The following is a 461,373-nucleotide window of genomic DNA, read 5'->3' on the forward strand; positions in this document are numbered from 1 at the left end:
CAGTGGCAATATAAGGTTTAAGGATATTGAAGAAAGCATTCCCGGACTTAGTCATAGAATGCTGTCCAAAAACTTGAAAGAACTGGAACAAAATAAACTAATTACCCGGGTAATGTCTGACGAAACGCTTTTCTTTGAATATCACTTTACAGAATATTCAAGAGAATATGGTGATTTAATGTTGAAGATGATAGAATGGGGTAAATCACATCGGGAAAAGATAATTCAATCTTAATAAATTTTTATAGAATTTTTTTATCAGTAAGTTAAAATTGGCATAGCCCAGAATTGCTGATGTGTTTTTTCGATTTTGATCTTCAAAAATTCAAAAAAGGATAATCAGTATAAACTCATACATCACCCATTCCAAACAAAGTATGATAGTCTGAAATTGTATTTAAGTTTAGCTTTTTTACTCTAGTGGAATAATCAGGATTGGCTAATAATTTGTTTTAAAGTCAATTAAATCGGCTAAAGTATTTGGAAGTAATTTCCTGTCTTTTTTTTGAAGGGGGGTATTTCCTCTTAAGAAGTTCATCTTTTTTGAAGCAGACAAGTGCATTTAAAATTATTTCATCTTCATTCTTCCCCTGTGCTGCTTTCCCCACTGCTCCATTGATTCCAGTACTTCGGTTAAACTGTGACAATATACCGTTAGCGTGTATTCAATTCGTGCTGGATAATCATCATAGACTTTTCGCGAAATCAGCTCGTTTTCCTCCAGATGCCTTAATTCTTTTGACAAGACCCGGTTTGTTATTTTAGGTATAGAAGAGAGAATTTCATTGAATCTCTTATTTCCATGATAAATAGAAATAATTATCGGCAGTTTCCATTTACCGCCAATAACATATTGCGTGTCTTGTACAAACTTGATTTTATCTTCGAAATTCAATTCTTCTCTAATGCCCATTTAAGTATCCTTTTGTATACAAGTATCAAATGTATATCTTTTATAGATAATTTTGATATTTATAAGCAACAATTAAACATATAACATTAAAAAAAAGAAAAATGGAAACAAATAGTAAAGTCTGGTTTATAACAGGTGCTTCTAATGGCTTTGGTTTAACATTAGTAAAACAATTGTTGGAACGAGGAGATAAAGTTGCAGCAACTTCCAGAAACAAGGCCAGTATTGAAGAAAAAACTGGCAAGAACGCTAATCTTCTTGCAATTACGGTGGATATAACTAACGACGATGAAGTGAAAAGAGCAATTGAGCAAACTGTAAAAACATTCGGCAAAATTGATGTTGCCGTTAACAATGCCGGCTACATGCTTCTTGGCGCACAAGAAGAAGTTTCAGCAAAAGAATTTCAGGATTCTGTTGGGGTAAATATAATTGCCTATCAAAACGTAATCAGAAACGTAATGCCTTACTTCCGCAAACAAAAAAGTGGGCATTTTTTCAATTTTGCATCTTCGGCCGGCTATTCAGCCGATGCTTGCGCTGGGAGTTACAACGCTGTTAAATCTGCTGTTATAGGCTTCTCAGAAGCTTTAGCAAAGGAAACCGGGCCATTTAATGTAAAAGTTACTATTGTTTCTCCAGGACTTTTTAGAACAAATTTCTTAGGTGCGTTCCCGACAGCTCAAAAAACTATTGAAGTTTATGGCACGCAGCATTTAGTTGATGCGATGAATAAATTTAACGGTAATCAGCCAGGAGATCCTGAAAAACTGGTTAAGGTATTAATTAATACTGCAGGGAAAGATAATGCTCCGCTTCATTTAATCATGGGTACAGATTCTTATGATAGAGCCATTAAATATTACGAATCCCAGATTGAAAACCTAAAAAAGCTAAAAGAACTAAGCTGCTCAACAAATTTTGAGTAAATTCCTGTATATGAACACAATCCTAAGAGATTTGGATACAGCCGGCCCGTTCATATTTCCCAATTTTGCATTATAATTTAGAAGGGATAATTATCAGGTAACTTGGAACATATGATGATAATTACAGAAGAAAGAATTAATCTATAAAAAATGCGCAAAATAAATCAATTTTTTCGGAGCAATAATTTGAAATATAATACTCTAAAAGTAATTATTGCCATGTTTGTCTCCACTGCCGGATTTTCCCAAAATAAACTAAATAATAATTTAAAAAGCAATAAAATGAGCAATCATCAAAATGTCCTGGCTGTTGATTACGGACAGCTGAAAGAAGGAAAAAACAGACTATACTTCATGAGCCAAGGTTATAAATTGGCGGGGGACTTGTATCTTCCTAAAGATTTTAATTCCAATAAGAAATATCCAACAGTTATATATACTCGTGTTGGTACGCAGGTAAAAGAGCAGACAGGTGCAACCTACGGAAATAAACTTGCGGCAAAAGGTTATGCTTTCTTTGTCTTTGATCCCAAAAATTTTGGAGACAGCGAGGGAGAAGTCAGAAATTATGAATCCATTCACAATATGGTTCCAAACACTACAGATGCAATAAGTTTTTTAAGGACTTTAACTTTTGTAGACAGGGATAAATTTTATGGTCTGGGAGCCTGCGCAGGAGCTCCTTACATCTGCAATGTTGCCATTGGGGATGCTCGTATTAAAGCAGTAGCGACGTTGGTTGGTAATTTTGATGCCGCAGCTAGTTTGTTTGGTGCTTACCCGAAGGAAATTCTTGATAAAATGCTGCAAACTGCGGCAGAAGCAAAACAGAAATATTATGAAACGGGCGAATATGAGATGGCGCCTATTTTCGGCGGGATGCCTTTGCCTCCACCAGACACAGCCTCTAAAGCAATGAAAGACGCATATGGATATTATTTTCTTAGAGCAGGACAAGATAAATGCCCAAACTATACTACGAATTATCCCACAATAGGCCTTCCTGTTGATCCTTCAAGAGTATTTATGAACCAGGCAAAATTTTTTACTACACCTTTTTTAGTTATTGCGGGCAGTGAAGCCTTTACACATGACATGGATAGAGAAGTTTACGAAATGGCGGCAGGGGAAAAAGAATGGATGGATATCGAAGGTGCCTCGCATATGGACTTATATGACAATGATAAATACCTTGATCCTGCAATGGATAAGGTTGATGATTTTTTTAAAAAATACTAGGCAAGATTCCCCATAGGATTGTGTAAAGAACAATCCTATGGTTTTAAAGTGTATTGAACGAAATAATAATCGGAATGGAAAATCAGAAAGTATGGTTTGTCACAGGCGCATCCAAAGGACTGGGACTGACTTTAATTAAACTTCTACTGGCAGGTAATAATAAAGTTGTGGCAACGTCAAGGAATGCGCAAGAAATAGAATTACTGTTAGGGCAGCGTGAAAATCTTTTGGCTCTTACCGTAAATCTTGCGGATAATGATAGCGTAAGAAATGCTGTAGACCAGGCGGTAAATACATTCGGCCATATTGATGTGGCTGTAAATAATGCCGGCTACACCTTATACGGAAGTGTTGAGGCGATGACGGATTTAGAGTTTCGGCAAATGATGGATATTAACTTCTTTGGAGCTGTCAATGTTATAAGAAATATTATGCCATATTTTAGGAAACAACAGTCCGGGCATATGATTAATATTTCATCAATTGCAGGCTACAAAGGTTTTGGTAATTCACCGGCGTATGCGTCCTCAAAATTTGCCGTAATCGGTCTCTCGGAAGCATTGGCTGAAGAGGCTGCAATATTCAATGTAAAAGTAACTGTCGTTGCCCCCGGATTTTTTAGAACGGATTTTTTGAATAAGGGTTCTGACATGGTCTGTAAAAATCCCATACCTGAATACCAGACTGAAACACTGGTAAGAAGATTAAAGAATATGAATGGCTCGCAAACCGGCGACCCTGAAAAAATGGCCAAAGCACTCATTGAAATCTCAAACATGCAAAATCCTCCTTTACATCTTTTAATGGGGCCGGATGCATTTCAAATTGTAAGTGAAAAACGGCAGGCAGAAAATCAAGAATTTGAAACATGGAAACCCATAACTTTTTCAACCAACATCGAAGTCAGTCAAAGTGAATCAATACTTTGAAAAATAATTAAAAAACTATGAACAATCAAAAAATATGGTTTGTAACAGGTGCTTCCAAAGGAATGGGACTGCTGCTTACCAAATTGTTATTAGATAAAGGACATAAAGTTGCGGCAACATCAAGAAGTTTAGATTCGTTAAAGAAAAACGTCGGTATACAAAACCATCATTTCCTTCCTATTGAATTAGATATCACCAATAGTGATGATGTCAAACAGGCAATTGATCTAACCATCAGCTACTTCGGAGGTTTAGATGTCGCTGTCAATAATGCAGGATTTTCATATATTGGTAGTCTGGAAGAACTGACAGACGCCGAATTCAGGACAGCCCTGGATGTAAATTTATTCGGAACCGTAAACGTAATTAGGGCTTCAATGGCTCACTTTAGAAGACACAAGTCCGGCCGCATAATTAATATAGCTTCTGCTGCCGGATATATTGCCGGTCCGAATATAGGAAGTTATGTTGCTTCCAAATTTGCAATAGTTGGTCTCACAGAGGCACTGGCTATGGAATCTGCACATCTAAACATCAAGCCTACAGTAGTATTACCCGGTTCTTTCAGAACCAATTTTTTAGGTGAAGATTCTTTAAATTATGCTAAAGACCCAATTGATGAATATCAGAGTTCCAATACATATAAGAGTTATGCAGAAAGAGCAGGAAAACAACCCGGCGATCCAAAAAAACTGGCTGCCGAATTAGTGAATCTGGCAGATATGGAAAACCCTCCCGTTCATTTAATTTTAGGTCCCGACAGCTTTAAAATGATAATGGATAAAAGGGAACGTGATTTAAATGAATTTGAATCTTTCAAAGAAATATCATTATCTACAGATTTACAGTAAGTTCCCAATATAAAAAATATGTTTATCAAATAACGTGCAAATATGAAAACGGAAAAGCCCTATAATATAAAATCAATATCAGAATATCATACCTTGTTAGGTATTGGAAAACCACAGCATCCCTTGATCAGTTTGATCAACCATGAAGATATTAAGAATTTAACTGACGAAAGACTTAAAAATAAAACCTATGAATTCTACACGATAAGCAGGAAGATAAATTATGAGGGCACAATGAAATACGGACAGCATTTCTATGATTTTCAGGAAGGGGCAATGGTGTTTCATGGACCTAATCAGGTGATTGTTTCTCAACTGGCGGACAATGTAAATTTACAGGGCTGGACACTGCTGATACATCCCGACTTCATAAGAACATATCCACTTTCATTGAAAATTTCTCAGTTTGGTTTTTTTTCATATGCAATAAATGAAGCTTTACATCTATCCGAAACAGAATCAATTACTATAGAAGATGTCATGAACACTATTCGTAAAGAATACAGTTCTTCTATAGATATTTACAGTCAGGATATACTGATTTCACAAATTGAGATGCTGCTGAACTACTGTAATCGATTTTATAACCGACAGTTTATAACACGTAAAGCGGCAAATAGCGACCTGCTGATCAGCTTTGAAAAGCTGTTATCTGATTATTTTCAAAGTGAAAATCTTACCTTAAAAGGGATACCTTCGGTTCAATACTTTTCAAGCGAATTAAATATGTCAGCTAATTATCTTGCTGATATGCTAAGGAGCCTTACAGGTCAAAGCACACAGCAGCATATTCATGAAAAACTAATTGAAAAAGCAAAAGAAATTCTGACTTCTACAAATATGACCGCTAGTGAGATAGCCTATGAATTGGGTTTTGAATATCCTCAGTCATTTAGCAAATTATTTAAGAAAAAGACCGGCTTTACCCCTCTAGAATTTCGTCAATCATTTAACTAGTAAATTTATTTACTGATTAATTGTGACATCACGGTACGCATTCTGACAATGGAGTAGATAGCTTTTCTGTGACTATACATCAGAACTTTTAATTTATTAATCGCAAATATTTAGTATTTTTAAGTTTTGTACATGATTTTATATTGAAAAAGTAAAACTTGGATTTGGTGTAGAATCGGTGCACAAAGGTTCAACACCTAAATCAAAATGGAATATACAGCGGTTTCAACCTTAAAGTTCGAATCCTGCTCTCCTCATCCCTTAGTAAATACACATAATTCCTAATAATTAGATTAAAGCGGTTTAAAACTCTAATATCCCAACCAAATTTTGATTTGAATATTCTCCAAATTATTATATAATTTTACTAAAAACTAACTCGTTCTCATTAGATACCACCAAATTTTATTTTAGGGAATTTTATAAAAATCTATAATATCTTAATAAATTAAAATATAAATAGGTTTTAACATTTTTTAACGTTTAACCCCTACGATACATACAAACCGATTCTAAGTAAAAATTTAAAATAATTATCTTACAAATTCACTTGAAAATAAGCTAATTTCTTTAAATCGTTCATAAAATGGTTTGTAAATTGTTCAGTAAGGGTCACTCTTAAAAAAACGTTAAAACATAAGTTTTAGCGTTTTTTTGTGTCTTTTCTCTAGAATTTAACCCACTTTAACTTATAAATATGATCGGCTTGTAAATCCACTAAGGTCAACTTGACTGGATTCAAACCATTCATAAAATACTAAAAAATAAGGATCATATACAAAAGTTGGGGATTAGGTAAAAAGATTAGATAAATACAATTCACTGCCCGAAGATTTAAAAACCTATACAAGCTGTTACATCATTTCATCTACAATTAATCAAAGGAGAATTAAACATGCTAATAGATAAAATGTTGTTGCTTTTAGAAAAAAACCGGTTGACCATAGTTTTCTTTAGAATATTTTCAGAAACTATAATATTCACATTAACTCGCGGTCAACACAGCCAAATGGCCAGTTGATCACAATTAGGACTATTTTTTTCACCACCTACAAATTTTTGTTAAAGAGACAATAGTCCTATAAATGAAGTATTTTATCCTATAACTATCTCACTAACTGTATCTTATTTTGCAAAAGAAATAGAACTCCAAAAAAAGCATCAGCTTTATTTTAAACATTTCTATTTCATAAAAATAAAACAGAGTAATTAAACTAGAACGGAAATTAAATAATGCCAGAAAAATAAAGGGTCCATCTTTTCAGTCATATCATTAGTAACGTAAAATTGGCAACACAGAAACATCTAAATTATCATCTTCAATTTCATTAGAAGAGAAAGGGATCCTCGCTATTGAAGGATTGAGAATCACAATAGTTCCATTAGATTTTGGCGTTTTTGTTAACTGTCTTATAGTTTAAAAACAGCAACGATCCACAAATAACCGCCAATTTAAACACTTATACTCTTATTGGTTCATTTATTACTTTTCGATAAATCTAACAACTAAATTATAAAAGTATTACTAAATGTTCCTGTAATTTATCTTTCAAAATATGATATTCCATATATCAATAAACAATTAATAATCAACGCATTAATATCTGATTTTCAGAACTAAATTTTTGAATTGATAAATAAAAGTAAAAAAAACTATGACTCCTATTAATGCCGTAATCATATCTGAAGAAAAAGAGACTTTTCAAATCTTAAAAAAATTTGAAGAAGAAAATGCTATGATTATGGAAATAATTGGTAACGCTGATGGTATAAAAGACGGAATGATTTTAATAAAAGAAAGAAAACCAGACCTTATCCTCTTAGATATTCATCTTAAGGATGATCTGTTTTTTGAAATGCTTGAACAATTAGAATTTAGCATTCCAAAAATTGTGTTTATATCAGCAAACAAGGATTATGCTGTTAAGGCCTTTAAACATGATGCTGTTGATTTTTTACTGAAACCAATTGATTTTAATTCCATAATAATGGCTATTTATAAAGTAATTAAAAGAAGGGAAATGGAACGCTCTTATCAGCATCAAAAAATTAACAATTTAAATATTTCAAACACTGTTAATCAAAAAAATGACTACGTTGCCGTTGCATCATTAGAAAAAATAGAACTCTTACCAATGTCAGAAATTATTTTTTGTAAGGCAGATGGAAAGTATACCGTTTTTATTCTACCCAACGGAACCAGTATAATGTCAAGCAGAAATCTGGGTGAATACAGTGCAATTTTGGATGACAATTATTTTTTTAGAATACATCATTCCTATATTATCAATCTACGTCATATTGTTAAAATTTCAAAAAAAGATGGGTATTTCTGCGAACTTTCGAATGGATCAGTTTTACCAGTTGCCAAAAGACGACAAGATGATTTTAATAAATTTATAAAACTTAAAGATTAAAATAATATAAGCTAAATATAATTACTAGCAAATGAATACCCATAATATTCCAGAAAACGATGCGGCAAAAAAGAAAAATAATAATACTCCTTATTATTTTGAAGAACCGTTACATGAACTTGCTAAAATTTTAGATTTTTCCATGGATCTAATTTGCTCTTGTGATGAAGAGGGAAGATTTGTATGGGTAAATAAAGCTTCAGAACGTATTTTAGGCTATACGCCTGAAGAATTAATTGGTAAAAAATGCCGTGATTTTATATTTCATGAGGATGCTAATATTCCTATAAATGAAAATATTGATTTTAGAAGCGAGACACACTTACCTATGTTTGAAAAAAAGTTCATACACAAAAATACAAGCATTATTTATTTGCAATGGTCTGCTGTACGGGATGATGTTAAAAAATTATCCTATTGCATAGGCAGAGATATTACGGAGAAAAAAAATATAGAAAAAGCAATTGAAATAGAAAGACTGCAATTCTTTAATATATATTCGCAGGCACCTTCCTATATGGGAATTTTAACTGGTCGCGACCATGTTTATGAATTGGCAAATGAACTTTATCTGCAATTAATTGATAAGAAGGATATTATTGGGAAGGCCGTCAAAGATGTTTTACCCGAACTTGAAACGCAGGGAATTTTTGAAATTCTAGATAATGTATATCAAACAGGTGAAAGCTTTTCAGCTAATGAAATGCTCATAACATTTGATCGTTATAGCAACGGAAAACTAAAAGATGTTTACTTAAATTTTATTTTTCAGGCTCGAAGGGATGCTAATAATACTATTGACGGAATATTTATTTTTGGCAATGATGTAACAGAGCAGGTTCTATCGCGAAAAAAAATTGAAGAAAGCGAAAAAATGTATAAAGATCTAATCCATAAATTACCAGTTGCCACCTACTCTTGCGATGCTGAAGGACGAATAGTGCTTTATAATAAAGCTGCAGCTGCGTTATGGGGCAAAGAGCCTGAACTAGGAAAAGATGTATGGTATAATTCATGGAATTGTACGGACAATAAGGAAATAATTATAGAACGCCCTAATGGAGATAAACGCAATGTATTGCCTTATCCAGTTCCGTTTCACAATACTGATGGCGACATAACAGGAGCCGTTATTGTACTTTCTGATATTACAGAAATGAAATTGGCACAAAAAGAACTGAGAAAAAGTGAAAAAAAATACCGGTATCTTTTTGACAACAATCCCATGCCAATGTGGATTATAGATTTAGTGTCTTTTAAATTTCTGGATGTAAATAAAATGGCAATTCTGCAATACGGATACAGCCGTGAAGAATTCCTTTCTATGACTGCTTTGGACATACGTCCAAATGATGATAAAATCCATTTCATAAAATCGAGTGATACTTCAAATATTAATCAATCAAATTATAACAGGGGAATATGGAATCATATAAAAAAAGATGGAACTATTGTTCCGGTTGAAATTATTGCCCATAATATTGTATATGAAGGAACTGCAGCAAGATTGATTCTCTCTAATGACATCTCTGATCGTAAAAAAGCAGAAACAAATCTGGAAAAAAGAAATCGGGAACTCATCAAAACCAATTCGGAACTGGATCGATTTGTATACAGTGTATCACACGATCTGCGTTCCCCCCTAACTTCAATTCTTGGTCTGATCTCTTTTATTGAAACAGAAAGCAAGGAAATTGATACGCTTAAACATGCCGAACTGATACGGATCAGTATCAATCGTCTGGATGACTTTATAAAAAACATTTTAAGTTATTCACGAAATAACCGTACAGGGCTTGAAGTGGAACAAATTTCGCTGAAAGAAATGATACTTGACATAGTAGATTCGCTTCAAAGAATGAAAGAAGCAAAAGGAATTCGTTTTGAAATTGAAATACAAGAACAAAAACCTTTTTATACAGACAGGCTGCGATTTACAACCATTCTAAAAAATCTAATTTCCAATGCCATAAAATACCATAAAAAAGAGAATGCTGACAGATTTGTAAAAATATTGGGATATTCAGATCATGAAAATCTCCATTTTTCAATAGAAGATAACGGGATAGGAATTGATTCTGAGTATCATAAAAAAATATTTGAAATGTTTTTTCGTCTTTCGGGCAAAGATGGCTCTGGTATTGGTTTATATATCGTAAAAGATGCCGTAGAAATAGTGCAGGGCTCTATAGAGGTACAGTCAGAAAAAGGGACTGGAACCAAATTTAATATCACACTAAAAAATTTGAAACCATGTCAAAAGAACTAGACTCAAAATTTGAAACAGTAATGATTATTGATGATAATCTCGTAGATTTATATATTATCTCGCGTATGATCACTAAGAATAATTTTGGAAAAAATGTGCTGCATTATACGGAGGCACAAGAAGCAATGAAATATTTGCAGGAGAATCAGGATAATATTTCGAAATTACCTCAAATCATTTTTGTAGACATCTACATGCCTTTAATGTCTGGATTTGAATTTCTGGAAGCATATGAGACATTATCAACTAACTTGAAAAATTATTGCAAAACCTACATCGTATCCTCAACAATAGATAATGAAGATATCGCACGATCAAGCAATAATAAGAATGTGGTTTCTTTTCATGTTAAACCGCTTACCAAAGAATTTCTTGACCGAATTATTTAGGAATAATTACTTTAAATATTACTTCCAATAATTCAATCAAACCAAATCAGTATTTTATACTTCACCACTAAGCTGGCACTATCTCAGTGATTTTAATAATTACTACAACTGTTGTTTTTAAGTGTGCCCCACTTCCATAACGGATTAATATATTGATTCTTAAAATTTAAATCAGAAAATCAGGTATGCTGGTTTTTGTTGCTCCTTTTATAATTTTCAGCATTATAGTTTTCCTTCATTAAACGGTTATACCGTATAGCTGTCAGTTATTACTTCTCCCTTTTACATTAAAAGGCATTCTAGTTAATTTGTATATAAGCTTTTAAAATCAATGCTTTGTAAAATGTCAATTTTTTTTTGCGTAATAAACTGTTATCAAAATAATGAAAAAAACTAACTTTCTATTTCATTTTTCTTATTCGAATAATACCTCATTCAACAAATCTACCTTCCCCAGGTTTACCCGATGAATCAGTTAAAGCTCCTATTGACTCAATGCTTTTTTTACTATTTACAGGAGGTATCGGATTTGATAGTTATCATTTTAAAAAGAAATAGACTTTAAATTTAAAATGCGCCATAGTATTATAATTTAAACCAAAAGAATATGAAAAAAACTTTACTATTAATCTCTGTTTTGCTTTCTTTTCAATGTTTTTCACAAATACATATTAGTGCCAATACACCTATCTATAATGGTAATGGTGACAATTATGATGGACCGCCTCCCCCGCCTCCCCTAATTCCTTATTTTAAGCTCAATACTATAATAAACGATGAGTTTACAAGAGAGCTTAAATTAGTTTTTGCTTATGAAGCAACAGACGGTGTCGATAGTAATTTCGATGTAAAAAATATGGATGGAGATTATCCTCAGGACATTTGTTTCTGGATTGAAGACGGAGATTACGTAATTCAGGGACTCAGTTTCAATTTATTCAAAAAAATTCCACTCTCTGTAAAAGCAGCTGTAAGTACAAAATTTAAATTTTACATTTCTGAAAATGACGGTTTTGATGATAGACAGCCAATTTATATATACGATGCACTTGATGGGTCTTATCATGATATTAGAAACACCCCATATCAAGTTGTAGTTGCACCCGGAAAAGATACAGAACGATTTAAAATAAGCTTTACTAATAATACAACGTTGGCAACAAATAATGCAGTCAGAGGCATTTTTTTTATTAGTCAGGACAATAAAAACCAGGTTTTAAATGCCACAAATCCAAATAATGAAATTATGAAATCATTTGGGTTTTATGATATTCTTGGAAGGACTGTTATTTCAGAAGATAATTTAGGCACCCAACAAAACTTTAGCTTTTCAACTTCAGGGTTAAGTGCCGGGATATACATCGCAATATTCAAAGCGGCCGATGGTGCAAATATCACTCAGAAAATCATTATTTCTAATTAGGGTAATTAAAAATTCAGTATAACAATAATCCGTTAGGAGCCTGTTTTTTGAAAGCTAAATATCAGTTAACTGAAATTTTACGATTTATTGAAATTGCCCTCACATACTTATACTTTTTAGAAATATTTCTATGCTGTTATAAAACTGCAATACATAAGAAAATAAAATATTATTTTTTAATTTAACTAAATGAGTTAAAAATTGTCAAATCACAGGGCAATAAAATCTATGCAAAAAAACTTTTATACCTACATTTTTACACCTAATAATTGGATTTATTTTGGATTATTGTATACTCTCTGGAGAAGGGATTTATTCCTCTCCAAGTAAGTTTTTAGCGATTCAGGCTCAATTCCTAAACCTGCTGCTTCTTGAGGGTCAACTTTATATCCTTCAACATTCTGCCAGATAAAAGCTTCGGTCCCCCATTTAAACAACCCGCTGTCGGCGGCTTGCTCATCCGTTATACTAATGGCCTCAAATTGCTTACCAGTAACGCTTGAAAGCGCATCTGCAACCTCTCCCATTGTAAGTGAATCTCCTACTATAGCGAATTCTTTCTTGTTGAATTTGTCAGGCTCTGCAAATGCCTCAGCTGCAAAACGACCAATATCTTCAGGAGACACCCAGTCTATTTTTGTATCTGGCGCAGTTGGACTCATTATTTTACCCTCCGAAATAGTAGGAAACATCCATTCATTTTTAGGAGGAAGCAAATTCACCATGATAAACGGTGGTTTTATGATCGTCCAGAAATTAAATCCGGCATCTTTAACAGCGTTTATAGCTGCAGCTTTCTCTTCCCAGTAAAGCGGCTCCCATCTGCCTTTATCCCAGTCCGCAAAGTTTTGATGATCTCCCGCGCGGGCAACAGAGGTGTGAACTATCTGCTGAATCCCAGCGGCTTTTGCTGCAGCAACCAGATTTTTTGCATGTCTAGTTTCCTCTCCCTTATTTCCAGGATGGGACCCCATCTGCATCGAGAATACGCCTCTTGCACCTTTAGCGGCTTCAGTCAGACTTTCTAAATCATCGAACGTCGCTTCAGCTAATTCAACATTCCTTGCAGCGAGTGCTTTTGCAGCTTCACTGTTTTTATTTCGTACAATAGCCCTCACCGCTATATTTTTAGCTAATAATGCTTCAATCACTGCTCCTCCCTGAGTACCTGCCGCGCCAGCTACCAGTATTAATGATTTATCTTTCATATTTTTATAATTTAATTTTTTTGTAAATTTACGCCGTAATTGGTTTACAAAAGATACCAGTTACCTAAAGGATGCCAGATATACAAAAAGATAATTCAGAAAATGCACAGCAGATCAAGCATTTGCAGGATGCCCTATACGTGATAAGCGGGAAATGGAAACTCCCCATATTGACAGCTGTGCACCAAGGTAACAGCCGATTCCGTGACATACAGAGGAGTGTGAACGGCATCACAAGCAAAGTACTGTCAAAGGAACTTAAAGAACTGGAACTAAACAAGCTCATTTTGCGCAGGGTCTATGATGACTCACCTCCGACCGTTGAGTATACAGCTTCTGTGTATTGCGATACGCTGCACAATATGATCTCCGAAATGATTGAATGGGGTAAAAACCACCGTGACAAGATCAGGGAAGTTTAATAAATAATAGGACTGCTTTGTTGTTAGAGATAATGCTGCCATATGCTCTTTTAGAAATTATAAGTATAAAGGTCTTACATCAGTATATTATTTACAATCTAACTTTTGTATTAAAATCATAACATGATCGTGTTGGATTTTATCCAATAACTGCCACAAAAAAATAATACTAATTCCAGAAATTATTCACGTTTTAACATTTTTAACATTTAACCCATACGATACATACAAACCGCTTCCTAATAAAAAATCAAAATAATTATCCTACAAATTCACTTGAAAATAAGCCAATTTCTTTAAATCATTCATAAAATGGTTTGTAAATTGTGAACTAAACGTCACTCTTAAAAAAACGTTAAAACATCAGTTTTAGCGTTTTTTTTATGCCTTTTTTGCGGAATTTAACCCTCTTCAACTTATAAAAATGAACGGTTTGTAAATCCAGTAAGGTCAACTTGACTAGATCCAAACCGCTCATAAAATACTAAAAATCAATACACTAGAACAAATTCACTACCTTTGTCTTAACAAAATTTTAGTAATGGAATGTGAAAAAGAATTTAAAAGTAAAATTACGCCTCAAAAAGTGCAACAAATACTTAATGAGGAAGGAATGAATTTAACACTAGAAGAAGCGGCAGATATCTTGAGCTTTCTGCAAGAAATGGCATGTATTACAGTGAGAAAGTTTTTAAGTGAAAAAGAAGTAACAAAATAGTCTTAGTGGCATCATTATATACCATAAAAAAAATTAAGGCTTTGATTTTTTTATAATATTCTTCTTTTAAAGTTTACAAAGTATATTTCAAAATCACTCTAGCATTAAACGGCGTACGAGCAGTAAAATTAATTTCCTCATCAGAACCGGTTTCATTTGCCAGCACAACTAGATTTGAAATATTTTGCTAATTACACTTCCAGAAATTAAGTTTTCAGCTATTAGCAAAATAAAATGATTTGAGGTACAATTAAGATACAATTTGAAGAAGTACAATTAAGTCTTAAATCAAAAGAATTTTATAAAGTTGACCTGAAAATTTTAGTATAAAAAAGTTTTGTGGCAAAATCTTTTCAAATACATTTTGGAGTGGATACCTTTTTTTGCAACAAAAAGTTAAGACTTGTTTGCAAATTTTAAATATTATTTTAATTCACCTATATTTTGATATTATCCATTATTCAACAATAAAAAAGCCTGCAAAAAACTAAATTGCAGGCTTTTTTATTTACAACTGAACCCGTATACTTTTCTTAAATACAAAAAGACTACACTTCCTTATTATATAATTATTTTACTAGTTTGTTCTTATTCTTCCACATGTTTATAACTTAATTCACTTGAGTATTCAATACTTCCTTTTTAGACTGAACTTTATGTACTGCTGTATCATTTAGATAGGCAAACACAAAACCGAATAATAAAGGAACTCCTAATTCCAAAAGAGGGACTGGCTCCAATTTGGGATGAATTCCAAAAAAGACTATTAATCCTAAAAACCATGCAGGAATACTACTTAGAACTTCAACTTTAGAAATATAGGCTAGCGAACCTATGAAAATAAAAATGGAAACAGGTAGACCAAATGCACCTAAATAGCTGCTCAATAAAATACCTGTGAACTGGATCATTGCTCCCATAAGTATACCAAGGATAATTTGAAGAAATGCACTAGCTGAGTTTTTAATACTTCGTCCAAAAATGTAATAACTAACCCATGCTATGAACATGACCCATGTAGGCCACTGGGCTGCAAATGAAATAGAGACTGCTACTGCGCCGAAAAGCCCGAAAAGAAAAGCGGTTTGAAATGTTTTCATAATATTTAAATTTAATAGTTGCTATATTTTTATAAGCCTGTACCTAGTGATCAGATACAGGCTTAAGATTTTTAGTTTTTAATTTGTTGCTCCTCCGTTAACCAAAAGATGCTGTCCGTTTACAAATGATGACAGATCGCTGGCGAAAAATTCCGCAGCATTGGCAACATCATCTACATGTGCCAGTCTACCCATTGGACAGCTGTCCAATAATTGTTTTCTCAGTTCAGGATAACTATCAGCTTCAGCAAAAATTCCGGAGTGATCCACTGCAAAAGGAATGATGGAATTAACTGTTACACCACGATGGCCAATTTCTTTTGATAGTATATCAACCAAATATCTTGGCGTAGTTTTGCTTCCTCCATAAACTGCCATTCCCGGAACTGGAAACGAAGTAGTACTAGATGCGATATAAATAATACGTCCGTTGTCTGTAATATTTTTGGCAGCCTGCTGCATTGTAAAATAGGTACCTTTTGTATTGATAGAAAAAACTTTATCAAATTGCTCTTCCGTAAAATCAACCACTGGAGTTTCTACCAGTTCGATTCCTGCATTAGCCACTACAATGTCTATTTTTCCAAATGCCTTTTTAGCTTCATCAAATAGTCTTTCAAGATCATCCACTTTACTGACATCTGCCTGAACGGCAATAACTCGGGATCCTATTTTTTTAATATTCTCCACTACTTCATCCGCTGAAGCTTTATCTCTTGAATAGTTGATTACGATATCTGCTCCCAAGGCCGCATAACGCTCTGCGATTGCTTTTCCTAATCCTCTTGCTGATCCTGTGATCACTGCTACTTTATGGTGTAAATTGTTCATGATATTTATATTTTGAAAGTTTAATTAATTTATATGATTCTTATTATTTATATAATGTTTCTTTGAATTAGGCCATTCCTCCATTAACGCCTATGTTTTGAGCTGTAATCCATTTTGCATCGTCACTTGCCAAAAATGCAACTGTTTGTGCTATATCTTCAGGTTCCCCAAGACGGTTAAAAGCAGAAAGAGATGCCAGTCTGTCGATAACTTCTTGTGGTTTTCCGGTTGTAAAAAGTGCTGTATTTGTTGGGCCAGGAGAAATTGAATTGATATTGATCCCTCTTGCCCCTACTTCTTTTGCCATTACTCTGGTTAATTGTTCTACAGCTGCTTTTGTTGCTACATAAGTACTGTAAGTTGGCAGCATGATTCTGTTTACAGAAGTTGAAAAATTGATAATACTTCCGTTGTCTGCTAAACGTGTTGCCGCTTGTCTAAGGGTATTAAAAGTTCCTCTTACGTTGATATCAAACTGTCTTGTAAAATCTTCGTCTGTGGTATCTTTTATAAGTTTGGTAATCATGATACCGGCATTGTTCACCAATACATCAATTTTACCATAGTGTGCAATCGACTGGTCAAACATTGCTTTTACCTCATCTGATTTACTTACGTCTGCCTGAACAGCAATTGCATCTCCACCGGCGCTTATAATGGCATTGACAGTCTCTTCTGCTGCTTGAAGACCTCCTGCATAATTAACAATGATTTTTGCTCCTCTTTCTGCTAAGTTTTTTGCTACTGCTGCACCAATTCCTCTAGAAGCCCCTGTTACTAAAATTACTTTGTTGTTTAAATTTTTCATGATTACATGTTTTTTATTGTTATTAATTATTGTTTTAATTTGTTGATACAAAGATTGTTGTTATTAATTTTTTAAAAATGCAAATCCTAAAGGATTACTTATACATTTTAAAGGGTAATTAAGAAGCGATGATTTTATTCTGTTTACTCTCTCTTTTATACAATTACTTTATGCTACATTAAGGCAATAGTATTGCTCATCAAGCTTTTAAGGTTTGATTTAATGTACTCCAGTAAATTTTTTTGTTATTTATGCAGAATATGAAAATACCTGCTTCGCATTGCTTCGTTTTGCCTCTCTGGGCGAATCAAATTGCTTTATTTCTGAATGATCAAAGGATAAATACGAAAAACATATCCTTCCTAAATCATCGTAGATTTGGCAAAGTTCTTCTCTTTGGTTCCATAATGACCGTTTTTGATTATGCCAAATAGCTGCTTCTTTTACATAAGCATCCGTAAGTAAAACATAACAAGACTGCACAATGTCATTTTTTAATAATCGATGCGCTTCTATTACAGTACTGCCGTATAGTTTATGAAATCCCATAAGATCATACCCTGAAAGTTCGCCATAATGAACCACTAGTTTTAGGGAAAGTATTTTCGCTTTAGGAAAATCTTCAGAAATCATTTTACACTCCTGCTCAAAAGCCATTAACATTTTCTCAAACTGCTTGAGTATTTTATCGACGGTAAATGGTTTTCCGAAGTGATAAAATAGAATGGCATCACCTTCAATTTCGGCAATTTTGAAGCCCAATTCATTACTGTCAATAATCGAAGAAAGTAATCTTGATATTACTTTTTGACCCACAACCATATCCGTTTCTTTTACAAAACGAGTAAATCCACTGATATCCGGCATAAAAATGATGCCTTTGTTTCTGTTTTTCATAATCGTAATAGTTATTATTATTCTCTTATTGATTTTAATTCAGTTATGATTGCTTAATAATCGGCTTGCCCAATATCCAAACGTTTGATTTTTCCCTCTTCATTGATTTCGAACTTAAAGTAGGTTTGAAAATTTCCCCAAAGATCGCTGTGAAATTCTCCGTAAATCAAAAGCGAATTATTTTCAATTTTATCAATAGACGTAAAACGTTCGTGTCCAATTGCTTTTTTGAAAAAGCTTTTAAAGTTCTTTCTATTTCCATCATCATACAATTGGGCATCTTCAGTAAATAATGAAAACCACGCCGTTTCATCTGCATTTTGCAAAGCTTCAATAGCTTTCTTTACAGTTTGATTTTTTATTTTGTCCAGATTCACTTTCTCTGATTTATTTGTAGGCTGCCCACAAGCCAGACAGGTAAATAACAGCCCAATTAGTATTGTTTTCATAATTGTTCTTATTTTAGTTTGTAGCTCCACCGTTTACAAGTAAATGTTGTCCGTTAACAAAAGAAGACAAATCACTTGCGAAAAACTCAGCTACATTGGCAACATCTTCCACTTCTGCCAATCGTCTCATCGGACAGCTGTCTAATAATTGTTTTCTCAGTTCCGGATAGCTGTCTGCTTTAGCAAATATTCCTGAATGATCTACGGCAAATGGAATAATAGAATTCACCGTTACACCTCTATGACCTATTTCTTTAGATAAAATATCAACCAGATATCTTGGTGTGGTTTTACTTCCTCCATAAACAGCCATTCCCGGAACAGGAAAAGAAGTAGTACTCGAAGCGATGTAAATAATTCTTCCGTTATCTTCAATATTTTTCGCTGCCTGCTGAAGTGTGAAATAAGTTCCTTTAGTATTGATAGAAAATACTTTGTCGAATTGCTCTTCTGTGAATTCAGTTACAGGAACTTCAACCATTTCAATTCCGGCATTGGCCACTACAATATCAATTTTTCCGAAAGCCTTTTTTGCCTCAGCAAATAATCTTTCTAAATCTGCCAATTTACTTACATCAGCCTGAACTGCAATTGCTTTTACACCCATTGCTTTAATAGTGCTTAAAACTTCATCTGCCGAAGCATGATCTTTAGAATAATTGATTACGATGTCTGCCCCCATTGCAGCATATCTTTCTGCAATAGCTTTTCCTAATCCTCGAACTGAACCTGTAATTACCGCTACTTTGTTGTTTAATTTTTTCATGATTTTAATTTTTTAAAATGATTATTAAATTGTTGTTCTAATTTGATATGGCAAATGTAGGACGGTACTAAGCGCTGCTTATTGCAAGGAATAAAGCATTACATACAAATTTTAAATATTTAGAATTTGCAGGTAGCATTTTGCTGAAAATGGATAAGGAAATAATAAAAAAGCCTGCAAAATCTGAATTTGCAGGCTTACTTTATTTAGTTGGTGGTCTGTTCTTTTCGATAAAGTACAGGAGAAGTATCGGTATGCTTTTTAAAGTAATTACTAAAATGTGCGGCTTCTGAAAAACCCAGCTGATAAGCAATTTCTTTTATGGAGGCTGTTGAATTTTGTAATAATGATTTAGCTTCTGATATAGTTTTATCTGCAATCCAGGTTGCTATTGGCTTGCCTGTTTTGGTTTTTATAACGGTACTTAAATAATTAGGATGCAGATTTTGAGCATTGGCATAATCCTGTACTCTAAAAACGGTCTGTGTTTTACCGCTACCTAAATCGCGATAATGCTGCTCCAATGTACGTTTAAAATCTTTTACAATCTGCGAAGACCTGTTACCTTCGTAGATAGGATTGTAATCCTCCCAAAAATATTCCTTTATCTTTATTAGAAGAACAACAAACAAACCGCCAATTATTCTGTATTTGTATCTGGAGGTTCCTAAATATTCTTTATGGATTTGTAGATAGATTTGTTCGATTTGATTGTAAAACTCAATATTCAGGATTTTGGGCTGAACGGTTTCTGTCAATAAAAATGAAAATTCATTAAATACATCTTGATGTACATTTTCTTTTAAAAAGGTTTCATCAAAACAAATCAAATAAATTTCTTCTATTGCATTCCATTCAAAGGTTCTGTAATTGCTTGGATTGGTAAAATAAATTGATCCTGGTTCTGCCGTAAAGTTATGATCGTCTATAGTATATTGTCCTGCACCTTTTTTTACAAATACAAATGAAAAATAGTTGGGCCTGAATGCCGGTGATTTATAAGGCAATTCAAAACCTACATCATTTAAATTCACCACAGCAATACCTGCTTTAGGATCAAGCATATCTACCGATACACCTAATTCCATATATAAATCATATAATGTTTTGGTTGTGATGTCTTTTTTACTCATTGCGGATCTCTTTTGTTAGGTAATTACAAATCTAATAAATTGGTGTCTTACGAAATCAATCTCCTAATTTTATTTTAATTGAAAAATTCTGGAAAGCATAAAATTGGTGTAACTATTTCTTCCTCTTTTTTTGCTACAAAAAGTTAAGATAGTTAAATTAAAAAAAACAAAATATAAATGTTTACTTGATTTATAATTCAAAAAACCGACGATTTTATTTTCATGTCAACCTCTTTGAGTTCATACCTGAAAGTGAACGCAGACCACAAGATCTTTGCCCTTAAAACAAGAAACACTAAACACATAAATGTTTTAAAATATTTTGCTAATTACAACTCCAGAAATTAATATTCTCGTATTAACTAAAAGAAAATGATTTGAGGTACAAGCACGATACAACCCCTACGATACATACAAACCGCTTCTGAAGTAGAACTTAAAATAAATATCTTACAAAATAGCTTGAAAATAAGCCAATTTCTTTAAATCTTGCATAAAATGTTCGTGAAATTGTGTCGTCGAGGTCACTCTTAAAAAAACGTTAAATTTTTAGATTTAGCGTTTTTTTATGCCTTTTCGTCACTATTTAATCAGTTTTAACTTAATTTTTATAGTGGTTTAGATGTAGTGTTGGGGTGACAACTCTGAATTCAAACCGTTGTCAAATACTATGTTTATTGTATATATTAAGATCCGTTACATTTATTTTAACAAAAAGCAGAAGAAAGTAAAATGCATAAAGATGCAAAAGTAAAATTACTCATCAAAAAAATACCGTGATTAACAAAAAACTCCAAAATCAAATGACTTTGGAGTTTTTACAATTATGAACCTGTTTAGGAAGCATCTTTAAAGAATTTTAAGAAAATAAGTTGCCATTAGATTAAAATAATTTCAGATATTTTATATTCACACTTTCAATAGTTCCATTAAATTTAAATGGAGCTTTATCGTAATAGGCTTGTGAAACTGGGGAGCCTAGATCTGTTCCTATGTCAAAACATTCATTTGCTGAAAAACCGGCATTAATTATGGTTGGTACAATTCCTTTTATTTCTTCTTTACCATTTACTAGAATAGTAACTTCTGCCCCACTTAACTTGGGGCTGTCTTTATTTGGTATTCTTTTAAAAACAATTTCAATTGTAGATTTTCCTTGTGGTAGTTTAGATTTTGTTTTCAATTTGGTTCTCTGTATTTCAAATAAATTATATTCATAATTTAAAATCCCATTCTCTACATACAATGTTAGCCCTCCTGCATATCCAGCCAATGCAAACAAAACTCCATTTGCATCATTAGGAGCATCTAATTTAATTGTTGTATGATTAGAATTATATCCTATTCTTGGAGAATCAAATTCAGGCAGTCTAGTCATATTTCCTGTATAATTAAATTCTGTTGCAGGATTCGAAACAATAGCTTCTGGATGCAATAAAACGTATAATCCACCACCTATCGGCATATTTTTATTAACTAAAGATTCTTCCATGAATAGGGTTTGTAATTCTTTTAATTTTTCTGGATTTTTCTTTGCTAGATCATTTGCCTGGCTAAAATCTTCATTGATATTATATAATTCCCAAACGTCTTTTTCAGGAGTCCATGTATCTATTCCCGGAGTTAGAGTCATCCATGGAACTCTTGGTCCAAAAGTGCTTGCAAACCAGCCATCATGATAAATTCCACGACTTGCCATAACATCAAAAAATTGAGTATGTTTTTGATCTTTTGCTTTTGCGTCATTAAAGGTATAGACCATACTTACACCATCTATAGGATCTTGATCGTACCCATTTACCTTTTTTGGAGCTTGTATACTTAAAGCTTCATAAATAGTTGGTACAATATCATTTACGTGATGAAACTGCGTGTGAGGTGTCTTATCAGCTTTAATTTTTTTAGGCCACGAAACAACCATTGGCTGACGTGTACCTCCAAAATAACTAGCCAGTAATTTTGTTCCTTTAAAAGGTGTTGATCCAGCCCAAGCCCACCCTGCGTGATACATATTATCTGTTTTTGGACTTCCTAAAGCATTTAGACCTCCAAGTTCCTCATTCAATACTCGTAAATGATCTTCGATTTTAGACGGAATTTGATTTTGTGCCAATAATTCACTGATAGTTCCATTTTGCCCTTCAGAGCTAGAGCCATTATCTCCCCAGATATAGAAAATTAGGGTATTATCAGCGATACCCATTTTTTCTAATTCATCTATAATTCGCCCGGCATTATAATCAGTATGTTCTGCAAATCCTGCATATACTTCCATTAGCCTTCTTTGAAAAGGTTTTTCGCTTTCTGGTATAGCATTCCAAGCCGCCATTGTTGATGGGCGTTCTGTCAATTTTGTGTTTTCTGGAATCCATCCGAGTTCTTTTTCTCTTTTAAAGACACGTTTTCTATATTCGTCCCATCCATCATCAAATTTGCCTTTATATTTATCTGCCCATTTACTGTTTACCTGATGTGGTCCATGAACAGCTCCCGGAGCCCAATACATGAAAAAAGGTTTATTAGGATTTATCGATCTTTGATCGTGCATCCATTGAATGGCATTATCAGCCAAATCATCAGTAAGATGATATCCCTCCTCTGGGGTTTTCGGAGCTGAAACATAAGTTGTATTCTTAATTAAGGTAGGTTCGTATTGAGAGGTTTCACCCGCCAAGAATCCATAGAAATATTCAAAACCATATCCTGTTGGCCAAAAGTCAAATGGTCCAACCTTAGAAGTTTCTAATGGTGGAGAGTTATGCCATTTACCAAAAGCAGATGTACTATATCCATAATTTTTTAAAACTTCCGCTACAGTAGCTGATGTTTTAGGAATAAGTCCGCTAAAACCATCCCAATCATTTGCCCATTCTGTAATTTGTCCTGATCCTACTCTGGTATGGTTTCGCCCCGTAAGCAAGGATGCCCGAGTTGGGGAACACATTGCTGTGGAATGAAATCTATTATATGAAATCCCCTTATTGGCCAGTTTTGTCAAAGCCGGGGTATTAACCTCTCCTCCAAAAGTATTTGACAAACCAGGTCCTGCATCATCAATTAAAATAATAATAATATTTGGTGCGTCTGTAGGAAGATGGGATTTTGTAACTCTCCGCTTGTGAACAGATTCTGCCATACTTGCTCCCGCTTTACTTGAAGATGGCGTTGTTGGAAAAGGTAGAATTTCTTGTGCGTGAGATAGATTAAACGTTACCAATAGTAACATGATGCATTTTAGTTTTGTAAAGTATTTCATAATCTACATTTTTAGGTAAAATTTACTTTTCGCAGGTATAACTGAGTTTTGGAATAATAAATTTAATGCAAGAATTTTAATCTTTTTTCATTGTGATGTTGCATCTTATAAAATGAAACAAAAAATTATTGCTTAACCAAAATTAGATCAAAGCATTCTAACTCCGATTTTCTAGATTTGAATCCTTGCCAATATTTATCATTATTGGCAAACTAAAATTAGGCAGAGGTTAAAAAAAAATATTAAATTTGAAAAACTATGTTTTAGCATATTAAAATATTTAAAACCAATACAGTATGATTTCAATATTTTCAGCTTGTGTAGCGGTAGTAATTATTATTTGTGTATTAGTTTCTATTTTATTAATTGGATATTCTCCAAAAACAAAGAAATACAATATTCTTCTTTCCTTATTTTTTTTATTATTATCCTATCCGTGTTTTATATTATTTCTCATCAACACTGGGTTTCTTGAGTATTTACCACATGTTTACAGAACTGGCATAATTGCACACCTTTTGTATATGCCTGCCTCTTATTTATATATTAGATCTGTGGTAACCAATAGAAGATTAACTAAACTAGACTTTATTCATCTTATACCAGCTTTGATATACATTATTGACTATTTTCCTTTTTTTTGGCTATCCGGATCAGAAAAAATAGCTTTTATGCATTCTAAACAATTGAGTAAAATAGTTTTATTTTTTTATGAAAGTCGATTTTTTGTACCTGGCTTTTATATCATTTTTAAGTATGTTCTGGCTTTTACCTATTGGGCATTACAATCCATACTTTTGATAAAACTTTACAAAGTTAAAAACTCAGAATTCAAAAAAGAAAATGGAATCTGGTTAAAGTGGCTGACAATTTTTCTACTGTCACAAGTCTTTCTTTTCCTTCCGTCATTACAAATTTTAAAACCTGGAGGTGGAGATGATGAACTTACAGTTTTTTTATTTATAGGTGGCTTTACTGGGTTAACAGCAGTTTTTCTTTTCTTATTTCCTCAAATATTATATGGGATAAAAGGTGTTGTACTTTTAGATAATGAAGCTGTTATCTCTGAAACAGAATATAATTCTACCCTTTTTTCAATAGATGAAAGCAAAAAAGAACCTCAAAATTATAGGTATTTATCAGAAGTAAGGATGCGGGAAATTTCAATAAAAATTAAAAACCACTTTACATTAAATAAATCGTATTTAGACAGACAATATTCTTTACAGCAGTTAGCACAAGAACTTAGTATTCCCGCTCAATATATATCTGCTGTTATTAATAAATTTGAAAAAATGAATTTTAGTGACTTTATAAACTCCTACAGAGTAAAATATTGTCTCGAATTATTGAGTAACAATAATCATGAAAATCAAACTCTTGAAGCAATTGCATCAGAAAGTGGATTTAATAATAGAAATACCTTTACTACGGCATTTAAAAAAGTAATAGGACAAACGCCTTCTGCTTACATTAAAATTATCAATAGCGTGAATGATATTTGATGTAGGCCTTTATTCTAAAGGTCTTGACCTTAAAAATATTCTAATCAATAAGTTCCGGAAATTCAGGAATTGCAGACAAATAAAATTATAGACTGAAATTTTTGACTATAAAAAACCTGCAAAATCAAATCTCTTTATAGATTTTTAAACTTTCTAGTACTTCGAATCATAAATTTATATAATTATCCTTAACAAGTTTTAAGGTTTATTTTCTAAAAAGTTTATCTAATTTAAATATTATTTGAATCAAATTCTTAAAAAATAAATCAAATAATATTTATGGACCTTAATTTTAATAAATATTTTAAAAATTCAATTATGCTTAGAAATAGCTTTTTTAACACTTAACCCTTACAATACATACAAACCGCTTACAAATGAAAATATAAAATAATTATCTTACAAATTCAATTGAAAATAAGCCAATTTCTTTAAATCATTCATAAAATGGTTTGTAAATTGTTCAGTAAAGGTCACTATTAAAAAAAAGTTAAAACGAAAGTTTTAGCTTTTTTTTTTGGCCTTTTCGATTTAATTTAACCCGCTTTAACCTATAAATATTAGCGGTTTGTAAATCCAGTTAAGTTAACTCTACAGTATACAAACCATCTTTAAAACTTTGTAAACATTGATATTATAAAAAATCATTACCTTAATCTTAACATTAATTTAAGTTTATGGAAATTGAAGAAGAAAAATATAGAGGAAAAATTACAGCTAATAAAGCTCAAAAAATGCTTAGCGATGAAGGAAAGAATGTTACTCTGGAAGAAGCAGAAGAGATTTTAGAATTTCTACAAAAAATCACATATGTTCAAGTAAGAAAATTTCTAAACGAAAAAGATGAAGATACGTAATCCCAAAATTAGACTTAATTTTTTTTTTGCTATAAAAAGCTAACGAAAGATACGATATAAACAGAGTACTAATTTGAATTGGGTGCAGAATCGGTGCATTTAGTTCAAAACACTGAATAAAAGCAATTTTAATCATTAATAAAAAAGATTCTATATACCTTCGTTCTAATTCACTACGTTCTTGCTTTACATACTCAAATATTACAAATTAAAAAATAGCCAATTCGACCAAACGTTAATTTCACTCCCAGAAATTAACTTTTAAACCACTTGTAGAAAAATATGAATTTAAAATAGAAATAAAATTCCATTTTAATAAGTAGATCTAAAATCTAATTTCGGCTAGATTTGCTTTAAAATTAATCCTTCAAGCTTATAGGAAAATCACAATCATTAATTACGGTTCGAGTCCTATTCCTTCTACTACAAATAATTAGAGACCTGAGAAACATAGATAACTCAGGCTTTTTTTATTTTTCGAGAGTTTCTCCTTCACTTTCTTAAAATTTAGACATTTGTCTTAGCATAGAAAAATGGTTCGAGTCCCGTTATATTTTTACTTTAAATTAAAAAGTCTGCAAAGCATTAAACATTATAAGTTTTTTTCCAGATTCAATCATAGAGTCACTTTAACCAATCACTTAAAATATCGAGAAGACTTCAAGTTAGTATAAACTGAGTAGTAATTAATTTTATCTCTTCAAAGCAAAATGTCCTTTAAAAATTCGATTATCTTCCAATTTTATAACATACCAGTAATCAGCTGCCGGCATGTTTGTTCCTAAATAGGTGCCATCCCAACCTTGACTCATCGGACTTATTTGCTTAATTAATTTTCCATATCGATCAAAAATTTGAATGATAGTTTTCGAATCCGAAACTTCCTGTATACCTTCTACATTCCAGTAATCGTTATGAGAATCTTGATTTGGGGTGAAAAATTTAGGAATTCCAAATACAGCAACTTCTTTAGAAACAGTTCCACATCCGTTTTGATCTTTGATATAAACAGTGTGGATACCTGCCCGAACATTTAAAAAAGCTTTTTCATTTTGATAGTAACCATTTTGATCATCTAATGCATAAACGTAATCACCATTTCCTGTAACTGAAATGGAAATAGTGTTAGATTCATCAACAACTGCAATAATATTTGATGCAATATCAGAGGCAGATACTTTTATTGTTCTTATTCTTGCACATTGTGTTTGTTTATCACGTACTTCAACAGTAAAAATCCCTTCCTGGTTTACTGTTAGATTATAATTAGTTTCAGCAGTAATTAAATTTCCATTAAAAGACCATTGATAATTGTAATCATTCATTGTTTTCAAATCTAAAAGCCCGGCATCAATCTGCTTGGTAAAAGTAGGTAAATTACTGCACACTAATTCTTCTCCGTTTAGATTGATTTTCGGAACAGGATTTACTACAAATGCAATTACGGCACTCGCAGTACAGTTTGTATTATTTGGATTTACAACTTCTACTTTCACATTTTGAGAACCGGTTACAAAAGGATTTGGAAGCGGGCTTGGCAATGGATTATTATTATTGTCATAATAATTAACTATCATTCCGGTTTGAGTTCCTAGTAAAGCAGTTTCAAAAGTTGAAGTATCAAAAGCATATTTTCCATCTTGCAGCAAGGGATCATCCTCATCATCACAGACTGTGAAGAGTCTCGGATCAATTGGAAATGCTTCTGGCAAATCACTTACGATAAAAGAAATCGTTGAATCGAACGAACACAATGATGGTGTATTATTTGTAACAACAACTTTTATAATCTGAGAATACGTAATGAAAGGATTTGGCAGCGGACTTGGCAATGGGCTATTATTCTGATCTATGTATGCAACGCTAACATTAGTTAATCCATGCAATAAATCTTGTTCCAGATTTGTAGTATCAAATGCATAAAGGCCATCTTGATTGTCGTCACAATGAATTCTTTGAATTGCTTTTATAAATGGGATAGGTTCTACTTTTAAGGTAATGTAGCCACCTAATCCCAAACAGTCATTATTGAGCCTGCTATCGACACGAATGAATATTTTTTGGGTATATGGAGAAGCTGTATTTCTATAATTTGAAATGTCTGCTATAGCATTTTTCTCTGACAAAGCATCTTCAATATTTTGGTAATATGTAATATCTAAAAGCTGACCGACTGGAAAGATCTTGACAACATCATTTGTCACACTGTTCAAATCAAATAAAGCAATACCATCTTTATTTGTTCCTAAAACTTCATCATCACACTGTATAAGGGTTTTTGAATAGGTAACTGGAATTTGAGTCGTTGAGACAATTAAATTGATCTGAGCAGTTCTGTAGCAATTGTTATTATTGACTATTCGGACATATACTTTATCCGTACTGACGGTTTGATTACGATAGGCTGTCTGGTTTAAAATTGCATTATTGTTGTTTTGAGCATCAGCTAAGCTTTTATGAAAAGTAATCGTTTCAACTGCCGAATTAGCTGTTATTTTGGTAATAGCTTCTTCCAAATTAAAAGAACTGAAACCATCAATGTCATCGTCGCACTGTTTTAGGCTTACTACATTTGAAATCACAGGCAAAGGAAAAACTTCCAGTTTGAAGGATGTAGAAGCGGTGCACTTTGCATTGTCTTTGTTTGCCACTTTTACAAAAATAGTTTCTGTCGCATTTGTATTTTGATAAGCCTTTGGCAAAGCGATCAACTGTGTAAAGTTGGCATCTGTATAGTACGACAAAAGAAATTGGGATGGTAATTGCCCATTTAAAATAGATGTTTCTCTCAACGTTAAATCGAAAAGTATTTTTCCATCCCTATCACTTCCGACAGTTATATTATCGCAACTGGTAAGATCTAATATATTTATAGACAAATTAGGTGTAGGAGTATCAAAAACATCTATACTAAAACTCGTAGTGCTTTTGCATTCTCCATTTGCTTTGTTGTAAACTTCAGCTGTAATAATTTCTTCGCCATAAGGTGTTTTATTAACATACGAATAAGGCAAAGCTATTGCTGTATTGTTTACGAAATAAGTGATACCATATAATTGAGGATCCTGCCCGTTTAAAATAGTTGCATCTTGGGTAGTCAGATCAAAAATATAAAAGCCATCATTATTGTCATCGCATACTAATATAGCTTGTGGTTTTGCTGCTGTCGGAACTTTGGAGATAACTATATCTTTTGACTTGACATTTACTCCTTGAGAGCTTGTTGCGGTAACTTTTACAGTATATTTTCCAGGCATTGTATAATTATGGGTCGGACTTATTTGATTTGAACTTGTACCGTCTCCAAAATCCCAAAATAAAGCTGTGACATCCGGTCCTGGTCCAAGTGTGAATTTTGATTCTTCTCCCAGACATAAATTTTTCACATTAAAAGACGGATTAAAAAATGATTGGTTGAAAGCTGGTAAACCAAGCATAGATTTTTTCCCTGAAAGATTTACACCCGCTGCCTGTAAATCACATCCCAAACCTAAAATATTGGGGTCATTAATTACGCCCAGATTTGTACTATTATAATTTGCAATGTAAATTTTGTTATTTGGTCCCAATTGCAATGCTCCTAAAAAGCTCGGAGTTTTCGCAATCAACTTTTCAGTCGATTTAATATCTGTTGCATTCAAATCATATTGAAAAATCTGACTTGCTATCTGCAATGAGATATAGAGGACCTCACTATTTGAAGAAAATTCTGTTCCATAGGGCTGATTACCATTATTTATAACTTTAGGATTACTTATTATCCCCGTCGAGTTATCAAAATCAAAAAGCTCAACGCTCGTTAAGAATTGATGACATAACGATATCCTTTTTCCATTAGGCGATACTTTCATGTAACCGAATGTATTATCACGATTTTTGTCAACAATAATACCAGAGTTTGAAAGAATTGGAGTTGCACTTAAACCCGATGATGTAAACAAATGTGCATAAAATGTATTGCTTTCCCAACCATGTGTAATAATCCAGTAATCGACATTATTAGAATGCTTTACAATTGTTAACTTTTCACAAGTAGGTGAGTAAACGGGAATATTTTTGAGCGTTGTTACTGCACCTAACCCCCCATCTAAGTTCAAATCAATTTCACTATACATTAAACCATTTGCTTTAGCAGCTGCATCGGTTGTGAAAACATAAAATAAATTTGAAGAACCCGGTTTTTGTACAATAGTAGCAGATTGTGTACTCGATGCATGCCCTTTTAAACCAGTTCCGTTAAGCATCACCTGATGATTTTTATTGTAAATTGTAATTCCATCAGTATAAAACATCAGATCTCCATTAGTGTCTGATAATGTAGCACATCCTTCTAAAGTATTTAATTTCCCATCAACAAGAGCTGTGACAGATCCGTCAGGATGAAATTTGATCCCTGCATTTTCTCCAAAATACCAAACACTAGCTTCTGCTTGTGAAAAACAGAATGTTGAATTAATACAAAAAAAAAGTAAAAAAAATCTAAATTTCATAAAAAAAAATAAAATACTAATATTAAATAAATTGCAAATTAATAAAGATAGGCCAGACTATATTTAATTGACATCCGATATATTAATTTTAACCAAATCTCTTAAAACTAACTCTGATAAAATAAGCGTAGAATAAATTTAAATTTTTGCGTGAAAAAAAATATTAAAAATAAAACTCGAAAATAATAAATCTCATCATTAGCTTATAGTCTATTTAGAGCTTTTTGCAACCCTGATAAATTTAGCTGATATCATGAAAAAACAAATCTATCTATCATACTTTTCTTCATTACCCCAACTCACTCAAGTATTCTTGTCTTCGCCAGATTCTATGATAATTAATCCAAATAGCGGCCATAAGTGAGCAAAGGAAAAAATTTATTTTAAAAAAAGCAAAGCCATCCTTTAAAAGAATGGCTATAACTTTTATTGATTTCGATTGGGTTCACGAGCGAGACGCTCGCGCCAGCAGAGGGGGCTTTTGAGAAGATTATAATTTCTAAGAAACAAAAAAATGCGCAAAGTCAGAGACATTTGCGCAGCTTTTCAATAGAACTCTATGGGGAGCGTACTTAACAATAATTTATTCGTAATCTGGATAAGACCCATCATATTCGCCTGTTTTTATTCTATGTACAATACTTTCAGGGTCCATAACAATGCCAATTTCAGCATTTCTATTATCTCCTTCAAGCTTGCCAATAAATGTTGATTTCAGGTCCCCAATCCTCCATACAAACCAACTATTTGAAACTTTTATAGGTTCTTGCCCTCTTATAGTACCATAATCATTTGTATCTCTAAATAAAATATGTTCAAATGTCCCTACATCAGTTATATTCCCTGATTTTTCCCAATATCCTAATTTGACACCCCATTTTGTTACACAGTGTGCATAAAAAAAAATTTCGTCTTTTATTATTTCATCTAAATTTGGCTTTTCTTCTAAAGAGTATGTTTTTTTAAAGCATCTTATTACATCACTATTAAGTTGTTTTAAATCATTTGTTATGTATTGGAAATAGCGCTTGCTATTTTCATTTATTTTAACAAAAAAAACATCTCCTTTTTTTATCATTACTCGTTTCATTTCTTAAGGTTTTATTCCGTATTGAGGCCAATATTTTGGTGCAATCGAATTTCTTATGTTTAATAAATTACTTTTTCCTGCTTGATTTATCAGTGATTGCTCTAATATTTTGGCATTAATTCTACTTAAATTTTCCATCCCATCAATTACTCTATATTGCAATAGCCCTTTACCTGTAAAGGAGAGAATAAATATGGCTAAATAATACTATATTTTCGCTTTAAATCATCAATTTTATAGAAATCACAACCAACTATAAAAATTCGAGTTAGTTTATTTCTTCCAAATGATGGCACTTCATCACTCCAAAACTCTACATTCCTATTATTAAGATCTATAACTAAGTTTTTGATTAAAAGCAAATCATCCGAATAAATTAAAAAATGGCTTTTCGCAAATTTATCATTAATAATTTGATCAAAAGCAAATTTTGCTGCCTCACTTTCAGTTTGAAAATATTTTAAAACATCCCTATTTCCTTTTTCAATATAGTACCATGCAAATAATTCCCCCCATTTTTCAATTCCAAAACCATCATGAGTTGGTGAAATTCCTATTCCATACAAAGTCATGTTAAAGCAATGGTCCAACATAAATTTCTTAAGTTCATCTAAGCTTTCAATTTTCATCTACAAAAAACATTTAATTTGTTAATTTTAAAATATATCCAAATTCTTGTAAATATTTAGCATTAGTAGGTGCTAAATATTGTGTTCCTGTCCCTACTTGATAAAACGCTGGAGCAACAACTGAACTTTCAACGGGAAATGGTTTTAACACTTCAAAGACATTATAATTCCCTGTATTACCTGGAGGTAGAGCCCTAAATTGCATAGGTGTCCCCTCTGGAGAAAAAAAGCTACCATAGTCACTACCAAATCTGTCAATTCTAAGACCTTTTTCTAAAATTATTACTTCGGTGGTACCTTGCATGGCACCATTGTTTTGTGGATGATAATTAGCGATTTTATTAAATTCAGGTCTATTTGACAAATCAACATATCCCTTATTAACATCAATATTACTTGATACATTATTTTGAGAAGTTGGTGATGTTGCAGTTTCAGTAGTACTTGAAATTTTATAATCACCGGTTTTTATATCATTACTACCCTCTACTTTTGCTAGACCAGCTGGCTGTATTGTAATTGGTGGCACGGCTACTTTAGGAGTAGTTCCTAACCAAAATGTCTTTCCATTTAATAACGCAACACTTCCATTTATCAAACCTCCAGTCACTGCCGCAAAAACTATCCCTTTTATCATGTCTTTTCCAGACATTAAAGGATCTCCAAAAAAGGCATTATTTCCTAAACTTAATATTTGGGATGAATATATTGCACCAACACCTCCGCTAAACGCTCCGGCGGCAAAACCGCCCGCACCAGCACTTGCACCTCCTGCCAAACCAAACGCCGCTCCTCCAGTTGCTGCTCCAACAGCACCAGCGACTGCCCCTACTCCAAAGGCTTTCAGCCCTTCCATATCCAATCTAAAGCCATGAACCCCCCAATTGATCACTCCGCCTATGACTGCACCTATTACAATGTGAATCCATTCACCACTTGCATCTGTATATCTAAGCGGATTGTTCCAACAATACCCATAACGATTATAATTCTGGGTATTAAAAGGATCCTGTACAAAATTATCAGGCTGAAGAAAACGGTGCAATTTCGGGTCGTACAAACGACCGTTCATATGTACAATCCCAACGCTTTGCAAATGTTCATGACCAGTGTAACCGCGATCCAGAATTGTTAATCCTGAAAGTGTATTTCCAGCACCATCTTGTACTTTTAATATATCGCCCCAAGCATCAAAAAGTCGCTTCTCAACAACTGCCCCTGTTTGATTGACAATAGCCGTGATAGTTCCTTGATAATCTCGCAACAAATATAAATAATTTTGTGACGTGACGTTATCTTTAAAGACTAATGGGGCGCTGTAGCCATCACCTCCAATATAGAACAGAAATTCAACTGCTCCTGAGTTGTTTTGTTTTACTTCTATTGTTCCATCTGCGGCGTAATATTTTTTGAACTGTCTCTGCAATTTATCATCCTGTAGTCCACCATAAAACATCGCACTACGGTTATTACTATCATTATAAGTAAAGCTAACCTTGTCAGCACCAACTTCTTCAATCTGCACAGGACTTTTGAAGGCATTATAAGTCACATTTAACGTTGGCTTTCCCGTATAGTAACTTAAGGCATTTGGTGTAACATCTATTGAAGTATTCTGATAAGGTTTGGTATTTGAATAATTATATACCCCAACATTATTTTGCGTAATTCTCCCCCTCTCATCGTAGGATTGCGTTTGCTGATTTCCAACCGAATTAGTATATTCTATCAGACGATCTAATGAATCATACTTAAAAGTCTCGCTTCTGTTGAACAAATTATTTGTACGGCTTGTCAAATTTCCTTTCTGAGCATCAAAAACAGTCCCTAGAGTTAAAACATTTGTTGTCGGAGTTGCAGCCAAATCATATTTAAATTCAGAGACATAATTATAATTATCATATGAATTTGTAATTTTTATGGGACCATTTAAAGCTGTCAATATATTCCCTTTAGCATTCAAGGTATTAGTTTGCCATAAAACCGAACCTGTAATACCATCTAAAATCTGCCAATGTGAACCGTTATTGTAAGTATTGCTTATTTTTTTTGAGCTAGATTTCCCTGCAGCCTCTGCTGTTGAAGTCTCAGTGTAAATTCTTCCAAATGCGTCATAAGTCAAATCTTTTGTAAATTTAGCATAAGGCGTTGTTTCGATTTTTTTATTGATTCTCTTAGAACTATCATAACCATAATCTTCCGTTATAGTCGTTCCATTTAAAAAATCTTCAAATGTGGTACCTATCAATAATTTTGTATCTCCATCATAAACATATGTAGTTTTCGAATTATTAACAGCACCACCAACTATAGTCTTTTCCTTTAACTTGCCAACTTCATCTAATAGATATGAGGTAGTTCCATTTGGAGTTGTTTCTTTTACAATTTCGCCGAAATCATTATATTCATAACTGTATGTCCCTGCCGAAGAATCTACTAATTTAGTTTTTCTTCCCCAGCCATCTTGTGTTATTGTGGTCTTTACACCTCCAAAATCAGATTCCCTTAATTTTCCGTTAGCAAAATATTTATAAGTAACCGTTCCTCCTGGAGTATCAGTCATAGAGGTGATATTCCCTATAGCATCCTTTATAACAATTTTTCTTTTAGAGCCTTCCTTAATAGTTACAATTGTACTAGCAGGAGTGTATTCATTGTCAACAATTTTTCCGTTAAAAGAAATGCTTTTCGTTATTCTACCATATACATCATATTGAATTTCGTTAAATTGTGAAGTGCTACTTCCAAAATAGGGCTCGCTGATTTTATAATTTCTATCATATATATCATATAAATAATCAACAGATGAGAAATTGCCCGCTACATCTTTAGTCTTTGTCTTGACTTTCCTTCCTAAATCATCAAAAGTCTCTTCAATGCTGCTGTTGTCATCACCATTATTAGTTATTATGCTTTTTTCAGAGCTCCGCGTATAAACATAACTATTACTCTTTCCTAAATAATCGATCGTTTTAGTTTTTTTGAACCACTTGTCATATTCATAAGTTGTTGTCAATCTATTTTGATTAGTTTCCGAATTTAGAACTCCTGAACTTAAATTATAGTCAAACGTTTTAAACAACCCTTCAACATCAATATTCTTCGTTAAAAACCTACCTGATAAATCATATTCATAACTTGTGACTCTGGGAGTCAAACCTTGAGCTGTTATAGTTTTCCGTGTAATATTGCCAAAATTATCATAATCATTTTTTTCAGTTATTGTTGATGTTCCAGTACCTGATTTTTCAATAATTGTTAGGAGCTGATTACCATTATAGGTATAAACTTCCTTATTTGACATACTGTCTCCATTTACAGAAACATTCTGAGTTTTGGAACTTGGTCGTCCCAAAATGTATGGAGATATCGTAGGTGTTTGATAAACGATATCGGAAATACTAGTTTGGACAACTGTAGAACCTTCTTTAGCGAGAATTTTAGCGTTAGTTACATTATTATAATCATCATAAGTATTGATAGTTTCATTGCTAGTCCCTTCCAAATTATTAAATTGATTTATTACAGTATTCTGCAACTTAAAAACCTTATTAGGTAATAAATTGCTTTCATAAGTAAGGATTGATTTTGTAATAAAATCTGTAGGGGTATTTGTTGAATTGTTTGATTCTTCAACTATTTTAGCTGAAAATGTACTTCCTGCTTGAATGATAGTATTTGGCTTTAAAACAATTCTTTGTGTAGCAACTAAATTATCTGAAGTAGCGACCGTATAATTTTCTTTTGTGATTATTCTTGAAATCGGATTTGTCATTGGAAATAATGGATCATGATAACCAAGAACACTGTAATTTTCAATATTTGCACCACGCTGAGAAATATCAAACCTGGACACATTAGAAATCATTTTAGACTCATCAGCATACCAGTCAGTTTTCATCGTAGATCGAAAACCAATAAAACCTATTCCCTCCGTATTTGAGACTGCTCCTAAATACCTGAAAATTTGTTTTTTATATTGACCAACGCTTTGCTGCTCCAACTTTGTCACAATTTTAAAATTTGGCGCAGCAACAATATCAATATTTGGAAACGTTTCCGTAAACATCGTTGGTGTATAAAATGGTTCATATTGATCTTGTATTAATGGACTATAAGTAATTGTTTGCATTACTCCATTTCCATCGGTTACTTTTTTCAGCAAACCTTTTAGGCTGAAATCATCCTGAGAATCAAAAGTGTACATTTAATTATCGCTTATTACACCAACTGACAAATACTGGTTGTTTGTTTTTGGTGATAAAAACACTGGAACAGGATAGCTTTTAAATGTCGCCGATGGAGTTGTCTGATAAGTTGGTATTGCTGTCGCCGTAAACGAAGAGTTAGTATTTTTAAATACATTTACCATTGTACCTCCCGTATTCATGGGCTTCCCATAAATTGATCTAAATTGAATAATATCCGTTTTACCGTCAGCATCTATATCCAAAGGAATCAAATCACATGTATAAATAGCTTGAGTATCCTCGCTTGTTCCCATATTTGCGAAGGCATAAGCTTGCGGAATCTTGACAAATCCATCCCCCTTAGATAAATATTTAATATAATCATAAGCAAACTGGCCAAAACTTTTAGTTATAATAAAATCCATTTTTCCATCCCCATTGTAATCACCTGGCAAGATTGACTGGCTAATTTTAATATCTAAATCCGGTGTCTGCCATAACAATCTCAACTGATTATTATTATCAAGATCATAAACATATACTTTTCCATTTTTAAAATGAAGAATATCTGTCTTTCCGTCGCCATTTACATCAAATGTTTCAATTTTGCTGTCATAGCTTAAAAAACTTTCTTGCAATGTTCCAGCAAAATTTACAAAATTCACTGCTTTTCTTCTATCCAAATCAACAAAATATATTTGGCCAGTTGTATTAGTAGAATAAATAAATTCATCTGGTCCCCCATAAGGATCGGGCTGACAAAAGAGTTCCTGCACATCTTGATCTAATGCTATAACATCTGTCAGACCATCACCGTTAAAATCCCCATTGAAGTATAATTTAGCCTGCGATTGATTAATTGAAGAATTGCAGTTAGAAATCCATCTTTCAGGGAAATAAGCCTTTTTCAATTGATCTGGCCCCATCCCTTGTGATATAATATTATATGTTGTGAAATTTACAGCATCAGAACCCGTATCTGGCTGTGCAATAGTCACACCTTGAGAATAATACTGTTTATTATTGCTAGTCAATCCTGTCGAAGCAAAAATTGCTGAAAAATAACCACATGATATTTTAGATGGTACAACTAAAGAGTTTTTTCCGACATTGGTAAAAAGCCAAAAATCTTTTTTTGCGTTTATACCTGTTGTAGGATATAAAATGAAATCCATTTTCGCATCTCCATCAAAATCACCTGATACAACTGCAGAATTTAATGAGTTAATATTTCCTAATGCAGTTTGAGAAGTACTAGCTTTAGGTAAAATAGTTTCAGAACTCATTCCATATTCAAATGAGATAGGATTGTAGCTTTTTGATAAATCACCGCTTTTTTCCGTAATATGGTCCAATTGCTGATAGTTCTCTGAAGTCGTTTTATAATCGAAATAATAATTTCTATATCCTATTCCATTTCCTAAAACATTAATATTTAAAAGTTTTTTAGTTTTTGTAAAACTTTCTCCTCCAATATATGCTTGCTCTGGTCTAAGCCTAGCATCATAATTAAAATTGATTTCATTAATTGGAGCTGTTGTGGTTAAAGTTCCATATTTTATAGATGCTATATCCAGTACATTATTACTCTGTGTATAATTATAAGAAATTCGCACGCCTTGCGCACTTTCCCAATACGTAATTGCCCAATCCGTAAGTGATCTTGAATCTGATGAATTTCCATAGTAGGCTTTTGAGCCATCAGGATATTCAACTAAAAAATATGCCGGTCCGTAACTAGCCCCATTTGGATGAACGCCAAAAGAGGAAATTTTAACATTTGAAAAATTTTCGGTTTCATATATTGTATTATTTGCTCCATAAATCCCAGCAGTACCATTTTTCACAATAAGTCGCTGTCCGTTAAAAGCAAACCTATCAAGATTATCAAAATCAACCGGATCAATGATTCCATCATGAAACTTAGTAGAGGCAATACGCCCAATTGTTGACAATCCACCAATATTCCATCCATACCCAGCGACACCATTCCCTGCTTGACTGCTATAACAAATGTTTATTTGAGGTACAATTCCATTTATACCGGGTGGGACGGCGATTGGAATTGTATAATTTGCGGCACCAGACAAAGAAACTGATAATTCCCCTGGAGTACTGCCGACTTCTGTTGATTGTGCCGACAAGAATAAATGAAAACTTATAGATATAAGAAAAAAGTAAAATCGTTTCATATAGGAGTCTATTGCTTAATAATTTTAATAGTTTTTTCATCTCCGTTTTTATATCTAAGAGCCACTAGATAAACTCCTCTAGGGTAATCTCCAAAAAAGATGGTCTGATTATCTGTGTTATCTGTATTGGATAATGTCTGTAAAATCTGGCCTGACATTCCATAAACTATAATTGAGAACACCTTGTTGTCGTTTATTAACTGCCATCTCAAATACAGTTCTTCTTTCACAGGATTCGGATAATATGAGACGACATCTTCTTCAGAAAATTTAAGCATATCTTCCTCTGTTATGGCTTCAATTTCTTTTATTTCTTTGGCAGGCTTTGAACTAGGAGTACATCCGCTTAGGCATAAAACACGGGTAATTTGATTTCCCGCTGAGTCATATCCGAAAGTTATTTTTTGTTGTGCGTTTGCTAAAAAAAAAATTCCAAACAATAAGAGAGTAATTATTTTTTTCATTAAATTTTTGATTTAATATTTTTTATTTCTTGTTTTAATTCTTCAATAGTTTTATTCTGTTCAATCATATATAAGGTAAGCTCTTCGATTTTCTGAAGAAGTTTGGAATTCATTTCTCCTAGATTAATTCCATTTTTCAAAACTTCTTCTTCACTTGGAATATTTTCTAAATGACCTTTTTCCGTAATATGTTTTTCGACTTCTTGAAGTGTTGGTAAAACGTAATCTTTTTTGAATACAAAATCAGACCAACCATTCATGTCTACTTTTACTTCTTTGGAATGAATGGTTCCATTGACGTCTAGTTTATTCGTTGGATTTGTAATTCCAATACCAACATACCCACTATTTGACATAACGGTTAAATGTGGAGAAAAGGCACCTGTTCCGCTTAATCCTCTACCCAATTGAATGTATTGTTCGGAAACATTATTAGACGAATTTACTTTTATCGCTCCACCACTACCATAATTGTAATTATCTCCTCTTAAAATACCTGAACCATTATTATTAATTATTATATCTCCTCCATTTACATGAAACTTAGCATTAGGAGCATTATTTCCTATACCAACATTTCCGTTATTTAAAATATTTAAAAAGTCAGTTGAATTATATCGTAAACTAAACATGTAATTATTTACAGCAGGATACCTAATAAGAGTCCATTGTCCAATTCCAGTTCCAGCACTACCATTAACAGCACCTAAAGCAATACTAGAATAATCACTCGTGAGAGATGGAAGTAATCTTAAATTTTCGTCATAATTTGAATTTGAAGATTGAATTTTTACTGTCCCTAAAACATCTAATTTAGTAGATGGAGTACTAGTTCCAATCCCTATGTTATTATTTCCCGATGCTCCTTGAATAGTACCTGAAGGAGTATAAATTTGTGCGTTAACTGATACAGTTAAAATTAGTGAAACGATAAAAATCAGCTTATTTTTCATAATTTGTAGTGTTATTTATTTGAGATTCAATTTTAGAAAGACGTTCAAATATTTCTTCAAAATTTTTGTTTTTCTTTTTCAATGATTCGATTTCTTCAGATTGTGAAGAATTTTTCTTCTCTTGATGTATTATATATAAAGTAGCTCTTCATTTTTTTGCAAAAGTTTAGAATTCATTTCTCCCAAATTAATACCGTTTTTCAAAACTTCCTTTTCACTTGGAATATTCTCTAAATGACCTTTTTCAGCGATATGTTTTTCTACTTCTTGAAGTGTTGGTAAAGCGTAATGCTTTTTAAATACAAAATCAGACCAGCCGTTCATATCTACTTTTACTTCTTTAGAGTGGATTGTTCCGTTTACTTCTAGTTTATTTGCTGGGTTTATCGTTCCAATTCCAATATTACCGCCTAAGGGGTTTAATGATATATCATAAGCCTTTGTACTTCCATCGCTTGTTTGACTTTTAATCCAATATGCTCCATTATTATAAAACCCTGATTGCATACCATAGGAATTATTAGAGCCATCAGCTGAAATATTAAATCCTCCAATCAAAGAACCTAATACTGGAGTACTGTTTCCTAAACTAGAAATATTTCTTTTACCAATAACATCTAATTTACTTATTGGTGAAGTTGTTCCTATACCTACATTACCTGTGCCATTTGGCAAAATAGCAATAGAAGTATTAGATGAAGATCCTTCCAGTGTAATTAAACTTGTACCATAACTTAAATTTCCTATACTGTTTATACCATTGCCAAATCTAACTACTCCGTCTACTTCCAATTTGGCATTTGGTGTGCTTGTTCCAATACCCACATTAGAATTAGTCGATATACCCTGAATTACACCACCCGGAGTATATAACTGAGCATTTAAAAATGTCACAAATAAGATTGGTGTTAAGAAAGCTAATTTTATTTTCATGCTAATTTTATTTTAATTTGTCTTCGATATATTAATTTCTTTCAAATATGAGTTTGAAATGATGAACTATCTATCAGAATAAATCTAAAATCTACTGTTTTCTGTACATCAATTAGGTAATCTGAATGGATTCCTCCATATGATTTTTCGCAAAGAATATCTTGATAGGTAATAAGAGTAAGAAAAGAGAACTAATTAAGTAAAGTTTTTTCATATGCAATTTAATATAGAATTGATAAAATTTAATTTTGAGTGCAAAACTACAATAGACAATTGTTAAAATTTTACGGAAAACCTCATTCTTAGTTTTACTTTCTTGTTTGCCCAATAAATACTGACGAACTTTATTTTTTAAAAGTAAAAAACCTCCAAAATCAAAATTAATTCTGGAGGTTTCATATAGTCGAAGTGGAAATTCCAATAATATTAAATTTAAATAATTTAGGTATTGAAATCTTTAGATCATCCAGAAAAAGGTTCGAGAATTATCCAATTAGAGCTATAAGTATATTATTATAACCAGTTTAATTTACCTTATACTTTATCTTTATAACTAATTATAAAATTTTGTAAGTGTACCTATTGGTGTCCCTATTCTCTAAAAAACATTTATGAAAGTCTAATATCATTGGGATTAAAATAAAGGCAACGGAGTTTTTTTCTCATCAAAGTATGATTTAGTAATAAAAAGAAGAGTTTGTCTGTAGTTTGTAATAAATTAATAATAAAAATTATTATAATAAAATTTAATTGATTTGTATCAACCTCTGGGTTAATGTGTTCTTAAAAATATACTTCTACAAATTGACAAAATACGGTCATTCGATTGAAAATTCTAAAAAAGTTTATTTGTGTTATTTTGTGATATTTTGTTCAGATTAGTACTTTATTGTACCTCATAATCTGTTAGGCCCAGTAAACACTGGACTGCTAATTTCTGCATCGAAAAGAGGCACATCTGCAAGAAAAATTTCAAAACAATATCAAATAACCTTAGACAATACCATTCGTAATTTCTATTGTTATATCTAATATGAAACTTTACCTACCTGATTGTTTAATATTGATATTTGATTCAACGTCACGCTGAATCTCAGATATAGTTCTAATACGTCCGGATTTGATCCAATCCAGTAATTCTGTCCGATAGAAATACACACGCTTCCCTTGCTTATTTGCCAGAATCTCATTCTTGCAAACCTTAGTATAATATAGTACGACAGACAATTTTAATATTTTTGCTGCGTCAGAAACAGTAAGAAGCTCATCTCGCTCTAAACTATTGCTTAATTTGTATTCTTGTAAAAGCTTTTCAATATTTTCATTTTTCACAAATAATTCCCCAATTAGATTAGGTAGATCTTCAAATTTATATGATACCATACTTCAAATATTTAATGATTTTAAGTTAATTTCAATTCGAGTATCAAATTTATATAACCTAAAATGAATCAGATAAAAAATTTTATAGACTCTAAATTATTTATAATCAAATTTTTTATTAACTAGCTAATTATATTTTTTTAATAATCTTAAATTTTGAATATGAACAACACTATCTACAAGAAGCTAATCATTTGTGAAAAATTAGAAATCTGACGATAAAACATATTTTAACATTTAACCTCTACGATACATACAAACCGCTCCTGAATCAAAATACAAAATAATTATCTTACAAATTCACTTGAAAATAAGCCAATTTCTTTAAATCTTGCATAAAATGATTTGGATTTTGTATCGTAGAGGTCACTCTTAAAGAAACGTTAAAACATTAGTTTTAGCGTTTTTTTTTATGCCTTGTTCACATAATTTAACCCACTTTAACTTATAAAAACAAACGGTTTGTAAATCCAGTTAAGTTAACTCTACAGTATACAAACCATCTTTAAAACTCTGTAAACATTGATATTATAAAAAATCATTACCTTCATCTTAACATTAATTTAAGTTTATGGAAATTGAAGAAGAAAAATATAGAGGAAAAATTACAGCTAATAAAGCTCAAAAAATGCTTAGTGATGAAGGAAAGAATGTTACTCTGGAAGAAGCAGAAGAGATTTTAGAATTTCTACAAAAAATCGCATATGTTCAAGTAAGAAAATTTCTAAACGAAAAAGATGAAGATACGTAATCCCAAAATTGACTTGATATCCAAAAAAAGACTAATAGAAGATAAAATATAAACAGAGTATTAATTTGAATTTGGTGCAGAATCGGTGCATTAGTTCAAAACACTGAATAAAAGCAATTTATAAGCTTTAGTTTGAATCATTACTAAAAAAAATCCTATATATCTTCGTTCTAATTCACTACGTTCTTGCTTTACATACTCGAATATTACAAATTAAAAAACAGCCAATTCGACCAAAAGTTAATTTCACTCCCAGAAATTAACTTTTCGGTTATGAACAAAATAAAATACTTTGAGATACAATTAAGATACAAATTAATAGATCATTACCAAGGGCAGAAGCGATACTTTGAGTTTTATGGCAGAATCGTGGCGCATAACTCTTCACATGACACTTAATTCCTTAAAATCAAACTCTTCTCTACCTATATTCGAATAACAGAGCGTCCCTCTTCAAAATTAAAAACAATTAAATTATTCAAAAAAAATAGGTAGACTACTATTCTTATTGAGTATTTATAGATTTGTTGTTCTAATGATGCAAAAAAATGGTTTATTTCTCTTTTATGAGGTGACTATTTTACTTAATATTCCTTCGAATTCTGCTCAGAGATTGTGGTGTTATTTCAAGATATGAAGCAATGTCACTTAGCGATACACGAGATGCAATATCAGGCTGCTGCTCCTTAAATTTTCTATATTTAGTTGTCGAATCATGTCCCAAATAACTATTCCGGATCAGAATCTTGTCTAAAAGAGTTTGCTGAATAGTTTGTGCTATAATTGATTCAATAGCAGGAATCTTTAAATAAAGTACTTCCAGTTGTTTTTTTGAAATTCTAAAAACCCGGGTATCACAAGCTGCCTGGATGCTTTCTGTAGCAATTGTCCCATTCTTGAAATTGTTTAAAATCGTGCAAAATTGATTTTCTTTTAAAAAGAAGTGGGTCACATTATTACCTTTTTCATTATGGACTAAAATTCTGAGGATACCCGAACTGATAAAGAATAATTCATCTGGTACATGCCCAGAATGAAAAAGATAATCTCCTTCCTTATGGCTGCTTTCCATAAAATATTCTGAAATTAATTCTTTTTCAATTTCTTCAAATACATGATACTGCTGCAAAAAAGAAATGAGGCTATTAGTTATGACCGGCATGTTGATCCAAATTAGTTAGGCAATCAAAATTATAACTTAATTTTGAATAATACCTGACAAAAAACCCGATTCGTTTTTACCATTTGTTAAGTGTCGTAAGTTTTATTTTCAGGAGATTTGCAATCATAATTAAATAACGGGAATTAAAGAAATATCGATAATGCCAATTGCTCTTTTTAATTATTACTAATCTCCATTTATCTAAATTTAATTTTATGAATACAAATTTAAAAACCCTTTCAGGTAAGAAAATCATTTTATTGGGCGCCAGTTCCGGCATTGGATTAGCTACTGCTATCGCTGCTTCGCAAGAGGGAGCAAAAGTTATTATAGTATCTAGTAACCAGGATCGCATCAATGATGCTCTAAGTCAGCTACCTAAAAATTCAGAAGGCTTTGCTATAGATTTAAGCAAGGAGGATAATATTGAAAGCTTCTTTACGAAAATTGGAAATTTTGACCATTTGGTTTATACAGCTGGTGAGAATCTTCAATTAAAACTTATTAGTGAAACTGATATTGATACGACAAAATCTTTTTTTGACCTGCGTTTCTGGAGTTCGGTTGCGGCGGTAAAATATGCTACGCCTTTTATAAATCAGGGTGGTTCTATTTCCCTGACTAGTGGAACCGCCAATGCACGTCCGGGAGCAGGATGGTCAGTGGCTTCGGCCATATGCGGAGCCATGGAGGCTTTTGTAAGGGCTATGGCTGTTGAATTAGCACCTATTCGGGTTAATTGTGTAGTGCCGGGTGTTTTAAAAAGTAATTTGTGGGATGCAATGTCCGAAGCCGATCGCGAGGATATGTATAGGTATTATGCAGATACTCTCCTCCTGAGAAGAGTGGGAGAAACTGAAGATGTTGCCGAAGGATTTTTATATCTGATGAAACAACAGCACGGAACAGGACAAAGCCTGGTTATCGATGGCGGGACATTGTTAATATGAAACAAAAAGCGAATTAAAAGCCGGTAATTACCGGCTTTTGTTAATAATAGCATAAAATGAAGCTTCCCATAAATTCTAATTTCAAACCGTTAAACGGCAAGACAGAATACCAGTATATTTTACCTATAAGTCCCAGTGGTTTAAAAGTAGCATCCTGATATAAGGTATTGTTGATTATTTTAAATTGCAGCCACGCTTCGCCCGAAAGTTTTATTTATGCATACAAAATCAGTTTACCTTCCTTCTTATTGGCTTATATTACTTTCCCGAAATCCAGTGCATATCCTGCATGTATTTGCTTCCAAATTTTATAATATTACGATAAAAGCCTAATATCTAAAAGATATCAGGCTTTACTTCAAAAAACAAATACTTAAATTAAGTAATTAAAAACTTAAACAAAATTCGAAAAACTTACAGTATTTAATAAAATTCGAATTTTAAAAACACATAACTCATATTCCATTTAAATTTCATAAAAGTTAAATTTTAATTTTTAACATCATTTTTTCAATTCTGGAAAACGAAATTTCAGGATTAGCTCCAGGAGATTCAGCCACTAATGCACCAACTGCACAAGCAAAATCAATTGAATACTGAGGGGCTTTTCCACTTAATAATGAAGCTATCAAAGCCGCCAGAAATGAATCTCCGGCACCTACGGTGTCAGCAACTTCAACAGGATATCCCTCATTTTCATAAAGTTGGCCTTCCCACATCAGCAAAGCTCCGTGTTTGCCCCTCGTTACACACATTCCCTTTACTTCGCTTTTTTCAGCTATAAAATTCATATTGTCTTTCAGACTTGTAAACGGCGAGGACATAGCAGCAGTAATTTCTAATAATTCCTCATCATTAAACTTTATAAAATCAGCTGATTGCATGAGGCGTTCCAGCATTTCATAAGAATAATGCGGTTTTCTTAAATTCACATCAAAAACCTTATAGACTTTTTTTTGCAGCATTTCTTCCAGTGAAAGCCTTGAAACGTTATCTCGGCAAACTAAACTGCCATAAATTAAAACATCCGCATTAGCAACTGAATTCCTCGCCAAATCATTCAATTCAATTTTATCCCATGCAGACGGGTAACTGATTTCATAACTTGCCGATCCGCGCTCATTTAAGGTTACGTTGACCAAACCAGTTGGAAAATCTTCAGAAACTACAATTGTATCCGTTTCAAGTCCCAGTTGTTTCACTTGCTCTTTTATTGCTCTCCCATCTTCATCATTGCCTACACAGCTTATCATAGCTACTTCGCAACCCAGCGTTTTCATTCTCAAGGCTACATTCAATGGTGCTCCGCCAATCTTTTTTTCATTGGCAAAAACATCCCAAAGTACCTCTCCGTATGCCACCGCCTTAAGGTTTTTTCCGTTATTCATTCTAAAATATTTTATTATTGTTCTTATTCAGGCTGGGTTATCTGAAGATTCGAGATTGTGCTCGTTTGTCCTTCAGCAATTAAACCCCATTTATTTTTGTCTCTTCCGTAAACGCGATTTGTGAGAGCTGCTTTTCCGTTTATGTAAACTATGACAACACTTCCTTCAGTAATTATTTCAACATCATATTTTACATTCGTCTGAAATGCAAATGGTAAACGGGTTACTTCCTGCGAAGCCGAATTATAACCGCTTATTTTACTATTAGCAATATCCAAAACCACTTTATAATAACTTCCTGTATCATTGGTATGAAAAACAAATCCAGTTGTTCCACTAGCTTTCGCTAAAGTAACTTCGGCTTTTATTTTGACTTTCTTTCCAACGCTTTTAAAAGTAACCATTGCTTTTTCTGTTTCTCCAGATAAAGAATAAGTTCCATTATTGGTTGTTGCATTAGATGAAATTGCATCTACTTCTGCAGTAGTATTCTTTTTCGAAAATAAATCCTTAACCGATTTCGGCGACTGAGTTCCTAAAGTTCCATCTGAATTCTGAATCAATTCATGGATAACCATATTCCCTGCCCAATCTTTATTTCCTAAATCATTATCAGGCGTTTTTCTGGCATTCCATCCAAAAACATATCTTTTATTTCCGTCAGAAGCCGTTTTTCCTGCGTAAAAGTATTCTCCATCAATTCTGTCATTTTCCGGTTTTGTCCATGGACCAGTTATTGATGATGAAATTCTGTAATGCGTTCCTTTATTGCCACTCCAATTCTCAGAAAAAATTAAATACCAATTGCTTCCCATTTTGAAAATATCCGCACATTCCATCATCAGATAATTATCTTCAGGCGTTGTGGTATAAATTGGAGCTTGAACATCCCATTTTCCTGATGCAGGATCAGCGCTTGTAAAATGTAACAAAACGGCTTTTCTTCCAGGTTCTGTTTGTGTACTCACTAACATTGAATATTTTTTCAATTCATCATTATAAAACACATGCGGATCTCTGAAATCATAGTTGTAATATCCCGCCGGAGCTGTAATTTTAAAAGATGGAACTTTTGTCCATTTTTTCAAATCGCTGCTGGTTGCACATAACACACTTTCTCTTGCATTCGACTGTGCAAAAGCCGGATTTTCATTGTGCCCTGTATAATAAAAATAATAAAGATTGCCCACTTTGACAACTGACCCGGTGCCAATGGCAAAATCCGGTTCAAGCGTTGTGCCATAAGGAATTGTTTGACCTTCATAAGTAAAATGGGCCAAATCTGTGCTCTGATATTCATGAATATCATGAAATCCTTTTCCCGCAGGTTTATTCTGCGCATCATGCAGAAAGTAAATGTGAAATTTTCCGTTATCGAAAAAAGGCATAATATCTCCGGTATAACCAGCACTGTAATATGGGTCGTTTGCACCCATCCATTGCGCGGGCGGAACAGGAAAAACACTTGTTATTTCAGAATTGCCTCCTGAAATCGAACCTCCTATATAATTTTCATCCTGACTGCACGAAGCCAGTGAAAAGAAGACAAAGGCGATTGTGATTATATTTCTATATTTCATTTTTATTAAATTCAAAGTGATTTATTTTGCCGCTAAATAATTGATACTATTTTGTGTCAGCAATTTAATGTTTGTAATAAACTCATTTGCCTGACTTGGCACTCCACTGCTGTTGGTTTCATTGTACCAATCGTAAGCTCCCATAGAAATTACAATTACATTTTTATTCGTACTTGTATTTGGGAATTCTGCAATTGTAACTCTTCCGTTCAATTCATTATCCCAGGCTTCACTTGCCAGATTGGTTCCTCCTGTTTGGTTTCTCCAACCTTCTCCATTATTGTATCCACCCCATTCTGGTAAAAACCACCATGCTGTATGATTTAATCTGAAAGTTCCGCTTTGCAATAAATTGGCTTTTCCGGATTCAAAAGTGGTTAGGCCTTGAAATATTGGGTGGCCTTCATGACCAACAAATGACATTCCCCATGAATTACCGTCTACAAATCCATTTGGAGGAAAATCACCAAAAACATTATTTGGTCCTTTTCCTGAAGGAACAATTCCTAAAGCATCAACATATTGCGAAGCAAAAGAAGTCAAAAGCAGGTTTCCTCCATTTGTTCTGAAATTTTTCAATGCATTTGTAACCGCAGGATTATAAGCTACAGAAGGTAAATTTGTAGCCGAATCAAAGTGCCACCAAATCACATCGATATCGCTTAAATCAGCACCGCTTTGTACACTTTCAAACGAAATATATTTAGCCCCCGGAAAATTATCAAACAGCCAGTTTGAAGCCGTAACTTCATCCATGTTTGTAATTCCCGATCTTGTAGCCGCAGTTCCTAAAAATGCAACTGTTAATCCTGTAACCGGAACTCCAACATTTGCTGTATAGTTAACGCTTTTGCCATTCGATGTTATTACAAAAGTGACTGCATTTGTAAAATCAATTGTTGCGCCCGAAACAGGTGAAATTATAACACCCGTTGTAACTTCGATTAGGGGTTTAAGCGCTCTTAAATCAGTATCTTCAGGCAAAGTCATATTAATAGTTTTATTAATATCGTTTACAGTAGCTGCAACACCATTTATCTTAAAACTCTTAATCGGACTTAAAACAGTTGTGGTTACTGTATAATCTTTATACAAATTTCCATTAACTACTCTGAATTTAATCGGATTTGTAAAATTCATTGCTGAATTTAATTCTGGATTGGACGTTGCTCCTTCTTCAAAAACAACTTCCGGCTTTATAGCTGTTATATCTGATCCGTAAGGCATTACAACAGTAATTTTTCCTGTTGTTTGATCAATGCTTCCTGAAACTCCGTTTAGTTTAAAAGAAAGTACATTTGAAGGCGAACTCACATCAAATCCGCCAGTTTCAAAATTATTTTCGCAGGCAGTAATCATAAAAATCATTGCCAGTATTATAGATACTTTGGTCCAATATTTATTTAAAGCTTTTTTCATATTGCTGATTCTTTAAGGATTAATAACCTGGATTTTGTTTGTACAATCCCTGACTGAAATTAATTTGTTTCAACGGAATTGGGCAATATTCTTCTTTATGCGCATCAAAAAAAGCATCCTGATAATAGGTACGTTTTGTTTTTTCTTTTGCATAAAAGTCATTCATAACCTGATCTGTAATTCCCCAGCGAACAAGGTCAAAAAATCGGCTTCCTTCCATAGCCAATTCTAAACGACGTTCCCAGCGTAAAGCTTTACGGGCAAAATCCTGGGTCCAATTGCAATTTACGCCATCTACATAGGTATTGATTTTGAAGTTTTTCACGTAAGGTAGTCTTCCTGTGCTTTGCGCTGCCCTTTCTCTGATTTGATTAATTAACGGCAAAGCTTCAGATTGTCTTCCTAATTCAATCAAGGCTTCGGCACGCATTAAAATCACATCAGCATAACGAATCTGAATTCTGTTTTTTGAATTTCCGTAAAAAGGATCAATATTTACAACACAACTGCAATTTGGGGCAACATTTTCCTTTAAAGAAGCAAAATAGCCATAGGTTCCCGGAGATCTTACCCAAGCTTCAACATACAGAAATTCAGGGTCATATTTATAAGGCAGACCTGGCATCGCAACCGTATGATACAATCTCGGATCAACAGTATTGGCGTCTATATTTTTATAATCAAAATCTTCATTGTTGTAAGTATCAAACTCTGGTAAACCATTTGCTCCAGTTTTAAAAGCATTTACTAAATTCTGACTTGGCTTATGAAAATCACAACAGCCTAAACCTTGTGGCGTTGAAAGAACGTCTGAGAAATTCAATCTTCCGTAAAGCGTTCCGTCATTATCAGAAAATTGGATTGAGAAAATAGATTCCGGCCCGTTTTCGTAAGTTCCAGGCAGGAAGTTGTTTGCAAAATCAGGTTCTAAAGAAGCTTTTCCAACTACTTTATCTGTTGCCGCGATCACTTCCTGTAGATGCTGCTGGTTTATACCTGTAACTTTGAATGTTTCATCCTGTGTGTACGCCTGATACAATCTTGTTTTTGCCAAATAAGCATAAGCCGCTTTTTTAGTGGCACGCCCCACCTGTGGCTGTGTATCTGGCAAATTATCTGCTGCAGCCTGAAAATCTTCAGCAATTTTATTCCAAAGTTCTTCGTTTGAAAGTGCTTTGTTTGAAATCGTTTTATAATCTTCTACCGGAATATCTTCTGTGATATAAGGTACATTTCTAAACATGATTTTCAGCATAAAATAAAAATGCCCTCTCAAGAAACGCATTTCAGCCATTCTCGTTTTCTTCAACGGATAATCTGCTTCTGAGAGCTGCTCTAAGGCTTTCAACGCTTTATTGGTTCTTGAAACACCTACATAACTGATGTACCAGAAATTATCCAGTTCTCCAAAATCCGGACGAATGTTATTTGAAACTTCAAAAAAGTGAAAATCCTGAATGTCATTTGTACCGCTTCCGCCTTTATAAGCATCATCTGAACGAACATTACCAAAAGGCCACAAACTGTACGGAGAATCATAATGATCATTTCCTAACTGTGCATACGCTGCATTCATAAATCCTTCAACCGACTGAGGCGTAACAATATCTTCTTCTGACAACACACCACGCGGATCATTTTCTAAAAAATCGGAACAGGAAGCCAAGAAACCCATCACTGCAAATCCTGCGATATATAATATTTTTTTCATTTTTTTAATCTTTTGTTATAAAGTAAAATTAAGACCAGCAGTAAAAGTTGTCGGCTGAGGATATCCAAAACCAGCATTTTCCGGATCAACTCCTGTGAAGCTTTTAGCATCAATAATCAACAAATTCTGTCCGCTGATGTAAAGTCTAAAACTTTCCATATTCAATTTCTTCAGTAATTCTTTAGGAAAACTATATCCAAACTGCAAAACTCTAAGTTTAAGATAATTTCCATTTTCTACGTAATAAGTTGAAAATCTAGACTCTGCATTTCTATCAACAGTTGTCAGCGCAGGGATTGTAGAATTTGGATTGTCTAAGGACCATGCATTCAGCAAACGAGTTCCTTTGTTTGATCCCACATCATCAACGCTCCAGAAATCAGTCTGATATTTGGTGTTATTGATAACATCCACATCACTTGCACCTTCCCAAAAAGTGGTAAAATCAAAGTTTTTATAAGACAAGTTTAAATTAATTCCGTACAACAATCCCGGATTTGGATTTCCGATCCAGGTACGGTCTTTATCTGTAATTGTTCCGTCGCCATTTAAGTCTTTGTAACGAATCCTTCCAAGGCCTTTTCCTTCCTGAATTGCAGAGTTGTCTACCTGATCCTGACTTGTAAACAATCCGTCAGTAACATATCCGTACATCGAATTAATTGGACGTCCTAAAATATTATCATCCAATCCGTCGCCTCCGTAGTTGTTTTTTACTTCATCCGGCAATTGTGTAATCTTATTTTTGTTTGCCGAAATGTTTCCGGAAATATCATACTTCAATCCAAATGAAGTTTCATCGTGATATCCTAAAGAAAACTCCCAACCTTTATTTTCCATAGAAGCTCCGTTTACCCAACGATTTCCACCTTCTCCAATAACTCCTAAATACGGTGGCAATACCAAAATATCATCTGTTTTTTTGATATAATAATCAATAGATCCGCTTAATTTTTGTTTGAATAAACCAAAGTCCAAACCAATATTCGTCTGTGTAGTCGTTTCCCATTTCAAATCATCATTTCCTGATTGCGTTGCGATGAAACCAGATGGAAGTAATCCGTTTCCGTTTCCTGCAATATCATAAGCTGTTCCGTAAGACGTTGCCCAAGTTGGACTTCCGCCTGCGTAACTTGCCAGATAAAGCGAGTAAACTGCCGTATTGCTGATTTCTTGATTTCCGGTTTGTCCCCAGCCTGCTCTTAATTTCAAGTCTGAAAAAACAGGAGCACTATTTTTAATGAAGTTTTCATTGCTGATTCTCCACCCCGCTGAAACTGCCGGAAATGTCCCGAATTGATTGTTTTTTCCAAAACGAGAAGAACCATCACGACGAATTGTTGCCGAAACCAAATAGCGATTATCAAACTCGTAATCTGCTTTTCCAAAATAAGAAAGCAAAGAATATACAGTCGAAGTTCCGCTGGTAAAAGATTCTCCAGTTCCTGCATCTGGATACATATAATCCGGCGTTTCGATCAAAAAGTCATTTTTACGTAACGTGTTTGTATCATAAGTATCTTTATACATCTCCGTTCCCGCCATCAAATTAAGATTGCTTTTTCCAAAATTTAAGCTGTAAATTGCTGTATTCGTCCAAGTCCATTTGTCGCTGATTGACTGATCGATTGTAACAGACGTTTGATCATTTTGCAGATAACCTGATTTGTAGCTTCTTTGCAGCGTACGTTTTTTGTAAAAACCATAATCCATTCCGAAACTGGTTTTGATGTGCAGATTTTTAATGATTTCCAAATCCGCGTAAGCGTTACCAAAAAGACGTAAATAATCGTATTTGTTATCTTTATTATATTCTAAAAGACGAACCGGATTTTGTCTGTCGTTCATTCCTCCAACCGGTCCTCCCCAACCAATTCCGTCTACAGTATGCACCGGAATAATTGGTAAAGCTCTCAATGCAGGATCTAAAACGCCCGGATCTGTTACTTCGTTTGTACGATTTAAACTGAAATTTTCTCCGATAACTAATTTGCCATCAAAGTATTTATAAGAACTGTTCATTCGGGCAGAAATTCTTTCGAAATCTGTTGTTTTTACAACGCCTTCATTTCCATAATATCCTAGCGAAAAAACATAATTTCCTTTGTCAGAAGCATTCGAAACTGATAAATCATAAGAATTGGCAACTCCGGTTTGAGAAATTGCGTCATACCAGTCCGTATTTGAAGCTTTTATGGTTTGTTGTGCATCTAAATATTCCGGAACCAAAACTTTATTCAATTGCGGTTTATTATTGTTTACCGACCAATCAAACTGATAACGTAAATTGTTATTATTCGGATTTAAACCGTCGTTAATATTCGCCTGCCAAAGTGCCTGCCCAAACTGGTTTGCGTTTAGGACATCTAACTTTCTTGAATAATCAGAAAAGGAAGCATAGGTACTGAAATTGATTCTCATTTTACCTTCTTTACCTTTTTTGGTTGTAATGATGATTACTCCGTTTGAAGCTCGGGAACCATAAATACTCGCTGAAGAAGCATCTTTCAGAACCTGAATCGTTTCAATATCATTAGGATTTAATTCATGCATTCCAGATTTTGTCGGCATTCCGTCAATAACGTAAAGCGGATCTGTGTTGTTCAAAGTTCCAACACCACGAATTACCACTTTTGTATTTCCTCCGCTCGGCGAACCATCTGAAGATACTTTTACTCCGGCAATTCTTCCCTGCAAAGCTTTGATTGGGTTTGGCTCCGGCTGCTTCATGACTTCCTTCATGTTCACAACGGCAACTGCTCCGGTGATATCCGTTTTCTTTTGTTTGGAGTATCCTGTTACTACAACTTCATTTAGCTGGTTGTTGTCTACTTTTAAAGTTACATTGATCGTTTTTTTGCCTTTAACAGGAATAGATTGTGGAGCATATCCTATAAAGGAAACTACAAGAACCGCATCTGAATTTATATTGCCGAACGAAAAATTGCCATCAAAATCTGTTACTGTACTGGTATTTGTACCTGAAATAAGTACGGTTGCTCCTGGAAGCGGCATTCCGTCATCTGCAGAAAATACCGTTCCCTTTACTCCATTTTCCTGAGCCGTCATAAGTAGCACCGGAAAGAAGAAAAATAGAAAATAAATAATTTTACTTTTCATGAGGTTAGTGGTTTTTAGTTAGTTTATATTTAATTGGTTAATTACGAGGTTATTCAATTCAATTTCCTCCTTTGAAGAAACTGATAGAGATGTAAATGGCTGGTTTGTGAAAAAGATTTCTGTTATAACTTTTTCGCCATTGTTGTAAAATATTTCAATAGAGGTTTTATCTAAAATAATTTTAAAAACACCTTCTTTTTGATTCCCGTTTAAAGCTGCTTTTGTGATCGTTGCTGCAAACTTTTCAGAGAAATCATTTTTTCCAGACTTCGAACGATCTACAAATAAATAATGATCTGAATTATTGATTCCGAAAGTCAAAGACTCACCTTGTTCATTTGAAAGCGTAAAAGTGTACGTGTCTTGTTTTATGTTTTTCAGCTTAAAATCAATAATTGCTTTAGTTAAATCAATTTTCCCTGATCCGGAAATCGAAAGATTGCCTTTTCCTTTTAGGTTTTTCTTTTTTATAGATTTAGAAACATATTTATTGATTTCTTTTACCGGATTACTGATTAGGCTATAAGCATTTCCTTTTTTTATCAACTGAATTTCGCGGGCAATTGTAGTGCTGCTTCTCCATGCAAATGTTGGAACATCTTGCGCGTAATCCCAATTAGACATCCAGCCGATAAATAATCGACGTCCGTCAGCACTTGGAACATTATTCCAAGTTACACCAGCATAATTGTCTTTCCCATAATCTATCCAAACAGCCTTTTCCTGTTCTACTCTTTTGGCAAAATTTGGGTCTAATGTAAAAGTAGTTCCATCAAAATCTCCAATAAAATATTGCGTTCCGGAACCTCCATTTACACCTCCTGGATTTAAGCTCTGAATTAAAACCCATTTGGTTTCATTTGACCCTTGTACTTTTATTTCAAAAAAATCTGGACATTCCCAAACACCTCCATGTGCCCCAATATCTTTTCCGAAATCAGATAAATATTCCCAGTTTTTTAAGTCTTTGGATTTATAAAATTGAGAACGGTCCTGTGCTGCTAAAACCATAATCCATTGCTTATTCGTTTCATCCCAAGTTACTTTCGGATCACGAAAATCTCGAATTCCAGGGTTTTTTATGACAGGATTTCCTTCCTCAAATTTCTGCCATGTAAAACCATTGTCATTCGAAAAAGCAATGTCCTGCTGCTCGACATCAATTTTATTTTCTTTTTCTTTTGTCATATCATGCAGCGTATAAATTGCTACAATTGGAGCCGTTTTCTCCGTTCCTAAACCAGAAGTATTGTTTGAATCTACAACAGCACTTCCTGAAAAAATATATCTATTCTTATCCGGGTAAATCGCGATAGGCAACTCTTCCCATTTAATGAGATCTTTACTAACGGCATGTCCCCAATGCATCGGTCCCCATTTATTTCCATCAGGAAAATGCTGGTAGAATAAATGATATTTTCCATCTGCATAGAACATTCCGTTAGGATCGTTCATCCAGCCTTTTTTTGGAGTAAAATGAAAATTAGGACGGTACATTTGCTCCTCTGAAGATGCTGATACTGAAACAGCAGTTGTTTGCGCCACAGCCGAATACGGTTTAAGTCCCCCTACTGAGAGGAGTATCGCACTATAAAATGCCAGCGGTAGATGTTTCTTTGATCTCATTTTTTTTGATATTTTTTTTGGTTAGATTTTCACTTAATACTTCTAAAGAAACTCCTTTGGTTTCGGGCATCAGAAAAATTACGAACAGTAATTGCAGCACCATCATCAATGTAAAAATTAAGAATACTACTTCCGGGCCAATTTCTGAAAATAGCATCGGTATTAAAGATGGGATAATTGCTGCCAAAACCCAATGTACTGAACTTCCAAATGCCTGTCCAGAAGCCCTAATGTGATTTGGAAAAATTTCGGAAATAAAAACCCAGATAACTGCCCCTTGGCCAATGGCGTGAGAAGCAATAAATAAGAAAAGGAAAATAGGTACAGATAAGCCTCCCCAATTGAAATAAAAGGCAGCAGAAACCAATCCTAAAGAAATAATATATCCCACAGAACCAATGTACATTAACAACTTTCTTCCTAATTTGTCAATTAATGCTACGCCGATTAAAGTGAATATAAGATTCGTAATTCCGATTCCGATGCTACTTAATAAAGCCGTATTTTGTCCTAAACCTGCTTCTTCAAAAATTCTTGGCGCATAATATAAAAAGGCATTGATTCCCGAAAATTGGTTAAAGAATGCAATTAAAAAAGCCAATACTAACGGAAAACGGTATTTCTTCATGAAGATATTTTCATGTTTTGTAACACCATTTTCTCTGGAATCATCCATGATGTCTTTTAGGTCAGCAGACGGATCAATTTGAAACAGAACTTTACGAGCCTCTTCATCTCGGTTTTTAGATAATAACCATCTTGGGCTCTCTGGAATTGTAAGTATAAAAAGAATGTAAATAAAAGAAGGAATAGCCTGCACTCCTATCATCCAACGCCAGGCATTTTCACCAATATCTTTTAAAAAGTAGTTGGAGATAAATGCAATTAAAATTCCAAGTACAATATTAAACTGATACAGCGCTACTAAACGTCCGCGTTTGTCAGCCGGAGCAATTTCGGAAACATAGGCCGGCGCTGCAATAGTTGACGCCCCAACACCTAAGCCTCCAATAAATCTGAAAGCAGCAAATACAAATGGATCATTTGCAAAAGCAGCACCAATAGCAGAAAGAAAGTATAAAATTCCTATCCAGAACAGTGTTTTTTTACGACCTATTTTATTGGTTGGAATTCCACCAAAAATGGCACCTACAACTGTTCCCCAAAGTGCCATTGCCATAACAACAGATCCATGAAAAGCATCAGATGAATGCCAAAGAAGCTGTAGCTGTTTATCAGCTCCAGAAATAACTACGGTATCAAAACCGAATAGAAAACCTGCCAGTGCAGCAGTAACAGACCAAATCAATATCTTGTTCATTGTAGATGTATTAAAAACTTGTTGCTAAGATATCCGCAAAAAAAACAACTTATTTTTAATGATGTTACAATTTAATTCTATAAATACTGACAGTTTGATATTTAAATAACAAAAGCCTTATTTACAAGGCTTTAGATAATTTAAAATTTATTTACGAAAACCTTGTAGTTTCGATTTTGTTACATTAGGTTTAAAATTGATACCTAAATTGCATCAATTTTAAACCAATATTAAATGGAAGATTTGTATTCCTTTGGTGAAATTCCAAATTTATTCTTAAAAGCTGTAGAAAAATAGTTGGGAGAAGAGAAACCAAGTGAGTACGCAATTTCAGAAATATTCATATTATTTGACTTTAAAAGCTCTGCCGCCTTCTCCAATTTTACATTATTGATATGGTCACTTATATTAATTCCTATAATTGCTTTTACTTTTCGATACAACTGAACTCTCGAAACTCCGAGTTTATCAGCTAAATCTTCAACAGAGAATTTGGGATTTTCGACGTTTTTCTTAATGATGTCATTCATTTTGGTAATAAAGGATTGTTCCTGATTGCCAAATTTCGACTCAGGTTCAACACGATATATATTATTAGTATAGTAATAACGAAGTTTCTCTCTGTTGAAAAGCAGACTTGATATAGATTGTTTTAAAATAGACAGGCTAAAAGGCTTCGTTAGATACTGATCTACTCCACTTTGCAATCCTTTTAAAACTGATTCTTTATTGCTCTGTGCTGTTAAAATAATAATAGGAATATGTGACGAACGCAAATCTTTTTTCAATTCTTTACTGATTTCGTAACCGTCTTTATCTACCAAATTAATGTCACAAATGATAATATCAGGAACAATTTCCATTGCTTTTTCAATAGCATCGCTTCCGTCAGAAGTATAAATGACATATTCATTAGATAATTTAGCTTTTAAAAATGAAACCAAATCTATATTGTCTTCTATAACCAAAAGTGTATGTTTTTCAGATTCAGAAATTACATTTTTCTCATTCAAATCAGATTCTATATCAAGATTATCTGTAATTAAACTTGGTGTTTCATTTAGTTTTTCAGCTTTATTTATAATTTCAGAAGGCTGTAAATGGCTTACTCCTTTCAATAAGGTAATTACGAATTCGCTTCCCTGTTTTGATTTCAATTCTATCGTTCCCTGATGCAAGAGCACAAACTCTTTTGAGAGATGAAGTCCAATTCCCGAACTGTTTTTATTATTATTTGAAGCCCTGAAAAAAGGATTAAAAACATTCGATAATTCATTTTCGGGTATTCCGATTCCAGAATCTTTAAAACTGATTTTAACTGTATTATCTTGATTGTCGATAATTGAAATGCTGATTTTTCCGTTATCGGGTGTAAATTTAAAGGCATTAGAAAGCAAATTGAAATACACTTTATCCATCAATCCTCTATCGATAAACAATTCCAAGTTTTTATTTTTGCAAGTAAGCTGAAAATCAATATTTCTTCGGGCAGCTTCGCCTTTAAAATTAGCCATGACTTCATTTGTGAAATCGTAAATTTTTGTATTGGAAGCTCTAAGTGCAAATTTTTGTTCTTCAATCTTCCTGAAATCCAACAATTGATTTATTAATCTGAGCAATCGATTTGAGTTTTTATGAATTAGTTTTACTTCGTCAATCAGTGCTGTACCTTTAATTTTTTCATTTTCAATCAACGATTCTACATAACTCATAATAAGCGTTATGGGTGTTTTAAATTCATGCGAAAGTCCAGTAAAGAAATTCAATTTTGCTTCGTTGCTTCTTTGAGCAATTTGAGCCATTTCCTGAATTTCATTATTCTGATCAATTACGGTTTGATTAATTCTTTCAAGCTGTTTTTTCTTTCTTGAAATAGAAATAGTTGAATAAATACTATAAATCGTCAAACTCAAAATAATCACTAAGAAAAAACTCAGCAACCGAACCAAGTTATTCTGCGAAGCATATTCTCTTTCCTGAACCTTTATCGCTCCCTGTTGTGACTCAATAACTGTTTGCTGTTGATCGACTTTATCCATTTGATTTTCGATAATTTCAGCATTATTCTTATCTATTACAATTGTATTTAGAATATTATTTTTTGCAATTGCTTCTTTATTGTACATTTTTAAAGCCAATTTCAACGCTTCATTTCCTCCTGTCGGATATAGTATTGTACCGTCTAAAACTCCACTTTTTACCAATTCTATCCCCCCATTTACTGTATTGAGTCCGTCAACACCAATAAATTTGATTTTCTTTTCTAAGCCAACAGTTTTGGCAGTTTCCCAGGCACTTAAAGCCATACGATCATTATGAGCAAAAATATATTCGATGTCATGATTTTGTAAAAGAATTGATTTTAAGGGCACTTTGACTGACTCTTTTTCCCAATCGCCGTTTATAGTGTTTTCGATCTTAAAACGCTTATTTTCTTTGATAATCTGATCAAATCCAAGACTACGTTCATATGCTGGTGAAGAACCGTTTGCTCCTGTTATTTCAATGATTTTGCCAGAACCTTTACTGTGCGAGATAATATATCGGGCAGCAATTCTGCCAATTTCGATATTATCAGCTCCAAGATAAGCAGTATAGCTTTCTCCCTCAATTTTTCGATCTACAACAAGAACAGGAATTCCTGCCTTTATTGATTTTTCCACAACTGCGGTCAAAGGTTTAGATTGAATTGGAGATACAATAATAACATCAACTTTCTTAGAAATGAATCCTTCAATATCTTCTATTTGCTTCTCGATATTATTATTGGCGTCTTTTATAGTTAAATCGACCTCAGGCCTTAATGAAGCTTCAATTTTCATTGAGCTGTTCATTTGTTTACGCCAATCATCTGTAGTCATAGCCTGAGAAAATCCAACTTTTATTTTATCGCTCAGTTTTTGTTTGCAGGAAATTAAAGTTAATGATGCTAAAAAAAGCAGCAAAATATATTTTACAGTTTGATACATGAAATTATAAGTTTATGTAAATGAAAGTGAGTTTCGAAAATACCTTCTTAAACCAGTAACTTGCCAAAATAATAGGAAGGATTATTTTGTTATGACAAGTAAGAAGTGCGTATGTGATTGTAAAGATAAAATTAAACTTTTAAGTTTTAACAATGACACCTCATAATTTTCTCATTATTATAATCAACAAATTTTCTTTGCCAACATTTCAGTAAAGTTCAATGTAAAATCGTGGTAACAGGGTTTTGGAGTTCCCTCCAAAAGTGGCACAGAAATCTAAGGCGGTTTTGTAAAAAAGAAGCTCACATAAAAAACTATTAAATTGAATAATTCCGCTTTAATCAAAAATTATGGTTGAATCTCCTTTTCCCATGATAACTTTACTTGTCAGACCGATAAATATTCCATGTCCAACAATTCCATTAATATCATTTAACTTTTTAGATAAAGAAGCAGGATCAGAAATGATGCCAAAATCAGCATCTATAATATTGTTTGCCTGATCTGTTTTAAATGGTCTATCTCCTTCCATCCTAATTTTTCCAATACCATTTAATATTTTAATTTGACTTAAAATATAATTTGAAGCAAATGGAATTACTTCAATTGGGACTTTGAATTTTCCTATTTGTTTTACTTCTTTTGATGAATCCGCTATTATAATTTCTTGTTTTGTTAATGAGGCTACAATTTTTTCTCTAAGCAATGCACCCCCACCGCCTTTGATTAAAATTAAGTCAGAGGTAAATTCATCTGCTCCATCAATTGTAATATCTATTGAATTTATCAAATTAATATCAATCAAAGGAATATTTAAAGCCTCAGCAAGTTCTTTAGTTTTATTAGAAGTTGGTACCGCTTTTATTTTTAGGCCATTGCTGACAAGTTTTGCAATTTCTCTTATTGCATAAACAGAGCTTGAACCTGTACCTAATCCCACAATCATATTATCAGTTAGTAATTTAACTGCTTCTTTTGCCGCAAACTCTTTTTCTTGTTCTAAATTCATGGTTTATAAAATTTGTGAATCTTCAATTAAAAGTAGTAGTAAATTCTATTACAAATTTATTTTTTTAATAAATTCTGTTCTTATCCAATACACTAATATTAATTTATGTTTCCAATTTGTCATTAAAAAATACTGGAGTTTTTTAACCTAAAAACTACTTAAAAGGACACCTTCTTCATTTCAACGATTCATTTTGCCTGTTTACCTAAAATCATACTTTTTAAAGAAGTTTTCTAAAGACCTTTACATCAGAAAACAAAGCATTACTGCTTATAAATTAAAAACTTGAAATTATGAAAGCAACCATTGGCCTTACAGAGAAAAATACTGACGCCGTTTCTAATGAATTAGCAAAACTGCTTGCAGACGAATTTGTGCTTTATACTAAAACCAGAAATGCACACTGGAATGTTACAGGCGATAATTTTCATGCCAATCACATTTTCTTCGAAAATCAATACAAACAGTTGGATGAAATCATTGACAGCGTTGCAGAACGTATGCGTAAAATTGGCCACTATGCACCTGCAACCTTAAAATCATATCTTGAACTTACGCATCTTACAGAATATAGCGAAAGAACAAACGATGGTTTAGGTTTTATGAAAGATCTATTAAAAGACCATGAAAGTATTATTGAATTTATCCGTGGCAACATCACTCCTTTTGCTGATGATTACAAAGATTACGGATCAAGCGATTTTATTACCGGCTTAATAGAAATTCATGAAGAAATGGCATGGATGATACGCTCTTACTTTAGATAAAATAACAAGGAATAAGTATATTTGTCTAAACCAAAAACCAAATACCATGAAAGCGTTAATTGTTGATGACAATGATATTGCAAGAACTACTTTATCTCATTTGGCTAAACAAATTCCAAATCTTACTGTTGTAAATGAATATTCGAATGCTATTGAAGCCTATCATCATTTACAGGAAAATCAGGTAGATTTGATTTTTTTGGATATCGAAATGCCTGAGATGACGGGAATTGAATTGACTAAAAACCTTTCAGGCAAAGATATCATCATCATTTTCACTTCTTCTAAAAAAGAATATGCACTGGAAGCATTTGAACTGAATATTGCAGACTATATCCTAAAACCAATCATGCCTGCACGATTTTTACAAGCAGTAAGTAAAGCACAATCTATCATTGAAAGCAGAAAAGAAAACATACAATTTGGTAAAGAAGAATTTTTATTCGTCAGAGATTCGAATATTACAAGACGCTTGAAACTAGATGATATTTTTTATGCGGAAGCAATGGGCGATTATGTAAAGTTTTACACCAAAGAAAAAATGTTTGCCATACACGGTAAAATGAAAACTGCTGAAGAACGGCTCCCAAAAGATGATTTCATTAGAGTACATCGTTCCTATATCGTTTCTATTGGTAAAATCGATACTTTACAAGATGGCGGCATTATGATTAATAAAAAATTTATTCCTGTTGCAGATGCCTACAGAAAAGCGCTTAACACAAGAATGAATGTATTTTAGATATCATTTTGTTTTCGATGTTGGGAAACTAAAATCCTGTCTTATTGAATTAAGATAGTACAATTTCATATACACTTATTTTATGATAAATACGTCTACCGTAATGGGTAACAAACGCTTTAGTTATTTTATAATCAGCAGTTTTATTTTATGCAGCATCTTATTGATTGCTGTACAAATTAATTCGGCTCAAAATACTAAAGAACTCATACGAAATAATAATACTCTTTTAAATGAATTACGTTCCAGCAATCATTTAAGAGAAATTGACCGTGATATTTTGGGTGTCGAAAGCAGAATTCGAGCCTCTATTGCAACCAATGATACTACACATTTAGAAGGAATCGATCAAAAAATCAGACAGATTAGAAATTTTCTCGATTCCCTTTCTGTGGATAATGCCGATCCTGAAGAGGAAAAGTTAATACAAAGACTCGGAGTTTTGGCTCAGAATAAAATGGTCACAAAAGGAAAACTCCTGCATCGTTTTGATTCTTTAGGAAATATGGATGATGATAGCTCGATTGCTAATCCTAGAGCCAGAATAATTTCTAATGAGATTACTGATATTACAGCAAAGATTTACCATAAGCGTCAATTGCGCATGGTAGAGTTGCGAAATCTAAGTGTGGAAATGGGTCAAAGAGCAAAACTTTACGACATCTCCTTATTAGTTTTACTAGTTTTGAGTGGTGCCGTTATAGGATATCATATTATGCGCCAATTTAGAAGACAACATTTTCTGATTAAAGAATTGGATATTGCAGAAAAAAAAGCATCGATCGCCGCTCAGACCAAAGAAAATTTTCTGGCTAATATGAGTCATGAAATCAGAACGCCGCTCAGTGGTATTTTAGGTTTCACCAATTTATTACAAAAAAGGCCTTTGGATGAAACTTCCGCAGAATTTGTGAATTCTATTCAGCGTTCGGGCGAAAATTTAATGACCATTATTAATGACATACTCGATTTATCTAAAATTGAGGCTGGAATGATGCGTATTACGCCTGGAATATTCAGCATCAACGGATTATTGGATTCGGTTGAAACGCTTTTTTCAGAACGTGTAAAAGAAAAAAAATTAACCATCTCCAGTAAAGTCGATACTTCGATCCCTGATACTTTAATTGGTGATGCCACGAGATTAACTCAAATATTGGTAAACCTCATTGGAAATGCCATAAAATTTACCCATCAGGGATCTGTAAGCATTGAGGTCTATAACAAACTACAACATGAAGAAAAGGTCATTGTAGGCTTTAAAATTACGGACACGGGAATTGGAATTGATAAAGAAAAACTAAATGAAGTCTTTGAAAGATTCAATCAAGGTGAAGATTCTACCACTCGAAATTACGGTGGGACTGGCCTAGGATTATCAATAGTAAAAAAACTGATTTTATTGCAAAACGGTGATATTGAAGTGAAAAGTGAACAAGGAAAAGGAACAACCTTTAGCTTTTATATTCCGTATGATATTGCTAAAGAACAGCTCAATTCTAAACCTATTGCCAATATTAACCACTTTAAAGATATCTCAAATACTGCTTTGAGAGTTTTAGTTGTAGATGACAACGCGATCAATCAAAGTTTAATGAAACATTTGCTTTCTCAATGGAATGTTGATTTTGAAATGGCTTCTAACGGTTTGGAAGCAGTCGAATATCTAAGGAAAAAAGATTGTGATCTTGTATTAATGGATTTACAGATGCCTCAAATGGATGGATATACGGCTGTTCAGCAAATTAGAGAAATCTTAAAACTGGATATTCCCATAATTGCCATGACAGCACATGCCCTGCCTGGCGAAAGAGAAAGATGTTTGAGCCGAGGAATGAACGAATACATTTCAAAACCTATAAAAGAGGAAGAACTTTTTAAACTGATTGCTGCTTTTGGACTGAAAGAATCAAATTCCGAAGAAACAAACGTTATACAATCTGATCCTGTTTTTCAACATATTGATCTTTCGTATATGCAATCTGTAAGCGCTGGCAATAAAGCGTTTGAACAAACTGTCACCAAACAGTTTATTGACAATGTGCCACTACATTTGGAACAGCTTATGACGGCTTATCAAAATCAAGATTTTAAAATGGTGAAACTTAGAGCACATGACTTACAATCAAGTGCTGCTATAATGGGACTATTGCCTCTTTTAGAAGAAAAACTTGATATTCTTGAATTGGCTACAGAACAAAATGCAACTTTACAGCAAATTTTAAATGATGTCGAAAAGATTTTGAACTCGTCTCTCTTAGAAGCTAAAGTTTTTTTAGAATCACTGTGAAATAAATAAGACAAGAGCTCGTTTTAAATTCAAGAAAAACCATCTTACTATATATTATTCAATTAAAAGACTGTCTGTAAAAGGCGGTCTTTTTTGTTTTTTTTCATTTTAAAATATAGCTGTATAAAATGCCCATTTAAATAATCATACATTAATGATTGCAGGCGTAATTATCGTTGTGTCCCAGTGGTTGAAACCACTGGTTATGTTTTCTCAGATTGAAATATTTTTATTGTCTTCATTCCAAACTTCAGAACAACAAACGATTGATTTCGCTATTTAAACGAGTGTTTTTGCCCATTCGATGAATAGTGGAATGCTACACGAATGTAAGGAAGTAAATTTACTTCAGTTAAACATTTAAAACCAAGAAATCATGGAAATCATCCAAACCAAAGAAAACGCATTATCACATTCAGCAGTAACTGCAGTTATTAATGCTCCTATTGAAAAAGTAAATATTGCAGACTGGCTTTTAAACCTTCCTGATGTAGAATACCAACGTTGCTCAACTCAGCATATTGGTGCAGGAATTACCAGCACCTATGAAGGCGAACCTATGTCTATTAATGTAGAAACAATTGGCGATGCTTTAATGGTACAGCATTATGTGGCAACAGTTCATCGTCCAGATTATTGCCGTATGTTGTCTATTTCAGATTCTATTACTAAAAACGGACGTACTAAAGTTCAGGTTTTATGGGAACTTAAAGTAACCAAAATTGATGAAAATACTTGCCTTTACACCAATGAGATTCATGCAACTGCAACACCAGAAATGTTTGAATACTTAAAAGAACATGGAGTAGATCTAGCTGGCGCTGCTGCTTCAAGACAAGCTGCTTCTGATGCACACAATCATGAAGAAACTCCTAACTTTGCTAAAAGCATAGAAAACAAAGCATTAACTGGGAAATACAATCAGCCTTTTTAATAGTATAGAAATCGAGCGCACCAATGTGCGCTCTTATTATTTTGAGTATTATGAAAAATAACTTGTTTGAAATACTAATCGGCTCTTGGACATTAGTTGAATTGATTGAAGTACCTTTAAGGGATGGAAAAATTACAAATCCGATGGGAACCAAACCAAAAGGCATTATTATTTATAACAGCGACGGCTATATGTCGGCACAAATAATGAATACTGATTTTGAACATTCTGATACAAAAGACAGTCCTCCTTATCTTGCCTATTCTGGTCCCTTCAAAACTGATGATGAAAAACAAATAGTCAGCCATACTATGTCTGTTTCACTTTTTGAAAATTGGAGAAATGAGACACAAAACAGAAAAGTTCTTTTTAAAGATGGATTGCTTCATTTAGAAACAGAGAAACCATTTATAAGCAATTCACGTTGGGTCATTCATAAACTTACTTGGAAAAGAATGGAACAATCCAATAAAAACCACTAATCACAAACTACATGAAAGCAATAGTTATAACTCAATTTGGAGCTCCAGATGTACTGAAACTGCAGGAATATCCAACTCCAGAAGTAAGCGGAGACAAAGTGTTAATAGAAGTTAAAGCAGCAGGTTTAAACCGCTCTGACATCTTCCAGCGTGAAGGCAATTATCCTGCACCAGCTGGAGTTTCATCTGAAATTCCAGGTTTGGAAGTTTCAGGAATTGTAGTCGAATGTGGACCAGATGTTACCGATTTAAAAATTGGTGATAAAGTCTGTGCTATTCTCGCTGGCAGTGGTTATGCAGAATATGTAAGCGTTCGGGAAGGTCAATGTCTGCCAATTCCAGCTGGACTGACTTTTGCTGAAGCAGCAAGTTTGCCTGAAACGGTTTTTACCGTATGGTCAAATGTTTTTCAGAGAGGAAACCTAAAATCTGGTGAAACTCTTTTGATTCACGGCGGCAACAGTGGCATTGGTATTACAGGAATCCAAATTGCCCATTCTCTTGGCATTCGTGTAATTGTAACAGTAGGATCTGATGAAAAAGGCCAAAAATGTCTCGATCTTGGCGCTGCTTCTTATATCAATTACAAAACCCAAGATTTCGAAACCGTTTTGCAGGAAGAAGGAGTCGATGTCATTTTAGATATGATTGGCGGTAATTACTTGAGTAAAAATGTAAATATCCTAAAACCCGAAGGCAGATTAGTTCATATTAATGCGGTAAGCGGCAGCCATGTAGATCTTGATATTTGGAAAGTAATGATTAAACGTTTAATAATTACTGGAAGCACCTTAAGAAGCCGAGACTATGATTTTAAAAAACAGCTAGCCAAAGAAGTGCAGAAAAACGTTTGGCCATTAATTAAGTCAAAACAATTCAAACCGATTATTTTCAAAACCTTTCCTTTCACCGAAGCTCCTGATGCGCATCGATTATTAGAAGATGGCAGTCATACGGGCAAAATTATTTTAGTTCGATAATTAGTCCGAATAAAACTTAAACCTCAACCAAAAATAAATAGTAATATGGAAAATCAAGGCGCATCTGTTGTTATTACGCACCATATTTTGGATGGAAAAGAACAGGAATATGAAAAATGGCTGGATGAAATTGTTCCCATTACCAAACACTCCAATGGTTTTATCGATTTGCAGATCGTACGGCCAATTCCGCATTTAACGTTTGTTTACACGGTTATCATTCGATTTGACACTATTGAAAACCTTAAATACTGGATGGAATCGGAAGATCGCAAAATGCTCATTAAAAAAGCAAATCCATTATTCAGAAAAAATGACAACTACCAGATAAAATCAGGTTTGGATTTTCTTTTTAATGCAGAAAACGAAGGAAACAAAGTTCCTGTTCGCTGGAAACAATTTCTTGTAACATGGTCTGCTATTTATCCATTGTCCCTTTTAATTCCTTTATTGGAACTCCCCTTTTTGAGATTTTTGAAAGTACCGTCAAATCATTATTTTGATGGATTAATAATTTCGGGCATCATAGTCTTTTTAATGGTATTTGTTGTAATGCCCAATTATACCAAACTGATCAAAAAATGGCTTTATAAATAATTAAAACTTCCCTCATTATAAAATCAAAAATCACTGTAGTTTGCAGTGATTTTTTTTGCTTTAAATTCTAAAAAAACAAATCTTCTATAATCAGAAAGCTTCAAATTATTCCTAAAGTTTCTCTTACTAAATTCAACGATTCATTTTGCCCATCTAACGAATTCAAACTATAATCAGCACATATCTTCAATAGCTTTACAATAGAATTAAAAACCAATACAATTAATCATCAAAAAGCTATTATTATGACTACCAAATCATTAAGTTTCAAATACGAACTAGAAAAAAAAGAACCACGCACCAATGACGGCGGTACAACAAGAGGAGCTTCCGTAAAAGATTTTCCAGCTTCTATTGGTATTGCAGGAGTTTCCATGCGACTACAGCCAGGAAGTATGCGCGAATTACACTGGCACGCAAATGCAGCAGAATGGGCTTATGTTATTTCAGGAACGGTTCGCACCACGATTATTCATCCAAATGGCAAAAGCTACACTGATAATTTTGAACCGGGCGATGTTTGGTATTTTCCAAAAGGATATGGGCATTCAATCCAAGCAACCGGAACAGAAGAATGCCATTTTATTTTAATCTTTGATAATGGTAATTTTTCCGAAGATCACACTTTCAGCGTTACCGATTTTGTATCCTGCATGCCTCCAGAAATTGTTGCTCAAAACTTGGGAATTACTTTGGAAGAAGTGGCCGCATTACCTCAAAAAGAAGCCTATTTTGCAGCCGGGATTGTTCCTGACGAATTATCATTTACTGCCGCTTCCCGACCTGAAGAATCAGATATTGAATTGACCAATTTACACCGTTATCCCTTGCATTCTCAACAACCTAGAATAATTCCAGGTGGCGGTTTGCAAAGATTGGTAACAAGCAAAGAATTTCCTATCAGCACCACAATGGCGGGATCTATTATAGAATTACAGCCAGGCGCTTTAAGAGAAATGCATTGGCATCCCAATGCTGATGAATGGCAATATTATATTTCTGGTCAAGCCGAAATGTCTGTTTTCTTAGCAGAAAGCACAGTCGTTACCGAACAATTCAACGCTGGAGATGTCGGTTATGTGCCAATGGGTGCAGGACATTACATCAAAAATACTGGAAGTACAGTTTGTAAAATCTTAATTGGGTTTAACAGTGGCACTTATCAATCTATTGATTTAAGCGAATGGCTTGCAGGAAATCCGAAAGATGTGGTGGTAACCAATTTTGGTTTGGAAGAAGGCGAAATTGAAAAATTTCCTAAAAGCAAACTGTTTATTCAACCTTAATCACAAATATTGTGGATGCCAAAACACAGTTCATAGATTCGTCTGAACAAACTAGATCGCAGGAGAAACTAGCCATATTTTTAGCCTTTATTGCAGGCTTTCTTGATGCTGCCGGTTTCCTGAAATGGAAAGTATATGTCTCTTTTATAAGCGGAAACAGCACACAATTGGGAATCGCTTTATCCAGCGGCAAACTCAATGTACTTCTTTCGTCTTTAACGGTAATTGGCTCTTTCTTCTTCGGAATATATGCTGGAACCTGCATTTCGTTGTGGAGAGAATCCAAAATTCAGACACTGCCATTTTATATCGTTTCGGGGATATTGATTGTCTACACAATGGCATCCAATTATTATACGATAAACAACGGATTATCGATACCTATCATTCTTTTTTCAACTGGTATTATGAATACCATTGTAACGTCTGTTGGAAGTCAAAAAATAAATACCGATTTCGTGACGGGAACTTTGAATAGTCTAGCAAGAAATACAGCCATGTTAAGTCTCACTCGCAATAAAAACAGTCGAAAATTTTATAAACTCAATGCTATACGGCTTTTACTATTATGGATTGGCTTTTTGCTAGGGGCATCTGTCGTACCAATTATACTTCCATTATTGAAAAATTGGACGCTTATTTTGCCTGCTGCATTACTGCTTACTTGTGCATTGCTACTGCCAATTACTGACTTTAACCTTAAAAATAAATCTTATGCTGAAGAAAAATGACGTTGCGCCAGATTTTACCTTATTTGCAACACCCGATCAAAAAATCACTTTATCAGAATTTAAAGGAAAAAACGTGATTTTAGCTTTTTATCCTGCCGACTGGAGTCCAGTTTGCAGCGACCAAATGGCACTTTACAACGAAATGCAGAAATACTTCAAGAAATATGATGCTACAATTTTCGGTATTTCTGTAGATAGTAAGTGGTGTCACATGGCCTTTTCTCAATCTAGAAATCTGCATTTTCCTTTACTGGCTGATTTCGAACCAAAAGGAGACACTTCAAAAAAATATGGCGTATACAATGAGAAAGAAGGCGAATGCAATCGTGCCATCTTTGTAATTGACAAAGAAGGAATTATACAATGGAGTTATCTCTCGCCAATGGCTATAAACCCAGGAGCAGATGGTATTTTGGAAGCTTTAGAAAAACTATAAAACTAATTAATTATGTCACTAAAACCAGCGGTCAGTAAAACTGATCATATACAAGGAAAAAAAGATGCTAGTATAGTAATCGTAGAATACGGAGATTATCAATGTCCCTATTGCGGTGCAGCTTATCCTATTCTTAAAGAAATGATGCAGAAATACGGCAAACAGATAAAATTTGTTTTTAGAAATTTTCCGTTATCAGAAATGCATCAATACGCCCGTCCTGCAGCAATTGTGGCAGAAGCCGCAGCATTGCAGGGAAAGTTCTGGGAAATGCATGACGCCATCTACGAAAATCAGAGAATTCTAAGTGAACCTTTTTTATTAGAATTAGTAGAAAAATTGGAGCTAGACCCACATCAATTCAATGTGGATATTAAAAAACCTGAACTTGCCGCAAAAGTAGATTCCGATTTTGAAAGCGGTATTTTAAGCGGTGTAAATGGCACACCTTCTTTTTTTGTTAACGGTAGAAAATTTAACGCAGGCGCAGAAGATCTCTTGCAACTGATGAGTGAAATCGTGAAATAAATAGTTCAAAAATTAAATCTAAAAATCGAATAGTATGCTCTCAATTAATGAATGAAAGTATATTTTTTGAATCTATTTTTAATTAAATTTACGTAACAACTTCAATTACAATATCATGGAAATAAATTATACGGAATTAGTTTCCATCAAACACGTAAGTGTTCAAAGAATAGAAAACAACGAAACCTCATCGTTCTTAGATACGCTATCTGTTGAAGAACCTCTTGAAATCAGGCTTTCTTACGGTTCTAATTCAGAGAGAGTTCAAAAGAATATTTCGGTTACCATGCGAACTCCTGGCAATGATGTTGATCTTGCGATTGGTTTTCTGTTTACAGAAGGAATTATTACTTCTTTTGAAGATATTCAAGATGCTTTTGCAATAAAAATGAATTGCTTGTCACAAAAACAAAACATTGTTCAGGTTGATCTAAAAGAAGGTTTTACTCCAAATTTGATGCAGACAGATCGAAATTTCTATACGACTTCAAGTTGTGGCGTATGCGGAAAAAGTTCGATTCAATCTATAAAAACGGTAAGCCCATTTGGAAATTTGATGAGATCGCAGATCCAGATTCATGCATCTGTTTTTTATCAATTACCCGAAAAATTAAGAATTGCTCAAAGCGATTTTGAATCCACTGGCGGTCTTCATGCCTCAGGGCTTTTTAATACTCAAGGCGATTTGATTCTTTTAACTGAAGATGTTGGAAGGCATAACGCATTAGACAAATTGATTGGAAGATCTCTTGCAAATCAATCGCTGCCATTAAATGAACATATTTTGCTTCTAAGCGGAAGAGCCAGTTTTGAGTTAATCCAAAAAGCAGCAATGGCGGGAATTTCTATTATTGCTTCTATTGGAGCTCCATCCAGTTTGGCCGTAGAACTAGCGACAGAGTTTAATATTACACTTTTAGGATTTCTAAAAGAAAACCGATTGAATATATACAACTCATCGGAACAAACCGTAATCCTAACACAATAGCCATTAAACCATAATACAATGAAGAAAGATCTACAACAAAAAACAGCTGATTTAAGCCATAAATTACCTGAAGCAGAAAATCCGTACCAGCTTTCGAAACTTAAATTAACAAAAGTAGAAAAATGGGCTGCCGGCGTTCCTGCGGTTATGGCTGCGGTAAGCGATCTTATAGAAGACAAAACCATTCTAAGAGGCGGAAAAGCTTTATTTAAAATGAATCAAATGGGCGGTTTTGACTGTTCCAGCTGCGCATGGCCAGATCCTGATGATGATCGATCTCCTTTGGGCGAATATTGTGAAAACGGAGCAAAAGCTCTGGCTGAAGAAGCTACAACCAAAAAAGTTGATGCTGCTTTCTTTAAAGAAAACTCTGTTTACAGCCTTTCAAAATTGGACGATTACCAAATTGGAAAAATGGGAAGATTGACCGAACCTATGTATTTGCCTGTTGGCGGTACACATTATCAGCCCATAAGTTGGAATGAGGCTTTTACAAAAATTGCTTCCCATTTAAATGCGCTTGAATCTCCAAATGAAGCGGCCTTTTATACTTCGGGAAGAACCAGTAATGAAGCTTCCTTTCTTTATCAGCTTTTTGCAAAAGAGTTTGGAACCAACAATATGCCAGATTGTTCCAATATGTGTCACGAAACCTCTGGAACAGCTTTGAAAACTACAATCGGAATTGGAAAAGGAACGGTTACTCTAGAAGATTTTTATGATACCGATGTGATTGTGATAATCGGACAGAATCCAGGAACAAATGCTCCAAGAATGCTGAGTGCTTTAGAAAAAGGCAAAAACAATGGCGCAAAAATTATTGCGGTTAATCCGTTACCTGAGGCTGGCTTAATGGGATTCCATAATCCACAGGCTATAAAAGGGATAATTGGATCAGGCGGAAAACTTACAGACCTTTTTCTTCCGATAAAAATAAACGGCGATATGGCACTTTTAAAAGCTATTGAACTTTTGCTAATTGAATTAGAAAAGAAAAACCCAGGTGAAGTTTTTGATCATGAATTTATCAAAGACAAAACAACTGGTTTTGAAAATTTTGAGAAACAGTTTGAAAATTTAGACTTGGATCATCTTGCCTTTCTATCTGGAGTTCCAAAAGATTTAATTATAGAAGCAGCAAAAATACTGGCTTTCAAAAAAAGAATTATTGTTTGCTGGGGAATGGGACTGACTCAGCAGCCAAATGGTGTCGATATGATCCGAGAGATTGTCAATATTTTATTGATTAAAGGAAGTATTGGTAAACCCGGCGCAGGAGTCTGTCCCGTTCGCGGACACAGTAATGTTCAAGGAAACAGAACCATGCTTATTGATGAAAAACCTACAAATGAGCAATTAGATCGTCTTGAAAATTACTTTGGATTTAATCCGCCGAGAAATCATGGTTATGATGTAGTTGGAACGATAAAAGCGATTCATGACGAGAAAGTAAAATTTATGTTCTGCATGGGCGGTAATTTTCTATCGGCAGCACCAGATACGACTTACACTGCAGAAGCATTTCGAAAACTGAAACTGCTGGTGTGTGTCTCGACAAAACTCAATAGAGGCCATTTGATACATGGAAAAGAATCTCTTATCCTTCCTACGCTTTCCCGAAGTGATATGGATATCGTTAACGGAGAAGTGCAGATTATCAGTACAGAAAATTCTATGGGCGTGGTGCAGTCTTCAAAAGGCGTGCTTAAACCTATCTCGGATCAATTAATAAACGAAACTCAAATTGTCTGCCGAATGGCGATTGCTGTTCTTGGAGAAAAATCAGTTATCGACTGGAAGCGATACCACGACAGTTATGATGATGTGAGAGAAGCTATTGAAAATTGCATTCCAGGTTTTGAAAATTACAATAGTAGAGTTCGCGAAAAGGGCGGTTTTTATTTGCCTAATGCTCCTCGTCATGGTCAATTTACGGCTAAAGAATCTGCTGATCGTGCGGCGTTTACTTTAACAGAAATTCCAGATAATGAATTGGAACCAGATGAATATATGATGGCCACAACTCGTACGCATGACCAGTTTAATACTACTATTTATGGTATGGATGACCGCTACAGAGGAATAAAAAATGAACGCCGTGTTATTTTCATGAATCAAAATGATATTGATAAAGCAGGATTTAAAGCGGGAGACAAAGTAGATCTCTTTAATTATAATGATGGCATTGAAAGAATTGCGCCTTTATTCCTTATTGTTTCTTATCAAATTCCAGAGCGAAATACGGTCACTTATTTTCCGGAAACCAATGTTTTGGTTTCTGTAAATAATGTGGTGAAAGAAAGCAATATGCCGGCATCTAAATACGTGAAAATAAAAGTAAAAAAACACGATCCTGCCATCTACGAAAAGATAAAACACATGTAATTCTTTTCAAATAAAAATAAGTTAGCGAAGACTTTTGAGGCATTTATTTAGATTAAAAATAGTAATAGCGCTGTTACAATTCATTAATTAATCTAGGTTAATCGACTGCTCTACTCTTCCTATATAAATTTGTCAAAGAAATCTAAGTCAAATAAAAAATGATAAAAACTTAGAATTTAACGACAATACAAAATTAGGATACTCTTAATTTTATTAATCTTAAAACCAAAAAAATGAGCACAATTACAGTAAAAGACGGAACAGAAATTTATTATAAAGATTGGGGAACAGGACAACCTATCGTTTTTCACCACGGATGGCCTTTATCAGCAGACGATTGGGATGCACAAATGATGTTTTTCTTAAAACAAGGATATAGAGTTATTGCTCACGACAGACGCGGACACGGTCGTTCTGGTCAAAGTTCTGAAGGCAACAATATGGAAACTTACGCACAAGACGTAGCAGAATTGACCGCAGCTCTAGATTTGAAAGATGCGATTCATATTGGCCACTCAACTGGTGGCGGTGAAGTAATTCGTTACGCAGCAAAATACGGAAAAGGTAGAGTTGCAAAAGCTATCATTATTAGTGCGGTAACGCCAATTATGATACAAAATGAAGCTAATCCAGAAGGTGTTCCATCATCTGTTTTTGATGAAATTAGAGAAGGAACCGGATTTAGCAGAGGACAGTATTTCTATGATTTCCCTATTCCTTTTTATGGCTGGAACCGTGAAGGAAAAACAATTCAAGAAGGAATTAAACACAATTGGTGGCGTCAGGGAATGATGGGATCCGTACTAGCACACTATGAAGGCATTAAAGCTTTCTCTGAATCTGATTTTACAGAAGATTTAAAAAGTTTAAACATACCTGTATTGGTTCTTCACGGAGAAGATGATCAGATTGTTCCATATAATCAGGCTCCTAAAGCTGCTGCTCTTTTGAAAAACGGAAAACTAATTTCTTATCCTGGATTTCCTCACGGTATGCCGACTACAGAGGCAGAAACAATTAATAACGATATTTTAGAATTTATCAAATCTTAAATATATCCTGATTTTTTAAATAAAAGCCTCCAGTCTACATTTTGATTCTGGAGGTTTTTATTTTTGATTTCTTTGATGATCTGTTGTCTAAAAATTAAATTGTTTTCGTGTTTAAACATTTGATATCATAATCGAATAACAAAATAGATAAAACTTTACTCATAACAAATATGTAAAGCAGTAAATCAAATTTTGTGGCAAATTCGTAGCATATGAGATTTGGAGTGGATATCTTTTTTGACGCAAAAATTTAAGGAAGTTTTTAATAAAAGAATTTAACTATTTGCTTTTTGATACTACATTTTTCAATCAATCCCCAACAGGACATCCAAACCAAATTCTTTAAGCTAATGAAAGACAGCCTTTACCAGTAGTAAGCCAATCTCTTCAAATCTTCCATAAAATTTATAGAAATTTGTCCTGTTGCTGTCACAAAGCCAAATGGCGCCAATTGAAGACAATTGGCGCCATTTTTTTATTTAACCCTTATCAATAAATGAGTTTGACTCGTTTTTGCTTTATTTTCTTCATAAATAAACAAACTTCAGAAAAACATTATTTTTATGAAAAACAAGATAAATTTAAATTTTAGCGTTCGATAACTTAACAGGATTCGAACACCAAGAACAGAGCTGAAATTAAGTTTTACATTTTCAAAATTTGATAATTTCCTGTCTTCCCTTATCAATCTTTTTCAAGAAAAAAAGCCAGCAGTCTAAAACACGCTGCCGGCTTTAAAAATAATCATAATTTTAAAAAAATCTTTTCTCTCTTCTTACATCTTTTCAATACTAGGAGGGATCAATTTATACATCACGGGCGTTACAATTCGTGATAATATTGTAGAACTGATTAAACCGCCAATTAACACAATTGCCAATGGTGCGATCAAAGGATTTGAGTTTAATGCAATCGGAATTAAACCACAAATTGCAGTAATTGAAGTCAGTACTACAGGCAGAAAACGCGTTTCTCCTGCAATTGAAATAGCTTCATCGATCGAATGTCCTTCCTGCCTTAACTGATTGGTGAAATCTACCAGCAGCAAAGAATTCTTTACCTGAATTCCCGAAAGACCTATAAAACCGATTATAGCAACCAAAGACATAGGGCTTCCATTAAGAAGCAACAATAAAACACCGCCTAAAATCCCCAGCGGTATGATAGATAATACAATAATAATTCCTTTAAAAGTTTTAAACTGCAGCAGTAAAACTGCAACAAACAAAAAGGTACTCAAAATAATTACTGCCAAAAAGTTACCACCCAGCGCATCGCCTTCCGATTCTTTCTCACCCGATAATTTGTAATAATATCCTTTTGGCATTTTCAATTGATCCAGTTTTGGAACAATGTGCGTCAATAAATCATTGGCATAATACCCTTTTGCTGATAAAGCGCTTACTTTTGAAAAGCGTGATTTATTAAAATGATTAATTGCAGTTGGAGAAGTTTCAAACGAAATTTCAGCAATCTGGTTCAGTGCAATCGGTATGCCCTGAAGGTTATTTACATACAGGTTTTTCAAAGCATCAAGGTTCGAAAATTTATCTCGGGGCAATGTCAGTGTAACATTTCTGGCATCTCCCCTATCATCTATATAATCGCCGACCGTTAATCCTGCTACCGAAAGACGGATTACCTTATCTATATCGCTTGTCAGTACTCCCAATGTTCTGGCTTTTTCTTTATTGATTTTAACTTTAAGATCTGTTTTATACGTATTCAGTTCATTGTTAATATACACCGTGCCTTCTTGATTTCTAAGAATAGTTTCTACCTGTGAAGAAAGCTTACGTAACACTTCCTGATCTTCACCAAATAATCTTACGACAATATTAGCTTCTAAAGGTGTTCCTTGTTCAAAATCTTTTACCTCCACTTTTGCATAAGGCATCGTTTTAAATTTATTTCGAAGTTCTTCAATCAAAGCTGTTTTCTCTGATGGTTTAGCTTCATCTTCGAGCTGGACAAAAATCTGTGCAAAATCTGGTTTTCTATCCTGCGGATGCACATTATAATAAATCTGCGGATTTCCTTTACCAACATTTGAAGTGTAATACACAATTTCTTTATGATTTTTAAGCTCTGCTTCTACAATTTTGGTCACACGGTCACTTTCTGTAATATTGGCCTGTAGCGGCATTTTTATATTGATAAGGAACATTGGTTTTTCTGAAGTTGGGAATAATTTAAAACCCGTTACTTTAAACAATCCAAAAGCTGTGATGCTCAAAACTATAGAAATAGCAATAGTAGTTCTCGGATATTTTAAGGCTTTAGGCATAATATCACGGTACGCTCTGGTCAGGAATTTTTGCAGATACTGTAGAAAAATATTCCCTCCCGCATGATCGTGCGTTTTTAAAAATCGGCTTCCTAAAAACGGCACCAAAGTCAAAGCGACAATCATCGATGCTAGTACACTGGTAATAACTGCCATTGGAAGACTTCTGATAAATTCTCCCGAGACATCCGGCAGGAAAGTCAGCGGTAGAAACGCAATAATAAGTGTTGCTGTACAGCCTACTACGGCAATTCCAATTTGTTTGGTTCCTTTAAGAACTGCATCCATTTTAGAATGTCCTTCTCGCAGCCATCGCTCTATGTTTTCGACTACCACAATACTGTCATCCACCAATAATCCCAACGCTACTACCAGACCTACGATACTTAACTGATTTAAAGAAAAGCCAAAAGCATTCATTGCAATTAATCCTAATGCGAGGGATAATGGAATAGAAATCATCACAATTCCCGAAGCTCTTAAGCCTAATGGAAGCAACGTAACGATTACCAAAACAATGGCAAGGGTAAAATCAAAACCTAAATGTCCCAAACGCTGCGATACCATATTCGCCTGATCGAAGTTTTTTACTAATTTGATGTTTGACGGTAATTCTTTAGAAAATTCATCAACAATTGGCAGGAATTCTTTCTGCACATCTGTAATGTTTACATTATCTTTCATACCAGCTGTAACCAGTACACATCGGTGTCCGTTAATGCGGGTAATATGATCGACAACCTGCGACTTGTAGCCTACTTCGGCTACATCTTTCATATAGATTATTTTACCGTTAGCATTGTAGATTACTGTATTGGATACATCGTCCGCATTTTTAAATTTACCACTGGTTTTTACATTAAATACTTTACTGCCTAAATCAATGCTTCCTCCTGGAATATCGGCCGCTTCGCTCTGCAGGCTTGCCATGACTACATTTAACGGAATTTTTAATTGGGCCAACTTTTCCAGCTGTAAATCAATACGAATTTCCTGCTCGGGAATTCCAGCATATTTTACATCTTTCAGATTGGTAATTTTCTCAATTTTAGATTTAAGTTTATCCGCTTCATCACGAAGTTTTTTGTCTGATGCATTTTCTGAAACCAACGCTATCTGAAGGATTTTCACATCAGAAGAAGCAATTTTTTCGGTTTTTATCTGATAAATATCTTTTGGAAGTTCGCTGTTTTTAAGAGCATTCATTTCCGTAGAAATCTCCTGATATTTATTATCAACATCTACTCCGTATTTAAATTTTACCTGAAAAGCTGCAACACCGTCTTCTACTGTGGTTAATATTTTTTCGATGTTTTCGAGTCCGTAAATTTTATTCTCGATTGGTTTTACAACCTGCTCCTCCATATCCTTTGGACTTGTCCCGGGATAGATTACCGTAATTAAATATTGCGGTGGATGCGTTGAAGGATCTTCCGCTCTAGGCATGGTAAACAGCGTAAGATACCCCACCACAGCAATCAGCAGAAATATAATCAGCGTAAACTGATAATTTTTAACAGCAAAGTTTGTTATTTTCATGATACTGATTATTTAATGATCTTGATAGTTGATTGTTCGTTGAGATAAGCACTGTTGGAGATCACAATCTGATCTGTTTTCTGAAGACCTTCTTTTATGAATACTTTATTGTTCTCAAATTTATTAATGGTCACCGGTTGGCGTTTTACTTTGTTGTTTTCCACAATAAAAACAAACGCTTTGTTTCCGTCAGCTTCAATAAGCGAATTGTACGGAATGATGATGAAATCTTCTGATTGTTCTGCCTTTATTTCGGCTTTTCCAAACATTCCCACCGCTGGTTTACTTTTTTTAAGGCTCATTTTTAATTCGACTTGAAAGGAGCCCAATGCCGCATCTGCCGCCTGCGATTTTCTAAAAATAAAGGCATCGAATTTTTCATCAGGATAACCGTCAAGCGTTACAGTGGCTTTCTGCCCTACTTTTACCGCGGCCCATTCTTTGTCTGTCAATCCCACTTTTAGCAGATAATTATTGTTTTGGCTGGTTTCATTTATAGCCAGAATTGGCGATCCTGCGCCAACTACTTCTCCTTCGTTTGCTATTTTTTTCGAAACAAAACCATCTGCAGCAGCATAAATTTTAGAATAACGTGCATTAAAAGCCACTGCATCTTTCTGCTTTTTAGCAATGTCAAGACCCGTTTTGGTATTCTGAAGCTGTTCTAATGTATACACACTGTCTTTGTACAAATTGCTTGCTCGTTTATAATCACGCTCGTACTTTTTTAGATTTAAATCTGTTTGGTTCAATCCGGCATTTATCTCTGTTTCGTCTAATGATGCCAAAAGCTGTCCTTTCTTAAAAAACTGGCCTTCTTCAACATAAATACGATTGATGATCCCTCCTATTTTAAATCCGTAATTGGCCTGATTTTCTGTTGTTACTAAACCTGATGCGCTTATGGTATTGTTAAGAGCAAAAGATTCGACCGGAGCTGTTTTAATAGGGATAACATCTGTGCTTTCAAAGGGCGAATTTTCCTTTTTTTCTTCTTTACAGGCGTAAAAAAGTGTTAAAGCAAGCAATATAATCAACCCTTTTTTGGAGGCTGCGATATGTTTTTTTAGATATTTGTGAATCGTTAATTTCATGTTTTTTGTTTTTAGTTAAAAGTAAAAGTGGCGTTGGCTCTTTCTAATTCTGCAAAAGCAATCCAGGAGTTATAAAGCGAAATATTAGTATTAAGCTGCGCATTTACCCATTGGTTCTGTGCATCCAGCAGTTCTATATATATTGCCTGACCTTCCTTGTACAATTTGGTAATGTCGTCATTGTATTTTTTGGCCGACTGTTTTTGATTTTTATCAGCATTGAATTGCTCTAAAGCCGATTTTAGATTGTTCTGTGAAACCTGAAACTGAAGCAGTAACTGCTGTTTTACATTATCAGTTTGTGAAATGATTTTTTTACTGTCTTCTTCAACTTGTTTCAGCTTCCATTTGTTTTTGTTGCCCGAAAAGATATTCCACTCCAGCCCCACTCCGGCAAAATAGTAGCGTGAGTTTTTATCTGCTTCAAAATCAAAATCCTGAATTCCGAAATCAGCAAAACCATTTACTTTTGGCAGCCAGTACGAGTTGGTTAGTTTGCTTACATTTTCGTTTATTTCTTTTGCCTGAGTGAGCTTTTGCAACTCTTCTCTATTTTGGGTATTTTCTGAAAGGACTTCTATTGGGGGTACTTCACTCTCATCAGTTTCTATTGCGGCATCAAGTTTTTGATTCAATAAAAAATTAAAATACGATCTGGCATTATTGCTGGTTTGTCTGGCGGTTTCTAAATTGGCCTGAATGCGGATTACCTCATTATCGCTTCGTAAAACGGCAGTCCGGTTTATTTTTTCATTTCTAAATAAAGCCTGATTTACCCTTTGATTTTCTTTTACCAAAGCCAGGGCATCTTCATAAATCTTAATTCCTTCAACCGACTGCAGGTATTTGTAATAGGCAATTTTAATTTCCTTTACTAACTCTCTTTGGTAGATTTCGAGTTCTATTTTTTGAAGCGTCGTCTGCTGGGTTTTTATTCTTTTGTTATAAATAATTTCAAAATTCAGAAGCGGCATCGTGGTATGAATTTTAGCATCATAAAAATTATCCGGATTTATCAAGACCGACTGATTTTCTAACATTGGAAAAGCGTTAGAATTGGTAATCTGATTTAAAGTACTATATACCGGATTCAGCATATCTCCAATCGGAATATCGATTGTCCTTCCGCCTTCTGCCTTGGTGTAACTTCCGTTTAGGGAAACTGTTGGATAAAATAAAGCTCGTGCTTCTTTTAAGGCATACATGCTTTTATTAATGTCAAAATTATGCTGTCTGATTACTTCGTTATTTTTTAAACCGGTCTGTATATAAGTTTCCAGCTTGTTCTGTGCATACCCTAAATATCCTAGACAGAGTATTGCAAAAGTTAGTTTAATTTTCATTTATTGTACGTTGTTTATTATTTGAACGTTGTTCATTTTTTTAGGCAAAAAAATTTTTAAAGCTTTTCTATCATTTTTAAATATTCATTATATCCGTCATACAAAATGGTATCGGGATTCGTAAAATTTACATTTTTAATTCTCTGGTGAATTTCCAGACAGCACATACCATGTACCAAACTCCAAACCATAAATGCCAACGGCTCTACACTATGGCCTTTAAAATAACCTTTGTTAATACATTCTTCAATAGTTTTTTTAACTAATCCAAATGCTGTACATCCTTCGTCCCAATCTTCATTCTCGGAGTCTTTCAGGAATTCTATTGGAGCTTTTAGATTAAACATCAAATCATACATTTCAGAATTTTCGATGGCAAATTTGATATAGGAAAATCCCATTTTCTTTAATCTTTCCTTCGGATCTTCTATAGTATATAACTCCATAAAATAACTATCTAATTCCTGAAAACCTATTGTATGAAGATCATGGAGAATATCATTTTTATCTTTAAAATAAACATAAACAGTACCTACACTGTAGTTAATTTCTTCAGCAATGTTTCTTATGGTAGTATGTTCAATTCCTTTTTCAACAAAAAGCTTTTTAGCACCTTTTAATATCAGGGCTTTTAAAGCTTCTTTTTCTTTTGCTTTTCTATCAATTGTACTCATACTTATTTTATTCAAGGCTTACTAAGGACAAAGATATAAAATAAAATGAACACTGTTCATTTTTTATTCAGTTAAATATTTTTATACAAATTAAGATTGCAATCTGGCCGTAATACCTTTATGATTCAATAACTTGTAAGCTAACTTTGGTAAAAATCTATTTAACAGATAAATCGCTTTTGTATCGCCAACACGAATAGTGTACGTATTGTTTTTTAATCCTTTTATTAAAGCATCAATTAGCACATCTGGTGTTATCGATTTACCTTCCATTCCCTCAGACATATTTGTTTTTACCAACGGCGGCAATAATTCAAATATTTTTATTCTGCTTCCAATTATCTGTAAATGATCTCGTAATGCTTCTGTATAAAAACGTACCGCAGCTTTTGATGCTGAATAAGTTGGTACAAGATTAGACGGCGTGTAACTCAATATCGATGATGTATTGATAATAGCTGCTTCTTTTCTGCTTTTAAGCATATCCAGAAAAAGATCATTTAAGAGAATAACTCCTAAGTAGTTAGTATTAATTTCTATGGCAGCTTTTTCAAAATGTTTTGAATTACTGAAACCTAAATTATCCTGGCCATTCATAATTCCGGCATTGTTATAAAGTATATCGATACCACCCATTTCATTAATTTGATTGTACAAAGCAACCGCGGCTTCCTGGCTGGACGCATCACTTTTAATGGTCGTAATGGATGGATACATTTTTTTGGCAAGATCTAATTTTTTCTGATCTCTTCCTGTAATAATTACTTTAGCGCCTTCTGTAATGAATTGTTTTGCAGCCTCTAATCCGATTCCGGCAGAGCCACCTGTAATCAAAATTGTCTTACCTTTTAATTCCATAATTTTTCTATTTAGTTTATTATCCCTATATTTGCTTGCAAAATGCAAGTGCAAATATAAATATATTTACTTGCAAAAAGCAAGTGATTTTAAATTTATTTTATGAAAACTCAAAAAAAGAGATCAGACTGCCCAGTAAGTTTTTCACTTGAAGCCTTTGGTGACAAGTGGTCGCTGTTGATTGTGAGAGATTTAATGCTTAAAAAAAAATGTACCTATGGCGAATTGGCAAAATCTGATGAGAAGATCGCAACTAACATTTTGGCTGCTCGACTGCTTTCATTAGAAGAAAACGGAATTATTCAGAAACTGGAGCATCCCGACAGTAAAGCCAAAGTACTATATCAATTGACACAGAAAGGAATGGATTTAATTCCAATAATTGTTGAAATTAATCTTTGGGCAGAAAAGTATACCGACATTCCTGAAAAAAGAAAGGAATTGCTGGCACAAATGAATGCTGATAAGGAAGGATTTATTAAAAATGCTTTTAAAGAACTTGAATCAAATCGATAGTATATATTACATAGCTACTACTTTTTTTGCCACAATAAATTTGGGCTGGAATGTGCATGACAAAACACGCCCTCGCAGGTGTAGAACTGCCTCCAATTTTGTTACACAAGCTAAGGCGGTTTTAATAAAAGAGGTTAGCGATTTGTTTTTTGAAGCTGCATTTTCCTTCAATCCCCAACGGGACATCTAAACCAAATTCATTAAGCCACTGGGAGACAAGTGACTACATATAATAAGCCAATTTCTTCAAATCATCCAAAAAAAATGTTGAAATTTGTCCCGTCGGGGTCACTTAAAATCCCTATATATCTGATATGTAGGGATTTATTTTTTTATATTCAAACCTTACGTACTACATAGAACGTAAAAAACTGAATATCAAATAAATAAACAAAATAAGCACTAAAACAAAACATTAGTTTTATTTATTAACTTCCCACAAACTTCCCAATAATTTTAGCAGGGTCATTAAAATGAATCTTTAAATTATTATTTAACTATAGAAAACTAAAAAATGGAAAAACATTGGAGTGCAGATTTAATTAAGAGTAAGGTTATTATTATACTATTATTTTTAATATTTATACTATTGTGTTTAATAGTTTCAGTAGGGCTATTTACTGATCGTCATATCAAACTATTTGGTATTGAGTTTAATTCCGAAAAAAAATATCCCATCATACAGACTGATTCAACGAATAAAAAACAAGACGAAAACCATATCGAAATAAAAAAGGATACTTTTATTAGAGATAGAAAACCTGCAAACTCATTTCAACAGACAAAAACACCTACAAATAGTAAATTTTCATATAAAAACCCTTCAGCACAAAAGGTAGATTCAGTCAAAGCTCAACCTATTGTTAACATTACCAGTAATCATCAAACCGGAGGTATAACTGCGCAAAGTGTAACTATTGGCGTAAAGCCGCAACCGAGGATTTTAAACTTTGATGTTAAAAAACAATTATTTGAGTTTCTTAATGATAAAAATGAGATAATAGAAATTTCAAGTGTAAATGGAGATGTTGAGGCTTACAACTATGCTTTAGAAATTACGCATTTTTTACAAAGGAATGGGTATACTAAAGTAAATATAGGCTCAGCCTTTTTTAATCCACCTATTGAAGGACAACAAATGAATAGAGTAAACAACCAAACTCAAATTAATATCGGATCGCAAAAAACAAATTAAATATTAAAACTTCCCATAAACTTCCCAATACTAAAAAAACAACACTGATTTACAATGCATTATGACACATGTTTATTTCCAGTCGAGGTCACTAAAAGAGACAACTAGTTAATAGTTGTCTCTTTTTTTATACACAAATATGTAGATTTTTCAAACCTTCAACCTAACATTTGCGGTTCGATTTTTTAATAAGGAATTCTTAATCTGTTTGAAATAAACAGTCTTAAAGTGGCGCTATTAGAGATTTAATCGAAGCTGAACGATGGATGATTCGAAACCCCGTTAAGGATATAGGATTTTTTTTCTCTTTTGGTTTATTGCAATTTTTTGATACTAAATATAGCAACTTCAAAATAATTTTAGCCTCGGTCTCATCTATCTGAGTGTAGTTCTTTTTAAACAATCATCTTTTTCATTTTATCGGTCAGCTTATCTATAAAAGCCTGTTTATCTTTCTTGATCTCTCTCAAAAATTCAATATGATGCTCAGAAAGTATAAAATACTTTTCACCCCAAATATACATCTCAATTAATACAGGAAGCAAATCAATCCCCTTCTCAGAGAGTTGATATAAAAATTTCACTTTGCTTTCAGGGTGATCCTGCTTTACAATAATCCCTCCTTCTTCAAGAGTTAACAATCTAGATGCAAGGATATTAGTAGCAATTTTTTCTTCCGATTTCAAAAAATCACCATAAGTACACTTCTTATAATACATCAGGTCACGGACAATTAAAAGTGACCATTTATCTCCTAACAAATCAAGTGAACTGCTCACCGGACAGCCCGACCTTTTTTTTATTTCTTTCATTATTTTTTTTATACTTGCATTTTGCAAGTATATTTATTTATATTTGTACTTTCAATTTGCAAGTAAAATTACAAAAAATTAACCAAAATGACTAAATTATGATTTTTACGACACACAAAATTACAAATGGATACTGGAAAATCAGTTTCAACAATCCTCCTATTAACATGTTTGATACCGAATTTTCAAAACAGCTAATAACTGTGATGGACGAACTGGAGTCAAATGAAAACCTGAAAGTTGTAGTCTTTGAGAGTGAAAATCCAGACTTTTTTGTTGCCCATGTTGAACTGCTCAATGTTGGGAACTTTCCAAAAGGAACCGGAAAAACAGGTCTTTCGATAGCATGGCCGGATATTGCACGCAGACTGGAACTTGCCCCTTTTGTGACCATAGCTTCGATCCGAGGCCGTGCAAGAGGACTTGGAAGTGAATTTGCACAAGCATTTGATTTACGCTTCGCCAGCAAGGAGAAGGCGTTCTTGGCTCAGGTAGAAATAGGTATCGGTTCATTTCCTGGTGGTGGCGGACTTGAACGACTGCATCTCCTTACAGGACGCAGTCGAGCCCTTGAAATTATTTTAAGCGGTAAAGATTTTGATGCAGATACAGCCGCTTTATATGGCTGGGTAAACCGCTCAATTCCAGACCATAAACTGGATGAATATGTTGAAAAATTTGCAAAACGAATAGATTCATTTGACAAAAAACCAATTGCTGCCATAAAAGAAATTATGAACCAAAGAGCTAAACTTGCTTCAAACGAAGAAATTTTAGACACACAGGTTAAATTCTTTGCTTCACTCGAGGAGCCGGAAGCACGCGGTCGTATTAAAAATCTATTTGAAAGAGGACTCCAGCAGAATGGAGATCTAGAACTAAATCTTGCTGATAACATCTAAAAAAATATGAAAGCATACATCTTACCTAAATACGGCAAAACAGAAAAATTATTTCTCAGCGATGTAAAAATACCTAAAATTGGAGATTATGAGGTATTGGTGGAAATTCATGCTGCCAGCATCAACCAGTTGGACTTAAAAATAAAAAATGGAGATTTCAAGTTAATCCTTCCTTACCAATTACCTTTAATATTAGGTCACGATATTGCAGGAATAATAGTGGAAACCGGTTCTAAAGTCACTCGCTTTAAAATTGGAGATCAGATTTATGGACGAGCAGCCGATTTTCATATCGGTTCTTTTGCAGAATATATAGCTGTGAATGAAAATGATCTGGCACTAAAACCTAAAAATATATCAATGGAGCAGGCAGCATCAATTCCATTAGTTGGGCTAACCGTATGGCAGACATTCGTCGAAAAAACAAAACTTCATAAAGGCCAAAAAGTTTTTATTCAGGCCGGTTCTGGCGGAGTTGGCACAATAGCAATTCAGTTTGCCAAACATCTTGGGGCATTTGTCGCCACGACAGCTAGCGAAAAGAATTTTGACATGCTGAAAGCCCTTGGAGCTGATATTATAATAGATTATAAAAAGGATAACTTTGAAAATATTCTTAAAGATTATGATGTAGTGCTTAACAGCCAGGATGCTAAAACGCTTGAAAAATCATTGACAATTTTAAAACCCGAAGGTAGAATTATTTCAATTTCAGGACCTCCAACTCCAGAGTTTGCAAAATCAATTGGCGCATCAGCAGTAATACGTTTTATCCTTTGGTTAACCAGCCTGAAAATTCGCAATAGGGCTAAAAAATTAAATATCAATTATTCTTTTTTATTCATGAAGGCCAACGGAAGACAACTGGAACAAATAGGTAATTTAATCGATTCTAACGAAATTAAACCGGTTGTGGATAAAGTATTCCCTTTTGAACAGACCAACGATGCTTTTGAATATATGCAAAGTGGGCATGCAAAAGGAAAAGTGGTTGTGAAAATAAAATGATCACGTATTTCTTTTTAATTATCATCTATAAATTTTTGAAACAAATATTTTCCTAATTATTATTTAAATTTAGTTCTAATGCTTTGAATTTTTACAATCAAAAATTTATTACTGAAATTTGTAAACACAAATCAATTCTATAAAATCATATGTTTATCTAATTAACGATTTTTAACATCTAACTCTTCCGATACAGAAAAAACCGCTACCAACTAAAAGATTAAATAATTATCTTACAAATTCAGCTAGAAATAAGCAAATTTCTTTAAATCATTCATAAAATGATTTGGAATTTGTATCGTAGAGTCACTTAAAGAGGCAACTAACAAATAGTTATCTCTTTTTTTATACACAAATATGTAAGTTTTTCAAGTCTTTACGGCCTAACGTTTATGATTTGAGTTTTTCAGGAGAAATCCTTAGACTGTTTGAAATAAACAATCTAAAAGTGGCTTCATTAAAGGTTTATTTGGAGCTGAACAATGATTAGAAGTCCCGTTAAGAATATAGATTTTTTTTTCTCTTTTGTTTTATCGCAGTTTTTTGATGTTCAATATAAAATAATTTCAAAATGGACTTAATACATTTTTTGTCACAAAAGCTAAGGCGAATTTCAAATAAATAAGCCATCACGGAACTATCCATACAGATTTTTTATCTCCGACATAACAAAGGTGCTTTGGGTACTCCCTATGCTTTCAACTGAGCCTAATTTATTAAAGACAAAATCCTGATAATGCTTCATGTCTTTGGCAGAAACTTTCATTAAAAAATCGTAATCACCTGAGATATTATAACATTCCACAACTTCTTCTATTTTCATAATATCACTAACAAATTGATTCCCGATATTACGATCGTGCTGTTTAAGTTTGATATTGCAGAAAACAATGAAACCTCTATTTAATTTTTCTGCATCAAGCAGGGCAATATATTTTTTAATATAGCCATTGTTTTCTAATCTTTTAATTCGCTCAAAAACAGGCGATGCTGAAAGATTTACCATTTTAGCAAGCTCTTTTACAGTGTATTTAGAATTATCGTGTAGTATATTTAATAACTGAAGATCAATATCGTCTATTTGTTCCATAGAATATTTTGGTTTAATTTATTTATAAGACAGAATAAAATTCTTCAAATATAACCAAAAACAATACAAAAATCTTATTATACTTCTTTTCGTCGAGCCATACCCTGAGCGATAATACTAGCGGCAATCAATTGCAAGGCATGGTAAAGCATCAGGGGCAGCAATACGATCCCGGTGATGGTACTGTGCTGAAAAAGTACTTTTGACATAACGGTGCCGTGTACCAATGATTTTTTAGATCCGCAGAATAAGACAGTAATACGATCTTCAACTGAAAAACCAAGCAGGCGGCTGAGTAGTCCGACACAAAAGAATACGGAAAAAAACAACGCCATCATCCCTGCAGCGAGTCCTGCAAGTTCAAGGGCGGTGAAGCCTTCAAAAAGATGTTCGGAAAATGACTTGCAAAACGACGTGTAAATAATCGTTAGAATAACTGCCTGATCGAAATATTTGAGCTGTTTCTTGTATTTTTCGGCAATGGCGCCGAAACGGGAATTGAGACTTATACCAATAATGACAGGCAACAAAACTTGAAGAATCAACTTTATGACAATTTGAGTAACATCAAAATCGCCTGTCGCAGAAGCTATAAAAAGTCCAACCCAGAGCGGCGTAACCACTACTCCGATCAAGCTGGAAATACTCGCATTGAAAATAGCTGCGGGAATGTTTCCCTTAGCGATCGAAACCATGACCACCGAAGAAGAAACTGTGGACGGCAATGCTGCCAGAAAAAATACACCCAGCCAAAGCAGCTCGAAGCCATTATTGACAAACAACGGGCGAAATGCCAAGACAATGAGCGGAAAAAATAAAAAGGTTGTCAACTGGACGACAATGTGCATTTTCCAGTTAGAAAGTCCGGCTTTTAGTTTCTCAACACTCAGTCGCATGCCATAAAACAAGAAAATCAAGGAAACACCAACATTAGCAATCTCCTCCAGCGAAACAGGTTCTTTGACCATGCCTGGCTTTGGCAAAAAATAAGCCATCAGAATCATGGTGGCTATCATTAACAGGAAACCGTCGAAACCTGCTTTTTTTAATACTTCTAATAATTTCTTCAATGTGTTTTAAATATTATTCCTCCGTGGAGGCACGGACTCCATTATTAATATATTGAGACTAAATCCCAAGTTCTTTACGTATAATTTCTGCTCCAGCGCTTAAAGCACTTAACTTGCCTCTAGCTACGTTTCTAGATAGCGGGGCCATACCGCAATTTGTAGAAGGGTAAAGATTTTCGGCATCTACAAACTCAAGAGCTTTACGCAAGGTAGCGGCTACTTCTTCTGGTGTTTCGATAGTGTTGGTTGCCACATCAATGGCACCTACCATTACTTTTTTACCGCGAACAAGTTCCATTAAATTTAAAGGCACATTGGAGTTGTGACATTCTAAAGACACCACATCAATTTTAGATTTTTGAATTTTCGGAAAAATTTCTTCGTATTGTCGCCACTCTGAACCTAATGTCTTTTTCCAATCAGTATTTGCCTGTATTCCATAACCATAGCAAATATGAACCGCAGTTTGACAGTGTAAACCTTCAATGGCTCTTTCTAATGCTGCCATTCCCCAATCGTTTACCTCATCAAAGAATACATTAAATGCAGGTTCATCAAACTGGATAATATCTACCCCTGCGTCTTGAAGTTCTCTTGCTTCTTCATTGAGTGCTTTCGCAAATTCCCACGCCAATTTTTCTCGGCTTTTATAGTGATCGTCGTACAAGGTATCTACCATTGTCAGCGGGCCTGGCAATGCCCATTTTATAGGCTTATTAGTCTGTTTACGTAAAAATTTAGCATCTTCAACAAAAACTGCCTTTTGACGTGCAACCTCACCTACCACCACTGGAACACTCGCGTCATAACGGTTACGGATTTTTACCGTTTTACGATTTTCAAAATCTACACCGCTTAAATGCTCGATAAAAGTCGTTACAAAATGCTGGCGTGTCTGCTCGCCATCACAAATGATATCTAGATCTGCCAATTGTTGTTCCTGCAGAGAAATGCGCAACGCATCTTGTTTTCCTTCAAGTAGCTGATTGCCTTCTAATTTCCATGGTGACCAAAGTTTTTCAGGTGGTGCAAGCCAGGCAGGTTTAGGTAAACTTCCAACAATAGAGGTGGGTAATAATAATTTCTTCATAACAGTATAATTTTAGTGCGTTGTAATCAATTAAAGGGTAAAATTAGCAGACCATTGTTCCAAGAGACTTTTGTAAGGCTTAATGAAATGCTCTTCTGCATATTTACCTTGTTCAACAGCCAGTCGGCTGCGCTCTTCGCGGTCATAATCCACGCGAGTCAGTGAATAGTCTTCGTGTTTAAGACTAGGTTGATAGATTTTCCCAGCCACTGAATTTGCATTGTAAATTTCAGGGCGATAAATCTTCTGAAAAGTCTCCATTGTGCTGATTGAGCTAATTAGTCCAAGATCAGTATAATCAGCAAGCAGATCTCCTGAATGATAAAAAGCCATCGGTGCCACACTATTTGGAGGCATGAAAAAACGAACTTTTAAACCCATTTTAGAGAAATATTCATCAGTGAGAGAATACTCATTCTGCAGATACTCAAAACCCAGAACCGGATGCTGATACTCCGTGCGAGTATACGTTTTGTTACTCGATACACTTAGACAAATGATCGGTGACATCTTAAAGTGCTCTTTATAAGTGACTGAACTCACAAAACACTTATAAAGTTTTCCGTGCAAATCACCAAAATTTTCAGGAATAGAAAAATTAGCTTTATTTTTATTGTGCTCAATCAATAAAATACTGAAATCATAATCCCGAACATAAGAGGAATAATTATTTCCGGCAACTCCTTCGATTTGCTGGCCAGTCTTACGGTCAATAATATTTGTTTTTAAAACTTCAATCATAGGTAGATCGTTACTACCGTTCTTATCATCAATACTCATTGTTACTGTGAGGATTTCAAGTTCCACATGGTAACGATCCGCTTTTGGATTATCCAAATGAGCCAAAGAATTGAATCGATTGTTAATCATATTTAATGCATTGTGTAAGTTTTGCTGACGATTAGCTCCTCTGGCCAAGTTGGCAAAATTGGTTGTTAAACGCGTTTTACTTGAGGGGTGATAATTTTCATCTAAACAAGTGCTCTTTAGTGTGAATGCAAAATCATTCTTGATTGTATTCTGGGTGTTTTCAATATCCTCCTTTTCGCTTATTCTTAAATCTTCTTGTATGTTCGCTTTCATCTGATGACAAGGTTTAGTTTTTTTACCCTGCAAATTTTAAAACAAAAGATTTAATATCCTATGAAACTAAAAAATACAGTTAATTATTCTTTTTTAATACATATTTATAGATTATTAATCTTTTTACAAATAAAATATTGAAAGAAAACAGATAATTATTCTTTAGAGAACTAGGATATGATTGATTTGAAGTTTCCCATAGCAATTCAAGCCTCGAAAAACAAAACAAATAAATTTATATTTGCCAAAATTTAAGATAGACATAGTAATGAATTTGATAGAAAATTTAAAATGGCGCTACGCCACAAAAGCTTACAATAACATTAAAGTAACAGAAGAGAAGATTGATCAGATCTTAGAGGCTATAAATCTTTCAGCATCATCTTGTGGCCTGCAATCTTACCGTGTTTTTGTTGTAAGCAACCCAGAAATCCAAAAAAAATTAGGTGCTGATTCGTATAATGGACAGATTAGCTCTTGCTCTCATTTGTTGGTTTTTGCTGCATTCAATGACATGACTTCGACTTACATTGACAATTACATGGCAATGACAGAAAAGCAAAGAGGTCTTGATGCTGGTGCCTTATCAGGATTTAGAAATGGATTGCATTCCTATTTTAGCTCTATTAACGCAGAGCAAAAAGCCCTTTGGGCGGCCAAACAGGCTTATATTGCACTAGGAACTGCGCTTATTGCCGCGGCAGAATTGAAAGTGGATGCCACTCCTATCGAAGGATTTAATGCCGCCATTATCGATGAGGTTTTGGGTTTGAAAGAAAAAGGGTTGCATTCTACAGTTATACTCGCTTTAGGATATCGGGATTCGGAAAAAGACTATATGGCAGCTACAAAAAAAGTTCGTTTGCCTATAGATGAAATGATAACTAAAGTTTACTAGTATTAGTAGATTTGTTAATTATTATGGGAAAAGTATACGTTCAACCTTGTGTACTTGATATCTTTTCTGCCACAAAGTGCTCAGACAAATTATACATCTTACTTATTTAATAAATATACTGTCACGATATTTTATATAAAGTATGACTGTAATGCAAATTACAAAAGCGGCCCAAACTTTACTTCCCAATTCATGAACATATTTGAGATCATTTAATTGATCAGAATCAAATTTATATTTTTTAGGAAACAACCACACATATTCGAACATAAACCAAACCGGAGGGCCAATTGTCCAAGCACAGTATGCAATCACATCAAAAATTTTATAGTGAACTTCTTTACATCCTTCTATACAGTTTAATTCAGTATGGATATTCTTCAAATTAAAAGAATTTGTTATTTCCCATAATGTAAAAAATAACGCAACGATTGAAAGTGTAAAAATGATTCGACCTATTAGTGAAAACCAAAGTTTGGGATTCGATTCTGAAATATTTTGTTGATTTCCCATAAATTAATTATTAAGTTTTACTAGAATATTTTTATTTTACCCCCTATCAATACTTTATTACCTGATTCGTTACAGTTTCAAAATTATCATTTAGCAAATTCAAATTGGCAGGTTTATATTTACTGGTAGTTATTTTATCAATTACACTTTTATGGATAAAAGTGCCTTGTTCGAATTTTCGTAGCGGCCACAATCTAAAATCTAAAATCATATCATGATAACCGCTGCCTTTTTTATATCGGGCTCTTGGTATGAAATCAAATAGTTTAAAACCAATTGAAAGCGAGTTGTGTATTTCAAGTGTATAATCGGGCTTTTGATACTTAGAATTTATACCATATACATAGTAGTCAACTTTCTTTTTTAAAAGTTTTAATTCCTGATTAGAAGCTTCACCCAGCATCCATTCTAAAGCTAACTTAGACAAACCTTCAATGGGATAAGAACCTCCTACATCAGAATGTACGCCTGCAAAAAGAACTTGCTTACAGTTTGTATGCAATTCTGAAACTTCATAAAAATCATAATGCTTTCTTCTCTCATCTATAGAAATCGCGTGTCTTACTGTTTTCGCAATACCTAAACTTCTTGAATAGGGAAAGCTTTTGTAATAGTTTATCAATCCTCCAGCGGCAACAACAGTATCCCATATGCCTATGAAATGAATATCAATTTCTCTAGAGAATCTGGAACGAAAAGCGTTTGCTATCTGATGCATCTTATCTCCCTTTACATAAATTTCAAGAGCATATCTTAAATGTGCATAGTTCCCTTTTTGTAATAAGCCAAACATTTCGATTACTCCACTTAACATTCTGACTGTATAGGCGCCACGGCTAAAGCCAAAAAGAAAAATTTTGTCACCATCTTGATAGTTTTCCATTAAAAAAAGATAAGCATCCTTTACATTGTCCTCAAGACTCGATGCAGACACAAGATCTTTCATGATATTCCATTTTCTAACTAACCAATTTTTGGCGCCACTGGGAGTAATTGTTCCGACTCCAGGATGATAATAAGTTATCTGTTCGTCACTTTTTTCAAGACAACTGTACAAATGCAGCACATTTGTGTTTTCATTGATGGTCAGCTTATTATCTGTCCCATCACAACAGATTACTAAGTTTTTTGGCATAAAATTGCTTTTTTAAAATTATAAAAATGAACAGAACCAACTCTAAAGCACTATTGATTTTTCATCCGTCAGAATCAAACTTTCTTCACCATTATTTGGTCTGAACGTATCGAATTCTTCTAATCCTTGAAAATCAATTTCTGTTGCTTCACTGATACTTTTAATAGTGCATTGGTAATTTTTAAATTCTACTACCTGGTCTATATCAAGTGCTTCTAAATCCTCTCGCAAACTTTCATCAAAATGAATATTACTCACCAGCAATTTTTGAGATAATCTAAAGGCTGTGGCTTTTAAATTGTCTGCGTCATCAATCCACACAATTATTTTAAAAAAATCCATTGGTGTTCTCACGCCTCTGAAAATTTTGTCTGTTTTTTTATCGAAAATTGGTCCGTTAAAAACAGTCATTTTAGTTTCGTCGTTGTCAGTTTGTCTTTTAACCCCTTTTTCTAAAACTGCTTTTTCAAGTTTTCCCCAAACTCCACCTGCACGATTCAATCCTGGAACTTGTGGACATGCATTGGAATAAAAACAAGTATAAATACCATTACGCAACTCATTATCTTTTGAAGCAGGAATATTCCATTTAGCATCCTGATATCGACTCATATGGCCTTTGTCAAAATTAGATTTTGCATAAAACTTATCGTCAAGCTGGCAGGATTTATCTATCCTCGCATCACGAAGCCAGTCATCGCTGCGTTCTGTATCATCTATTCGAAGTGCGGGATCGCCCGATACATTCACAGCACTTATTAAAGGCATTTTTCTGACGCCATTAAAAATAACACTGTAATTAAAATACTTAAGTATTATTGATTTGTCCTTTAGCTTCGCTATTTCCTCTTCAATATCACTTCCTTTTTTGGGTATTGGCATTGGAACATTTATCCCAAGAAAATCCGCGCTATATCCAATACAAGCACTAAAATCCATCCCGTCTTCTTTACCCGTTTTAAAGACCTCATCAGAAATTTTATTATCGGGATTATTGCCTTTTGGTTCTGAAACTCCAACTGCAGCTATTTTTTTAGTTGACAAACTGATATCTATAGTTTTTTCACTGCTCAAAGCATCAACAGGGACACTTATTAAAATGTTCTTGCTATTATTTTCCATAACGTCTTGGTTTACTATTTTTTTTTGTTCAGTATCTACAACTGTATCATTAATCGAAAAATGCAAAATTTCTTTTTGGGGTAATTGCTCAATTGCTGTAATTATGGGGTCATTAGGATTTTTTTCTCTCACCTGCTTTAAAATTGCACTAATTCTGATTCCTTCATTTTTAAGCCAGACCACTTTGGTAATGTCAATTTTACCATCATATTCTGGGATTAAATTACCATCTTTATCAAGATAGTGTTTTCCGTCTTCGGTCATTTTTGCAATACTCTTATGATGAAGACCTACGACCTGCCACTGGTCATTAAACACCGGACTTCCGCTGCTTCCCTGAGCTGTATCTGTTTTGTAATAAATTTTGAAATCATCTATACCAACAAACAAATTTTCTCTGATAGACAACTGTTTATAATCTCCCAAAGGATGATGAATAATGTTAAGTTTTTCAACATTTACCTCTCCAATTTTACCTACTAGCCGATCTAGATATAAATAACCAATTTTATCTAAAGAATATTTATTGTCTACATCGGTAGGCGCTATTCCAACAAAGCAATAATCGAGTTCTTCATTGTTATAGAATTTTGTGGCATCCATTTTAAATATAACGGGATCAATAGGATGTCCTAAATTGTCATACTCATAAAAAAAATGAGCCTCGCTTTCGGTTGCCATTTCCTTAGTCTTAAAAACGTGCCAATTGGTAAGCATTAAGTTTTTAGAAACCATAAAACCAGTAGCAAAACCAGTTTTTTTACCATTTTCTTTAATCACTATTCTGGCGACTTTTCTTTTAGTAATTGCAATGAGTTCAATAAAATTACTGTACAAAGAATCATTATTTCCTATGGCTCTTTCGTAAGCGAAATCAACAGGTTCAGCCGTTTTGGAAGCAAGCATATCCTTCCTGTTCTCTTTCCTTTTTTGATTTTCTTCCTCCGAAATATGTGGTATTGATTCAGCTACAATGCGATTGCCATTAGACTTATAATTTTCGGGAGAAAGAATGTCTGAATCATCACTATCGCCAAGGGCAGCATCAATAGAAAAACTCTCGTTTGCTATCGTAGAAGCAATTAACGTGTCTTTAGCCTCTTGATTAGTTTCTTTCTGTAATTGTTCTTTAGATACTTTTAGCATAAGTTTGTTTTTTAAGTTTATCTAATTCTTTTTAGGTGATTTTACTTTGCTTTATCTATTAAATTTGCATTGTATTATTCAAAATTAATTCGGATTAAAACGTCTATTAAATATTGAATAATTGACTCCTAAAATTGAGAAAAGACTGTTCGTGACAGCAAAAGGCGTGTTAAAATCTTTGCCGATACTTAAGTTAACACTCATATCACTGGCAATTGTATAGGAACATTGAGCAGCTACCCGGTAGGTAAAATCTTTTTCTAAACGCGTAATCGGTTCATTTGCCAAATTAATGTCTGGAATCTCAGCACGATACCATCGCATCATTGCTTCAACAGAAATATTAAAATCTTTTTCTTGTCTAATATAACTTAGTCCACAATCTGTATTTACTGAAGTGCTGTCTGATGTATTTGTCATTAATCTTGTTGTTATTGTCCAGGCATCTTTTTCAGTCACATAATAGTTGGCATTGATCCAAAAGCCTATTTTTTGAAGCGGATTATTTGAGTTGTTTGAGGTAATAAATTTGAACGCACCCGCAGTTTCAAGACTAAATCCTGTACGCTTATTTTCCATTTCTCTAATTTTATCTGTTAGCGTACTGCTTTCATCACCGTATTTCTTTTTTAACGCGTCCAAAACTTTCGGAACCTTATTTCCAATTAAAGGATATTGGATTAAGTCATTGAAAGCATTAATTACTTCTGTAATTTTAGATTCTGGAACCTTTAGATTTGCGAGGTTAGTTTTGAGCTTGGATATAGCTTCATCTGCACTTGAAGGTGCAAGCGTTTCTGTAAATGTAATTACACCTACTATTGATTCTAAATCTTTCATATCTTTTTCTAAGGTTGCCATCTCCTTATTTAATACTCCCTTGAAAATTTCAAATCTATATCCTACACCTAAATTGTCTTTATTTGTAATCGTATCGCGAACTGTAGCGGCTGACAAAGTAAAGGTTTGCAATACGGTTTGTAAAGTTCCAGGATTCAGATATTCCGCTCTCGTTAAATTCGGTCTGTTTTTTAACCAATAAGGAGTTACCTCTAATCCTATATTCATTACTAATTTTCCGTTTTCATCAAATGAACTCAATAAATCACCAGAAAGTTTTTTTGCTGAAGTAGGTCGCATTACAGAAGTGGGTTCGAAACCTAAAATACTGAAAGCAGGAGTATTGGGTATACGCAAATCCTGACCAAAAACGATCGAGCCCCATAATACCAAAACAACACTTATTATGTTTTTGTAATTTTTAGTCATCGGTTTATTTTTATATTAATGTAATAACATGCGATGTCTTTATCAGCTGGCAATTCTTCTGCGTAGTTGTAAAAGGTATTCACTCCACCTTCTGATATAATTACAATCACTCCTGTCCAATTGGTTTGAATTAGTTTATCCTGAATAGTTACCAGCACTTGAATTGATTTTCCTTCGAGCTGATTTGCAGTACCAATTAGAACCGTGTCATTCGCCCCAACAAACTCTAAATCTTTAAGGATAAAATAGCTTCCTCCCTGACCATTCCCTGAAATAACAGAAACAGAAATTTTATTTTTTGCTGACTTTAATTGATATTCTTCCTCTTTTCTATAATTATATATTGCCATTTTTTAAGTTTTTACAATTTTTAAAAATCCTCTTTTGGGTTAACCTTTTAATTGATTTATATTTTCTGATTGTTCATATATCGTATAATCTGAGTATCAGTAAGCCAGCCCGTTAGTTCGTTATTAGCATCAATAACAAACAAATCCTTATAGTTTTTTTCATTCATTATTTTTCTCGCGTCCTCTACTTTTTTGTCTTGATTTATATTCTCAAATTCAATTACTGAATGGTTAGCCTTAATAAATTCGTCTAATGTAGTTGCAGGGGGCGTCTTAAGCATTTCATCACTCAAGGTGCTTTTGTGAATTATACATTTCACTTTTCCTTTTTCTAAAATTGGCAGTCTGCTTTTTTTAATACTATCCAAAAAATCACGTAATCCTTTTAGATCAAATTTCGTTATAAGAGAATCATCAGTATCTAATGAAACCATGGTAAATTTGTCTATCATTATTTGTTTCACGAGAATATCATCTAAAATATCGGGAGTAAGTCTATCTATAACCTGATTGTAACTTTTAGTCGCCGCTTCAAAATTAGCTTTGCCAAAATAAAACGCCAGAATTGTTCCTACCCATGTACTGATAACAGGTAATATAATAGCGAAGAGTTTTTCAGGATCACTACGATGACACATATAATAAATGGCCATTAAGATTATAACTAAAAAAGATACCGAAAGTATCATTATAGCGATTTGGGAATTTGTTTTATTTTCTTCCATTCTTTTTTGTTTTGGTTTAATTTACTTAATAAGATTTCTGTTTATGAGGATTATTTCTTTATAATTAAAATTATTCAGAGGCTTTTCAAAAGTATAACCAGCTATAAAATTTTAACTTTTACTATTTTGTCATTGTGTTGATATAGTTTTTGTACTGCAGTACCAAACTTCAATTGTATTATGTATAGTTGTATTATTAATTTTTTTCAGGGTAAATATTAATCCCGTCATATCTTTAATTCTTTTAGCCAGGAGATTCGCTACTTCAATATTAGTAGTCGCATAATATCGTATTTCATTTTCATCTTCTTTACTGCCAACAAAATCTAAAGGAGGCACTATATAATAAGGTTTTAATTGACTGGCTAAAAATTGGGTACGATCCTTTCCTACCACTCCTGTGTATTGTATATACACTTTTAATGAATTTCCTGCGACCTTATTTGTAGCTTCGATTATTTCTGGTGATCTGTTTAAAAGCACTGTTTTACCTGTATTATTAGTTTGCGCAGACTCAGTATTTGATTTTGATGTGACCGGAACTTTATCAATAGCTTCAACCAACTCATTATTTTTTTCGATTTTTGCAAAAGCTTTTTGAATATCTGAATTCATATTTGTTAGTATCATTATAGGTCGTTGATTTTTTCCAATACCCAAATAAATACTATCATTTTTATAATATCCTGAATTAGCATTGAACATCCCGATCAGAAATTCTTTTGATCTCTTGTATTTTTTAGTGGTATCTGGGCCATTCATATCTGCCCAAACCATTTTTACCATATCTACCTCGCTTTTGTAACGATCTAATGCTTTCGATTTCTCGGTACCTCTCCAGTTTATACAAAAAAATATTATAGTAACTAGCAATGTTAAGAATGGAAGAAAAACAGGAATGATTCTCCGTTTCATAAATATTTCTATTGGAGACTGCCCAGCATCTGTAAGGTTTTTAATTTCAAGAATTACCTTTTCTCTGTCTAAGGCGGCTTTATCAAGAGATTCTAAATCGATAACGCGATTTTTTTTGTTGCTCATAATAACTTTTAGATTTGTTTGAAAAATTTAAATCTTGATTGTTAGCATGTATGAAAAACGTACATCTGCGTTTCAATATCTGTATTTGTGGCGAATACAATTGATAAGATTATATATGTATAATAAATGTTCTTGTAAAACTTCATCATCATACACATATTACTGTCTTTTATTAAGATAGACATGTCAAATATAACAATATTAAACACGTAAAAATCAAGTACTTATACCTGATTTAAAAATAAAAATTTGCTTGGATCAAAATAAAAGATATACAAGCCTATAAGCAGCTATATTAGAGATAAAAGTTAATTATCACGAGTTAGCAGTAAAAAAACTTTGCGCAATAATTATCAGCTTGATTAAAATAATTTTACCTCCTATCTAAGAGTTAAAAAAACTTCACGAAGAAAAAATTGCGTTGTACGAGCATATGTTGAAGGAAAAAGATGAGATGATGGTTAGGCTTGAGAAATTGATTGGGAAATGATTTTTTATAAGATATATTAAAACAAAAAAGAGACTTTTGAAGTCTCTTTTTTGTGTAAAACTATTTATTTTCATAATTCAATTTATTTCTGACAAATTTCTCAATAGATTTTTTATATTTTTTTATAATTCAGTTCTTTCTAATCCAATTCCTACTGCTGAAGGATATGATACATCAATATATCTTAAATTAACCGGCATATGAGTATCAATAATTTTCCGTACTAAAATTACTTCTCTATTCTTCCAATTTGACATCAGATGTGGATATGCAGGATCATCAGCTATTAATAAAACATTTATTATATTTTTATTTAAAATATATTCATCAATTTCAAAACAAATTAAATTCTCAGTTCTGATATAGTAAATATTAATAATAAAATCATCTATATAAATTAAATCTGAATCAAATGTAAAATTATACATTGAATGATAGGTAGAAATATAAATTCTAAATTCTATATATATTTTACCTTTAATTATCTTCAAATTAGGAAAACGAGAAACATTTCCCAATAAGAACTTTAAAATAAGAGAAATTTTTGCTTTATCAAATAACTCTTTTTTTGGCCAAATATCAGTATATAGGTCTCTAGCTTCACTAATCTGAGAATTAAGGAAGATTCCATCTGCAATTATTGAAATTTGAGGATTTTGTTTATCAATGTTTTGAAGAAACTTTAGATAGTTATTCCTATAAGAAATATTTGCCATTTTTTCAGCTTCACTTTTTGTCCAAGCCGAAATATCTGGTATATCTTTAAAGTCATCTAATCCTTCTATCCAAATATTCTCTCCTGTAATGAATCTTATAAACTCAGAAATCACTTTACAGCATAAATCTGGATATTTGCAAATTTGCTCTTCTGCAAATCTAATAATGTGCCAACCTTTTGACAAAAAAAAATTATTTCTCCGCTCATCATTAAAATGAATAGGCTCTTTAGTTCCCATCGCATATGGCTCATCTATTTCAATATCGATGCACAAATCAAATTTTGGGTAGTAAAGAATAAAATCAGGTTGATATGGATATTTCCATCCATTATCAATAACCATATTTGTTTTAATATGTCCTTTGAAATATTTATTAATTTTATAATCAAAGTAACTCTCTGTAATACCTGATTTATAGCTATCGAAATCAATTAGAGCTTGATTATCTAGTTTAGTTTTAGAATAAAATATTTTGGGATATTGTTCCATATAATTTTTTATATAAAAATTGAAAATCTTTAATTAGCACGATAGCGCGGATTTGCAATCCGCACCCGCTCGCGCGAGCGTCTCGCTCGTGAACCCAAAGCTAAGCACGAGCGAGACGCTCGCACCAGCAGAGGAACGGGGACTGATAGCTAGAGTTTCGCTTTGTGCTTAACAATGAAATCTAGCTATTAAATATTTTCAATTACCATGAATCATCGCAAGGGCATTCTTCGATAAATCCTTCTTTATAAAAATTTAATAGTTTAAAAGTAGCTTTAAAAGTTTCATCGTATTTAAAGTTTAGTAGCTTTTTTAAAATTTCAACGTGATTTCGTCCAGTTTTATCTGATTTTGTATGAATGATTTCATTTCTCAAATCTCTTAGATTATGAATATGAGCATTTGTAGGATTTGGCTTTGCGAAAAAATTTACTCCTAAAGCTTGGGGTAACACCTTCGTTAATTTATCATTAAATGAAATTGAATACTGAATTTGATTCTTGTTGTAAATTTCAGTTTTTTTGTCACTCGTAATTTTATATTCGAATTCTTCGGGTATTATGTCATTAATAAAACATTCTATCGATGTGAAGAGACTAATTATACAAGAACTTGCTGTTCCATGATAATCGTAGGCAAAACTAAAATTTATTTCACTTGCGTTTGAAATATCAGCTAAATTTTTAACTAAATTTTTTCGTTGTTCTTTTCTTTGAATATTAAGATTATAAGCAAAATTATAATTAACTAGTGAAAAGTCAGGAACAGGAATCATACATTGTCTTCCATTATCATTATATATGAAACTGAAAATTTTTTCATCTAATTCAGTTGTTATAATGACAAAATTATCCTTAGAATTTTCCTTAAGGAATTTTTGGTCGATTTCTTTTATTTTAATTTGCTTTCCCACTTCTCCTAGCCTACTGTCATTTTGCAATCGATTATGAAATAGAAAGTTTCTTTTAATATGTTTCATCTTAAACAATTAATTTAATAAGGATTATAGCTAATATTAAAAAAAAATAAACTTCATATGTACACACTTCTTTGTTTGCATTGAGAGTTTCTATCTCTTTTCAATCTTAATTTCAATTTTTTAAAAGTCATTTTCTTCAGCTTAGAGCTAACATCCGCTCCCCGATAGCGCGGATTTGCATGCTACTTTCGAATTCTTATTCCTTGTTCTTGTAATTTTAATAATGCGAGAGTTTTCGACATATCTTTTCCTTTAGAAGAACAAAAGTCTATCAAATCATATTGTATTACACATATAATACTTTCTGCTTTGTCTGAAATATCTTTAATTTTATGTAACAATTCCTCTTTTATGTTTCCAGCATTTAAATCTTCTTCGTTTCCACAGATAACTTTGTGAACCAACCAATTCCTTTGCTGTAAAAAAGCATTTAATTCATCTTGCAATGACAAATTATATAGTTTCTCTTTAATTGCAATTTTAATAGCGTGGCCTAAAGTATAACTCTGGTTTTGTTTTAAAAATTCATCCGCTTGTTCTTTTGTTTCTGTAGGATTCATTTTAAGAGTAATTGAATGACTCAACGCTTGTTCAACCATTTGGGTTTTAAATAGAGCTTCTCCGAGGAAACAATACAAATTAATTTCATCATTGTTGGCTGGTATTTTAATAATATCTTCTTTCATATGCTTTTCACTTTAATAAATTATCATTACTAGCTTTTTTAATTATTCATTAGTCAAAGATATTCTTTTAGTATGCAGTGTTTTTGCGCAGTAAAAAAATTATTCCATTTTTCTTAAATTTTATTTTCCCCCTCGCTGACGCGAGGAGAGGATTACTTTAATACCAAAACCCCCGATAGCACGGATTTGCAATCCGTGCACGCAACAGTAAGACACAAAACAAATCATCAAAACAAAAGTTGCACAAATTAATGTGTTTATTTATGTTTACAAAGAGAACTAACCAATCTTTGTGGGCACGGATTGCAAATCCGCGCTATCGTTGCGGAGATAAATCTGCTCCACGCTGGCGCGAGCGTGTTTTTTTATTATCAAAGTCTCATTCTATACTATCAATTACGATTAGCACTACTCGCCTGCCTAATCGCTTTTGGATCAGTTAAATTAAAACGATAAACAAAACTAAGACGATAGCGAGCGGCGTTTGGGATACTGTTTTCGGTAATATAATAATCTGTTCCGGTTGTCGTACTTTTATTTTGGCGTAAGTCAAAAGCATTTGACACATCAAATACAATGGTAGCTTTATCTTTCAATAAAATTTTACTTAAACCAAAATCAAGCGATTGCAATGCCTCGTTTTTTGTTTGTGCATTTTGTTGTGCGCCTCGAAAGTTATAACGCCCTTGAAAACTAAATTTTGATGGCAATTTAACCTGAGTACTTAAGCGTCCGGTAAACGTTTTTCCTTCATAGTCGAGGTTTTCTTCCTGATAACTTCCTTTTTGGGCGAAATGATAAAAATTCATTTCTAAATTGACCTGAAGCCATTTTAAGGGATTATATAATGTCGAAAGTTCTATGCCACTTCGTATTTCATGCTGAATATTAATAGGCGTTGTATAAAAAATATCATTTTCGCGATAAGTAAAATCCTGAATGTAGCCACTTTCCCATTGATAATAAACGGAAGGATTCAGCGTAAATTTTTTCCATGTTTTAAGAAAAGCCAATTCAAACACATCAGAATAAGAAGGATTTAGATCTGGATTACCAATATATTGCGCATTCAAATCGGTTAGTTCGTTAAAAGGATATAAAGCATATAAGGGCGGACGGTTAATTCGTTTGCTGTAATTTAACTGCAAAGTAGAGGCTTCGAACTTATAACTTAAATTAACGGTCGGAAATAATCTGTTGTATTTTTTATCATCGTTATAGGTGTTTTTAATATCTGTAATAGAAATTTTAGTGAATTCCGTACGCAGACCAAGCATATAATTAAATCGCTTCAATTTATTGCTGTATTGCCCATATGCACTTGAAATGGTTTCGGTATAATTTAAATCATTGTCAATATCTTGATAAATCGTCCAAATATCTCCCTGTTGCTGCTCAGCCAAAAACTGACTTGAAACTTTACGGATTTCTGTTTTAACACCAATTTCAAATACAGAAACAGAATCTATTGGCTGAACAAAATCACTTTGCATAAGTAAATCTTTGCTACTTCCTATTGAATTGGTTCTAATGCCAGGATAAGCAAGTGTTTCTGGATATAGTTGTTGTGTCAAAAGATTCCACTTTTTGTCGCTGTTCCACCAATCATACTGAACATCTATAGTCCATTTTTTTGATGGCTTTTTAAAAGTCTGCGTATAATTAAACTCGAATTGATTGTAATCTCTTTTTTCCAATGATTTTCCTTCTCTTGTTAAAAGACTATCGCGTGTGTGATTTGCATTGCTGTAATCATATAATAAACGAGTTTTATCATCATCCTGCGTGGCATTTTTCAAGAAAGCGGCAGTAATGGTACGATGTTCATCAATATAATAATCAGCACCCAAATACATCAATTTTCCATCATCATGGCGATCTTCGTTCTGTACGTGGTTAAGATAATTTGGAACACCATTATTCATAGTGGACTGATTCGTAGTATATAATCCAACGTAATCCGAGGAACGAATACCAAAATTGGAAAAAATATTGATTTTATCTGATTTAAAATTGATGCTTGGATTAAGGCGACTGTCATTTGGTGATCCGGCAACTAATCGAACCTGACCGCTGAAACCGCTTTTTTTGTTTTTCTTTAATATAATATTGATAATTCCTGCCGAGCCCGAAGCATCATATCGGGACGAAGGATTTGTTATTACCTCAACGCGTTCAATCTGATCAGCAGCAATTTGATCGAGTGAATTGCTTTGCGTTAAACCAGATTGACGTCCATTAATTAATATCAATACGCTACTGTTTCCACGAAGACTTATTCCGCCCGTTGGACTAACGGTTACCGATGGAACTCCGTTTAAAACATCGTGAGCAGAACCATTCTGCGAAAGCACATCTTTCCCTACTTCAAAAACTTTTTTATCCAGTTTTAAACTAACACTTGATTTTTGCCCCGTCACTTCTACCTCATTTAATTCTACCGCATCGGCATTTAAAACAATCGTTTCGAGTTCTATTTTTGGTTTTCCCGAAATGATTTCGAATGTTTGAGTATAATTTTGATATCCAATATAACTAAAAAAAATTGTCATTTTTCCGCTTGGCAGTCCTTCGAAATTAAAGATTCCATGATCGTCTGTTACGCCAACAGCTACTTTTTTTGAGGTATTATCTTGAATTGATATTGTCACATACGGAATTGATTCTTTTGTTGTATTATCCTGAACTTTACCCGAAACTGCTGCTTTCTGCGCAAAACTAAACATCGGAATAAATAAAATTAAAATACTGGTTATTAAGGCTTTCATGTTTGTTGATTTTATGATACAAGATTACTTTATAAAATAAAATCTTACCTTTTAAAACATGCGAACGGCTCTAGGAGCTTTCGAAATGCATTTCTGTATTCGATATTTATTTTATCTTTATCTTATGTATCGATCGCCCTTTTTTATCGTTTTAGTACTACTATTGTTTTCATCATGTAAACAATACACCGAGTTTGTGAAATCGGATGTTACATATTATGTTGACGACGATAAACCACAGAATTTTCTAAGTCAGTCGGCAGATTCTATATTTAAAGTTGTTATCGATGTTGAACTGCTTAAACGCGAAAATACCTCAAGTCCGCTGGGCATACAAGTAACTGGTTTTGGTGCTTTTGATGTTTATTGGGATGGTGTTTTTGTGGGAAGCAACGGGAAAATGACGAAATCCGGCCAAGCCGAAATTCCGGGAACTGAATTGACGTATTATCAAATTCCCGAAAAATTAGCCAATTTAGGCAAGCATACTGTAACGGTAATTGGAACTCAGGTTTATTTACGAGAATCTCAGCGAGGCATGAAGGTCAAACTGGAAAGCTTTTTAAGACTTCATCGTGCACCGCTTGTTGTCATGTCTTTTATGAATCTCATGGCAGGAGCTTTTCTAATTGCCTCTATTTATTATTTTTTTCTCTACATAAACAGTACGCGTAAAGAAGCAACCGTTTTGCTTTTTGGGATAATTTGCCTTCTCTTTTTCTGCCTTCTTATTGTAGAATACGTGAAATTTTATGTCGATATTCCTTATACCCATTTTTATACCCGATTACAGATTGTTGGCTTACTAACATTTATAATTTCAATACTCGTCCCTTGGTATTTTATGCTGCAATTTGGCTTTAAATTAAAACGATTGTTTTTATTTCTTTTGATTATAAGTCTTATAACAATCTATATCGTTTACTACGGCGAATATGATAGGACAGCCATCTATTTTAGTTATGCAATGTGCATAGTCTCTTTTATTGTTGCCATTGATGCCGCATTCCGAAAAATTAAAGGCGGCTTAATCGTTGTGATTGGTTTATTGGCAAGCGTGATTGTCAACAAATATATTTTTTATGATTTTGGATTGTTCATCGCATTTACAATTATTGTTCTGTCTATGCTTTATCTGCATACTATTCGGGCAAAAGCTCTTGAAGAAGCGCATAATGCATCGTTATTACTTTCATCGAGATTACAGTTAGAATTGGTTAAAAAAAATATTCAGCCACACTTTCTTCGTAATACACTAACTTCATTAATAGATTGGATCGAAGAATCTCCGCAACAAGGCGTTATCTTTATTCGTGCGCTGGCAGATGAATTTGATATAATGAATTCTATTGCTGAAGACACCTTAATTCCTATTCAGCAGGAAATAGAATTATGCCGAAAACATTTAGAAGTAATGTCTTTTCGAAAAGAAGTATGTTATAACTGGGAAGAAAGAAATATTGATACAAATGAAGAAATTCCGCCTGCTGTTATTCATACCATTATAGAAAACGGAATCACGCATAGTTTGCCTCCAAAACAAGGTTGTATTACTTTCCGTTTAAGTTTTACCAAAGAAAAACAATACAAGCAATATACATTGTTAACCCTAGCAAAAAACCGAAATAGAAAAAAAGAAAACAGCAAGGGAACAGGTTTTAAATACATCAAAGCCCGATTAAATGAAAATTATGGCAGCAATTGGGAATTTGATTCATTTGCTGTAGAAGAAGGATGGTGTACAACAATTAAAATTTTTGATAAAAAATGAAAATTCTAATTATTGAAGATGAGGCTCGAATTGCCAAACGAATCGAAAGAATGACGCGCGATTTTTTTGATAAAGAGGTGCAGATTTTACTCAGTGATTCTGTTGAAAATGGATTAAATACAATTGAAAAACAATCCATTGATTTACTTCTTCTCGATTTGAATTTGAATGGCGAAGACGGATTTGAAGTACTGCAGACCGTTGTCGCAAAATCGTTTCAAACCATTATTATTTCTGCTTATACCGATAAAGCGATTATGGCATTTCATTATGGCGTTTTAGATTTTGTTCCTAAACCATTTGACGAACAGAGGCTTTCACAAGCTTTTACACGTTTTACAACACCCGAAAAAACAAATGGTCAGAATATTCAGTTTTTAGCCGTAAAAAAAGGAAAAACAATCAAACTCATCACGATTAAAGATATAAGATACATAAAAGGCGCTGGAATTTATACCGAATTACATTTAGTAAATGGCCACGTAGAACTACATGATAAGTCTATGGAATCATTAGAAAAACTACTTCCTGCAACATTCGAACGAATTCATAAATCCTATATTCTTTGCTGGCAGGAGGCAGATAAACTTATTGTAGAAACTGGCGGAAAATATAATATGTTACTTAAAAATGGAGAACTATTGCCTGTTGGTCGTTCAAGATATAAAGAAATCAAACATAAACTGATTTAGTTTTTGACGATGTGTATACATGCAAACCGGTTCTAATAAAAATTTAAAATAAGTATCTTATTTTAGTAACATCCTTTCCGTAATTGTTTTATTTGAAGAAGCATCAATTCCGGTAACTTCGGCATATTTTACATTTGGAAACCAAAAAGAACCTCCTTCAATGCGCACAAATATTTTTTCTACCTGTATTCTTTTTTGATTCACACTTACAAAAACATGATATTTTTGATCTGAATCCATCTTTTTCAAGGTTAAGGGTAACTTTTTATAAGATACAAATTGAAGCTCAAACTCCTCATTATTTATGGTTTTACTTTCTATTCCGTATGCAAATTTGCGTTGCATGTAATTAAAGTCTTTCTTCTCTCCTTTCTCAGCATATCGAATCCAATACGCTTTTATAGGATCACTTTTGTTTATTTTTCCATTTTCCTGGTAGTTTATGGCATAAATAGCAGTATTTATATTCGGATCCCGCTGAATATAAAATAGCATATTGTCTATATTTTTAGGCGTAGGGAAATTTAATGGCGACGGATTTTTAGATTGTGCCAATAGCTTTCCAGAAATCATATTTACTAAAATCGTTATAACGATTAGTGATTTTGTAAAATTTTTAAATGATAATTTATTCATAACGAAATGTTTCTAATTTGATTCGATTACCTTCTGTTTTTCGTTTATCTTAAAAACCCAATATTTAATCAGTGGATAATTAAATCCATAAGAAACAAAACTGTCCGTGATTAATCTTCCGATTCTGTAATCGATTTGAAATGATTTTTGTAAAATAAGCGTACCGAATGATTTTAAAGAAATACTTCCTAATACAACCAACGCAAATTTAAAAAGCTGACTATTAATGTGATTGCTATAACCAGATTGATTTTTAAATACCCAAAATCTATTAATGCTGAAATTGATAATGGCACCAACGGTTCCGGAGATTAGAATAGAAAAAGTAAAATACAATTGAAAGACTTCTGTCAACAAAACCATTAAGCCATAATCGGTAATGCCACCTACAAATGCCGCAACTTGTGCTTGCAGAAAAGTGAAAATGGATTTTTTCCTGAACATATCAGTCTTGGTTTTTATCTTTTAAATCGCCCAACTTTAGAAGTTTTAGGCTATCAATAGTATTGATAATTAACAATATAACCGTAATTAAGCCAGCCAAATAGGTAATTGATCCGGGAAATGCAACTTCGATAATTAAAATTAAAGCAATAATAAATCGGAGTTCTGTTGGACCAACAAAGCCTGAATCTATACTGTATTCATTTGTAATTTTGTAGCGTAACTGGCTGATAATAATAGACCAGCCATACAACGCGACAAAAGCAAAAGCTACTATTTGTGTGCCATTTTCAGCATAAATGTAATAGCCAAAACCTATAAGTACAATACCAATCCAATCGGCGATAATATCGAGTGCAAAACCATACCAGCGTCGCGGAATATTTCTGTAATAAGCCAATCTCCCATCTAAAGAATCGCCTAACCAATTTATACCCAAACCTATAATACCCAAAAGCAAATACCAATTTGTGAAATAAGTTCCTAAAACAAAAGCTAAAAAAACCAATCCCGAACCAAGTGTACCAATTAAAGTGAGCAAGTTTGGCGAAATGAATTTTGGCACTTTTGGAAGCAAAAATACAATTGTTGACTGTTCTGCTCTTTTTAAAATATTAGTGCGCTTACGGTCTGAAAATGTTCTTTGTGCAATGGCATTACGATCTTCAATCTTTGTTTCTTTTCCCATTACTAGCTCAATATTTGTAAACCTGATGCTATAACCAATTCTACTTTTGCAATTTTTAATTTTACTTTTCTTTGAGTATTTTTAAAAAAATCTGTGGTACGTTTTAGCTTACCTGATCTAACCAGATAACTAAATGCGATAATAATCAGCATAATTATTTAACAATACCCGCAAAACGTTGATAGAAAACCGTTGGGCTGTTCTCATTTTTAGGAGCGTATTTTCCAGCTATAATCGGAATATAAATAACTCTTCTTCTGCTTTCTTCGCCACGGATAGATGATTCTGCAACTCTGTGCCACAAACGACCATCGTGAATGGTTAAATCTCCAGCTTCCGGAGTGATAGAAACCTCTTGTGGATCAGGTTTATTATCTAAAAAGTATTTTTTACGGAAAAGCATTTGATACACACTTTGCTTGTGCGTACCCGGAATGATTTTAAGACCGCCGTTTTCGGGTTTTAAAGTACTTAAGTGAATACCCACATTTAACATCGGGTTTAATTTTCCACCATAAAAGATATCTCTCAAACCATCTGTATGCCAGCCCATTTTAGTAAACTTACTTTCTGGTCCATTGATGTAATGATTAAAAACCATTCCGTCTTTTTCTTCAGTGCCTAATCTTGCGCCCTCACCTGCCAATGGTAATAAACCATTAAATCTTGGATCTAGTAAAAGACCGCTCAAGGTTTGATGATGTTGATTGATAAAAGCAAAACGCTGTACAATTGGAGAGCCATCTAAATCTTTTCCATATTTAATTGGAACACCATTTATTTTTTGAAGGTCATTGTCAATCCATTTTTGCTCTACTTGTTTTGAGGCATCAATAATGGATGAAACCGTTTCCGGGTTTATGAATTTTTTGAAATGAATGAAGCCATGTTCGTTAAAAAAGGCAATTTGCTCATTAGTTAATTGCTCAGTAAGGGTAAATGTTTTATAAGAAGATACCATGATAATATGTATTTAATAAATGAAATAATAAGTTTTAAATTTTATCTAAAAGTCTAGCAACAGCAACAACAACACATTCGCATGTTTGCCTGCATTTGACCTTTAGGAAAATTAAACTTATTTCTTTTTTTATTTGACATACTCTATAGGATTAGTAGAATTTAATGCAAACATAACATATATTTTCTCTTTTGCAAAAATTATTTTTTATTTTTTTTCGAAAAAAATTAAATTTTATAAATCCCAGCTGCCGTTTTTTCGATGAATGCCTTTGGTAGTATACGATTGGCATAAACTGAAATGATATTTGTAAACCCCGGAATAACTTCTGATTTTTTGCTGAACATGGCCTTTACTGCCATTTTTGCAACTTCATCTGGCTGCATATTGAATTTTTCAGCCATTTTGTTTAAAGCACTTAAACCAGCTCTTGCAGCAAAACCAGTATCAACCGGACCTGGACTAAAACACGTTACTGAAATTGAAGTTTGGGAAAGTTCGAAACGCAAAGCTCGGGTAAACGATAAAACAAAAGCCTTTGTCGCCGAATAAACAGCCAGCGTAGGCACAGCCTGGTAGGCAGCAGTACTCGATATATTTAAAATATAAGCTTGTTTTTCTTGCGAAAGTATGGGAACTAATAAATGCGAAAGTTCTACAACTACATTCATGTTAAGTTGCATCATACCAAGCTGATCGGTTAGAGAAGACTGACTAAAATCGCCCCAAACTCCATAACCTGCATTGTTAACTAAAACACCAACTGGATAGTTATTCGTTTTTATCCAATCAGTCACTTTTAGCGATGCATCATTTATAGAAAGATCAATAGATAGAAAAGCAGAATTGACGCCGTATTTAACTTGAAGATCATCAGATAATACTTTTAATTCGGCTTCGCTTCTTGCCACAAGCAATAGTGGATAACCCTTTTTCGCCAATTCATAAGCAATAGATTTTCCAATGCCTTTGCTGGCGCCAGTTATTAAAGCATATGGTTTCGTTTTTTCGCTCATTTTATTTATTTAATAAATCAAATATAAAGATTTATTGTAAAATGTTGGGGATGTAATGTGGACAATGCTTACCCTCTTTCCTTCCCTATCTTATGGGCATTTATGTCATTAGGGATATTTTATTCCATTACAAAATCAATCAAAAGAATGTTTGTATGTCAGGAGCAGAAAGATGAAATTGAATACAACCTGCTTAAACAAATTTCATAACTCTAAAAAATTCAGTTGGAACTTTTCAAAATTTTGATGAAGAACTAGCGATAAATTTTATTCCTAATAAGTTTGATAACGCTGCAATTGGTTATCAAAATAATGATTATTATTTATGTTCGTATTTTGTTTCAATTTCTCCTTTAAAAAAGTCGTCATATTTTCTGTTTCCTAAATTGAATATAACTAAGTTTTTACTTGCCCGTGTAAGTCCTGTATAGATTAGTTCCACATTCGAAAATTCTTTTTCATCTTCTTCTTTTTCAATGAATAAAAATAATGTGTCAATTTCCCAACCTTTAAAGCTGTGAATAGTTGAAAGTTTGACTGTTCCAGTTTTCATATAAAAGTGGTTCTTTCTAAATTTTCTAATTTTTTCAATTTTTGTGTTATCATCTTTGAATTCCAAATATTCTTCTTGACTTTCAAATACTATTGAAGTATTTTCGTGTTTCTTTGTTCGTATTAAATAATCAATTGCTCTTAAAATCTCTACTTTTGAGCATAAAATTCCAACATCCGAAGAATGAATTTGATTCCGCTCTAAAACGTTGTAAACTTTTTCAAATAAAAGGTCAAATGTAAAAGAATGAAAATAATGGTATTCAATTATTCGTTTTTCAAAATCAAATTGAGACATTACTTTTAATTCGTCTGCACCATATTTAAGCCCAAATATCTTCTTTTGGAATTTTATCGCAATGTTTCCAATATTACTTGCAAAACGATATGATATGTTTAAAGATTTGTTCCAAACACCAGCAACTGTTCTCACTATTGGTTCATTATTTTCATCAAGTTCTCGTTCGTATATGTTTTGTTTCTCATCTCCAAAAACTACAAATTCCGTTTCAGAATGAGTGAAATATGTTGTAATAATATCTATCCAAGATTGCATATAATCTTGAATTTCATCAATTAAAACTACGTCATATTTTTTTATATTGTCTTTAACAATTTCAAAGAAAGAAGTATCTTGCCAATCACTCAAACTTTGAATATCTAAATTATAATTATTTGCTTGTGTCTTGAAAAATTGATGATAATTTGTAATGTAAAAACTATTCCAATCGAACTCTTCTCTAACATCACTAATTCTGTCGTGAATATAGTTTTTCAGAGAAAGATTATATGTTAAAATCAAAATTTGACCATTAGTTCTTTTGTACGCATTTACTGCTCTTTTTGCTAGTACTAAAGTTTTTCCACTTCCTGCAACTCCTTTTATTTTTCTTCGTGGCCGAATTTCACTACGGATTAATTCTTGTTGCTCTTTAGAATAAATTATATTTACACCTTCTTCTATTTGATGAATAGGAGGTTTTAAATAACGTTGAAAACTGGTATAAAGTGCTTCGTCAAAATAGTAAGATGATTTGTTTAACCAAAATCTTGTCAAAAGGGAATTTAGTTTGTCTTTTGTTAGTGAATCGTAACCTAATATTCCAAAATAGCCTACAAACTTTTGATATGAACTATATTGTTCTTTTTTAAAACTGTCAAGTAAAAAACTTGTTATGTTTTGTTCTGTAGCTTTATGAAAATAAACCGCACAATTTACTGTTGCCCAATGGTTTTTACTTTTAATACTTTTCCTAAAAAGGTCTTCTAAATGTAAATGAAATAAATTTGATTTATAATTTTCTACTTGGTTAAGTGGTGATTTTATTGGTGTATTATCTTTTTGTAATCTCCATTTAGTTTTTTCATCTATATAATAATGATTTAAATTCCAGTCTTTAACTTCAACTAGCAAAACGCCACTCCCTTTTCGCATTATAGCAAAGTCTGGATTATCACCATTTAAATATGGTTGATAACAAATTTCGTAAGTATCGTCCAAATTCTCCAATAGAAAATTCAGCATAGTCCATTCTCCTTCTGTTGGTTGAACTTTCTGTCTTTTTATTACTTCAATTGTTGGACTTAATATTGCCATTGTTCAAGTTTAGCGAAATTTTATATAAATTTTTCTATTTCAAATCTTTGAAAATCATTTAACGAAAATAAATACTCCTTAAATTGCTCTTTATATTTTATATTATTATTGTTGTCAAAATAAATATTTTTAAGTTGGTCATCTTTTTCAAGTTTTATAATAAGACCAATATTTAATCCAAATTTTGTAAATTTAATTTTCTTCTTATCGGTTGTTCCATAAACATATATATTGTAATCCTCATCTGTTATTAAATTAAAATCATGAAGAAAGACAATAAATTTATTCAGAGTAAAACTTATAAACTCATCTTCCATTTTTAACTTCACAATTACTAAATTTAATAATCTAACATCATCATCTACCTTTCCTAAATCAACATAAACTTTTCTCTTAGAATTAGGATAACTAACTGAGTCATATACTTCATCACCATATGATGTTCCGAAATAAAACTTCCTTTTTTTGAAGTCATTTGATAACGATCTTTCTTTATAAAATTTAAAATAATTGTCAATATTTTCTTTTAACGACCTCTTCTGAGAAATCCGTATATAATTTCTATAAAATGATATTGTTTCATCATTTGTTAACCTTCTAAATTCTTCATCACTAATGATATCTGAATCGAATAGAAACAGCATTTTTATCTTATCTAAAATATCTTTTTCTTTCCATTCATTGGTCTCATAATAATTTGTTTCAAAAAATGATTTTAATTTTTGAAATAAAATTTCCAAATCATTGTATAATTCTGCTATACCAGATTCAAACAAAGATTTATATAACTTGTCATTAAAATCTAATGGTGTATCAAACAGTGATTTCTCTCTAATTATTAGTTCACTAACTTCTTTTCTCCTTTTCTCTTGTTTAACTTTATCAACATCTTTAATAGAATTAATGTCAAAATTTGAAAGCACTGGATTTTTTACATCATCTTTAAAAGAACTATTCCTCAAAAGCAATATTTTATTAAACATGTTATTCCCATTACTATATTCACCTTCTTCATTATTTACAAAATGAATATTAGGTAATAATTTCTCTATATTATTCTTGTCACTATTGAAAATGTCGCTTAATCTGTTTACTCTACCAATTAAATTCGTTAACTCCTTCCCTTGTAGACTATATGTGCTGAAAATATACAATGAATCTACAGGTAAGTTTATTCCTTCAAGTATTACATTATTGGCAACTATAAATTTTATTTCTTTAATTTCTTTAATTTTTGATTCTAAGTATTCTTTAATTATATCTGGGATTTTACCATGTAAATAAACAATTCCATATTTAAGTAAGGCTACGCCATAAAAATCAGGATGTACTTCTTGTTCTAATATTTTTATTATTTCATTTAATTTTTCAGAGGCAATCGGGTTAATCTTTTTAGACAAGTCTTTTGCAAGCTTTTCGATATACACTGGCCTGAAAGTATATAAAAAATTTTTATTCTTTGAAGTAGAAATTATATAATCTAATTTATCATTTGCGACTCCTAACTTAAATCCTTGATAATTATCGCCATCCTTATTATTTTTTAAAAAGAATCTGTTGTGCTTGTATACTTTTTTATTTAGTTTAAGTTCGTAAATTTCAGGTTCCTTAATATTAAAATTTATTGCAAATTTTTTAATATCTTGATTTTCGTTTACTTTTATGTTTTCAATATCTTCTACTAAAGGAGATAAATATATTATTTCGCAATCCGAATTTAACTTTTTACTTTGAGAAATTAATCTGCCTATTAGAATACTTCTGCTATTGTTTTTTAATATATTATGAGCTTCATCAATAAATAATAAATCAAAAAATGTCTTTCCTTTCGACAGCAATCTTAAAGCCCTTTCTTGTGTAAAGATCGCAATAAATGCTTTTTCATTCTCAAACATTTCATCATGTACAAGAAGTTTATAATTAAATTTTTCTTTTTTAATGTTTTTATAAGTTTGAACTAATAAAGATTTAGTTGGAACAATAATCGCAATTTTTTCTTTTGAAGAATTCTTGATTATTTCTATAATAATAGAGCTTTTCCCATATGAAGTTGGAGCAATATATCCTTTTTCTAATGATATATCGCTTATCAATGCTTTTCTGTTTTTCTTTTGTTCAAATGTTTCGTAATAATCTCCGTTATAATAATTATCAAGCCCAGTATCAATTAAGATATCATTAATACTTTCTTCTTCAATTAAACCCAAACTCAATAAAAACTTAGAAATTGGATAAAACCCAAAATTTAATGAAAAGTCAAAAAGAGGTTTGAAATCTTTATATTTAATAGAGTATTTTAAAATAATATAATAGCCAAAGTTTAAAAAAGACCTGTATCTTTTATCTTTATTATATCCATCTAAAAAGAAAATAGCACATGATAAAATAAATATTTTTTCATTTTCATCTATATCTACGTTGGTAGTTAGTTTTTCTAAAACAACTTTAAATTTATCAATTTTAAAAAGTTCATTAAATTGTTTTGTGCCTTCAATTATCTTTTCATTATCCATAATTTATTAGCTTTTTAAATAAGTCTTAAAATGGGTTAAAGATTTTTTATTAACACAAACAACAATGATTTTTGAATAATTAAAACCAGAGATTAAATTATTAATTAAGAGCTTCATTTTCTTAACATTTAATTCTTCCCATTGACTTTCAAAAATTATAGTTGAACACGGAATTATATTAAAATCGTCGATTTTTACAAAAATTTCATTATCAAAATTATATGATAAATTTTCAATTTTATCTATTAAAGACTTTTTTGATTTTACAATTTTAGCATGATTTAAAGCATTAAACCAAGGGTTATTTTTAGCTTTTCCAGAAAATTTTTCAATTAAATCATTGTACCCTAACTTAATTTTATCATTATGATCATAATCACAACCTCCTGATTTACTTTCTAAATACCAGTCTATTTTTTTATTTGAATAAACACCATCAAAGCCTTTCTTCATAGCACCTCCATCTTCTAAATTTAAAAATTGAAATTCCTGTTTAAATCCCAAATGAGAAAAGAACAAATGAATAATAAACTCGCAAATATATCCTACTACAATAGTATTAGCTTTCCCATCTGCTTGTTCATTTTTAGAATTAAGAAACTTAAGAATTTTCTTTTTTATAGTACTTAGGTTATACTTTGTATTATCCGGTAAACATATTGAAACTATCTTTTCATCCATAAAATTTGAAAATTCCTTATCATAACTTTCAATATTTACCGTATACAAAATAGCCTTATTATTGAGCTTTGTTTTTTTAAAATTAAATGGAGGTTTATTTATCATTTTATTTAAATGATTGTTAATAAATAATTCTTTAAAACTCTTATTCTAACTTTCGCCATTATTTAAATTTTTATTTAAGTGCATTTAAATAAATTGTTTGAACATTTCAGATACGTCCATAATGTTATTCTTTAATCTTTTTTTTAATTTCATCTAACTTTAAATCATAAATTGAATGTGATTATTTACAAAGAACAATAATAAAATTTTCATAATATTATGGAAAACCGTAACAAATAAATGATTTTTAAAATCATTTACAATACGTATATATACTTGTTTTAGATTTTGGTAGGTTTTATACATTTGGAATATTTTTCAAAAGCTAATTAAGATTTAGCTACTTTTTCGATCTTTATTAAAAAAGAAAACTGCAAAAATAAATAAGTGACAAAAGCCTTTTAAATCGAAATCTCGTCTACTTTTGCCGAATGTTAGAAATTCTTTACCAGGACGAATATATTATAGCCATTAATAAACCAAGTGGTTTGTTGGTTCACAAATCATTTTATGCGCGCGATGCAAAAGTGTATGCCATTCAGGAATTGAGAAATCAAATTGGGCAACACGTCTACCCTATTCATCGGTTAGATCGCAAAACATCTGGAGTTTTGTTATTTGCGCTGGATGCAGCTGTTTTGAAAATTATGAATGATCGTTTTGCCACACGCGAAGTCGAAAAGAAATATTTAGCTATTTTACGCGGTTGGTCACCCGAGGAACTAACAATTGATTATGATTTAACTAATGATGACGATGTTACTCAAAATGCAATAACCTACTTTCATCGTTTGCAAAATGCCGAAGTTGCATTAGCATTTAACAATAAACCAACGTCACGATATTGTTTGGTGGAAGCCATTCCTGAAACTGGACGTATGCATCAATTACGCAAACATTTCAAACATATTTTTCATCCCATTTTAGGAAGTCGGCCACATGGTTGCAACAAACAAAATAAATTATGGCTGGAGAATTTTGACCTAAAAGGAATGATGCTTCATGCGCATCAGTTAATTTTTAATCATCCGATAAGCAATGAACAACTAATCCTGAATGCAAAAATTAATGAAGAGTTTAGTAAAGTAGGTACTATTCTTAATCTGGATTTGAGTAAGTATCAATAGTATTTCATCTAAAAAATTTAAAATCCAATTTCGCAACGAAATGGATTTTTGTATACATAAAACTGTACTTTAATACCCTTTTTCTAAATTTTTATTAATCTACTTTGCAACATCAATTACGAGAAGAATTATTGATAATTAAGTTTTAAAAAATATCTATGATCCTGACGGTACGGGTGTTCAAAGAAACGGTTTAAAAATTGATCATTTTGTCAAGGAAACAACATCAAATTTTACTGCCGATCAATATATTCTTAAAGGAATTGAATTAATAAAAGCTGCAGAAAACAAAGCAAATTAAGAGACATGTTGCAGTCCTTTTTGGTATTTAATCAATCAACTTAAATCCTTTATTTCTGATACTAAGAATTTCTACAGCTGGATCTGCACTTAAATATTTTCGGAGGCGGGTAATATAAACATCCATGCTTCTGGCTGTAAACGGATTACTATCGCCCCAAAGCAGCAACAAAGCTTTATTACGATCTAGTAATTGATTTTTATTTTGAATGAGTAAATCCAATAATTCTGATTCACGCTGCGAAAGATTAACCGATTTCTCTTCAATTGTCAATTCTAGCCTATGAAGATTGAATTGAAAATTTCCAACCTTTATATTTTTATCGCATGTTGTGGAAGCTTCTTCACTTGAATGGATATATTTTCGTCTTACGAGCTTCTGAATTCGCAAAATAAGTTCTTCCATGCTAAAAGGCTTTTTCATATAATCATCGGCGCCGATTTTTAATCCTTTTAGAACATCTGTGATTTCATTTTTTGCCGTGAGAAAAATTATAGGAGTCAGCTGATCTACTATTCGGATATCTTCTACAAGCGAATATCCATCTTTTCTGGGCATCATGATATCCACAACACAAATGTCTGGTTTCTTGCTCTGAAATAATTCCCAGCCTTCTACTCCATTTTTGGCAATTGTAAAACTAAACCCTCGCAATTCAAGAGTTTCTTTTATGATAGTCGACAACACTTCTTCATCTTCTACCAGCAAAACATGAATTATCTCGTTCATAATGGAAATTTAATAATAAAGGTTGTACCTGATCCTAAATGACTATTTACAATTATTTCACCCGAAAGTAAACTAACCAGTTCTTTTACATAACTCAATCCTATTCCATAGCCTTTTACATCGTGCAGATCGCCAGATGTAATTCGGTAGAATTTATCAAAAATAAGAGGAAGATTTTCTTCGCTTATTCCGCTTCCGTTATCCTGAACTTCCAGCTGCCAATATTTTGATGAACTCAAAACTTTCACTATAATTTCGGCAGAATTAATACTGTATTTCAAAGCATTATCTATAAGATTAGTCAATATTCCTTCAATCATATCTTTATCAGTACGAATGATTTCATTTTCTAATTCCGCACTAAATGATATCTGATTATTATCATTTACCTGAAATTTATCAACTATGCTTTTTATTAATTCTTCAATATTTACATCCGTTAAATTTACGTATTTTACGCCTAATTCATATCTCGTTATATCCAAAAGACGATCTATATTGTAATCCAGTTTATTTAAAACATCTGCATTAATTTTTAAATAACGATTTGTTTTTTCTGGATTAGAAGCTTCTCCAAATTGCAATAATGCTTCGTTAGTCGATTTAAGAATCGATATTGGTGTTCGTAATTCGTGCGTAATATTGCTTATAAAATTATTCTTTTTATAATCGAGCTGTTTCTGTCTGTAAATAATCAATCCGAGATACCAAAGACTTCCGCCTGTAAGGATTACCAGAATTATGGATATCGAAAACGGAATGATATTTTTTGAAATCAGAAATTTTCCTGTTTTAAAAAGCCTGGCTTCAATTACCCAGTTTTTTTCACTTGTACCTAAAGGAACGCTTACTACTTCTTTAGAATCTGCAACTGCGTTCTTTTTCAATGACAATTTATAATCAATAAAGATTTTTTCTTTGTCGAGTTCTTTTCTAAAATCTTCACTAACCAACGATAAATCAATATTTTGCTTATTTGATGAAGCAATTAATTTCACCAAAAAAAGACGTACATTTTCCAGATTTGAGGTATCAATTTTTAGGGGTTGCATTCCAATTTTAATTGGTCCGCCCGATTTCGAAAAATCTCCTTTTAAGTTTATTTTTTCTTTCTTTTCATCGGTAACTTCACTTACTATTGACAAATAAGGATCGGCATTAGACAGACTCATAGGTGTTCTGACCTTTTCCAGAAAGAATAAATCGACACTTCGCTGCAATGCATTTTTTACTTTCCCTTGGAAATTCTCCCGACTTTCCTCGTAGGTTCTGTAAACCCAAAAAAGCTGGAAAAGCAAAATACTACACGCAGTAATAGAAGTGATTAGAATAATTTTAAACTGATTTTTCATAGCAAATGATAATATACAAATATATCTCATTTTGGTGATTGAATAACCCAGTTAACACTAGTTAACATTGGTTAAGAGAGCTTTAACCTGCAAGTAAAAGATTACTTCTACATTTGACATGTATAACTTAAACAACTGAAACAATGCATAATAGAAATTTTTTAATCAGTGCGGCTACATGTTTACTTTTCGTAAATATGAAAGGTCAGAACTTATCTAAAGATGATGCTTCGAAAAAGTCAATTCAATTTGTTTTACCAAATGGAGCTATTCTTAAAAATCTTGACAGTCTTGAAAATGCCTGGGGGAAAGATCAGATACTATTTAAACATAATGAAGAGGATGATCAAAACGGCGTGATGCATCTTGTAAAAAAGACTTCGGAATTTAAAGACAACGAAATTAAAAGTAAAAAAGCTTTAGCAGAAATGCTTAATAATCCTGCTCCGGAATTTGAACTCAAAGATCTTGAAGGTAAAACATGGTCACTAAAAAAACTTCGAGGAAAAATAGTAATTTTGAATTTCTGGTTTACATCCTGTGCTCCATGTATTAAGGAAATTCCGGAACTCAATAAATTAGTGGACGAATACAAAAGTAAAAATGTTGTTTTTCTTGGGCTTACTTACAATACGCCGCAACATGTAGAAAATTTTCTAAAAAAGCGTGCTTTTAACTACATACAATTGCCAAATGCGGGTGAAATAAACAATAAGTATTCTATTTTCTATTTTCCAACTAGTTTTGTAATTGATAAAAACGGTATTATTAAAGGTGTTCTGGAAAAAAGTGACAATATATACCACGATATAAAAACGATCATTGATAAAGAAAGCTAAAAATTGGATTTTAAATTTCAAAAACTGCCCCCAACGCTTTCTAAATAACAAACGTTAACTAACAATTCATTATACATAATATAATGTATTGTACGCTACATGCCTTCGCTTCAAAATAAGAAAGAATCTTTCTTAACCCAAGTCAATGATTCTTCAGGAATCGCAAACCTAATTTTGCCCCGTAAAATCGTCTGAATTATTAGCCTTTTTATATAGCTAACGGTCTAGGCCTGCATTCTGATTTTAACCCCTAAATCTTTAACCCCTTTATATCTAAAGGTTTGCTCTTAAATGTGATTCAAATCACACTTTAAAAGTGAGTTGACGCAACCTCTAGTTTTCAGAGTTGACGGAAATTTGTCTTAGATGTAAAGCTAATTACAGATCACAAATTTTGTTTAACAAATTCAAATAATTAAAAAATAAAAATTATGAAAACAACAGCTTATAAATCAATTTCGAAAACAACGCTGGCAATTGCAATATTCGCTTTTGCCCTAATGACAAGTAATATGAAAGCTCAGGATTCTTATAGAATAAAAACCGGAGCTTTAACTGAAACTACTTCTAAACTAACAAGATATGAAGTAAATGAACAAAATGTAGCACAATTTCAAAAAGCATTGACAGCTTATGTAACAGCTTCAATTTCATCGAAAGAAAACATTATGGCCGAAGCTTTTTATGAACAAGACAAAACAAATGTTTTATGGCTGATTGAAAGATGGAATGGAAAAAATCAATTGGAGAATTTCAGCAAAAAAACAGAAGCAAAAGCATTACAGTCTTTAACTGAAAAATTAAAAACTGCTACAAAAACTTATTATGTAAAAGATCTTGAGCCTTTAACTAAAGAACAATGGCGAAGAACTTCTAAAAAAGAAGATAATCAACTTGTTATCATGCTTTTTGTGGATGGAAAAAAAGGAACAGAACAAAATTTCAAAGACACGTATCATGTTGCGATGCCGCAATTTCGCAGCGAACCTGGCGTAGTAACGTATCAACTTTCTGAAATTGAAGGAGATGAAACTCAGTTTGTAACTTATGAAAAATTCAGAAGCAACGATGCTTTTCAATATCATCTCAATTTTCCTCCTATCAAACCTGTAATAGAATATTTGGAAACAAGTATAAAGAAACCACCTTTTCAAAACGGAATTCATAATCTAATTGAATTCGCACCACTTACAAGAGAATAATTCACAAATAAAATTTCAAATAATAAATCAATTTAAAAATTAAAAGTCATGAAAAATTTAAAACAAATTATCGGTACAAGCTTATTAAGCACATTTGCATTTTTTAATGTACAAGCTCAGGTTAAAGATCATAACCTTAATGTAATGAATCAATTAGCAACACCTTCACATGTTTCTGTGATGCCTGTTTCTCAATTATTGAATGCTCCGGGAAATGAAGCTTTAAGAGCTTTCTTCTTTAATCCTGTAAAAGACAAAACGGTTTTAAAAGGTAAAAAAATTGCAGTACTTGCCGCAGATGGTTTTGAAGAAATAGAATTAACTGGACCAGTTTGGTACTTTAGAGAACTTGGTGCTCAGGTTGACATCATCGCTCCAAAATTCAATCCGGCTCCGGCAAGATATGGATTGAGCACTCCTGAAATGGCAAAAACTCATATTATGGCTATTCAATATTTACAACCTGTTGGATGGATCAAATTTGATAAAACAGCAGATCAGATTAAAGTGAGTGATTATGATGCTGTATTTATTCCTGGAGGAGCTTGGAATCCAGATAACCTTCGTTATGACAAAGATGTTATAAAATTCATTCAGGATTTTAATAAATCTGGAAAATTGATCGCTGCTATTTGTCACGCACCAGTTGTTTTGGCTTCGGCTGATATTCTTAAAGGAAGAAAACTTACTGGATATTGGAATATTCAAAGTGATCTTAAAAATGCAGGCGGTATCGTATCTGATCAGCCAGTTGTAGTGGATGCAAACATTATTACAAGCAGACACCCAATTGATGTTGCCGATTTTTCAAAAGCAGTGGAAAGCTGGTTGGCAAAAAAATAATTTCTTCAATTATAATCAGAAAAAATAACGGAAGATTAAACAGTCTTCCGTTATAAAAAACAATTGAGAATTGACTATCGAAATCTGTAATACGGTTTAAAAAATCACAGTTATACAGACTTCAAAACATATAAAAGTCTTTAACATTAAAAAAAATAAAAATGGAATATAGAAAATTAGGAGATTCTGATCTCCAGTTATCCGCAATCACCTATGGAAGTTTCGCTATTGGCGGTACTATGTGGGCGGGAACAGAAAAAAGTGAAGCGAAAGAAGCTATTATGGCTTCTATTGATCATGGTGTGACAAGTATTGATACTGCTCCTTTCTACGGATTAGGGCTTAGCGAAGAACTGATTGGCGAAACCATTAAAGAACTTGATCGTTCTAAGGTTCAACTCTTAACTAAGTTCGGAATGGTTTGGGATGGCAGTAACAACGGAAAAGGTGATTTTATGTGGAATCAGGAACATGACGGAAAAAGTTATCCGCTTTATAAATATGCTTCAAAAGCGAATGTTATAAAAGAAACCGAAGAAAGTCTTAAACGATTAAAAACTGATTATATCGATTTGCTTCAATTGCATTGGCCAGATTCTACAACGCCAATTGACGAAACTATGGAAGCGCTTCAATCATTAATTGATCAGGGAAAAATACGTGCCGCAGGTGTGAGCAATTACAATAAAGATCAATTACTGGAAGCACAAAAAAGTATTCGCGTTGCATCCAATCAGATGCCTTACAGTATGTTGAATCGTGGTATTGAAAAGGATATTGTGCCGTTAGCAATCGAAAACAATATTGGAATAATTGCTTACAGTCCTTTAGAAAGAGGATTATTAAGTGGCAAATATTTTAAAGGCGAAAAATTAAAATCAGATGATCATCGTCAAGATTATTTTGGCCAATTTAATCCTGAAAAAGTAGAAGCTTTCCTTAAAAAAATTGAACCTTTAGCTGAAGAAAAAAAAGCTAGTCTGGCGCAATTAGTTTTAAAATGGACAACGCTTCAACCAGGAATAACTGTTGTGTTGGCTGGCGCAAGAAATAAAGAACAGGCAATTAGTAATGCAAAAGCGATAGAGGTAAATCTGACAGAAAAAGAAGTACAATACATTAACAACGAATTGGCGCAGCTTTCTTTATAATTTACCTTCTTTTTTACTTCCTTATCATCACGTAAAACATTCTCAAAACCACTTTCTATAAGCTTAAATATGCAGCAGGTTTCTTCTTGCTGCAGCGGTAAGTCTGTGTCTTTTAGAACTTGTCTTCTTTCTATAATTAGAAGTATCAAAATCATATTCTTCGTTTCGTTCTTAACCAAAGTCAATGATTTTAACGAAATGCTGTCTCTACCTTTGTCATGTAAATAAATTGAAAATCAACCAATTAAAACATTTCTTTTTTAAAATAACCTATTACTAATAATTTAAAAAACTTTATTATGAAAACTAGATTTAACATCGACACTAAGACAAATAAAAATCTAAAATTAGGATTCAAAATTCACTTTCTTGTCTTTCTATTAGTTAGTCCGATAATCTTCATTATTTGGTATTTAACAGACACTACATATCCATGGCCATTATGGTCTACATCTGCATGGGCAGTTGGAGTTCTTTTTCACTATTTAGGTGTGTTTGTATTCAGAAAAAATAAAATCTAAAACCTTAGAAATCATGGAAACAAATACAACATTCAGACGAATCGTAACCGGACATAATACAGAAGGCAAAGCCATTATTTTGTCAGACGAAGTTCCAACAAGAACCTATATGGTAGGCGGACCAAACGGAGCGAAATTTCATGAAGTTTGGAACACTAAACAAACTCCTGCTCTAATAGATGCTATTTCTAAAGATCCTGAAGAAACCGGACTTATTTTGGGACCTCCAAAACACGGAACAAGAATACGAGTAATCGATTTTCCGCCAGAAAGTGATGAAATTAGAAATCTTACCAAAGAACAGGCTTTTGAACATTTTAAAACTATGAGCGGTGAACATGCTTCAAAAGCTGGCGGAAATGCACCTCACCCATTAATGCACAAAACAGAAACGATTGACTACGGAATTGTTCTCGATGGTGAATTAACCTTAATTGTTGACGAAGGCGAAACAACAGCAAAAGCAGGAGACATTATTGTGCAACGAGGAACAAATCATGCCTGGAGCAATAAATCTGGAAAAACATGCCGTATTGTCTTCATTTTGATTGATGGAGAATTTGAAGAAAACCTTCGCTAAATCTTAAAAACAATTGTTATGCGAGTAAATCCTATAAAACCAGAAACAATGAACGATGAAGTTCGATATGTTCATGATGAAGTTTTTAAACTCATTACACATAGTCAGGGTCCTGTTGTGATGACTAATAATGAAGGTGCTTTGACTGGTCCTTTTCCGCCCATGCTTGCTTTTCCTCAATTTGGAATTCCGGCTTTAAGTTTTGTACGTTCATTAGACAATTATGCAACGCTTCCTAAAAAAGTTCGGGAAGTAGCTATTCTTACTGTTGGTGCTGCATTTGGCGCACGTTTCGAACTTTATGCTCATGAAATCATGGCAAAACATTTTGGCTTTTCTGCAACAGCAGTGGCATCACTGTCATCCGGAATTCGTCCTGCTGATTTAAACGAGGAAGAAGCTATCGCGTATGAAATCGCTTCAATTTTAGCAAAAGGCCGAATTGTTCCAGACTCCGCTTATAATCTTGCAAAGGAAATATTAGGACAAGATGGTTTGGCCGAACTCATATTCTTAGTGAGTGCTTACACGCTACTTGCCACAGTTTTAAATGGTTTTGATGTTCTTCCATAATTTAAAAAGACATCCAATTTTTATAAAAATAAAACAAATGATAAATTTAAAAACAATGAAAAAATCAAAAATTAATTCTCAAAATTCCTTAAAAACAATCTCAAAACTTTTCTTGCTGTTATTTACAGCCATTTCAACGGCATCATGTACAAATGACGAAAATGCTGCTGTTACAAAAAAATCTCCTGTTGTACTGGTGCACGGCGCATGGCAAGCATCATATGTATGGGATCAAACAGAAGCCGATTTAAAAGCTGCTGGTTATACTGTTACTGTTGTAAAACTGCCTGGACATGGAGAAGATACTACTCCTGCTTATCAGGTTTCATTTAAAGCTTATATTGATGAAGTAAAAAAAGCAATTAACGCATACGATGAACCTGTAATTTTAATTGGTCATAGTTTAGGCGGAGCTGTAATTACACAAACTGCTGCTGAAATTCCTCAAAAAATCAAAAAGTTGGTTTATGTAGCTGGTTTTATTCCTCAAAGCGGGAAAAGCGTTTTGGATTATTCTCAAATGGATAAAGCTTCACTTTTGCCAGCTTCTTTACAATTATCTGATGATCAAACTTTAGCCGGAATCGTAAATCCAGAAGTTAATCTTCCAAAAATCTTTTCTCAGGATGCTACAGCTGTTCAAAAACAATTTCTTGTAGCGCGCTACAAAGCCGAGCCTACAATTCCACTTGGAACACCTTTGAACTATAAAACTGAAGATTATAATTTGGGAGGCAAAAAATATTACATCTTTACCACTGCTGATAATACGATAACTTACAACTTTCAGCAGGAAATGGCAAAAGGTGCCGGTATCACAAATACTTATACGATCAATTCTGGACATAGTCCGTTTATCTCTAAATCTGCAGAATTGACAAAACTTTTAAAAGAAATTGTATCAAAATAAACATAATTCACCTTTTGATTTATAAAAGATTCCTGAAGTGTTTTCAGGAATCTTTTTTATTTTCATAATACTAAAGATCTATAATTCAATTCGCATTGGTTTCCTTTGGAGTACAGACAGTCTTTTAATTGATTAAAAATATATTCTGAAGGAAAAAACTCAATTTGAACACATAAATCCTGAATCTGAACACTTTTAAAACCTGCATCTTTTTGAATTTTGCCTTATTAATTAAACACAAAAATATGAGCACTCAAAAAGTATGGTTCATTACCGGCGCATCAAAAGGAATGGGACTTGAAACCGTAAATACAGTTTTAAAAAATGGCGATAAAGTTGCTGCCACTTCCCGAAATTTAAAAGAACTAATCGATCAGATTGGGAATCAAAATGAAAATTTTCTACCGCTTCAGGTTAATATTACAAATAATGAAGAAGTAAAAAAGGCCATTGAAACCACAATTGAAACTTTCGGAAAAATAGATGTTATAGTAAACAATGCGGGATATTATCTGGTAGGAAGTATTGAGGAAATCAGCGATGAAGAATTCCGCAAAACAATCGACGTCAATTTGTTCGGAACCGTAAATGTTATCCGAAATGCAATGCCTTTTCTGCGTCAGCAAAAATCAGGGCATATTCTGAATATTGCTTCCAATATGGGATATATTGGTTATGCTAATACCGGAAGTTATAACGCAGCTAAATTTGCTGTAATCGGACTTTCAGAAGCATTGGCAAAAGAAGCAAAACCTTTCAACATTAAAGTTACGGCAATTGCTCCGGGAATGTTTCGCACGCGTTTTATGAGCGACAGCACTTTGGCGGAAACCAAAAATAAAATAGCTATTTACAATGTAGAACAACATGTAAATATGCTGAAAAGTTTTGACGGAAATCAGCCAGGAGATCCAAAGAAACTTGCTAAGGTTTTACTTGCGATTACAGAATTGCCAAATCCGCCTGTACATCTTCCGTTAGGAAACGACAGTTACAACTCAATTGTAGAACATAGAAAAAATGAAGCTCAGGAAATGGAAACCTGGCAGCATCTTTCCTACTCTACTAATTTCGATTAATTTGTAAATTTGTTGAAATGAAAAAATCAGTCCCGCATAAAATCAAAACGATTTCAGAACTGCATCAGTTATTTGCACTTCCAAAACCAGATCATCCTTTGGTTAGTGTAATTGATTTTGCTTTATTGAGTTACAAACACGCTGATATCTGGAAACATTTTACAAATGATTTCTACTGTATTACCATCAAAAAAGGCATTAACGGAAAGTTTAAATACGGTCAGCGCGATTATGATTTTGATGAAGGAATGATGACTTTGACAAAACCAGATCAGGTGTTTTCGGTTACACAGACCAATGACAATCCGGTTACTGGTTATATGCTGGTTTTTAAAACTGATTTAATTCGAAATTATCCTTTGGGAAAAACGATTCAGAACTATGGATTTTTTTCTTATTCTATTGCAGAAGCATTACATCTTTCTGATAAGGAAGATGTAATTATTTCCGGTCTTTTAAAACAAATGCAGGACGAACTAAAAAACAATATAGATCATTACAGTCAGGATTTAATTGTTTCGCATCTGGATTTACTTCTTAATTATATTAATAGATTCTACGGCCGTCAATTCATTACCCGAAAAACTTCAAATCATGATTTATTAAGCAGATTAGAACAAACTTTATTAGATTATTTTGAGAATGAAAGCGGAGCTGTAAAAGGACTTCCAACCGTTCAATATTTATCACAGGAACTTCATATTTCTGCCAATTATTTAAGCGATTTACTCCGAAATATTACGGGTTTAAATACACAGCAATACATTCAGAATCATATTATTGAAAAATCAAAACAACTGCTTACTACTTCAAATTTAAGTATAAACGAAATTGCTTATTCATTAGGCTTCGAATACGCTCAGTCTTTTAGCAAACTCTTCAAAAAGAAAACCAATTTAACCCCTTTACAATTCAGGCAATCTTTTAATTAAAGAAAGAAAAAATGCTTTAAAATTTGGAGTAAACTTATTTTTATATAATTTTGTATCGTTCATTACAAAATAAAAATCAACAATGAGAGGAAGACCAACCATCTACGAAGACGCTAATATTGTAAAAAAAGCACAGGAAGTTTTTTGGCAGAAAGGATATAGTGCCACTTCATTGAGTGATTTGCAAAAAGCCACCGGAGCCGGAGCCGGAAGTTTCTATAATACTTTTAAAGGCGGTAAAAAAGAGGTTTTTCAAAAAGCAATTGAAGAACGACGATTGGCTTTTGATTCCTTTAAAATTGAACTAAGCAAAAGCGAATCTCCATTAGAATTGATTAAAGATTTTTTTAGAAGTATCGCTTCCGCGGAGGAAAACGATCATCTTAAAGGCTGTATTATTGCCAATACGGTTGTAGAAATGACCTTTATTGATGAAAACCTGGAAGCTAATGCCGTTCAGATTTTAAAAGAAGTGGAACAAATGTTTACTGAAACCATTAAAAACGAACAAACAAAAGGAAACTTAAAAACGCAAACAGACCCTGAAATACTGGGCAGATATTTAATAACATTTTGGTGCGGACTCAATACTTTACGAAGAATGTATCCGGACAAAAATGTCTTAAAAAACCAAATCGAAATGCAATTAGCTGTTATCAGCTAATTTTTTTGACTTTTTATGTATCAATCATTACAAAAATTAAAACAATAAAAATGAATTTAAAATTAGAAGGAAAAAGAGCTTTTGTAAGCGGTTCAACGCAAGGAATTGGTTTTGCAATTGCGAAACAATTATTAAATGAAAAAGCCGAAGTTATTATTAACGGGCGACATAAAGAAAAAACCAATCTTGCTGTTCAAAAATTAAAAGATGAATTTCCTGATGCTGTAGTTTCAGGAATTGCACGCGATTTTGGAAATAAAGAAGAAGTAACCGCATTACTAAACCAACTAAACGATATTGATATTTTAATAAACAATGTGGGCGTTTTTGAATTAAAAGATTTTAAAAATATCGAAGATGAAGACTGGTATCGAATTTTTGACATTAATGTAATGAGTAGTATCCGACTTTCTAAGAAACTTTTACCACAAATGCTTCAGAAAAAATCAGGAAGAATTATTTTCATCAGCAGTGAATCAGGCGTGAATATTCCTGGAAATATGATTCATTACGGAATGACAAAAGCAGCCATGATGGCCGTTAGCAACGGTTTGTCTAAACTGACTCTGGGTACTGAAGTTACTGTAAATACTATTTTAGGCGGTCCAACTTATTCTGATGGCGTTGCCTCGACAATTGAACATATTGCTTCTTTGCAAAACATTGAAGTCGAGCAAATGAAAAGCGCCATTATACAGCAAACTAATCCGCATTCTTTATTACAGCGTTTTATTGATCCGGCAGAAATTGCTTCGCTCGCGGTTTATTTATCAAGTCCGCTTTCAATCGCAACAAACGGTTCTTGTCTTAGAGCCGATGGCGGTGTTTTAAAAACGATATAAATTATAAAATCTTTCAAATAATTTTTAAGACAAAATAATTCCTTCAAAATATAACCACATAATATAATCAGTTAAAAAACAAAAGTCTCTGAATTTTATAAAATCCCTATGTATTTGATACAAAGGGATTTTTATTATTAATGAAGATTTAAAAAACTTTCATCAGCGGCATTGTATCAACAAATCAACAACAACCGATATTCGCCTTCGTTTTCTATTGGTGCTCGATGAATACAAGGCAATACTTGTTGTTTTGGATGATCTACAGCCAGCCGCCAAAGATGCCCTAATCCTAAATTAATAGGTTCTGCATTCTCATGTATTTGATAATGCAAATCAAAATAATTTTCCTTTAAAAAGTTTTCGAATTCTTCCTCTGCTCCATCATAAAGCTCTTTTAGCTTTGTTCGGATTTCTGGAATTAGAATTTTTTGCTCGGCTTGGGAATTAGAAATAATATCACTTGCTGCTCCGTGATAAGTGCATAAAAAAGTATCTGTTGTAATAGGAGAACGATCAACATGAAACGAATACACATCAGTCGATATGAAATCAAATTCATCATCGCGCTCATAACACTTCAATAAATTAAGAGAGGGCGAAGCTCCAAAATCGGTTAATAATTGTAAATCATTTAAGATTATTTCCCTTGCTATATTTCCCTTTTCTGAAAGTTGAAGCGCTATTAAGTCTTCAGGAAAAACTTCTGTTATATTTTCTTTTAAAGATAATTTGGCTACAATCTCATTAAAATCGCCATCCAAATTTCTGTACCAGCATAGTGCATTCATTTCTCCTTTGAAATTTGTATTTACTAAATCAAAAAAAGTAGAAACTATTCCAATTTGGTTGTTGTCAGAAAAGGTATTGTTCATAGTATAATATTGCAGCGATAAATTACTGGTAAAACGTTAGTTTAGTTCCATTCTGGAAACTGTTTTTTTATTTAAGCCAAGCTTTTTAATTGCTTTCATAAATAATAAATAACTTAGATGGAATCTCGTTAAAATTACCTTCTAAATTTCTGTACTAAAATAACGAATTTATTTTACCCTTAAAATATCGGTATACACAAGCTCAGAGAAAACAGTTACTATATTGGGTGACCAAAATCATCCGTTTTGAAAGATTGTGTTGCAAATTTATTAAAGAAACCTACATAACTTCCATCTGCTTTTTGAACTATCGTGGCTCCATCCTGCCATATTGCGTTATCTGCAGAATGGCCTCCATTTATAGGATCGCCCTGATTTTGATGGATATCGTGCACACCATTACCTGTATTAAAAAATTGACCTAAAATCAATAATTTATCTCCCTGAACCAATACAGATTCTAATTGTTCTATAGCATCAATATTACTTCCTATTTTCCAAAACGATGATTGCTCAAGAACTATAATTTTAAAAGGTGCATTGGATCTTATTTCTGATTTCTCAAATTGTTTCAATTTCGTTGGATAAATCCATGGCGGTATTTTTATAATCCAATTATAATAAAACAATATTGGTATTCTTATGGTCACCCACATTGGTTTCCATCTTATATAATCAATAGCACCACTCGATTCATTAGAAACCAAATGAGTCCATCCATCTGGCTTTGATACAATCATAGCTAAATCGCTGGCAGAAAGATTAATAATCCTCCATTGTATTTGTGTTGACTGACTATCAACATCTATAGCACAGCGATAATTAATTCCGTTGGCCAGAATTTCAACATTTCCATGATAAAATTTTCCAAAATTATCAGGTTGATCTCGATAATATTTAAATTTAGTACCCTTAAGTACTCCGTATTTGTCTAATGGCATAGCTCAACTTTTATTAGGTTAATTTTCCCTGATTGGGGCTTATAACATATTTTTTAATAAGTGGCGTTTAACAGAAAAACAACGGGAGTGTAAACAATATGTCTTCACAAACAAAAATAAGAAAATTCACTCAACCAAAAACAAGTACAACTACCTGTTTTTCAAACATATAATCCTTAAGTAGATTTCAAAGACATATTTCGGATATATCTCAAATTAAGTTCTTTATCTAAGATCAATATCAAATAAAATTTCACTCGTCTGACCTTATTTATCTAAATATAAAATGCCTCCGTTTAAAGAGGCACTTTTTTAAATAAAGATATAAGTTGACAAAAAACACATTAACTCCATTCAGGAAACTGGGTTCGATCTTTAATTTTTAACAGTCATTCTCAAACAGCTCATTTTTAACTTATTTCTAAAGCATTAGCAAATGAAGCTTCTGTTTTTTGTTTAGGAAAATACACTTCGAGTGCTTTATTATTTTGTTTAAAATTAAGTTTCTCTCCAGTACTAACTAATTTTATCTGTTTTATTTTTCCGGTATAATAAGACATTTCTGTGCCTAAACTTTTAATAACAGCAGTTCCGTTTTCTGGCCAATCCATAACGGTCGCATAAAGAACATTGTCTTTTTGCACAAAACGAATGTCTTGTGATGTAAAAGCTTTTCCTTTTCCTTCATTGAAACCCTGCGCTGTTAATGCTCCGGCACTTTCCTGTTGAGGTCCTTCCCCAAATATTTTCCACGGACGTGTACCATAAATACTACTACCGTTAAGCTTCATCCAAGCTCCAATTTCCTTTACAATTTGTCGTTCTAATTCATCGATACTCCCATCACCTCTTACTGGAATATTAAGCATTAAATTCCCATTTTTGCTTACTACATCTATTAGCGAGTGAATAACCGTTTTAGCTGATTTGTAGCGCTTATTTTCGTAAACACTTCGATCGTAATGCCAGTTACCAATGCAAGTATCTGTTTGCCAAGGCAAAGGTTCAATTTCATTACTTTGTCCTTTTTCAATATCCCAAACCAAAGCTTTTCTCTGCTGTTCGGTTAAAATTTTACCTGTAATTACGGTTTGAACGCTTTTATTTTTTTGAAAACTTTTATTATAAAGATGCGCTGCAATACGCAAACCCGCATCGCTAATTGGCCAGAGTGGCAACGCTGTATCATCAAAATAAAGCATATCAGGATTATACTTATCGATTAAATCAATAGTTCTGTTATGAAAATTTTCGATGTAAGTTTCACTCGGTTTTGCCACACCGCTACCCCAGTTCCATTGGCTGTGTATACCATTATTGTCATCACTTTTTTCGCTTAGCGGATGATTCTGCGCATACAATTCCTGTGGATCTAAACCTTCCCACCAAGTTCCTTTTCCATCGGCTTTGGTCAATTTCCCATCATAAGGGACACCTGCCAAAGGGCCATTTATATCAGAACGCTGAGCTGTCTCAAACCAACTCCAGGCATGCGCAGCGTGGACACTGACAGCAAAAGGAAGATTTGCTTTTCGGGCAGCTTTTTCCCATCCGGCTATAATATCTTTTTTGGGGCCCATTTTGGTCGAATTCCAATTTGGCTGATATTTGCTGTTATAAAGATCTAAATTATCATGATGGTTTGCCATAGCCATAAAATACTTAGCTCCAGCGTCTTTATATAAGCTGACTAACTCTTCAGGATTCCAATTATCAGCTTTCCAAACGTTGATTACATCTTTAAAACCAAATTTAGAAGGATGTCCGTATTTTTCTAAATGAAATTTATATTGACGAGAACCTTCCTCATACATGCTTCTTGCATACCAATCACCAGCTTCAGGTTCACATTGAGGTCCCCAATGCGCCCACATTCCAAATTTAGCATCACGAAACCAATCCGGAACCTGATATTTGGCAAGTGAATCCCAAGTGGGTTCAAAAGGACCTTTAAAATCTGGTGAACCTAAAAAGTTTCTTTGAGCCAACAAAGGCGATAAATACAAACCAACAATTCCTGATGCTGCTAATTTTAAGGCGTTACGTCTATTCATTTTATTCTTATTTTTTTACTTCTTAGCTTTTTTTACCAATTCTAATAATCTTAATTCAGATTAAAATTTCTGTATTTTTTTATTCTAAAAGCTTAAAGATTATTTGTTTTAATGCTAAAATTTAAATTATCCCAAAAGCAAATATATCGGATAAGTGATATATTTGTTTTATCTAAATCCGATTTTATATTATTTAAAAACGACTTTTTATCATGTTCAAAAGCACTTTTAAACATTCATTCTCTTTATTGCATGTAGATTATGTGAAATTGTATCAAAATTGGAATTACAATAATGTAATTAGTCCTTATTATCGCTTGTATTATATCGACGAAGGCGAAGGATTTATTTCTGACCATTATAGGCGCTTAACTTTAGAACCCGGAAATCTATATCTTATTCCCAGTTTTACAATATGTAATCTAAATTGTGACGATTATTTGAGTCAATATTTTATTCAGTTTTTTGAAGAATCTCCAGATGGAATATCACTTTTTAGCAACAATAGATCTGTAATGAAATTACCTGCGGAAGAAATTGACATCGCGCTTATTAAAAGATTACTTCAGAGTAATCCCGGAAGAGGAATTAATCGATCAGAGAATCCGGAAGTTTACGAAAAAGAAGTCTATTACAAGGAATATTTGTCTTTAAACAATAGAATGAAGCCACATTTAGCTTTTGAAAATCAAGGAACACTTATTCTTTTAATTTCGAAATTTCTGAAGTTAACGAATTTGAAAGCAGACGAAACAAAATCTATTTCTTCTAAAATATTGGATACAATGAGCTACGTTCAGCTTAACTTAAGCAAGAATATTACGGTTTATGAACTTGCTCAAAGAGTAAATCAAAATCAGGATTATTTTTCAAAGCAATTTCTGAATCACACCGGACAAAGACCATTAAATTACATTCATGAGAAAAAAATCGAAAGGGCTCAATATCTTATTACAACCACAACTAAAAGTTTCCTAGAAATCGCTTTAAATACCGGTTTTTCTAATTTGCCGCACTTTTCAAAAATATTTAAACAGATAGTTAAGCTTACACCTGGTGAATATCGCAATAAAAACACTTTTTTGAATTGAATCGATATGAGCCAAAATAATTTTATCTTCACTTCTAACCTTTTTTTAAACATGTTGCAAATTATAATCTGAAACAAACTTTCTAAGTTTAGAGATACGCTTAAAAAAAAAAACGCTAAACCAAAAGTTTAGCGTTTTTTATGTCTTGTTTTGTAATCTATTGTTTAGACAACTCTGTCTCTGTATGAAGTGCACAAACCCAATTGTTATTTTTTTTAATCCAAGTAGAAGTACATACACATTTCATTGGCGAATTTTCTTTATCGTCTGCCATTTCTAATTCTATTACATATCCAATTATCGTGGTATTTTCGGTAATTAACTTTTCTTCCACATCAGAAATATTCAATACTTTTATTTTACCACTATCAACAGACTCAAACATCTTTTTAAACATAGATTCGTCTACACTTTGTAACCCAGTTTTACCGGCTATCATGCAAGGAAACAGCGTAAGTTTTTTTACCGTTTCATAATCATGATTTTCCATTGCTTGCCAATATTTTTTTTCCAGTTCAATAATTTGCGTTTCCATAATCATCTTTTTAATTGATGAAACAATTTACAAAAAATCTGATAAAAAAATATTATTTGTGGTCAAATTCTCTGCGGTCATAAAAGGTATCATCATCGCTATAATACACAGAATCAGGATCATTTCGTTCAGGATAATACGAATTCATTACTCTTCTTTCGTAGTCCCTGTCAAAATTGTGTTGTCTGTTATATCTGTTTGTATTTCTGAATGTATCGTATCCTATGCTGTTTGCCATAACGATTTTCGTGTCTTTATTTATGCTTACAGATCCAATTGGTATGATAATATGGCTATCTCCGTCTTTATAGAGAAATTCCCTTCCATTATCGTTGGCAATAACGTCATGTACCTCATTGTGTTTGTCCTCAATTAGTTCTTTAGCTACTTTCACATCCAAGTAAACAACGCGCTGCATATCCTTATTCACCCAGAGATTATCAATTGTACCAATAGTACGGTTATCAGCATCTACTATCTTCCATCCTCTTACATCAGAATAATTTGATGCAATTTTATAATCAGATAGTTCGTCCAGTCTATATAGGTTTCTGTTTTTATTTTCCATAATTTCTAATTTTAATTATATATATTTTGCCGGATTTAACTTTAGTATTTCCTGGCTATTGTACTCTATTGTGCACTTGTAGTGTTTTCAATATCTACACTATTTTCATTGTGAACGGTATGGTCACAAAAATAGATATAGTATATAATACCTGCGATAACTAACAGCACAGCAACCCACGGCCATACCGGTTTTTTCTTTTCAATTTTAATTTCTGCCATAACTCTATTTTTTTGATTTTTTAATAGTTTCAATACATCATTAAAGTTACAAAGGAGAGAAAAGTAAGACGTATTTAATTTCAGGAGGATGTTACAAAATTTCCATTAAATTAATTTGGAAGATTATTATAAGAAATGGAGATTAAATAAAAAACGCTAAACCAAAGGTTTAGCGTTTTTTGCTTTTTTTAAAACTCTAAAATTTTAGATTAGAGTTCTTATTTATTTTCAATTAATTCAATACTTTGCTGCAACGATTTTATGGTTTTTATTTATTTCACTAAACCCAATAAAACATTCATTCTATCTATAAAATACTGGGCAGTTTTTATATAAAATATCCGTTGATCATCTACAAGATTTTTCTCTTTATCCCACACAAATTTTCCGGGATGTTTTTGTTGAAATTCTTTCATCAATTTAGCAATATACCAATACGATGATCTTTTCCATTCGCCCTCCGTAAGATCCATTTCTTTCATTTTTGCAGGAGTATTGCTTTTTTCAAGAACTTTCCTTACTGCAAAAAACACATCGGCCTGATAATCCTGCAGAACATGATAATATTCTTTACGGCAATCAAGTTCATGATCTGGATGTTCTTTTATGCATTGTTGCAAATCATTTTTAAACATTGCCAATGTATCACTATATCGAATATTTAAGTCTTGTGAAAAACAATTCAATATTGGAAAAAGCAAAAAGATTAAAATTTTAAAATTCATATTTTCTATAGCTATCACTAACTTTTAATAGTAAGAAATTTTACGGGTTATAAGGTTTGTATATTTTTTGCCATTAAAAAATGTATCCCAACTTTCGGTTTCCCAGTTACCAAATTTTTCATAAGTGAAATAACGTGGTCTTATTTTTTCCTTTTCGCCTTTCTTTTGGCTATAAATAAACCTGCCATTATTGTCATAAATGTAATTGATAACTACTTCTGGCTCTTTCTTATTTTTTCTCTTAATTTGATTTATCTTACCGTTTTTGTCATAACCAAAAGAACAGCTTTCTTTATCGCGATCCTGGTAATTCGTAACCCTTCCCGATTTATCATAATTTATAGTAAAATCGTATTTGACATCACTACTACTATTACTATAGAAAACTTTAACTCTATCTACAATATTTGAATTATTCAAATAATAAACCGACTTTGACATTAATTTTTTCTCATCTGTTCTATCTTTTAATTCCGTTTTTTGTTCTTTGGCATAATATCCTTTTTCTACAATAGAATCTTTGTAATTTTCATAAAAAATCTCCCTTCCGTCGAGAAGATCATCTGAATATCCCGATCTCTTTCTAATAGAATAATAATATTTTTTCTCTAATTGATTTGATTTTGAAAATTGATATTCAACAACTTTCCTAATAGCATTTACTCCGCCATCTCCATGAAGTATGGATGAATATAATTCTTTAACGATATTCCTGTTATGGTCAAAAAATATAGAATCAATGGAAGTGGAAAACACTCGATCTTTGTATTTTACAAGTGGCTCTTGCTTTATTACTATCAAATTCTCAAAATATTCGTATGATCTATTATTTTCATCCACATAATCCTTAAAGTGCGCAATTGTACCGTCTTGATTGAATTTGTAATAATATTCTATCGTACCATCTGTATTGGTGTCTATAGTTAACTCCTTAACGGGTTTATCTTTTCTTAACCCAAAATCATTAAACGTAAGATAGTATTCTTGCCTTTTATATTCATTTTCGACATTTGTATTGAAATACGTCGCAATACCTAACTCATATTCTGCCAGCGGAACGTCTTTATTTTTATCTAATTGCGGAGTGAAGTAAGTTTGAGCTGAAAGTTTGAAAAATAACAAACAAAAAATTGCAGTGTAGTTTTTTAGCATTTATGGAATTTTACGTAATAATTTAAGATATCGCTCCTTACTTTTTTTCAATTAATTCAATACTTTGTTCCAACGATTTTTCGGTTTGAATGATATCCAAAAGGATCATTTTTAAAGTCTGTTTTGAATTTTGATCCGTAGCATTTATGTTTGAATATATAAAACTCATTAAAAATTCACTTTTATTTTTCAGTGTTTCTTTTAATTCTTCAATGTTAGAAAGTGAAGCAACTTTTTTATAATCAATTAAATAAATTTTACTGTTAGATACCGATTTCCATGCATTAATTTTAATTTGCGGAATGTAGATTCCTTTCGATTTTTTTACAATATCTAAAATTGCTACATTTTTGCTTTTATAATAAAATTGTAATGAGTCAACTAAAGATTCTTGCTTGGGAATAATTGTCTGGATATCTTCTTTAGATTCCTTTAATTCACTATCAATAGTTGAAAATACTTGGTCAATATAAACCTTGTCTTTGTGCTCAGAATTCCAATTATCAATAAAAAGAGCTATTAAAATACCTGCAATTACTGGAATGATTTCTTTGATAAATTGAATCGTGTAGTTTTTAATTTTTTGCTTCATTAATTCTATTTTTGGATAGGCGGATATTGTTATTCTTTTACGGAATTCGGCGTTTTTTTTCTAAAAAAATAATGTTGTAGCTATACGCCGTAAAATGGTTTCGCTAATTTAATTAAATATTTGAATTAGTTGTTTAATCAATTTATTTTAATAAAATCTTGTAAATACTTCAAATCTTGATTTTAAAAATCTTGTATTTTCCCATATAATCCTTATTCTCTTTCCAAATTTGGAAAAAATAACATTATTGAATCAAAATTATAATTTACTGATTTTGAGACATTTTATATTTAGTTTAAAATTTTAACAAGTTTTTATTTATAAAAACAATCAATTTGAACGCAAAATCTGTACACTGGATTATTGTGTACGTAAAACCGTACTTTATTACTCCTTCTTAAAACAATAATTAATCATCTTTACACTATCAGTTGCAAACATAATAACAAGTACAATCTTAACATTAAAAATGCAACCATATAATTTTCAACACATTGAATAAATATACATAAAAAAAAGGTTTTTCAATTGCCTATCAATATGATGCAATTATGAGAATGAAAAAGCATGTATTTCAGTGTCAAATAAGTATGACTATCTATTATTTACTAACCATAAATTATTTACTAACCTTTAACCCTTAAAAAATGAAAAAAATCCTAAAATTAACAAGTTTACTATTTATTACAGCATTAGTATTTGCTTCCTGCGAAAAGGAACAAAATCTAAATGTGGCGGAATCTGCTATTAAAGATGAGCTGAAAATCGTCAACAATTCTGTTACCGCTAAAGCCGCAGCAGAAAACGTTGTCGCGCTGGCAGGTGGTGGCGCCGGAGCCAGAACAATCACATTAGGAACAAATACATTATCTTGTCCTGGTGGTTTATGTACATCTTTCGGTGTTTGGTCAACGGGCGTTTATACTGTTTGGTTCCAAATGAAATTTAATTCAGGCTTTTATTGGAGCCGAGGCGGAAAATGCGGATACGGTATCTTAATTGGTGATCAGAATACCGGTGGCGATCCAGGATGGGATGGAAATGGTGGTAGTGCAAGATTTATGTGGTATTGTCCAAACGGGTCAAATACTGCCAAAGGAAGCGGTGCTTATTTGCAACCATACGTTTATTATAGAGATCAGCCTGGACAATTTGGTAATGATTTTGGAAAAAAATATTACATTCAGGAAGGCGTGACATACAACTGTCAGATATCTGTTAAGTTAAACACTGGTTCAAATACAGACGGATACGTAAAATATTATGTAAATGGTACAGAAATCCTGAATCAAAAAATTCGTTGGGTGACTAATGATGCTAAGCGTAATGTCAATGCAGTTAGTTTACACACTTTCCGTGGTGGAAGTCAAGAATATTGGAAAGCTCCTGTAACAAGTTCTATTTACTATCCTAGTGCGTCTTGGGATGCGCAATAATAATTAATTACTTTAAAACAATCACTTTTTAGTAAATAAAACAGCCGCCCACAAAGGCGGCTTGTTTTTAAAACTGATAAAACGAATTAATCTAATTATTTCTGATCAACAAAAACGTACAACTTTTGTATTTTTCCGCTTTGAATTACAAACAAATCCATTCCGCTTACTACAGCTGGTTTTACTTTTGAACCAAACTGCCAATACAATCTAACTACATTGTGATTCGTTTCTACTGATTTTGCAGTAAATCTAAAATCAGGATTTTTACTCTGAAGTTCTACAATAAATTTACTGATATCCTCTGTTCCTTCGGCAATAAAATGATGGTCTACCATTTCTACATTCGGTGCATAAATTTCATTTAATAAAGCTTTACGTTTTGCTTCATCTTTTTCATTCCAAATTTTAAGATGATTCTCAACTATAACTGTATTCTTTTTGGCATCGAAATCATCTGCAGAAACTTTTTTAACTACATTATTCTTTGGCGACCATAATACCGTTTTTGGATGTGATTTTTCATATCCTTTTCCATTCGGATAAGAAACCAATTCCATTTTAGAACCCCATGGCGTTTCAAAATAAACCCAAGATTCTCCGGCTGTATCGCCAGATGGCGTTGTAAAAGGTTCTCCCAATATTTTTACACCTTTACTCTTTAAATATTGTACAGCAACATTAATATCATTCACATAAAATGCAATATGCGATGCTCCAATATCATCTGTATTTGGATGATTGATACTTCCTTTATTTTCGGCATATTCAAATACTTCTATGCTGGCTCCATTTCCTGCATTTATCATTTTAATGGTAACAGCACCCGTGTTAGGATTGATGTTATTTAATTTCTTCCAATCAGTGTCAAGCGGAATTGGTCCTAATTGTGTTACTGGTTTAAAACCAAGTACATCATCAAAAAATGTAACGGCTTTATTGAGATCCGGAACATTAATTCCGACATGATCTATTCCCACAATGTCTATATTTTTTTGAGCTATTGTTTTTTCTGAAGCCGAAAAAAGTATTAATACATTCAACATTGCTGCAGCTGAAGTCTGCACTTTTCTATTTGATATTTTATGATTTGTTTTCATTTTTATAAAACTCTTTTGAATAAATTATTTGATGTTTAAAAATTAATTAGTGTAAGCTGCTACCCATTTTGCTTTAATATTAGCACGGGCTTCAATAAATTCTTTGTCAGTTCCCTGAGCAATGGCGTCAAGTGGAAAACGAAGTGGTCGCTCCCCTTTTTTCATACTTACTAATTCTAAAATACCATCAGCAATAGTTTGCGGATTCATATCGAACTGAGCCATTTTACCAAATAATGCTGTACCTAATGCGTTGAATTTTTCTGATGCAGCTTCTCCATATTCTTCTATAATTTCAGCTTTATCTGCATGAATACCTGCTTTAGAACCGTTATTCATTTCGGTTGGATAAACTCCTGGCTGAATGCTTACATTTTCAATTCCGTAAGCTGCAAGTTCATCTTGCAAACCTTCTGTAAAACTTTCAACTACAAGTTTTGATGCGATATACGGAATCATAAAAGGAAGTGTATGTCCGCTTGCTCCAGTTGTAATGTTGATGACAAGTCCGTTTTTTTCTTTTCTCATAGAAGGAAGTACTGCCTGATACATACGAAGAACGCTGTAAACATTCACATCGAACATTTTACGAACCTGATCAATAGAATAACCTTCAAGCAAACCAAAACCACTTACTGCCGCGTTATTGATAAGAACATCAATTTTTCCGTATTTAATTAGGATTTTTTCGACAGCTTCACGAACCGATGCATCGTCTGTAATATCGATATCGACTACTTCAATGTTTTCTATTGCTTCCAGTTCTTTTGCCGGAATAGCATTTTTATCTTTTGTGTTGCGCATTCCTGCAATAACTGAATGACCAGCATTTGCTAATGTTACTGCTGTAAGTTTTCCAAAGCCTGTACTTGTTCCTGTAATAAAAATTGTTTTTGACATGATTTCTAATATTTAAATGTTTATAATGTTTGTTTCTTTTGAACATTACAAAGTTGCGCTTAATGCAAAACCTGCACATTGATTAGAAATAAGTAAAAACTTGATTTGGATCAAGAGTTTGGATTAGGCATAAAAAAAGGAGCTTTAAAAGCTCCTGATGTTATTTATTTTTTTGCCGTCTGTTTTCGAATGCGACTTAATGTTTCTGGCGTCATTCCAAGATAGGAAGCAATCATAGTTTGAGGAATTCGGGAAGCAAAGCCCGGATATTTATTTACAAAGTTCAGATACTTTTCTTCAGCAGTTAAGGTCAGCGAAGCCTGAATTCGGTTTTGAGCAGCAATAAAACTTCTTTGCAAAATCATGTTTACCATATTATTAAAAGCTGGGATTTCTCTGCAAAGCAATTCAAAATTTTCATGCGTAAAAAGCACAAGTTCTGTATCTTCAATGGCATCAATATTGAAACGGGACGGTTGCTGCATCATCAAACTTTCGCGATCTCCTGTCCACCAATTTTCAATACTGAAATTATTTACATGCTCACTTCCTTTTTCATCAACAGTATATGTTCTAACACAACCTTGAGTAATAAAAGCATCGTATTTCCAAACATCTCCTTCCTGAAGCAGATATTGTCTTTTACGAAGTTTTTTAATTATAGCAAATGATTGTATACGTTCTGATTCAGCCTCAGTGAATTCGGCTTTTTCTTCAATATATTTTTGGAATATTTCATACATAGAATGTAAAATTATACAAAAGACATTTGATGAACAAACTTTTCAAACGCTACATAACTATTAGAAATACAAAAACTATGTTGATTAATCCATAACAGAAGCCGATGATGTAATTTTAAAATCAGCATATCGCCATGAATTATCAAAAGCCGATTTAATTTTCAATGCCTCATTTTCTTTTTTCTGCTTTATTAAAGAATTATAAAGTCCAATTAAAGCGTAGCCGTTTTTTGTCCAGATTTGCAAATCTTTTTGATAGATTTTTTCTGCTTCGCTGTATTTTCCAGCTTTGATTAGCACCGCTCCTAAATAATGCCGTACCGAAAAAAACCAATCGGGCGGTTCATTATAATTAAGATGATCTTCAATAACAATTGCCTCATTTAATAGTGAGATAGCTTTGTTTGAATCATTTTTCTTTGAAGCAATTCCTGCAGCTAGAACTTTTGAAGCAATCTTCACAAGATCTTCAGTAGTATTAATATTCCAAATTGTAATATCTTTTAATACTGCATTTTTTGATAATTTATCAAGAACGATAAATTCCTTTTCAGCATTTTTTAAATCATTTTTACCCAGATACGCCATTCCTCTCGCATAATGCCAAACAGCTTCCGGATAAATTAGATCTTTGCCTGGTTTAGGAAGTGAAATTATTGTATCCCACATTGAAAATTTTACGGCAATATAATACGGAATAGTATAATAATGCTGCAAAGTCCCCCATCCCGGCTGACGCATTATTTCGACTGAAGTATGTTCTTGAAGTTTTTTTGCGGCATTCCAAGCCAATTTAGAATTCCCTTCCAAAGCTGCTGTTGCGGCTAAAAAATGATAATTATGCGGATAATATCCTAACGGATAAGCGCCTTGCGCGTGACATAATGTTGTATAAAGACTATCTACTTTTACCGCCTCAATATTTGAAAGTGAACCTTCATGATAATCTCCAGTGCGAATATATATGTGCGATGGCATGTGAATCAAATGTCCTGATCCGGGAACCAAAGTTTCAAGCAATTTGGCACTTTTCAAAGCCTTTTCAGGAGTTGCAGAAGCTTCAATAGCATGTACATAAAAATGATGAGCGCCAGGATGTTTCGGATTTTTAACCATTAGCTCTTCTAAAACTTTCACTATTTCAGGAGTCCACTCTTTTGCTACACCAGTGTTTTTATCATATAAATCCCAAGGATGAAGATTCATTAAGGATTCGGCATATAGCGCACCAATATCAGGATCTAAAGAGAATTTCACATACACTTTTTTCATCGCTGCTGCGTATGCAATATCCAATGGTTTTCGGTCCGAAGGAGGATTTGCAACATATCTCACCGTTAATGCGTCAATAAGTGCCTTTTCTTTTGGAGAACAATTTGCAGAAAGTTGCTTTGCTTTTTGGACCGCAGCATATGCCCGCTGAAAATTATCTTCTTCCATTCCGGCATTGTAGTTTGGACCCAAAACATAAGCAAATCCCCAAAATGCCATTGCACAATTGGAATCTAAACGTGAAGCTTCATAAAATGATCTTGCAGCTTCAGCATGATTGAAACCATACGCCAGCATCATTCCCTGATTAAAATACTGTTGAACTTCCTGATTATGGGTCGAAATTTTAAAATCAATACCGCCAAGACCTTTAAATTTCGGTGCTTTTTTATTAAGCGTATACCAATCTTTATCTGTTGTCTTTGGAACATAACACCCCTGATTAGACGTTATCGGAGTTGATTTCGTTTCAGCATTTTTATTTTTATTGCACGCAAAAAGCAAAAAAACAGCAAGAATTAAATAATAATGTTTCATCAAAAGAATATTTTATTTAATAAATCAGTGTCAAAAGCTCGTTAGAAAAGAAAATCGAGTTTTCTTAAACAAACTTACAAAAATTAAACTAAATAACTGTTTATCAAATCAATAGAGTTATGATGTTTAATTTACAACTACTACAAATCTTTTCAAATCAATATTAAAAAAATCACTATTTTTAACTAACCTTCATTTTTGTACTATGACAGATACATCTCAACTCCGAAGCTCCATTTTTAGACACCTTGACGGTTTAGCAGTTGCTCCGGTGGCAATAGCATTAAAGAAAAAAGAAGTTTTAGCACTCATTCTTGACAAAAAGCAAATACAACTGGCAGAACTTGCTACAATTTTTAAAGCAAATGAAGGCTATCTGAATGTCGGTTTAAGAATTCTGGCTTCACAAGGATTTTTAGAGTACGAGGTCAATAACAAAACACAGGAAATTACGATTTCTGTAAATGAAAAATCAGAAATTGCTTTTTCACTATTCTATCTTTATGAAGATGTTGTCGATTTGCTTCAATTTTCGGCACATTTTCATCCGCGTCTTTTTGAAGATGCACCTTTTGAAAAACTCGACAGTATTTTTGAAAAATATAAAAAAAATTATGAACTTAAATCTTCCGATAATAACTTTACGAACAATATTCAAAACCAAATTTTGAAACATATCGAAGGTTATTTAATCGGACCGACAATAGTACGCCTGGCGATGAAAGGAATGTTTCATAAATATTTTATGGAAACTTCTTTTAAACCAGAAGAGTTTCATAAATCTCCGGAAAATTTCAAAAAAATATTAGATTTCTTTGTCCATCTTGGTTGGTTTTTAGAAAAAAAAGGAAATTATCAATTTACAGATGTTGGTTTATTTTTCGCAAAAAGAGCCAGTGCTTATGGCGTTACGGTTTCTTACTTGCCCACTTTTGCCAAAATTGAAGAGCTAATCTTTGGCGATCCCGCAGTTTTAAGAATGATAGCCGATGGAGAAAACGAAATTCACGTGGACCGCGAAATGAATGTTTGGGGAAGCGGTGGTGCGCACGAAACTTATTTTAAAATTGTCGATGAGATTATAATCAAACTTTTCAATTTGCCTATTGAGGAACAACCAAAAGGCATTTTGGATATGGGTTGCGGAAATGGTGCTTTCCTTCAGCATATTTTTGAAGTAATTGACAGACAAACTTTAAGAGGAAAAATACTTGATGAATACCCATTATTTTTGGTTGGAGCTGATTATAACCAAGCTGCGCTGAAAGTAACCCGTGCCAATCTTATAAAAGCTGATATTTGGGCAAAAGTAATATGGGGCGATATTGGACGTCCGGATTTACTTTCAGATGATTTGAGAGAAAATTATAATATTGATTTGAAGGATTTACTAAACGTAAGAACATTTTTGGATCATAATCGCATTTGGGAAGATCCGAAAAACAGCAATAAAGAAAGAAATAGCAATTCTACTGGCGCATTTGCTTTTAGGGGAAAAAGACTCAGCAACAATCTGGTCGAAGATAATCTCTTGGAACATTTGCAAAAATGGTCGCCCTATGTGCGTAAATTTGGTTTGCTTTTAATTGAATTGCATACGATAAATCCAAAACTAACGGCCAATAATTTAGGAAAAACTGCTGCAACAGCTTATGATGCTACTCATGGTTTTTCTGATCAGTATATTGTTGAAATTGATGTTTTTAATAAAATCGCTGCTGAAGCTGGTTTGTTTCCAGATAAATCCTTCTTCAGACGATTCCCAGATGCTGACACCGCGACTGTTAGTATCAATTTGTTGAAAGGAAACTGAATTTCAAAGATTACTTAAAATAAAAAAACTCCAAAATCAAATGACTTTGGAGTTTTTTATATGATATCTCAAAATATTACATTTCGTTCAAGTCGTTGAATTCGTGTAAAGATTTTAATGTACTTTCGTAAAATAAGATAGCCGCGATAAGGTTTCCTTTATCAGAATATGGCATCATCTTTCTTTGAAACTCTACTGTCGTATCCAAGAAAGTTGTAGTTCCTAACGCTTGACCGTCTAAAACTTTTTTGTGCTCATTATCATCTGGAATACCTAAGTCTGCCATAGTAACACCTGGTTTAGTAACCAAAGCAATGTAAGGCAAAGTTTTTACCAATACTTTAATGCGCTCAATGTACAATTCTAAAAGCTCTCCTTTTTGCATACCGCTCAATTCTTTTTGATCGTGGTATTTACGGATTAGTGCTGTTGTACTGATAATACTTCTTGGAGCATTTTTTGCTTGTGCTGATACAGCTACAGTCGCCAAGAAGCAAAGGAAACTTAGTAAGAAAATCTTGCTCTTCATTTGTTAGTAGATTTGGTTAATTGTGATGGAAACAAAAATATATAAATTAACTTAAATTGCAACTTAATTAATTTCTTTTTTGCAATTAAATTTTTATTCTTAAAATATTGTAGCTAAAAAACTACAATTAATGTAATTTTTTATGATTTAATTATTCTGAAGCGTCCAGGATATTTTATCCAGATGCTTTTTTTATTGCCGTAATAATCCATATAGTCTTCGCAAACAAATACAGCATGCGCTGTAGACCATGCAACAACACCACAGAATTCACTTCCCGACTCTCTCTTTAGTTTTTCGATTTGCTTGCCTTTTTGAAATCCTAAATATTTGTAAATCGTTGGCGTATAAACTTCTCCGCTTTCTAAATCTTCTAATGCTCTGTCAAAAGTATCTTCTTTGTCTATAATTTGTTTGTACTTAGCCATAACTGCGTAAGTCAAAATTGCATACTCGATAATTTTTTCGTTTTCGCAATTGTCTTTAATACAAACAAAATCAGCAGATACTTTTGCTTTGCTTATTTCTTCACTATTAAGATGGAACGAATCGTTATTCTTTAGTGTTATCTTTTGTACATTATCATCTATTTTTTCAGTAACAAAAAGATTATCTAATCCATAAATATTAAGAGAAGCTTTAATAAATGCAATCGATGAGCAATTTGTACGTTCTCCTTGTTTAAAGCTTTCAAATATTTTATCTGAACTCAACTGTGCATAAGAATTTGAACAGACAAACACTAAAAATAAAAATATTGACGTATAAGATTTCATGCCTTTGGATTTTATAATTGTACCCCAACACATCTTTTGAAAATAATATTGGGTTTACAAATCTAAAAAAAATCAACTCATAGTCTCATTTACTTTTCAAATTTTATTAAAAATTATAAATTGTTTATCGGTTTCTTAAAAAAGAAAACTTAAAAGTTATGAAATTAATTTTTAAAAATTATCTTTATATCTACTCAAACAGAGCATGAAAAGGACAAAAAAAACAATAAAATTGCCGTTTAAGAACTAATCGAACTTTCTTTTTATGAAGAACTTATTTTCAAAAAAAATAGCACTAATCCTAATTGTTGCTATTGCCATTTTTGTTTTATTTTTTAAAATGTATTCAGAAGAAAAAACTTCTGCTGCAAAACCACCAAAAAAATCATATCCGCCCGGTGTTCTTTTTACTTTTGACGATGATTACATAGAAGATTGGTACCAAGCTGATCAATTACTACATCCTTATGGCTGGAAAGCAACTTTTTTTGTTTGCTGGTATGGAAGCTTAACTAAAGATCAAAAATCAAAACTGCATTTTTTACAAAACAGAGGACATGATATTGCCGGTCATGGTTATAATCATCTGAATGCGCTAAAATATTCAAAGGAATTTGGCATCGAAAAATACATTAATGATGACATTTTGCCCCTTAAAGCTGCGATGAAGAAAGATGGGTTTACTATACACTCTTTTGCGTATCCTGATGGAGCCCGAGATGCAGAATTAGATACTGAATTACTCAAACATTTTGATATCATTAGAGGTACAACTTATGAAGAAATTCGACCAGAATCTCAATTTTGCTATTATGAAGGCAACAGAGTCGTTTATGGTTTAGGAATTGATGACGATTACAAACAATTCAATATTCCGTATTATAAAACTCTAATAGATTATGCCAAAGCTCATAATAAAATAGTGATTTTTTATGGTCATAAAACTGTTTCGAACGCAGATGAAAAGTTAGAAACTCCGCTTTATGCATTGGAAGATCTTTGCAAATATGCCAAAAATAATGGTCTGAAATTTTACACTATTGATGATTTGGCTAAATTATAATTAAAGAAAACAGACAAATACAAGCTAAAATACTGATAATGAAATAAAAAAAGTAAATTCTATACTTTTGAAGCGAAATAAAGCAATATCTTTATGTTAATGTAAAAATAAAATACGCCCTAAACCTAACATATTCCACTATGCAATAAAATATTTTTTCTAAAAAAAAACTTAAGATCTCAAATAATAAGTATAATTCAAATTGTAAAATTAAAAATTTGATCAACTGTATGGAAACAAATACACTAAACCAGACGGATGCTGGCGTAATTGCACTTTTGCTTTTTATTTTAATGATTATTTCGAGTTTTATTGGTAAAAAAGTAGGGAACTATATTCGGAATAAAAGACCTCCCACAGAAAAATCTTCTGAAACTTCAACACTTGTAGCCTTGCTTTTTTTCTTATTGGCCTTCACTTTTGGCATGAGCAGCGACCGATATAATTCACGAAGACAAGTTGTTGTGGAAGAAGCAAATGATATTGGTACAGCTATACTGCGAAGTGATTTATATCCCGATTCAACAAGAGCTTTATTCCGAAAAGATTTTAAAGATTATGTTGAAGTCCGAATTTCCTATTATGAAACAGGACCAAATATAAAAGGAATTTTAAAAGCCGATAGTTTATCTCAGGTGATTTCAGCAAAGCTATGGAAAAGAGCAACAGATCTTTCCAAAGACCCAAATAATCTTGCCGCAACACAACAAATGATTCCGGCCTTAAATACCATGATTGATGTAACTACTACCCGCCTTTCCGGAGAAAAAGCAAAAGTTCCGCAAAGTATTTTAATAATGTTATTTTTTCTATCTATTATAACGGCATTTTACGGCGGCTATTCAGAAGGGCGTAATGGCAGAATCGATTGGCTGATACAAATTGGATTCTGTTTGTTAGTTTCATTGGTTGTATTGTTCACACTTGATTTAGACCGACCACGCAGAGGTTTTGTAAATCTGGATGCTCCCAACCAAACCATAATCGACTTAAGGAAAAATTTTGAGTGATTAAAAAAGTAATTCAATAAAAAAGGGATGATTTCAATTAGTTGAAATCATCCCTTTTTATTTTATAAAATTCTATACTAGAATTTAAACGTCACATTTGCTGTTACACGTGTTGGATTTTGAGCTGCAAGTCGGTATGACCAATATTTTTCATTTGTCAAGTTGTCTACTTTCAAACCAATTCTATATTTTGGCTGATCATAAAAAAGAGAAGCATCCAAAACTGTATATGACGGAATTGAGAATTTGAAAGTCGTTGTATTAGTCTGATAATATTCACTTCCGTAAATTCCACCAAAACCAATTCCTAAACCTTGTGCGCGTCCTGTAACAACTCTATAACTTGCCCATAAATTTGCTGTTCTTGGCGATCCTGCTGTACTTGGTCGTAAACCTTGAACACTAGCATTACTCTTTTCGTATTTACTGTCATTATAAGTATAACCAGCGACAATATTTAATCCCGAAATTGGATTGGCAATCAGCTCCGCTTCAAAACCTTTACTAACCTGCGTTCCATCCTGAATTGTATAATTAATATGATCCGGATCATCACGTGTTATATTAGTCACAGCAATATCATAATAACTAAGTGTTGCCGATATTTTAGGAAGATCAAATTTAAAACCACCTTCCCATTGATTCGCTTGATTTGGCTTAAAAGTATTTCCGTAAAAATCAGAACCAGAAACATTACTGAAACCATTCATATAATTACCAAAAGCTGCCACTTTATCTTTTACAAGTTGGTAAACTACTCCAAATTTTGGAGATACTGCCGTTTGGTTATAATTTCCTGCAATAGAATCTTTACTAGGATAATAAGTACCATGATTCTCATATTTATCAATACGAACACCACCCATTACTAATAATTTATCTGTTACATTTAAAACATCAGAAACATAAGCGCTATATGTATCTTCGTCATTAGATACAAAATTTGCATAAGTGGCATTGGCAAACATTGGTTCCACTTTTTGAAGAGTAAAATTATCGTAAGCTGCACCTGGCTTCTTGTAATCCATCGCTGGCATATTCACTGTCGCATCATTTCTCGTAGCGCGCAGACTGTAAAAATCCAAACCTGCTACAACTCTGTTTTTAAGTTTGCCAATATTAAATTTTCCAATAAAATTTTGCTGAATATCAGTTCCGTAAAATGGTGAATCCTGGTTAGTAACCTGTTGTCTTAATGTTGTTGCCGATCTCATTTGTAAAGCCACAACATAACCCTCAGACGAAGATCTTGTTCTTGACAAAATAGTTTGAGAAGTCCATTCATCAGACATTTTATATTTTAACTGCGTAAAAATATTGTATTGCTGACTCGTATAATTGATCGTATTATTAGCAAAAGATAATTTATAAGGAATATCAAGTGCTTCAATACTACTTTGTGTGTTAGCCACTACAAAAGGAGCAAGTCTCGTTGGTGAAGTTGCTTTGTACAAACTAAATTCAATATCAATTAAAAGATCTAGCCTGTCATTAATTTTGTATGAAAAACTTGGTGCAATTGAGAAGTTTCTGTTAAAACCAGCGTCTTGGAAACTTCTTTCACTATGAAGCGCCGTATTGATTCTCAACAAAGCTGTTTTATCTTGATTAATTGGTGTATTTACATCAAAAGTCAGTCGGTTTAAGTCCCAGCTGGCCGCTGAATAGGAAACTTCACCTTTGAAAGTATTAAAAGGTTTTTTAGTAACACGGTTAAACAAACCTCCGAATGATGATAATGTACTTCCGAAAAGTGTTGCTGAAGGCCCTTTAATTACTTCGATGCGTTCTAAATTTGAAGGATCAATTGTCGTGTAAGTAAAACTTCCAACACCGTTTCTAACTACTTGCGGAGTAGGAAAACCACGAGACATTGAAGTTGTTCGTCCCTGATTTCTAACCTCTGCAATACCTGCTCCGGGAACGTTTTTAAAAGCGCTGTTGTAATCTGTTACTACTTGCTCTTTCATTAATTCCTTGCTTACTACAATATAAACCTGAGAGTTTTCAATGTTTTTCAAAGGCATTTTGGCAACATCAAAACTTTCCTTTTTAGCAAATCGGTTTCCTCCTGTACGGATTACGACATCATCTAAATTTTCAATTGATGAATTTACTTTGATATCAACTGAGATTGATGGAATTTGTTCTGTAAGTTCAGCAGTTTCAAGTGAAGATTCATAGCCAGACATGGTAACTTCCAGCGTATACTTTCCAAAAGGAACTTTTTTAAACTCATAATTACCCGCCGAATTGGTAACCGCTGTTTTATTGATTTCAACCAATTTTACCAAAACGCCCTGACCGGCATTTCCTTCATTTGTAATTACACTTCCTGAGATTTGTCCTGTTTGAGCTTGAGCAAATCCAAAACTAAAAAACAAAGCAATTAATAAAACTGTTGAGCTGCTTACTAAACCTGATATTTTTAAACTGGAAGATTTTATAAAAGAGGAAATTAAATGTAAAGATACCTTCATACTGTTCTTATTTATACTTATTCTAAATATGGCACAAATGAACAATATTTATTTCAATCTATCAACTGTAAAACATTATTTTTTCAGAAAAAAAACATTAAAAATAAGCGTAGTAAAAACACTAAACCAAATCCTTGAAAAGCGCTAATTATTATTTGGACTGTTTCTAAAATACAGCTATATTTGCGCGCACAGCCCAGAATTCTCAATAAATACATTTCAATTATGATTTCAGTTCCGAGTCTAAAACAGATTAAAAACATAGCGCGTCAAGTTCATTTATGGCTTGGACTTGCCACCGGAATTATTGTTTTCATAATAAGTATAACAGGCTGTATTTATGTTTTTGAAGAAGAAATAAGAGACTTTTCAAAAGACGAAAAATTATATGTTTCAATTCAGGAAAAACCTTTTGTTGGACTTGAAAAAATTGTCAACAGTTTTCAGAAGGAATTTCCAAAAGACAAAATCACTTCCATAAAAATAAACCAGCAAACTCCAAATGCCGCTGTAGAACTTTCGACAAAAAAGAAAACCTACTATTTTAATCCTTATAACGGTACTTTGATAGGTAATGAAAAACAAGATTGGCTTACTGTTGTGAGAAAGCTTCATACTGAACTGCTTTTAGGTGAAACAGGCAGTTTTATACAGCGTTGGGCAGTTGTAATTTTTGCCTTGATGCTAATAACCGGATTAATTTTATGGTTTCCGCAACAAATGAGATCTTTAAAACAATCTTTAACCATCAAATGGAAAGGTACTTTTAAACGTGTTAATTATGATTTGCACAATGTCTTAGGATTTTATGCTTCCTTTTTTCTAATTGTGATTGTCTTTACGGGTTTATTTTTTGCTTTTAAAGAAGTTAAAAATGCGGCTGCTTTTGTAACAGGAACGGAACTTACTGAAGGAATAAAAGTAAAATCGGAAAACATAATTACGAAAGAATCTTTAGCAGCACGTTACGACCGAATTTACAAAACGATAAATCAGAAATATCCAAGTGCAAATACCGCAACGTTTTCAATAAAAAAGGACAAAGATGTAAGATTAAGAATGACTTATCCGTACAAATGGTCCCGAAATCAAAATACATTTTTCTTTGATGCCAAAACTGGGCAACTGCTTCGTTACAAATTATATAAAGATTTCAATGCCGCTGATATTATAGAAGCATCAAATTACGAAGTTCACACGGGAAGATTCTTTGGGTTATTTGGCAAAATCATTGCTTTTTTTGCTAGTTTAATTGCTGCAAGTTTACCCATTACAGGATTTATTATTTGGCTTAAAAAGAAGAAAAAAGCAAAGAAAAAATCTCCTGTAAAAACTGTAAATAAAAAATTAAATAAGGCAATCGCTTAAAGATTATCTTATTCTGTTTTAGTATTTTTAAGCTTTAATTCCATAAAGAAAAATTCTTTTAAAAGCATAAATAGCAGGAAGTTTAGGAAAACTCTCCTCTATTCTCTTTTTATATTCAATAACAAAAAGCTTCTTCTGATCTTCTTCAAGAAGTTCCATATACGGAATCAACGCTGAACCAGAAATAAAGTCAAAAAGTGCGTCGTGATCTTGAGCAATTATTGGATATACTTTTGTCATAATTTGAATATCTTCAAGTCCACCATCAAATAATATTTGAGCATATTGATCCATGCTTAAAACAGGAGAATCTCTTTTCCAGTCTTTAAGATAGCTTTTAAACGGTTCGTCACTTACAAGCTGATGCAAAATTTGATTCAGCTTATTTTCATTCTGAACCGGCATTTGTACAGCAAACTGTCCGCCCGAATTAAGTAAATTAACCAACTTTGAAAACAATTCTTCATGATTGTCAGACCATTGCAAAGCTGCATTACTAAAAATTAAATCCCATTTTTTATCTGAATTTGCAATTCCTTCGTTAGTAGATTGTTCAAAATGAAGATTTTCTGTCACATATTCCTTTGATTTTGCTAGCATTTCTGCTGAAGAATCGACGCCTAAAAAATCAATCTGCTTGAATTTTTCGGCTAAAAAAATAGACTGTTCCCCTGTTCCACAACCTAAATCAATTGCTTTTCCGGATTCTACAGGTTTTATAAGTTCCATTAGATCAACAAATGGCTTAAACCGAATGTCTTTGAATTTATTATATATTTCAGGATTCCAAGGCATGTTTATTTCTTTTTACTAATTGTTAGTATTTACTTTATTCAATAAATCTGTTGGCGCATAACCAAATCTCTTTTTAAATGCAGCAGAAAAATGTGAAAGATTTTCAAAACCAGTTTCGTAACAAACGTCAATTGGTTTCTTTCTTTTTTCAGCAAATTGATAATGTGCCAATTCTAATCTTTTCTTTGTAAGCCATCGCTGTGGTGTAGTGTCAAACGTTTTGCTGAAATCTCTTTTGAATGTAGTCAAACTTCTGCCCGTCAAATAACTGAATTTTTCCAAGGGCAAATTGAACATAAAATTCTTCTCCATATATCCTGCCAAATCAATTTTACCGGGTTCTTCAAAATTAGCCAGTACATTGTCTATGTCTTTATTAATTGTTCTGAGAATCGTAATGGCTTCTGTAATCTTTAGAGAAGCAATATCACTTGGAAGCTCTTCCATATCAAAATATGGAATCAATGATGCCAGACAGCTTTCCAACAAAGGATGATTATTGAAACTGTATATTTTTTGTGATTCTAATGGTTTTGGTTTTAAATCCAATTTAGCATAAAATTCACGCAGTTTTCCTACTGATAAATGCATCACAACCGTTTTATGCGGCTGTCCATCTTTAGGATAATTGATAATCGTTGCCAGTTGATTTCTTGGTATCAAAAAAATATCTCCTTTTTTAAAAACATAAGTGGCATCGGCCTGCACAATTTTTGTTTCACCCGAAATAAACCATATCAACATATGATGCTCAAACATAATGTCTGATTTGAAAAATGCATCTTCATATCGGGAAAGTTTTATGTCTTCGGTGATGTATTTTGCTTCGTAATTCATTGTATTTCTTTCTGATAAAAAAACACTGCTTTTATTTTTTAATCTTTATTCTTCTAAAGATATTAAAAAATAAAAAAGCAGTGTTGATTTTGTTTACTTAATATTGAATTTAATGCCTGTGATTTCTTCGCTAAAAGTCCATAATCGGCTGGCATTCGCCTGATCTAATGAATACAATTTAACACCTTTTTCAATAGTATCTCCATTAGCAATTGTCGCAATTTCTGAATCTTCACAATAAACACCACCTATATCATTCAATTTTGGACTCACAGCGCACCAAACTGTTGTTGCAGCGCCTTGAGGTATTGTTTTAAGAGAAGCTGCAACTTCTGGCTTTATATTGCCTTTTGCATCACAAAGACCCATTTTAATGAATAATTCCAATGGCGCTTCTCGGGCTAATTCGGTTCCTCCAATAGAACCTGGATGCAATGAGTAAGCTCGCACTTTATATTCTTTTGCTCTTTGATCTAATTCTAAAGCAAATAAATTGCTCGCGGTTTTTGACTGACCGTAAGCTTGTAGTGTTTCATATTCACGATTAAAAAAATTAGGATCATCAAAATTAAAATCCCCAAACTGATGTCCTTGCGAAGATACATTTACCACTCTTGCGCCATTCGCTTTTTTTAAAGCCGGCCATAATCTGGCGGTAAGCTGAAATTGAGACAAATAATTAGTAGCCAATTGTGATTCGACACCATTGCTTGTTCTGCGGAGCGGTACCCACATTATACCAGCATTGTTAATCAGCAAATGAAGCGGTCTGTCCGAATCCAAAAATTTTTCGGCAAACGCGTCAATAGATTTTGGTTCAGATAAATCCAACGCTTCGACTTCTGTGTTTTCAATCCCTACCAGATTTCTGTTTGCTTTTTCAACATCTCTTGCTGCAACAATAACTGTTGCACCTGCTCCTGCCAGCGCTTTTACTGTTTCGAGTCCAATTCCTGTGTTTCCGCCTGTTACGATTGCGTTTTTTCCTGTAAGGTCAATGCCTTTTATTACATCATTTGCTGTTGATGCAGCATTAAATCCAGAATTAACTGTTTTTTGCTGTGCTCCTTGATAATTGTTTTGTTCCATTGTTAGAAAATTTTTAATCATTCTTAATGGAACAAAGGTATTGCTGATTCACAGCCTCAATTTTGTTCAAACGTCCGAATGTACTTTGTTTAAACGTCCATAATATTTATGCAGCAAAAACGGTAAATTACAATCCTTTTTTAGCATCATAAGGAATATATTGATCCCATTCCCATGGCGTATAGATATCTGCAATTCCTATTTCCAACAAATATTTTATTATCCCGCTAGTAGGGTAACTGTTAGACATTATGAGCATTCCAATTCCTTTTTCAGGATACACAATACTGTAATTCTGAAAACCAGAGCCCTGACCTTCTTTAAAAGCGCCAACTCCGTATGGAGATTTTAAAACGCCCCATCCAAGTCCGTAAGAAAGTTCAATTCCGTCATTCCAGTTTCCATCTTCCAAAGCTCCTGGGCCGAATTGGTTTTTAGAATGAATCCGAATCTGTGGACTGAACATTTCTTTATATGATTTTGCTTTCAGAATCTTTTTGTTCAAAACCGCGGCGATAAACTTGCTGTAATCTTCAAAAGTAGTTTCAAGTGTTCCCGCTCCTCTTGGTGCGTTATCTTTATCTTTTTCTTGTTTTTTCCCTTCTGTATCATATCCATACGCAAAATCTTTTTCAAATTGCGGTTGCCATTTATAACTGGAAGAAGCCATACCAAGAGGTTTAAATATTTTTTCCTGAGCTAATTCTTCTAAAGGTTTTCCAGTAATTTTTTCAATTACAACCTGAAGATACGTCAAACCTTCTCCTGAATAACTGTATCGCGTTCCAGGTTCAAATTTTACTCGCAGCTTTTCATCAGATTCAAACCAGCGCCAATTTGGAAATCCGGCTGTATGATCTAGACACATTCTGGCTGTTATTTTTGTGTATTGAGGACTGTCTTTCAAATCTTTATAATCTTCATGCCAAACCTTATGTTCGTACTCATAAATTGGTTTTGGAAGATAACTTTGAAGTGGTTTATCCAAATCTAAAACTCCTTCTTCAACAAGTTTTAAAACCAAAACGGCAAAAACAGCTTTGCTTAGTGAAGCTCCATACAAATTGGTCTGTAATTGCAATTGCTTTTTATTCTCGACATCGCTGTAGCCAAAAGTTTTGATGTAAACAGTTTTTTTTGAATTAAAAACGGCAACACCTAAACCTTTGACGTCGCCGTTTTTAATTAACTGTTCAATTTTTTTGGTCAGACTATCGGAAGAAATAGTACTCCCATCTAACTTCTTTATTAAAACAGAATTTTGTGCCGTACTTCCAAAAATACCGGCGAAAAAAATAATCAATAACAGTTTTCTCATTTTAAAGTTTATTAAATTATTTATAGTTTTTGAATTTATTCACTTTTAAACCTTCATTTTTAAAGCGTTTACTTAGTAAATAAACATATAACAATCTAATTATAAACTTAATAGAAAAACCAATACAATCAAAATTACTTTAATTAATCAATTTTAATTTCAAAACTGTTACAGAAAAAGCCTGCAGATTTAGTACTGCTTTCTTGCCTTTCAATTTATATTCTGTTTCTTTTGGACTTATTTTCTTAGGTTCACCAAATGTATTTTCATCCTGCAAATTCGGGCTTGTCAATGTAATTACTGATCCTTTTGAAGCTAATTTTGCATTTTTCAAATCAATTGCAACTTCTTGCGTTTCAGCTGAAGTATTTACCAATTTTATAATTACTTCTTTCTTATCAACATCTTTTACTGCCGATGCGTATAAATTGTTTTCGCCTACTACTGCTTTTCCGTCTTTTGTAATAGCCAATAAATCGGTTCCTTTATTAGTTGAAAACAATTGCTGTACGTAATAATTAGCAGAGCCAAATGCTGTTAAATTATTGAACCAAATCATATCTGGCGTCCATTGCCAGGCTTCTTCATGAGCCATTAACGGTGCATAAGAAGTCATATTAACCACTTCAGCATTTCGCTCTAGTCCAGTCATAAAAGCAGCTTCAGAAAACGCACATTCCCAATTGTTTCTATTATTCGGATTGGCACCTGAGACACTTTGAGCGGCATATTCCCCAGCAAATATTTTAGGTCCTTTTCGGTCGTATTTATCGTAACGCGCTGCATTTTCTCTAAACCATTTTGGACTTTCATAATAATGCTCATCGATGAGTTCTGCATTTAGTTTTTTAAGTTCCTGCATTCCGAATTCAAAAAACTCTCCATTTGGCGATGGTCCGCTGCCGGAAACAATTGTAATGTTTGGATATTTTGCTTTAATTGCTTTTTCAAAAACTACAAATCTTTCAATATAAGCCGGTCCCCATTGCTCATTTCCAACTCCAATAAACTTTAAGTTAAATGGTTGTGGATGTCCCATGTCTGAACGTAATTTTCCCCAAACGGTTTCTGATCCGCCATTTGCAAATTCAATTAAATCTAAAGCATCTTGCACATAAGGATCTAATTCTTCCAGTGGAGCTAATTCTCCTGTATTATATTGACAGGCCATTCCACAGCTTAAAATGGGTAAAGGTGTCGCTCCAATGTCTTCTGAAAGCTGAAAATATTCAAAAAAACCAAGTCCAAAACTTTGAAAATAATCAGGCGTTTGTTTGTGGCTGAATTCCACATTCCAGCGGTTGATCATGGTTCTTCTGTTCTCCACTTCCCCAACCGATTTCTTCCATTGATAACGATCAGCCAAAGTTCTTCCTTCAACAATACATCCGCCCGGAAAGCGCAAAAATCCAGGTTTCATGTCATATAAAAGTTGTACAATATCTTTTCGCAGACCATTTTTTCTGTTTTTCCAAGTATCTTCAGGAAATACGGAAATCATATCTAAATCAATCGTTCCCGTTCCTTCAAAAGTTATTTTTAATTTTGCTTTTGCTTCTGTTTGAGTTGCAGTAAATTGCTCCGAATAATTTTTCCATTCATCAGATGTTGGTACAATACTCGTTTCACCGATAACCTTTTTATCTTTATCAATAAACTGAATAATTATTTTTTTGATGGCTCTTTCATGATTGGCTGCCTTTAATGAAAGATTATATTTTGCATCTTTTTTTACGCCCATTCCACGAAAACCTTCATTAATGATTTCATATCCTTTTGGATCATTTACAAGAATTCGGCAAAAATTAGTATTGTTTTTGTTTTCCAACATTTTGATAGGCGTTGCAACACCCGAATTCATGTTCAAAGAAGATCTTTTTGTATTAGGCTGTTCCCATCCCATCAAAGGTTTATCAAACTCAAAAGACCTGTTTTTTATCATTTCGGCGTACAAACCTCCATCTGCGGCAAAATTGATATCTTCAAAAAACAAACCGAACATCGTAGGCTTAATTTTAGTGATGGATTTAGTAACATCAACTTCTAAAGTTGTCTTTTGGGCATGTCCGTAAATACCGCTAAATAATAAAGTTCCTAAGATAATCTTTGTAATTATGTTTGTTTTCATTGTATTGATTTTATGCTGAAATGTACTGCTTTTAAATTTCTTTCAAAAAAATTATTGTTTTTTCACTGCTTCATATTTCTCAGGAAAAGCCGATTCTCCGTCTAAATTGTTGACTTTTAAAACATCCACATTTTTACTTTCTACAGCATATTTAAAATAATCCGGCCTGTTTTTTCCCCAAGAAACGGAGCAATTTTGGACTTTTATATTTTCTGCCGTATCAAAATAAAATCCTGAAGTACTTCCTTTTATAAAACCGTCAACTTTTGAAGGACGACGATCGTAAATTCCGCCAGGAAAATTTGAAGTTTTATCGATTGAAACATTAACTCCTTCAAAAACAATATTTTTGATTTTATCTTTAGTTTCTCCGCTCACATAGACGCCATTTTCACCAGTACATTGAATATTGGTAAAATAAATATTGCTTATTGTCCCCACTTTTCCTTCGGTTGCTCCTTTCGGGAATCGCCAGTTTGCATCTTTATGATTACCACTGGCACGACTGTATGCTGTCACATAAATGGGTTCTGCTTTTCCCCACCAAGTGTCTGTAGTCAAACGGCCTTCAATAATTATGTTGGAGAAAATAACGTCGCTCACTGTTCCTTCATCTCTATTTTGAATTCCTACTCCACGATTGCTGTTTTTAATAATACAATTATTGAAAACCACTTGTCTGATTGCATCCATATTTTCTGAACCAATTTTGATAGCACAACTACTGCTGGTCATCGTACAATTTGTCACCGTTATGTTTTCGCAGGCACCAAATTCTTCAAATTCTCTTCTATTTTTAAGACAAATGCAGTCATCACCGCTTTCGATATAACAATCACTAATGCGAACATTTTTTGAATGATCAATGTCAATACCATCACTATTGCGGACTTTTAAACTGTTCAACAAAGTAATTCCGCTAATTACAACATCATTACAACCAATAAGATGAACGGTCCAATATGCCGAATTTCCAATATGAACGTCTTTAATTCTGATATTTTTTCCTCCAATTAAAGTCAAAACATGTGGTCGTGGATCGAGAATATTAAACGGTTTCAAAACATAAGAATCTGCCAGTTCTTCTCCCATGAAAGAAATTCCGTTTCCGTCAATTTTTCCGCTTCCGCTAATGGTAAAATTCTCAATATTCTTTCCACCAATCCAAATTGTGCCTTCACCTTTGTTATCTCGAAAAGCACTTTCTGTATATAATTTTTCATCTGGACTTGCTAAAATTTTTGCGCCTCCTTCAATATGCAACTCTACATTTGATTTTACATTAAAAGGGCCTGCTAAAAATGTAAACGGAGCAGGAATTAACACTTGTCCTCCCGTTAAACTACAGGCGTCTATTGCTTTTTGAATTGCAACGGCGTCATTGGTTTTACCGTCTCCTTTGGCCCCAAATTTTTTGACATCATATACTTTTTGAGCGATAGCAGTCAATGAAACACAAAAAACGATTGCAGTAATTATTGATTTCTTTATCATTTCTTTTTTATTTATAAATCTATTCTCTTGAATTTACCTTGCTGGCAATACATAAGTATTTTGAGCAGGCTCACTTTTTCTTTTTAAAGCTTCTGCATCAAGCTTGCTCGATGAAACATCCTTAAAAATAATTTGATTTATTTTATCCGAAGGAACATCGATCTTTTCCATCAGAAGTCCTTTTACATCATCAAAAACAAATGCCGGACGAAAATCCTCTTTTTCGTGGACGACTTTTATATTTTTCATTTCAATTCCGTTGACATGACGAACGTAAAATCCAAACGAAGGCAATTCTCCAAACATGGTAAATTCAGGATATCCTTTCTCATTTTCAAGAACGTCTTTTAATCTGCTCAAAGGCAAATAGGCCATTCCTTTTGAAGCTCTGCCCGGATACGTAATTTCAATATTTTCTAAAACTACATTTTCAATTGAATATCCCGGAATTCCAGCAATTGAAGCCGGAAAAGGATTGTGAAAATAATCAACCTCTGGTCCGCGCATATCATAATCTATATCTGGACGACCAAACGGAATTTGAGCTTTTACATTTTTAATAGATACATTTTTGATATAACCCGGCTTGTCTCCATTTCTATGACCTAGGCGAATTAAAATGGCATTTCCTGTATTTACGGCCGTTATATTTGATACTTTAATGTTTTCAATTTCTGCACCATCTACAGATTCAATCGCAATTGCAGATCTGAAAGTGTCGTAAACCTTAATATTGTCGATCGTAACATTTTTGAAACTTCCGTAGGAACCTGTTCCAAATTTAACCGCGCTGGCACTTGATCTAACGGTACAATTTGCGATATAAATATTATTATTTTGCAGTCCCGGAGAATCTGATTTTAAACAAATTCCGTCATCTGCTGCGTTTACATCGCAATTGGTAACGCTTACGTTTTCGCAGCCGTTGATGTCAATTCCGTCATTATTCCAATACGCTCTGCTGTCAACTTTTATACGATCGACAACAATATTTTTAGATTGTTCAAAACATTGAACCCAGCCTGAACTATTTTTCAATGTAATGTCGGTCATTTTTATGGAATCACATTTTACGAAAGAAACTAATTTTCCTCTACCATCTGCAGGACGCATTCTTCTATAATTATAATTGGGATCGATTTTTATTCCAAAATGATGTAAACTATCGACCGCTAATGCCAATTCTCTTCCTTGACCATCAATAATTCCTTTTCCGGTAATCGTAATGTTTTTTGAATTATAAGCCAAAACCAATGCTCTTATTTCTTCATATTTAGGATAATCGTTTGGATTTATACTTCCTAAAAGTATTGCTCCATCTTCAAAAAATAATTCGACATTGTCTTTCAATACAATACTTCCTGATAGAAATTTTCCTTTCGAAAAAATTACTCTTCCTCCCTTATTTTTATACGCAGCATCAATTGCTTTTTGAATTGCTGTTGTATTTAATGTTTTACCATCGGCTACAGCACCAAAAGCCGTAACTAAATAATCTTTTCCTTTTGCATAAATCCCAATGTTATAACACAATAGAAAAAGCAAGATGGCAGTACTTTTCTTTAAAAATCTTTTTTTAGTCATTTTTATATTTTTAAACTTTTATAAAATCGAAATCATACAAAAACTGTTTACCAGAAAATTGTATACAACGCGATTAAGATTCCACAAATAATAAATGATCCAACAACAAACTCTGAAGATACTCCGAACATCGATTTATCGACTTCAATTTTGTGCGCTTCATGTTCTAATACTGGCTCTGGTTTTAAAATACTGATGGCTCCCATAATCAATACAATAGCAATAAATGTGATGCTCATTCTGTCTAAAAATGGATAATCTGGAAAAGAGCCATTTGTCCAAGTTGGTAAAAATTTCAAAACTGCGGCAATTGGCACAGTTAGTAAAGCGCCGGCAAGTCCTGCGGTTGCTGTAGTCCTTTTCCAAAACATTCCTAATAAAAATACAGCAAGAACACCCGGTGAAAAGAAACCTACATATTCCTGAATAAATTGATAGGCTTGATCTAATGATTTTAAAGCAGGCGCTACAGAAGCCGCAATAAACATGCAGACTACTACACAGATTCTTCCAATGCGCACCAGTTTTTTTTCAGAAGCCGTTTTATTGAAGTATTTCCTGTAAATATCTAATGAAAAAATCGTCGAAATACTATTTGCCTTTCCTGCCAAAGAAGCCACAATTGCTGCAGTTAAAGCGGCTAAAGCAATTCCTTTTAATCCAGAAGGCAATAAATTCATTAAGGTTGGATACGCACGATCTGGTTTTAAAACTCCTGCTGCATCAAGCATTTCGTGTTGAAACATTCCGTTTTGATGCATTACGTACATTGCAATTCCAGGCAAAACAGCAATAACAGGAACTAATAGTTTTAAAAAAGCAGCAAATAAAATTCCTTTTCGGGCTGTTTTTAAATCGGCTCCCAATGCTCTTTGAACAATGTATTGATTACATCCCCAATACGCTAAATTATTAATCAGCATTCCTCCAATAATTACCGAAGTTCCCGGCAATTCAGTATAATGCGGATTTGATTTGTCGAATATCATTTGCAAGTGACCGGGAGCTTCATCTTTTATAATAGCCAACCCTTTAAGAATGTCTTTGCCAAATCCAAATTGTTCAGACAGTAAAGTCAATGCCAAATAAGTTGTCACTAAACCTCCCAATATCAAAACTATAACCTGAAACATATCGGTATATCCAATGACTTTCATTCCTCCTAAAGTAACTATAACAGAGAACAAACTCAATGCTATAATACAAAATTCAAAACTCAGCGGTGCAATTGATGAAATGGCCAAAGCTCCTAAATAAATAATCGAAGTAAGATTTACGAATACATATATCAATAACCAAATTACAGCCATAATGGTACTTACGGTATCATTATATCTTTTTGCCAAAAATTGTGGCATGGTAAATATCTTATTTTTAAGATATACTGGCAGAATAAAAACAGCAACGATAATCAATGTAGCAGCCGACATCCATTCATAAGACGAAATTGCTAATCCGAGTGCGAAGCCAGATCCACTCATGCCTATAAAATGTTCTGCAGAAATATTAGAAGCAATTAAAGAGGCTCCAATTGCCCACCATGTTAGCGATCCTTCGGCTAAAAAATAATCATTTGAACTTGTCGCTGCATTTTTTTTGCTTCTGTAAATATAGATGCCGTAGGAAGTAACGATCACAAAGTAAATGAGAAAAACGATGTAATCTGCGGTTGTTAATGTATTCATCTTTTGGTGGTTGATTGTGGTTAGTATAGTAAAGTTTTGTCTTTTTTTAAAGGACGGTATTCATCATAATTTTTTATATCGAGTTACAATTATACACTTAGAAACATATTTTTTTTAATCGTTAAAAAAGCCTTCCGTCTATTTTAGACTTTTAGGAACCATTTTCTTTTGTATAGAAAATAAAGCAAAGCGAGCTGTACCAATGTGACAGACATAGTTGTAAAAACAGGTTGCCAATCAATTGATGAAAATTTGATAAGTCCTCCAAATACATAATCTGCAGTATGTTTAAAGTTTACCAATCCTTCTGATGCCATGTAAATCAAAATCGAATTGGAACCAATTAATAGCAAAGGAAATGCCCACTTATGAAAACCTAAAACATCAATTGTGAGGTAAAAAAAAGTAAAAAATAAAATACTGAATCCACCAACAAAGCATACAAATGAACTTGACCACAAGTGTTTGTTAATTGGAAAACTATAATCCCACAAAAGCCCTATAACGATTAAAATAATTGCTGAAACAATCATAATCAGTACTTTTTGAGTGATCGAAAAATCATTTTTTGCTTTCAAAAATGTTCCCAAAAACATTCCAAGCAAAGCTGTTGCAATGGCTGGTATAGTCGAAAACAATCCTTCTGGATCATAAACCTGACTATGTAATCTGCCCGGTAAAAACATTCGGTCGATGTATGCTTCTAAAGAACCTTCTTTGGTTAAGATACCAGCTCCAAAACCTGGAACTGGTATCAGCTTCATTGCTAAAAAATAACCAATCAAAATACCTATGAACCAGTATATTTGCTTTTTTAAATCAAAATTCAGAAAGATCAGACCTGCAAAAAACCATGCTAGTCCTATGCGACCTAACACACTTGCAAAGCGGGTTTGATCAAATCCATCAAAGCGCAGCAGTCCGTTGACTACAAATCCCAAAATCAATAAAATACAAGTCCGTTTTAACATAGACAGATATATTTTTCTTTTTTCGCTTGACGGCAATTCCATTGGAGATGTCACACCTGCGATTTTCATTTTCTTTTCGAATGAAAAAGGCATTGAAACTCCTGCAACGAATAGAAATACAGGAAATATCATATCGTAAAATGTAATACCATCCCATTCTGTATGATGCAATTGCGACGACATCCAGACAAAAACCGGAATTGGAGCGGCTTTCGCCAAAGCATGAATGATATGTTCACCGCTCATGATCCAAAACATCACGAACCCTCTCAACGCATCTAAAGAAGTTAATCTTCCATTATTGGTATTATTACTCATATTTTACTTTTAAAAAGTATATTTCAATTTTGATTTATTTCGTATGATTTCCTGCAAGGTCTTTTTCAGACCTTGTAGGTATTTTAATGTGCAGAGACAATACCTACAAGGTTTTGAAAACCTTGCAGGAAAAGTCTATTTGCTAGTCAATTTATTCTATTGGTTTTATTACAAAACCATAGCTGTATTCACTTGCTTTTAATAAATATTGCTCGTGCGGATATGCTCCCCAACTTGTATCCCCTCCTAAACCTCGTTGAGTCAAATCGGTACATACTACAATTTCTTTTCTTGGCGTGATGTCACTGATGTGCTGATTCTTTTTTGTCAAACCCGGATCAAAATCACTCGGATAATTATTCAGTGTACTCATTCCTAAAGACTGCAAACCTTTTATTTCAAGTCCGTTGCCATTTTTGTCTGAAAGTTTAAACCAGCGAACATCAGTTTTATATCCGTTTTCCTGCGGACGTGTATAGGACACATACTGATCGACTACTTTGCTTTGATAAATTCCTTTTAATGCCGAATCTTTTCGATCAGGATAATTTTCCCACGGGCCTCTTCCATAATAATCAAGGTTTTCGAAGTCGCTTTTTAAAGAAAAAATCATTCCGAAACGAGGCATTTCTGGCAATGGATTATTTCCTCTTTTGAAAGATGGAAATACTTCTAAAGCGCCATCATTGTTCAAAGAATATTTAATGGTATAATCTGAAGAAACGTCATTCAATTTCAGCTTTGCAACAACATAATCTTTTCCATTTTCCTCTATTTGCTGAATTGATTCTAAAGTATAATTATTGCCTGCAGTTCGCCAAACATTTGATTTAATTGGCATTTTATTTCCAAAATCATTATCTGTCGGCGCTCTCCAAAAATTTGGTTCTGGATATTGTTTAAAATATTGTTCTTCCTTTGAGCTATAAAATGTTATTAATCCTGTTGATTTACTAATCTTAACTACAACATCTGAAGCACTTAAAACATATTCGTTTTTATCCTCTTTTATATTTGATGCTGCATTCTTTTGAACTCCTTTTGCAAAATAATTCTCGCCTTCGATAACAAATTGTTCTTTTGCTATTTCAAAATTTTGAGGCATTAATTCAGAACCTGTTTTTGTATTTGCGAAAACATTCAATAAATATTCAAATCCAGGTTTTGCAGTTATTTTTGGAAAATCAATTTTAAATTCTTTTTCAGATTTCGGATTTAAATCAACCTCAATCTGACCTTCTTTTATGACTTTTCCATTTTCTAAAACTTGGTAATTAAAGCTGTAACTGCTCAAATTTGTAAACCCAAAATCGTTTGTAATTTTAATTACTCCATTTTTAACATCAACAGCATGAAATAAAATATCCTGGTATACTTTTTTAACTTCATATGCCGCAGGATTTGGTGTTCTGTCTGGCAAAAGCAATCCGTTATTACAATCGTTTTCATCATTTGTATAATTCTGGCTTCCTAAATCGCCTCCATAAGCCCAGTATTTTCGGCCTACTTCGTCTTTCGCTTCAAATCCCTGATCAACCCAATCCCAGATGAATCCGCCTTGCATATTTTTGCTTCCACGGATAATATCCCAGTATTCCTGAAAATTTCCGTTGCTGTTTCCCATTGCATGCGAATACTCACACATAATAAAAGGTCGTGTCACTTCTTTGCGTGAAGCATATTCTTTCATGTATTCGATCTTTGGATACATCGGACAAACGACATCGGTATTTTCGTTTTCTTTTGCCTGTTCAAACTGAACCAATCGGGTTTTGTCTCTGTTTTTTATCCATTTATAAGCATCATGAAAAACTGGCCCGTTCGCACTTTCATTTCCTAAAGACCAAATGATTACTGAGGGTGCATTTTTATCCCTTTCGACCAAACTGTAAATTCTGTCCATATGAGCATTGTACCATTCTCGAAGATGACCTGGATTCGTTTTTGGATTCATCCAAATAAGAGGTTGTCCCTCGACCCCCATTCCGTGGCTTTCTATATTGGCTTCATCGACTAAATACAAACCATATTTGTTGCAAAGTTTCATCCATAAAACATTGTTCGGATAATGACTAAGACGAACTGCATTGATATTGAATTGCTTCATCAATTTGATATCCTTCATCATCGTTGCTTCATCCTGATAATGACCGGTAATAGGATTCGTTTCATGAATATTCACACCATGAAACATGATTCGGACACCATTTACAAGTAATTGCCCGTTTTTGAGTTCTACTTTTCTGAAACCAATTTCAGTAGAAACAGATTCTACTACATTTCCTTTTTCATTTTTTAGAGTAAGAACCAAATTGTACAAATTAGGAGCTTCAGAGCTCCATAATTTTGGACTTGCTACATCTTGAGGGAAATTGATTGTCTGCATTTTATTTCCTTCGAAATTGACTTTTAGTTCCTTAGTAAAAACAGTTGCTCCTGAAGCATCAATCAATTTAGCTTCTAATTTCTGATTGTTTACGGCTGTTGAAGTCAAGTTTTTCAAACTGACATCAACATTTAGACTTCCGTTTTTATAATTAGCATCTAAATCCGGTTTTACAAAAAAGTCTGAAATACGAATGTGATCTGTACTGTACAAATAAACATTTCGATCAATACCCGAAAGTCTCCAAAAATCCTGATCTTCAAGATAAGAACCGTCACTCCATCTATACACTTCAACAGCCAGATTGTTTTTTCCTGATTTTAAATATTTCGAAATATCAAATTCGGCGGGGCTTTTTGTGTTTTCGGTGTAGCCAACTTTTTCTCCATTAACCCAAATATACATCGCCGAAGTTCCTGCTTCAAAATGAAGAAATACGTGTCTGTTTTTCCAGTTTTCCGGCAAAATAAAATCTCTTTTATAAGATCCAACCGGATTATCAGAATGGTTTATAAAAGGAGGATTTCTTTCAAAAGGGTATGTAATATTGGTATAAATTGGAATTCCGTATCCTTTAAGTTCCCAATTTGAAGGCACTGAAATCTCTTTCCAATTTATGGTATTAAAATCTGTTTTATAAAAATCTTTCGGGCGCTCATCTGGCGTTGGTGCCCAGGAAAATTTCCAATTTCCGTTTAATGAAAAATACCAAGGTGAACTAGTATAAATATCTTTTATTGCCGATGCTTCATCTGCATAAGGCAGGAATGATGCACGCGCTGGCTCCCTATTTATCTGAAATACTTCAGGGTTTTCCCAATCGTTTCTACTGTTTTTTTCTTGTCCAAAAACAATAGAACTCCAAATGGCAAAAAGGGTCAATAAAATTATTCTAGTTCTTATATTCTTCATTATTATTCTTTTATATGAAACCATAAAGAGTTACACCTGCAAGGTTTTGAAACCCTGCAGGAAGAAGCTCTTAATCTAAAAATGTTGTGATTTTTATTCTAAAAATTCAGTTTTTCCGGCAAATATTTAGCGACTAATTCTTTGTAGTATGGAAGCAAGGCTTTTACATCTGGCTTAACAGGTGCTTTTGTATATAAATCATATGGATTGAATTTTTTAACCCATTCAAACATTTCTACATCTTTTTCATTCATCAAATGCGCGTAGGCATTTTCTCTGTGTTGTGAGTAAAATGAATGATATCTGATCATGTATAAAGCTGGATCTGGCAAATAATCTTTCATGATTTGATACAGATATTCATCATGGCCCCAACTCATTTTTACTTTATCGAGGCCACAATTTTCAGTATAAATTCCCAATTTGGTATTAAACCTACTATCTGTGTAATCTGGATTGTCTTTGAAAAATTCTGGATAAACTATTTTATCTGAATACGCACAGCCTACAGGAAAAGTATCTCCAACAACAGCCCATTGCGGTTCTCCAAACAAACATAAAACTTTACCAAGATCATGCAAAAAACCAGTTAAAACAAACCAGTCTTCGTGACCATCTGCTCGGATAGCTTCTGAAGTCTGTAAAAGATGCTGTGTTTGATCTAAATCAATGTCCGGATCACTGTCGTCAACAAGTGTGTTTAAAAATTCAACCGCTTCCCAAATAGACAAACTCTTTTTATTAAACTGCAAAAATTCTTCTTCTTTGCTGCAAACAAAATCATAAGTCTGATACGTGTGATTCATTCTGTAAAACTCCTTAACAGTTTCTACTCTTTCTGAATCGACATAGTTTCTGAACTCTTCTTTCTCTTTTATATTTTCAGCTGGGTCAGGATAACGTATTAGTAAATCGTCTTCCCATTCATCCAAATTCTTTAGCGGTTTATCTGTGTCTATTATCTTTTTCATGTTGTTTTATTTAAAGATTACTACACAAAAATATACTATCAATTAGAGAATTAAATGGACTAATTCGTCAAAAACATGGATAGATTCTAACCACATTAATTGATTTACAACACATTACAAAACAAACCATCTTTTACTTATATTAATTATGAAAATGGCACACTGATGACACAGATTTAAATCGATAAAACGGATTTTATATATTAAATTGGCGAAAATCCGTTTAATCCGTGTTATCTGTGTGCATAATTGAAATTAGTGTAAGTGGGCAATCGTATTCGAAAATCACCCCGTAATTAACTTGCTTGGCGGGAAACCAAACTGCTTTTTAAAACATCGGCTGAAATATAGAGGATCATTAAAGCCAACTAACTCTGTAACTTCAGAAACATTATATCTTTTTGTTTTCAAAAGCTGCGCAGCTTTTTTCAAACGAATGGTTCTAATAAATTCGTTTGGAGCCAAATCTGTAAGCTCTTTAATTTTTCGATAGAGTTTTGAAGAACTTACACCTAATTTATCACAAAGGAATTCTGTAGACAATTCAACTTCGCTTAAATTATCGTTTATTAAACCTGTTATTTTTTCCATAAATTCTTCATCAATAGGAGAATGCGTAAGCAAACCAACTTTACTTTCTACTTCGCCTGAGAATTTTTCTTTTAACTCTAATCTCGATTTAATAATATTTTCAATCACCGTTTTTAGCAATGAAGGTTCAAACGGTTTTACAATATAACCGTCGGCACCAACGCCGTAACCACGAACCTTATCATCATTTTCAGAAAGCGCAGTTAATAAAATAACCGGAATATGACTGATAAATTCGTCTCTTTTCAATTCCTCACAAAATTCTAGTCCGTCCATTACGGGCATCATAACGTCTGCCACACAAAGGATTGGTTTAATTTGTCTGCATAGTTTCAGACCTTCCATTCCGTTTTCGGCTTCGTAAACTTTGTAATAATCAGATAAATAATCTACCAGATATTTTCTTAGTTCGGTATTGTCTTCTACTACAACTATTTTCTGTTTTAGTTCCGTATTCTGGAGAATCTTTTTCACTGTTTTCTCCGGAATAGACATGCTCTGATTATCATTTTTCAAAACAAATTCAAATGCTTCTTTATCACTATAACAACTGCGATCGATTGGCAATTCAACAGTAAAAATACTTCCTTCTCCCTCTGTACTTTCTAATTTAATTGTTCCTTTATGAAGTGCCACCAAAGATTTTACCAATGATAACCCAATTCCAGATCCCGTATTTTGATCTTTATTGCCTTTAACCTGATAAAAACGCTTGAAAATTTTCTCCTGACTTTTTAACGGAATTCCAATCCCATCATCACTTACTTCAATAATTAATCTGCCTTCTTCTCCATCTTTAAGCCTCATGAATAAATCTACATTTCCGAATTTATTGGTAAACTTTAAGGCATTGGATAATAGATTGTATAAAATTTTATCATACTTATCATTATCAACCCAGCCCGTTAGATTTTCGTTTTCGGTATTAAAATTTAATGTGATGTTTTTATTGTAAGCCAATTCTTTAAACGATTCAAAGATGTTTTTAGAATACGAAATAATATCTGTCTCCGAAACTTTAAGTTTTAATTCGCCTGCCTGAGCACGTCTAAAATCTAAAACCTGATTGACCAGATTCAGCATTCGACTTGCATTTTGATGAATTAAATTGTATCTGCTTTTTTGGTAATCGCTTGCATTTCCTTCTTCTAATAATTGTTTGGCTGGGCCCAAAATTAAAGTCAAAGGCGTTCTTAATTCGTGTGAGATATTAGTAAAAAAACGAAGTTTTTCATTGTTGAGCTTAATATCCTGTTCACGCTTAATTTTTTCGGTCAATAATTCTTGTTTTAAGCGAATACGATTTCTAATTTCTTTTCGAACAAAATAAAAAATAACCGACAAAAGTATCAGAAACAGAAACAAAGCAAATGGCGTTAACCAAAAAGGAGGCTGAATTACAATTTCATAAGAAACTACTTTGCTCCAATGTCCATCGCTATTACTTGATCTGATCTTAAAAGTATAAGTTCCCGGATAAAGATTGGTGTATTGAACCGTTCTCGAACTGCTATTTGTCGTAATCCAATCTTTATCAAAACCTTCCAGCATATATTCAAACTTATTAAGCTTTTCGTTTGTAAAAGAAGGCGTCGAAAACTGAAGTGAAAAATCGCGGTTTTTATAATTTAGTTCTATCTTTTTGCTGTAATTCAAATCAGATGAAAGTGGTACTTGTCCGTTAATTTCTGTTCCCGGAACAATCTCTTCATTCTGAATTTTAAATTCGGTAATCACTGGCGATGGTGACCATTTATTATTGATTATTTTATCCAAAGAAAAATAAATAATCCCGTTTTTAGTCCCTAAATAAATATTGGAACTATTAAAATTGAAAAAACTGCTGGAACTAAAAACATCGAGTCTGTTGCCGCTTTTTACATGATAAACATTTACATCTTTTAAATTCAAATTAAGTCTTGCTACTGTATTGTTGTTGATATTCAGCCATAAATTTCCTTTACTATCTGATAACATATCGGTTATCCAGTTTCCGGATAACTCTTTGGGATTTGTAAGCGGAATGAAATTATCTTTTGAAGCGGAATAAAGACATAATCCAACACGCGTTGAAGCCCAGATTCTTCCTTTACTATCAACTAAAACATCACTAATATTATCATCATGCGGTATGCCTTTTTCTTTAGCATAAAGCGATTTATAGATTTTTATATTCGTAGTTTTTGTATTGTATTTTGCTACGCCGGTTTCAGTCGCAATCCAGACATTATTGTTTTTGTCTTTTTCAATGGCATTAATTTGAAAACCAGGAAGCAATTTACCCGTAGCACTTTGTACTTGCAAAGTCTGCGTATTCAATATCACAGCTCCTTCTCCAAAAGAGCCAATCATAATGGTTTGATCATCAATCTTGCTAAATGCAAAAACTGGTGTTGTCGTAAACCCAACATTCACTTCCTTTGACGAATTAGTCACGTAATTGTACACCAAAACATTTCCATTCCAGAGACCACAGTAAAATATTTTTCCGTCATCAGAATAAATACTTACCATGTCTTTTTTGTTGTTGTATAATGGTGCAAAACCTTTTGCAGTAGATATAAAAAGCCCATCGTGTCTTGTTTCGACAATTACTTTTCCATCATACGTTTTTGCAAATCCTCTAATTCTAGGAGACTGATTCCCAATATAATGAGAAATATCTTTATTGAGAATAAACTGGTTTTCGTATGGATCATATTTATCTAATCCATCTTCTGTACCAATCCATAAAACGCCGGAAGCATCAAAATATAAAGCCGATACCAAATTGTCAACAATCGAAGTATCATCAGACAATATGGAATAATACCATTTATAATTTCCTTTTTGAATGTCTTCTAACTGATTGCAAACCAATAAACCACCAAGTGTTCCAACCCAATATTTTCCGTCTGGAGCTTTGGCAACCGACAAAAAATAAGGCCCTAAATTATTCCTGATTTCCTTATTTTCTATATAAAGATTTACAAATTTATTTGCTGCTTTATCCAGTTTATAAAGACCTTCACGGGTTCCTATAAAAATATCCGATTTTGCATCTTCATAAATAAAATTGATGTATGGATTTTTTTCTGCTGAATTGGGAACCAATAAAGTATAATTATTTATGCGAACAATTTCACCTTTCGCATCTAAAGTAATTTTTGCAACCGATCCGGTTTCATAGCTTCCAACCCAGATTCCGCCGTTTTTATCTTCAAAAATTTCGTTTACATATTGAAATCCTGGAATCGAAACTTTTTCAAAACGGTTTTCTTTTTGAAAAAACATATAAACTCCTTTGGTTTTGGTTCCTACCCAAATCCTTTTGAATTTATCCACATGTACCGCTCTAATTTCTTCATCAGGCAAGCTTTTTGGATTGTTTGTCTGAGGCAAAAATGTTGTAAATTCGTTGGTGTCGATTTTATAACGTGTCAGCCCTTTTCTTGTTCCAATCCATAAGATATTCGAATCTTCATCGAGATCTAAAGCCGTAATATCATCATTATGCAATCTGTTTTCGCTTGGTGAAGCACTCATGTATTTTTTAAACTGATATCCGTCAAAACGATTCAGCCCAGAGAAAGTCCCAAACCACAAAAAACCTTTTTTATCCTGAACAATATGGCGCACAGAGTTGTGTGACAGTCCGTTGTTGTCGTTATAATGATCAAATTTAATATTCTGAGAATGAGAATAATAACCAATAATCAAACAAAAGAATAATATAAAGGAATTCTGTTTCATAAAAGGAATTATATATGCAAGCTAATTATTTTTAAGCATTAAAAATCTTGAGATTCATTTAAGGTTTTATGCGCTCAATTGTGTTATTTTTTAAGTTGATTTTAAAATGATTTGAAGGCTGACTGTTCATTGTCTTTAAAAATATTTTTGCCCATAAAACCATTTTTTCATCACTAAATTTTTCAAGTTGTTTGCAGACGATTTCATATTGTCTCAATCTGTTTAAACCAATTTCGGGAGCTGCTAATTCATCTGCATTTTTTAATCTGTAAAAATCAAAAATCAAATCAAGACCTTTCCATGATTCAAAATTTTGAAGTGCTAAATTACTCGCCGATACTTCTTTTTCTATTTCTGAAGAATTTTTATTGATCTCTAATAAATCTTTACCTGAAAGATTTGCAAACGACGCTAAAAATGCGGTCGGAAAATCTTCTGGCAAAAATCGAAGACGTACTAATTCTTTTAAATGCCATTGTGTAAAATCTTCATAATCCTTGGTTTTCAAAATATCTTTATTCCAAATATTTGGGCTTTTAATATCTTGTAAATGAGCATATTCTTTTTCATAAAAAGGGAATAAACTACTAAATTTTGGAACAGAACCAACGACTACAGTTTCAACCTCAAAATCAAAATTTGAATGTATGGTAAGTATTTTATAAGCAGGTTTGTAAGCTGCCAATGATGGCGTCTGAATATTGAATAATGTATTGCCTTTTGCAGAGGTTCTTACTCCTGTATCGTTGATATGCATGTGTCCGCCAAAGTGAATCTGAATACCTGCATCTGCAAATACCTGCGCCACTTCTTCTGAAGGAACTCTTGATAATTGCATTTTATCTGAACCAAAAAGATTTTTCATTTCTGCTGAAGCATTATCATTAAAATCAACCATTGGATAATGACTAAAAGCAATCAGTATTTTTCCTTTTTGTTTGGCTTCCGCCGAAACTTTTTTAATCCATTCAATCAAATGTTTTTTATAAATAAGAACGTTATTATAACCTATACTTACTCCCGAAAAATCATTCGGATTATTGGGTAAACCTGATAATTTTTCATTCGGAACATAAGCATTTGCATCAATTGCCAGAAGCCATATTCCTTTTGTTGGTTCAACCAAATAACTTGCATCCGGAAGAAATAAATTAGTGTTTTTTACAGCATAAATTCGTTTTTCTAATGCCGATTCTTTTACAGCTTGATCAAAATTATAATTGTCATATGAATAACTTGAAAAAGGTGTTTCCCAATACAAATATTCTTTTTTTGGGAAGAAGCCGAAACTAGCCATTTCATTCAAAGTCTCTTTATAACCTCCATTTTTTATATCAGATGTAATAATGGGTTCTAACTGATTTTCTTTCGTTTTTAAAATAGTTTTAGAACTGCTGATAATTTGTTCCTTCCCTTCTTTTCCCAAAAAATCAGTTTTAGCGGCATCCTGAGCAAACGGTTTTGGAGCATCATGATTTCCGGTTGTTACAAAAAATGATATCCCATACTTTTTTGAATACTCATTAAGAATTTTTCGTAATCCTCTAATGTGAATTGGCTGTCCGTCATCGCTGAAATCGCCCGGAAGTGCCACTTGTTTAATACCTCTTTTTGCAATATCATCGAGAGCCGCAATAAAGGCAAAATAATTTTCATTGAATATTCTGGTCGAATGCAATTGTGAGTTCATCGTCCTAATATTGGCATATTCGCCAGTCATAGGATTCTTAATTCCTTGATAATTATTATCCTGAAATTTCCCGAAAATGTCACCTAAATGCGCATCGGCAATAAAAGCAATTTGTTGCGGCTTTCTTTCTTCTGGTTGTTTAATTTTACATCCATGCAAGGCAAACAAAAGCAATATTAAGCACGATATTCTAAACATGGAATTTTATTCTTTTTTATGACTATCCGTTATTTGTAATAATTTTTAAAATGGCACGCGGATGACACAGATTTAAACCGATAAAAACGGATTTTTATATTAAATCGGTGAAAATCCGTTTAATCTGCGTTATCTGTGTGCATTTTAAGTTATTAGTACTCTAAGCTTACATTCATATTTTTTTACATAAACCTATGTTTTAAACATTTGCTCAACGAAACATCAATACTCTATTTTATGTAAACTTCCAACTTATCCAAAGTATTTAATTCTTGTTCTCTGGCACTTGAAGAAATGATTTGGGTTTCTAAATTTTTAGTTGGTTTAGAAATTAGCAGATACTGTGTTCCATCATCTTTCGTTTTTTCATAATCTTTAGGATTATATTTAATTGCAGCTCCAATTTCAATAACTTCGGCGGCAACATCTTCAGGGTGTTTTCCCCAAACAGCAATATAATTTGTACCTTTTTTAGTTTGAAAATCTTTAAAATAATTTACTCCAGTCGCAAATTGAACTTTTTCGCCAGTTAAACTAATCGCTTCAACTTTTGCTTCTCTTTTTCCTGAAAATACAGTTACACGAACTAAAATATCCACTTTTTTGCCTTTGTACGGAACTCCTTTTGAAATCATTTCCATCCATGAAGTCGTATCTGTTTTGCCAACACGTGCTAAACGATTTGTCACTGGATTTAACGGAACTAATTTTTCTCCATCCCAAAGTTTTACACCTCCTAACCCTACAGTTGATGCCACTTTATAATAATCAGCTCCCCAGCCTTCTTTTTGCTGTTCTGGCGTTGGGTACCAATGTGCCGCTTTCAATTCTAAACCTGGTTTTGCTTTAGAATAAACATCGATAGCCACTTTATCACTAAAATAGATTCTCAAAGCCATCCACTCATTTTCGACTGCTGGTCCGTGATGTCCAATTGTTTGATATAAATCGCCTGATTCTGAGCCAATATCAGTCAAATAGGTAACTTTATCAGACTTCATATACAAACTTGTGTCGGTTTTATTTTGCGAAAAACAAACACAACTAAACATAAGGGCGGTCATCAATGATAATTTCATAATTTCAATTATTTATAGTTTAAAGTTTAATTCTCGTAAATTTAAACTAACATTTTAATACTTTCACTATTACGCAAACGATTTCTCAAGAAATAGTCATTTTGTGATAAAACGGTGTAAATCCAGTAATGTAAACATGTTCTCCGCTTGTACGCAGACTCCCTTGATGATAAGTGTATTCTTCGCTGTCTAAATTTTCAACGTTATAATGTTCGCATTTTCCGGGACCCAATTGTATTGTGTCTCCATTGGCTACAATTTCTGCAGATCCAGATTTTAGAAAATAGTTCTTTTTTGCATCCTGTTCTGCTCCTTTAATTATAGTTCCTTCACTAAAGCACATTTCAATAGTAACTTCAACATTTGGCGGACCTTCTACTTTAAAATCTAAATTTAAAGTGCCATTATTTTCGGTGATTTCAATAACTGTCGTTTGCAATTTTACATTGCTTTTAACTCGTGAATCAAAATCCATTTTGTTCCAAAAACGGCCATCTGGCGAAGGTGATAATTTATAATCTCCATCGGCTTTTCGAAATTCTGGCGCAAGAGGCTGGTAATAATCGCCTTCTTTAGTCTCTTTCAAAATATATTTGTTTCCTTCTTTTACAATTCCGTCACTGCTGAAATAGCCCAATCTAAAAAATGAAGTAGAAAGACGCATATATTTTAAGATCGCATCACCTTTGCGATACATTAAAAAGTTTGGATTTGAGGATCTTCCCGAAACAACTTGTAACGGTTTATCATTTCCTCCAAATAATGTCATCGAAGCTTTTCCACGTCTGATTCTGGCTAAATTTGAAACTGCAAAATATTTCTCGAAGTCATTTGCAATTTTGCCTTCAACAGAAATCTCTTTTTGAAGTTCTGGATTTTCCATAAAAAAAACCAAAGAATCTGGGAGAATGTCGGTAGTAAATTCTGGAAGACTTTCGATAAGTTTAACCATGTACACAAACATTGGATTCTTGGTATGAATAGCCATGTATCTGTACTGCAGATAAAATTTGTTTACTTTGATATTCATAAATTGATCCTGTCTTTTTGAATCAACTGTTACCAAATCGCCATTTGTTTCGGTGTAATAAAAATAAGTCGTCAAATTTTTATTTACGATATCTAATAACTGCGGTCGGTTGAGTAATCGCGCCATCGTAATGAGTGCTTTGTCGATTACGGCAGAATATACACCGCTTCGCTCTGAATAATGTCCATCATCATTCAGATAAATTCCTTCGGCGAGCCATTGGTCAATTCTTTGTACATATTTTGCATCTGGATAAAGTGAATTTATACTTGCGAGTGCTGCACAAATTACCCATCGATGATTTGGAGTATGAACACCGCCGGTTGTCATTGCTTCGCCGGCGTTCTGTATAAACTTTTTTAATTTGTCTTTTATCTCTGTCAGCTCTTTTTGTTTATTACTATTTAGTAAAACTGCTGCAGGACAAATGTATTCTAAAATAAACGCAGTATCAGGAGGCGATTGCCTGTTTCCTCCGGCGTCTAGTGTACCATCGCTGTATTGCTCTTTCAGCAAAATATCTACAGCCTGATTTAACTTTTGAGCTACAGATTCTGATTTGTAATATTCGGATTTTGAATTGGATATCGAAGCTGCCAAAACTGTAACAGCACCTGCTATTGGGCGAAAATTACTGATTCTGATTCCCGGTTCTGTGAGTTCTTTACTTAATATGATTTTAACTTTGGCATCATTGCTCGAAATGAGCTTTTGCATCAATAAAACATCTTCTTTTGCAAGATTATTATTTAAAAAAAAATCATTGGCAAAAGCTAAGTCACTTACTAAAGTTCCTGCCAGCGAAAGGCTTCCTAGCCTAAGAAATTCTCCACGGCTCATTTGATTTTTCATAAAATCTCATTTTGGTTGTGATAGTTAATAGTTTGTGTGCCGAATTGTAAAACCATTGGTCAGATGGTTCTTTTTTTTGATAAATTACTTATCTACAATTTTCACAAGCGTAAAATTTATTCCCAAAGGATTTTCGGTTATTTTACAGATTAAAGGAAAATCAGGATTCTTGATAATCCACATTTCGGTTTTATCAATCTGAGCTAAAACGTGATAAGCATCAATTGTTTTTCCTTCTAAAATTACATTGCCATTATCTGTTTTTTCATCTAAAACATAAGTAGTATTATTGTAAACGAACTTCTTATTTTTTACTAAATCCTGATAAGTTGATTGAGAAATCATAAAAAATGTCTCATTAGGTTTTAATGCTAAAACAGGTGAAAATTCGCCTTGATTAAAACTTAATGCATTTCCATTTTTTAATGCTTTTTGGCTTATAATAATACTGCTTTTTACTCCTCTTGTTTCTAAATTAAACACAAGCGTATCTTTGGCCGTTTTGGTTAAGAGTGTTAAAGATCGTGTTTGTCCATGCAATTTGCAGACGTAACTTAATTCTGTATTGTTCTTAATTGAAGGAACGTAATTTTGTGAAAATCCTAATTGAAATATTGCACAAAAAAGGATTGCTAAAATTGTATTTTTCATGTGCTGAATATTTTATTTTTTTGGTGGTAAAATTGTTGTTCCCCAATTTGAAGGTTTTGAATCCATTTCATAACTTAATTCTCCGCCTTTCATAATATCATCGTGCGAAATCCATGCTTTGTTGTATGGTTTTCCATTTAAAGTTGCCGACTTTATATATTTATTTTTATTGCTCATATTCTTAGCCGTAATCTTAAATTGATTTCCATTTTCCAACTGAATACTTGTTTCTTTTATGAATGGCACATTCAGCAAATAATACGGCTGACCAGCATTTGGGTATAATCCCATCATATGAAAAGCAAGCCAAGATGACATTGCTCCCGAGTCGTCATTTCCGGGCAAACCTTCAGGAGAAGTATTGAAATTATTGGTAATAATTTCGTGAATTCTGTCACTGCTCAAATAAGGTTTTCCTATCCAGTGATACAAACAAGGCGTTAAAAAGGAAGGTTCGTTGGCAACATTATACAATTTTGAATCAAAAAAGATGTCCAGTCTCTTTTTGAAAGCTTCTTCACCTCCTGATTTGCGAACAAGCTCAGGTACATCATGAGGAATGCTGAAGGAGTATTCCCAAGAAGTTGCTTCGTAGAAAAACACGCACCAATGACAAACATACCAAGGCGACTCAATAATTACGGGAGTATATCTAAATGTTGGTTTTTGAATTTTTGATTCTCCAAAAACAATATCATCCAGCCAATTTCCTGAAGCATCTTTTGGCATAATAAATCCTTTTGCTCCATTATTTTCATAATCAGAACGCCATAGATTTTGCCAGCTGTCAGCTTGTTTCATGTATTTATCGTATAATTCAGTATAGCCCAAGCCTTTTGCGACTGTAGCAATATTGTAATCATTATAGGAGAAATCAATCGTCATATTTCCAGCTCTAGGAACATTATAAGGCACATAACCCAAACGCAAATATTCCATCAATCCTCCTCTTCCTTCTTTTTCTTCATTTCCACCGGGAGGGACTGTAGCATCTTTCAGCATTGCTTTTAATGCCAATTCATAATCGATTCCTTTAAGGTTTTTCACAAAAGCATCTGCCACGACAACCTCAGCATTAGAACCTCCTTGTGTACGGCCGTTATCGTTTCCGCTTCTGCCTTCCGGCATATAACCGTCTCTTTTGTAAATGTTCAGCATCGCATTTACAATTTCAACTTGGCGCTTAGAATCAATTAATGAAATCAAAGGACTTGAACTTCTGAAGGTATCCCAAATACAGTAAAAATCATCGTAATAAGGCTCATCGTTCGTCCATAACGGATTTTCGCCTGTTCTGTTTACTGGCGCGAGCATCGTGTGATATAAGCCTGTATAAAACATTTTTTTATACTCCAAAGATGTATCTGAAGACAGTTTGATTCTGCTCAACAAAAGCTCCCATTTATTTTCTAAACTTGTCAATACAGCATTAAAATCCCAATGCGGAATTTCGACTTCTACATTATTTTTTGCTTTTAATTCGCTTAGGAACGAGATTCCGATTTTTACATTCAGTTCTTGTTTTCCTTCTTTTCCGAAAGAAAGCAATGCCGCTGTTTTTTTCCCAGAATCAAATTGAGCCGATTTATCGCTATAAAATTTTCCATCTTTCCAAGTAACGTATTTCGCAACAGGCTGATCAAAAATAGCCCAGAAATAAACCGTATAAGCGCGCCCGTTATTCCATCCGCCGCGAATTCTGCTGTAACCTCTAACTTCATGATCTGAAACAATTTCGATTTGCGAACCTACAAATTGCTGCGCTTCTCTTCCGTCTGGTTCAGGTGATTCTCCTAAAAAAAATCCGGGGTCGATCTTTAAATCCTTAGATGCATTTTTAGGATACGTAATTCGGTAAAACGAAGCTTTTTCGGCTGTTGTTATTTCTGTTTTGATATTATTTTCTTTGAAAACAGTTTCATAATATCCCAATTTTACATTTTCTTCGGCTCGATACGAAGTTTGATCTAGTTTATCTAAAGTTCCTGAAAACGGCATAATTTGGATATTCCCATATTTCGGACCTCCTCCCGTTCCGCTAACATGAACTTGGCTAAATCCTGTCACTTCTTTTGGCAAGGCAAGCCATCCGCTGTTTGAGTTTACAGTACAATCTGGACTCGGTTTTACCATTCCATATGGACATGATGGCCCGACAAAAACTCGACCAACTCCTTCTGATCCAATCATCGGATCTACATTAGTATGAACCTGATTTTGTGCATTAATCGCAATGGTAAAAAATGATGATATTCCTAAAAAAAGTATAGTCTTAGTATATTTTTTCATTTGCATTTTTTATACTTTAATTGTTGTTTTATTTTTAATTTAATATTACGGTTTATTAGCCATTTCTAAAATTAATTCGCCTCCGCCTGTAATGTCATTGTGCGAAATTGTGAAATTCTCAACAGGTTTAGTATTGAATTTTGTTTTGCTTATATAAATATTTTCTGCACTGTTATTAACAGCTTCAATTACAAACTTTTTGCCTTTGTAATAATCAGGATTTAACTGAATTGACACTTTATTAAAGATAGGACTTCCTATTTGATACACTGGATTTTCATCTGTTCCGCCATTCATTTGAAACAAACCCATCTTGAGCAATACGTTTAAACTTCCCATCAAACCTTGATCTTCATCGCCATTGTAACCCGTTGTTGGAGATAATCCGCTGAAGGTTTCTTTTATAACTTCGCGTGTCCAATATTGCGTTAAATCTGGTCTTCCAATCAAATTAAAAACAAAAGAAGTTTGAATGGAAGGCTGATTTCCAAAATTAATTGGAATTCGGCTAAACTCAGGATGTAATTCTGCATCATGCGAAGTCCCTGAAGTAAATTTCAGTTTTTTAGCCGTTTGAAATTGCGTATTTAATTTTTCTACTGCTTTTTCATTTCCTCCCATCAATTTAACCAAACCATCAATATCATGTGGTACAAACCAAGTTGCTTGTGCACCATTTGCTTCTATAAAACCATTTTCATATTTATACGGATCGTAATTAGCAAGCCATTTTCCGTCAACATTTTTAGGACGCATCCATCCTGATGATTGATCAAAAACGTTTTGATAATTTTGAGATCTGGCTAAAAAATATTTATAGTCCTCTTGATGATTTAACTTCTTTGCCAATTGCGCCAAAGTCCAATCCTGATACGCATATTCTAATGTTTGACTGGCGCCATCCTGATGACTTCCAAACTGCCCTTCAGGAAGCGGATAAGGAACATATCCTTTATCTAAATAATATTTTAATCCTCCTCCACTATTTGTATTGTGCTCATATCCAGCTTTTCCCATAATACCATTCAGCATGTGATTTTTCTTCAAAGCAATATAAATCGATTCTAAATCGTCTTTTACAATTCCTTTTTGAATGGCGGTTACAATAAATGGCGTAGTCGAAGCTCCTGTCATTACGTAGGTATCATTTCCTCCAGCTGGACCACGTGGAATCATTCCGCCATCTTTATAATATTGCATTAAGGAATGTACAAAATCATCCATGATTTCAGGATAAGCGAGCCCCCAGAGTGTGTTAATTGTCCATTGCGCTCCCCAAAACGAATCAGAATTGTATTGATTGAATTTTGGTTTTCCTTTTGCATCAATTGGTAATTGTCCGATTCTGAATTTTTCTCCCGTATTATCCGGATAGGCGCCATTTGCATCACTTATCATTTTTCTTCCCTGCAAAGCATGCCACAAATCGGTATAAAACCTTCTCTGATCATTTTCAGAACCGCCTTCTATTTTAATTCTTCCGAGCAGACTATTCCATTCTTCACGCGATGCTTCAACTATTTTGTCAAAATCCCAATGCGGTAATTCTTCTTGAATATTAAATGAAGCATTTTCAATCGAAGTATAAGAAATACCAACTTTCATCAATATTTTTTTATCGGAATTACCGAAGTTAACCAAGTAATTTCCAGTTTTAGAATCTTTCTCAACAGAACTTATCGGTGCATTTAATTTAATTTTGAAGAATACTTTTACCGGTTTTGGACGTCTGAAATTGGTGCTTAAAACCAATGATCCTGAAAGTTCATTATCGTTGTTTTTTTCTAATATGCCATCTGTATTTTCACATGGTCCTAAAATCATATTCAGATTCAAAAGAATTGCTTTTTGAACATTGGCAGGAAAAGTATATCTATGAAAACCAACTCTTTTTGTACTCGTCAGTTCTGAAGTAATTTGGTATCTGTCCAATATTACCAAGTGATAACCAGGAGTTATTTTTTCTGTGTCGTGACTAAATTTAGAATAAAAATCCTTAAAAATCTCTTTTCTATTTTCGTTAGAAACAGCAACCGGCATTACTGAAAGTCCTGACAATTGCCATTCATGAACATGGCTGAATCCTTTTATGGTATCTCTGTCAAATTTATAACCACATCCCCAATCACCATTAATTTCTGTATCGGGACTTAAATTTACCATACCAAATGGACGGCTCGCGGATGAAAAATAAAACCATCTTGAGTTTTGAGTATCTAGCAAAGGATACACCTTATCTACCAATTGATTTTTTTGGAGATAAGCCGTTTTTTCGCTTTGGCACGATACTAAAAAAATAAGACATAAACTTATTCCTAAATATCCAATTTTATAAATTTTACTTAATTCCATTATTTTGTCCTAAAAAAGTTTTGAACTTTGGATTTGCTGCTTTTAATAAAAAAGGAGAAGAATTTTTGCTCTTCCTCTCCTTTTTATAACTATTACAATTTGTGTTTTTAGCTTATTTTTTTGTCTTAATAACCAGGATTCTGATCTAACTTAGGATTTAAAGCTTTGGCGTAAGTTGGAATTGGAAATATACGACGTGTAGGATCGGCGTTTGTTTTAAAGCCCCATTGACCTTCATATTTGCCAAAACGAATCATGTCATTTCTATGCCACGCTTCCCAAGCAAATTCACGAGATCTTTCTTTATACAGATCATCTAATGTTACAGCAGTCCATGCCGCAGATGTTGAACGATTAGAACGAACCATGTTTACCAACGAAACAGCTGTATGTCCAAGAGTGGCATTTCCTCCACGAAGAATAGCTTCAGCTTTCATCAAAATAACATCTGAGTAACGTAGAAATGGAACATCGTTATTTTGGTTACGGCTTGTTGAAGTATTGTCAGGATAAAATTTAATGTTTCTATACCCCATATTCCATGCAATTTCATCATTACCACAATCAAACAAAGATGCATTCTGACGAAGAACAATATCTGGAGTTAAGTTTACCTGATACGTATAGGTTGCACCACCATCAGATCCTGTGTAGAATTGATCATACCCTTTCTTTGTTGTAGTAACCATTACCGGAGTAACACCGTCATTCATGTATTGCAAACCAGTTAACCATTGTTTATTACGAATATCATTAGCATCATTAAAATAAGCATAAAATGAAGGCAACGTACTTCTAGGTGCGCTAGGTGTAAATGGAAGACCAAATTTAGTTCTTTCAGAACGTGGCACATCATAACGTGCATGATACATTTGTCCATTGAAACCTACTGATGTAGCGGCAGGATCAAAAGGTACAGCAAAAATAAATTCTTTCATTTGCGGTCCATTATTTGGATAGAACATCTGAAGATAAGTTGCTCTAGGCTCAATAGTATACAAACCAGAATTAATAACAGCATCAGTTGCAGCAATACAATCGTTGTAACGTTGTGTTCCTGTATAAACCTCAGCATTTAAATACAATTTAGCAAGCATTGCATTTGCAGTTTGCTTATTTGGTCGACCGTATGTCGTTATTCCAGATGCAGGATTTAGATTAGGAATAGCGGTTTTTAATTCTTTTTCAATGAAGTTAAAAACTTCAGTCCTACTAGATCTCTCTTTAGAACTAAATTCTCCAAATACAGTATCTAATGGAACACCTCCATAAGAATCCATCATCATAAAATAACTGATAGCGCGCATTGTTTTTAATTCAGCAATCATTGTTGATTTTTCCGCACCTTTAGGCATATTTTTATCTAGAATAGCAATGGTTTGATTACTTGTTCCAATAACTTTTTCTGCCCAATCCCACGGTCCAACTCCATTATCTGCAGTCCAATCATGATAATGCTGACAAGCATAACCTCTATTATCAAACCAGTTTCCTCCACGTGCAGGCATAATGGCCTCATCAGTAGTTAGTGACTGTGACCACCACCAGGAAAATGCAAAATCGCCACGAAAAGCAGCATAAACTGCACCAGATGATTGAATATATTGTGCCGAATTCTGAGGAAATACGTCTGGCGTTAATTGTGTTGTAATTGGCACCTCAAGATCGTCGCAAGAACCGAATAAACCACCAGCCACAAGAAGAGGAAGTGCTAAATATTTAAGTATATTTTTCATAGTTTTTACAATTTAATTTTTAAAATACCACGTTCATACCAAACAAAAATGTTGTGGTTTTTGGGTAAAAGTTATTTGAATCTACACCAGGAGCAGTTCCTCCTTGTTCCACCTCAGGATCAATTCCGCTGTATTTTGTGATAACAAAAAGGTTATTTACGGTTTCATAAATACGAATCTTTTTAATGTATCGTCCAACTTTACCAAAATCATAACCTAAAGTCATATTATCTAATCGGATGTAGCTGCCATCTTCTATAAAACGAGTTGAATATTTATAGGCGTTAATATCATTTGGCGATTCACCTGCCGCATCTACAAGTATGTTATTAGACATTGCTGTACTCGGCCTAAACAAATCTGCACGAGTTGCATTGAAAATTTTATTACCAAATACACCACGGAAGAAAATATTCAAATCAAATTTTTTGTATGTAAAATTATTGTTCCATCCCATCATGAATTTAGGCTGTGCACTTCCTGCATAATGGTAATCTACACCAATTTGAGGATTAGTTGTTAAACTTCCATCTTTAGCAACATATTGAGAAATACCTGCTGCATTTTTTCCTGCATATTGAAGCGTAAAGAATTGTCCAAGAGGTTTTCCTTCTTTTAAAATTTGTAAAGTGCTTCCTGTTTGTCCGCCTCCATCTGGCTGCACTCTTCTAATTGAATCACCTCCGATAAAATAAGGATTTGTCAATTTAGTAATCTCATTTTTGTTGTGTGAAAAATTTAAACTTGTTGCATAACTAAAGTTTTTAGTTTTAACCACATTTGCATTCAAAGTCACCTCGACACCTTTGTTTGACATATTTCCACCGTTTGCAACGATTGTTCCTACTGGTACAAGTACTGGATTTACAGAATAGTTGTAAATCATATCGGTTGTTTTTTTGTCATAAACCTCAACAGATCCAGATAATTTTCCTTTCAATACTGTAAAGTCAAGACCAATATTTGCTGTTGCTGTTTTCTCCCAATTCAAATCTGGATTTGCTGCCTGATTTGGTCCATAAGCTCCAACTTGCTGTCCGTTATAATAAAATGTACCTAGACTTCCTGAGATAAATTGAGCCGTGTAAGCATTAAATCCCGAAGAGTTTCCTGTTTGACCCCAGCTTGCACGAAGTTTTAAATCGGTAAAGATTTCTTGGTTAGCCATAAAACCTTCTTTGTCAATTCTCCAAGCTCCACCAACTGAAGGAAAGTATCCCCATTGATTATTTGCACCAAACACAGAACCGCCATCTCTTCTAATAGATCCTTGTAAAAGATATTTGTCTTTGAAATTGTAATTTAAACGTCCAAAATAAGAAATCAAACGTTTTTTCTGGTAAGCTTTGCTATCTCCGAAATCTACTCTGTAACCTGAAACCGAACTATAATTTCCTAAAGCAAGATTGTTGTAACTCACATTGTCTACCGGAAAATTGGTATTTGTTGCCTGAAATCCATCTCCTAAAACATCTTCTTGCCATGAATAACCAAGAACTGCTTTAAGTTTGTGGTTGCCAAAAGCTTTATCCCAATTCAGGAAACTTTCAATAATTGTATTGCTGGTTTGGTATGAATTTCTCAAAGCTGATCCGTTTACACCAAAATTCACTAATGTTTTTGTTTGAGGTGGATCTGGATTATTGTAGAAATTCGAACTATTATATTGTTGATAATAACTGTCATAATATTCACCGTGAAGTGAATTTAATTGTTGGTAAGACAAATTCAAGTTATAAGTGAATCCCCAAGGAAGTTTTACTTCAGATGTTAAACTAGCAACAAGATTATTCGTTTTTGTATCATCATCTGCATGATTCATCATTGCCACTGGGTTAAAATAACCAGTCTGGATGAAATTTTCAAAATAAGTTCCGTTTGGATTTGTTATCGGCGAAACCGGCAAGTGGTTTATCGATTGCTGCAGTACCACGTTACGCTGTGGCACATTATTGTATTTGCTGTTTGAGTTGGTAACGTTCAAACCAAATTTAACATTATCATCAAAAGCATTTTGTTCGATTGCTAAGTGCGCAATCACGCGTGAAAATTCATTTCCTTGCAATACTCCTTCTTTATTGATATAACTTACACTCGCAAAATAATTACCATGCTCGCCTCCACCGCTCATAGAAAGATTTTGAGTTGTTGACGGTGTGTAACCAGGTCTAAGGATTGCCTTTTGCCAGTCAGTATCTGCACCTTTATCATTTTCAGGAGTAAAACTTAAATTATTTTTGGTTACGAAATCTCTCAACTGAGTAGCATTCATCATATCCAACTGGTTTGATACTTTTTCAAAACCAAAATAATTACTGTAGCTAATTTGAGATCTGTCTTTGCTTCCTCTTTTTGTTGTTACCATGATTACACCATTTGCAGCACGGTTACCATAAATAGCAGTTGCAGCGGCATCTTTCAATACATCAATTGTAACAATATCATCAGGAGCAATAATAGAAATATCAACACCCGGAATTCCGTCAACTACATAAAATGGTCCTTGAGAACTATTTAATGTCGACGCTCCACGTAAAACAACTGAAGAAGCTTTAGTAGGATCACCGCTTGTTGAAACATTCAAACCTGAAACTTTACCTTGTAATAATTGACCAACGTCAGCAATTACACCGTTATTTAAATCATCTGCTTTTACAGATGAAACTGCGGTTGTTAAGTTTTTACGAGATCCTTTTCCGTATCCTACAACAACAACTTGCTCTAAGTTTGTAGTAGTTGAAGCTAATCTAATTGTGATATTTTGTGATCCGTTAAGTTTGACACTTTGATCTACAAACCCAACAAAAGAAACTAATAGGCTTGCGTTTTTATTTGAAACAGTAAGTTTGAATCTTCCATCAAAATCTGTCATGGCACTATTTTTAGTTCCACTTTCAATTACATTGGCCGCTGGTAATGGCATGCCTTTGTCGTCCAAAACTACACCGGACACATCTGTTTTTTGCGCCCAGCAATTGAATGAGAGGCTTGCAAAAAACACTAATAATAATAGTTTAAGTTTTTCCATATTATATTTAAGTTAGTTAGTTAAAAAATTGTTAAGCGAAGATAGAATTATGCTTTATTTAATGAATGGACAGATTATTCATAAACATGGATATTTTTGCTTATCCCAATAAAACAAAGGCTTTAGACGCTTATTTCTTCAAAGTTTGTACTTTTAAAAAGGTTAAAATTATTCTAAAGTGCTGTCTGTTAAAAGTTATTAAATCAGGCTTGTTTTATAATTCTCACAAATCTTAATCGCGCATTTTTTTCAGTTAATTCATTTTTTCGCTTTCGCACCATTTTGTTTCCCATTCTTTTATAGATTCAACCACTTTCAATTCATCAAATGGTTTGTTGCTGGTAACCGATTCTCTTTGAGCTTGTAAAAACATTTTCCATCTTGGCCAATAAAATCCTTTATACATGCCGCCCCATGCTCTTGAAGCATAATCATTTAAATGTCCTTCGCCTCCCCAAAGTGTAATTATTGTTTTTGCGTTTTTTAAATACAATTTCGATTCTGATTCAGAACTTCCGTAATTCCATGCCGACTGCAGCCAATCTTTCAAATTATTTAAAGGCTGCCCCTTCATCATATTGTCTATTTCAAAAGCTTGTTTTTCTATCTTAGAAAATAATTCATCTCCTTTTTTCAAGTCTTTTGAATTGTAAGCCGCTACACATTCCATCAGCATATCATCAATACAAAGCGAATAATAATGTCTTGAGGCATCGATCAAATCATATTGAAAAAGATTCTTTTTATCAAAATTCTTAGCTTCTTTATTCAAAATATCCAAAGCCTGTTTCAGCTTTTCCTTATCACCAGGATTTCCTTTAAATTCTGTTATTTTTAAAGTTGGTTTCTTAAAAAATAAATAAGCTCCCGCTTTATCATTCCACCAGCGTGTTTCCCAATATTTTGTACTGTAAACCGATTCTACCAATAATTGCCAAGCTTTAAGAACTTCGGCTGAATTATCTTTCCCATATCTGGCTTTCAAATAGTTTTTCAGCCAATCATTTACTGATTCTTTACCCAGCGTCCATGGCAGATCATAAATATATTCGTAAACCGATGAGTTATTATTCAATCCTTCTGGCATGACTCCGTAACCTACAACATTCCCTTTGTTTGTGTTTTTCATCAGGCTAATAAGTTCGTTTCTGTAGAAATTAAAATCGCCATAAACAGGATTTGATCCTCCATAATTATGAACATAACCGTATGTCCATTGTTTTCCATAAAATGCTTCTTGATTTTCCCACACTTTATACCTGTCATTTGCATAATCCTGAATAATCATCCTATCATTGGGAACTTTGCTAAGGAAAGCTTTTGTTGCTTCTTTTGTCCAAAATTCTTTATTATCGCCAAAAAGCCAGCCCTGCATTACCCATTTTGCTTTGGGTGCCGCATCATTTATAGCTTCAAAAATGGTTTTTCCGTAGTCGGCCAATTCTTCATTTTTATGTCCTTCTGAAACTGGCGGTACGATTTCATTAAAAGAATCGGCCAGATAAAAATCAGATTCTCCATATAACTTCGTATAAATTTCTATAAAGCGTTTTCCAATTTCTTTAAACAAAGGATCTTTAGAATCTAATAAATAAGTACTTTCAAAACCTCCACCCGACCAGGATTTTAATTCGCTTATTTTTGAATCAGGATGTTTTTCTGCAAATGCTTTCGGAACATATCCACTAAAAGCGGGCACAACCGGATGCATTCCCAATGCTCTCATTTTTTGCAGAATCTTCTTTTGAACAATTTCTTTTTTATTGATCCATTCTTGTGGTAACGGCCCATCTAGACTGTTTATATTTCCCATTCGCTGCCAAGGCAAAAATGCTGGTCCTGCAAAATGCTTTTGTAATTGTTCGTCTGTTACGCCATATTCTTTCCAAAGTAATTGCCAAACTGCCTCTTGTCCTTCTAATGCAGTAGGCAAATTAATACCATGCAAAGCCATCCAGTCAATTTCTTTTTCCCAGCGCTCCCAATCCCACCAAGGAGTCGTGTAACCAAAAGTACAGGCGTTTAAGTATTCTCTATATTTAAAAGGAGTAGCTCCTTTTTTTGAATATGCAGGCCACGTTTTAGGCAAATTGATTCTATTTCCTTCCCAACTGACTAAAACAGCACCAATATCTCTCAAAAAATTATACGCCGCATAACAAATTACCGTATTTGATGTTGCTTTAATTTTCACCGCGTTTGTTGTTGTTTCAACTTCAAACCAATCTGAATCATCTCCTTCTTTACTTTCTATAATTTCCAGTTGAAAGTCATTTGCGCGATTTCCAATAAGTTTTTCGATTACAGCAAACGAACTTTTTGTTTTTTCTCCATTTTGAGAATACGCATTGAAAATTAAAAAAAATAATACCAGAAAATAAGTAAAACCACCAGCTGAAGCAGTCTCGTTTTTAATTCTCGAACAGTCAGTTTTCATATTATAACACATTTAAAAAATTATTATTTAACATTAATAAAACGCAGTTTAAAACTCTCTGTTCAAAAGAAATCTACTTGTCTATGAACTAAAATTTCTAAATTTTAAAACTGCTGCAATTCGGTATAAAAAATAAGCTTCAGATTTCGGACTTGTACTTATAAAAAATAGGAGATTATTTTATTAATCTCCCATTTAGTAAAACCATAAAAACAAACTTAATCTTTTAGATAAAAAACCAATGCTTCTCTTGTGTCTGTGAGTTGCAGACTCATTAGATTTTCACTTGAAGTAAAATTATAGATCTTGAATTTTTAACTAATGGACACATTATTCATTATTATAGACATTTTGTACAAATACAGGCTACAAAACCATTAAGGTTATTTGAATTGCAAGCAATTTGACCAAAATCAAACTATTTTATAAAAAATCTTTAAGCTTAAACATTATGATCTTTTATTCTTGAATGACTAAATGAAAACTCAAAACATATTAATTATATAACATTAATCTGAAATCATGTAAAAGAAAGGAAAATCTTATTTCTACTTTCATAGATGAATTAACACCAAAAATTCTGAATTCTATGAAACATTTTTACTTCAAAATACACATTGCTGTTTTTTCAATTTCGATAATAAAATCCCCATTTATTATGTGACAGATTTATTGAATCGCACTTCCTAATTCACCAAAATAATAAGTGCGAAGAATTATCATCTTTTAACGAAACCAAAAACACATATGATTTATAAAAATATACTGCAAATTGACGATGATGTTGACGATTGCGAATTTTTCATGGAAGCACTTCAGGCGGTTTCCGATGCTGATTATACTGCAATGCACAATTCGGTAGAAGCGCTCAACAAATTAATTCGCCAAGAACTTATTCCAGATATTATTTTTCTTGATTTGAATATGCCAATTATGTCGGGTTTTGAATTTTTAGCCGCTATTAAAACACAGAAGATTATTCAGGATATTCCAGTAGTTATTTTTTCTACTTCTCAATTTGAAGAAACAAAAGTAAAGGCCAGAAATTATGGTGCAAAAGAATTTATTTCAAAACCGAGTGATTTTAACGAATTAAAGAAGATTATAAGTGATTTTACAGTATAGTGAATTTTTCAAAAATGCAAAATGCGCCCATTTTAAAATAAGTCATTTTTTATTATTTAATGCGATTTTCTTAATAGAAAGACAATGAAGTTATCAACTCAAATAATTTTAGCCTTTACGCTTATCATTTTGCTTTCTGCTGCAGATTCGTATACCAATTACAGGCTGTCTCTCAAAGTCAATCAAAACTCAGAGTTTCTTTCAAAATCGGAAGCTGTCATCCGAAATTCAAATAAAACTCATAGAGCCATTTTACAAATGCAAAGTGCCGTTCGGGGTTATTTACTGACTAATGACACAACTTATCTGGCGCCTTATTATAGCGGAATAGAAAAAGTTCCGGACTTTTTTGTAGAACAACATACGCTCATTGACAGCAATACGATTCAGTCTTCTATTTTAGATTCGATAAGTATTCTTCATTCGGAATGGCTTTCTTTTACATCCGAATTAATTCGGGCGAGAAGAGAAAATCCTAAAACCTACCAATTCCTTTTAGATACTAAATTTAAGAAGCACATTGGCAAAAATATTAATGATTCGATTACAGAAAAATTTAAAAGATTTGAAAAAATCGAATACAAAACGAGAGCTCATCACAGTGAAATGTTGCTGCATTCTCTAAACAAAGCGCGAAGTTATTCACTGGTTTTTTTATCACTTACGATTTTTGTTGGAATATGCAGTACGGCTTATATCGTAATCATGATTACAAAACGAATAAATTCGATGGTTCGGGTAGCCGATACAATTTCAAAAGGTCGTTTTACTATTGTTCGGGATTTTAAAAAAGATGAACTAAGCGCGCTCGCAGCATCGTTGAATATTATGTCGCGCCGACTCGAAAAGAATATTCAGGAACTGGAAAACAAAAACGAAGAACTTAACAAATTTGCCTACGTTGTTTCTCATGATTTAAAAGCGCCGCTTCGGGGAATTTACAATGTAATAAGCTGGATTGAAGAAGATTTGTCAAGCGAACTTTCTCCCGCTTTAAGAAATTATCTGAATATTATTCCGAAAAGAACACAGCGCATGGAAGCTTTGATTAACGGACTTTTGGATTACGCCCGCATCAACAGAAAAACTTCTCCTGAAATTGTTGATACAAATACGCTTGTTCAGGAAATCGCACAATCAATAGTTCCAAGAGAATTCAAACTCGAAATCATAAACCTTCCCGAACTTGTTACAGAGCGTTTAAAACTGGAACAGGTTTTTTCGAATTTAATCAGCAATGCGGTCAAATATTCAAAACCCGAAAATCCTTATATCGAAATAAAGTGCCAGAAAGTACTCAACTATTATGAATTTTCAGTAACAGACAACGGAATTGGTATCGATGAAGGATATCACCAAAAAATATTTGAAATTTTCCAGACACTGAGAGAGAAAAACGAAATGGAAAGCACCGGAGTTGGACTCGCCATTGTTAAAAAAATCATTGATGATCAGGGAGAAAGTATACATGTAGAATCAAAACTGGGCGAAGGAACCACATTTACTTTCACCTGGAGAAATAATAAACAGCATGAGAAAGCCTAATATTTTATTAATTGAAGATGATGAACTAGACACAATTTCGGTGGAACGTTCATTGAAAAAGCTAGAGATCAAATATATTCTACATACTGCGTATAATGGACTTGAAGCACTTCAAATGCTCAAAAACACAGAAAACCCACTTGTTCCGGATGTGATTCTGCTGGATATCAATATGCCAAAAATGAATGGAATTGAATTTCTGAAAATCCTAAGAACGGATGAAAATTTAAAAGATTTAAAAGTATTCATCATGACGACTTCTTCTGAAAGTAGTGATCGTATTACAGCCGAAAAATTAGGCATTTCAGGATATATTATAAAGCCTTTAAATTACACCGACAACACCAAAAGACCCGATTCTATGGATGCTTTTGTACAGTTTCATCTTAGGAAAATTTTACTCAATGAAAACGTTTAAACAATTATTAATTATGAATTGTTAATTATTAATGAAAAACCAAATTAACAATTAACAATTCATAATTAATAATTAACCTCGAATCACCAAAAACAAATCCTTCAGCAAAGATTTACCAATTATGAAAAATAAGAAACATAACGATAAAACACTGAAAAATGACATGCTGATCGCTCTGCCTGTTATTACAGATGAAATAAGACCTAATAGCAAAAGTAGAAAAAGCAAAACTGAAGAATCAATTCTTAGTGACGCTGAGTTTCTTAAAATTTTGCTGAAAGTAAAAAATGGTAATTTCTCCCAACGTTTCCCTACCGATCAGGATGGAACAAAAAGAGCCATCTGCGATACGTTAAACGAAATTATTGACCTGAATGAAAGAATGGTTTTTGAATTTCAGAAGGTTGGAAAAAGCATTGGTAAACAAGGAAAATTAACCAATCGTGTCGTTTTGGACGGAGCGCGAGGTTCCTGGAGTTCCTGCGTCGATTCAGTAAACACATTGATTTCCGATTTAGTTCACCCTACAATTGAAATTGCGCACGTAATTACCTCGGTTGCAAAAGGAAATTTATCGCAGGAAATGCCTTTAGCTATTGAAGGAAATCCGTTGCAGGGAGAATTCCTCAGAATTGCAAAAGAGGTAAACGCCATGGTAAAACAGTTGAACCTTTTCTCGATGGAAGTTACGCGTGTGGCGCGTGAGGTTGGTACCGAAGGAAAACTGGGCGGTCAGGCAAAAGTTCGTGGTGTTGGTGGAGTTTGGAAAGATTTGACCGATTCAGTAAACAAAATGGCTTCCAACCTTACCGGACAAGTTAGAAATATCGCCGATGTAACAACCGCGGTGGCAAAAGGAGATTTATCCAAAAAAATTACCGTTGACGTAAAAGGAGAAATTCAGGAGTTAAAAAACACTATCAATACAATGGTGGATCAGCTGAACTCGTTTTCTTCTGAGGTAACCCGTGTGGCCCGTGAAGTTGGTACTGAAGGAAAACTGGGCGGTCAGGCTCAGGTAAAAGGTGTTGGTGGAACCTGGAAAGATTTAACGGATTCGGTAAACCAAATGGCATCTAACCTTACCGGACAAGTACGTAATATCGCCGATGTAACAACAGCCGTAGCAAAAGGAGATCTTTCGAAAAAAATCACCGTTGACGTAAAAGGAGAAATTCTGGAATTAAAAGACACCATCAATACCATGGTGGATCAGTTAAACTCCTTTTCTTCTGAGGTAACTCGTGTGGCTCGTGAAGTGGGTTCCGAAGGAAAACTAGGCGGACAAGCGCGTGTACGTGGTGTTGGTGGAGTTTGGAAAGATTTGACAGATTCGGTGAATCAAATGGCATCCAACTTAACTGGGCAAGTTAGAAATATTGCCGAAGTAACAACTGCGGTGGCAAAAGGCGATTTATCTAAAAAAATTACCGTAAACGTTGAAGGAGAAATCCTCGAATTAAAAAATACCATCAATACCATGGTGGATCAGCTGAACTCTTTTGGTGCCGAGGTAACTCGTGTGGCACGTGAGGTTGGTTCAGAAGGAAAACTCGGTGGTCAGGCAAAAGTAAAAGGTGTTGGTGGAACCTGGAAAGATTTAACCGATTCGGTTAACCAAATGGCATCCAACTTAACCGGACAAGTACGTAACATCGCCGAAGTTACAACAGCCGTTGCAAATGGTGACCTTTCGAAAAAAATTACGGCCGTCGCCGAAGGTGAAATTCTCGAATTGAAGAAAACAATCAACACGATGGTGGATCAGCTGAATTCTTTCTCTTCTGAGGTAACGCGTGTGGCGCTTGAAGTTGGTACAGAAGGAAAACTCGGTGGTCAGGCAAAAGTAAAAGGTGTCGGCGGAACCTGGAAAGATTTAACGGATTCGGTGAACCAAATGGCATCGAACTTAACCGGACAAGTACGTAACATCGCCGAAGTAACTACAGCCGTTGCAAAAGGAGATTTATCCCGACAAATTACTGTTGATACCAAAGGAGAGATTTTGGAACTTAAAAACACCATCAACACGATGGTGGGTCAGCTGAATTCCTTTGCCTCTGAGGTAACTCGTGTAGCGCGTGAAGTTGGTACTGAAGGAAAACTGGGAGGACAAGCACAGGTTGAAGGTGTCGGCGGAACATGGAAAGATTTAACGGATTCAGTGAACCAAATGGCATCCAACTTAACCGGACAAGTACGTAATATCGCCGAAGTTACAACTGCCGTAGCAAAAGGAGATTTATCGCTCCAAATTACTGTTGACGTAAAAGGAGAAATTCTAGAATTAAAAAATACAATTAATACCATGGTGGATCAGCTTCGAGGCTTTGCTTCGGAGGTTACAAGGGTTTCGCGAGAAGTTGGAACCGAAGGAAAACTGGGAGGACAAGCAAACGTTCCCGGAGTTGCCGGAACATGGAAAGATTTAACAGATTCGGTTAATCAAATGGCAGGAAATCTTACCGCTCAGGTGCGTAACATTGCCGATGTGGCGATTGCAGTTGCTAACGGTGATATGTCCCGAAAAATTACGGTTGACGTAGCCGGGGAAATTCTGCAATTAAAAGAAACACTAAATACCATGGTGGATCAGCTTCGTGAATTTGCCTCTGAGGTAACTCGTGTGGCGCGTGAAGTGGGTACTGAAGGAAAATTGGGAGGTCAGGCAAACGTGCCGGGTGTTGCCGGAACATGGAAAGATTTAACGGATTCGGTGAACCAAATGGCGGGTAACTTAACTACTCAGGTTCGTAATATCGCCGAGGTAACAATTGCCGTTGCCAACGGAGATATGTCCAAGAAAATTACTGCAGACGTTCGTGGTGAAATTCTTCAATTAAAAGAAACCGTAAATACAATGGTGGATCAGCTTCGTGCTTTTGCTTCTGAGGTAACTCGTGTAGCGCGTGAAGTTGGTACTGACGGAAAATTAGGCGGACAAGCTTTCGTACCAGGTGTTGCCGGAACATGGAAAGATTTAACGGATTCGGTTAACCAAATGGCATCCAATTTAACCGGTCAGGTTCGTAACATTGCTGATGTTACTAAAGCCGTTGCAAATGGTGACCTTTCGAAACAAATTACCGTTGACGTAAAAGGAGAAATTCTGGATTTAAAAAACACTTTCAACACGATGGTGGAACAGTTGAATTCCTTTTCTTCTGAAGTTACCCGTGTGGCGCGTGAAGTGGGTACGGAAGGAAAATTAGGAGGACAATCGGAAGTAAAAGGTGTTGCCGGAACATGGAAAGATTTAACGGATTCGGTTAACGTTATGGCTTCGAATTTAACGGGACAAGTTCGTGGAATTGCTAAAGTTGTAACTTCTGTAGCAAAAGGAAATCTGAAACAAAAACTTTCTATTGATGCTAAAGGTGAAGTGGCGCAATTGACTGACACTATTAACGAAATGATTGACACGCTCGCCACTTTCTCCGACCAGGTTACAACGGTAGCCCGTGAAGTTGGTGCTGAAGGAAAACTGGGAGGACAAGCAAACGTTCCCGGAGCTTCAGGAACCTGGAAAAACTTGACGGAAAACGTAAATCAGTTAGCGGCAAATCTTACGACTCAGGTACGTGCCATTTCTGAGGTTGCATCGGCGGTAACGCAGGGAGATTTGACGAGAACAATTGGTGTTGAAGCAAAAGGTGAAGTTGAGGCGCTAAAAGATACTATCAACCAAATGATTTCAAATCTTAAAGCGACTACTTTACGAAATCAGGAACAAGACTGGCTGAAATCGAATTTAGCTAAATTTACGCAAATGCTTCAAGGTCAAAAAGAATTGAATGCGGTTACTAAAAAAATCCTTTCCGAGCTTGCTGCGGTTGTTACGGCGCAGCATGGGCTTTTCTATATTTTAGAAGAAGGTGAAGATTTTATGGATTCAAAATTGAATCTGATTGCTTCTTATGCTTACATTAAAAGAAAAGATTCCATCACGCAATATGCAATGGGTGAAGGACTTATTGGTCAGGTTGCTATTGAAAAAGAACGTTTGATTTTAAGCAATGTTCCGAAAGATTATATACGAATTAATTCCGGACTTGGAGATGCTAAACCAAAAGATGTCATAATTCTTCCGGTTTTATTCGAAGGAAGACTTAAAGCGGTAATTGAATTAGCTTCACTTGATACTTTTAATCAGACACACTTAGATTTCCTTGAAGGTTTGACAGAAAGTATCGGAATTGTATTGAATACCATTGAATCGAATTCGAGAACCGAAGAATTACTGGTTCAGTCACAATCATTAGCAAATGAGCTGAAAAGTCAGCAGGAAGTATTGAAAAATACCAATGAAGAACTCGAAGAAAAAGCGATTTTATTGGCTAATCAAAAAGAAGAAGTAGAACAGAAAAACCAGGAAGTTGAGGTTGCGAGAAAAGCATTGGAAGAAAAAGCCGATCAGCTTACATTAACATCCAAATACAAATCGGAATTCTTGGCGAATATGTCGCATGAGCTAAGAACGCCACTGAACAGTTTACAGATTTTGGCCAATGAATTAATCGCCAATCGTGACGGAAATTTATCTGAAAAACAAATTCAGTTTGCCAAAACAATCAATTCCTGTGGTGATGACCTTATTCAGTTAATCAATGACATTCTGGATCTTTCTAAAATTGAATCTGGTTATATTTCTGTGGATTATAATCCGATTAGTTTTGCTGAAATCAGTCGATTTGTGGAATCGACCTTCAACCCTATTTCTCAGGCAAAACATCTTGATTTTGAAATTTTGATGGATGACAATCTTCCTGAATTAATGGAAACCGATTCACAGCGATTAAATCAAATTCTGAAAAATCTGTTATCCAATTCATTCAAATTTACCGAAAAAGGCCAAGTCCGCTTAAGCATTTACAAAGCAGATAATAATTGGAAAACAAAAAACAATAATCTGGAAAATGCTGAAGCTGTCGTGGCATTCGAAATTTCAGATACCGGAATCGGAATTTCAAAAGAAAAACAAAATATCATTTTTGAAGCCTTCCAGCAGGCAGAAGGTTCTACAAGCCGTAAATATGGCGGAACTGGCTTAGGATTATCCATCAGCCGCGGACTTTCTGATTTATTAGGCGGAAGTATCGAACTCGAAAGTGATACCAACATTGGAAGCAAATTCACTTTATTCCTGCCACTAAAATTTGTTCATAATACTGAAATTGAAGACATAAGCGTCAATGAAGAAACAAATGTAATTCACGCCGGAAAAAGTCGTTTAAAATCGCTTCCGTCAGCTAGTTTCAATAAATCAGATGTTGATTTGTATTTTGTGGATGAAGTTGGTGACGACCGCACCAATATTAGGCCAAATGACAAAATTCTCTTAATTGCTGAAGACAATATAACTTTTGCAAAAATCCTTCTGGAAAGAGCGCATCAGCATGATATTAAAGCTGTTGTAACCACTAAAGGAAATGATGTAATTGATTATATCAATCAGTTTCAACCTCATGCCATTACAATGGATTTGAATATGCCGGATACCAGCGGATGGAAAATTCTCGATCGCCTTAAAACTGATTTTACGTTAAGACACATTCCGGTTTATATCATTTCGGGAGAAGATGAAAGAAATAAAGGCTTAAAACGTGGCGCCAGAAACTTTCTTGTGAAACCGGTAAAAAATGATTTACTGACTGCAATGTTTAACGATATTCATGATTTCAAAAATAAAAAAGAAAAAAATCTTCTTGTGGTTGATGATAATCCCGTGGATTTAAAGCGAATTGTAGAGGCGGTCAAAGGTGATGACATTTCAATATCAACGGCTCTAACAGCAGAAGCAGCTGTAGAATTAATCAAAGAAAAATCCTTCGACTGTATTATATTGGATTTATTTCTTCCAGATGCTGACGGTCTTGACTTAATTAATGATCTCGAAAATAATATAAATAGTCAGGAAACAGCCATAATTATCCATTCTGCAGGCGATGTCAATAAAAAACAAAGAAGCAAACTCAGTCGTTTTGCACATAGTATTATAACAAAAAGTGCCGTTTCAATTGATGAATTAGTCGATCAGACTGCCCTATTCCTTCATCGTGTGCATAAAGATATGCCTGACAGCATGAGGGACCGAATTGAAACGTATTATTTGAAAGAAGATGTATTGATCAATAAAAAAGTGCTTCTTGTTGATGATGATGTCCGAAATTTATTTGCGCTTACAACTGCGTTGGAACGTTTTGGATTGGATGTTATCAGTGCCGAAAGTGGTCATGAAGCTATTGAAATTCTAAATCAGAATGTCAAAATGGACATTGTTTTGATGGATATTATGATGCCCGAACTTGATGGTTATGAAACCATGAAAATCATTAGACAAAATGCAAAACATAAGGATCTGACGATTATTGCCGTTACTGCAAAAGCTATGAAAGGCGACCGACAAAGATGTATTGAATCTGGTGCTTCTGATTATATTACAAAACCCGTTAATGTGGAGCAATTATCTTCATTAATGAGAGTTTGGCTGAAATAATATTTTAAATAAAAAACATCATGGAAAAAGCTCCAGTTAAAATATTATTAGTAGACGACAAAAAGGAAAATTTACTTTCACTGCAGGTTATTCTTGCTGATTTGGGATATCAATTTGTTGAAGCTACTTCAGGCAAAGATGCTTTGCGAATACTTTTGAAAAGCCAGGATTTTGCTATTATTCTGATGGATGTGCAAATGCCACTTATGGATGGATTTGAAACAGCCGAACTCATTCGGCAAAGTGACAAACTCAAACATGTTCCCATTATTTTCCTTACTGCCAATATGAATACTTCCGATTATATTTTTAAAGGATATCAATCGGGAGCGGTTGATTATATGATTAAGCCATTATCCGCAGAAATTTTGAAGGCAAAAGTGATGGTTTTTACTGAATTGTATAAAAAAACAAGAGAATTACAACTCAAAGAAGAAGAAACAAATGCACTTAACGCCAAAATTATAAAAGCCAATGAAGATTTGGCCGCCCAATATGTAGCAATCGAAAAATATGCAAACGAATTAAAAAGAAAAAATACCGAATTAGATGCTTTCACGCACATTTCAAGTCATGATCTTCAGGAACCGCTGCGAAAAATTCAGACGTTTTCAAATATTATTCTCGCAAAGGAATATGAAAATTTAAGCCCTGACGGAAGATTAAAGTTTGATCGCATTTTGTATTCAACCAATCGAATGCGTGAATTAATCAACGATCTTTTGGCTTTTTCCAGAACAAATATTATTGATCGCATTTACGAAAATACAGATCTTGAAACTATAATTGAAAATGTAAAAGAAGCGCTCAGAGAAAACATCAACGAAAAAAATGCTTTGATTATTACTGATCTACACGGGAAAATAAATATTATTCCGTTTTTGTTCATTCAGCTTCTTGAAAATTTAATCAATAATTCACTGAAATTTTCTCAGAAAGAAGTTCCACTTGAAATTACGATTAAAAGCCGAATGGCCACTGGAAAAGATTTGCATAATGATAAATTAATTCCTTTGGAAACCTATTGCCATATCAGTTTTCAGGACAACGGAATTGGTTTTGAACCTGAACACAGCGAAAAAATATTTGGCGTTTTTCAAAGACTGCACAGCAGAGATGTTTATGACGGAACTGGTATTGGCCTTGCCATTGTCAAAAAAATAGTTGAAAATCATAACGGAATAATTATGGCGACATCTCAACCTATGAAAGGTGCTACTTTTGATATTTTTATTCCTCAATAAATTTTCTTTAAATAAAGAAAAGCAAAACGAAGATATCCCTCCAAACCGGGATATCTTTAAAATAATTGAATTCAGCCTGTAACTAAGAATTTATGGCTGTTATTAAACATTATTTCCTTAAATTTTTTATTGCTTTTTCAGCACTTTTATCATAGTCTTCATCAGTTATTTTTTCTTTTTTAAAAGTTAAGACTTTGCTTTTGACAATAAAAAAGCAGACCGAAAACCCTAAAAAAATAATTGATATTAGGATGATCTCTACTATTAAACTGTTTTCTGCTGTATTACTTATCATATCTTTATTTTAAGATTTTGAAAAAAGAAAACTTAACCTATTCTTATATACGAAAACAACTCAACTTTGGATCAAAAAAGATGGATTTAATTATTCCTCCCTTTTCTTTACTGTATTCTGTTCGAAATATTTGAAATTTTACAAATACTTTCCTTTTCAAAATTTTTCTTTTCAAAAATAGTGTTATTTTTACACTTATTACTATTTTTTGAAAATCAAACTTTACTAACCGACCAAAATACTACAAAAAATGAGATATCTCTTTCTTAGTTTTCTCCTATTCATCATTTCAAATTCGCTTCGAGCGCAGCAACTTTCGACATTTAGTCCCGATAAAAATTTAAAACTTGAAATTTCTGTCGATAATGGCCTTGCTTACTACCAAGTATTTTTCCAAGGCGAAGAATTCCTTGCTAAGTCTCCATTAGGAATAATAAGTTCCGCTGGAGATTTTACGAAAGGACTTAAATTAATTGGAAGCAAAACAAATAAAATTCAGGAATCGTATCACCTGAATCGCTCTAAAGTAAGTCAGGTAAATTATAAAGCAAATGAAATAAATTGCACGTTTACAAATGCTGCTAATGATATTATAAACATCATTTTCAGAGTTACAAATACAGATGTTGCTTTCAGTTATCTGATTCCGAAAAGCAAAAAAAACACTGGAACCTGTACCATTGAAAAAGAAATTACTGGTTTTAAACTTCCTTCAAAAACGACCACTTTTATCACGCCTCAAGCGCCACCGTTAAGTGGATGGGAAAAAACAAAACCATCTTATGAAGAAGAATATACGAGAGAAGAACCAATTGGAACAAAATCACAATACGGACTAGGTTTTACTTTTCCGGCGCTTTTTCATTTAGGAAATAAAGGCTGGCTTTTGATTTCTGAAACTGGAATCAGCGGAAATTATGTCGGAACCCGATTAAGCGACGCAAGTACAGACGGAATTTATACGGTTACTTTTCCGCAAGAAGGAGAAAACAATCATGACGGACCTGTTACCGCTACTGCTCCACTTCCAATGCAAACTTCATGGAAAACAATAACAATAGGAAAAACGCTGAAACCAATTGTGGAATCAACCGCAGCTACAGATGTTGTAAAACCGCTTGTAAAAACATCGAAAATATTTGATGCCGGTCGCGCAAGCTGGAGCTGGATTGTCTGGCAAGATGAGAGCTGCAATTATAACGATCAAAAAACGTTTATTGATCTTGCGGCTGATATGAAATGCGAATTCATTTTAATTGATGCGCTTTGGGATGTAAATATTGGTAAAGAAAAAATGGCGGAATTAGTTAATTATGCCAAATCAAAAAATGTTGGCGTTTTGCTTTGGTACAATTCGAATGGAAATTGGAATACCGCTCCGCAAACGCCAAAAAACAAAATGAATACTTCAGAAGCCCGACGTTCAGAAATGAAATGGCTACAGGAAATTGGAGTGAAAGGATTAAAAATTGATTTCTTTGGCGGAGACAAACAAGCGACTATGAAATTGTATCATGATATACTTGTCGATGCGGCAGAATTTGGTCTGAACATCAACTTTCATGGTGCTACCCTGCCCCGCGGTTGGGAAAGAATGTATCCAAATTATATGACGAGTGAGGCTGTTCTTGCTTCTGAAAATTTGGTTTTCCAACAAGGATTTAGTGATCGATATCCTTCAACTGCTACCATTTATCCTTTTACAAGAAACGCAGTAGCTTCAATGGATTTTGGTCCCGTTTTTCTGAATAAACGTCTGCATCGCGAACCAAATAAAGGCACAACGCGAAAAACAACGGATGCTTTTGAAATGGCAACAGCAGTTGTTTTCTTTTCCGCTGTTCAACATTGGGGATTAACGCCAGAAAACTTAAAAGAAAAACCTTCTTACTTATTTGATTATCTAAAAAATGTTCCAACCGTTTGGGATCAAACAGTTTATTTAGATGGTTATCCTGGAAAGTATTGCGTAATTGCCCGCAGAAAAAACACAAAATGGTATATCGCGGCCATTAATGGTGAAAACGCACCAAAAAATATCACAGTAAATTTACCAATGCTAAAAGGTAAAAATGTTTCTATTATAAGCGATGGCGACGGTCAGGAATCAAAATTCAATACAAAGAAATTGGATAATGCTTCCTTTAATTTGGAACTTTCTGCAAATGGCGGAACGGTTTTGTATATGCCTTAATTTTTCCGAAAAAATAAAAAAATCCCTGTTTATTAAATGCACAGGGATTTTTTTTATTTTTTACTGAATAAACGTTTTTGTTTTGCCAAGAATTCTTCTTGCACTGTCAGAGGAAATAATCAAACCACCGCCCATCATAATTATATCTTTTAAAACCAATCTTCCACCAACAGAAAGATACGGAAAACCAAACTCTGGTGTCGGGAAATCTCCTCCTAGATTTGGGACATAAACCTCAGGTGTTGTAATTAAAAATGATAAAGTGACAAAGGACATTCCAAAAGTTAAGAGTCCGCCCCAAAGTCCTATTTTGGGAAACCAAATTCCTAAAAGAACCAATAAACCAATCGAAACAATGACAGTTCCCAATCCGTACGAAAAAATATAAGTGCCATTCTCTTCCTGCCATTTTATGTTTTTTTCGACTGTTTTGCCTTCTAAATTTTTGTGTAAGGTGTACGCTTTGACTTGTTTTGCTTCATTATTGGCAACCATTTTATTGGCATCTTTGTAAAAGAAACTCATAAAAGGACTATTTGCAACCAAGGGAACAATTCCGTCGGCCTCATATTTAAAGGCTTTTAAACCTCCAATCCAAGCCATTACAATGAAAATAGCTATTCTTAAAAAGTGAACAAAATTGTTTTGTCCGCCAGCAATAAATCTTATAAATTTTTCCATTTTGATTGTGTTTTAAATACACACCAAAATTAGTTTCCAAGTGTCTGGATAAAAATGGACGTAAAGGAGTTTACATGGACTATTTTGCCACAATAGAAATACCGACTTCTTTTCGGAAATCCTTCGGGGAAATTCCAACATTCTTTTTAAAATAGCGGCTGAAATAAAACTCATCTTCAAAATTAAGATCAACGGCAATTTCTCGAATCGGCTTGACCGTTAAATGCAACAGTTTTTTTGCTTCTAAAACAATGCGATCCTGGATAAGTTGTGAAGGTGATTTTCCAAAATGCTTTTTGATTCTTTTACTGAATGTATTCACAGTTAATTTGTATTTAGAAGCATAAAAAGCTACTTCTTTGGCTTCCCGAAAATGTTCGTCAAGCAACTGCTGAAACTGCAAAATAGTTGCATTTCCAATTGATTCCTGAATTTCAGAAGGCATTTTCAACTGCTTTTCTTTACTGCTCAATGCTAAAACAACCTGCAAATAGGATTTTAATATCGAATCATCATAATCGAGTTTGGAATCTTCCACCCTTTTCATTCTTTCAATAATACTGATAATTTCCTCGTAAATAAAATCAGAAATTATTACAAAAGGTTCTCTGTAAATATCATTGAACAAAATTCCGTTGCAGGCCACTTCTTTTTTGTGATATTCAATACAATAAAAATCGCCATGAAAACTCACTTGATTTATAAAAGGCGCTGAAGAATTATTCCATTTAAATAATTGATATGGAGATAAAAAGATAAGACTTTTTCCGCTGCATTCATAATCCGTTAAATCAACTGAAAAAGAAGCATTTCCGTCAAATATCAGAATATAATAATACGGTTCGTTTATTTCTTTGCCAATAAAATCGGTTTTCTTTAATTCAATTTTCATAGCGGAACTCCTTTTTCAGAAATCGGACAATACAAAAATAGCTTATTCTTTTTTAGTAAATCCTTTTCTGGTCATTTCGCCCCAGCCGTGCGTTCCCTTGATTTTTTCTTTGTAGCCCACTAAAGCTGCGTAAACTGCCATTGGATGAAAATATAGCGGTTCAATAAAAGCAGCTAAAAGCAGCTTGAAAAAGTCGGCATGTTTTGGGTATTTATGAAAAGTACGTTCTTCGCTGAATAAGGCTAAAACAGAAAAGAAAACGGCAAAAGTGTACACAAAAAGCAATAGCAGAAGGAAAAAATGCCAGTTCAGCAAACCAAAAAGTATGAATATAACCGTTATTAAAAGACCAATAAACTCAATTCCTGGCGCCAAAAACTCAAATAATGTCCAATAAGGAACACTCAGCATTCCTAATAATTTATATTTAGGATTCATGAACATTCTTTTATGAAAGCTAAGGGTTTCGATTGTACCTCGCATCCAGCGGCTGCGCTGTTTTTTGAATATTTTGAAATCTTCAGGCGCTTCTGTCCAGCAAAGTGGATCTGGAATATAACTTACTGAGTATGGTAATTTATTTTCGAGCATATAACGGCGCATTCTCACGACTAATTCCATGTCTTCACCCACCGTTTTTGTACTATAACCTCCAGATAATAAAGCAATTTCTTTATCAAATGCTCCAAATGCACCGGAAATCAATAATAATCCGTCCAGTCTTCCCCATGCCATTCTTCCTAAAAGAAAAGCGCGCAGGTATTCTAAAACCTGAATCCTCGGAATCATGCTGTCTGGAATATTTACCTCGACCAGACGGCCATTTTTAATCACACATTGATTCGCAATTCTGACTACACCACCTGTTGCAATAATGCGTTTTCCGTGCGATTCCAGGAAAGGTTTTGCCAGTTTCAAAAGGGAATCTTTATCCAAAATACAATCCACATCGATACAAACTACATACGGGTTTTGTGCAATATTTAAACCTACATTCAGGGCATCGGCTTTACCACCGTTTTCTTTATCGGCCACAATTAATTTCTTGAAAGCGGCATTTCTGGAAGTATAAATTCCTTTAAGTTTTTTGGTTTCGATTTGTTCGTGAAAATCAAAATCGGTCAAAACAAGATCATACTTCTTGATCAGAATTTCCATCGAATTGTCTTTACTTCCGTCATTTACCACAATTACCTCATAATTATTGTAATTCAATGAAAGCAGGGATTTTACATTTTCTTCAATTGTAAAACCTTCATTGTAAGCGGGCGCAATTAACGAAAGTTTAGGTGCATAATCGCTTGTAAGCAATACTTCATAATCAACAAAACTATTTTTTTTAAGATAACTTCTAAGTTCTTTTGTAGAGAGATAAGCTAATATTAGATACCAAGACATGATCAATATAGCATAGCCCAAAATAAGTACTATGTATACATCCAAAAACCATATTAATTCGTTGTTTAAAAGACTCATTGGCTTGTAATTAAACTGTTAATGTCTGCAATACGTTTTGCGCTTCATACTGAATTAATGTATTGGGTGCGTGATCGATCAATTGCGATACATAAGGAAGTTTCTGCGTAAGTTTCAGCTCTTTTATAAGTTTTAATCCGAGTGTAATAACCGTTGTGTTTTTAGATTCCAATAAAAGTTCTACTCCTTTTGTATCTCCAATATCATGCATCTTAAAAGCGCCAATAATGTTTAGCTGCGTCCAGTCATCAATAGGGTCAGGATGCTCAGCGAGGTGCACTATGCCTTTTGTTCCTGCAAGTTTTATACAAGCATTAATTGATGTGATTTTCAACGTCTTTTTTCTGGCTTTTGAAAATGTTATGATTGTTTCAAATGCTTCGTTTATATTAAATTCCGCCAATTCTGTAATTCCTTTGCATTTTACTTCCCATCTAAAATTTCGAAGTTTTTTGAACGAATCTTTTATCAAACCTGAATCTTGATAAAATTGTTCCAATTTTTGGGCAAAAACGCCATCGTAATTTTTGTGAAGATTTATAATCGTTTCCATTACAACTTCTCTGAAAAAGGCTTTTTTAAAAAGCGTTGCCGAATTTTTATCTTCATTAATAACCGAAAAAGTCACATTTTCAAAAACAACAGCCGACATTAATTTTTCAATTAACTGACTGTATTCAATTCTGCGTTTTTCTCTGCTTATATTTTTATTTCGGCTCCAAATAATTACCACATATAAAGCAAAAGAAGCTCCAATAAATAAGTATATTGAAAAAATCAGAAACGGTACAACCCAGTCACCTTTTTCATATAATTCCCAAACTTTTTCCATATCAAAAACGTTTAGTTACAATTAACTGGACATTAAACCTGTTTCTGTATTCTCCAGGTGTATATTCTTCGCGTTCATAAAGAAAAATTGGGCGTACGAAAAAAGAATCGCCTAGACGATGCTGATATTGTATTCCAACTCTAAAAGCTTCTAATGGTTGTGTGAAACCGTTATAAAGATACAAGTACGGAACTGTTCCGTATTGAAGTTCCAATCTTATGATTCTTTCTTTTTCTTCATTGGTTTTCTGTACACTTAAAACATGAGAAAACAATGAATTTCCTGTATCATAATATGGTCTGTATGCCAATGTATAACTTCCTGTATTGTATGCAATCTGCCCCGTAAGCAACGTAATATCATCGCTTTCAAAATGCATAAATCGAGCTCCAAATGCAAAATCAAATTTTTTAACTGGTGCAAAATAATATTCTAAACCTGCCTTTCCAACGGGAAATAATGTTTCACCTGTTGAAAGTCCGGCGTTGGCATATAAATAGCTTTTGTTTGAAAATGTTTGGTAAAAATCAGTTTCAAAAAGCATTTGTGTATCATTGCCAGTATTTCCAATGTTTGCGCGACCTACAATTGCCGATTTGCTGAATTTATGTGAATATTCAACATACCCATAATGCAAAGGTGATTGCCCTGGCTCTGACGTAGAAATGTTAAGATAAGACGCTGCAATTGCATTTTTAGCTTTTTTACCAATAAGCGTTCGGATGCTTCTAAATGGCTGAGTGCTATTATCTGCAATTGATGCTTTTTCTATAACTTCCAACGCTTCCTGATCGCGATTTAGTTTTTCAAGACAAGATGCTTTTGTTTTAATTACGTCCACCGATTTTGGGTCAATTGCCAAATATTTATCACAATATGAAATACATTTTTCATATTGTTCCGACCAAAAATAAGTATTGATAATTGCCTGTAAAGCATCAGGATTCGGATTTGTTCTGTCTGTTAATGGTGACAATATTTTTATGGATGATGGATAATCTTTTTTCCAGCTATAAATTCGTCCTGTATAAACCTGAATATCTTCGTTGTCAGGAAATTTAGCACGCAAAGGTTCAATTAAGGATAATGCTTTATCAAAATTTCCTTTTTCTGTTTCTTGTTTTGCTTGAGCTAAAACTGCATCGATATTTACTTCCTGTCCAAAAGAAATGGAAGAAACAAAAAGCAAAACTATTGAATAATATAGAAATTTCATTAAGCTTTGATTTTTAGCAACTTATTAATTCGAACTAAAAGAACGGCAGGACTGATTGGTTTTGCAATAAATTCATTTGCGCCAATATCAAAAGAATCCAGTTCTGTCTGTTCAACACCAGAAGAAGTAAGTATGATTATAGGGACATCTGAATTAATAGTTTCCCTGACATATTGCGTAATTTCCATTCCGCTAATGCCTGGCATGTTTATGTCGGTCAAAATCAAGTCGTAATTGTTTTTTTCGATGGCTTCAAGCGCATCTTTTCCATCAGAAAACTGGTCAACAGCAAATCCTTTGGACTCTAGAAAAAATGATAATGATTTGCGTAAGATATCATTATCTTCGGCTAAAATGATTCTCATTGTTATGATATTTTGAGGCAAAAATTCAATTTATATTTGGCTTATATGTAAAGCTAAGGCTTATTTCTTTTTTATCAAAGCTCCTTCAGGATTTTAACGGTCTCCTCGATTCCGTAATGCAGTATATTTATTTTGTCTTCACTTTCAGAAGTAAATTTATTGTTTAAGGCTTCTTCTTCAATAATCGACAAACAATTAGTGAGATCTGTTAGCATGAAAATATCTAAACTGGATTTCATATTATGCGCCAGTTTCTTTACTGCATCATGATCTTCATTTTTAAATGCTTCTTCAAGCTGAGCCGTTTGACTCGGAATTTTATCTAAAAAAAGATCAATCATTTCTTTTCTAAAATCAGGGCTTCCACATGCCATTTCATCCAAAATAGAAAAATCAATAATTCTTCTTCTTCCATGATCAGCATCTTGGCTCATAACCGTTTTTATCGCTTTTAAAAGAACAGACTGTTTAAAAGGTTTTGGCACATAAGCATTCATTCCGACTTTATAACAACGTTCCTGCTCTCCAACAAGAGAATGTGCTGTCATGGCAATAATCGGAATATCTGATTTCATTTCATTTCTGATGTATTCCGTTGTCTGATAACCATCTTTAATTGGCATTTGAAGATCCATCAAAACTAAATCGTATTGGTGCTTCGATAAAAGTTCAATGCCTTCTTTCCCATTTTCAGCGATATCCAATTCAAAACCAAAATTCTGCACCACGCTTTTTGCTAATTTCTGATTCAGCACGTTGTCTTCGCAAAGCAAAATTTTCAGATTTCCAAGATCATTTTTTGATATTGTTTTAACTGAATCTACTTTCGCATCTGCTTTTTTATATGAAAGGACAAAAGAAAATTCTGAACCGCGACCTTCCTTGCTTTTAACTTGAATTTCAGATTTTTGAAGTTCAATCAACTGTTTTACAATGTTTAATCCGAGTCCAGTGCCACCAAATCTACGCGTTGTACTTTCTTCAGCTTGGGTAAAACGTTCAAAAATGGAATTAAGTTTATCTTCAGGAATTCCGATTCCGGTATCTTTTACAGAAAATCGAAGCGAATAATGATCTTCTGTTTCTTCTACCTTTTTTACAGAAACCGTTACATCACCATCATGCGTAAACTTTAGCGCATTTCCGATAAGATTTACTAAAATCTGATTCAATCTTCCTTGATCGCCAATAACCATATCGGGCATATCGGCATCTAAAAAGAGATTAAATTCTACGTCTTTATGTGCTTTTACTTTTAATAAATTATAAACATGCTTAAGCGTTTTTTTCAGATTAAAAGGCTCGGAATCAATTGTTAAATTTCCTGATTCCATTTTAGAAAGATCTAAAATATCATTTACAATCAAAAGCAGATTTTCTCCTGCAATTTGAACACTTTCAATATAATCGCGTTGTGTTTCATCAAGTTCCGTTTGGGCCAAAAGATCTGTAAAACCAATTATGGCGTTTAATGGCGTGCGGATTTCGTGACTCATATTGGCCAAAAAACTGTCTTTTGCCAAAACTGCACGTTCTGCAATTTTTTTCTGAGCGGCCAACTCAATATTTTTAGTCCGAACTTCCAGCTGATTTATTACGTGTTTTGCAACAATCGAAAGCGCATTTCGCTGGTTTTCATCTAATGTTTTTGCAACATGATCGATAGCACAAATGGTTCCAATATTAAATCCGTCGGGAGTTGTAAGTGGTACACCTGCATAGAATCTAACTTTAAAACCTCCTGTAACATTAGGATCATCTTTAAAACGGTCGTTCAAAAATGTGTCGTTAATTTCGATCATTTCTGATTCCATAATAGTGTATTTACAAAAACTGATTTCGCGGGGAACTTCAGAAACGCCTATTCCGATTTCAGATTTAAACCATTGTCTGCTTTCATCAATAAAAGAAATATGGGCAATTGGCACGCCGCAGATATAGGAAACAAGCTTTGTAGCATCGTCAAAAGCATGATCTGGAAGTGTGTCTAATATATTATAACGTTTTAGGGCTGCTAAACGTTCAAATTCGTTTTCTGGAATTGGATTTTCTGTACTCATTAATTTAAGTGGTAAAGGCTATAAAGTTACAGTATTTCGGCCAAAACTCGGCATAAATTGCCTTTTCAAGGCAATGTTTTACACTATAATATTCCATACAGAAAAAATGTAATCGGTTTCAGACTTTACGTGGGTGACTAATAGCTTAATAAAGCACACAGATAACACGGATTAAACAGATTTTATAAATAATCAGTGAAAATCCGTTTAATCCGTATTATCTGTGTGCCATTTACAAATGGTTAAAAATTATTAAAAACAAAAACAGCAGTAAAAAAAATTACTGCTGTTTTCTCCTAATATAACCAACAACTAAGCGAACAAATAAACTTTTCTAATCTGGATTTGCCAGTATTTTGTATAATTCTGCATTTGAAATGTAAAACTGATTTTCAATGCTGATTTGAGACAGTTTCGCGCTCACCAAATTATTTTCTCTGGAATTAATCAAGAAAATGGAACTTTCGCCAAATGAAAACAGTTTTTCCTCTGAATTTAGCATTGTTACATAATCCTTTACCAGATTATCAATTACCTTTTTTTGTCTTTTTAAAGATGATATTTCAGTTTGCTGGGCTTTAATTTTATTTTTCAGCTCCAATCTTTGCTGTTCGATATCAAACTGTATATCCTGAATTTTGAATTTTGCCAGTTTAAGACTTCCTCTTTCTTTTCTCAAAAAAATCGGAATACTAAAATCGACATTAAACTTATAATCATCGGCGTTGAATGAGTTCCAATAAGAAGGCTCTGAAATATAATTGTAGCCAACATTCAACTTAGGAAGCAACGAATTAGCCTTCAATTTTCTGTTAATTTCCAACATATCCATCTTCGTTTCTAAAGCCTGAAGTTTTGGATGTGATTCTAGGCCTTCAACTTCAACCATCATCGCATCGGTTTTTAAGGTTGTTTCCAATGTCTGAATCAGGTTCTCCTCTGGTTTTACATTATCTTCCAGTTCTACAGGAACATTTTCAATCCATAAATAATTGGACAGATATAATTTGGCTTTGGCTAATTTCAGATTTCCATTTTCAACATTCAGTTGTCTGTTTCTTACTGTAATTCCGGCTTCAACACTGTCAATTGCAGGCGCGTCACCTAATTCAATTAACTTTTTTACGCCTTCAAAACGTTTGCTTGCAAAGCCTAAATATCGATTGTAAAGCTCGGCTTCATTATAACTTTTTCTCCATTCAAAATACGCCTCGCTTGCTTTGTACAACACTTCAATTGCTTTCAATTTTCGTTGTGCATCGCTCAATTTTAATTGCAGTTTTCCTTCTCGAACGTCGGCCATTCTTTGATTGATGAACATTCCTTGTCCTAAAGCAACATTTATTCCCAAAGAAGTCAAACCCGCTTCTGGAGTTTTATTCTGCGGGTTATAATATTGTCCATCAGTATCATCAAAACCTGCTTTTATTTCAACTCCGTACCAAGTCGGGATTTTGAAACTGCTGTTTAATAACGAATAATATTCAGTTCCTTTAAATTGTTTTTTGCTGTAATCTACTTCAATTTTAGGATCAAATCCGCCACGCGCAACCATCAGCGCCGCCTGTGCATTGCTTATCTCAAGATTAGCCTGTTTTACCAACGGATGGTATTTTTTAACGTACCCTAAAAATTCGCTGTAACTTAATTCCTCTTTATTAAAATCCTGACCGTACGAAACAGAAAAACCGAATAAAAACAAAAGAGAAAATAGTCGTACAACGTATTTCAATTTATTTTTTGTCCTTTTCATATTTTGCCTCTTTTACATCTGACTTATAATAATTTGGTGGAAAACCATTCAGATTTCGCCATATTTCATACCAAACCGAAACCGTTTCCAGCAAAGCAATACTTTGTGCTCCTGCTCCAATACTCAATTCTTTAGGCCATTTATTATCCTCGCCATCTGGAGAAATAAGTACTCTGTATTTTCCATTGGCACTGATAAAATTTTCAATTGCTACAATTTTTCCGCCGTAAGTTCCGTATGATAATCCTGGCCATCCTGAAAACACAATTCTTGGCCATCCATCAAACCAAACACGAACTTTTGCACCGCGATGCACTAACGGAAGGTCGATTGGATCGACGTAAGTTTCAACCGCAATATCATAACTTGATGGCATGATACTTACAATTGGAGTTCCTTCTTTAATCGTTTCTCCCAAACCAGCCAACAAAGCACGGTTTACATAACCACTTTGAGGCGCTGTTATGTAATACAAACCGTTTCTTAAACTGTAATTTACATATTGATTTTCAAGTTTATTTACCTGAGCTTCTGTGTCATATTGTGTGCTAAGAGCGGTGAATTTATCGCTTCTTGATTTCGAAATTTTCTCGGCATATTCAGCTGTAATTCGGTTGATTTCTACTCTTGCGTTTATTAATTCATTTTTACTACTTAAAAGCTTGTTTTGCTGTGTAATGATATAAGCCTCAGATTCCTGAAGTTTCAATCTTTTCTGTTCAACATCTGTCAGCGGTTTTAAGCCTTCTTTATTTAAAGCGGTCGAACGATCAAATTGTGTTTTGGCAATTCTTAACTGTGTTTTTACAGCTTCCAAATCCATACTGTCACTTTTAATTTTAAGCTGTGACTGTTTTATTTTATTTTGCGCCTGCTGTAATTTCAGTTCTCTTTCTGTACTAAGTGATTTTGCCTGAACTTCAAGAGAATTTACTTTGTCGCCATAGGATTCAACCGCCATTTTTTTAGCGTCAACCTGCTGTTTTGTATTGCCAACAAGATTTGGATCCAAGTAATCTTCTTTTACTTCAGAAATAAAAACAATCGTATCACCTTTTTTCACATAATCACCTTCCTGCACATACCATTTCTCGATTCTTCCGGCAATAGCGTTGTGAACCGTTTGTGGTCTTTGATCTGGTTTTAAAGTCGTAACCGAACCGCTTCCTGAAATATTCTGTGTCCATGGAAGAAACAGACAGCCTACAGAGAACAATAAAAATCCGATGATGACTCTGTTTAAAATTTTATAATGAGGTCTTCGGGCAACACTTGTTATAGAAGTGTACTTTCCCGGAGTTATAAGTATATTGTTGTCTTTTGATATATTGAGCATGATTATAGCTTTATGTCATTAATGATTTTTCCGTCGTCAATGGTTATCATTCGGTCGCATTTATTCTTCCAAATATCATTTTTAGAAGTTACGATTACCGTCCAGTCATTTTCTTTAGAAAGTAAAAAATCAACAATTTTTCCTGATGTCAGTTCGTCCATTTTATCAACAGGATCCTCAAGGAACAAAATATTAGGTTTATGAACGATACTTCGCGCAAGCAATATTTTCTGAATATCTGAAGCCGACAGTTCATGTCCGCCCGGATGAACCTGGTGTTCTAGACCATTAGGGAATGTTTTAATATCCGGCGTCAGGCCAACACTGTCCAAAGCCCATTTCAAATCCTCATTATTTAGTTCTTCATTTCCAAAAAGAATATTCTCTCTGATTGTACCGGCAAAAAGCGTATCGCCCTGTAAATACGTACCAGCTTGTGCTCGGTAACTGTCTTCATCAAGTCGGTTCATAAAAGTATCGGTCACATACATGTCACCGCTTTCTGGCTCAAGCAAACCTGCAAGCAGTCTAAGTAAAGTACTTTTTCCTGCTCCGTTTGTTCCTCGCAATATTATTTTTTCACCCTGATTTATTTTCAGGTTAATATTTTTGAGGGATTTTTTATTATGATCTGGATAATTGTACGCAACACTTTCGGTTTCGATTGTAATTCCGGCTTCACTGATTGCAGTCTTTTCTGGAATACACGAAGTTTCCATATCAGTCACCTGACCAATTTTTTCTACAGATGTCAATACATCATAAAAAGATTCTAGTCCGAAAATTATTTTTTCTACCGAATTGATTAACAATACAATAACAATTTCAGCTGCTACAAACTGCCCAATGTTCATTTGATGGTGAATTACCAGAAAACCACCAATAGACAACAAGGCAGCCGTAACAATTACCTTAAAAATAGTAAGCTGAATGTATTGTTTTTTCATTACCTGAAAGTGCTTTTCACGATTATCTATGTATTTCGTTACATAGCCGTCATTGCGTTTCAGCGCATATTCGAAACCGCCTTTTTTACGAAAGCTGTCACGGTTTCTTGCAATTTCCTGAAGCCAGGCTGCCACTTTATATTTGAATTTTGATTCGTTAAGACTTGTTTCCAAACCGTCTTTATACGAAAATTTAAAAATGATGTATAAAATGGCAATAAACAAAAGTCCGATTACCATAAAAAAGGAATGGTACAAAACCAATAATATGATTCCGAGTCCGACTTGTAGAAAAGCAGTACAGAAATCCAGAAGTAGTTTTGCAGTTCCTTTTTGAACCATCAGTGTATCGAAAAATCGGTTTGCTTTTTCGGGTGCATATTCAGAATACATTTCTTTGAATTTAATCAAAGGCATTCTGTAAGCAAACTCAAACGATGAACGTACAAAAATTCGCTGTTGCAAATTCTCTACAATTCGAAGTTGCAAAATAGTCAAAATACCACCAAAACCAACTCCGATGGTTACCAGAATTACGAGAATAATCCAGGAAACACTCAGCTGTCCGCTTTGAATGAAATTGATAATGGCCTGAATTCCTAGCGGAAGCGAAAGATTTACTAAACCGGCAAATGCGGCATAAAATATTATTTGATATACATCGCGCTTATCCAATGTAAGCAAGTTGTAAAAACGTTTAAGAGGTGTCATTAATTTATGTATAGATATTACATTAATAGATAATTATTTACATACGAAAAAACTTATACTATGGATTTAGTATATATTTTTTTGCAACAGAAAAAAAATACTATTTATACAATATTCTGGGGAGGGCGCAGATGAATCTTGCCATGAAATCCAAAAGAGAAAATGGGATTATTGATATAATTTTTTCCTTTGGCATGAACCTGAAAATATAGATCAGTCAATGAGGAATCAAATGGAATTATATATTCAAACAATGGAATACCTTTTGCTTGTTTTGTTGATTTGGTTTCCTTTGTTTCATAATCATCCAATTCTTCCGAAATGCCATCGCATTTGAATATTTTTTTTAAGAAATTGCATGTGATTCCTTTTACAGAATCCTGTTCGGTATTGTTATTTACAATTCTGACAAATGTTCCGGAAAAATTAATACTGTTCATTAAAAAATAGCCAATCAGCAATGCATGAAGGCATTTACAAGCGATACTATTTCTAATTTTTTCTAACATTTTTCTACTCTTAATGGAGCGCAAGTTAGAACGAAATTTTCGGCGCTACATTAAAATAACATTAGAATTGAATCTGGTTTTGTTATTTTTTTCTTAAAAAAAAAAGAGGTTCAAAAATGGTATTGGTTGCATTTTCTTCTCATTTTATTTTTGTCCCAAATGTTTAAAAATTTTTCTTTTTTAGAAAGCGCTTTTCAACAATTATTTGAACGCAGTTCTATTTGGCCGAAACATAGTATCAAATGAAAAGAATAAGCGTATTTATTATTACTAAAAATGTAATTTCAATCATTAGCGATTCTTTAAAAGAAAGTTTGACTCGCACATTTTAATACAATGATTATCAGTGTAGTTATTTTCTCTCAATACCGTTATTATTTTTACCTTTTGAGATACAAACGGGTATTTATACTTATTTCTAACTGTAACTTAAGTTCTATTTTTGGGTACCAAAAAAATAACCAACCAGTTTAAAACTATGATCTCAGATTTCTTTGAAACTAATAACTATTTTGTAGACAAAAAAAATGGCTTTCAGGAAAGCTGTCATATTTATAACGAAAAAAGAGAAAGAATAGGCCGAATTAAACAAAAATTCAGTTTTATTCAAAAAATCCTTCCAGCAACTATTGGCAAATCAATACTTCCTTTTAATATTGAAATTAGAAGTGCAAATGGCGGTTTAGAAGCTACTATTTCAAAGAGAGGCAATTTCTTAAAATCGGAAATTGTGATCCAAGATGCTACTGGAAAAAAAATAGGCGCAATAAATCCAAAATTTAGCTTTTCTAAACCAGAATTTAAGATTCTAAACACTTCCAATCATGTCATTGCAGAAATTTGTGATGTCTGGAAAAAATCAAATTTTATTATCAATGATTCCTCTGAAAATCAGATTGGATCAATAAACAATAACTGGAACGGAACTCTGAAAAATAAATCTACAGCTACAGACAGTTACAAAATAAGTGTCATGCCAAATTATTCTAAGTATGAAGAAAAGATAGCTGTTTTATCTAGCGCAATTGTTCTTAATATGTGTTTTTTAAGCTAGAAAAATATCTATTAACTAAATATAAAAAAGGCTAACTGTAAAAAGTTAGCCTTTAAAATTTACTTGCTTATTTTTTTATAAAGCTTAGACATAAAATAAATTACTGCTACAAAAAGGGCAACAATAAAGATTTGCCATAAAAATAACCCAATTTCAAATTGGCCAATTAGTTTATCCATATTATAGTTAATTGTTATTTTTTTCTCTTATTTTAAAAAACTTAATTCCGTAATAAATATTTCCAATTACTAAAAAAGGTAAGACAAAATAGTAATATTTAATAAATTGAAAGGAACCATTATAATAAGTTAAATAAAAACAATCTGTTAAGTACAAATAGATAAACAAAGATGTACAAATTATTACAAAAATTAAATAATTCCTAGTTGAAGAGTTTGATCTAAAATATAAATTCGGTGCTAAAAAATACAATAACCATTGTGAAAAAGAACTATTTGGAGATTTCTTTATTCCTTTTTTTAATCTCACAACTAAAATTTGTTTTAGATAAAAAAAAGTCCCAATAATAAATATTGGCAACATCAAATAAAAATAACTTACGACATAGTAAGTGTCATAAAAATTAATTGTAAAAAAGTATTGAACAAAATAAAAATAGACAACCAGTAAAGTACAGATTGCTACAAAAATCGAATAATTTCTATTTAGAATTTTCATATATTTTCATTATTAAAAAAAACATTATACATTTTAAAATGACCTAGTGAAATACCTTGAAAGCCAATATCATTTATAATCGTATGCATTAGAGTTTGCGGAAATTTTTGATATAGCAGCTTTTCTTCAACAATTTTCTCAATATCTAAAATTAAATCATCGATCTTTCTCCTATCCAAATTTTGAGATTCTAACTCTTCAATCCTTTCCTTTGTAAACCAAGGTTCAGCATAATGCCATCCTCTTCTTATCACATAATAAGGCAATAAAATACTAATATGTAAGGAAATTGAAAGCAGTTGACCATCTTCAATAATATTCAAAAAGAAAGTAAAACATCTGTCTTCACAACCATCGAATCTCGAAAAATCTTGAAATTCTTTGAAAATTAAATCATCCTCGAATTCCTTTTTAATATTATCACGAATTTTAAGATTTTCATCGGAATCAAAAGAACCAATAATTTCCTTTAATCTTTTATATTCCTTCGTTTTCAAGTATTTATCTCTTTCATCCCAAGGGCATACATTCTTAGGATAATATATATATGCTAAATTTGCTAAAACTTCATATATCATAATTTATATAATTTAATCACAATTACCTGAACTTGTTGGATTTGTTTTGTATTGTGTTGCAGGAATATTTGATGTTGAATTAAAATTTACAATTCCTCCATTAGTGTATTTGCGATACTCATTTATTAATTGCTCTTGAAAATATAATCTAACTGTCATTTCAGATACTTCCGTTTTTCCAAATCTAGCAACTGTTTCATCCATTGCTAATTGAAGAACTCTTGCAGAAACTGTTGCTGCAACACCCGCAGTTACATCTCCATTTCCTTTATTGAAATTTACAGGCATACCAAAACTTATTGCCTGAGGAAACGAGATTACCTGTGTTATTTGAATGTGATTTGGCGGAGTTAATAAAACAATTCTAAAATTAACATTTATAACCAAGGCTTCTTGCCAATTTGCTCCTTTTTTTGTTATAAAATTAAAACATTCACAACTAGGAGGAACTACTTCTGTCGATGAACTTCCACCGCTACTCGCCCCACCACCACTTGGCGAAGTATAACCTCCTGCATTACCGCCACCAATTACAGGGGAACGTGGTCCATAATACTCAACAGGACTTCCTTTACTTGGAGCACTTACAGGAACTTCTCGTAATGCCCCACCATTGAATGTTGTTTCGGTGCCTCCGTTGCTTTTGCCACCGCATCCACCATCACCAAAATCAGCATAAACACATGGAGCTTCAACTGGAGCTTTGTTTGTTGCGTTTCTCTTTGTATAATCTATAACTTCTACAACACCAGTTTCTATAATTTGATTGTTCTCAAATCTGGCTGCTCTCACAAAACCAGTCTTTAAATCCCAAACACTAATAAAACCAGTAAAGTCACCACCATCTAAAGAGTGCTTACTTAACGGAACATATTTATTAGTAACAATTTCATAAACTAACGCCTTGTAATCTTTCTCGCCTGTCTTGTAAATGTACAATCTTTGCTCCCAAAATTCCCTATTGTCCTTTTTCTTTTCGACTATAGGTACAATCGTTGTTTCCGTTCCATCTTCTGAATTTGTGATTCTTGCTTCGTCCCATTTATAATGCAGACTATCTAACAAAAAGTAATTCTCACCCTCGGATTCATATTTGCTAAACCACTTTTGTGTTTCTTTTAATTTAGCGCTTGAATTTCCATCTTGCCTTTCTAAGTTTTCATCATTTGTGCAATTAGCAGAAAGCACCATAATACACAAGAAAAGCGCAATTCTCTTTAAGATTTTAATTTTTTGGTTCATAATTTTAAGGTTTAATAATTAATTAAAACCAAATTATGACTCTAAAAATCAAAGGCTTGACACTAAAAGTCTAAAAAATATTAAAATAAGATTATTCTTATATTTTAAATCTACTTGCGATTCTGAAAGGCAATTACAATTATAAAAAGTCATTTTGTTAATGGCCTAAAATTATTCTAAGCAGATTAAAAAGTTCAAGACGACTTTTTATTCTAAACATCAAACAAAACAGTAATTTGCGTTCCCTTTCCTCTTTTAGATAAAATTTCAAGATGACCTTTTAAAGAATTTGTTCTTTCTTTAATGTTATTAAGGCCAATTCCTTTTTTTTCAGCAACAACATCAAATCCTTTTCCATTATCTTTAATTGATAATTTTAAAGTTTTGTCATCAATCATTTCAATTTTTATAATGGCTTCTGAAGCATTGGAATATTTATGGATATTCAAGATTCCTTCCTGAATTATTCGGTAAATGTTTATCTTGTAAATATTTAAAATCGTATCCCATTTAAATCCTTCGTCAATTACATAATGAAATTCTATATCATTTACATCCTTTTGTTTCTCAACTAAATTTAGCAGCAAAGTATTAAAATCGCTATTTTCCAGAAAGGATTCCTGACTCAGATCATGAGAAATTGATCGAATTTCGTTTTCCACATTTTGTAATTCAAAAATATATTCTTTCCTTTTTTCAATTGTATTTTCATCAACTTTGGCATTAAAAAAACCTAAATTCATTCGTATCGAATATATTTTATTCATTACACCGTCGTGAAGTTCTCTGGCAATTTTGTTTTTTTCTTCCTCTTTTGCTCTGTTTATTTTTTCATTCTGTTCGCTTAAAAGCTGAAATATTTCATCACTATCACTTTGTTGCTGCTTTACAAATCGCAGCTCTTTGTTTCTATATTTCAAATAAATGTAAAGTGAAATTGCTGAAAGCACTAAAAAAAGGGAAAACGAGAAAATTAAGGTATAAAAGTTCTTTCTGGTCAAAACCCTATTTTCGTTCTCAATACTTTGTGTTTCATATTCGATTCTGGCATATTTATTACTCGAAATTGCCTTAACCCTTTCAATACTATCACGCATTTTAATGTATCTATTGGCATAAAAAAGACTCTTTTTTTTATCTGCTTGAGACAACAATTTAAGACTTGTTAAAACCTCATTTGTATTTCTCTGACCAACAGCGCTTTCATGAGCTTCTTTTAGACTTTTAACTGCTTTTAGGGTATCTTTTTGCGTGAGATAAAATTCTCCTAAATGGATTTTAGCATATATGGTTCCCCCTGGGTCATTACTATTTTTTTTAATTTTAATAGCTTCAAAAAAAAGGGCCTCAACATTTTTGTAATCTTTGTTTTTCATCTTACAATGCGCCAAATTTGTTAAAGCAGTAGCGTATGCACTGGGAGACCTATGAAGTAAATCTTGCGTTAACAACTCACTCAATTTTTTTATTACTAAAGGATATTGTCCTTTTCTCTCATAAAGATTACAAATATTAATAACAGAAGTTACCTTGTAATCATTTACAGCGTCTTTTGTTCCTAATCCTTTTTCTTCCATTGTTTTTAAAACTTCTGATGCTTTTTGATGATACTTTAATGCTTCATCGTACAAAAAAAGTTTTTCTAAACAATTACCCATCATATTATTACACGTAAAAACAGCTGGTAAATTGTCTGTTTCCTCGAAATAATTCAACGCTTTTGTAATTTCAATTTCACATTCAGGATAGTTTCCGTCATAGAATAAAACATAAGCTTTATTAAAATGTACCCGACCTAATTTATCATCGTCGTGGATTTTTTGATAAATTTTTTGAGCCTTTAAATAATAAAAATAAGCACTGTCTTTTTGGGCATTTTCGTAACAATCTCCCATATAATAAAGCGATTTTGCCATTCTTGAACTATCATTTTCTTTAATAGAAAGCTTTAAAGCAACTTTACTGTACTTATAGGATTTGTCTAAATTATTTAAGAAGTAATATTCCGCTCCTATTTTTAAATAAAGATTACGAAGAACAGTATCATTCTTTTTATCTGGTAACAACAATGCTATTGAATCTAAATATTTTACTTTTTTCTCATTCGAAAGTGATTGAAAATATTTCTCCTTAAAAAGGTTTTCTTTCTGTTCGTAATAACGTGATTTATCGAGAAAAAGAAGACACACTAGGGTGATTAAAAAAAAGACTAAAAGCTCTAACTTTAAATTAAACTTCACAATATTCAATATTTATTGGCTCAAATATAAAGCAAAAATAAAATCAAACGAATAATAAACTTTTTAAGTAGAAATAGATGCACCGAATCAGCTTAAATTAGAAATTTTTAAAAAAATATGAATATTTTAACATAATCATTATTTATGTTTGTAAAAAAATTACGCAGAAAAATGCCACTAAATATTCTGATTGTTGATGACCATCCGATGACCGTAGATAGCTATGTAAATCTTTTATCAGACGATTCATTCAATAAAACCGAAGCCGATTTTTATAAAAATTATAACTGCGAAAGCGCATATAAAAAAATACAATTCCTTAAAAATCAAAATCAAAACATTGATTTTGCGATTCTTGATGTTAATTTACCTGCCTATCCTGAATTGAATATTTTAAGCGGTATTGACTTGGCTGCTGTTATCAGAAAGACACATCCCCAATGCAAAATTTTATTACTTACAATGCATACGGAAGTATTTATTGTCAATAGAGTATTAAGTGATATAAAGCCCGAAGGATTCATTTATAAAGGCGAAATAAACTTTGAATCGTTTCCTTCAACATGCGAGAAAATTTTATCTGGAGAAACGATTTACAGTTCCGAAATCATAAAATCACAGAGAGCATTCTCTAAAAAAGATTATGACTGGGATCAATTTGATACAAAAATTTTAAGTCTTCTTGCAAAAGGCGTAAAAACAGTTGATATGCCAAGCCACATTCCTTTGTCTATGAGTTCAATAGAAAAACGAAAAGCCAATATAAAAAGTAGACTTTTGTTAGGAAGAGGAAGCGATACGGAATTAATAAACAAAGCTCGGCAATTAGGTCTTCTTTAAAATTAATTTTTATTCAATTTTAAAAAATCGAGATTATTTTTCTATTCTGAAATACAATTACGATTATACAAAATCCATTCTATTGATATCCTAAAATTGGCCTAAAAGGCAATAAATACTTTAATTAAATGTTTATACATAATAGAGATAAACAAATTAATTTTAAGAATATATGCATTTAGTACAATTGAAAAATAGAATAGGATTTTTGTCTTTAATTCTTGCAATCGGAATTTCGATTCAAGGTTATGCGCAAAAAGAACTGGATAACAAATACAAGCCAATTCCGGCGAAAACTCCTAAAACAAAAGAAGTTGTTCCGCCAAAAGAAGAAGCGCCAAAAGTTAATCCGCCAGCGCCTGTTGAAAAGCCAGATCCTTCTAAAATTGATCCAAAAGAATTATTCAAGGATACCAATTTGTATAAGTCACCAGCAAATGTAGAAGGCATTTTTTACAGACAAAATCAATTTTTAGGAAGCTTTAAAACGGCAACTTTTACCTCAACAATTCGTTATCGCGACGCCGCTTTTGTAGATGGCGATAAAATTAAAGTCTATTTAAACGATAAGGTAATTGAACCGGAAGTTACAATGAATGGAGAATATCAGGGGTTCAAAATAACATTGGTTCCAGGAATTAATAAAATTGATTTTGAAGCTTTAAATGAAGGTTCAGCTTCACCAAATACTGCGGAATTCCAAGTGTATGATGACAAAGGCGCAGTAATTGAATCCAGCCAATGGAATGTTGGAACTGGATACAAAGCCACAATTGTTCTGTATAAAGAATAATTCGGGCTTAAGAAATAAAAACAGAAATCAAAAATCCCACTTTATTGAAGTGGGATTTTTAGTTCTATACTAATTCAAAACAAACTTATTCCAAAGGTTCTGGAATTTCCAAAGGATCAACTACAGGTTCTTGATGATCGTTAACCCAAGCGATGAATAGTTTATAACCAATTGAAAAAACGATTGGTCCAACAAATAATCCAATAAATCCGGACATAATAAATCCGCCTATGACTCCAAGGAAAATAACTAACATTGGCACAAGAGCGCCTTTACCAAGTAATAGCGGTTTTAAAACATTATCTGAAAGTCCGCTGATAATGAAAAATATCGTCCAAAAAATGGCATAACCCGAATCTCCTGTCGAAAACAAATAAACGATAACGCCAATATTTATTATAATTGGCCCAATCTGTAAAATTGAAAATATCAGACAAATCAAAGTCAAAATTCCCGCATACGGAATATCGGCTAAAAACAATCCGATTGCCTGAATAATGGTCTGAATAACCGCAACTCCTAATATCCCTTTTACAACCTGATAAATTGTCGAAACTGAAATGGTCATGATTTCTTCTGCTTCATTACCGGCAATTTTTCTTAGAAATTTCATTGCAAAAGCTTTAGCGCCTGGTGTAACCAACAAAATTCCTGCAATTATAACCGACAATATAAATTGCAGAAATGCAGCTCCCGAACTTAAAATACTTCCCATAATTTTTGCCGAAAATTCTTTTATCTGATCCTGATATTTAATTACACCCTGCTCCAGATCTGTTGACATAGCAAGCAAAAATTCATATAAAGGTTTCCCTATTATCGGCCACTCTTTTATGGATTGCCCCGGAGGCGAAATTTTAAGTGTTCCTGCTTCAAAACTACTTTTCAGTTCTAAAAAATTAGCTGTTGCTGCCTTTAAAAAATAAATTAATGGCACTAACATTATAGCAATAATTACAATAGTTATAATCACGGATGCCAAGGTTTTTCGTCCCTTTAATACTTTCTGAAGAAACTCAAATAAAGGTAGAAATACAACCGAAAGAATTACTGCCCAAAGAATCGGCATAAAAAACGGCAACAACAATTTGAGACAAAATCCAACAATCAGGAAAATGAAAAATAATTGTAAAATAGTATCAAAGAGCTCTTTGCGTTTAATTGAATTTGAAGTTTCCATGTTTATTTTGATTTAGATATGATTGGTTTAATTTGATTATTCTTGTTTTTTGGTAGAAAAATTGGCATCAGAAACCAATCTTCCTATTAAGATTACGGGATATAAAACTCCGGTTAGAACTTCGATCTGAACTAAAGAACGCGCCAAAGGATGCAACGGCACTATTTCACCAAAACCTGTCGAAGTAATACTGACATAACTGAAATACATAAAACTGGCCTGATCGCTATTGATTTCAAATTGAGATTTGACGATGTTAAAAGAACCTTCAATATGTCTAAACAGAAATAAATACAGCGTACACCAAAGCTGCACCAGCAACATATAAACTACAACTGAACCTATAATGCGATAGGTTGTTACGGGTCCCGGTTCTAAAACCTTTCGTAAAACCAGCAGAATTAAAAGCCCCATGACTGCTATTGTCAAAAAGAAGTCTGCAAATAAAATAATGATGTTTCTGTTGAAATAATCGATCCACTGAATGATGACAAACAAAATGGGAATGATAGAAATAATAAACGCCTGCTTTTTGTGCTTTGAAAGCGAAAAAATTCCTGCAAACAAAAACAGCATCCAAAAAATATTAAGTCCGACCATAAAACGCGGATAACTTCCAAAAAATGGAATGGCAATAAAATGCATAATGCATAGCAAAATCAGCATACCGCCGAGTCCGCTTTCCTTTTTCCATAAGCCAAATAAAAAGCGATTCTCTTTATCTTTCATAATAACTCATTTTATTAGTTCAATTGCTTTCTTCAAAACCCTCAAATTGGTATTGGCTCTACGTCTACTCTGCCAATTGGTCTTCGCCATAATTTGAAAAGCAGAATTATAAAAATGGGCAAAAAACATATTGCCGACATAACCAGATAAACGTCTTTATAAGCTAATAATATTGAAGCTTGCGAGGTTTGGTTTGAAAGGCTTTTTTCGGCTTTTTTTTGTGCCTCGGCATCCGATAATCCTATATATAAAAAGTTCTTTTTGTAGCTTTCTAATTGATTTTCTGCCATTTTATTGACTTCAGATAATTGCTGGCTCAAACCTGTTTTATGCTGCACATTCATATTCGAAATAAAAGTTCCTAAAACAGCACCGCCTAATAATGAAGCAAAAATGGCCTGTGCAATAATTCCGCTCATCATTCTTGAAGTGCTCAATTGTGGCGGCACGCCTTCAGAAATATATAATAGCGAAACAGGAAATAGAAATCCCATTCCTAAACCTTTAAAAACGAGAGGAACAAAAAAATCAGAAGAATCAATTCCGGGATAAAATCTAAAAAATAGAATAATATGATAGAATCCATAGCAGGCAAAACCCATAATCCAAATTGTTGCTAAATAGATTCGTTTGTACAAAAGATAAGTCGAAAGCGGAATCGAAATGCATAATCCAAATAATATTGCCAAATGTGTCAATGCATTGAGAACCGAATCAAAACCTAAAACATTTGTCATATAGCCTGTTACAATGCTTCCCGTTCCGTTTATTATTCCGATATAAAACATCAAAAAAGCACCTATAACTACATTTTTGAATTTATAAACATCGGGATTAATAATCGGATCGTTAGTAAAACGAACATGCAACAGATAAATTCCTGACATTATAAATAAAAGACCAATTGCTAATACAATTTTAGGGTCATTAAGCCAGTTTCTGGTTTGTCCTTCGGCACATAAAAAAAGAATAATCAGAAAAAATAAAAGCATGATAATCCAGCCGCGCCAATCAAATTGAAAGGCCGTTTTCATTGGAGCAACATCAGCTTTATAAAAATACCAAGCCAATAAAATACAGATCAAAAAGTTGACATTCAAAAAATAAATCCCGAATGTCCAATTGTGAAAACTAGTAAAATGAGCTCCAAAATATTGATAAAGATGCTGACTTCCTTTTTGAATAAACTGCAGTATTCCGTACAGCAAAGCCATATTAAAAGCCGGATTATATTTTATTAAAATAGGCACCATTGAAGCAAATATTCCAATCACAGAAACAATTGCCAAAAGCGACCTAAAAAAGACAAACCATTCAATACTTGGCACAAACAATAAAGCCGAATTAAATATCAGCGACAAAAAACCAGCAGATAAAATCATGGTGCGAACTTTTATCTGTTTTCCTAATTTTAATCCCAAAGGCATAAAACCAAGCATCACAAAAATTGGAATATAAACCGAATATGTAAATACAGTAGTCGAAGCTCCAAAATGGCCCATGACTTGAGAATTATCATAAGTTGTCACGTTGAGGCCATTAAAAAAAGGAATCGTAAGGATATATAATCCTATGAGAGTAAATACGCTTCCTTTTTTTCCTGCAAACATTTCTTATTTTTTTACATCAACGGTTACATTCATTCCTGGTCTTACATCCTGCAACTCTTTTGCTGGCGTTTCAAATTCAATTTTAACTGGAATTCTTTGTGTGATTTTGACAAAATTCCCAGTTGAATTATCCGGTTCTACCATTGAAAATTTTGCGCCTGTTGCCGGAGAAAATCCAACTACTTTTCCTTTAAACTCTTTTCCGTCAAGAGCATCGATTGTAATGGTAACTTCTTGTCCGCTTTTGATTTTTTCAATTTGAGTTTCTTTGAAATTCGCCGAAATCCATAATTTTTGATTGAGAACAATTGTTGCCACGGTCTGATTGGTATTAATTAATTCACCAATTGATAAATTGCGTTCGCCAACAAATCCGTCGCCTGGTGCAATAACACTTGTATAAGATAATTGAAGTTTTGCGGCCGCCAAATCTGCTTTTTTTCGTGCAACTGTTGCTCTTGCTGCTTCAAGATTAATAGTACTTTGTTTCGTTACTGAAGTGCTTGCTTCAAGATTTTTTTGACCGGCTTTTACATACGCTTCCTCCGACTTTAATTTTGAAATTACCTGATCGTATTGGTTTCTTGTCACGGCCGAATCTGCATACATATTTTTGAAACGCTGATAATCTTTTTGTGCTTTTTCGAGACTTGCCATATCGCCTGCCAGTTTTTCTTTTCCAGAAGCCTGATTGGATGCTGATGTTGTAATATTTTGTTCCAATGAATGAAGATTTCCTTCGGCTATAGCCAAATCTGCTTCGGCCTGCATGACTTTTATGATATATTCTGAATCATCCAAAACGACCAATGTATCTCCTTTATGAACCGATTGATTGGCTTCAAATCGAATTTCTTTAATATGTCCTGTCGCTCTTGCTGCAACACTGTTGATATAAGCTTCAACCTGAGCATTATTGGTCGTTTCATAAGTACTGAAGTCAAAAAACAAACTCAAAATCCACAAACCTCCCGCTATCAAAAAAGCAGAAGACAGGACAGTCAAAAAGGTATTTCTCCTTTTATCTTTCTGAATGTTTTCATTTTGTGCATTTGCTTCGCTCATACTATTTTATATTAAAGTTTTCCCATTGCATATTGCAGCGAATAATATTGAATGATTAAATCTAAATTGGCATTTACCAATGAAATTCTGGAATTATTTAGCTGTAATTCTGCATCGACTATTTCGCTGATTAACGCAAAATCATTGTCATATCTACTTTTTACAATTTTATAATTGCTCATTGAAAGCTCAACATCTTTCTTATATGTTTTAATATTTTCCTTGCTTTCTGCATATCTGACGTAAGCATTCTTAACCTCCGTACTGATTTGATCTTTTGTAACCTGAAGTGCAATATTGCTTTTATCAATTTCCAGACGATCACCTGAAATACGGTGTTTTAAATTGTAAAAACTCGAAACATCCCAATTCAATGAAACGCCAGCCGCCCAGTAATTCAGAAGATTTACGTAATTCGGCCATTGTGCCGGATATTCTGTATTCAGAATAAGATTGGCATTTATATTAGGCATAAAACCGCTTTTCGTCAAACTCAAAGAAGATTCAGATAATTTGATTTTTACTTCGGCGCGTTTTATTTCTTCTCTGTTTTGAAAAGCTTCTGCCAAGCTTTCCTGAAGGTTTATATTTTCGGTTGGAAGCATGCTTTCTGCAACGACTGGTTTCAGAATTGTATTCGTTGGAAAACCAATTAAAATATCCAGATAATTGCTAATCAATTCAATCGTATTTGTACTTCTAAAAACCGAAACTTTAAAGTTAGACTGCTGCAATTCGGTTCTCAAAAGATCACTTTTTATGTTTTGACCATTATCTACACGCGATTTCAATTGTCTGATTCGAAGATCTGTATTAATGATATTCTGTTTCGTTACTTCAATTTGCCTGTATAATTTTTCGAGGGTAAAATATTGCTCTGTAATGGCATTTTTGACATCTGCTTCGGTCATTTTAACCGCTGATTGCTGCATTTGGCTTAAGAGTTCCTGTTGATCGATTCGCTTGTTAATGGCGCTTCCGGCGTAAATGGGCAATGATGATATGATATTGGCGAAAGCCTGATGATTATAATAATCTACTGTAATATTGCTTTGATAAAAGCCTTCATAAATTTTTGGATTTCCAATATAAGTATAACCTCCATTTACGCCTATGCGTGGCATTTTTGCAATTTTTGCCTGATCGACATTTTCATTGGCAATGGCCAAATCTGTATTCGCAATTTTGAGTTGACGGTTGTTCTGAATTCCTAATAATATTGCTTCATCCAACTTAATTATTTTTGCATTTCCAAGACTATCCTGCTGTGCAAAATTCAAGTTGAAACAGCAAAATGCCAAAGTCAGAAACTTTAATTTTAAATCTATTAATTGCCAATACCTCATCGAATTTTATGCATTTAATTTGATTTTTGGGAATTGTTTTGAAACCTTCAGAAGTCAACTTTATTCATTTAGGATTTTAACTTTTTTAGGAATATTTTAAGAATTAAATTTAGAGAATTCTTGAAAGCCAAATTTTAATAACTCGTTCCATTTTATAAAATGGAACGTCTTAAATATCGCTTAAGTTTCATGGAAAATAAATTGGTTTTAAATTAGATGTCAGACAATTAGCTGTAACGACCTCATCTCTGAAATCACATGCAAAAGACTCTATTGATTACACTTCTTTTACTTAGTTTTTCATACTCTTGGGCACAGGAAAAAACAACTGATAGCACTAAAACATCAAAAACTAAAAACAAAAACATTGACTTTAATGTTATGCCGTATATCAGTTATAACAGAACTTTGGATTTTATGTTTGGGGCAATTCCGATGATGATGTATAAAACGGATAAAACCGACACCATTTCGCCAAAATCGCTCTCTGGCCTAACCGCTATTTACACAACAAATAAATCTTATTTTGTATGCTCTTTCAATAAATGGCATTTCAATGAAGACAAATGGCGTGCTCAACTTTTTGCTATGACCGGAAATCAAAATTCACAATTTTTCATGGATGATTTTGATGCTCCTACTTTTTATGATTATAGTACTAAAACAACTTTAGTGAGTGTGAGTGTACTGCGAAAAATCTTCAAATCATTTTATGGCGGATTAGGTTATTCGTATGCACATTATGACACCACTTATCAAGATGATATTCAGCCCGCTTCTACCTCACACACAAACGGACTGCAAACAATTTTGCTCTATGATACCCGGGATGCCATTTATTATCCAACCAAAGGAAATAAAATAAGAGCAAGATGGATTACTTATCCGGAATGGTTTGGAAATGAAGTCAGTGCCAATAAAATTATCTCTGAATATAACTCCTATTTTTCCGTACGAAATAAAACAGATGTAATTGCAGCGCGTTTTGCCGGCAAATTCGGATTAGGAAATATTTCTTTTGAACAACAGGTAACAATTGGTAACGATGATATCAGAGGCTATTCTGAAGGAAAATATCGTGGTGACGGACTTATGGCGATACAAGGCGAATACAGATATAATTTTCATAAAAGAATGGGTTTTGTTGGTTTTGCCGGAGTCGCAACAATTTATGGATCTGATACACCAAGTTTTGACTGGAAATTATATCCCGGTGCCGGTGTAGGTTACCGATACAGAGCATTCAAAAATGAAAAATTCAACGTTGGGCTTGATGGTGCGGTAGGAAAAGGTGATTGGGGGATTTATTTCAGAATTGGAGAGGCTTTCTAAAAAGCTCAAAATCAATGTGCCCTATTTTCATAAACCACGACACAAACTGAAACAAAAAAACCAATTACTGTATAAACCCCAGCCGATTTATGTCCGTGTTCATACGCTTCGGGAATCATTGAATTTGCGAGCATCATCAAGATAGCACCACCTGCAAAAGCCTGAATAAAGGAAAGCCATTCATTTGAGGCATCGCCAAAAAATGCATATCCGGCCAAAGAAGCCAAAGCGCACAGAACCGTAATAAATATCCAAAGTGAGATAATTTTTAATTTGCTCCAATTTCCTTTTTTCATTCCTGATGAACCGGCAATAGCTTCAGGCAGATTCGAGATAAAAACAGCTACAAGCATTGCCAAACTTCCTGTTTGATGTTTAAAAAAACCTAAACCTATAATTATTGATTCTGGAATTCCATCGAGAATAATAGCTAAAACCATTGGAACAATTAAATTTGATTCTTTTGCTGCGCCAAGTTGCAAACGGTTTTTAGCTCCAAAATAACCTATAAGCCTATCTGCTCCATAAAACAACAACGCTCCGCCAAAAAAACCAAAAGCAGGATAATGGCTGCCTCTTCCTAATTTTACCGCTTCAAAAATCAATTCATAAGAAATAGCCGAAATCAAAGTTCCGGCTCCAAAACCCATAATTTTTCCGATAAGACGATTGCTTAAATTAAACCGAATTGCAATAATCCCTCCCAGAATTAGAGAAGATGTCGCTAATAAACCAAGTAAAAAAGCCTGCACCATAGTAATTGCTTAAAATTCAAGTTTTATGATTTTAAAAGACAGCTTCATAGGTTTTATTTTAAACCCCATATAATAAAACCTACTCTGCCATCATTAACTAAACCAATTATAAAAAAAACGAAACAATAATTAAAGTGTTATAAGGGGCAATTAAATAACTCTTTATCTAAAATATAGCTCAAAAATTGAGTATCAACGTGTTCATTATTCTTAATATTCCAAGAATATTTTTTGAAGTTCATCTAGTTTTCGAGGTTTCAGCAAAGCCACTGTCAATAAAATTCTAGCCTTTTGGGGATTTAATCCATAAGAAGCAATTAATCCTAATTCATCATCGTTGCATTCTACATTTCTTCCTACTATTCCAGTCGCCACACGCGTGCTTCGAACCACTATAATTCCTTTTTTGCTGGCTCTGGCACAGGCATCCAGCGATGCTTTATTCATATTTCCGTTTCCAACTCCGGCAATTACAATTCCTTTGGCTCCTTTTTCAATCGAAGCATCGATTAAATCCGGTTTCATATCAGCATCAGCATAAATAATATCTACACGTGGAAAAGAAGTCACACCTTTTACATCAAATTCTGAAGTTTTTCCAAATTTTTGATCAGGATAATGGTAAAAATCATTTACTCCATAAGCAGTTGTTCCGATAAGTCCACGTATTGGAGACATAAAAGTCTGAACCGCTGTAGTGCTCACTTTTGTCAAAGATTGAGCAGAATGTATCCAGTCGTTCATTACTAAAAGGACACCATGCCCTTTTGCCTGAGGATCTGCTGCAACGGCAATTGCATTGTATAAATTCAAAGGTCCATCTGCGCTAATTGCTGTTGATGGACGCATAGAGCCAACAAGCACAACAGGTTTATCCGTTTTTACAACTAGATTTAAAAAATAAGCGGTTTCCTCCATAGTATCTGTTCCGTGTGTAATTACGAAACCATCTACATCTTTGCTTGCAGCCAATTCATTAATTCTGTTTGCTACTTTCATCATAATATCAAATGACATATCCTGAGATCCAACATTGGCAATTTGCTCTCCTTTAATGTCTGCCAATTTCAGTGCATCCGGAACTGCGTTTACCATTGCATCAATAGTAACCTGACCCGATGTATATCCTGATTGTACGCCGCTTTTAGCTGCTCCGGCAATTGTACCTCCCGTTGCCAAAATAAGAACTTTAGGCTTTGCCTGTCCAAACACACTGATACTTAGTGATAACATCACCAAAAGAAGCATTCCTTTATAAAAATTTATATTTGATTTCATATTTTTTACTTTTTAAGTTGATGTTATTTTTGACCTGTTAAACTTGCAGGATCCAAAAGTTTTTTGATTTGATCTTCTGTCAGCAATTTCTTTTCGCGAATAAGCTCCAGAATTCCTTTATTTGTAGCAAGTGCTTCTTTGGCTAATTCAGTAGTTTTTTCATATCCCAATACTGGATTCAGCGCAGTAACAATACCAACGCTTCTTTCCATATAATGATTTAGAATGTCTTTATTTACCGTAATGCCATCGATACAATTTTTTCTGAATAAAGGGAAAGATTTGAAAAATAATCCTTGTGATTCCATCATTGCAATGGCTTCAATTGGCTCGTAAGCATTTAATTGCAATAAACCCGAATGCGCTGCAAGAGTCACTGTAAGATCATTTCCCATTACTTTAAAGCAAAGCTGATTCATAAGTTCCGGCATTACCGGATTCACTTTACCTGGCATAATTGAAGATCCCGGCTGAAGTGCTGGCAAATTGATTTCAAAAATACCTGTACGAGGTCCGGAAGTCAGAATGATAAGATCACTACTAATTTTAGACACTGCAACCGCCATACTTTTTAGTGCCGAAGAATATAAAACAAATCCTTGCTGGCTGGTTGTAGCAGCAATAAGATCTTTGCTCATTACAATCGGTTTTCCTGTGATTTTTGCCAAATGTACAGCAACCTTTTCCGCATAACCTGGCGAAGCTGTAATTCCTGTTCCAATGGCAGTTGCGCCCATATTTTGTTCACATAAAAAAACTTCAACTTTACGTAACGTATTTACTTCAGCATCCAGCTGATTTCCAAAAGCGTGAAACTCCTGTCCAACGGTCATTGGAACAGCATCCTGCCCTTCTGTACGTCCCATTTTTAAGACATCCTTGAATTCGTCTCCTTTTTTATGAAAAGCCTGAGCAAGCAAATCTGCTTCTTTTACAAGTTTATCATTATGAAGCAATAATGCCACTTTTATCGCTGTTGGGTAAACATCATTTGTAGATTGTCCCATATTTAAATCATCATGAGGTTCTATATATTGATATTCTCCTTTTTTATGACCACTCATTTCTAAAGCGATATTGGCAAGAACTTCGTTCACATTCATATTTGCCGACGTACCCGCCCCGCCTTGGTACAAGTCAACAAGAAACTGATCATGGTATTTTCCGTCAATGACAGCCTGACAAGCTTTTTCGATTGCTGCAAGTCGATCTTTTTTAAGTCGGCCAACATCCGCATTCGCTCTGGCGGCTGCTAATTTTACCATTGCAAAAGCTCTAACATAGTCAGGATAAAATTGTGTTGTCATCCCGCTGATCTGGAAGTTTTCCAGCGCACGAGCCGTTTGAACTCCGTAATAAGCATTTGCGGGAATTTGTTTATCGCCCAAAAGATCTTTTTCAGTTCGGGTTTGAGCTTGTAGGGAAGTAATACAAAGACCGCACAGTAGTATGTATTGTATTTTTTTATACATGTTTTCTATTTTTTTTGTTTTATTGGGAACATTCAACAGCTATTAACTATTGATTTTTTCTATAGAATGTTTCTGAGAAATTGTATTTAAATGAAAATTGCACTTTTGTAATCGAAGTACTCCAGCCATCTCTAAAATTATCACGGTCACCCCATTGAAATTCACCTCCAACCAAGCAGTTTTTTGCCGGAGAATAAAGCACATTCGCTATGATGTATTGTCCTTTTTTGAAGGCATCATTAGTCATTGCATCAGAGTTGTCAATATCAATCATTGAATAGCCTATTGAACTTGTAAATTTATCATTCCAGGAATGATCAAGAAAAGCAACTATTCCAAGCAAAGGAAGCGCAACACCTTTTATCGGTTTTGTAGTATTGCCAAAATTATTTTCAATTCCGACATCAACCGGAGCATCATTCATGTAATTCTGAATTCCTTCTCCGTAAACAACCTGACCTCTGAAAACATCATTTTTACCAAATTTGACATTTGTACTCAGGTTTAATCCCCATCCAACTGCATCTCCGGATAAATCATATTGATCATTGTTTTGGTCTTTCCACTCTATTTTTCTTAAAATTCCCGCTAATTCAAGATATCCCCAATTGAATGCATGACGATATTCTGCTGATAAGTCTGGAAATGGAAATCTTGCACGTACGCCCTGAAGTTCGATACGATCTTCATAAATTCCCTGATCAGCACTTGCTCCAGGTCTTTCTAATGCAATGGTTAAACGAGTGTCGCCTTGAATTGGCATATAACGAATTTGGATATTTCGGAAAAAGACCATTCCTGTTGGTCCCCAATATTCCAATGTATTAGGAAACACATCAATATCCATGAAAGGGCTCCAGGTTTGCCCGGCTCCAAACTTCCCTAATTCGGCGTAAGCGTGGCGCAAACGAAAAGTGGTTTGTCCAGCATCAACTCCAGTCCCGAACAATTCAAATTCAAAATGAGTTTTTAATTCTCCAATTCCAGTATCAAAATAATTTTTTATACCGAATCTGGTCTGACGTACCGATGCGTAGTAACTTCCATCAACGCCATATTCATCTTTGTAAGAGGGTAATTTCGTAGGTCTTACTACATCATACCAATCCGACTGAATCTGATTAAAATTATAGCCAACATCAGTCATGATAAATCCGTAGATTTCCATACTTTTCTTTGCTCCATCATCCTGACCATGTATGAGGTTTATGACCAGAAAACAAATTAAAATGGTCAGATGCCTGATCTTAACCAGATTTAAAAACTTTTTTTTCATAATGATTTATAGTTTAAAATTGTTTGTTTAATAATAATGAACTAAAACTTATCTCTTATGGGGTAAAAGTCTGGCTGATATTTCTAGGAACTTGGCATTTAAAAGGATTTATAACGGAATTTTCATAAATCGGTGTTTACAAAATTTCTTTTAAAAAAGAATCTTTTATTTCATGTAGTAGTCAATTTCAAAAACAACAACTAATACATTAATTTACAAACAGTTGTGTTTTGAATTTTATCTTAAATAAAGCATAAAATTACGAAGTAAATTCACATAAGAATATATTATTTTGTTTCATTTTATAACTTGAAACATCTTGAAAAGTATTCTTTATTTTATAAATATGCACTGCAAAGCACTGCAAATACTGGTAATTTTAAAAAGTAAAGAAAAAAGAGGGCTGTGTCTTTAAAAACATACCTTAAACAATAGTTAAAGACAGCGATTGGTTTTACGTCTTTCATTCAAAAAAAACTCATTTCTAATGAAATGAGTTTTTACAACTTACTAATTAAATAAATGAAACAAACTTCTATGAATTTTTATTTTTTATCCCATCCATTTCTAATCAAATAAATCAGGATTTCTTCTTCTAATTCTTTAGCCAAATTTTCAGCTTCAAGTTTGTATTGAAAGTATTTTTCAAATTTCTTCTTGTACTTCTCTGTTTTAAGCATATTGGAACAATAGTCATCGCAGATCGTTTTAAAATTATCATCTACCAAATACAAAACCTTTAACGATTCTAAGTATTCTGAAAATTTTAAATTATATAACTCTTTGGGAACAGACATACTATACAATTTATAAAATTAAATGAATTCTGCTTTTTGGAATATTTTGAAAATCAACTTCTTGTATTAGAAACTAAAAAACTGTATTTCAACATTATGTATTCTTATCGAAGTATAAAGTTAAGAAGCAATAAAATGTAAAATATCTTTTTTCTACCGTAAGTCTGTTTCATATTATAAAATGAAACCTAAAGTTTTTTAACAGCTTAAAATGCATCATTTCTATTAAAAGAAACTTTTAGTGTGAAAAATTTAACAATCACAAGCTGGTAGCTGTTTTTCAGTCCATAATGAAGTATCTATTGATGATAATTGAACATCGTAATTATATTTTGGCCTTAAAATATATTTTTTAGAATTGTACGAATTACTTTTCGCAATTGTTCCATTTCAGAAAGCAAAATGCAACGTTGACCTTCCGAATCTTAAAAATTAATCTTCCTTCTTTACTCATCAAATAAAAAAAGACGAATAATATCACTGTTGATACCATTCGTCTTTCTTTTATTTAGCAATTTAATTTATTACCAGCCTTTTACTGCACCGCCTTTAAATTCTCTTTCAGCTGCCTTTTCAACTTCCGGAGATTGAAAAGCCTGTAAAAACTGTTTTACTTTCTCCTCATTTTTATTGTCTTCACGACTAACCACCAAATTCACATAAGGTGATTCTTTATCTTCAACAAATAAAGCATCACGTGAAGGAACCAATCCTGCCTGAGAAGCAAACGTATTGTTGATAATCGCAATTGAAACATTTGCATCATCTAAAGCTCTTGGTAATTGTGGCGCTTCTAATTCTAATATTTTTAGATTCTTAGGATTACTTATAATGTCTGTTACTTTTGGCAATAAACCTACGCCATCTTTCAATTTCAATAAACCATTTTTCTGCAAAAGCAATAATGAACGTCCTCCGTTTGTTGGATCATTCGGGATAATAATTGTGCTTTCGTTTTTCAATTCTGAAAGGTTTTTTATTTTTTTCGAATAAGCCGCGATTGGGTAAACAAATGTTTTTCCGATGATTGCTAATTTATAACCACGCTGTTTAGATTGTTCGTCCATGTATGGCTTGTGCTGAAAAGCATTTGCATCGATATCACCTTGGCTTAAAGCTTCATTTGGAATTACATAATCGTTAAAAGAAACCAATTCTACTTCTAATCCGAATTTTTCTTTTGCTACTTTTTTAGCAGCTTCAGCCACTTTCAATTCTGGTCCGGCAGCAACTCCAACCTTAATAAAATGTGGATCATTCTTTTTATCATTTCCACAATTTGATAAAACAAGTGCCAAAGCCAAAACTCCAGCCGTTCTTAAAATATTTAATTTATTTTTCATTTCTATATTAATTTTTAATGTTCTGTTTCAAGTTTCAAGTTTCAAGTTCTAACTCATAACTCATAATTCCTATCGGTGATCAAATCGTTTTGATAATCTATCTCCGGCAAACTGGATCAGGAATACCAAAATCACAAGTAAACCCAAAACCGAATTCATCGTTACCGCATCATAACCAATATATCCGTATTGGTAACCTACTTGTCCTAATCCACCAGCGCCAACAGCTCCACCCATTGCAGAATAACCTACAAGTGTAATTAAGGTAATGGAAGCCGCATTGATTAAAGAAGGCAAAGCTTCCGGAAGCAAAACTTTATAAACAATTTGAAACGGAGTTGCGCCCAAAGCTCTTGCAGCTTCAATCAATCCCGAAGGAAGACTTAACAAACTGTTTTCGACCAAACGAGCAATAAACGGCGCTGCGCCAATGCTCAACGGAACCAAAGCCGCACTAACACCAATTGAAGTTCCAACAATAGCGCGCGTAAACGGAATCATCCAAACGATTAAAATGATGAACGGAATGGAACGAAAAATATTCACCAAAACCGATAAAGTTCTGTTTAAAACAGGCTGTTCTAAAATTTGATTTTTACGCGTCAGGAAAAGTAAAATTCCTGTTGGAAGCCCCAATAAAAAGCCAAAAAAGCCTGACACAAAAGTCATAACTATGGTTTCCCACGTTCCTTTTACTAATAAATCTATAATTGAATCAGACATAACCTAGAATTTCTGTTTTAATGTGTTTTGAATTAAAATATTGAATCGCAGCATTGTAATTTTCGCGTTTTCCTGAAAGTTCAATCAGCATAACACCAAAATTTACTTCGCCAGCCTGATCCATTTGTGCGCTTACAATTTTGAAATCAGTATCAAAAAGTCTTGAAACTTCTGAAATAACAGGTTCGTTAACTGATTTTCCTGTCATTTCTAATTTTAATAATGGATTAAGATTTCCATTATCTTCTTTTTGCAATTTTTCCTGATACACTGACGGAACTTCAATATGTAAAGAAGAAGAAATAAATTCTCTGGTTAATTCTTGTTTTGGATCAGCGAAAATTTCTCCGACACTTCCCTGTTCTATTAGCTTTCCGTGACTGATAACGGCGACTTCATCACAAATCGATTTTACGACTTCCATTTGGTGCGTAATAAGCAAAACTGTGATGTTCAAACGTTTATTGATATCTTTCAATAAATTCAAAATTGAACGTGTAGTTGCAGGATCCAAAGCACTTGTTGCTTCATCACACAATAATACTTTTGGATTATTAGCTAAAGTCCTCGCAATCGCCACTCTTTGTTTTTGTCCACCAGAAAGACTTGCTGGATAATCGTTTGCTTTTTCAGCCAAACCTACTAATTGCAATAATTCTAAAACACGTGTTTTTATTTCGCTTTTTGAAGTTCCGGCCAATTCTAACGGAAAAGCAACATTTTCGAAAACGGTTCTTGAAGAAAGCAAATTGAAATGCTGAAAAATCATCCCGATTTGTCTTCTTTCGATTGCTAACTCTCGGTTTGAAAGTTGCATCAACGCTTTTCCATCCACAATAATTTCACCCGAAGTTGGTCTTTCCAACAAATTCACACATCGGATCAAAGTACTTTTTCCAGCACCCGAAGTTCCGATAACACCAAAAATTTTCCCCTGCGGAACTCTCAACGAGACATCAGACAAAGCAGTCACAACTCTGTCTTTCTGATGAAAAGTTTTGGTTACATTTTTTAATTCAATCATTTTTCAATCAAGGTTAAAAACAAAAAAGCCTTTCAAATATTCGTGAAAGGCTTTTTGAAATAAATAATATCATTTTATATAGAAGCCAGCTCAATGAATCGCATTACAATAATACAGCACATCATATTGCTGTTATAATAATTCTTCATATTCTGGTCATTTTTTCTCATTGCGATTGCAAATTTAAGTAGTAATTTCCAATTTTAGCACAAAAATCATTAAAACTTTTATTACCCTATCAAAATAATAGATTATTTTTTATTGCAATCTAAACCAATCGTTCACTTCTCTCGAAATGGTGTCTTTTATTTCAGGATTTTCAAATTCATTTGTTGCAGGATTATAGACGTAATCTTTCTGCCATTCTTTATAATACAAAGCCACTTGCTTAATCGCATTACAAATAAATAAAAGCTCTTCATCTGTAGTAATTGGATGCAATGACAAACGTACCCAACCTGGTTTACTGGTTTGATTTTTATCCAATAATTCATTGGTAATCAAATTAGAACGTTTTTCATCAATATTGAACAGATAATGCGCATAAGTACTAGCGCATGACCAGCCACCGCGAACCTGAATTCCAAAACGATCATTTAAAAGTCTTACGATTAAATTGTAATGAATATCTTCAATCACGAAAGAAACACAACCAATTCGTTTGCTTTTTAAGTCTCCTAAAATAGACAAGCCTTGTATTTTTTGAAGTTTCGAAAAACAAAGATCCAAAAGCTCTTTCTCTCTTTTTGCAATCTGCTCCACTCCCATTTTTTCTTTTAATTCTATTGCCAAAGCAGTTCGAATCACTTGTAAAAATCCCGGAGTTCCGCCGTCTTCTCTTACCTCAATTATGTCACTATATGAATATTTCCCTAACGGATTTGTCCATTTTACATTCCCTCCGCCCGGATTATCAGGAAAATCAGATTGGTACAATTTTTCATTAAAAACCAAAATACCGCAAGTTCCTGGTCCGCCCAAAAATTTGTGAGGCGAAAAGAAAATAGCATCTAATTGTTGTTCCGGATCTTTTGGATGCATATCAATTTTGACATAAGGCGCCGAAGCTGCAAAATCTACAAAACACAATCCACCGTTTTGATGCATGATTTTGGCTAATTCATAATACGGCGTAATAATTCCAGTAACGTTTGAGCAAGCCGTAAAAGAACCGATTTTTACACTTCTGTCAGCGTATTTTTTTATTTCTGAAGAAAGAATTGCCGGATCGACCAAGTTATTTTCATCCGGAGGCAGAATTACAACATCGGCATTGCTTTCATACCACGAAACCTGATTTGAATGATGCTCCATGTGTGTGATAAAAACTACTGGTTTATCATTTGCATTTTCTTTTTGATGATTCTTTCTCAAGCCAATAATGCGCTGTAATTTCGACAAAGCAGCCGTCATTCCGGTTCCGGTTGTAACTAAAACATCAGATTCGTTTGCATTAACCGACTTTTTAATAATGTCTCTTGCTCGTTGATAAGCATAAGTCGAAGCTTTTCCGGTTTGACTTGAAAACGAATGCGTATTGGCAATCATCGGACCAACTTTATTGAGCATAATATCTTCAATCGGGACGTATAATCTTCCGCTGGCAACCCAATCTGCATAAAGCAAATTTTGTTCTCCGTAAACCGATTCAAAAATATGATCAATTCCTAATGTGTTTTCTCTAAACTTATTAAAGTAACACTCAGACTCTGTTGGTTTTGTTGTTGGCTCAATAGCATTCATTTCCCTATCATTTTTAAATTAACAAATTGTATTATCGATTGATTAGTTGTTGCTGACTTTTTTATCTAAAAGCGATTTCAAAGTCGATTGCAACTCTTCTCCATGAAGATTTTTAGCTATAATAGTTCCTTTAGAATCCACTAAATAATTCGCCGGAATTGCTCTTACGCCATATAATTTTGCAACTGCACTGTTCCAGAAAAGCAAATCAGAAACGTGCGTCCATGTTAGTTTATCATCCTGAATTCCTTTAATCCAGTTTTCTTTCTTTTTGTCTAAAGAAACAGCGATTATATTAAATCCTTTATCGTGGAATTCTTTGTAAGCTGCCACAATATTTGGATTTTCTCTTCGGCATGGACCACACCATGATGCCCAAAAATCCACTAAAGTGTAACCCTTCAGGTTTTCAGAAAAATGAACCGGTTTTCCTTCTGTATCATTAGCTGTAAAATCTGGTGCTTTTTTTCCAACCGCTAATCCGTCTAATACAATAGCCAAATCTTTTAGTTCTTTCACGTAAGTGATATTCTGAAGGCTTTTATCTAACAAAGCAATATTTTGTGTGATTTGCTCTGGAGTAAGTCGATATGACCAGTTTCTATACAAAACATAAGCTGAAACAATAGATTTCGGATTTTCTGTAATGAATTTGCTGATTTCTACATCTTTTGATTTTTTATACGTTTCAAACAAATCTTGTGCAGCAGAACCTTCAACAACTGAATTTGTATAATATTTTTTCGGACTTAATTTAACTGTAATTGGCCCTTTTTCAAGAAAAACATACAATGGAGAATCTGCAGTATTTACACTTAAACCGTATAATTCTGGCGTTTTTACTTTTGTTTTAAAACTGAAATTCCCATCCTTCACTTTTACCGAATCAATTGTGGTAAACATTTTATTATGAAACTTTTGCAAATACACATATTGCGCAACAGTATCGACAACCGTCCCTTTTAATTGCAAATTATTTTCTTGCGCCTGAATTTGGATTGTTCCAAAAAATAAAGCAAAACCTAATAGTATTTTTTTCATTTGTTTTTGATTTTTAGTGATTAATACGTTTATATGATTTTTAAATTGTGTTTTTAAATTGAACAAAAGAATTCCTGTACCAATCCTGAAAGACTTGGCAAATTTTGTTTTAAAAGAAAAATGAAAAACCTAAAATCTTCGCATTCGGAAAACTTCAATATTATTTTCTTGAATAAACAAATTGAAACGATCAGAATCGGCGTGTAATAGAACTGACTTGGTTTTCATTTTTTTTTAAATAAATTTTAATACTGATGATCTCATTCAGATTTGTTTTAGAAATCTTTCTTATCTGTCCCGCAAGGCGGGAAGGATTTAGCACCTTGTTTAGCAACAGGTTGCTAAGACTTCACAGGGCCTACTCCCTCAGTCTTTCTGGATAAGTATCATTACAGAAATATTCTGCGTTACAAATATATATTAATTCTACCGAACTAGTCAAGTTTAAAATTACTTTTTTTGAGTTTTATTTTAAATTAAGCAATCTCAACTCAATAATAAACTCAAAAACAATGATTTATAAAACATAAAAATTAGCTTATTATCGATCAAATTAAGTCTATTTTAGTTTTTATATTTCAAAAAAGACATAAAAAAACTCATTCCGCTTCTGAAATGAGTTCATTATTATCTTAAAAAGTGGCGCAAATACATTATTACGCTTTCAAATCATCAAAATAAGCTGTTGTTTCTTCAATCAAAGAATGCATTAATTCTCCTGCCCTTCTATGTTTTAGAATTGGCGAAATTTGTCCGCCCCAAAAAAGTATCATATCCCATTTTTCCTGATCCAATGCCGCTTTTCGCAAATGAGACATAAATGTAGTCTGCAATGGAAACGGTAGAACATCTACTTCTTTTCCCATAATTTCTTTTGCAATTCGGCTTGTGATGCCACGCCCGAGTCTTCCTGTATAAGCGCGTGATAAAGTCGTGTATTTTGCTGCATCTGAAAATAACATCTCTCTGTGAATTGGCAATGCGTTTGATTCTTCGGTAGCTAAAAATGCAGTTCCCAATTGAGCGGCGCTTGCTCCTAAAGCTAATGCTGCGGCAATTCCTTTTCCGTTTGCAATTCCGCCTGCAGCAATAACAGGAATTTTTACTTTTTCTCTAATTAATTGCAACAAAACAAAAGTTCCAGTTACTGAAGATTCGGCAGAAGCCAAAAATGAAGGTCGGTGTCCGCCTGCTTCAAAACCTGATGCGATAATCATATCTACGCCTGCATTTTCTAAAAATAATGCTTCGTCTAAAGTGGTTGCGGCGCCAACGGTTACAATTCCTAATTTTCTACATTGTTCCAAAATATCCTGAGAAAGCGTTCCGAACATAAAACTGAAAACCTTCGGACGAATATCCAGAACTACTTGCAACTGATTTTCAAATCGGGATTGAAACGGTGCCGGTTTTTCTGGCAATGGAATTCCGACTTCATCAAAATAAGGTTTGAACAATTCTTTTGCTTTATTGTATTGTTCATCTGTGATTCCGCTTGGATCCATATCGGAATCCGAAACCCAAAGATTTAGATTATACGGTTTGTTGGTTAAGGCTTTTATCTGTTTGTCAGCTTCATAAATCTCCTGCGGACTCATAGTATACGCGCCATATCCTCCCAAACCGCCCGCATTTGAAACGGCCGCAGTAAGTTCAGCCGTTGACAAATTTCCGCCAAATGGCCCTTGCATAATTGGATATTGAATTCCTAATAATTCTGAAGCTTTAGTATTGTACCACATCACTTTAAAATTTAAAATTATTCGCTTAAATCGGTCAGCATTTTGTTGACAATAAGCCATTTTCCGTTGATCTTATGGAAAGATAAAAAATCACGATAATTAAAATCGTACATTTTTACATTTAGTTCTGCAACAGCGATTGAATTTACGACTTTTATATTCAAAATTTCACCTTTAAATGGTTTTCCTGAATCTTTTGGGCTTTGTCTGTTTTTTACGCCATCCAAATAAAGATCAACAGTTTTAAAATACGGCTGACCTTTTACATCTCCAAAAACAAAACTTCCCGGATAAAAAATACTTCCCAAAAGCAATACATCGCCTTCGTAAATTCCTTTAAAATAATAGTTTTCAACTGCATCTCTTATCGCTGCAATTTCTGCCTGATTTTCCATTTTAATCATATTTTGAGCTTTTATGCCCTGAAAACTCCAGAGCATAAAAGCAGTTAATAAAATAGTTTTCATGTTAATTATAAGTTGTGCCCTGCTGCTTTTCCACCGTCAACATTGATAATGGCGCCGGTAATAAAATTACTTTTGGCAACAGTGTACACCATTTCGGCAACATCGTCAATTTCTCCAACTCGATTCAGTAAGTGTAAACCAGCGGCCGCATCAGCATTATCACCATGCATTGGCGTTCTGATTACTCCCGGAGCAACTGTATTGAAACGAATGTTTTGTTTTCCAAATTCCGCCGCTAATTGAACTGTAATAGCGTGAATAGCTCCTTTACTTGCGATAGGCGCTGAAGCTGGCCATCCGCCTAAACCGTGATTTACAAGTGGTGTTCCGATATTAATTACAACACCACCTTTTTGTTCCAACATTTGAGGAACCACGGCCTGAGTAGTGAAATACGTTCCTTTTAAGTTGGTTGTCAAAAATTTATCTAAATAAGCTTCATCAACTTCCAAAAAGGGTTTGCTGTCAAAGATTCCGGCATTGTTAACCAAAACATCTACTGAACCGAATTTTTCGATTGCAATTTTTACTAATTGTTCCCCTGTTTGTTTGTTGCTGATATCTCCGGCATACATTGCCAAATTATCGCCTCCGCCAAATTCATTAAAGGCATTTTCTAATGACGCTGGTGTTACCGAATTGATGACAACATTATCTCCTCTGTCCAAAAAGTATTTTGCGATTCCTTTTCCAATACCAGATGCTGCTCCGGTAACGATTATCGTTTGTTTTTTCATGATGTTTATTTTTTATCGGCTGTGATGCCTTTTTCTCTTAATACTGATACTTGTTCTCCTGCGTAACCCCAATCGTCTAATTCAACTTCCTGAATTACAACGTGAGTCAAATGCGGATCTTTATTTAAAACCTCGGTAATCAAATTGGTTATTCCGCTTATTAATTGCTGTTTTTGCTCGCGTGTTACGCCCTCGCGAGTCAATTCTAATTTTACGTAAGGCATGGCTTTAGTTTTTAGATTGTTCTGAAAAAATGGCTTCGGCAGTGATATTAAAATCAAGATCAAAGTCATTGTAGATTAATGTATCGCCTAAATCAACAAAGAAATTTCCTGAGCGGAATTTGATATCATATTTAGTACGATCAATAATCATTTTCCCTTTAAGAGCGATTGCATTTCGATTGTTTTCTAACGTTGCTTCAAAACCTGCAACGTGTGTAATATCTTTTATGGTAAGATTGCCTTCAAGATAAAAAGTAGTGTCTGATAATTCTTTTACAGAAAGAACATCAAAAGTTGCTGTTGGAAATTTTTCGATTGAGAAAAAATCATCTGAGGCAAGATGACCTGCAAATTGTGTGTTTGTCGCCGGATCTGTTACGTCCAGAATTTTAATAGAAGCGGTGTCAATTACAACTTTCCCGCCTTTTACTTTTCCATCTTGTAAGATGAAATTACCTTCTTTGATACCAATTGTACCATTATGTGCTCCGGTTACTTTTCTTCCGGTCCATTCTACGTTGCTGTTTGAGCTTACGATTTTATAATTTGTTGTTTCCATTGTGATTGTATTTAAGTGTATTTAAAATTACAGTACAAAGGAACGACGACTATGGAAATGGGTTACGTGACCTACATCACATTCTTTTTTTTTGAGGTTCTAAGGGGCTAAGATTCTAAGGCTCTAAGGTTTTTTTACAGAATGCTTATTTTGGTCTCTCGCAGATTTGGCAGATTTGGCAGATTTGGCAGATAAAAAAGATTGAAAAAATAATCCGCTCAATCTGCAAAATCTGCGAGAGCCAATATATTTGCTGTTTTGCGAGATTAATTAGTAGCTACATAATTTACAAAATCTGCATGAAACAAACTATTTTAATCCGTTTCATCCGTAAAATCTGTGGTCCATAAATCCTACGAATTATAAAGCCTGCTCAGTGTTTCTCTGGAAACTCCTAAATATGCGGCTATTAAATGCTTTGGTACAAGATTATATAATTGAGGATATAATGCCAAAAGCTCTTCGTAACGTGCTTTGACATTATTATTCATAAACGATAAAAGCCTTTTTTGAGAGGCGATATATCCTTTGTTCGTTCTCCAACGGAAAAAATGTTCTACTTGGTGATATTCTTTACAGAGTTTTTCACGGTCTTCGTTTGACAGGCAAAGCACTTCAGCATCAGTAATGCAATCAACGTTTATGGTTGCTTCTGTTTGATTGTATAAAGCGCTGTAATCAGATGTCCACCAGGTTGGCATTGCAAACTGTAATATGTACATTTTGATTTCATCGTTTATAAAAAATGCTTTCAAGCAACCGGAAATCACAAAATATTCGCAGTTTACTTTATCTCCGGCGCTAATAATGGTTTGGCCTTTTTTAAAAGACAATGGCTTAAAATGAGAATAGAAATAATCGAATTCTTCTTCTGTCAATAAAGCAGTTTTGGCGATATGTTGTTGCAAAATGGCTTTGGTTTCCATTATTAAATTTCGGTTTTAAAGTATTCTGTAAAGTTATGAAATCAGATGAACTTTCGGATTGTCTATTTCAGAAATCAATTTGTCCGTTTCACCAAAAAACTCATATGTTTTCTGTTGCATCTGACGCAATTTTGTCCTGTTTAACAACTTAAAAATTAAAATCATGAACACAAAAACGACAAAAATTATTTATTGGACAGGAATTATTTTAACTTCTTTATGGTTTGGTGCCAGCGGATATTTCGAACTTACAACCAACAAATTAGTTTGGGAAATTACACAACAATTGGGTTATCCAGCGCATTTTATTTACATTCTTGGAGTATTTAAAATCGCAGGAGTAATCACATTATTGATTCCGAATAAATTATTACGATTGAAAGAATGGGTCTTTGCCGGAATTTTCTTTGACATCATTTTTGCTTTTTTTTCAAAAATAGCCGTATTGGGTTTTCCTGCTACAATCGATGCTATTATTGCTTTTGCTATGGTAAGTGTAACTTATGCCATGTTTAGAGAATTATATTCAGCTAATTATTCTAAAAATGCGATTGTAGGCTAATTTTAAGGTTTTTTAAGACCAAAAAATATAAAAGCGTCTAAGAACTTCTCAGACGCTTTTTGTTTTGTTATGAGTTTTTAAAACATTTATTATCTTTGCACTTTAAAATAAACTACTTCCGTACATGTGAATAAATAATTTCTTTCAGATATAGAGACAGCAAGCCAGACTTGGTTTTTGCTGATTTATTAATGCTTAAGAAAGAGATTATGATCATTCTGCAAAACATTTCATATACACATTCTAATACAGAATTGCTGTTCCACTCAATCAGTTTAACAGTAAATACAGGCAATAAAATAGCCTTAACAGGACACAACGGTTCTGGAAAATCAACTTTGCTTAAAATTATAGCAAAAGAATTATTTCCGTCAAGCGGAACAATCGAAATTGAGACCGAACCGTATTATATTCCACAAATCTTTGGACAATACAATCATTTAACGATCGCCGAGGCTTTAAAAATAAATCAAAAACTTACTGCTTTCCGCGAAATTCTTGAGGGAAATGTAAGCGAAACCAATTTAAACCTTCTCAACGACGATTGGACAATTGAAGATCGTTGCAACGAAGCTTTAAATTACTGGAAACTAAACGGTTTAGATTTAAATCAGAAAATGGAACTTTTAAGCGGAGGCCAGAAAACAAAAGTATTTCTTGCCGGAATTGTTATTCATCAACCCAAACTTATTTTATTGGACGAACCCAGCAATCATCTTGATGTTGAGGGAAGAAATTTATTATATCAATTCATAAAAACCTCAACTTCAACGATGCTTATTGTAAGCCACGATCGAAAACTGCTGAATTTGCTCGATACAACCTGTGAATTAAAATCAAACGGAATCAAAACTTACGGTGGTAATTATGATTTTTATTTGGAGCAAAAGAATATCGAAAAGAATGCTTTAGCACTTGATATTCATTCGAAAGAAAAAGCACTTCAAAAAGCCAAGGAAAAACAGCGAGAAACGATCGAAAGACAACAAAAATCTGATGCAAAAGGCAAAAAGAAACAAGAAAAAGCCGGAGTTGCCCGCATTATGATGAATACGCTAAAGAATAAGGCCGAAAACAGTACATCGAAAACCAAAAGCGTTCACGAAGAGAAAATTGGCGGTATTTCACAAGAATTACGTGAACTGCGTGAAAATGTTTCGAGTTTGGATAAAATGAAATTCGGACTTAATAATTCACGTTTACACAAAGGAAAAGTGCTCGTAACCGCCGAATCGCTGAATTATAGTTACAACGAAGAAAAGATTTGGAAAACCGATTTGGATTTTCAGATTCTTTCGGGCGAAAGAATTGCTTTAAAAGGAAATAACGGTTCTGGAAAAACAACGCTGATTAAATTAATTTTAAAAGAATTACAGCCAAAATCAGGAAATCTGAAAATTGCAGAATGCAAAAGCGTTTATATTGACCAGGATTATTCTTTAATTAATAACACGTTAATGGTTTATGAACAGGCACAGCAAAGCAATACGTCGGGTTTAGAAGAACACGATATAAAAATGAGGCTGAACCGTTTTCTTTTCGGCAAATCAGATTGGGACAAACCTTGCCAGTTTTTAAGCGGAGGAGAAAGAATGCGTTTAATGCTTTGCGGTTTGACAATCACAAATCAAGCCCCCGATTTAATCATTTTAGATGAACCAACAAACAATCTAGATTTACAAAATATCGAAATTCTGACTGCTGCTTTAAATGAATATCAAGGTACGCTGATTGTGGTTTCACACGATGAAATATTCTTAAAAGAAACAAACGTAAACAGCTGTATTTATTTAATTTAGAAATATTTATATAAACAAAAACTTAAAATATAATTCATACTGAAAGAAAAATAATTTAACCGCAAAGGACGCAAAGGTTTACGCAAAGTTCGCAAAGTTTTTTACACATAGCATTGCGTGCTTTGCGGTTATACTAAGTCTTGAATGTAAAAATCTTAGCGTGCTTTGCGGTTAAATTATTTACATTTCACAATTATCAACGGTTTTCCAGCCAGCTCAAAAAAGCCGTCGCTTTCTCTTTTCCAACTAATAATTTTTCCTCTGTCGGAATAGTAAGTTTGATTATCAGCTTGCGCGAAAAATAATGCTCCGCTTCTCTTATTGCCGAAAAATTCACTAAATATTGTCTGTTCATTCTGAAGAATTGAATTGGCGACAACAACTTATGAACCTCATCTAACGACTGCGTGATTTGATATTCATTTTTATCAAAAGTCATAATCGTTGGCGTTTCATTTTTGATGTAGAAAAACGCAATATTCTCTGTCTGAATCGTTTGATATTTATTGTTTTTAAAAACCAAAAAACTGCTTTTACCTGTATTTTCGCCTGTTCTCGTTAAAAGATAATCGAAATCCGGCATCATTTTTTTATTTCTTTGAAAGAAATTCTTCAATTCGCCCGCTTTTTTAATCGCTTGCGAAATACTGTCTCTAGAGAAAGGCTTCAAAACATAATCAATTCCGTTTGATTTAAAAGCTTCAATCGCATAATCATCGAAAGCCGTACAGAATATCACCGGAGACAAAACCTCAACGTTTTTAAAAATCTCAAAACAAAGTCCGTCTGCCAGCTGAATATCCATAAAAATAAGATCAGGCTGATCGTTTTCCATAAGATAACTCACCGCGCCATCAATACTCTGAATGTACGATAAAATCTGGGCATCAGGTCTGATACTCAAAATAAGCTGACCAAGTGCTTTGGCCGTTTTTACTTCATCTTCAATTATTATGATATTCATAAATAAGCGGTATTTTTACTTTAAAAGTCGTGTCGTTTTTATCAATTTCGATTTCCTTGTGAACCAAATGCATAAAACGCTGATTAATATTATCCAGCCCAACGCCTGTTGACAAAGCGCCTCTTTTCAATTGAATTGGATTTTCAATTACTAAGAAATCATTTTCGGTATACAATTTAATTCGCAGTGGTTTATCCAAAGAAACTACATTATGCTTGATACAATTTTCAATCAGCAACTGCAATGAAAAAGGCGGAATGGCACAATCATATTGTTTTTGATCAATCTCATTTATCACTTCAAATCCGTCTTCGAAACGTGCTTTAAGCAAATAAATATATGAATCCAAAATCTGAATTTCTTCTTTCAGTGATATCAAGTCAAGCTTTCGGCTATCTAGCGTAAAACGGTAAAAATCAGATAATTTCAAAATAAAATCAGAGCTCTGCGGATCCTGCATATCCACCATTGATTTTAACGTATTCAAACTATTGAATAAAAAGTGTGGATTCACTTGCTGCTTCAAAAGTTCGTATTGCGCACCAAGATTTAAGGCTTTGGTTCGTTCAAGTTCGACTCCAATTTGTTGCGTCTGATAATTCTGAAAAAGCAAATGCAAAAACATATACACAATCAAATTAATCAAAACGCCACGCAGTTCAAACATGATAGGCGCATCCATTTTTGAGACTTGAAAAAGCTCCTGATGTGCGATTACCAGTACAACCATAAGCAAAATCCCCAATACAACACTCAACAATAATTTCCAGTTAAACAAGCTTTTATTAGTACGTTGTGCCGAAAATTTTGGTAAGCTGTAAATATTATAATACCAAATAAAAAGAGAAAACAACAAGGTAATCGAAGAGTTGATTACTAAATCTCCAGGCGTCGAAACCATGTCGAACAATTTGGGTATTGAAGCAAGAATTGCAAGTGCTATAGAACTTCCCCAAATGACACGTTGGGAAACCTGAAAGCGTTTTACTTTTTCCATATATTTTTTGTTTCAAGTTTCATCCCGATTGCTATCGGGACAGGTTTCAAGTTCGATATACTTTGCCAAAGATAACGATAAAATAACAGGGTATTTATAGCAAAAAACAAAGAATTTAAAATTAAGCTTCATCTCTATTTCAGCAAACATCAATATTAATCTTTTACTTTATATCAAAAAATTAAAAAAACTGGTTTTCAATAGTTTAACATCTAAACAAAGATACATACTGACATTTCGTCAGAGCTAAAAACAAGCTATTTTCCAGACTAATTTTGCTCAAAATAGAAGTTTTTCAGTTGACAGAATAATTCAACTATCTTCTTAAAAAACATTTCTACTTTACAGCAAAAACCATCTTAAACCCTCCTCTATTTTACAATAAATTTTGTGTAAAAACTGCTCTGTTTGCACCTAAAATAATTCCCGAATTCATGTCCTGAACGAAGCCGATAATTTCAAAATCTTTAGAATTAAAACCTTTTGGCAAAGACAAGGAAACATTCCCTTTTTGATTTCCAGTCAAAGGAAAACCATTCAGACTTCTGACAATTTGAAAATGCGACAAAACATGATTGGCATTCTCTCCTCTTTTCACATTGCTTTTAGCTGCTTTTTGAATTACAGCGACATACAAACGATTGTTTTTTGAAATCTTATTTATGCTATAATTTAAATTCAGTTTGTTTTCCTGCTGGCTTGCTTCCAAAGTTATTTCGGTTGCAGCAGGTTTTAGAAGCGCTGTCCGAATTCCGTTTTGAACCGCCGTTTCCTGAGAACCGATATAATCTATTTTGCCGTTGATAATAAGCTGTGGCGTATAAATAGGCTCTTTTTCCATGAATTTAGCGTAATCATATTGTCGTTTTGTGTTTGCTGCATTGCTAAAAACATCTTTCCAGCCTTGTTTGTCCCAATAATCAACATGATACGACAAAACATAAACATTACTGTCTTTGTATTGATTCTGGATTTTCCCCATCAATTCATCTGCTGGCGGGCAACTTGAACAGCCTTCAGAAGTGTATAATTCTAAAAAAGCAAAACCTTTTTTGTCTTTATTATTTTGGCTGAAAATACTATTCCCGATTAAGAAAAACAGCATTATAAAAGCGCTTATTATTTTTATCTTTTTCATGATTGTAAAGTTAAGGGTTAGACGTTATCAGTTAGGAGTTAAAAGTTAGTTTCGAAAACAACTCATAACTCCTAATTCATAACTTATAACTTTTTAAAGAATATTAAGCTCAACATTAATGTTTCCTCTTGTCGCTTTTGAATAAGGACAAGTTTGATGCGCCTGAGCTGCTAATGCTTTAGAAGTCTCCACATCCAAACCTGGCAAACTGATATTTAATCTTGCCTGTAAAGAATATTCGCCTTCCGTTACACATAAATCAACCTCAGCATCTACAGCAGTTTCTGCCGGAAGTTTAATCCCTTGTTTTGAAGCTGCGATTCCTAAAGCTCCAATAAAACAAGCCGACCAGCCGGCAGCAAATAATTGTTCTGGATTTGTCCCCGGACGTGAAGATCCCGGCGAACTTAATTTGATATTCAATTGTTCATCTGAACTTTGAGAAGCTCCTTCTCTACCACCTGTTGTGTGTGTTTTTCCTGTGTATAAAACTTTTGTTTCCATGACTTTTTTAATTGTAAATTGTTAATTATTAATTGTTAATTCTGTTGTTTTGAAATTTTAATTGTGTGAATGATTTACTCTTATTTTGAGACATCAATTATTGCTTGAGCAAATGATTTCGGGTCTTCTTGTGGCACGTTATGTCCGATTCCTTTTAAAATTCTGTGCTCGTATTTTCCTGTGAATTTGTTGGCATACGCTTTTCCATCCGCGAAAGCGCCATCAAAATCGCTTCCAATTGTAATTGTTGGAACTTTAATTACAGGTTTTGAAGCCAGACGTTTTTCAAGATTGTCATATTTTGATTCTCCTGCTTCAAGAGATTGTCTCCATCTGTAATTGTGAATCACAATCGCCACATGATCTGGATTATCAAAAGATTGCGCTGTTTGATCGTAAGTTGCTTTATCGAAATTCCATAACGGAGAAGCGATTTTCCAGATTAATTTATTGAAATCATACGTGTTTTGAGTATAACCTTGTTTTCCTCTTTCGGTTGCGAAGTAATATTGATACCACCATCCTAATTCAGCTGTTGGAGGAAGCGGTTTTAAATTTGCTTCTAAATTTACAACTAAATAACCGCTTACTGATACTAAACCTTTTACGCGTTCTGGCCAAAGTGCCGAAACTACAACTGCTGTTCTCGCTCCCCAATCAAAACCGCCAATTACGGCTTTGTCTATTTTAAGCGCATCCATAAAAGCAATAATATCACTCGCTAAGGCCGCTTGCTGTCCATTTCTGAACGTATCTTTTGAAAGAAAGGTTGTTGTTCCGAAACCTCTTAAATAAGGCGTAAAAACGCGATATCCTTTTGCAACCAAAATCGGAACGACTTCGTTATAACTGTGAATATCATAAGGCCAGCCGTGAAGTAAAATTACTGGAGTTCCGTTTGATGGACCTGCTTCAGTATAACCTACGTTTAATAACCCAGCGTTGATTTGTTTTAAAGTTCCAAGTGAACTGTTTGCTTCAATTGTTTGTTTTGGAGCTTGTGCATTCGTTACATTCACATTCATGAAAAGAATGACAATTAAGATTGATTTTGCAAAAATGTTGTTTGTAATTTTTAATAGCGTTTTCATAATTTTATTTTTTTGATTAGTTGATTATCAGTTAATTTCTTCGTCAAAGGTATCTTGACAATCCTCGTTTTAAAAGGAGAAAAAAGGTGAAGTGGACAAAGTTTGGGGTGAAATGGACAGGCTTTTAGTTATGAGTTATGAGTTATTGAATGCTGGTGATTTAACCGCAAAGCACGCAAAGTTTTTTTGGCTCGTAAGGCTTTGTAAAAGCGCAAAGAACGCAAAGCTAGATGTTGAACAAAATTTTGCGCCCTTTGCGTATGCCTTAGCGTTCTTTGCGGTTAAACCATCCGCATTTCAACCTGAAACTTGAAACTTGAAACTTGAAACTTGAAACCTTAAACTATTTCTTCAAAACCAAAACAGGTTTTCCTTTTTCTACAACATAAGTTGCCAATTCTGAAGCTTTTGCATTTGTATTATTTCTTGCTGAATGCACAACGCCTGCCGGGATAAAAAGAACTTCTCCAGCTTTTAGTGTAACTGGCGCCTGACCTTCAACCTCATATTCTAATGAACCTTCGAGTACGTAAATAATCTCTTCGCCCGGATGAAAATGTTTCCCAAAAGCCGAATGTGCTTCAAAATCTATTCTGGCCTGAACCGCTTCACGTCCCGGAACGCTTAAATCATGTTTTTGTAAATCGGTGCGTTTTATTCCGTTTTGAGCTGCAATTTGATTCGGAATCAAAAAGGCTATTATTCCTAAAATGATGATCGCGATTATTACCCAGGTTTTTTGTTTTTTAGTTTCCATAACTTTTTATTTAGTGATTAGTTAATTTTTAGCATTAGTGTTTTCCTCTTAATCCTCTAAAAGCGTCACGAAGTTCAACTGTAAAGATTTGTGGTTCTTCCCATGATGCGAAATGTCCGCCTTTGCTTACTTCATTGTAGTAAGACAGGTTTTTATATGCTTTTTCAGCCCAGCTTTTTGGTGCCTGATAAATCTCTCCAGGAAAAACTGTAATCGCAACCGGAATTTTAATATCGGCTGTTTTTTGTTCCAAAGCATTGAAATTATTGTTGTTATTTTCCCAATACAATTGTGCTGAAGAATTAGCGGTATTTGTCAGCCAATACAATGAAATATCATCCAGCATTTCGTCTTTTGTAAGCGATTTTTCGGCATTTCCTCCGCTGTAGGTCCAATCGTTAAATTTGTCTAGGAAAAACGAAGCCAAACCAACCGGAGAATCCGTCAATCCATAACCCAAAGTCTGCGGACGCGTTACCATCATTCCGGCATAACCACCACCTTTTGTATACAATTTGTTAAGCGAATTAAACGCCGCTTTTTCCTTAACCGATAATCCTGCGGGAGCTGAATCACCATTTTTTAAAGCTTTGGCAATATCTGCAGGAACTGTAGCCGGCATGTTTACGTGAATTCCTAATAAACCTTCCGGAGCTTGGCGCGCCATAGCATCAGCAATTACTGAACCCCAGTCACCACCTTGCGAAACATAATGTTTGTAACCTAATCGTTTCATTAAAACATCCCAGGCGTTTCCAATTTTTTCTGGCCCCCAACCTGTTCCTTTTGGTTTTTCAGAAAAACCGTAACCCGGCATTGAAGGAATAACCAAATCAAAAGCATCTTCCGCTTTTCCACCATAAGCAGTTGGATCTGTCAATGGTCCAATTACTTTTAAAAGTTCAAAAAATGAACCCGGCCATCCGTGAGTAATGATCAACGGTAAAGCATTTTTTTGTTTTGATTTGATATGGATGAATTGAATATCCAGTCCATCGATGTTGGTTACAAATTGAGGAAGTGCATTTAATTTGTCTTCTGTTTTGTGCCAGTCGTAATCGGTTCCCCAATATTTAACCAAGTTCTGAATCTGATCTAATTTTACTCCCTGTGCTTGATCTGTTACTGTTTCTTTTTCCGGCCATCTGGTAGCATTTACACGATTGCGAAGATCTGTAATCGCTTCCTGTGAAATGCTGATGTGATACGGACGAATTAAACTAGCATCTGATGGAGATTGTTTGTCTTTATTTTGAGCAAAAGAAACGGAAGCTGCCAACATAAAAGCGCCGGTTGCAATTGCGTTTATAAAACTGTGTCTGTTTTTTTGAAGTGTTTTCATTTTTTTTTGATTTTTAAATTATGAGTTATCAGTTAATTTCTTCGTCAAAAGTATTTCGATAACCCTTCTTACGAAATCAGAAAACAGTCCAAACGGACGAAGTTGGAGGTGAAATGGACAGTCTTTGAGTTAGGAGTTTTGAATTATGAGTTATGAGTTTTTGCATGCTGGTGATTTAACCGCAATCCCGATAGCTATCGGGAGCAAAGATTTTTAACTCATCTGGCTTAAAAAAACGCAAAAATCGCAAAGCTATGTGTATCATAACTTTGCGACCTTTGCGTAAACCTTAGCGCGCTTTGCGGTTAAAAATCAACTCATAACTCATAATTCATAATTCATAACTTTTAAGCAAGCACCATTCCCCCATCCATAATGAAATCAGCGCCGGTGATGAATTTTGCTGCGTCGCTGGTTAAATAGGAAACCATTTTAGCAACATCTTCCGCTTTGCCCATTTCTTTAAGTGGTACTTTTTCTATTACGACATCCATAATACCTTTTACGGTGGTTTCGTCTAAACCGACTTTTTTCATTACTTCTGTTTCTGTTGGACCCGGACTAACGGAATTCACTCTTATTTTTCGTGGCGCTAATTCCAACGCAGCCGATTTCATAACCGAATTCAAAGCCGTTTTACTCGCCGAATAAACCGAAGATCCCGGCCCCGGCATACTCGCAGTATTCGAAGAAAGAAATACCACTGAAGCACCGTCTTTTAAAACCGGAATAAATTTGCTTAAAGTAAAATAAGCGCCTCGCAAATTAACATTCATAATACTATCATACAATTCCTCAGAAGTTTGTTCGATAGTTCCCAGACCCGCAATTCCGGCATTGATAAAAAGAATATCAACCGTGCCGAAATCTGCTTTCATTTTAGCAACCAGATTCTCAATATCTGAAACATTTGCTTGATCTGCGGTAATTGCTGTAACGCCTAATTCCTGCGCAGCTTTTTCAATTGCTTCTTTTCGTCTTCCGGTGATAATAACCTGTGCGCCTTGCTCTTTTAATTGTTTTGCTGTTGCGTAACCTATACCGCTGTTTCCGCCTGTAATTACCGCTACTTTATCTTTTAAATTGTCCATTGTTTTTATGTTTTTAAATTAATGGGACAAAGTTAGATTGGAAATTAGGTTGTTTTTTTGGTGGTATCATTGAGTATACTGGCTTTATGTTTTTTTGATGATGAATTAGGAGCTGTTTCCTTCTGTACGCTATATCTTTTGTGGTGAACCCCGGCACAAAAGGATGCCGCTTCCATCAGGGCTAGGGAATTCGCTTTTATAAGAAGCAGTTTTAAAACAAACCTTATTCTATTGTTTTTAAACCTTATAAAGGCAATTTATCAAAAATTACAAGTATAACTTCACATACTTGGCATAACCCACTTTCAACGGAAAAACCAAAATTCTTTTATTACTTAACCAATCACCAAAAATTTATGGCACATTTCTCAGACCAGGTTCACATTACTATTGGAGGCTTTACTCAAAACATTATTTATTATGATTTGAAGCTGTCGCAAAAAATGGCAGATCATCATTACTTTTCATTTGTCTGGAAATATAACGCAAAAGCAGTCATACCTGCTGCAGAGCAGGACAAGGCAATGAAAAGCTACAATGGGAACGAAGTTATTTTTACTTTCAAAAGCCTGACAGGAATCAAACTGATGAGCAAAGGCATCATAACCGGACTGACTTCGATAGACAGGAACGGAAGCCCGGTCGGACTTCACGTGAACGGTACAAGCCACAGTATTGTGATTGACGGTATGCCAAAATGCAGAACCTATTTGGAAAGAGGAATGGATGATATTGTGTTGGATCTTTTGTCTGAAGGCCCAACGGAGTTTTATCAGAGAGATGCAATCAGGTCGACTTATTTGAAGGAATTCAGTTATATGGCACAGTACAACGAATCCAATTTCAATTTTCTCAAAAGATTGGCGCAGCGTTACGGCCAGTGGTTTTATTTTGACGGAATGCGCATGCAGTTCGGACAAATCAAAAACACAAAGATAAAACTCATCAACGGAGCATCACTTCATGACTTTACCATACAGACCAATATGAGTGCGCATAAAATTTCGCTGGCAGGCTACGATTACAGCATTGCAGCCAATATCCGAAATTCATCAGCCAGAACCACATCAGGAAGTAAAGACGGTTTAGCATCAAATATTGGGTTTAATCAAGGAACCGTTGCCCAGCCTGATCTGACTATCGGAGCCTATACCAACAATGCACAGAGCAAAGACGAGTTGGAAGAAATGGTTGCACTGCAAACAGCAGCAAGCGATGCCAACAGTGTATATTACAGCGGAATATCTTATTTTCCGTTGGGACTAGGACAAATGTTTACAATCATAGACGAAAATACAGAACGCCATCTGGTTTGTATAGAAGCGACACACCACTCAGAAGTACACGGAAACTACACCTGCGAATTCAAAGCAATTCCAGACGATGTCTCCGCTCCGCATTATACAGACACAAAAGTTTTTGCCAGAGCAGAAACCCAACCGGCAAAAATAAAAGACAACAATGATCCTGAAGGACTCGGACGCGTTAGAGTTGAATTCTACTGGTCATCAGGAAGTACGTCAAGCAAATGGATTAGAATGATTCAGCCTCATACAGGAGGCGGAAAAGGATTTTATTTTATTCCAGAAATTGGTGAGGAAGTTTTGGTTGGCTTTGAAGGAGGAAATGCTCAGTGTCCTTATGTTATGGGAGCGCATTATAACGGACAAGCAAAATCAGATTTTTATGATTCCAAAAACAGAATTAAAGGTTGGAAACTTCTTTTTGGCCAATTATTTAAATTCATAGAAAAAGTTGGCATCTGGCTTTCAGACCCAAGTGGTAATGAATTGCACATGAATGAAGAAACTAAAAGTACGACCTTGACTGTACCTGAAACTTTGACGCTTAACTGCAAAAATTTAATCATCAATGCTTCTGAGAGTATTATGACTACAGCGGGAACAAACATTTTAGAAAGTGCAGGAGAAAATCACACAAGCAAAGCTGGAGCAAATATGGTACAAAGCGCAAATGAAGATTATCTTTTAACGGCAAAGAATATAACAAAACTCGCCAGTGATAACTATTCAACAGATGCGAAAGACATTTCTAGAAATGCTTCTGGGAAAATACAGTCTTTTTCAGAAGAAAATCATATTCAGAATAGCAAAGGAAATATTAATAATCACTCAGGTGAAAATTCTATAAACTCATAATCTATGGGAAAAATAACAATTATTGCCAAAAATATTTATGAGAATGCATCCGGCACTATTAGAAATGACGCAGCGAATATTATAAATCAAACCAATAAAAGGTTTATTCAAAACAGTGATACGGGTATAAATTACTTGGATCATCAGGATAGGCAACCTCCTACTGATATACGAATAACAAAAGTTGAAGGTCCGTTTGATGGAAACGACAAACTGGTTGATAAAATTGAACTAGGCAAATCTTATTCATTTAAAGCGACTCCAACCCGAAAACCCACTATAACTGAAATTGCATTATTAAAATGGGCTATAAAACTTAATGAAAAACAAAAAGAAATTATTGGTGGCGTAGCTTCCTTAAACAAATTAAAAGATGGAAGAATAACTATTGCTTTTAAAATTAATCATGATTTTGAGAAAGCAAGAATTTATGCTTTTTATCAAAAGCCTGATGATACAGTTTCTGTTGAATTGAGTTTGAGGAAAATTAATTTTCCAATGCTGATTTTGCAAGGTACCCGACGAAAAGGTAAGAGAGCAATTAGAGATGCTAATGGTAATATTTTAAGCACAAATGAAACATCCTTGGATATGTTGTACGGAGATTATAGTGAAGATGAAATAGGTTTTAGTAAATTATACAATGAACTTTATACTGAAGAATATAACAAATTAATTAAAAAAGGAAATCCTGTAGAATCTTCGCATTTTAGAGCAAAATATTTAGCAGAAAACCGCATGAGGAATGTTAGGGAATTCTGTAAAAAAGATAACTCTAAATTATTTGAAATTTTTAAAGATAAAATGTGGATTTATGCCTCTGGGGATATTAAAGTTGTAGTTCGGGATATGGTAGATAAAATTAGGTCTAATTCAGGCGGAGAATATTCCAATAAAATTTTGACTAAAGCTGTCATAAACCATGAAAATTCTATAAATTTTATTTCAAAAGTAAAAGAAGTAATTAATGAATATTTAACAGAAAATAAAAGTATTGAAAATTTAGAAATTATAGATGAATCAAATGGTAAATTATTCCAATCTTTAAAAGATAAAAATGTAAAAAGCCCTATTTTTGATGATAATACAAGCGGTTTAAGAATAGCAATAAACGATGTATGGACATATCAGATTTACATTACGCGATATAAAGTAAACGGGAACCATTTTGAGATGGGTCTTGAGTATATTTATTACGATCATTTTGGGTTAGATTTTCCTGATATTCATAAATATGATCAAGATATTTTTTATGCTTGGTTTGTTTTACAACATTTTAGAAATTATAAACCATTCATTACAAAAATAGATATTGTAGGAGAACTAAAAGGAATATTATGAAAAAACACATAACTCTTATGCTCATATTCTTTTTTATTTCTTGCAATAATAAAAATTTATCTATAGAGCCTATTGATAAAAAATTTAATTTTGAAGGGTGGCAATTTCAGTACTATGAAATATCGAACTATAAAAATTTTTCAGAGGAAGATTTATTAAATAAATTAGAAAATTTTGTAAAAAACAAATACCCTCTTCAAAAATATAAGAATAAAAATCTAATTGTATTTTTTTATAAAAAATCAATATTTGAAAATTATAAAGATGATCTAAACGAGATAATGGACAAAGACCCAGATTTTGGAACAATTGGTAAATATCGAGGGAATTTAATTGCAAAAATAAATTATTGGAAAATCGATGATTATAAAAAAAGTTATACTCGTATTCTATTTGACAATGATGATAATCAAAAAATGGTTAGAAAAGATACTCTTTTAATAAAGTAATATTCAGCATTCTAAAGAATAATTAAATAAATAAAAAACAAAAAAATAAGCGTCATTCTAAACTTCAATTTGCTTAATATAAGCATCTTGATCTATATTCTCCTGATTTAGAAAAATAAATTCACGTACTAGTGAGCGTTTTTTTTATTATAAATAACATTATCATTATTCTCATAAAAAACTTTAAATTGTATTAAATCAATCGTCCTAATAGCGCACCTCCTTAGAGTTTGCGCTATTTTTATTTTTATCCCCCAACCTCTTCAAATTCAATAATTATAAATAAATTTTATAACAACAAAAAATTATTAATTTGATTAATAAACACCTTCCCTATACCTTTGCTTCATCAAAATCAAAGAAATGATTTGATCATCTTAAAAAATAACTTTAAAAAATAGAAATCATGAAATTTACAAGAAGAGCAAATGCAAACTGGAAAGGTACAGGAATGGAAGGAAAAGGAACCATTAGTACACAAAGCACAACTTTAGATAATGCACAATTATCTTTTAAAACTCGTTTCGAACAAGGTGTTGGAACTAATCCTGAAGAATTAATCGCTGCGGCACATTCTGGCTGTTTTACCATGCAATTAAGCTTTTTATTATCTGAAGCTGGTTTTGTTCCAGAAGATTTAGATACAGTAGCTAAAGTAACTTTCGAAGACGGAACTATTACTTTAATTGCTTTAGAACTTACTGGAAAAGTTCCTGGAATCTCTGAAGAAGATTTTCAGAAAACAGCTCAAAAAGCAAAAGAAATTTGTCCAATTTCTAAATTGCTAAATACTGAAATTACTTTGGCTGTTACTTTAAATTAATTCTTTAATAACAATATCAAAAATCAATATCAATTTTAAAATCTAAATAAAATGAAAACAATATTTAAAAGCTTTTTAGCATTCGCAGTAATAATCTTTAGTTTAGTATTTACAACAGCAAACGTAAACGCTCAAACTGCTCCTAAAATTAAAAATGTAGTATTAGTTCACGGTGCTTTTGCAGACGGTTCTGGATGGAAAGGTTTGTATCAGGTTTTGACTAAAAAAGGGTATAATGTAACGATCGTTCAAAATCCGTTAAGTTCTTTGGAAGATGATGTAAGAGCAACAAATTTAGCTCTGGACAAACAAGACGGACCAACAGTTTTAGTCGGACATTCTTGGGGCGGAACTGTAATTACAGAAGCTGGAAATCACCCAAAAGTTGCTGCTCTAGTTTATGTTGCTGCTTTACAACCTGATAACGGAGAAAACTCTATTAAATGGTTACAAACTGCGCCTCCAGCTCCTGAAAATGGTGTTTTGGCTCCAGATGACAAAGGTATTGCTTACTATGACAAAGCTAAATTCCACGCTGGTTTTGCTGGTGATTTAAGCAAAGAAGATGCTGAATTTATGTTTGCTTCGCAAGGTGCATTTCACGCTCAAGGTTTTGGAACCCCAATTACTAAAGCAGCATGGAGAACTAAACCTTCTTACGGAATCGTTGCAACTGAAGATAAAAGTATCAACCCTGATATCGAACGTGCAATGTACAAACGTTCTAACACTAAAATCACTGAAATAAAAGGAAGCCACGTGGTATTTATTTCTCAACCTGAGAAAGTTGCGAATGTGATTATTGAAGCATCTAAAAAATAATTGTTAATTATTAATTGTTAATTATCAATTCAATATAAGCTTGTCATTTCTCCCTTCGGTCGAAATGATAAAAACATAAAATTCCAAATTCCAAGTCTTAACAAAATTGGAATTTGGAATTTTTATTTTGGAATTTCACCATTACATAAACTTACTAACTGCCTTTATAAAATAAGGCGAATCGTTCCAGCGTATTTTTTTATAACTGAAATCTTTTTTGAGCGATTCAGGAAGACAATTCCAGATCGCTTCGTTCATTTTTTCGAGTATTAACTTTTTTGAAAACGAATCGGAAACTACTAAACTTATTTCTCTTACCGGAACTGGCTCTTTAAAAGGTTTGAAAAGTCCAACCGATTCATTCAATGTCGAAAGTTTTGGAATAATCGCAAATCCTAAATGCGCCCGAACCAGATTTTTTAAGGTTTCAATCGAATTGATATCGTACGTGAATTGTTCTTTTATTTTATCCGACGTTTTTAATCCGCAGATATCCAGAAGTTGTGCGTTGTAGCAATATTCATGATGCAGCAGCAATAATTCGGTTTTATCGCCGGGTTGCATTTCATAAAACTCTTCATTCGCCATCGGATGGGCCTGATTCAAATAAGCAACAAAAGGTTCTTCAAAAATAACATGTTCTATCAAATTTGGATTTCCCGTTGGCGTCGCCATAATAGCAACATCAATCGCACCGGTTTCTAACTCTTTCATTAACACTCCGGTGTAAGCTTCTTTGATAATGAAATGCACTTTTGGCGCTGCTTCTTTCATGGCCTGAATAAACAACGGAATCAGATAAGGCGATAAAGTCGAAATTATGCCAAGTTTTATTTCTCCTTCCAATAGATTTTTTTCGTTTATCACAAAATCCCGAATTTCATCTACTTCACGAAGAATCTTTTTGGCTTTATTGATTATCTCAATTCCTAAAACGGTAGGCGTGAGCGGCACTTTATTTCGGTCAAAAATCTTGATTCCAATTTCTTCTTCGAGATTTTTTAGCTGAATCGTAAGTCCGGGTTGTGTTACCATGCAAACTTCGGCGGCTCTCGCAAAATGACGTTCTTCGTCTAAAGCGACAATATATTTTAATTGCTGAATGGTCATCTTTATAATTTTATTTTATAAAGATACATAAATATCAATTTCATTTATAAACCAAAATTTAGCAGATGTTAAAGTTTTGCAAAAACATCAAAAATCCAAAACCAAAACATACACTTTATCGTACATAATAGAAACGATTTTTAGGTATGTGGTAAATGAGAATGGAGTAGTTTTTGGAGCATATCGAACTTTATCACATATCCTGAATATCAATTTATTCTACGCCAATTATAAAAAAGGAAAGCGATCTTAATTAAGATCGCTTTTTATTTTTACTCCTCTCCTTCACTCTTCAACTGCAAAGCCCGCTGCAAAAAACTCTGATGCAAAATTTTATTTTCGGCTTCTTCAATTGCTCTTAACAGATTATTTTGGTTGGTTGTAATTTCGGTTAAAGCGCTTTTCATGACTTCCCAAACGGGTTTCATTTGTTCAATTAGCTCCTGCCCTTTTGCGGTCAGCTGAATTAGTCTTTTTCGTTCGTCGATTTTGTCTTTTTTGGAGCGAATCAGTTTTTGTTTTTCCAGTTCTTTCAACAAACTTATCGTTGACGGATGTGTGTATCCAATTTCATTGGCAATCTCCACAACGCTTAAAGTATCTTTATAATATAAGGTGTAAATTACTGGAAACCATTTCGGTTCAAAATCAATTCCGTATGATTTATAAACCAATGCGCCATCTTTTCGCAATTGCTCGCTCAAGCGCTGCAATCGTGTCGAAATGGCTAAAATTCCTGATTCGTCTATAATATTCATCTTTATTTCTTTAAAGTTAAATGACAGAAAATAGTATCGGGTTTCATTAACGGAAATTTTTCTGGAAGCGATTTTTTTTCAATTCGCACAAAATCATTCTTTTCATAAAATCGCAATGCGGCTTCTAAAATCGCAACGGTTCCCAAATATAAATCATCGATTCCGGTTTCTTTACAATATTCTATTAAAGTCTCAAGCAATTTTTGTGCAATCGAAAACTCTTTTCCGCGGAATTCCTTTTTTACAAACATCTTTCGAATTGCGGCCGCATGATTGTCAAATTTAACTAAAGCTATCGTTCCAACTAATTCATCATTAATAAAAGCGCCCCAAAAACCACCGCCTCCAGCATAATAAAAGTTCTGAATATTGAATAAATCCGGCTGATCTTCTCTCGTAATCGGAACATTGAATTCATTAATCTGAATGTTTAATATTAAGTCGGCAATAGCATTTTCAAACTTGTTTTCTATTGGAATTATTACTGGTTTCATTTGTTTTAAAATTTTATTATACAAAACTACGTAGTTAAATACATAAATAAAAATATTTATTCATTTTTATGATTTCTTTTATACTTTTGTTTGTCTGGAAATTTGCTGTAAAGACACAACAAAATTTAATTTCACATAATAAAAATATGGCAAGAAATCAAAAAGAAGAATTTCAGGCGCTTCAGGACACTTTGTATGTTTTGGGCGGAAAATGGAAACTTCCTATCATCAATTCGATATGCAACGGAAATAGTCGTTTTAAAGACATCAAAGAAAGTATTCCCGGAATCACAGCCCGAATGTTATCGAAAGAATTAAAAGACATGGAACTGAATAATTTAGTCAAAAGAACTGAAGATCCAGATGCTATAATTCCGATTCTTTATGAATCGACATCATATTGTCAGTCTTTCGGACCTATAATTTCTGAAATGATCAAATGGGGAATTTCGCATCGAAATCATATTAAAAATAGAGAAGCTAAAAAAAGCTAAGTCGCTATTCCTGAGCTTTTCCGCTTTTTAAGTGTTTTGTTCGTAATCGGCTTAAAAATTCAGGAGTAATTCCGACATATGATGCAATATATTGCTGAGAAACGCGCTGTGAAATAGTTGGATATCGCGTAATAAATTCGACATATTGTTCCATTGCCGTTGAAGAAACGGTTTTAAAAAGTCGTTTTTGCAGTTTTGATAAATGTCGCTGAATCATCAAACGAAACATTCTTTCTAAATGAGGCACTTCGTTGATTAGGTTTTCTTTAGATTGTCTGGTCAGGACCAAAAGTTCACAATCTTCCAAAGTTTCAATATACATGTCGCTCGGCACTTGGTCTTCAAAACTCGTAATATCGCTCACCCACCAGTCTTCGATGGCAAACTGTAGCGTTAATTCTTGTCCGTTTCGGTCAATAAAATATTCGCGGATGCATCCTTTATTGATATAAGCTTCAAAATTGCAGATTTCTCCAGCTTTGAGCAGAATCGTTTTCTTTGGAACCATTCTGAATTCAAGACTTTTTTCAAAGATTTTTACTTCTTCTTTAGAAAGACGCGCAGATCTGGAAAGGTAATCGTGAATTTTCTGAAACATTTTATCTCTTTTTAGGAATTGGCAATAACTTCATTTACAAACAAAAAGTAAATATAAGAGGTTTTATTTATTATTATTTCTTGATCTAGTTTAAGAAATGAAATAATTTATTACTGCAATTTTGAAAAAATTATTTGCTATAACCTAAAAAAATGAACGAACAAACTATAAAAGCTCAAATTGCTCTGGCTTTCGCCGAAATTGAAAAACTGATTCCGCAATACCTTCAAATAGAAGAAGATCGACAGATTTCAAATGGAAATGTAGCGGTTTGCATCATTGATGAAAATGGAAGTGTACACGGCAAAATGTACGGAAATGATAAAGCGCGTCAAAGACAATCTTATAAAATTGCCTGGACAAAAGCAAGTCAGGTTTGGCTAACCGGTGTAAAAACAGGAGAATATGAGAAAATGGTTTTCAACGGAATTGTAGATGAAAACGCAAACGGAATCGAAGCTCCGGATTTAATTGGCTGGCAAGGCGGACAACCAATAACGTTAAGCAATGGAACAAAATTATCAGTTGGTTTCAGCGGTTTTAGAGGCACAACCGATTTAGAAATTGCTGAAAAAGCTTTTGAACAGCTATAGACTTTAAGCTTAAAAATAATTCATAATTCATAATTCATAATTCATAATTCATAATTCATAATTCATAATTCATAATTAAAAAAAAATGACCTATATCCCAGATTCAAACCGTTATCAAAAAATGCAATACCGTCGTTGCGGAAACAGCGGATTACTTTTGCCAGCTCTTTCGCTAGGATTGTGGCACAACTTTGGCGGAATTGACGACGTTGATAATGCACGCGAAATTCTGCATACTGCTTTTAATAATGGTATCACACACTTTGACCTTGCCAATAATTATGGTCCGCCGGCGGGTTCTGCGGAAAGTACTTTTGGCGAAATATTCAAACAAGATTTCAAAGAATATCGAGATGAACTTTTGATCTCAACAAAAGCCGGATGGCCAATGTGGGATGGGCCTTACGGTGATTTTGGTTCAAAAAAACATTTAGTAGCAAGTTTAGATCAAAGTTTAAAACGAATGGGACTTGACTATGTTGATATTTTTTATCATCACAGGCCAGATCCAAATACACCAATGGAAGAAACGATGGCAGCTCTGGATTTGATTGTTCGCCAAGGAAAAGCTTTATACGTTGGAGTTTCGAGTTATAGTCCGGCTGAAACCGAAAAAGCTTATGCTATATTGAAGAATTTAGGAACGCCTTGTGTAATTCATCAACCGAAATATTCTATGTTTGAGCGTTCTGTTGAAGATGGACTTTTGGATGTTTTAGAAATAAACGGAATTGGCGGAATCGCTTTTTCTCCTCTTGCACAAGGACTTTTGACCAATAAATATTTAAACGGAATTCCGGAAAATTCAAGAGCTAATGCAAATCGCGGGAATGGTGCAATGGAAAAAGATGCCATTACCGAAGAAAATATTGCCAAAGTTCGTCGATTAAATAAAATGGCAGAAGAACGTGGTCAGAGTTTAGCACAAATGGCATTGGCGTGGGTTTTGAAAGACAAACGAATCTCGTCGGTAATTATTGGCGCAAGCAAACCAGAACAAGTAATGGATTCTTTAGGCTGTCTTCAAAATACTTCATTTTCAGAATATGAACTGCAGACTATCGATCAGATTTTAAGCTAATATCTAAACCAAAAACCTCAATTATGACTATTAATACAAACAAAACATGCCTGACCATCATGTTATCCGGATTTTTATCTGTTGGTTTACTGGCACAACAAAAAGCTAGCAAAACAACAGACTATAAAAGCGTTACCGTTTATGTAACAGCTAAAAATACGGACAAAAAACTAAGCAAAACCGAAACGCTTTCTTTTTCTGCAAAACCACAAACAACAGAAAAAGAAATTGCGGTTTTTGTTGATCCAGCCAAAACCTATCAAACCATGTTAGGAATTGGAGGCGCATTAACTGATGCTTCTGCAGAAGTTTTTTATCAGCTTCCAAAAGACAAACAACAGGAAATCCTGACGGCTTATTATGATACGGACAAAGGAATTGGATATACTTTAGCACGTACAAACATGCAAAGTTGTGATTTTTCGAGCGATATTTACAGTTATATTCAGGAAGGCGATAAAGACTTAAAAACTTTTGATATAAGCCATGACAGAAAATATAGAATTCCGTTTATTAAAGAAGTAATTGCAAAAGCTGGAGGTAAAATTACTTTGTACGCTTCGCCGTGGAGTCCACCGGCTTGGATGAAAACCAATAATAATGTTTTGCAGGGCGGCACTTTAAAACCAGAATACCACCAAAGCTGGGCTAATTTTTTCGTTAAATTCATCAAAGAATATGAAAAAGAAGGCATTCCGATTTGGGGTTATACGGTTCAAAATGAGCCAATGGCGGTTCAACGTTGGGAATCCTGTATTTTCACTGCTGAAGAAGAACGTGATTTTATCAAAAACTATCTTGGACCAACGATGCAAAAAGCCGGACTTTCAAAAAAGAAACTGATTATGTGGGATCACAATCGTGATTTAATGTATCAGCGTGTGAGTACGGTTTTGGAAGATAAAGATGCTGCCAAATATGTTTGGGGCGTTGGTTATCACTGGTACGAAGACTGGATGAAAAACGGAATGAATTTCGAAGCTGAACGTAGAGTTGCCGAAGCTTTTCCAGATAAACCATTAATTTTAACAGAAGGCTGTGCCGCCGATTTTGATCAAAAATTATTAACCGACTGGAGTTACGGCGAGAAATACGGCATGTCAATGATCAACGATTTCAATATCGGAACTGTTGCCTGGACAGACTGGAATGTTTTATTGGACGAAAAAGGCGGGCCAAACCACGTTCAGAATTTCTGCATGTCCCCTATTCACGCCGATTTGAAAACAGGAAATTTAATTTATACCAACGGCTATTATTATTTAGGACATTTCTCTAAATTTATTCGCCCGGGTGCAAAACGTATTGCTTGTAATTCAAGCAGTAATAAACTTTTATCTACGGCTTTTGTCAATGAAAACAATAAGCTGGAAGTTGTGGTAATGAATTCAGGAGAAACGGATGTTGATTATTTTCTTTGGATAAAAGGAAAAGCGGCGAAAGTAACGAGTGCTGCACATTCAATTGCTACTTTGGAAGTTCAATAATTTAAACACAATTCTATGAAAGCATTTTTAATACTGAATATCGTTTTATTGAATTGTTTTGTTTGTATGTCACAAACATCAAAAGCTTTTAAACCGCAACAGATTCCAGGTAAAATTGAATGCGAATTGTACGATCAAGGTGGCGAAGGAATTGCATATCACGATACTGATGCCATAAATAATGGAAGCGGAAAACTAAATCCAATAAACGGGAATCCGCTGAATGAATTTCGAATAAAGGAAGGCGTAGACATTTCGTATTCGAAAGCAGATGATATTGATAATAATCCGTATAATAAAGTGGAAAGAAGTATTGGACAGCTTTATGTAGGCTGGACTGTGCCTTCAGAATGGATTAATTATACTGTTGAAGTTAAAAAATCCGGAACTTATACAATTGGTTTGCTGTATACGGCAAATGGAGATGGCGAAATCAGTATCAAGGTTGATGGAAAAGATGCGACAGGAAAAATGAAAATTACCTCAACACATGATGACAAAGACCCAATCGACTGGAGACAATGGCATCATTGGAATAGTTCAGATTCCATTGGAACAATTAAATTGAAGAAAGGCAAACAAACACTCCGACTTCATATTGTTTCAAATGGCAATATGAATTTTGATTATCTGACTTTTACTGCCCAATAATTTATAATGCCCCCAAAAGCTCCCATTTGTAACCTGAATGGGAGCTTTTTCATTAAAAAAAACTCTTTTTCAGCCTTTTAACTAAATAAATCAAAAAATTATCAAATAATTATACCGATTGGTATATATTTGCAATGTCAAAATGATTTTTATCATGAGTAAAGCAGAAAGAACCAAACAATTTATCATAGAACAAACTGCGCCAATCTTCAATATGAAAGGCTACAGCGGAACTTCGATGAGTGATATTACGGAAGCAACCGGACTTACGAAAGGTAGTATTTACGGGAATTTCGAAAATAAAGATGAAGTTGCCATTGCTGCTTTTAAATTCAATGTAAAAAAACTTCAGGATGCTTTTTCGCGAGAAATAGATCAACAGGCTACTTTTAAAGGCAAATTATTAGTTTACCCAAAACTTTACTCCGAATATGCAAATTTGAAAGTAACAAAAGGCGGTTGTCCAATTTTAAATACCGCAACCGAATCTGATGATACACATCCTATTTTGAAGAAATATGCCGAGAGAACGCTCAAATATTGGAAAGAAAAAATAATGTATTTTATCGATCAGGGAATTTTGGCAGGTGAATTTAAAGCCGATTCAATTGATACAGAGAAGACTGCACTAACCATAATCGCTTTAATTGAAGGCGCAATCATGATCAGCAAATTGACTAACAATCTAGATAATTTGTCAAGTATTATGACTTCGGTTTACAAAATAATAGACGATTTAGAATAAAGCAATTTCAGAAAGTTGCTTTTTTTAGCAAACAAAATATACCAATCGGTATTATTTAATTATAAATTGTTAATTATGAATTATAAATGTAATTGTCAGGCTGAGCGAAGTCGAAGCCTCTTATAAACCTGAAACTTTAAACCTTAAAAATAAACATCAAATGCAAAAAACAAGACTACAAGTACTTCAAGATCATTTAAACAGAGAATTCACAGCTTCGCCCTCACCTTTTATGCTTTGGATGAAACCAATCGTTTTAGTAGCAGAACATGGTACTGTCACTTTTAAATATGTCGTAAGAGAAGAAATGTCAAATCCGATTAAATCTCTGCATGGAGGTGTTACAGCAGCAATTGCAGACGATTGTATTGGAGCTACTTTATTTTCTTTAGATGAAGAACATTTTTACACTACAATCAACCTCAACATTGATTATTTTGCTCCGGCGCATGTTGGCGATACGATTTTGGCAAAAACCGCTATCATCAAAAAAGGAAAACAATTTGTAAACGCACAATGCGAAATCTGGAACGAAGCTGAAACCCGACTAATTGCCAGAGCTTATTCGAATCTATTCAAAACCAATGTAATTAAAAAAGTGCTTTAATTTTCAAAGCCTTTTTTTTAATCAAAAATATACCAATTGGTATAAAAAATAATTATGACACCATTACAACGAAAACTTCTGATTTTAACCGTAATCCTCGCCGCGATTATGGAACTTATTGATATTTCAATTGTCAATGTTGCGCTTTCGCACATGAGTGGCAATTTGGGCGCGACTTTAGAAGATACTTCTTGGGTCATTACTGCTTATGCCATTGCCAATGTAATCATCATTCCGATTACGAGTTTTTTAAGTGCCAATCTCGGGCGTAGAAATTATTATATTGGCTCGGTTATTCTGTTTACTTTCTGTTCTTTTATGTGCGGGCATTCATCGAATATCTGGATGCTTGTCTTTTTCAGATTCTTTCAGGGAATTGGTGGAGGTGCTTTATTATCCATATCTCAAGTAGTGGTATTTGAGCTTTTTCCGAAAGACAAACAATCAACAGCCGGCGCTTTATTTGGAGCAGGAATTTTCATCGGACCAACGATTGGGCCAACACTTGGCGGTTATATTACTGAAAACTACGATTGGCCCTGGATTTTCCTGATCAATATTCCAATCGGGATTTTGGTTACAATTTCTTGTCTTTTTCTGCTGAAAGAACCGCCCGTAAAACCAGAAATCACCAAAGTCGACTGGATCGGAATTGCTTTATTGGCAATTGGAGTCGGTGCTCTTCAAACTGTTTTGGAACGCGGCGAAGTCGAAGATTGGTTCGAAACACGTTATATTGTAGTCCTTGCAGTTATTGCTTCAATTTCCTTATTGACTTTCATTTATTGGGAATTAACGATTGATAAACCTGTGGTTAATCTTCGGGTTCTTAAAAGCAAATCGCTAAGCATTGCCGCAATTCTGACTTTTGTCACTGGATTTGGAATGTTTATTTCGATATATATCAGTCCCGTTGTGGCACAGCGACTTTTGAGTTTTTCACCATATCAAACTGGTTTGCTTTTGTTACCGGGCGCTTTATTTGCATTGGTCGCCTTAAAACTTTGCGGAACATTATTGCAAAAAGGCGTTTCTCCGGTTCTTATTATTGCAGCGGGTTTTCTTTTGTTTATTTATTTTAACTGGAGGATGTCTGAAATCACTTTAGATACCAGCGCTTTTGAAGTATCAACAGCTTTAATCTTTCGCGCTTTAGGAATGGCTTTATTGACTGTTCCATTAACTATGCTGGCTGTTTCTTCGCTTGATGATAAAGATGTTGGCCAAGGCGCTGCACTCAATAATATGATGCGTCAATTAGGGGGTTCTTTTGGTGTTTCTATCATCAATACTTATATCGCGCATCGTTTTGCTGAACACAGAAATGTTTTGATTTCGAATGTAACTTTGGATAACACAAAAGCCATGAACCGAATTAATGCTTACATCACTTATTTCCAACACAGAGGTTTTGCATATAATGAAGCAAAGTCAAAAGCATTAAAACTAATGGAAAATATTGTGACGAGACAATCTTCTTTATTAAGTTATCGGGATGCTTTTCTTTTTGTTGGTTTATTTTTTGTCATCACGCTGCCCCTGTTATTGCTGGTAATGAACAAGTCTAAAAAGCCAAAAACGAATATAATTTTATCCGATCATTAAAAAAAACATCAAAAAATTTGTTTTTATGACCAATCGGTCATATATTTGTACCGTTAAATAAAAGCTATCATGGCAAAGGGAGAAGAAACCAGACAATTTATCATAGAAAAAGCAGCACCAATTTTTAATACAAAAGGGATTGCAGCAACGGCTATGAGCGATATTATGGAGGCAACCAAATTGTCAAAAGGAAGCATGTACGTTCATTTTGAAAATAAGGAAGTCCTTGCCTGGGCCGCTGTTGATCATAATATGAAAATATTAGGCGATAAATTGGTTTCTGAAATCAGTAAAAGCAAAACAGCAAAAGAAGAATTATTTACGTATATCGATTTTTTTAGTAATGCTGTAAATCCACCTTTAACAGGAGGTTGCCCATTATTAAATTTTGGAACCGAAGCTGACGACACCAACCCTATTGTAAAAGAGAAAATCAATAAAGGCTGTAATGCTAATCAACAATTATTAGCCAGCAGTGTCAATAAAGGAATCGCCAACGGAGAATTCAAACCAAACTGGAATGCCGAAGAATTTGCAGTAATCATGTTTGCCATGATGGAAGGCGGACATTTAATTTCAAGAATGTCAGGTAACAACGATAAAATGAAAATTATCGCTAAAACCCTCAAAAATATAATAGAGGAAAACAGCCTCTAATTTTTTTTTATTAAAAAAATGACCGATTGGTCATAAATTTTAAAAATTAAATATAATAATTCACAACTCATCATTAACAATTAAAAATTAGAAAACATGTCAAAAACAATTTTAATTTCAGGAGCATCAAAAGGATTCGGAAGAGCCTGGACAGAAGCATTTTTAGCAAAAGGATACAAGGTAGCTGCAACAGCCAGAAATATTGATACCCTAGCCGATTTAAAAGAACAATACGGAGACGCGATTTTACCTCTTAAACTAGATGTAAACAATCGTTCAGAGTCGTTTGCAGTGGTAGAAAAAGTACAACAGCATTTCGGAACTATAGATATCCTGATTAATAATGCAGGTTACGCTTTAAACGGTGCTGTAGAAGAAGCTACAGAAAGCGAAGCAAGAGCACAATTCGAAACCAATTTCTTTGGTACACTTTGGTTAACACAAGCGGTATTGCCAATTATGAGAAAACAACAAAGTGGCCATATTATTCAGGTTTCTTCTATTTTAGGAATCGCTACTTTACCAATCATTGGTTTATATAACGCGTCTAAATTTGCTGTTGAAGGTCTTACTGAAACATTGGCTTCAGAAGTAAAACAATTCGGAATTAACGTTACTTTGGTTGAACCAAATGGTTACGTTACGGATATTTGGGGTAACGGAATCATTAGTGAAAGCATCCCTGCTTATGACGGAATCAAAAAAGCCATTGCAGATGGACATGATCCTGATACTTTCGGAAAAACAAGCGCTACAGTTCCGGCGATCATTAAATTAGTCGAAGCTGAAAATCCTCCTTTACGCCTATTTTTAGGAAAAGTAGCTTTACCATTTGCTAAACAAACCTATGAACAAAAACTAAAAACCTGGGAAGAATGGGCAGACGTTTCTGTTGCCGCTCACGGTTAATTTGATTTCTGATTTTAATTGAAAAAGCGAGACCAATTCTGTATAGAAAGTCTCGCTTTTTTTATGCTTCAATTTTTAAGTTTTTACCAGCTGTATTTCAAAATCAATCGGGCATTAAATGGAGTTCCCGCCGTAAAATGAATTTCTTCAACTGAAGCTGTTTCATTTGCTAATCTTGATTCGGTCAGAAATTGGGTTTCTTTCCATTTGGTATCAAAAATATTGTCAATGTTCACTCCTATTGATACTTTTTTAATCTGATAATTTACAGAGAAATCCGTGATGCAATAGCCTTTTGCTACAACCGAATTGTCTTCATTTGCGGGACGATCCCCCAAGAAACGGGTTCTTAAACTTCCCGAAAAACCTTTTAAATCTTTTACCGAAAACCCGTTCATTAAAGTATGAACCGGCGCTAATGGCAAATAATCATTTCCTTTTGGCTCGTCAAGCGAACGTGCATGCGTATACGTATAATCGGTATTCCAGAATAACCAATTTGTTAATTGGTATCTGAACCCAAAATCAAAACCTTTTCGCTGTGTTTTACCGCTTGGTTCTACAACTGCTTCGTCTCCAACATATACAAATTCCTGTGCCAAATACAAATACCAAATTGCCGAATTTACAATCATTCTTGGAAATGGTTTCCAATTGATTCCCAAATCTGCTCCGTAAGTTTCAGGTAAAATTTCCTGTCCTTTTTGCGCCACCACAACACGTGTATCGTTGCTATGAAAACCTTTTCCTAGTTTCAGGAAATATTGCAAAGTGTTGTTTTGAGTATATAAAAAGTTCAGTTTTGGACTTACAATAGCTTTACTTTCTGTTTGATTTGTATAAACCGAAGCCAATTGATCTTCATATCCAAATTTGAAATAATCCACACGCAAGCCTGCATTTATAAGCCATTTCCCAGAAGTAAAATCAAAACTTGTAAAAGAGAAAAGATTCGTCTGATTCACATTTCCTAAACTCAAATAATCTAAAACTGTTTTTCGGTTTAAAGTGTGCGATAACTCGACATCTTTATTATTGTCATTTCGCAATCCTGCACCCAGTTTAAAACGCCAATTTTCATTCAATTTCTGATCATATTCCGACTGAAAACCTACAATTGTTCTGTTTTCTTTCTGTTTGATTTGATCGCCATTTACCGGATCATTCAAGAAAAAAGTAAAATTAGAATACAATTCAAAATCATATTTGCTCAAATAAGCCGTATTTTTTATCTGTGTATTTTCATCAATTTTGGCGTCGTACTGCAAATTGAAATTGGTTCTGTCAGTGTTTCCGCCTTCATTTGGATCAATAGCACCGAAATGCGAAATTGTGCCATCATTCACTGCGCGATCCGGAATTTGTCCGCTGGCATCCCACTGGCTTTTAAAATGAGATACAAACAATGCTATTCGATCGCCGTTGTTTAATTTGGCGTTATATTTTGCAAACAAATTGATTCGGTTAAAGTTTTGAGGCGCATCAAAATAACCATCGGTCATCATGTATTCTCCCGCAAAATACGCCGATTGATTTTCTTTATTCAACAAATTAAACAAAGCAACCGTTCTAAAAGTATCAAACTGACCGCCTTCAAAAGAAACAGAACTATGTTCCAATGCATTTTTGGTATTAAAACCAACATAACCCGCCGTTGTAAAATCTCCTTTATCAGCAAAATAAGATCCTTTGTCAAAATCAATATTATCAACTGTTTCCGGAATTACAAAGTGAAGATCAGAATATCCTTGTCCGTGCGCATGCGAAACCATATTTACAGGCATTCCATCAACCGAAATATTAATATCTGTACCGTGATCACAGTCAAATCCTCTCAGGAAAATTTGTTCTGCTTTTCCTCCACCAGCATGCTGACCGATGAATAATCCAGGAACTTTTCGCAATAAATCCTGAGAATTGGATATTGGCTGGATTTCTAAATCAATTTTTGAAATTGTATTCAGGTATTTCAAATTGTTTGTAATGGTTACTTCTTCAAGCAAAAAAGGTTTTTCTTCTAATGAAATTGTCAAAAAATCTACAGAGAGAAAAGAGATAAATTTGATTTTTTGAGTAATAAATCCTTGTTTACTGATTTCTAAACTATCATTTAATTGAATCCCTTCTAAAGTAAATTTTCCGTTTACGTCACTGTGTGCATGATTTTTTGAAACCAAATCACGAATTAAGACTTCAGAAAGTGGTTTTCCTTTTGCATCATTTATAACTCCATTTATAGATTGTGCGTGAATTGAATAAGACAGAACAAAAAAAAGAATTGCAGATAAAAATTTCATTAGATAAGGGAAAATGATTTTGTAAATTTTGGAGCAAAAATAGGCCTTCAAATAAACTTTTCATAAAAAAACTCCCATTTCTAAAAAGAAATAAGAGTTTTCAATTTATTCTCGAAAAATGATTTAGAATTTAATCGCAATTTTCCCAATCGTTTTTCCCGATTCCAAAAGTTGATGCGCTTTCTTTAAATTCTCAACTGTTAGTCCGTTTAAAGTCTCATTTAAAGTGCTTTTTAAAATTCCGTTATCAAGTAAATCGGCCACTTTATTTAAAATGTGATGTTGTTCGATCATATCTTCGGTTTGAAACATGGAACGTGTGTACATCAATTCCCAGGAAAAAGAAACACTTTTGCTCTTTAAGCTATTTAATGCAACAGGATTGCTACTTCCTGTAATTGAAGCAATATGTCCCTGAGGTTTAATCAGTTCAGTCATAATGTCCCAATAAGCATTGGTATCAACAAAATCCAAAATAAAATCAACATGTTGAAAACCAGCTTCTCTAACTGCCGAAATCAGGTTTTTATGATCCACCACATAATCAGCACCTTGCTTTTTGCACCAATCAATTGTTTCAGGACGCGACGCTGTTGCAATAACCGTTAATCCAGCAATTTTCTTAGCCAATTGAATGGCAATCGAACCGACACCACCTGCTCCGCCAATAATTAAAATTGATTTTCCTTTGTCTTTTTCGGCACTAATTCTGATTCGGTCAAACAAAATTTCCCAAGCAGTTAAAGCGGTTAACGGAATTACAGCCGCTTCTTCTATACTCAATGATTTTGGTTTTCTACCTACAATTCTTTCATCAATAATCTGAAATTCGGCGTTACTTCCTTGTTTTGTAATATCTCCAGCATAATAAACTGGGTCGCCTACTTCAAATAAAGTAACTTTTTCTCCAACAGCCTGCACAATTCCAACGGCATCCCAGCCAATGATTTTTGGGGTCTCAAGAACCGTATCTTTTGCGCTGTTTTGGCGGATTTTAAAATCGACGGGATTTACAGAAATCGCATCAATTTTTACTAATAAATCATGCGCGCCTGGCACGGGTTTTACAGTTTCAAATTCTATAAAACTTTCTTTTTCTTCTATGGGTAGTGATGTTTTAAATCCTATTGCTTTCATTTCTTTTTAATTTTATATTAAAATATACCAACAAAGATACTAGTGGTTTAAATTATTGAAGTTGTATATTTTTATCCAATATCGGTAGAAATTTAGCAATTGTTAATTAGTTTCTGGCAGATTACAGTTTCAAATCCTTTTAAGTATAAATAACTGAATTCCAAATACTTTAATTCGAGCTGTTTTAAAATTAAAAATATTTCGAACTTTTTTTTAATAATTCAAAATCCAAGTTTCAACTTTTATCGTAGTTAAGGAGAAAATAGCTGGGATTCAGGTAAACTCAAATGACATTACTTTTTGGGCATTTTGAAATTTATCCCATTTCCGGCTATCGCTTGTTTTATTAATTTTTAGGAAATTACAGTTTGGACAAATTAGACATTGAAAGGTTAAAAAAATCTTTACACTATTTAAAGAGTAAACAAAGGGAATTGAAAAGGCATGATGAAAATGAAATCCGAAGTTTAGAATCGATTATTAAACATCAAAAAAACTACATGGTGGAGCAATATAAATTATTGTATTATGAACCATCAATCAAACAAGAAATCAAAAACACCGAAATTTTCATCGGCAAAGTACAGAAAATTATAGACATGTACCCCTAAACTGTTTGCAAGAATTTAATTTGGTTTATTATTCATTAGCGCTTCTAATTTTTTCAAACTTTGACAAAATTTTAGGCAATAGCTATATTTATATGGGTTTAAAATAAAGCCTTAAATTTGCTAATTCTAAAATACTTCAAAAATGAATATCAGAAAAGCCAAAATATCAGATTCAGAACAAATCGCTCCTATTTTATTATTGGCAATGGAAGATATCATTTATAAATTCATCAAAAAAGAAGATTACGCTTCCGCGAAAGATTTCCTGCAGTATTTCATTGGGAAAGAAAACAATCAATATTCTTTTCAGAATTGTTTTATCGCTGAAGAAAATAATGAAATCATTGGCGCTGTGAACATTTATAATGGCGCTGATTTAGAAGCTTTAAGAACTCCAATTATCGAATATATCAGAACACATTTTAATCCCGAATTCGATCCTGAATTAGAAACAAAAGCCGGTGAATTTTATATTGATTCCTTAGGCGTGAATCCGAAATATCAGGGAAAAGGAATTGGATCCAAAATACTTCGTTTTCTTATTGAAGAATATGTAATCAAAAAAAATCAGACCTTAGGATTATTAGTTGAAGAAGATAACCCGAATGCCAAAAAACTATATTTAAATCTCGGATTTCAGCCTGTTGGCGAGAAAACTTTGGTCGGAAAAAAACTCGAACACCTTCAAATTAGCCCGAAAACATTGGTTTTTTAATTTTTTTTATATTTTTTTTCAAATTTTTGTCCAATTCTGAAACTTCAGTTGTCATTAGGGTATAAACAATTAAAATTATACAACATGGAAACTAGAATTAATGTATTCGAAAAAGGTCAAAAAGCAATCTCAACATTATTTGGCATCAGCGGTTATTTGAAAAAATCAGAACTTGAAAGATCTCTTTTCGAATTAGTCGAAATTAGAATTTCTCAAATCAACAATTGCGCTTATTGTCTTGATATGCATACTAAAGAAGCGATGGCGCATGGCGAAACAACACAGCGTTTATTTGGTTTGAGTGCATGGAAAGAAACTCCGTATTTCACACAACGCGAAAGAGTTGCACTTGCTTATGCAGAAGCCGTAAATGCATGTGATGTTCCAGACGAAATCTATGATATCGCTAAAGCCGAATTTTCTGAAGAAGAATTAATCGATCTTACGCTTGCCATTGGTACAATCAACATGTGGAATCGTCTTAACATCGCTTTTGCGAATACTCCAGGAACTTACAGAGTGGGACAATTTGGATAAATAAACCGAGCTGTTTTTATATTTGCTAAAAACACTAAATTTATATCATTATAAAAACAGCTTCTTTTTTATAAAATCATTAAAACGTATCAAAATGAACGAATTCATATTAATTTTCAGAAGAGATTTTACGACTAAAGAACTCCAGCCTTCACCAGAAGAATATCAACAACATTTACAACAATGGCAAAACTGGTTTGGCGGACTTGCAGCGCAGGATAAATTAGCAAGACCTTTACAACGCTGGGACGGAAAAGGAAAACTTGTAACGTCAAACAAAGGAATCACTGACGGACCTTTTGTTGAAATCAAAGAATCTATTGGCGGATTAATCGTTATAAAAGCCAAAGATTATGATGAAGCGGCAGCAATTGCACAAGGATGTCCAGTTCTGGATTTCGGCGGCAATGTCGAAATTAGAATGGCGGTTTAATAATTATGAATTGTTAATTGTCAATTATAAATTATAAATTATCACTTTATCGTTTTTACATAATTCACAATTGACAATTAACAATTAACAATTTTGGAAAAAGAGCTTATACCCAATTTATTCAGAACAGAATACCAAAAAATTGTTTCGGTACTTTGCAGTTTGTTTGGCATTCATCATATTGAAATTGCCGAAGATATTGTGAGCGATACTTTTTTGGCTGCTTCTGAAACTTGGGCTATAAAAGGAATTCCAGAAAATCCGACGGCCTGGCTTTATACCGTTGCCAAAAACAAAACCAAAAATCATTTTAAGCGAAATGACATTTTTGAAAAGAAAGTTGTTTCTGAAATAAAACACAATTCACCATTGAATGGTGAGGATATTGAAATTGATTTATCAGAACAAAATATTGTAGATAGTCAGTTGGCGATGATTTTTACGGTCTGTAATCCTTGCAATTCAGACGAAGCGCAGATTGCATTGGCGCTGAATTTATTATGCGGATTTGGAATAAGTGAAATCTCAGATGCTTTTTTATCTAATAAAGAAGTGATTTACAAACGTATAAATCGTGCCAAAGAAAAGCTCAAAGAAGAAAACATCAAAATCCAAAGTCCAAATCCAACTGAAATTATAGCACGAATTGATACCGTTTTAAAAACAATTTATCTGCTTTTTTCTGAGGGCTACTACTCGACTTCACAAAATACCACGCTTCGAAAAGATCTTTGTGCCGAAGCCATGCGCCTTAACTATTTATTGATTCAGAATCAAGCAACAAATTTACCCGCTGCCAATGCTTTAATGGCATTAATGTGTTTTCATTCCTCCCGATTTGAAGCCCGAACATCAGAAAGCGGTGAGATTATATTATATCAAGATCAGGATGAAAAACTTTGGAATCAGGAATTAATTGACCGCGGCACTTATTTTTTGGGCAAATCTTCCATCGGGAATACACTTTCAAAATACCATCTTGAAGCTGGAATTGCGTATTGGCACACCTTAAAAAGTGATACTTCAGAAAAATGGAAACATATTCTGGAACTTTACAATCATTTAATCATTTTAGAATATTCTCCAATTGTAGCTTTGAACCGCACTTTTGCCTTATCAAAAGTTATGGGCAAACAAGAAGCTATAATTGAAGCAGAAAAACTAAATTTGACTGATAATCATTTTTATTATTCGCTGCTCGGGAATTTATATATTGATATTGATAACCAAAAAGCAAAAAATCATTTTGAAACGGCTCTTAAATTGGCCAAAACAGTTTCGGATAAAAATATTATCAGTAAAAATATTTTGGAACTTAATTCTAAAATGGAAAATCAGAAATAAAACTCAATATGCTAAACCATCAATTTTTTGAATCTAATTATAAAAAACTCGGCTTCTTTGCCTTGAATGAGAATTTTATTGAAGAAATTAATGGCGAAGCGTACAAACCTTATATTAAAGTCCTTTATCTTCCTGAAGGATATTCGATTACAATCGATTTTAAACATTATCAGACTTCCTGTCCTTCCCTATTCTTTATCAACAGCAATCAATATTTACAAATTGACAAAGAAGGACAGAAACCAGGTTATTTTATGTATTATAACCGCGATTTTTATTGTGTACAAATTCATGATGCCGAAGTGGCCTGCGACGGATTATTGTTCAATAATATTTTTGAAATGCCAATGACAGCCATTCCCGATAAAGAAGTTGTTTTTATTGATGGCATTTACAAGCAATTGCAACAAGAATTTGATTCACCCGATTCTTCTCAGGAAGAAATGATCCGAACGTATTTAAAACAGTTGATTATAAAAGCAACCCGAATTTGGAAAATACAGCAGTTAGGCGTTTTGAATGATGAACCTTCAAAAGAAATGGATTTCTTCAGGGATTTCAGCCGATTGGTTGAAATTCATTTCAGAACCAAACATACCGTTGCTGATTATGCTGATATTCTTGGTGTTGCCCCAAAAACACTTTCGAATAAATTCAATCGATTAGAGCTTCAACAGCCAAATGATATTATTAAAGACCGAATTATTCTGGAGGCAAAACGACTTTTGGGCTATTCTTCTTTAAGCGTAAAAGAGATTGCATATCAACTCGGATATGAAGATCCGGCCTATTTTAACCGACTTTTCACCAATAAAGTTGGCGATACTCCATCAAATTTCAAGAAAAAATACCTTCAAGGGAAAAATGTACAATTAGAATAGACTTTTATCTATTTTTAAGGCTTTATAACCACCATATCTTTGTCCTATCAAATTATAAATAATTAAAAAGATAAAAGATATGAAAACTATTAAAGCATTACAACAGCGTTTATTTATTGCAGCATTGTTAATCGTAAGTACAATTGCTTCAGCACAAGAAAGACCTTATAAAGGACAAAATGACCCGGAAATTTTTACAGAAGTACGAGGCTTCTTAAACGCATTAAATTCAGGTGACGGAAAACCTTTGGAACAATTACCTGTCGCAGACGCACGAAATGTATTAGTTGGTGCACAAAAATCGGTTGAAGTTGATTATTCTGGAATTGAAGAATCTGAAAAAGTAATTTCTCAAAACGGATTAAAAGTAAAAATTCATATTACGAAACCTAAAGGCGCAAAAGCAAATGCACCAGTATTTATCTTTATTCACGGCGGTGGCTGGGTTTTAGGAGATTATCCAACTCATAGAAGATTAGTGAGAGATTTGGTTGTTGAAAGCGGTGCAGTGGCGGTTTTCCCAGATTATACTCCTTCTCCAGAAGCAAAATATCCTGTTGCAATCAATGAAATTTATGCAGCAACACAATGGGTTTCTGAAAACGGAAAAGAAATTGGTGTTGATGGTAAAAACCTTGCCGTTGTTGGAAACAGCGTTGGAGGAAATATGACTGCCGCAATCACTTTGATGGCAAAAGATAAAAAAGGTCCGCATATTAAATTACAAGTTTTATTATGGCCTGTAACTGATGCTAATTTTGAAACTGAATCTTATAATTTGTATGCAAACGGACGTTTCCTTACTAAAAATATGATGAAATGGTTTTGGGATAATTATTTACCAGAAACTTCAAAAAGAACTGAAAAATACGCTTCTCCATTACAAGCTAGTTTAGCTGAACTTAAAGATCTTCCTCCTGCATTAGTTCAAACTGCTGAAAATGATGTTTTAAGAGATGAAGGTGAAGCTTATGCAAGAAAGTTAAACGAAGCTGGAGTTCCTGTAACCTTGACAAGATACAACGGATTGATTCACGATTACGGACTTTTAAACCCAATTTCAAATGTTCCCGCTATTCAGACTGCTATTCAACAAGCTGCAATCGTAATCAAAACGACTTTGAAATAAGAATCAAATCAAAAAATAAAAAATGGGCAGAAATTATTCTGCCCATTTTTATTGCTCAAAAAATTAAAATAGGAAACTGGCTTATAAAAAATATCTTCATTAAATAATCCGTACTTTATCTTCGGGCATACTATTAAAATAAAAAAACAAAAAAAAATCCTGTGGCAAAAGTAGCAAGTCATAAAACAGAAAAATCACTATAAATAGTGATTTTTCGTTTTGGATCTTTTTAATTTTTAGAAATTAGACGCAAACTCTTTTGCAAAATCTTCTAATTTGATTTTTCCGTCAACAGCAGTTTTATTTTTCAGGAAATCTTCGGCAATTGCTCCGCTTCTCAAACCTGTTCCCATTTCTGTGTACAAACCTGCAATTTCTTCGGGTAATCCCGCCTGAGCCATGCCGTTTAAAGATTGTTCGTCAGTAAATTCAATCCAAGGCAATTCTGGTTTACCAATTGCTTCTCCTAAAACTTTTGCAACATCACTTGGCGTGCGAACGTCGCTAACAATATAACGAACATTTTTTCCTGATCCTGTTTTCTCTAATTCTTCGGTAACGGCAGTCGCAATATCTTCTGGATGAACATACGGAACAACAGTTGATCCTGGGTAATTTGCACCAATAATTCCGGCTCCTTTTATCATTGGAACATCATTATAAAAATTGGTGAAGAAAAATCCGGCGCGTAAGAATGTTATTGAAGTGTTTTCTAACTTTTCGTATATTTTTTCAATGTTGTAAATTCCAGCGATTGGGCCAGTTCCATTTGGCAAGTCAGCGCCAATACTGCTTAACATCACAACGCGCTTAACGCCTGATTTTTTGATTGCATTTGCAAAAGCATTTCCTGCTTCGGTCATATTAACCAGAATATTTGAACCTCCCATATTTGGTGGCGTCATAACATAAACTGCATCTGTGCCTGTAAATGCTTTTTCCAAAAAAATTGCATCGCTCACAGAACCAATTGCAGGTTTTCCTCCCAACGCTTCAATAGCTTCGCTTCTGTCAGAACTACTACTAATAACGGTAACTTCATGCCCAGAAGCAACAAGTTTTTTCAATAATGGTTTTCCTATGTTCCCCAAAGAACCTGATATTGTAATTTTCATAAGTATATTTTTTTATTATCTGAAACAAAGGTATATTTGTACTTACTTTTACACAAGTACTTACCCTAAAGTATGCACAAATGACAGCTATCAAAGAATCTTCGACAATTCAGGAAAATAAACAATATGCGTTAGAAAAATGTCCCGTAACATACGTAATGGAGAAAATTGGCGGTTATTGGAAACCTATTATTTTATATCATCTTTCTAGTGGAAGTCAGCGTTACAGTGAATTAAAAAGAGCGATTCCAGCCGTTAGTGAAAAAATGCTGATTCAGCACCTTAAACAACTTGAAGCTGATAATCTTATTATTAGAGAAGCAAAACCTGTTGTTCCTCCTTTTGTAACGTATCGTTTAAGTCCAGCAGGAAACGGTTTGATGCCTGTTATTCAGGCAATGGCAGAATGGGCTTTTATTGATAAAGAAAATGGATTTTTTTGAAGGGACAAAGCAACAAAGTGACAAAGTGACAAAGGTTTTACTGCACTTTTAACTTTGTTGCTTTGTCACTTTGTCCCTTTGAACCTTTGCATCTCTGTCCCTATTTAAGTTTATTAGATAAATGAACTGCTGTCAATGCAAATCCGTTTTTAAGATATACTTTTTGCGCAGTATTGTTTGTAAAACCAGTATCTAGAACTACGTAATCTTTATCAAGAGAAACTGCAATTCCTTCAACATGTTTCAACAATTGTGTTGCAAAACCTTTTCCGCGGTGTGTTTCTAAAGTGCACAAATCATCTATATAAATTATATTTCCACTGTGCAGTGAAGTCATAATTCGGTAGCCGGCAAAGGCAACAACTTTGTTTTGATCCACTATTCCGGCGATGCTGTATTTTTCGTTTTGCATCATTTCGGCAATGGTTGATTGCCATTTTGTTTTATCCAAATGCGGCCTTAAAACAAAAGCAACATCCCAGCATTGTTCAATTTCTAATTCTGTTTCAATTTTTTTGATTTCATAAATCGTTTCCATAATTCTGTTTTTATCCAAAATTACAGCTGTAATCAAAATCCAAAATAATCCAATTTTAAAATCAATACTGGTCCAGAAGTTTTAAAGAACTTTCTTCAGAATCACAAAAGCTTTTTCCATTTCGTTTTCATTTAAAGAAGCAAATCCCATTCTGATTGCATTTGTATCGAAAAAATCATTTTTATAAAACTTTCCATTACTTATTGAAAGTCCTTTTACAGAAGCATCATTCGACATTTTCTCCAAATTAATATTCTGATGAAAATTTGCCCAGACTGCCAGTCCGCCTTCCGGAATTTTAAATTCAATTTCATTTTTAAAATCAGATTGAAGAATGTCGCAAAAATGATTTCGGCGTTGTTTGTAGATTTTCAATGATTTTCTGAAATGTCTTTCCATTTCTCCGTTTCTAAATAGTACTGCAAAAGCTTCTTCCAAAAGCGTATCGCCCTGCCTGTCAATCATTTTTCGTAAAACTGCTGCAGCTTCAATAAACATAGGAGATGCAATCATAAAACCAATTCGCAATGCCGGGGCAAAAGTCTTCGAAATAGATCCGATATAAATCACATTCTGATTGTGGTCAATACTTGCTAAAGGCAAATACGGTTTGTTTTCGTAATGAAAATCAAAATCATAATCGTCTTCGATAATCGCAAAACGATATTCTTTAGCAAGATTTAATAATTTCAAACGACGTTCCATACTCATTGTAACGCCTGTTGGGCAATGATGATGCGGAATAATATAAACTGCTTTTATTTTTTTGTTTTTCAGAATTTCTTCCAAATAATCGGTGTCCATTCCGTTTTCGTCAATCGGAATTCGTTCTAAATTGGCGCCGGAATATTTGAAAGTTTCATCAGCAGTTGTAAAACTCGAAACGCCTACAGCAATAGTATCATTCGGATTCAAGATCAATTGCGAAGCCAGATAAATTCCCATCTGACTGCCTTTTGTAATAATTATATTTTCGGGAGAAACCGATAAGCCACGCGTATTTGAAAGATAACGGCAAATGGATAGACGTAGATTTTCTGAACCCATTGTGCTGCCATATTTCAGAAAATTTTTGCCATAAAATTTTTTGGACAAACTTCTATATTCGCGCATCAGCTGGTCAATCGGCGCTAAGCGAACATCGGGAAAACCGTCATCAATAATTATTTGGTCTTTTTGAGTGCTTTTCCCTGAGATAATAATTTCTTTCTGAAATTTATTTTCCCAAATAAAACCTTCCTGGCGCTGACTTTTATCGTTTTCGGGCAATTTTACTTTTGAAATTATAGGTAATTTAGAAAGTACAAAAACGCCTTTTCTGTCAATTGATTCGGCCCAGCCTTGGCTTATTAATTCTTCGTAAGCTAATTTTACGGTATTTCTATTAATACCAATGAGTTCCGATAATACGCGAGAACTCGGCAATATATCGGACGGTTTCAGAGTTCCGTTCGTAATCAGCGTTATAAAAGTATTGCAAACCTGAATATACAATGTTACAGAAGATTCGCGGTCAATTTGAATTAATGATTTATATGGCAACATCTGGGCTGTAGTTTTTATAAAAATTGGCACACAAATTTACCCAACATATTTTTACTTTTACATAAAAAATTATCCAAATGAAAAATATATCCTTATCAAATGCCGGTTTTATTTTAAGAATCTTTTTAGGAATTACCATGCTTTCTGCTGTTGCAGACCGTTTTGGTTTTTGGGGTGCGCCGGGAGCGCCGGGTGTAGCTTGGGGAAATTGGGAAAACTTTATCGCTTATACGCAAACGCTAAATTCTTTTGCAAGTAAATCTTTTGCAGAAATTTTGGGTGCAATAGCTACTTTCCTTGAAATTACCTTCAGTCTCCTTTTAATCATCGGATTTAAAACCAGATATGCAGCTTTAGGAACAGCTGGATTAATGCTGCTTTTTGCAGTTTCCATGTCGATTGCAATTTCTATAAAAGCACCTTTGGATTATTCTGTTTTTACGAGTTTTGCCGCGGCATTAACGCTTTCTTCTATTGAAAAAACTTCTTTTTCTGTCGAAAAATAGATTTTTCTTAGGTTCAAAGAGGCAAAGCGACAAAGGTGCAAAGTTTTTTTCTCTCTTTGAAACTCATGATATTCAAAACCTAAAAGTCAATCGTTACTGCCAAACCGGACTGAAGTCCAGCTCTACAATATAAATCGAGCTAAAGCTCTTTCTCGTTCCAAAGGAACAATTATATGTTGTAGAGCTGGACTTCAGTCCGGTTTATTATAAAGCAAATCCGATAGATTTTAAATACCTGTCGGGTTTGCTATGAAAAAAACCTTTGTCACTTTGAACCTTTGTGCCTATGTCCCTTAAAATTTATTCATATGAATATAATTTTATCTTTTGAATTTCATAATCATCAACGGCAATTCTTAAATGTCGGCCTTGATGTGTTTGATCTCCGTTGAAATGGCGAATGGTTTTCCAAATTCCGTTTTCAAAAATTCCCTGATCTGTTTTTAGAATTCCTGCATTTAACTCTTTATTTTTTAAAGGCTTAAAAGTCACTACAATTCCTGAGCCGGAAATATAGAATTCATCTGGAGTAATTTCAATTATAATCGCACTTGTCATTGGCCAAACTGCTTCTTTGGCACCATCTGACCAATTTAGAGTATAATCGTGTTTAAATATAAATTCATAATTTCCCAACTGAATAATTTGTTGCTGATTTTCTTTGTCCAATAAAACACCTTCAATTTTTCCTTGTCCTTTATTTGCTTCAATAACCGGCGTCAATTGTTTTACCAATTCATAAATTTTGCCCAAAGGTTCTTTCTTGGCATCGGCAACAGATTCAATCGAAAAAGGCGAAAAACCAATTGCTTCATAATGCCCGATTGCGTACAAACCTTTGAACGGCGCAGTTACATCAAAACGATGTTCTGGAATAAACAATGGATCGCCTTGGCGTGTAAACAAGTCATTCCAGTGCTTAAAATTAGGATTGTAAAAATCTGGCGATAAAAAATCAATTGATTTTCCTGCAGCTTTCCAAACATCCATTACATGTGGTAACGGCCCAGCACTTGGATATTCACCCGGTTTTTTTTCAGGTGCATTCAAAGCGGCGTTTACAAACATCGGAATTGAATAGGCTTCTTTTCCTGCTTTTGCCACTTTATTTGTAAATTCTGAAAAATACCAAGCCATAAAAATTTCATCGGTGGAAAGACTTTTTCCGAAAATTTCTTCCCAGTTTCCTTTCATTTTAAAACCATTTTTTTTCCAGATTTCTAAAAACTCAGGAACTAATTTTTCCTTGTTTGACTGCATGTATCTTAATAAATCAGCTGGAACTTCTTTCTGAAAAGCAGTATTTGCAAGTGGAGAATAATCTCGAGCCGTTGGCAACATTCCAATTTCATTTTCAACCTGAATCATGATTACGGTCTGCTCCTTTTGATCAAAATCTTTGATGTGTTTCATCAATTTCTGAAAAGCATTCGCATCGGCCGTTAGATTATTTTCGCTGAAAGGCGTCAGGATTTCATGGCTTCTGTTTTTATCATCTTTAATTCTTGGATATTTTTTCTGATTAAGTTTCACCCATTCTGGTGCGTGACTTGACATGCTGTTTTTCCAGGAACCAAACCAAAGAAATACTAATTTCAGATTTTCTTTTCTGGCTCTAATAATCAAATCATCGACCAACGAAAAATCGAATTTACCTTCCTCCTTTTCAATCAATTCCCAATAAATTGGCGTCAATACCGTATTTAAATTCATATCGGTTAGTTTGGGCCAAATTGGCTCCATACTTTCCATTGTTGTTGCAGAAGAATTTCCCAATTCTCCTCCACGAATTATAAATGGATTTCCGTTGACGATCAACTGTGTTTTATTTCCTTTCTTTTGAAGATTTGGAATCTTTTCCTGAGAAAATCCAAACTGTACAAACAATACCAAAAGCAGAAAAAATCTCTTTTTTAGAAAATATAGCATTCTTATTATTTTAAAAATTTAAGAAAACAAATAATCCATGCACAAACCCGAAATGGAATTTGTGTCATGGATTATTTTAGAATGAAACTATTACTTTTTTACTAATTCACCAGAGAATCCAGTACTTACATCTTTTCCTGCAAGTCCGTCGGCAGTTCCTTTGTAAGCATGTTTACGAACATAATTTGCATCCCAAAGGTTTGGAGATTCGTTAGGAAGCCAGTATTCGTGCTCCTTAACGCTGTCTGAAACGCCCCAAATTGTAATGCCGTATTGTTGTGCTGCCGGAATGTATTTTTTATACATATCGATAACATATTGATACATTGCCGCTTGAGACGCCTGTTGTTCAACAGTTGGCGTTGCAGTTCCTAATCTAATATCAAGCTCAGAAATTTTAATCAATTTTCCTGAAGCTGCTAATTTTTGGAACATCTGAACAATTTTGTCTTTATCGGTTGTCAACGAAATGTGCATCTGAGTTCCGATTCCGTCAACCGTAGCGCCTTTGCTTTCAATATATTTTACATATTCAATCAAACCATCACATTTGTCTAATCTTGATTCAAGGTTATAGTCATTTATGAAAAGTTTATCTGTAGCATTTCCGTTTGTACGCGCTAATTTAAAAGCAGTTACAGCGTAATCTTTTCCTAAATATTTAATCCAAGAAAAATAATCTGTTGCTGTATCGCCTTCATTTCCGCTTCTCAACGTTCCATCTTCTTTCATTGGCTCATTCACAACATCCCAAGCAAAAACGCTTGTTTTATAATGCGCCATCATTTTAGTAATCCAGTCTGCCATTGCGTTACCAATGATAGTTGTTTTTTCAGCATCTGTTTTATCGATATTAACTGGTGGAGTTGCGCCTCCGCTTGAACTTCCGTCAGAAACGACCACATTATCTATATAATACGTTCCTGCAGTTCCTCCTAAGTCAAAATTCAATCCCGTTTCTGTTCCATTTCCTTTAAACTTCCATTCAATTAGTTTCCATGTTGGCGAAGTGGCCTGATCTCCTTGATAATGTGCTGTTGTACCAGTTGTTGAACAACGTACAGAACCTGTTGCTTCAGAACGAATCATAAAAGAAATTGTATAGTCTTTGTCTAAAGTTAACGTAGAAGTAAAATCAGCGTGAATCTGTGTTTTCCATTGATTTGCTGCATCACTGGTAGCGTTTACAACTTTCATTGCCCCGTTTCCTTCGTATGCATTTGCGGCTCCAGCAAGACTTAAAGCATCAGTTGCTCCATTGTATTTTGACCATCCGTTGATATCTGTATTAAATTTACCATTGGAAACCAAGTTTGTAACTCCTACAGGCGCATCTAAATCTACAACTGCTAAAGTATTAACATCAATCAAATAGGTCACATTTGGCAAATAACCCAAATCTATATTAAACTGGAAAGTGGTACTTCCTGCTTTAAAATCGCCTGGAGCCAGTTTAATTTTAACCTGTTGCCAAGATGATGTAGTGGCAAAAGCTTCTGTCCAAGACCCTCCGGTAGCATACCAATCTTTATAAGGATATTGGTTTGTCAAAGATGCATTAAAAGAAAGTCGGCCTTTTCCGGCAACATCCGATTTAATGTAAAATGAGATTTCGTAATTATGAGCAGTATTAATAGGAACATTTGGCGATGTCAGCTGTAAACTATATGCTGCCGAAGATGTCGCACTTGACTGCAATTGAACTGCCTGTGAAGTACTTGTAAGTCCTGAATTTGCAACCACCGAAATTCCTTTTCCAGGATTATTTCTTGCCCAGTTTGTAAAAGCACCGCTTTTTAAACCTGCAATATCCAGAATATTAGTTCCGCTTGAACCCGGAATTACCGTTGGCGCAATAATGCTGTTCAAATAACTTGCATTTTGATTCGAATGCCAAACTAAAGTATGACCAAAAACTTTTAAACCTGCTTCTTTAGTTTTAGCTATAAAAGCATCCATTGTCGCAAAGTTTATTTCTCCTTTTGAGTTTACCATTGCGCCATGTTTCATTTCATATCCTGGCGTAACTTCGTCAAAATTTTCATTTACAATTTTGCGATAAGCGGCATCGTTCAGGTATAAATCTGCTCCAATTCCGTTTCCAAGAACGAAATTGGTGTAGTTTTTTAACGGCTCGTAACGGCTAATTTTCTCAACTAATTCTAATGGAAGCTCTGCGCCAGTTACAGCACCATGCTCCGGATCTTTTTCCCAGTCCATTAAATTATCATCGCAAGATGATAAAAGTATTAATGACAAGGCAGCTATTGGAAGTATATTTTTATATTTCATTTTGATGCTTTTTTAGTTAAAATCGTTATAAACTGGCGTGTTTAAAGAAACTATTCTCCAGTTGTCTGTGTACACTTTTACAGAAGTTGCTTTTGCTGCAAATTCTACTTCACTTGCAGTTCCTGTGACATCTTTAAGCTTCACATTAGAGTTTTCGAAAAAGATTCCGAAATTCTGATAAGTCGCTGCTTCGCGGAAAGCCAAAACAGTTTCGAAAGTATAAGCTTCTTTAGACCAAGCGTAGAATTTATTTAACGGAATTGTTACGGTTTTCCAGCCAGTTGTTTTAAACTCAGCTGATTTTCCATCAACGATCCACGGAACATAATTATAAACAGCGCCTGTCCATTCTCCTCCATTAAAATTATTAATCATACAGATTTTTAAGAAGCCAGACTCTTTCCAAACATCCGGAACAAAAACATCAAATTGAAATGCTACTTTATCAAGCGGTGTATTTGCTGGAATATATGGCGTTAATTGTGTTCTCCAGTTATCTACTCCGTTTCCTGCAGTCCAGGTTTCTGAAAGACGATTTTTTCCAGCATCAAAAGAAGCAATACGAGCAGGACGATGCGGAACATATTTTCCTTGCGAAACATTCACTGTTCCAATGGCAGCCGATTCTAAATCTTCTGGCTGAATCATACTTGTACCTGTTCCCCAATATCCGTGTTGTCCTTGTCCGTCGAAATTAAGAAGCAACCCTTTTTTGAAATTGAAATATGCCGGAGAATAAACGCCTCCGTTTGAACCCTCAACAAATAATGAACCTCCAAGATCTGAAACTCCACTTGGCATTTTAACTGTAAAAAATTCACCGTCAGGATCTGAAACAATTCCTGTTGTAACCGTAACATTTCCAGGGAAAACTACTTTTTTAACTTCTGTCAAACCTGAGCCAGAAACCGTAATAATTTCACCCGGATTTGGCATTGTATTCGAAATATCATCAATAACAGGTTTTCCTGAACGAATATCAAAATTGAATGTCGTTTCAGTATTATCATTTACAAAACGAATTGTATTTCTTACCGCCGGATCAGCTTCAATTGTTGGCGTATCCGCAGAAACACTAACAATCATTGAATTATCAGAAACAAAAACGACATTAAAATAGGTTGAATATCCGTTTATAAATACTCTTCTTAATCCTGTAAATCCTGAACCTTCGATGCGCAATGTCTGGCCTAATCGGGCAAAATTCACTTCTCTGTCCTGAACAGTTGAATTTACATCCTCCAGAAATACTTTGCTAATTACTATTTGGTTACTTGCTCCATCGCTATTGTCACAGGCAGTAAACAGCATACTAAAAACCATCATTCCAAGAAATGCGATGGGTGCCCAATACTTTTTATTTAAAATATATTTCATATTAATCTTTCTTTAGATTTATTGTTTTCAGCTTATTAGAATAAGTCTTTGATTTTTTCTTCCTTAAACTCATAAGGAACTGGATTTTCTCTCAACAACGGATTCTGAACCAATTCTGATTCCGGATAAGGTAAAAGGAAAATAGTCGCATCAATTACACCAATAGAGCGTGTGCTATTACTTCTCGTAGCATCAACTGAAACTGTATTTGTTGCCGAATCATATAAAATTGGTACAATAGTTCCTCTGTTTTGAGACGTTACATAGTTTATTACTTCCTGCTGTTTGTAATACGATCTGCGAACCAAATCATACCAATATTGACCTTCCATACATAATTCTACTCTTCTTTCGTGGATAATATCTGCATAAGTCAAACTTGCTTTTGGATCAAGTCCTGCACGTTGGCGAAGCATGTTTACACCACTAATTGCAAGAGGATCTGCAGTTGAAGCATTGTTCCCTAAAGCAGCTTCAGCATAATTCAAATAAACTTCTCCTAAACGCAACATATAAGTATTTAAACCTGAATTCATACGAGTTGTTTTAGGATTGTCTTTTGTAGAACCCACAACACCTTTTTTCACGGTCAGGAAATCTTTTGAATGATCAACTGTATAACCACCGTTTGCTTTGTTTATCTCTGGATAAAAATCATCATCAGCCATCCATGTTGCTTTACGGCGGGCATCTTTAGATTCATATTCATACAAAATATTATTAGAAGCTCTTGTCCAATATCCCCAAGCCGCGTCATCTCCTGTAACATCAGAACCTAATGCAAAATAAGCCTGATGCATATTATTCACTCCATAATCTCCATTTGGAACCCATTGAAGCGCAAACATTGATTCGGTATTATTGTTATTGTCAATTTTAAACAAATCTGCATAATTGGCCATTAATTTGTACGGACCAGAATTGATTACTTTTTCAGCTGCTTTTTTAGCCAAATCAAGATATTCTTGTTTTCTTGTACCGCTATTTGGGTTATCACTTACTCCTGAAAAAGACAAATAAACTCTGGAAAGCATTCCGTAAGCGCTATATTTTGTCAAACGTCCCGCCTGACCCGCTTGTTCTGGAAGATATTTTGCTGCAAATTCTAAATCGCGAATTGCAAATTCATAAACATCTTTCATCGGATTTTTATTTACAATCGGATTTTTCACCAATTCTCTAGGATCTGTAGTAATAATAGCATCACCCCAAAGCGAAGCCAAATACCAATAAGCAGTTCCTCTCATAAAACGAGCTTCGGCAATATATTTGTTTTTAATAGTCGTATTTACGTTACTATCAGAAATACCAATAATGACATTATTAGACTGTTGCACAACATTATATAATGATCCCCAAGCCGAAACTAAAGGCCCAGTCAATCCTGTTTCAGATAAGTCTGTAAATGGATAAACATAATCTGAATATGGTGCATACAAATTATCCGAACGTCCATCGCCTAAACCATAATAAAATTTGTCGTTAAAGTCGAACCAAACTTTATTGTAAAGCGGTCCAGTCGCAGCCTGAAAATCAGCTTCTGACTGATAAAAATTTTCTTTTGTAATTTGATCTTCGGGTTCAACATCTAAAAGATCACTGCAACTAGTCCAAACAAATGGTAATGCGATCAAAAGAACCGAGTATAATATTTTTTTTGTTTTCATCGTTAGCAATATTTTAGAAATTAACATTTAATCCAAGTGTAGTAATCATTGGCGAAGGATAACGCCCGTTATCGATACCTGTTAAAAGAGCATCTTGATTTAACGAACCAACTTCTGGATCATACCCTTTGTATTTCGTGAATGTCAAAATATTTTGAGCATTTGAATACACTCTGATATTTGAAATTCCGTATTTAGAATATAATTTCTGAGGCAGATTATATCCAATCGAAATATTTTTAATTCTCACATAAGAACCATCTTCTATAAAACGGTTGCTGAAACGGTAATTTGATGACGAAGCCGCTGATGATGCCGCAATTCTAGGCATATAAGAATCTCCTCCAACAATGTGAACGTTACGATAATCGTTTGGCCCTGTTGGATCAATTAATTCCAATTGTGCATATCCTAAAGCAGAAGTCAATAAGTTTGTGTTTTCACGAGGGTTTTCTAACCAACGTCTTTGGTAGTTTGCAACATCATTTCCGTAAGAACCCGTTACCAAAACGCTTACATCAAAACCTAAGAAAGAAAATGAGTTGTTAACGCCAAAAGTAAAATCAGGATTTGCATTACCAATATAATCGCGGTCTTTTTCGTTGATTACACCGTCTTTATTGATGTCTTCAAAAATATAATCCCCAATCCAAACTCCGCTTTCACCAATTTTCATTCCTTCAGGCAAAGCAGTTGGCTGTACCATACCGTTTTTGTCTTTATAATAAAAGTCAGTTGCATTTTCAAAACGGCCGATTACTTTGTATCCGTAGAATTGACCAATTGGTTCCCCAACGGCTGTACGTGTAACAATCGTCACATCTGAACCTTGCTGAATGCTTTTATTCAAAATTCCTGTTTCAGTATTTAAAGCAAGAACTTTACTTCTGTTCATTGAAAACGTAACATTTGATCTCCAAGTGAAATCTTTTCTGTCCATGTTTAAAGTATTCAATGTAAAATCAACACCTTTATTTTCAAGCGAACCAACGTTTACCCAAGGAGAAGATGTTGCTCCTTGTCCTGTTGTACCAACGTAAGCCGGAAGAGGCAATTGTAAAAGCAAATCATTAGTCTTTTTATAGTAAACATCTGTAGTCAGTTCGATTCTGTTGTTTAAGAAACCTAAATCAAGACCCACGTTTGTCTGAGAAGAAGTTTCCCATTTTAGATCCTTATTTGCTGTATTGGCAGCAAGAAGTCCTGTACCCCAATTTGTTGCAGAAGCATTATATGTCGAAGTATAAGCGAAGTTTGGTACATTTTGGTTACCTACTTCTCCCCAACCAACGCGTAATTTCATATTGTTAACCACTTTGCTGTCTTTTAAAAATTCCTCATTTGAAATTTTCCAGGCTACTGCAGCAGATGGAAACCAGCCCCAACGATTTTCTTCAGCAAATTTTGAAGAACCGTCACGACGAATAGTCGTTGTCAATATGTATTTGTCACTGAAAGAATATATTAATCTCGCAAAATAAGATTTTAAAGCACTTGTATTACTTGCATTTGAGTTTTTAGCCGTTGTTGCATCACCAGCATTTAAGTCTGTTGCTCCATTAGTCAAATATCCTGAACGATAACCGTAAAGATTTTCCCAATGTGACTCTTGCATCTCTTGAGAAACCATTGCATTAATATTGTGCGAACCGAACGTTTTATTATAATTCAACGAATTTGTCCAAAGCCAAAAATCACTATTTGATTTTGTTCTGGTTCCTTCACGAACATCATTTACAAGAGCGCCAAAAGTATAAGATGGACTGAAAGTATAATTATTTGCAAAACTATAATCTAAAGAGTATTGCGTTTTTAATTTCAAGTCTTTTGTAAAACTGATTTCAGCATAAGTGCTCGCTCTCATATTATAATTGATATTATGATTGTCTTTGATAGAAGCCAGACCAATTGGGTTGTTTTGAACAAATTCAGTTGTATCTGGACCGTCAAAAGTTCCGTCTGCGTTACGTACAGCAACGTTTGGAGTTTGTTTAAGTGCCGTCAAAATCAAAGCATCATCATTAACAGTTGTCGTTTGATTGGTTTTGCTCATTGCAAAATTTACACCCACTTTAAAATAGCTTTTTAATTGAGAATCAATAACTCCTCTTAAATTGAAACGGTCAAAACCAGATCCGATAGCAATACCTTCCTGATCTAGATATCCAATTCCCATTGCATAAGTTGTTGCATCATTACCTCCAGAAGCTGATAAGTTATAACTCTGCATTAGGGCAGTTGTGAAAAGTTCTTTTTGCCAATCGGTTCCTTCTCCTAATAAATCAGGTCTGATGAAAGTATTGTCACGTTGTACAATTCCTAAATCTGAACGCGTGTTTTTAAGCGTACCATATTCTTTTAAATTTAGCAAATCCAAGTGTTTCGGAATTTCCTGCCAGCCTACATAACTGTCAAAATTAAGCGCTAAATCTCCTTTTTTTCCACGTTTTGTTGTAACGATAATTACTCCATTTGCCGCTCTTGATCCATAAATCGCAGTTGCTGAAGCATCTTTTAAGACATCCATCGAAACAATATCTGAAGGATTTATAAAAGATAATGGATTTGAAGTCGTTGAACTCGCCGTACCATCGATGATAACACCATCAATTACATATATAGGTTCATTTGATCCATTTAAAGAACTAATTCCACGAATACGAACCGAAGAACTTGCTCCCGGCGCACCGCTGTTTGCCTGAATTTGTACACCCGCTACACGTCCCTGCAAAAGCTGATCGACAGTAGTTGTTACCGATTCTGCAACTGCTTTACTTGATATAGAAGATATGGCGCCAGTCAAATCGCCTCTTTTCATGGTACCATAACCTACTACCACTACTTCTTTCAAGTCATTTAAATCTTCTTCAAGCGTAACATTTATTTTGGTTTGATTAGCAACAGCTACTTCTTTGCTTTTATATCCGATGAAGCTGAAAACTAAAACTCCATTAGCCGGCAATGTGTGAATGGTATAAGCTCCATCAAAATTAGAAACAGTATTAATATTAGTTCCTTTTACAATGATGTTAACTCCAGGTATTGGACCATTTGCATCTGAAACTACTCCAGATACTGTGGTTTGGGCATTTACTGCAGCAGAAAATACAAACATCAGGAACAGCATCCCCAGATTTTTAAAGTATTTCCATTTGCTTTTAGCAATTAAAAAGTTAGTCATAAATGGTTAATTTAATTAGTTAATAGTTATGGTTAGTTAGTTATTTTTTGCAGACTCATTATTTAGTATACATTTTGATTAAATGAAGCCAAAACAAATCTTTATTTGAACAAATATATATAAAATGCAATAACACACAACCGGTTGTGCGATTTTTTTATTAGAATAATTAAAAAAAATACTGTTTTAAAAACATATAATATAATTATTTTGCTAAAATTTTAAAAATAATACAAAACAGGTTCAATTAATCACGAAAACGTTGTAGATAAATTAGAGATTGGATCGATTAGTTAAAAAAAAAGCAAAAATTAAAAATCAGTTTTCTTTTAAATTCTACTTACAATTATAAGACAAAGGAAATTGTAAGTAATCTGACAGTTGTACTTAAGCATTGTGGGAAAATTGCCAACGAGCCTATTTTATTCAGAAAAATAGACTTAAAAGACAATCGGTTGCTCATAAAGGCAAAAAAATCCCGCTATTGTAATAGCGGGATTTTATAGTATAGAAATTTAAGCCGTAAATTACTTTATGTCTTTTCGATGTGACGATTCTCTAACCAAAACTTCGGTATTTAAGAATGTAATTTCCTGAACTTCACTCTCTTTAAGTGATTTTAAGTTTTTTATGATGATTTCTGCAGCTGCTTTTCCCATTTTTTCTGCAGGATGGGTAATTGTCGATAAATTAGGATCGATAATTTCAGAAATCGGGTCGTTATTAAAGCCAATAACCGCTAAATCTTCAGGAACTTTTATTCCTCTTTTTTTCGCAGTCTGAACGGCGCTCACCGCTATAATATCTCCCGATGCAAAAATTCCGTCTGGAATTGGTTTCAAATCAAATAATTTGTTGCTTGCTTTTACTCCATCTTCATAAGTAACCGATTTCAAATCAACAATCAATTCCTCAATTATGGGCAAATTATGATCCCTTAAGGCTTCCATATAGCCTCTTCTTCTCTCATTATACAGATTTCCAAATTCTGCGCCAGCAGTCAAATGGGCAATTCTAAGACAACCTTGCTCAATAAGATGCTTGGTAGCTTTATAACCAGCCGAATAATTATCAATTACAACTCTAAAAGTATTGTAATCTTTTGGAACCCTGTCGACAAATACCAGAGGAATATTATTATTTGAGAATTGTTCAAAATGAGACGTATCACGCGTTTCCATAGCAAGCGAGCAAATAACACCGCTCACACGATTACTGTACAATGATTTAGCCATATTTACTTCATCTGCATACGAGTCATGCGACTGCATAATAATTACAGAATAGTCGGATTTTTGTGCCGTAATTTCAATACCACTAATTAAGGATGATAAAAACGGCTGAGTAACCGTTGGAATCAAAACTCCAATGGTTTTTGTTTTATTACCGCGCAAACCTGCTGCCAGAGTATTAGGAACAAATCCCATTTCCTTGGCTGCTTTTTTGACTTTTTTTATGGTTTTATCACTTATTGAATGATGGTCTTTTAAAGCTCTTGATATTGTGGAAGTTGCTAAATTCAACTTCTCTGCAATATCGTAGATCGTTACATGTTTATTCTCTTCCATGAAATAAATAATATGAGATGTAAATATAAGTTATTTTACAACATTATATGATTTCTAAATTTGACTTGAATTAATTGCCTAATTATCTAATTTTCAAATTATCTTATTCGTCATACATTTCCATCCAAAGTCGTGTTTCCTCAAGATCCAGCTCTTTTTCAATTTTTCTAAAAATCTCTTCGTTTACAGCACCATTTTTATGCATTACTTCTAGTTTAGCTCGCTCAACATTCAACAGATCAATCTGAAGTTTTGTAAAATCATTAAAAATCTCCCCTCCCATTACATTTCCTTTTCCGAAGAAATTTGCCGGAAGTTCTGTTTTCTGCAAACGATTAAATTTTACTTCATATTTGCTTTTAATATTATGGAGCAAATCGTCATTAAGCAATGAAAAGTTATCTTCAATGTGTGCAATAGTCTCAGAAACAATCACATTTCTAATTTGATATTCCTCTGCTAAAATAGAATAAGGTTGTAATTTTAATTTTCGGATAAGCCACGGAAGTGTAAGCCCCTGAATAACTAATGTTGAAAGGATTACACAGAAAACTAAATAAATTATTAGATTACGAAATGGAAATGCTTCTTTTTCGCTTATCATTAATGGCAAAGCCAATGCAGCAGCCATAGAAACCACGCCACGCATTCCAGACCAGCCAAAAATAATCATATTGCGATAATCAAATTCTTCGTTTTCACGGATTCGTTTGCTAAGAAATCTCGGAAGCAATGTTGCCGGAACAATCCATAAAAAACGCACCAAAATAACAACAGCACTTATACTCGCTCCCCATAAAAACAAAGCAGTTCCCGAATAATTACTGATTCCTGCAATAATATGACGCAACTGAAGTCCGATTAAAATAAAAATCAGTCCGTTTAAAATATTTGTCAAAATATTCCAGATCGTTCCAGCCATCATACGGCTTTCATGAGTAAAAATTTTACCAGATCTTGCCGATAGAAAAAGACCTGTTGTCACAACCGCAAGCACTCCCGAACATTCAAAATGTTCTGCTATTAAATAAGATGCAAAAGGAGTTAAAAGTGTCAGCGTTGCCTCGATTATATCATCACAAACAAATTTTGTATGAATAATGCTCATCACATATCCAACAAGCAATCCTATTGCAATTCCTAAAGTCGACATGATAAAGAAGTTCAAACCTGCTTCCCAAAGCACAAAATTCCCTGCTACAATAGCTGTAAGCGCATATTTATAAGCTACAAGTCCGCTCGCATCATTAAGCAGACTTTCACCTTCAAGAATGGCAATTAATCTCGGATGCAATCCAAGTCCTTTTGTAATTGAAGTTGCTGAAACTGCATCTGGAGGGGAGACAATTGCACCAAGCAAAAATGCTAACGGCCAGGAAATATCATCTATAAGCATATGTGCTGCTACAGCAACGGAAATTGTGGTAAATAAAACCAGTCCGACTGCAGCGAGTGTAATTGGGCGAATTGTTTTTTTAAACTCAAACCAGCTTGTGTACCAGGCTGCATGATATAAAAGCGGTGGCAAAAATATAATAAATACTACTTCCGGATTTAAGGCTATAACTGGCAAATCCGGAACTGTGCTGATTGCCACACCGCAAAGAACCAATACAATAGGAATTGGAAAATTATACTTTTTGCTTATTAAGCTTAAAAAAGCGACTCCAAACAGTAACATGATAATTACGGTTATATTCTCCATGTAAAAATTGTTTTTTGGTTTTTGAATTTTGATTCCATTCGGAAATGGCCACTAAATTAATATTTAATGAGAATTATATCCATTTTTGTTTTATAAAATAAATTTTAAGACTGAATTAAACTTTTATCTCTCTTATATGTCTTATAGAAGAAAAAAAATCTTAAAATATGCTTAAGACCAAAGTTTCTGAGCCAAATAAATTGATTTACTGATATTAATTTTTACATTTGCGTTATTTTTATTTATTCTAAATAGAATCATTTTCTGTAAATGATTTAAGCCAAAAGAATAAAAAAGTTTAACTAATTGAAAAACAACAAATACCAAAATATGAAAAGGAATATCTTTCTTTCTTTAGCATTAACTACCGCTTTATTTGTTAATGCTCAGCAAAAAAACACATTATTAGAAGCTTCATTTTGGAAAACAACTCCAAATACAGAAACAGTTAAAGCTGAAATTGCAAAAGGAAACAATCCTGCAGAAGCCAATGCAAATGCTTTTGATGTTACAACATTAGCCATTAACAATGATGCACCTTTCGCAACTATAACATTCTTATTAGATCAGCCGGGAAATCCTATAAACAAATCTACACACGATAATCGTATTTATTTGCACTGGGCTGCTTACAGAGGCAATACCGAATTAGTAAACTATTTAATATCAAAAGGATCTGATGTTAATTTTGAAGACAGTCACGGAACTACACCACTTGTTTTTGCTGCAGGCAACGGACAATCGGATCCGGCACTTTACGAAGCCTTTTTCAAAGCTGGAATTGATCCGAAGAAAAAATATAAAGACGGAGAAAACTTATTGCTTTTAGGAATTCCATCTGACAAAGATTTAAAACTTGCCGATTTTTTAACTACAAAAGGATTATCATTAAAAGATACTGACAAAAATGGCAGCACTGCATTTGATTATGCAGCCAGAACAGGTAATATTGTTCTTTTGAAAAAATTACTAGACAGAAAAGTAAAAGCTACTGACAATGCTCTTTTATTTGCTACACAGGGAAGCCGTAGAGAAACAACTTCACTTGAAACTTATAAATTTTTAGTTGAAGATTTGAAACTAAAACCAACTGTAACTTCAAAATCTGGTGATAACGTACTTCATTTATTGGCAACAAAACCAAATCAAAAAGAAATTATTGCTTATTTTCTTTCAAAAGGCGTTGATGCAAATAAAGTAAACAATGATGGAAATACGCCATTTATGATTGCTGCAGGCGCGAGAGAAAATGGCGCTTTAGAATTGTTATTACCAACGGCAAAAAACATCAATCTGCAAAATCCAAAAGGAGAATCGGCTTTGACAATGGCAGTAAAATCAGGAACTCCTGAGGCTGTTGCGCTTCTTTTAGGAAAAGGTGCTGATGTTAAAGTTCTTGATAAAGACGGAAATAATTTAGGTTTTTACTTAGTTCAAGCTTACAGACCAGACCCTAAACAAGATACTTTTGATGCTAAAGCAAAACTTTTACAAGAAAAAGGATTGAATCTTGCTACTCCGCAAAAAGACGGAAGCACTTTATATCATTTTGCAACCGCAAAAAACGATCTTTCTTTAGTAAAAAAATTAGCTTCTTTAAATATTGATGTAAATGCAAAAAATAAAGACGGAATCACTGCACTTCATAAAGCTGCAATGGTTGCAAAAGATGACACTATCTTGAAATACTTGCTTTCTATCGGTGCTAAAAAAGAACTTACAACAGAATTTGACGAAAGTGCTTATGCTTTAGCAAAAGAAAATGAGTCTTTGACAAAACAAAACATATCAATCGAATTTTTAAAATAAAATTAAAAAGTTATGAATTATGAGTTTTGAGTTCAATTCGTAACTCACAATTCTTAACTCAAAACTCATAACTCATAATTCATAATTCATAATTAAAACACATGAAATCAATTCTAAAAATCGCACTTACAAGTGTTCTTATCTGCCTAATCTCTTTTCAGTCTAATGCACAAGCAAGTAAATATAAATGCATGCTTCAAATGGCAAATTATATGGGAGAAGGTGCCTATATCGTGGTTTCTTTAATCAATCCAAAAGGCGATTACGAGAAAACACTTTATGTAATGGGAGATGATAAAAAATGGTACAAATCATTAAAAGAATGGAACAAATTTCATACTGCAAAAGGCGATGATGTTAGTGCTATCTCAGGTGCGTCAGTTACTGGAGGAGACAGAAGTGTTACCACTTTCGAAATCGATGATTCTAAAATCAATAAAGGATACAAATTACGATTTGAATCGGCTGTTGAAGATCAAAAATATTATGTAACTGATTTAGAAATTCCATTGACGACAGCTGGTCTTGCTGATAAAACTGACGGGAAAGGTTACATCAGATATGTAAGATTAAACAAAATTTAATACCTTACATTCCAGATTTATATTTGATTACCCTTTAGCTTACATTCAATGACTCTTTCTTTTTGGCGTTACACACACTTAGCCTTGGCTTTGTTTTCTTCTTTGTTTTTACTGCTGGCATCCGTTACAGGAATTATTTTAGCCGTAGATGCTGTACAGGAAAAAACTTTGCCGTACAAAACAGAAAATTTTGATACCTTAACTTTAGGTCAAACGCTTCCTGTTTTAAAAAAGAAATATGCTGAGATTACCGAATTAAGTGTCGATTACAATCAATTTGTAACGCTTCAGGCAATTGATGAAGATGGAAATGACATCAATGCTTACATTGACGCTAAAACAGGAAAAACACTAGGAACTCCTGCAAAAAAAAGTGAATTTATTCAATGGATTACAAGTCTTCACCGCTCTTTGTTTCTTCATGAAACGGGGCGTTTTTTTGTTGGCGCAATTTCGTTTTTATTATTCCTGATTGCAATTTCAGGATTTATGCTTGTTTTGAGCCGCCAAAGAGGAATTCGTAATTTCTTTTCGAAAGTAATCAAAGAATATTTTGCGCAATATTATCATGTTGTTTTTGGAAGATTAGCTTTAATTCCGATTTTAATTATTGCCCTAACCGGAACTTATCTCTCGCTTGAAAGATTTAATTTTTTCATGGGAGATGAAAAAGCAAAACCTGTAAAAACCGAACTTTCAGCAGAAGCCAAAAAAACTTCAATTTTTGAAAAAACGCTTTTAGCAGATGTAAAAAAAATCGAATTTCCTTTTACAGATGATCCAGAAGAATATTATATCATTGAATTAAAAGACCGCGAAATTGAAGTGAATCAGGTTACTGGAGCTGTAATTACAGAGAAACTTTCACCAATGACAATTCAACTTGCAGCCTTGAGTCTTGATATTCATACAGGAAGAATAAATGCTATTTGGGCTGTTATTCTAGTAATTTCCTGTTTAAATATTCTATTTTTTATTTATTCCGGTTTTGCAATAACTTTAAAAAGAAGATCAAGCCGAATTAAAAACAAATTCAAAGCTCTAGAAAGTTCTGTTATTCTTTTAGTTGGTTCTGAAAACGGAAGCACTTTACGCTTTGCGAATGCTATTCTGAAACAATTAATCGATCACGGACATAAAGTGCATATAGCTGAATTGAATAATTTTACTGTTTTCCCAAAAGCAGAACATATTATAGTTTTCTCATCTACTCATGGTTTGGGAGATGCCCCATCTAATGGAGGGAAATTTGTTTCATTACTAAAGAAATACAATCAACAACAAAAAATCAATTTTTCTGTAGTTGGTTTTGGATCAAAATCGTATCCTGATTTTTGTGGATTTGCTATTGAAATCGATCAGCTTTTAGAACAACAAAATTGGGCAGAGCGCTTTTTAGAATTGCAAACTGTAAACGATAAATCAGCAACCGAATTTGTGGAATGGATTAAGTTATGGAGTGCCAAAACTGGAATTTCATTATCGACAACGCCATCCGTTTATAATCATGTTCCAAAAGGATTACAGAAATTAATGGTTTTAGATAAAACTTTAGTTTCAGAATCCGAACAGACTTTTTTAGTGACTTTGCGCGCCAATATGAGAGCCAAATTTACTTCTGGCGATTTACTGGCTATTTATCCCGCAAACGACAGTAGAGAGCGCCTCTACTCGATTGGAAATCATTCTGGAAACATACAATTGGTTGTCAAACTTCATCCGCACGGATTGGGATCTGGTTTCTTAAATAATTTAGAGCCAGGAAAAGTTATAAAAGCAAGAATTATAAATAATCACGCTTTTCATTTTCCGAAAAAAGCTTCGAAAGTAGCTTTAATTTCAAACGGAACCGGAATCGCGCCTTTTCTTGGAATGATTGAACAAAACAAGAAAAAAATCGAAACACATTTGTACGCTGGATTCCGAATGGAAACTGAAATGGTTTCTAATTATAAAAAATTTGCTTCTGAAATGATTCAGAAAAAACAGTTGCAAAATTTTCATTTGGCTTTATCGCGTGAAGCAGAACATTTTTACGTCATGGATTTAATTAAAAAAGATGCCGATTTCTTTGTTGATTTATTAAGAGAAAATGGCATTATCATGATTTGCGGTTCTCTCGCTATGCAAAAAGACGTTGAAACTATTTTAGATGAATTATGTCTTGCAAATGGGCTGAAAAATGTATCCGAATATAAAAATAATAGGCAATTACTAACCGATTGCTATTAAAAAATTTATATCATGAAGCCGAAATTATTATATCGAATGCTATTGCTTCTTGCAATTTTATGCTTCTTTTCTGGCAATGCTCAGGTTTTGCGAAAAAGAACCACTCTTTTGATGGGCGGGCGTTTCGACATTACAATTGTAGCAAATGATTCATTAGCAGCAGAGCAAAATATTGATTTGGTGATTGCCGAAATCTCACGAATTGAAAATTTAATATCCGATTGGAAACCAACTTCGCAAGTTTCCGAGGTCAATCAAAACGCTGGGATAAAACCGATAAAAGTTGACAGAGAAGTTTTTGAACTTGTTCAAAGAGCCATTAAATTATCTGAAATAACGAACGGCGGTTTTGATGTAAGTTTCGCGGCAATGGACAGAATCTGGAAATTTGACGGTTCCATGACCGAAATGCCTTCGACGGAAGCCATAGAAAAATCGGTTGAGAAAGTCGGTTACAAAAACATTATTCTGGATAGCGTTCAATCAACAATATTTCTAAAATTAAAAGGAATGAAAATTGGTTTTGGCGCTTTAGGCGAAGGTTATGCAACCGATAAATGCCGTGATATGATGCTTGCAAAAGGAATTAAAGCCGGAATTATAAACGGTTCCGGAGATATGAGTACTTGGGGAAAACAACCAAACGGAACGCCATGGAAAATTGGCATCACAAATCCTTTTGATCCTGAAAAACTTCTTGCAGTTGTGCCACTTGAACAGCAAGCTGTTACTACTTCTGGCAGTTACGAAAAATTTGTCGTTTTTAATGGCAAACGTTATTCGCATATTATTAATCCTGCAACAGGTTATCCTGCAACCGGTTTATGCAGTGTAACGGTTTTTGGTCCAAATGCCGAAACTGCAAATGGCTTAAGTACTTCTCTAATGGTTTTAGGACAAAAAGAAGGTTTAATTTTGCTTCAAAAATTTCCTGATTACAGCTGCGTTATAATCACCGATAATGGAAAAGTTATCCAATCAAAAAACTTTCGCATTAAAAAAATCAAAGCTAAATTTTAGTTAAGTTTTTCCTTTATTTCCTTACTAATAATAAGAAGTAGCTTAAAAAAATTTAAATTTGAAAACCCCTAAATTCATTCTTAAATTATGATTCAAAAAAGAAGTTACCTCTATTTATTTGCCTTATTAACTCTCTTATTTTTCGCGCCACACACCTACTCGCAAACTGAAACGAAAAAGAAGGAAAGCCGTTCTAAATTATTCGAAGAAACTACTACAGACAGTGATTACTTAATGGCAATTGAAAAAGCCGGCGAAGTAATGGAATCTGCCTATAATGACGCCGATTTTGACAGCGCTTCTCACCATCTTTTTGGCGAAATCAAAAGAACACAAAGTAAACTTGACCTTATTTTAGCAAGTTTAAAAGGCGCAAATCCTAATGTGCGTAATCAACAAATGTATCATACGGTTCTAAAAGAGCTTCAATTGCAATTGGACGAGCAGAATACGGCTATTAATTTACGCAACCAAAATCTTGAAAAAATCAAAAGGCGATTTATAGATCTTCGCAAAGACAAAACTTTAACCGGACTTTTAAAAGATACTATTCGACGTAAACAGTTCAAAAAAGAATTTGCGAATCTTAAAAAAAGATATCTTGCTACTGATAGTTTAATGACCAAAAATCAAGGGATTTTAAACGCGAAGAAAAGATTGACGGTGCAAAGAAAAATTGCAGTTTCAAACGCTTTAATTACGGTAGAAAATAATCTGGAAAAATCTGGAATTAGTATGCTGCATAAAGAATATCCTTTCTTGTGGAATATTAACGATTCAATTCCTAAAAAAACGGTCAGGCAAAATATTGGCGCTAAAATAGCCATTGAAGAAAATGTTGCCGCTTACTATCTCAGCTATCGTACCGGTGGTTTAATTACTTTAATTTTCTTTATAGGGCTTTTGTGTTGGTACATTTCCCGAAATTTAAAATATCTAAAAACCAACGGATACGAAGAAAAACTTTCTCATTTTAATTTTAAATATTTAAACAGAGGCGTTCTGCTTCCGGCCATCGTAATTGGTCTTAATATTGCCGTTGTCAGCAATTTGTATGCTCCGGCGATGTTTTTAGAATTAATGCAGTTATTTCTACTCGGAATTCTGACTTTGTTGTTTAAAAATAAATGGTCGGTAAAATCGATGAAAAACTGGATCCTTCTTTTAGGATTGTTTTTTGCCCTTTGTTTCCTCGACTTATTTATAGAAGTGGGATTATTACAGCGTTGTGCTTTTATCATCATTAATATTTTGGGAATTCGTTATGGTTTAATTCAAATTAAAACGATAAAAGATCAATTGTATATTAAAGGTTTCTTTAAGTGGGCTAGCATAATTTTTATTGGCTTAAATGGCTTGTCGATACTTTATAATTTGTTTGGAAGAGTTTCACTTTCAAATATGTTGAGCCTGACTGCTTTTATTTCGCTTACGCAGATTGTTGCTTTGAGTGTATTACTGAAAATAATTTTGGAAATCGTTATTTTACAGATTTATACAACAAGAATCAAACGTGGTTTCGAAAAGATTTTTGATCACGAAAGCTTATCTGATACACTAAAAAAACCCTTCATTATTGTAATCAGTTACATGTGGCTGGTGGTAATTGCATCCAATTTAAATGTTTGGGAATCGCTACGCACTTCTTTGGGTTCGTTGTTGAGTCATCCGAATACTATTGGAAGCATTACTTTTACTTTAGGAAATATTGTTTTGTTTTTCATTATCATTTGGATTGCCCATCTTTTACAAAAATATGTCGCTTACTTTTTTGGTGAAATTGATGACGAGAACGAAGAAAATGTCAACAAAAGACAACATTCTAAACTATTAATTACCAGACTTATTGTTTTGATTGCTGGTTATCTTTTGGCTGTTGCGGCTTCAGGAATGCCATTGGATAAATTGAGTATTCTTTTAGGCGCACTTGGTGTTGGTGTTGGACTTGGACTTCAAAATGTGGTAAATAATTTTGTATCCGGAGTGATTTTAATTTTTGATAAACCAATTCAGATTGGAGATGTTATCGAAATTAGTTCAGAATCCGGCCGAGTGAAATCAATGGGATTACGAACTACCAAAATCAATGCGCCAAATGGTGCTGAAATCATTATTCCGAATGGAAATTTATTGTCTCAAAACATTACAAACTGGACGTATACAGATAACTTTAAACTTGTCGAAGTTGCAATCGAAATCAATGGCGACACAACTCCAGAAGCTATAAACGAAATTGTAATGCAGGCGCTTGAAAGTTTACCTCTAATTAATCTGGAAAAAGCACCTCAACTATATTACACTGCAATTTCAGACGGAAAATATAAACTGCTGATTAAATTCTGGTGCAGTATTTACCGTACCGAAGAAACAATAAGCAGTGCACGTCAGGTTTTATTCAGCAATTTTAAAGCAAAAGGATTAACTTTCTCAACTTAAAATTTTAAAATAGAATACATTAAAATCAAAAAACGTCCCGAAACTCGGGACGTTTTTCTTTGTCATGTTTAAATTTGATTAATGGTGATCGTGGTTTTTATTTGAATGTTTGTCGTTTCCTTTATGTTTCCCGTTATTATGTTTCTCAGGTTTTTCACCTCTGTTTTTCTGAGGTTTTCCATGATATCCTTTTGGATATTCTGATCTGTGTTTACTATGATACGTGTAAGGAGCATCTCCTCTGTAATCATTCAAAACTACTTTATAACCTGAATAAAGATCATAATTTCTGTATCTATCCGGAAGTCTTTTTGCGCGTACCCACCTTCCGTTATTATCTGAAATAAATACGCTTTGATTTATATCATAATAAACATCAATATCTGGCAAATAATAGTATCTGCTGTTATCATAACCAACTGGTCCCCAATTTGGAGGTGTTCCAATATTTACATTAACTGAAACCTGTGCCTGAGCAAAAACACTTGTAAAAAGCATTAAGGCGAATACTAACTTTTTCATCTTTTTAAATATTAAATATTAATTACAGTAAATAGTAATCTAAAGTAATGCCAAAAATCGATTTAATTGCATTCATTATACAAAACCACCAAACCAATCGACGAAAAATGCTTCTCAACCGACGTACATTACAAAAAAAACATCCCAAAATTTGAGATGTTTTTTCTAATATTTTATTTCCAGCCGCCGCCTAATGCTCGGTATAAATCAACAACAGCCTGCAGTTTTTGCAGATTATCATTTACACCGCTCAATTGCGCCGCCAAAAGATTTTGTTCCGATGTTAAAACATCTGTATAATTGGTAGCCGAACTATATTCCAACAACTGTTTTGTATAATCGACTGCTTTGATTAAAGCTTCAATTTGTTTGGTTCTTGAATCTTCTTTTTCGGCCGCCATTTGATACGTGTACAAAGCATTTGAAACTTCCTGCCCCGCTTTTAAAAGACTTTGCTGAAAATTATTGTAGGCCTGTACTTGTTGAGATTGTGTTGTAGTCAATCTCATTTTATTAACGCCTTGATTAAATATCGGCTGTGTCAATCCGCCTATTAAAGAGTAAAATACTGAATTTGCAAAGAAATCTTTTAATTCTAAATTCGAAAAACCACCGCTTGCCGTAAGTGTCAAACTCGGATAAAAATAGGTTTTGGCCATATTCGTCATTTCAAAAGCAGTTCTGAAATTGAATTCTGCCTGACGAACATCTGGACGATTCTCTAATAATTGCGAAGGTAATCCTAAAGCCAGTTTTTCAGGAACAATCTGTGATCCTAATTCTCCTCTATCAATTGGTCCTGGCGCTTGTCCCAGTAAAATATTTATTGCATTTTCAGTCTCGCGGATACTTTGTTTTAAATCTGGAATCAAAACCTCAGCCGCATGCTGATTGGCTTCACTTTGTACCACAGCCGCGCCTGTAACAATTGCTCCTTCTTTTAAATCTTTGATTGTTTGAACGTTTTTGATTCGGCTTTCTAAGGTTTCCTGAGTTATCGCCAACTGTTTGTCATACGCTAACAATCGGAAATAATTATTGGCAATATCCGCAATCAATTGTGTTTGAACTGCCTGTTTCGCTGCATCTGAAGCTAGATATGTTGCCAACGCTGCTCTTTTTTTACTGCTTAATTTACCCCAGATATCAGCTTCCCAAGAAGTGCTTAAACCTAATTTATACGTTGTTGTTAGCGTATTGATATTAATTCCTGCCGGAAAATTAAGTCCTGCCTCAGATTGTTTTGTATGCGTTGCATTTGCGTCCAATTGCAAAGTTGGATAATACGCTAATTTACTCTGACGCAACGAAGCATTTGCCTGAACAATATTTTCAATTGCATTTTTAAGATTCAAGTTTTGATCAAGTCCTTTTTGAATCAAAGCATTTAGTTTTTCATCTTTAAAAACAGTCTGCCAAGGCATACTCGCAATTGTAGTCGAATCAGCAGATGTTTGATCTCTATATAACTTATCTGTTGATAACGTTGTGGGGCGTTCGTACTTTTTGGTAACAGAGCACGCACTCAAAAGTGCGGCTGTCATTACCAGTAAAATATATTTATTTGAACTATTTGTCATTTCTTTTGAATTAAATTTTATGCTTTATGAGCTTCTAATAAATGATCTTCGTCATCATCGTCATCATCATAACTTTCCTTTGCCGGACCGCTTACTTTTTCCTGTAATGTCTGGAAAATGATAAACAAAACCGGAATCACAAAAACTCCTAAAATGGTTCCAATCAACATTCCGCCAACCGCTCCTGTACCAATTGATTTGTTTCCTACCGCTCCTGCCCCAGATGCAAACATCAATGGAACAAGTCCGAGAATAAAGGCGAATGACGTCATCAAAATTGGTCGCAAACGTGCAACGGCTCCTTCAATTGCAGCTTGAACAATTGGTAAACCTTTTCGCCTTCTGTCCAAAGCAAATTCGACAATCAAAATACCATTCTTGGCAAGTAATCCAATCAACATGATTAAGGAAATCTGCAGATAAATATTACTGTTCAATTTGAAAATAATCGAGAATAAATAAGCTCCAGCCAATCCAAACGGAATTGATAATAAAACGGCAAATGGTAAAATATAACTTTCATATTGTGCACTCAACAAGAAGTAAACAAATACAAGACACAGAATAAAAATGAAAATCGTTTCACTTCCCGAAGCTAATTCTTCACGCGTTAAACCTGAAAATTCATATCCGTAACCTGCTGGAAGATTTTCTGCCGCAACTTCCTGAATGGCTTTAATAGCATCTCCTGAACTGTAACCCGGTTTTGGCGCTCCTGTAATCGAAATGGACGTAAACAAGTTGAATCTTGAAATCGATTCGGGGCCAAAAACTCTCGTCATATTTACAAACTCTGTAATTGGCGCCATTGTTCCGGCATTATTACGAACGAAGATTTTATTCAAACCTTCCGTATTTGTACGAAATTCTGGAGAAGCCTGAATCATAACACGATATTGTTTTCCGAATTTATTGAAATTCGAAGCATACAATCCGCCATAATAACCTTGCATCGTCGACAAAATCGTGTTTACAGAAACTCCTGCATCTTTGGCTTTAGCCAAATTAATATCCATCATATATTGAGGAAAACCTGGATTAAAAGGCGTTGTAGCATATTGAATTTCTGGACGTTCTGATAATTTTGCCAAAAACTCATTGTTCACTTTATAAAATTCAGCCGTTGTATGTCCGCCTTTATCTTGCAACTGAAATTCAAATCCACCACTTTGTCCAAAACCTTGAATTGTTGGAGGCGAAATGAAGAATATATTCGCTTCACGGATCCCACTCGTTTTCGCAAAAAGCTGCCCGATTACATCATCAACACTTAAGTCACGTTCATCCCATGGTTTCAATTTCACAATAACCATACTGTAAGCACTTCCCGCTCCAGCTGTAAAGTTTTGCCCAACAATTCGAAGTGTATTTTTAACTCCCGGAATCGTCTTTGCAATACTGTCTACTCTTTTAGCGATAATATCAGAACGCTCCATAGAAGCTGATGGTGGCAAACTAATATTAGCAAAAACAGTTCCCTGATCTTCCGAAGGAACGAAAGCCGATGGCGTGGTTTTCATCATATAAAATAAAGACAAACCGGCAATAATAATTGCAGCTAATGCAATCCATTTTTTTACAGAAAGGAAACTTACTGAACGTTTGTATCTTTCGGTTACATTATCAAATGCAACGTTAAATGAAGTGTAAAAACGCTGTAAATAACTTTTATGTTTATGATCATCTGCATGCGGTTTCAACAAAAGCGCACACAAAGCTGGACTCAACGTCAAGGCATTTACGGCCGAAAGAATAATCGCCACAGCCAGCGTAATACCAAATTGTTTGTAGAAAACCCCTGTTGATCCATTAATGAAAGTTACCGGAATAAATACCGCAGCCATTACCAATGTAATCGAAATAATTGCTCCGGAAATTTCGTCCATCGCATGAATGGTTGCTTTTTTAGCCGATTTATATCCGTGATCGAGTTTGGCGTGAACCGCCTCGACGACCACAATCGCATCATCGACGACAATACCAATAGCGAGAACCATCGCAAAAAGCGTCAATAAGTTGATCGTAAATCCGAATAAATTCAGGAAGAAAAACGTTCCCACAATCGCAACCGGAACCGCAATCGCCGGAATTAAAGTCGATCTGAAATCCTGAAGGAAAATAAATACTACGATGAAAACCAATATAAAAGCTTCAATCAAAGTATGAATTACTTTCTCGATAGAAGCATCCAAATTTTCGTTGACGTCAACCATAATGGTATATTTCATTCCTTTTGGAAAACTCTTCGCCGCTTCTTCAATTAACTTTTTAGAATTGATAATTACATCACGTGCATTTGAACCCGGAGTCTGGCTGATCGCCATTGCTGCCGATTCTACACCGTTTGTTTTAATTGTTGAGGAATAACTTAAAGATCCTAACTCGACTTTAGCTACATCTTTAAGTCGCAACATTTGCCCATTTCCAACAGATTTGATAATTATATTTTCAAATTCCTGAGCGCTGGTTAAACGTCCTTTGTATTTAATTACGTATTGAAATGCCTGATTTCCGTTTTCTCCAAATTTACCCGGAGCGGCTTCGATATTCTGCTCTGCCAAAGCTGCTGAAATATCACTCGGAATCAATTTGTATTGCTGCATTACGTCTGGTTTCAGCCAGATTCTCATCGAATAATCTTTTGCACCAAAAACCGTTACATCTCCAACTCCAACTACACGCTGAATTTGCGGCACAAGATTGATCTTTGCATAATTTTGAAGGAATGTCTGATCATAAGCTTTATCATCACTGTATAAAGAGAAAATCAGCAAGTTACTGCTCTGACTTTTAGTTACTGTAACCCCAGCCTGAGTTACCTCAACTGGAAGCAAACTTGTCGCTCTCGAAACCCTATTTTGCACGTTTACCGCCGCTAAATCTGGGTTTGTACCTACTTTGAAGAAAATTTTAATAGAAGCATTTCCATCATTTGTGGCCGTAGAAGTCATGTACGTCATGTTTTCTACACCATTAATCTGCTCTTCCAATGGAATTACGATACTTTTCAGTACCACATCGGCATTGGCACCTGTATAACTCGCCGAAACATTTACTGTTGGCGGTGCAATATCTGGATATTGAGATATAGGCAACTCAATTAATCCTAAAACACCCAAAATAACAATAATAACAGATATTACTGTTGAGAGTACAGGTCGTTGTATGAATTTTTTAAACATTTGTTTTTATTTTAAATCGGCGTAAACTTTATCTGAAGATTGATTTTGGCTTTTAATTTCTGTTCCGTCTTTAAGTGTTGCCACTCCTTCCAGAACAATTTGATCTCCTGCCTGCAAACCGCTTGTTACCACATAATAATTTCCTGCGCTGTTATCTAAAATGGTAATATTGGTACTTTTTGTTTTACCGTCTTTTCCAACAGTTACTGCAAATATTTTATCTTGAAGTTCATAAGTTGCACTCTGCGGAATGATTAACGCCTCTTTTACTTCATTCGGAATACGAACAGTGGTACTGCTTCCGCTTCTAATAATACTTTTGGGATTTGCAAAACGCGCTCTGAAAGTAACCGAACCGGTTTCAGTATTAATTAAACCATTTACCGTTTCAACTCGGCCTTTTTCTGAATAAGGTGTTCCGTCAGAAAGTACTAATGAAACGGCAGGCATATTTTGGATTTTTTGTGCCAATGTCGTACCTGGCGTTTTGCTTTCTGTAAAATCTAATAGCTTTTTTTCATTAATAGCAAAATAAGCATATACATTTCCGATGCTAGAAACCGTAGTCAAAGGATCTGCGGTATTTGAACTTACCAAACTTCCTAAACGAAACGGAATTGACCCAACAACTCCATTCACCGGACTTGTTACAGTAGTATAACCTAAATTGGTTTTAGCATTAACTAAAGCTGCATTCGCCTGAGCCAACGTTGCCATAGCCGATTCATAAGTATATTGTGCTGATTCTAAATCGTATTTACTGATAATTCCTTTTTCAACTAAAGGTCTCACTTTATTCACCGCCAGTTTTGCTGCACTTACTTCTGCCTGAGCGCTTTTAATGCTGGCACTTGCCGTGCGAACTTGTTGCTCATATTCTGGCGCGCTAATTTTAAACAATGGCTGTCCCACTTTTACAACAGCGCCTTCATCGACAAAAATCTTATCAATATAACCTTCAACTCTAGGACGAATTTCAATATTTTGCTGTCCTTGAATACTCGCAGGATAATCGCTGTATAATGTTGCAGATTCTGGCTGCAATGTCAGCGTTTTATACTCTTTTACCTGTGGCGCAGCGCCGGCCTGAGCCGATTTGTCATCTTTCTTACCGCAAGAGGCGATAATAACTGAGGCTGCGAAAATGCTTAAAAACGATTGCTTATTCATTGTGTAAATGTGTAATTATCTATTTATTAATAAGCAAAAGAACTAAAATTGAATGCGCAAAATTTTTCAAATAGACGAAGAGCAAAAGACAATCGATAGAAATAGCCTGACACCCGACGGATTTTTTTCAGAATTAAACAAGCGTTTAATTTTTAGGCTCGTCGGCTGGAAAATGGTTTTTAATGGCTGTAAATGTATTTTGGGCGATTGGTTCTCAATCATATTCAAATAAAATGTAATATTGTCTTTAAAAAATCATAACTTATAATGGCTTCAAACATCTACAGACCTTATTTATTTATCGGACTGCACATTCTCGGGTGGCTTTTGTTGGGCTTTATCATGCTGTTTTACATTCCTTTAACATGGAATGTAATTCTTCCTGGCGTATTTTGGCTTTGGCAGATCATTGTATTGTTTTTACTAATAGTCATTTTTTATACTAATGCCAAAGTCATAGTTCCAAAAACCATTATTAAAGACAATACGTCACCGTTTTTACTGTGGACTTTTCTTGCCATCTGTGCTTTGCAATTCATAGCTTATTTTTATAACACACAAACCGATGTTCATACAAAAGTTAGTTTAGTTTTAGGCTTCAAAAAATACAGAAATCCATATTTCGACAATTACGTTTTCATGCTTACTTTATTGGTTCTAGGAATAAGTACGAGCTGGGCGATGCTACAACATTGGCAAAAAGCGGCACAGCACAAACAAAAATTGGAGCAGGATAAAACCATGGCCGAATTAGCAATGCTGAAGGCTCAAATTAATCCGCACTTTTTTTTCAATTCGCTAAATAGTATTTATTCGCTTACTTATACAGATATTGAAGATTCAAGAAATGCACTTCATACTTTAAGCCGAATGATGCGCTACCTACTTTATAGCACTGAAGAAACAACTTCTTTATTGAAAGAAGCCGAATTTATGAAAGATTTCATAGCACTTATGAAACTTCGGGCAAACAGCAAATTGACGATTATTACTGATATTCCGGAAAAATTACACGATTATCCGATTGTTCCAATGTTAATGCTTCCTCTGGTTGAAAATGCTTTTAAACACGGAATTCACGCTACAGATAAAAGTGAGATTTACATTAAGCTGAGACAAAACGGAAGCAATCTTGATTTTGAAGTAGAAAATACCTATTTCGAAAAATCAGGAACAGCGGTCGAAGGCGGAATTGGTTTAACCAATACAAAAAGAAGACTCCATTTGATATATCCGAATAAACATAGTTTGAAGGCCGGCGTTGCTGAAAATGGAAAATACAATGTAAAACTGCATCTAAATTTAGAATAATGATGATATTAAAATGTATAGCAGTTGATGATGAGCCACTGGCATTAAAACTTGTGGAAACCTTTATCCAACAAACGCCTTTTCTAGAATTGGCAGCAAGTTGCGATAATGCTGTCGAAGCAATGGGATTAATTAGAGAAAAACAGCCTGATATTGTCTTTTTAGATATCAATATGCCTAATTTAACCGGTATGGAACTTGCCCGACTTTTGCAGGATACTCCGGGATTAATGCCGAAAATAGTTTTTACGACAGCTTATAATCATTATGCTATTGAAGGTTATAAAGTAAATGCAGTTGATTATCTTTTAAAACCTTTTAGTTATGAAGAATTTCTGCGTGCCGCCAATAAAATTTTACAAATAACTGAAGAATCTTCAAATAACTTTCAGCCCATTACAGCCGACGATGAATTTATTTTTCTGAAAGTAGAATATAATTGGGTCCGAATTTCTTTAAAAGATATTTTATACATCGAAAGTTTGAAAGATTACGTAAAAGTGCATTTGGACGATTCGCAAAAAACGGTTCTTTCGTTGATTTCTTTAAAAGCTTTAGAAGAAAAACTGCCGTCTGCAAAATTTATGCGAATTCATCGTTCGTTTATTGTATCGCTTGACAAAATAAGCGCCATCAGCAAACATTCTGTTTTTATCGGGAAAACCGAAATTTCAGTGGGAGAACAATACAAAGAGCCATTCAAAACCATCGTTGACAAATGGTTAAAATAAAATAGATTTTTAAATTATCATGGAAAAAAGATCAAACAAATACTATTTAACATTAAGCTTAAAAGAGTACGCAAATGGTGAAACTAAACCTGCAAAAGAACTCGGAATCGAATTTTCTAATCACGATGAGATTTTTGGCATCATTCAAAAAATGAAAGACAAAAATTTATTTGATGATCCGTCTGAAGCGACTCAGTTTGCAATTGGACTAAAATTATTCAGTGAAATCAAACTAAAACACCGCAAAAATCCTTTATTTGATGAATTAAACGAAGTTTTTCCGGTTTTTATGAAGAAACTGAAAAGCTTATAAAACCAAAAAAACGCCTCAATTTCTTGAGGCGTTTTTCATTTAACAAATTAAGATTCTAAATTAAGCTTTCGCTTTTCTTTTTACCGTACAGCCAATTTCTTTAGTTTGAGTAACTGCAGGTTTTTTATTGCTTTGTAAAGCTGCAATGGCATCTTCAGCATATTTTGTTTTTTCAGCTTTTGTTCCTTCTGGATCATTATCGATTGCTCCAACATATTCAATAACATTTCCTTTTGATGTTTTAGATACAATAAAAATATGCGGTGTATGTTTTGCGCCATATTGATCTGTAACTACTTGTCCTGCATCGAATAAATATGGGAAAGGATAGCTTTTATCTTTTGCCAAATCCTGCATTTTATTAAAAGCATCTGCTTTTGAAGCTTCAGGATCATTTGGATTGATTGCAATTACTGGATATCCCTGAGGTCTGAATTTTTTATCTAAATCAATAATGCGCTGCTCATAAGCAACTGCGTACGGACATGTATTGCAGGTAAAAACAACAATAAATCCTTTTGCTTTAGGAAAACTTGCAAATGAAACTTCTTTATTGTCAACATTTTTAAGTTTAAAATCTGGTGCCGGATCGCCTGCTTTCAGTGTTGCTGTCTGCGCCTGCGATAACCAGGCTGTAAATACTAATACTAATAAAGTGATAATCTTTTTCATAATTTATAGTTTTTTATATTCAGTTAATAGTTGTTCGTATGTTAATTCGGTTTCAACAAATTTTCGTTTATCGTCTTTAATGAAAAGCGTTGCCGGAATACTTCCTGACCATGAAGGATCAATTCGGTCAATATATTCCTGCGGACTACTTTCATTTAATAAAAATACTTGATTTTGAAGATTTTTTCGCTTAACAAATGGAATTACAGCCGAATTTAATTTGGATTTAAAATCAACACTTACCAATAAAACCGCCAGTTTTTCTGATTTAAATTCGGATTGCAGTTTTTCAAAATGAGGCAATTCTTTAACGCAGGGCGCGCACCAGGTTGCCCAGAAATTGACAACATAAGTACTGTCTTTTCCGTTTTTGATTCGTTCATGAAGTTGGTCAACCGTAATAAGTTTTACGTTTTGACCATAAGAAACTGTCGATAAAACGACCAATAAAAAGAGGCTTAAAAAAGGCTTTGCTTTCATAAAAAACAGTTCTTTAGATTTAATTTGTCTCTTACAAATATAAACTAATGAAAACTTACTTTTTGTTAATGAAAATTTAATGATTTTTTTTTTAGGTTCAAAGATGCAAAGATTCAAAGGTACAAAGGTTAGTTTTGCTTAAACAAAATTTATTCCGATGGAATTCTGTGAATTTGAAAATCAAAATTTTATTTTTCAAAAAAAGACTCCAATTGTCTAAAAACCGGAATTAGAGATTTCCCTTTTTCTGATAAATTATATTCAATATGAAGCGGTTTTAATTTGATAACTTCTTTATCCAAAAGTCCAAATTCTTCGAGTTCACGCAATGCCGCCGCAATTGATTGTTTGTTAGAGCCTTTCATATCTCTTAAAAGTCCGTTGAAGCGTATTGGTCCGTCAACCGCCAATAAAAACATCTGAGGTTTCCATTTTCCCGATAATAATTTTAGAAGCCCTTCTGCCGGACAACCACTATCTTTTTCTTCTTTATTTTCTGTAGTCATATTTTTTTGACTAATTGATTTTTGATTAAACACTCCCGAACTTTGTTATAAAAATATGAAAATTTAAATGCTGAGCGCTAATTTTTCAACCCGTTTTTATGAAAATAGGACTATTACTAATCCTGATCTGCAGTTTAAACTGTAAATCGCAAACGAATTTAAAAATGACAGAAAATAATTCAAATCCGTTATTATGTAATCCTGTAACTGGAACATGTGAAATGCCTTATAACGAAAAATCAAATGAAACAGCCGTTATTCAAACAGAAAATAAACCCGTTAAAATAATTTATTACACTGATCCTATTTGTTCATCTTGCTGGGGAATTGAACCTCAACTAAGAAAACTCAAGCTTGAATATGGCGATTATTTTGAAATTGATTACCGCATGGGCGGTCTGCTTCCGGATTGGAGTTATAATAGCGGGGGAATCAGCAAACCATCAGATGTAGCACATCATTGGGAAGAAGCAAGTTTGCATTATGAAATGCCAATTGATGGAGATGTCTGGCTCGAAGATCCACTTGATTCTTCCTATCCTTCTTGTATTGCAATGAAAGCAGCTCAAATGCAAAACAAAGCAAAAGCAGTTCATTTCATGCGTATACTTCGTGAAAAATTATATTTAGAAAAGAAAAACATTGCGAAATGGAGCAACATTGAAGAAGCTGCAAAATTGGCAAATCTTGACATTGAAAAGCTGAAAGCAGATTATGACGATGCCGAGGAACTTTTTCAGAAAGATTTAGATTACGGAAAAAAATTGGGTGTAAGAGGTTTTCCAACATTTTTCTTTGCCGATAAAAATGACAATCGATTTATGGTTTACGGCTCAAAATCTTATGATGCTTATGAAAATGCATTATTAGCTGTATTTCCGGAAGCAAAAAAGAAACCAATTCCAAATGAAAACCCTTTATCGCTTTTTGAAATTTATCCCACATTAACGCCAAAAGAATATGCTGTCATTTTAAATAAATCTTATTTTGATGCCAGAATGATTCTTGGAAAATTACATGAAAAAGGGGAACTGGACAAAATCTCCACAAAAAATGGATCGATGTATATCAAAAAATAAAACTTCTTTAAAGCCACAAAAATGAATCTTTGTGGCTTTTTTGTTGTCTTAAAAAGTTATTTTTAGTGCTTCTGTAAAAAACGTTTTCGCTTTTTTAAGGATTTTTTAAGCTCCTAAAAATTCCTTCGCCAAATATCAATTCGTAAATTAGCCAAAAACAAAATTTATTCGAATGACAGTACTTACGTTTACGCTGATTATGATTCTTGGTGCTTTTTTAGCAGGTTTTATTGGTTCATTATCAGGATTGGGAGGCGGTATCATTATTATTCCTCTTTTAACTGTCATTTTAGGCGTTGATATTCATTATGCAATTGGAGCCGCTTTGGTTTCTGTAATTGCAACTTCTTCAGGTTCTGCGGCAGCGTATGTAAAAGAAGGAATTACAAACATGCGATTGGGAATTTTTCTTGAAATCGCCACAACAATTGGCGCTGTTGGCGGTGCGTTGCTTTCAGCTATTGCTCCAACTTCTTTCATTGCCGTTCTATTCGGACTTACTTTGATTTTCTCGGCAATCAATTCGCTTCGAAAAAAAGAAGAACATATCGTTTTAGAATCCAGTCCATTGGCTAAAAAACTAAAATTAGACGGAACCTACCCAACGCATGACGGCCAAGTAGTAAGTTATGGTACTAAAAATGTAATTGGCGGATTTGGAATGATGGGACTTGCCGGAATGATGTCAGGCTTACTCGGAATTGGATCTGGCGCTTTTAAAGTAATTGCGATGGATAATATTATGCAAATTCCGTTTAAAGTTTCGACTACCACCAGTAATTTTATGATGGGCGTAACAGCAATGGCTAGTTCTGTAATTTATATTCAAAAAGGATATATTGAACCCGGAATTTGTATGCCCGTTGTTATTGGCGTTTTGTTTGGCGCCATGGCCGGAGCCAAAGTATTAGTAAGAACAAACCCTAAAAAACTAAGAATATTTTTTGCCTGCTTAATTTTTGTTTTAGCAATTAATATGATTTATAACGGACTTAATGGAAAAATCTAAAAATATGCAGCACGAAAAATTTGGAGAAAAAGATTTTCAGGCTATTGTTGGAAATTTATTGCGATACGGCGTCTGGATTTCGCTTTCAGTAGCTTTCATAGGTGGAATTGTTTATTTGATGCATCACGGAAATGATATTGAAGATTATTCTGTCTTCAAAGAAAATGACCGAAATATATTTGAAGTAATTGCCGATGTTTATCGTGGCGTAATTCAGGGAAATGGTGAATTTTTGATTTTCTTCGGAATTATATTATTGTTTCTTACGCCTGTTTTCAGGGTTTTACTTTCATTATTCTCTTTTCTTATTGAAAGGGATTATCTTTATGTTGTTATTACACTGATTGTTATTTTAATTATTATAACCAGTATTTCATTTGGTTTTTCTCATTAGAAAATACATCTAATTTAAACAGTATGGAAATAGGAATTGACAGTTTTGCTTCGGCAATGTACGGAGACAACAACACTTTAAGCAGTGTTGATGCGATGGAACAATTACTTCAAAGAATTGAACTTGCAGATCAGGCTGGTTTGGATGTTTTCGGAATTGGAGAGCATCATAAAAAAGAGTTTTTAGATTCGGCTACAGTTGTGATATTGAGTGCAGCCGCGGCAAGAACAAAAAATATACGTTTATCGAGTGCGGTTTCGGTTTTAAGCGCTGCAGATCCTGTGAGAGTTTATCAAAGTTTTGCAACATTGGATTTAATTTCAAAAGGAAGAGCCGAAATTGTTGCTGGCCGAGGATCTTCTATCGAAGCTTATCCCCTTTTCGGATTTGATTTAAACGATTATGATGCACTTTTCAAGGAAAAATTAGATCTTTTTTTACAAATCAGAGATAATGAATTTGTTACTTGGTCAGGGAAATTTCGTCCCGCTATAAATAATCTTCCAGTTTATCCGAGAGCTTTGCAGGAAAAAATGCCAGTTTGGTTAGGTGTTGGAGGAACTCCGGAATCTTTTATAAGAGCAGGGAGTTTAGGATTACCTTTAATGGTTGCCGTCATTGGTGGACAAACGCATCGTTTTCGTCCATTGATTGATTTATACCGCGAAGCTGGAAAAGCAGCAGGTTACAAACCTGAAAAACTGAAAGTAGGATTACATTCTCCTGGTTATATTGGAAATACAACCGAAAAAGCCATTGAAGAATATTATCCTGGTTATGCAGAACTTTGGACAAAATTAGGCTACGAACGTGGCTGGCCTCCAGTAACAAAAGGAAAATTTGACGGGCTTATTGATGATTTAGGCGTTTTGATTGTTGGTGGTCCTGAACGTGCAGCCGAGAAAATCCTAAGACACAGCGAAGCTTTAGGAGGTGTTGACCGATTTACTTTTCAAATGGATAATGCCGGATTGACACACACACAATTAATGAATGCGATAGAGTTAATTGGATCAAAACTAATTCCGTTAATTCAAAAAGGATAGTTTCTAGCCACAGATTACACAGATTACACAGATTAAAAGTTTTTTTTTAAACTTAGAACCTCAGAATCTTAGCAACTTAGTAGCTTAAAAAAAAAAGCATCTGCCAATTAAGACAGATGCTTTTTTGATTTGTAATTTTTCAACTAGAACAAACCATTAAAATTTATATGTTACACCAACTCTAAAGTTTGTTGGCGCTTCAGTCTGCCAATAATAAGCATCAAGCCACTGGTAATAAGAACCGCTATAAAGGTATTTATTCAAGATATTAAATACGTTAGCCGTTACTTTAACTTTACCAGTTTCATAAGACAAACCTCCATCTAATTTAAAGTAAGAAGGCAATTTTTGAAGACCTTCACTCCAAGTATCTGTTTGGCGTCCGTCAAGGAAAGTTCCTCCAATAGAAGCTCCAAAACCTTTTAGTTTTCCGCCCTGAACTGTATAGTTTAACCATGCATTTGCTGTATGTTTAGCATAACCTGGTACGATATCTCCTTTTTCAATTCCTGTTGCAGCAGAAACTAACGGATCAACTTTATTTACAATAGATTCTGTAAAAGCATAATTTGCGATAAGATTTAAACCATCAAATAGTTTTCCTCTAACGTCAAATTCAACACCCTGAGCTCTTTTTTCTCCAAGGACAATTTTATATTGTTCATTTGGTGTATTTCTAGGATCAGCGGTAAGTTCATTTTTTTTCAAGATATTATAAACAGATGCACTTGTGTTCCAAGAACCGTCAAACCAGTCTTTTTTAATTCCGAATTCAACATTATTTCCTGTAAGCGGCTTAACCTGACCATCTCTAACAACTCCTGATTGAGGCGAAAAAGCCTGGTCATATAATCCGTAAAAGGCTGTGCTTTCGTTTAGAGAATAACTAACTCCTACACGAGGTGTAATATGACTATCTTCTTGTGGATTATCATAACTGCTAGTTTGATTAATCCATGTATATCTTGCAGCAAGAGTCAATCTTAATTTATTTTGGAAGAAACCAAGTTCATCCTGAATATAACCAGCCGCATATTCTGAACCGTAAAGTCCGCCAGCTCTTTGGCTTAATGGTGTATCGTGGTCAAAAGCAGGGAAACCATTAGATGGCGTTCCGTAATTTGGATTATAAACATTAAATGGATTAGCTGCTGTATCTAAATTATGAGATTGTCCCCAATCTGCCATATAATCTTTACTTCCTAAGTCTACTCCACTTAATATTTTGTGGCTAACAGATCCTGTGTTAAATTTCCCGTTTACAAATATTTGTCCTAAATACATGTTACTTTCTGCATCCCAAATACCAACATTTCTAATAATATTTCCTTTTCCAAGAGCATTATCATCAGAACCAACCATGCTTGGCCATGAACTATATCCTTGTTGAATATATTTAAAATAAGAAGTCTGTGCTGTAAGTTTCCAGTTGTCATCAAACTTATGCTCAAACGTAAAATAACCGCTGTGATCCTGAATATTAGTATCTGGAATTCCCGGTTGTGTCATGGTAAATCCAACTGGCAATGTTGCATATCCATCAGATGCAGGTCCAAAAACATAGTACGAACCAACCTCCGTCATGTTTGCATACTGAAAATTGTATTCAGCAGTAATTTTTGTTTTATCGTCAATTTGATATGAAATTACCGGAGCAATTACATAACGGTTATTATGTTCAAATGCACGGTGCGAACCTTTATTTTGAGCAGTTCCGTTGAATCTGTAAAGCAATTTTCCTTTTTTATCCAATTTCCCGTCAAGATCAAGGCTAACTCTGTAAAAATCATAGCTTCCGCCAAGTACAGAAACTTCTCCTTTTGTAATTCCGGTTGGTTTTTTAGTCACCACATTATAAAGTCCGCTTGGGTCACCACTTGAAAGCATGAATCCGGCAGGTCCTTTTACAAATTCAATATGATCTACAAAACTCATATCTTCAGTTAATGGTCCCCAGAAAGAAGAAACCACATTAAATCCGTTTCTAAAAGCCTGGATTTGAGAACCACGCATTGTAATATTGGTGTACAAATCGCCCCAGTGTTCCAAACGTACCGCTCCACTCACGTTACGGATAACTCCGTCGCTCATACTTGTAATTTGCTGATCTTTTAAAGTCTGACCGCTTACAATCTGAACGTTTTGCGGAATTTCTAATACCGGAGTCTGAAGACGCAACGACAATGAAGGTTTATCCTGTTTGTATTTGTTTTTTGTAATAACAACTTCATCAAGATCTTCCTGACTTTCAGAAAGTGCAAAGTTTTTTGTTGTGACTTGTTTTGCTGTTACAACAATGGTCGCCTCTTGACCATGAATTCCAACTGAATGAATGCTGATCGTGTAAGAGCCTGGTTTTACATTTCTAATCTCGTACTGCCCATTTTCATTGGTTATAGCACTATATTTTGTTCCTTTAAGAGCAACAGATACACCTTCCGCCGGAGCATTTCCGCTCAAAGATACTTTTCCTGTTACCCTGCCTGTATTTTGATTTTGCGCCATCATAGTTAATGATGTTACGAAAAGCACAAAAAAACAGATTTTTTTAATGGTTAAGCTATTCATTTTGTCTGGTTTTAAATTTCGTTGGCAAAAGTAGTTTCTAAAACTTGTTTTTCCTAATTATTTTTAATTATTCTAAATAAGGATAATTGAAAGATGTAAAACCAACGCTTATAACACAATGACTATCAATAAAAAAGCCTGCTTTAAAATAAAACAGGCTTCATTGAAATTTCTATGATTCTAAATAAGAGTAAAATGATTTTTTAAATAACGTTTTGAAATTAATTTTTGTTCAAAAAAATAAAACTCTCTGGATTTGCGACTAATTTATCTCCTTTAAATTCAATTGAAATCATCCCGGCTTTTCTAGGTGAAACGGCGCTTTCATTAAAATAGCCGAAATGGTTGGTTATAAATCGCAAACAAGCTTTGGAAAAAATTTTCAGAAACATTTCTCCATGTCACCTTCAGATTAAATTGCGATGAATAAGTAGAATTTGATAATGTGCCAATTTGATAATTAAGTAATTTATTGATGTTTATAATTTTCTAATTGGCACATTATCTAATTATCACATTTTCCACTTATCTTTAATCTTCAAAACAAATCTAGTTTTAAGATGAACAATACCTCAACAATTAGAAAAGTCGCGATCGTTGGCTATAACCGAATTCCTTTTGCACGAGCAAATACTGCATATTCAAATGTTGGAAATCAGGAAATGATGACCGCAACTTTAAACGGACTTATCGATAAATACAATCTAAAAGGACAATTATTAGGCGAAGTCGCTGGCGGAGCAGTTATAAAACATTCTTATGATATGAATTTGATTAGAGAATGTGTTATGAAAACATCTCTGGATCCTGCTACTCCAGCCTGCGATTTACAACAGGCCTGTGATACCGGAATTGAAAGTGCGGTTTATATTGCCAATAAAATTGCACTTGGACAAATTGATTCTGGAATTGCCGGAGGTGTCGATTCAATCAGTGATATTCCGATGGCGTTCAGTGAAAAGCTTCGAAAAATTCTATTGGAAGCGCGACAAGCAAAATCTGTGGGCGGAAAAATTAAATCTTTTCTGAAAATTCGTCCGAAAGATTTATCACCATTAGTTCCTCGAAACGAAGAATCTCAAACTGGACTTTCGATGGGCGGACATACCGAAATTACTGCCAAATATTATAAAATTTCAAGAGAAGATCAGGATCAATTTGCCCTAAATAGCCATTTGAAAATGGCAAAAGCGTATGACGAAGGTTTTTTTGATGATATGATTACGCCTTTTAATGGTCTTGAAAAAGACAACAATTTAAGAAAAGACAGTACAATTGAAAAATTGAGAAGCCTGAAACCCGCATTTGACAAAATAAACGGAACATTGACAGCTGGAAATTCAACTCCATTGACAGACGGAGCTTCTTGCATTCTTTTAGCCAGCGAAGAATGGGCAAAAGAACAAGGTCTTCCAATTTTGGCTTACATCACTTTCGCAGAAATTGCAGCAATCGAATATGTCAAAAATCAGCAAAATCTTTTATTGGCACCATTATTTGCCGCTTCAAGAATGCTGGAAAAAGCAGGATTAAATCTTCAGGATTTTGATTATTATGAAATACATGAAGCTTTTGCTGCGCAAACTTTGGCAACTTTAAAAATTTGGGAAAGCCCAGAATTAAGCACCGAAATTGGTTTAAAGAAAACACTTGGAGCAATCGACAGAGAAAAACTGAATGTAAAAGGAAGCAGTCTCGCAGCTGCACATCCTTTTGCAGCAACCGGAGGCCGAATTATTGGTGTAATGGCTAAATTATTGAACGAAAAAGGATCAGGAAAAGGTTTTGTATCGATTTGCGCTGCTGGCGGACAAGGCGTTACAATGATTATTGAGAAATAATATTTAAGACATTCTTGAGTTTCACTATAAAAATCTGCTAAATCTGCGGGAGTAATTTTTTCACGCAGATTTAGCAGATTGGCAGATTTCTTTTTTGATTTTTTAAAAAGCAAATTCTTCAACAGAAGATATCGCTTTTGGTAAAGCATTTTCAGCAAAATCAGGAATTGCAGTTCCTTCAACACGGAAAGTCGTAACATCAGTCATGCCTAAAAAACCAAATACGGTGCGCAAATACGATTCTGAGAAATCATAACTTTTATATGGTCCTTCAGAAAATATAGCTCCAGAAGCAATAGATAAATATACTTTTTTATCTGTAACCAATCCTTTTGGACCTTCGGCACTATAACTAAAAGTTTTTCCTGCTCTGGCAATTTGGTCAATCCATCCTTTTAAAACCGCTGGAATTCCAAAATTGTACAAAGGCACTCCAATTACAATAACATCTGATTCTAATAACGTTTTTATTGCCGCATCAGAATATTTCAATGCCTCGGTTTGTTCTGGCGAATGTGCATCTTCAGGCGTATAAACGGCATTAATATGCGAACCCGTCAAATAAGGTAAAGGTGTTTTAGTAAGATCCAGTGTCTGAACTTCAGTTTCAGGATTTGATGCAGTTAATTTTTCAATAACCGCATTAGATAATTGATTACTAAACGAAGTATCTCCGTTGGTACTAGTAATTATTCGTAGAATTTTTTGGCTCATAATTTATATTGTTTGTTTTACAATACAAACTTATCTACATTTGCTATACATTTTATAGTACTATCCTCGAGGATAGCGCTATCATTGAGGATAGTAAAGCAATACGTATGAAAACAAAAGCCGAAATAACAAAAGAAATGGGCTGTGAGCCGGAAGGATGTCTGGCAGCATTATTACCAGTAAGAGATGCATTAGAAGTTTTAAGCGGCAGATGGAAATTGCCAATTTTAATTGCATTATCAAACAGACCAAAACGATTCAAAGAGATTTCTAAAGATATAAATGGAATTACAGATAAAATGCTTTCTAAAGAGCTGAAAGATTTAGAAATGAACAAACTAGTTACCAGAACGGTTTATGATACTTTTCCGCCAACCGTTGAATACGCAAGAACAGAACATAGCCATACTTTGTATAATGTCATTGGAGCATTAAATGAATGGGGAACTTTACATCGAAAAGAAATTATTGGCAAATAAGTAATTGTTAGATAAGTAATTAAGAGGAAAAAGATTAAATTTGGTTACCCAAATTTATTAATCCTATTAAATACTTATGAAAAAAAACTTACAGGTCCGAATTAAAAAAAGGCGACAATTACTGCATTTATTTTGTGTTTTCATTTTATTGATGACCTCAAAATCCTACAGTCAGTACATTACACAAAATCTTGCTCCCACAGCAGTTATCAAAGAAGGGCTTTCGCTGGAACAATCTCTTGACGGAAGAATTTTCATCGCAGAAAGAGGCGGTATTGTAAAAGTTTTTCAGAACAATGCTGTTTCTACCGTTTTTACTGTAAATACCGTTACAGACAATGAACAAGGTCTACTTGGTTTGACTTTGCATCCAGATTTCGCCACAAACGGTTATATTTATGTTTTTTATTCAATCAACGACGGAACAGTAATCAGACATCGTATTGAAAGAATTAAAATCGATAATGCCAATCAGGTAGTCAACAGACAGGAAATTTTACTTTTAGAACCTATTGGCGGTGGTTTTCATAACGGAGGTGATTTAAAATTCTTTAACGGTTTTCTTTATGTAACTGTTGGTGACAGCCAGCAGAATACCAATTCTCAGGATTTGGACACATACAAAGGAAAAATCCTCAGACTTACAGAAAATGGACAGCCTGCACCAGGAAATCCATTTTACGGAAGCGGTTCTTTACAAAGACAAAGTATCTGGGTATATGGTTTTAGAAATCCGTGGAGGCTGGTTCCGAACATAAAAGCCAATAAATTATTTGTTTTGGACGTGGGAACTTCTTGGGAAGAAATAAACGAAATCAGCAATCCGGCTATTCGTAATTATGCCTGGGGACATCCACAAGGAGGTGACGGAAAGCAGACAGAAACCAATTTATTTACCAATCCGATATTTACCTACGGAACAGGAACTATTGGTAATGCGCTGACCAATGGTGTATTATATAATCCGGATACGCCACGTTATCCTAATCTTGAAGGCAAATTTATTATCAAGGATTTTGTTCGAAATGCCATACGCTCTTTTGACCCAAATATTGCTGATCCTGTTTCTACTGAATTTTATTCGGCTCCACAACAGCAGGCTCTCGGAATGATGCTGGGCAATGACGGCTATATTTATTATTGCGTATACGGAAACAATGGTGCGCTTATCAAACTTGATTATATTGCAACTGCTGCTCCTACTATTGTAAATCATCCACTTTCTCAATCCATAATGGAAACAAAACCTGTAACATTTACAGTTTCGGCCAGTGGTGTTGGACTTACTTATCAATGGCAGTATAACAATGCGAATATTAACGGTGCAACTGCCACTAGTTATACAATTCCAAATGTGACCGCTGCAAATGCAGGAAATTATCGAGTTATTGTCACAAATACAGCCGGAAATGTAACCAGCAATAATGCAGTTTTGACAGTAACACCTTTTACAAATGCACCAACAGTTTCTATAGTTTCTCCTTTGCCTTCTTTAAAATGGAATGCTGAAGATATTGTCCATTTTGAAGCAACGGCATCAGATATTGAAGACGGCACATTACCTGCAAGCGCTTTTTCATGGAGTATAGATCTTTTTCATGAAGATATTCCGGGAGCCGGACATTCGCACCCAGGCGCAAGTCCACAAGGCGTAAAATCAGGAAATTTTACAGCATCAAATCAAGGCGAAAAGACACCAAATGTATGGTATCGTTTTACGGTAAAAGTAACAGATAGCAATGGTTTAACAGCTACGGCTTTTGTTGATATCAAACCTAATCTGGTTGATGTTACAGCAGCTTCTTCGCCTGTACCACTTAATTTAGAATTTAATCAAAAAACAGTTACAGCGCCTTCAACAAAACAAGTTGTGGCAAACGCGACTTTACAGACTTTAAATGCGCCAACTCCGCAATATGTTGGAAATATTCGTTATGACTTTGATCACTGGAGTCAGGGCGGAACAGCCAATCAAACTTTTAAAGCTCCGGCAACAGGGACAATTACTTATACCGCTTTTTATACAGCAACTACGCTTCAAAATGCACCTTATCAGGGAGTAGTGGCTCAGATTCCTGGAATTATTGAAGCCGAAAATTATGATGTCGGTCCCGGTGCTTTTCTGGATAAAAATAGCGGTGGTGATACTGCATACAGAGCTGGCGACGGCGTTGGAACAGAAGTTTGTAATGAGGGCGGATTTAATCTGTCTTACGTAGCAAAAGATGAATGGCTGAAATATACCGCAAGAGTAAACACTACTGGAACTTATACTATTAATTTAAGAATCGCAACACCATACAATACCCGAAAATTACATTTGGAAGTTGATGGCGCAAATGTAACGGGTGTTGTGAACATTCCAAATACTGGAGGTTTTCAGGCTTGGCAGACTGTCGCTATTCCAAATATTACGTTAACGCAGGGCGATCACGTTATTACTTTGTATTTTGATGAAAACGACATCAACGTCAATAAAATGGAATTTATTCTCACAGCTGGCACTGCAGCTCCTGTTGCCGATTTTGAGTTTACACCTCAAATGGGTTGTACAAATACTGCTGTCACTTTTACTTCTGTTTCTGTCGGTACTGTAGACACTTATACTTGGAATTTTGGCGTAAATGCACAGCCGGCGACAGCAACAGGAATTGGTCCGCATTCTGTTATTTACAGTACAGAAGGCGATAAAGAAGTTTCTTTGACTGTAACTAATTCTGGCGGAAGCAATACTAAAGATATTTCCTATATGGTTCATGATTGCCATCTTGGCGTAGAAAATCCGGATGAAGCATCCAATAAAATCATCGTTTTTCCAAATCCGTCTAAAGGAATTTTCCATTTATCTAAAGAAGTGGAATGGACGGTATTTTCTGCTTTGGGAACTAAAATCAAACAAGGCAAAGGAAATCTGATTTCGATCTCTGAACATGCTGCAGGAATTTATTTCATCAAAACAAATGAAACCAGCAAAGCGATACCAATCGGCAAGCAATAAATTTTAGAAAACAATTATAAAACCCGCATAACCAAAAAAGAATGGTTTTGCAGGTTTGTTTTTTTGTTTCAATCATAAAAAACACTTTATAAAATGAAGTTTAAATTTTGACAAATTATTCGTAATTAAATAATTTATAGTAAATTAGAGTGCCCTTACAATTTCGATTTCTTAAAATTTTGTCTCAACTATTTTAAACAGCTGAAAGAATGGAATCAAAAATACCCGAAGGACCTCTTGCCGATAAGTGGAGTCATTACAAAGAAAAAGCCAAACTTGTAAATCCGGCGAACCGAAAAAAACTTACCGTTATTGTTGTTGGAACTGGACTTGCAGGTGCTTCATGTGCTGCATCTCTGGCAGAACAAGGCTATAATATAAAATCATTTTGTTTTCAGGATTCTGCCCGAAGAGCCCATTCTGTTGCAGCACAAGGCGGTGTTAATGCCGCAAAAAACTACAAAAATGACGGCGACAGCACTTACAGAATGTTTTATGACACCATCAAAGGGGGAGATTTTAGATCCCGAGAAGCAAATGTCTATCGTTTAGCAGAATGTTCTGCTGCGTTGATTGATCATGCTGTCGCCCAAGGCGTACCTTTTGCAAGAGAATATGCGGGTTATTTGAATAATCGATCTTTTGGCGGCGTTCAGGTTTCAAGAACTTTTTATGCGCGCGGCCAAACCGGACAACAGCTTTTACTTGGCGCTTATCAAGGTTTGCTTCGACAAGTTTCGCTTGGAAAAGTTGATTTGCATACCCGACACGAAATGCTTGAGCTAATCGTTATTGACGGAAAAGCAAAAGGTATTATTGCAAGAAATCTTGAAACTGGTGAATTAGAACGTCATGCCGCCGATGCCGTTGTTCTGGCTTCTGGTGGCTACGGAAAAGTATATTATCTCTCAACATTAGCGATGGGCTGCAACAGTTCGGCTATTTGGCGAGCGCACAAAAAAGGCGCTTTTATGGCCGGTGTAAGCTGGATTCAGTTTCATCCTACTTCATTACCACAGCATGGTGAGAATCAGTCGAAATTAACTTTGATGTCGGAATCTCTTCGAAATGATGGCCGAATCTGGGTTCCAAAAAAAGCCGCTGACGACCGAAATCCAAATACAATTCCAGAAGAAGAACGTGATTATTATTTGGAACGAAAATATCCTTCCTTTGGAAACCTGGCTCCCAGAGATATTTCTTCAAGAGCCGCAAAAGAGCAAATTGATGCCGGACATGGCGTTGGCCCAATGAAAAATGCTATTTATCTCGATTTCTCCGATGCTATAAAAGCGCAAGGAAAAGATAAAATCGAAGCCAAATACAGCAATCTTTTTGCGATGTATGAAAAAATTACTGGAATCAATGCATATAAAGAACCAATGCTGATTTCGCCTTCCGCACATTTTACAATGGGTGGACTTTGGGTTGATTATGAATTAATGACGACAATTCCTGGTTTATTTGCCTTGGGAGAAGCCAATTTTGCCGATCACGGCGCTAACAGACTCGGCGCAAATTCACTACTTCAGGCTTGCGTTGATGGTTATTTTATTGCTCCTTATACAATTCCGAATTATCTTTCTGGAGAATTAAGTGCACCAAAAATTGATATTTCGCATCCTGCTTTTGAAGAAGCTGAAAAAACAGTCAGAAGACAACTGGATCGTTTTTTACATACCAATGGAACTCTTTCAGCTGATTATTTTCACAAAAAAATCGGACGTCTTCTTTACGAAAAATGCGGTCTTTCGCGAAGCAGAAAAAAATTGGAAGAAGCTTTAATCGAAATTCGCGAACTCAAAGCTTCATTTGAAAAAGATCTCAGAATTACTGGCGATAATACTTTAAACAGTGAACTCGAAAAAGCCGGCCGAATTTCAGATTATATAGAATTAGCCGAATTAATGTGTCATGATGCCTTACAACGTGAAGAATCCTGCGGTGCTCATTTTAGAGAAGAATATCAAACCGCTGACGGAGAAGCTGTCCGCAACGACAATGAATTTTGTTATGTATCGGCTTGGGAATGGAAAGGATTAAATAACCAACCCGAACTTCACAAAGAGCCTTTAACCTTTGAATCGGTAGAACTTGCAGTGAGAAGCTATAAATAATGGTAAATGGTTAATTGTTAATTATAAATTAGCGATCCAACCTAGAAAATTTACAATTAACAATTAATAATTAACAATTACTATGAAACTTTATCTTAAAATATGGCGGCAATTTAACTCTTCATCAAAAGGAGAAATGACAGATTATGAAATTGATGGCGTATCAGAACATATGTCGTTTCTAGAGATGCTGGATCTTTTGAATGAATCTCTTGTTCAAAATGGAGAACGCGTTATCGAATTTGATCATGACTGTAGAGAAGGAATTTGCGGGCAATGCGGTGTAATGATAAACGGAAGAGCTCATGGACCGTTAAAAAACACTACAACCTGCCAACTTCATATGAGAAGTTTTAAAGACGGCGACACGATTTATATTGAACCTTTTCGCGCAAAAGCTTTTCCCGTATTACGCGATTTAAAAATTGATAGAAAAGCATTTGATTCGATTATTACAGCCGGTGGTTTTATTGGAGCTGCAACAGGTCAGGCGCCAGAAGCAAATAGTATTCCTATTTCATACGAAACCGCCGAAGCTTCTTTTGATGCTGCTGCTTGTATTGGCTGTGGAGCTTGTGTCGCCAGTTGCAAAAATGCCAGTGCGGCTTTGTTTACGGGCGCAAAAATCACACATCTTGCTTTGCTTCCACAAGGTCAAATTGAGGCTTCAAAAAGAGTTTTAACGATGGTTCAGCAAATGGATGCATTAGGTTTTGGTAACTGTTCAGATACAAGAGCTTGTGAAATTGAATGTCCGCAAGGCATTTCGGTACTTTCGATTGCAAAAATGAATTATGAGTATAGCAAAGCGATTCTTCTTAGAAAATAACAATTGATTAATTATTATTCAAAATAATACATTCCTATTTAGAACAGTTTGTCATTTCGACGAAGGAGAAATCTCTTTAAGAAGCTCGACAAAGATTGGATTAACATTGCGGAGTTACTTGTGGAGATTTCTCCTTCGTCGAAATGACAAGAATGAGAAAATACGTTGCGCTTATCCTTCGACTTCGCTCAGGATGACAAATAGCAGTTTATTAAAAATTTCTAAACTACAAAATACGGCGTCAGAATATCTTCAAAGTTATAAAGTCCTCTTTGTTTGTCTTTTAAATTTTCAGCTACGAAAATAACTCCGTTTCCAAAAGCTTCTCTCGAAATAGACTCATGAATTAATCTGACGGTTTGAAATGGGAAACCAAAAATAACTTCGTGTTTTCCAACAATTCCTCCTGCTCTCACCGAATTGATATTTTCTTTTTCAACCTCCAAAGCTTCAGCGATTTTTATTGCTGTTCCCGATGTTCCTTGTTTCGTTTTGAAATGTTCTTCATTTACTTCAATATCAACCCACGGCGCGATTTTCTTCAAAAATTTGGCGGCAAACAATAAATAATTAACTCCGAGTGTAATATTTGGCGACCAAAATACTGTCGTTTTTTGCGAAAGGTTTTTTAGAAATTGCAGTTCCTTGTCTTTATAATGTGAAATTGCTGAAATAATTTTGACCTTCTTTTTGGCCGCTGTTTCTCCATAAGTATAAATTCCTTCATTTGATGAAAAATCTATTATGGCATCAACCGGATGATTTTCTAGCAATTCTTCGATTGAGGTTTTGGAACTCGAATAAATTAATCCGGGTTCGTTTGACTCAATACCAAAAAATTCTGGAACAGATCGATGTTCTAAAACATTGCTTTGTCTTAAAACCCATTCGAGTGAGAATTTTTTATTTTCAAGTAATATTGATGCCACTGATTTTCCAGTTTTCCCGAATCCGATTAATCCTATTCTCATATTTATTTATTTTTTTTGGACGAAATGCCCGTTAGAAGAAATTGGCATTTTATTGAAATTAATGCCGACTAAAAATGATAATTAATAAAATTGTTAATTATCGTCTTTTGCTAAAATAGGAAAAATATCACGGGAATCCCATTAAAATCCCTCTTATGTAACCACAAAAAAAATACTTAATAAGAATAATATTACTAAATTGATTTACTGCCTCAAATTCATTTTTCCATTATTGTTTTCTAAAAGTCGTCTTTTTTAGCAATCTCTAAATCGCAGACAGGATAAGCCTTACATAATTATATTTCTGTTATTTCTTTAAAAATTAAGAGTAAAAAAAGTGATTTTGAAGTGTACAACTAAACATATTTTCAGTAGTTTTATCTCGTGATTGTCCCAAACAAAATCATCATATAATGGCCTACAATACGAATGAATTAATGCGTTTTTTAGACGCACAAAATAAATTGTACCTATCAGCGCTGGCTGAAATTAAAAAAGGTAAAAAAGAATCGCCATGGATGTGGTTTGTATTTCCGCAAATAAAAGGATCTGGTTCGTGTGATACTTCAAAATTCTATGAAATTAAAAATGCAGATGAAGCTATTGCCTTTTTGGAACATCCCATTTTAGGAAAACATCTCATTGAAATTACTTCAGAATTAATTAAGACTGAAGAGAAAACAGCTGAAGAAATATTTGGTACTCCTGATGATGAAAAATTGCAATCGTGTCTGACTTTATTTGCCAGCGTACAAAATACGGAGCCAGTATTTCAGGAAGCACTCCATAAATATTTTGATGGTTCAACCGATTTTCACACTTTGCAGTTATTGTATAGCAATTTATAGTTTTTTGATTTTTCAATAAAAACAGTACGTTTTTCAGGGTTTTCAAAATAAGATAATTATATTTGCAACACTGTTGCGTTTATCAGTTTCGTTTTGAGTGACTTAAGAATTGCACTGAAATACCACCGAATGAAAAAGAAAATTATAGTTGTAAATTTCTTGATGTCTTTTGCAGTATTGTTCGCAATGCTGTTTCAGACTGTTCACTCGTACGAGCACGTTGTTAAGCAGTTTTCTGAAAAACATTGTGTTCATAAACACAAACCTGGAGAAAATCAAATAACACACAGCCATTCTGTTGAGAATACGTGTCATGTTTGCCATTTTACTTTCAGCACTTTTATCCCGAATTCTTTTCAGACAATTTCATTTCATAAAATAAGTGTTCAAACTTCTTATCATTTCTTTTATTCTAAGACAGTTTCAACATTTTTCAAAGGAAGCCTTTTTGCACTTCGTGCACCTCCTGTGCTTCTTTAATTTACTACATTTTAATTTTTTTTAAACTAAAATTTGCCTTTTATCTTTTTCATTGAAATAGATAAAAGCAATACTATTTTATTTTATGTTTTGTTTGATTTGTTTTTCAAAATACAAATCAAATCCTCTTTTCTATTCTTTGTAGTAAATCTCCCTTATTTCAAACCAAAAATTATGCTTTTACAAATACGTAAAGGCGTGAATTTTATATATCTATTTTTTAAAAATCAAATCTTTCAAAATAAATAATACTATGCTTACAGCAAAAAATCTGACTAAAAAGTACGGAGATTATACCGCTTTAAATGCCTTAAACTTAACGATAAACGAAGGTGAAATCTTTGCCTTATTAGGTCAAAATGGAGCTGGAAAAACGACTACAATCAATTTATTTCTTGGCTTTGTTGAACCCACATCTGGAGAATTAGAAATTAATAATATATCTGTAATTGAAAATACGCAGCAAACCAAAAAACATGTCGCTTATATTCCAGAAACCGTAATGTTATATCCGAATTTAACTGGTTTAGAAAACCTTAAGTTTTTCTCTTCATTGGCTGGATTCAAATATACGAAAGGTGAATTGGCCTATTTTTTAAACAAAGCAGGATTACAGGCCAATGCTCATGATAAAAATTTAGAAGGCTATTCTAAAGGAATGCGTCAAAAAGTTGGGATCGCAATTGCGATTGCAAAAAAAGCAAAAGTGTTATTGCTAGATGAACCTACAAGTGGTTTAGACCCAAAAGCTTCTAATGAATTTTCGCAGATTTTAAAAGAACTTTCAGCTGATGGAACCGCAATTTTAATGGCTACTCATGATATTTTCAGAGCCCGTGAAGTAGCTTCCCGCATAGGGATTATGAAACAAGGAAATCTTGTTACCGTAATCGAAGCATCTAAAATTTCGGCTGACGAACTTGAAAATTTGTATCTACAAACGGTTTAAAAGGAAATAGCATTTCCATTCTCTATAAAACATGAAAAATTTATTTTCTTTTATATTTCTAATGATTGCAGTAAATGCAATACATTCTCAAGCTGTGAACAAAAAAAATACAGACAGCATTGCACAAGATTCAATCAAAATGATGAAAAATGAATTGCAAACTGTTGAAATTGTAGGCCGTTCAACCAAAAAATACAACAGCGAATATTCATTTGCAGCTACAAAAATTGCCGCATTAAACAAAGATATTCCGCAGTCTATTTCGACAATTACAAAGGAATTAATTGCCGATAAAGCAGCATTTTATCTTGCTGATGCGGTAAAAATGGCAAGTGGCGTAATTCCGGCAAGTTATTACAATCAATACACGATTCGGGGAATCAGCCAAAATGAGGAAGGGCAAATCATCAACGGAATGCGAACACGTCAATATTATTTTCTACAGCCTTTAACGAGTAATATTGAACGTGTTGAAGTTATTAAAGGTCCATCGAGTGCAACATTTTCTTCTGTTGATCCAGGTGGGAGTATTAATTTGGTTACTAAAAAACCATTAGCAATTGACCGAAAAGAGATTAGCTTAAGCGTTGGAAGTTTCAGTACTTTGCGCGGAACACTTGATTTTACTGGGCCTTTAAACGAATCAAAAACACTTTTATATCGTGTTAATGGTGCGTATCAACAAGCAAAATCATTTCGTGATTTGGTCAATAATAAATCGTTTTTGATCTCGCCATCTTTCAGTTATATTCCAAATGAAAAAACGGCTATTAACACCGAGTTAATTTTAAGCGACATGACCGGAATTCTGGATCGCGGACAGCCAATTTTTGGTGCCGTTGCCGGAAAAACAAGTCTGAATAAAACGCCAATAAGTTTAAATCTTGGTGCTCCAAGTGATTTTTTCAAGTCCAAAGAAATGATTTTGATGACGAATTTTGCGCATAAATTCAGCTCTAAAATTGGTTTTAACGCTTCGTACATGAAACAAACCTGGACAGAAGATCTTCAGGAACATCGTACCACAAATGCTTTTGCAGTCGATATGAACAACAAACCTGTTACAAGTTTGGCAATGATGCAGTTTGTACAGCGTCAGCAAAACTGGGATATAGACAATTTGAGTGCCTATTTTAATTTCGATTTCAAAACCGGAAAATTGAAACATAAATTATTGGCAGGTTACGATTTAAGTAGCTGGAACAAAAATAAAGGCGGTGGACAAAACGCAGCGAGAGGTTATTTATTAAAAGACGGAACAGTTGCGAGCAGCTTTGTATTAGCGAATGCCTCAAATTACCAAACCGTTACGATTGACGGCGTTGCAATGCCAAAACCAAATGTTGATTATTTCAATTTGAATAATCCAACTTATAAACTTACAAGCCCGGAAGATTATACCCTAAATGTGAGAACGGCGCTGTCATCAGCATTAACAACAACAAACGCGATTTATATTCAGGATCAAATTCAATGGGAAAAATTTACTTTTTTATTGGGACTGCGAAACGAATGGTTTGAAGATATTACGAATTATGAAACCAATAACGAGCTGAAAGTCAAAAAATCGGCTTTGCTGCCAAGAATTGGAATTACTTATGCCGTAAATAGTGCTATAAATGTATACACGACATATCTCGAAGGTTATCAGCCACAATCGAATACGGTTACTTTAATGCCTCAAACAGGAAGTTTGCCTGGCGGAAGTTTGTTTGATCCATTGGAAAGTGATTTAAAAGAAGTGGGAATCAAAACTACTTTTTTAAACAACTCCATGAGTTTTAACGCCGCGATTTACGAAATCAGACAACGTAATATTTTAATGAATGCGAATGATCCTGTAAATCCTGATTTATTAGTTACTAGAGGTGCAGAACGAAGCCGTGGTTTTGAGTGCGATTTAGCAGGTTACATTACAACAGACTGGCAAATTAATGCTTCGTACAGTTATATTGATGCCGAAATTATCGAAGATGCAAATCCAGCTTTAATTGGTGCACGAAAACAAAACACGCCAAAAAACAGCGCCAACTTATGGACGCGCTACAACTTTGCTTCTGATTCTGCTTTACAAGATTTAGGAATTGGTTTTGGAATGCAGTATCAAAGCAGTAAAATTCCTTGGTTTACCCGAGATTTCACGCTTCCTGATTTTACCATTTTTGATGCGGCTTTGTTCTACAAACCAAGCAAAAGCAATGTGCAGATTGCTGTAAATGCGGGCAATTTATTAAATAAAACGTATTGGCTGGGCGCGCAGAATTATTTGCGTTTGTTTCCCGGAAGTCCCCGAAACGTTACGCTTACGGTAACTTATAAATTTTAATTTATTATGAAATTATTACATACAGAACTCCTTATAGCCAGACATTTTAAAAATGCTGTTTTTAAAAATTCGGCGATTTATATTATTACACTTTTTATTGGAGCGTTGCTTTTATTTGCTGCGTTTTCGGGTTGGGATAATTACAAAAGCCAAAACGAAACCAGCGAAAAATACCAACACGAATCCCGCGAAGACTGGTTGAAAAATCCAGATAAAAATCCGCATAGAATGGCGCATTATGGGAATTTTGCTTTTAGAAAAAGCACTTCTTTAAGCGTTTTTGAATTTGGAATGGAACCTTTTTTTGGAAATGCTATTTTCCTTGAAGCACACAAACAAAATACAGCCAACTTCTCTGAGGCCGGATTTTCTAACAGCATGCTTCGTTTTGGTGAAATCAGCATCGCCATGGTTTTGCAGGTTTTACTCCCTTTATTGATCTTTTTTGTTGGATTTAATTCTGTTGCCTACGAAAGAGAAAATGGAACTTTAAAAATCCTTTTAAGCCAGGGAATCAGCTGGAAACAACTTTTACTTGGTAAAATTCTTGGAATTGCAAGCGTCGTTATGTTGCTTTTTATCCCAACCATTATCGTTCTTGTTTTGATTTGGTTACTGCTTCAAAACTTTTCCATTTCGGCAGATGAAACAATCAAAATGCTTTTGTTTATTGGATTTCATTTTATTTACTTAATGTTTTTTTGTGTCATTGCTGTTTTGATTTCGGCGTCAAGCAAAACCTCAAAAAAAGCCTTGGTTTCGTTAATTGGAATCTGGCTGATTTTCACCATTATTCTGCCAAGAACAACACAAGCAATTGGAGCTTATCTGTATGAAGCGCCTTCTAAAATCCAGTTTAACAGCGATATCGAGAAAGATATTTTGAAACAAGGTGACAGTCACAACCCGAATGATGTGCATTACAAAGTCATAAAAGATTCTTTATTGCGAGTTTACAAAGTCGATTCGGTACAAAAACTTCCTTTTAATTATTCCGGATTTATCATGACCGAAGGCGAGAAAATCAGTTCAAATATTTACAACAAACATTTAGAAGAATTACTGAAAATCTATTCCAGACAAAACAGTTTTTCTAAAGCTGTTTCTTTCCTGAATCCTTATATCGCAATGAAAAATCTATCGATGGGATTATCAAATACAGATTATGATTCGAACATCGATTTTCAGAAACAAGCCGAGAAATACCGTTACGGAATGGCGCAGAAAATGAATGCTTTACAGGTAAAATACATCAGCAATAAAAAACCTGGACCCAATGATAAACCGCTCACAATTGGCAAAGAACACTGGGCCGATGTTGAGGAGTTTCATTATGAGCCGAAAGGCGTCTGGGGCGTTTTAAAAACAGAAATCGTTTCTGTTATTTCTATTCTTTTATGGGTAATTCTGTTATTTGTTTTGATCAGAATTGCTGCTAAAAATCTAAAAGCAATTTAATATGTTAGTACTCTTATTTAAAAATTTCATACGTTCGAAAGGCACCAAAATTGGATTAGTTTTTTTATTAATCATTGGTTTTATAAGCCTTTTAATCGGACATCAGTTTCAGGAAAAACAGGAAAACAATATTATTGAAGCGGCTGTTTATCAAAAAGAACATATTGCCAGAAATGCTGCTTTTCATAAAGACGAAATTGGGCTTCTCCTCTACTACATCAAATTTTCATTGGTCAATAATACTTTGCCAATTAACAGTTTAGCCATTGGACAGCGCGATGTAAATCCGTCTATTCAAAGTGTTACAATTCGTGGTTTGGAAGGTCAGAAATACGATTCGGAATTGAATAATCCAAGTAATCTTTTGTCAGGAAATATCGATTTTAGTTTTGTGCTTTTGTATTTGTTTCCACTTTTAATTATCGCTTTTTCATATAATATTATTTCCGAAGAAAAAGAATCAGGAACCTGGAAAATTGTAGCAACACAAAGTCCGAATACCTTTATCTATATTATAAAACTGTTTTATATTCGAGTTTTAAGTTTACTCGGACTTTTAACTTTGATACTTTTAACAGCTGTTTTGTTTTTGCAGATTCCAATTGATAAAGCATTTTTTGTGTTTTATGGACTTTCGGTTTTGTATATTTTATTTTGGTTTGCGGTTTGTTTTTTCATTGTTTCTCTTCAGAAAAACTCCAACTTCAACGCCGTTATTTTATTGACAATCTGGCTGTTTCTAATTATTATTCTTCCGGCCGGAATCAATACGTATATCATCAATAAATACAAAGTTCCCGAAGCCTTAGAATTAACGCTTACACAGAGAAATGCATACCACGAAAAATGGGATATGGATAAACAGGAAACATTGGATAAATTCTACAAACATTATCCACAGTTTAAAAATTATCCTTTACCTGATAAAGAGTTCAGCTGGCTTTGGTATTACGCCATGCAGCAAATGGGCGACGACGAATCGGCTGTACAATCCAAAGAATTAGAATCAAAATTGGAGCAAAGAAATCATGCAAGTGAGTTAATTGCACAGTTTATTCCAACGCTTCATACGCAGATTCAATTAAACGAAATTGCTAAATCTGATTTGCGAAACCAGCTTTCATTTTTAAAAGAAACAACAAAATTTCATGAAAAACTCCGTTTGCATTTTTATCCGAAGATATTCGATAACGCTCCTGTTGATCAGCAAAAATGGGAGAATTTTAAAGTCGAAACTTTTAAGGATAACTCCAGAACGAGTTTAATGAAAGCGTTTTTGCCTTTATTGATTTTTAATTTGCTTTTGATTGTTTTTGGATGGCGGAATTTTAAAAGAAATATTTTTTAACCGCAAAGAGCGCTAAGGTTAACGCAAAGTTCGCAAAGTTTTTACACAAAGCTTTGCGAACTTTGCGTTTTATAAAAATCTGCATGAGATAAAATCTTTGCGTGCTTTGCGGTTAAATCGCTCCAACTATTTCAGACTTTCTAAACCTATTCTGAATAAAATTATTCGAATCAATCTTTATTTGAATTTTATTTAGAATTAATATAAATAAACTTTTATATTTGCCGCTTTCTGAGCAAATCTGAGTAGTTTTTAAAATTTACTTAATATTGCTTTTCCAAAGTAAAATCCTTTTGATGAACTATAATGCCAGTTTCGAATTTGAATTATTCCTATGTTTTAAGGAAGGAGACGAAGCTGCATTTAAGTTTTTCTACGATAAATATTTCAGACGAATTCAATCTTTCAGTTTTCAATTTGTAAATGATAATGATGAAGCTGAAAACCTTGCTCAGGAAGCTTTGCTGCATTTGTGGCAAAATAGAGAAAACGTTGAATCAATTAATGGAATTCAGGCTTTTCTCTTTACTTACGCCAAATCAAAATGTCTGAATTTAATCCGTCATAATAAAGTGAAGGATAAATTCAAAAATGACCACTTAAACTACAAACAAAGAGAACTGGATATCGAAGTTTTAAATTCGATTCAGTTCGATACTTTAGAATTAACCGAATTAGAACGCATCATACAGGAATCTATCAGCGATTTACCCGCAAAAACCAGAGAAGTTTTTATAAAAAAACGCTTTGAAAACAAAAAAAATGCAGAAATCGCCGAAGAAATGGGTGTTACCTTAAAAGCTGTCGAAGCCCATATGACAAAGGCTTTGAAGATTTTAAAAACCAAATTATCTGATTATTTGTTTTTAATTTTTGTCCTTATTTATAATAATTAAAGACAGAAGGTAGGGTGTTTTAATTCTGAGGTGTACTTAGTATAGCGAGAAGTTTAAAACGCAATTATGACATCGGAACTTTTAAATAAATACCTTTCTAATGAAGCTTCAGAACAAGAAGTTCAGGCACTTTTTGAATGGATTGAAGCATCAGAAGAAAATAAAAAGCAATTTATAAATGCAAAAAAAGCTTGGGTTTTAAGCTCAATTGCAGCAGATTTATCAATTGATACTGTTTCGGTAATCCAAATGAAGCCAAAAAACAAAATCAGGCAATATTTGCAATATGCTGCGGTGTTTTTAGTGTTTCTAAGCTTTGGAGCCGCTTTTTACTTATTTAATAGAACTTCTGAAACTTCAAAAGAAATTGTTCTTGCTCTCGGCGACGGCCGATTGGAATATTTTGGAGGAAAAAATCAGACTACACTATTAAATGATAAAGGTGATTTAATAGCAAAAAAATTTCCGGATCAAATTATTTATTTTGGCAAAGTTCAGGATGAAAAAGTAAATTACAATACACTTAAAGTTCCGTACGGAAAACGTTTCAAACTTCAACTTTCAGATGGTACCGTTGTGAGCTTAAATTCGGGAACCACGCTTCGTTATCCGGAGCAGTTTGGCATTAACGGAAACCGAAATGTTTATTTGATCGGTGAAGCGTTTTTTGAAGTTGCAAAAGATAAATCGCATCCGTTTATTGTGCATGCCAATCAGGCAAATATTGAGGTTCTCGGGACAAAGTTTAATGTGAGTGCTTATCCTGAAAACCCTACTGTTAACGGCACATTACTTGAAGGAAGTATACAAATGTATGAGGCAGTTAATCCTTCAAACGCCATTTTGCTTGTGCCAAACCAAATAGCAACCTGGCAAAATAATTCCAAAAAAATTGTCGTAAAAGAAGTAGATCCAACCTTTTATGCTGCCTGGACAAAAGGTGAACTTGCTTTTAAAGACACTCCGTTTTCTACAATCGCTAAAATTATTCAGCGTACTTATAACGTTGAAATTATCAACGAAAATTCTGATTTGGCCAAACAGAGTTTTACGGGTACAATAAAAATCAGCGAATCTAGTGTCGAGAACATTTTAGATCTTCTAAAACGTGACACACCTTTTAATTATTCTATTGAACAACAAACCATTACCATTACCAATCCGCGATAAATAAATAAATAAACATGACATTTACCATACAACCCGTTTTAAGAAAAATTCTGTTTTTCTTAGCGCTACTCATATCAGGTTTTAAAGGATTTTCTCAAAATAAATTAATTACAATACATGCTAAAAACAAATCTATAAGCTTAATTATCAAATCAATTGAAGAACAAACTGATTTTAGAATCATTTATAATGCTAAAAAAATTGATGCCGAACAATTAACCGATTTAGATATAAATAATGCTACTCTCGAAAACACTTTAAAGCAATTATTTAAAGACAAAAACATTTCGTTTTACATTCAGAAAAAACAAGTTTTATTGACAAGCTCCGCTCCTGCTCCTTTGAATTCTGCTACTCAGGAAACGGAAAGATTTATAAGCGGAACCGTTTACAATGCAAAAGACAAATTACCTCTTCCTGGCGCAACAATACGCATCAAAGGCACCGGAATGGGCGCTATAACTGATCTTAATGGAAAATTTGTTTATCAGTTAACAGGAAACAATATTCCGAATCTTGTTCTTGAAGCCGGATTTATGGGAATGCAAACACAAATACAAAAAGCTGATAATCAAAAAGTTTTTACTTTCTATCTGGAAGAAACGACAGACGAACTGAATCCGGTTATTATTACTTCCTCTTACGGAACTAAAAAATTAAAAGAAGAAATCGTCGGTAGTATTTCAACTTTAAATGCAAAAGATATTGCTGTAGAACAGGCTTCTGAAAGTATCGATAAAATGGTCGAAGGTCAAATTGCCGGAGTTTTGGTCGAAAATGTTTCGGGAGTTGGTACGCCGGTTAAAATTAATATTCGCGGACAAGGTACACTTTCTTCATTATCAGGAGCAAAAACCGGAACTTCAAGTCAGCCTTTAATCATTATTGATGGTTTGGTAATGAGCGAAGAAATGGGAATAGACAACTCTTTTTTTGACGGAAATGGAGATGCAGATGAAAATTTTTCTAACCCGTTAATGAAAATTGCACCTGAAAACATTGAATCATTTACCGTTTTAAAAGATGCCGCAGCAGTTGGTATTTATGGTGCCGATGGTGCAAATGGTGTTATTTTGATTACAACTAAAAAAGGAAAAAAAGGGAAAACACAATTCGGATTTTCGAATCAATCTGGTATTTCATCTGCCATTAATCAAATTAAATATCTAAATGGCGAGCAATACAATGAAATTAGAAATGAATTTCAGAGAAGCACCACAACCGGATTTGTTGATGTTCCTTACAATGGCGTCAATACGGATTGGTTTGATTTACTAAATAACGCTGGATACTTTAACAAATACAATTTGAATGTTTCAGGTTCTACTTCAAAATTTTCATATCGCAGTAATCTTAGTTATTTAAAAATTGATGAACCTCAAGTAGGCAATAATACCAAACAATTAAATCTTGGACTAAATTTAGGTTATCGAAGCGGAAAATGGGACGTTAACTTAATGCTGAATCCAAGTTATAGTCAAAAAGATGCACCCAACATTTTTTACAATTTTGCGTATTTGCCAACGATTTCACCATTTAATGCTGACGGAACTTACTCGAAAATTGGCTTAACCGGAATTAGCGGCGGAAATCCATTTGCTGCAATAGCTCAAAATAAAAATGAAACCCAAACTTATGGCATTTTAGGAAGTTTAAATGTTGGCTATCAAATTGCTAAAGGCTTGAAATTTTCAACGCTTTTTGGACTTGATTATACGGATAAAGAACAAGATCGTTACTTCTCGGGCGAAAACGAAAGTGGTCAGTTTAACGGAAGTTTTGTTTTGGACCAAATTACATATCCAGGCTGGGGACGTCGTTTAATTAATCAGCGAAATTCAACTAAATGGAATTGGCAAGGACAACTTTTGTTTGAGAAACAACTTAATGAAAATCATGCCATTGACGGAGTTGTCGGCATGGAACTTTCTGAAGACAAAACCAATTTTGATTACGCATCAGGAATTGGATTTGTTAATCCAAATCAGATTCATAAAGTTTCAGAAGCGCTTAAAGATGATAATCCTGATACCGAAATCGATGAGTCAAAATCAAATCAGAATTATTCGCACGATATTAGTTATAATTCTAAGGTTTCAGCATTTTCACAAATCAATTATAATTATAAAAAGCGCTATTATTTCTTAGTCAATTACAGACGTGATCAAAGTTCCGTTTTTGGAAATGATTATGATGTTGCCAACAATGGCGGTGCGGGTTTTAGCTGGATTACAAGCAACGAAAACTTTTTAAAATCGGCTTCGTGGCTTGATCTCTTGAAATTTAAAGTAAGTTATGGAACTACTGGGAATTCAAGAATTGGTTCTTATCGATCAAAAGGATTATACAATATCAAACAAAATGGCTACAATGGCGGAACCGAAGCTTCAACAACCGAGGCGCCAAACGAGCATTTAGGTTGGGAAAAAAATACCAAATTCAATGTTGGTATCGACTTTAATATTTTCAATCGTGTCGAATTATTATTGGAATATTATTATGATGATTTGAGTGATATTATTACAACACGAGACATTCCAACCGAAACGGGTTATTCTTCTATGCAGTTAAATGCATCAAGTATGTACAACAAAGGTTTTGAATTCACAACTAGAATTAAATGGATAAAAAATGATCGTTTTAAATGGACTACTTCCTTCAATATTTCTACTGTAAAAAATAAAGTAACAGAGCTAAAAGGTTTAGGAAGCGATTATTCTGTAGCAACTTTGGCGCTTGCGCAAAAAGTAGGATACAGCACTACTACTCTTTGGGGAATAAACTGGGTGGGCGTTGATCCCGCAACCGGACGCGATTTACTTGAAAAAGACGGAAAAATATACGACGCTGCAACTTACAAATCGTTGTACACAAATGCTGACTGGGTGCCAATTGGCGACAAACAAGCCGATGCTTATGGTGGTTTCAACAACAATTTTACTATCAATAAAAATATTGTTTTATCTATTAGAGGTGCCTTTCAGATTGGTGACGATTTTATGGTTCAAGATGTGCTTATTGATAAATATTCGAACACTTTAAACCGAAATCTTTCTGTAAATGCTTATGATCACTGGAGACAACCCGGAGATTTGGTTTCGCAATCATCGGTAAGCAGTTCGCCAATTAATGCCAATTTGAGCAAATATATTTATGATGCTACTTTCTTAAAAATCAGCGATGTTAATTTGAGTTACAATATTCCATTAAAAAAGACTTTTCTGGATAATCTGACTGTTTTTGCTGATGCTTCGAATGTTTGGTATTGGTACAAAGAAAAAAGTCCGAAAGGTATGAACGGAATAAGAGAATTTAATTACACGTATCCGCAAGCGAGAACTATCTCGATTGGAATGAACGCTAAATTTTAAAAACATGAACTATTTAAAATATATAACCATCGCAATCCTGATTTTTTCGGTACAAAGCTGCAGCGATTTTTTAGAACAGGAACCTGGAACCCAAACTTCGATCGATGAGCTTTTACAAACTAAACAAGGCGTTTTAACCGCTTTAAAAGGACTTTACACGAATGTTGAAGATAATGTGAGAGGAGAACGTTTTGCTGCGTATGCCGACTTACAAGGCGGAAATTTAAAAATTACGCCGTTTGAAACTACCAATAAAGGAGAAATTACTATTCCAACTGCTTTTGCCAAAGTATATTCTTTTGAAGATCAATCTGATAGTAGTGAATTTAAAATGTTTTATGATACTAATTATGATAATATAAATCAAGCCAATTTACTTTTAGAATATACGCCAAAATTAACCGATGCAACTGAGGCTGAAAAAAATCAGATTATCGCTGAAGCCTTAACAATACGAGCTTATTCTCACTTTTTATTATCATTAGTGTACAGTCAAAATTACGGATTTACACCAGATGCAACACATTTAGGAATTGTTTACAATACCAGTTCAATAAAAAGTGGTGTTAAATATCCTGCAAGAGAAACTGTTGCCAATACGTATTCTTTAATTATCAAGGATTTAAAAACAGCATTAGAAAATTACGGAAGCACTTCAGGTTTACAAGGTCCTGCTTATTCTTATTTCAACAGCAATAATACAAAGGCTTTGCTTGCACGTGTCTATTTATACAAAAAAGACTGGCAAAATGCCTATGATACCGCAAATGACATTATTACAAACTCAGGCGTAACATTAATGAGTTCTGCTGATTTGATCGCACAATGGGAAAAACCAGATTTACCGGTTTCTGAAATTTTATTGGAATTTTCAACTCCCCGAGATGCTTCAGGCACAACTTCGAGTTCTGTCGCAGCTTATTTTGGCTACACTACTTCGCCTCCACCTTTGAATACAATAACAAATACAGGCAGAAAATACGTCGCTTCAAATGATTTATTGAATCTTTATGAAACCAACGATTTGAGGAAAAAGTTATTCTTACCACTTCAGCTTTCTACTTTAATAGCAGGAAATCAGGTTCCTTTGCCTTATAATTTTACTAAAAAATACCATGACAATCCGGGTTATGTAGCTTTTAGATTAAGCGAAATGTATTTGATTCGCGCTGAAGCTGCTGCCGAAAACAACAAACCTGAGCTTGCAATGTCGGATATAAATATTATCAGAGCTCGCGCCAATGCTTCTCTTTTAACCAACGCAACAAATATTAAAGAAAATATTCTTTTGGAAAGAAGAAAAGAACTTTGTTTTGAAGGACATTTATTTTTTGATCTTGTTCGAAATCAAAAAGGAATTACTAGAAATGATGGCTGTATTTCCAATGTTTGCAGTCTAAACTATCCTTCGCCGAAATTTATATTGCCAATCCCATTGTACAATACCAATCTTAACTCAAATTTAAAGCAAAATGAATCGTATTAAATTTATATCGACATTAAGTATTGCTGTAATCCTGTTATTAACGTCTTGTTCAAAGGATGATTATAAATTAGGAGGAGAAAAAACAGATCCGTTTTTGAGATTCAATTTTATGACCAAAAGCGACAATATACCTTTAGAATATCCGGCAATTAACGCTAATCTTGTTCCGAAAAACAGTTTCGAAAACAAATCAGTAAAAACACTAAAAGTACCGGTTGCCTTAACTTCATTTTCATTAAAAAATGCGGTTACAGCTTATTTCAGTGCTACTACAACCGGAAGCAGCGATGGTTTTAGCGTAAATCCTAAAACAGAACTTTCGTTTCTGCCAAATAAACTGAACGATACTATTTATGTTTCATTTGATAAAAGATGGAAAGAAAATCAAAGCATTACGCTAAAACTTGAAAGTACTTCTGATCCTGATATTCATATCGGAAATTTAAATACTGAAGCTTTAAATGATACTTTCAGAATCGATTTGGGGACTATTTCTACCAATTATACTTTTCCGGTCAGCAAAATTGATATCAAAGGAATTAAAGGAGAAGTTATCGATTTTAAAGTCAATTTCCCAAATGGATTTTTTCCTTCAGAAATTGATAATCTTACCCTATTTAAATTCCTAAACGGATTTGAATATCAACTAACACATGATGATTATGGCAATAACAGAAGTTCAATTACCTATCATTTAACGCTTTTAGAAGACATTCAGAATGACGATGTGTATTATGAAAGCACTATTTCGTTGAACAATACAACAGATTATCCCGCGACGGGAAATACGATTTTGCAAATTGTAAAACCAATAAAATCTCCAAGAGATATTCTGGCAAATCCGGCATCAAAATTCTACGATTTGTCGAATCAGTTTTACCTGACTTATGGCGAAAACTGGTTTGACAAAAGCGGCACTTGTGCATGGCAGGCTTTTAATGCATTTACATTTCCAGTTGTGGTTACAAAAGACAATCCAAATGCTATTTTATACAGCGATAAAGGCACAACAAATCCTAATGATGATATTTACCACGATGCTTTTAAAATTGGTTTTAATGTAGCTTCAGGAACTTCGACTACCAATTCGTTTAATTTAAAAAGATGGTTTACTAACGAAAGTACAGCCGGAGCAAATTCGCCTGGATTCAATATAACCTCAGCATTAGAATTTTTTCCTGACAACGGAAACAGTAAAACTTCCGGAAAAGTACTTGTGATTCCGCAATTTATTACAATTGCCAGCACAACAAAAAGCAGTCATATTATTGCTATTTCAGGCGAAGGGGCTTACAAGGAAATAAGTACAGGTTTATTTGAAATTTCGTTTGAATTAAGGTTAACAAATGACGAATTATTTGGAGGAACTGCTACTTCGCAATACAAAATTTACAACAATAAAACGTATCCGAAATTAAATCCAATTGACGAGCCTTGTGCTAAAGAAGTAACTCTTTAATACAAAGTTTCAGGTTTCAGGTTTCAGGTTACCGCAAAACCTGAAACCTGAAACTTGAAACAAATCATAAACAAAATCAAAAACAAGCAAAATTGAAAAAACTAATCTTTCCAATCCTTTTCCTGCTTTGCCTGACAGCTTATAAAAGTGTGGAAAATCCTGATTACATTGATATTCAGGAATTACGAAAACTCTATTCTGGTGGAGATTCTTCGAAATGGCCTGCTGCTGAATTGCATGAAAACGTAGATAAATCTAAATTTCAGGATATTGGCATGCTTCCGGCGGTGCCTTATCCAACTTATAATCCATATTCGAAGGAAAAAGAAAGTTTGGGAAAGATTTTATTTTTTGATCCGAGATTATCGAAAAGTGGTCAGATTGCCTGTGCTTCCTGCCATAATCCAGAATTAGGTTGGACGGATAATTTGACGCGTTCTTTTGGTCACGATCGCCAAACTGGAAAACGTAATTCTATGACTATTTTGAACTCAGCTTATGCTACTTCTTTATTTTGGGATGGACGTGCTTCAAGTTTAGAAAATCAGACTCAATTTCCAGTAGCGGATCCTTTAGAAATGAATGAAAAACTGACGATTGCCGTTGATAAAATTGCCAAAATTAAAGGTTATAATTCATTGTTTATTTCGGCTTTTGGAGATAAAAAAGTGACTTTGGAAAGAATTCAATACGCAATTGCCACTTTTGAAAGATCAATCAATAGTCCGAAGAGTAAATTTGATCAGTTTGTAAGCGGAAAATCAGATGCTTTTACAGACTCACAAGTCAAAGGAATGCATTTATTCCGAACAAAAGCACAATGTATCAATTGTCATAATACGCCTTATTTCAGCGATAATCAATTTCATAATGACGGACAGACTTTATTCGGAACAAAAAATGAAGATTTTGGGCGTTATAATGTTACCAAAGATGAAAAAGACATTGGTAAATTCAGAACCCCGACACTTCGCGAAGCTGTAAACACAAAACCCTGGATGCATCACGGACATTTTCCTTCTTTATTAGATGTTGTGGAATTGTACAATTTAGGAAATCCTTCTCCAGTTCAAAAAAAATATCTGGGTACGGCAAGAGATTCTCTGATTCCAAAAGCAGATCCTATGCTTCGAAAATTAGATTTGAACAAAGAAGAAATCAACGACTTATTAGCCTTTATCGAAACTTTAAGTACGCCTACAAGACGAATTATAGTTCCGGAAATGCCAAAATAATTAAAATGTAAAAGTTCGTGAATATGCCCTAAAGTTCACAAATTTTCTAGCCTGTTTCGATAAATGAAACAGGCTTTTTTATTTTTATTCCACGGTTTAAGGATATATTTGTAGCCAACCAAACTTATACAAGCCATTACACTATTTAAAATCCTAAAACCACAAATTATGAAAAGAAGTTTCTTCTTAATGCTTCTTTTGGCAATTACTTCCTTTAGTATTGCACAAAGCAAAAACTCAAATGCCAAACCTAACATCATTATCATCAACATGGATGATATGGGTTACGGCGACACCGAGCCTTATGGAATGACTGGCGTAAACACTCCTCATTTTAACCAAATCGCACAGGAAGGAATGCGATTTACTAATTTTAATGCCGGACAAGCCATTTGTACCGCATCAAGAGCAGCTTTATTGACAGGCTGTTATCCTAACCGAATCGGAATGTCAGGCGTATTGCTTCCGGGAGCAAAACGTGCATTAAATCCAAATGAAGAAACAATTGCTTCACTTTTAAAGAAAAACGGATATAAAACGGCTAATTATGGAAAATGGCATTTAGGTAACGAATTACCATATTGGCCAACAAATTATGGCTTTGATGAGTTTTATGGTATTCCTTATTCGCATGATGTTTGGCCAATTGATTATGATGGTTATTCAAAAGTTACAGATGTCAAAGACATGCGTTCGAGCTTCCCTCCGCTTCCGTTAATCAGCAATACAACCATTATTGATACAATTGAAAATATAAAAGATGCTTCAAAATTAACGACTCTTTTTACAGAAAAAGCAATTGGTTTTATCAAAAAAAATAAAAAAGATCCTTTCTTTTTATATCTCACGCACCCTTTGCCACACGCACCTTTGGCGGTTTCTGATAAATTTAAAGGGAAAAGTGATTTAGGACTTTTTGGCGATGTAATCATGGAACTGGATTGGTCTATTGGCGAAATAATGAAAACTTTAGATCAAGAGGGAATTGCTAAAAATACCGTTTTGATTTTAACCAGCGATAATGGTCCATGGTTGGTTTTTGGTGATAATGCTGGTTCTTCGGGTGGTTTTAGAGAAGGAAAATCAACAACTTGGGAAGGCGGCACGAGAGTTCCGTTCCTGATTCGTTGGCCCGGAAAAATAAATGCCGGAACTGTAAACAGCTCTTTAATGACAAACATGGATTTGCTGCCAACAATTTCAGCAATTACAGGAGCTTCATTACCAAAAAATCAAATTGACGGTTTGAATTTTCTTCCTTTGTTAACTGGAAAAACAGCTAATGGTCCAAGAGAGATTTTTTATTATTATTTTGGAGTTGGAAGCAACAATCTCGAAGCTATTCGATACAAACACTGGAAATTGGTTTTTCCTCATAAAGGCACTACTTACAATAAAAAATTGCAAGGAAAAGATGGACTTCGTGGTGAAGGCGCTTCCGCAGAATTTCCAATGGCGCTTTACGATTTAGCGCATGATCCCGGAGAAGTTCGCGATGTTCAGCAATTGTATCCTGAAATTGTAGCACAAATTCAAAAAATTGCCGATACAGCTAGAGAAGATCTTGGTGATGATTTGAATCAAAAAGTGGGGAAAAATGTTAGAAAACCTGCTACATACTAAAACACAAAAGCCCGATAGTAATCGGGCTTTTGTGTTTAAACGCGAAGATTAGAAGAGGAAAATTTTTTCGATAATCTTACCACTATGATAGTTTGTCTTTTTGTAACTTTAATAAAACATTTAAAGATGCGATTTAACCCCAATCAATAATTATTTACTATCCTTTCATTGACGCATAAAATAACGCCACATCCTTGATATCATTAGCATTTTTTAAATTTGTCTGTCACGCTAAAGAAGCTTTTTTCTTTTATAAAAAATTACTGCCATGAGAATAGATCAGATACAAATTAAAACAAACGATATTCAAAAAACGAAAGCATTTTATCAGAACCTTTTTGGGCTTTTTATTCTGGAAAATGATCAAAAATCCATAACGTTTCAGGCTGGAACTTCTATTTTAAAATTTATTGAAGATCTCGAATTTAATTCCATATACCATTTTGCTTTTAATATTCCTGAAAATCAGCTTGAAGAAGCTATTCAATGGTGTCAGGACAAAGTTGATTTAATTGTTTTGGATGACAAAAGTGTCGTTACTCATTTTGAAAATTGGAATGCACATTCTATTTATTTCTTCGATCACAATGGAAATTTACTGGAATTCATTGCCAGACATGACCTTAATAACGAACAACTTGGTGAATTCAGCTCTGCTTCCATTTTAAACATATGTGAAATCGGAATTGTTACTGAAAGTCCATTAAAATTAGGAAACCAATTAATTGAAGAACACGGATTGCATTTCTTTTCTCAAAATACAAATACAGAAAAATTCGCGGCAATTGGCGATCATGAAGGATTATTGATTCTGGTGCAACCCAATCGAAATTGGTATCCAACTCAAATTCCTTCTGAAAGTAATCCAGTGAAAATATCACTGGAAAACAATGAAAACTTAATTGAATTACATCTATAAATAACTCCATATCAAACAGATAAAAATATAATTTGTATTTTAATCACAGCAAAAAAACATTTATAATATAGTTTTTAAAGTGTATGAAAAGATACTTCTTCCTCACCTTATTATTTTGGAGCTTTCACGTTTCTAAGGCGCAAACCAATCTCGCATATGAAAAATTAATCGCAGAAGCTTCTTTACTTCATCTTCAAAAAGATTATAAAAACGCTATTTTAAAACTAGAAAAGGCTTTTTTGCTTAAAGAACCTGATGCGCTAAATGCTTATAAAGCTGCGGGAATGTATTCGTTAGCTCAAAATCAAGCGGAAGCTTTTAAATATTTAAATATAGCTCTAAATAAAGGATGGACTGAAGCAGAGCAACTTTCCATAGATCCGTATTTTGATTTTTTACGTGCTAAATATCCATATACGTGGAAAACGATTAAACAAAAAGCAGAATTGAAAGAGCAGCAATATGAAAAGAAATTAAAACTTCCAGAATTGCGAAAACAAATCAATGCAATGGGAATTGCAGATCAGAAAATTAGATATTGGAAAATACAAACTTCTGATCCTGCTCTATTGAATGATTTACAGCAGAAAATTAATGACTTAGATTTTAAAAATCTTTCGACAGCAAAAGAGATTCTGAAAACCAACGGTTGGCCAAAAATATCAGAAATAGGAAAAGATGGTGCTCATAATTTCTGGCTAATTGTTCAGCATGCAGATCAGGATATTTTATTCCAAAAAACAGCTTTACATGAAATGGATAAATTAAAAGGGACGAAAGAATTGGATATGGAAAACTATGCTTTTTTGTATGACCGAGTGCAATGCAATCTCAATTATAAACAAGTTTACGGAACGCAGGTAAATTGGACACAAAATGGGAAAGCTTCAAGTTTTAGAGGCATAATTAAAGAAAATGAAGCTGATAAAAGAAGAAATGAATTTGGACTTCTTCCTTTAAAAATTTATGCTTTAAATTATGGTTTTAAATACACGATTCCAACAGCTGAAGAAGCGTCAAAAAAGGATAAAAAAGATGCGGAGAGTACATCAAATCTAATAAATGAGGCTAAAAAGTATTATGAGACAAAAGAGTTTCAGAAAGTATATGATAATTATAATAATGCGTCCATGATTTTAGGTGGAATGACAAGTGAACAAAATTTTGAAGCTTCTGAACTGTTTGCAAAAATTTACAATGAAACTCGTGACGAACAGTACAGAAGCATTTCTTTAGATTTTTTAAATTTGAATTATCTCAGAGGAGATTTGGACAAAAAAATACTCTTATCAAATAAAGAATTTAATACATTTTATTCTGAAAAAAGATGGAATGATATTGTTGATTCTTTATGATACTCTAAAACTTCATTCTCTGAATTCTCACGGCATTCAAAATTGCTAACAGCGCCACTCCAACGTCAGCAAAAACAGCTTCCCACATAGTTGCTAGTCCGCCCGCGCCAAGAATTAAAACAAAAGCTTTTACAGCAAATGCCAGTATAATATTCTGCCAGACAATTTTTTTAGTCTGTTTTCCAATGTTAATCGCCATTGGAATCTTACTTGGTTTATCATCCTGAATTACAATATCTGCGGTTTCAATAGTGGCATCGCTTCCTAAACCTCCCATTGCAATTCCAACTGTGCTGAGCGCAATTACAGGCGCATCGTTAACACCATCACCAACAAATGCGACTGTTTCATTTTTGGCTTTAATTTCGTTTACCTTATTGACTTTATCTTCGGGAAGTAAATCTCCAAATGATTTTGTAATTCCAAGTTTATCAGCAACAAATTGCACTACATTGGTTTTATCACCACTTAGCATGGTTAGTTTGACACCTAAAGATTTTAGTTTTGAAACCGTTTCTTTTGCATCCTCCTTAATTTCATCTGCAATCGTTAAATATCCGGCAAATTTTCCGTCGTAAGCAATCGCAATTGTGGTATAAACTATTGCTGACGGATCAATATCAAACGGAATACTATATTTATCCAAAAGTTTGAAGTTTCCAACATGAAGCTCTTTTCCGTTAAAAGAAGCTTTTAAACCATGTCCTGCAATTTCTTCAATATCTTTCAATTCTACAGAAGAATCAATTGGTCCGACATGATTATGAATTGCAGTTGCCACAGGATGAGTACTTCGGCTTTCTAAGGCATTTACAATTTTCAGAATTTCTTCTTTATCAAATTCAGTTTTTATAATAACTTCCTGAACTTTAAAAACACCTTCTGTCATTGTTCCGGTTTTATCAACCACCACATTCTGGATTGTCGAAATACTGTCCAGGAAATTACTTCCTTTAAACAGAATTCCGTTTTTACTTGCAGCGCCGATTCCTCCAAAATACCCAAGCGGAATACTGATAACCAGTGCACAAGGACAAGAAATAACCAAGAAAACCAAAGCTCTGTATAACCAGTCGCTAAAAACGTAATTGTCTACGAAAAGCATCGGAACCAAGCAAATTGCGATTGCTAAATAGACTACAATTGGCGTATAAATTTTAGCAAACTTTCTGATGAACAATTCCGCAGGAGCTTTTTTGGTTGTAGCATTTTGTACCAGTTCCAAAATTTTAGATAATTTACTGTCGTTGTAAGCGGTTGTAACTTTTACTTCAGCAATCGTATTTCCGTTTATCATTCCTGCCAAAACAGTTTCACCTTTCTTCTTGGTATCAGGTTTACTTTCTCCTGTTAAAGCTGCTGTATTAAACGAAGCAGAATCAGATAATAATTCGCCATCTAAGCCTAATTTTTCACCCGCTTTCAGCTGAATAATCGCTCCTATCTTAACGTCTTTTGCCTTTACTTTTACAGCAACATTATTTTCTAAAATCGTAACCTCATCGGGACGCTGGTCTAGCAAACTCTTAATACTCGATTTCGCCCGATTTACTGCCATTCCCTGAAAAGTTTCTCCAATTGTATAAAACAACATAACTGCAACACCTTCTGGATATTGACCAATTGCAAAAGCACCAATTGTTGCAATACACATTAGGAAAAATTCAGAGAAAACATCGCCTTTTACAATGCTTTCATAAGCTTCTTTCAAAACTGGAATCCCAACCGGAAGATAAGCAATAATGTACCACGCAATTCTGATATATCCTGTAAACCAGTTTTGAGGATAATAGTTGTCAAATCCAATTCCGATAATCAATAAAACAAGGGAAATTATGGACGGCATAAATAGTTTAAAAAGCCCGCCCTCAGTATTGTGTTCATGATCATGACCTCCGTGATCGTGCCCGCCATTTTCTGAATGTACTGGTTCATCGTGCGAGCAACAGCAGGAAGGTTTGGGCTTGCTTTTTGTATTTTTTACTTCTTTATCTTGATGTATCATTTTTTGAGTTTCAAGTTTCAAGTTTCAGGTTTTAGTAGCACCGAAACTTTGTTTAAATAATGTTCTAAATTTAAGCATTTTGTAGCAAAGTTTATAGCCGTAAAGGCACTAAGACACAAAGTTTTTAAGGTTGAAAGGAGTTACTCTCGCAAAGGCGCGAAGCCGCAAAGTTTTTCAATTGAATTGCCTCAAGCTTTAGCTGGAGGATTATAATAAAAACAAAGAAGGCTTTAGCCTAAAATCGCAAGTTTGGCTAAAGCCAATTACAATCTTATTAAGCACCTCCAGCTAAAGCTGGAGGCAACTCAAATTAATCTTATAAAATCTGTATAAAAAAACTTTGCGACTTCGCGCCTTTGCGAGATTAACTCCTGCAAAAAAACTTAGCAACTTAGCATCTCAGAACCTTAGCCCCTTTAAAAAAAATCAATGCTCATGTTCTCCTCCGCCTTTCATTGCTGAAAGCAGATAAAAAGCGCCTTTCGTTACAATTTTAGCATTCGCAGGAACTTCATTTACAAACTTAACTTCTGTAAAACCTAAATCTGTTGTTCCAGGAACTACTTCTATAGCTTTAAAATGAACTTCCTGTTCATGAACTTCCTCTTTTTCGCCAGCTGCATGATCGTATTTTTTCTCTGTTTTTTCATTTTCTTGAATAAATACAAAATACTTGTCTGCGTTTTTAACCACAGCATCTTTTGGCAATGCAGGAACAGTAGCATTAGTAATATTTATATTAGCAGAAACATACATTCCCGGAATAAGGCCTTTAGCATCAGCAGGATCGATTTTAGCGTGAACAGCAACGGTTTTACTTTCATTAGAGAATGATTTATTGACTCCGAAAATCTTTCCTTTAATCGATTTATTCGACTGATTTGTTAATACAAAATCAATTACCTGACCAATAGAAATCGAACCTAAATCTTTCTCATAAACATTTAAATCCAAATGCATCTGGCTATTATCAACTACTTCAAAAAGTGAAACTCCTGTATTTGCAAAAGCGCCTTTAGCAATATTAATTTTTCCAACATAACCATTTATTGGTGAAACAATTGGCACTACTGACGTTGTTCCTTTTGTGCTTACATGCAAAGCATCAAGTTTATTTTTTGCTGCCTGTGCGCGAGCTCTTTCTGCTGCTAATTTTGCTTTTACTTCCTGAAAAGTCTTTCTCGGATTTACATTTTCATCGCTTAATGTCTTCTGACGGTTGTATTCCAATTGCAAATATTCCACATTTGCTGTAGCCGAATGGTAATCTTCCTGCATTTCAATTACTTCCAGATTTTGAATTGTTGCCAAAACTTTTCCTTTATTGACAAAAGTTCCTTCCAAAACATAAATATCTTTTACCGTTCCGCCAATTAAAGTCGAAACCTCAGCAGAATTTTGCGGAGGAACTGTTGTGTAGCCATTCGCTTTGATGATTTTATTCAGATTTCGGTCTTCGACAATTCCGGTTTCAATTCCGACTGTGTTGTATTGAGAAGTGGTTAAAACAACTTCTGTAGTTGATTTTTCTTCTTCGTGGCTTTCCTCTGCTTTCTTTTCATTGCAGCTTGTTAACATAACCGCAAAGAGCGCAAAGGTTACGCAAAGGGCGCTAAGTTTTATTCCTTTGCGAACTTTGCGTTTTGTCTTTGCGTGCTTTGCGGTTAAATTTTCAGTTATAAATATATTTTTCATTTTTAATTGTTTTTGATGGTTGGGAATTGAAGTTCGATTGCACTTTGATTGTAGCTGTGCGTAGCCTCTGCAAATTGTTTTTTAATATCAATTGCCTGATTTAAAAAACTGATATACGACCAATAACTCATATCGCCATTAGCGTAACTTTTCTGCGCCGTTTCAATAATCTGATTGGCGTATTGCGAACCTTCATTCTGAAAATAAGCTAAATTTTTCTGCTGCTTTTCGAAATTGTTTTGTAATTCATCTCTTTGCAAATTCAATATCATTTTATTTTTGTCTAAAGCCAATTGTGATTGCGTAATACTTATTTCTGCCACTTTGGCTTTCGTCGTATTCACACCTCCAAAAAGCGGAATCTGTAATCCTGCTGTAAAACCCTGAAAAAGAGATTCCGTATTAATGGTTTGAGCAAAATAACCTACACCAACTTTTGGTGTTCTTAAAGCTTTAAAAGTTTGAACTTCTTTTTGATAAACTGAAATCTGCTGTTGATACAAATCCGTTACTAAAGTTTCTGCTTTTGTGTTTTGCTGATTTTCTATGAAAATATATTGCAATGCTGTATTTTGGTCGGGAACAATATTTTCATTCGTCTGAATGAAAAATTGCAATTGTTTCTGATAAATCGCCAAATCATATTCTAATTGTGCTTTCTGTGTCTCAATTTCTTTTACTTTGGCTTTGGCACTAATTACTTCAATATTTCCGCTTTCTCCAGTTTTAAAACGAAGTTCAGCATTCTTAAGGAATTTGGTATAAATCTCATTCAGTTCAGCGTTCAATTTCTGAATCGAAACGCCGTACAAATATTGATAATAAGCCAAAGTCACGGCTTTTTCAATTTCGTAAGAAGACAAAGCTTTTCTTTTTTCAGCCAATTTTGCCAATTCTTCCTGCAATTGCCGGTTGGCTTTTGTAATATTTCCTAAAGGAAAAAATTGTTGTACTGAAACGTTATGATCATAATCGGCACTATTGAATTGCCCGCCTTGATATTGCACTTGCAGCGGATCTGGCTGAAAAGCTGCTTTTTTCAAAACAGTTTGTTTTTCAATTTCTTTATCGGCGATTTTCAGATCGATATTATTTGATTTGGCTAGTTCTATTGCTTTTTCTAAGGTTATAGATTGCTGTGCAAATATTACTGTACTTACCAATAGAAACGCGCTTAACCGCAAAGTTCGCAAGGTTTTTTTCGCAAAGTTCGCAAAGGTTAAATTTTGAGTTTTATATATTGAATTCATTTTTCTTTCTTTTAAAATTTCTTAGCGTTCTTCGCGTAAATCTTTGCGCTCTTTGCGGTTCAGCCTACGTTCTAGCATTAAATAAAAAATCGGTAAAACGATCAAGGTTAATAAAGTCGCCGAGATTAATCCGCCGATAACTACAGTTGCTAATGGTTTTTGAACTTCTGCTCCACCGCTTGTTGACAATGCCATTGGCAAAAATCCTAATGAAGCTACCGAAGCTGTCATTAAAACCGGTCTTAATCTTGTTTTGGTTCCGATTAAAACACGTTGCAATGGATCTAAAATTCCTTCTGTTTTTAATTGATTGAAATATGAAATCAGCACGATTCCATTTAAAACCGCAATACCGAATAAAGCAATAAAACCAATTCCTGCAGAGATGCTGAATGGCATTCCTCTCAGCGAAAGCGCAAAAACACCTCCAATCGCTGATAATGGAATGGCGGTAAAAATCAACAGCGCTTGTTTTACACTTTTGAAAGTAAAATAGAGTAAAACTAAAATCAACCCCAAAGCAATTGGAAGCGCGACAGAAAGTCTTTTTGAAGCCTCAATTAAATTCTCAAATTGGCCGCCGTATGTTACATAATAACCTGTGGGAAGTTTAAAATTTTTATCGAGTTTCGACTGGATTTCTTCAACCACACTTTTTATATCTCTCCCTCTCACATTTAGCCCTACGGTAATTCTACGTTTTCCGTCTTCACGGATAACCTGCACCGGACCTTGTTCGTATTCGACCGAAGCCACTTGAGAAAGCGGCACTTGCTGGCCATTTGGAAGCGGAATAAATAAATTGCTTACATCTGTAATATCACCACGATTGTCTTCATTCATTCTTACGACAACATCAAATCTTTTGCTTTCTTCATAGATTTTTCCGGCGCTTTCGCCAGCAAATGACGAACGAATAATTTGATTGATATCCGAAATATTCAATCCGTAAAGGGCAATTTTATTGTAATCGTATTTAATCGTAATTTGGGGCAATCCTGTGACTTTATCTGCTTTTAAATCGCCAATTCCTTCAATATTTTTGATTTTCGAAATCAATTCTGTTGCTTTCGAATCCAGAACATCTAAATCGTCTCCAAAAATTTTAATGGCAATATCAGATCGGCTTCCCGTCATTAATTCGTTAAAACGCATTTGAATAGGTTGCGAGATCTCAATATTGGCGCCAGGAATTACTTCCATTTCTTCTTTCATAGCGTTTGCCAATTCTTCCCAATTATGATATTTGCCTTTCCATTCTTTTTTGTCTTTTAAAACGATAATCAAATCACCGCTTTCAATTGGCATTGGATCGGTTGGGATTTCGCCGCTTCCTATTTTGGTTACAATAGTTTCGATTTCAGGGAATTTAGCTTTTAAAATCTGTTCCAATTTAGTAGCGGTTTCGACCATCTGCGTAAGCGAACTTCCGGTCATAATTGTGGCATTTATGGCTAAATCACCTTCTTCAATTGTTGGAATAAATTCGCCTCCCATATTTTGGAAAATAATAAATGCCAAAGCGAACAATCCTAAAGCGATAGAAAGAACCACTTTTTTAAATTCCAAAGCTTTATTTAACAAAGGCGTATATTTATTTTCTAACCAGGCAATCATTCGATCACTAATGTTTTCTTTATGATCTGTTTTTTTAGATAAAAACAAAGCGCTCATCATTGGAATGTAAGTCAGGGAAAGAATAAAAGCGCCAATAATAGCAAAACCAACTGTCATTGCCATTGGTTTAAACATTTTTCCTTCAGTTCCAATTAAAGCTAGTATTGGCAGATAAACGATTAAAATGATTATTTCTCCAAAAGCGGCACTATTCCTGATTTTTGAAGCCGAATTATATACTTCGGAATCCATTTCTTCCTGCGTTAATTCTTTTTTGCTTTTCAATTTCTGAAGATGATGCATTGTGGCTTCGACAATGATTACGGCGCCATCGACGATAATTCCAAAATCTATTGCGCCTAAGCTCATCAAATTCCCGCTTACGCCAAAAGCATTCATCAGAATAACAGCAAACAACATTGCCAACGGAATAACCGAAGCGACAATTAATCCTGCACGAAGATTTCCTAAAAATAAAATCAGTACAAAAATGACGATCAAAGCGCCTTCTAATAAATTCTTTGCAACAGTTTTAATCGAATTATCCACGAGTTTTCCTCTGTCTATAAAGGCCTCGGCAACAACTCCTTCCGGTAGACTTTTGTTGATTTGGGCCATTTTTTCATGAACACGATTTACAACAGCACTGGAATTTTCTCCTTTCAGCATTAAAACCATACCTGAAACAATTTCGCCTTTTCCGTCTTTTGTAGAAGCGCCATAACGTAATGCAACTCCTTCTCGTACCTGAGCAACGTTACGTACTAAAACGGGTGAACCGTTTCGGTTTTTTACCACAACATTCTCAAGATCTTTTATGCCTTTTGCCATTCCTACTCCACGAATAAAGTAGGTATATTGATCTTTTTCAATATAAGCGCCACCTGTGTTTTGGTTGTTTTTTTCTAAAGCATCAAAAATTTCGGTAATAGTAACGCCTAAACTATTGAGCATATTTGGGTTTACGGCAATTTCGTATTGTTTTAATTTTCCGCCCCAAGCACTTACCTCAGCTACGCCACGAACGCCTTGCAATTGCGGAATAATAATCCAATCCTGAATTGTTCGCAGTTCGATGGCGCTGTATTTGTTTTCATAGCCTTTTTTGGCATAAACGTCATATTGGTAAATTTCGCCCAAACCTGTAGAAATAGGCGCTAATTCTGGTGAATTTACATAATCAGGAATATTTTCTTCGGCTTGTTTTAAACGTTGAAAAATCTGTTCACGAGCCCAGTAAATATCTACATCGTCTTCAAAAACAACAGTTACAACTGATAATCCGAAACGGGAGATACTTCGGAGTTCGATTACATTCGGAACTGTTTTTACAGCTCTTTCTAACGGATAAGTAATTAATTGTTCCACTTCCTGACTTGCCAAAGTGGGCGCTGTAGTAATAATTTGCACCTGATTGTTTGTCACATCCGGCAAGGCATCAAGTGGCAATTTTTTAAGCGAATAACTTCCCCATGCAATGAGCACAAGGGTAAATAATAGTATAACGAATTTGTTCTTTATACTAAATTGAATGATTTTATCTAGCATTTGAATAATATAATGATATGAGAAATTAGGCAGATTATTGCCCGATAATGTGCGGAAAGTCCGCAACTCTCTATCCTGATCCTAATTTAAATTAGGTCAGGCATCATTATGCTATCTGAGGGGGTTGCCAAATACTTCCATAGAAATTGGAAGCAAAAACAGAATTATAACTTGGTAAAGGAATTGAAATAAGATGATTTTCTGAAGGAAACTCAAAAACTGCAACATTTTGGTAATTTAATACCTGCGCTCCACAGCAGTTGCAGGCACAAAATGGCGAACATAAATCGTTGTCTTTATCATGGGAATGATTTGCCTCAGAAGAAAACTGAGCTGTTTTATGCGCAGCACTATTCACTTCCATATCTGCACAAGGCATACTTGAAAGTGCTATCAAATAAATTGATAATAATACTGTAATCCATTTCATGTTGTAAAAATACTATTATTTTTTAAAAATATAAATTATTGATATTGATAAATGTAAAAAACAACAAACCAACTTTTAACAACTGTTGACTTATTTTTTAAGTGAATTGATACTTTATTAAGAAATTTTGCAAGAGGTAAGAAAATTTCGTTAACTTTAACATTAATTAACACATTATGAAGTCTTAAGCATAATTATAAAAACCTACACTACGTATAGCAGATAAAAAGATTACCCCATAATTATTAGTGCATATTTATTTTTCGCAGTTTATTAATTAACATTAAAACACTCTAATCAATGAAATGTAAAACATTAATATCAGCCTTTTTATTATTATTTAGTATACAAATTTTCGGGCAGGTTTACACCGACAAAATTGTAGGAAAAAAAAATGAAGAATTAAAAGACAGTCTAGCTGTCGAAAAATACCCTTATGCTTTGCCAATCTGGGGTGAAAAAGTAGCCCAAAAAGGATATAAACTTCCATACTCTGCGGGAGTTTCTGTTAATTATTTTTGGCAAGAATCTGAGATTGTAATTAATAATCTGGAAGTTGGCTTTAATCACGGTCCGCTTTATAATTTAGACGAAATCGTACGATTTGATAAATCTACTGTAGAAGCTGGCGCTTTGACCGTTAGACCCGATATTTGGTTGCTTCCCTTCTTAAATATTTATGGAATTTTTGGAAAAGCTAATACTTCTACAAAAATTAATGCCGGTATTTGGGTTCCCGATGCCGATAATAACTGGTCTGAAATTGCAAATTTCAGCACCAAAGCAAATTTCGATGCTACAACTTTTGGTATTGGTATGACGCCAACAATTGGTATTGGCGGAGGCTGGCTGGCACTTGATATGAATATGGCCTGGACTGATATCAGTTCGCTTGATAAACCTGCATTTTCTTATGTTTTTGGACCGAGATTAGGAAAAACATTTAAATTCAATAAACCAGAACAAAATATTGCAGTTTGGGTTGGAGGTTTCAGAGTTCATATCTCTGGAGATACTAATGGAGATTTACCTTTATCTGATTTTATTGATTTAAGCAGCGCTCAGGCGAAAGTAGATAACGGTCTTCAGAAAGTATCCGAAAACCAAACAAAAGTAGATAACTGGTGGGACAGCTTGAGTCCTGCTGAACAAAAAAATCCGGTTAATGTAGCCAAACATAATACTGCAGACAGAGCTTTAGAAAGAGCAGGAACCTTCCTTGCAACTCTGGACGGAGCATTGAGCACAGCCGGAGATTCATCTGTACAGTATTCGCTCCAAAAAAGACCAAAAGATATGTGGAACTTTATTGTTGGGTCGCAATTTCAATTCAATAAACATTTTATGTTTCGTGCAGAATGTGGCTTCTTAGCAAGCCGTACTCAAGTATTGGGAAGTTTACAATATCGTTTTGGACTGTAATTCATCCATTTATGAAAAAGATTTTATTAATCGTCTTCACTTTCTTTTGCATTTCATCGGCACGGTCACAAGTTTTAATTTCCTTGATTTTTGGAGATAAACTTAACTCTGAGTTTTTGGAATTTGGTTTAGAAGGTGGCGTTAATTTTTCTACGATTTCAAATATGGATTCTTCAGGAACCAATCCTGGTTTTAATCTTGGATTTTATTTTGATCTTAGATCAAGGAAAAATCCTGCCTGGATGATTAATACTGGGGTAATCGTAAAATCTCCTATGGGTGCGCAGGGAATTCCGGTTTATCCTACGGGCGATGTTAATTTAGACAATACTTTTGTCGGAGGAAGCGTGAATCGCGAAATACGCTATTTTAATGTTCCGATTTTAATCAAATATCAATTCAAAAACAATATTTATGTTAAAGCCGGACCTCAGTTTGGTTTATTGGCGAAAGCCTTTGATGAATTCAAAACTGAATATGAAAAAGATGATGTAATCTACAAAAGAAATATCCGCGATCAAATTCACGTTATTGATGCTGGGCTTGCTGCAGGTCTTGGATATCATTTAAATGTTGGAAACGGACTTAATTTTACTGTTCAGTACTATTATGGCCTTGTAACTGTAATGAAAGGTGACGGACCAAATAATCAATTCAACAGATCTTGGTATATTACGGCTGGATTACCAATTGGAAAAGGAAAAGCCGCTAAAAAAAGAGCCGCAGAAGAAGCCGAATTAAATAAAGTTATTCTTCCTGAAGATGAAAAACCAGCGCCGAAAAATTAAGACATAAATTCCTGAAAGGTTTCCAAAACCTTGTAGGTGTCTATAAATATGCAAATAATACTTACAAGCTTGCTAACAAATTTGATTAAACTTGTAAAAATTCATTCGGACTATTTTTTTGTCCCGTTAGGGATTAAATATTGGTAGAAAAAAAATATCCCAGTTTTATTTTGTCCCGTAGGGACTATATGTTTAATGCCATTTTTATTTGAATTTATGCAAAATGTAGTCCCTACGGGACAAATGGGTGTGAGGTAAAACTAATTTCTACCAATATTTAATCCCTAACGGGATAAAAAAACAAAATAATCTAACTCAGACTCTGGTCTATTTTGTATTTATTGAAGCAATAAAATGAAGTATTTCCTGAGTATTTAAAATGAAATCAGGATTTGTGTATAAAATGGCGTTATTAGGCATAAAAGGCATTTCGGCTGAAAGAGGATTTTGAACCGCAATTATTCCGCCTGCTGCTTTAATCGCTTTTAAACCTTCTGTTCCGTCTGAATTTGAACCCGATAATAAAATTGCGATTAAGGAAGAACCATAAATTTCTGCCGCCGATTCAAAAGAAACATCAATACTCGGACGGCTGTAGTTTATTTTTTCTGAAGTATCTAAAGCCAGAATTCCCTCTTTTTCAAACAGTAAATGATAATTGGATGGCGCGATATAAATAAACCCAGGCAAAAGTGGTGTTTTATCTTCAACGGGTTTTACTTTTATATTTGATTTCAGTGTAATTAAATCTTCTAAAGTCTCTTCATCTGTACTTTTTCTGTGAAGAACAAGTACAAGCGCAAAATCATTGAGTTTTATAAGTTCCGGCAAAATCTGCATTAAAGCATTCAGACTTCCCGCAGATCCTCCAATGATCACTACTTTACAATCTGATATTATTTTAATTTCCTCCATATTTTATCTTTATCCAATTGTTTGTATTTATTTGGAGCAATAGAATATTTTATAGTTTCTTTAGTTCCTAGAGCCAAGAAGCCCAAAACAGCTAAACTTTCATCAAACAAATTAATTACACGTTTTTGTAAATCGGCATCAAAATAGATTAAAACATTTCGGCACAAAATCATATCAAATTCATTGAATGAAGTATCGGAAACGAGGTTATGCTGTGAAAAAACCATCTTCTCTCCTAAATCGCTATTAAATTTTGCGATACCATAATTGGCCGTATAATAACTTGAAAAATCCTCCTGACCTCCTGCATCACGATAATTTTGTGAATACTCTTTCATCATTCGGAGCGGGAAAATTCCTTTTTTGGCAGTTTCTAAAACCGTTGCATTTATATCGGTTGCATAAATTAAAGATTTATGAAGCAGTCCGGCCTCTTTGAGCATAATTGCCATCGAATATACTTCTTCACCTGTAGAACATCCGGCATGCCACAATCTAATAAAAGGTTTTGTTCCCAATAAAGGCAGAATTTGGGTTCGCAAAACATTATAAAATGCAGGATCGCGAAACATCTCGGTTACATTCACCGTAATTTCGTCGACCATTCTTTTATAATATTCCGGATCTGAACGAACTTTTGAAAGAAATTCATGAAAATGCGTAAAACCGTCTAAATGAAAAACCCGGTTTACGCGACGTTTGAGCGAAGCTCTGGAATAACTTCCAAAATCAAAACCATAGTATTCATAAACTTCATTGATAAGCAGCTCTAATTCAATATCCTCAATCATATTTCGTTCAAATTTTGCTTAAAACAAGCAGTAACTTATCAACATCAACTGGTTTTGAAATATAATCGTCTGCCCCAGCCTCTAAACACTTTTCTTTATCGCCCGTCATTGCCTGGGCGGTTACCGCAACAACAAAAATAGATGCTCTTGACGGAATCGCTTTTATTAAAGGAATTGCATCATAACCATCCATTTCGGGCATCATCATATCCAATAAAACCGCATCAACCTTTTCATCCGATTTTAATAGTTTTAAAGCTTCTTCGGCACTTGTACAAGACAAACAATCGTATGATTTGACACGCAAAGTATGTTCTAATGCGAAGATATTTCTGGAATCGTCATCTACAATTAAAAGTCGTTTTTTACTCATATTTCTCTACTATTTTTACCACTCACGATAGCTATCAGAAATGGCATAACTTTTTTATTTTTAAACTTTATCATAAAGCCAAACTCGCAGCAATGATAATAATTGATCAACATCAACTGGTTTTGTAATATAATCTGATGCTCCTGCCTTGATACATTTTTCTCTGTCTCCTGTCATAGCTTTTGCGGTTACGGCAATTAGCGGCAAATTCAAAAATTTCGGATTTGACCTAATTTTTTCTGCTGTTTCGTAACCATCCATATTCGGCATCATCATATCTAATAAAACAACATCAGTATCTGGATTTTCATTTAATATCTTGATGGCTTCTTTTCCGTCAAAAGCCGTAATAATATTCATTTTAAAAACTTCTAATGCTTTTGTTAGCGAATAAATATTTCGAACATCATCGTCAACTATCAGCACTTTTTTCTCGTGTAGAATGTTGTTCAGTAAATTTAGCTTTTTATGTCCGTCATTTTTGTTTTTACCTTCTTTTTTATCTTCAACCAAATGCAGAAAAAGAGAAACCTCATCCAACATTCTTTGATACGAATGTGCCGTTTTTACAATAATCGAATCGGCATATTTCTTGATTTTTACTTCTTCTTTAAGTGATAAACTTTTTCCTGTAAAAACGATTACAGGCAAATTCTCTAATCCTGGGTTTTTCTTCACACCATCCAAAATCTGATAAGCTTGTTTGTCTGGAATTCCCATATCGAGAATTACGCAATCCACTTCAGTTTTATTTAAAGCCTGAAGTCCTTCAGAAACTTCACTTTTTATCTCTGAATTGATATTATAGTTTTCCAAGAAATAAGCTAAAGCTTTGGCATGTTTTGGGTTATCTTCAATAATTAAAACCTTTTGCGCTTCTTTATTGATAATATGTTCAATTCGCAAAAACACGTCTGGAATTTTTTCAAAAGCGACAGGTTTATCTAAGAAATCAACCGCGCCTTTTAGCAAACTTTCCTGTTTTAATTTGTGTGACGACATAATATGCACCGGAATATGTTTCGTTTCGGCGTGATTTTTTAATTCTTCCAAAACCTCCCAACCGCTTTTTACCGGAAGTTCAATATCCAACAAAATACCAACTGGCTTATAAAGAATTGTAAAATTCAATGCATAATCACCACGAACGGTAACAACTCCTTTGTATCCTTTTTGACGTGTAAAAGCCAAAAGTGACTTCGCAAAATTAACATCGTCTTCCACTATTAAAATCACCTTATCGTCTTCTTTAATTGAATTTCGGTCATCGTCGATTTCATCAGGAATTACAAGACTTATGTATTTTTTAGCCGGAGCTTCTTCTTCAGGCTCAATTTCTGTAAAATCAGTTGGAGGTATTTTCTCTACATTTACTTTATTGTATGCTGCTCCAAAAACGGGCAGACACAATGTAAACGAACTTCCTTCATTAACTTTACTGTGCAAGATAATTTCTCCTCTTAATAATTTTGCTAATTCTCTGCTGATTGATAATCCCAAACCGGTTCCGCCATATTTTCGTTTTGTTGAACCATCGGCCTGCTGGAAAGCTTCAAAAACTAGTGGTTGTTTCTCTATTGGAATTCCGATTCCGGTATCTTTTACAATAAAACAAATGATTTTGTCATCATCTGTACTGACTTTTATTTCGAGACTAACTTTTCCTTTTTCAGTAAATTTAATGGCGTTTGAAATTAGGTTTTTCAAAATTTGCTCTAAACGCATCTTATCCGTTTTGATGACAATTGGCGCTTCTTTTGCAATAATTTCAAATTCAATTCCTTTTTCTTTGGCAACCAGATTAAATAAATTCCAGAGTGAATCTGTAATTTCTTTAGTCGAAACATCTAAAAATTCCAGTTCCATTTTTCCGGCCTCGATTTTAGATAAATCCAGAATTTCATCGATTAAGCCTAACAAACTGTTTCCTGAGCTTTGAATTACTTTTGCAAATTCAATCTCTTCTTTGTTCATGCTTTGATTATTATTTTCAGATAATAATCGGCTTAAAAGCAAAATGGAATTTAATGGCGTTCTCAATTCATGAGACATATTAGCCAAAAACTCTGATTTATAGCGAGTTGTAAGTTCCAGAGCTTCCGATTTTTTCTGAATTTCATTGTTTTTTTCTTCCAATAAAACGCTTCTTTCCGACAATTCTTCATTGGTTTGTTCCAATTCTTCTTGTTGCACTCTTAATTCTTCTTCAGATGCCTGAAGTTTTTCTGTTTGCGCTTCCAATTCCGCATTAATTGCTTCCAATTCGCTATGTTGCTGTTGCAACTCTTCAGATTGTGCTCTAGTTTCTTCCAGCAATTCTGTTACTCTTCTTCGATTTTGAGTCGATCTTATCGCAATTCCAATGTTGTTTGCAACCGTTTTCAAAAACTCTAAATGCAGTTCTGAATATCCGTAAATACTGGCAAGTTCAAGTGCTCCTTCGACTTTATTATCAATCAAAGGAAATGCAACAACATGAGTAGGCTTAATTTGTCCTAAAGCATAATTAATCTGAATATCATCTGGTGTCAAAGCTTTTAATTCTAACATTTTTCTGGAAGTAATAGCCTGACCAATAAGCCCTTCTCCTTTTTTAATGCGTTCTCTGTTTTTGCTTGGTATATAACTATAACCAGCAGCAACGGCAAGTTCATCTCCGTCAATCACATACATAACACCTGCACTGCTGTTGGTATAATTACATAAAAATTCTATAATATCTTTTGATAATTTCTGCAATGGTTTTTCCCCTAACATGGCATTATTCAAATCGGCAATACCAGTTTGAAGCCATTCTTTCTGAGATATTAATTCAAAAGAATTTTTAAGATTAATCCCCATTGTATTCAGTGATTCACCAAGACTTCCTAGCGCATCAGCTTTTGTATCGTCAACACGAATGTCATAGTTTCCGTTTGAAATATTAGTAGCAATTGTACTGATCGCTTCAATTCTTTGAGCAGTTTCAAAATCTTTCTTCTCTAATTCAAGTTGTAAAGCAGTACGTTCGTTGAAATCTTTCAAAATTCTAATTAGGAAAACAATTGAAATAATAAATGCAATAAAAAAGGCTACAATAATCAACATTAAACTATAATTCCCGTATCGTTCTGAATTTGCATTACGTTCTGCTAAAAGTCCTTGCTCGGTTGCTTCTACTTTCTTAATAACGGCACGGAGATCATTCATCATTTTTCTGCCTCCATTTAAATCGAAAACCATGGTATCTTTTCCGAGACGTTTTTTGACTATCTGATTGTTTAAGTATTTGAAAAAATTATCGCGCATCACTCGTAATTCTTCCAACTGTTTTTGTTGAGAAGGATTATCAATGGTAAGTTCTTCTAATTTATCAAAATAAGTGTTTGACTTAGTCTCAGCTTCATTATATCGGTCCACAAACTGTTCGTCACCGGTAATCAAATAACCGCGCATACTGGTTTGTGCTTCTGTAATAATTGCCGAACCCTCGTTTAAATTGTAAATAACTTCCTGAGTATGATTGACCCAAAAATTGCTGTGCAATAAACTTTTAATGCTTATAAATGAAGCAACAGAGCTGATTGTAAGTACTAATAATGAAACTAAAGAACTGATCAGCAGATTTCTTTTAAAATTATTCTTCATATTTGTTGATACTGTTTTATTCATATTTTAAAGGAAGTACAATAATAAAACTTGCGCCTTTGCCTACTTCGCTTTTAGCAGTGATTAATCCGTTATGTTTTTCAATGATTTTTTTCGCAATTGCGAGTCCAATTCCCGTTCCTTCATAAGTTTGACGATCATTCAGGCTTTGGAAAATGATAAATATCCGATCCAGATAAATTTCGTCAAAACCAATTCCGTTGTCTTTTACAATAATTCGGCAAAATTTTCCATCTGGAGAAGTTGGGCTGTCAAATGATTTTAAGGCAATTAACTCCGAAGTGATTTCGATTAAAGGCGGTTCATTTGCTCCGGAGAATTTTATCGCATTCCCGATCAGATTTTGAAAAACCTGTCGTAATTGGCTTGGAATACTATCTATTGTTGGAAGTTCAGAGGTTTTGACCGTCGCATTTTTTCGATCAATTAAATAATCAAAATCTGAGAGCACTTCTTGTAAAACCACATTAAGATCTGTAGTTTCTGGTTTAACTTGCGCTGATAATCGCGAATAAGCCAAAAGATCGGTAATCAAAGTCTGCATTCGCTCTGCCGATTTTATCGTTCGGTCAACATAATCGATTGCCTTTGCGTCGGTTGTCAAATAAAGATCTTTGATGATTTTTATAAAAATCTGAATTTTACGTATTGGTTCATTTAAATCGTGCGAAACCACCCAGGCAAATTGCTGTAATTCGTGGTTTTTCATCTCCAATTCTTCATTTTTTAAAACCAGTTCTTTTGTTCGCTCGGCAATTTTAATTTCTAGATTATCCTGAGCTTCTTTTCTAATTTTTATTTCTTTTGAAAGAAGATCTTTTATGCCTTTTAATTCGTTTTGCTGTTCGTAAATCTTAATAAAAGTTTTCACTTTTAGCATCAACAAATCGGTATCTACGGGCTTTGTGATATATTCAACTGCTCCAGTTTCGTAACCTTTAAAAATGTATTTTTTTTCAATGTTTAAAGCAGAAAGGAATATAACCGGAATATCTTTTGTCCGTTTATTTCCGGAGAGAATTTTCACTACTTCAAAGCCGTCAAGTCCCGGCATCTGAACATCCATAATAATGAGGCAGTAATTTGTCTTTAAAATTTTCCTCAGTGCTTCTTCCCCAGATTCGGCAGAATCGACATCAATATTATGCAGCTCTAATGTTTTTTTTAAGGCAATAATATTTGCCTTTATATCGTCTACAATTAATACCATCTGTTAGGGGTAAAAGTGTTATGAAATTAAAATATTTTGGTTTGAATGCATTCAAGCAACGAGTTCAAAACATCTGATCCTATTTTGAACAGCTTTGGCGCAACTTTCAAATTTATAAAGAAAAGTTAAAATTATATTTCATCAGAAATCTAATTCGTTATATAATTCCCATGTCTTGATTGAAATAATATAAAATCATTTATTGAGGCAATCAAAAAATTCTTTAGGTCAATTCATTTATATAAAACGATTTAAATTAGAATTGAATTGTTTTTAAATGAAATTAATATGGAAAAGAGAAAAACATTTCCTGAACAAAAACAGGAACTTCCTGGAAATGAATATTTAATGCATCCAGAACCTGAAATTATACGGGAAAATTATACGGGAAGCGGTAAACTTCTCGGAAAAGTTGCTTTTATAACGGGTGGCGACAGCGGAATTGGAAGAAGCGTTGCTGTTCATTTTGCAAGAGAAGGCGCCAACATTGCAATTGTTTATTTAAAAGAAGATAAAGATGCGCTACTTACAAAAGAATTAGTCGAAAAAGAAGGACAGCAATGCCTTTTGATAAGCGGTGATTTAAAAGAGGAAAAATTCTGTAAAAGTGCCGTTAAGAAATGCATCAGTTTATTTAAAAAAATAAATGTTTTAGTTAATAATGCTGCGGTTCAATATCCGCAAAACGAATTAGAAAAAATCACTGCTGCACAGCTTCAAAAAACATTTGAAACTAACATCTATCCGTATTTCTATATAACAAAAGCGGTGTTGCCATTTCTAAATGAAAATGACACTATTATCAATACAAGCTCCGTAACGGCTTACCGAGGCAGCGAACATTTAGTAGATTATGCCAGTACAAAAGGCGCCATTGTAAGTTTTACTAAATCACTTTCGGCTATGCTTGCAAAAAGAAAAATCAGAGTCAACGGCGTTGCGCCAGGTCCCATCTGGACACCACTGATTGTAGCGAGTTTCGACAAACTATCTGATTTCGGAAAAGATAATCCGATGGGAAGAGCCGGGCAACCATCAGAAGTTGCACCAGCCTATGTGTTTTTGGGCTGCGCAGACAGCAGCTATATTACAGGGCAATTTATTCATATTAATGGCGGAGAATTAGTTGGGGGCTAAAAAATTAACCACAATCCCGATATTTATCGGGAGCCAAGGTTTACGCGAAGAACGCAAGAAACATATCTTTAAAATCTGTATGCAAATAACTTAGCGAACCTTGCGTAAATCTTAGTGTCCTTTGCGGTTAAAAAAAAACCTTAGTCCCTCAGTACCTTAGAATCTTAGAACCTTTAAAAAAAATGAGCTACATAGACATCATAGGATTATTTGCTGGAACATGTATAACTATATCAACAATTCCGCAGATTTTAAAAGTTTGGAAAACTAAGAAAGTAAAGGATATTTCGCTTAAAACTTTTGGAATTCTAACTTTTGGAATTGTTGTGTGGATTATTTATGGTGTTTTGAAAGCTGATCTTCCAATCATAATAACCAATAGTGTTTCTTTATTCCTGAATTTAGTGATGGTCTATTTTATAATTTACTATGAAAAAGAGTGATCTAAGGTGCTAAGGTTCTAAGATTCTAAGGGACTAAGTTTTTTTAGCTTAGAAGCTTCGTGTATTAGAATTTTAAAAATAAAAATTCTGAGATATCAAGTTAAAAAACTTAGCATCTCAGAATCTTAGCATCTTAGTATCTCAAGATAAAATATATAATGCTTGCTAGCTAGCTAATTTCTGGTTATATAATTTAAATGACCAATGATGTTTGGCTCTGAAAAGTTTGACAGAAGCCATTACATCAGAAAAACTCATAGCCGAAATTCGTTTGATTTCGTTGATTTGTTTTAAGGCTATATCCGCAATTGGCTCGAATGTTTTTAAATAATTGAAAGCATGTTGTTCGATCTCCATTTCTACAATATGGCTCAAAATGCTTTTTTTAAGAAGTGTCCCTACAATTCCTTTTTCCGGCATTGTTTTAAATTGCTCAATCTTTTTTGAAATCCGCGAATTCTCTTTTCCAATGTAAATGTAATTTCCGTAATCATTTGTAAAATGCTGTTTTACCTGAGATACTAATGGCACATTTTTATTGTCCATTGTTGGTATTCCTAATAAAGTAAATTGGATGCGTTTATGACTCTCAAAGTATAAAACACTATTTATAACAGAAGAATTGTTTAAAACTGCCGATTGATTTTTATGCAGAACTTTCTTTTCTCCATTTGAACCAAAACTGTGGCATACATTTCCGTTTTCGCAGTACACAAAAAATACCGGCGCCGACTGGAATGCTTCTATACTCAAACTTACATCCTGATGAAAAACCAAGTCAAAGTGCATAAACAAAATCTTATTATCAAAGCGAGTGCCTTTTATAGAACCTTTAGTCCATTTTGACTGAATATCTAAATTATAATTATTATCGTTAGCACTCAACGTACCATTAAAACTATCTTTAAGATCATTAAAAACAGTATCAAATTCACCATTGTTTAAGTATAGTTTTTTCATTTTAGTTCGGTTTTACAAAGTAGTCAATACTTGATTAGTTTTATAAAAATGAATTGAATAACAATTCTCATTTTCTATAATTCAAATTTCGTACTAATTGCAAATCAAACTCTTACACAATTTAAGCCAGATATTTCATAATTTTTATTTACATAGATTCTAAGATGCTGAGATGCTAAGTTTCTGAGATAATAAAAAAAATATTGAATGGTTTTGCAAATTTTTAAAAACTTAGTGCCTTAGAATCTTAGCATCTTAGCATCTTAAAAAAAAAAACAGCTGCCCCAGAATAAATCTGGAACAACTGCTCCTCAGCAAAATAAAAATACCTATTTATTTTATCTTATGTAAGTTCACTGATATCGGCGTTTTTTGAATAATTCTTTTTAGGAATATATTTAAAAAACTCCGCTTCATCTAAGTCAGCCGTAGGGCCGTATCCTAATAAATGTGTCCCTTTTATATGATCCTTTGTTTCGATTACATACAATATCGACATGTCGTCAGGATTGCTCATACCTTCATATCTATGATGTGCGACAATATAAATTTCATCGGGCTGATAAGCATATTTTGAATCAGTATCGATCAGAGAGCCGTTGTCAAATAAAAAATTTGTGGTGTAGCCTTCATCCTGATATTTCTGAATATAATCGGTTTCGTGTTTTTGCTCTTTTTTCATGATTTTAAATTTGAATTACCATTTCTGCAATCTTGATTAATCAAATTTCATCATACTTCACAAATAAAATTAACTCAAACGATTTTAAAATTAGCTCATTCAAAAAAGCACTTTTTCAGTCCTGAAATTTTTTATTAATTTTAATTTCTAAGTACTTACAAGGTAAAAAGTACTATATTTAATAGATAAAATTTATTTTTTCAACTCCCAGCAAAAACAAATTTTAATGGACAATTCAAGTTACGATTTTCTTTCAAAAGGAGGTGAAATGGGTGCCCTCACCCGTGCCAAAGATTGGAGCAAAACCGCTGTGGGTGCAGTCGAAACCTGGCCACAAAGTCTTCGAACAACTTTAGGAATTCTCCTAAACTCAAAGTTCCCCATGTTTTTATTTTGGGGACCAGAACATATATGCTTTTACAATGATGCTTATCGCCCGAGTCTAGGGAACGAAGGAAAACATCCTGATATTTTAGGACAAAAGGGAGCCGACTATTGGTCAGAAATTTGGGATTTTATTGGTCCCTTAATAACTCAGGTTCTGGAAAATGGAGAAGCAACCTGGCATGAAGATCAACTGGTTCCTATTTACAGAAACGGAAGTTTAGAAGATGTTTACTGGACTTTCAGTTATAGCCCCGTAATCAATGACGACGGGAAAATTGCAGGTGTCTTAGTTGTATGTACCGAGACAACTGATAAAGTAAATATCCTCAAAAGGCTTGAAGAAAGCAATGAACGCTATCGAAATAATATACTGCAATCACCAAATGCAATGTGCATTTTGAGAGGAAAAGATTTTGTAGTTGAAATTGCCAACCAGTTAATGCTTGAAATTTGGAACCGTAAGGAACACGAAGTTCTTAATAAACCCATTTTTGAATCATTGCCAGAAGCCGCAGGACAAGGTATAGAAGATATTTTATTGAAAGTTTTTACAACTGGCGAACGCTTTACAGCAAATGAACTTCCTGTAAAATTAACCCGAAATGACAAAATTGTAAATACCTTTATTAACGTTGTTTATGAAGCTCTAAAAGGGTCTGATGGCATAATTTCTGGAATTGTAGCAATTGCAAATGATGTCACGCTTCAAGTCATGGCGCGTAATGCAATTGAAGAAAGCGAAAAACAATTTAAAAATATCGTACAGCAAGTACCATTGGGAATTGCAATTCTAAAAGGCAAAGATTTAATTGTTGAATTAGCAAATGATACTTATTATCAAATTGTAGATAAAACTGAAGAAGAAACCCTTTATAAATCGGTTTTTGCGTCGGTTCCTGAAAGCAAAGAAACCGTTTATCCGTTGATTTCTAAAGTGTATGAAGAAGGAATTCCTTTTTTTACAGATGAATTGCTTGTCACTTTAAATCGATACAATAAACAAGAAGAATGTTATTTTAATATCGTTTTTCATCCTTTGAGAGAAGAAAATAATGAAGTCTCAGGCGTTATTGTTGTTGGTTATGAAGTAACAGAATCTGTACGGGCTAGATATATTTTGGCAGAACAGGAAAAAGCTTTTAGAAATTTAGTGATGCAATCACCTATTGCCATGACAATTTTTAAAGAAAAGGAGCATATTATTGAATTAGCAAATACTACAATGCTCAATGATATCTGGCAGAAAAAAGAAAGTGAAACAATTGGCAAACCCGCATTAGAAGTTTTTCCGGAATTACGAAAACAAAAATATCCTAAACTGTTGAACGATGTATTGAACGACGGAAAAATTATTCGCGAAAATGAATCTGTTGCTTACATCAATATTAAAGGCAAACTGGAAAAATTTTATCTTGATTATCAATACACGCCACTTTATGAGCCAAATGGCGAAATTTCGGGTGTAATGATTAATGTCAATAATGTCACAGATAAAGTAGAAACCCGAAAAAAAGTCGAAGATGCAGAAGAACGAGTTCGCTTAGCATCGGAAATTGCCGAAATTGTAACCTGGGATTTAAATGTTCCTACACAAGAATTGATTTATTCAAACAATTTGTTGACGCTTTTTGGTCTTGAAAAAAATAAGAAAGTGACTCGTGCACAGATTTTAAACCAAATTTTTGAGGAAGATCTCCCCATAATTGAAAAAGCATATGCAAAAGCATTAAAAACAACTATTTATAAATATGAAGCCCGAATTATCAAACCCGATAATTCAATTGCGTGGATTCGCGTTCATGGTAAAATGTTTTTTGATGAACTAAAAAATCCTGCAAAAATGCTCGGAATTGTGATGGACGTTACAGACGAGAAAAACAATCAGGAAGTTTTAATGAAAAGTCAGGAAAAATTTAGACTCCTCGCCGATTCTATTCAGCAATTTGTATGGACAAGTGATGCGATGGGAAATATGAACTATTTTAATCAGTCGCTTTATAATTTTTCCGGTCTTTCAAAAATCAATATCAACCAAAACGGATGGCTCCAAATTATTCATCCTGATGATCGCGAAGAAAATATCAACCGTTGGATGGAATCTATAAAAACGGGCAATGAATTTTTATTCGAACATCGATTTCAACGACATGACGGTAAATACAGATGGTACGCCAGTCACGCAATTCCGCAAAAAGATGCCGATGGAAAAATCCAGATGTGGGTAGGAACAAGTACTGATATTCAGGAACAAAAAGATTCTACTACTCTTTTAGAACAACAGGTTTTACAGCGTACAGAAGAATTAGAAAGTAAAAACAGAGATCTGATTAACATGAATATTGAACTTCAGTCTTTTGCCTACATTTCAAGCCACGATTTGCAGGAACCTCTTCGAAAAATCCAAACTTTTGCGAGCCGATTAACCGATTTGGATGAACAGAATATATCGGCCAGAGCCAAAACTTATTTGGAACGTATTGAGTTTTCAGCTAAAAGGATGCAGGCATTAATACAAGATTTACTTACCTATTCGAGAACAAATTCGGCTGACCGGACTTTTATAAAAACGAATTTGGATGAAATTGCAGAAGAAGTTCTTATGGATTTTTCGGATCGTATTGAAGAAAAAAATGCCGTTATTGATCTTCATCCAATTGGCGAAGGAACTGTAATGCCTTTTCAATTCAGACAATTGTTACATAATTTAATTGGGAATGCTTTGAAATTTTCCCGTAAAGATATCCCGCCTCATATTCAGATTAAAGCGAAAAGAGTAATGGGTGATAAATTAAATTTTAAAGTCGACTATCCGGATAAAATGTATTTCTGCCTACGAATCTCCGATAACGGAATTGGGTTTGATGATGAATACAAAGAACGCATTTTTGAAGTTTTCCAAAGACTGAATACTGAAAGTGAATTTGTAGGAACCGGAATCGGACTGGCAATTGTGAAAAAAATTGTCGAAAACCACAAAGGAATTATTAAAGCCCATAGTGAAAAAGACAAAGGAGCAACTTTTGAAATCTTTTTACCTGAGTTATAAAAAAAACACCAGATTCATTTTAGTAAATAAATCTGGTGTTTCTTTTGTAATGTGTGCTGAGATTATAACTTGTAAACAAAAGTTTTTCGATCTGGAGTAAATTCTTTCCAATTTATGGTTAAAGAATATTCGATAGCTTTTATAATATCTTTCATTAAAACCGGTTTTGTAATAAAAAAATTCGCTCCTAAAGTGAGACATTTTTCAATAATACCTGGTTCATTTGAAGTTGAAAAAATGATAACCGGTATATCATTATTTTCTTCAGATCCTTTGAGTTCTGTTAAAACATCAAAGCCATTTTTGCCCGGCATATTGAGATCTAAAAAAATAACATTCGGTTTTGGAGGCGAATGCGCGATTGCATTCAGTAACTTTTCTCCACCCGAGTAAGTCTGCAAAATGACATCTTTTGCTAATGAGTCAACGGCATCAGCAAAAATGCTTAAATCGTCTTCATCATCATCTGTGTAGAAAATTAATAAATCGTTCATGTAGAATGGGTTAAAACTGTTTCGTAAAGATAGAAAAAAAAATTACATGAAGCGATACGGTGCTATATTCTGACAAAAACTGAAAAATTGAAATCTGATAATTTTAAAAGGCAATTCTATAATTTTTTCAGATTCAAAAATCCCAACTTTGTTTAAAACTAATACTATCAAACATTTACAACAACATTAAACATAAAAGTCATGGGAGATCATAAAAATCTTACCGAAGAATTAGCGGTAAACAAAATAAAAGAATTGGCAGAGAATATCAAAACCTGTATGTTCTGTACTTACAACAGCGACCGTCTGCAATCAAGACCAATGTCTGTTCAAAAAATTGATGATTTGGGCAATCTTTGGTTTTTATCGGACCGAAATAGCAGCCAGAATGCTGAAATTACATTAAATCCAACCGTAGAAATATTTTTCTCTGAGCCACACGACAAATTCCTGACACTGCATGGATCAGCTACTATTTCTTATGAAAGAGAAATTATCAAAGATTTATATGATCCAATTGTAAAAGTCTGGATGCCTGGCGGTATAGATGATCCAAATTTAAGTGCTATAAAAGTAGTTCCTGAAGATGGTTATTATTGGAATAATAAACATGGAAAAATGGTAGCAATTGCTAAAATGACAGCCGCACTTGTAACCGGAAAAACCATGGATGACGGAATTGAAGGGAATTTGCAATTGCAGTAAATTTAAATTAGGTTTAAGTTTAACCGCAAAGCACGCAAAGAAAAAACGCAAGGTTCGCAAAGTAAAATTTTCTTTGTGTGCTTTGCGTTTTTTCTTTGCGTGCTTTGCGGTTAAATCATAATGCGTTTCATCTCTAAAGCATCTAAAATTCCTGCATCACTTGCTGTATTGTTAAAATACACAAATCCAGATTTTAGTGCAATTTCTCTTTTTATATGAAATAATTCATCGAAGGAATAACTGGAATAAAACATTTTAGGAATGCCATGAAACCGAATATAAATCAAAGGAAAATCGGTAAAAATAGTTTGTGGCAATTTTGGATGGCTGACACTGCAAAACGTAACATTTTTTTCTAAAAATAAATTCCAAACTTCCTGATTCCACCAGCTTTCGTGGCGAAATTCAATTACGTTTTTGAAATTTAAATCCAAATTCTGAATAATATGCAGCAATCGCTCAGAAGTAAAAGAATAACTTGGCGGAAACTGAAATAAAATACAAGCCAACTTTTCTTTGAAGCCATCTGCACAGCATAAATAAAAGTCTTTTAATAAATTTTCACAATCAACAAACTTTCTGATGTGCGTAATTTCTTTTGGTGCTTTTACAGAAAACAAGAAGTTTTCTGGTGTTTTATTGTACCAATTTCCAAAAATTCTTAAAGTTGGAAATTTATAAAAACTTCCGTTGAATTCGTACGTATTAAAATGTTGGCAATAAAAATCGAACCATTTTGATGAAGGCAGGTTTTCTGGGTAAAAAACGCCTTTCCAAAATCGATTATTATAACTTGAACATCCTATTAAAATATCATTTTTCATATGTGAAGTTGTTGACAATTAGTACAGAAAAAACTTCTGCGATTCCATTTTCCTGTTTTCTTTCTGATGATCGGCAAATTACAGCGCAGACAAGTACTTTTAGTATACGCAAGCCAATGTTTCTTTAATTCAAATTTCTTCTTCCAATACAAAAATTCGAAACTATAAACAGAGCATTCCGAGATAATTTCAGTAATTTTTTCCTGTGGAATTTTCCCTACCAATGATTCAGGATGAACAAAACATCGGTACAAAACTTCATTTTTAATGATATTCCCTACTCCCGAAAATATATTCTGATCCAAAACTGCATCACAAATCATAACTTCCGGAATTTTATCCAGACTTTCTTTTGCTTTTTTCGGATTCCAGTTTTCATTTAATACATCTTCGCTCCAGTCGTAATGCTGATTTATATCGCCTTCCAGAATTTTAATCGAACAGGTGTAAAAATTGATTTCGCCATTGGCAAATTGTAAATGCAATCTGGGTTTCGTTTCTTTTTGTTCGTTAACTCGGTAAGTACCAAACATCAGCAAATGAATTTTTACTGTAAAATCATCAAAGCAAATTAAAAAATGTTTTCCCCAGGTTTTAAACGACACTATTTTTTTGTTTTTTAAACGCTGAATATCAATGCTGCTGTTTCCTGAAACTTCAATAACTTTTTGGCCTGTAAACTGTTGTACTTCTTCTTTTAATATTAATATTGATGGACCTTCAGGCATGATTTCTCTTTTTAAATTATTAAAAAAGTGCAGCTTACACTGCACTTTTAGATTTTCATTTTATACTCTTAATCTGCTTCGGCAGCTTCAAGATTTACGGCATTTACAGCAACTTCTGTTAGTAATTTGTCGGCTCCTTTTTCTTCATCGAGCGTTAATTCTAATAAAGATGCGGCTTCTTCTAAACCAAGCGTTTCGGCAAATTGTCTCAAAGTTCCGTAAGTCGCAATTTCATAATGTTCGATTTTTTGGCTTGCGGCAATAATTCCGGCATCTCTGACAACTCCAATTTCAGTTTCTTCCAAAATTCCTTTTCCTTCTTCAATCAAACCTTCCATTGCATCACATTTTTTTGCAGTTGCTTTTTTGCCAATTAGCTCAAAAACTTTTTCTAAACGTGTTACATGTTCTTCTGTCTCAACCAAATGATTGTTGATCGCCGAAATCAATTCTTCTGATGTTGCGTTTCTTGCCATTATTGGAAGTGCTTTCGTTAAAGCTTTCTCAGCCCAGTAAACATCTTTCAGTCCATCTTCAAATAATTCTGTCAAACCCGCAGCTGCATTTGATTTTGGTTTTGTAACGCCTCTTTTCACTTCTTGTTTAGCCGGAGCTTCTTTTTTCTTTTCCGTCGTTTTCATGGTAATTGTTTTTATGATTAATAGATGATAAAATTACCATTCGAAATTCCAGCAGGGTTATAGCATTCTTTAATTAAATTCTATTCTACACATCTGATAATTATGCAATTACACCAAACAATTCTATAAAGAATTCTCTTGCATTTCGAAGTAGATTTGTTTTATAGAAATTATAAAATCAGATATCATGAATACTATAAATAAAAACAACAGCATTCTTAATAGAAATCCTAACGCCGCAAACCGAAATACGGTGATGAATGAGGAGTTATATGATTTTAATGATCAAAAAGACACTGATAACAGCATTGAAGAAACTGCAAATCGCGGTTATACGGTAAGAAACGGGCATAATCCTGATAAGCCAAATCCTGATGAAAACGCTTATAGCGATGATGATTTAGACGATCTGGATGATGATTTTCATACCGATCGCGACTTAGAAGACAATAACGATGATGTCTACGAAATTGACTTAGAAAACGATGATGATTATATAGACGAAGATCTCGACGAAGAAGAAGAAAACGACGAATTTGATAACCCCGCCGACACTTTTGAAAACGACTTTAATGAAACCGAAGACGACTTGGAAGATTTAGAAGATGAGGATGAAGATGACGACGATTTTAATGACGAAGACGATGATAACGATGATGATACTACTTATGTTGAGGACGACGTTCAGGAAGATGATGACGCGTACTCAGATGACGATTTACGAAGATAAAGTTTAAATTTAAAAAAAGAAAAGCCGTTAAGATTAGATATTCTTAACGGCTTTATTTATGTTTTTTATTGCGCAAATCAGATGTTTAATTTTAGGTATTAATCGCCGATTTTTTCCAGCGTTGGAATATCATCCATTTTTTGAAGACGCTCTGTTAAGCCGGCTCTGGCTTCGGTTAATTCGAGCTCGGCTTTGCCTAATTCTTTGTACCATTCTTCTTTTCCTGTTGATGCGTTTTCAATTTTTCGCATAATTTCATAAATCTCACCTTCGGCTTCCATTACTTGTAAACGTTTGTAATATGTCAGGCTTTCGGTCATATGTGCAAGCGCAATCATTGCCGTTAGAAACGGATGATTGTTGGTCACATTCACATCTTTAATTTTTCCGTGCTCTAATTCGACCTTCAAGGCATAGGCGAATTCTTCCATATTAAATTCGGCATGTTTGCTTTTCGGATTTAAATAGGCCTTAATTGCCTCGACATTATTCATCGTTGATAAATCAACTTCGGTATGCTTATTATCCATTAAATCTTTGTAAACTACATTTGCAATCGCTCGTGCTTCGGCATTTGTAGGGTCGTTTTCTGGATTTTCAAAATCACGAACCGACCAGTCCCAATTTTGAGGATGAACAGGTTTGATGTATTTTTCACAAAAATCTGTCACATCATTTTTCAAGCTTACCATTTCGTCTTCTCTTTTTACATAGACATCTTGATAAGCACCGCTTTTTGTTCCCATGATATTTTCTTTTTTAAAGGAAAAACGACACATTTATCGAAATATATGTGTCGTTATAATTTAATCTAATTCACTGAGATTATCAGTACTAAACACTTCTTCTTCCGCTGATTAGCGAAATGATAAATAATACTAAGAATATAAAAAATAAAATTTTTGCTATACTAGCGGCTCCGGCAGCAATTCCACCAAAACCAAATATTCCCGCAATTATTGCCAGAATAATAAATATGACTGTCCAACGTAACATAATAATTGATTTTTAGTTAATAACGATTTTGTTTCTCTAATTTCATGCTTTTAAAGGAGATGCATTAACTCTAAACAATTTATTTCTAGCGCTATAAATGACTATTTACTTTAAATTGACTTGATAATTTTCAATCAATTCTGCAAAGGCACTTTCAGAGCGTGAGAAGTATTTTTTATTGCTTCGGCTCTTTTTTACTTTGTCAAAATAAGGCTGAATAGATCCGTCTTCGTAAGTCGTAACCAATAGCGGATGAACGTAATAATTTTTGCATACATTTCTTGTATTGCCCAGCGCTTCGGCAGTGGCGTCGTATGCGGTTAAAATGTTTTTTTTAATTTCTTTTTCGTCAGATGAAATTCCGATTTCCATTAAATTTTCAAAGAAAACAATCGACGCCGCCCAGGTTCTAAAATCTTTAGCACTGAAATATTCTCCCGAAATCTGATGCAAATATTCGTTGACCATATGACTATCCAGAACTTTTCGCTCTCCATTATTATCATAATATTTAAAAACTTCCCAACCCGGAATTTCCTCACATCGGCTTACCAATTTTATTAATTGTTTGTTTCGGGTTGTAATAGTATGTTGTTTTCCTTTTTTCCCGATGAATTCAAATCGAAGCGAATTTTTATTGATATTGATATGCCTTTTTCGCAAGGTTGAAAGCCCATACGATTTATTGTCTTTAGCATATTTCTCATTTCCGATTCTAATATGCGTTTCTTCCATTAACCGAATTACGAGTGCAATAACCTTGTTTTTGGACCATTCTTTCTCTTCTAAATCCTGATCGACTTGTTTTCTTATTGCAGGCAGTTTTTGCCCAAATTCGGCGATTTTATAAAACTTGGTCTGATTTCGGATTTGATTCCATTTTGGATGATAACGGTATTGTTTTCTGTTTTTTACGTCTAAACCAACAGCCTGTAAATGTCCGTTTGCTAAATCTGAAATCCTTACATTTTCCCAAGCTGGTGGCAAAACCAAACTACTGAAACGCTTTAATTCGCTTTTCTGTTTAATATATCGTCCGTTCTTTTTATAAACAAATCCATCTTTTTCCTGCAATCGCTCAATTGGCAGTTTTTGATTGCTGACATAAACCAAATCCAATTTTTCAAGTACCAAATGTGGAGACTTGATTAACTGATTCATAAGTTTTTGCTGAGCGATTTTTGCAGGCATGGTTTCCGTTTTAATTATTTCTTAAAGAATTGATCAAAGCTTTTTTGTTCATATACGAACGTCCTTTTATTCCAACTCTGATTGCTTGTTTCAGCAATTCGTCTTTTGTCCATTCTTCATACGGCTTTGCTTTTCCGCCTTTTACTCCTGCATCTGGCGTATTGGCAATTCGGGCCGATTTCTCTTTGCTGTATCCTTTTTCTACTAAAGCCTGATACTGTTTTTCATTTTTAATTCTTGGATTAGGCATGACTTTTAATTTTAGGTTAATGATTTAAGATGTATGGTAATCCAAAGTTCCCAAAAAGAAAGATTTTTCTGTTATATAATTTTTGGTTTAACTTTCATAATTTGAGTTAGTTGTAAGTCATAAAGTCGAAAGTTGGAAAGTCGAAAGTTCAAAGCAAAAAAAATCCCAATTCTTTTGGAATTGGGATTTTGTAATTTTAAAAGTGAGATTATTTAACTTTTTTAAAACTAAATATTTTTTCCTTTTTTATCTGAGTTTCATAAGAAATATCAAATCCTGTTTTATCTACATTTAATGTCAGCAGAGAAATTTCATCTTTTTTAATTTTCTTTCCTTTAATAATTATATCAGTGCCAAAATAACCTTTAAACTCAATTTCCAGATTTGTCTTTTTGATTTTATATTCAATTTTGGTAACTGTAAAATCTGCTTTATTTTTAATAGATGCGGGATTTAGTATTTTAATTATTTTTTGATCAAAACCTAAAGAAAATCCTTGTGCGCCAATCTCTATTCTGCCACTTCCTTCTTCATTATCTCTATCTATAAGCTCCTCAAAAGTAACAGGAAAAGAAGCCGATTTCTCTCTTAAACTCATGTTGAATCTTAAAAACACTCCCGAATTTAAAAAATTATACTCACGCACAGAACTTGGTACAACTTTAAAAGCATAAAAACCACTAGATCTATTCGTAGATGTTTGTACATCTCCTACAAAAAGAGTATTACTCACAACTTTTAATTCTTCTCTAAAATAATTAAGCTCCGGACTAAATAGGGATTCATCAGGGTCGTTTAAAAATAAACCAGTAAATCTTGGATAATATGAATATCCTTGCGCAGAAACACTAAGATTTAAAAGAAACAATACAAAAAGGAAAAGATTTTTCATTATTAAATTAATTAGCTCCGGCTTGTTTTTATTACTGTTTCAACAATTACAATGCTTTATCAAAAGAAAGTTTAATTGTATCATCATTTTTTGCTGCATCCCAAAAAACATAAGGCTCTTCCACTCTAATTCCGGCAAGATCTTTTTCAAAATTATTCTGATAACTCACAAAAGGCTCACCGTTTTCGGCATATTCATTAAATAATATGTTTCCGATATATTGAATCTCTCCTTTATTTACTTTGAAAGGAATTGTAAAACCATTTATATTACTGGTTTTCTGAAGAACTTGAAAACCGCTATTTGAAAAAAGTCTAATATTTGTAATTGCATATTCTCCTTCCGGTTTTTCAACTGCAAAAAGATAAGTCAATCCTCCATCTAAATCTCCTTTATGTCTCATTCTGGTAATCTGTGCTGGAATAAAATGCACTTCTTTTGAGTATTTCCTAACCAATTTAGGATCAGTAGATTTATAACTTATTAGCATATAATAGCCGTTAAATCTTGCCTTTTCTTTTGGAAAAGTAAATGAACCGAAAATCAATCCATTTGCGGTTGTTTTTGGATTAAAAGTCAATTTTTGGGCTGTTGCTTTAGACAAAATACCACAAGAAATAAAAGCACATAAAAATAAAATACGAAAAGTCGATGTGAATGATTTGGTTTTTGAGGCTGTTTTCATTTGTTACGATGTTTTTAGTTTTTCTTCATTAAATATATGCACCAAAATAATGCATCCTATTATTTGAAACAAATATTGCAATTAAAAACAGATTTAATTTACGGGAAACCTCATTTTAGATTAGGAGTCATCCAAATCATATAACAATCTCTAAAAATCCTGTAAGGCATTTCTCCTGCTTCCTGAATAATTTTACATCATAACATTCAAACTATTAAAATCATGAAAAAGATACTATTAGCCGGAAAAGTAATTTTAGGAGCAGGACTAATCATTATATTCTTGAATTCTTGCAAAAATGAAACAAAACAAGAAGATCCTAAAGAGGTTGCGGAAGATGCTAACGAAGCCAAATTTGACTCAATTGACAGCAAAGAAGATGATTCGGAGTTTTTAGTGGATCAGGCTGAAATTAATTTGGCTGAAATCGAAATTGGAAAATTGGCACAACAAAAAAGTACTAATCCTGAGGTGAAAAAATTCGGGAAAATGCTTGTTGATGAACATACAAAATCGGCTTCTGAAGTTAGTGCTTTGGCAAAAGCCAAAAACTTTACACTACCAACTTCTTTAACTGAAGAAGGTCAGGACGAATACAATAAACTGAACGAAAAATCGGGTGTGGATTTTGATAAAAAATTTGCCGACATGATGATCGACGGTCACGAAAAAGCAATTAAAAAACTGCAAGACGCAAGTAAAGATGCAGTTGATGAAGATATAAAATTATGGGCTTCAAATAATATTGCTGGTTTAACAGCACATTTGGAACATGCTAAAATGCTGAAACAGAATTTAGACAAAAAATAAAATAGATTTAATTGGTTATTATTTATTTTAAACGAAGATTCTGAGATTCTGAGATACTAAGTTAAGTGAGCATCTAAGAACCCCAAATCTTTGCTAAAAACCCCTCAAGAGTTGAATTGCTTGAGGGGTTTGTTTTTTTTTAAAGTGGCTAAGGTTCTAAGGTACTAAGTTTTTTTCTTAGAACCTTAGCATCTTAGTACCTTAGAACCTTATTTCCCAGCTATTTTCTGTAGATGTTCTGGATATCTTGAGCCTTCGATTGTTATTTTTGAAGCTGCTTCGTTGATTTCTGAAAGATCAGCTGCAGAAAGTTTTAAATCTAATGCGCCAAGATTTTCTTCTAAACGATGCAATTTAGTTGTTCCCGGAATTGGTACAATCCAAGGTTTTTGAGCTAAATTCCACGCTAATGCAATTTGAGCATTTGTTACACCTCTGTCGGCTGCCATTTTTCCTAATAATTCAACAAAAGCTTGGTTTGTTTTTCTGGCTTCGGGAGCAAAACGAGGTAATGAATTTCTAAAATCTGAACTGTCGAATTGCGTATTTTCATCGATTTTCGCAGTAAGAAAACCTCTTCCTAACGGACTGAAAGGCACAAATCCGATTCCGAGTTCTTCTAAAATTGGGAAAATTTCTTCCTCTGGAGTTCTCCACCAAAGTGAATATTCGCTTTGCAAAGCTGTTACTGGCTGAACGGCATGCGCACGACGAATGCTTTCTGCTCCCGCTTCTGAAAGTCCAAAATGTTTTACTTTTCCTTCCTGAATTAAATCTTTTATGGTGCCGGCAACATCTTCAATTGGAACATTTGGATCAACACGATGCTGATAATACAAATCAATTACATCAGTATTTAATCTTTTTAATGATCCTTCAATGCTTTTTCGAATCCATTCAGGACGGCTATCTAATCCTTTTTTAGAATCGCCTTCCAAAAAACCGAATTTCGTAGCAATGACAACTTTATCGCGAAAAGGCGCTAAAGCTTCTCCTAAAAGTTCTTCGTTTAAATGTGGTCCGTAACATTCTGCCGTATCAAAAAAAGTAATTCCTTTTTCATATGCTGAACGCAAAAGACTTATCATTTCATTTTTATCATGAGCAGGTCCATATCCAAAACTCATCCCCATGCAGCCAAGTCCTAATGCTGAGACTTCAAGACCGCTATTTCCTAGTTTTCTTTTTTGCATTTTCTCTTTAAGGTTCTAAGGTGCTGAGATGCTAAGGCTTTAAGCTTTTTTTCTTTGTCTTAAATCTCAGCACCTATTTAATTTTAAAATTGCCAAAGTTTAAAGATTCTAATTTCTTAGCGTCTTAGAACCTTAGCAACTTAGTATCTTATTTCAAAGAAGCCATATCAATTACAAAACGGTATTTAATATCGCCTTTTAATAATCTTTCATAAGCGTCGTTTACTTCGTTTACGCCGATTATTTCGATATCGGCAGTAATGTTGTGTTCCGCACAAAAATCAAGCATTTCCTGAGTTTCGGCAATTCCTCCGATAGCTGAACCAGCAAAACTTCTTCTTCCTAACAAAAGGCTGAACGATGTCACAGGAAGTGGCTCCATTGGTGCGCCAACAAGCGTTAGAGTTCCGTCAACTTTTAATAAATTCAAGTACGAATCAATATTATGTTCTGCCGAAACGCAGTCCAAAATGAAATTCAGGCTTTTTGCATGTTTTGCCATTTGTTCCGGATCTGTAGACAAAACTACTTCATCAGCTCCAAGTTCTTTTGCGGCTTCAAACTTAGATACAGATGTTGTGAAAACCACTACATGAGCTCCCATAGCTTTTGCTAATTTGATTCCCATATGCCCTAAACCGCCAATACCAACAATTCCCACTTTTTGCCCAGGTCCAACTTTCCAGTGTTTTAATGGCGAATATGTTGTGATTCCAGCGCAAAGTAAAGGTGCTACTCCTGCAAGATCCAGTTTATCAGAAATATGCAATACATAATTTTCATCCACTACAATACTTTGAGAATATCCTCCAAAAGTATGTCCGCCCAAATGTTTGTCTGGCGAATTGAAAGTCAATATGTTTCCTTCATCGCAATATTGCTCCAAATCATTTTTGCAATAATCACATTCTCTGCAAGAATCCACCATACAGCCAACTCCGGCTAACTGACCAACTTTGAAGTTTTTAACATGATCACCAACTTTCGTTACGCGTCCAACGATTTCGTGTCCTGGTACAATTGGATACATTGTTCCGTGCCACTCATTTCTCGCTGAATGCAAATCAGAATGGCAAATTCCGCAGTACAAAATTTCAATTTCTACGTCATGCGCCTGTACAGCTCTTCTTTTAATATCTAATGTTTTTAACGGTGCTTCGGCAGCTTCTGAACCAAAGGCTTTGATGTCTTTTGTTTCCATAATTTTATTATGTTGTTTTTTGAAGTTTGAAGTTTCAGGTTTTGGAACGACTAAAAGTTGCACGCAGATTTGGCAGATTTAAACAGATTTATTTTATATCAAATTGATAATATGAAAGTTACAAAAATATTTCCTCTTTCATACCAAAATAAATCATTTCAAAATCTGCATAAAAAATTAGCTAAGAAACTTAGCATCTTAGTGCCTTAGAACCTTAGTATCTTAAAAAAATCAAGCGCTTTGAAAAGAAAAATATTCTTCGTCTGTCACTTTTTCAAGCCAGGTTCCAAAACCTTTATCAACTTCTGTGATAATAGCGATGTATGAAAATTTATTGAATGGAGTTGCTCCATACCAATGTTCAACATCCGGTAAAATAGTCACTACTTCATCTTTTTGAAGCATTCTGATCTCGCTTCCTCTTTCCTGATAATAACCAGTTCCGCCTGTAGCAATCAACATTTGAAGACTCACATTACTGTGCCAGTTACTTCGTGCGCTTGGTTCAAATGAAACTTCTTTAATTACTGTATTTTCAGGATGAATTTCGCTGGTTTGCTTTTTATATGACACTTCACCTGTCATATAAGTATTTGGAACTTTTCCTTCTTCGGTCACTGTGGTGTATTGTGTCGACATAATTTAGTTGTTTTAGGTTAATAATTATTTTAAAAGTTATTGTACAAACTATCTTTCGATAGCAAAATCAAAGTGTCTAACCTCTTTAAAAAGAGATTTCGGATTTATTTATTCTTTAAAATTTTATATTATTTTATATAAAGCATTTAAAACTAAACCGTAAAGCTGGGACCTCGCTTTTATGAAGTATTCTTTAGTCTTTAAAAACTGATAAATGATTTGTTTATTAATCTGGGACAAATGTAGTGCAATACTAAAGTCCAGAAATAACAATATTCAAACAAAAAATTATGAAAATGAAACAATTTACATTCTTAACGATTTTGGAACCGTTCCTGTAAGTCTTTTAAAATAATTATTGAAGTAGCTAGGATATTCAAATCCTAATGAGTAACCAATGTCAGAAATACTCCAATCAGTATGTTGCAAAAGTGCTTTTGCTTCGTTAATAACTCTTTCTGTAATATGCGAAGTAGTTGGTTTTCCTGTAACTTCTTTAACCGAGCGATTTAAGTGATTTACGTGCACAGCAAGGCTTTGTGCATAATCCTGAGGTGTTTTTAATAAAAGTGGCTGATCTTTTGTTTCAATCGGGAATTGTCTTTCTAATAATTCCAAAAACAAAGAAGTGATTCTAGAAGAAGCATTTTTCGGCTTGAAAAAGTTTTCCGAAGGTTGCATTTTCATAGATTCATGCAAAATCAGATTGATGTAATTGCGCATCAAATCGTCTTTAAATGCATAATCGGTTTCATATTCCTGAATCATTTTTTGAAACAATGAATCTATAAAACCCTTTTGATCAGCTGTTAAAGAAAATATTGGCGTTCCTCCTATTTTAAACAACGGCGATTCGTGAAGTGCTTCTGAACGTTCTTTTGATTTTAAGAATTCTTCTGTAAAAACACAAGCATATCCTTCATACTCTCCTGAAATGGTTTCCCATGAATAAGGAATAATTGGATTACCAAAAAACAAAATCGTACCGTCTGTTTCTATTCCGCGGTCAGCATATTGTATGATACTTTTACTCGTATTGATACAAATTTTGTAAAAATCCCTTCGACTATAAACAGGAATCTTGCTTTGATCTCCATTTATTTGATAAACCTTAAAACCTTTCAGTTGTAAATCTGAAGTAAAATCGCAATTATTAATATTTTGGGCTTGATTATTCATTTTGCAAAGTTATGAAAATCAAACAATATTATTTTGTTATTTTTTTGTTTCAGGTTTCAGGTTTCAGGTTTCAGGTTTCAGGTTTCAGGTTTCAGGTTTCAGGTTTCAGGTTTAACGCGGCGCAACAAAACTTGAAACCTGAAACTTTAAACTATTTTTTCAAAACTAAATTTGCAGATCGTAATCCTTTCGAGGAAGCAGATAAAACAACTTCTTTGGCATTATCCTCTTTTTGAATGATAATTTGAGCGTAGCCGTTAAAAAGTTTTCTTTTCCAAGGTTCAGCTGGCATTACAACCTGAATAATTCCGGGATCAGTATTCATGACATCCCAGTCTTTTACTTTTTGCAATGGCGTTGCGACAATATGAATTATGTTTTTTCCTTCTTTTAAAATAACCGAATCCAAAATATACTTTTGCAAATCTTCAGGACTTGGATTTACTTTATTTCCGTTAATAAAAACAACAGTTTCAACTCCAATTTTCTTGTAAAAAAAACTTACAATATTTGATTTCGAAATAGCATTCAAATCAAATTCTCCTTTATAAATATAAGAAGGCGCCTGATTTTTATAATCACGGTCTTTAAAAGCTGTTTTCCAATCGTTTTCAGGATAGTTTTGGAATTCCTGAGGCAAATTAGCCGTTGTTCCTTTTTGTTCTTTAAAATTGGTTATTGCAATTAATGAAACGTTATCAATAAACTGATCTTTTTCCAGTGAAGTCGGATCGCCGTTTCCAACTCCTAAAATCTTTCCATTTTTTATAGAGAATGTGATTTCGTCATTTGCTGTTGGAACATGTAAACCATTTTTGTCCGTAACTTCAACCGTAATGACCGAAACATTTCCCTTCAAAACATTTTCTTTATCTATAGAAAGTTTAATATTTTCAGGTTTTTCAGTCGTTTTCTGGATTTCAGTTAAGACTTTTTTTCCATTTTTATAACCAACAGCTTCCAGAATTCCGGGAGTATAATTGACTTTCCATTCCAAATGGCTGTTGATTTCCATTTTCTTTTTTCCTAAACTTTTTTTGTTTAGAAAAAGTTCGACTTCATCACAATTCGACTGTACCCAAACATCGATTTCTTTGCCTTCCATCCCAGCCCAATTCCAATGTGGCATGATGTGCAAAACGGGTTTGTTTCCCCACCACGATTTCAAATAAAAAACATTGTCTTTTGGAAAACCGCAAACATCCATCATTCCGAAATAAGAAGTCACCGATGGCCATCCGTAAGGTGTTGGCTCTCCGCGGTAATCAAATCCTGTCCAAATAAACATTCCTGCCAAATAGGTTCTTTCAGCATAAAATTTCCAACCTTCTTCAATACTATAAAAAGTTGGTCTTGGTTTTTGATCGTAAGCACTTTTATAGTGTTTGGCATCGTCTGTAAAATAAATTCCACGTGTTGCAAAAGTTGAACCTTCTTCTGTCCCCATTCCGGGTTGTTGTTTGAATTCATTTCGATGCGCATCAATATCGCCGTTTCCAAGATAATTATAACCCATAATCTCTACTACAGATGAAATTCCGCTTTTAAATCCGCTGCTGATTCCAACAGTTACAGGTCTTGTCGGATCAATACTTTTGGCAAAATCCTGCATCACATTTGTAATTCTTTCGCCTACAATATTTCCTTCAATATTCCATTCTTCATTTCCAACTGACCAACAAATTATGCTCGGATGATTTCGATCTCGTTTCATCATTCGTTCCAAATCATTCAAATGATAATCATTAATTCCCATTAATCGGGTTTCATCAATAACAAGCATTCCGAGTTCATCACAGGCATTCAGAAGTTCAGGTGCTGGCGGATGATGCGAGCAACGATAGGCATTAGAACCCATTTCTTTTAATTTCTGAATTCTATAATACTGAATTTCGTCTGGTAAAGCCGTTCCAATTCCGGCATGATCCTGATGATTGTTGGTTCCTTTTAATTTTAAAGATTTTCCATTCAGAAAAAAGCCTTTTTCTGGATCAAACTTAACGGTTCTAATTCCGAAAGAAGTTTCGTAAATATCTATTAGTTTTCCGTTTTGCTTAATTTGAGTTTCCAAGCGATATAAATTTGGATTATCAATATCCCACAAAAGCGGATTTTTCACATTTAATTTTGAAGCATAAATATTGCTTTTATAAAATTCAGGAGTATTCACATTTTCCGAAACACTTGCGATTTGTTTTCCTGATGCATCAAAAATCGTCTGGATTATTTCAATCGAACCTTTATAATTTCCTTTATTTTCAATTGCAACTTCGGCAGTAATCTCAGCTTCATTATTTTTTATTTCCGAAGTGACATAAGTTCCGTTTGTAATAACATGAATCGGATTTGTTTTCTGCAGATAAACATGTCTGTAAATACCCGCGCCTTCATAAAACCAACCTTCTTCCATTGAGGCATCGGCACGAATAACTATCGTATTTTCTCCGCCATAATTTACATAAGCCGTAACATCATATTCAAATCCGTTGTAACCGCTTTCTTCTGTTCCGAGATAATAGCCGTTAAAAAAGACTTTTGAATTTCTGAAAACACCGTCGAATTTCAATGAAATAATTTTGTCTTTATCTGTTTCTGGAATGTTGATTTTCTTTCTATACCAACCAATGCTTTTCTCTGGAAAACCTTTTCCCGCCGTTTTAAATCCGTGACTGAAACTTCCGCTTTCACTGAAAGGCTGTTCTACTGCCCAATCATGTGGCAAATCGAGTTTTCGCCAAGCGCGATCATCAAAATCTTTAGCTGCCGGGCCGTCGCCAAAACCTGTTTTTGTTAGATACGAAAAATAGCCCGTTGCATGTCCAAAATCTTTTTCGGTATCAAATAAATGTCCGAATGAAAATCGCCAGTCTTTATCTATCAAAATCAATTCTCTGTCTGATTTCTTTTGGGCGAAAGCCAAAAACGAAATCAAAAAAACAAAAACAGAAAAGACTTTTTTAAGACACGAATTTCTCATGAAAATAGTTTGAGGATAGTTAGAAAATATAAAATTAGGCTTTTGAAGGTATATTTTTTAATAGTATTTTATCAAAAACATAAACTATTATCCTTTTAAACCCCATTAAAAATGACTATTAAAATTTAGAATCATTCTATTGGCTATACATTCTGAAATAATTTTCTTTTGGTGTAATTTTATACTAAAATAAAAAAAGCAAAGACTATTATGAGTGTTATTAAAGATGAAAAAAAGCTTCTAAGCGCCATTAAACGTATCGATGAAAAGATCGATAAGAATAATGACCAAAAGATTCTTGCCTTTTTTGAATCTCTTGGATTAACTGAAAGAGAAGATGTTCCTAAGAATTTTCTGGACTGGGAAACGATTCTGATTGTCGTACCCGATCGCCACATCTCGCATGAACTGAAATATTATAAATTCTCTATATCAAGGCTCTTTTTTGTAACCAATCCTTATGCCGATAAAATTCATATTTATGATTTTGAGGAATGGAAAAATGTTACGCGAAACAAATCGCAATTTCAAATAAGAGAAATGATGAAAACGAGTTTTGGAGGCGTCAAAAAGGCAAATACAGAAAATGAATAATTAAAAAAGTCCCTAATAAGGGACTTTTTTTTGTTTCAGGTTTAAAGTTTCAAGTTGATATGCCTGTTCATAATTTAACCGCAAAGAGCGCAATCCCGATAATTATCGGGAACGCAATGAACGCAAAGTTTGCCATGCTTTGAGCACAACTTGAAACCTGAAACTTGAAACAAAATTACTTAGTCAACAAACCGTTAACCATATCTTCTAAAGCTTTTCCGTGAATATTTTTAGCTAAAATAATTCCGTTTTTATCAATTAAAAAATTCAACGGTACAGATTGAAGCATATAAGCACTTACAACCGGCGAACTCCAGTATTTTAAGTCGCTTACGTTTGTCCAAGGCAGTTTTCCTTTTGCAATTGCACCTGTCCATAATGGCTTTTTTGTATCCATTGAAACACCATAAATAAATAATTTCTCTGGATAAGCGTTATGCAGTTTTAATAAAGCTGGTTGCTCTTTGATGCAAGGTCCGCACCAAGAAGCCCAAAAATCAACTAACACTAAAGCACCTCTAAATGACGAAAGCGAAACGACATTTCCTTTTGTATCAGGAAGCTCAATTTCTGGAGCAATATCGCCAACATCGACACCAACAACTTGTGCTTTTGAACTGGTTATTACACAACATAAGAATCCTAGGACTAGTAAAGTTTTTTTCATAATTGATTAAGTTTATTTTGATAATTTGGGACTATCTGTTTATTTAAAATTTTAGTTTGTAACTATTGAACAATCGGGACAGCCAATTTTCTTTGTATTCATTTTGATCTTCTATTAATAAATCAACTCCAAACCTTTCCTTTATAAATTTAAACTTTTTTATAATATTAGCAAGAAAAAATCCATTACTTTCTATTGGAAATTTATAGTTAAAATTATCCTTTGGATCAAATTGTTCATAAAAATTATAATAATGTTTTCTAATTAATCTTTTTGTTTTTCTATCTGGAATCCATTCAATTTCAAGATCTTTTTCTTCATAAAAACATAGCATATAAATAAAGATATACTGCGAAATAGTAAAAAAATCATTCGGATTTAAATCTTTTTTTAAAACTTTTTTAATATCGATTTCAAAGCGTTTCAACATTTTGATTTCTCCATATTTTTTTCCATAATCTTGGATATCCATAAATGTTAAATATGGAGTATGCAACTCTTTAGAAAACGTATCATCTTCATAAAGAAATTCTCTTCTCCCTAATAAAAAATCAACCGTTCTTCCTAGTTTTATTGCTTGCTCGTATGGATTTGTTTTTTTCATTCAACAATAAAAAATTTTACAAACAAATATAAATTTCTTTCATGAAACTTATCGCATTTCAAAAAGTACTTTATATTTTTATTTGAATCATTCTTACATCATCGTATTGATACGTATACTCGCTTTTATAAGCGCCAATGCTGATATTTTCGACACATGAATATCTTTTGGCTGATGATGTGAATTCTGACTTACTAATTTCACATATTCCTGACCTTGATCTGATTTCTGAACATATTTTACTGTAATATACTCTTCCCAATCGTTCAACTTTACGCTTAGAAGGTACATTTCGCCAAAAAAGATATTTTCAAATTCGGTTTCTTTATACAGAATAATGTCTCCAGATTTCAATAACGGATACATACTATCTCCTGTTACAGAAATTGCTCCATCACATTTTGGAAGATTCGGAATTTTTATCGTGTCCAGAATTCTTTGTGGCTCACCACTACTAAACAACTCTCTTAAACCTGCAACTGCTTCCAAATCATACAACGGAATTTCTTGAGTAGCATGCAGTGAATCAGCGGTTTTTCTATCATTATTCATAATTACAATACTAGTATTTTCTTCCTTAATCATTGATCCATTTCCTGTTAAAAGCCACTCTGAATTTAGATCCGGATAATAATGTAATATTTTACATGCCTTATCTGTTCCCATATTACTACTATTATCTAAAAACTTATTAGAAAAACCCAAATCATTACAGAACTTATACTTAGTAATCCCTTTATAATCAAGATATTCACGCACTCTCTCAGTTGACCCCATAAAAAGATGTATTATTTTACGTTAAAAATTTGTTTTAATGTATTATTTTACATTATATTTGCAAAGTAAAGAAAAATAAAATTGAAAAACAAGGGGTTAAACCATAAAATATTGGATAAAGATAAAATCAAACAATTTCAAAACTATTACAATTAACTGATTTTCAAATAACAAACTGATTAAAAACATAAAATGAAAAATACTACCCTAAAACACAAAAAAGATGGTAAATACTACGAATCCAAAAAACAATAATTAATAAAAGACATGAAAAACGGGAAATACCACTAAACCTTTTAATGCAAATCGAAATGAAAAAAAATCAAATCAAAGAAAAAATTCAGGAATTAGAGAATTGGCTGATCGAGAATCCAAACAGTTCCGAAAGAAGTTTAATCGAATCTGATATCAAAAAATTAAAAAATCAATTAGAAAAAAATCATGAGTAACACACAAATCGAAGAACGTATTGCAACATTATATCTGGCACTTCAATATTGTTCTGAAAAAAGGAAAACTTTTACTGCCGGAGAAAGAATCTGCATTAATCAAGAACGCTTTCAGTGGATGCACATTCTGGATGATGAAACTGCTTCTCCCCGCCCCGTTTCTACAAGTATTGAAAACAAATTGAAAGAAGTTACGAAACTCGCGTTTCAAAACAATTTTAAACCGTATTACGGAGATCCATTTAAAGAAGAAATTTTATTAATCGCTTAAAAAACAACATTATGAATACTTCAACAGCAAACAATTTCAAAGCTATGGACTTATCTCAATTTTCTGCTCAACAATTAAAAGAAGCTTTAAATAAAATTGAAAGCAAAAAGTTGGAAGAAAGAGATGCTTATAAAAAATTAGTAGCCGAAACGATTCCGAAAGCGCTTTCGAGACTACACGAAACATCTGAAATGATGAGAAATGCCAAAACCGAAACTTTCCAGTTATTTGAAACCATTTTGGATTTAAAAAATCAGGTTTATGGTTTTAAAGAAAAACAAATGTCGCATACATTTTCAAATGATAAAGAAGAAATTACAATTGGATATCGCATTAATGAAGGCTGGGACGACACTGTAACAATTGGAATTGAAAAAGTACAGAATTACATTTCATCACTTTCTACAAGCAAGGAGACAGCTTCGTTAGTTAAAATTGTTTTCAATCTCTTAAAAAAGGATGCAAAAGGAAATTTAAAAGGTTCCAGAGTTTTAGAACTTCAAAAACTGACAAAAGAATTCAACAATGAAGAGTTTACAGATGGTGTTGAAATCATTGCTTCTTCGTTTAAACCTGTACGTTCGAGCTGGTTTATTGAAGCATGCCGAATTGATGAAAATGGTGTAAGAACCAATATTCCGTTGTCGATATCTTCTGTTGATTTTTTACAAGGATATGCTTTTAATTTCTTTAACCAACAAAACAAACAAAATCATGCAGCTTAGTACCATTCATTTATCGTTGCTTTTAGCTTTTCTATTAATTGCAACTAACTTGAAACCAATATTTTTATTTAGAGAATGGTTTTATTTCAAATTAAAAACAACTTTTAAACAATACCTAAATGAGCGTAAAAATAAAGCCAATTACAGATCATGAAAGCTATAAAGTAAACGAACATATTATCTTTAAAGACGGACTCGGAAACTGGAATTGCAGCAATGACTTATCTAAGAAAGAACGGCTTGCTTTTAATCAGTACGAAAGTATTGTTATTAAAAATCCGAGATTCAAAAAACATACAACAGCCACTTATAAAGGCTAAAAAGACCTTCTAACTTGTAGCCTTGAAAAATACAAGTAAAAAAATGGTTCCTGCTTCTTCTTCTTTCTGAAGAGAACCAGGAACCGGCAAAACGGGCGATTTCTGCCCTAATAAAATAACAGCCAAAACGCATTCTTTCTATTGGAATCCAAACCTTAAAAGGTTTTGGAAACAGGATTGTCATGCGGAGTTTGCTGACCTAAATTGTTAAATAAAATCTTTAACAATTACAACCTCAGAACGAGGTTCAATATAAAAATGGCATTAAGGAGTAAAACCTTTTATTAAAAATGATCAAATGGTTTTGGCTGTCTTAAATGGTATGTCATTACAGGATTTTATCCATGAATAAATCTTCTTAAAACTTCGTTCTTCTTTTAAAACTTTTTCTATCACTCAAAATATTATCTCTCATGCCTATATCTTCAAACAGAAGTCTCGGAATTCAAAAAAATAAATTAATGCGTTACAAACTCATTAAAGAACTGTATCAAAAGCATAAAACGGAAGACATTCCGACTACTGTTGTGTGGCGTAAATACGTCTATCCGGTTTACCCGATTTCCAGAACTACTTTGTATGAAATTCTCTGTACACCTATCACTTCTGAACTAAAAAAAATCGAAGAACTTATGAGCAATCAGCAAAGGCCTTCTTAATTCATATAAAAGAAAAAATCATTCTTTTTTAATCTTCAAAAACATCCTTTTTGTGATGCAAAGATGAAGCATTTACTTCATCCAAAACGACTTCTGTTCGCTTTCCTTACAACTCTGTAAAGCCCTAGAATACAAATGTTCGCAGACCTTGCATTCGTTTTTTTTAGGGCTTTTTTCACCCAATCTTTGCAATCTCAAAAGGAAACAACCACGCCTTAAAACCGGAAAAAAATCTGGTTTTGCTTCCTTCAAAAAAACAACATTCAGGTTGTCTTTTCAAAAACAATTTTAAGCCCAATATTCAACTTTAAACACATTCAATGGAACAGTTTTTATACCCCACTCTCACCGCATTCTTTGCCGGTTTTATCACTTGGTTTTTCTCGATGCGAAAATCACTGGCAGAAGATCGCGCAGCCGAACTTGACAATGCCGTAAGCGCCGTAAAATATTACCGTGATCTTCTGGACGACATTACCGCACGACTTACAGCTGCTACAGAAACGATCAAAAAAATGGAAATACAGCATAAAGAACTCATGCTGATTAACCAGCAATTGGTTGACGAACTACAAAAATTCAAACAATTAAACGGAAAAAGCTCATGACACTAGCTCAAAAAACGATCGAAATCGCAACGGCACAAATTGGTGTCGAAGAAATTCCAAGAAACAGCAATTCGGGTCCCGAAGTTGAAATTTATCTAAGAAGTGTCGGACTTGGAAAAGGATATGCCTGGTGCATGGCTTTTGTTTACTGGTGTACGCAGAATGCTTCACAGCAAATGAATGCTAAAAATCCTTTAAAGAAAACCGGAGGCGTTTTGGACCAATACAATTCAAGACCTCTTTTGGCAAAAAAAACACCTCAACCTGGAGATGTTTTTATTCTGGATTTCAATAACGGCACCGGTCATGCCGGATTTGTCGAGAAAATTGCTGGAAACACGATTTATACCATTGAAGGAAATACCAATGATTCTGGCGGACGTGAAGGCTATAAAGTAGCCAGAAGAAAACGCGATATAAAAAGTGTGAAAAGCTTTTTACGACTGTAAAATAAAACCTTATAAACCAATTTTAATTATGACTAAAAAACTAAAATGTCTTGTTTTTTCTCTTTTCATTATTCTGATCATGATTTCATGCCGAAGTCCGAAACCGGTGCAAAATGAAAACAAAACCCAGACCATAACCATTACCGAAACTTTACACGATACAATCTTTAAAATCGCAAAAGACAGCAGTTCCTACAATGCATTATTAGAATGCCTTAACGGAAAAGTAATTCTTAAAAATGTTATTCAGGCCGAACCAGGGCGTACATTAAAAAGCCCAAAGGTTCGACTTGATAACAATAAACTCCAAGTCGACTGCAACCTGAAAGAACAGGAACTCTATGCGCATTGGAAATCGAAACAAATTAAAGATATCCAAGAGAAAACGATCACTATTACCAAGTTTGTCAACTATCTCACTTTTTGGCAGAAAGTACAGATTTGGCTCGGAAAATTGCTGCTTTTTATTCTTCTTTTTTTAATTGGAAGATTCCTCTACAAAATCTATAAACCGCTCTGGTTTAAATAAAAACTTTTATTAATAATACTTAAAATATGTCCGCAAAATCCCATTTTTTTATAGAGTCGGGAGGTTTTCCCGCGCAGTTGTCAGACCAAGGTTTTGGACCCCAATCTGAAACTGTTTTCAACCTGACTTCTAGATTTTCTTTAGGCGCTCCCAAAAAAGCTTATTCTATTTGTAAAGGAATTGTTTTGGTTCAGCCTCAAACTGGCAATCCTGATAAAGTGAATCTAATTCTTCGTCCTTACAATCAGCCTTTTCCTGGATTGAATATCAAATATTTTGTTTACAGAGGTTTACAGAAAAGTGATTTTTTTACGAATGATGCAGATCCTTTGGTTATTAAGAATGAAGGATCGTATTCCGATTTCATTGACAAAATAAACATCGATTTTAAAGCTTTTCATGAAGGCCGCGTAGAAAAAAACGGTGAAACTGTCACGCCTATTCCTGTTCCTGCTTTCACAGCTAAATTTATTGGTTATGATAAAGATCTAACTGATACAACAATCTCAATTTCTGACTTCTTTTTTAAGGAATCGAAATTTGTCGCGGCTGGCGATACTTTCGATGAAAAAGATGATTTCGAATTGCCTCTAATCGATATTGGAAAATCATTAGGAAATTTTGCTGAAGGCGAATGCGGAATTGATGTTGTTCTAAATTACGGCGATTACAAACATGATTTTGACAATACTGAGTTTGCTTTTAATTTAGAATATGCCCGCAAACCTTTTGCTGAAATTAATGTAGATGGTGAAACAGATTTCATTAAGAAATTACAACGTGAGCAAAGTACTCAATTTATTGATATTGCAGCTTTTTATGGATTATTCGTCAATGAAGGAAAAATAGAAACAACTACTTCTTCAAATGAAATTATCTCAAAAGTTGGAACAACAATTTACAGTGATTTATTATTTAATTTCTCTAATAAAAACAAAGTTTATTTATATATTCAAAGTAACAGGCGTCGTTCATATAATTTTTACAATAATTACAAATTATCAGAAACAAATAATAAAGACATTAAAATAGGAACTGCAGATAATTTAATTGAAGCAAATTATGGTAATTTAAACTGGCCAGTTCTCATTTTTGACAATAATCAATTAAACTCAAATGATTACAACGACATATCAATAGAATTAACAGCCTCTTTAAAATATGAAGAAATTGCTCTTTATGTACTAAGAGGATCAATTATCACTAAATCTGAAAGAGACTTTGTAATTAAAGAAAATCTTTTAGACTTAGAAAATAGTGGTTTGGATTCAAATTTTACTAAAACAGTATCATTTAAAGTGCCAAATATCAATGTCAGTGGACAAAAAAAGAATATTAGTTCATTGATCAGACTTATCTACATAGGAAAAGAACTGGATTTTTCTTCTGCAAATAACTATACAGTCTGGGGAGATAAAAAAAGACATTCTTTATATAATAACATCTTTCCGAACTTAACTATTACACCCGTTTTTAATAGTAACCAAAATTTCTTAACAGCTTCTTTTAATAGAGAATCTCTAATCAATTACAAAGGATTTTCGAATTACATGAATGAATCTGTATTAAATGGTCTTGCAGTATTTCAAAAAGGGAAGAAAGACATAGTAAATCCTGACTCTAATGTAGAAACTTTCATTAAGGAGAAAGTCTTATTCATCGCAAAAAAAATTGAAACTTTAGATGATTTTTCTATTCATAAAACAGAAGTATTTGCACAAGGAGTATTTGCTAAAAAAGCAAATATAGATCCTAATTTAATGGATTATTCAAATTATTTTTCTTCATTATATGGTTCAAAAGAATACAACTTACAACATTACATGGTTAAGGAGTCTGAAACTGATATTAAGATACTTTCATTAAATTTCAAAGAAGAATTAGATTTTGACTATTATAATCTCGGAATAACCAAGAATGAATTGGATATTTTAAAAGAAATGACACCTGCCAATTCATCAAATTTCAATTTTTATTTTAAGGATGATTTAGAAAACCCTCGTTTAAGTTCTACTGATACAAGTTATTTCAAATATTCCCTTGGTGTTATTTATGAAAATGAAAACGGATTGATTTCTGTTGTAATGCCTCAAGAACCTATTTATATATATGGAATCAGTTATAAATTCTTATCCACTAAAGAATATGCTGATTATGAAGAAAAATCAATTTTAGCGAATATCATTAACACACTCGATATATAAGTATATGAATGCAAAACAAATAGCCAGACGTTTAGAATTTATAAAATACTTTACGTTACAAAAAAAAACTATCACTCTTACTATAAATGCTGATGTCGGCCAGCATACAGAAATTGAAAATGAATATGTTCAATTATCAGGTAACTTTAGTTTTACATTTGAAAGTATCATTACTGATTATGCTTATAGTTACGATTCTAATTTGAAAGGAAGAAAACTTCAAATTCCTTTTAACAAGAAACCTGATGAAAACTCACCTGATTTTAAACTTATATGTAATCTTAATGGATTAATGACTCCTGCGATTGCAAATAACTACATAAAAGATGGGCATAATTTTAAAAGATATATTTTCCCTTCATACAATAATTATCGAACATACTCCGAATGGTACAGTGATACAGCAATGGATATTGATAAAAGAGATACACGCAGTTATTCCATGAACATTATAGTTAAAGAAGCTGATCCTGATCAATTTGAACAATTTTTAAACGAGTCTTATTCTCAATGGAAATCTCGATTTACTGCAGCAAAAAACATTGCTATGCAGGGTGATTTTTATTGGCTTAGTTTATATGATCCAAGAATATATGAATATGAACTCTCCTTTGATAATAGGAAAGCCATATTAAATTATATGGTCTATTCATTGAATTGGAGGTTGATTATTGGTGGAATAGATGGAATTAATGGTGTTGATGAATACGAATTATTTGAGTCTTTAATCAAAAATATTAGTGTGGAGGACTTAGAAAGATTATATAATTATATGTTCGAAGTATCAGGAGAAAAAACTAATTTACAAATTTATGAAGATAAATTACCTAAAAAACTTTATGATATATTATTACTAATCTTAATCAAATATTTTTATTCCAAAAAAACATTAATTGAATTAAAAAATGGATTTAGAAAAGAACTTTTATACCCTATAGGGTTATATGAAGAAAATGGACCATGTTTCACTTTCGACTTAGATGAAAACCATAATGCACCTACAGGAGATTACATCATAGGTGCCAAATATAATATTAGCGAAGATAATAACAAAATAAAAATCAATTCAGCTTTAAGATATAGACTAAGTGCAAATGGATCTAGGATTGAATATCAAAAATTTAGATTTATTGGTATTGGCGAAGAATTAGATTATAAAAAAACTGTATACATAACATCATTCATAAGTAATCAAAAACTTAAGGGGATTGAGATTCCATATGGTAGTGCTATTCCTATTCCTGCTTTTGCTTTAAAATGGATAATTGATGAAAATGAAGATGAAGAAAACATAATAGATTTAATACAAAAAACTGTAGCTATTACTGGTATGGTATTACCAATTTATCAGCTTACTGAAGGAGTCAACATCTTTTACAATATAATTGGGATTGGTTTTACTATATTTGGTAATGCTTTAGAAGCTGGCGTAAAAGATCAGATAGAAAAATATGACAAATCTAAATCAACTTCTGAACACCCTTATACGCTAGGACAAGATTTCTTAGATACTTATTACTTACTATCAGCAATTTATGGCGGAATTAACCTTAGAAAAAGTATAGAAAAAGGTAAAACTCCTAAAGAAAAAATTAAAATATTATTTGAGTTTGAAACATTATTAGGTATGAAAGGAACTCTAGGAGATATCAATTCTTACATGGAAGAACATAATGAAAATTTAGATTTATTGATTCATATCAATACCGATATGATCCAATTGCAAATAGATTATGACAGATATAAAATATCTAAAAAATAAAAATTAAGATGACGATTATTCGCAAACAAAAGGTGATATTTCTTGAAAGTATTGATCAAATAAATTACCTCCTCGATCTTTAAATCTTTTGATACTTGGATCACAGCATTTGATAGAATTATCTATGTAAAGATTTAAAAAGTTTGCTTCTTTATTTATAACAAGAGTAGTCAAATTATTTCGAAAACATTCAAGTGTATTTAAATTCAAATTTTTACTTACATCAAGTGCAATTATGTAGTTAAAGGAACAATAAAGTCTTTTCAATTCTATATTATTACCTACATCAAGTTTACTAAGTTTGTTCATCTCACAATTAAACCATTCCAAATTTAGATTCCTACTTAAATCAACTGAATTAATTTTGTTATTATAACATTCAAGTCTTTTTAAGTTTATGTTTTTGCTTACATCAAGTTTTGTAAGGCTATTATAACTACAATGAAGATTTATTAAAGCTATATTTTTACTTAGATTAATTTTTGTAAGTTTATTCTCGTTACAATGGATTTCAGTCAAAGAAGTAAAATATTCTATTCCCGACAAGGAAGTAATGCCTTTTCGATTAATACTCATCAATTTATCATAAGAAGTAACGGAAGGATGATTTGAAATAAATTTACCATCAGGAGTAAAAGCCAATGGTACAATCGTTTTTAAATAAGTTTTAAAATTTGCATCTGGTATTTCAGCGTACACAGGAGGTGGGTCATTTTTTTTCAAACAACTATAATTCATGGTACTTATTATGAAGATTACAAAAAGCATTACTATTCTCTTCAAAACATCATTGTTGTTTTTCTGGGTTGCAAATATTTTTTTTACCATTATATTTTTTAGTTGATCTTACTAAACTTAAAATGTCAATTATTATATATGCAAGTTTATAAATTAAATCATTTTGCAACAAAATATTTGTAAGTTTTTTCAAAAGAAAAACTATATTATTTATTTTCTCCCCCGCTGGCGCGAGCGTCCCGCTCGTGAACGCAAAGTATTTCTTACATTAGCTCAAAAATAATAAATGAGCAGAAAATACAAATTTGGAGATAAAACTGGAGCTTACTTTATAAGTTTTGCTACAGTATTTTGGATAGATGTTTTTACAAGAAAAGAGTATTTTGGGAGCATTGTAGAATCATTAGACTACTGCAGAAAGAACAAAGGAATGGAGATTTATGGTTATTGTATCATGCCTAGTCATATTCATTTAATTTTCAGATCTGAAAATGGAGATCCTTCTGGCTTAATAAGAGATTTCAAAGGTTTTACTTCTAGAAAAATGCTCAAAGCAATTGAAGAAAACCCTGCTCTACGAAGTGTTCGAAATTGCTGTGCGAAGTCTCCCGACTTCGTACCCGTTGCTATATTCCGTTCCAATTTATTTGTTTATTTTTTTCCATTCTCTTTGTGGATCATTGGGACGGGTACGAAGTCGGAGACTTCGCACAGCGATCAGCGAATTTCATAAATGAACACTTCGCAGAGCTGGGTAAAGATGAATTGGATATTTTGAAAGCATTAATCCCAGTTAATTCATCAAATGTTAATTTTTATCTAAATGAAGAAATAGAAAACTCAATTAATACCGATGGAATTGAAGGGTACTTAAAATATTCACTCGGAATTGTTTTTGAAGATGCTAATGGCGTTCTTGCCGTTACCATGCCTTCCTCTCCAATTTTTGTGTATGGTATTAGCCATAAATTCTTAACGTCAATGGAATATACAGATTATGAAGAAAAATCAATATTACGAACAATTAGTAACGAAACTGAAGTCATATAAATTATGAAAGAAACAACAAGACTTTTAGAGCTTATAAAATACTTTACATTAGTAAAACGTTCAATAAGATTTACTGCAAATGCAGATGCTACAATCCGTGAGATTACAAATTCAAAATATACAAAACAATCAGGTTATTTTAATATCGAAAGTATTATATTAGATTACGGTTCAGACTATTTTTCTTCATTAAAAGAAAAAGAACAGCATATTTTTTTTGGAAAATGTCCTGTAAATATTTCTGGAAGTTATGAAGTCCCGAAAGATCTTAGTGAATTAATGACACCAGCCATCACACATGATTATATCCAACTTGGAAAATCTTTTAAAAGATATATTTTTCCATCAACTACGGATAGCACATATACTCAAAAATACCAATCATATAATGAATGGCATGATAAAACACAAGTAGATCTTCATCAAAATTATTACCGCACTCGTTCTTTCAATATTCTAATTGGGGAAAATAGCGTAGATTCTTTTAATAGTTTTTTAAATGAATCTTACTCTCAATGGAAAACCAGATTTGACCAAGCTAAAGAAAATGCTAAATCGGGTAATTTTTATTATTTTAGTTTATTTGACCCTAGAATTTACAAATATGAATTGACTTTTACAGATAGAATAAGAATTCTAGAATATATGATTTATTTTATGGATTGGCCTTTGTTTGGAGATAGAGATAATGTTGATGTATCGGAACTATTTATTTCCTTAATTACAAATACTAATCTTACTGATGGTACAATGTTATATAATTATATGTTTACACTAAATCCGTTAACAAAACGGATATATTTAAAGGATTGCGAAGATAAATTGTCTAATAAACTTTATGATTCGTTGATTATAGCATTGCTAAAATCTTTTTATTCAACAAAAACAATAAAAGGATTATTTGATGGTTTCACAATGACCCGATTATATCCAATAGGCTTTTATGAACAAACATTACAGGAAGATGTACCCTATTTTGATCTTGACACTCAAAAGTTTTTACAAACGGGAAAACATCCAATAGCTCAAGGAATCAAATATAATGTTCTTGAAATTAAGAACTTAAAAATAATAATCGATGACCTTGTTCAATATAGATCGAAGATAACTAGAGTTGAACTTGAAAAATGTAAATTTCCCTATACTAAAGAATTAAATTTTAATGATGTTATTTATATAACACCATATTTAAATTCTGAAATATTTAAAGAAATAAAAATTCCTTACGGTTGTATTATACCAATACCTGCATTTGCATTAGAGTGGTACGTTGATAATAATGAAGATACTGGCACTATTCTGGAAATCATCGGAACATTAACAACTTTAGGTGCTCTAGTATTTCCAGTATCCAGAATTGCACAAGGAATTTTTGAAGGAATTAGTTATTTATATAGTGCTATTGGTCTTGGTTTTACAATAATTAATAATACTTTAGGCTCTGGGATACAAGATCAAATAAAGAGATACGATAAATCTAAATCTACACCTGATCATCCATATATGTTAGGCAGTTATTTTTTAAGTATATATTATTTATTGTCATCTCTATATGGCACATTTAGTTTAAAAAGTTCACTAGACGAAGCAGGCGGTGATATTAAAGTTTTATTTGAAGCAGAAAATCTAATTGGCGCTTATGGTGCTATATCTGATTTTAGGTCTTTTATGACTGAATTTTATCCGGGTGAAAGTTTAGAAACATTCAATTCAATTAGCAAGCAAATGGAACAAATTAAAAATGAATATAATAAGTATAAATATTTACAAAGTATAAACTAGATTTTTTTTACTTTAAAATAAACTAAATAAATTATTATGTGCTTATTTAAGAAATAATTAAAAAACAAAAAGTTAAAAGTTTTTTGTTTAGAGGTATTTTCTTTCAAAATTGAACTTAAATTCTAAAAAAAAAATATCTTTGAATCAAAGAATTCAATAATAATACTCAACTTATAAAATGGTAATAAATAAATTCAGCAATTTAATTTTTAGATTATTCGGTGCTATTATAATATATAACTTGCTTTTTAAATATACTTTAGGATCCCTATTTGATATTAATAAAACTCCATATTCTAGAGAGTTTTCATACAGATTTTCATTAAATTGGTATGTCGTCTTTTTCTGTTGCATTTGCTTTGTAGTATTAATAAAAAATCCATCTATTTTAACACACTTTTTTTATCGAAAAAATTACGTTGTTGAACTAAATGAGAAAAATCAATATCGAATTTTAAAAATCATTTTTATAACATTTAGTGTTTTTCGATTAGTTATTCTTTTCTTTACTTTTCATGAGGTTAGCTTATGGAATAAGGCCCTCTCTATAGTTTCAATAATATTTTTCTTTTTGCTCTTATTTCATAACACTATTATTAAATTTATTGTTCGGAAAATAAATTCTTATTCTAAAATACAATCAAATTATATTTTTATTTTTTCGATGATTCCAATTCTTTTATACTTTTATTTTTTCTGGGATTATGGATTTGGTTACGGTTCATTAAATCTTTTTGATTTCATTTTTCGTCCAATTATTTTACTAATTACTTTATGCTCTCCTTTATTTTTTAGATTATTAATAAAAAAAGACACCTTGATCACAAGTTATCATTTTACATTTATTTTATTTTTCTGGATTTTATTTCTATATAATTTACAGGAATTTTTATTGAAGTTTCCTAATTATGAAAGAGATAATATTTATCTCATTAAAGATTTGACATTTCATGTTGTAATGCCCTTGTTCTTGTTAAGTCTTCATTCAGTCTTTGCAAAAATCAAAATCATTTCAACGTTACAATTTACACTTATTATATTGGGAACTTTATTAATTTTCTGCTCTTTTGTTAGATATTTAAATGGAATTTCTTATGGAATGTCTATATATCTAGTATCTGGAGTTTTTGTTTTATTTTTATCTATAAAAAGTACTTTTTTTGATAAAAGACTTGAAAAATTAAAATTTAAAGATAAAAAAAGATCTGTAGAGCCATCTTTACAAAACAGTTCTTCATTTTTATTCATAGCGATACTATTTCTTACAATTTCAAAGTACTCTATTGTACTTTTTGGCCATAAACTAAGTTTTAAAGATATTTTATTTTTTAGTATTACAATTGCCCAATTAATAATTATTGGAAAAATAGTATTGAATAAGAAACTTAGACTTGATAATGCCGAAGGTTTAATAAATGCATCAATTATTTCCTTTTTACTATTAATATTCTGTGATAATTACTTATGGTTCTTAAGTCGTTTACTTTTTAATAATATTTCATTTTTTGATGTTGACACTCTCTATTTTATAGTTTTGTTACTTGCAATACTATTTTCATCTTATTTAACAAAATTTATACAACCATTATTAACAAATAGTAATTTAAAAAATTTCCTCAACTTATAAAGATGATGTTCCCCCGCTGGCGCGAGCGTCCCGCTCGTGAACGCAAAGTATTTCTTACATTAGCTCAAAAATAATAAATGAGCAGAAAATACAAATTTGGAGATAAAACTGGAGCTTACTTTATAAGTTTTGCTACGGTATTTTGGATAGATGTTTTTACAAGAAAAGAGTATTTTGGGAGCATTGTAGAATCATTAGACTACTGCAGAAAGAACAAAGGAATGGAGATTTATGGTTATTGTATCATGCCTAGCAAAAAAAAAGTTGCTATATTCCGTTCCAATTTATTTGTTTATTTTTTTCCATTCTCTTTGTGGATCATTGGGACGGGTACGAAGTCGGAGACTTCGCACAGCGATCAGCGAATTTCATAAATGAACACTTCGCAGAGCTGGGGAATATGCTAATGCTGATACAATCAAAAGACAATTCTTAAGAAAAAACAGGGATTTCTGGCTAACTAACAATTATACATATGAATATATAAGTTCTTTCAAATCAGAAATAGATAAAGTTGTAAAAACATATAAAAATCAACTTTTATCGGCAGATATAAAAACGAGGCTACAAGCTTTGGAAAAGATAAAGATTAGTGAAAAATTTACCTTAGGCGATTTTATTGAAAAACCAATGAGGGTTTATTTAAACAATATGATTTTAAATAATGAAGATCTGATGTTTAGTGTTGACATTTTATTTAAAAAAGCTGATGGGGCTCCTCTAGTTGGAAAGATACATTTAGATATTGATGCCATTGTTGTAAATAAATCTATAAATAAAATTAAAATGCCATATAGTGCCAAACTTACTCCCAGAGAAACATTTGAAACAACAAAAGCAAAATATAATGATGCTCAAAAATTAGAATTTTTAAGAAATCTCCCAGAAGATATTACACAAGCAAAAACATTTATAACACAGGAAGGAAAAAAAACATGGAAAGACATAACAATGCCTCAAAATTTCAATCAAATCCATTCCATAGAAGTAAAATATTTGGATAAATCTGGAAAAGCTAAAACAATGTCTTTATCAAATTTTAAACAAATGTTAAAAGCTACCCCTTATTCTTTAAGTGATTTTACAGAAATTAATCCTACAACATTCAATACAACAAAAAAAGAATTATTAAATAGTTTATATATTAGAATAATAACAGATTAAAATAAATAATATGCCACTAGATATTAGATACAAAATAGAGAATATAGATACTTATTTCAGAAAAGACGAATTAAGCACATTGCTTTTTTACATAAAGGATATTAACTACGATTTAGCTACTAAACTTTATTTTTTATTAGAAAAAGAAATAGCTTTTAGATTAGAAAACCATTTGGATATTGGAAATCTAGATGCTTTTAATGATATGTCTGCACATTTTGATTCAGGCGATATTGAAGAAAGTATTCAATCAATAGCAAATCAAGTTATTCCATCATTACAAAATGAAAGACTGAATATATGGGAAAAATATGGCGGTTTTGATAATTTAAAGAATGAAGTTAATAATGGGAATGATTGGAGCTTTAATTTAAACATAAATTATGATTATGTACCGGAATATGTTGATTATTATATTGATATGTTGATTGAAATAAAAGAACTTCTACAAAAATCTCTAGATCTCAATACTCCAATCATTATAAGTTATGAAGATTAACCCGATTTCGCAGATTTAGCACGTCACGCATCGATAGCGCGGATTTATAAACCCCGCTCTACGAAGTGTTCGAAATTGCTGTGCGAAGTCTCCCGACTTCGTACCCGTTGCTATATTCCGTTCCAATTTATTTGTTTATTTTTTTCCATTCTCTTTGTGGATCATTGGGACGGGTACGAAGTCGGAGACTTCGCACAGCGATCAGCGAATTTCATAAATGAACACTTCGCAGAGCTGGATATAACAGTTATATCGCATAAAGGTGCAACTAGTACCAATGAAATAGAAACAGCAATAGAAAATCTATAAATTTATGAATATACAATATTTAAAGAAATTACAAACGAATCCTTCATTGGAACTTAATAATTCTGGTTACTTTAGTTCTATTAAAGGGATTTCAGAAATAGAAATTAAATCTTTAGAACAATTTTACAATAATGGAAATCCATTTCCTAAAGTTTTAAAAGAATTATTATTTCTCGCTGGAATTAATTGTTTTGTTTGTGATTATGGAATAAATAAAACACAGCAAGAATTACAAGAATGGGTTAGAGAAGATATGCTAGAAAACGAAAGAACAATTTCGAGACCATTTTATGCTTTTGATGTTTATGGAGGAAGTCAATTTTTGTTTATTTATTTAGATGAAGGTGATAATCCCGTAATTTACGAAGCCCACCCTTATAGCAATAATGATAACTGGATTAATCGTTTAAATAATTTAACAATAAAAAGTCTAGTCGATAATGGTATTGAACGAGTTAAAAGTGGTAAAAATCCTTTTTAAATACCCTACTGGTACAAGCGTCTTATTTGTGAACATAAAGTTAAACAACAACTCAAAGAAAAAAATCTTTGAGTTGTTTTAAAACCTAAAATTTCTTTCAAGAGAAAGGCATTCAACAAAACTCAAAAATCTTATCAACAAAACCCGATCACGCAGATTTATCTCAGCAACGATAGCGCGGATTTGCAATCCTTGTCCGCAAAGTGATTCCTTCAAAAACCCATAACTAAAAAGTAAAATTTTTCCCTGTCTTGTCTTGGAATAGGTTTACAAAAACATAAAAAACAACTCAAAGACAAAAAATCTTTGAGTTGTTTTAAAACCTAAAATTTCTCTCAAGAGAAAGACATTCAACAAAACTCAAAAATTTTATCAAAAACCCAATTTGGAAACTTAAACTTATAGTTTCCCTACTCCCCTATTGGCTTTTTTTTAAACTACGCTTCTCCCTTTTAAACCCAACAATCAATTAAAAAATGAGTACAGACCACAACAGAATAAAAGTGGCTGATTTAGAAAAAAATCAGCAAAACAAAATTCTAGTCACTAATGAAAATGGTGAATTAGAATTTCAAGATATAAAAAATATCAAATCAGAAAATTACAACGCTCTGGATTATACAACAGAAGGAAAAGCATTAGACGCCAGACAAGGAAAGGTTTTAAAAGACCTTATTGACACTAAAAGCGAAGACAAATCAAACAAAACAGATGATATTGAAACCAATAAAACATCTTCTGTAAAATATACTTCGGCTAAAAGTGTGGTGGATTGGATTAAAAGTTTTTTGTTTCCAAATGTATCGTCAAAAACAACAACATTTATCGATACCGATTTAATTTTAACTGGAGACAGTGAAGATGCATTTAAAACCAAAACTGGGACTTTTGCTCAATTAAAAGCGAATTTAAAATCATATTTTGATACCATTTTCCAGTCGGTTTTAGTATCAGGGTCAAATATTAAAACAGTAAATGGGACTTCTTTATTAGGCAACGGTAATATAGCTACACCTGATATGAATACAACAACTGCTCAAACAGTTTCAGGAGTTAAAACTTTCTTGAACTTAATGTTAGGTTTACGAAACGTGGCAAACACTTTTACCTCATTTATTACGAATGCAGCGACGGCATCTAGAACCTGGACTTTTCCTGACAAAAGCGGGACTGTTGCGATGACTTCAGATTTGCCAACAAATGTTCTTAATACAGGAACGTCAAATAGAATAGTTAAATACCTTGACCCTACTCATGGTGCTAATAGTAGACTGGAAGATACTGGAAGATATTTAGGCATTGAAACACTAAATAGTCCTACAAAAGACATTGCATTAGGCTATCAAGAAGACAGAGAAATAGGTGTTGAACAATCAAACTCAAATGTTAAAGGACGTGATTTTACTTCTTCAGCAGGACGAACTGTTAACTTTGACTTGAACTCAAATTTCGTTCCTTTAAATATTGGAGTGCAATTATGGAGAGGTATGGCATCATCTCCTAATGGTGATGTTTATGCTTGTGTATATCAAGGTGATATTTATAAGCAATCTGGAAGCCTTGGTAATTTTACAGCACAAGGAATAACTCAAAGATTGTATGTTAATATGGGTGGATATACTTCAAATATTTATGCTGCTGCCTTTAATATATTTAAAAGAACTAATGGAACAGGTGATTTTAATGCTTATGGACCTAGTGCTAGTCAAGTATGGGGGTGTACGCAGTCTAGTGTAAACAATGATGTTTATTACGCTGAAAGTGGAGGAAGTATTTATAAACAAACTGGGGGAACCGGTTCTTTTGTATCAACCGGTGCTCCAAACTTAAATTGGCGCGGAATGTGCTCAAATATGGCAGGGGATATATACGCATGTACAAATGGCGGTGATATTTATAAACAAACTGGAGGAATTGGTTCTTTTTTAGGATTAGGACAAACCTCAAGAAACTGGCACTCAATTGCAGTTTCTCCAATAAATGGAGATGTTTATGCTTGCGTAGATGGTGGCGATATCTATAGACAATTGGGTGGTAATGGACCTTTTGTATCGTTGAATCAAGGAGCTAGAGCATGGCGAGGAATAACTGTAAATTCGATTGGAAATGTCTATGCTTGCGTTTATCAAGGTGATATTTGGATGCTAAATACTCAGAGCTTGGGTACCCCAAATCTAGATGGAGGAACTCATAAAACAAAATCTGGGACTGGAAAAGGAACAGGAAAAAGCCGAATAGAATTTTACACAGGTCAAAAAACAGTTTCAGGAACCGATATGCAAGTTGAAACAATGCGAGTTTATCTCGATGAAAATGGCAGTTTTGTATACCTCACGCCTCCAAGTTATTCAAATGACGCAGATGCAGATGCAGATGCAAATCTTCCTTCAAAAGCATTTTATAAAATAACAGGGAATCGAACACTTTTTCAAAAGCCTTAGATATCTCAAAGCATAAGCTCCCAAATCAATTTGGCTTTTTCTAAAGTCAGACTTACCTATTACCCTTCATTCTACAAAACTGTAAAATGAAATCCTATTGTGACGCCACTAACACAATTTTTAAACAATAATTTTTTAGGTCATTTTTAATATCAACCTAAAATAATTACGGTTACCCCTTAAAATAACTGAATACAAGCCCGTAAATTTTATAAACCCGTAAATAATTAATTAAAAATGAGTACAAATCACAACAGAATTAAAGTGGCTGACTTAGAAACAAATGAGCCAAACAAAATTTTAAAAACCAATGCGAAAGGTGAATTAGAGTTTAGCAATGTAATTGATAATAAACAATTTGATCTTGCATCAGATTCCGAAACTCAAATCAATTATACAGTTGCTGAAGATGAAAAAGTTATCAGCCGTTTAAAATTATTTAATTGGTGGGAATGGCTGAAAACAAAGAATCAAACTGTTTTCGGAGACTGGATTTTCAAATCTTCACTAATATTTGGGAATTCAGGATATTTTACTTCAGACAGTTTTAGATTTTATATGCGTGCTTTTACAGGAAAGAAGCTTGAAATTGGAGTGGAAGGAACTCCTGTTGATGCAATATCTATTGACCTTAACGGTATTTTACTTCGCAATAGGCTTACTTTGATTCCTGGTGATACAGCAATACCTTCACTTATATTTCCAAATGGAAAATTAACCACAATACCTCAAGATGGAGCTATTGAACGTGATGAAAACGGTCAACTCTGGGAAACACATGGCGGAATAAGAAGCCAATTGTCATCTGCTGGAAAATCTCAAAACTACAAAGTATACACCGCAATACTAAATCAAACAGGAACCAATGCTCCTATTGCTACTATATTAGAGAACACTATGAGTAGCGATATTATTTTCGAGTATACTTCTAAAGGTACATACTCAGGTACATTAACTAATGCATTTCCAGAAGGAAAAACATTTTTCATCACAACCGCACCAAATACTCCAGGAAGTGGAAATATTTTTTACATAGGAAGAGTTGATAATAATACTATTACGCTATCCTTTAGAAAAAGTATGACAGCTTTTGATGAAATCGTAAATGCAATGATGGAAATACGAGTATATCAATAAATAACAAATCCTGAATAATCATTTTACAAGTTTTAATGGGAACTTAAACTTTAAGTTCCCTTAACTTTTCATTCTTTTTACAAAATTCCAATTTCCTCTCTCTCATCCATTCTCTTTACAACTCTGTAAAGTCCCAGAACATCAATGTTAAACTGCTAAGCAGCTCTTTTTTAAGCTCCAATTTTAGACACATCTTTACACTATCAAAAGAAAAAAAAGAGATTTTAAGCCACTTAAAAACTTAAGTCTTTTGAAAAATTACAAAGCAAATCAATTGCTAAAACTGCTTAAAAAATCTCTAAAAAATATGCATTTACACCTCAAAAATTGGTTAGACCTAACTACAATTTAATCATTCCGAATACGAACAAAAATTAAAGTCAAAAACAAAATTAGAATATGCCAACTAATCCAATTCCTGCGGTTCCAATTCCTACCGCCAGATATTACCCTCGATTGTCTGAGGTGATTACTGTAGATGATTTGCCTGAGTTTTTATCGTTTGTCGAAAATGGCCTGAACTCCATTTTTGATAAAATTCATTATAAAAACCTACAATATTCAAAAGGATATCGAGGCGATTCGGCTTTTTACAGCCTTGATATCGTAACAAGTAGTCCTCTTGCTCTTGAGCTACCATTTGATCTCAAACTTGTCCTAAATCCAGATTTAAAAGACGGTGATCAATCTATTTCTTCATTTCCTATTACTCTGGAATATCAATGGGAAATTTTAGCTTTCCTAAAAACATTCAGTTCCAGCAGTTTTTCTTTTTCTGTAAAAGATTTTTATTCCGTGGGATTACAGGTTTTCCGTATCAGCGAAGAACAGGTAATTGCCCACATGATGAATATTTTTGTGGAAGCCGAAGAAGGTAAAACAAAATACGAACAGCTTTTAGCCGATATCAATGCTTTTGAAGAAACTATTACTAATGATCCTCTTTATCAGGAATTAGAATTTCCTGAAGGTATTGAGCAGTCAATTCAAAGTGTGATTGACGTTATTAAAACTAATCCTCTTATTACAAAATCGATTCCGTTATTGTTATTTGGAATTTATATCTCCAGAGAAGGTTATAGTTTAAACGAAATCAAACAAAAACTACAGGATTTCTACAATATTGTAGCTCCAGACGGAATTGAAGCTCACATCAAGAGAATCATTACTCCAAAAGCCAAAGCCACTCTAGAGTTAAGCGCTGGTATCGAATTTCCTCATAGCATTCTAAAACCTGTAAATCCAAATGGTTCTGCTTTTCCTAATCAAACAGCTAAGTCTACTTTCGTATTTGCCAAAGCGCAATTATACGCCGACACAGAAGCCGGAATTGGATACCAGGCAGAATTAGGCGGTTCATTGACACCTCCAAATGCCATGATTGGTAATACAGGTTTAATGCTTGAATTAGACACTTTAAAAGTCGATTTAAGCAAGAAAACCAATATCCCAGAAGCTGATGCAGACGGACGTCCGAATGATTTCGTTGGCGTTTATGCTCGCGCTGCTTCTGTTACATTGCCTTCAAAATGGTTTCATGAGCCAAAAGAAGGAGAAGAAACAAATAACAAGCCTACGCTAAAAATCGGTGCCTCCAATTTATTAGTGGGTTCAGGCGGGCTTTCTGGAAATATTTATTTAGAAACCGTTCCTGAACCAAAAAATGGCTCGTTTAATTATTTTAATGACAAATTCGATTTCTACTATCCTATTACAATGTTTGAAAAAGACGAAGTAAATGGTGTAGTAAATGAAAAAGAAATTGCAGATTATCCTGCTTTACTTGTCTTTTTACAAAAATTATATACGGCCAAGTTGCCTTATACATTTAAATTCCCTTTAGCATTAAAAACAAAAGCTGATTTAAATTCTTCAACGGTATATGCTGCTACAGATTACTCTTTCGAAAATGCTTTAGATTATCAGACCTTTTTATCTGAGCTGGAAGAAAACATGCTTTGGAAAACTATTGGTTCTGATAAAAAAGGTTTCAAAGTCGGTTTCAACAAATTTGATATTACATTCAAACAAAATAAAGTTGTCAATTCTAACATTAAAGGTGCTTTAGAAATTCCTAAACTCAAAGGAGAGGATCAAAAACCATTAAAAGTTGGCATTGAAGGACATTTATACGATGATGGCGATTTCAACCTAACAGCTTCTTTCAATAAAGACAATAAACTAAAAGCCAATTTATTTGATCTGGTAAACCTTGATTTCCACAGTCTCGAACTTGGAAAACAAGATGAAGATTACTACTTAGGAACCTCTTGTTATGTTTCTTTTCCTCAAGATACTTTAATGGGAAATCTATTAAAAGGAAAAGGTTTCGAGGTTGAAAAACTGCGCGTTTACAGTGATGGAAATATTGAAGTAGAAGGAGGATCTATCCCTATTCCTGTCAGCCTTTCTGTCAATTTAGGTCCGGTTCAAATGGCGGTTACGAATATCAATTTTGGTTCAACCCAAATTAACGGACGTAAATTTAATTTCTGGGGATTTGATGGAGCAATCAGCATTAATCCGCTTGGAGTTGATGCCCGCGGAGAAGGTATAAAATACTATTATCCTGTTGATGGCGATTCTTCAGGTTCTTTCATCAGAATCCAGACTATTGAAGTCGATTTAATTATTCCAGGAACTGCCACAGAGGCTTCGGCTATGGCAATTATTCATGGAATGATTTCGCTTCCTGAACCTGGAAAATCTAAAGAATTTATCGGTGAAGTTGGTTTAAAATTGCCAAAAGCAAAAATTTCAGGAAGCGTTGGAATGCGTTTTATGCCTAAATATCCTGCCTTTTTAATTGATGCAAGTATCGAGTTGCCTGTTCCTATTCCGCTAGGATTTCTGGCTATTAATGCCTTTAGAGGTTTATTAGGATTTAGATATGTTGCCACAAAACAAGCTGTCGGATTAACAAAAGACGATTCTTGGTATGAGTATTATAAACATCCAAAACCGGGTATCAACATTAAAAAATTCAGTGGGCCGCCAGATTCAATGCAGTATAATACTCCATTTTCTATTGGAGCTGGAGCCACTTTTGGAACTGTTGCTGATGGCGGACATGTATTGTCATTAAGAGCCATGCTTTTATTGTCTCTGCCTACTCTATTTTATATTGAAGCAGGACTGAATGTTATTTCTGGAAGATTAGGTCTTATTGAAGATGATCCTAGCAATCCACCATTCTTTGCTATGGTTGCCTTTGGTGATGATTCTTTAGAATTAGCAGCCGGAGCAGAATTTAGTATTCCGAAAGATGGCGGACAGATATTTAAACTCACTGCATTATTAGAAGCTGGTTTTTTCTTTAAAAATCAGAAACCTTGGTATGTTAATTTCGGAACAAAAGACAAACCAATCGAAGCTGAAGTTTTAACCTTATTTAAAGCAAAAGCTTTTATCATGCTTTCTGCTCAGGGAATTGAAGCTGGAGCTCGATTAGATTTTAAACTCGATAAAAGTTTTGGACCAGCCAAAGTCAAATTATGGGCCTATCTGGAGATGGGCGGAAAAATATCGTTCAAACGCCCTCAAATGGGTGGTTATATTACTGCCGGTGGAGGAATTCAGATTAAACTTTGGATTATTAATGTTGAAATTGCTTTAGATACCATATTCTCTGTCGAATCATTTAAACCTTTCTTGATTTATGCCAAATTAGAACTGAGCGTTCGTGTAAGAATTGCCATGATTAGAGTACGTAAAAACTTTACCGTTGAACTGCAATGGGATCTCAACCGAGTTATTGATCGTACACCATACAGTCCGCTTCCAAAAGGAACTTTTGGAGATGGTGAAGATGACAGAACATTAGAGAATGTAAAAGGAGTCCATATGTTAACCAATCAGGCATTTGCTTTGGATTATTTCAAATCTGCTGGAGAAAAAAATTATGAAGGAAACAAGCTTTATCCAGACGGTACTCCAAGACCAGAGTTTATTACCTCAGTAATTCCTTTAGATACTTACATCGATATTAAAATGGCAAAAGGATTAATACCTAATGCTGAATTATTTGAAAAAGTGGGTGGATATACTGGTGAAGCCAAAAACTACACCGATATGATGCCTCCTGAAGGAACATCGAAAGCAGGTAGAAAATTACGTCAGGTTAAACATGAATATGGAATCAAATCGATCAATTTGAAATCTTGGAATGGTTCTGAATGGGTAGATTATAATCCTTTTGAAGCGGTTGTAAAAGACGATGAAAGAAATGAGGAATTGAAGAAATTACCTTGGGCACATTGGCAGAAAGCAATTGACCAATATGATTCTATTCGAGTATTGGCAACAAATCCGTTTTCGTTTTTAAGTGCTGCAGAACCTGGATGGCATGTTCCTGAACAATTAGGAATTACATCTACAAAATTGTTTTGTGCTGCAACTGAAACCGAAAAGCAACATATGGATTTCCTTAACAAACAAATTGGAACGCGCTATTATGTACCAATGCAACACGAAGCTGACAAAATCAATGGCTTGTTTTTCAAACTTATTGGAGACCTTCCTGTAATTGTTGACAACTATACGCTTGAAGGTGGTGATTTCATGAGCATCACAACTGATGAAAATACTTTTGGTTATAATCGATCATTGTCTTTTAGAAATGACAACGAATTAGAAATTATTTTCCCTGAATCAGCAATTGATCCTGAATTAAAGCTTACAACTCAGGCAAAAGAAGTAAAAGTTACTGCTTATACAGCGACTTTTGAAGATGCTGATAAATTAGTATCATACGCTCCAGTAAACTTTAGTAAAACTAAAACGGGTCTGTTTTCTGAAGAACAAACTTATACAAAAGCAGAACTTTTGAATGCGGTCACCTTATACACTGAAGAGATTGATAGTCAGAAGAAAAAAATCGATAAAATAGTAATTAGTCCAATTTCTGCAAAAGCAAAACGCATTAAAGAAATCAGAAACGAAATTGCAGCATTATTTGACGATACTTATGGTGATTTAACAGGAGAAACTGAAATTACATTGACAGATCCTGTAAAGATTGCTAAATACAATTCGTTAATAACTGAATTGGCAAACCTGAAATTAGATGCAGGAAATGAAAATGCTAACTCTGGAGGCAATCCAAATGCATTGACTTTTACCCACTATTATGGCTATAACGGAAGCGCTTTATATGACTTTGATAAAGTAATCAAATTTAATGATTCGTATGTGATCACGTTCCATCCAAAAGAGGATGCTAAAACTACTATTCTGCTACAAGTCAATTCTGATGGTACTATTATTAGAGAGCGTTTGATTAATGGAATTGTAACTTCTCTGCAGGTTGTAAATGGAAATTTACTGATAACCCAGGCTCTGAATCCAGAACAATGCAAAGGAATCGGAGAAGCAACAATCGATCTTGATTTTATTGTAGGATGCGTCTCTCCTATTGCTGCAACGGCGATTGTTGAAATGGATGAAGAATTAAATCCGATTTTAGGAACGCAATATTTGAATACCTATTCTTTAGGTTTCAACAAAATATTGCCATTAACAAATAATGACCTGCTTTGGATTAATACATTATCAAATGAAACTCAAATCAGCTGGATTAAAGGAAGCGACCGAACTTTAGTTTATCGTTCTAAAATTAACTCCGAAGTAATTAAAGTTCTTCAGCATAATGAGAATGAATTTAGTTTGATTACCAAGGATAAAAAAGTTATCCGTTTAAGTGTCAACAATGCATCAAAAGTAGTTTCTGCGACAGATACAAAAGTAATTTCTACAACTGATGTAGTTGAAATTGTAGATGCAATAATTGCGAATAACAAAACATTGCTTTCAGTAAAATTATCAAATGGCAAATTTGCTTTGGCACAAATTGATGGAAACACTATTTCATTAGTAAAAAATGACAGCATTTTTGATTCGGCAGTTTATTTATCAAATCAAACATTAAATGATCATTCGGTTGTGGCTTACAATACACATTATTTGTTTGTATTGAATGAGGCTTTAACCCAAGCAAGATTAATTAAAAGAGAAACAAATGTTGCTGATGCTTCAATCATTCAGATTCAAAATGAACCGTCAGTAAATGAAATTCTGATGCTTTCTAACAAACCAAAAGAAAAAGGCGTTTATTTTTCATTGTTTAGCGATGCGTTTGACAACTGCTCTTTACATCCTGCCGAACAAGTTTCTGTAACTTCTTCAACGGCTGCCTTAACAAACGGAAGTGTTAATTATACTGACATGGATTTAATTAACGGATTAGATTTCACCAGAAACATTAAAAATTCGAACATAATTACAACTGATGCTGTCATTTGTTCAAGTCTGGAAAATGCTGAAGATCCGGAACTTGATTACACGACTTACATTCAGAGTGTAGATTGGTTTAGCAAAGAAGAGTATTATCATAATCAAACGATTTTGGATATTCCTGCTGTACAAGAACAGTTTCAGGCGATGAAAAATGCAGTTGAAACAACAGTACAGCCAATTTGGAGACCAAATACAACATATTGTTTAGATTTTACTTTAACAGATACTGTTGATGATAATAAAAAGAATCCTGTAGAATTTAAATATTATTATGGATTTAAAACGCTTGGGCCAATTGGACATTTCCCAGTTAAGGATCCTGAAAAAGATGCGCCAGTGAAAAATGAATTGACAGCATTGTCTAAATCTCCGCTGACTTCATTGAGAAATTATCTGGATTATAACCGTTCTTATCCAAATGCTGATGGAAGTTTATTACAATCTAAACCTTCATTTTATGGCAATGAGCAATGTGATATTTCTTTATTCTTTACGAGTACGTATACTTCTCACATGTTTAAAAATTGGGCAGAATACGAAAGTGAAAGACCTGAAATTGAAGGAAAACTTAATCTTTTCATCAAAGATCCATTGACTGATCTTCTTATTAAATACCCAATAGAACCATTGGAAGAAGGTCAACCAGAAGTGGTTTATCCAAAGCCAATAGAAAGTGATGAAGATTGGACTGACGATAATGATCCTAGAATTCCATTGGGTGTTAGAATGTTAAACAATTTTATTGAAGATCCTTCTACAATGCGATGCACTCTGGAGTTAGGACAGCCTTTAAAACCAAAATCATTAAAATACAAAACAACTTTAACCAATTTAAAACCTTCTAAACTGTACACTGTTTTAGTCAATAACTTTTTTGATGGTGCTCAAATAGGAATTTCAAGCGAAAGCAAAAATATCCTGGTACATCAATTCGGATTCCAGACTTCACGCTACAAAAATTTTGAGGAACAAGTTCAGAGTTATTTTGTGAATGAAGAAAAAACTAAAGAAGCTTTATATGATGTGAATGTTAATCTGGATCAGGAACGTATAGATGCTCTGCATTACTTAATCGTTCCAAAAACTGATAATACTACAAATGCATTGAGCGATTCAATGTCAACAAAATATCAGCATTTGTTTGATCGTGCGACTGAAGGAATCTTAAAACTATCTCCTCTAGATCCGGCTCAGGGTACTGAAGTAAATAGAATTATTGATACGAATACTGGAGCAACAATAGCGCTTTTAGTTCGAAACCCAGAGCCTTTTAATATTCCAAAAATGCCTTTAGAAGAAATTCAGGATAGTATTTCTGTTTTAGATGAATTAGAAAATCCTGTATCTGGTTACAGTGTATTGCATTCAAAAGATTGCTCGCAAGCTCTGATTATGCATGATAGCAAAATCATTTCTGGAATAGAAAACTTGAAAATCAGGTTTAAATACAAAATGTGGAATAATGACGGAAATGGCCCTTTAACAAACATTATTGATACGCAGATACTGCCATTACAAAATACAAATCTTTAAAAAAATAAGAAAAAAATGAGTTCTATAAATCTTCAGGAAAGCCAGCTCTCGGGCTGTGCAACTTATGTAGCAATTGTAGTCGACGAATCTGGTTCGATCAATGGAAACGAAGCACAGCAGATCCGCGACGGGCTAACTTCATTTATCAATTCTCAGGCACAAAGTAATATTACGCTTTCGTTAATCGGAATGTCTAACAGCGATACCGCTGTTAGACCCGATAACGTTATCCAGAAAAAAATTTCAAGTAATAGTCAGGATTTTATTGATTGGATTAGTTTATATGGTCTTGGAAATCAAAGCATACAATCAGATTATTGGGCTTCTGGTTTAAATGTTGCCAAAAATTTATCTGTTACTCCAGATATCGTTTTTGTAGTTACCGACGGTCTGCAAGTCAATAATTCTGAGTATTTAAAAAATCTGTTTACTGAGTTAAATCTAACTTCGAAAGTTTTTGTGTACGGAGTAACAAGCTCGTTTGATACTATTGAAGAATTGACAACGCCGCTGACAAACTTTTTAGAAAGAACACCAGTTTTAAAAAATGATCAAACTTCTGCCTTAGATTCAGATTATATCAGAGTTCCCGATTTCAGTACTTTAGGAATTGAATTAAACAGACTTGCAACCAATTTATCCGATTTACAAATTGGCTGTTTTCCTAACGTAAGCATTATTGATGACAATTTGGTTTATCCTTCGTTAAAAAAAGGTCTAAAAATTAGCGCACAATGCGGGACTTTAGTTCTAAAAAACAAAAGTCGAGTGCCGCTGACTTTAAGCGCCGGAACAAAAATTCATAACGAGAAAAATCTAAACGGACTTACTTTTAAGCTTGACAATTCGGTTACAATTTCAGGAAAAGATGAAGTTGAAGTTCCAATTCGAATTGAAGGGAAACCTTTGAGTTTTGGCCATTTTTCAACGCTTGTTGATCTGAGCGATGTCTTTAATCCTTTAGGAGTAAGCATTAATTTTAATGTTGGAAGAGAATCATCAACCATTGAGATTACTCCAGGAAAAACAAATCTACAGTCAACCTATTTACAAGTTGTTACGGCTGGTTCAAGAGGAATTGACAGTACAAAAGGAATTCATCTTCGATGGATGCTGAATGGCAAGTTAGGAGAAAACCATCTCCCAAAAGGCGAATTGTACGATGGAGAAAATTCTAATTCTAGTTTTAACAAACCTGATGACTTTGTAAAAGTCTACAGAGCACCTTATACAAAAATCAGTCAAACGGTAGATTTAACGCAAAATCCAAATGTTGTTGACAACAAAAAAGCACTTTGGATTTACAAAACAGTAAATCCGCAAAGATCTGTTTACATCAATTTTAAAGACGATAAAAAATATAAATCAATTAAACTTAGTATTGATCCATTAACAAATCCTGTAGCTTTTATGCAGGCTTATGGAAATGGTTTGATTGAAATTGAAACCAAAACAGATTTATTTTTTGCAGCCGAATTAGATTTTTCATCTTCAAATACTTCAAAAAGTGTAAAACTGGAAACCTTATCTGTTGCTGAAAACAAAATTACAGCTTCTAAAAATGTTAGCAGCCGTAAAACATATACTTCTGCACAATTAAACAACAAGATTCGTGTAGTTGCTGAAAATGGAAGAAGTATTCGATTTAAAGCCGATTATTGTCTTTTAAATGCTATTCAATTTGAGTTTTATTCTGATTTCATTACAAATGCTAATACCAATGGAGACTGGATTTTAAAAGGAAAATATGGTCTTGACACAGATGATTTTAAAGTTTTCGAACAGCTTGAACCAAAGTTAAATGCTGTTCACGGAAAATGGTTAAAATTCAATGACGGTGAATATGTAAACACTAAAAATTACAAAGCAAAATGGAACAGACCAACTGTTGAAAATGATATTACGGATGAAAACATCAAAGATATTGTACTGGAATATATTGATTTAAGTAAATCAGGCAATCCAAAAGCAGAAAAAGATATTCATTTTGGTGATCGCATACCTGTCAATGAGCCAAAAGAAGGAGAAGTACAACAATATGCTGAAAATTTAACCAAAATATCTTATCTGGATATTTTAAATATTGCTGCAAACGATTATCACGTTGCACGTATGTTAGGTTTAGGCTGTTTAGATCTTGATGAGGAAGTTTATGATGGAGAATATGTTTATTTAACAGAATATACCACTTTTGGAAGTTTAGAAGAAGGTATAGAAGGAAAAGAAATGCAACATCTTTCAATGAGTATTCCAACTTCTATCAATACTGAACGTATGCCGCTTCCTGTTCAATTAAGTAAAATTGTTCCTGGATTAAATGTTAATTCGGATGAAAATCCAAATAACAGAATTACAGATCCTGAAGGTTACAGTTTTGATGGAAAGAAAAGGTTTGTGAGTTTGTTTATGGATGATGTTATGGATTATGATACCGTAAATCCTAATTCAAAAAATGACTTTTTCAAATCTTCATTAGAATATGATGGAAGTGCTTTTACCTTCCCTATTTATTTAGGAATCGACCATAAAATTGCTACAAAACCAACATGGAAAACTCCAGAGCTGTCGCATGATATTGAGTACAAAAGTGTCAATCAAAATTTAAAAGAATCAGAATTTGAAACTGTTCCGATTAATATTCCTGAGGCTGGAAAATCCGTTTTAAATGCCATTCAGGAACAAACAGGAGAAAATACCTATATCTATCAAGCATACGGAATTAACATTTTCTCAAGAGCAACATCTGGGCGTCAAATCAGCATTAAATCTGACATTAAACCTGCCAATAATCTAATGCCTCCGAGCAATATGAATGCTCTTTTGGTTACTGAAGAAAATCCGTTAATGTTTACTTCTCAATCAGAACAACAACTATTAGGCAAGATTACCGGAGCAGACAAAACATTGATCAGAATCATGTTTGATTATTATTCTGCTCAGGAATTGTTAAGCTATCCTGTTCCAAGAGAAATGACCGTCACAGATGCAGAAACCGATAAAGAATCTATTTTTCCTGATGACAAAGAAATACTTGCAGATCATTTTAAACTGTATCATAAAGACGGACTTCCTGAAGTCGAATATGGTGAAATTGAAAGTATTGTAAACAATAGCACCAATAACCTTACTTCAATTGTAAAAATAAGAGAGTATAGAATTATCAGCAGTGACCAGCAAGTTAAACTCGGATTAGATAATTCCAATAAAACCAGATTTGAAAGAGGAGTTTTAACGATTGGAGATCAAAATTATATCATTCAAAATATCGAAGTTAAATTCAAGAAGGATGAAAATTCTAATGATGTTTTTGATTATGCTCTTATCGAAGTATTGAAAAAGGAAGTTACTGACAAACTTCATGCTGATGGAGATGCAACAATAGATTCTGAACAGATTCAAGATATTAAACTTCCTGAAAGCAGATTGTGTACGCTGGTACAAAACATGCAAACAGCTTCTAATTGGCATCAACCTCAAATTGATTTTACAGTTCAATATCCTGAGAGTTTAAACAAAATTCACAGAGAAGTTATTGAACATATAAGTCAAAACGGAAGGGATTTACAGTTAGAAAAAACAAGAGGAGTTTGGAATGATGTAGTAGTTGAACGAGTTTTTGAAAATTCGTATGAAATGAATGAAAATGGAACGTACAAAGTAGATGACGAAGGCAATCCAATTCCATTATTATCTGAGAAAAAACATTTAGGATTGTATAAAATCATTTTCAAAAATTTCAATTTACCTCAGCATTTTCAATTTAAATCGGAAAAAGAAAACTCCGTGGAATGGTCGAATGGTATTGTGAGATTGTTTACAAAAGATGCTTTTGAAGAAGGAAATCCTGTACCTAAAAAATCAAGAAAAGAGTTCAAGGTTTATAAAACAGAAAACATCGGTACGACTGGAGATTTAGTCTTGTATATTGATGATCCAGATTTTAAACTTGGTAATTATGTTACGCAAACAATGGCTGAGGGTTATGATGAAATTTTAGGTGCTAAAAATGGTCTTCACACAGAAAACGGGGTGTCAGATTATGAGAATGATTATGTGTCTCAGTCTGCAAACTACTATCCAAGTTACAAGGTTTATTTGTACGCAGACGCTGTTTCGGGAATTACTCAAGAAAATATTCTGCCAAGAGAGAATGAAAATACGCATTATTCAGTTTTCGGAGTCAGTACACATTCAAAAACAGATGTTTGTTACAAATCAAAAATTAGTATTCCTTGTCCGATGTATGCTGTTAAAGTTGAAAAAACGGAGAAACCTGAAGAAATTATTGGTGGCAGTTTGTATGCAACTCGTCCAGATTTTTATAATCGTTCGACTTTTACTTTCACAACTAAATATGATGATAGTAGAAAACCTTATGGATTATTGCATTACAGAGCCAATGACGAAGATTTGCTTAACGTTTTATACAAACCGGAAACTGTAACTACAATCCGAGAAGAATTGAACAAACTGGGCGGAAATGATGAAATTGATTTTAATGACAGATGGGCAGATTTTTTAAATTTTAATGAACTTGCAACAAGAGGTCAATATGACGTTTTTCCAAAAAACGAATCTGAAGAAAATTATCAGTTTCCATTACCTGACAACGCAGAATTTATAAAACTAATTAATGATTTTATTGAATGGCATAATCAAACACAAGGTACGCAAGAGTCAACAATAACTTCGATTGCATCATTAAATCAGGTTTTAATTTCACAAGCAGTTCAGGAGCCAATGTTAGCGGTTTATTTTATTGAACAAGCTGTTCATAATGCTTTTGTCCCATTAACTGAAGTTCCTGTTATTTATGAGCATATTAAAGGTAATAACTATGTTCCGGTTAATAAAAAACAGACTATTAAAGATAAAAATGGAAATGCTTTAAAACCAACTGACACTGATTTTGACATTGCTCCAATGATGAAAGTTGTAAATGAAAGCCAAAACAGAGTACAATTTACCGATTTTAATCTGGATGGAAACTCGCAGAATATCTATTTCTACGCTGTTCGTGAAATGGACATCAAAATGAATTTCGGTGAATTCAGCGATCTTTTAGGACCTGTAAAATTAGTAGCTTCTACTCCACCAAAAACTCCAGAAATTAAGAGAATTATGCCAATTCTTGAAAACCAGGTGTTAGGAATAAAACCTACCGTTCAAATTGAGTTAAATGCGTATCAGCCAGAATATAAAATCAGGAAAATTAATATTTATCGTGCTACAACAATGTTGGAAGCTCAGTCAATAAGAACAATGAAATTGGCTAAAGAAATTGTAATTAATGAAGATACTTTATCTGCTGATTTTGACAATGTCTGGACCGTTTACGATGATTTTCAAGATTTAGAAGAAGTTCCATTTGGTGATGGTCTTTTTTACAGAATTACGGTTTCCAAACAAATTGAATATGCGGATCCGGAATCTACTACTGAAAATCCAATTATAAATATTGATTATACTCCGTCACAGCCGTCAAAAATTACAGCAACTGTTATTGTTGATAGTGTTTCGCCAGAATCACCAGTTTTGGAAGCTTCTGCAACTGTCTCGGGAACAAATGGAGAAATCTTAAAACCTGTAGTTTTCAATTGGAATAAAACCGTTTATAATGGTAAATATCATTTATACAAAATGAACAGTCAGGGTAATTGGGATAAAATTCATGAAATTTCAACAAATCTTGAAAATATTGCCTTACCGCTTCAGCAGACAAAATTAAATACTGATGAATTGATTATCAAAAATGAAGACGGTGACAGAATTTACCATCATTTTAAAGTAATCTCAGAAAACACATCAGGCATGCTCAACAGTGACGAAAAAATCCTAACTCTTTAAAATTAATAAATACCAATGAATCAAATCATTGGTATTTATTTCAGGTCTCATTAAAACATTTAAAAGCAAAGAAATAAAACTAAATAAAATGGCAATACTAAGAAACGATTTTCACAACAAATTCAAAGATGGAGATATTCCATCACACCTTGACTTCGTAGAAATTTTTGACAATTTCGTTCATAAAGAAGACGACAAAGCCGACTTTCAAATGGTCGAAACAGGAACAGATAATCAACATTACATCACTCCAGCACTTTTAAAAGCAGCTTTTCAAAATGCAGGAATTATTGCAGGTAATTGTTACGTTCCTTATAAAGAATTTCAGGATAACTTTTCAGGATCATCTATTCAATTAGATCAAGCTCCTATTGCAGACAGCGTTAAAGTCTATAAAAATGGGCAATTATTAAAAGAAATTAACGATTATAATTTAAACTACGACAGTGGAGTACTTACTTTTTCATCTCCAATAAATGGTCGAAATATTGAAATAAATTACTGGTCTAAAAATTTTGATACTGAATCTGAAGGAGCTGGCTCAGATCCGATTCTTGGAAATTTATCTATTCCTTTTAAAGAAAATTTTGACGAAGATACTTTTACTAACGATAAAATCACTTTAAAAGAAATTCCGGTAAAAGACAGTATCAGAATTTACAAAAACGGCCAGCTACTTAGAGAAGGCACAGGCAAAGATTATGCTGTAGATTACAACAATGGAATTATTACATTCTCAGCTGTAATTGAAGATCGTAATATCGAGGTTGATTATTGGTACAAAAGCACAGTTACTTTATCTGATTTGGAACTGAATACCAAATACGTCGATTTAACAACAGCGCAAACAATTGGAGGAAATAAAACTTTTACTGAAGCTGTTGAAGGTAAAAGCTTTATTAAAACTGGTGGAACTTCAAATCAATTTTTAATGGCAGATGGCTCCGTATCAACTTCTCCTGGCTCTGATTATGATGCTGGACATTCTATTGGTACAATCCCTCTCACTGGAGGCTATCAAAAATTTAGCAACGGATTAATATTACAGTGGGCTTATTTAATGAATAATGCCAATACCTACAACTTTCCTTTAACATGGCCAAATGGCGCTTTAAGTGTTATGGTATCTACTTTAAGAACGAGCTCTGGAAGCAGAGGATACAATCACGTAGCTAATATTACGAACAATACTTATTATGCCCTTATTGACGGAAGTTACGGATACATGTTCGCAATTGGCTATTAATTATAAACTGAAAAATAAAAATTATGTATAAAGGAACATATAACGAAAACGGAGATTACACAGGCTTTTATGTTGAAGGAATTCATGAAAATATTCCAAAACCAAATATCGAATTAACCGAAGAAGAATGGCAACAGGCATTGTCTAAAAATTATAAAGTAATTGAAGGCAAACATACATTTTCTCCTTTTGTTCAAAATAAAGAAGAGCTTTTAGAAAATTTAAGAGCTAAAAGAAATTCATTATTGATGGAAAGTGACTGGACGCAAGTACAAGATTCACCTCTTTCTGAAGAGAAAAAATCGGCTTGGAAAAATTACAGACAAGAACTAAGAGATCTGACTGATTTTGAAGATGTAGCAACAGTTGTTTGGCCAGTAAAACCTATTTAATAAATATTCATTTATAGATTTTAAATGAATATTCAATCAAATAACTATTCTTTATTAAAATAAATATGGAAGAAAATACAACATACAAACCTTTTGCTTATATAGATAATTATGTACCTACTGAAGGGGAAACTATTTATTATAATATAGAGCAAACTTTAACCAAAACTAAGAATGATTGTGCTATAGGAATCCCTAGTTCAGTAACTTTAACTGCTGAAGCCAATAAATTTGTATCAAATTCAAGTATTGAAAAGGCAAATGAACAGGCAGAAGCCTGGCTAAAAACTAATACTCAAGCTTATGCCAATAATATAGGTGTATGTATGATTGATAACACTCCACCAAGCAGTTTTGTACTAAGTGCATCAGTTGTTGCTTCAAATACGGTAGTCTTGTCATGGACTGCGTCTACAGATAACATTGGAGTTATTGGTTATGATATTTTTATTGATGATACTTTTTTGGCATCCACTTCAAATGATGTTTTGCAATATATAGTTGACGAACTTTCATCTTCTACAGCCTACAGTTTTTATGTAAAAGCAAAAGACGCAGCTGGTAATTCGAGCAATAGTAATTTATTAGCAGTAACGACACTACCTGTTATTTTAAATTTACCAGTAACAAAGTCGGTAATTTTTGAAAATAGAAATACCAACTGGGATAACTGTCGAAACGCTACGACAGCTCAAACGTATTATCAAAGCAATAATCTTTTAGGAGCAGCAAAAGATACGCAAGAATATATCCTTAATAGATATAGAGCTACGATTGATACTTTATCTCTTGAATCAAAGCCAAAATCTGCTAAATTGAAATTTAGATTTGCTTCAAATGCTATAGGAAACGCATTAACTTTTCATCTATTTGCAACAAATAATGTTGTTCCCTATTCTCAAAATTTTCAGCTTGAAGATTGGAATGATTGGGACATGAGTACTTTTATTGGAAGCACTACTTTTCCAACCAACTCAACTGAATACGGGGAAATAGAATTACAACCTGCTCATTTAGATTTACTAAACAATCGAGAAGGTTTTAATTTTTTCCTAATCTCAAATGGAGATAAAGAAAATAATGCTCCTACCAGCAATAGCAGACCTACACTTTCTATGACTCCTGATACTGGAGAAATCTATTTAGAATGCGAGTTATAGATTAAAAAATAAAACAACCATCTTTTAAATAACAAAAAAAAATGAGCACTAATCATAATAGAATAAAAGTCTCCGATTTAGAAACAAATGAGCGAGACAAAATTTTAAGTACTAATTCACTTGGCGAATTAGAATTTATGAATGTGAATGATCTAAAAGCTGAAAATTATAATGCATTAGATTATATTGAAGAAGGAAAAGCTCTGGATGCGAGACAAGGAAAAGTTTTAAAGGATTATATTGATAGCTTTAAAAACGGTCTTAAGTCTTATTTTGATAGTTTATATCAATCGATTTTAGTTTCTGGAACAAATATCAAAACTATTTGTGGCATTCCATTGCTTGGAAGCGGAAGCATCGATGCTGATATTTTAGAACAAGTTATTATTAATTCAAGCACAAGCATTCAAGAATCTTGGAAAGGCAGGACTGTCTTAATACAAACTAGCTGCACTATTACGGTACCTGCATCACTAAGTGATTCATTTGCTTTTCAAGGCATTACAATGCCTGGAGTCACAATTACATGGCAAATAACCGCCCCAAAAACTTGGCTTTTTGGTTCTCCAAATGCTACACTAGAAAAAAGTACTTTCTCATTTATTCAAAAAGGTACTACTAACAGTATTATTCTTCTACAATAATGGGAATTAGAAGCTATAATTATGGAAAATTAAAAAATAATTCTCCTAATACATTCATAGGGGGAATTGCTCTTCAAGTAAGCACAGCATCAGCTTTAGCGACCAAATTAGGTATCGCAGTAAGTAATATTAAATCCTTTCAAATAAATTCAAATGGATTAGATATCAGCTGCAGAATCAATATAAATTATAATTTAGGAAATGGGTTTAGCAACAACGGCTCACTTATAACATACTTCCTTGATTTTGATGGAAGAGTTACTTCTCTTGCAAATTCGTTTTATTCATGCTTTTCGCTAAAATATGTATATCTTCCAAAAGTTACTTCAATTGGAGAATTCTGCTTCTATCATGAAAACCAAAGAACTGATTATGAAACGATGTATCCTATAAAGGCATTATATCTACCTTCATTAATTTATTTAGGCAAAAATGTTACTAACAATGAAGGCGTTTTCAAAAGTACCACTCGTCCCACAAATTTGTATACTAATGACTATCTAAGAACTGTAAATGCAGGTAATCCAGATAATGACATTGTAAGTGGAGCAGCTATAGGAGTAACTACAACATATATTTTAGATTTCACAAAACCTAATTCTATAACTAATTTATCTGCAGGAGACATTTATAATTCTGCAATACAATTAAACTTCGCAATACCATTAAGTGTGAATACTCTTAGTGATTATGAAGTTTGGGTTAATGGCGCATATTATACTCATATACCAGGGAGTGGATCATACATTTATGGGCTGACGGCGAATACCAATTATAATATTGAAATCTACTCTACTGATATTTATTATAATAGGTCTTATGTAAGTAATACCTTGTCAGTTTCGACAAACAGTACTTCTACTATTTCTACAAATGGTCTTATATCATATTACAGATTCAATGAGTCTTCGGGAAATATTTTATTTGATAATTATGGTACAAACAATGGTATATATTCAGGTTGTACTCTAGGAGTGGCAGGTATAAAAGGAGGCACTAGTGCGTTTCTTAACGGAACGACTGACTATATTGACCTCGGAAACCCTTCTGCTTTTCAATTGAATACTGGAGCTATTGTCTTTTGGGTAAAATCCACAAATGTCTTGAACAATCCTCGAACACTAATATCTAAAAATGGGGCATATACAATAAAATTGGTATATGGTAATATAGGCACGCAACAAACTGCAACTGGATACTGGAACTTAATAGCAATTAATTTTGCACCTGGAACAAACAATTCAAGAATATATGTAAATGAATACGTAGCTTCTGTTTTCACAAATACAGTTTCTACACAGGCAAATAAGCTTATAATTGCAAGTTCTTCTACTGGATATAATGGTTCTATTGATGAAATGGCAATCTACAATAGAAATTTAACACTCCAAGAAATCAAACTAATTTTCAACAATAAAAAGGGGTCGGAATTATAATTATATGAAAAGAATTAGATAGTGAATCTATTCAAATATTTACTCAAAATATAAAAAATGAGCACAAACTACAACAGAATAAAAGTGGCTGATTTGGAAACAAATGAGTCAAATAAAATTTTAACCACAGACGATAGTGGCAAATTAGAATTTACCAACATTAATGCTATAAAAGTCGACAGTTACAATGCCCTTGACTATACTGATGCGGGCAAAGCATTAGATGCCAGACAAGGTAAGATCTTAAAAGACTTTATCAACGACATTAATGCTTTATTAGTTTCAGATAATGTCAACTTAAATACAATCCAAAAATTAGTCGATGCAATTGAAGATGTAAAAGCTTCCTTAGATACAATTTTGGTTAATAACCTAAGTTCCGGCGGAACTACAAAGGCTTTAACTGCAGAAATGGGTAAAACATTGCAAAATACCAAAGTTGATAAAGCACCCGGCGAAAGACTAATTAATGCCGAAGAAATTGCCAAACTCTCAGGAGTATCAAATGTTGTTACTACAGTAAAAACAATAGTATCAACTGCGCTAGCAACCCAAAACGTCACAGGATTTGTAAATTATATTAATGCCTTGAATCCTGTACTTGTAGTTGGACCTAACGAAATTGTAAAGCACACAACCAGCGATACAGGCCGAACATTCGAATTAAACTTAAGAGGTCGTTCTTTTGGTGTTGGAGAACCAGCTATTACAGCTTCAAATGTTATTGAAGTCACCGATTTTTTAAATAAAGACATCAAATTGAGTAATTATCTGTCTACACGTAACGATGGACAATCACCAACTAACAAAGTATTAGGAACAGACGCTAATGGTAATTTAAAAATGTATACTATTTCATCATTTCCAGCGCCATTTTTAGAATCTTTAATTGCTGATAGTCCTTTACCTTCAAATACGGGCAACATAACAATTAAAGGAGCATTTTTTACACCAACAATGACAGTATCAATTGTTGGTCAAACAGTAAACTATGTAACTTTTATTAATGATAATTTGATTAAGGTTAATGTTACTACCGGAGCTTCAGAAGGAAGTTTTTCTGTTACTTTAAATAATGGACTTTCAGCAACATTTAATAATGCTTTATTAATTGTTTTGGGGACAGTATTTAAGCCTATCTCTTCCGAGTGGACTTTGACAGAACCAGTTAATGTTGTCAATGATAATGTTTATACTGAAACATATAATTCTATTGGATATGCTGAATGGAATAAGCAATTTGATTTTACAAAAAATTTCAGCATTCAATTTAAGCGTAATTTATCACCTCTGGGACCGTATCTAAATAGACAAGGACTTCCTTTATTTATTTTACAAAAAGTCAGTAATTCAAGTAATTTATATTGGTCAGGCTTTGCTGGAGGATGTTCTTTTAATAGCGTAGTTGACGGAAGTTTAGGCAACTATGCAACAGATAACGGTTCGACTTATGAATACAGATGGGTATCTGGAATAATGTATGCTTACGTTAACAATGTTTTGTTTAAAACATTTACACAAACATTTGCTGAAAACTTAAAATTAAAAATCAGAGTAGATGTTTATGATATTACGGATATAAAATATATTGAATTGGCAAGTTAAAGATTATCCGTACACCTTCTGCAATCACAAAATTATCCTAAATAATTTTATCTTAATTGATATATCGGGAAAAGTCGATATATTTGCGCCATGGAAAATATAGAACTTTTTAAAGCCCTTTCAAACAAGTCCAGATTGCAAATGCTGGAATGGCTGAAAGAACCTGAAATAAACTTTCCCAGTCAGCTGGAACATGGCGGATTTGAACACGGCGTTTGCGTAGGACAAATTCAGGCTAAAGCCGGTTTGACACAATCTACAGTATCTGAATACTTGTCTATTCTTCAGCGCGCTGGTTTTATCGAAGCCAAACGTGTTGGGCAATGGACTTATTATAAACGTAACGAAGGTGCCTTTGAAGCACTCAGTAAATTAATTCAATCTAATTTGTAAAATTACTATGAGTACAAACAACCTGTTTTCGGAATTTAACTTAAAGTCGTTAAATCTGAAAAACCGAATCGTAATGGCGCCAATGACGCGCTCTTTTTCTCCAAACGGAGTTCCAACTGACGAAGTAGCGGCTTACTACCAAAAAAGAGCTGAAGGCGAAGTTGGATTAATATTATCTGAAGGAACTGTAATCGACAGACCTTCATCATCAAACGATGCAAACGTTCCTCATTTTTATGGAGAATCTTCTTTAAATGGCTGGAAAAAAGTTATTGACGAAGTTCATGCTGCCGGCGGAAAAATGGGCCCCCAAATCTGGCATATGGGAATTATGGATAATCATCATTCTGGATGGGTTCCTCCTGTTCCATTTGAAGGTCCGTCTGGATTAAATCGTCCTGATTTCAGAAATGGAGTTACGATGTCAGAAAAAGATATTGAAAATACAATTTTGGCTTTTGGTAAAGCTGCTGCTGATGCAAAAAGACTTGGTTTTGATACTATCGAAATTCACGGTGCACACGGTTATTTAATTGACCAATTCTTTAGAGCCGAAACAAATTTACGTGAAGATATTTATGGCGGAAAAACTTTGCCAGAACGTAATCGATTTGCAATTGAAGTAGTAAAAGAAGTCAGAAAACAAGTTGGAAATGATTTCGCTGTTATCATGCGTTTTTCTCAATTTAAACCTTCTGATTATAACTATAAACTAGCTAAAAATCCACAGGAATTAGAAGCTTGGCTTACTCCTCTTGTTGATGCTGGAGTTGATATTGTTCACGCTTCACAACGTCGTTTCTGGGAACCTGAATTTGAAGGTTCTGATTTGAACTTTGCCGGATGGGCGAAAAAAGTTACTGGAGTTCCAACAATTACGGTTGGTTCTGTTGGTCTTTCAAGCGATTTCTTTGGAGCTTTTGCTGGTGAAAGTTCTGAACCAACTTCTTTAGAAGAATTAAACAGACGTTTCGACAGAGGCGATTTTGATTTGGTTGCCGTTGGAAGACCTCTTTTATCAGATCCAAATTGGGTTGCGAAAATTAAAGCTGGAAAAACTGAGGAATTAAAAGGTTTCAGTAAAGAAGCTTTGGGAGCTTTGGTTTTAGAATAATTTTTAAGGTTCTGAGGTTCTAAGAAGCTGAGGTTCTAAGTTTTCTATTTTCTATTTTCTATTCTCTATTTTTATACAGATTTTTAGAATAACTTTAAATACAAAAGGGATAAACAATTAATGTTTATCCCTCTTTTTTTGAATATCTATAACTAACAAAATTAGAAATTCAATATTTTAATCAGACTCAAAAGAAACAGAGTTACAAAGAGTCAAAGTTTTTTTCTTTTGTAACTTAGAATCTTAGCTTCTTAGAACCTCAGAACCTTTTTTCTGAAATTTCTTCTGAAGCCAATTTCTAACCGGTTCATCGTATAATTTTAAACATACAAAAGCTAAAACAATACTTGCTACTAAAAGTGCAATTCCAGGAAGTAATCCGTCTTCAAGCGAAACTTTATTGTTCACGACCCAAGCCGTATACCAGTAAATAAGCGGATAATGTGTGATATAAATTGGATATGAAATATCACCTAAAAGTTTGCATATTTTAGCCGAAAAAGCGGTTTTAATTTGTCCGCCTGCACCAATTGCAACGATAAGTGGAAATACCAAAATAATACAGAAAGATTCATATAAACCGTTCATCCATAAAGAGTTTTCGTCTCCAAATCTTGGCAAAGCTAAGACGATAGTGATCAAAATACTGCAAATCCAGAAAGCGCCTTTTAAATGAATTAATTTTCCTAAACGGCAAAGTAAAACTCCGGCAAAAAACGGATACAGCAAACGGGTAAATCCAATATTCATTTGCTCCAAGTTTAATGACCAGCCTCCTATTACATCGCCTTTTGGTCCAAAAACCAGATAATTAATTAGCAGTCCGGCAAATATCAGCACGAAAACTGACAGCACTTTGTTCGAAAATTTGCGAAAAATTAGGGCGTACAAGATGTTTGCAATATATTCGAAAAAAAGTGACCATGCCGGACCATCTAAAGGATGCATTTCTCCCCAGCCTCTGATTTCTAATGAAGGCGGAATTGGCAACAACGTAAATCCGATTACCATTGTTACAATCACTTTCCAGACTTCCATATTTGCAATCATTGGAAATAATATATCTGAAGCCTGAAAGTAATAAAAGATCGCGCCAATGATCATTCCCATAACTACCATGGGCTGTAAACGGATTAATCGGCGTTTGTAAAATTCCCATTGCGTCATTTTTCCCCAACGGTCATCATACGCATAAGCGACAACAAATCCGGATAAAAGAAAAAAGAAATCAACGGCTAAATAACCGTGATTAATAATTTGTTTAAATCGGTTACCGCCTGCGAAAGTTTCAAAAATATGAAAAGCTACAACTAATATTGCAGCAACACCGCGCAGACCGTCCAGAATTTCGTAATGTTTTTTTGGTTTAATACCGGTCATATTAATGGTTAATTATAAATTGTTAATGGTGAATTTAATTAATAATTGTTGAATTTATAATTAAACAATTACTGATGGTTTTTCAGCCATTCTAATCTTCTCTGATCTGGAAGATGTTTTACGGTGAAGTTTTCAAATTTAGCTTCAAAACCATTTCCGTCTGGCGAAGCGGCCATTAAACCAACCATAACTGGTGTATTATCTTGTAAAGGAGCATTTCTGGTCATGATGTAGTTTTTATCATCATAAGAGAAAAACACTTCTACAGCATCTAATCGTCTCACCACTTTAATCCATACAAACGGTGGCGCTTTTTCAAGCGTTGTTACACTCCAATCGCTTTTGTCGTGCGTTACAACTGTACTGATATTAAATTTTCCATCAACAAATTCAATTCCAGTCTTAATGTAATTTTTCTCATCTACACGAATCATTAATCCCATTTGGTCAAAACGAGCGATGTAATTTCCCGTAATTTTTACTTTGGCCTCAAACTCTCCGCCATAAGTTGCGTAGTAAAATGGCGCATCATCAACTGTGAATCCGTAGTGCGAAATTCGCCAATAATCGCTATTTGGCGTTACATTCATGATTAGTGCATTGTTTTTAATTTCCCATTTTTCAGGTTCATTAAACCATTGCATTTTATTTAAACTTTGTGCCGAGATTTTACACACAAAAAATAAAATCAAAACGGCAAGTGTATTTTTTTTCATGTCATTTATTTTTTAAACCATTAAGATATAAAGAAAATTAAGTTGGACTTAATGATCTTAATCTTAGCTGATATTAAGAAAATAAAGCTTCACTTTATGAACCTTAATGTCTTAATGGTAAAATTTAAATCAAAAGCAAAGCTGCAAATTTTTACACTTGCAGCTTTACAAACCAACCAATTTAGAAATAATGAAATTATTGAAGTGAGAAGCCCACTTTAGATTTTATATCGGCTGAAGATGCTCCAATTAAAGCTTCAAAAGCTCCTGGCTCAGCAACCCAGTCGTGTTTTTTATCATCAAAGAAACTTAAAGCTGTTTTATCAACTGTAAAAGTTACTGTTTTTTCTTCTCCTGCTTTAAGCGAAACTTTCTCAAAACCTTTCAACTCTTTTATAGGGCGAGGTAAAGAAGATTTTAAATCGCTGATATAAAGCTGTACAGTTTCAGATCCTTCACGGCTTCCTGTATTTTTTACAGTAACTGAAAATGTTATTTTATCACCTGAAGTCATTTGTTTTTTATCTGCAGTAACTTTTCCGTAAGCAAAAGTTGTATAGCTTAATCCATGTCCAAAAGGGAATAATGGTTTGATTTTTTGTTTGTCTGCCCAACGGTATCCAACAAAAATTCCTTCGTTGTAAACCACTTCATCTCCACCTGGAAACTGACCTAAAGCATGTGCTCCGTTATCAGTTAATTTTACTGGGAAAGTGAAAGTCAATTTTCCTGACGGATTCACATCTCCAACTAAAACATTTGCCAAAGCATTTCCTGCTTCAGTTCCTAAAAACCATCCTTGAACAATTCCTGGTACTTCTTTTACCCACGGCATTGACACAGCATTTCCAGAAATATTAATGAAAACGATGTTTTTATTTACTTTCGCCAATTGGCTAATTAATTCATTCTGGCCATAAGAAAGTTCTAATCCTTTACGATCGTGTCCTTCATCATCTTGATTTGGACTTTTATTTAAACCTCCAATGAAAAGAACAATGTCAGCATCTTTCGCTACTTTTAAAGCCTCAGCAGTCAATTCAGCTGGTGAACGTTTTTCTTCTAAACTAACTTTAGCCACAACTCCGTTATAGTTGCTTGTTGGGTCTCCAACATAACCACGAGCGTAAACGATTTCAGCCTGATTTCCGATTTTTTTCTTTAATCCTTCAAGAGGGGTAATTTCGTATCTTGCTTTCAAAGAAGAACTTCCTCCTCCAACAGTCATCATTTTGATAGCATTTTCACCAATTACAGCAATTTTCTTAGTTTTAGAAAGATTGATTGGCAAAATATTGTTGTTGTTTTGTAATAATACAATTCCTTCTTCAGCTATTTTACGACCTGCATCAGCGTGTTCTTGTGTTCCAAAAGATCCGAAAGGACGATTTTTATCCATTGTCGTCAAGAAAGCCAAACGCAGAATACGACGTACTTTTTCGTCTAATTCTTTAGTTCCAACTTCACCTTTTTTAATCATTTCTGAATAAGGTTTTGCTAAATAATAATTATCATAAGCATTGCTTGTTCCCCAAGAAAGTCCATTTGTCCAAGAACCGAATTCCATATCTAAACCATTGTAAATAGCTTGTTTAGTATCATGAACACCGCCCCAGTCTGAAACTACAACTCCTTTGAAACCCCATTCTTTACGAAGAATATCGTTTAACAAAAACTCATTGTGACAACATTGCTGTCCTTTGTATTTATTGTAAGATCCCATAATCGCCCACGCGTCTCCATCTTGTACAGCTGCTTTAAAAGCCGGAAGATAAATTTCGTATAAAGCACGGTCGTCAACTACTACGTTTACAGTATTTCTGTTTGTTTCCTGATTGTTTAATGCGAAGTGCTTCACACAAGCCGCAACTCCATTTGACTGAACTCCTTTAATATAAGGAACAACCATTTTTGAAGTTAAAAACGGATCTTCTCCCATATATTCGAAGTTTCTTCCGTTTAATGGACTTCTGTAGATGTTTACTCCAGGCCCTAATAGTACGTTTTTATTACGGTAACGTGCTTCTTCTCCAATAGATTTACCATATAAAGAAGCCAATTCTTTGTTCCATGTTGCAGAAAGTGCCGTTAGTGCCGGGAAAGCAATACAAGAATCGTTTGTCCAACCTGCCTGATCCCATTCGTCCCATTTTACTTCGGTACGAATTCCGTGCGGTCCATCGGTCATCCAGTTTTCTGGAATTCCAAGACGTTTTACACCTGGCGAACTAAATTTTGACTGCGCATGAATCATGGCAATTTTCTCGTCGGTTGTCATTCTTTTAAGCGCATCTTCTATACGCTCTTCAATTGGCTTTTTATCATCAAGATAAACCGGAACTTTATTTTGTGCATTCAATCCGAATGAACTCAATAAAACTAAAACAACGATTGTTTTAACGTTTTTAAACATAACTATTATTTATTTAAGCATTCAATTTTAATTAAAGATACTCTAGTAGTCAATTGTACCTTTTAATAATATTGTAAAACTAAAACGTTATCGTACATGTTACATTTTTAAACGCAAAAAAGTAGTGAATTAAAAAACCAATACATTGATTTTCAATTAATTAATAAAAAAAATACAGTAAAAAAAGTAGTACTTTTAAAATATTTCTTTATGATTTCAAGGCCATTGAACCAATTTTTGCCACCATTTCTTCAAAATCATTTCGCGAAACTGCAGCTTTATTTCTAGCTCTGGTTCGGTAGTTGTAAATTGTGCTTAAAGAGTAGCGAAGAAATGCCGCAATCTTGACACTGTCAGTAATTCCAAGTCGGATTAAAGCAAAAATTCTTAATTCGGTATTTAGCAATTCGCCTTGTTTTAATACAATTTGTTCTTCGGGAATTAAAAGTGTATTAAAATCCTTTACGAATGTTGGATAAAGATTCAAAAAGATAATATCAAAGTTTTTGTAAAGCTCTTCAAGTTCGTTATCAACTAAAGTCGTTGATTTTAATATTTTATAAATTTCATCAAACTGTTTGGCCGTCGCTTTTTTATTCAAAATAATGCGATAATTTTCCAGCTTATTGATATAAGTCGAACAAAGACTGAAAAAGTGCGCTATATATTCTTCTTTAACATGATTAGACTCAGACAATTGCGAATTTGTTTCCTTGAGTTGCTCGTTTGTTTGAGTAATATCTTTGTTCAATTCGGCTAATTTCTGGCTGGTTTCATAAAGTTCTCCACGAATTCTCGAAACCTTTTTCATTTGTTTGTAAACGTAAATTATCGCAACAATCAAGAACACAGACAATAAACTGATACACATCAAATAAAATTGCAATTCTGTTTTTCGTTTTGCTTCTTTCTCCAAATAAACGGTATTGATGATTGAATAAACTTCAGACATCAAGAGCGTCCTGAATTGAACATTACAATAAAGCGCATCTTCAATTGCCGATTGTGTAAGTTTATAAGCCATATCGACATCGCCAATTTCATAAAAAACTGACGCTAATTCCTGCAGAGAAGCATTGTCTTTATTAGCATTTTTTAAATCTGCCGTTGCAGAAAGTGCGTAGTATTTTTTTCGAAGTTCCAGATTGTGAGTTGCTTCATTAATTTTTCCTAAGAGATAGGTAATAATAGCATATTGCGGATTATCTTCGGTTGTAGTTTTGAGTAGGTTTTCAAGCTGTTTTTGCGTGTTGATATATTTCTTATGAAAAAGATCCTGCGTAAGTTTCGTGATTTTGTAATCTAAAGTATTAGGTTTTAAAACCAATAAAAGCGAATCACGATATTTTCCAATTTGCTGACGGTATTCGTCATTGTAACTATTTGCAGCATAATGTTCAAAAAATTCGCGATAGGCGATGTAATAATTTGGTAATAAACTTAAAGCCAGTTTGTTTTTATTAATACTTTTTAAAATAGCTTCAGATTCGCGGTATTTTCCTGAAGAAGAATAAAGCGTAACCAATTCTAATTGTGCTAAATTGAGAAGATTTTTATCCTGAAGTTGTTCGCCAATTTTGATATTCTTTTTTACATAACGAATAGCCGAATCCGAATTGAATTTCTGATATTCTAAATACAACGTTTTATTGTAACTGTATTCCTGTTCTGGAGTTAAGCTCTCCGATTTTATTCTTTTGAAGTTTAAAATTCGTTCTTCTTTAAGCTCTACATAATGCTGTTTATTTTTTAAAGCATCATTTAATTTATCCAAAATAATGTCTTCGCTATCCAAAGCAAATATTGGAAAGCTAAGCAATAAAGCGCAAAACAGTAAAAGGTTTTTCAATTTGGTGGTGGTCGATAGTTTTTAGAAAAGCAAATATAATGAGATACTAAGGTTCTAAGATGCTAAGGTTCTAAGTTTTTTTTAGCTGCCACGAATTTACTTCGTAAACTCGTGGCAGAAAACTTTATTATTTAACTGCAATTGGCGCTGAAAGACAACTTTCTGGAATATCAAAAGCATTTACCAAAGCCACAGCATCTGGGCGGATATCCCAGCATAACTGATTTACTATTTTACGGATGGCTTTTGTTTTAACCGCTTCCATATAACCGTCTTCAAGATACCAGGCTTTATTCTTTTCAATCTGCGAAAGCGCAAATAACTGGTACAATTTGGTCAATATTTGTTTTGAATTTTCATCTGAAATTGTCTTCAAAGCTTCTTGAAACTGCTCTAAAACAATACGTTCTAAGTACGCCTGCGCCACATCGATCATTTGATGTTGTACGACATTAAAGGCATCATAAGCTTCTAATCCTCCGTCAACTAATTTTTTGATACGTTTTGCCGCCGATGCTAATATTGTTTTTTCCCTATGCACAAAAGCTTGATGATGAAATTCGGCATCTAACAAATGTTCGTCTTCCGTTCTTCGGGTTGCGATTGGATTTTTCTCTGACAAAGCCGTTTTAGCATTTTCATAAACATAATTGATAATGCCAAGCGATCCCATTTCTCCAAACGATTTTCTAAATTCAGACAAACGGTTTTTAGCTACCAATTGCATTAAAACGGTATTATCTCCTTCAAAAGTCGTGTAAATTTCAGTATCATTTTTTAGGGCATCGATTCTGTTTTCAGATAAATATCCTTTTCCGCCACAAGCTTCACGGCATTCTTGCAAAATATCTCTTGTGCTCCAGGTTGAATATGATTTTAATCCGGCAGCCAAGGCTTCTATTTCCTGCATTTCGGCTTCTGTTCGATTCAAAAATCTATTGGTAAGATATTGAAGTGCAAAATGAACCGCGTATGTTTTAGCCAAATTCGGCAATAATCTTCGCTGATGCATTCTGTAATTTAAAATCGGAACTTCTGATCCGCCCTCTGGCCCAAATTGTCTTCTTTGATCGCTGTAACGAATGGCAATGGTCAATCCTGATTTGGCTGCCGCCAAAGCCGAACGCGGAATTCCGATTCTTCCTCCTACCAAAGTTCCTAACATGGTGAAAAATCTACGATTATCACTCGGAATTGGACTTTCGAATTCTCCTTTATCATTTACAGAAGCAAAACGATCCAACATATTATCTTTTGGAATTACGACGTTATCAAAACTGATTGTTCCGTTATCAACGCCGTTTAAACCCATTTTATGACCACAATCTCCAATTGTAACTCCGTTTAAAACATTTCCATTTGAATCACGCAAAGGCACCACAAAAGCATTTACGCCATAATCGTGATCGTCAATAATTAATTTAGCAAAAACAGTTGCCATTTGGCCGTGGACTGCTGCGTTTCCTATATATTCTTTTTGGGCATTTTTATTCGGCGTATGAATTGTAAAAGTCTGATTGCTGTGATTATAAGTTGCCGTAGTTTCTAAACCTTTTACATTTGATCCATGATGGGTTTCGGTCATGGCGAAACATCCGGGAAGTTTCAGAGAACCAATATCTTTTAAATATTTAGCATAATGTTTTTCGGTTCCAAGAGACTGAACACTCATTCCCCAAAGTCCGAATTGTACACCAAATTTTATCACCAAACTCAAATCGTGATAACTCAGCGTTTCCATAATTGCAAAATAATCTTCTACATTCCCTCCTCCACCATATTCTTTCGGATAGGCCATATTTCCTAAGTTTTCTTCGGCTAAAATTTTACACCAATTGTAAACGGTTTGACGAAAAACATTTATATCTGTCGAAGTTTCATAAGCAAATTCAGGTCGGGAAATAATCGATTTTACTCTTTTTATAATTGGAGCTTCTTTTCCGTCTAATAATTCGGTTATTTTATTAATATCAAAATTTTCAGATGTCTGCGAATTTGCTGTAAACGAATTTGCTTTTGTTTTGAAATTCTGCAATGCTTCTTCGCCTAAAATTCCAAGATCGTTTTCCAATTTTTTAAAATCAGATTCAATTGGCGTTAAATCCAAATCATTTCCAGAAAGCGCTTTTGCAATATCAAAAACCGATTTTATCGAAGATTTATCCTGAATACTTTTTTCAATGTCTAATTTCCATTGCGTGAGTTCATTTCGCGAAGGCGGATTTGAAATATCCACTTTTGAGAGAAGAAATTCTTTTTCGGCTGAAGTTAATGCTGACAGCGAATTGATAAACTCTTTTAGAGTAATAAACTCTTTTTGTGTCAGTAAATCATCAGACCACACTAAATAAAATAACGGAATAAAGGCTTGAAGTTTGGTATTTTTCATAGAGAATCTTAATTTTTACTTTGGTTAAATTAAAGAAATTTCGCTTAAAGTTCGTTAAGATTCTCTTAATATATTATTGAAATTGCAGTATGCAAATTATCTGTTTATCTTGCTGTTCATCATACTACTTACAACATTAATCATTGCTTTTCTGGTTAAGAATCTTGGCAAAAACGATTGGATATAATTCATTGTTCCAACAATTTTAAAGCTTTTATTTTTCAGAAGTGCTTTGATTCCTTGTTTTGCAACATCTTGTGGCTTATCTGCAGCCATACCTTTTGTATAAGCTTTTGCAACAGATTGAAATCCAGTTGTTGTATTGCCAGGACAAAGAGCCATTATAGTTATACCTTTTTTATTATACTCGCCATATAAAGCTTCTGAAAAATCAAGTACAAAAGATTTGCTTGCACAATACGCAGCAACATACGGACAAGGCTGTAATGCTCCGGTAGATGCAACATTAATGATACCTCCCTCTCCTTTTTTAATCATATCCGGTAGTACCAAATGACATAATTTCAGCAGTGCATTAATGTTTATTTCTATCATATCCTCATACTGTTCTATACTTTCATCCAGAAAATTTGTCCATTTCCCAAATCCAGCATTATTTATAAGAATATCAATAGATAAACCAGCTTCTTTAATTTGATTATACAATTTGTATGGGGTTTCTTTTTGAAGAAGATCACCTCCAAAAACACTCACTTTTACTTTATATTCTTTAGAAATTTTGCTGGCCAAAAAATTCAATTTGTCTTCTGATCTTGCTGTTAGAATTAGATTAGATCCTTGTTTTGCAAATTCGTAAGCAAAAGCTTCACCAATACCTGAAGATGCACCAGTTATCAGCACCGTTTTATTTTTTATTGTTTTCATTTTTAGTTGTTTTACTGATACAAAATTCAGCAATAACTAAACTATTCTACTTGACCTATGTTAGGAAATTAGTTTTCTTCTAATTCGGCTTAAACTTTCGGGTTTGATTCCAATAAAAGATGCAATATATTGAAGTGGTACATTCTGAATTATATCAGAATTATTTTTCAATAGATTTAAATATCGCTCTTCCGCTGATAAATTAATAATGTCTTTAGTTCTCTGTTCATTATAAATCACAGATTTTTCATAAACGATTTTAGCAAAATCAGCCCATTTTTGACTTTTTCGGCAAAGAATATCAAAATCGCTTTTTGTAATTCGCAAAACTTCACAAGATGTTATACATTCTACATTCTCATTTGAAGCAGTTCTATTTATAAAACTATTAAAAGAAGTAATAAATCCGGAAGGACAATTAATATGGGTTGTAACCTGAGCCCCATTTTCATTATAAAAGATTCTTATAAAGCCCGAATTTATAAAATATAAATACTTAGCAGGTTTGTTTTCAATTTCTAAAATTTGACCTTTTTCAAAAGAAATAGGCTCGAAAAAACTTTGAATCATTTTGATATCAGTTTCATCGATTTCAATAATTTCTCTAACTAAATTTAATAGTCTATCGTGCATTAAAAATCTAATTTAAATTGATAGTCTGATACTGATTACACAGATTAAAAGAATTAATTTTCTTTGTGCAAAAAATTAGCCACGACCCGAGCGATAGCGAACAGGCGAAGCAATTCACGAATTGTAAATTCATTTATTGAAAATCATTCGTGTAATTCGTGGCTGACCTTTTATTTCATTTTATCGCATAAAAAAAACAGGAATGAAAAATAATCATTCCTGTTTTAAAACCCTGTTAAGATTCTCGTAATTTTGTGTTTTAAACCAATAAAAAATGCAAGATTACTTTATTGAGAATCTTTAGATGACAGGATATATTTTTGTTTTAGAGCAAAAATATGATGTGAATTAAAAACTAACACCGCTATAAAAATTATACTATAAGCTGCAATCTGCAAAGTGCTGATTTTTTCGTTAAATACAAAAGCCGCGAGCATAAAAGCAATCATTGGATTTAGATTTAGCAACATTCCCACAGTTGAAGACGGAAGCCCTGAAAGCGCATATAAATTCAAAAACAATGGAATAATGGTAAACGCAATTGCAATCGTTTCAATGAAAAAATAAAATTTAAATTCAGTAGGAACTGGTCCGCTGTATGCTGGGTAAAAAGGCAATAAAACCAATGCTGCCAAGGTAATATGAAATGTCAGTACAATGAATTTATCAAAACCTTTATTAATTCGCTGACTTACTAAATAAGAAGCATACGTTAGTCCGATAATGATGCTGAAAAACATATCCATGATATCTGCATAAGACAGCAACAAACAACCTAAAATACTTAATCCAACGGCAAGCCATTGTGTTTTAGCCAGTTTTTCTTTCAATAAAAAATAAGCCAGTAAAGTTGTTAAAATTGGGCAAACTAAATATGCGAGAGAAGTTGCCTTAACGCTCACATGATTCATTACATAAATAAAAGTGAACCAGTTGGCCATTAAAAAGAAGCTTCCGCCGATGTTAAGCAAAATTGCTTTCTTCTTTTCTGAAGAAGAAAGCGCTCTGAAACTCCCCACGGTTTCTTTTATTTTGCTTCTTTTAAAAAGAAAAGCGATCAGTAGCATTAAAATACTGCAGCTGAAAACTCGAAAAAATAATATATCCAAAGACTGATAATCATGAATTGGTCTTAAAACCAAACTGAAAAATCCCCAGACAGTATAAGCGGTAATCGCAGCAGTATAATATTTTGATGTTTTCACGATTTCTATTTCTTCTTTTATGTTGAGACAAATTTCTTAAAAATAAAACAGCAATACAGATACAGTTTTTGTAAATTGCAACGCAACAGTTTATTTTTATGAAAAATTCCAATTACTTGTATTTACAGTTTGCAGATGTTATTGAAAAGCAGATAAAATCTGGTCTTTTAAACGTTGGCGACAAATTGCCGTCGATAAGAGAAGTTTGTGCCGAAACTGGCTATAGCATGAGTACAGTCAGCAAAGCTTATTATGAAGTCGAGAGCAGGTCACTGATTGAATCGCGTCCGCAATCTGGCTATTATGTGAGCAATGTTTCTGCCAGAGTTATTGCAGAACCTTCTGCTAGCAAGCCAATATTAAAAGTTGAAAATATCGATCGCGAAGATTTGCTTGATTTGGTTTATGGCGACATGAGAGTGAAAGATGTTACGATGCTTTCGCTTGGTTTTCCTTCAAATGAACTTTTACCAATTGCAAAATTGAATAAAGGAATGGTTCAGGCAATGCGTCAATTGCCAAACAGCGGGACAAGTTATGAGGAAATTCAGGGAAACAGCAATCTGAGAAAAGAAATTGCGCGTTGGTCATTTACTTGGGGCGGTTCTTTGACTGAAGATGATATTATTACAACTCCCGGCTGTATATCAGCCATTTCTGATTGTTTGTTAACGCTGACAAAACCCGGTGATACCATTATTACTGAAAGTCCGGTTTATTTTGGTATTCTTCAATTGGCTAGATCTTTAGGTTTGTATGTAATGGAACTTCCAACCAATATGACAACCGGAATTGAACTGGAAGCTGTAAAAAAAACACTAAAAACTAACAAAGTAAAAGCATGTGTTTTAATGAGCAACTTCAGTAATCCGTCTGGAAGTATGATGCCTGCCGAACATAAAAAAGAAATTGTGCGTTTAATGGACTTTTATAATGTCCCATTAATTGAAGATGATATTCACGGCGATTTGTACTTTGGCGCAAGCCGACCTACAAACTGCAAAACCTATGACGAAAGCGGTATTGTGCTTTGCTGTAGTTCGGTTTCTAAAACATTGGCGCCAGGCTATCGCGTTGGCTGGGTTTCTCCCGGAAAATTCAAAAAAGAAATTCTGCGCACTAAATTGTATCACACCATTTCTGCAACTACGATTACGCACGAAGTTGTTGGTGATTTCCTGAAAAATGGCCGTTATGAGAATCATCTGAGAAAAATACGCCAGATTTTAAATCAAAACTGCAATAATTACATCAATACGGTTTTGGAATCCTTTCCAGCTGGAACAAAAGTCAGCCAGCCTCAAGGTGGATTTTTTCTTTGGGTTGAATTGGATAGAAAAATAGATACAGCGGCCTTTTATCATTTGGCTATGAAACACAATATCAGCATTGCACCAGGAAGAATTTTCTCTTTTCAGGATCAATTTTCAAATTGTATGCGCTTGAGTTTTGGTCTTCCTTGGACAAATGAATTGCGAACTTCTATTCAGATATTGGGAAGATTAGCAAAACAATTATAAGACATCAATAGTCCGCGTCTAGTTTGTCATTCCGAGGAACGAGGAATCTCCGCGAGTAGCTCGACAAAGATTGGCGAATTTCTAGACGGAGTTTCTTGTGGAGATTCCTCGTTCCTCGGAATGACAAAACTGTGAGATTACATTAAAAAAAAAAATAAAAAAACCAGACAGCGCCACTAATTAAAACGCTGCCTGGAACAAATTGAGAAACCAAGTCAATTATTTTATAAAACATAATAGGCATTTTTATCTGCCTTTTTAGGTACTTCATTTAAATCAAATTCTTTCAGAATATCAAATTCACTTTGGTATTCGTTCAGCATTTGCTTAATATTTTTTTCAATTGTATTTGCAATTGCAGTTACCGGAGTATCTGTAGGCCTGTTTTCAAACGGATCCTGCAAATGAATTGCCATTCTTTCTATCAAAAAGAACGCCGCGCCAATTGCTGTAATCAACGGAATTGCAAACCAGCTTAATACACTCGTTAATCCAAACGGCAATAACAGAATAAATAAACACAGGGTCAATCTGATGTACATACTATAAGTAGTCGGGAAAATCGTGTTTTTAATTCTTTCGCATTTACCCATGTGATCACATAATCGCGATAAAGTATTGTCGATTTCAACTTGCTGGTATGTATTAAATCGCTTATCATTTTTAGCATTTCGTAAATCTCTTCCGTGCAACATTAAAATCGCATTCGGAATGTTTTGGTGATTTTTGATATATCTGATTTCTTCATCACTCATCAAGCCTTCGAGCGGTTTTACGGCATCTTTATTTCGAAGCGCCTGCCCTAAGCTATAACACCAAGCAATTTGTCTTTTTGCGAAATTTTCTTTGAATTCGCTTGCTTCAACAGAAAAATCAGGATCTTTATAAAATGTCAAAACCTGGCGAATCAATGTTCTGGAATCATTTACAATTGCACCCCAAACAATTCGGGCTTCCCACCATCTGTCATAAGCTTGATTTGATTTAAAAGCCAACAATAATGATATTATCGTTCCAATCATCGTTGGAATTGCAATCGGAATATCTACGGGCAAATTGATGAAATAGTAATGAAAAATCTCGAATAAAATCGTGTACGCTAACACAAGTACAATTTCTACTTTAATTTTCCCGAGAACGTACTTCATTGGTATTCTTTTCTTTAATAACATATTTTCGGTTTTAAATTAATGTTTTCTTCTTTTTAGTGATTAGTAATTAGTCCTTAGTGATTAGTCTTTTAGGGTGAATAAACAATCTTAAAAGTCATGTTTTATCGCTATTCACTAATTACTAAGAACTAATCACTTTTTACGCCATCTCTTCATACAATGAAAGAACCGGAAGTCCGAGTTTTTCATTGATGTTTTCTTTTTTCTTTTTTTTGAATTTGATTTTCTCGCCTTTTCGCGTTTCAACTAACAAATCGATTTCATATTTTGAAATTGCTTCAGATAAATACGGAGCAAGATTTTCGTAATCATCATCAATTTTAGAAGTCTGGCTTACAATTTCATATGAGAAATTCTCATTTAAAAATTGCTGCACATCTTTAACATGCATATTGGCTCTGCCATTTTCAATATAAAGTGCTTTTGTGAAATCTTCTTTTAAGTTCTCATTTCCTAAATGTAGAATTGGACATTTTTGATTTCCAGCTAATTGAATCAAATATTGGTGAATACGTTTTGTTTCCTGTTTATAAGAATTAGTCAGAATAACTAATTTTACAGAGAAATGCTCAATAACACGTTTGAAAATTGGAGATGAAAGTCCGTATTGGTTGTGTACTTTTATTTTGCAGTTTGGCGTATGCTCTACTATATATCTGCAAGTTTCCAAAACTTCTTCCTGACTGATGGTCAGTCCGGTTTTCATTTCGCGCAAATAAAATGAAGAAGAAAAGGAGTCCGGAGTTTCGGCAACCATCAATAAAATGATTTCACAAGCCGAATCTTTGCTTTGATTTACGGCAGATTTTACTGCGCAAATTGTATCATTTTTTAAAGTAGTGGGTATAAGGATATTTTTCATAAGTATAATCGTTTAGTTTATACGTACAAAATAACTCCCTGTAAATTAGAAGGGTATTAATCTTAAATTAGAATTTTCTAAGATTCAACATTAGAATTTTTAATGTTGTTTTTTTTGATTTTTGATTTATTGAAAATAATGGTAACGATTGTTCCTTTATTTTGTTCAGACTGTACCTGGATTTCGCCATCGTGCATTCGAATGATTTTTGATGCCAAAGGAAGTCCTAAACCATAGCCAATATATTTAGTTGCAATTTTTCCTCTGAAAAAAGGTTCATATAAATGCGGAATATCTTCTGGAGGAATTCCGATTCCGATATCATTGATCGCAATTTTAATCGATTCCTTATTAGCCGAAAGCGTTACAAATACTTCATTATTATCAGAATATTTTACACCGTTGGTAATAATATTATTTATTGCCAATTCTAAAAGCGGTTTGTTGCACGGAATTAAAAGCAAATTAGAATCTTTTGGTGCAAAATTAAGTTTGATGCTCACGCGATTATCTGGATAAATTTTATCCAAATCAGATTTTACATCCAATAAGAGTTCATCAATTCTTGCAATATCCAAAACCTGTTTTTTCCCATCGTAGCCCGTTTGAGTCAGTTTCAGCAAACTTTCGGTTAAATTTCCTAATCTTGATGCCTGGCTGTAAATATTTTCAAGAGACTGAATATATTCTGAAACTTCTCTTTCTTTCAAAAGCATAATTTCCGCCTCAGCAATAATAGTCGTAATCGGGGTTTTTAATTCGTGTGAAGCATTATTTATGAAATTGGCCTGAATCTCAAACGAAGTTTCAAGTCTATCGAGCATATCATTAAAAGTATGTGTCAGATCTGAAATTTCATCTGAATTTTTGACCTCAGGCAATCTATTATGAAGGTTTGACGCACTGATTCGGTTTACTTCTTTTGTAATTCTCGCTACAGGATCAATAACTCTTTTTGCTAAAAAACGACCTAAAAAGAAAGCCAAAAGCACAAATCCGATACCACCAAAAAGTAAAATTTTTATAATATAAATACTCGTTGTTTTTCCTCTTCGATCTCTTGCACCAACAATAACAATGTATTTTTGATTGTCCTCAGTAAAAACCTGACCTAAATAATACTTGCTATTAATTTCAAAATAATCTTTTCCGGTATTTAGAATATTGGTATAAAACTCGTTAGGTAAATTCAGTTTTGTATTATAATCAAAACTATTGGCACTGTTTATTTTAAGAACATATTCTTCTTCTTCAATAAGTTCTTCCAGCCCATTTTTTTTTAGATTGCTGTAGTATTTTATTTTTTCGGGATCTTTTTGAAAATGAATCGAAGCCACGATTTTAGCACGATCTTCTAATCTTTTTAAAAAGTGATAACGGTTATTTTCTCTAAATAAAACAAAAACGATAATACATAACAATAACGTACTAAAGGTCGATAAAGCTACATAATT

At 33.6% G+C, this 461,373-nt stretch carries 372 protein-coding genes, 2 pseudogenes and 1 riboswitch (2 of these 375 cut by a window edge); of the genes and pseudogenes, 164 read left to right on the forward strand and 210 right to left on the reverse strand.

The window, feature by feature from the left end:
• Nucleotides 1–235, forward strand: partial view of a winged helix-turn-helix transcriptional regulator gene (locus GQ47_RS01560; protein WP_035644029.1) — the 3' portion only. The gene continues 107 nt to the left of window position 1, outside the view; only the last 235 of its 342 coding nucleotides appear in the window; the start codon falls outside the window, past its left edge; the stop codon is at nt 233–235.
• A gap of 333 nt (nt 236–568) precedes the next feature.
• Here GQ47_RS01560 and GQ47_RS01565 read toward each other — a convergent pair whose 3' ends face one another.
• A complete protein-coding gene (locus GQ47_RS01565) occupies nt 569–913 on the reverse strand; it encodes a winged helix-turn-helix transcriptional regulator (RefSeq protein ID WP_035644031.1) in 345 nt (114 codons plus the stop codon).
• 101 nt (nt 914–1,014) lie between these two features.
• Between GQ47_RS01565 and GQ47_RS01570 the strand changes: the two genes are divergently transcribed.
• The 9 genes from GQ47_RS01570 (at nt 1,015) to GQ47_RS01610 (ending at nt 12,316) form a co-directional block, all read left to right on the forward strand.
• Nucleotides 1,015–1,842 (forward strand): SDR family oxidoreductase, encoded by an 828-nt coding sequence (locus GQ47_RS01570; RefSeq protein ID WP_035644033.1) that lies wholly within the window; start codon nt 1,015–1,017, stop codon nt 1,840–1,842.
• Nucleotides 1,843–2,061: 219 nt separating this feature from the next.
• On the forward strand, nt 2,062–3,081 hold the full coding sequence (locus GQ47_RS01575; protein ID WP_035644035.1) for an alpha/beta hydrolase: 1,020 nt from the start codon (nt 2,062–2,064) through the stop codon (nt 3,079–3,081).
• A 74-nt stretch (nt 3,082–3,155) separates the two neighbouring features.
• Nucleotides 3,156–4,010, forward strand: coding sequence for an SDR family NAD(P)-dependent oxidoreductase (locus GQ47_RS01580; protein ID WP_035644037.1), 855 nt, complete (start codon nt 3,156–3,158; stop codon nt 4,008–4,010).
• A 17-nt stretch (nt 4,011–4,027) separates the two neighbouring features.
• On the forward strand, nt 4,028–4,861 hold the full coding sequence (locus GQ47_RS01585; RefSeq protein ID WP_035644039.1) for an SDR family NAD(P)-dependent oxidoreductase: 834 nt from the start codon (nt 4,028–4,030) through the stop codon (nt 4,859–4,861).
• A 42-nt stretch (nt 4,862–4,903) separates the two neighbouring features.
• Nucleotides 4,904–5,818: a helix-turn-helix domain-containing protein gene (locus GQ47_RS01590; protein WP_035644041.1), complete on the forward strand. Its 915-nt coding sequence runs from the start codon at nt 4,904–4,906 to the stop codon at nt 5,816–5,818.
• Between the two features lie 1,655 nt (nt 5,819–7,473).
• A complete protein-coding gene (locus tag GQ47_RS01595; protein WP_035644043.1) occupies nt 7,474–8,235 on the forward strand; it encodes a LytR/AlgR family response regulator transcription factor in 762 nt (253 codons plus the stop codon).
• Nucleotides 8,236–8,266: 31 nt separating this feature from the next.
• On the forward strand, nt 8,267–10,504 hold the full coding sequence (locus GQ47_RS22750) for a PAS domain-containing sensor histidine kinase (protein WP_051951271.1): 2,238 nt from the start codon (nt 8,267–8,269) through the stop codon (nt 10,502–10,504).
• Nucleotides 10,489–10,893 (forward strand): response regulator, encoded by a 405-nt coding sequence (locus tag GQ47_RS01605; RefSeq protein WP_035644045.1) that lies wholly within the window; start codon nt 10,489–10,491, stop codon nt 10,891–10,893. Before GQ47_RS22750 ends, GQ47_RS01605 begins: the two co-directional genes overlap by 16 nt.
• A gap of 607 nt (nt 10,894–11,500) precedes the next feature.
• Nucleotides 11,501–12,316: a T9SS type A sorting domain-containing protein gene (locus tag GQ47_RS01610; RefSeq protein WP_051951273.1), complete on the forward strand. Its 816-nt coding sequence runs from the start codon at nt 11,501–11,503 to the stop codon at nt 12,314–12,316.
• 275 nt (nt 12,317–12,591) lie between these two features.
• Here GQ47_RS01610 and GQ47_RS01615 read toward each other — a convergent pair whose 3' ends face one another.
• Nucleotides 12,592–13,524 (reverse strand): NmrA/HSCARG family protein, encoded by a 933-nt coding sequence (locus GQ47_RS01615; RefSeq protein ID WP_051951275.1) that lies wholly within the window; start codon nt 13,522–13,524, stop codon nt 12,592–12,594.
• Between the two features lie 71 nt (nt 13,525–13,595).
• Here GQ47_RS01615 and GQ47_RS01620 point away from each other — a divergent pair, with 71 nt between their 5' ends.
• Together GQ47_RS01620 and GQ47_RS23565 are read left to right on the forward strand one after the other, a co-directional pair.
• On the forward strand, nt 13,596–13,946 hold the full coding sequence (locus GQ47_RS01620) for a winged helix-turn-helix transcriptional regulator (protein WP_035644047.1): 351 nt from the start codon (nt 13,596–13,598) through the stop codon (nt 13,944–13,946).
• Nucleotides 13,947–14,487: 541 nt separating this feature from the next.
• Nucleotides 14,488–14,664 (forward strand): dynein light chain family protein, encoded by a 177-nt coding sequence (locus tag GQ47_RS23565; protein WP_193745201.1) that lies wholly within the window; start codon nt 14,488–14,490, stop codon nt 14,662–14,664.
• Nucleotides 14,665–15,275: 611 nt separating this feature from the next.
• Here GQ47_RS23565 and GQ47_RS01625 read toward each other — a convergent pair.
• The 8 genes from GQ47_RS01625 to GQ47_RS01660 all read right to left on the reverse strand — a co-directional run bounded on the left by GQ47_RS01625 (nt 15,276) and on the right by GQ47_RS01660 (nt 23,904).
• A complete protein-coding gene (locus GQ47_RS01625; protein WP_035644049.1) occupies nt 15,276–15,764 on the reverse strand; it encodes a DUF1097 domain-containing protein in 489 nt (162 codons plus the stop codon).
• Nucleotides 15,765–15,842: 78 nt separating this feature from the next.
• Complete coding sequence (locus tag GQ47_RS01630) at nt 15,843–16,595, reverse strand: glucose 1-dehydrogenase (RefSeq protein ID WP_035644051.1); 753 nt, start codon at nt 16,593–16,595, stop codon at nt 15,843–15,845.
• Between the two features lie 67 nt (nt 16,596–16,662).
• Entirely contained in the window at nt 16,663–17,403 is a 741-nt protein-coding gene (locus GQ47_RS01635; protein WP_035645069.1) for an SDR family oxidoreductase, read from the reverse strand.
• Between the two features lie 249 nt (nt 17,404–17,652).
• Nucleotides 17,653–18,300, reverse strand: a complete 648-nt coding sequence (locus GQ47_RS01640) for a DUF2652 domain-containing protein (RefSeq protein WP_051951277.1) — start codon at nt 18,298–18,300, stop codon at nt 17,653–17,655.
• 53 nt (nt 18,301–18,353) lie between these two features.
• A complete protein-coding gene (locus GQ47_RS01645) occupies nt 18,354–18,749 on the reverse strand; it encodes a hypothetical protein (RefSeq protein ID WP_035644053.1) in 396 nt (131 codons plus the stop codon).
• Nucleotides 18,750–18,762: 13 nt separating this feature from the next.
• Entirely contained in the window at nt 18,763–19,515 is a 753-nt protein-coding gene (locus GQ47_RS01650) for an SDR family oxidoreductase (RefSeq protein WP_035644055.1), read from the reverse strand.
• 206 nt (nt 19,516–19,721) lie between these two features.
• Nucleotides 19,722–20,648 carry an AraC family transcriptional regulator gene (locus tag GQ47_RS01655; protein ID WP_035644057.1) on the reverse strand — a complete coding sequence of 309 codons (927 nt, stop codon included), beginning with the start codon at nt 20,646–20,648 and terminating at the stop codon, nt 19,722–19,724.
• A gap of 883 nt (nt 20,649–21,531) precedes the next feature.
• On the reverse strand, nt 21,532–23,904 hold the full coding sequence (locus tag GQ47_RS01660) for an arylsulfatase (protein ID WP_035644059.1): 2,373 nt from the start codon (nt 23,902–23,904) through the stop codon (nt 21,532–21,534).
• A 296-nt stretch (nt 23,905–24,200) separates the two neighbouring features.
• On the opposite strand from GQ47_RS01660, the gene GQ47_RS01665 reads away from it, so the two are divergent.
• Complete coding sequence (locus GQ47_RS01665; protein ID WP_081909296.1) at nt 24,201–25,409, forward strand: helix-turn-helix domain-containing protein; 1,209 nt, start codon at nt 24,201–24,203, stop codon at nt 25,407–25,409.
• Between the two features lie 677 nt (nt 25,410–26,086).
• Nucleotides 26,087–26,266: a hypothetical protein gene (locus GQ47_RS01670; RefSeq protein WP_035644063.1), complete on the forward strand. Its 180-nt coding sequence runs from the start codon at nt 26,087–26,089 to the stop codon at nt 26,264–26,266.
• A gap of 692 nt (nt 26,267–26,958) precedes the next feature.
• Here the strand turns inward: GQ47_RS01670 and GQ47_RS01675 are convergent.
• The 9 genes from GQ47_RS01675 to GQ47_RS01715 form a co-directional block, all read right to left on the reverse strand.
• Nucleotides 26,959–30,756, reverse strand: a complete 3,798-nt coding sequence (locus tag GQ47_RS01675; RefSeq protein WP_035644065.1) for a T9SS type B sorting domain-containing protein — start codon at nt 30,754–30,756, stop codon at nt 26,959–26,961.
• Between the two features lie 583 nt (nt 30,757–31,339).
• Complete coding sequence (locus GQ47_RS01680; protein WP_035644067.1) at nt 31,340–31,846, reverse strand: hypothetical protein; 507 nt, start codon at nt 31,844–31,846, stop codon at nt 31,340–31,342.
• A 197-nt stretch (nt 31,847–32,043) separates the two neighbouring features.
• Nucleotides 32,044–32,475, reverse strand: coding sequence for a hypothetical protein (locus tag GQ47_RS01685; protein WP_035644070.1), 432 nt, complete (start codon nt 32,473–32,475; stop codon nt 32,044–32,046).
• A gap of 13 nt (nt 32,476–32,488) precedes the next feature.
• Nucleotides 32,489–36,682: a glycohydrolase toxin TNT-related protein gene (locus GQ47_RS01690; RefSeq protein WP_035644073.1), complete on the reverse strand. Its 4,194-nt coding sequence runs from the start codon at nt 36,680–36,682 to the stop codon at nt 32,489–32,491.
• Nucleotides 36,683–38,857 (reverse strand): FG-GAP-like repeat-containing protein, encoded by a 2,175-nt coding sequence (locus tag GQ47_RS01695; protein WP_081909297.1) that lies wholly within the window; start codon nt 38,855–38,857, stop codon nt 36,683–36,685.
• Nucleotides 38,858–38,865: 8 nt separating this feature from the next.
• A complete protein-coding gene (locus tag GQ47_RS01700; RefSeq protein ID WP_035644077.1) occupies nt 38,866–39,321 on the reverse strand; it encodes a T9SS type A sorting domain-containing protein in 456 nt (151 codons plus the stop codon).
• Nucleotides 39,321–40,274, reverse strand: a complete 954-nt coding sequence (locus GQ47_RS22755; RefSeq protein WP_051951282.1) for a hypothetical protein — start codon at nt 40,272–40,274, stop codon at nt 39,321–39,323. The genes GQ47_RS01700 and GQ47_RS22755 overlap by 1 nt, the downstream gene beginning before the upstream one ends.
• Nucleotides 40,275–40,403: 129 nt before the next feature.
• Nucleotides 40,404–41,207 (reverse strand): hypothetical protein, encoded by an 804-nt coding sequence (locus GQ47_RS22760; RefSeq protein WP_051951284.1) that lies wholly within the window; start codon nt 41,205–41,207, stop codon nt 40,404–40,406.
• Between the two features lie 1,041 nt (nt 41,208–42,248).
• Nucleotides 42,249–42,590 carry a helix-turn-helix domain-containing protein gene (locus GQ47_RS01715; protein WP_035644079.1) on the reverse strand — a complete coding sequence of 114 codons (342 nt, stop codon included), beginning with the start codon at nt 42,588–42,590 and terminating at the stop codon, nt 42,249–42,251.
• Nucleotides 42,591–43,161: 571 nt separating this feature from the next.
• Here GQ47_RS01715 and GQ47_RS01720 point away from each other — a divergent pair.
• Nucleotides 43,162–43,341: a hypothetical protein gene (locus tag GQ47_RS01720; protein WP_035644081.1), complete on the forward strand. Its 180-nt coding sequence runs from the start codon at nt 43,162–43,164 to the stop codon at nt 43,339–43,341.
• Between the two features lie 580 nt (nt 43,342–43,921).
• Here GQ47_RS01720 and GQ47_RS01725 read toward each other — a convergent pair.
• The gene (locus tag GQ47_RS01725) at nt 43,922–44,503 is read right to left on the reverse strand and encodes a Crp/Fnr family transcriptional regulator (RefSeq protein ID WP_152560979.1); all 582 of its coding nucleotides are present in this window, start codon (nt 44,501–44,503) and stop codon (nt 43,922–43,924) included.
• 215 nt (nt 44,504–44,718) lie between these two features.
• Between GQ47_RS01725 and GQ47_RS01730 the strand changes: the two genes are divergently transcribed.
• Complete coding sequence (locus tag GQ47_RS01730; RefSeq protein WP_035644083.1) at nt 44,719–45,453, forward strand: SDR family oxidoreductase; 735 nt, start codon at nt 44,719–44,721, stop codon at nt 45,451–45,453.
• A gap of 40 nt (nt 45,454–45,493) precedes the next feature.
• On the opposite strand, the gene GQ47_RS23050 is transcribed toward GQ47_RS01730, so the two are convergent.
• From GQ47_RS23050 to rpiA, 10 genes are all read right to left on the reverse strand, one after another.
• Nucleotides 45,494–45,667, reverse strand: coding sequence for a DUF2867 domain-containing protein (locus tag GQ47_RS23050; protein WP_371199613.1), 174 nt, complete (start codon nt 45,665–45,667; stop codon nt 45,494–45,496).
• Nucleotides 45,668–45,935: 268 nt separating this feature from the next.
• Nucleotides 45,936–46,841, reverse strand: a complete 906-nt coding sequence (locus GQ47_RS01735) for a carbohydrate kinase family protein (RefSeq protein ID WP_035644085.1) — start codon at nt 46,839–46,841, stop codon at nt 45,936–45,938.
• Between the two features lie 23 nt (nt 46,842–46,864).
• Nucleotides 46,865–48,421 carry a glycoside hydrolase family 32 protein gene (locus tag GQ47_RS01740; RefSeq protein ID WP_035644086.1) on the reverse strand — a complete coding sequence of 519 codons (1,557 nt, stop codon included), beginning with the start codon at nt 48,419–48,421 and terminating at the stop codon, nt 46,865–46,867.
• A gap of 21 nt (nt 48,422–48,442) precedes the next feature.
• Entirely contained in the window at nt 48,443–49,840 is a 1,398-nt protein-coding gene (locus GQ47_RS01745) for a DUF4960 domain-containing protein (RefSeq protein ID WP_035644087.1), read from the reverse strand.
• 19 nt (nt 49,841–49,859) lie between these two features.
• Nucleotides 49,860–51,551 (reverse strand): RagB/SusD family nutrient uptake outer membrane protein, encoded by a 1,692-nt coding sequence (locus GQ47_RS01750; protein ID WP_035644089.1) that lies wholly within the window; start codon nt 51,549–51,551, stop codon nt 49,860–49,862.
• Between the two features lie 15 nt (nt 51,552–51,566).
• The gene (locus GQ47_RS01755) at nt 51,567–54,671 is read right to left on the reverse strand and encodes a SusC/RagA family TonB-linked outer membrane protein (RefSeq protein WP_035644091.1); all 3,105 of its coding nucleotides are present in this window, start codon (nt 54,669–54,671) and stop codon (nt 51,567–51,569) included.
• Between the two features lie 18 nt (nt 54,672–54,689).
• Nucleotides 54,690–56,297 (reverse strand): glycoside hydrolase family 32 protein, encoded by a 1,608-nt coding sequence (locus GQ47_RS01760; protein ID WP_035644093.1) that lies wholly within the window; start codon nt 56,295–56,297, stop codon nt 54,690–54,692.
• Nucleotides 56,260–57,618: a sugar porter family MFS transporter gene (locus GQ47_RS01765; RefSeq protein WP_035644095.1), complete on the reverse strand. Its 1,359-nt coding sequence runs from the start codon at nt 57,616–57,618 to the stop codon at nt 56,260–56,262. Before GQ47_RS01765 ends, GQ47_RS01760 begins: the two co-directional genes overlap by 38 nt.
• 230 nt (nt 57,619–57,848) lie before the next feature.
• On the reverse strand, nt 57,849–60,587 hold the full coding sequence (locus tag GQ47_RS01770; RefSeq protein WP_035644097.1) for a substrate-binding domain-containing protein: 2,739 nt from the start codon (nt 60,585–60,587) through the stop codon (nt 57,849–57,851).
• Between the two features lie 337 nt (nt 60,588–60,924).
• On the reverse strand, nt 60,925–61,596 hold the full coding sequence (rpiA, locus tag GQ47_RS01775) for a ribose-5-phosphate isomerase RpiA (RefSeq protein ID WP_035644100.1): 672 nt from the start codon (nt 61,594–61,596) through the stop codon (nt 60,925–60,927).
• Between the two features lie 293 nt (nt 61,597–61,889).
• Between rpiA and GQ47_RS01780 the strand changes: the two genes are divergently transcribed.
• The 14 genes from GQ47_RS01780 (at nt 61,890) to GQ47_RS01850 (ending at nt 75,794) form a co-directional block, all read left to right on the forward strand.
• The gene (locus tag GQ47_RS01780) at nt 61,890–62,363 is read left to right on the forward strand and encodes a Dps family protein (protein WP_035644102.1); all 474 of its coding nucleotides are present in this window, start codon (nt 61,890–61,892) and stop codon (nt 62,361–62,363) included.
• 46 nt (nt 62,364–62,409) lie between these two features.
• A complete protein-coding gene (locus GQ47_RS01785; RefSeq protein WP_035644104.1) occupies nt 62,410–63,105 on the forward strand; it encodes a LytR/AlgR family response regulator transcription factor in 696 nt (231 codons plus the stop codon).
• Between the two features lie 82 nt (nt 63,106–63,187).
• Nucleotides 63,188–65,395, forward strand: a complete 2,208-nt coding sequence (locus GQ47_RS01790) for an ATP-binding protein (protein ID WP_035644107.1) — start codon at nt 63,188–63,190, stop codon at nt 65,393–65,395.
• 376 nt (nt 65,396–65,771) lie between these two features.
• Nucleotides 65,772–66,329 (forward strand): hypothetical protein, encoded by a 558-nt coding sequence (locus GQ47_RS01795; protein ID WP_035644109.1) that lies wholly within the window; start codon nt 65,772–65,774, stop codon nt 66,327–66,329.
• 50 nt (nt 66,330–66,379) lie between these two features.
• A complete protein-coding gene (locus GQ47_RS01800) occupies nt 66,380–66,811 on the forward strand; it encodes a lipocalin-like domain-containing protein (RefSeq protein ID WP_035644111.1) in 432 nt (143 codons plus the stop codon).
• An 11-nt stretch (nt 66,812–66,822) separates the two neighbouring features.
• Entirely contained in the window at nt 66,823–67,791 is a 969-nt protein-coding gene (locus GQ47_RS01805) for an NAD(P)H-quinone oxidoreductase (RefSeq protein ID WP_035644113.1), read from the forward strand.
• Nucleotides 67,792–67,836: 45 nt separating this feature from the next.
• Complete coding sequence (locus GQ47_RS01810) at nt 67,837–68,388, forward strand: putative antibiotic biosynthesis monooxygenase (RefSeq protein ID WP_035644115.1); 552 nt, start codon at nt 67,837–67,839, stop codon at nt 68,386–68,388.
• A 245-nt stretch (nt 68,389–68,633) separates the two neighbouring features.
• Nucleotides 68,634–69,674 (forward strand): cupin domain-containing protein, encoded by a 1,041-nt coding sequence (locus GQ47_RS01815; RefSeq protein ID WP_035644117.1) that lies wholly within the window; start codon nt 68,634–68,636, stop codon nt 69,672–69,674.
• Nucleotides 69,675–69,685: 11 nt separating this feature from the next.
• The gene (locus GQ47_RS23055; RefSeq protein ID WP_193745202.1) at nt 69,686–70,405 is read left to right on the forward strand and encodes a YoaK family protein; all 720 of its coding nucleotides are present in this window, start codon (nt 69,686–69,688) and stop codon (nt 70,403–70,405) included.
• Nucleotides 70,389–70,841 carry a redoxin domain-containing protein gene (locus GQ47_RS01830; RefSeq protein ID WP_035644123.1) on the forward strand — a complete coding sequence of 151 codons (453 nt, stop codon included), beginning with the start codon at nt 70,389–70,391 and terminating at the stop codon, nt 70,839–70,841. Before GQ47_RS23055 ends, GQ47_RS01830 begins: the two co-directional genes overlap by 17 nt.
• 12 nt (nt 70,842–70,853) lie before the next feature.
• Complete coding sequence (locus tag GQ47_RS01835; RefSeq protein ID WP_035644125.1) at nt 70,854–71,369, forward strand: DsbA family protein; 516 nt, start codon at nt 70,854–70,856, stop codon at nt 71,367–71,369.
• Nucleotides 71,370–71,484: 115 nt separating this feature from the next.
• On the forward strand, nt 71,485–72,357 hold the full coding sequence (gene fdhD, locus GQ47_RS01840) for a formate dehydrogenase accessory sulfurtransferase FdhD (RefSeq protein ID WP_035644126.1): 873 nt from the start codon (nt 71,485–71,487) through the stop codon (nt 72,355–72,357).
• 18 nt (nt 72,358–72,375) lie between these two features.
• Entirely contained in the window at nt 72,376–74,742 is a 2,367-nt protein-coding gene (locus GQ47_RS01845; RefSeq protein WP_035644128.1) for an FdhF/YdeP family oxidoreductase, read from the forward strand.
• Nucleotides 74,743–74,975: 233 nt separating this feature from the next.
• Nucleotides 74,976–75,794, forward strand: a complete 819-nt coding sequence (locus GQ47_RS01850) for an alpha/beta fold hydrolase (RefSeq protein WP_035644131.1) — start codon at nt 74,976–74,978, stop codon at nt 75,792–75,794.
• A gap of 775 nt (nt 75,795–76,569) precedes the next feature.
• On the opposite strand, the gene GQ47_RS01855 is transcribed toward GQ47_RS01850, so the two are convergent.
• From GQ47_RS01855 to GQ47_RS01875, 5 genes are all read right to left on the reverse strand, one after another.
• Nucleotides 76,570–79,620: an efflux RND transporter permease subunit gene (locus GQ47_RS01855; protein ID WP_035644133.1), complete on the reverse strand. Its 3,051-nt coding sequence runs from the start codon at nt 79,618–79,620 to the stop codon at nt 76,570–76,572.
• Nucleotides 79,621–79,628: 8 nt separating this feature from the next.
• Entirely contained in the window at nt 79,629–80,714 is a 1,086-nt protein-coding gene (locus tag GQ47_RS01860) for an efflux RND transporter periplasmic adaptor subunit (protein WP_035644135.1), read from the reverse strand.
• A gap of 11 nt (nt 80,715–80,725) precedes the next feature.
• Nucleotides 80,726–82,057 carry a TolC family protein gene (locus GQ47_RS01865; protein WP_035644137.1) on the reverse strand — a complete coding sequence of 444 codons (1,332 nt, stop codon included), beginning with the start codon at nt 82,055–82,057 and terminating at the stop codon, nt 80,726–80,728.
• A 56-nt stretch (nt 82,058–82,113) separates the two neighbouring features.
• Nucleotides 82,114–82,731 (reverse strand): TetR/AcrR family transcriptional regulator, encoded by a 618-nt coding sequence (locus GQ47_RS01870; protein WP_035644139.1) that lies wholly within the window; start codon nt 82,729–82,731, stop codon nt 82,114–82,116.
• A gap of 90 nt (nt 82,732–82,821) precedes the next feature.
• Nucleotides 82,822–83,589: an SDR family oxidoreductase gene (locus GQ47_RS01875; RefSeq protein WP_035645078.1), complete on the reverse strand. Its 768-nt coding sequence runs from the start codon at nt 83,587–83,589 to the stop codon at nt 82,822–82,824.
• 102 nt (nt 83,590–83,691) lie between these two features.
• Here GQ47_RS01875 and GQ47_RS01880 point away from each other — a divergent pair, with 102 nt between their 5' ends.
• Nucleotides 83,692–84,105 carry a winged helix-turn-helix transcriptional regulator gene (locus GQ47_RS01880; protein ID WP_035644141.1) on the forward strand — a complete coding sequence of 138 codons (414 nt, stop codon included), beginning with the start codon at nt 83,692–83,694 and terminating at the stop codon, nt 84,103–84,105.
• Between the two features lie 514 nt (nt 84,106–84,619).
• Nucleotides 84,620–85,300, forward strand: coding sequence for a hypothetical protein (locus GQ47_RS01885; protein ID WP_035644143.1), 681 nt, complete (start codon nt 84,620–84,622; stop codon nt 85,298–85,300).
• 395 nt (nt 85,301–85,695) lie between these two features.
• Here GQ47_RS01885 and GQ47_RS01890 read toward each other — a convergent pair whose 3' ends face one another.
• On the reverse strand, nt 85,696–86,112 hold the full coding sequence (locus GQ47_RS01890) for a winged helix-turn-helix transcriptional regulator (protein ID WP_035645081.1): 417 nt from the start codon (nt 86,110–86,112) through the stop codon (nt 85,696–85,698).
• A 98-nt stretch (nt 86,113–86,210) separates the two neighbouring features.
• On the opposite strand from GQ47_RS01890, the gene GQ47_RS01895 reads away from it, so the two are divergent.
• Complete coding sequence (locus GQ47_RS01895) at nt 86,211–87,014, forward strand: enoyl-CoA hydratase/isomerase family protein (RefSeq protein ID WP_035644145.1); 804 nt, start codon at nt 86,211–86,213, stop codon at nt 87,012–87,014.
• A 6-nt stretch (nt 87,015–87,020) separates the two neighbouring features.
• Nucleotides 87,021–88,022, forward strand: a complete 1,002-nt coding sequence (locus GQ47_RS01900) for an NADP-dependent oxidoreductase (protein ID WP_035644146.1) — start codon at nt 87,021–87,023, stop codon at nt 88,020–88,022.
• 637 nt (nt 88,023–88,659) lie between these two features.
• On the opposite strand, the gene GQ47_RS01905 is transcribed toward GQ47_RS01900, so the two are convergent.
• The 4 genes from GQ47_RS01905 to GQ47_RS01920 form a co-directional block, all read right to left on the reverse strand.
• Nucleotides 88,660–89,112: an Lrp/AsnC family transcriptional regulator gene (locus GQ47_RS01905; protein WP_035644147.1), complete on the reverse strand. Its 453-nt coding sequence runs from the start codon at nt 89,110–89,112 to the stop codon at nt 88,660–88,662.
• Between the two features lie 77 nt (nt 89,113–89,189).
• On the reverse strand, nt 89,190–90,182 hold the full coding sequence (locus tag GQ47_RS01910; protein WP_035644150.1) for a bile acid:sodium symporter family protein: 993 nt from the start codon (nt 90,180–90,182) through the stop codon (nt 89,190–89,192).
• A gap of 58 nt (nt 90,183–90,240) precedes the next feature.
• On the reverse strand, nt 90,241–91,272 hold the full coding sequence (locus GQ47_RS01915) for a methionine synthase (RefSeq protein ID WP_035644152.1): 1,032 nt from the start codon (nt 91,270–91,272) through the stop codon (nt 90,241–90,243).
• A 30-nt stretch (nt 91,273–91,302) separates the two neighbouring features.
• On the reverse strand, nt 91,303–92,355 hold the full coding sequence (locus tag GQ47_RS01920) for a DUF1852 domain-containing protein (protein WP_202965007.1): 1,053 nt from the start codon (nt 92,353–92,355) through the stop codon (nt 91,303–91,305).
• Between the two features lie 268 nt (nt 92,356–92,623).
• Between GQ47_RS01920 and GQ47_RS01925 the strand changes: the two genes are divergently transcribed.
• Nucleotides 92,624–93,253 carry a nitroreductase family protein gene (locus GQ47_RS01925; RefSeq protein WP_035644159.1) on the forward strand — a complete coding sequence of 210 codons (630 nt, stop codon included), beginning with the start codon at nt 92,624–92,626 and terminating at the stop codon, nt 93,251–93,253.
• Between the two features lie 102 nt (nt 93,254–93,355).
• On the opposite strand, the gene GQ47_RS01930 is transcribed toward GQ47_RS01925, so the two are convergent.
• From GQ47_RS01930 to GQ47_RS01960, 7 genes are all read right to left on the reverse strand, one after another.
• The gene (locus tag GQ47_RS01930) at nt 93,356–93,766 is read right to left on the reverse strand and encodes a hypothetical protein (RefSeq protein ID WP_035644161.1); all 411 of its coding nucleotides are present in this window, start codon (nt 93,764–93,766) and stop codon (nt 93,356–93,358) included.
• Nucleotides 93,767–93,812: 46 nt separating this feature from the next.
• A complete protein-coding gene (locus GQ47_RS01935; protein WP_051951286.1) occupies nt 93,813–94,901 on the reverse strand; it encodes a DUF2235 domain-containing protein in 1,089 nt (362 codons plus the stop codon).
• A 42-nt stretch (nt 94,902–94,943) separates the two neighbouring features.
• Nucleotides 94,944–97,169, reverse strand: a complete 2,226-nt coding sequence (locus GQ47_RS01940; protein ID WP_035644164.1) for a DNA/RNA non-specific endonuclease — start codon at nt 97,167–97,169, stop codon at nt 94,944–94,946.
• 84 nt (nt 97,170–97,253) lie between these two features.
• A complete protein-coding gene (locus GQ47_RS01945; protein WP_035644167.1) occupies nt 97,254–98,438 on the reverse strand; it encodes a hypothetical protein in 1,185 nt (394 codons plus the stop codon).
• A complete protein-coding gene (locus GQ47_RS01950; RefSeq protein ID WP_035644170.1) occupies nt 98,435–98,788 on the reverse strand; it encodes a hypothetical protein in 354 nt (117 codons plus the stop codon). The genes GQ47_RS01945 and GQ47_RS01950 overlap by 4 nt, the downstream gene beginning before the upstream one ends.
• Nucleotides 98,789–98,844: 56 nt before the next feature.
• Nucleotides 98,845–99,513 carry a CBS domain-containing protein gene (locus GQ47_RS01955; protein ID WP_035644173.1) on the reverse strand — a complete coding sequence of 223 codons (669 nt, stop codon included), beginning with the start codon at nt 99,511–99,513 and terminating at the stop codon, nt 98,845–98,847.
• 129 nt (nt 99,514–99,642) lie between these two features.
• Nucleotides 99,643–100,554, reverse strand: coding sequence for a hypothetical protein (locus GQ47_RS01960; protein ID WP_035644175.1), 912 nt, complete (start codon nt 100,552–100,554; stop codon nt 99,643–99,645).
• Nucleotides 100,555–100,942: 388 nt separating this feature from the next.
• Between GQ47_RS01960 and GQ47_RS23705 the strand changes: the two are divergent.
• Nucleotides 100,943–101,044: pseudogene (locus GQ47_RS23705) on the forward strand (XRE family transcriptional regulator); the annotation flags it as partial.
• Between the two features lie 122 nt (nt 101,045–101,166).
• Here the strand turns inward: GQ47_RS23705 and GQ47_RS22765 are convergent.
• From GQ47_RS22765 to GQ47_RS01980, 4 genes are all read right to left on the reverse strand, one after another.
• Nucleotides 101,167–102,252: a PDDEXK family nuclease gene (locus tag GQ47_RS22765; protein ID WP_051951288.1), complete on the reverse strand. Its 1,086-nt coding sequence runs from the start codon at nt 102,250–102,252 to the stop codon at nt 101,167–101,169.
• Between the two features lie 202 nt (nt 102,253–102,454).
• On the reverse strand, nt 102,455–103,231 hold the full coding sequence (locus GQ47_RS01970) for a hypothetical protein (RefSeq protein ID WP_035644179.1): 777 nt from the start codon (nt 103,229–103,231) through the stop codon (nt 102,455–102,457).
• A gap of 182 nt (nt 103,232–103,413) precedes the next feature.
• Nucleotides 103,414–103,917, reverse strand: a complete 504-nt coding sequence (locus tag GQ47_RS01975; protein WP_035644182.1) for a hypothetical protein — start codon at nt 103,915–103,917, stop codon at nt 103,414–103,416.
• Between the two features lie 392 nt (nt 103,918–104,309).
• A complete protein-coding gene (locus GQ47_RS01980) occupies nt 104,310–106,685 on the reverse strand; it encodes a TonB-dependent receptor (protein WP_035644186.1) in 2,376 nt (791 codons plus the stop codon).
• A 58-nt stretch (nt 106,686–106,743) separates the two neighbouring features.
• On the opposite strand from GQ47_RS01980, the gene GQ47_RS01985 reads away from it, so the two are divergent.
• The gene (locus tag GQ47_RS01985) at nt 106,744–108,456 is read left to right on the forward strand and encodes a histidine kinase (RefSeq protein ID WP_035644189.1); all 1,713 of its coding nucleotides are present in this window, start codon (nt 106,744–106,746) and stop codon (nt 108,454–108,456) included.
• On the forward strand, nt 108,453–109,148 hold the full coding sequence (locus tag GQ47_RS01990; protein WP_035644191.1) for a LytR/AlgR family response regulator transcription factor: 696 nt from the start codon (nt 108,453–108,455) through the stop codon (nt 109,146–109,148). The genes GQ47_RS01985 and GQ47_RS01990 overlap by 4 nt, the downstream gene beginning before the upstream one ends.
• A gap of 57 nt (nt 109,149–109,205) precedes the next feature.
• On the opposite strand, the gene GQ47_RS01995 is transcribed toward GQ47_RS01990, so the two are convergent.
• The 8 genes from GQ47_RS01995 to GQ47_RS02030 form a co-directional block, all read right to left on the reverse strand.
• Nucleotides 109,206–109,784 carry a DUF4833 domain-containing protein gene (locus GQ47_RS01995; protein ID WP_035644192.1) on the reverse strand — a complete coding sequence of 193 codons (579 nt, stop codon included), beginning with the start codon at nt 109,782–109,784 and terminating at the stop codon, nt 109,206–109,208.
• A 12-nt stretch (nt 109,785–109,796) separates the two neighbouring features.
• Nucleotides 109,797–110,228 (reverse strand): GtrA family protein, encoded by a 432-nt coding sequence (locus GQ47_RS02000; RefSeq protein WP_035644193.1) that lies wholly within the window; start codon nt 110,226–110,228, stop codon nt 109,797–109,799.
• A gap of 1 nt (nt 110,229) precedes the next feature.
• A complete protein-coding gene (locus GQ47_RS02005; RefSeq protein WP_051951291.1) occupies nt 110,230–110,916 on the reverse strand; it encodes a CDP-alcohol phosphatidyltransferase family protein in 687 nt (228 codons plus the stop codon).
• 154 nt (nt 110,917–111,070) lie between these two features.
• A complete protein-coding gene (locus GQ47_RS02010) occupies nt 111,071–111,877 on the reverse strand; it encodes a phytanoyl-CoA dioxygenase family protein (RefSeq protein ID WP_035644195.1) in 807 nt (268 codons plus the stop codon).
• 227 nt (nt 111,878–112,104) lie between these two features.
• Complete coding sequence (locus GQ47_RS02015; protein ID WP_035644200.1) at nt 112,105–112,893, reverse strand: SDR family NAD(P)-dependent oxidoreductase; 789 nt, start codon at nt 112,891–112,893, stop codon at nt 112,105–112,107.
• A 319-nt stretch (nt 112,894–113,212) separates the two neighbouring features.
• The gene (locus GQ47_RS02020; protein WP_035644203.1) at nt 113,213–115,042 is read right to left on the reverse strand and encodes a nuclease-related domain-containing DEAD/DEAH box helicase; all 1,830 of its coding nucleotides are present in this window, start codon (nt 115,040–115,042) and stop codon (nt 113,213–113,215) included.
• A 20-nt stretch (nt 115,043–115,062) separates the two neighbouring features.
• Nucleotides 115,063–117,555, reverse strand: coding sequence for a DEAD/DEAH box helicase (locus GQ47_RS02025; protein ID WP_051951293.1), 2,493 nt, complete (start codon nt 117,553–117,555; stop codon nt 115,063–115,065).
• Between the two features lie 6 nt (nt 117,556–117,561).
• Nucleotides 117,562–118,341 (reverse strand): hypothetical protein, encoded by a 780-nt coding sequence (locus tag GQ47_RS02030; RefSeq protein WP_051951295.1) that lies wholly within the window; start codon nt 118,339–118,341, stop codon nt 117,562–117,564.
• 431 nt (nt 118,342–118,772) lie between these two features.
• Between GQ47_RS02030 and GQ47_RS02035 the strand changes: the two genes are divergently transcribed.
• Nucleotides 118,773–119,468: a pseudouridine synthase gene (locus GQ47_RS02035; protein WP_035644207.1), complete on the forward strand. Its 696-nt coding sequence runs from the start codon at nt 118,773–118,775 to the stop codon at nt 119,466–119,468.
• Nucleotides 119,469–119,796: 328 nt separating this feature from the next.
• On the opposite strand, the gene GQ47_RS02040 is transcribed toward GQ47_RS02035, so the two are convergent.
• The gene (locus tag GQ47_RS02040; protein ID WP_035644210.1) at nt 119,797–120,498 is read right to left on the reverse strand and encodes a response regulator transcription factor; all 702 of its coding nucleotides are present in this window, start codon (nt 120,496–120,498) and stop codon (nt 119,797–119,799) included.
• Nucleotides 120,495–121,850: a sensor histidine kinase gene (locus tag GQ47_RS02045; protein ID WP_035644212.1), complete on the reverse strand. Its 1,356-nt coding sequence runs from the start codon at nt 121,848–121,850 to the stop codon at nt 120,495–120,497. Before GQ47_RS02045 ends, GQ47_RS02040 begins: the two co-directional genes overlap by 4 nt.
• Nucleotides 121,851–121,993: 143 nt before the next feature.
• On the opposite strand from GQ47_RS02045, the gene GQ47_RS22770 reads away from it, so the two are divergent.
• The 12 genes from GQ47_RS22770 to GQ47_RS02105 all read left to right on the forward strand — a co-directional run bounded on the left by GQ47_RS22770 (nt 121,994) and on the right by GQ47_RS02105 (nt 131,986).
• A complete protein-coding gene (locus tag GQ47_RS22770; protein ID WP_051951298.1) occupies nt 121,994–122,689 on the forward strand; it encodes a peroxiredoxin family protein in 696 nt (231 codons plus the stop codon).
• A gap of 431 nt (nt 122,690–123,120) precedes the next feature.
• Entirely contained in the window at nt 123,121–123,891 is a 771-nt protein-coding gene (locus GQ47_RS02055; RefSeq protein WP_035644214.1) for a putative quinol monooxygenase, read from the forward strand.
• 48 nt (nt 123,892–123,939) lie between these two features.
• Nucleotides 123,940–124,734, forward strand: a complete 795-nt coding sequence (locus tag GQ47_RS02060) for a DJ-1/PfpI/YhbO family deglycase/protease (protein ID WP_035644220.1) — start codon at nt 123,940–123,942, stop codon at nt 124,732–124,734.
• Between the two features lie 161 nt (nt 124,735–124,895).
• The gene (locus GQ47_RS02065; RefSeq protein WP_035644225.1) at nt 124,896–125,885 is read left to right on the forward strand and encodes an aldo/keto reductase; all 990 of its coding nucleotides are present in this window, start codon (nt 124,896–124,898) and stop codon (nt 125,883–125,885) included.
• A 299-nt stretch (nt 125,886–126,184) separates the two neighbouring features.
• Nucleotides 126,185–126,406: a 2TM domain-containing protein gene (locus tag GQ47_RS02070; RefSeq protein WP_051951300.1), complete on the forward strand. Its 222-nt coding sequence runs from the start codon at nt 126,185–126,187 to the stop codon at nt 126,404–126,406.
• Nucleotides 126,407–126,419: 13 nt separating this feature from the next.
• Complete coding sequence (locus GQ47_RS02075; protein WP_035644228.1) at nt 126,420–126,986, forward strand: cupin domain-containing protein; 567 nt, start codon at nt 126,420–126,422, stop codon at nt 126,984–126,986.
• An 18-nt stretch (nt 126,987–127,004) separates the two neighbouring features.
• Nucleotides 127,005–127,559 (forward strand): carboxymuconolactone decarboxylase family protein, encoded by a 555-nt coding sequence (locus GQ47_RS02080; protein WP_035644232.1) that lies wholly within the window; start codon nt 127,005–127,007, stop codon nt 127,557–127,559.
• Nucleotides 127,560–127,614: 55 nt separating this feature from the next.
• Nucleotides 127,615–128,469 carry an alpha/beta fold hydrolase gene (locus tag GQ47_RS02085; RefSeq protein ID WP_081909308.1) on the forward strand — a complete coding sequence of 285 codons (855 nt, stop codon included), beginning with the start codon at nt 127,615–127,617 and terminating at the stop codon, nt 128,467–128,469.
• A 245-nt stretch (nt 128,470–128,714) separates the two neighbouring features.
• On the forward strand, nt 128,715–129,548 hold the full coding sequence (locus tag GQ47_RS02090; RefSeq protein WP_035644237.1) for an SDR family NAD(P)-dependent oxidoreductase: 834 nt from the start codon (nt 128,715–128,717) through the stop codon (nt 129,546–129,548).
• A gap of 17 nt (nt 129,549–129,565) precedes the next feature.
• Complete coding sequence (locus tag GQ47_RS02095) at nt 129,566–130,480, forward strand: AraC family transcriptional regulator (protein WP_035644239.1); 915 nt, start codon at nt 129,566–129,568, stop codon at nt 130,478–130,480.
• Nucleotides 130,481–130,562: 82 nt separating this feature from the next.
• Complete coding sequence (locus GQ47_RS02100) at nt 130,563–131,144, forward strand: TetR/AcrR family transcriptional regulator (protein ID WP_035644240.1); 582 nt, start codon at nt 130,563–130,565, stop codon at nt 131,142–131,144.
• A gap of 50 nt (nt 131,145–131,194) precedes the next feature.
• Nucleotides 131,195–131,986 carry an SDR family NAD(P)-dependent oxidoreductase gene (locus GQ47_RS02105; RefSeq protein ID WP_035644242.1) on the forward strand — a complete coding sequence of 264 codons (792 nt, stop codon included), beginning with the start codon at nt 131,195–131,197 and terminating at the stop codon, nt 131,984–131,986.
• A 176-nt stretch (nt 131,987–132,162) separates the two neighbouring features.
• On the opposite strand, the gene GQ47_RS02110 is transcribed toward GQ47_RS02105, so the two are convergent.
• The 3 genes from GQ47_RS02110 to GQ47_RS02120 form a co-directional block, all read right to left on the reverse strand.
• Nucleotides 132,163–132,861 (reverse strand): hypothetical protein, encoded by a 699-nt coding sequence (locus tag GQ47_RS02110; RefSeq protein ID WP_035644245.1) that lies wholly within the window; start codon nt 132,859–132,861, stop codon nt 132,163–132,165.
• A 218-nt stretch (nt 132,862–133,079) separates the two neighbouring features.
• Entirely contained in the window at nt 133,080–133,802 is a 723-nt protein-coding gene (locus GQ47_RS02115) for a DUF2278 family protein (RefSeq protein WP_035644248.1), read from the reverse strand.
• Nucleotides 133,803–134,212: 410 nt separating this feature from the next.
• Nucleotides 134,213–135,856, reverse strand: coding sequence for an alpha-L-fucosidase (locus GQ47_RS02120; RefSeq protein WP_035644251.1), 1,644 nt, complete (start codon nt 135,854–135,856; stop codon nt 134,213–134,215).
• 212 nt (nt 135,857–136,068) lie between these two features.
• Here GQ47_RS02120 and GQ47_RS02125 point away from each other — a divergent pair, with 212 nt between their 5' ends.
• A complete protein-coding gene (locus GQ47_RS02125; RefSeq protein WP_035644253.1) occupies nt 136,069–136,947 on the forward strand; it encodes a helix-turn-helix domain-containing protein in 879 nt (292 codons plus the stop codon).
• Between the two features lie 157 nt (nt 136,948–137,104).
• On the opposite strand, the gene GQ47_RS02130 is transcribed toward GQ47_RS02125, so the two are convergent.
• From GQ47_RS02130 to GQ47_RS02155, 6 genes are all read right to left on the reverse strand, one after another.
• Nucleotides 137,105–137,482 (reverse strand): nuclear transport factor 2 family protein, encoded by a 378-nt coding sequence (locus tag GQ47_RS02130; protein WP_035645108.1) that lies wholly within the window; start codon nt 137,480–137,482, stop codon nt 137,105–137,107.
• A gap of 52 nt (nt 137,483–137,534) precedes the next feature.
• The gene (locus tag GQ47_RS02135) at nt 137,535–138,050 is read right to left on the reverse strand and encodes a PRC-barrel domain-containing protein (RefSeq protein ID WP_035644255.1); all 516 of its coding nucleotides are present in this window, start codon (nt 138,048–138,050) and stop codon (nt 137,535–137,537) included.
• Between the two features lie 65 nt (nt 138,051–138,115).
• Entirely contained in the window at nt 138,116–138,271 is a 156-nt protein-coding gene (locus GQ47_RS23570) for a hypothetical protein (RefSeq protein WP_193745203.1), read from the reverse strand.
• A gap of 272 nt (nt 138,272–138,543) precedes the next feature.
• Nucleotides 138,544–139,014, reverse strand: coding sequence for a hypothetical protein (locus tag GQ47_RS02145; protein ID WP_152560980.1), 471 nt, complete (start codon nt 139,012–139,014; stop codon nt 138,544–138,546).
• Between the two features lie 6 nt (nt 139,015–139,020).
• Nucleotides 139,021–140,148, reverse strand: coding sequence for a hypothetical protein (locus tag GQ47_RS02150; RefSeq protein ID WP_035644261.1), 1,128 nt, complete (start codon nt 140,146–140,148; stop codon nt 139,021–139,023).
• Nucleotides 140,149–140,185: 37 nt separating this feature from the next.
• Nucleotides 140,186–140,740, reverse strand: a complete 555-nt coding sequence (locus GQ47_RS02155) for a hypothetical protein (RefSeq protein ID WP_035644264.1) — start codon at nt 140,738–140,740, stop codon at nt 140,186–140,188.
• Nucleotides 140,741–141,387: 647 nt separating this feature from the next.
• On the opposite strand from GQ47_RS02155, the gene GQ47_RS02160 reads away from it, so the two are divergent.
• On the forward strand, nt 141,388–142,176 hold the full coding sequence (locus GQ47_RS02160; protein WP_035644267.1) for a polysaccharide lyase: 789 nt from the start codon (nt 141,388–141,390) through the stop codon (nt 142,174–142,176).
• Between the two features lie 95 nt (nt 142,177–142,271).
• Here GQ47_RS02160 and GQ47_RS02165 read toward each other — a convergent pair whose 3' ends face one another.
• The 4 genes from GQ47_RS02165 to GQ47_RS02180 form a co-directional block, all read right to left on the reverse strand.
• On the reverse strand, nt 142,272–143,276 hold the full coding sequence (locus GQ47_RS02165; protein WP_035644270.1) for a VOC family protein: 1,005 nt from the start codon (nt 143,274–143,276) through the stop codon (nt 142,272–142,274).
• 42 nt (nt 143,277–143,318) lie between these two features.
• Nucleotides 143,319–144,176 (reverse strand): SDR family oxidoreductase, encoded by an 858-nt coding sequence (locus GQ47_RS02170; RefSeq protein WP_035644272.1) that lies wholly within the window; start codon nt 144,174–144,176, stop codon nt 143,319–143,321.
• Nucleotides 144,177–144,340: 164 nt separating this feature from the next.
• A complete protein-coding gene (locus GQ47_RS02175; protein WP_035644274.1) occupies nt 144,341–144,919 on the reverse strand; it encodes a Crp/Fnr family transcriptional regulator in 579 nt (192 codons plus the stop codon).
• Nucleotides 144,920–145,003: 84 nt separating this feature from the next.
• On the reverse strand, nt 145,004–146,728 hold the full coding sequence (locus GQ47_RS02180; RefSeq protein WP_035644275.1) for a tetratricopeptide repeat protein: 1,725 nt from the start codon (nt 146,726–146,728) through the stop codon (nt 145,004–145,006).
• A gap of 205 nt (nt 146,729–146,933) precedes the next feature.
• On the opposite strand from GQ47_RS02180, the gene GQ47_RS02185 reads away from it, so the two are divergent.
• Nucleotides 146,934–148,541 carry a class I SAM-dependent methyltransferase gene (locus GQ47_RS02185; RefSeq protein ID WP_035644276.1) on the forward strand — a complete coding sequence of 536 codons (1,608 nt, stop codon included), beginning with the start codon at nt 146,934–146,936 and terminating at the stop codon, nt 148,539–148,541.
• Between the two features lie 76 nt (nt 148,542–148,617).
• Here GQ47_RS02185 and GQ47_RS02190 read toward each other — a convergent pair whose 3' ends face one another.
• Complete coding sequence (locus GQ47_RS02190; RefSeq protein ID WP_035644277.1) at nt 148,618–149,070, reverse strand: hypothetical protein; 453 nt, start codon at nt 149,068–149,070, stop codon at nt 148,618–148,620.
• 140 nt (nt 149,071–149,210) lie between these two features.
• Entirely contained in the window at nt 149,211–149,846 is a 636-nt protein-coding gene (locus tag GQ47_RS02195) for a hypothetical protein (RefSeq protein ID WP_035645111.1), read from the reverse strand.
• A 265-nt stretch (nt 149,847–150,111) separates the two neighbouring features.
• On the opposite strand from GQ47_RS02195, the gene GQ47_RS02200 reads away from it, so the two are divergent.
• A complete protein-coding gene (locus GQ47_RS02200) occupies nt 150,112–150,909 on the forward strand; it encodes a polysaccharide deacetylase family protein (RefSeq protein ID WP_051951303.1) in 798 nt (265 codons plus the stop codon).
• Between the two features lie 230 nt (nt 150,910–151,139).
• A complete protein-coding gene (locus tag GQ47_RS02205; RefSeq protein WP_035644281.1) occupies nt 151,140–151,919 on the forward strand; it encodes a bestrophin-like domain in 780 nt (259 codons plus the stop codon).
• Nucleotides 151,920–151,996: 77 nt separating this feature from the next.
• On the opposite strand, the gene GQ47_RS02210 is transcribed toward GQ47_RS02205, so the two are convergent.
• The gene (locus tag GQ47_RS02210; protein WP_238567932.1) at nt 151,997–154,399 is read right to left on the reverse strand and encodes a TonB-dependent receptor; all 2,403 of its coding nucleotides are present in this window, start codon (nt 154,397–154,399) and stop codon (nt 151,997–151,999) included.
• Between the two features lie 183 nt (nt 154,400–154,582).
• Between GQ47_RS02210 and GQ47_RS02215 the strand changes: the two genes are divergently transcribed.
• Complete coding sequence (locus GQ47_RS02215; RefSeq protein ID WP_238567934.1) at nt 154,583–155,767, forward strand: PepSY-associated TM helix domain-containing protein; 1,185 nt, start codon at nt 154,583–154,585, stop codon at nt 155,765–155,767.
• Between the two features lie 27 nt (nt 155,768–155,794).
• Here GQ47_RS02215 and GQ47_RS02220 read toward each other — a convergent pair whose 3' ends face one another.
• From GQ47_RS02220 to GQ47_RS02320, 21 genes are all read right to left on the reverse strand, one after another.
• Nucleotides 155,795–156,562 (reverse strand): methyltransferase domain-containing protein, encoded by a 768-nt coding sequence (locus tag GQ47_RS02220; protein WP_035644284.1) that lies wholly within the window; start codon nt 156,560–156,562, stop codon nt 155,795–155,797.
• Nucleotides 156,563–156,577: 15 nt separating this feature from the next.
• A complete protein-coding gene (locus tag GQ47_RS02225) occupies nt 156,578–157,399 on the reverse strand; it encodes a helix-turn-helix domain-containing protein (protein ID WP_035644286.1) in 822 nt (273 codons plus the stop codon).
• Nucleotides 157,400–157,492: 93 nt separating this feature from the next.
• Nucleotides 157,493–158,488 carry an SDR family NAD(P)-dependent oxidoreductase gene (locus GQ47_RS02230; RefSeq protein WP_035644288.1) on the reverse strand — a complete coding sequence of 332 codons (996 nt, stop codon included), beginning with the start codon at nt 158,486–158,488 and terminating at the stop codon, nt 157,493–157,495.
• A 127-nt stretch (nt 158,489–158,615) separates the two neighbouring features.
• Entirely contained in the window at nt 158,616–159,806 is a 1,191-nt protein-coding gene (locus GQ47_RS02235; RefSeq protein ID WP_035644291.1) for a serine hydrolase domain-containing protein, read from the reverse strand.
• Nucleotides 159,807–159,945: 139 nt separating this feature from the next.
• Complete coding sequence (locus tag GQ47_RS02240; protein WP_035644294.1) at nt 159,946–161,934, reverse strand: alpha-L-arabinofuranosidase C-terminal domain-containing protein; 1,989 nt, start codon at nt 161,932–161,934, stop codon at nt 159,946–159,948.
• Nucleotides 161,935–161,985: 51 nt separating this feature from the next.
• Nucleotides 161,986–163,428 carry a glycoside hydrolase family 28 protein gene (locus GQ47_RS02245; protein ID WP_035644298.1) on the reverse strand — a complete coding sequence of 481 codons (1,443 nt, stop codon included), beginning with the start codon at nt 163,426–163,428 and terminating at the stop codon, nt 161,986–161,988.
• Between the two features lie 33 nt (nt 163,429–163,461).
• Nucleotides 163,462–165,012 (reverse strand): glycoside hydrolase family 28 protein, encoded by a 1,551-nt coding sequence (locus GQ47_RS02250; protein ID WP_035644301.1) that lies wholly within the window; start codon nt 165,010–165,012, stop codon nt 163,462–163,464.
• A 47-nt stretch (nt 165,013–165,059) separates the two neighbouring features.
• Nucleotides 165,060–166,697, reverse strand: coding sequence for a sodium:solute symporter family transporter (locus GQ47_RS02255; RefSeq protein ID WP_035644304.1), 1,638 nt, complete (start codon nt 166,695–166,697; stop codon nt 165,060–165,062).
• A gap of 143 nt (nt 166,698–166,840) precedes the next feature.
• Entirely contained in the window at nt 166,841–167,986 is a 1,146-nt protein-coding gene (locus GQ47_RS02260; protein WP_035644307.1) for an acyltransferase family protein, read from the reverse strand.
• Between the two features lie 151 nt (nt 167,987–168,137).
• Nucleotides 168,138–171,284 (reverse strand): beta-galactosidase, LacZ type, encoded by a 3,147-nt coding sequence (locus GQ47_RS02265; RefSeq protein ID WP_035645120.1) that lies wholly within the window; start codon nt 171,282–171,284, stop codon nt 168,138–168,140.
• Nucleotides 171,285–171,382: 98 nt separating this feature from the next.
• Nucleotides 171,383–172,255, reverse strand: a complete 873-nt coding sequence (locus GQ47_RS02270; RefSeq protein ID WP_035644309.1) for an inositol oxygenase family protein — start codon at nt 172,253–172,255, stop codon at nt 171,383–171,385.
• Between the two features lie 285 nt (nt 172,256–172,540).
• Nucleotides 172,541–176,578: a hybrid sensor histidine kinase/response regulator transcription factor gene (locus GQ47_RS02275; RefSeq protein WP_035644312.1), complete on the reverse strand. Its 4,038-nt coding sequence runs from the start codon at nt 176,576–176,578 to the stop codon at nt 172,541–172,543.
• Between the two features lie 58 nt (nt 176,579–176,636).
• On the reverse strand, nt 176,637–178,466 hold the full coding sequence (locus GQ47_RS02280; protein WP_035644314.1) for a metallophosphoesterase family protein: 1,830 nt from the start codon (nt 178,464–178,466) through the stop codon (nt 176,637–176,639).
• Nucleotides 178,467–178,696: 230 nt separating this feature from the next.
• On the reverse strand, nt 178,697–179,467 hold the full coding sequence (locus GQ47_RS02285) for a DUF4861 family protein (RefSeq protein WP_238567935.1): 771 nt from the start codon (nt 179,465–179,467) through the stop codon (nt 178,697–178,699).
• Between the two features lie 163 nt (nt 179,468–179,630).
• Nucleotides 179,631–181,427, reverse strand: a complete 1,797-nt coding sequence (locus GQ47_RS02290; RefSeq protein WP_051951308.1) for a hypothetical protein — start codon at nt 181,425–181,427, stop codon at nt 179,631–179,633.
• Nucleotides 181,428–181,511: 84 nt separating this feature from the next.
• Nucleotides 181,512–182,078: a hypothetical protein gene (locus tag GQ47_RS02295; protein WP_035644318.1), complete on the reverse strand. Its 567-nt coding sequence runs from the start codon at nt 182,076–182,078 to the stop codon at nt 181,512–181,514.
• A 12-nt stretch (nt 182,079–182,090) separates the two neighbouring features.
• Entirely contained in the window at nt 182,091–184,367 is a 2,277-nt protein-coding gene (locus tag GQ47_RS02300) for a GH92 family glycosyl hydrolase (protein ID WP_035645126.1), read from the reverse strand.
• Between the two features lie 45 nt (nt 184,368–184,412).
• Complete coding sequence (locus GQ47_RS02305) at nt 184,413–186,719, reverse strand: GH92 family glycosyl hydrolase (protein WP_035644320.1); 2,307 nt, start codon at nt 186,717–186,719, stop codon at nt 184,413–184,415.
• Between the two features lie 125 nt (nt 186,720–186,844).
• Nucleotides 186,845–188,455, reverse strand: a complete 1,611-nt coding sequence (locus tag GQ47_RS02310) for a RagB/SusD family nutrient uptake outer membrane protein (protein WP_035644322.1) — start codon at nt 188,453–188,455, stop codon at nt 186,845–186,847.
• A 19-nt stretch (nt 188,456–188,474) separates the two neighbouring features.
• Nucleotides 188,475–191,483, reverse strand: a complete 3,009-nt coding sequence (locus GQ47_RS02315) for a SusC/RagA family TonB-linked outer membrane protein (protein WP_035644327.1) — start codon at nt 191,481–191,483, stop codon at nt 188,475–188,477.
• A 253-nt stretch (nt 191,484–191,736) separates the two neighbouring features.
• Nucleotides 191,737–193,920, reverse strand: coding sequence for an alpha-N-acetylglucosaminidase (locus GQ47_RS02320; protein WP_035644329.1), 2,184 nt, complete (start codon nt 193,918–193,920; stop codon nt 191,737–191,739).
• A 747-nt stretch (nt 193,921–194,667) separates the two neighbouring features.
• On the opposite strand from GQ47_RS02320, the gene GQ47_RS02325 reads away from it, so the two are divergent.
• The 5 genes from GQ47_RS02325 to GQ47_RS02345 all read left to right on the forward strand — a co-directional run bounded on the left by GQ47_RS02325 (nt 194,668) and on the right by GQ47_RS02345 (nt 204,748).
• Nucleotides 194,668–195,045: a response regulator gene (locus tag GQ47_RS02325; RefSeq protein WP_035644331.1), complete on the forward strand. Its 378-nt coding sequence runs from the start codon at nt 194,668–194,670 to the stop codon at nt 195,043–195,045.
• An 84-nt stretch (nt 195,046–195,129) separates the two neighbouring features.
• The gene (locus tag GQ47_RS02330; protein ID WP_035644333.1) at nt 195,130–196,590 is read left to right on the forward strand and encodes an ATP-binding protein; all 1,461 of its coding nucleotides are present in this window, start codon (nt 195,130–195,132) and stop codon (nt 196,588–196,590) included.
• A complete protein-coding gene (locus tag GQ47_RS02335; protein WP_035644338.1) occupies nt 196,577–197,008 on the forward strand; it encodes a response regulator in 432 nt (143 codons plus the stop codon). Before GQ47_RS02330 ends, GQ47_RS02335 begins: the two co-directional genes overlap by 14 nt.
• A 121-nt stretch (nt 197,009–197,129) precedes the next feature.
• Nucleotides 197,130–203,504 (forward strand): HAMP domain-containing protein, encoded by a 6,375-nt coding sequence (locus tag GQ47_RS02340; protein ID WP_202965008.1) that lies wholly within the window; start codon nt 197,130–197,132, stop codon nt 203,502–203,504.
• Nucleotides 203,505–203,524: 20 nt separating this feature from the next.
• Nucleotides 203,525–204,748, forward strand: coding sequence for a sensor histidine kinase (locus GQ47_RS02345; protein WP_035644340.1), 1,224 nt, complete (start codon nt 203,525–203,527; stop codon nt 204,746–204,748).
• Nucleotides 204,749–204,857: 109 nt separating this feature from the next.
• On the opposite strand, the gene GQ47_RS02350 is transcribed toward GQ47_RS02345, so the two are convergent.
• The gene (locus GQ47_RS02350) at nt 204,858–205,043 is read right to left on the reverse strand and encodes a hypothetical protein (RefSeq protein ID WP_035644341.1); all 186 of its coding nucleotides are present in this window, start codon (nt 205,041–205,043) and stop codon (nt 204,858–204,860) included.
• 250 nt (nt 205,044–205,293) lie between these two features.
• Here GQ47_RS02350 and GQ47_RS02355 point away from each other — a divergent pair, with 250 nt between their 5' ends.
• A complete protein-coding gene (locus GQ47_RS02355; RefSeq protein ID WP_035644344.1) occupies nt 205,294–207,237 on the forward strand; it encodes a glycoside hydrolase family 97 protein in 1,944 nt (647 codons plus the stop codon).
• A 60-nt stretch (nt 207,238–207,297) separates the two neighbouring features.
• On the opposite strand, the gene GQ47_RS02360 is transcribed toward GQ47_RS02355, so the two are convergent.
• The 11 genes from GQ47_RS02360 to GQ47_RS02410 form a co-directional block, all read right to left on the reverse strand.
• Nucleotides 207,298–207,918 (reverse strand): DUF417 family protein, encoded by a 621-nt coding sequence (locus GQ47_RS02360; protein WP_035644347.1) that lies wholly within the window; start codon nt 207,916–207,918, stop codon nt 207,298–207,300.
• 79 nt (nt 207,919–207,997) lie between these two features.
• A complete protein-coding gene (locus tag GQ47_RS02365; RefSeq protein WP_035644349.1) occupies nt 207,998–208,810 on the reverse strand; it encodes a helix-turn-helix domain-containing protein in 813 nt (270 codons plus the stop codon).
• A gap of 42 nt (nt 208,811–208,852) precedes the next feature.
• On the reverse strand, nt 208,853–210,286 hold the full coding sequence (locus GQ47_RS02370; protein ID WP_035644350.1) for a glycosyltransferase family 2 protein: 1,434 nt from the start codon (nt 210,284–210,286) through the stop codon (nt 208,853–208,855).
• 10 nt (nt 210,287–210,296) lie between these two features.
• A complete protein-coding gene (locus GQ47_RS02375) occupies nt 210,297–211,118 on the reverse strand; it encodes a hypothetical protein (RefSeq protein ID WP_035644352.1) in 822 nt (273 codons plus the stop codon).
• A gap of 1 nt (nt 211,119) precedes the next feature.
• Nucleotides 211,120–212,334, reverse strand: coding sequence for a YaiO family outer membrane beta-barrel protein (locus tag GQ47_RS02380; RefSeq protein WP_035644354.1), 1,215 nt, complete (start codon nt 212,332–212,334; stop codon nt 211,120–211,122).
• Nucleotides 212,334–212,699, reverse strand: coding sequence for a response regulator transcription factor (locus tag GQ47_RS02385; protein WP_035644357.1), 366 nt, complete (start codon nt 212,697–212,699; stop codon nt 212,334–212,336). Before GQ47_RS02385 ends, GQ47_RS02380 begins: the two co-directional genes overlap by 1 nt.
• A gap of 74 nt (nt 212,700–212,773) precedes the next feature.
• Nucleotides 212,774–214,759 (reverse strand): ATP-binding protein, encoded by a 1,986-nt coding sequence (locus tag GQ47_RS02390; RefSeq protein ID WP_035644361.1) that lies wholly within the window; start codon nt 214,757–214,759, stop codon nt 212,774–212,776.
• A 334-nt stretch (nt 214,760–215,093) separates the two neighbouring features.
• Nucleotides 215,094–216,512 (reverse strand): TolC family protein, encoded by a 1,419-nt coding sequence (locus tag GQ47_RS02395; protein WP_035644363.1) that lies wholly within the window; start codon nt 216,510–216,512, stop codon nt 215,094–215,096.
• Complete coding sequence (locus GQ47_RS02400; RefSeq protein ID WP_035644364.1) at nt 216,493–217,848, reverse strand: HlyD family secretion protein; 1,356 nt, start codon at nt 217,846–217,848, stop codon at nt 216,493–216,495. Before GQ47_RS02400 ends, GQ47_RS02395 begins: the two co-directional genes overlap by 20 nt.
• Nucleotides 217,849–217,850: 2 nt before the next feature.
• Nucleotides 217,851–219,506: a peptidase domain-containing ABC transporter gene (locus tag GQ47_RS02405; protein WP_035644367.1), complete on the reverse strand. Its 1,656-nt coding sequence runs from the start codon at nt 219,504–219,506 to the stop codon at nt 217,851–217,853.
• A gap of 104 nt (nt 219,507–219,610) precedes the next feature.
• Nucleotides 219,611–220,015: a hypothetical protein gene (locus tag GQ47_RS02410; protein WP_035644369.1), complete on the reverse strand. Its 405-nt coding sequence runs from the start codon at nt 220,013–220,015 to the stop codon at nt 219,611–219,613.
• Nucleotides 220,016–220,493: 478 nt separating this feature from the next.
• On the opposite strand from GQ47_RS02410, the gene GQ47_RS02415 reads away from it, so the two are divergent.
• A complete protein-coding gene (locus tag GQ47_RS02415; RefSeq protein ID WP_035644371.1) occupies nt 220,494–221,069 on the forward strand; it encodes a phospholipid scramblase-related protein in 576 nt (191 codons plus the stop codon).
• A 674-nt stretch (nt 221,070–221,743) separates the two neighbouring features.
• Here GQ47_RS02415 and GQ47_RS02425 read toward each other — a convergent pair.
• From GQ47_RS02425 to GQ47_RS02435, 3 genes are all read right to left on the reverse strand, one after another.
• On the reverse strand, nt 221,744–222,325 hold the full coding sequence (locus GQ47_RS02425; protein WP_035644375.1) for a hypothetical protein: 582 nt from the start codon (nt 222,323–222,325) through the stop codon (nt 221,744–221,746).
• A 12-nt stretch (nt 222,326–222,337) separates the two neighbouring features.
• Nucleotides 222,338–223,567 (reverse strand): hypothetical protein, encoded by a 1,230-nt coding sequence (locus GQ47_RS02430; protein ID WP_035644377.1) that lies wholly within the window; start codon nt 223,565–223,567, stop codon nt 222,338–222,340.
• A 212-nt stretch (nt 223,568–223,779) separates the two neighbouring features.
• Nucleotides 223,780–225,807 (reverse strand): tetratricopeptide repeat-containing sensor histidine kinase, encoded by a 2,028-nt coding sequence (locus GQ47_RS02435; protein ID WP_238567936.1) that lies wholly within the window; start codon nt 225,805–225,807, stop codon nt 223,780–223,782.
• 171 nt (nt 225,808–225,978) lie between these two features.
• Between GQ47_RS02435 and GQ47_RS02440 the strand changes: the two genes are divergently transcribed.
• Both GQ47_RS02440 and GQ47_RS02445 read left to right on the forward strand, forming a co-directional pair.
• The gene (locus GQ47_RS02440) at nt 225,979–226,647 is read left to right on the forward strand and encodes a response regulator (RefSeq protein WP_035645134.1); all 669 of its coding nucleotides are present in this window, start codon (nt 225,979–225,981) and stop codon (nt 226,645–226,647) included.
• A 172-nt stretch (nt 226,648–226,819) separates the two neighbouring features.
• Nucleotides 226,820–227,440, forward strand: coding sequence for a hypothetical protein (locus tag GQ47_RS02445; RefSeq protein ID WP_035644378.1), 621 nt, complete (start codon nt 226,820–226,822; stop codon nt 227,438–227,440).
• A gap of 85 nt (nt 227,441–227,525) precedes the next feature.
• Here GQ47_RS02445 and GQ47_RS02450 read toward each other — a convergent pair whose 3' ends face one another.
• The 5 genes from GQ47_RS02450 to GQ47_RS02470 are packed head-to-tail and all read right to left on the reverse strand — an operon-like array spanning nt 227,526 to nt 233,370.
• Nucleotides 227,526–228,620, reverse strand: a complete 1,095-nt coding sequence (locus tag GQ47_RS02450) for an AI-2E family transporter (protein ID WP_051951312.1) — start codon at nt 228,618–228,620, stop codon at nt 227,526–227,528.
• A gap of 36 nt (nt 228,621–228,656) precedes the next feature.
• Nucleotides 228,657–229,349, reverse strand: coding sequence for an ion channel (locus GQ47_RS02455; RefSeq protein WP_035644381.1), 693 nt, complete (start codon nt 229,347–229,349; stop codon nt 228,657–228,659).
• Between the two features lie 41 nt (nt 229,350–229,390).
• The gene (locus GQ47_RS02460; protein ID WP_035644384.1) at nt 229,391–230,959 is read right to left on the reverse strand and encodes an efflux MFS transporter permease; all 1,569 of its coding nucleotides are present in this window, start codon (nt 230,957–230,959) and stop codon (nt 229,391–229,393) included.
• A gap of 3 nt (nt 230,960–230,962) precedes the next feature.
• The gene (locus GQ47_RS02465) at nt 230,963–232,024 is read right to left on the reverse strand and encodes an HlyD family secretion protein (protein WP_035644386.1); all 1,062 of its coding nucleotides are present in this window, start codon (nt 232,022–232,024) and stop codon (nt 230,963–230,965) included.
• An 11-nt stretch (nt 232,025–232,035) separates the two neighbouring features.
• The gene (locus tag GQ47_RS02470; RefSeq protein ID WP_081909303.1) at nt 232,036–233,370 is read right to left on the reverse strand and encodes a TolC family protein; all 1,335 of its coding nucleotides are present in this window, start codon (nt 233,368–233,370) and stop codon (nt 232,036–232,038) included.
• Nucleotides 233,371–233,628: 258 nt separating this feature from the next.
• Between GQ47_RS02470 and GQ47_RS02475 the strand changes: the two genes are divergently transcribed.
• Entirely contained in the window at nt 233,629–234,702 is a 1,074-nt protein-coding gene (locus GQ47_RS02475) for a BamA/TamA family outer membrane protein (protein WP_035644395.1), read from the forward strand.
• Nucleotides 234,703–234,713: 11 nt separating this feature from the next.
• On the opposite strand, the gene GQ47_RS02480 is transcribed toward GQ47_RS02475, so the two are convergent.
• The 16 genes from GQ47_RS02480 to GQ47_RS02555 all read right to left on the reverse strand — a co-directional run bounded on the left by GQ47_RS02480 (nt 234,714) and on the right by GQ47_RS02555 (nt 250,809).
• The gene (locus GQ47_RS02480; RefSeq protein ID WP_051951315.1) at nt 234,714–235,457 is read right to left on the reverse strand and encodes a ZIP family metal transporter; all 744 of its coding nucleotides are present in this window, start codon (nt 235,455–235,457) and stop codon (nt 234,714–234,716) included.
• A 210-nt stretch (nt 235,458–235,667) separates the two neighbouring features.
• Nucleotides 235,668–236,735 carry a type II asparaginase gene (locus GQ47_RS02485; RefSeq protein ID WP_035644397.1) on the reverse strand — a complete coding sequence of 356 codons (1,068 nt, stop codon included), beginning with the start codon at nt 236,733–236,735 and terminating at the stop codon, nt 235,668–235,670.
• A gap of 23 nt (nt 236,736–236,758) precedes the next feature.
• On the reverse strand, nt 236,759–238,207 hold the full coding sequence (locus GQ47_RS02490) for an aspartate ammonia-lyase (RefSeq protein WP_051951317.1): 1,449 nt from the start codon (nt 238,205–238,207) through the stop codon (nt 236,759–236,761).
• 46 nt (nt 238,208–238,253) lie between these two features.
• Nucleotides 238,254–239,483, reverse strand: a complete 1,230-nt coding sequence (locus GQ47_RS02495) for a DcaP family trimeric outer membrane transporter (RefSeq protein WP_035644399.1) — start codon at nt 239,481–239,483, stop codon at nt 238,254–238,256.
• Nucleotides 239,484–240,028: 545 nt separating this feature from the next.
• Nucleotides 240,029–240,280: a hypothetical protein gene (locus GQ47_RS02500; RefSeq protein WP_035644401.1), complete on the reverse strand. Its 252-nt coding sequence runs from the start codon at nt 240,278–240,280 to the stop codon at nt 240,029–240,031.
• 524 nt (nt 240,281–240,804) lie between these two features.
• On the reverse strand, nt 240,805–241,623 hold the full coding sequence (metQ, locus tag GQ47_RS02505; protein ID WP_035644404.1) for a methionine ABC transporter substrate-binding lipoprotein MetQ: 819 nt from the start codon (nt 241,621–241,623) through the stop codon (nt 240,805–240,807).
• Between the two features lie 69 nt (nt 241,624–241,692).
• Nucleotides 241,693–242,346, reverse strand: coding sequence for a methionine ABC transporter permease MetI (locus tag GQ47_RS02510; protein WP_035644406.1), 654 nt, complete (start codon nt 242,344–242,346; stop codon nt 241,693–241,695).
• The gene (gene metN / locus GQ47_RS02515; RefSeq protein ID WP_035644408.1) at nt 242,339–243,370 is read right to left on the reverse strand and encodes a methionine ABC transporter ATP-binding protein MetN; all 1,032 of its coding nucleotides are present in this window, start codon (nt 243,368–243,370) and stop codon (nt 242,339–242,341) included. Before metN ends, GQ47_RS02510 begins: the two co-directional genes overlap by 8 nt.
• A gap of 258 nt (nt 243,371–243,628) precedes the next feature.
• Nucleotides 243,629–245,113 (reverse strand): aminotransferase class V-fold PLP-dependent enzyme, encoded by a 1,485-nt coding sequence (locus GQ47_RS02520; protein WP_035644411.1) that lies wholly within the window; start codon nt 245,111–245,113, stop codon nt 243,629–243,631.
• Between the two features lie 42 nt (nt 245,114–245,155).
• Entirely contained in the window at nt 245,156–246,154 is a 999-nt protein-coding gene (locus tag GQ47_RS02525) for a TlpA disulfide reductase family protein (RefSeq protein WP_035645140.1), read from the reverse strand.
• 285 nt (nt 246,155–246,439) lie between these two features.
• Nucleotides 246,440–246,540, reverse strand: a riboswitch (SAM riboswitch).
• Between the two features lie 270 nt (nt 246,541–246,810).
• On the reverse strand, nt 246,811–247,896 hold the full coding sequence (locus GQ47_RS02530) for an NAD(P)H-dependent flavin oxidoreductase (protein ID WP_035644414.1): 1,086 nt from the start codon (nt 247,894–247,896) through the stop codon (nt 246,811–246,813).
• 17 nt (nt 247,897–247,913) lie between these two features.
• Nucleotides 247,914–248,363 carry a nuclear transport factor 2 family protein gene (locus tag GQ47_RS02535; RefSeq protein WP_035644417.1) on the reverse strand — a complete coding sequence of 150 codons (450 nt, stop codon included), beginning with the start codon at nt 248,361–248,363 and terminating at the stop codon, nt 247,914–247,916.
• 5 nt (nt 248,364–248,368) lie between these two features.
• A complete protein-coding gene (locus tag GQ47_RS02540; RefSeq protein WP_035644419.1) occupies nt 248,369–249,100 on the reverse strand; it encodes an SDR family NAD(P)-dependent oxidoreductase in 732 nt (243 codons plus the stop codon).
• A gap of 5 nt (nt 249,101–249,105) precedes the next feature.
• On the reverse strand, nt 249,106–249,324 hold the full coding sequence (locus GQ47_RS02545) for a tautomerase family protein (RefSeq protein ID WP_026729644.1): 219 nt from the start codon (nt 249,322–249,324) through the stop codon (nt 249,106–249,108).
• A gap of 4 nt (nt 249,325–249,328) precedes the next feature.
• The gene (locus GQ47_RS02550) at nt 249,329–249,883 is read right to left on the reverse strand and encodes a YceI family protein (protein WP_035644422.1); all 555 of its coding nucleotides are present in this window, start codon (nt 249,881–249,883) and stop codon (nt 249,329–249,331) included.
• A gap of 353 nt (nt 249,884–250,236) precedes the next feature.
• Nucleotides 250,237–250,809 carry a Crp/Fnr family transcriptional regulator gene (locus GQ47_RS02555; protein WP_035644425.1) on the reverse strand — a complete coding sequence of 191 codons (573 nt, stop codon included), beginning with the start codon at nt 250,807–250,809 and terminating at the stop codon, nt 250,237–250,239.
• Between the two features lie 163 nt (nt 250,810–250,972).
• Here GQ47_RS02555 and GQ47_RS02560 point away from each other — a divergent pair, with 163 nt between their 5' ends.
• Nucleotides 250,973–251,371, forward strand: coding sequence for a DoxX family protein (locus GQ47_RS02560; RefSeq protein WP_035644427.1), 399 nt, complete (start codon nt 250,973–250,975; stop codon nt 251,369–251,371).
• A 209-nt stretch (nt 251,372–251,580) separates the two neighbouring features.
• Nucleotides 251,581–253,170 (forward strand): ABC-F family ATP-binding cassette domain-containing protein, encoded by a 1,590-nt coding sequence (locus tag GQ47_RS02565; protein ID WP_035644430.1) that lies wholly within the window; start codon nt 251,581–251,583, stop codon nt 253,168–253,170.
• 196 nt (nt 253,171–253,366) lie between these two features.
• Here the strand turns inward: GQ47_RS02565 and GQ47_RS02570 are convergent, their stop codons facing one another.
• The 8 genes from GQ47_RS02570 to GQ47_RS02610 all read right to left on the reverse strand — a co-directional run bounded on the left by GQ47_RS02570 (nt 253,367) and on the right by GQ47_RS02610 (nt 261,054).
• Nucleotides 253,367–254,134, reverse strand: a complete 768-nt coding sequence (locus GQ47_RS02570) for a LytR/AlgR family response regulator transcription factor (protein WP_035644433.1) — start codon at nt 254,132–254,134, stop codon at nt 253,367–253,369.
• The gene (locus GQ47_RS02575) at nt 254,115–255,131 is read right to left on the reverse strand and encodes a sensor histidine kinase (protein WP_035644435.1); all 1,017 of its coding nucleotides are present in this window, start codon (nt 255,129–255,131) and stop codon (nt 254,115–254,117) included. Before GQ47_RS02575 ends, GQ47_RS02570 begins: the two co-directional genes overlap by 20 nt.
• A 376-nt stretch (nt 255,132–255,507) precedes the next feature.
• The gene (locus GQ47_RS02580) at nt 255,508–256,269 is read right to left on the reverse strand and encodes a DUF1223 domain-containing protein (protein WP_035644438.1); all 762 of its coding nucleotides are present in this window, start codon (nt 256,267–256,269) and stop codon (nt 255,508–255,510) included.
• A gap of 93 nt (nt 256,270–256,362) precedes the next feature.
• Nucleotides 256,363–256,773 carry an organic hydroperoxide resistance protein gene (locus tag GQ47_RS02585; protein WP_152560981.1) on the reverse strand — a complete coding sequence of 137 codons (411 nt, stop codon included), beginning with the start codon at nt 256,771–256,773 and terminating at the stop codon, nt 256,363–256,365.
• An 80-nt stretch (nt 256,774–256,853) separates the two neighbouring features.
• On the reverse strand, nt 256,854–257,864 hold the full coding sequence (locus GQ47_RS02590) for an alpha/beta fold hydrolase (RefSeq protein WP_152560982.1): 1,011 nt from the start codon (nt 257,862–257,864) through the stop codon (nt 256,854–256,856).
• A gap of 343 nt (nt 257,865–258,207) precedes the next feature.
• A complete protein-coding gene (locus tag GQ47_RS02600; RefSeq protein WP_035644446.1) occupies nt 258,208–258,621 on the reverse strand; it encodes a cupin domain-containing protein in 414 nt (137 codons plus the stop codon).
• A 34-nt stretch (nt 258,622–258,655) separates the two neighbouring features.
• Entirely contained in the window at nt 258,656–259,963 is a 1,308-nt protein-coding gene (locus tag GQ47_RS02605; RefSeq protein WP_035644449.1) for an epoxide hydrolase family protein, read from the reverse strand.
• 347 nt (nt 259,964–260,310) lie between these two features.
• Complete coding sequence (locus tag GQ47_RS02610; protein ID WP_035644452.1) at nt 260,311–261,054, reverse strand: SDR family oxidoreductase; 744 nt, start codon at nt 261,052–261,054, stop codon at nt 260,311–260,313.
• Nucleotides 261,055–261,410: 356 nt separating this feature from the next.
• On the opposite strand from GQ47_RS02610, the gene GQ47_RS02615 reads away from it, so the two are divergent.
• The 5 genes from GQ47_RS02615 (at nt 261,411) to GQ47_RS02635 (ending at nt 266,648) form a co-directional block, all read left to right on the forward strand.
• Entirely contained in the window at nt 261,411–263,213 is a 1,803-nt protein-coding gene (locus GQ47_RS02615) for a type VI secretion system Vgr family protein (RefSeq protein WP_035644453.1), read from the forward strand.
• A gap of 3 nt (nt 263,214–263,216) precedes the next feature.
• Nucleotides 263,217–264,554 (forward strand): DUF3289 family protein, encoded by a 1,338-nt coding sequence (locus GQ47_RS02620; protein ID WP_035644455.1) that lies wholly within the window; start codon nt 263,217–263,219, stop codon nt 264,552–264,554.
• Complete coding sequence (locus GQ47_RS02625; protein ID WP_035644458.1) at nt 264,551–265,003, forward strand: hypothetical protein; 453 nt, start codon at nt 264,551–264,553, stop codon at nt 265,001–265,003. Before GQ47_RS02620 ends, GQ47_RS02625 begins: the two co-directional genes overlap by 4 nt.
• A 406-nt stretch (nt 265,004–265,409) precedes the next feature.
• Complete coding sequence (locus tag GQ47_RS02630; RefSeq protein WP_026729627.1) at nt 265,410–265,826, forward strand: OsmC family protein; 417 nt, start codon at nt 265,410–265,412, stop codon at nt 265,824–265,826.
• A 51-nt stretch (nt 265,827–265,877) separates the two neighbouring features.
• Complete coding sequence (locus GQ47_RS02635; protein ID WP_035644460.1) at nt 265,878–266,648, forward strand: alpha/beta hydrolase; 771 nt, start codon at nt 265,878–265,880, stop codon at nt 266,646–266,648.
• Nucleotides 266,649–266,789: 141 nt separating this feature from the next.
• Here the strand turns inward: GQ47_RS02635 and GQ47_RS02640 are convergent, their stop codons facing one another.
• The 3 genes from GQ47_RS02640 to GQ47_RS02650 form a co-directional block, all read right to left on the reverse strand.
• Nucleotides 266,790–267,758, reverse strand: a complete 969-nt coding sequence (locus GQ47_RS02640; protein ID WP_035644461.1) for a hydrogen peroxide-inducible genes activator — start codon at nt 267,756–267,758, stop codon at nt 266,790–266,792.
• A 272-nt stretch (nt 267,759–268,030) separates the two neighbouring features.
• Nucleotides 268,031–268,516, reverse strand: a complete 486-nt coding sequence (locus GQ47_RS02645) for a MarR family winged helix-turn-helix transcriptional regulator (protein ID WP_035644463.1) — start codon at nt 268,514–268,516, stop codon at nt 268,031–268,033.
• A gap of 2 nt (nt 268,517–268,518) precedes the next feature.
• The gene (locus tag GQ47_RS02650; protein WP_035644467.1) at nt 268,519–269,010 is read right to left on the reverse strand and encodes a GNAT family N-acetyltransferase; all 492 of its coding nucleotides are present in this window, start codon (nt 269,008–269,010) and stop codon (nt 268,519–268,521) included.
• 146 nt (nt 269,011–269,156) lie between these two features.
• Between GQ47_RS02650 and GQ47_RS02655 the strand changes: the two genes are divergently transcribed.
• Nucleotides 269,157–269,504, forward strand: coding sequence for a winged helix-turn-helix transcriptional regulator (locus tag GQ47_RS02655; protein WP_035645145.1), 348 nt, complete (start codon nt 269,157–269,159; stop codon nt 269,502–269,504).
• Nucleotides 269,505–269,508: 4 nt separating this feature from the next.
• On the opposite strand, the gene GQ47_RS02660 is transcribed toward GQ47_RS02655, so the two are convergent.
• Nucleotides 269,509–270,102, reverse strand: a complete 594-nt coding sequence (locus tag GQ47_RS02660) for a Crp/Fnr family transcriptional regulator (RefSeq protein WP_035644469.1) — start codon at nt 270,100–270,102, stop codon at nt 269,509–269,511.
• A gap of 152 nt (nt 270,103–270,254) precedes the next feature.
• On the opposite strand from GQ47_RS02660, the gene GQ47_RS02665 reads away from it, so the two are divergent.
• The 9 genes from GQ47_RS02665 to GQ47_RS02705 all read left to right on the forward strand — a co-directional run bounded on the left by GQ47_RS02665 (nt 270,255) and on the right by GQ47_RS02705 (nt 278,437).
• Entirely contained in the window at nt 270,255–270,695 is a 441-nt protein-coding gene (locus GQ47_RS02665) for a GlcG/HbpS family heme-binding protein (RefSeq protein ID WP_051951319.1), read from the forward strand.
• An 85-nt stretch (nt 270,696–270,780) separates the two neighbouring features.
• The gene (gene mgrA, locus GQ47_RS02670; protein WP_035644472.1) at nt 270,781–271,776 is read left to right on the forward strand and encodes an L-glyceraldehyde 3-phosphate reductase; all 996 of its coding nucleotides are present in this window, start codon (nt 270,781–270,783) and stop codon (nt 271,774–271,776) included.
• Between the two features lie 23 nt (nt 271,777–271,799).
• The gene (locus GQ47_RS02675; RefSeq protein WP_035644475.1) at nt 271,800–273,263 is read left to right on the forward strand and encodes a glycoside hydrolase family 30 protein; all 1,464 of its coding nucleotides are present in this window, start codon (nt 271,800–271,802) and stop codon (nt 273,261–273,263) included.
• A 15-nt stretch (nt 273,264–273,278) separates the two neighbouring features.
• Nucleotides 273,279–273,914 (forward strand): carbohydrate-binding protein, encoded by a 636-nt coding sequence (locus GQ47_RS02680; protein WP_202965009.1) that lies wholly within the window; start codon nt 273,279–273,281, stop codon nt 273,912–273,914.
• A 154-nt stretch (nt 273,915–274,068) separates the two neighbouring features.
• Complete coding sequence (locus tag GQ47_RS02685) at nt 274,069–274,659, forward strand: TetR/AcrR family transcriptional regulator (RefSeq protein ID WP_035644480.1); 591 nt, start codon at nt 274,069–274,071, stop codon at nt 274,657–274,659.
• 160 nt (nt 274,660–274,819) lie between these two features.
• Complete coding sequence (locus GQ47_RS02690) at nt 274,820–275,266, forward strand: PaaI family thioesterase (RefSeq protein ID WP_035644483.1); 447 nt, start codon at nt 274,820–274,822, stop codon at nt 275,264–275,266.
• Nucleotides 275,267–275,320: 54 nt separating this feature from the next.
• On the forward strand, nt 275,321–276,871 hold the full coding sequence (locus tag GQ47_RS02695; protein ID WP_035644485.1) for a DHA2 family efflux MFS transporter permease subunit: 1,551 nt from the start codon (nt 275,321–275,323) through the stop codon (nt 276,869–276,871).
• Between the two features lie 69 nt (nt 276,872–276,940).
• On the forward strand, nt 276,941–277,528 hold the full coding sequence (locus GQ47_RS02700; RefSeq protein WP_035644488.1) for a TetR/AcrR family transcriptional regulator: 588 nt from the start codon (nt 276,941–276,943) through the stop codon (nt 277,526–277,528).
• 96 nt (nt 277,529–277,624) lie between these two features.
• Entirely contained in the window at nt 277,625–278,437 is an 813-nt protein-coding gene (locus GQ47_RS02705) for an SDR family NAD(P)-dependent oxidoreductase (protein ID WP_035644490.1), read from the forward strand.
• A gap of 83 nt (nt 278,438–278,520) precedes the next feature.
• Here the strand turns inward: GQ47_RS02705 and GQ47_RS02710 are convergent, their stop codons facing one another.
• Entirely contained in the window at nt 278,521–280,734 is a 2,214-nt protein-coding gene (locus tag GQ47_RS02710) for a TonB-dependent receptor (RefSeq protein WP_035644493.1), read from the reverse strand.
• A 123-nt stretch (nt 280,735–280,857) separates the two neighbouring features.
• The gene (locus GQ47_RS02715; RefSeq protein ID WP_035644496.1) at nt 280,858–281,871 is read right to left on the reverse strand and encodes a zinc-binding alcohol dehydrogenase family protein; all 1,014 of its coding nucleotides are present in this window, start codon (nt 281,869–281,871) and stop codon (nt 280,858–280,860) included.
• A gap of 753 nt (nt 281,872–282,624) precedes the next feature.
• Here GQ47_RS02715 and GQ47_RS02725 point away from each other — a divergent pair.
• The 6 genes from GQ47_RS02725 to GQ47_RS02750 all read left to right on the forward strand — a co-directional run bounded on the left by GQ47_RS02725 (nt 282,625) and on the right by GQ47_RS02750 (nt 287,521).
• A complete protein-coding gene (locus GQ47_RS02725; RefSeq protein WP_035644502.1) occupies nt 282,625–283,197 on the forward strand; it encodes a GNAT family N-acetyltransferase in 573 nt (190 codons plus the stop codon).
• Between the two features lie 84 nt (nt 283,198–283,281).
• The gene (locus tag GQ47_RS02730; RefSeq protein WP_035645151.1) at nt 283,282–283,734 is read left to right on the forward strand and encodes a carboxymuconolactone decarboxylase family protein; all 453 of its coding nucleotides are present in this window, start codon (nt 283,282–283,284) and stop codon (nt 283,732–283,734) included.
• A 94-nt stretch (nt 283,735–283,828) separates the two neighbouring features.
• Nucleotides 283,829–284,167 (forward strand): YciI family protein, encoded by a 339-nt coding sequence (locus GQ47_RS02735; protein WP_035644505.1) that lies wholly within the window; start codon nt 283,829–283,831, stop codon nt 284,165–284,167.
• Nucleotides 284,168–284,257: 90 nt separating this feature from the next.
• The gene (locus GQ47_RS02740; protein ID WP_035644507.1) at nt 284,258–285,511 is read left to right on the forward strand and encodes an RNA polymerase sigma factor; all 1,254 of its coding nucleotides are present in this window, start codon (nt 284,258–284,260) and stop codon (nt 285,509–285,511) included.
• 8 nt (nt 285,512–285,519) lie between these two features.
• The gene (locus GQ47_RS02745; RefSeq protein WP_035644509.1) at nt 285,520–286,392 is read left to right on the forward strand and encodes a helix-turn-helix domain-containing protein; all 873 of its coding nucleotides are present in this window, start codon (nt 285,520–285,522) and stop codon (nt 286,390–286,392) included.
• A 79-nt stretch (nt 286,393–286,471) separates the two neighbouring features.
• Nucleotides 286,472–287,521 carry an alpha/beta hydrolase gene (locus tag GQ47_RS02750; protein ID WP_193745204.1) on the forward strand — a complete coding sequence of 350 codons (1,050 nt, stop codon included), beginning with the start codon at nt 286,472–286,474 and terminating at the stop codon, nt 287,519–287,521.
• Nucleotides 287,522–287,757: 236 nt separating this feature from the next.
• Here GQ47_RS02750 and GQ47_RS02755 read toward each other — a convergent pair whose 3' ends face one another.
• Nucleotides 287,758–288,636 (reverse strand): NAD(P)H-binding protein, encoded by an 879-nt coding sequence (locus GQ47_RS02755; protein WP_035644511.1) that lies wholly within the window; start codon nt 288,634–288,636, stop codon nt 287,758–287,760.
• An 80-nt stretch (nt 288,637–288,716) separates the two neighbouring features.
• On the opposite strand from GQ47_RS02755, the gene GQ47_RS02760 reads away from it, so the two are divergent.
• Entirely contained in the window at nt 288,717–289,079 is a 363-nt protein-coding gene (locus tag GQ47_RS02760) for a winged helix-turn-helix transcriptional regulator (protein WP_035644513.1), read from the forward strand.
• Between the two features lie 100 nt (nt 289,080–289,179).
• Here the strand turns inward: GQ47_RS02760 and GQ47_RS02765 are convergent, their stop codons facing one another.
• Complete coding sequence (locus GQ47_RS02765; RefSeq protein WP_035645158.1) at nt 289,180–289,617, reverse strand: GNAT family N-acetyltransferase; 438 nt, start codon at nt 289,615–289,617, stop codon at nt 289,180–289,182.
• 81 nt (nt 289,618–289,698) lie between these two features.
• Nucleotides 289,699–291,162, reverse strand: coding sequence for a MocR-like pyridoxine biosynthesis transcription factor PdxR (locus GQ47_RS02770; RefSeq protein ID WP_035644514.1), 1,464 nt, complete (start codon nt 291,160–291,162; stop codon nt 289,699–289,701).
• Between the two features lie 77 nt (nt 291,163–291,239).
• Between GQ47_RS02770 and GQ47_RS02775 the strand changes: the two genes are divergently transcribed.
• On the forward strand, nt 291,240–291,668 hold the full coding sequence (locus GQ47_RS02775; RefSeq protein ID WP_035644515.1) for a DoxX family protein: 429 nt from the start codon (nt 291,240–291,242) through the stop codon (nt 291,666–291,668).
• 300 nt (nt 291,669–291,968) lie between these two features.
• Here the strand turns inward: GQ47_RS02775 and GQ47_RS02780 are convergent, their stop codons facing one another.
• The 7 genes from GQ47_RS02780 to GQ47_RS02810 form a co-directional block, all read right to left on the reverse strand.
• On the reverse strand, nt 291,969–293,597 hold the full coding sequence (locus GQ47_RS02780) for a GH35 family beta-galactosidase (RefSeq protein ID WP_035644518.1): 1,629 nt from the start codon (nt 293,595–293,597) through the stop codon (nt 291,969–291,971).
• Nucleotides 293,598–293,687: 90 nt separating this feature from the next.
• Nucleotides 293,688–295,889, reverse strand: coding sequence for an endo-1,4-beta-xylanase (locus GQ47_RS02785; RefSeq protein WP_035644521.1), 2,202 nt, complete (start codon nt 295,887–295,889; stop codon nt 293,688–293,690).
• Between the two features lie 12 nt (nt 295,890–295,901).
• Nucleotides 295,902–297,266, reverse strand: a complete 1,365-nt coding sequence (locus GQ47_RS02790) for a glycan-binding surface protein (protein ID WP_035644524.1) — start codon at nt 297,264–297,266, stop codon at nt 295,902–295,904.
• Between the two features lie 35 nt (nt 297,267–297,301).
• Nucleotides 297,302–298,933 carry a RagB/SusD family nutrient uptake outer membrane protein gene (locus tag GQ47_RS02795; RefSeq protein ID WP_035645161.1) on the reverse strand — a complete coding sequence of 544 codons (1,632 nt, stop codon included), beginning with the start codon at nt 298,931–298,933 and terminating at the stop codon, nt 297,302–297,304.
• A gap of 13 nt (nt 298,934–298,946) precedes the next feature.
• On the reverse strand, nt 298,947–302,114 hold the full coding sequence (locus tag GQ47_RS02800; RefSeq protein WP_035644527.1) for a SusC/RagA family TonB-linked outer membrane protein: 3,168 nt from the start codon (nt 302,112–302,114) through the stop codon (nt 298,947–298,949).
• 527 nt (nt 302,115–302,641) lie between these two features.
• The gene (locus GQ47_RS02805; RefSeq protein ID WP_035644530.1) at nt 302,642–303,682 is read right to left on the reverse strand and encodes a LacI family DNA-binding transcriptional regulator; all 1,041 of its coding nucleotides are present in this window, start codon (nt 303,680–303,682) and stop codon (nt 302,642–302,644) included.
• A gap of 103 nt (nt 303,683–303,785) precedes the next feature.
• The gene (locus tag GQ47_RS02810) at nt 303,786–305,387 is read right to left on the reverse strand and encodes a Na+/H+ antiporter (RefSeq protein ID WP_035644532.1); all 1,602 of its coding nucleotides are present in this window, start codon (nt 305,385–305,387) and stop codon (nt 303,786–303,788) included.
• A gap of 330 nt (nt 305,388–305,717) precedes the next feature.
• Here GQ47_RS02810 and GQ47_RS02815 point away from each other — a divergent pair, with 330 nt between their 5' ends.
• The 5 genes from GQ47_RS02815 (at nt 305,718) to GQ47_RS02835 (ending at nt 313,468) form a co-directional block, all read left to right on the forward strand.
• Entirely contained in the window at nt 305,718–307,196 is a 1,479-nt protein-coding gene (locus tag GQ47_RS02815; RefSeq protein WP_035645164.1) for an ankyrin repeat domain-containing protein, read from the forward strand.
• 101 nt (nt 307,197–307,297) lie between these two features.
• Complete coding sequence (locus GQ47_RS02820; RefSeq protein WP_035644535.1) at nt 307,298–307,780, forward strand: DUF2271 domain-containing protein; 483 nt, start codon at nt 307,298–307,300, stop codon at nt 307,778–307,780.
• Between the two features lie 48 nt (nt 307,781–307,828).
• Complete coding sequence (locus GQ47_RS02825; protein WP_035644538.1) at nt 307,829–310,012, forward strand: PepSY domain-containing protein; 2,184 nt, start codon at nt 307,829–307,831, stop codon at nt 310,010–310,012.
• Nucleotides 310,013–310,024: 12 nt separating this feature from the next.
• Nucleotides 310,025–311,032: an FAD:protein FMN transferase gene (locus GQ47_RS02830; protein ID WP_035644540.1), complete on the forward strand. Its 1,008-nt coding sequence runs from the start codon at nt 310,025–310,027 to the stop codon at nt 311,030–311,032.
• 87 nt (nt 311,033–311,119) lie between these two features.
• Complete coding sequence (locus GQ47_RS02835; RefSeq protein WP_081909304.1) at nt 311,120–313,468, forward strand: mechanosensitive ion channel family protein; 2,349 nt, start codon at nt 311,120–311,122, stop codon at nt 313,466–313,468.
• A 78-nt stretch (nt 313,469–313,546) separates the two neighbouring features.
• Here the strand turns inward: GQ47_RS02835 and GQ47_RS02840 are convergent, their stop codons facing one another.
• The 4 genes from GQ47_RS02840 to GQ47_RS02855 all read right to left on the reverse strand — a co-directional run bounded on the left by GQ47_RS02840 (nt 313,547) and on the right by GQ47_RS02855 (nt 319,922).
• Complete coding sequence (locus tag GQ47_RS02840; RefSeq protein WP_035644544.1) at nt 313,547–313,990, reverse strand: hypothetical protein; 444 nt, start codon at nt 313,988–313,990, stop codon at nt 313,547–313,549.
• A gap of 173 nt (nt 313,991–314,163) precedes the next feature.
• Nucleotides 314,164–315,570 carry an efflux transporter outer membrane subunit gene (locus GQ47_RS02845; RefSeq protein WP_035644547.1) on the reverse strand — a complete coding sequence of 469 codons (1,407 nt, stop codon included), beginning with the start codon at nt 315,568–315,570 and terminating at the stop codon, nt 314,164–314,166.
• Between the two features lie 17 nt (nt 315,571–315,587).
• The gene (locus GQ47_RS02850; RefSeq protein WP_035644550.1) at nt 315,588–318,752 is read right to left on the reverse strand and encodes an efflux RND transporter permease subunit; all 3,165 of its coding nucleotides are present in this window, start codon (nt 318,750–318,752) and stop codon (nt 315,588–315,590) included.
• Nucleotides 318,753–318,758: 6 nt separating this feature from the next.
• A complete protein-coding gene (locus GQ47_RS02855; RefSeq protein ID WP_035644554.1) occupies nt 318,759–319,922 on the reverse strand; it encodes an efflux RND transporter periplasmic adaptor subunit in 1,164 nt (387 codons plus the stop codon).
• Between the two features lie 267 nt (nt 319,923–320,189).
• On the opposite strand from GQ47_RS02855, the gene GQ47_RS02860 reads away from it, so the two are divergent.
• From GQ47_RS02860 to GQ47_RS02870, 3 genes are read left to right on the forward strand one after another with little or no spacing between them, the layout of a single operon-like run.
• Nucleotides 320,190–321,233 carry a sensor histidine kinase gene (locus GQ47_RS02860; protein WP_051951322.1) on the forward strand — a complete coding sequence of 348 codons (1,044 nt, stop codon included), beginning with the start codon at nt 320,190–320,192 and terminating at the stop codon, nt 321,231–321,233.
• The gene (locus tag GQ47_RS02865) at nt 321,233–321,964 is read left to right on the forward strand and encodes a LytR/AlgR family response regulator transcription factor (RefSeq protein ID WP_035644559.1); all 732 of its coding nucleotides are present in this window, start codon (nt 321,233–321,235) and stop codon (nt 321,962–321,964) included. Before GQ47_RS02860 ends, GQ47_RS02865 begins: the two co-directional genes overlap by 1 nt.
• 19 nt (nt 321,965–321,983) lie before the next feature.
• The gene (locus GQ47_RS02870; protein WP_035644561.1) at nt 321,984–322,277 is read left to right on the forward strand and encodes a DUF3861 domain-containing protein; all 294 of its coding nucleotides are present in this window, start codon (nt 321,984–321,986) and stop codon (nt 322,275–322,277) included.
• Nucleotides 322,278–322,337: 60 nt separating this feature from the next.
• Here GQ47_RS02870 and GQ47_RS02875 read toward each other — a convergent pair whose 3' ends face one another.
• The 3 genes from GQ47_RS02875 to GQ47_RS02885 all read right to left on the reverse strand — a co-directional run bounded on the left by GQ47_RS02875 (nt 322,338) and on the right by GQ47_RS02885 (nt 323,935).
• Nucleotides 322,338–322,949 (reverse strand): thioredoxin family protein, encoded by a 612-nt coding sequence (locus GQ47_RS02875; RefSeq protein WP_035644563.1) that lies wholly within the window; start codon nt 322,947–322,949, stop codon nt 322,338–322,340.
• 3 nt (nt 322,950–322,952) lie between these two features.
• A complete protein-coding gene (locus GQ47_RS02880) occupies nt 322,953–323,429 on the reverse strand; it encodes a TlpA family protein disulfide reductase (protein ID WP_035644566.1) in 477 nt (158 codons plus the stop codon).
• Between the two features lie 188 nt (nt 323,430–323,617).
• A complete protein-coding gene (locus GQ47_RS02885) occupies nt 323,618–323,935 on the reverse strand; it encodes a winged helix-turn-helix transcriptional regulator (RefSeq protein ID WP_035645169.1) in 318 nt (105 codons plus the stop codon).
• Between the two features lie 164 nt (nt 323,936–324,099).
• On the opposite strand from GQ47_RS02885, the gene GQ47_RS02890 reads away from it, so the two are divergent.
• From GQ47_RS02890 to GQ47_RS02905, 4 genes are all read left to right on the forward strand, one after another.
• A complete protein-coding gene (locus GQ47_RS02890) occupies nt 324,100–325,014 on the forward strand; it encodes a DsbA family protein (RefSeq protein ID WP_035644568.1) in 915 nt (304 codons plus the stop codon).
• A gap of 172 nt (nt 325,015–325,186) precedes the next feature.
• On the forward strand, nt 325,187–326,023 hold the full coding sequence (locus tag GQ47_RS02895; RefSeq protein WP_035644570.1) for a sulfite exporter TauE/SafE family protein: 837 nt from the start codon (nt 325,187–325,189) through the stop codon (nt 326,021–326,023).
• The gene (locus GQ47_RS02900) at nt 326,010–326,417 is read left to right on the forward strand and encodes a DUF1634 domain-containing protein (RefSeq protein ID WP_081909305.1); all 408 of its coding nucleotides are present in this window, start codon (nt 326,010–326,012) and stop codon (nt 326,415–326,417) included. Before GQ47_RS02895 ends, GQ47_RS02900 begins: the two co-directional genes overlap by 14 nt.
• 23 nt (nt 326,418–326,440) lie before the next feature.
• Entirely contained in the window at nt 326,441–327,463 is a 1,023-nt protein-coding gene (locus GQ47_RS02905) for an LLM class flavin-dependent oxidoreductase (protein WP_035644573.1), read from the forward strand.
• Nucleotides 327,464–327,619: 156 nt separating this feature from the next.
• Here the strand turns inward: GQ47_RS02905 and GQ47_RS02910 are convergent, their stop codons facing one another.
• On the reverse strand, nt 327,620–330,031 hold the full coding sequence (locus GQ47_RS02910; protein WP_035644576.1) for a TonB-dependent receptor: 2,412 nt from the start codon (nt 330,029–330,031) through the stop codon (nt 327,620–327,622).
• A gap of 560 nt (nt 330,032–330,591) precedes the next feature.
• Between GQ47_RS02910 and GQ47_RS02915 the strand changes: the two genes are divergently transcribed.
• Nucleotides 330,592–331,872 (forward strand): acetyl-CoA C-acetyltransferase, encoded by a 1,281-nt coding sequence (locus GQ47_RS02915; protein WP_035644579.1) that lies wholly within the window; start codon nt 330,592–330,594, stop codon nt 331,870–331,872.
• Between the two features lie 102 nt (nt 331,873–331,974).
• Here GQ47_RS02915 and GQ47_RS02920 read toward each other — a convergent pair whose 3' ends face one another.
• Nucleotides 331,975–332,586 (reverse strand): FMN-dependent NADH-azoreductase, encoded by a 612-nt coding sequence (locus GQ47_RS02920; protein ID WP_035644582.1) that lies wholly within the window; start codon nt 332,584–332,586, stop codon nt 331,975–331,977.
• Nucleotides 332,587–332,693: 107 nt separating this feature from the next.
• Between GQ47_RS02920 and GQ47_RS02925 the strand changes: the two genes are divergently transcribed.
• The 4 genes from GQ47_RS02925 (at nt 332,694) to GQ47_RS02940 (ending at nt 339,009) form a co-directional block, all read left to right on the forward strand.
• On the forward strand, nt 332,694–333,065 hold the full coding sequence (locus tag GQ47_RS02925) for a winged helix-turn-helix transcriptional regulator (RefSeq protein WP_051951324.1): 372 nt from the start codon (nt 332,694–332,696) through the stop codon (nt 333,063–333,065).
• A gap of 76 nt (nt 333,066–333,141) precedes the next feature.
• Nucleotides 333,142–336,063 carry a PQQ-dependent sugar dehydrogenase gene (locus GQ47_RS02930; RefSeq protein WP_035644584.1) on the forward strand — a complete coding sequence of 974 codons (2,922 nt, stop codon included), beginning with the start codon at nt 333,142–333,144 and terminating at the stop codon, nt 336,061–336,063.
• 209 nt (nt 336,064–336,272) lie between these two features.
• Nucleotides 336,273–338,180 carry a fumarate reductase/succinate dehydrogenase flavoprotein subunit gene (locus GQ47_RS02935; protein ID WP_035644586.1) on the forward strand — a complete coding sequence of 636 codons (1,908 nt, stop codon included), beginning with the start codon at nt 336,273–336,275 and terminating at the stop codon, nt 338,178–338,180.
• 82 nt (nt 338,181–338,262) lie between these two features.
• Nucleotides 338,263–339,009 (forward strand): succinate dehydrogenase/fumarate reductase iron-sulfur subunit, encoded by a 747-nt coding sequence (locus GQ47_RS02940; protein ID WP_035644588.1) that lies wholly within the window; start codon nt 338,263–338,265, stop codon nt 339,007–339,009.
• A 221-nt stretch (nt 339,010–339,230) separates the two neighbouring features.
• Here the strand turns inward: GQ47_RS02940 and GQ47_RS02945 are convergent, their stop codons facing one another.
• Entirely contained in the window at nt 339,231–339,980 is a 750-nt protein-coding gene (locus GQ47_RS02945) for a 4-hydroxy-tetrahydrodipicolinate reductase (protein WP_035644590.1), read from the reverse strand.
• A gap of 413 nt (nt 339,981–340,393) precedes the next feature.
• Here GQ47_RS02945 and GQ47_RS02950 point away from each other — a divergent pair, with 413 nt between their 5' ends.
• The 15 genes from GQ47_RS02950 to GQ47_RS22775 all read left to right on the forward strand — a co-directional run bounded on the left by GQ47_RS02950 (nt 340,394) and on the right by GQ47_RS22775 (nt 360,903).
• Nucleotides 340,394–340,828 (forward strand): DUF1810 domain-containing protein, encoded by a 435-nt coding sequence (locus tag GQ47_RS02950; RefSeq protein WP_035644592.1) that lies wholly within the window; start codon nt 340,394–340,396, stop codon nt 340,826–340,828.
• Nucleotides 340,829–340,957: 129 nt separating this feature from the next.
• The gene (locus GQ47_RS02955; protein WP_035644594.1) at nt 340,958–341,308 is read left to right on the forward strand and encodes a hypothetical protein; all 351 of its coding nucleotides are present in this window, start codon (nt 340,958–340,960) and stop codon (nt 341,306–341,308) included.
• Nucleotides 341,309–341,561: 253 nt separating this feature from the next.
• A complete protein-coding gene (locus tag GQ47_RS02960) occupies nt 341,562–342,257 on the forward strand; it encodes an ABC transporter ATP-binding protein (RefSeq protein WP_035644597.1) in 696 nt (231 codons plus the stop codon).
• A 31-nt stretch (nt 342,258–342,288) separates the two neighbouring features.
• Complete coding sequence (locus GQ47_RS02965; RefSeq protein ID WP_035644599.1) at nt 342,289–344,583, forward strand: TonB-dependent siderophore receptor; 2,295 nt, start codon at nt 342,289–342,291, stop codon at nt 344,581–344,583.
• Nucleotides 344,584–344,589: 6 nt separating this feature from the next.
• Nucleotides 344,590–346,041 (forward strand): ABC transporter permease, encoded by a 1,452-nt coding sequence (locus GQ47_RS02970; RefSeq protein ID WP_051951326.1) that lies wholly within the window; start codon nt 344,590–344,592, stop codon nt 346,039–346,041.
• Nucleotide 346,042: 1 nt separating this feature from the next.
• Nucleotides 346,043–347,389 carry a DUF3526 domain-containing protein gene (locus GQ47_RS02975; protein ID WP_035644601.1) on the forward strand — a complete coding sequence of 449 codons (1,347 nt, stop codon included), beginning with the start codon at nt 346,043–346,045 and terminating at the stop codon, nt 347,387–347,389.
• A gap of 296 nt (nt 347,390–347,685) precedes the next feature.
• Nucleotides 347,686–348,285 (forward strand): RNA polymerase sigma-70 factor, encoded by a 600-nt coding sequence (locus tag GQ47_RS02980; protein WP_035644604.1) that lies wholly within the window; start codon nt 347,686–347,688, stop codon nt 348,283–348,285.
• A 66-nt stretch (nt 348,286–348,351) separates the two neighbouring features.
• A complete protein-coding gene (locus GQ47_RS02985; RefSeq protein ID WP_035644606.1) occupies nt 348,352–349,455 on the forward strand; it encodes a FecR family protein in 1,104 nt (367 codons plus the stop codon).
• Nucleotides 349,456–349,469: 14 nt separating this feature from the next.
• Entirely contained in the window at nt 349,470–352,826 is a 3,357-nt protein-coding gene (locus GQ47_RS02990; protein ID WP_035644608.1) for a SusC/RagA family TonB-linked outer membrane protein, read from the forward strand.
• A gap of 4 nt (nt 352,827–352,830) precedes the next feature.
• Entirely contained in the window at nt 352,831–354,312 is a 1,482-nt protein-coding gene (locus tag GQ47_RS02995; protein WP_035644611.1) for a RagB/SusD family nutrient uptake outer membrane protein, read from the forward strand.
• Nucleotides 354,299–355,771: a hypothetical protein gene (locus GQ47_RS03000; protein ID WP_035644613.1), complete on the forward strand. Its 1,473-nt coding sequence runs from the start codon at nt 354,299–354,301 to the stop codon at nt 355,769–355,771. The genes GQ47_RS02995 and GQ47_RS03000 overlap by 14 nt, the downstream gene beginning before the upstream one ends.
• Nucleotides 355,772–355,863: 92 nt before the next feature.
• On the forward strand, nt 355,864–357,006 hold the full coding sequence (locus GQ47_RS03005; RefSeq protein WP_035644615.1) for a cytochrome-c peroxidase: 1,143 nt from the start codon (nt 355,864–355,866) through the stop codon (nt 357,004–357,006).
• Between the two features lie 168 nt (nt 357,007–357,174).
• Complete coding sequence (locus GQ47_RS03010) at nt 357,175–358,629, forward strand: sulfatase family protein (RefSeq protein ID WP_035644617.1); 1,455 nt, start codon at nt 357,175–357,177, stop codon at nt 358,627–358,629.
• 268 nt (nt 358,630–358,897) lie between these two features.
• Complete coding sequence (locus GQ47_RS03015) at nt 358,898–359,548, forward strand: VOC family protein (RefSeq protein WP_035644621.1); 651 nt, start codon at nt 358,898–358,900, stop codon at nt 359,546–359,548.
• Between the two features lie 83 nt (nt 359,549–359,631).
• Nucleotides 359,632–360,903, forward strand: a complete 1,272-nt coding sequence (locus GQ47_RS22775; RefSeq protein WP_051951328.1) for a DUF6624 domain-containing protein — start codon at nt 359,632–359,634, stop codon at nt 360,901–360,903.
• 4 nt (nt 360,904–360,907) lie between these two features.
• Here the strand turns inward: GQ47_RS22775 and GQ47_RS03025 are convergent, their stop codons facing one another.
• The 5 genes from GQ47_RS03025 to GQ47_RS03045 form a co-directional block, all read right to left on the reverse strand.
• On the reverse strand, nt 360,908–362,908 hold the full coding sequence (locus GQ47_RS03025) for a heavy metal translocating P-type ATPase (protein ID WP_035645181.1): 2,001 nt from the start codon (nt 362,906–362,908) through the stop codon (nt 360,908–360,910).
• 426 nt (nt 362,909–363,334) lie between these two features.
• Nucleotides 363,335–364,603, reverse strand: a complete 1,269-nt coding sequence (locus GQ47_RS03030; protein ID WP_035644623.1) for an efflux RND transporter periplasmic adaptor subunit — start codon at nt 364,601–364,603, stop codon at nt 363,335–363,337.
• A 2-nt stretch (nt 364,604–364,605) separates the two neighbouring features.
• Nucleotides 364,606–365,853: a TolC family protein gene (locus GQ47_RS23715; RefSeq protein WP_035644627.1), complete on the reverse strand. Its 1,248-nt coding sequence runs from the start codon at nt 365,851–365,853 to the stop codon at nt 364,606–364,608.
• Nucleotides 365,854–365,874: 21 nt separating this feature from the next.
• Nucleotides 365,875–369,018 carry an efflux RND transporter permease subunit gene (locus GQ47_RS03040; protein ID WP_035644630.1) on the reverse strand — a complete coding sequence of 1,048 codons (3,144 nt, stop codon included), beginning with the start codon at nt 369,016–369,018 and terminating at the stop codon, nt 365,875–365,877.
• A 106-nt stretch (nt 369,019–369,124) separates the two neighbouring features.
• The gene (locus GQ47_RS03045; protein ID WP_035644632.1) at nt 369,125–369,448 is read right to left on the reverse strand and encodes a DUF6660 family protein; all 324 of its coding nucleotides are present in this window, start codon (nt 369,446–369,448) and stop codon (nt 369,125–369,127) included.
• Nucleotides 369,449–369,748: 300 nt separating this feature from the next.
• On the opposite strand from GQ47_RS03045, the gene GQ47_RS03050 reads away from it, so the two are divergent.
• Both GQ47_RS03050 and GQ47_RS03055 read left to right on the forward strand, forming a co-directional pair.
• Nucleotides 369,749–370,870, forward strand: coding sequence for a hypothetical protein (locus GQ47_RS03050; RefSeq protein ID WP_035644635.1), 1,122 nt, complete (start codon nt 369,749–369,751; stop codon nt 370,868–370,870).
• An 11-nt stretch (nt 370,871–370,881) separates the two neighbouring features.
• Nucleotides 370,882–371,658: a porin family protein gene (locus GQ47_RS03055; RefSeq protein WP_035644637.1), complete on the forward strand. Its 777-nt coding sequence runs from the start codon at nt 370,882–370,884 to the stop codon at nt 371,656–371,658.
• 327 nt (nt 371,659–371,985) lie between these two features.
• Here the strand turns inward: GQ47_RS03055 and GQ47_RS03060 are convergent, their stop codons facing one another.
• The 5 genes from GQ47_RS03060 to GQ47_RS03080 are packed head-to-tail and all read right to left on the reverse strand — an operon-like array spanning nt 371,986 to nt 378,595.
• A complete protein-coding gene (locus GQ47_RS03060; protein WP_035644639.1) occupies nt 371,986–372,573 on the reverse strand; it encodes a chemotaxis protein CheB in 588 nt (195 codons plus the stop codon).
• Complete coding sequence (locus GQ47_RS03065) at nt 372,555–373,364, reverse strand: CheR family methyltransferase (RefSeq protein WP_035644640.1); 810 nt, start codon at nt 373,362–373,364, stop codon at nt 372,555–372,557. Before GQ47_RS03065 ends, GQ47_RS03060 begins: the two co-directional genes overlap by 19 nt.
• Nucleotides 373,365–373,371: 7 nt before the next feature.
• Entirely contained in the window at nt 373,372–373,737 is a 366-nt protein-coding gene (locus GQ47_RS03070) for a response regulator (protein ID WP_035644643.1), read from the reverse strand.
• Nucleotides 373,738–373,797: 60 nt separating this feature from the next.
• Nucleotides 373,798–377,388 carry a response regulator gene (locus GQ47_RS03075; RefSeq protein WP_238567937.1) on the reverse strand — a complete coding sequence of 1,197 codons (3,591 nt, stop codon included), beginning with the start codon at nt 377,386–377,388 and terminating at the stop codon, nt 373,798–373,800.
• Nucleotides 377,381–378,595, reverse strand: coding sequence for a hybrid sensor histidine kinase/response regulator (locus GQ47_RS03080; protein WP_035644645.1), 1,215 nt, complete (start codon nt 378,593–378,595; stop codon nt 377,381–377,383). Before GQ47_RS03080 ends, GQ47_RS03075 begins: the two co-directional genes overlap by 8 nt.
• A gap of 288 nt (nt 378,596–378,883) precedes the next feature.
• Here GQ47_RS03080 and GQ47_RS03085 point away from each other — a divergent pair, with 288 nt between their 5' ends.
• Together GQ47_RS03085 and GQ47_RS03090 are read left to right on the forward strand one after the other, a co-directional pair.
• The gene (locus tag GQ47_RS03085; RefSeq protein WP_035644648.1) at nt 378,884–379,732 is read left to right on the forward strand and encodes an SDR family oxidoreductase; all 849 of its coding nucleotides are present in this window, start codon (nt 378,884–378,886) and stop codon (nt 379,730–379,732) included.
• Between the two features lie 182 nt (nt 379,733–379,914).
• Nucleotides 379,915–380,175: a SemiSWEET family sugar transporter gene (locus GQ47_RS03090; RefSeq protein ID WP_035644651.1), complete on the forward strand. Its 261-nt coding sequence runs from the start codon at nt 379,915–379,917 to the stop codon at nt 380,173–380,175.
• Between the two features lie 165 nt (nt 380,176–380,340).
• Here the strand turns inward: GQ47_RS03090 and GQ47_RS03095 are convergent, their stop codons facing one another.
• Both GQ47_RS03095 and GQ47_RS03100 read right to left on the reverse strand, forming a co-directional pair.
• A complete protein-coding gene (locus tag GQ47_RS03095) occupies nt 380,341–381,135 on the reverse strand; it encodes a hypothetical protein (RefSeq protein ID WP_035644654.1) in 795 nt (264 codons plus the stop codon).
• Nucleotides 381,136–381,478: 343 nt separating this feature from the next.
• Nucleotides 381,479–381,817, reverse strand: coding sequence for a hypothetical protein (locus GQ47_RS03100; protein WP_035644657.1), 339 nt, complete (start codon nt 381,815–381,817; stop codon nt 381,479–381,481).
• 226 nt (nt 381,818–382,043) lie between these two features.
• Here GQ47_RS03100 and GQ47_RS03105 point away from each other — a divergent pair, with 226 nt between their 5' ends.
• Nucleotides 382,044–385,250 (forward strand): PAS domain-containing protein, encoded by a 3,207-nt coding sequence (locus tag GQ47_RS03105; protein ID WP_035644660.1) that lies wholly within the window; start codon nt 382,044–382,046, stop codon nt 385,248–385,250.
• Nucleotides 385,251–385,312: 62 nt separating this feature from the next.
• On the opposite strand, the gene GQ47_RS03110 is transcribed toward GQ47_RS03105, so the two are convergent.
• The gene (locus GQ47_RS03110; RefSeq protein WP_035644663.1) at nt 385,313–385,744 is read right to left on the reverse strand and encodes a response regulator; all 432 of its coding nucleotides are present in this window, start codon (nt 385,742–385,744) and stop codon (nt 385,313–385,315) included.
• Between the two features lie 201 nt (nt 385,745–385,945).
• Between GQ47_RS03110 and GQ47_RS03115 the strand changes: the two genes are divergently transcribed.
• Nucleotides 385,946–386,449, forward strand: a complete 504-nt coding sequence (locus tag GQ47_RS03115; protein ID WP_035644665.1) for a pyridoxamine 5'-phosphate oxidase family protein — start codon at nt 385,946–385,948, stop codon at nt 386,447–386,449.
• 110 nt (nt 386,450–386,559) lie between these two features.
• Here GQ47_RS03115 and GQ47_RS03120 read toward each other — a convergent pair whose 3' ends face one another.
• The 3 genes from GQ47_RS03120 to GQ47_RS03130 all read right to left on the reverse strand — a co-directional run bounded on the left by GQ47_RS03120 (nt 386,560) and on the right by GQ47_RS03130 (nt 388,642).
• A complete protein-coding gene (locus GQ47_RS03120) occupies nt 386,560–387,273 on the reverse strand; it encodes a DUF72 domain-containing protein (RefSeq protein ID WP_035644667.1) in 714 nt (237 codons plus the stop codon).
• Complete coding sequence (locus tag GQ47_RS03125) at nt 387,270–388,001, reverse strand: DNA-formamidopyrimidine glycosylase family protein (protein WP_035644670.1); 732 nt, start codon at nt 387,999–388,001, stop codon at nt 387,270–387,272. Before GQ47_RS03125 ends, GQ47_RS03120 begins: the two co-directional genes overlap by 4 nt.
• Before the next feature lie 68 nt (nt 388,002–388,069).
• Nucleotides 388,070–388,642, reverse strand: a complete 573-nt coding sequence (locus GQ47_RS03130) for a YciE/YciF ferroxidase family protein (protein WP_035644673.1) — start codon at nt 388,640–388,642, stop codon at nt 388,070–388,072.
• Between the two features lie 187 nt (nt 388,643–388,829).
• On the opposite strand from GQ47_RS03130, the gene GQ47_RS23575 reads away from it, so the two are divergent.
• Nucleotides 388,830–389,372: a hypothetical protein gene (locus GQ47_RS23575; RefSeq protein WP_051951330.1), complete on the forward strand. Its 543-nt coding sequence runs from the start codon at nt 388,830–388,832 to the stop codon at nt 389,370–389,372.
• A 98-nt stretch (nt 389,373–389,470) separates the two neighbouring features.
• Here GQ47_RS23575 and GQ47_RS03140 read toward each other — a convergent pair whose 3' ends face one another.
• The 6 genes from GQ47_RS03140 to GQ47_RS03165 all read right to left on the reverse strand — a co-directional run bounded on the left by GQ47_RS03140 (nt 389,471) and on the right by GQ47_RS03165 (nt 393,386).
• Nucleotides 389,471–390,118 (reverse strand): DUF5661 family protein, encoded by a 648-nt coding sequence (locus GQ47_RS03140; RefSeq protein WP_035644675.1) that lies wholly within the window; start codon nt 390,116–390,118, stop codon nt 389,471–389,473.
• Between the two features lie 88 nt (nt 390,119–390,206).
• A complete protein-coding gene (locus GQ47_RS23070; RefSeq protein ID WP_035644678.1) occupies nt 390,207–390,368 on the reverse strand; it encodes a DUF1328 family protein in 162 nt (53 codons plus the stop codon).
• 105 nt (nt 390,369–390,473) lie between these two features.
• Nucleotides 390,474–391,559: a DNA topoisomerase IB gene (locus tag GQ47_RS03150; protein WP_051951332.1), complete on the reverse strand. Its 1,086-nt coding sequence runs from the start codon at nt 391,557–391,559 to the stop codon at nt 390,474–390,476.
• 10 nt (nt 391,560–391,569) lie between these two features.
• Complete coding sequence (locus GQ47_RS03155; RefSeq protein ID WP_035644680.1) at nt 391,570–391,809, reverse strand: DUF7218 family protein; 240 nt, start codon at nt 391,807–391,809, stop codon at nt 391,570–391,572.
• A gap of 208 nt (nt 391,810–392,017) precedes the next feature.
• A complete protein-coding gene (locus tag GQ47_RS03160) occupies nt 392,018–392,701 on the reverse strand; it encodes a hypothetical protein (RefSeq protein WP_035644681.1) in 684 nt (227 codons plus the stop codon).
• 46 nt (nt 392,702–392,747) lie between these two features.
• Nucleotides 392,748–393,386, reverse strand: coding sequence for a hypothetical protein (locus GQ47_RS03165; protein ID WP_035644684.1), 639 nt, complete (start codon nt 393,384–393,386; stop codon nt 392,748–392,750).
• 222 nt (nt 393,387–393,608) lie between these two features.
• Between GQ47_RS03165 and GQ47_RS03170 the strand changes: the two genes are divergently transcribed.
• Nucleotides 393,609–394,196, forward strand: a complete 588-nt coding sequence (locus tag GQ47_RS03170) for a DUF4142 domain-containing protein (RefSeq protein WP_035644687.1) — start codon at nt 393,609–393,611, stop codon at nt 394,194–394,196.
• Nucleotides 394,197–394,405: 209 nt separating this feature from the next.
• Here the strand turns inward: GQ47_RS03170 and GQ47_RS03175 are convergent, their stop codons facing one another.
• The 5 genes from GQ47_RS03175 to galA all read right to left on the reverse strand — a co-directional run bounded on the left by GQ47_RS03175 (nt 394,406) and on the right by galA (nt 401,385).
• Nucleotides 394,406–395,389 carry an aldo/keto reductase gene (locus tag GQ47_RS03175; protein WP_035644690.1) on the reverse strand — a complete coding sequence of 328 codons (984 nt, stop codon included), beginning with the start codon at nt 395,387–395,389 and terminating at the stop codon, nt 394,406–394,408.
• A gap of 148 nt (nt 395,390–395,537) precedes the next feature.
• Complete coding sequence (locus GQ47_RS03180; RefSeq protein WP_035645191.1) at nt 395,538–396,590, reverse strand: NAD(P)-dependent alcohol dehydrogenase; 1,053 nt, start codon at nt 396,588–396,590, stop codon at nt 395,538–395,540.
• Nucleotides 396,591–396,821: 231 nt separating this feature from the next.
• Complete coding sequence (locus GQ47_RS03185) at nt 396,822–397,229, reverse strand: cupin domain-containing protein (RefSeq protein WP_035644693.1); 408 nt, start codon at nt 397,227–397,229, stop codon at nt 396,822–396,824.
• Between the two features lie 306 nt (nt 397,230–397,535).
• A complete protein-coding gene (locus tag GQ47_RS03190; RefSeq protein ID WP_035644696.1) occupies nt 397,536–398,408 on the reverse strand; it encodes a helix-turn-helix domain-containing protein in 873 nt (290 codons plus the stop codon).
• 151 nt (nt 398,409–398,559) lie between these two features.
• Entirely contained in the window at nt 398,560–401,385 is a 2,826-nt protein-coding gene (gene galA, locus GQ47_RS03195; RefSeq protein WP_035644699.1) for a beta-galactosidase GalA, read from the reverse strand.
• 210 nt (nt 401,386–401,595) lie between these two features.
• Between galA and GQ47_RS03200 the strand changes: the two genes are divergently transcribed.
• Entirely contained in the window at nt 401,596–401,979 is a 384-nt protein-coding gene (locus tag GQ47_RS03200) for a hypothetical protein (RefSeq protein WP_035644702.1), read from the forward strand.
• 175 nt (nt 401,980–402,154) lie between these two features.
• On the opposite strand, the gene GQ47_RS03205 is transcribed toward GQ47_RS03200, so the two are convergent.
• The 3 genes from GQ47_RS03205 to GQ47_RS03215 form a co-directional block, all read right to left on the reverse strand.
• Nucleotides 402,155–402,646 carry a TlpA family protein disulfide reductase gene (locus GQ47_RS03205; protein ID WP_035644705.1) on the reverse strand — a complete coding sequence of 164 codons (492 nt, stop codon included), beginning with the start codon at nt 402,644–402,646 and terminating at the stop codon, nt 402,155–402,157.
• Nucleotides 402,647–402,689: 43 nt separating this feature from the next.
• Entirely contained in the window at nt 402,690–403,250 is a 561-nt protein-coding gene (locus GQ47_RS03210) for a hypothetical protein (RefSeq protein WP_035644708.1), read from the reverse strand.
• A 93-nt stretch (nt 403,251–403,343) separates the two neighbouring features.
• A complete protein-coding gene (locus tag GQ47_RS03215) occupies nt 403,344–404,027 on the reverse strand; it encodes a S24 family peptidase (RefSeq protein WP_035644711.1) in 684 nt (227 codons plus the stop codon).
• A 311-nt stretch (nt 404,028–404,338) separates the two neighbouring features.
• On the opposite strand from GQ47_RS03215, the gene GQ47_RS23580 reads away from it, so the two are divergent.
• From GQ47_RS23580 to GQ47_RS03260, 10 genes are all read left to right on the forward strand, one after another.
• Nucleotides 404,339–404,476 carry a hypothetical protein gene (locus GQ47_RS23580; RefSeq protein ID WP_162847919.1) on the forward strand — a complete coding sequence of 46 codons (138 nt, stop codon included), beginning with the start codon at nt 404,339–404,341 and terminating at the stop codon, nt 404,474–404,476.
• Nucleotides 404,469–404,747: a hypothetical protein gene (locus GQ47_RS03220; protein WP_035644714.1), complete on the forward strand. Its 279-nt coding sequence runs from the start codon at nt 404,469–404,471 to the stop codon at nt 404,745–404,747. The genes GQ47_RS23580 and GQ47_RS03220 overlap by 8 nt, the downstream gene beginning before the upstream one ends.
• An 11-nt stretch (nt 404,748–404,758) precedes the next feature.
• Nucleotides 404,759–405,472: a DUF3164 family protein gene (locus GQ47_RS03225; protein ID WP_051951333.1), complete on the forward strand. Its 714-nt coding sequence runs from the start codon at nt 404,759–404,761 to the stop codon at nt 405,470–405,472.
• Nucleotides 405,473–405,591: 119 nt separating this feature from the next.
• The gene (locus GQ47_RS03230; protein ID WP_035644716.1) at nt 405,592–405,792 is read left to right on the forward strand and encodes a hypothetical protein; all 201 of its coding nucleotides are present in this window, start codon (nt 405,592–405,594) and stop codon (nt 405,790–405,792) included.
• A 413-nt stretch (nt 405,793–406,205) separates the two neighbouring features.
• Nucleotides 406,206–406,451, forward strand: a complete 246-nt coding sequence (locus tag GQ47_RS03235) for a hypothetical protein (RefSeq protein ID WP_035644718.1) — start codon at nt 406,206–406,208, stop codon at nt 406,449–406,451.
• 320 nt (nt 406,452–406,771) lie between these two features.
• Nucleotides 406,772–407,059, forward strand: a complete 288-nt coding sequence (locus GQ47_RS03240; RefSeq protein ID WP_132991338.1) for a methyl-accepting chemotaxis protein — start codon at nt 406,772–406,774, stop codon at nt 407,057–407,059.
• The gene (locus GQ47_RS03245; protein WP_035644722.1) at nt 407,056–407,508 is read left to right on the forward strand and encodes a CHAP domain-containing protein; all 453 of its coding nucleotides are present in this window, start codon (nt 407,056–407,058) and stop codon (nt 407,506–407,508) included. The genes GQ47_RS03240 and GQ47_RS03245 overlap by 4 nt, the downstream gene beginning before the upstream one ends.
• A gap of 28 nt (nt 407,509–407,536) precedes the next feature.
• On the forward strand, nt 407,537–408,037 hold the full coding sequence (locus tag GQ47_RS03250) for a hypothetical protein (protein WP_152560983.1): 501 nt from the start codon (nt 407,537–407,539) through the stop codon (nt 408,035–408,037).
• A gap of 26 nt (nt 408,038–408,063) precedes the next feature.
• On the forward strand, nt 408,064–410,241 hold the full coding sequence (locus tag GQ47_RS03255; RefSeq protein WP_035644726.1) for a hypothetical protein: 2,178 nt from the start codon (nt 408,064–408,066) through the stop codon (nt 410,239–410,241).
• A 4-nt stretch (nt 410,242–410,245) separates the two neighbouring features.
• Nucleotides 410,246–412,003, forward strand: coding sequence for a hypothetical protein (locus tag GQ47_RS03260; protein ID WP_035644727.1), 1,758 nt, complete (start codon nt 410,246–410,248; stop codon nt 412,001–412,003).
• 15 nt (nt 412,004–412,018) lie between these two features.
• Here the strand turns inward: GQ47_RS03260 and GQ47_RS03265 are convergent, their stop codons facing one another.
• Nucleotides 412,019–412,831, reverse strand: coding sequence for a leucine-rich repeat domain-containing protein (locus GQ47_RS03265; protein ID WP_035644730.1), 813 nt, complete (start codon nt 412,829–412,831; stop codon nt 412,019–412,021).
• A 196-nt stretch (nt 412,832–413,027) separates the two neighbouring features.
• Between GQ47_RS03265 and GQ47_RS23720 the strand changes: the two genes are divergently transcribed.
• The 20 genes and pseudogenes from GQ47_RS23720 to GQ47_RS03370 all read left to right on the forward strand — a co-directional run bounded on the left by GQ47_RS23720 (nt 413,028) and on the right by GQ47_RS03370 (nt 444,895).
• Nucleotides 413,028–413,474 carry a transposase gene (locus GQ47_RS23720; RefSeq protein WP_238567938.1) on the forward strand — a complete coding sequence of 149 codons (447 nt, stop codon included), beginning with the start codon at nt 413,028–413,030 and terminating at the stop codon, nt 413,472–413,474.
• 41 nt (nt 413,475–413,515) lie between these two features.
• Nucleotides 413,516–413,791: a hypothetical protein gene (locus GQ47_RS03275; RefSeq protein ID WP_152560984.1), complete on the forward strand. Its 276-nt coding sequence runs from the start codon at nt 413,516–413,518 to the stop codon at nt 413,789–413,791.
• Between the two features lie 3 nt (nt 413,792–413,794).
• Nucleotides 413,795–415,573: a hypothetical protein gene (locus GQ47_RS03280; protein WP_035644736.1), complete on the forward strand. Its 1,779-nt coding sequence runs from the start codon at nt 413,795–413,797 to the stop codon at nt 415,571–415,573.
• 178 nt (nt 415,574–415,751) lie between these two features.
• Nucleotides 415,752–417,200 carry a hypothetical protein gene (locus GQ47_RS03290; RefSeq protein WP_193745205.1) on the forward strand — a complete coding sequence of 483 codons (1,449 nt, stop codon included), beginning with the start codon at nt 415,752–415,754 and terminating at the stop codon, nt 417,198–417,200.
• A 77-nt stretch (nt 417,201–417,277) separates the two neighbouring features.
• A pseudogene (locus GQ47_RS03295) lies at nt 417,278–417,484 on the forward strand (transposase); the annotation flags it as partial.
• Nucleotides 417,485–417,773: 289 nt separating this feature from the next.
• Nucleotides 417,774–418,364: a hypothetical protein gene (locus GQ47_RS03300; RefSeq protein WP_035644745.1), complete on the forward strand. Its 591-nt coding sequence runs from the start codon at nt 417,774–417,776 to the stop codon at nt 418,362–418,364.
• A gap of 10 nt (nt 418,365–418,374) precedes the next feature.
• The gene (locus GQ47_RS03305; protein ID WP_035644748.1) at nt 418,375–418,863 is read left to right on the forward strand and encodes a hypothetical protein; all 489 of its coding nucleotides are present in this window, start codon (nt 418,375–418,377) and stop codon (nt 418,861–418,863) included.
• Nucleotides 418,864–419,176: 313 nt separating this feature from the next.
• Nucleotides 419,177–419,653, forward strand: a complete 477-nt coding sequence (locus GQ47_RS03310) for a hypothetical protein (RefSeq protein WP_035644751.1) — start codon at nt 419,177–419,179, stop codon at nt 419,651–419,653.
• 476 nt (nt 419,654–420,129) lie between these two features.
• Nucleotides 420,130–422,094: a hypothetical protein gene (locus GQ47_RS03315; RefSeq protein WP_035644753.1), complete on the forward strand. Its 1,965-nt coding sequence runs from the start codon at nt 420,130–420,132 to the stop codon at nt 422,092–422,094.
• A 237-nt stretch (nt 422,095–422,331) separates the two neighbouring features.
• Nucleotides 422,332–423,231, forward strand: coding sequence for a hypothetical protein (locus GQ47_RS03320; protein WP_035644756.1), 900 nt, complete (start codon nt 422,332–422,334; stop codon nt 423,229–423,231).
• 399 nt (nt 423,232–423,630) lie between these two features.
• Nucleotides 423,631–431,058, forward strand: coding sequence for a hypothetical protein (locus tag GQ47_RS03325; protein WP_035644759.1), 7,428 nt, complete (start codon nt 423,631–423,633; stop codon nt 431,056–431,058).
• A 15-nt stretch (nt 431,059–431,073) separates the two neighbouring features.
• Nucleotides 431,074–436,905, forward strand: coding sequence for a vWA domain-containing protein (locus GQ47_RS03330; protein ID WP_035644761.1), 5,832 nt, complete (start codon nt 431,074–431,076; stop codon nt 436,903–436,905).
• A gap of 88 nt (nt 436,906–436,993) precedes the next feature.
• Complete coding sequence (locus GQ47_RS03335; protein ID WP_035644763.1) at nt 436,994–438,151, forward strand: gp53-like domain-containing protein; 1,158 nt, start codon at nt 436,994–436,996, stop codon at nt 438,149–438,151.
• Nucleotides 438,152–438,174: 23 nt separating this feature from the next.
• Nucleotides 438,175–438,543, forward strand: a complete 369-nt coding sequence (locus GQ47_RS22780; protein ID WP_051951335.1) for a tail fiber assembly protein — start codon at nt 438,175–438,177, stop codon at nt 438,541–438,543.
• A 65-nt stretch (nt 438,544–438,608) separates the two neighbouring features.
• Entirely contained in the window at nt 438,609–439,703 is a 1,095-nt protein-coding gene (locus tag GQ47_RS03345; protein WP_035644764.1) for a DUF5977 domain-containing protein, read from the forward strand.
• Nucleotides 439,704–439,744: 41 nt separating this feature from the next.
• A complete protein-coding gene (locus GQ47_RS03350) occupies nt 439,745–440,347 on the forward strand; it encodes a hypothetical protein (protein WP_035644766.1) in 603 nt (200 codons plus the stop codon).
• Nucleotides 440,347–441,783, forward strand: coding sequence for a LamG domain-containing protein (locus GQ47_RS03355; RefSeq protein ID WP_035644768.1), 1,437 nt, complete (start codon nt 440,347–440,349; stop codon nt 441,781–441,783). Before GQ47_RS03350 ends, GQ47_RS03355 begins: the two co-directional genes overlap by 1 nt.
• 57 nt (nt 441,784–441,840) lie before the next feature.
• The gene (locus tag GQ47_RS03360; RefSeq protein ID WP_035644771.1) at nt 441,841–443,388 is read left to right on the forward strand and encodes an IPT/TIG domain-containing protein; all 1,548 of its coding nucleotides are present in this window, start codon (nt 441,841–441,843) and stop codon (nt 443,386–443,388) included.
• Between the two features lie 90 nt (nt 443,389–443,478).
• On the forward strand, nt 443,479–443,781 hold the full coding sequence (locus tag GQ47_RS03365) for an ArsR/SmtB family transcription factor (protein ID WP_035644774.1): 303 nt from the start codon (nt 443,479–443,481) through the stop codon (nt 443,779–443,781).
• A 7-nt stretch (nt 443,782–443,788) separates the two neighbouring features.
• Nucleotides 443,789–444,895 (forward strand): NADH:flavin oxidoreductase, encoded by a 1,107-nt coding sequence (locus GQ47_RS03370; protein WP_035644776.1) that lies wholly within the window; start codon nt 443,789–443,791, stop codon nt 444,893–444,895.
• A 243-nt stretch (nt 444,896–445,138) separates the two neighbouring features.
• On the opposite strand, the gene GQ47_RS03375 is transcribed toward GQ47_RS03370, so the two are convergent.
• The 8 genes from GQ47_RS03375 to GQ47_RS03410 all read right to left on the reverse strand — a co-directional run bounded on the left by GQ47_RS03375 (nt 445,139) and on the right by GQ47_RS03410 (nt 456,365).
• Nucleotides 445,139–446,275 carry an acyltransferase family protein gene (locus tag GQ47_RS03375; protein WP_035644779.1) on the reverse strand — a complete coding sequence of 379 codons (1,137 nt, stop codon included), beginning with the start codon at nt 446,273–446,275 and terminating at the stop codon, nt 445,139–445,141.
• Between the two features lie 68 nt (nt 446,276–446,343).
• Nucleotides 446,344–446,991, reverse strand: a complete 648-nt coding sequence (locus tag GQ47_RS03380) for a DUF1349 domain-containing protein (RefSeq protein WP_035644782.1) — start codon at nt 446,989–446,991, stop codon at nt 446,344–446,346.
• 196 nt (nt 446,992–447,187) lie between these two features.
• On the reverse strand, nt 447,188–449,404 hold the full coding sequence (locus tag GQ47_RS03385; protein WP_035644785.1) for a glycoside hydrolase family 3 C-terminal domain-containing protein: 2,217 nt from the start codon (nt 449,402–449,404) through the stop codon (nt 447,188–447,190).
• Nucleotides 449,405–449,612: 208 nt separating this feature from the next.
• Nucleotides 449,613–451,253: a DUF6377 domain-containing protein gene (locus GQ47_RS03390; RefSeq protein WP_035644788.1), complete on the reverse strand. Its 1,641-nt coding sequence runs from the start codon at nt 451,251–451,253 to the stop codon at nt 449,613–449,615.
• 127 nt (nt 451,254–451,380) lie between these two features.
• Nucleotides 451,381–453,642 (reverse strand): acyl-CoA dehydrogenase family protein, encoded by a 2,262-nt coding sequence (locus tag GQ47_RS03395; RefSeq protein ID WP_035644791.1) that lies wholly within the window; start codon nt 453,640–453,642, stop codon nt 451,381–451,383.
• A 96-nt stretch (nt 453,643–453,738) separates the two neighbouring features.
• Nucleotides 453,739–454,527, reverse strand: coding sequence for an SDR family NAD(P)-dependent oxidoreductase (locus GQ47_RS03400; RefSeq protein WP_035644793.1), 789 nt, complete (start codon nt 454,525–454,527; stop codon nt 453,739–453,741).
• Nucleotides 454,528–454,587: 60 nt separating this feature from the next.
• Nucleotides 454,588–455,160: a Crp/Fnr family transcriptional regulator gene (locus tag GQ47_RS03405; RefSeq protein ID WP_035644796.1), complete on the reverse strand. Its 573-nt coding sequence runs from the start codon at nt 455,158–455,160 to the stop codon at nt 454,588–454,590.
• 287 nt (nt 455,161–455,447) lie between these two features.
• On the reverse strand, nt 455,448–456,365 hold the full coding sequence (locus GQ47_RS03410; protein ID WP_035644798.1) for an EamA family transporter: 918 nt from the start codon (nt 456,363–456,365) through the stop codon (nt 455,448–455,450).
• A 98-nt stretch (nt 456,366–456,463) separates the two neighbouring features.
• Between GQ47_RS03410 and GQ47_RS03415 the strand changes: the two genes are divergently transcribed.
• Nucleotides 456,464–457,885 carry an aminotransferase-like domain-containing protein gene (locus tag GQ47_RS03415; RefSeq protein ID WP_035644801.1) on the forward strand — a complete coding sequence of 474 codons (1,422 nt, stop codon included), beginning with the start codon at nt 456,464–456,466 and terminating at the stop codon, nt 457,883–457,885.
• Between the two features lie 224 nt (nt 457,886–458,109).
• On the opposite strand, the gene GQ47_RS03420 is transcribed toward GQ47_RS03415, so the two are convergent.
• The 3 genes from GQ47_RS03420 to GQ47_RS03430 all read right to left on the reverse strand — a co-directional run.
• Complete coding sequence (locus GQ47_RS03420; protein ID WP_035644804.1) at nt 458,110–459,057, reverse strand: bestrophin family protein; 948 nt, start codon at nt 459,055–459,057, stop codon at nt 458,110–458,112.
• A gap of 139 nt (nt 459,058–459,196) precedes the next feature.
• The gene (locus tag GQ47_RS03425) at nt 459,197–459,919 is read right to left on the reverse strand and encodes an adenine nucleotide alpha hydrolase family protein (RefSeq protein ID WP_035644808.1); all 723 of its coding nucleotides are present in this window, start codon (nt 459,917–459,919) and stop codon (nt 459,197–459,199) included.
• Nucleotides 459,920–459,996: 77 nt separating this feature from the next.
• Nucleotides 459,997–461,373: the 3' portion of a sensor histidine kinase gene (locus GQ47_RS03430; protein ID WP_035645204.1), read on the reverse strand. Its footprint extends 27 nt past the window's final position; the window shows 1,377 of its 1,404 coding nt (coding positions 28–1,404); its start codon lies beyond the right edge, outside the window — the gene reads right to left on this strand; the stop codon is at nt 459,997–459,999.

It is taken from the genome of Flavobacterium sp. ASV13, from assembly GCF_000745775.1.
Lineage (GTDB): Bacteria > Bacteroidota > Bacteroidia > Flavobacteriales > Flavobacteriaceae > Flavobacterium.

What these genes read in the sequence shown, in the direction of transcription:
- GQ47_RS01940 (WP_035644164.1), bottom strand. Translation starts at nt 97,169, where the DNA reads ATGCTAAAAGTATCTAAAGAACAATTACAGAAAGAAACTAATCAAGAG.
- GQ47_RS02415 (WP_035644371.1), top strand. Translation starts at nt 220,494, where the DNA reads ATGATCTCAGATTTCTTTGAAACTAATAACTATTTTGTAGACAAAAAA.
- GQ47_RS02605 (WP_035644449.1), bottom strand. Translation starts at nt 259,963, where the DNA reads ATGAAAACACTTCAAAAAAACAGACACAGTTTTATAAACGCAATTGCA.
- GQ47_RS02440 (WP_035645134.1), top strand. Translation starts at nt 225,979, where the DNA reads ATGCCACTAAATATTCTGATTGTTGATGACCATCCGATGACCGTAGAT.
- GQ47_RS02305 (WP_035644320.1), bottom strand. Translation starts at nt 186,719, where the DNA reads ATGGAATTAAGTAAAATTTATAAAATTGGATATTTAGGAATAAGTTTA.
- GQ47_RS01655 (WP_035644057.1), bottom strand. Translation starts at nt 20,648, where the DNA reads ATGAGTAAAAAAGACATCACAACCAAAACATTATATGATTTATATATG.
- GQ47_RS02310 (WP_035644322.1), bottom strand. Translation starts at nt 188,455, where the DNA reads ATGAAAAATATACTTAAATATTTAGCACTTCCTCTTCTTGTGGCTGGT.
- GQ47_RS02065 (WP_035644225.1), top strand. Translation starts at nt 124,896, where the DNA reads ATGGAATATAGAAAATTAGGAGATTCTGATCTCCAGTTATCCGCAATC.
- GQ47_RS01585 (WP_035644039.1), top strand. Translation starts at nt 4,028, where the DNA reads ATGAACAATCAAAAAATATGGTTTGTAACAGGTGCTTCCAAAGGAATG.
- GQ47_RS03170 (WP_035644687.1), top strand. Translation starts at nt 393,609, where the DNA reads ATGAAAAAGATACTATTAGCCGGAAAAGTAATTTTAGGAGCAGGACTA.
- GQ47_RS01815 (WP_035644117.1), top strand. Translation starts at nt 68,634, where the DNA reads ATGACTACCAAATCATTAAGTTTCAAATACGAACTAGAAAAAAAAGAA.
- GQ47_RS02895 (WP_035644570.1), top strand. Translation starts at nt 325,187, where the DNA reads ATGACAGTACTTACGTTTACGCTGATTATGATTCTTGGTGCTTTTTTA.
- GQ47_RS03220 (WP_035644714.1), top strand. Translation starts at nt 404,469, where the DNA reads ATGAGTAACACACAAATCGAAGAACGTATTGCAACATTATATCTGGCA.
- GQ47_RS02615 (WP_035644453.1), top strand. Translation starts at nt 261,411, where the DNA reads ATGGCACATTTCTCAGACCAGGTTCACATTACTATTGGAGGCTTTACT.
- GQ47_RS01760 (WP_035644093.1), bottom strand. Translation starts at nt 56,297, where the DNA reads ATGAGATCAAAGAAACATCTACCGCTGGCATTTTATAGTGCGATACTC.
- GQ47_RS23565 (WP_193745201.1), top strand. Translation starts at nt 14,488, where the DNA reads ATGGAATGTGAAAAAGAATTTAAAAGTAAAATTACGCCTCAAAAAGTG.
- GQ47_RS02675 (WP_035644475.1), top strand. Translation starts at nt 271,800, where the DNA reads ATGACTATTAATACAAACAAAACATGCCTGACCATCATGTTATCCGGA.
- GQ47_RS02405 (WP_035644367.1), bottom strand. Translation starts at nt 219,506, where the DNA reads ATGACACCTCTTAAACGTTTTTACAACTTGCTTACATTGGATAAGCGC.
- GQ47_RS02060 (WP_035644220.1), top strand. Translation starts at nt 123,940, where the DNA reads ATGAAAAATTTAAAACAAATTATCGGTACAAGCTTATTAAGCACATTT.
- GQ47_RS02510 (WP_035644406.1), bottom strand. Translation starts at nt 242,346, where the DNA reads ATGTCTGATTCAATTATAGATTTATTAGTAAAAGGAACGTGGGAAACC.
- GQ47_RS02055 (WP_035644214.1), top strand. Translation starts at nt 123,121, where the DNA reads ATGAAAACAACAGCTTATAAATCAATTTCGAAAACAACGCTGGCAATT.
- GQ47_RS02600 (WP_035644446.1), bottom strand. Translation starts at nt 258,621, where the DNA reads ATGGAAACTAAAAAACAAAAAACCTGGGTAATAATCGCGATCATCATT.
- GQ47_RS02235 (WP_035644291.1), bottom strand. Translation starts at nt 159,806, where the DNA reads ATGAGAAAACTGTTATTGATTATTTTTTTCGCCGGTATTTTTGGAAGT.
- GQ47_RS02125 (WP_035644253.1), top strand. Translation starts at nt 136,069, where the DNA reads ATGTTCAAAAGCACTTTTAAACATTCATTCTCTTTATTGCATGTAGAT.
- GQ47_RS02700 (WP_035644488.1), top strand. Translation starts at nt 276,941, where the DNA reads ATGGCAAAGGGAGAAGAAACCAGACAATTTATCATAGAAAAAGCAGCA.
- GQ47_RS01700 (WP_035644077.1), bottom strand. Translation starts at nt 39,321, where the DNA reads ATGAAAAAAATAATTACTCTCTTATTGTTTGGAATTTTTTTTTTAGCA.
- GQ47_RS02470 (WP_081909303.1), bottom strand. Translation starts at nt 233,370, where the DNA reads ATGAGGTATTGGCAATTAATAGATTTAAAATTAAAGTTTCTGACTTTG.
- GQ47_RS03255 (WP_035644726.1), top strand. Translation starts at nt 408,064, where the DNA reads ATGTCCGCAAAATCCCATTTTTTTATAGAGTCGGGAGGTTTTCCCGCG.
- GQ47_RS02875 (WP_035644563.1), bottom strand. Translation starts at nt 322,949, where the DNA reads ATGAAAAAGATTATCACTTTATTAGTATTAGTATTTACAGCCTGGTTA.
- GQ47_RS22780 (WP_051951335.1), top strand. Translation starts at nt 438,175, where the DNA reads ATGTATAAAGGAACATATAACGAAAACGGAGATTACACAGGCTTTTAT.
- GQ47_RS03115 (WP_035644665.1), top strand. Translation starts at nt 385,946, where the DNA reads ATGGGAGATCATAAAAATCTTACCGAAGAATTAGCGGTAAACAAAATA.
- GQ47_RS03350 (WP_035644766.1), top strand. Translation starts at nt 439,745, where the DNA reads ATGAGCACTAATCATAATAGAATAAAAGTCTCCGATTTAGAAACAAAT.
- GQ47_RS01690 (WP_035644073.1), bottom strand. Translation starts at nt 36,682, where the DNA reads ATGTACACTTTTGATTCTCAGGATGATTTCAGCCTAAAAGGTTTGCTG.
- GQ47_RS01645 (WP_035644053.1), bottom strand. Translation starts at nt 18,749, where the DNA reads ATGAAAACAATACTAATTGGGCTGTTATTTACCTGTCTGGCTTGTGGG.
- GQ47_RS02165 (WP_035644270.1), bottom strand. Translation starts at nt 143,276, where the DNA reads ATGAAAACAAATCATAAAATATCAAATAGAAAAGTGCAGACTTCAGCT.
- GQ47_RS02495 (WP_035644399.1), bottom strand. Translation starts at nt 239,483, where the DNA reads ATGAAAAAAAAGTTTTTAAATCTGGTTAAGATCAGGCATCTGACCATT.
- GQ47_RS02610 (WP_035644452.1), bottom strand. Translation starts at nt 261,054, where the DNA reads ATGGACAATTTAAAAGATAAAGTAGCGGTAATTACAGGCGGAAACAGC.
- GQ47_RS01845 (WP_035644128.1), top strand. Translation starts at nt 72,376, where the DNA reads ATGAAGAAAGATCTACAACAAAAAACAGCTGATTTAAGCCATAAATTA.
- GQ47_RS02750 (WP_193745204.1), top strand. Translation starts at nt 286,472, where the DNA reads ATGAAAACTATTAAAGCATTACAACAGCGTTTATTTATTGCAGCATTG.
- GQ47_RS02455 (WP_035644381.1), bottom strand. Translation starts at nt 229,349, where the DNA reads ATGAAAGATAAAGAGAATCGCTTTTTATTTGGCTTATGGAAAAAGGAA.
- GQ47_RS22765 (WP_051951288.1), bottom strand. Translation starts at nt 102,252, where the DNA reads ATGGAACAATATCCCAAAATATTTTATTCTAAAACTAAACTAGATAAT.
- GQ47_RS02950 (WP_035644592.1), top strand. Translation starts at nt 340,394, where the DNA reads ATGGCCTACAATACGAATGAATTAATGCGTTTTTTAGACGCACAAAAT.
- GQ47_RS02465 (WP_035644386.1), bottom strand. Translation starts at nt 232,024, where the DNA reads ATGAGCGAAGCAAATGCACAAAATGAAAACATTCAGAAAGATAAAAGG.
- GQ47_RS02355 (WP_035644344.1), top strand. Translation starts at nt 205,294, where the DNA reads ATGAGATATCTCTTTCTTAGTTTTCTCCTATTCATCATTTCAAATTCG.
- GQ47_RS03395 (WP_035644791.1), bottom strand. Translation starts at nt 453,642, where the DNA reads ATGAAAAATACCAAACTTCAAGCCTTTATTCCGTTATTTTATTTAGTG.
- GQ47_RS02965 (WP_035644599.1), top strand. Translation starts at nt 342,289, where the DNA reads ATGAAAAATTTATTTTCTTTTATATTTCTAATGATTGCAGTAAATGCA.
- GQ47_RS03185 (WP_035644693.1), bottom strand. Translation starts at nt 397,229, where the DNA reads ATGTCGACACAATACACCACAGTGACCGAAGAAGGAAAAGTTCCAAAT.
- GQ47_RS02640 (WP_035644461.1), bottom strand. Translation starts at nt 267,758, where the DNA reads ATGACCATTCAGCAATTAAAATATATTGTCGCTTTAGACGAAGAACGT.
- GQ47_RS03015 (WP_035644621.1), top strand. Translation starts at nt 358,898, where the DNA reads ATGAGAATAGATCAGATACAAATTAAAACAAACGATATTCAAAAAACG.
- GQ47_RS01665 (WP_081909296.1), top strand. Translation starts at nt 24,201, where the DNA reads ATGATTTCAATATTTTCAGCTTGTGTAGCGGTAGTAATTATTATTTGT.
- GQ47_RS01635 (WP_035645069.1), bottom strand. Translation starts at nt 17,403, where the DNA reads ATGAAAAATTTAAACAACAAAGTAATTTTAGTAACAGGGGCTTCTAGA.
- GQ47_RS01850 (WP_035644131.1), top strand. Translation starts at nt 74,976, where the DNA reads ATGAGCACAATTACAGTAAAAGACGGAACAGAAATTTATTATAAAGAT.
- GQ47_RS02800 (WP_035644527.1), bottom strand. Translation starts at nt 302,114, where the DNA reads ATGACTAACTTTTTAATTGCTAAAAGCAAATGGAAATACTTTAAAAAT.
- GQ47_RS02850 (WP_035644550.1), bottom strand. Translation starts at nt 318,752, where the DNA reads ATGTTTAAAAAATTCATACAACGACCTGTACTCTCAACAGTAATATCT.
- GQ47_RS02085 (WP_081909308.1), top strand. Translation starts at nt 127,615, where the DNA reads ATGAAAAAATCAAAAATTAATTCTCAAAATTCCTTAAAAACAATCTCA.
- GQ47_RS03320 (WP_035644756.1), top strand. Translation starts at nt 422,332, where the DNA reads ATGAGTACAAATCACAACAGAATTAAAGTGGCTGACTTAGAAACAAAT.
- GQ47_RS02690 (WP_035644483.1), top strand. Translation starts at nt 274,820, where the DNA reads ATGCAAAAAACAAGACTACAAGTACTTCAAGATCATTTAAACAGAGAA.
- GQ47_RS02940 (WP_035644588.1), top strand. Translation starts at nt 338,263, where the DNA reads ATGAAACTTTATCTTAAAATATGGCGGCAATTTAACTCTTCATCAAAA.
- GQ47_RS02325 (WP_035644331.1), top strand. Translation starts at nt 194,668, where the DNA reads ATGATTTATAAAAATATACTGCAAATTGACGATGATGTTGACGATTGC.
- GQ47_RS01740 (WP_035644086.1), bottom strand. Translation starts at nt 48,421, where the DNA reads ATGAAATATAGAAATATAATCACAATCGCCTTTGTCTTCTTTTCACTG.
- GQ47_RS02090 (WP_035644237.1), top strand. Translation starts at nt 128,715, where the DNA reads ATGAGCACTCAAAAAGTATGGTTCATTACCGGCGCATCAAAAGGAATG.
- GQ47_RS03120 (WP_035644667.1), bottom strand. Translation starts at nt 387,273, where the DNA reads ATGAAAAATGATATTTTAATAGGATGTTCAAGTTATAATAATCGATTT.
- GQ47_RS02450 (WP_051951312.1), bottom strand. Translation starts at nt 228,620, where the DNA reads ATGGAAACTTCAAATTCAATTAAACGCAAAGAGCTCTTTGATACTATT.
- GQ47_RS02160 (WP_035644267.1), top strand. Translation starts at nt 141,388, where the DNA reads ATGAAAAAAATCCTAAAATTAACAAGTTTACTATTTATTACAGCATTA.
- GQ47_RS03200 (WP_035644702.1), top strand. Translation starts at nt 401,596, where the DNA reads ATGAGTGTTATTAAAGATGAAAAAAAGCTTCTAAGCGCCATTAAACGT.
- GQ47_RS02475 (WP_035644395.1), top strand. Translation starts at nt 233,629, where the DNA reads ATGCAAAAGACTCTATTGATTACACTTCTTTTACTTAGTTTTTCATAC.
- GQ47_RS02580 (WP_035644438.1), bottom strand. Translation starts at nt 256,269, where the DNA reads ATGAAAAAGATAAAAATAATAAGCGCTTTTATAATGCTGTTTTTCTTA.
- GQ47_RS03250 (WP_152560983.1), top strand. Translation starts at nt 407,537, where the DNA reads ATGACTAAAAAACTAAAATGTCTTGTTTTTTCTCTTTTCATTATTCTG.
- GQ47_RS02570 (WP_035644433.1), bottom strand. Translation starts at nt 254,134, where the DNA reads ATGAATATCATAATAATTGAAGATGAAGTAAAAACGGCCAAAGCACTT.
- GQ47_RS02345 (WP_035644340.1), top strand. Translation starts at nt 203,525, where the DNA reads ATGGAAAAAGCTCCAGTTAAAATATTATTAGTAGACGACAAAAAGGAA.
- GQ47_RS03160 (WP_035644681.1), bottom strand. Translation starts at nt 392,701, where the DNA reads ATGAAAAATCTTTTCCTTTTTGTATTGTTTCTTTTAAATCTTAGTGTT.
- GQ47_RS01750 (WP_035644089.1), bottom strand. Translation starts at nt 51,551, where the DNA reads ATGAAAAAAATATTATATATCGCAGGATTTGCAGTGATGGGTTTCTTG.
- GQ47_RS02175 (WP_035644274.1), bottom strand. Translation starts at nt 144,919, where the DNA reads ATGTATGAAATATTCCAAAAATATATTGAAGAAAAAGCCGAATTCACT.
- GQ47_RS02645 (WP_035644463.1), bottom strand. Translation starts at nt 268,516, where the DNA reads ATGAATATTATAGACGAATCAGGAATTTTAGCCATTTCGACACGATTG.
- GQ47_RS01860 (WP_035644135.1), bottom strand. Translation starts at nt 80,714, where the DNA reads ATGAAATTAACGATTCACAAATATCTAAAAAAACATATCGCAGCCTCC.
- GQ47_RS01580 (WP_035644037.1), top strand. Translation starts at nt 3,156, where the DNA reads ATGGAAAATCAGAAAGTATGGTTTGTCACAGGCGCATCCAAAGGACTG.
- GQ47_RS02905 (WP_035644573.1), top strand. Translation starts at nt 326,441, where the DNA reads ATGGAAATAGGAATTGACAGTTTTGCTTCGGCAATGTACGGAGACAAC.
- GQ47_RS01625 (WP_035644049.1), bottom strand. Translation starts at nt 15,764, where the DNA reads ATGAAAACATTTCAAACCGCTTTTCTTTTCGGGCTTTTCGGCGCAGTA.
- GQ47_RS02685 (WP_035644480.1), top strand. Translation starts at nt 274,069, where the DNA reads ATGAGTAAAGCAGAAAGAACCAAACAATTTATCATAGAACAAACTGCG.
- GQ47_RS02775 (WP_035644515.1), top strand. Translation starts at nt 291,240, where the DNA reads ATGAAAAATATATCCTTATCAAATGCCGGTTTTATTTTAAGAATCTTT.
- GQ47_RS02210 (WP_238567932.1), bottom strand. Translation starts at nt 154,399, where the DNA reads ATGAAGGTATCTTTACATTTAATTTCCTCTTTTATAAAATCTTCCAGT.
- GQ47_RS02630 (WP_026729627.1), top strand. Translation starts at nt 265,410, where the DNA reads ATGAAATTTACAAGAAGAGCAAATGCAAACTGGAAAGGTACAGGAATG.
- GQ47_RS02120 (WP_035644251.1), bottom strand. Translation starts at nt 135,856, where the DNA reads ATGAATAGACGTAACGCCTTAAAATTAGCAGCATCAGGAATTGTTGGT.
- GQ47_RS02425 (WP_035644375.1), bottom strand. Translation starts at nt 222,325, where the DNA reads ATGATATATGAAGTTTTAGCAAATTTAGCATATATATATTATCCTAAG.
- GQ47_RS02845 (WP_035644547.1), bottom strand. Translation starts at nt 315,570, where the DNA reads ATGACAAATAGTTCAAATAAATATATTTTACTGGTAATGACAGCCGCA.
- GQ47_RS01875 (WP_035645078.1), bottom strand. Translation starts at nt 83,589, where the DNA reads ATGGAATTAAAAGGTAAGACAATTTTGATTACAGGTGGCTCTGCCGGA.
- GQ47_RS03415 (WP_035644801.1), top strand. Translation starts at nt 456,464, where the DNA reads ATGAAAAATTCCAATTACTTGTATTTACAGTTTGCAGATGTTATTGAA.
- GQ47_RS02370 (WP_035644350.1), bottom strand. Translation starts at nt 210,286, where the DNA reads ATGAGTCTTTTAAACAACGAATTAATATGGTTTTTGGATGTATACATA.
- GQ47_RS03315 (WP_035644753.1), top strand. Translation starts at nt 420,130, where the DNA reads ATGAGTACAGACCACAACAGAATAAAAGTGGCTGATTTAGAAAAAAAT.
- GQ47_RS03100 (WP_035644657.1), bottom strand. Translation starts at nt 381,817, where the DNA reads ATGAAAAAAGAGCAAAAACACGAAACCGATTATATTCAGAAATATCAG.
- GQ47_RS01675 (WP_035644065.1), bottom strand. Translation starts at nt 30,756, where the DNA reads ATGAAATTTAGATTTTTTTTACTTTTTTTTTGTATTAATTCAACATTC.
- GQ47_RS01790 (WP_035644107.1), top strand. Translation starts at nt 63,188, where the DNA reads ATGATAAATACGTCTACCGTAATGGGTAACAAACGCTTTAGTTATTTT.
- GQ47_RS03235 (WP_035644718.1), top strand. Translation starts at nt 406,206, where the DNA reads ATGCCTATATCTTCAAACAGAAGTCTCGGAATTCAAAAAAATAAATTA.
- GQ47_RS02760 (WP_035644513.1), top strand. Translation starts at nt 288,717, where the DNA reads ATGACAGCTATCAAAGAATCTTCGACAATTCAGGAAAATAAACAATAT.
- GQ47_RS02115 (WP_035644248.1), bottom strand. Translation starts at nt 133,802, where the DNA reads ATGCCATTAGACAAATACGGAGTACTTAAGGGTACTAAATTTAAATAT.
- GQ47_RS02340 (WP_202965008.1), top strand. Translation starts at nt 197,130, where the DNA reads ATGAAAAATAAGAAACATAACGATAAAACACTGAAAAATGACATGCTG.
- GQ47_RS03000 (WP_035644613.1), top strand. Translation starts at nt 354,299, where the DNA reads ATGAATCGTATTAAATTTATATCGACATTAAGTATTGCTGTAATCCTG.
- GQ47_RS02025 (WP_051951293.1), bottom strand. Translation starts at nt 117,555, where the DNA reads ATGGATAATGAAAAGATAATTGAAGGCACAAAACAATTTAATGAACTT.
- GQ47_RS02535 (WP_035644417.1), bottom strand. Translation starts at nt 248,363, where the DNA reads ATGAAAACTATTTTATTAACTGCTTTTATGCTCTGGAGTTTTCAGGGC.
- GQ47_RS02955 (WP_035644594.1), top strand. Translation starts at nt 340,958, where the DNA reads ATGAAAAAGAAAATTATAGTTGTAAATTTCTTGATGTCTTTTGCAGTA.
- metQ (WP_035644404.1), bottom strand. Translation starts at nt 241,623, where the DNA reads ATGAAAAATAAATTAAATATTTTAAGAACGGCTGGAGTTTTGGCTTTG.
- GQ47_RS02190 (WP_035644277.1), bottom strand. Translation starts at nt 149,070, where the DNA reads ATGAAGAGCAAGATTTTCTTACTAAGTTTCCTTTGCTTCTTGGCGACT.
- GQ47_RS02860 (WP_051951322.1), top strand. Translation starts at nt 320,190, where the DNA reads ATGGCTTCAAACATCTACAGACCTTATTTATTTATCGGACTGCACATT.
- GQ47_RS02020 (WP_035644203.1), bottom strand. Translation starts at nt 115,042, where the DNA reads ATGGCAATATTAAGTCCAACAATTGAAGTAATAAAAAGACAGAAAGTT.
- GQ47_RS02795 (WP_035645161.1), bottom strand. Translation starts at nt 298,933, where the DNA reads ATGAAAACAAAAAAAATATTATACTCGGTTCTTTTGATCGCATTACCA.
- GQ47_RS02925 (WP_051951324.1), top strand. Translation starts at nt 332,694, where the DNA reads ATGAAAACAAAAGCCGAAATAACAAAAGAAATGGGCTGTGAGCCGGAA.
- GQ47_RS03010 (WP_035644617.1), top strand. Translation starts at nt 357,175, where the DNA reads ATGAAAAGAAGTTTCTTCTTAATGCTTCTTTTGGCAATTACTTCCTTT.
- GQ47_RS03110 (WP_035644663.1), bottom strand. Translation starts at nt 385,744, where the DNA reads ATGAACGATTTATTAATTTTCTACACAGATGATGATGAAGACGATTTA.
- GQ47_RS02755 (WP_035644511.1), bottom strand. Translation starts at nt 288,636, where the DNA reads ATGAAAATTACAATATCAGGTTCTTTGGGGAACATAGGAAAACCATTA.
- GQ47_RS03280 (WP_035644736.1), top strand. Translation starts at nt 413,795, where the DNA reads ATGAAAGAAACAACAAGACTTTTAGAGCTTATAAAATACTTTACATTA.
- GQ47_RS02485 (WP_035644397.1), bottom strand. Translation starts at nt 236,735, where the DNA reads ATGAAATCAAATATAAATTTTTATAAAGGAATGCTTCTTTTGGTGATG.
- GQ47_RS02095 (WP_035644239.1), top strand. Translation starts at nt 129,566, where the DNA reads ATGAAAAAATCAGTCCCGCATAAAATCAAAACGATTTCAGAACTGCAT.
- GQ47_RS02365 (WP_035644349.1), bottom strand. Translation starts at nt 208,810, where the DNA reads ATGAAAATTGAATTAAAGAAAACCGATTTTATTGGCAAAGAAATAAAC.
- GQ47_RS02130 (WP_035645108.1), bottom strand. Translation starts at nt 137,482, where the DNA reads ATGGAAACGCAAATTATTGAACTGGAAAAAAAATATTGGCAAGCAATG.
- GQ47_RS02155 (WP_035644264.1), bottom strand. Translation starts at nt 140,740, where the DNA reads ATGAAGCAAAAAATTAAAAACTACACGATTCAATTTATCAAAGAAATC.
- GQ47_RS02870 (WP_035644561.1), top strand. Translation starts at nt 321,984, where the DNA reads ATGGAAAAAAGATCAAACAAATACTATTTAACATTAAGCTTAAAAGAG.
- GQ47_RS01785 (WP_035644104.1), top strand. Translation starts at nt 62,410, where the DNA reads ATGAAAGCGTTAATTGTTGATGACAATGATATTGCAAGAACTACTTTA.
- GQ47_RS01720 (WP_035644081.1), top strand. Translation starts at nt 43,162, where the DNA reads ATGGAAATTGAAGAAGAAAAATATAGAGGAAAAATTACAGCTAATAAA.
- GQ47_RS02105 (WP_035644242.1), top strand. Translation starts at nt 131,195, where the DNA reads ATGAATTTAAAATTAGAAGGAAAAAGAGCTTTTGTAAGCGGTTCAACG.
- GQ47_RS03175 (WP_035644690.1), bottom strand. Translation starts at nt 395,389, where the DNA reads ATGCAAAAAAGAAAACTAGGAAATAGCGGTCTTGAAGTCTCAGCATTA.
- GQ47_RS03210 (WP_035644708.1), bottom strand. Translation starts at nt 403,250, where the DNA reads ATGAAAAAAACAAATCCATACGAGCAAGCAATAAAACTAGGAAGAACG.
- GQ47_RS03125 (WP_035644670.1), bottom strand. Translation starts at nt 388,001, where the DNA reads ATGCCTGAAGGTCCATCAATATTAATATTAAAAGAAGAAGTACAACAG.
- GQ47_RS03025 (WP_035645181.1), bottom strand. Translation starts at nt 362,908, where the DNA reads ATGATACATCAAGATAAAGAAGTAAAAAATACAAAAAGCAAGCCCAAA.
- GQ47_RS02735 (WP_035644505.1), top strand. Translation starts at nt 283,829, where the DNA reads ATGAACGAATTCATATTAATTTTCAGAAGAGATTTTACGACTAAAGAA.
- GQ47_RS02150 (WP_035644261.1), bottom strand. Translation starts at nt 140,148, where the DNA reads ATGCTAAAAAACTACACTGCAATTTTTTGTTTGTTATTTTTCAAACTT.
- GQ47_RS03215 (WP_035644711.1), bottom strand. Translation starts at nt 404,027, where the DNA reads ATGGGGTCAACTGAGAGAGTGCGTGAATATCTTGATTATAAAGGGATT.
- GQ47_RS23720 (WP_238567938.1), top strand. Translation starts at nt 413,028, where the DNA reads ATGAGCAGAAAATACAAATTTGGAGATAAAACTGGAGCTTACTTTATA.
- GQ47_RS02380 (WP_035644354.1), bottom strand. Translation starts at nt 212,334, where the DNA reads ATGAAATTTCTATATTATTCAATAGTTTTGCTTTTTGTTTCTTCCATT.
- GQ47_RS02555 (WP_035644425.1), bottom strand. Translation starts at nt 250,809, where the DNA reads ATGGAAACCAAAGCCATTTTGCAACAACATATCGCCAAAACTGCTTTA.
- GQ47_RS03400 (WP_035644793.1), bottom strand. Translation starts at nt 454,527, where the DNA reads ATGAAAACAATAAAAAATAAAACGGTGCTGATAACTGGTGCATCTTCA.
- GQ47_RS02395 (WP_035644363.1), bottom strand. Translation starts at nt 216,512, where the DNA reads ATGAAAAGGACAAAAAATAAATTGAAATACGTTGTACGACTATTTTCT.
- GQ47_RS01780 (WP_035644102.1), top strand. Translation starts at nt 61,890, where the DNA reads ATGAAAGCAACCATTGGCCTTACAGAGAAAAATACTGACGCCGTTTCT.
- GQ47_RS02705 (WP_035644490.1), top strand. Translation starts at nt 277,625, where the DNA reads ATGTCAAAAACAATTTTAATTTCAGGAGCATCAAAAGGATTCGGAAGA.
- GQ47_RS23070 (WP_035644678.1), bottom strand. Translation starts at nt 390,368, where the DNA reads ATGTTACGTTGGACAGTCATATTTATTATTCTGGCAATAATTGCGGGA.
- GQ47_RS02360 (WP_035644347.1), bottom strand. Translation starts at nt 207,918, where the DNA reads ATGGAAAAATTTATAAGATTTATTGCTGGCGGACAAAACAATTTTGTT.
- GQ47_RS03290 (WP_193745205.1), top strand. Translation starts at nt 415,752, where the DNA reads ATGGTAATAAATAAATTCAGCAATTTAATTTTTAGATTATTCGGTGCT.
- GQ47_RS02005 (WP_051951291.1), bottom strand. Translation starts at nt 110,916, where the DNA reads ATGGGAAAAGAAACAAAGATTGAAGATCGTAATGCCATTGCACAAAGA.
- GQ47_RS01685 (WP_035644070.1), bottom strand. Translation starts at nt 32,475, where the DNA reads ATGAAAATTGAAAGCTTAGATGAACTTAAGAAATTTATGTTGGACCAT.
- GQ47_RS01990 (WP_035644191.1), top strand. Translation starts at nt 108,453, where the DNA reads ATGAAAATTCTAATTATTGAAGATGAGGCTCGAATTGCCAAACGAATC.
- GQ47_RS02300 (WP_035645126.1), bottom strand. Translation starts at nt 184,367, where the DNA reads ATGAAAAAATATACTAAGACTATACTTTTTTTAGGAATATCATCATTT.
- GQ47_RS02815 (WP_035645164.1), top strand. Translation starts at nt 305,718, where the DNA reads ATGAAAAGGAATATCTTTCTTTCTTTAGCATTAACTACCGCTTTATTT.
- GQ47_RS01925 (WP_035644159.1), top strand. Translation starts at nt 92,624, where the DNA reads ATGAATTTGATAGAAAATTTAAAATGGCGCTACGCCACAAAAGCTTAC.
- GQ47_RS02385 (WP_035644357.1), bottom strand. Translation starts at nt 212,699, where the DNA reads ATGAGAATCATTTTAGCCGAAGATAATGATATCTTACGCAAATCATTA.
- GQ47_RS01620 (WP_035644047.1), top strand. Translation starts at nt 13,596, where the DNA reads ATGCCAGATATACAAAAAGATAATTCAGAAAATGCACAGCAGATCAAG.
- GQ47_RS01835 (WP_035644125.1), top strand. Translation starts at nt 70,854, where the DNA reads ATGTCACTAAAACCAGCGGTCAGTAAAACTGATCATATACAAGGAAAA.
- GQ47_RS02575 (WP_035644435.1), bottom strand. Translation starts at nt 255,131, where the DNA reads ATGGAAAAAGTAAAACGCTTTCAGGTTTCCCAACGTGTCATTTGGGGA.
- GQ47_RS01905 (WP_035644147.1), bottom strand. Translation starts at nt 89,112, where the DNA reads ATGGAACAAATAGACGATATTGATCTTCAGTTATTAAATATACTACAC.
- GQ47_RS03180 (WP_035645191.1), bottom strand. Translation starts at nt 396,590, where the DNA reads ATGGAAACAAAAGACATCAAAGCCTTTGGTTCAGAAGCTGCCGAAGCA.
- GQ47_RS01960 (WP_035644175.1), bottom strand. Translation starts at nt 100,554, where the DNA reads ATGAGCAACAAAAAAAATCGCGTTATCGATTTAGAATCTCTTGATAAA.
- GQ47_RS02015 (WP_035644200.1), bottom strand. Translation starts at nt 112,893, where the DNA reads ATGAGCGAAAAAACGAAACCATATGCTTTAATAACTGGCGCCAGCAAA.
- GQ47_RS02135 (WP_035644255.1), bottom strand. Translation starts at nt 138,050, where the DNA reads ATGGAAAATAAAAACAGAAACCTATATAGACTGGACGAACTATCTGAT.
- GQ47_RS02885 (WP_035645169.1), bottom strand. Translation starts at nt 323,935, where the DNA reads ATGACTACAGAAAATAAAGAAGAAAAAGATAGTGGTTGTCCGGCAGAA.
- GQ47_RS03380 (WP_035644782.1), bottom strand. Translation starts at nt 446,991, where the DNA reads ATGAAAAAAAATACACTTGCCGTTTTGATTTTATTTTTTGTGTGTAAA.
- GQ47_RS02070 (WP_051951300.1), top strand. Translation starts at nt 126,185, where the DNA reads ATGAAAACTAGATTTAACATCGACACTAAGACAAATAAAAATCTAAAA.
- GQ47_RS03205 (WP_035644705.1), bottom strand. Translation starts at nt 402,646, where the DNA reads ATGAAAAAAACTTTACTAGTCCTAGGATTCTTATGTTGTGTAATAACC.
- GQ47_RS03165 (WP_035644684.1), bottom strand. Translation starts at nt 393,386, where the DNA reads ATGAAAACAGCCTCAAAAACCAAATCATTCACATCGACTTTTCGTATT.
- GQ47_RS02695 (WP_035644485.1), top strand. Translation starts at nt 275,321, where the DNA reads ATGACACCATTACAACGAAAACTTCTGATTTTAACCGTAATCCTCGCC.
- GQ47_RS02995 (WP_035644611.1), top strand. Translation starts at nt 352,831, where the DNA reads ATGAACTATTTAAAATATATAACCATCGCAATCCTGATTTTTTCGGTA.
- GQ47_RS02665 (WP_051951319.1), top strand. Translation starts at nt 270,255, where the DNA reads ATGAACGAACAAACTATAAAAGCTCAAATTGCTCTGGCTTTCGCCGAA.
- GQ47_RS03070 (WP_035644643.1), bottom strand. Translation starts at nt 373,737, where the DNA reads ATGAGTAAAAAACGACTTTTAATTGTAGATGACGATTCCAGAAATATC.
- GQ47_RS03040 (WP_035644630.1), bottom strand. Translation starts at nt 369,018, where the DNA reads ATGCTAGATAAAATCATTCAATTTAGTATAAAGAACAAATTCGTTATA.
- GQ47_RS01765 (WP_035644095.1), bottom strand. Translation starts at nt 57,618, where the DNA reads ATGAACAAGATATTGATTTGGTCTGTTACTGCTGCACTGGCAGGTTTT.
- GQ47_RS02430 (WP_035644377.1), bottom strand. Translation starts at nt 223,567, where the DNA reads ATGAACCAAAAAATTAAAATCTTAAAGAGAATTGCGCTTTTCTTGTGT.
- GQ47_RS02200 (WP_051951303.1), top strand. Translation starts at nt 150,112, where the DNA reads ATGAAGAACTTATTTTCAAAAAAAATAGCACTAATCCTAATTGTTGCT.
- GQ47_RS03225 (WP_051951333.1), top strand. Translation starts at nt 404,759, where the DNA reads ATGAATACTTCAACAGCAAACAATTTCAAAGCTATGGACTTATCTCAA.
- GQ47_RS02030 (WP_051951295.1), bottom strand. Translation starts at nt 118,341, where the DNA reads ATGATAAATAAACCTCCATTTAATTTTAAAAAAACAAAGCTCAATAAT.
- GQ47_RS01800 (WP_035644111.1), top strand. Translation starts at nt 66,380, where the DNA reads ATGAAAAATAACTTGTTTGAAATACTAATCGGCTCTTGGACATTAGTT.
- GQ47_RS02625 (WP_035644458.1), top strand. Translation starts at nt 264,551, where the DNA reads ATGAAAAAACACATAACTCTTATGCTCATATTCTTTTTTATTTCTTGC.
- GQ47_RS03045 (WP_035644632.1), bottom strand. Translation starts at nt 369,448, where the DNA reads ATGAAATGGATTACAGTATTATTATCAATTTATTTGATAGCACTTTCA.
- GQ47_RS02525 (WP_035645140.1), bottom strand. Translation starts at nt 246,154, where the DNA reads ATGAAAAAAATACTATTAGGTTTTGCTTTATTTTTTGGAACAATCCAA.
- GQ47_RS01995 (WP_035644192.1), bottom strand. Translation starts at nt 109,784, where the DNA reads ATGAATAAATTATCATTTAAAAATTTTACAAAATCACTAATCGTTATA.
- rpiA (WP_035644100.1), bottom strand. Translation starts at nt 61,596, where the DNA reads ATGAATTTAGAACAAGAAAAAGAGTTTGCGGCAAAAGAAGCAGTTAAA.
- GQ47_RS03345 (WP_035644764.1), top strand. Translation starts at nt 438,609, where the DNA reads ATGGAAGAAAATACAACATACAAACCTTTTGCTTATATAGATAATTAT.
- GQ47_RS02480 (WP_051951315.1), bottom strand. Translation starts at nt 235,457, where the DNA reads ATGGTGCAGGCTTTTTTACTTGGTTTATTAGCGACATCTTCTCTAATT.
- GQ47_RS02110 (WP_035644245.1), bottom strand. Translation starts at nt 132,861, where the DNA reads ATGAACAATACCTTTTCTGACAACAACCAAATTGGAATAGTTTCTACT.
- GQ47_RS02280 (WP_035644314.1), bottom strand. Translation starts at nt 178,466, where the DNA reads ATGTTTAGAATATCGTGCTTAATATTGCTTTTGTTTGCCTTGCATGGA.
- GQ47_RS01930 (WP_035644161.1), bottom strand. Translation starts at nt 93,766, where the DNA reads ATGGGAAATCAACAAAATATTTCAGAATCGAATCCCAAACTTTGGTTT.
- GQ47_RS02890 (WP_035644568.1), top strand. Translation starts at nt 324,100, where the DNA reads ATGACAGAAAATAATTCAAATCCGTTATTATGTAATCCTGTAACTGGA.
- GQ47_RS03335 (WP_035644763.1), top strand. Translation starts at nt 436,994, where the DNA reads ATGGCAATACTAAGAAACGATTTTCACAACAAATTCAAAGATGGAGAT.
- GQ47_RS02810 (WP_035644532.1), bottom strand. Translation starts at nt 305,387, where the DNA reads ATGGAGAATATAACCGTAATTATCATGTTACTGTTTGGAGTCGCTTTT.
- galA (WP_035644699.1), bottom strand. Translation starts at nt 401,385, where the DNA reads ATGAGAAATTCGTGTCTTAAAAAAGTCTTTTCTGTTTTTGTTTTTTTG.
- GQ47_RS02520 (WP_035644411.1), bottom strand. Translation starts at nt 245,113, where the DNA reads ATGAATGCTATTGAGCCAACAACAAAACCAACAGAGTCTGAGTGTTAC.
- GQ47_RS02100 (WP_035644240.1), top strand. Translation starts at nt 130,563, where the DNA reads ATGAGAGGAAGACCAACCATCTACGAAGACGCTAATATTGTAAAAAAA.
- GQ47_RS01950 (WP_035644170.1), bottom strand. Translation starts at nt 98,788, where the DNA reads ATGGCAATATATAATTATAGAAAAGAGGAAGAATATCAATTAAAGTCA.
- GQ47_RS03405 (WP_035644796.1), bottom strand. Translation starts at nt 455,160, where the DNA reads ATGCACGATAGACTATTAAATTTAGTTAGAGAAATTATTGAAATCGAT.
- GQ47_RS23715 (WP_035644627.1), bottom strand. Translation starts at nt 365,853, where the DNA reads ATGAATTCAATATATAAAACTCAAAATTTAACCTTTGCGAACTTTGCG.
- GQ47_RS02820 (WP_035644535.1), top strand. Translation starts at nt 307,298, where the DNA reads ATGAAATCAATTCTAAAAATCGCACTTACAAGTGTTCTTATCTGCCTA.
- GQ47_RS02265 (WP_035645120.1), bottom strand. Translation starts at nt 171,284, where the DNA reads ATGAAGAATATAAGAACTAGAATAATTTTATTGACCCTTTTTGCCATT.
- GQ47_RS02400 (WP_035644364.1), bottom strand. Translation starts at nt 217,848, where the DNA reads ATGCTCAATATATCAAAAGACAACAATATACTTATAACTCCGGGAAAG.
- GQ47_RS23580 (WP_162847919.1), top strand. Translation starts at nt 404,339, where the DNA reads ATGAAAAAAAATCAAATCAAAGAAAAAATTCAGGAATTAGAGAATTGG.
- GQ47_RS01735 (WP_035644085.1), bottom strand. Translation starts at nt 46,841, where the DNA reads ATGAATAACGGAAAAAACCTTAAGGCGGTGGCATACGGAGAGGTACTT.
- GQ47_RS02880 (WP_035644566.1), bottom strand. Translation starts at nt 323,429, where the DNA reads ATGAAAGCAAAGCCTTTTTTAAGCCTCTTTTTATTGGTCGTTTTATCG.
- GQ47_RS01650 (WP_035644055.1), bottom strand. Translation starts at nt 19,515, where the DNA reads ATGAAAAAATTAAACAACAAAGTAGCGGTAATTACAGGTTCAGTTCGA.
- GQ47_RS03325 (WP_035644759.1), top strand. Translation starts at nt 423,631, where the DNA reads ATGCCAACTAATCCAATTCCTGCGGTTCCAATTCCTACCGCCAGATAT.
- GQ47_RS01605 (WP_035644045.1), top strand. Translation starts at nt 10,489, where the DNA reads ATGTCAAAAGAACTAGACTCAAAATTTGAAACAGTAATGATTATTGAT.
- GQ47_RS03240 (WP_132991338.1), top strand. Translation starts at nt 406,772, where the DNA reads ATGGAACAGTTTTTATACCCCACTCTCACCGCATTCTTTGCCGGTTTT.
- GQ47_RS03375 (WP_035644779.1), bottom strand. Translation starts at nt 446,275, where the DNA reads ATGACCGGTATTAAACCAAAAAAACATTACGAAATTCTGGACGGTCTG.
- GQ47_RS03265 (WP_035644730.1), bottom strand. Translation starts at nt 412,831, where the DNA reads ATGGTAAAAAAAATATTTGCAACCCAGAAAAACAACAATGATGTTTTG.
- GQ47_RS03330 (WP_035644761.1), top strand. Translation starts at nt 431,074, where the DNA reads ATGAGTTCTATAAATCTTCAGGAAAGCCAGCTCTCGGGCTGTGCAACT.
- GQ47_RS02910 (WP_035644576.1), bottom strand. Translation starts at nt 330,031, where the DNA reads ATGAATAGCTTAACCATTAAAAAAATCTGTTTTTTTGTGCTTTTCGTA.
- GQ47_RS02290 (WP_051951308.1), bottom strand. Translation starts at nt 181,427, where the DNA reads ATGAAAAATCAAATGAGCCGTGGAGAATTTCTTAGGCTAGGAAGCCTT.
- GQ47_RS03425 (WP_035644808.1), bottom strand. Translation starts at nt 459,919, where the DNA reads ATGAAAAATATCCTTATACCCACTACTTTAAAAAATGATACAATTTGC.
- GQ47_RS02825 (WP_035644538.1), top strand. Translation starts at nt 307,829, where the DNA reads ATGACTCTTTCTTTTTGGCGTTACACACACTTAGCCTTGGCTTTGTTT.
- GQ47_RS01680 (WP_035644067.1), bottom strand. Translation starts at nt 31,846, where the DNA reads ATGAAACGAGTAATGATAAAAAAAGGAGATGTTTTTTTTGTTAAAATA.
- GQ47_RS02245 (WP_035644298.1), bottom strand. Translation starts at nt 163,428, where the DNA reads ATGATAAAGAAATCAATAATTACTGCAATCGTTTTTTGTGTTTCATTG.
- GQ47_RS03050 (WP_035644635.1), top strand. Translation starts at nt 369,749, where the DNA reads ATGAAATGTAAAACATTAATATCAGCCTTTTTATTATTATTTAGTATA.
- GQ47_RS01890 (WP_035645081.1), bottom strand. Translation starts at nt 86,112, where the DNA reads ATGAAAGAAATAAAAAAAAGGTCGGGCTGTCCGGTGAGCAGTTCACTT.
- GQ47_RS02500 (WP_035644401.1), bottom strand. Translation starts at nt 240,280, where the DNA reads ATGTCTGTTCCCAAAGAGTTATATAATTTAAAATTTTCAGAATACTTA.
- GQ47_RS02330 (WP_035644333.1), top strand. Translation starts at nt 195,130, where the DNA reads ATGAAGTTATCAACTCAAATAATTTTAGCCTTTACGCTTATCATTTTG.
- GQ47_RS02390 (WP_035644361.1), bottom strand. Translation starts at nt 214,759, where the DNA reads ATGAGTACAGAAAATCCAATTCCAGAAAACGAATTTGAACGTTTAGCA.
- GQ47_RS02975 (WP_035644601.1), top strand. Translation starts at nt 346,043, where the DNA reads ATGTTAGTACTCTTATTTAAAAATTTCATACGTTCGAAAGGCACCAAA.
- GQ47_RS02765 (WP_035645158.1), bottom strand. Translation starts at nt 289,617, where the DNA reads ATGGAAACGATTTATGAAATCAAAAAAATTGAAACAGAATTAGAAATT.
- GQ47_RS02550 (WP_035644422.1), bottom strand. Translation starts at nt 249,883, where the DNA reads ATGGAAACAACAAATTATAAAATCGTAAGCTCAAACAGCAACGTAGAA.
- GQ47_RS02460 (WP_035644384.1), bottom strand. Translation starts at nt 230,959, where the DNA reads ATGTTTGCAGGAAAAAAAGGAAGCGTATTTACTCTCATAGGATTATAT.
- GQ47_RS01975 (WP_035644182.1), bottom strand. Translation starts at nt 103,917, where the DNA reads ATGAAAGAAGATATTATTAAAATACCAGCCAACAATGATGAAATTAAT.
- GQ47_RS01630 (WP_035644051.1), bottom strand. Translation starts at nt 16,595, where the DNA reads ATGAACAATTTACACCATAAAGTAGCAGTGATCACAGGATCAGCAAGA.
- GQ47_RS02585 (WP_152560981.1), bottom strand. Translation starts at nt 256,773, where the DNA reads ATGGAAACAAAAGTTTTATACACAGGAAAAACACACACAACAGGTGGT.
- GQ47_RS02565 (WP_035644430.1), top strand. Translation starts at nt 251,581, where the DNA reads ATGATCATTCTGCAAAACATTTCATATACACATTCTAATACAGAATTG.
- GQ47_RS01565 (WP_035644031.1), bottom strand. Translation starts at nt 913, where the DNA reads ATGGGCATTAGAGAAGAATTGAATTTCGAAGATAAAATCAAGTTTGTA.
- GQ47_RS02445 (WP_035644378.1), top strand. Translation starts at nt 226,820, where the DNA reads ATGCATTTAGTACAATTGAAAAATAGAATAGGATTTTTGTCTTTAATT.
- GQ47_RS02635 (WP_035644460.1), top strand. Translation starts at nt 265,878, where the DNA reads ATGAAAACAATATTTAAAAGCTTTTTAGCATTCGCAGTAATAATCTTT.
- GQ47_RS22750 (WP_051951271.1), top strand. Translation starts at nt 8,267, where the DNA reads ATGAATACCCATAATATTCCAGAAAACGATGCGGCAAAAAAGAAAAAT.
- GQ47_RS03150 (WP_051951332.1), bottom strand. Translation starts at nt 391,559, where the DNA reads ATGCCTGCAAAAATCGCTCAGCAAAAACTTATGAATCAGTTAATCAAG.
- GQ47_RS02230 (WP_035644288.1), bottom strand. Translation starts at nt 158,488, where the DNA reads ATGGAACAAAACAATTATCAAGGAGCACAGCAAAAAACAGTTAATTCT.
- GQ47_RS01805 (WP_035644113.1), top strand. Translation starts at nt 66,823, where the DNA reads ATGAAAGCAATAGTTATAACTCAATTTGGAGCTCCAGATGTACTGAAA.
- GQ47_RS01900 (WP_035644146.1), top strand. Translation starts at nt 87,021, where the DNA reads ATGAAAGCATACATCTTACCTAAATACGGCAAAACAGAAAAATTATTT.
- GQ47_RS02335 (WP_035644338.1), top strand. Translation starts at nt 196,577, where the DNA reads ATGAGAAAGCCTAATATTTTATTAATTGAAGATGATGAACTAGACACA.
- GQ47_RS03090 (WP_035644651.1), top strand. Translation starts at nt 379,915, where the DNA reads ATGAGCTACATAGACATCATAGGATTATTTGCTGGAACATGTATAACT.
- GQ47_RS01640 (WP_051951277.1), bottom strand. Translation starts at nt 18,300, where the DNA reads ATGAAAAACAGAAACAAAGGCATCATTTTTATGCCGGATATCAGTGGA.
- GQ47_RS01880 (WP_035644141.1), top strand. Translation starts at nt 83,692, where the DNA reads ATGAAAACTCAAAAAAAGAGATCAGACTGCCCAGTAAGTTTTTCACTT.
- GQ47_RS01575 (WP_035644035.1), top strand. Translation starts at nt 2,062, where the DNA reads ATGTTTGTCTCCACTGCCGGATTTTCCCAAAATAAACTAAATAATAAT.
- GQ47_RS02710 (WP_035644493.1), bottom strand. Translation starts at nt 280,734, where the DNA reads ATGAAATTTTTATCTGCAATTCTTTTTTTTGTTCTGTCTTATTCAATT.
- GQ47_RS01885 (WP_035644143.1), top strand. Translation starts at nt 84,620, where the DNA reads ATGGAAAAACATTGGAGTGCAGATTTAATTAAGAGTAAGGTTATTATT.
- GQ47_RS02590 (WP_152560982.1), bottom strand. Translation starts at nt 257,864, where the DNA reads ATGAAAACGCTATTAAAAATTACAAACAACATTTTTGCAAAATCAATC.
- GQ47_RS02805 (WP_035644530.1), bottom strand. Translation starts at nt 303,682, where the DNA reads ATGGAAGAGAATAAACATGTAACGATCTACGATATTGCAGAGAAGTTG.
- GQ47_RS22755 (WP_051951282.1), bottom strand. Translation starts at nt 40,274, where the DNA reads ATGAAAAATAAGCTGATTTTTATCGTTTCACTAATTTTAACTGTATCA.
- GQ47_RS02930 (WP_035644584.1), top strand. Translation starts at nt 333,142, where the DNA reads ATGAAAAAAAACTTACAGGTCCGAATTAAAAAAAGGCGACAATTACTG.
- GQ47_RS02660 (WP_035644469.1), bottom strand. Translation starts at nt 270,102, where the DNA reads ATGTTTCAGAAAATTCACGATTACCTTTCCAGATCTGCGCGTCTTTCT.
- GQ47_RS03360 (WP_035644771.1), top strand. Translation starts at nt 441,841, where the DNA reads ATGAGCACAAACTACAACAGAATAAAAGTGGCTGATTTGGAAACAAAT.
- GQ47_RS03190 (WP_035644696.1), bottom strand. Translation starts at nt 398,408, where the DNA reads ATGAATAATCAAGCCCAAAATATTAATAATTGCGATTTTACTTCAGAT.
- GQ47_RS01870 (WP_035644139.1), bottom strand. Translation starts at nt 82,731, where the DNA reads ATGAGTACAATTGATAGAAAAGCAAAAGAAAAAGAAGCTTTAAAAGCC.
- GQ47_RS02990 (WP_035644608.1), top strand. Translation starts at nt 349,470, where the DNA reads ATGACATTTACCATACAACCCGTTTTAAGAAAAATTCTGTTTTTCTTA.
- GQ47_RS01810 (WP_035644115.1), top strand. Translation starts at nt 67,837, where the DNA reads ATGGAAAATCAAGGCGCATCTGTTGTTATTACGCACCATATTTTGGAT.
- GQ47_RS02295 (WP_035644318.1), bottom strand. Translation starts at nt 182,078, where the DNA reads ATGAAAAATACAATTTTAGCAATCCTTTTTTGTGCAATATTTCAATTA.
- GQ47_RS02780 (WP_035644518.1), bottom strand. Translation starts at nt 293,597, where the DNA reads ATGCTATATTTTCTAAAAAAGAGATTTTTTCTGCTTTTGGTATTGTTT.
- GQ47_RS02725 (WP_035644502.1), top strand. Translation starts at nt 282,625, where the DNA reads ATGAATATCAGAAAAGCCAAAATATCAGATTCAGAACAAATCGCTCCT.
- GQ47_RS02045 (WP_035644212.1), bottom strand. Translation starts at nt 121,850, where the DNA reads ATGAAAAATCAGTTTAAAATTATTCTAATCACTTCTATTACTGCGTGT.
- GQ47_RS02255 (WP_035644304.1), bottom strand. Translation starts at nt 166,697, where the DNA reads ATGAATACATTAACAACCGCAGATTACATCGTTTTTCTCATTTACTTT.
- GQ47_RS03080 (WP_035644645.1), bottom strand. Translation starts at nt 378,595, where the DNA reads ATGGTATTAATTGTAGACGATATAAAGGCAAATATTATTGCCTTAAAA.
- GQ47_RS03230 (WP_035644716.1), top strand. Translation starts at nt 405,592, where the DNA reads ATGAGCGTAAAAATAAAGCCAATTACAGATCATGAAAGCTATAAAGTA.
- GQ47_RS02170 (WP_035644272.1), bottom strand. Translation starts at nt 144,176, where the DNA reads ATGTCAAAAACAATTTTTATTACAGGAACAAGTACAGGCTTTGGAAAA.
- GQ47_RS03420 (WP_035644804.1), bottom strand. Translation starts at nt 459,057, where the DNA reads ATGTTATTAAAGAAAAGAATACCAATGAAGTACGTTCTCGGGAAAATT.
- GQ47_RS01715 (WP_035644079.1), bottom strand. Translation starts at nt 42,590, where the DNA reads ATGGTATCATATAAATTTGAAGATCTACCTAATCTAATTGGGGAATTA.
- GQ47_RS02225 (WP_035644286.1), bottom strand. Translation starts at nt 157,399, where the DNA reads ATGAATTACGAAGCAAAATACATCACCGAAGACATAAAACTTTCCCGA.
- GQ47_RS01695 (WP_081909297.1), bottom strand. Translation starts at nt 38,857, where the DNA reads ATGAAACGATTTTACTTTTTTCTTATATCTATAAGTTTTCATTTATTC.
- GQ47_RS02900 (WP_081909305.1), top strand. Translation starts at nt 326,010, where the DNA reads ATGGAAAAATCTAAAAATATGCAGCACGAAAAATTTGGAGAAAAAGAT.
- GQ47_RS01920 (WP_202965007.1), bottom strand. Translation starts at nt 92,355, where the DNA reads ATGAAAGCGAACATACAAGAAGATTTAAGAATAAGCGAAAAGGAGGAT.
- GQ47_RS02410 (WP_035644369.1), bottom strand. Translation starts at nt 220,015, where the DNA reads ATGTTAGAAAAAATTAGAAATAGTATCGCTTGTAAATGCCTTCATGCA.
- GQ47_RS02715 (WP_035644496.1), bottom strand. Translation starts at nt 281,871, where the DNA reads ATGAAAGCAATAGGATTTAAAACATCACTACCCATAGAAGAAAAAGAA.
- GQ47_RS22760 (WP_051951284.1), bottom strand. Translation starts at nt 41,207, where the DNA reads ATGAAAATAAAATTAGCTTTCTTAACACCAATCTTATTTGTGACATTT.
- GQ47_RS03065 (WP_035644640.1), bottom strand. Translation starts at nt 373,364, where the DNA reads ATGATTGAGGATATTGAATTAGAGCTGCTTATCAATGAAGTTTATGAA.
- GQ47_RS02945 (WP_035644590.1), bottom strand. Translation starts at nt 339,980, where the DNA reads ATGAGAATAGGATTAATCGGATTCGGGAAAACTGGAAAATCAGTGGCA.
- GQ47_RS03060 (WP_035644639.1), bottom strand. Translation starts at nt 372,573, where the DNA reads ATGGAGGAAATTAAAATAATATCAGATTGTAAAGTAGTGATCATTGGA.
- GQ47_RS01755 (WP_035644091.1), bottom strand. Translation starts at nt 54,671, where the DNA reads ATGAAAAGTAAAATTATTTATTTTCTATTTTTCTTCTTTCCGGTGCTA.
- GQ47_RS03355 (WP_035644768.1), top strand. Translation starts at nt 440,347, where the DNA reads ATGGGAATTAGAAGCTATAATTATGGAAAATTAAAAAATAATTCTCCT.
- GQ47_RS02010 (WP_035644195.1), bottom strand. Translation starts at nt 111,877, where the DNA reads ATGGTATCTTCTTATAAAACATTTACCCTTACTGAGCAATTAACTAAT.
- GQ47_RS02530 (WP_035644414.1), bottom strand. Translation starts at nt 247,896, where the DNA reads ATGTGGTACAATACTAAAGCTTCAGAATTATTAGGAATTCAATATCCA.
- GQ47_RS02980 (WP_035644604.1), top strand. Translation starts at nt 347,686, where the DNA reads ATGAACTATAATGCCAGTTTCGAATTTGAATTATTCCTATGTTTTAAG.
- GQ47_RS03370 (WP_035644776.1), top strand. Translation starts at nt 443,789, where the DNA reads ATGAGTACAAACAACCTGTTTTCGGAATTTAACTTAAAGTCGTTAAAT.
- GQ47_RS02180 (WP_035644275.1), bottom strand. Translation starts at nt 146,728, where the DNA reads ATGAAACATTATTATTTAATTCTTGCTGTTTTTTTGCTTTTTGCGTGC.
- GQ47_RS03085 (WP_035644648.1), top strand. Translation starts at nt 378,884, where the DNA reads ATGGAAAAGAGAAAAACATTTCCTGAACAAAAACAGGAACTTCCTGGA.
- GQ47_RS01795 (WP_035644109.1), top strand. Translation starts at nt 65,772, where the DNA reads ATGGAAATCATCCAAACCAAAGAAAACGCATTATCACATTCAGCAGTA.
- GQ47_RS03245 (WP_035644722.1), top strand. Translation starts at nt 407,056, where the DNA reads ATGACACTAGCTCAAAAAACGATCGAAATCGCAACGGCACAAATTGGT.
- GQ47_RS01745 (WP_035644087.1), bottom strand. Translation starts at nt 49,840, where the DNA reads ATGAAAAAAGCTTTAAATAAATATTGGACCAAAGTATCTATAATACTG.
- GQ47_RS03305 (WP_035644748.1), top strand. Translation starts at nt 418,375, where the DNA reads ATGCCACTAGATATTAGATACAAAATAGAGAATATAGATACTTATTTC.
- GQ47_RS01935 (WP_051951286.1), bottom strand. Translation starts at nt 94,901, where the DNA reads ATGCCAAAAAACTTAGTAATCTGTTGTGATGGGACAGATAATAAGCTG.
- GQ47_RS01865 (WP_035644137.1), bottom strand. Translation starts at nt 82,057, where the DNA reads ATGAAAATTAAACTAACTTTTGCAATACTCTGTCTAGGATATTTAGGG.
- GQ47_RS02240 (WP_035644294.1), bottom strand. Translation starts at nt 161,934, where the DNA reads ATGAAAACAAACATAATTACAAAGATTATCTTAGGAACTTTATTATTT.
- GQ47_RS22775 (WP_051951328.1), top strand. Translation starts at nt 359,632, where the DNA reads ATGAAAAGATACTTCTTCCTCACCTTATTATTTTGGAGCTTTCACGTT.
- GQ47_RS01945 (WP_035644167.1), bottom strand. Translation starts at nt 98,438, where the DNA reads ATGACTAAAAATTACAAAAACATAATAAGTGTTGTTTTGGTATTATGG.
- GQ47_RS02270 (WP_035644309.1), bottom strand. Translation starts at nt 172,255, where the DNA reads ATGAAAAAGATAATAGACACAGATAAACCGCTAAAGAATTTGGATGAA.
- GQ47_RS02275 (WP_035644312.1), bottom strand. Translation starts at nt 176,578, where the DNA reads ATGAAACAGAATTCCTTTATATTATTCTTTTGTTTGATTATTGGTTAT.
- GQ47_RS03105 (WP_035644660.1), top strand. Translation starts at nt 382,044, where the DNA reads ATGGACAATTCAAGTTACGATTTTCTTTCAAAAGGAGGTGAAATGGGT.
- GQ47_RS02040 (WP_035644210.1), bottom strand. Translation starts at nt 120,498, where the DNA reads ATGAACGAGATAATTCATGTTTTGCTGGTAGAAGATGAAGAAGTGTTG.
- GQ47_RS03075 (WP_238567937.1), bottom strand. Translation starts at nt 377,388, where the DNA reads ATGAATAAAACAGTATCAACAAATATGAAGAATAATTTTAAAAGAAAT.
- GQ47_RS02560 (WP_035644427.1), top strand. Translation starts at nt 250,973, where the DNA reads ATGAACACAAAAACGACAAAAATTATTTATTGGACAGGAATTATTTTA.
- GQ47_RS01985 (WP_035644189.1), top strand. Translation starts at nt 106,744, where the DNA reads ATGCGAACGGCTCTAGGAGCTTTCGAAATGCATTTCTGTATTCGATAT.
- GQ47_RS02315 (WP_035644327.1), bottom strand. Translation starts at nt 191,483, where the DNA reads ATGGAAAAACTTAAACTATTATTATTAGTGTTTTTTGCAAGCCTCTCA.
- GQ47_RS02655 (WP_035645145.1), top strand. Translation starts at nt 269,157, where the DNA reads ATGGCAAGAAATCAAAAAGAAGAATTTCAGGCGCTTCAGGACACTTTG.
- GQ47_RS01970 (WP_035644179.1), bottom strand. Translation starts at nt 103,231, where the DNA reads ATGAAACATATTAAAAGAAACTTTCTATTTCATAATCGATTGCAAAAT.
- GQ47_RS02545 (WP_026729644.1), bottom strand. Translation starts at nt 249,324, where the DNA reads ATGCCTTACGTAAAATTAGAATTGACTCGCGAGGGCGTAACACGCGAG.
- GQ47_RS01955 (WP_035644173.1), bottom strand. Translation starts at nt 99,513, where the DNA reads ATGGAAGAAAATAAAACAAATTCCCAAATCGCTATAATGATACTTTCG.
- GQ47_RS02035 (WP_035644207.1), top strand. Translation starts at nt 118,773, where the DNA reads ATGTTAGAAATTCTTTACCAGGACGAATATATTATAGCCATTAATAAA.
- GQ47_RS02985 (WP_035644606.1), top strand. Translation starts at nt 348,352, where the DNA reads ATGACATCGGAACTTTTAAATAAATACCTTTCTAATGAAGCTTCAGAA.
- GQ47_RS02080 (WP_035644232.1), top strand. Translation starts at nt 127,005, where the DNA reads ATGCGAGTAAATCCTATAAAACCAGAAACAATGAACGATGAAGTTCGA.
- GQ47_RS02195 (WP_035645111.1), bottom strand. Translation starts at nt 149,846, where the DNA reads ATGAAATCTTATACGTCAATATTTTTATTTTTAGTGTTTGTCTGTTCA.
- GQ47_RS02285 (WP_238567935.1), bottom strand. Translation starts at nt 179,467, where the DNA reads ATGAAGTCTGATAAAGTTACCTATTTGACTGATATTGGCTCAGAATCA.
- GQ47_RS02650 (WP_035644467.1), bottom strand. Translation starts at nt 269,010, where the DNA reads ATGAAACCAGTAATAATTCCAATAGAAAACAAGTTTGAAAATGCTATT.
- GQ47_RS02540 (WP_035644419.1), bottom strand. Translation starts at nt 249,100, where the DNA reads ATGAAAAAACAAACGATAATCGTTACCGGAGCAGCATCTGGTATTGGA.
- GQ47_RS02320 (WP_035644329.1), bottom strand. Translation starts at nt 193,920, where the DNA reads ATGAAAACTGACTGTTCGAGAATTAAAAACGAGACTGCTTCAGCTGGT.
- GQ47_RS02915 (WP_035644579.1), top strand. Translation starts at nt 330,592, where the DNA reads ATGAACAATACCTCAACAATTAGAAAAGTCGCGATCGTTGGCTATAAC.
- GQ47_RS22770 (WP_051951298.1), top strand. Translation starts at nt 121,994, where the DNA reads ATGCATAATAGAAATTTTTTAATCAGTGCGGCTACATGTTTACTTTTC.
- GQ47_RS02000 (WP_035644193.1), bottom strand. Translation starts at nt 110,228, where the DNA reads ATGTTCAGGAAAAAATCCATTTTCACTTTTCTGCAAGCACAAGTTGCG.
- GQ47_RS02970 (WP_051951326.1), top strand. Translation starts at nt 344,590, where the DNA reads ATGAAATTATTACATACAGAACTCCTTATAGCCAGACATTTTAAAAAT.
- GQ47_RS02350 (WP_035644341.1), bottom strand. Translation starts at nt 205,043, where the DNA reads ATGATAAGTAATACAGCAGAAAACAGTTTAATAGTAGAGATCATCCTA.
- GQ47_RS02865 (WP_035644559.1), top strand. Translation starts at nt 321,233, where the DNA reads ATGATGATATTAAAATGTATAGCAGTTGATGATGAGCCACTGGCATTA.
- GQ47_RS03260 (WP_035644727.1), top strand. Translation starts at nt 410,246, where the DNA reads ATGAATGCAAAACAAATAGCCAGACGTTTAGAATTTATAAAATACTTT.
- mgrA (WP_035644472.1), top strand. Translation starts at nt 270,781, where the DNA reads ATGACCTATATCCCAGATTCAAACCGTTATCAAAAAATGCAATACCGT.
- GQ47_RS03365 (WP_035644774.1), top strand. Translation starts at nt 443,479, where the DNA reads ATGGAAAATATAGAACTTTTTAAAGCCCTTTCAAACAAGTCCAGATTG.
- GQ47_RS01590 (WP_035644041.1), top strand. Translation starts at nt 4,904, where the DNA reads ATGAAAACGGAAAAGCCCTATAATATAAAATCAATATCAGAATATCAT.
- GQ47_RS03130 (WP_035644673.1), bottom strand. Translation starts at nt 388,642, where the DNA reads ATGAAAACGACGGAAAAGAAAAAAGAAGCTCCGGCTAAACAAGAAGTG.
- GQ47_RS02185 (WP_035644276.1), top strand. Translation starts at nt 146,934, where the DNA reads ATGACAGATACATCTCAACTCCGAAGCTCCATTTTTAGACACCTTGAC.
- GQ47_RS02730 (WP_035645151.1), top strand. Translation starts at nt 283,282, where the DNA reads ATGGAAACTAGAATTAATGTATTCGAAAAAGGTCAAAAAGCAATCTCA.
- GQ47_RS01830 (WP_035644123.1), top strand. Translation starts at nt 70,389, where the DNA reads ATGCTGAAGAAAAATGACGTTGCGCCAGATTTTACCTTATTTGCAACA.
- GQ47_RS02205 (WP_035644281.1), top strand. Translation starts at nt 151,140, where the DNA reads ATGGAAACAAATACACTAAACCAGACGGATGCTGGCGTAATTGCACTT.
- GQ47_RS02830 (WP_035644540.1), top strand. Translation starts at nt 310,025, where the DNA reads ATGAAGCCGAAATTATTATATCGAATGCTATTGCTTCTTGCAATTTTA.
- GQ47_RS02620 (WP_035644455.1), top strand. Translation starts at nt 263,217, where the DNA reads ATGGGAAAAATAACAATTATTGCCAAAAATATTTATGAGAATGCATCC.
- GQ47_RS02220 (WP_035644284.1), bottom strand. Translation starts at nt 156,562, where the DNA reads ATGCCTTGGAATCCTGAAATATATAATAAATTCAAAGACATTCGGTTT.
- GQ47_RS02075 (WP_035644228.1), top strand. Translation starts at nt 126,420, where the DNA reads ATGGAAACAAATACAACATTCAGACGAATCGTAACCGGACATAATACA.
- GQ47_RS01660 (WP_035644059.1), bottom strand. Translation starts at nt 23,904, where the DNA reads ATGAAATACTTTACAAAACTAAAATGCATCATGTTACTATTGGTAACG.
- GQ47_RS01730 (WP_035644083.1), top strand. Translation starts at nt 44,719, where the DNA reads ATGAATACAAATTTAAAAACCCTTTCAGGTAAGAAAATCATTTTATTG.
- GQ47_RS02855 (WP_035644554.1), bottom strand. Translation starts at nt 319,922, where the DNA reads ATGAATAAGCAATCGTTTTTAAGCATTTTCGCAGCCTCAGTTATTATC.
- GQ47_RS01610 (WP_051951273.1), top strand. Translation starts at nt 11,501, where the DNA reads ATGAAAAAAACTTTACTATTAATCTCTGTTTTGCTTTCTTTTCAATGT.
- GQ47_RS02250 (WP_035644301.1), bottom strand. Translation starts at nt 165,012, where the DNA reads ATGACTAAAAAAAGATTTTTAAAGAAAAGTACTGCCATCTTGCTTTTT.
- GQ47_RS01615 (WP_051951275.1), bottom strand. Translation starts at nt 13,524, where the DNA reads ATGAAAGATAAATCATTAATACTGGTAGCTGGCGCGGCAGGTACTCAG.
- GQ47_RS03030 (WP_035644623.1), bottom strand. Translation starts at nt 364,603, where the DNA reads ATGAAAAATATATTTATAACTGAAAATTTAACCGCAAAGCACGCAAAG.
- GQ47_RS02920 (WP_035644582.1), bottom strand. Translation starts at nt 332,586, where the DNA reads ATGAGCCAAAAAATTCTACGAATAATTACTAGTACCAACGGAGATACT.
- GQ47_RS23575 (WP_051951330.1), top strand. Translation starts at nt 388,830, where the DNA reads ATGAATACTATAAATAAAAACAACAGCATTCTTAATAGAAATCCTAAC.
- metN (WP_035644408.1), bottom strand. Translation starts at nt 243,370, where the DNA reads ATGATTGAATTAAAAAATGTAACCAAAACTTTTCATCAGAAAGACAGA.
- GQ47_RS02835 (WP_081909304.1), top strand. Translation starts at nt 311,120, where the DNA reads ATGATTCAAAAAAGAAGTTACCTCTATTTATTTGCCTTATTAACTCTC.
- GQ47_RS02770 (WP_035644514.1), bottom strand. Translation starts at nt 291,162, where the DNA reads ATGTTGCCATATAAATCATTAATTCAAATTGACCGCGAATCTTCTGTA.
- GQ47_RS02785 (WP_035644521.1), bottom strand. Translation starts at nt 295,889, where the DNA reads ATGAAATATAAAAATATACTTCCAATAGCTGCCTTGTCATTAATACTT.
- GQ47_RS01595 (WP_035644043.1), top strand. Translation starts at nt 7,474, where the DNA reads ATGACTCCTATTAATGCCGTAATCATATCTGAAGAAAAAGAGACTTTT.
- GQ47_RS01670 (WP_035644063.1), top strand. Translation starts at nt 26,087, where the DNA reads ATGGAAATTGAAGAAGAAAAATATAGAGGAAAAATTACAGCTAATAAA.
- GQ47_RS03055 (WP_035644637.1), top strand. Translation starts at nt 370,882, where the DNA reads ATGAAAAAGATTTTATTAATCGTCTTCACTTTCTTTTGCATTTCATCG.
- GQ47_RS01895 (WP_035644145.1), top strand. Translation starts at nt 86,211, where the DNA reads ATGATTTTTACGACACACAAAATTACAAATGGATACTGGAAAATCAGT.
- GQ47_RS01855 (WP_035644133.1), bottom strand. Translation starts at nt 79,620, where the DNA reads ATGAAAATAACAAACTTTGCTGTTAAAAATTATCAGTTTACGCTGATT.
- GQ47_RS02490 (WP_051951317.1), bottom strand. Translation starts at nt 238,207, where the DNA reads ATGTATAAAAAAATACAATACATACTACTGTGCGGTCTTTGTATTACT.
- GQ47_RS03095 (WP_035644654.1), bottom strand. Translation starts at nt 381,135, where the DNA reads ATGAAAAAACTATACTTAAACAATGGTGAATTTGATACTGTTTTTAAT.
- GQ47_RS03140 (WP_035644675.1), bottom strand. Translation starts at nt 390,118, where the DNA reads ATGGGAACAAAAAGCGGTGCTTATCAAGATGTCTATGTAAAAAGAGAA.
- GQ47_RS01725 (WP_152560979.1), bottom strand. Translation starts at nt 44,503, where the DNA reads ATGCCGGTCATAACTAATAGCCTCATTTCTTTTTTGCAGCAGTATCAT.
- GQ47_RS01770 (WP_035644097.1), bottom strand. Translation starts at nt 60,587, where the DNA reads ATGTATCAAACTGTAAAATATATTTTGCTGCTTTTTTTAGCATCATTA.
- GQ47_RS01980 (WP_035644186.1), bottom strand. Translation starts at nt 106,685, where the DNA reads ATGAAAGCCTTAATAACCAGTATTTTAATTTTATTTATTCCGATGTTT.
- GQ47_RS02840 (WP_035644544.1), bottom strand. Translation starts at nt 313,990, where the DNA reads ATGAAAAAGTTAGTATTCGCCTTAATGCTTTTTACAAGTGTTTTTGCT.
- GQ47_RS02935 (WP_035644586.1), top strand. Translation starts at nt 336,273, where the DNA reads ATGGAATCAAAAATACCCGAAGGACCTCTTGCCGATAAGTGGAGTCAT.
- fdhD (WP_035644126.1), top strand. Translation starts at nt 71,485, where the DNA reads ATGGAAATAAATTATACGGAATTAGTTTCCATCAAACACGTAAGTGTT.
- GQ47_RS02680 (WP_202965009.1), top strand. Translation starts at nt 273,279, where the DNA reads ATGAAAGCATTTTTAATACTGAATATCGTTTTATTGAATTGTTTTGTT.
- GQ47_RS03310 (WP_035644751.1), top strand. Translation starts at nt 419,177, where the DNA reads ATGAATATACAATATTTAAAGAAATTACAAACGAATCCTTCATTGGAA.
- GQ47_RS02375 (WP_035644352.1), bottom strand. Translation starts at nt 211,118, where the DNA reads ATGGAAAAAGTTTGGGAATTATATGAAAAAGGTGACTGGGTTGTACCG.
- GQ47_RS02260 (WP_035644307.1), bottom strand. Translation starts at nt 167,986, where the DNA reads ATGAGTAATAATACCAATAATGGAAGATTAACTTCTTTAGATGCGTTG.
- GQ47_RS01570 (WP_035644033.1), top strand. Translation starts at nt 1,015, where the DNA reads ATGGAAACAAATAGTAAAGTCTGGTTTATAACAGGTGCTTCTAATGGC.
- GQ47_RS03385 (WP_035644785.1), bottom strand. Translation starts at nt 449,404, where the DNA reads ATGTTTAAAAACGTTAAAACAATCGTTGTTTTAGTTTTATTGAGTTCA.
- GQ47_RS02960 (WP_035644597.1), top strand. Translation starts at nt 341,562, where the DNA reads ATGCTTACAGCAAAAAATCTGACTAAAAAGTACGGAGATTATACCGCT.
- GQ47_RS02790 (WP_035644524.1), bottom strand. Translation starts at nt 297,266, where the DNA reads ATGAAATATATTTTAAATAAAAAGTATTGGGCACCCATCGCATTTCTT.
- GQ47_RS02745 (WP_035644509.1), top strand. Translation starts at nt 285,520, where the DNA reads ATGCTAAACCATCAATTTTTTGAATCTAATTATAAAAAACTCGGCTTC.
- GQ47_RS01915 (WP_035644152.1), bottom strand. Translation starts at nt 91,272, where the DNA reads ATGAAGAAATTATTATTACCCACCTCTATTGTTGGAAGTTTACCTAAA.
- GQ47_RS23570 (WP_193745203.1), bottom strand. Translation starts at nt 138,271, where the DNA reads ATGGCAGAAATTAAAATTGAAAAGAAAAAACCGGTATGGCCGTGGGTT.
- GQ47_RS03155 (WP_035644680.1), bottom strand. Translation starts at nt 391,809, where the DNA reads ATGCCTAATCCAAGAATTAAAAATGAAAAACAGTATCAGGCTTTAGTA.